Annotated in this window: 402 protein-coding genes and 2 tRNA genes (2 of these 404 cut by a window edge); 216 read left to right on the top strand and 188 right to left on the bottom strand. The window is 46.7% G+C overall.

Features of this window, described 5'->3' with window-relative positions; all coding sequences use genetic code 11:
- Positions 1–1,622, bottom strand: partial view of a M1 family metallopeptidase gene (locus FEN17_RS22000; RefSeq protein ID WP_138367536.1) — the 5' portion only. The gene continues 235 nt to the left of window position 1, outside the view; 1,622 of the gene's 1,857 nt are visible here — the first part of the coding sequence; its start codon is at positions 1,620–1,622; its stop codon lies off the left edge, out of view.
- A gap of 249 nt (positions 1,623–1,871) precedes the next feature.
- Between FEN17_RS22000 and FEN17_RS21995 the strand changes: the two genes are divergently transcribed.
- A complete protein-coding gene (locus FEN17_RS21995) occupies positions 1,872–2,036 on the top strand; it encodes a DUF1328 family protein (protein WP_138367535.1) in 165 nt (54 codons plus the stop codon).
- 66 nt (positions 2,037–2,102) lie between these two features.
- On the opposite strand, the gene guaA is transcribed toward FEN17_RS21995, so the two are convergent.
- On the bottom strand, positions 2,103–3,632 hold the full coding sequence (gene guaA, locus FEN17_RS21990; RefSeq protein ID WP_138367534.1) for a glutamine-hydrolyzing GMP synthase: 1,530 nt from the start codon (positions 3,630–3,632) through the stop codon (positions 2,103–2,105).
- Positions 3,633–3,886: 254 nt separating this feature from the next.
- Between guaA and FEN17_RS21985 the strand changes: the two genes are divergently transcribed.
- Positions 3,887–6,340 (top strand): TonB-dependent receptor, encoded by a 2,454-nt coding sequence (locus FEN17_RS21985; protein ID WP_138367533.1) that lies wholly within the window; start codon positions 3,887–3,889, stop codon positions 6,338–6,340.
- A gap of 114 nt (positions 6,341–6,454) precedes the next feature.
- On the opposite strand, the gene FEN17_RS21980 is transcribed toward FEN17_RS21985, so the two are convergent.
- Positions 6,455–7,645, bottom strand: a complete 1,191-nt coding sequence (locus tag FEN17_RS21980; protein WP_138367532.1) for a phosphoglycerate kinase — start codon at positions 7,643–7,645, stop codon at positions 6,455–6,457.
- 214 nt (positions 7,646–7,859) lie between these two features.
- Here FEN17_RS21980 and FEN17_RS21975 point away from each other — a divergent pair, with 214 nt between their 5' ends.
- Positions 7,860–9,611, top strand: a complete 1,752-nt coding sequence (locus tag FEN17_RS21975) for a VRR-NUC domain-containing protein (protein ID WP_229208968.1) — start codon at positions 7,860–7,862, stop codon at positions 9,609–9,611.
- On the opposite strand, the gene FEN17_RS21970 is transcribed toward FEN17_RS21975, so the two are convergent.
- Positions 9,579–10,388, bottom strand: a complete 810-nt coding sequence (locus FEN17_RS21970; RefSeq protein WP_138367531.1) for an endonuclease/exonuclease/phosphatase family protein — start codon at positions 10,386–10,388, stop codon at positions 9,579–9,581. The two genes, FEN17_RS21975 and FEN17_RS21970, sit on opposite strands and share 33 nt — an antisense overlap.
- 89 nt (positions 10,389–10,477) lie before the next feature.
- On the opposite strand from FEN17_RS21970, the gene FEN17_RS21965 reads away from it, so the two are divergent.
- Positions 10,478–11,800, top strand: a complete 1,323-nt coding sequence (locus FEN17_RS21965; protein WP_138367530.1) for a M16 family metallopeptidase — start codon at positions 10,478–10,480, stop codon at positions 11,798–11,800.
- Positions 11,801–11,832: 32 nt separating this feature from the next.
- Positions 11,833–13,209: a M16 family metallopeptidase gene (locus tag FEN17_RS21960; RefSeq protein WP_138367529.1), complete on the top strand. Its 1,377-nt coding sequence runs from the start codon at positions 11,833–11,835 to the stop codon at positions 13,207–13,209.
- A 63-nt stretch (positions 13,210–13,272) separates the two neighbouring features.
- Here the strand turns inward: FEN17_RS21960 and FEN17_RS21955 are convergent, their stop codons facing one another.
- Positions 13,273–14,913, bottom strand: a complete 1,641-nt coding sequence (locus tag FEN17_RS21955; RefSeq protein WP_138367528.1) for a RagB/SusD family nutrient uptake outer membrane protein — start codon at positions 14,911–14,913, stop codon at positions 13,273–13,275.
- 36 nt (positions 14,914–14,949) lie between these two features.
- The gene (locus FEN17_RS21950) at positions 14,950–18,117 is read right to left on the bottom strand and encodes a SusC/RagA family TonB-linked outer membrane protein (protein ID WP_138367527.1); all 3,168 of its coding nucleotides are present in this window, start codon (positions 18,115–18,117) and stop codon (positions 14,950–14,952) included.
- Between the two features lie 681 nt (positions 18,118–18,798).
- Between FEN17_RS21950 and FEN17_RS21945 the strand changes: the two genes are divergently transcribed.
- From FEN17_RS21945 to FEN17_RS21910, 8 genes are all read left to right on the top strand, one after another.
- On the top strand, positions 18,799–19,650 hold the full coding sequence (locus FEN17_RS21945) for a sugar phosphate isomerase/epimerase family protein (protein WP_138367526.1): 852 nt from the start codon (positions 18,799–18,801) through the stop codon (positions 19,648–19,650).
- 155 nt (positions 19,651–19,805) lie between these two features.
- Positions 19,806–20,762 (top strand): isopenicillin N synthase family dioxygenase, encoded by a 957-nt coding sequence (locus tag FEN17_RS21940; RefSeq protein WP_138367525.1) that lies wholly within the window; start codon positions 19,806–19,808, stop codon positions 20,760–20,762.
- A 58-nt stretch (positions 20,763–20,820) separates the two neighbouring features.
- Positions 20,821–21,963, top strand: coding sequence for a chromate efflux transporter (chrA, locus tag FEN17_RS21935; protein ID WP_138367905.1), 1,143 nt, complete (start codon positions 20,821–20,823; stop codon positions 21,961–21,963).
- A 232-nt stretch (positions 21,964–22,195) separates the two neighbouring features.
- Positions 22,196–22,618, top strand: coding sequence for a helix-turn-helix domain-containing protein (locus FEN17_RS21930; protein ID WP_138367524.1), 423 nt, complete (start codon positions 22,196–22,198; stop codon positions 22,616–22,618).
- Between the two features lie 290 nt (positions 22,619–22,908).
- Positions 22,909–25,869, top strand: coding sequence for a serine hydrolase domain-containing protein (locus FEN17_RS21925; RefSeq protein WP_138367523.1), 2,961 nt, complete (start codon positions 22,909–22,911; stop codon positions 25,867–25,869).
- Between the two features lie 60 nt (positions 25,870–25,929).
- A complete protein-coding gene (locus FEN17_RS21920) occupies positions 25,930–26,256 on the top strand; it encodes a DciA family protein (protein WP_138367522.1) in 327 nt (108 codons plus the stop codon).
- A 55-nt stretch (positions 26,257–26,311) separates the two neighbouring features.
- A complete protein-coding gene (locus FEN17_RS21915) occupies positions 26,312–27,241 on the top strand; it encodes a S66 peptidase family protein (RefSeq protein WP_138367521.1) in 930 nt (309 codons plus the stop codon).
- Positions 27,242–27,249: 8 nt separating this feature from the next.
- The gene (locus FEN17_RS21910) at positions 27,250–28,050 is read left to right on the top strand and encodes an SDR family oxidoreductase (RefSeq protein ID WP_138367520.1); all 801 of its coding nucleotides are present in this window, start codon (positions 27,250–27,252) and stop codon (positions 28,048–28,050) included.
- 1 nt (position 28,051) lies between these two features.
- Here FEN17_RS21910 and FEN17_RS21905 read toward each other — a convergent pair whose 3' ends face one another.
- Entirely contained in the window at positions 28,052–29,365 is a 1,314-nt protein-coding gene (locus FEN17_RS21905; protein ID WP_138367519.1) for an amidohydrolase, read from the bottom strand.
- A gap of 436 nt (positions 29,366–29,801) precedes the next feature.
- Here FEN17_RS21905 and FEN17_RS21900 point away from each other — a divergent pair, with 436 nt between their 5' ends.
- The 7 genes from FEN17_RS21900 to FEN17_RS21870 all read left to right on the top strand — a co-directional run bounded on the left by FEN17_RS21900 (position 29,802) and on the right by FEN17_RS21870 (position 42,645).
- Positions 29,802–33,065 (top strand): SusC/RagA family TonB-linked outer membrane protein, encoded by a 3,264-nt coding sequence (locus FEN17_RS21900; protein ID WP_229208942.1) that lies wholly within the window; start codon positions 29,802–29,804, stop codon positions 33,063–33,065.
- Positions 33,066–33,073: 8 nt separating this feature from the next.
- Entirely contained in the window at positions 33,074–34,513 is a 1,440-nt protein-coding gene (locus FEN17_RS21895; RefSeq protein WP_138367518.1) for a SusD/RagB family nutrient-binding outer membrane lipoprotein, read from the top strand.
- Positions 34,514–34,777: 264 nt separating this feature from the next.
- Positions 34,778–37,933, top strand: a complete 3,156-nt coding sequence (locus tag FEN17_RS21890) for a SusC/RagA family TonB-linked outer membrane protein (protein ID WP_138367517.1) — start codon at positions 34,778–34,780, stop codon at positions 37,931–37,933.
- An 11-nt stretch (positions 37,934–37,944) separates the two neighbouring features.
- Positions 37,945–39,519, top strand: coding sequence for a SusD/RagB family nutrient-binding outer membrane lipoprotein (locus tag FEN17_RS21885; RefSeq protein WP_138367516.1), 1,575 nt, complete (start codon positions 37,945–37,947; stop codon positions 39,517–39,519).
- Positions 39,520–39,529: 10 nt separating this feature from the next.
- A complete protein-coding gene (locus FEN17_RS21880; protein WP_138367515.1) occupies positions 39,530–40,435 on the top strand; it encodes a BT_3987 domain-containing protein in 906 nt (301 codons plus the stop codon).
- Between the two features lie 128 nt (positions 40,436–40,563).
- Positions 40,564–41,808 carry a pyridoxal phosphate-dependent aminotransferase gene (locus FEN17_RS21875; protein WP_138367514.1) on the top strand — a complete coding sequence of 415 codons (1,245 nt, stop codon included), beginning with the start codon at positions 40,564–40,566 and terminating at the stop codon, positions 41,806–41,808.
- A gap of 48 nt (positions 41,809–41,856) precedes the next feature.
- Entirely contained in the window at positions 41,857–42,645 is a 789-nt protein-coding gene (locus tag FEN17_RS21870) for a queuosine precursor transporter (protein ID WP_138367513.1), read from the top strand.
- A 4-nt stretch (positions 42,646–42,649) separates the two neighbouring features.
- Here the strand turns inward: FEN17_RS21870 and FEN17_RS21865 are convergent, their stop codons facing one another.
- Positions 42,650–43,405 carry a TrmH family RNA methyltransferase gene (locus FEN17_RS21865; RefSeq protein ID WP_138367512.1) on the bottom strand — a complete coding sequence of 252 codons (756 nt, stop codon included), beginning with the start codon at positions 43,403–43,405 and terminating at the stop codon, positions 42,650–42,652.
- Between FEN17_RS21865 and tamL the strand changes: the two genes are divergently transcribed.
- From tamL to secG, 6 genes are all read left to right on the top strand, one after another.
- Complete coding sequence (tamL, locus tag FEN17_RS21860) at positions 43,405–45,864, top strand: translocation and assembly module lipoprotein TamL (RefSeq protein ID WP_229208941.1); 2,460 nt, start codon at positions 43,405–43,407, stop codon at positions 45,862–45,864. The genes FEN17_RS21865 and tamL overlap by 1 nt on opposite strands.
- Positions 45,865–46,014: 150 nt before the next feature.
- Entirely contained in the window at positions 46,015–47,445 is a 1,431-nt protein-coding gene (gene miaB, locus FEN17_RS21855; RefSeq protein ID WP_138367511.1) for a tRNA (N6-isopentenyl adenosine(37)-C2)-methylthiotransferase MiaB, read from the top strand.
- A gap of 78 nt (positions 47,446–47,523) precedes the next feature.
- The gene (locus tag FEN17_RS21850; RefSeq protein ID WP_138367510.1) at positions 47,524–48,822 is read left to right on the top strand and encodes a sigma-54 interaction domain-containing protein; all 1,299 of its coding nucleotides are present in this window, start codon (positions 47,524–47,526) and stop codon (positions 48,820–48,822) included.
- On the top strand, positions 48,806–49,354 hold the full coding sequence (locus FEN17_RS21845; RefSeq protein ID WP_374756674.1) for an LptE family protein: 549 nt from the start codon (positions 48,806–48,808) through the stop codon (positions 49,352–49,354). The genes FEN17_RS21850 and FEN17_RS21845 overlap by 17 nt, the downstream gene beginning before the upstream one ends.
- 55 nt (positions 49,355–49,409) lie before the next feature.
- Positions 49,410–50,057 carry a DUF8458 domain-containing protein gene (locus tag FEN17_RS21840; protein ID WP_138367509.1) on the top strand — a complete coding sequence of 216 codons (648 nt, stop codon included), beginning with the start codon at positions 49,410–49,412 and terminating at the stop codon, positions 50,055–50,057.
- 40 nt (positions 50,058–50,097) lie between these two features.
- Positions 50,098–50,526, top strand: coding sequence for a preprotein translocase subunit SecG (gene secG, locus FEN17_RS21835; RefSeq protein WP_138367508.1), 429 nt, complete (start codon positions 50,098–50,100; stop codon positions 50,524–50,526).
- Between the two features lie 55 nt (positions 50,527–50,581).
- Here secG and FEN17_RS21830 read toward each other — a convergent pair whose 3' ends face one another.
- Positions 50,582–51,289: a hypothetical protein gene (locus FEN17_RS21830; RefSeq protein WP_138367507.1), complete on the bottom strand. Its 708-nt coding sequence runs from the start codon at positions 51,287–51,289 to the stop codon at positions 50,582–50,584.
- A 232-nt stretch (positions 51,290–51,521) separates the two neighbouring features.
- Between FEN17_RS21830 and FEN17_RS21825 the strand changes: the two genes are divergently transcribed.
- The gene (locus tag FEN17_RS21825) at positions 51,522–51,821 is read left to right on the top strand and encodes a co-chaperone GroES (protein WP_138367506.1); all 300 of its coding nucleotides are present in this window, start codon (positions 51,522–51,524) and stop codon (positions 51,819–51,821) included.
- Between the two features lie 55 nt (positions 51,822–51,876).
- On the top strand, positions 51,877–53,508 hold the full coding sequence (gene groL, locus FEN17_RS21820) for a chaperonin GroEL (protein WP_138367505.1): 1,632 nt from the start codon (positions 51,877–51,879) through the stop codon (positions 53,506–53,508).
- Positions 53,509–53,581: 73 nt separating this feature from the next.
- Here the strand turns inward: groL and FEN17_RS21815 are convergent, their stop codons facing one another.
- Positions 53,582–54,244, bottom strand: a complete 663-nt coding sequence (locus tag FEN17_RS21815) for an ABC transporter ATP-binding protein (RefSeq protein ID WP_138367504.1) — start codon at positions 54,242–54,244, stop codon at positions 53,582–53,584.
- 89 nt (positions 54,245–54,333) lie between these two features.
- On the opposite strand from FEN17_RS21815, the gene sucC reads away from it, so the two are divergent.
- The 3 genes from sucC (at position 54,334) to FEN17_RS21800 (ending at position 56,355) form a co-directional block, all read left to right on the top strand.
- On the top strand, positions 54,334–55,557 hold the full coding sequence (gene sucC, locus FEN17_RS21810; RefSeq protein WP_138367503.1) for an ADP-forming succinate--CoA ligase subunit beta: 1,224 nt from the start codon (positions 54,334–54,336) through the stop codon (positions 55,555–55,557).
- A 91-nt stretch (positions 55,558–55,648) separates the two neighbouring features.
- Entirely contained in the window at positions 55,649–56,017 is a 369-nt protein-coding gene (locus tag FEN17_RS21805; RefSeq protein WP_138367901.1) for a HEPN domain-containing protein, read from the top strand.
- A gap of 11 nt (positions 56,018–56,028) precedes the next feature.
- Positions 56,029–56,355: a nucleotidyltransferase domain-containing protein gene (locus tag FEN17_RS21800; RefSeq protein ID WP_138367502.1), complete on the top strand. Its 327-nt coding sequence runs from the start codon at positions 56,029–56,031 to the stop codon at positions 56,353–56,355.
- Positions 56,356–56,387: 32 nt separating this feature from the next.
- On the opposite strand, the gene FEN17_RS21795 is transcribed toward FEN17_RS21800, so the two are convergent.
- Both FEN17_RS21795 and FEN17_RS21790 read right to left on the bottom strand, forming a co-directional pair.
- Complete coding sequence (locus FEN17_RS21795; protein WP_138367501.1) at positions 56,388–57,536, bottom strand: alpha/beta hydrolase family protein; 1,149 nt, start codon at positions 57,534–57,536, stop codon at positions 56,388–56,390.
- Between the two features lie 58 nt (positions 57,537–57,594).
- Positions 57,595–58,470 (bottom strand): diacylglycerol/lipid kinase family protein, encoded by an 876-nt coding sequence (locus FEN17_RS21790; protein WP_138367500.1) that lies wholly within the window; start codon positions 58,468–58,470, stop codon positions 57,595–57,597.
- 45 nt (positions 58,471–58,515) lie between these two features.
- On the opposite strand from FEN17_RS21790, the gene FEN17_RS21785 reads away from it, so the two are divergent.
- The 7 genes from FEN17_RS21785 to FEN17_RS21755 all read left to right on the top strand — a co-directional run bounded on the left by FEN17_RS21785 (position 58,516) and on the right by FEN17_RS21755 (position 68,460).
- The gene (locus FEN17_RS21785) at positions 58,516–59,553 is read left to right on the top strand and encodes an App1 family protein phosphatidate phosphatase (protein WP_138367499.1); all 1,038 of its coding nucleotides are present in this window, start codon (positions 58,516–58,518) and stop codon (positions 59,551–59,553) included.
- 54 nt (positions 59,554–59,607) lie between these two features.
- Positions 59,608–60,768, top strand: a complete 1,161-nt coding sequence (locus FEN17_RS21780; protein WP_138367498.1) for a trans-sulfuration enzyme family protein — start codon at positions 59,608–59,610, stop codon at positions 60,766–60,768.
- 18 nt (positions 60,769–60,786) lie between these two features.
- Entirely contained in the window at positions 60,787–61,473 is a 687-nt protein-coding gene (locus FEN17_RS21775; RefSeq protein WP_138367497.1) for a response regulator transcription factor, read from the top strand.
- A gap of 7 nt (positions 61,474–61,480) precedes the next feature.
- Positions 61,481–62,848, top strand: coding sequence for a sensor histidine kinase (locus tag FEN17_RS21770; RefSeq protein WP_138367496.1), 1,368 nt, complete (start codon positions 61,481–61,483; stop codon positions 62,846–62,848).
- Between the two features lie 81 nt (positions 62,849–62,929).
- Positions 62,930–64,177 carry a TolC family protein gene (locus FEN17_RS21765; RefSeq protein WP_138367495.1) on the top strand — a complete coding sequence of 416 codons (1,248 nt, stop codon included), beginning with the start codon at positions 62,930–62,932 and terminating at the stop codon, positions 64,175–64,177.
- A 51-nt stretch (positions 64,178–64,228) separates the two neighbouring features.
- Positions 64,229–65,320, top strand: coding sequence for an efflux RND transporter periplasmic adaptor subunit (locus FEN17_RS21760; protein ID WP_138367494.1), 1,092 nt, complete (start codon positions 64,229–64,231; stop codon positions 65,318–65,320).
- Between the two features lie 41 nt (positions 65,321–65,361).
- Entirely contained in the window at positions 65,362–68,460 is a 3,099-nt protein-coding gene (locus FEN17_RS21755; RefSeq protein WP_138367493.1) for an efflux RND transporter permease subunit, read from the top strand.
- 79 nt (positions 68,461–68,539) lie between these two features.
- Here the strand turns inward: FEN17_RS21755 and FEN17_RS21750 are convergent, their stop codons facing one another.
- From FEN17_RS21750 to FEN17_RS21730, 5 genes are all read right to left on the bottom strand, one after another.
- A complete protein-coding gene (locus FEN17_RS21750; RefSeq protein WP_138367492.1) occupies positions 68,540–69,970 on the bottom strand; it encodes a hybrid sensor histidine kinase/response regulator in 1,431 nt (476 codons plus the stop codon).
- Positions 69,971–69,990: 20 nt separating this feature from the next.
- The gene (locus FEN17_RS21745) at positions 69,991–71,460 is read right to left on the bottom strand and encodes a sigma-54-dependent transcriptional regulator (protein ID WP_138367491.1); all 1,470 of its coding nucleotides are present in this window, start codon (positions 71,458–71,460) and stop codon (positions 69,991–69,993) included.
- Between the two features lie 21 nt (positions 71,461–71,481).
- Positions 71,482–72,927, bottom strand: coding sequence for an RNA polymerase factor sigma-54 (rpoN, locus tag FEN17_RS21740; RefSeq protein ID WP_138367490.1), 1,446 nt, complete (start codon positions 72,925–72,927; stop codon positions 71,482–71,484).
- 500 nt (positions 72,928–73,427) lie between these two features.
- Positions 73,428–73,640, bottom strand: a complete 213-nt coding sequence (locus FEN17_RS21735; protein WP_138367489.1) for a hypothetical protein — start codon at positions 73,638–73,640, stop codon at positions 73,428–73,430.
- Positions 73,641–73,698: 58 nt separating this feature from the next.
- Positions 73,699–73,983, bottom strand: a complete 285-nt coding sequence (locus FEN17_RS21730) for a YtxH domain-containing protein (protein WP_138367488.1) — start codon at positions 73,981–73,983, stop codon at positions 73,699–73,701.
- A 370-nt stretch (positions 73,984–74,353) separates the two neighbouring features.
- Between FEN17_RS21730 and FEN17_RS21725 the strand changes: the two genes are divergently transcribed.
- Entirely contained in the window at positions 74,354–74,719 is a 366-nt protein-coding gene (locus tag FEN17_RS21725; protein ID WP_138367487.1) for a response regulator, read from the top strand.
- Positions 74,720–74,866: 147 nt separating this feature from the next.
- Here FEN17_RS21725 and FEN17_RS21720 read toward each other — a convergent pair whose 3' ends face one another.
- Together FEN17_RS21720 and FEN17_RS21715 are read right to left on the bottom strand one after the other, a co-directional pair.
- Positions 74,867–77,092 carry a tetratricopeptide repeat protein gene (locus FEN17_RS21720; RefSeq protein WP_229208939.1) on the bottom strand — a complete coding sequence of 742 codons (2,226 nt, stop codon included), beginning with the start codon at positions 77,090–77,092 and terminating at the stop codon, positions 74,867–74,869.
- A gap of 175 nt (positions 77,093–77,267) precedes the next feature.
- Positions 77,268–79,583, bottom strand: a complete 2,316-nt coding sequence (locus tag FEN17_RS21715) for a glycoside hydrolase family 65 protein (RefSeq protein ID WP_138367485.1) — start codon at positions 79,581–79,583, stop codon at positions 77,268–77,270.
- Positions 79,584–79,838: 255 nt separating this feature from the next.
- Here FEN17_RS21715 and FEN17_RS21710 point away from each other — a divergent pair, with 255 nt between their 5' ends.
- On the top strand, positions 79,839–80,294 hold the full coding sequence (locus FEN17_RS21710; protein ID WP_138367484.1) for a hypothetical protein: 456 nt from the start codon (positions 79,839–79,841) through the stop codon (positions 80,292–80,294).
- A gap of 1 nt (position 80,295) precedes the next feature.
- Here the strand turns inward: FEN17_RS21710 and pgmB are convergent, their stop codons facing one another.
- Entirely contained in the window at positions 80,296–80,940 is a 645-nt protein-coding gene (gene pgmB / locus FEN17_RS21705; protein WP_138367483.1) for a beta-phosphoglucomutase, read from the bottom strand.
- A gap of 153 nt (positions 80,941–81,093) precedes the next feature.
- On the opposite strand from pgmB, the gene FEN17_RS21700 reads away from it, so the two are divergent.
- Together FEN17_RS21700 and FEN17_RS21695 are read left to right on the top strand one after the other, a co-directional pair.
- Positions 81,094–82,839: an alpha-amylase family protein gene (locus FEN17_RS21700; protein ID WP_138367900.1), complete on the top strand. Its 1,746-nt coding sequence runs from the start codon at positions 81,094–81,096 to the stop codon at positions 82,837–82,839.
- Positions 82,840–82,873: 34 nt separating this feature from the next.
- Positions 82,874–83,692: an N-acetylmuramoyl-L-alanine amidase-like domain-containing protein gene (locus tag FEN17_RS21695; RefSeq protein ID WP_138367482.1), complete on the top strand. Its 819-nt coding sequence runs from the start codon at positions 82,874–82,876 to the stop codon at positions 83,690–83,692.
- Between the two features lie 321 nt (positions 83,693–84,013).
- Here FEN17_RS21695 and FEN17_RS21690 read toward each other — a convergent pair whose 3' ends face one another.
- The 3 genes from FEN17_RS21690 to FEN17_RS21680 all read right to left on the bottom strand — a co-directional run bounded on the left by FEN17_RS21690 (position 84,014) and on the right by FEN17_RS21680 (position 86,828).
- Positions 84,014–85,384: a sensor histidine kinase gene (locus FEN17_RS21690; protein WP_138367481.1), complete on the bottom strand. Its 1,371-nt coding sequence runs from the start codon at positions 85,382–85,384 to the stop codon at positions 84,014–84,016.
- Entirely contained in the window at positions 85,381–86,058 is a 678-nt protein-coding gene (locus FEN17_RS21685) for a response regulator (protein ID WP_138367480.1), read from the bottom strand. The genes FEN17_RS21690 and FEN17_RS21685 overlap by 4 nt, the downstream gene beginning before the upstream one ends.
- Before the next feature lie 212 nt (positions 86,059–86,270).
- On the bottom strand, positions 86,271–86,828 hold the full coding sequence (locus FEN17_RS21680; RefSeq protein WP_138367479.1) for a DinB family protein: 558 nt from the start codon (positions 86,826–86,828) through the stop codon (positions 86,271–86,273).
- 234 nt (positions 86,829–87,062) lie between these two features.
- On the opposite strand from FEN17_RS21680, the gene FEN17_RS21675 reads away from it, so the two are divergent.
- Genes FEN17_RS21675 through FEN17_RS21665 form a run of 3 tightly spaced genes read left to right on the top strand, consistent with a single transcriptional unit; the run spans position 87,063 to position 90,524 of the window.
- Positions 87,063–87,680, top strand: a complete 618-nt coding sequence (locus FEN17_RS21675) for a DUF4136 domain-containing protein (RefSeq protein ID WP_138367478.1) — start codon at positions 87,063–87,065, stop codon at positions 87,678–87,680.
- Between the two features lie 2 nt (positions 87,681–87,682).
- A complete protein-coding gene (locus tag FEN17_RS21670) occupies positions 87,683–88,345 on the top strand; it encodes a hypothetical protein (RefSeq protein ID WP_138367477.1) in 663 nt (220 codons plus the stop codon).
- A gap of 31 nt (positions 88,346–88,376) precedes the next feature.
- Positions 88,377–90,524: a hypothetical protein gene (locus FEN17_RS21665; RefSeq protein WP_229208938.1), complete on the top strand. Its 2,148-nt coding sequence runs from the start codon at positions 88,377–88,379 to the stop codon at positions 90,522–90,524.
- A gap of 51 nt (positions 90,525–90,575) precedes the next feature.
- On the opposite strand, the gene pheA is transcribed toward FEN17_RS21665, so the two are convergent.
- Complete coding sequence (gene pheA, locus FEN17_RS21660; RefSeq protein ID WP_138367475.1) at positions 90,576–91,652, bottom strand: prephenate dehydratase; 1,077 nt, start codon at positions 91,650–91,652, stop codon at positions 90,576–90,578.
- A gap of 53 nt (positions 91,653–91,705) precedes the next feature.
- Positions 91,706–93,577 carry a DNA topoisomerase IV subunit B gene (locus tag FEN17_RS21655; RefSeq protein ID WP_138367474.1) on the bottom strand — a complete coding sequence of 624 codons (1,872 nt, stop codon included), beginning with the start codon at positions 93,575–93,577 and terminating at the stop codon, positions 91,706–91,708.
- 272 nt (positions 93,578–93,849) lie between these two features.
- Here FEN17_RS21655 and FEN17_RS21650 point away from each other — a divergent pair, with 272 nt between their 5' ends.
- The 18 genes from FEN17_RS21650 to nagA all read left to right on the top strand — a co-directional run bounded on the left by FEN17_RS21650 (position 93,850) and on the right by nagA (position 113,509).
- The gene (locus FEN17_RS21650) at positions 93,850–96,372 is read left to right on the top strand and encodes an SLBB domain-containing protein (protein ID WP_138367473.1); all 2,523 of its coding nucleotides are present in this window, start codon (positions 93,850–93,852) and stop codon (positions 96,370–96,372) included.
- Complete coding sequence (locus FEN17_RS21645; RefSeq protein ID WP_138367472.1) at positions 96,372–97,457, top strand: hypothetical protein; 1,086 nt, start codon at positions 96,372–96,374, stop codon at positions 97,455–97,457. The genes FEN17_RS21650 and FEN17_RS21645 overlap by 1 nt, the downstream gene beginning before the upstream one ends.
- A 1-nt stretch (position 97,458) precedes the next feature.
- A complete protein-coding gene (locus FEN17_RS21640) occupies positions 97,459–98,295 on the top strand; it encodes an ABC transporter permease (protein ID WP_138367471.1) in 837 nt (278 codons plus the stop codon).
- A gap of 9 nt (positions 98,296–98,304) precedes the next feature.
- Positions 98,305–99,567 (top strand): ABC transporter ATP-binding protein, encoded by a 1,263-nt coding sequence (locus FEN17_RS21635; RefSeq protein ID WP_138367470.1) that lies wholly within the window; start codon positions 98,305–98,307, stop codon positions 99,565–99,567.
- Positions 99,560–100,636: a DegT/DnrJ/EryC1/StrS family aminotransferase gene (locus tag FEN17_RS21630; RefSeq protein ID WP_138367469.1), complete on the top strand. Its 1,077-nt coding sequence runs from the start codon at positions 99,560–99,562 to the stop codon at positions 100,634–100,636. Before FEN17_RS21635 ends, FEN17_RS21630 begins: the two co-directional genes overlap by 8 nt.
- 9 nt (positions 100,637–100,645) lie before the next feature.
- The gene (locus FEN17_RS21625; protein WP_138367468.1) at positions 100,646–102,694 is read left to right on the top strand and encodes an ArnT family glycosyltransferase; all 2,049 of its coding nucleotides are present in this window, start codon (positions 100,646–100,648) and stop codon (positions 102,692–102,694) included.
- Positions 102,695–102,700: 6 nt separating this feature from the next.
- Positions 102,701–103,399, top strand: coding sequence for a WbqC family protein (locus tag FEN17_RS21620; protein WP_138367467.1), 699 nt, complete (start codon positions 102,701–102,703; stop codon positions 103,397–103,399).
- 2 nt (positions 103,400–103,401) lie between these two features.
- Positions 103,402–104,058: an acetyltransferase gene (locus FEN17_RS21615; RefSeq protein ID WP_138367466.1), complete on the top strand. Its 657-nt coding sequence runs from the start codon at positions 103,402–103,404 to the stop codon at positions 104,056–104,058.
- Between the two features lie 52 nt (positions 104,059–104,110).
- Positions 104,111–105,334, top strand: a complete 1,224-nt coding sequence (locus FEN17_RS21610) for a glycosyltransferase family 4 protein (RefSeq protein ID WP_138367465.1) — start codon at positions 104,111–104,113, stop codon at positions 105,332–105,334.
- A complete protein-coding gene (locus FEN17_RS21605) occupies positions 105,331–106,314 on the top strand; it encodes a glycosyltransferase family protein (protein WP_138367464.1) in 984 nt (327 codons plus the stop codon). The genes FEN17_RS21610 and FEN17_RS21605 overlap by 4 nt, the downstream gene beginning before the upstream one ends.
- A complete protein-coding gene (locus FEN17_RS21600) occupies positions 106,314–107,069 on the top strand; it encodes a DUF5672 family protein (protein WP_138367463.1) in 756 nt (251 codons plus the stop codon). Before FEN17_RS21605 ends, FEN17_RS21600 begins: the two co-directional genes overlap by 1 nt.
- A 6-nt stretch (positions 107,070–107,075) precedes the next feature.
- A complete protein-coding gene (locus FEN17_RS21595; protein WP_138367462.1) occupies positions 107,076–108,029 on the top strand; it encodes a hypothetical protein in 954 nt (317 codons plus the stop codon).
- 26 nt (positions 108,030–108,055) lie between these two features.
- The gene (locus FEN17_RS21590; protein ID WP_138367461.1) at positions 108,056–108,934 is read left to right on the top strand and encodes a glycosyltransferase family 2 protein; all 879 of its coding nucleotides are present in this window, start codon (positions 108,056–108,058) and stop codon (positions 108,932–108,934) included.
- Positions 108,935–109,017: 83 nt separating this feature from the next.
- A complete protein-coding gene (locus FEN17_RS21585; RefSeq protein ID WP_229208937.1) occupies positions 109,018–110,262 on the top strand; it encodes a hypothetical protein in 1,245 nt (414 codons plus the stop codon).
- A gap of 62 nt (positions 110,263–110,324) precedes the next feature.
- Positions 110,325–111,374, top strand: coding sequence for an acyltransferase family protein (locus FEN17_RS21580; protein WP_138367459.1), 1,050 nt, complete (start codon positions 110,325–110,327; stop codon positions 111,372–111,374).
- 76 nt (positions 111,375–111,450) lie between these two features.
- Entirely contained in the window at positions 111,451–111,747 is a 297-nt protein-coding gene (trxA, locus tag FEN17_RS21575) for a thioredoxin (RefSeq protein WP_138367458.1), read from the top strand.
- A 20-nt stretch (positions 111,748–111,767) separates the two neighbouring features.
- Positions 111,768–112,331, top strand: coding sequence for a pentapeptide repeat-containing protein (locus tag FEN17_RS21570; protein WP_138367457.1), 564 nt, complete (start codon positions 111,768–111,770; stop codon positions 112,329–112,331).
- Between the two features lie 59 nt (positions 112,332–112,390).
- A complete protein-coding gene (nagA, locus tag FEN17_RS21565; RefSeq protein WP_138367456.1) occupies positions 112,391–113,509 on the top strand; it encodes an N-acetylglucosamine-6-phosphate deacetylase in 1,119 nt (372 codons plus the stop codon).
- Positions 113,510–113,577: 68 nt separating this feature from the next.
- On the opposite strand, the gene FEN17_RS21560 is transcribed toward nagA, so the two are convergent.
- Complete coding sequence (locus FEN17_RS21560) at positions 113,578–115,776, bottom strand: B12-binding domain-containing radical SAM protein (protein ID WP_138367455.1); 2,199 nt, start codon at positions 115,774–115,776, stop codon at positions 113,578–113,580.
- A 121-nt stretch (positions 115,777–115,897) separates the two neighbouring features.
- Between FEN17_RS21560 and FEN17_RS21555 the strand changes: the two genes are divergently transcribed.
- Positions 115,898–117,289 (top strand): purple acid phosphatase family protein, encoded by a 1,392-nt coding sequence (locus tag FEN17_RS21555; RefSeq protein WP_138367454.1) that lies wholly within the window; start codon positions 115,898–115,900, stop codon positions 117,287–117,289.
- 35 nt (positions 117,290–117,324) lie between these two features.
- Here the strand turns inward: FEN17_RS21555 and FEN17_RS21550 are convergent, their stop codons facing one another.
- Genes FEN17_RS21550 through FEN17_RS21540 form a run of 3 tightly spaced genes read right to left on the bottom strand, consistent with a single transcriptional unit; the run spans position 117,325 to position 123,013 of the window.
- Positions 117,325–120,333: a glycosyl hydrolase family 28-related protein gene (locus FEN17_RS21550; protein ID WP_229208936.1), complete on the bottom strand. Its 3,009-nt coding sequence runs from the start codon at positions 120,331–120,333 to the stop codon at positions 117,325–117,327.
- A gap of 3 nt (positions 120,334–120,336) precedes the next feature.
- Complete coding sequence (locus tag FEN17_RS21545; RefSeq protein WP_138367453.1) at positions 120,337–121,104, bottom strand: ThuA domain-containing protein; 768 nt, start codon at positions 121,102–121,104, stop codon at positions 120,337–120,339.
- A 31-nt stretch (positions 121,105–121,135) separates the two neighbouring features.
- Positions 121,136–123,013 (bottom strand): CocE/NonD family hydrolase, encoded by a 1,878-nt coding sequence (locus FEN17_RS21540; RefSeq protein ID WP_138367452.1) that lies wholly within the window; start codon positions 123,011–123,013, stop codon positions 121,136–121,138.
- 127 nt (positions 123,014–123,140) lie between these two features.
- Between FEN17_RS21540 and FEN17_RS21535 the strand changes: the two genes are divergently transcribed.
- From FEN17_RS21535 to FEN17_RS21525, 3 genes are all read left to right on the top strand, one after another.
- Positions 123,141–124,244, top strand: coding sequence for an MBL fold metallo-hydrolase (locus FEN17_RS21535; protein ID WP_138367451.1), 1,104 nt, complete (start codon positions 123,141–123,143; stop codon positions 124,242–124,244).
- A gap of 83 nt (positions 124,245–124,327) precedes the next feature.
- Complete coding sequence (locus tag FEN17_RS21530) at positions 124,328–124,525, top strand: hypothetical protein (protein ID WP_138367450.1); 198 nt, start codon at positions 124,328–124,330, stop codon at positions 124,523–124,525.
- 29 nt (positions 124,526–124,554) lie between these two features.
- Positions 124,555–125,148, top strand: coding sequence for a hypothetical protein (locus FEN17_RS21525; RefSeq protein WP_138367449.1), 594 nt, complete (start codon positions 124,555–124,557; stop codon positions 125,146–125,148).
- Between the two features lies 1 nt (position 125,149).
- Here the strand turns inward: FEN17_RS21525 and FEN17_RS21520 are convergent, their stop codons facing one another.
- The 3 genes from FEN17_RS21520 to FEN17_RS21510 form a co-directional block, all read right to left on the bottom strand.
- Complete coding sequence (locus FEN17_RS21520; protein ID WP_138367448.1) at positions 125,150–125,557, bottom strand: helix-turn-helix domain-containing protein; 408 nt, start codon at positions 125,555–125,557, stop codon at positions 125,150–125,152.
- Between the two features lie 9 nt (positions 125,558–125,566).
- A complete protein-coding gene (locus FEN17_RS21515) occupies positions 125,567–125,752 on the bottom strand; it encodes a type II toxin-antitoxin system HicA family toxin (protein ID WP_138367447.1) in 186 nt (61 codons plus the stop codon).
- An 81-nt stretch (positions 125,753–125,833) separates the two neighbouring features.
- A complete protein-coding gene (locus FEN17_RS21510) occupies positions 125,834–126,154 on the bottom strand; it encodes a helix-turn-helix domain-containing protein (RefSeq protein WP_138367446.1) in 321 nt (106 codons plus the stop codon).
- A gap of 92 nt (positions 126,155–126,246) precedes the next feature.
- Here FEN17_RS21510 and FEN17_RS21505 point away from each other — a divergent pair, with 92 nt between their 5' ends.
- Positions 126,247–126,513 (top strand): hypothetical protein, encoded by a 267-nt coding sequence (locus tag FEN17_RS21505; protein ID WP_229208935.1) that lies wholly within the window; start codon positions 126,247–126,249, stop codon positions 126,511–126,513.
- Between the two features lie 59 nt (positions 126,514–126,572).
- Here FEN17_RS21505 and FEN17_RS21500 read toward each other — a convergent pair whose 3' ends face one another.
- A complete protein-coding gene (locus FEN17_RS21500) occupies positions 126,573–131,807 on the bottom strand; it encodes a T9SS type A sorting domain-containing protein (RefSeq protein WP_138367444.1) in 5,235 nt (1,744 codons plus the stop codon).
- 255 nt (positions 131,808–132,062) lie between these two features.
- Positions 132,063–132,134, bottom strand: a tRNA-Glu gene (locus FEN17_RS21495).
- 244 nt (positions 132,135–132,378) lie between these two features.
- Here FEN17_RS21495 and FEN17_RS21490 point away from each other — a divergent pair.
- Positions 132,379–134,877, top strand: coding sequence for a M14 family zinc carboxypeptidase (locus tag FEN17_RS21490; protein WP_310589776.1), 2,499 nt, complete (start codon positions 132,379–132,381; stop codon positions 134,875–134,877).
- Positions 134,878–134,883: 6 nt separating this feature from the next.
- On the opposite strand, the gene aroQ is transcribed toward FEN17_RS21490, so the two are convergent.
- Entirely contained in the window at positions 134,884–135,297 is a 414-nt protein-coding gene (gene aroQ, locus FEN17_RS21485) for a type II 3-dehydroquinate dehydratase (RefSeq protein ID WP_138367442.1), read from the bottom strand.
- Between the two features lie 35 nt (positions 135,298–135,332).
- Here aroQ and xerD point away from each other — a divergent pair, with 35 nt between their 5' ends.
- Complete coding sequence (xerD, locus tag FEN17_RS21480) at positions 135,333–136,229, top strand: site-specific tyrosine recombinase XerD (protein WP_138367441.1); 897 nt, start codon at positions 135,333–135,335, stop codon at positions 136,227–136,229.
- A gap of 7 nt (positions 136,230–136,236) precedes the next feature.
- Here xerD and FEN17_RS21475 read toward each other — a convergent pair whose 3' ends face one another.
- Together FEN17_RS21475 and FEN17_RS21470 are read right to left on the bottom strand one after the other, a co-directional pair.
- Complete coding sequence (locus FEN17_RS21475) at positions 136,237–136,449, bottom strand: hypothetical protein (RefSeq protein WP_138367440.1); 213 nt, start codon at positions 136,447–136,449, stop codon at positions 136,237–136,239.
- Positions 136,442–136,948 carry a SixA phosphatase family protein gene (locus FEN17_RS21470; RefSeq protein WP_138367439.1) on the bottom strand — a complete coding sequence of 169 codons (507 nt, stop codon included), beginning with the start codon at positions 136,946–136,948 and terminating at the stop codon, positions 136,442–136,444. Before FEN17_RS21470 ends, FEN17_RS21475 begins: the two co-directional genes overlap by 8 nt.
- A 196-nt stretch (positions 136,949–137,144) precedes the next feature.
- Between FEN17_RS21470 and sppA the strand changes: the two genes are divergently transcribed.
- Positions 137,145–138,911 (top strand): signal peptide peptidase SppA, encoded by a 1,767-nt coding sequence (gene sppA / locus FEN17_RS21465; protein WP_138367438.1) that lies wholly within the window; start codon positions 137,145–137,147, stop codon positions 138,909–138,911.
- Between the two features lie 55 nt (positions 138,912–138,966).
- Here the strand turns inward: sppA and FEN17_RS21460 are convergent, their stop codons facing one another.
- From FEN17_RS21460 to metH, 4 genes are all read right to left on the bottom strand, one after another.
- On the bottom strand, positions 138,967–139,887 hold the full coding sequence (locus tag FEN17_RS21460) for a YihY/virulence factor BrkB family protein (protein ID WP_138367437.1): 921 nt from the start codon (positions 139,885–139,887) through the stop codon (positions 138,967–138,969).
- Positions 139,888–139,969: 82 nt separating this feature from the next.
- A complete protein-coding gene (locus FEN17_RS21455) occupies positions 139,970–141,208 on the bottom strand; it encodes a NupC/NupG family nucleoside CNT transporter (protein ID WP_138367436.1) in 1,239 nt (412 codons plus the stop codon).
- A 94-nt stretch (positions 141,209–141,302) separates the two neighbouring features.
- Positions 141,303–141,857, bottom strand: a complete 555-nt coding sequence (locus tag FEN17_RS21450) for a YybH family protein (RefSeq protein WP_138367435.1) — start codon at positions 141,855–141,857, stop codon at positions 141,303–141,305.
- Positions 141,858–142,067: 210 nt separating this feature from the next.
- Complete coding sequence (gene metH, locus FEN17_RS21445) at positions 142,068–145,892, bottom strand: methionine synthase (protein ID WP_138367434.1); 3,825 nt, start codon at positions 145,890–145,892, stop codon at positions 142,068–142,070.
- A 190-nt stretch (positions 145,893–146,082) separates the two neighbouring features.
- On the opposite strand from metH, the gene FEN17_RS21440 reads away from it, so the two are divergent.
- From FEN17_RS21440 to FEN17_RS21425, 4 genes are all read left to right on the top strand, one after another.
- Entirely contained in the window at positions 146,083–146,559 is a 477-nt protein-coding gene (locus FEN17_RS21440; RefSeq protein WP_138367433.1) for an Lrp/AsnC family transcriptional regulator, read from the top strand.
- A gap of 299 nt (positions 146,560–146,858) precedes the next feature.
- The gene (locus FEN17_RS21435; RefSeq protein ID WP_138367432.1) at positions 146,859–147,473 is read left to right on the top strand and encodes an RNA polymerase sigma factor; all 615 of its coding nucleotides are present in this window, start codon (positions 146,859–146,861) and stop codon (positions 147,471–147,473) included.
- Positions 147,463–148,968 (top strand): hypothetical protein, encoded by a 1,506-nt coding sequence (locus tag FEN17_RS21430; protein ID WP_229208934.1) that lies wholly within the window; start codon positions 147,463–147,465, stop codon positions 148,966–148,968. The genes FEN17_RS21435 and FEN17_RS21430 overlap by 11 nt, the downstream gene beginning before the upstream one ends.
- 92 nt (positions 148,969–149,060) lie before the next feature.
- Positions 149,061–149,945, top strand: a complete 885-nt coding sequence (locus tag FEN17_RS21425) for a Ppx/GppA phosphatase family protein (protein ID WP_138367431.1) — start codon at positions 149,061–149,063, stop codon at positions 149,943–149,945.
- A 36-nt stretch (positions 149,946–149,981) separates the two neighbouring features.
- On the opposite strand, the gene FEN17_RS21420 is transcribed toward FEN17_RS21425, so the two are convergent.
- The 9 genes from FEN17_RS21420 to FEN17_RS21385 form a co-directional block, all read right to left on the bottom strand.
- Entirely contained in the window at positions 149,982–150,350 is a 369-nt protein-coding gene (locus FEN17_RS21420) for an SxtJ family membrane protein (RefSeq protein WP_138367430.1), read from the bottom strand.
- 98 nt (positions 150,351–150,448) lie between these two features.
- Positions 150,449–150,598, bottom strand: coding sequence for a DUF5989 family protein (locus FEN17_RS27330; RefSeq protein ID WP_015812275.1), 150 nt, complete (start codon positions 150,596–150,598; stop codon positions 150,449–150,451).
- A 72-nt stretch (positions 150,599–150,670) separates the two neighbouring features.
- Positions 150,671–151,786: an SGNH/GDSL hydrolase family protein gene (locus tag FEN17_RS21415; protein ID WP_138367429.1), complete on the bottom strand. Its 1,116-nt coding sequence runs from the start codon at positions 151,784–151,786 to the stop codon at positions 150,671–150,673.
- Positions 151,787–151,813: 27 nt separating this feature from the next.
- Positions 151,814–153,679 (bottom strand): carbamoyltransferase family protein, encoded by a 1,866-nt coding sequence (locus FEN17_RS21410; RefSeq protein ID WP_138367428.1) that lies wholly within the window; start codon positions 153,677–153,679, stop codon positions 151,814–151,816.
- A 169-nt stretch (positions 153,680–153,848) separates the two neighbouring features.
- Complete coding sequence (locus FEN17_RS21405) at positions 153,849–154,883, bottom strand: hypothetical protein (protein ID WP_138367427.1); 1,035 nt, start codon at positions 154,881–154,883, stop codon at positions 153,849–153,851.
- Positions 154,884–154,976: 93 nt separating this feature from the next.
- Entirely contained in the window at positions 154,977–155,363 is a 387-nt protein-coding gene (locus tag FEN17_RS21400) for an acyl-CoA thioesterase (RefSeq protein WP_138367426.1), read from the bottom strand.
- Between the two features lie 18 nt (positions 155,364–155,381).
- Entirely contained in the window at positions 155,382–155,645 is a 264-nt protein-coding gene (locus FEN17_RS21395; protein ID WP_138367425.1) for a type II toxin-antitoxin system RelE family toxin, read from the bottom strand.
- Positions 155,642–155,881, bottom strand: a complete 240-nt coding sequence (locus tag FEN17_RS21390) for a hypothetical protein (protein ID WP_138367424.1) — start codon at positions 155,879–155,881, stop codon at positions 155,642–155,644. The genes FEN17_RS21395 and FEN17_RS21390 overlap by 4 nt, the downstream gene beginning before the upstream one ends.
- Positions 155,882–155,919: 38 nt before the next feature.
- Entirely contained in the window at positions 155,920–156,660 is a 741-nt protein-coding gene (locus FEN17_RS21385) for a glucosamine-6-phosphate deaminase (protein ID WP_138367423.1), read from the bottom strand.
- A 154-nt stretch (positions 156,661–156,814) separates the two neighbouring features.
- Between FEN17_RS21385 and fumC the strand changes: the two genes are divergently transcribed.
- The 14 genes from fumC (at position 156,815) to FEN17_RS21315 (ending at position 168,159) form a co-directional block, all read left to right on the top strand.
- Positions 156,815–158,215 carry a class II fumarate hydratase gene (gene fumC, locus FEN17_RS21380; RefSeq protein ID WP_138367422.1) on the top strand — a complete coding sequence of 467 codons (1,401 nt, stop codon included), beginning with the start codon at positions 156,815–156,817 and terminating at the stop codon, positions 158,213–158,215.
- Positions 158,216–158,285: 70 nt separating this feature from the next.
- Positions 158,286–158,810 carry a HEAT-like fold family protein gene (locus tag FEN17_RS21375; protein ID WP_138367421.1) on the top strand — a complete coding sequence of 175 codons (525 nt, stop codon included), beginning with the start codon at positions 158,286–158,288 and terminating at the stop codon, positions 158,808–158,810.
- Between the two features lie 78 nt (positions 158,811–158,888).
- Positions 158,889–159,830, top strand: a complete 942-nt coding sequence (locus tag FEN17_RS21370; RefSeq protein ID WP_138367420.1) for an NAD(P)-dependent oxidoreductase — start codon at positions 158,889–158,891, stop codon at positions 159,828–159,830.
- A gap of 23 nt (positions 159,831–159,853) precedes the next feature.
- Positions 159,854–161,038, top strand: coding sequence for a galactokinase (galK, locus tag FEN17_RS21365; RefSeq protein WP_229208933.1), 1,185 nt, complete (start codon positions 159,854–159,856; stop codon positions 161,036–161,038).
- A gap of 34 nt (positions 161,039–161,072) precedes the next feature.
- Positions 161,073–162,215 carry an aldose epimerase family protein gene (locus tag FEN17_RS21360; protein WP_138367418.1) on the top strand — a complete coding sequence of 381 codons (1,143 nt, stop codon included), beginning with the start codon at positions 161,073–161,075 and terminating at the stop codon, positions 162,213–162,215.
- Between the two features lie 103 nt (positions 162,216–162,318).
- The gene (locus tag FEN17_RS21355) at positions 162,319–162,555 is read left to right on the top strand and encodes a DUF4160 domain-containing protein (RefSeq protein ID WP_138367417.1); all 237 of its coding nucleotides are present in this window, start codon (positions 162,319–162,321) and stop codon (positions 162,553–162,555) included.
- Positions 162,512–162,874, top strand: a complete 363-nt coding sequence (locus FEN17_RS21350) for a DUF2442 domain-containing protein (RefSeq protein WP_229208932.1) — start codon at positions 162,512–162,514, stop codon at positions 162,872–162,874. Before FEN17_RS21355 ends, FEN17_RS21350 begins: the two co-directional genes overlap by 44 nt.
- A 25-nt stretch (positions 162,875–162,899) precedes the next feature.
- The gene (locus FEN17_RS21345; RefSeq protein ID WP_138367416.1) at positions 162,900–163,520 is read left to right on the top strand and encodes a hypothetical protein; all 621 of its coding nucleotides are present in this window, start codon (positions 162,900–162,902) and stop codon (positions 163,518–163,520) included.
- Between the two features lie 141 nt (positions 163,521–163,661).
- Positions 163,662–164,291: a PspC domain-containing protein gene (locus tag FEN17_RS21340; protein WP_138367415.1), complete on the top strand. Its 630-nt coding sequence runs from the start codon at positions 163,662–163,664 to the stop codon at positions 164,289–164,291.
- Between the two features lie 44 nt (positions 164,292–164,335).
- The gene (locus FEN17_RS21335; RefSeq protein WP_138367414.1) at positions 164,336–164,527 is read left to right on the top strand and encodes a LiaI-LiaF-like domain-containing protein; all 192 of its coding nucleotides are present in this window, start codon (positions 164,336–164,338) and stop codon (positions 164,525–164,527) included.
- A complete protein-coding gene (locus FEN17_RS21330) occupies positions 164,524–165,588 on the top strand; it encodes a toast rack family protein (RefSeq protein ID WP_138367413.1) in 1,065 nt (354 codons plus the stop codon). Before FEN17_RS21335 ends, FEN17_RS21330 begins: the two co-directional genes overlap by 4 nt.
- 115 nt (positions 165,589–165,703) lie before the next feature.
- On the top strand, positions 165,704–166,384 hold the full coding sequence (locus FEN17_RS21325; protein ID WP_138367412.1) for a M15 family metallopeptidase: 681 nt from the start codon (positions 165,704–165,706) through the stop codon (positions 166,382–166,384).
- A 138-nt stretch (positions 166,385–166,522) separates the two neighbouring features.
- On the top strand, positions 166,523–167,143 hold the full coding sequence (locus FEN17_RS21320) for an RNA polymerase sigma-70 factor (protein WP_138367411.1): 621 nt from the start codon (positions 166,523–166,525) through the stop codon (positions 167,141–167,143).
- 2 nt (positions 167,144–167,145) lie between these two features.
- Positions 167,146–168,159 carry a FecR family protein gene (locus FEN17_RS21315; protein ID WP_138367410.1) on the top strand — a complete coding sequence of 338 codons (1,014 nt, stop codon included), beginning with the start codon at positions 167,146–167,148 and terminating at the stop codon, positions 168,157–168,159.
- Between the two features lie 71 nt (positions 168,160–168,230).
- Here the strand turns inward: FEN17_RS21315 and FEN17_RS21310 are convergent, their stop codons facing one another.
- From FEN17_RS21310 to nadE, 3 genes are all read right to left on the bottom strand, one after another.
- Positions 168,231–168,557, bottom strand: coding sequence for a type II toxin-antitoxin system RelE/ParE family toxin (locus FEN17_RS21310; protein WP_138367409.1), 327 nt, complete (start codon positions 168,555–168,557; stop codon positions 168,231–168,233).
- On the bottom strand, positions 168,554–168,766 hold the full coding sequence (locus tag FEN17_RS21305) for a hypothetical protein (RefSeq protein WP_138367408.1): 213 nt from the start codon (positions 168,764–168,766) through the stop codon (positions 168,554–168,556). The genes FEN17_RS21310 and FEN17_RS21305 overlap by 4 nt, the downstream gene beginning before the upstream one ends.
- Before the next feature lie 88 nt (positions 168,767–168,854).
- A complete protein-coding gene (nadE, locus tag FEN17_RS21300) occupies positions 168,855–170,915 on the bottom strand; it encodes an NAD(+) synthase (protein ID WP_138367407.1) in 2,061 nt (686 codons plus the stop codon).
- Positions 170,916–171,049: 134 nt separating this feature from the next.
- Here nadE and FEN17_RS21295 point away from each other — a divergent pair, with 134 nt between their 5' ends.
- Positions 171,050–172,285, top strand: a complete 1,236-nt coding sequence (locus FEN17_RS21295) for an ABC transporter permease (protein ID WP_138367406.1) — start codon at positions 171,050–171,052, stop codon at positions 172,283–172,285.
- Positions 172,286–172,327: 42 nt separating this feature from the next.
- Here FEN17_RS21295 and FEN17_RS21290 read toward each other — a convergent pair whose 3' ends face one another.
- Both FEN17_RS21290 and FEN17_RS21285 read right to left on the bottom strand, forming a co-directional pair.
- Complete coding sequence (locus tag FEN17_RS21290; RefSeq protein WP_138367405.1) at positions 172,328–173,488, bottom strand: methionine aminotransferase; 1,161 nt, start codon at positions 173,486–173,488, stop codon at positions 172,328–172,330.
- A 99-nt stretch (positions 173,489–173,587) separates the two neighbouring features.
- Positions 173,588–174,202 carry a peroxiredoxin family protein gene (locus FEN17_RS21285; protein WP_138367404.1) on the bottom strand — a complete coding sequence of 205 codons (615 nt, stop codon included), beginning with the start codon at positions 174,200–174,202 and terminating at the stop codon, positions 173,588–173,590.
- Positions 174,203–174,358: 156 nt separating this feature from the next.
- Between FEN17_RS21285 and FEN17_RS21280 the strand changes: the two genes are divergently transcribed.
- Positions 174,359–176,503, top strand: coding sequence for a glycoside hydrolase family 31 protein (locus FEN17_RS21280; RefSeq protein ID WP_138367403.1), 2,145 nt, complete (start codon positions 174,359–174,361; stop codon positions 176,501–176,503).
- On the opposite strand, the gene FEN17_RS21275 is transcribed toward FEN17_RS21280, so the two are convergent.
- Complete coding sequence (locus tag FEN17_RS21275; RefSeq protein ID WP_138367402.1) at positions 176,490–177,536, bottom strand: LacI family DNA-binding transcriptional regulator; 1,047 nt, start codon at positions 177,534–177,536, stop codon at positions 176,490–176,492. The genes FEN17_RS21280 and FEN17_RS21275 overlap by 14 nt on opposite strands.
- A 204-nt stretch (positions 177,537–177,740) precedes the next feature.
- Between FEN17_RS21275 and kduI the strand changes: the two genes are divergently transcribed.
- Genes kduI through FEN17_RS21255 form a run of 4 tightly spaced genes read left to right on the top strand, consistent with a single transcriptional unit; the run spans position 177,741 to position 180,912 of the window.
- Positions 177,741–178,571 carry a 5-dehydro-4-deoxy-D-glucuronate isomerase gene (kduI, locus tag FEN17_RS21270; protein WP_138367401.1) on the top strand — a complete coding sequence of 277 codons (831 nt, stop codon included), beginning with the start codon at positions 177,741–177,743 and terminating at the stop codon, positions 178,569–178,571.
- Positions 178,572–178,579: 8 nt separating this feature from the next.
- On the top strand, positions 178,580–178,924 hold the full coding sequence (locus FEN17_RS21265) for a cupin domain-containing protein (RefSeq protein ID WP_138367400.1): 345 nt from the start codon (positions 178,580–178,582) through the stop codon (positions 178,922–178,924).
- Positions 178,925–178,946: 22 nt separating this feature from the next.
- Complete coding sequence (locus tag FEN17_RS21260) at positions 178,947–180,470, top strand: tagaturonate reductase (RefSeq protein ID WP_138367399.1); 1,524 nt, start codon at positions 178,947–178,949, stop codon at positions 180,468–180,470.
- 13 nt (positions 180,471–180,483) lie between these two features.
- A complete protein-coding gene (locus tag FEN17_RS21255; RefSeq protein WP_138367398.1) occupies positions 180,484–180,912 on the top strand; it encodes a nuclear transport factor 2 family protein in 429 nt (142 codons plus the stop codon).
- Between the two features lie 36 nt (positions 180,913–180,948).
- Here FEN17_RS21255 and FEN17_RS21250 read toward each other — a convergent pair whose 3' ends face one another.
- The 6 genes from FEN17_RS21250 to FEN17_RS21225 all read right to left on the bottom strand — a co-directional run bounded on the left by FEN17_RS21250 (position 180,949) and on the right by FEN17_RS21225 (position 186,580).
- The gene (locus FEN17_RS21250) at positions 180,949–181,503 is read right to left on the bottom strand and encodes a hypothetical protein (protein ID WP_138367397.1); all 555 of its coding nucleotides are present in this window, start codon (positions 181,501–181,503) and stop codon (positions 180,949–180,951) included.
- Between the two features lie 98 nt (positions 181,504–181,601).
- On the bottom strand, positions 181,602–182,000 hold the full coding sequence (locus tag FEN17_RS21245; RefSeq protein WP_138367396.1) for a type II toxin-antitoxin system VapC family toxin: 399 nt from the start codon (positions 181,998–182,000) through the stop codon (positions 181,602–181,604).
- Entirely contained in the window at positions 181,985–182,221 is a 237-nt protein-coding gene (locus FEN17_RS21240) for a hypothetical protein (protein ID WP_138367395.1), read from the bottom strand. Before FEN17_RS21240 ends, FEN17_RS21245 begins: the two co-directional genes overlap by 16 nt.
- Positions 182,222–182,276: 55 nt before the next feature.
- Positions 182,277–183,491 carry an ATP-grasp domain-containing protein gene (locus FEN17_RS21235; protein ID WP_138367394.1) on the bottom strand — a complete coding sequence of 405 codons (1,215 nt, stop codon included), beginning with the start codon at positions 183,489–183,491 and terminating at the stop codon, positions 182,277–182,279.
- Positions 183,492–183,545: 54 nt separating this feature from the next.
- Positions 183,546–184,943 carry a leucyl aminopeptidase family protein gene (locus FEN17_RS21230; RefSeq protein WP_138367393.1) on the bottom strand — a complete coding sequence of 466 codons (1,398 nt, stop codon included), beginning with the start codon at positions 184,941–184,943 and terminating at the stop codon, positions 183,546–183,548.
- Positions 184,944–185,029: 86 nt separating this feature from the next.
- Positions 185,030–186,580: a M20/M25/M40 family metallo-hydrolase gene (locus FEN17_RS21225; RefSeq protein WP_138367392.1), complete on the bottom strand. Its 1,551-nt coding sequence runs from the start codon at positions 186,578–186,580 to the stop codon at positions 185,030–185,032.
- A gap of 131 nt (positions 186,581–186,711) precedes the next feature.
- Here FEN17_RS21225 and FEN17_RS21220 point away from each other — a divergent pair, with 131 nt between their 5' ends.
- A complete protein-coding gene (locus tag FEN17_RS21220; RefSeq protein ID WP_138367391.1) occupies positions 186,712–187,629 on the top strand; it encodes a UbiA family prenyltransferase in 918 nt (305 codons plus the stop codon).
- On the opposite strand, the gene FEN17_RS21215 is transcribed toward FEN17_RS21220, so the two are convergent.
- Positions 187,626–188,525, bottom strand: coding sequence for an EamA family transporter (locus FEN17_RS21215; protein WP_138367390.1), 900 nt, complete (start codon positions 188,523–188,525; stop codon positions 187,626–187,628). The genes FEN17_RS21220 and FEN17_RS21215 overlap by 4 nt on opposite strands.
- A 98-nt stretch (positions 188,526–188,623) precedes the next feature.
- On the opposite strand from FEN17_RS21215, the gene FEN17_RS21210 reads away from it, so the two are divergent.
- Complete coding sequence (locus FEN17_RS21210; protein WP_138367389.1) at positions 188,624–189,325, top strand: hypothetical protein; 702 nt, start codon at positions 188,624–188,626, stop codon at positions 189,323–189,325.
- A gap of 67 nt (positions 189,326–189,392) precedes the next feature.
- A complete protein-coding gene (locus tag FEN17_RS21205) occupies positions 189,393–190,190 on the top strand; it encodes an HAD family hydrolase (protein ID WP_138367388.1) in 798 nt (265 codons plus the stop codon).
- 7 nt (positions 190,191–190,197) lie between these two features.
- Here the strand turns inward: FEN17_RS21205 and fabF are convergent, their stop codons facing one another.
- The 5 genes from fabF to FEN17_RS21180 all read right to left on the bottom strand — a co-directional run bounded on the left by fabF (position 190,198) and on the right by FEN17_RS21180 (position 195,775).
- The gene (gene fabF / locus FEN17_RS21200) at positions 190,198–191,448 is read right to left on the bottom strand and encodes a beta-ketoacyl-ACP synthase II (RefSeq protein ID WP_138367387.1); all 1,251 of its coding nucleotides are present in this window, start codon (positions 191,446–191,448) and stop codon (positions 190,198–190,200) included.
- A gap of 93 nt (positions 191,449–191,541) precedes the next feature.
- Entirely contained in the window at positions 191,542–192,135 is a 594-nt protein-coding gene (locus FEN17_RS21195) for a TetR/AcrR family transcriptional regulator (protein WP_138367386.1), read from the bottom strand.
- Between the two features lie 81 nt (positions 192,136–192,216).
- On the bottom strand, positions 192,217–193,482 hold the full coding sequence (locus FEN17_RS21190) for a PQQ-dependent sugar dehydrogenase (protein WP_138367385.1): 1,266 nt from the start codon (positions 193,480–193,482) through the stop codon (positions 192,217–192,219).
- Between the two features lie 100 nt (positions 193,483–193,582).
- Complete coding sequence (locus FEN17_RS21185; RefSeq protein WP_138367384.1) at positions 193,583–194,137, bottom strand: DUF2911 domain-containing protein; 555 nt, start codon at positions 194,135–194,137, stop codon at positions 193,583–193,585.
- 42 nt (positions 194,138–194,179) lie between these two features.
- On the bottom strand, positions 194,180–195,775 hold the full coding sequence (locus tag FEN17_RS21180; RefSeq protein ID WP_138367383.1) for a serine hydrolase domain-containing protein: 1,596 nt from the start codon (positions 195,773–195,775) through the stop codon (positions 194,180–194,182).
- Positions 195,776–195,889: 114 nt separating this feature from the next.
- Here FEN17_RS21180 and FEN17_RS21175 point away from each other — a divergent pair, with 114 nt between their 5' ends.
- Positions 195,890–197,032 (top strand): DEAD/DEAH box helicase, encoded by a 1,143-nt coding sequence (locus FEN17_RS21175; RefSeq protein ID WP_138367382.1) that lies wholly within the window; start codon positions 195,890–195,892, stop codon positions 197,030–197,032.
- 10 nt (positions 197,033–197,042) lie between these two features.
- Here FEN17_RS21175 and FEN17_RS21170 read toward each other — a convergent pair whose 3' ends face one another.
- From FEN17_RS21170 to FEN17_RS21150, 5 genes are all read right to left on the bottom strand, one after another.
- Complete coding sequence (locus tag FEN17_RS21170) at positions 197,043–198,161, bottom strand: sialidase family protein (protein WP_138367381.1); 1,119 nt, start codon at positions 198,159–198,161, stop codon at positions 197,043–197,045.
- A gap of 52 nt (positions 198,162–198,213) precedes the next feature.
- Positions 198,214–199,224 (bottom strand): NAD(P)H-dependent glycerol-3-phosphate dehydrogenase, encoded by a 1,011-nt coding sequence (locus tag FEN17_RS21165; RefSeq protein ID WP_138367380.1) that lies wholly within the window; start codon positions 199,222–199,224, stop codon positions 198,214–198,216.
- A 139-nt stretch (positions 199,225–199,363) separates the two neighbouring features.
- Positions 199,364–200,773 (bottom strand): efflux RND transporter periplasmic adaptor subunit, encoded by a 1,410-nt coding sequence (locus FEN17_RS21160; protein ID WP_138367379.1) that lies wholly within the window; start codon positions 200,771–200,773, stop codon positions 199,364–199,366.
- Between the two features lie 62 nt (positions 200,774–200,835).
- Entirely contained in the window at positions 200,836–202,329 is a 1,494-nt protein-coding gene (locus tag FEN17_RS21155) for a TolC family protein (protein WP_138367378.1), read from the bottom strand.
- 114 nt (positions 202,330–202,443) lie between these two features.
- Positions 202,444–203,679 carry a spore maturation protein gene (locus tag FEN17_RS21150; RefSeq protein ID WP_138367377.1) on the bottom strand — a complete coding sequence of 412 codons (1,236 nt, stop codon included), beginning with the start codon at positions 203,677–203,679 and terminating at the stop codon, positions 202,444–202,446.
- A 135-nt stretch (positions 203,680–203,814) separates the two neighbouring features.
- Here FEN17_RS21150 and FEN17_RS21145 point away from each other — a divergent pair, with 135 nt between their 5' ends.
- A complete protein-coding gene (locus FEN17_RS21145) occupies positions 203,815–204,282 on the top strand; it encodes a hypothetical protein (RefSeq protein ID WP_138367376.1) in 468 nt (155 codons plus the stop codon).
- An 813-nt stretch (positions 204,283–205,095) separates the two neighbouring features.
- On the opposite strand, the gene FEN17_RS21135 is transcribed toward FEN17_RS21145, so the two are convergent.
- From FEN17_RS21135 to FEN17_RS21120, 4 genes are all read right to left on the bottom strand, one after another.
- Positions 205,096–205,755 (bottom strand): hypothetical protein, encoded by a 660-nt coding sequence (locus FEN17_RS21135; protein ID WP_138367375.1) that lies wholly within the window; start codon positions 205,753–205,755, stop codon positions 205,096–205,098.
- A gap of 95 nt (positions 205,756–205,850) precedes the next feature.
- Positions 205,851–206,432 (bottom strand): Crp/Fnr family transcriptional regulator, encoded by a 582-nt coding sequence (locus tag FEN17_RS21130; RefSeq protein ID WP_138367374.1) that lies wholly within the window; start codon positions 206,430–206,432, stop codon positions 205,851–205,853.
- Positions 206,433–206,573: 141 nt separating this feature from the next.
- Entirely contained in the window at positions 206,574–207,482 is a 909-nt protein-coding gene (locus tag FEN17_RS21125; RefSeq protein ID WP_138367373.1) for a sugar phosphate isomerase/epimerase family protein, read from the bottom strand.
- Between the two features lie 6 nt (positions 207,483–207,488).
- On the bottom strand, positions 207,489–208,748 hold the full coding sequence (locus FEN17_RS21120) for a Gfo/Idh/MocA family protein (protein ID WP_138367896.1): 1,260 nt from the start codon (positions 208,746–208,748) through the stop codon (positions 207,489–207,491).
- A gap of 250 nt (positions 208,749–208,998) precedes the next feature.
- Between FEN17_RS21120 and FEN17_RS21115 the strand changes: the two genes are divergently transcribed.
- A complete protein-coding gene (locus tag FEN17_RS21115) occupies positions 208,999–210,597 on the top strand; it encodes a Na+/H+ antiporter (RefSeq protein WP_138367372.1) in 1,599 nt (532 codons plus the stop codon).
- Between the two features lie 3 nt (positions 210,598–210,600).
- On the opposite strand, the gene FEN17_RS21110 is transcribed toward FEN17_RS21115, so the two are convergent.
- Positions 210,601–212,127, bottom strand: coding sequence for a S8 family serine peptidase (locus FEN17_RS21110; RefSeq protein WP_138367371.1), 1,527 nt, complete (start codon positions 212,125–212,127; stop codon positions 210,601–210,603).
- A 196-nt stretch (positions 212,128–212,323) separates the two neighbouring features.
- Between FEN17_RS21110 and FEN17_RS21105 the strand changes: the two genes are divergently transcribed.
- The 10 genes from FEN17_RS21105 (at position 212,324) to FEN17_RS21060 (ending at position 222,650) form a co-directional block, all read left to right on the top strand.
- Positions 212,324–212,701 carry a DUF5618 family protein gene (locus tag FEN17_RS21105; RefSeq protein ID WP_138367370.1) on the top strand — a complete coding sequence of 126 codons (378 nt, stop codon included), beginning with the start codon at positions 212,324–212,326 and terminating at the stop codon, positions 212,699–212,701.
- 5 nt (positions 212,702–212,706) lie between these two features.
- Positions 212,707–213,336, top strand: coding sequence for an MgtC/SapB family protein (locus tag FEN17_RS21100; protein ID WP_138367369.1), 630 nt, complete (start codon positions 212,707–212,709; stop codon positions 213,334–213,336).
- Positions 213,337–213,532: 196 nt separating this feature from the next.
- On the top strand, positions 213,533–214,381 hold the full coding sequence (locus FEN17_RS21095) for an EboA domain-containing protein (RefSeq protein WP_138367368.1): 849 nt from the start codon (positions 213,533–213,535) through the stop codon (positions 214,379–214,381).
- Between the two features lie 12 nt (positions 214,382–214,393).
- A complete protein-coding gene (locus FEN17_RS21090; protein ID WP_138367367.1) occupies positions 214,394–215,422 on the top strand; it encodes a TatD family hydrolase in 1,029 nt (342 codons plus the stop codon).
- 1 nt (position 215,423) lies between these two features.
- Positions 215,424–216,293 (top strand): UbiA-like protein EboC, encoded by an 870-nt coding sequence (gene eboC, locus FEN17_RS21085; RefSeq protein WP_138367366.1) that lies wholly within the window; start codon positions 215,424–215,426, stop codon positions 216,291–216,293.
- 85 nt (positions 216,294–216,378) lie between these two features.
- A complete protein-coding gene (locus tag FEN17_RS21080) occupies positions 216,379–217,542 on the top strand; it encodes a 3-dehydroquinate synthase (protein ID WP_138367365.1) in 1,164 nt (387 codons plus the stop codon).
- Positions 217,539–218,741, top strand: a complete 1,203-nt coding sequence (gene eboE / locus FEN17_RS21075; RefSeq protein ID WP_138367364.1) for a metabolite traffic protein EboE — start codon at positions 217,539–217,541, stop codon at positions 218,739–218,741. Before FEN17_RS21080 ends, eboE begins: the two co-directional genes overlap by 4 nt.
- Positions 218,734–220,098, top strand: a complete 1,365-nt coding sequence (locus tag FEN17_RS21070; protein ID WP_138367363.1) for an alkaline phosphatase family protein — start codon at positions 218,734–218,736, stop codon at positions 220,096–220,098. Before eboE ends, FEN17_RS21070 begins: the two co-directional genes overlap by 8 nt.
- 57 nt (positions 220,099–220,155) lie before the next feature.
- The gene (locus FEN17_RS21065) at positions 220,156–221,346 is read left to right on the top strand and encodes a PQQ-dependent sugar dehydrogenase (protein WP_138367362.1); all 1,191 of its coding nucleotides are present in this window, start codon (positions 220,156–220,158) and stop codon (positions 221,344–221,346) included.
- A 92-nt stretch (positions 221,347–221,438) separates the two neighbouring features.
- Positions 221,439–222,650 carry a saccharopine dehydrogenase family protein gene (locus tag FEN17_RS21060; RefSeq protein WP_138367361.1) on the top strand — a complete coding sequence of 404 codons (1,212 nt, stop codon included), beginning with the start codon at positions 221,439–221,441 and terminating at the stop codon, positions 222,648–222,650.
- Between the two features lie 35 nt (positions 222,651–222,685).
- Here FEN17_RS21060 and folB read toward each other — a convergent pair whose 3' ends face one another.
- The 3 genes from folB to FEN17_RS21045 form a co-directional block, all read right to left on the bottom strand.
- Complete coding sequence (gene folB, locus FEN17_RS21055; RefSeq protein ID WP_138367360.1) at positions 222,686–223,036, bottom strand: dihydroneopterin aldolase; 351 nt, start codon at positions 223,034–223,036, stop codon at positions 222,686–222,688.
- A gap of 5 nt (positions 223,037–223,041) precedes the next feature.
- Positions 223,042–224,037 carry a DivIVA domain-containing protein gene (locus FEN17_RS21050; RefSeq protein ID WP_138367359.1) on the bottom strand — a complete coding sequence of 332 codons (996 nt, stop codon included), beginning with the start codon at positions 224,035–224,037 and terminating at the stop codon, positions 223,042–223,044.
- A gap of 102 nt (positions 224,038–224,139) precedes the next feature.
- Positions 224,140–225,042: a WD40 repeat domain-containing protein gene (locus FEN17_RS21045; RefSeq protein WP_138367358.1), complete on the bottom strand. Its 903-nt coding sequence runs from the start codon at positions 225,040–225,042 to the stop codon at positions 224,140–224,142.
- Between the two features lie 59 nt (positions 225,043–225,101).
- On the opposite strand from FEN17_RS21045, the gene FEN17_RS21040 reads away from it, so the two are divergent.
- On the top strand, positions 225,102–225,731 hold the full coding sequence (locus tag FEN17_RS21040; RefSeq protein ID WP_138367357.1) for a 4'-phosphopantetheinyl transferase family protein: 630 nt from the start codon (positions 225,102–225,104) through the stop codon (positions 225,729–225,731).
- A 2-nt stretch (positions 225,732–225,733) separates the two neighbouring features.
- On the opposite strand, the gene FEN17_RS21035 is transcribed toward FEN17_RS21040, so the two are convergent.
- Positions 225,734–226,582, bottom strand: coding sequence for a transglutaminase-like domain-containing protein (locus tag FEN17_RS21035; protein ID WP_138367356.1), 849 nt, complete (start codon positions 226,580–226,582; stop codon positions 225,734–225,736).
- A gap of 158 nt (positions 226,583–226,740) precedes the next feature.
- On the opposite strand from FEN17_RS21035, the gene galE reads away from it, so the two are divergent.
- The 7 genes from galE (at position 226,741) to FEN17_RS21000 (ending at position 233,853) form a co-directional block, all read left to right on the top strand.
- On the top strand, positions 226,741–227,760 hold the full coding sequence (gene galE, locus FEN17_RS21030) for a UDP-glucose 4-epimerase GalE (RefSeq protein WP_138367355.1): 1,020 nt from the start codon (positions 226,741–226,743) through the stop codon (positions 227,758–227,760).
- Positions 227,757–228,812, top strand: a complete 1,056-nt coding sequence (rfbB, locus tag FEN17_RS21025; protein WP_138367354.1) for a dTDP-glucose 4,6-dehydratase — start codon at positions 227,757–227,759, stop codon at positions 228,810–228,812. Before galE ends, rfbB begins: the two co-directional genes overlap by 4 nt.
- A 72-nt stretch (positions 228,813–228,884) precedes the next feature.
- Positions 228,885–229,751 (top strand): glucose-1-phosphate thymidylyltransferase RfbA, encoded by an 867-nt coding sequence (gene rfbA, locus FEN17_RS21020; RefSeq protein ID WP_138367353.1) that lies wholly within the window; start codon positions 228,885–228,887, stop codon positions 229,749–229,751.
- Between the two features lie 29 nt (positions 229,752–229,780).
- A complete protein-coding gene (locus FEN17_RS21015) occupies positions 229,781–230,425 on the top strand; it encodes an O-methyltransferase (protein ID WP_138367352.1) in 645 nt (214 codons plus the stop codon).
- Between the two features lie 33 nt (positions 230,426–230,458).
- Positions 230,459–232,927: a LysM peptidoglycan-binding domain-containing protein gene (locus FEN17_RS21010; protein ID WP_138367351.1), complete on the top strand. Its 2,469-nt coding sequence runs from the start codon at positions 230,459–230,461 to the stop codon at positions 232,925–232,927.
- A gap of 10 nt (positions 232,928–232,937) precedes the next feature.
- Complete coding sequence (locus tag FEN17_RS21005) at positions 232,938–233,537, top strand: DUF3109 family protein (RefSeq protein ID WP_138367350.1); 600 nt, start codon at positions 232,938–232,940, stop codon at positions 233,535–233,537.
- On the top strand, positions 233,515–233,853 hold the full coding sequence (locus FEN17_RS21000) for an MGMT family protein (protein ID WP_138367349.1): 339 nt from the start codon (positions 233,515–233,517) through the stop codon (positions 233,851–233,853). The genes FEN17_RS21005 and FEN17_RS21000 overlap by 23 nt, the downstream gene beginning before the upstream one ends.
- A 56-nt stretch (positions 233,854–233,909) precedes the next feature.
- Here the strand turns inward: FEN17_RS21000 and FEN17_RS20995 are convergent, their stop codons facing one another.
- Together FEN17_RS20995 and FEN17_RS20990 are read right to left on the bottom strand one after the other, a co-directional pair.
- Positions 233,910–234,305, bottom strand: coding sequence for a hypothetical protein (locus FEN17_RS20995; RefSeq protein ID WP_138367348.1), 396 nt, complete (start codon positions 234,303–234,305; stop codon positions 233,910–233,912).
- A gap of 294 nt (positions 234,306–234,599) precedes the next feature.
- A complete protein-coding gene (locus FEN17_RS20990) occupies positions 234,600–236,075 on the bottom strand; it encodes a sodium:solute symporter (RefSeq protein WP_138367347.1) in 1,476 nt (491 codons plus the stop codon).
- 108 nt (positions 236,076–236,183) lie between these two features.
- Here FEN17_RS20990 and FEN17_RS20985 point away from each other — a divergent pair, with 108 nt between their 5' ends.
- Genes FEN17_RS20985 through FEN17_RS20975 form a run of 3 tightly spaced genes read left to right on the top strand, consistent with a single transcriptional unit; the run spans position 236,184 to position 237,848 of the window.
- The gene (locus FEN17_RS20985; protein ID WP_138367346.1) at positions 236,184–236,459 is read left to right on the top strand and encodes an ATP-dependent Clp protease adaptor ClpS; all 276 of its coding nucleotides are present in this window, start codon (positions 236,184–236,186) and stop codon (positions 236,457–236,459) included.
- Between the two features lie 39 nt (positions 236,460–236,498).
- The gene (gene recR / locus FEN17_RS20980) at positions 236,499–237,113 is read left to right on the top strand and encodes a recombination mediator RecR (RefSeq protein ID WP_138367345.1); all 615 of its coding nucleotides are present in this window, start codon (positions 236,499–236,501) and stop codon (positions 237,111–237,113) included.
- 24 nt (positions 237,114–237,137) lie between these two features.
- A complete protein-coding gene (locus FEN17_RS20975) occupies positions 237,138–237,848 on the top strand; it encodes a superoxide dismutase (RefSeq protein ID WP_229208931.1) in 711 nt (236 codons plus the stop codon).
- 57 nt (positions 237,849–237,905) lie between these two features.
- On the opposite strand, the gene FEN17_RS20970 is transcribed toward FEN17_RS20975, so the two are convergent.
- Positions 237,906–239,249: a tetratricopeptide repeat protein gene (locus tag FEN17_RS20970; RefSeq protein ID WP_229208930.1), complete on the bottom strand. Its 1,344-nt coding sequence runs from the start codon at positions 239,247–239,249 to the stop codon at positions 237,906–237,908.
- Between the two features lie 192 nt (positions 239,250–239,441).
- Here FEN17_RS20970 and FEN17_RS20965 point away from each other — a divergent pair, with 192 nt between their 5' ends.
- Positions 239,442–239,981: a TlpA family protein disulfide reductase gene (locus tag FEN17_RS20965; protein ID WP_138367344.1), complete on the top strand. Its 540-nt coding sequence runs from the start codon at positions 239,442–239,444 to the stop codon at positions 239,979–239,981.
- Between the two features lie 65 nt (positions 239,982–240,046).
- Here FEN17_RS20965 and azu read toward each other — a convergent pair whose 3' ends face one another.
- The gene (gene azu / locus FEN17_RS20960) at positions 240,047–240,544 is read right to left on the bottom strand and encodes an azurin (RefSeq protein ID WP_138367343.1); all 498 of its coding nucleotides are present in this window, start codon (positions 240,542–240,544) and stop codon (positions 240,047–240,049) included.
- A 104-nt stretch (positions 240,545–240,648) separates the two neighbouring features.
- Complete coding sequence (locus FEN17_RS20955; protein ID WP_138367342.1) at positions 240,649–241,251, bottom strand: DUF6962 family protein; 603 nt, start codon at positions 241,249–241,251, stop codon at positions 240,649–240,651.
- 103 nt (positions 241,252–241,354) lie between these two features.
- Between FEN17_RS20955 and sucD the strand changes: the two genes are divergently transcribed.
- The 8 genes from sucD (at position 241,355) to porN (ending at position 250,558) form a co-directional block, all read left to right on the top strand.
- Entirely contained in the window at positions 241,355–242,233 is an 879-nt protein-coding gene (gene sucD, locus FEN17_RS20950) for a succinate--CoA ligase subunit alpha (protein ID WP_138367341.1), read from the top strand.
- Between the two features lie 57 nt (positions 242,234–242,290).
- Positions 242,291–243,472 carry a DUF4271 domain-containing protein gene (locus FEN17_RS20945; protein ID WP_138367340.1) on the top strand — a complete coding sequence of 394 codons (1,182 nt, stop codon included), beginning with the start codon at positions 242,291–242,293 and terminating at the stop codon, positions 243,470–243,472.
- A gap of 43 nt (positions 243,473–243,515) precedes the next feature.
- On the top strand, positions 243,516–244,298 hold the full coding sequence (locus tag FEN17_RS20940) for a uroporphyrinogen-III synthase (protein WP_138367339.1): 783 nt from the start codon (positions 243,516–243,518) through the stop codon (positions 244,296–244,298).
- 131 nt (positions 244,299–244,429) lie between these two features.
- Positions 244,430–245,407: a PorP/SprF family type IX secretion system membrane protein gene (locus FEN17_RS20935; protein WP_138367338.1), complete on the top strand. Its 978-nt coding sequence runs from the start codon at positions 244,430–244,432 to the stop codon at positions 245,405–245,407.
- 357 nt (positions 245,408–245,764) lie between these two features.
- On the top strand, positions 245,765–246,838 hold the full coding sequence (gene porK / locus FEN17_RS20930) for a T9SS ring complex lipoprotein PorK/GldK (protein ID WP_138367337.1): 1,074 nt from the start codon (positions 245,765–245,767) through the stop codon (positions 246,836–246,838).
- Between the two features lie 116 nt (positions 246,839–246,954).
- The gene (porL, locus tag FEN17_RS20925) at positions 246,955–247,770 is read left to right on the top strand and encodes a type IX secretion system motor protein PorL/GldL (RefSeq protein WP_138367336.1); all 816 of its coding nucleotides are present in this window, start codon (positions 246,955–246,957) and stop codon (positions 247,768–247,770) included.
- A gap of 90 nt (positions 247,771–247,860) precedes the next feature.
- Positions 247,861–249,453 (top strand): type IX secretion system motor protein PorM/GldM, encoded by a 1,593-nt coding sequence (gene porM, locus FEN17_RS20920; protein WP_138367335.1) that lies wholly within the window; start codon positions 247,861–247,863, stop codon positions 249,451–249,453.
- A gap of 37 nt (positions 249,454–249,490) precedes the next feature.
- Entirely contained in the window at positions 249,491–250,558 is a 1,068-nt protein-coding gene (porN, locus tag FEN17_RS20915; RefSeq protein WP_171037975.1) for a type IX secretion system ring subunit PorN/GldN, read from the top strand.
- Positions 250,559–250,645: 87 nt separating this feature from the next.
- Here the strand turns inward: porN and FEN17_RS20910 are convergent, their stop codons facing one another.
- On the bottom strand, positions 250,646–251,254 hold the full coding sequence (locus FEN17_RS20910) for a collagen-like triple helix repeat-containing protein (RefSeq protein ID WP_138367334.1): 609 nt from the start codon (positions 251,252–251,254) through the stop codon (positions 250,646–250,648).
- Between the two features lie 205 nt (positions 251,255–251,459).
- Between FEN17_RS20910 and miaA the strand changes: the two genes are divergently transcribed.
- Positions 251,460–252,383 (top strand): tRNA (adenosine(37)-N6)-dimethylallyltransferase MiaA, encoded by a 924-nt coding sequence (miaA, locus tag FEN17_RS20905; RefSeq protein ID WP_138367333.1) that lies wholly within the window; start codon positions 251,460–251,462, stop codon positions 252,381–252,383.
- A gap of 49 nt (positions 252,384–252,432) precedes the next feature.
- On the opposite strand, the gene FEN17_RS20900 is transcribed toward miaA, so the two are convergent.
- The 4 genes from FEN17_RS20900 to FEN17_RS20885 all read right to left on the bottom strand — a co-directional run bounded on the left by FEN17_RS20900 (position 252,433) and on the right by FEN17_RS20885 (position 256,060).
- A complete protein-coding gene (locus FEN17_RS20900; protein WP_138367332.1) occupies positions 252,433–252,732 on the bottom strand; it encodes a rhodanese-like domain-containing protein in 300 nt (99 codons plus the stop codon).
- A 26-nt stretch (positions 252,733–252,758) separates the two neighbouring features.
- Entirely contained in the window at positions 252,759–254,627 is a 1,869-nt protein-coding gene (locus FEN17_RS20895) for a T9SS type A sorting domain-containing protein (RefSeq protein ID WP_138367331.1), read from the bottom strand.
- Positions 254,602–255,399, bottom strand: coding sequence for a PASTA domain-containing protein (locus FEN17_RS20890; RefSeq protein ID WP_138367330.1), 798 nt, complete (start codon positions 255,397–255,399; stop codon positions 254,602–254,604). Before FEN17_RS20890 ends, FEN17_RS20895 begins: the two co-directional genes overlap by 26 nt.
- A 67-nt stretch (positions 255,400–255,466) precedes the next feature.
- Entirely contained in the window at positions 255,467–256,060 is a 594-nt protein-coding gene (locus FEN17_RS20885; RefSeq protein WP_138367329.1) for a riboflavin synthase, read from the bottom strand.
- 182 nt (positions 256,061–256,242) lie between these two features.
- On the opposite strand from FEN17_RS20885, the gene hisB reads away from it, so the two are divergent.
- The 4 genes from hisB (at position 256,243) to FEN17_RS20865 (ending at position 260,297) form a co-directional block, all read left to right on the top strand.
- Complete coding sequence (gene hisB, locus FEN17_RS20880; RefSeq protein WP_138367328.1) at positions 256,243–257,367, top strand: bifunctional histidinol-phosphatase/imidazoleglycerol-phosphate dehydratase HisB; 1,125 nt, start codon at positions 256,243–256,245, stop codon at positions 257,365–257,367.
- 254 nt (positions 257,368–257,621) lie between these two features.
- Positions 257,622–257,924 (top strand): hypothetical protein, encoded by a 303-nt coding sequence (locus FEN17_RS20875; protein WP_138367327.1) that lies wholly within the window; start codon positions 257,622–257,624, stop codon positions 257,922–257,924.
- Between the two features lie 99 nt (positions 257,925–258,023).
- Positions 258,024–258,671 (top strand): carbonic anhydrase, encoded by a 648-nt coding sequence (locus FEN17_RS20870; RefSeq protein WP_138367326.1) that lies wholly within the window; start codon positions 258,024–258,026, stop codon positions 258,669–258,671.
- Between the two features lie 81 nt (positions 258,672–258,752).
- Positions 258,753–260,297: a SulP family inorganic anion transporter gene (locus FEN17_RS20865; RefSeq protein WP_229208928.1), complete on the top strand. Its 1,545-nt coding sequence runs from the start codon at positions 258,753–258,755 to the stop codon at positions 260,295–260,297.
- A 79-nt stretch (positions 260,298–260,376) separates the two neighbouring features.
- On the opposite strand, the gene FEN17_RS20860 is transcribed toward FEN17_RS20865, so the two are convergent.
- The 8 genes from FEN17_RS20860 to FEN17_RS20825 form a co-directional block, all read right to left on the bottom strand.
- Complete coding sequence (locus FEN17_RS20860) at positions 260,377–260,835, bottom strand: hypothetical protein (protein ID WP_138367324.1); 459 nt, start codon at positions 260,833–260,835, stop codon at positions 260,377–260,379.
- Between the two features lie 22 nt (positions 260,836–260,857).
- The gene (locus tag FEN17_RS20855; protein ID WP_138367323.1) at positions 260,858–261,298 is read right to left on the bottom strand and encodes a hypothetical protein; all 441 of its coding nucleotides are present in this window, start codon (positions 261,296–261,298) and stop codon (positions 260,858–260,860) included.
- Positions 261,299–261,352: 54 nt separating this feature from the next.
- A complete protein-coding gene (locus FEN17_RS20850; RefSeq protein ID WP_138367322.1) occupies positions 261,353–261,895 on the bottom strand; it encodes an RNA polymerase sigma factor in 543 nt (180 codons plus the stop codon).
- A 207-nt stretch (positions 261,896–262,102) separates the two neighbouring features.
- Positions 262,103–263,056 (bottom strand): transketolase family protein, encoded by a 954-nt coding sequence (locus tag FEN17_RS20845; RefSeq protein ID WP_138367321.1) that lies wholly within the window; start codon positions 263,054–263,056, stop codon positions 262,103–262,105.
- Between the two features lie 57 nt (positions 263,057–263,113).
- Complete coding sequence (locus FEN17_RS20840; RefSeq protein ID WP_138367320.1) at positions 263,114–263,971, bottom strand: transketolase; 858 nt, start codon at positions 263,969–263,971, stop codon at positions 263,114–263,116.
- A 92-nt stretch (positions 263,972–264,063) separates the two neighbouring features.
- The gene (bcp, locus tag FEN17_RS20835; RefSeq protein ID WP_138367319.1) at positions 264,064–264,525 is read right to left on the bottom strand and encodes a thioredoxin-dependent thiol peroxidase; all 462 of its coding nucleotides are present in this window, start codon (positions 264,523–264,525) and stop codon (positions 264,064–264,066) included.
- Between the two features lie 3 nt (positions 264,526–264,528).
- Positions 264,529–266,487 carry a M23 family metallopeptidase gene (locus FEN17_RS20830; protein WP_138367318.1) on the bottom strand — a complete coding sequence of 653 codons (1,959 nt, stop codon included), beginning with the start codon at positions 266,485–266,487 and terminating at the stop codon, positions 264,529–264,531.
- A gap of 49 nt (positions 266,488–266,536) precedes the next feature.
- The gene (locus tag FEN17_RS20825; RefSeq protein ID WP_138367317.1) at positions 266,537–267,148 is read right to left on the bottom strand and encodes a fumarylacetoacetate hydrolase family protein; all 612 of its coding nucleotides are present in this window, start codon (positions 267,146–267,148) and stop codon (positions 266,537–266,539) included.
- 184 nt (positions 267,149–267,332) lie between these two features.
- Between FEN17_RS20825 and FEN17_RS20820 the strand changes: the two genes are divergently transcribed.
- Genes FEN17_RS20820 through FEN17_RS20810 form a run of 3 tightly spaced genes read left to right on the top strand, consistent with a single transcriptional unit; the run spans position 267,333 to position 270,903 of the window.
- The gene (locus FEN17_RS20820; RefSeq protein ID WP_310589775.1) at positions 267,333–267,989 is read left to right on the top strand and encodes a C40 family peptidase; all 657 of its coding nucleotides are present in this window, start codon (positions 267,333–267,335) and stop codon (positions 267,987–267,989) included.
- 29 nt (positions 267,990–268,018) lie between these two features.
- Complete coding sequence (locus tag FEN17_RS20815; protein WP_229208927.1) at positions 268,019–269,239, top strand: hypothetical protein; 1,221 nt, start codon at positions 268,019–268,021, stop codon at positions 269,237–269,239.
- Entirely contained in the window at positions 269,236–270,903 is a 1,668-nt protein-coding gene (locus tag FEN17_RS20810; RefSeq protein ID WP_138367315.1) for a DUF8832 domain-containing protein, read from the top strand. Before FEN17_RS20815 ends, FEN17_RS20810 begins: the two co-directional genes overlap by 4 nt.
- Positions 270,904–270,911: 8 nt before the next feature.
- On the opposite strand, the gene FEN17_RS20805 is transcribed toward FEN17_RS20810, so the two are convergent.
- Positions 270,912–271,568, bottom strand: coding sequence for an HAD family hydrolase (locus FEN17_RS20805; protein WP_138367314.1), 657 nt, complete (start codon positions 271,566–271,568; stop codon positions 270,912–270,914).
- A 239-nt stretch (positions 271,569–271,807) separates the two neighbouring features.
- On the opposite strand from FEN17_RS20805, the gene FEN17_RS20800 reads away from it, so the two are divergent.
- The 5 genes from FEN17_RS20800 (at position 271,808) to FEN17_RS20780 (ending at position 275,338) form a co-directional block, all read left to right on the top strand.
- The gene (locus FEN17_RS20800) at positions 271,808–272,269 is read left to right on the top strand and encodes an RNA polymerase sigma factor (RefSeq protein WP_138367313.1); all 462 of its coding nucleotides are present in this window, start codon (positions 271,808–271,810) and stop codon (positions 272,267–272,269) included.
- Between the two features lie 12 nt (positions 272,270–272,281).
- On the top strand, positions 272,282–272,734 hold the full coding sequence (locus FEN17_RS20795; RefSeq protein WP_229208926.1) for a hypothetical protein: 453 nt from the start codon (positions 272,282–272,284) through the stop codon (positions 272,732–272,734).
- Between the two features lie 177 nt (positions 272,735–272,911).
- On the top strand, positions 272,912–273,631 hold the full coding sequence (locus FEN17_RS20790) for a hypothetical protein (protein WP_138367312.1): 720 nt from the start codon (positions 272,912–272,914) through the stop codon (positions 273,629–273,631).
- Positions 273,632–273,676: 45 nt separating this feature from the next.
- The gene (ispF, locus tag FEN17_RS20785) at positions 273,677–274,177 is read left to right on the top strand and encodes a 2-C-methyl-D-erythritol 2,4-cyclodiphosphate synthase (protein ID WP_138367311.1); all 501 of its coding nucleotides are present in this window, start codon (positions 273,677–273,679) and stop codon (positions 274,175–274,177) included.
- 30 nt (positions 274,178–274,207) lie between these two features.
- Positions 274,208–275,338 carry an amidohydrolase family protein gene (locus tag FEN17_RS20780; protein ID WP_138367310.1) on the top strand — a complete coding sequence of 377 codons (1,131 nt, stop codon included), beginning with the start codon at positions 274,208–274,210 and terminating at the stop codon, positions 275,336–275,338.
- Positions 275,339–275,341: 3 nt separating this feature from the next.
- On the opposite strand, the gene FEN17_RS20775 is transcribed toward FEN17_RS20780, so the two are convergent.
- The gene (locus tag FEN17_RS20775) at positions 275,342–276,457 is read right to left on the bottom strand and encodes a tetratricopeptide repeat protein (protein ID WP_138367309.1); all 1,116 of its coding nucleotides are present in this window, start codon (positions 276,455–276,457) and stop codon (positions 275,342–275,344) included.
- Positions 276,458–276,588: 131 nt separating this feature from the next.
- On the opposite strand from FEN17_RS20775, the gene FEN17_RS20770 reads away from it, so the two are divergent.
- Entirely contained in the window at positions 276,589–277,845 is a 1,257-nt protein-coding gene (locus FEN17_RS20770; protein ID WP_138367308.1) for a M16 family metallopeptidase, read from the top strand.
- Positions 277,846–277,851: 6 nt separating this feature from the next.
- On the opposite strand, the gene FEN17_RS20765 is transcribed toward FEN17_RS20770, so the two are convergent.
- Both FEN17_RS20765 and FEN17_RS20760 read right to left on the bottom strand, forming a co-directional pair.
- The gene (locus tag FEN17_RS20765; protein WP_138367307.1) at positions 277,852–278,772 is read right to left on the bottom strand and encodes a glycoside hydrolase family protein; all 921 of its coding nucleotides are present in this window, start codon (positions 278,770–278,772) and stop codon (positions 277,852–277,854) included.
- 5 nt (positions 278,773–278,777) lie between these two features.
- Complete coding sequence (locus FEN17_RS20760; RefSeq protein WP_138367306.1) at positions 278,778–280,070, bottom strand: M16 family metallopeptidase; 1,293 nt, start codon at positions 280,068–280,070, stop codon at positions 278,778–278,780.
- Positions 280,071–280,157: 87 nt separating this feature from the next.
- On the opposite strand from FEN17_RS20760, the gene FEN17_RS20755 reads away from it, so the two are divergent.
- Positions 280,158–281,276, top strand: a complete 1,119-nt coding sequence (locus FEN17_RS20755) for a glycosyltransferase family 4 protein (protein ID WP_138367305.1) — start codon at positions 280,158–280,160, stop codon at positions 281,274–281,276.
- Here FEN17_RS20755 and FEN17_RS20750 read toward each other — a convergent pair whose 3' ends face one another.
- The 5 genes from FEN17_RS20750 to FEN17_RS20735 form a co-directional block, all read right to left on the bottom strand.
- Positions 281,277–282,683: a tetratricopeptide repeat protein gene (locus FEN17_RS20750; RefSeq protein WP_138367304.1), complete on the bottom strand. Its 1,407-nt coding sequence runs from the start codon at positions 282,681–282,683 to the stop codon at positions 281,277–281,279.
- A gap of 72 nt (positions 282,684–282,755) precedes the next feature.
- Positions 282,756–283,760 (bottom strand): NAD-dependent epimerase/dehydratase family protein, encoded by a 1,005-nt coding sequence (locus FEN17_RS20745; RefSeq protein ID WP_138367303.1) that lies wholly within the window; start codon positions 283,758–283,760, stop codon positions 282,756–282,758.
- Between the two features lie 112 nt (positions 283,761–283,872).
- Positions 283,873–284,685: a hypothetical protein gene (locus tag FEN17_RS20740; RefSeq protein WP_138367302.1), complete on the bottom strand. Its 813-nt coding sequence runs from the start codon at positions 284,683–284,685 to the stop codon at positions 283,873–283,875.
- A gap of 45 nt (positions 284,686–284,730) precedes the next feature.
- Positions 284,731–285,027 carry a hypothetical protein gene (locus tag FEN17_RS27535; RefSeq protein ID WP_205748181.1) on the bottom strand — a complete coding sequence of 99 codons (297 nt, stop codon included), beginning with the start codon at positions 285,025–285,027 and terminating at the stop codon, positions 284,731–284,733.
- A 130-nt stretch (positions 285,028–285,157) separates the two neighbouring features.
- Positions 285,158–285,316 (bottom strand): helix-turn-helix domain-containing protein, encoded by a 159-nt coding sequence (locus FEN17_RS20735; RefSeq protein ID WP_138367301.1) that lies wholly within the window; start codon positions 285,314–285,316, stop codon positions 285,158–285,160.
- 162 nt (positions 285,317–285,478) lie between these two features.
- Between FEN17_RS20735 and metG the strand changes: the two genes are divergently transcribed.
- Positions 285,479–287,554 (top strand): methionine--tRNA ligase, encoded by a 2,076-nt coding sequence (metG, locus tag FEN17_RS20730; RefSeq protein WP_138367300.1) that lies wholly within the window; start codon positions 285,479–285,481, stop codon positions 287,552–287,554.
- A gap of 63 nt (positions 287,555–287,617) precedes the next feature.
- Here metG and FEN17_RS20725 read toward each other — a convergent pair whose 3' ends face one another.
- The 3 genes from FEN17_RS20725 to FEN17_RS20715 form a co-directional block, all read right to left on the bottom strand.
- Complete coding sequence (locus FEN17_RS20725; RefSeq protein ID WP_138367299.1) at positions 287,618–287,953, bottom strand: hypothetical protein; 336 nt, start codon at positions 287,951–287,953, stop codon at positions 287,618–287,620.
- 269 nt (positions 287,954–288,222) lie between these two features.
- A complete protein-coding gene (locus FEN17_RS20720) occupies positions 288,223–288,645 on the bottom strand; it encodes an Hsp20/alpha crystallin family protein (protein ID WP_138367298.1) in 423 nt (140 codons plus the stop codon).
- Between the two features lie 250 nt (positions 288,646–288,895).
- Positions 288,896–289,171, bottom strand: a complete 276-nt coding sequence (locus tag FEN17_RS20715) for an Rdx family protein (protein ID WP_138367297.1) — start codon at positions 289,169–289,171, stop codon at positions 288,896–288,898.
- A gap of 386 nt (positions 289,172–289,557) precedes the next feature.
- Here FEN17_RS20715 and FEN17_RS20710 point away from each other — a divergent pair, with 386 nt between their 5' ends.
- The 5 genes from FEN17_RS20710 to FEN17_RS20690 all read left to right on the top strand — a co-directional run bounded on the left by FEN17_RS20710 (position 289,558) and on the right by FEN17_RS20690 (position 293,018).
- Positions 289,558–290,028, top strand: coding sequence for a hypothetical protein (locus FEN17_RS20710; RefSeq protein WP_229208925.1), 471 nt, complete (start codon positions 289,558–289,560; stop codon positions 290,026–290,028).
- Between the two features lie 97 nt (positions 290,029–290,125).
- Complete coding sequence (locus FEN17_RS20705; RefSeq protein ID WP_229208924.1) at positions 290,126–290,749, top strand: hypothetical protein; 624 nt, start codon at positions 290,126–290,128, stop codon at positions 290,747–290,749.
- Positions 290,736–291,599: a sensor histidine kinase gene (locus FEN17_RS20700; RefSeq protein ID WP_138367295.1), complete on the top strand. Its 864-nt coding sequence runs from the start codon at positions 290,736–290,738 to the stop codon at positions 291,597–291,599. Before FEN17_RS20705 ends, FEN17_RS20700 begins: the two co-directional genes overlap by 14 nt.
- A 3-nt stretch (positions 291,600–291,602) precedes the next feature.
- Positions 291,603–292,262 carry a response regulator transcription factor gene (locus FEN17_RS20695; protein WP_138367294.1) on the top strand — a complete coding sequence of 220 codons (660 nt, stop codon included), beginning with the start codon at positions 291,603–291,605 and terminating at the stop codon, positions 292,260–292,262.
- 75 nt (positions 292,263–292,337) lie between these two features.
- Positions 292,338–293,018, top strand: coding sequence for a type 1 glutamine amidotransferase domain-containing protein (locus FEN17_RS20690; protein WP_138367293.1), 681 nt, complete (start codon positions 292,338–292,340; stop codon positions 293,016–293,018).
- Positions 293,019–293,041: 23 nt separating this feature from the next.
- On the opposite strand, the gene rfbC is transcribed toward FEN17_RS20690, so the two are convergent.
- Positions 293,042–293,587, bottom strand: coding sequence for a dTDP-4-dehydrorhamnose 3,5-epimerase (gene rfbC / locus FEN17_RS20685; protein WP_138367292.1), 546 nt, complete (start codon positions 293,585–293,587; stop codon positions 293,042–293,044).
- 101 nt (positions 293,588–293,688) lie between these two features.
- On the opposite strand from rfbC, the gene pyrF reads away from it, so the two are divergent.
- The 5 genes from pyrF to FEN17_RS20660 all read left to right on the top strand — a co-directional run bounded on the left by pyrF (position 293,689) and on the right by FEN17_RS20660 (position 300,944).
- On the top strand, positions 293,689–294,516 hold the full coding sequence (gene pyrF / locus FEN17_RS20680) for an orotidine-5'-phosphate decarboxylase (protein WP_138367291.1): 828 nt from the start codon (positions 293,689–293,691) through the stop codon (positions 294,514–294,516).
- 5 nt (positions 294,517–294,521) lie between these two features.
- Positions 294,522–295,751: a diaminopimelate decarboxylase gene (gene lysA, locus FEN17_RS20675; protein ID WP_138367290.1), complete on the top strand. Its 1,230-nt coding sequence runs from the start codon at positions 294,522–294,524 to the stop codon at positions 295,749–295,751.
- A 216-nt stretch (positions 295,752–295,967) separates the two neighbouring features.
- The gene (gene clpB, locus FEN17_RS20670; protein WP_138367890.1) at positions 295,968–298,571 is read left to right on the top strand and encodes an ATP-dependent chaperone ClpB; all 2,604 of its coding nucleotides are present in this window, start codon (positions 295,968–295,970) and stop codon (positions 298,569–298,571) included.
- A gap of 211 nt (positions 298,572–298,782) precedes the next feature.
- Positions 298,783–299,334 carry a type 1 glutamine amidotransferase domain-containing protein gene (locus FEN17_RS20665; RefSeq protein ID WP_138367889.1) on the top strand — a complete coding sequence of 184 codons (552 nt, stop codon included), beginning with the start codon at positions 298,783–298,785 and terminating at the stop codon, positions 299,332–299,334.
- Positions 299,335–299,387: 53 nt separating this feature from the next.
- On the top strand, positions 299,388–300,944 hold the full coding sequence (locus FEN17_RS20660; RefSeq protein WP_229208923.1) for an ATP-binding cassette domain-containing protein: 1,557 nt from the start codon (positions 299,388–299,390) through the stop codon (positions 300,942–300,944).
- A gap of 9 nt (positions 300,945–300,953) precedes the next feature.
- On the opposite strand, the gene porQ is transcribed toward FEN17_RS20660, so the two are convergent.
- Positions 300,954–302,003: a type IX secretion system protein PorQ gene (porQ, locus tag FEN17_RS20655; protein ID WP_138367289.1), complete on the bottom strand. Its 1,050-nt coding sequence runs from the start codon at positions 302,001–302,003 to the stop codon at positions 300,954–300,956.
- 87 nt (positions 302,004–302,090) lie between these two features.
- On the opposite strand from porQ, the gene FEN17_RS20650 reads away from it, so the two are divergent.
- From FEN17_RS20650 to rbp, 4 genes are all read left to right on the top strand, one after another.
- Positions 302,091–303,650: an acyl-CoA carboxylase subunit beta gene (locus FEN17_RS20650; protein ID WP_138367288.1), complete on the top strand. Its 1,560-nt coding sequence runs from the start codon at positions 302,091–302,093 to the stop codon at positions 303,648–303,650.
- A 160-nt stretch (positions 303,651–303,810) separates the two neighbouring features.
- A complete protein-coding gene (locus FEN17_RS20645; RefSeq protein WP_138367287.1) occupies positions 303,811–305,085 on the top strand; it encodes a Gfo/Idh/MocA family oxidoreductase in 1,275 nt (424 codons plus the stop codon).
- A 39-nt stretch (positions 305,086–305,124) separates the two neighbouring features.
- The gene (locus tag FEN17_RS20640; protein WP_138367286.1) at positions 305,125–308,568 is read left to right on the top strand and encodes a DUF1080 domain-containing protein; all 3,444 of its coding nucleotides are present in this window, start codon (positions 305,125–305,127) and stop codon (positions 308,566–308,568) included.
- Positions 308,569–308,752: 184 nt separating this feature from the next.
- The gene (rbp, locus tag FEN17_RS20635) at positions 308,753–309,388 is read left to right on the top strand and encodes an RNA-binding regulator (RefSeq protein ID WP_138367285.1); all 636 of its coding nucleotides are present in this window, start codon (positions 308,753–308,755) and stop codon (positions 309,386–309,388) included.
- A gap of 56 nt (positions 309,389–309,444) precedes the next feature.
- Here the strand turns inward: rbp and FEN17_RS20630 are convergent, their stop codons facing one another.
- The 7 genes from FEN17_RS20630 to FEN17_RS20600 all read right to left on the bottom strand — a co-directional run bounded on the left by FEN17_RS20630 (position 309,445) and on the right by FEN17_RS20600 (position 317,966).
- A complete protein-coding gene (locus tag FEN17_RS20630) occupies positions 309,445–310,635 on the bottom strand; it encodes a nucleoside permease (protein ID WP_138367284.1) in 1,191 nt (396 codons plus the stop codon).
- 42 nt (positions 310,636–310,677) lie between these two features.
- The gene (gene mutS / locus FEN17_RS20625; protein WP_138367283.1) at positions 310,678–313,335 is read right to left on the bottom strand and encodes a DNA mismatch repair protein MutS; all 2,658 of its coding nucleotides are present in this window, start codon (positions 313,333–313,335) and stop codon (positions 310,678–310,680) included.
- 108 nt (positions 313,336–313,443) lie between these two features.
- Positions 313,444–314,040, bottom strand: a complete 597-nt coding sequence (locus FEN17_RS20620; protein WP_138367282.1) for a pseudouridine synthase — start codon at positions 314,038–314,040, stop codon at positions 313,444–313,446.
- A 16-nt stretch (positions 314,041–314,056) separates the two neighbouring features.
- Entirely contained in the window at positions 314,057–314,647 is a 591-nt protein-coding gene (locus FEN17_RS20615; RefSeq protein WP_138367281.1) for a Uma2 family endonuclease, read from the bottom strand.
- Positions 314,648–314,687: 40 nt separating this feature from the next.
- Positions 314,688–315,455, bottom strand: a complete 768-nt coding sequence (locus tag FEN17_RS20610; RefSeq protein ID WP_138367280.1) for an exodeoxyribonuclease III — start codon at positions 315,453–315,455, stop codon at positions 314,688–314,690.
- 18 nt (positions 315,456–315,473) lie between these two features.
- A complete protein-coding gene (locus FEN17_RS20605; RefSeq protein WP_229208922.1) occupies positions 315,474–317,297 on the bottom strand; it encodes a hypothetical protein in 1,824 nt (607 codons plus the stop codon).
- Positions 317,298–317,333: 36 nt separating this feature from the next.
- A complete protein-coding gene (locus FEN17_RS20600) occupies positions 317,334–317,966 on the bottom strand; it encodes a hypothetical protein (protein ID WP_138367279.1) in 633 nt (210 codons plus the stop codon).
- 141 nt (positions 317,967–318,107) lie between these two features.
- Here FEN17_RS20600 and FEN17_RS20595 point away from each other — a divergent pair, with 141 nt between their 5' ends.
- The gene (locus FEN17_RS20595; RefSeq protein WP_138367278.1) at positions 318,108–318,638 is read left to right on the top strand and encodes a DUF4494 domain-containing protein; all 531 of its coding nucleotides are present in this window, start codon (positions 318,108–318,110) and stop codon (positions 318,636–318,638) included.
- A gap of 56 nt (positions 318,639–318,694) precedes the next feature.
- Here the strand turns inward: FEN17_RS20595 and FEN17_RS20590 are convergent, their stop codons facing one another.
- Positions 318,695–319,432, bottom strand: coding sequence for a hypothetical protein (locus tag FEN17_RS20590; protein WP_138367277.1), 738 nt, complete (start codon positions 319,430–319,432; stop codon positions 318,695–318,697).
- A gap of 92 nt (positions 319,433–319,524) precedes the next feature.
- On the opposite strand from FEN17_RS20590, the gene FEN17_RS20585 reads away from it, so the two are divergent.
- The gene (locus FEN17_RS20585; protein WP_138367276.1) at positions 319,525–320,343 is read left to right on the top strand and encodes a UDP-2,3-diacylglucosamine diphosphatase; all 819 of its coding nucleotides are present in this window, start codon (positions 319,525–319,527) and stop codon (positions 320,341–320,343) included.
- A 1-nt stretch (position 320,344) separates the two neighbouring features.
- On the opposite strand, the gene FEN17_RS20580 is transcribed toward FEN17_RS20585, so the two are convergent.
- The 4 genes from FEN17_RS20580 to FEN17_RS20565 form a co-directional block, all read right to left on the bottom strand.
- Entirely contained in the window at positions 320,345–321,136 is a 792-nt protein-coding gene (locus FEN17_RS20580; RefSeq protein ID WP_229208921.1) for a carboxypeptidase-like regulatory domain-containing protein, read from the bottom strand.
- A 133-nt stretch (positions 321,137–321,269) separates the two neighbouring features.
- A complete protein-coding gene (locus FEN17_RS20575; RefSeq protein WP_138367274.1) occupies positions 321,270–322,103 on the bottom strand; it encodes a phosphatidate cytidylyltransferase in 834 nt (277 codons plus the stop codon).
- Positions 322,075–322,296, bottom strand: coding sequence for a putative signal transducing protein (locus FEN17_RS20570; protein WP_138367273.1), 222 nt, complete (start codon positions 322,294–322,296; stop codon positions 322,075–322,077). The genes FEN17_RS20575 and FEN17_RS20570 overlap by 29 nt, the downstream gene beginning before the upstream one ends.
- A 13-nt stretch (positions 322,297–322,309) precedes the next feature.
- Complete coding sequence (locus tag FEN17_RS20565) at positions 322,310–323,275, bottom strand: CPBP family intramembrane glutamic endopeptidase (protein WP_138367272.1); 966 nt, start codon at positions 323,273–323,275, stop codon at positions 322,310–322,312.
- A 117-nt stretch (positions 323,276–323,392) separates the two neighbouring features.
- On the opposite strand from FEN17_RS20565, the gene dusB reads away from it, so the two are divergent.
- The 4 genes from dusB (at position 323,393) to frr (ending at position 326,278) form a co-directional block, all read left to right on the top strand.
- Complete coding sequence (gene dusB / locus FEN17_RS20560; protein WP_138367271.1) at positions 323,393–324,382, top strand: tRNA dihydrouridine synthase DusB; 990 nt, start codon at positions 323,393–323,395, stop codon at positions 324,380–324,382.
- On the top strand, positions 324,376–324,912 hold the full coding sequence (locus FEN17_RS20555) for an acyl-CoA carboxylase biotin carboxyl carrier protein subunit (protein ID WP_138367270.1): 537 nt from the start codon (positions 324,376–324,378) through the stop codon (positions 324,910–324,912). Before dusB ends, FEN17_RS20555 begins: the two co-directional genes overlap by 7 nt.
- A 64-nt stretch (positions 324,913–324,976) precedes the next feature.
- Entirely contained in the window at positions 324,977–325,696 is a 720-nt protein-coding gene (gene pyrH, locus FEN17_RS20550) for a UMP kinase (RefSeq protein WP_138367269.1), read from the top strand.
- A 21-nt stretch (positions 325,697–325,717) separates the two neighbouring features.
- On the top strand, positions 325,718–326,278 hold the full coding sequence (gene frr / locus FEN17_RS20545) for a ribosome recycling factor (RefSeq protein WP_138367268.1): 561 nt from the start codon (positions 325,718–325,720) through the stop codon (positions 326,276–326,278).
- Positions 326,279–326,332: 54 nt separating this feature from the next.
- Here the strand turns inward: frr and FEN17_RS20540 are convergent, their stop codons facing one another.
- Both FEN17_RS20540 and FEN17_RS20535 read right to left on the bottom strand, forming a co-directional pair.
- A complete protein-coding gene (locus FEN17_RS20540; RefSeq protein WP_138367267.1) occupies positions 326,333–327,331 on the bottom strand; it encodes a UDP-glucuronic acid decarboxylase family protein in 999 nt (332 codons plus the stop codon).
- Positions 327,332–327,373: 42 nt separating this feature from the next.
- Positions 327,374–328,690 carry a UDP-glucose dehydrogenase family protein gene (locus FEN17_RS20535; protein WP_138367266.1) on the bottom strand — a complete coding sequence of 439 codons (1,317 nt, stop codon included), beginning with the start codon at positions 328,688–328,690 and terminating at the stop codon, positions 327,374–327,376.
- Between the two features lie 210 nt (positions 328,691–328,900).
- On the opposite strand from FEN17_RS20535, the gene FEN17_RS20530 reads away from it, so the two are divergent.
- The 3 genes from FEN17_RS20530 to FEN17_RS20520 all read left to right on the top strand — a co-directional run bounded on the left by FEN17_RS20530 (position 328,901) and on the right by FEN17_RS20520 (position 331,538).
- Complete coding sequence (locus tag FEN17_RS20530; RefSeq protein WP_138367265.1) at positions 328,901–330,067, top strand: acyl-CoA dehydrogenase family protein; 1,167 nt, start codon at positions 328,901–328,903, stop codon at positions 330,065–330,067.
- Between the two features lie 123 nt (positions 330,068–330,190).
- Positions 330,191–331,102: an SPFH domain-containing protein gene (locus FEN17_RS20525; RefSeq protein ID WP_138367264.1), complete on the top strand. Its 912-nt coding sequence runs from the start codon at positions 330,191–330,193 to the stop codon at positions 331,100–331,102.
- A 1-nt stretch (position 331,103) separates the two neighbouring features.
- Positions 331,104–331,538, top strand: coding sequence for an NfeD family protein (locus FEN17_RS20520; RefSeq protein WP_138367263.1), 435 nt, complete (start codon positions 331,104–331,106; stop codon positions 331,536–331,538).
- A 29-nt stretch (positions 331,539–331,567) separates the two neighbouring features.
- Here the strand turns inward: FEN17_RS20520 and pafA (FEN17_RS20515) are convergent, their stop codons facing one another.
- The 3 genes from pafA (FEN17_RS20515) to FEN17_RS20505 form a co-directional block, all read right to left on the bottom strand.
- Positions 331,568–333,223 carry an alkaline phosphatase PafA gene (pafA, locus tag FEN17_RS20515; protein WP_229208920.1) on the bottom strand — a complete coding sequence of 552 codons (1,656 nt, stop codon included), beginning with the start codon at positions 333,221–333,223 and terminating at the stop codon, positions 331,568–331,570.
- 13 nt (positions 333,224–333,236) lie between these two features.
- On the bottom strand, positions 333,237–334,910 hold the full coding sequence (gene pafA / locus FEN17_RS20510; protein ID WP_138367262.1) for an alkaline phosphatase PafA: 1,674 nt from the start codon (positions 334,908–334,910) through the stop codon (positions 333,237–333,239).
- 129 nt (positions 334,911–335,039) lie between these two features.
- Positions 335,040–337,829, bottom strand: coding sequence for a M16 family metallopeptidase (locus tag FEN17_RS20505; protein WP_138367261.1), 2,790 nt, complete (start codon positions 337,827–337,829; stop codon positions 335,040–335,042).
- Positions 337,830–337,995: 166 nt separating this feature from the next.
- On the opposite strand from FEN17_RS20505, the gene FEN17_RS20500 reads away from it, so the two are divergent.
- Positions 337,996–338,424, top strand: a complete 429-nt coding sequence (locus FEN17_RS20500; RefSeq protein WP_229208919.1) for a hypothetical protein — start codon at positions 337,996–337,998, stop codon at positions 338,422–338,424.
- Positions 338,425–338,429: 5 nt separating this feature from the next.
- Here the strand turns inward: FEN17_RS20500 and FEN17_RS20495 are convergent, their stop codons facing one another.
- On the bottom strand, positions 338,430–343,034 hold the full coding sequence (locus FEN17_RS20495) for a translocation/assembly module TamB domain-containing protein (RefSeq protein WP_138367260.1): 4,605 nt from the start codon (positions 343,032–343,034) through the stop codon (positions 338,430–338,432).
- 58 nt (positions 343,035–343,092) lie between these two features.
- Between FEN17_RS20495 and tsaD the strand changes: the two genes are divergently transcribed.
- The 4 genes from tsaD to FEN17_RS20475 are packed head-to-tail and all read left to right on the top strand — an operon-like array spanning position 343,093 to position 347,886.
- The gene (gene tsaD, locus FEN17_RS20490) at positions 343,093–344,091 is read left to right on the top strand and encodes a tRNA (adenosine(37)-N6)-threonylcarbamoyltransferase complex transferase subunit TsaD (protein ID WP_138367259.1); all 999 of its coding nucleotides are present in this window, start codon (positions 343,093–343,095) and stop codon (positions 344,089–344,091) included.
- A 21-nt stretch (positions 344,092–344,112) separates the two neighbouring features.
- Positions 344,113–345,753: a PQQ-dependent sugar dehydrogenase gene (locus FEN17_RS20485; protein ID WP_138367258.1), complete on the top strand. Its 1,641-nt coding sequence runs from the start codon at positions 344,113–344,115 to the stop codon at positions 345,751–345,753.
- Entirely contained in the window at positions 345,750–347,072 is a 1,323-nt protein-coding gene (locus FEN17_RS20480; protein WP_138367257.1) for an IPT/TIG domain-containing protein, read from the top strand. Before FEN17_RS20485 ends, FEN17_RS20480 begins: the two co-directional genes overlap by 4 nt.
- 16 nt (positions 347,073–347,088) lie before the next feature.
- Positions 347,089–347,886: an MOSC domain-containing protein gene (locus FEN17_RS20475; protein WP_138367256.1), complete on the top strand. Its 798-nt coding sequence runs from the start codon at positions 347,089–347,091 to the stop codon at positions 347,884–347,886.
- Positions 347,887–347,899: 13 nt separating this feature from the next.
- Here FEN17_RS20475 and lpxA read toward each other — a convergent pair whose 3' ends face one another.
- The 4 genes from lpxA to FEN17_RS20455 all read right to left on the bottom strand — a co-directional run bounded on the left by lpxA (position 347,900) and on the right by FEN17_RS20455 (position 352,495).
- Positions 347,900–348,712, bottom strand: coding sequence for an acyl-ACP--UDP-N-acetylglucosamine O-acyltransferase (gene lpxA, locus FEN17_RS20470; protein ID WP_138367255.1), 813 nt, complete (start codon positions 348,710–348,712; stop codon positions 347,900–347,902).
- Positions 348,709–350,100, bottom strand: a complete 1,392-nt coding sequence (locus FEN17_RS20465; protein WP_138367254.1) for a bifunctional UDP-3-O-[3-hydroxymyristoyl] N-acetylglucosamine deacetylase/3-hydroxyacyl-ACP dehydratase — start codon at positions 350,098–350,100, stop codon at positions 348,709–348,711. Before FEN17_RS20465 ends, lpxA begins: the two co-directional genes overlap by 4 nt.
- A 33-nt stretch (positions 350,101–350,133) precedes the next feature.
- On the bottom strand, positions 350,134–351,192 hold the full coding sequence (gene lpxD, locus FEN17_RS20460; RefSeq protein WP_138367253.1) for a UDP-3-O-(3-hydroxymyristoyl)glucosamine N-acyltransferase: 1,059 nt from the start codon (positions 351,190–351,192) through the stop codon (positions 350,134–350,136).
- Between the two features lie 70 nt (positions 351,193–351,262).
- A complete protein-coding gene (locus FEN17_RS20455) occupies positions 351,263–352,495 on the bottom strand; it encodes an HD domain-containing protein (RefSeq protein WP_138367252.1) in 1,233 nt (410 codons plus the stop codon).
- Between the two features lie 276 nt (positions 352,496–352,771).
- Here FEN17_RS20455 and FEN17_RS20450 point away from each other — a divergent pair.
- Both FEN17_RS20450 and FEN17_RS20445 read left to right on the top strand, forming a co-directional pair.
- Positions 352,772–352,845, top strand: a tRNA-Ile gene (locus FEN17_RS20450).
- A 513-nt stretch (positions 352,846–353,358) separates the two neighbouring features.
- Positions 353,359–354,849, top strand: a complete 1,491-nt coding sequence (locus tag FEN17_RS20445) for a hypothetical protein (RefSeq protein ID WP_138367251.1) — start codon at positions 353,359–353,361, stop codon at positions 354,847–354,849.
- Between the two features lie 12 nt (positions 354,850–354,861).
- Here the strand turns inward: FEN17_RS20445 and FEN17_RS20440 are convergent, their stop codons facing one another.
- The 5 genes from FEN17_RS20440 to FEN17_RS20420 form a co-directional block, all read right to left on the bottom strand.
- The gene (locus FEN17_RS20440; protein WP_138367250.1) at positions 354,862–355,086 is read right to left on the bottom strand and encodes a hypothetical protein; all 225 of its coding nucleotides are present in this window, start codon (positions 355,084–355,086) and stop codon (positions 354,862–354,864) included.
- Positions 355,087–355,267: 181 nt separating this feature from the next.
- Positions 355,268–356,440 carry a glucuronyl esterase domain-containing protein gene (locus FEN17_RS20435; protein WP_138367249.1) on the bottom strand — a complete coding sequence of 391 codons (1,173 nt, stop codon included), beginning with the start codon at positions 356,438–356,440 and terminating at the stop codon, positions 355,268–355,270.
- A gap of 66 nt (positions 356,441–356,506) precedes the next feature.
- Positions 356,507–356,923 carry a pyridoxamine 5'-phosphate oxidase family protein gene (locus tag FEN17_RS20430; protein WP_138367248.1) on the bottom strand — a complete coding sequence of 139 codons (417 nt, stop codon included), beginning with the start codon at positions 356,921–356,923 and terminating at the stop codon, positions 356,507–356,509.
- Between the two features lie 93 nt (positions 356,924–357,016).
- Positions 357,017–357,727, bottom strand: coding sequence for a hypothetical protein (locus FEN17_RS20425; RefSeq protein ID WP_138367247.1), 711 nt, complete (start codon positions 357,725–357,727; stop codon positions 357,017–357,019).
- Between the two features lie 215 nt (positions 357,728–357,942).
- Positions 357,943–359,364, bottom strand: a complete 1,422-nt coding sequence (locus FEN17_RS20420) for an MBOAT family O-acyltransferase (protein ID WP_138367246.1) — start codon at positions 359,362–359,364, stop codon at positions 357,943–357,945.
- Between the two features lie 250 nt (positions 359,365–359,614).
- Between FEN17_RS20420 and FEN17_RS20415 the strand changes: the two genes are divergently transcribed.
- The 9 genes from FEN17_RS20415 to FEN17_RS20375 all read left to right on the top strand — a co-directional run bounded on the left by FEN17_RS20415 (position 359,615) and on the right by FEN17_RS20375 (position 371,629).
- Entirely contained in the window at positions 359,615–360,391 is a 777-nt protein-coding gene (locus FEN17_RS20415) for a hypothetical protein (protein WP_138367245.1), read from the top strand.
- Between the two features lie 62 nt (positions 360,392–360,453).
- Positions 360,454–360,987 (top strand): RNA polymerase sigma factor, encoded by a 534-nt coding sequence (locus FEN17_RS20410; protein WP_138367244.1) that lies wholly within the window; start codon positions 360,454–360,456, stop codon positions 360,985–360,987.
- A 90-nt stretch (positions 360,988–361,077) separates the two neighbouring features.
- Complete coding sequence (locus FEN17_RS20405; RefSeq protein ID WP_138367243.1) at positions 361,078–362,526, top strand: hypothetical protein; 1,449 nt, start codon at positions 361,078–361,080, stop codon at positions 362,524–362,526.
- A gap of 122 nt (positions 362,527–362,648) precedes the next feature.
- A complete protein-coding gene (locus tag FEN17_RS20400; protein ID WP_138367242.1) occupies positions 362,649–368,693 on the top strand; it encodes an FG-GAP-like repeat-containing protein in 6,045 nt (2,014 codons plus the stop codon).
- Between the two features lie 4 nt (positions 368,694–368,697).
- Positions 368,698–368,991 (top strand): magnesium and cobalt transport protein CorA, encoded by a 294-nt coding sequence (locus FEN17_RS20395; protein WP_138367241.1) that lies wholly within the window; start codon positions 368,698–368,700, stop codon positions 368,989–368,991.
- 760 nt (positions 368,992–369,751) lie between these two features.
- Positions 369,752–369,922, top strand: coding sequence for a hypothetical protein (locus FEN17_RS27530; protein ID WP_205748180.1), 171 nt, complete (start codon positions 369,752–369,754; stop codon positions 369,920–369,922).
- Between the two features lie 95 nt (positions 369,923–370,017).
- Positions 370,018–370,449, top strand: coding sequence for a hypothetical protein (locus tag FEN17_RS20385; protein ID WP_138367239.1), 432 nt, complete (start codon positions 370,018–370,020; stop codon positions 370,447–370,449).
- A gap of 59 nt (positions 370,450–370,508) precedes the next feature.
- A complete protein-coding gene (locus FEN17_RS20380) occupies positions 370,509–371,066 on the top strand; it encodes a T9SS type B sorting domain-containing protein (protein WP_138367238.1) in 558 nt (185 codons plus the stop codon).
- Positions 371,057–371,629, top strand: a complete 573-nt coding sequence (locus tag FEN17_RS20375; protein ID WP_138367237.1) for a hypothetical protein — start codon at positions 371,057–371,059, stop codon at positions 371,627–371,629. The genes FEN17_RS20380 and FEN17_RS20375 overlap by 10 nt, the downstream gene beginning before the upstream one ends.
- 103 nt (positions 371,630–371,732) lie before the next feature.
- On the opposite strand, the gene FEN17_RS20370 is transcribed toward FEN17_RS20375, so the two are convergent.
- From FEN17_RS20370 to FEN17_RS20345, 6 genes are all read right to left on the bottom strand, one after another.
- Positions 371,733–372,878, bottom strand: coding sequence for a DUF3179 domain-containing (seleno)protein (locus FEN17_RS20370; protein WP_138367236.1), 1,146 nt, complete (start codon positions 372,876–372,878; stop codon positions 371,733–371,735).
- A gap of 107 nt (positions 372,879–372,985) precedes the next feature.
- On the bottom strand, positions 372,986–374,206 hold the full coding sequence (locus FEN17_RS20365) for an MFS transporter (RefSeq protein WP_229208918.1): 1,221 nt from the start codon (positions 374,204–374,206) through the stop codon (positions 372,986–372,988).
- 4 nt (positions 374,207–374,210) lie between these two features.
- The gene (locus tag FEN17_RS20360; RefSeq protein ID WP_138367235.1) at positions 374,211–376,982 is read right to left on the bottom strand and encodes a TonB-dependent receptor; all 2,772 of its coding nucleotides are present in this window, start codon (positions 376,980–376,982) and stop codon (positions 374,211–374,213) included.
- A gap of 19 nt (positions 376,983–377,001) precedes the next feature.
- Complete coding sequence (locus FEN17_RS20355) at positions 377,002–377,577, bottom strand: carboxymuconolactone decarboxylase family protein (RefSeq protein WP_138367234.1); 576 nt, start codon at positions 377,575–377,577, stop codon at positions 377,002–377,004.
- 173 nt (positions 377,578–377,750) lie between these two features.
- Positions 377,751–378,305, bottom strand: coding sequence for a carboxymuconolactone decarboxylase family protein (locus tag FEN17_RS20350; RefSeq protein WP_138367233.1), 555 nt, complete (start codon positions 378,303–378,305; stop codon positions 377,751–377,753).
- A 145-nt stretch (positions 378,306–378,450) separates the two neighbouring features.
- Positions 378,451–379,008, bottom strand: a complete 558-nt coding sequence (locus FEN17_RS20345; protein ID WP_138367232.1) for a hypothetical protein — start codon at positions 379,006–379,008, stop codon at positions 378,451–378,453.
- A gap of 122 nt (positions 379,009–379,130) precedes the next feature.
- On the opposite strand from FEN17_RS20345, the gene FEN17_RS20340 reads away from it, so the two are divergent.
- Positions 379,131–379,472 (top strand): cupin domain-containing protein, encoded by a 342-nt coding sequence (locus FEN17_RS20340; RefSeq protein WP_138367231.1) that lies wholly within the window; start codon positions 379,131–379,133, stop codon positions 379,470–379,472.
- On the opposite strand, the gene FEN17_RS20335 is transcribed toward FEN17_RS20340, so the two are convergent.
- The 13 genes from FEN17_RS20335 to FEN17_RS20275 form a co-directional block, all read right to left on the bottom strand.
- Entirely contained in the window at positions 379,467–380,876 is a 1,410-nt protein-coding gene (locus tag FEN17_RS20335) for a Gfo/Idh/MocA family protein (protein ID WP_138367230.1), read from the bottom strand. The two genes, FEN17_RS20340 and FEN17_RS20335, sit on opposite strands and share 6 nt — an antisense overlap.
- 3 nt (positions 380,877–380,879) lie before the next feature.
- Positions 380,880–381,995 (bottom strand): hypothetical protein, encoded by a 1,116-nt coding sequence (locus tag FEN17_RS20330; RefSeq protein ID WP_138367229.1) that lies wholly within the window; start codon positions 381,993–381,995, stop codon positions 380,880–380,882.
- Between the two features lie 33 nt (positions 381,996–382,028).
- On the bottom strand, positions 382,029–382,772 hold the full coding sequence (locus tag FEN17_RS20325) for an SDR family NAD(P)-dependent oxidoreductase (protein WP_138367884.1): 744 nt from the start codon (positions 382,770–382,772) through the stop codon (positions 382,029–382,031).
- Between the two features lie 70 nt (positions 382,773–382,842).
- Positions 382,843–383,799: a dihydrodipicolinate synthase family protein gene (locus FEN17_RS20320; RefSeq protein ID WP_138367228.1), complete on the bottom strand. Its 957-nt coding sequence runs from the start codon at positions 383,797–383,799 to the stop codon at positions 382,843–382,845.
- 14 nt (positions 383,800–383,813) lie between these two features.
- Positions 383,814–384,740 carry a DMT family transporter gene (locus tag FEN17_RS20315; RefSeq protein ID WP_138367227.1) on the bottom strand — a complete coding sequence of 309 codons (927 nt, stop codon included), beginning with the start codon at positions 384,738–384,740 and terminating at the stop codon, positions 383,814–383,816.
- Positions 384,737–385,870 carry a mandelate racemase/muconate lactonizing enzyme family protein gene (locus FEN17_RS20310; protein ID WP_138367226.1) on the bottom strand — a complete coding sequence of 378 codons (1,134 nt, stop codon included), beginning with the start codon at positions 385,868–385,870 and terminating at the stop codon, positions 384,737–384,739. The genes FEN17_RS20315 and FEN17_RS20310 overlap by 4 nt, the downstream gene beginning before the upstream one ends.
- Position 385,871: 1 nt before the next feature.
- Complete coding sequence (locus tag FEN17_RS20305) at positions 385,872–386,828, bottom strand: 3-hydroxyacyl-CoA dehydrogenase family protein (RefSeq protein ID WP_138367225.1); 957 nt, start codon at positions 386,826–386,828, stop codon at positions 385,872–385,874.
- Positions 386,829–386,860: 32 nt separating this feature from the next.
- Positions 386,861–387,238: a RidA family protein gene (locus tag FEN17_RS20300; RefSeq protein ID WP_138367224.1), complete on the bottom strand. Its 378-nt coding sequence runs from the start codon at positions 387,236–387,238 to the stop codon at positions 386,861–386,863.
- Positions 387,239–387,449: 211 nt separating this feature from the next.
- Positions 387,450–388,232, bottom strand: coding sequence for a creatininase family protein (locus FEN17_RS20295; RefSeq protein ID WP_138367223.1), 783 nt, complete (start codon positions 388,230–388,232; stop codon positions 387,450–387,452).
- A gap of 79 nt (positions 388,233–388,311) precedes the next feature.
- Positions 388,312–390,378 carry a family 20 glycosylhydrolase gene (locus FEN17_RS20290; protein WP_138367222.1) on the bottom strand — a complete coding sequence of 689 codons (2,067 nt, stop codon included), beginning with the start codon at positions 390,376–390,378 and terminating at the stop codon, positions 388,312–388,314.
- Positions 390,379–392,268, bottom strand: a complete 1,890-nt coding sequence (locus FEN17_RS20285; protein WP_229208917.1) for a heparinase II/III domain-containing protein — start codon at positions 392,266–392,268, stop codon at positions 390,379–390,381.
- A gap of 4 nt (positions 392,269–392,272) precedes the next feature.
- Positions 392,273–393,856 (bottom strand): SusD/RagB family nutrient-binding outer membrane lipoprotein, encoded by a 1,584-nt coding sequence (locus FEN17_RS20280; RefSeq protein WP_138367220.1) that lies wholly within the window; start codon positions 393,854–393,856, stop codon positions 392,273–392,275.
- Positions 393,857–393,873: 17 nt separating this feature from the next.
- A complete protein-coding gene (locus FEN17_RS20275; RefSeq protein ID WP_138367219.1) occupies positions 393,874–397,029 on the bottom strand; it encodes a SusC/RagA family TonB-linked outer membrane protein in 3,156 nt (1,051 codons plus the stop codon).
- Between the two features lie 21 nt (positions 397,030–397,050).
- Between FEN17_RS20275 and FEN17_RS27525 the strand changes: the two genes are divergently transcribed.
- A complete protein-coding gene (locus tag FEN17_RS27525; protein WP_205748179.1) occupies positions 397,051–397,347 on the top strand; it encodes a hypothetical protein in 297 nt (98 codons plus the stop codon).
- An 81-nt stretch (positions 397,348–397,428) separates the two neighbouring features.
- Here FEN17_RS27525 and FEN17_RS20270 read toward each other — a convergent pair whose 3' ends face one another.
- From FEN17_RS20270 to FEN17_RS20245, 6 genes are all read right to left on the bottom strand, one after another.
- Complete coding sequence (locus tag FEN17_RS20270; RefSeq protein WP_138367218.1) at positions 397,429–398,067, bottom strand: GntR family transcriptional regulator; 639 nt, start codon at positions 398,065–398,067, stop codon at positions 397,429–397,431.
- A gap of 234 nt (positions 398,068–398,301) precedes the next feature.
- Complete coding sequence (locus tag FEN17_RS20265; protein WP_138367217.1) at positions 398,302–398,634, bottom strand: hypothetical protein; 333 nt, start codon at positions 398,632–398,634, stop codon at positions 398,302–398,304.
- A 237-nt stretch (positions 398,635–398,871) separates the two neighbouring features.
- Positions 398,872–400,044, bottom strand: coding sequence for a glutathionylspermidine synthase family protein (locus FEN17_RS20260; RefSeq protein WP_138367216.1), 1,173 nt, complete (start codon positions 400,042–400,044; stop codon positions 398,872–398,874).
- A gap of 11 nt (positions 400,045–400,055) precedes the next feature.
- Positions 400,056–400,667, bottom strand: coding sequence for a Cj0371 family chemotaxis-regulating polar lipoprotein (locus tag FEN17_RS20255; protein ID WP_138367215.1), 612 nt, complete (start codon positions 400,665–400,667; stop codon positions 400,056–400,058).
- 192 nt (positions 400,668–400,859) lie between these two features.
- The gene (locus FEN17_RS20250) at positions 400,860–402,146 is read right to left on the bottom strand and encodes an aminotransferase class V-fold PLP-dependent enzyme (RefSeq protein ID WP_138367214.1); all 1,287 of its coding nucleotides are present in this window, start codon (positions 402,144–402,146) and stop codon (positions 400,860–400,862) included.
- Positions 402,147–402,210: 64 nt separating this feature from the next.
- Positions 402,211–402,975 (bottom strand): M23 family metallopeptidase, encoded by a 765-nt coding sequence (locus FEN17_RS20245; protein ID WP_138367213.1) that lies wholly within the window; start codon positions 402,973–402,975, stop codon positions 402,211–402,213.
- A gap of 161 nt (positions 402,976–403,136) precedes the next feature.
- On the opposite strand from FEN17_RS20245, the gene FEN17_RS20240 reads away from it, so the two are divergent.
- Both FEN17_RS20240 and FEN17_RS20235 read left to right on the top strand, forming a co-directional pair.
- Entirely contained in the window at positions 403,137–404,108 is a 972-nt protein-coding gene (locus FEN17_RS20240) for an aldo/keto reductase (protein WP_138367212.1), read from the top strand.
- A gap of 198 nt (positions 404,109–404,306) precedes the next feature.
- Entirely contained in the window at positions 404,307–405,047 is a 741-nt protein-coding gene (locus FEN17_RS20235) for a hypothetical protein (RefSeq protein WP_138367211.1), read from the top strand.
- A gap of 45 nt (positions 405,048–405,092) precedes the next feature.
- Here the strand turns inward: FEN17_RS20235 and FEN17_RS20230 are convergent, their stop codons facing one another.
- A complete protein-coding gene (locus FEN17_RS20230; RefSeq protein ID WP_138367210.1) occupies positions 405,093–405,500 on the bottom strand; it encodes a DoxX family protein in 408 nt (135 codons plus the stop codon).
- 227 nt (positions 405,501–405,727) lie between these two features.
- Here FEN17_RS20230 and FEN17_RS20225 point away from each other — a divergent pair, with 227 nt between their 5' ends.
- Positions 405,728–407,989, top strand: coding sequence for a TonB-dependent receptor (locus FEN17_RS20225; protein ID WP_138367209.1), 2,262 nt, complete (start codon positions 405,728–405,730; stop codon positions 407,987–407,989).
- A gap of 147 nt (positions 407,990–408,136) precedes the next feature.
- Positions 408,137–408,448, top strand: coding sequence for an isoamylase early set domain-containing protein (locus FEN17_RS20220; protein ID WP_138367208.1), 312 nt, complete (start codon positions 408,137–408,139; stop codon positions 408,446–408,448).
- 75 nt (positions 408,449–408,523) lie between these two features.
- Here FEN17_RS20220 and FEN17_RS20215 read toward each other — a convergent pair whose 3' ends face one another.
- Positions 408,524–409,450 (bottom strand): hydroxypyruvate isomerase family protein, encoded by a 927-nt coding sequence (locus FEN17_RS20215; RefSeq protein WP_138367207.1) that lies wholly within the window; start codon positions 409,448–409,450, stop codon positions 408,524–408,526.
- 114 nt (positions 409,451–409,564) lie between these two features.
- Complete coding sequence (locus FEN17_RS20210; RefSeq protein ID WP_229208916.1) at positions 409,565–412,261, bottom strand: PVC-type heme-binding CxxCH protein; 2,697 nt, start codon at positions 412,259–412,261, stop codon at positions 409,565–409,567.
- A gap of 161 nt (positions 412,262–412,422) precedes the next feature.
- On the opposite strand from FEN17_RS20210, the gene FEN17_RS20205 reads away from it, so the two are divergent.
- Together FEN17_RS20205 and FEN17_RS20200 are read left to right on the top strand one after the other, a co-directional pair.
- Positions 412,423–412,608: a hypothetical protein gene (locus tag FEN17_RS20205; protein ID WP_138367206.1), complete on the top strand. Its 186-nt coding sequence runs from the start codon at positions 412,423–412,425 to the stop codon at positions 412,606–412,608.
- 19 nt (positions 412,609–412,627) lie between these two features.
- Complete coding sequence (locus FEN17_RS20200) at positions 412,628–413,041, top strand: hypothetical protein (protein WP_138367205.1); 414 nt, start codon at positions 412,628–412,630, stop codon at positions 413,039–413,041.
- Positions 413,042–413,084: 43 nt separating this feature from the next.
- Here FEN17_RS20200 and FEN17_RS20195 read toward each other — a convergent pair whose 3' ends face one another.
- On the bottom strand, positions 413,085–416,177 hold the full coding sequence (locus FEN17_RS20195; protein ID WP_138367204.1) for a PVC-type heme-binding CxxCH protein: 3,093 nt from the start codon (positions 416,175–416,177) through the stop codon (positions 413,085–413,087).
- A gap of 102 nt (positions 416,178–416,279) precedes the next feature.
- On the opposite strand from FEN17_RS20195, the gene FEN17_RS20190 reads away from it, so the two are divergent.
- From FEN17_RS20190 to FEN17_RS20160, 7 genes are all read left to right on the top strand, one after another.
- Complete coding sequence (locus FEN17_RS20190) at positions 416,280–416,867, top strand: hypothetical protein (protein WP_138367203.1); 588 nt, start codon at positions 416,280–416,282, stop codon at positions 416,865–416,867.
- A gap of 190 nt (positions 416,868–417,057) precedes the next feature.
- Positions 417,058–419,625 carry an XrtN-dependent VIT domain-containing protein gene (locus FEN17_RS20185; protein WP_138367202.1) on the top strand — a complete coding sequence of 856 codons (2,568 nt, stop codon included), beginning with the start codon at positions 417,058–417,060 and terminating at the stop codon, positions 419,623–419,625.
- The gene (xrtN, locus tag FEN17_RS20180; RefSeq protein ID WP_138367201.1) at positions 419,615–420,919 is read left to right on the top strand and encodes an exosortase N; all 1,305 of its coding nucleotides are present in this window, start codon (positions 419,615–419,617) and stop codon (positions 420,917–420,919) included. Before FEN17_RS20185 ends, xrtN begins: the two co-directional genes overlap by 11 nt.
- A 106-nt stretch (positions 420,920–421,025) precedes the next feature.
- Positions 421,026–421,892, top strand: coding sequence for an alpha/beta hydrolase (locus FEN17_RS20175; RefSeq protein ID WP_229208915.1), 867 nt, complete (start codon positions 421,026–421,028; stop codon positions 421,890–421,892).
- Positions 421,893–421,968: 76 nt separating this feature from the next.
- Positions 421,969–422,400, top strand: a complete 432-nt coding sequence (locus tag FEN17_RS20170; RefSeq protein WP_138367199.1) for an Xre family toxin-antitoxin system antitoxin — start codon at positions 421,969–421,971, stop codon at positions 422,398–422,400.
- Between the two features lies 1 nt (position 422,401).
- On the top strand, positions 422,402–422,851 hold the full coding sequence (locus FEN17_RS20165; RefSeq protein ID WP_138367198.1) for an RES family NAD+ phosphorylase: 450 nt from the start codon (positions 422,402–422,404) through the stop codon (positions 422,849–422,851).
- 16 nt (positions 422,852–422,867) lie between these two features.
- Entirely contained in the window at positions 422,868–424,040 is a 1,173-nt protein-coding gene (locus FEN17_RS20160) for a glycosyltransferase family 87 protein (protein WP_138367197.1), read from the top strand.
- Here the strand turns inward: FEN17_RS20160 and FEN17_RS20155 are convergent.
- The 6 genes from FEN17_RS20155 to FEN17_RS20130 form a co-directional block, all read right to left on the bottom strand.
- Complete coding sequence (locus tag FEN17_RS20155; RefSeq protein ID WP_138367196.1) at positions 424,037–424,447, bottom strand: T9SS type A sorting domain-containing protein; 411 nt, start codon at positions 424,445–424,447, stop codon at positions 424,037–424,039. The genes FEN17_RS20160 and FEN17_RS20155 overlap by 4 nt on opposite strands.
- A 115-nt stretch (positions 424,448–424,562) precedes the next feature.
- Positions 424,563–425,555 (bottom strand): GTP 3',8-cyclase MoaA, encoded by a 993-nt coding sequence (gene moaA / locus FEN17_RS20150; protein WP_138367195.1) that lies wholly within the window; start codon positions 425,553–425,555, stop codon positions 424,563–424,565.
- A 24-nt stretch (positions 425,556–425,579) separates the two neighbouring features.
- Positions 425,580–426,488, bottom strand: coding sequence for a bifunctional molybdenum cofactor biosynthesis protein MoaC/MoaB (gene moaCB, locus FEN17_RS20145; RefSeq protein WP_138367194.1), 909 nt, complete (start codon positions 426,486–426,488; stop codon positions 425,580–425,582).
- A gap of 49 nt (positions 426,489–426,537) precedes the next feature.
- On the bottom strand, positions 426,538–426,987 hold the full coding sequence (locus FEN17_RS20140; protein ID WP_138367193.1) for a molybdenum cofactor biosynthesis protein MoaE: 450 nt from the start codon (positions 426,985–426,987) through the stop codon (positions 426,538–426,540).
- A gap of 24 nt (positions 426,988–427,011) precedes the next feature.
- Positions 427,012–427,251 carry a MoaD/ThiS family protein gene (locus tag FEN17_RS20135; protein WP_138367192.1) on the bottom strand — a complete coding sequence of 80 codons (240 nt, stop codon included), beginning with the start codon at positions 427,249–427,251 and terminating at the stop codon, positions 427,012–427,014.
- A gap of 15 nt (positions 427,252–427,266) precedes the next feature.
- On the bottom strand, positions 427,267–428,457 hold the full coding sequence (locus FEN17_RS20130) for a molybdopterin molybdotransferase MoeA (protein ID WP_138367191.1): 1,191 nt from the start codon (positions 428,455–428,457) through the stop codon (positions 427,267–427,269).
- A gap of 545 nt (positions 428,458–429,002) precedes the next feature.
- Here FEN17_RS20130 and FEN17_RS20125 point away from each other — a divergent pair.
- The gene (locus FEN17_RS20125) at positions 429,003–429,716 is read left to right on the top strand and encodes a lytic transglycosylase domain-containing protein (RefSeq protein WP_229208914.1); all 714 of its coding nucleotides are present in this window, start codon (positions 429,003–429,005) and stop codon (positions 429,714–429,716) included.
- 152 nt (positions 429,717–429,868) lie between these two features.
- A complete protein-coding gene (locus tag FEN17_RS20120; protein WP_138367189.1) occupies positions 429,869–430,444 on the top strand; it encodes a YdeI/OmpD-associated family protein in 576 nt (191 codons plus the stop codon).
- Here the strand turns inward: FEN17_RS20120 and FEN17_RS20115 are convergent.
- Both FEN17_RS20115 and FEN17_RS20110 read right to left on the bottom strand, forming a co-directional pair.
- Complete coding sequence (locus FEN17_RS20115; RefSeq protein WP_138367188.1) at positions 430,441–431,358, bottom strand: helix-turn-helix domain-containing protein; 918 nt, start codon at positions 431,356–431,358, stop codon at positions 430,441–430,443. The genes FEN17_RS20120 and FEN17_RS20115 overlap by 4 nt on opposite strands.
- Positions 431,359–431,370: 12 nt before the next feature.
- Positions 431,371–432,267, bottom strand: coding sequence for an NmrA family NAD(P)-binding protein (locus tag FEN17_RS20110; protein WP_138367187.1), 897 nt, complete (start codon positions 432,265–432,267; stop codon positions 431,371–431,373).
- 162 nt (positions 432,268–432,429) lie between these two features.
- Here FEN17_RS20110 and FEN17_RS20105 point away from each other — a divergent pair, with 162 nt between their 5' ends.
- The 4 genes from FEN17_RS20105 (at position 432,430) to FEN17_RS20090 (ending at position 434,163) form a co-directional block, all read left to right on the top strand.
- Positions 432,430–432,654 carry a hypothetical protein gene (locus tag FEN17_RS20105; RefSeq protein ID WP_138367186.1) on the top strand — a complete coding sequence of 75 codons (225 nt, stop codon included), beginning with the start codon at positions 432,430–432,432 and terminating at the stop codon, positions 432,652–432,654.
- A 70-nt stretch (positions 432,655–432,724) separates the two neighbouring features.
- Positions 432,725–433,003, top strand: coding sequence for a type II toxin-antitoxin system RelE/ParE family toxin (locus tag FEN17_RS20100; RefSeq protein ID WP_138367185.1), 279 nt, complete (start codon positions 432,725–432,727; stop codon positions 433,001–433,003).
- 11 nt (positions 433,004–433,014) lie between these two features.
- Positions 433,015–433,335, top strand: a complete 321-nt coding sequence (locus FEN17_RS20095; protein ID WP_138367184.1) for a HigA family addiction module antitoxin — start codon at positions 433,015–433,017, stop codon at positions 433,333–433,335.
- Between the two features lie 132 nt (positions 433,336–433,467).
- Complete coding sequence (locus FEN17_RS20090) at positions 433,468–434,163, top strand: OmpA family protein (RefSeq protein WP_138367183.1); 696 nt, start codon at positions 433,468–433,470, stop codon at positions 434,161–434,163.
- 2 nt (positions 434,164–434,165) lie between these two features.
- Here the strand turns inward: FEN17_RS20090 and FEN17_RS20085 are convergent, their stop codons facing one another.
- From FEN17_RS20085 to FEN17_RS20060, 6 genes are all read right to left on the bottom strand, one after another.
- Positions 434,166–436,565: an ABC transporter permease gene (locus FEN17_RS20085; RefSeq protein WP_138367182.1), complete on the bottom strand. Its 2,400-nt coding sequence runs from the start codon at positions 436,563–436,565 to the stop codon at positions 434,166–434,168.
- 102 nt (positions 436,566–436,667) lie between these two features.
- Positions 436,668–438,092 (bottom strand): LamG domain-containing protein, encoded by a 1,425-nt coding sequence (locus FEN17_RS20080; protein ID WP_138367181.1) that lies wholly within the window; start codon positions 438,090–438,092, stop codon positions 436,668–436,670.
- A gap of 123 nt (positions 438,093–438,215) precedes the next feature.
- Positions 438,216–440,570, bottom strand: coding sequence for an ABC transporter permease (locus tag FEN17_RS20075; protein WP_138367180.1), 2,355 nt, complete (start codon positions 440,568–440,570; stop codon positions 438,216–438,218).
- Between the two features lie 62 nt (positions 440,571–440,632).
- Positions 440,633–441,820 (bottom strand): MFS transporter, encoded by a 1,188-nt coding sequence (locus FEN17_RS20070; protein WP_138367179.1) that lies wholly within the window; start codon positions 441,818–441,820, stop codon positions 440,633–440,635.
- Between the two features lie 122 nt (positions 441,821–441,942).
- Positions 441,943–442,377: a hypothetical protein gene (locus FEN17_RS20065; protein ID WP_138367178.1), complete on the bottom strand. Its 435-nt coding sequence runs from the start codon at positions 442,375–442,377 to the stop codon at positions 441,943–441,945.
- 7 nt (positions 442,378–442,384) lie between these two features.
- On the bottom strand, positions 442,385–443,458 hold the full coding sequence (locus FEN17_RS20060; protein ID WP_138367177.1) for a DUF6973 domain-containing protein: 1,074 nt from the start codon (positions 443,456–443,458) through the stop codon (positions 442,385–442,387).
- A 300-nt stretch (positions 443,459–443,758) separates the two neighbouring features.
- Here FEN17_RS20060 and FEN17_RS20055 point away from each other — a divergent pair, with 300 nt between their 5' ends.
- The 4 genes from FEN17_RS20055 to FEN17_RS20040 all read left to right on the top strand — a co-directional run bounded on the left by FEN17_RS20055 (position 443,759) and on the right by FEN17_RS20040 (position 445,805).
- Positions 443,759–444,316 (top strand): hypothetical protein, encoded by a 558-nt coding sequence (locus FEN17_RS20055; RefSeq protein ID WP_138367176.1) that lies wholly within the window; start codon positions 443,759–443,761, stop codon positions 444,314–444,316.
- A gap of 2 nt (positions 444,317–444,318) precedes the next feature.
- Positions 444,319–444,654 (top strand): helix-turn-helix transcriptional regulator, encoded by a 336-nt coding sequence (locus FEN17_RS20050; protein WP_171037972.1) that lies wholly within the window; start codon positions 444,319–444,321, stop codon positions 444,652–444,654.
- 281 nt (positions 444,655–444,935) lie between these two features.
- The gene (locus FEN17_RS20045) at positions 444,936–445,190 is read left to right on the top strand and encodes a hypothetical protein (protein ID WP_138367174.1); all 255 of its coding nucleotides are present in this window, start codon (positions 444,936–444,938) and stop codon (positions 445,188–445,190) included.
- A gap of 171 nt (positions 445,191–445,361) precedes the next feature.
- A complete protein-coding gene (locus FEN17_RS20040) occupies positions 445,362–445,805 on the top strand; it encodes a peptidylprolyl isomerase (protein WP_138367173.1) in 444 nt (147 codons plus the stop codon).
- A gap of 64 nt (positions 445,806–445,869) precedes the next feature.
- Here the strand turns inward: FEN17_RS20040 and FEN17_RS20035 are convergent, their stop codons facing one another.
- The 3 genes from FEN17_RS20035 to purH form a co-directional block, all read right to left on the bottom strand.
- Complete coding sequence (locus FEN17_RS20035; protein WP_138367172.1) at positions 445,870–447,489, bottom strand: sodium:solute symporter family transporter; 1,620 nt, start codon at positions 447,487–447,489, stop codon at positions 445,870–445,872.
- Positions 447,490–447,561: 72 nt separating this feature from the next.
- Positions 447,562–448,437, bottom strand: a complete 876-nt coding sequence (locus FEN17_RS20030) for a hypothetical protein (RefSeq protein WP_138367171.1) — start codon at positions 448,435–448,437, stop codon at positions 447,562–447,564.
- A 94-nt stretch (positions 448,438–448,531) separates the two neighbouring features.
- A complete protein-coding gene (gene purH / locus FEN17_RS20025) occupies positions 448,532–450,067 on the bottom strand; it encodes a bifunctional phosphoribosylaminoimidazolecarboxamide formyltransferase/IMP cyclohydrolase (protein ID WP_138367170.1) in 1,536 nt (511 codons plus the stop codon).
- 132 nt (positions 450,068–450,199) lie between these two features.
- Here purH and FEN17_RS20020 point away from each other — a divergent pair, with 132 nt between their 5' ends.
- From FEN17_RS20020 to FEN17_RS20000, 5 genes are all read left to right on the top strand, one after another.
- Positions 450,200–450,988, top strand: coding sequence for an SDR family oxidoreductase (locus tag FEN17_RS20020; RefSeq protein ID WP_138367169.1), 789 nt, complete (start codon positions 450,200–450,202; stop codon positions 450,986–450,988).
- A gap of 64 nt (positions 450,989–451,052) precedes the next feature.
- On the top strand, positions 451,053–452,183 hold the full coding sequence (locus tag FEN17_RS20015) for a hypothetical protein (RefSeq protein WP_138367168.1): 1,131 nt from the start codon (positions 451,053–451,055) through the stop codon (positions 452,181–452,183).
- 116 nt (positions 452,184–452,299) lie between these two features.
- Entirely contained in the window at positions 452,300–455,044 is a 2,745-nt protein-coding gene (locus FEN17_RS20010; protein ID WP_138367167.1) for a TIM-barrel domain-containing protein, read from the top strand.
- A gap of 3 nt (positions 455,045–455,047) precedes the next feature.
- Positions 455,048–456,259 carry a DUF4249 domain-containing protein gene (locus FEN17_RS20005; RefSeq protein WP_138367166.1) on the top strand — a complete coding sequence of 404 codons (1,212 nt, stop codon included), beginning with the start codon at positions 455,048–455,050 and terminating at the stop codon, positions 456,257–456,259.
- Positions 456,260–456,300: 41 nt separating this feature from the next.
- Positions 456,301–458,691: a TonB-dependent receptor gene (locus FEN17_RS20000; protein WP_138367165.1), complete on the top strand. Its 2,391-nt coding sequence runs from the start codon at positions 456,301–456,303 to the stop codon at positions 458,689–458,691.
- Here the strand turns inward: FEN17_RS20000 and FEN17_RS19995 are convergent, their stop codons facing one another.
- Positions 458,692–461,373, bottom strand: partial view of a VCBS repeat-containing protein gene (locus FEN17_RS19995; protein ID WP_229208913.1) — the 3' portion only. Its footprint extends 678 nt past the window's final position; only the last 2,682 of its 3,360 coding nucleotides appear in the window; its start codon lies beyond the right edge, outside the window; its stop codon occupies positions 458,692–458,694.

Raw genomic sequence — 461,373 nt, 5'->3', positions numbered from 1 at the left:
GGTATGTAAAAATTCTCCTGCGTCCCGTCAGTGTACGCTACTACCACATCCAGCGGCATCGGCATTTGACCAATTCTTCCCAGTACTACATCCGTTTTCTCCGCATTGGGCAAAACTTCCTTAATGCTGTAATCGATCGTTTTGGTCGTGCCCACAAAGTCCTCAAAGTACCAGTCCAGTTCCAGCCCTGATTCTTTTTCCATGATGCGCTTCAAATCCGTCGGGTTAGGGTGTTTAAATTCCCACTCATTGAAATATCGCTTGATGGCTTTTTCAAATTTATCTTTCCCGATAATGTAATTCAGCTGATTCAGGAAAACCGAACCTTTGGAATAACTGGCCAGGGAATAAGCGCGATTGGTATTATAATGATCCGCATGCGTCGTGAGCGGCTCTTCCAGACCTGATTTCACGAGAGAGCGATAACTGTTAGTGCTTTTCAATTGCGGATCGGGCAGACTTGGGAACATTTGCGACATCACGATGTTTTCGGCATAAGTCGCGAAACCTTCATCCATCCAGGGATATTTGGATTCATTGGTCCCCAACAAATGCTGGAACCAGCTGTGGCATGCTTCGTGTACCATCACGCCCACCAATCCCGACCAGTTTTGGCGACCATTAATTAATGTTGCCATGGCGTACTCCATACCGCCGTCGCCACCCTGGATTACAGAATATTGTTTGTAAGGATAGCGGCCAAATCGCTGGTTCATAATGTTAAAGCAGCGCACTGCGTAAGGCTCCATTTGTTTCCAGGCAGCGGCCAGGCTATCGCCTTTGTAAAAGAAATGCAGGTCCAGCTTATCATCCACACGCACAATGTCGTGTTTATAATCCCGGTCGGCGGCCCACACGAAATCGTGCACTTCGGGCGCGATAAAATGCCAGGTCAGCGTTTCACCAGGCTTATGCGTCACAACATTTGACGTGTAACCGTGCCCGATTTTTTCGGGGTTTTGCAGGTAACCCGTAGCAGCAACTACATACGCGGCATCTAATGTTATCTTCACATCAAAATCACCCCACACGCCATAGAATTCCCTGGCAATGTATGGGTTGGAATGCCAGCCTTCGTAGTCATACTCGCACAACTTCGGGTACCACTGCGCCACTGAATATTCAATACCTTCTTTATTATTTCGCCCAGTCCGCCGAATTTGTAACGGAATCTGCGCCTCGAATTCCATTTCAAATGTATGCTGCGATTTGGGCAGGATTTGTTCATTCAAAGTCACTTCCAGTATGGTGCCAACCACTTCATATTTAACCGGCTTACCATTGTGTTTCAGGGAAACGATTTTTTCATAACCGATTTCGGCTGGCGACAATTTTGAAATCCGGTCTTTCACGCGTGCATCCGGGTCACTGATGGAGCGCGACCGGGCGTCCATCTGGCTGCCGGGCTGGAATGCGTTGAGATATAAATGGTAAAAAACTTTTTGCAGCGTGTCGGGGGAATTGTTGCTGTAAACCAGCTTTTGTGTGCCTTTATATTGATGTTTTACGGCATCAAAATCAACATTCATCTGGTATTTCACACGCTGCTGCCAGCGATCACTTTGCGCAGCCACATTCAAAACCACTGTGATACACAGTAGCATACATAACTTCAATTTCATTCTCAGGATAAATTAGCAGGTTAGTTTACAAAATAACGGATTTGTGGGGGAATACAGATATTCGGCCGGAGGTTTGGAAATCTTTACGCTGATATTGGGAAGCAAACTCTACAAAATACCACTATTTCTTTTTAAAAATACACGATTACAGCCCAGTTTCGCATTTTTGGACATATAATACTTCTGGCACATAATTGGTAAAAGTGGTATCAGAATTAGTTATTAAGAAACTTAAACACTTTGTCAATCATGCTTAGATGGACCGTAATATTTCTGATCATCGCTATCATTGCTGGTATCCTTGGATTCGGCGGAATAGCTGCCGGAGCGGCTGGAATTGCTAAAATTCTTTTCTTCGTATTCCTTGTACTTTTTGTACTCAGCTTGCTAAGCCGTGGCGTCGGGCGATCCTGACAACGCGAAGATATTTAAATGAAAAAAGCGAACATCGGTTCGCTTTTTTCATTTATTGGCATTCTGTTATTCCCACTCAATGGTAGCCGGCGGCTTTGAAGAAATGTCGTAAACGACGCGGTTCACGCCTTTTACCCGGTTGATAATGTCATTAGAAACTTCTGCCAGGAATTCGTAAGGCAAATGTGCCCAGTCGGCAGTCATACCATCAATGGAAGTTACTGCGCGAAGCGCGACCACACTTTCGTAAGTCCTTTCATCTCCCATCACACCTACACTTTGAACTGGCAGCAACATGGCTCCTGCCTGCCACACGTCTTTATATAAATTCCATTTTCTCAAACCTCCGATAAAAATCGCATCCACATCTTGTAAAATCGCCACTTTTTCAGGGGTAATGTCGCCCAGGATCCGAATTGCAAGACCTGGTCCCGGGAAAGGATGACGTCCGAGAATTTTTTCATCAATTCCCAATGTGCGTCCTACTGCTCTTACTTCGTCTTTGAACAAGGTATTCAGCGGTTCCACGATTTTCAATTTCATGAAATCCGGCAAGCCGCCCACATTGTGATGTGATTTGATCGTCGCCGAAGGTCCTTTAACAGAAACTGATTCAATGACATCGGGATAAATCGTGCCCTGGCCCAGCCATTTCACTTCTTCGATCAGATGTGCCTCCTGATCAAAAATATCGATAAAGGATTTTCCGATCGCCTTGCGTTTTGACTCCGGGTCGGTCAGTCCTGATAATGCCTGATAAAAATGCTCTTTCGAATCTACACCTTTAATATTCAGACCCATGTTCTGATAAGAATGCAGCACTTCTTCAAATTCATCTTTCCGCAGCAGACCATTATCTACAAAAATGCAATACAAATTGGCGCCGATCGCCTGGTGGACCAATGTTGCCGCCACGGTAGAATCTACCCCGCCGGAAAGCGCCATCACCACTTTATCATTGCCCAACCTTTTGCGCAAACTGGCTACTGTCTGTTCAACAAATGATTCGGAAGTCCAGTCCTGCTTGCAGCCGCAAATCTTGGCTACAAAGTTATACATCAGCTTTTTACCCTCTGTGGTATGTGTCACTTCCGGGTGGAACTGGATACCGTAAGTCAGCTCATTTTCGATTTTGAAAGCAGCCACCTTCACAGATTCCGTGGAAGCAATCACGTGGAAATCTTCGGGAGCGCGAACAATGGTATCGCCGTGAGACATCCAGACCTGGGAAGATTCGGACAAACCTGCGAGCAGCGAAGAATCGGTATCATCGATTACCAGCTTGGCACGGCCATATTCCCGGTGCTGTGAAGGTTTTACATCGCCACCCAGTTCCTGAGCAAGCATTTGGGCGCCATAACAAACGCCAAGTACCGGCACGATCTTGCGAAACTGGTCCAGGTCGATCCTTGGAGATTCGGGGTCCCGCACCGAGCAGGGACTTCCTGAGAGAATTACGCCTTTGATATTCGGAGTGAGGGCGGGGAAATTATTGTATGGGTGGATTTCACAATAGACATTAAGCTCACGGACACGTCGCGCTATTAATTGTGTATACTGTGAGCCAAAATCCAGAATCAGAATTTGTTCAGTCATATATATGCTATCTAAATCGCAAAGGTAGGGAGATTGCCCGAAACCAGCGAAAAATTACCATTCAAACTTTTTTTGACCGCTTAAGCAACATTCCTTATTCCCTTTGTATCTATAAACCGGTACTCAGACACACACCGTCCGTTTAAATAACAGAAAAACCACTTATGTAATCTAAGGTTCTATGTTATACCAAGTACTTACTTTTGCTTCGTACTCAGGTTCACAAACGGTACAACGAACATAATCTATTAGCCATGAAATTCTTGATCAACCTAACTGTAGCATTGCTACTGAGCGGCACTTTTGCGTTCGCACAAACTGCTCAACCCCCAGCCGGAAAAGGAAAAGTTGCGGGTGCTATCCTTGATGAAAAGGCCCAACCGTTTCCATTTGTCAATGTTTTACTCCTTCAAGCCAAAGATTCTGTCTTGGTAAAAGGCCTTGCGGCCGACGAAAGCGGCAAGTTTTTATTCGACCAGGTGGCTGCCGGAAAGTACCTCACATTGGTTTCGATGGTGGGCTACCAAAAAAGTTACAGCGCTGTTTTTTCTGTGGATGAAAACACGGTCACACTCCCTACAACTTCCCTAAAAACAGACATTCAGTCGCTCAGCGAAGTGACTGTGGTCGCTAAAAAACCATTCATCGAGCAGCAGATCGACCGCACGGTGGTGAATGTGGAAAACAGCATTGTCTCTGCCGGAGCGACCGCCCTCGAAGTGCTCGAAAGAGCGCCGGGCGTAACGGTCGATCAGCAAAATGAACAATTGAAACTGCGTGGCAAAGAAGGGGTTATCGTCCAGATTGATGGTAAACAAACATTCCTTTCTCAGCAAGAACTAATCACGCTGCTCCGCAATACACCCAGCGATAACATTGAAAAAATTGAGCTGATCACCAATCCTTCTGCCAAATACGACGCGGCCGGTAACTCGGGCATCATCAACATTAAGATGAAACGCAACAAAAATTACGGAACCAACGGTAATGTGAACATTGGCGCCGCCTGGGCTAAATATGGCCGCGGAAGTGCCACCGCAACGGTCAATCACCGCGCAGGAAAAATCAGCACATTCATCAGCGGAGGCGCTTTTTTGAATAAAGGATTTAACAATAATGACATTTACAGAAAAATCCCTTTTGAAGATAAAGTGACCGTTTTTGACCAGAGAACGGAGCGCATCAACAAATCGGAATATTATAATGTGCGCGCCGGACTTGACTATTTTGTGACTGACAAAACAACGATCGGAGTGCTGGTTTCAGGTTTTTATAACAGTTTCAGCAATCCTTTCGGACAAACCAATACCCGCATTCTCGACGGAAACCTGGTTTTGCAAAGAACCTTCCGCACCAATGTTTTCAACGGAGGTACCATGAATAACGGGAGCGCGAATGTCAATTTCAAGCACCAGTTTGACGACAAAGGCAAGGAGCTGACTTTTGATGTAGACTACGTGAATTATGGCGGCAAGAAAAACAGCACGCTCGACACCCGCTACTATCTGCCAAACGGTCAGCAAGATGGAAATCCGGAAGCCGTCCGCAACAATATGCCGTCGGACATTAACATTGGTGTTGCGAAACTTGATTATGCGCAGCCGCTTTGGAAGGGAAAATTTGAAACCGGTCTGAAATCAAGCTACGTAGCTTCCGATAACAACATGGTTTTTGAAACCAAAGCCGATGACTGGCAACTGGACCCGACCCGCTCCAATCGTTTCAAATACACTGAAAACGTAAATGCGGCTTACCTGAATTACAGCGGCAACATTTCGAAAAAAGTGAAATACCAGGTCGGACTACGCGGCGAGCACACACATTCAATTGGTAATTCTGTAACATTGAACCAGAAACGCGACCGGAACTATGTGAACCTTTTTCCGAGCGTATTTTTGTCTAACCAGCTGGATACCAACAACGTACTGAACATTTCATACAGCCGTCGCATCGACCGTCCGAATTATCAGTCGCTGAATCCATTTGAGTTTTATCTGGATCCTTACACATTCCAAAGAGGTAACCCGAACCTGAAACCGCAGTATACCAACTCGTTCCAATTAGTCCACGTTTACAAAAACTTCCTGAACACGACACTTGCCTACAGCCGCATCAAGGATATGATCGCCGACGAGCTGCCACAGCAGATCGCTTCTGAAAACAAGACATTTGTGACATCGGATAACCTTGATAACCAGGACAATGTGAGCCTGACGCTATCCTTCCCCATAAAAATCGCGAAGTGGTGGAACGTACAAACCAACTTTACCGGAGTATATAATCATTATAACTCGATCTATCTCGACGAAAAACTGGAAATCAAGCAGGCTTCGTGGAATATGTACGCCAGCAACCAGTTTACCATCAGCAAAACGTGGTCAGCCGAAATCTCGGGCTGGTATAATAGCAGGGCGTTTTACGGATTGTACGCCGCCAAGCCGATGGGGATGTTGAATGCAGGTTTGCAGAAAAACATTTTGAACAAAAAAGGCACGATCCGTCTCAATGTCAACGACATTTTCTGGACCAACAAATTCCGTGGAAAGGCGATTTACAAAGACATTGATTTTTCCGTCAAATCGCAGTGGCCGAGCCGCCAGTTCCGGTTGACATTTACTTACAATTTTGGTAACCAAAATGTAAAAGGCGCCCGCCAGCGCAACACCGGCTCTGATGATCTTCAGAAACGGGCAAACGGCGGAAGTTAGAAAGGAATTCCGGCCTTCTCAGGCCAGTGTTCATAAATTAGTTAGGTTTGTTATATAGAAAATGCATCCCACGATTTGCGGGATGCATTTCTTATTGATACCTAACTAAAAAAATTACACTTCCAGCGCAGCAACACCCGGTAGCACTTTTCCCTCCATGTATTCCAGCAACGCGCCGCCACCTGTCGAAACGTAGCTTACGCGATCGCCAAAACCTGCGTTGTTGATCGCAGAGGCAGAGTCACCGCCGCCGATCAGAGAAAATGCATCATTTTCTTCGGTCACCGCTACCACCGACTCTGCGATGGCATTGGTACCTTTTGCAAAATTCGGGAATTCGAAAACGCCCATTGGACCGTTCCAAAGAACTGTTTTAGAATTTTTAATGATCTCGGCAAAGATCTTCACCGTTTCAGGACCAATGTCCAGCCCCTGCCAGTCGTCAGGAATTTCGCCAGCTGCAACTACTTTGCGCTCGGCATCATTGCTGAATTTATCTGCGATTAAAGTATCTACCGGCAAAACCAGGTTCACGCCTTTATCTTTTGCTTTTTGTACCAATTCCAGCGTAAGATCCTGCTTGTCAGCTTCGAGCAAAGATTGTCCGATGCTGCCGCCCTGTGCTTTGGAGAATGTATATGACATACCGCCGCCGATGATCAGGTTATCCACCTTATCGATCAGACGTTCGATGATCAATATTTTATCGGAAATTTTAGCGCCTCCCATGATTGCCGTAAATGGTCTTTCAGAATGTTCCAAAAGTCTTTCAGCATTATCAAGCTCAGCCTGCATCACATATCCGCAAACTTTATCTTTGAAAAACTTGCCGATTACCGCCGTAGAAGCGTGTGCTCGGTGTGCAGTACCAAATGCGTCCATCACCCAAACGTCACCGAGTTTCGAAAGTTTTTCAGCGAAATCTTCGTTGCCTTTTTCTTCTTCCTTATAAAAACGCAGGTTTTCGAGCAACAAAACTTCGCCCGGATTCAACGCGCCAGCCATCTCTGTGGCACTTTCACCAATGCAATCGTCAGCGAATTTTACCGTTTTACCAAGGATCAGCGAAAGCGGATTAACAAGGTGTTTGAGAGAATACTTTTCGGTAGGGCCGTCCTTCGGGCGTCCCAGGTGTGACATTAAAATAACGGAACCTCCGTCGTTAAGAATCTTGCTGATTGTGGGAATTGTCGCACGGATCCGGGTGTCGTCCGTGATCTCGAATTTGTCGTTAAGCGGGACATTGAAATCCACGCGGACCAAGGCTTTTTTGCCTGAGAAATCATAAGAATCTAATGTAGTCATGGGCAGGTAAAATTGTTTTCCATAGGAAACAAATGTAAACCAAATTCTTTATTATATACTACGATTTTGAGAAAAGGCGGCATCCGTAATAGGTATAGTACAATTTAATCTTTCAATTTTTCTGAAAAATCAATACTTAACCAAATTTTAATAAATGCGGACTTATTGGTAATTTTAGTTTTGTAATCAAATAGAATTCCCCGTTTTGAGCGACGTGTTACCGGATCCAATTGTGCAGAATGCTGAGTCGCGAAACCAGTTCCCGACGGACCTGCCTCCCAAATATTACCACGAATATTTTACTTATGTGCTCGATTTTGTCAGGCGCCGCTACTGGCATGTCCTGAACGAAAACGAGACGATTTTTCTAGACAGCTACGACGGGCTTTCGGAAGATGCACAATGTCTTTTTATTCGTTTCAGCAACCGCAGCAAGTCTTTTTTCAGGGTTAACAATGTCTCGTACTCTGAAATCGAGGACATGCCCGCGGTACTGACCGAACTTTTGGAAAACCATTTTATAGAGTCGATTTGCGAGGCGCATAAGGAGCGTTTTGCCGAGATCATCGACCTTTTTACCAAGCCTGAACTACTGGTTTTGACTAAAATGCTGGAACCGGATGTGATGCCTTCCAAAAGCATTAAAAAGCCTGATCTGGTGCGCTGGCTGCTACATACCTACGATTTCAGCGCGCTTTGCGAGGTCATTTCCGAGATGGAGCCGGTGGTGAAAGTGACCTTCGAGGCGGAGGTTATGCTGATGAAATTCCTGTTTTTCGGCAACCGTAATGCGGATATGACCGAATTCGTGATCCGCGACCTGGGCCACGTACGCTTCCAGAATTTCGACGAGCAGCATTTATCGATCCAGTTTGAAACCCGGAAGGATGTGGACGATACGCTGATGGTTTCTTTGATGAAGGAAATGTTCGATGTGATCAAGCAGGAGCAGCCGCCGGAAGACATTTACGACTGGTTTATGAACTGGCATGCCAGCAGCGGCACCGGCCTGAGCGCGAAGGCAACTGCTTCGTTCAATGCATTCATTCTCAGGGTAAGTGCCTGGCTTGAACGCAAGAAAATGCTGTCGCAGGCTTTGACGATTTATCAACTTACCAATGATGCCCCGGCGCGTGAGCGGCGTGTGAGACTGCTTTTTAATCTCGGTGAAATCGAGGAAGCGCTGGCACTTTGCGAAGAAATTGCGGAAAGCCCTCAGAATGCCGACGAGCGCTTTTTTAGTCTTGATTTTTATGAAAAAATAAAAAATAAAAAGAGCCGGATCATTAAGAGGACGACACGGGCACTCAAAGCTGCGGAAGCGATAGAAGTGGCGGTTTCCTTCCGTTTCCGGGTGGAAATGGGGGCGATAGAATATTACCAGTCACTGGGCTACAATGCGTTTTTCAGCGAGAATGAGCCCTGGCGCACCTTATTTGGACTTTTGTTCTGGGACATTATTTATGATACGAATGTCCAGACGATACATAACCCCTTCCAGCGCATCCCGACGGATTTTTTCCTGCCTGATTTTTATTTCAAAAGGTCTGATTTGTTGAAAGAAAGACTGGCGGCGGCGCATTCCAAAGAAATCATAGACGAAATGGTGCGCCAGACTTACGAGGAAATGTATGGTACCACCAATGTGCTGGTGCCCTGGTACGACGGCGCGCTGGAAAAAGTACTGACATTAACATCCCTGCTTACCGTCGAGCAGATTCGGCTCGTGATGCTGGAAATAGCGTTGAACCTCCGCGAGAACACCCGGGGATTTCCGGATATCCTCGTCTGGAACGAAACGGAGTATGCATTCATCGAGATCAAATCACCGACCGACCACCTGTCGTCACGGCAGCTGCACTGGCAGCATTTCTTTGTCGAACATGGTGTAAAAAGCCGTGTGGTGCGGGTTAACTGGCTGAAAGAAGAGATTTTAGTCCAAAGTGAAAGTAGCGACGACCGGTAAATGGTCCGACGCGTATTTTTCATCGATCACCCGCGTATCCGAGCTTTTGAGGCGGTTACCTTTCATGGCCATGATAAAATCGATGGTTTTGTTGGGATTCTCCACCGGGATCGTTGGCTTGCATTCCATACAAGTGCGGGTGAAATATTTGTCGAAATACGCGATCACCTGACTTTCAGGCACGGCATTGAAATCGCCGGCGAGTATCATTGGTAACTTATTGTCTCCGAAATGTTTCATGAATGTTTCGGCCTGCAAAACACGGTTCGGCTCTTTCAAACCCAAATGTGTACTGGCAAAGATCATTTTCTCTTTGTTAGGTAATGTTACCGTCACGGCAGCCACGGTCCGGTTTTCTTCTTTTAATTCAGGATTGATGGGCAGCTCGTAACGCACAGAATCAGTAATCGGAAATTTTGTCAAAACCGCCACACCATAATCGCCACCCTGATGGTCTATCGCTTTGGAAAAATAAAATTTCATCCCGGTCAGCTCCGCGAGCTGCTGCGCCTGGTTTTTTCCTTTGCCCGACCGCTCGGTGTTACTGTCCACTTCCTGCAATGCGACAAAATCCGGCTTTTCCGCATTGATCACTTTCGCGATCGCCTCCACATCAATTTTGTCCCCGGCCGAAGGTGGGTTACAGTGGTGAATGTTGTAGGTCATCACCTTGAATTGCTGCTTCTTGATAGGTTTTTTATCGAAAACCGCAGCAGGCACATTTAGAAAAACAGAACAGCAAAGTAGCAGCAGCAGGAAAGAAATGCCCTTTTTCATCGTAATTTTAAAGGTTTAGAATAAATAGAAAGCCAAAAGTAAGCGTTGAATTTTTCCTTATCATTACAAAACTGTAAACAACGATATTAATGAAGCTAAAAAAACTTCTGCTGATTGCCGCCGTCGCCGCTGGCCTGGGAAGTGCCTCCGCACAAACCAAGCCGGAGGATGTGAAGACATTTACACTTCAAAACGGGATGAAATTCCTGGTGCTGGAAGACCACTCGATCCCGAATGCCAATATGTACATTTTCTGGAAAGTGGGCTCGCGGAACGAAGTACACGGCATTACCGGGCTCTCGCATTTTTTCGAGCACATGATGTTCAACGGTTCCAAACAGTACGGCCCGAAGCAATTCGACCGCGTGATGGAAGCAAATGGCGGCTCTAATAATGCGTATACCACTGAGAATGTGACGGTTTATACCGACTGGTTCCAGAAAGATGCGCTGGAAACCATCTTCAAACTCGAAGCCGACCGGATTGCCAATCTTTCGATTGACCCGAAAATGGTGGAGAGCGAGCGTGGCGTGGTACTCTCGGAGCGCAGTACCGGGCTGGAAAACAGCAACTACCGGCTCATCGGCGAGCAGGTGCAATCGGTTGCTTTTCAGGAGCATCCTTATATGTTGCCGGTGATCGGTTTTGAATCCGACATTAAAAGCTGGACGCAGCAGGACCTTGAAAATTATTTTAAAACCTATTACTCGCCGAATAACGCCACGACAGTGATCGTGGGCGATGTAACATTGGATCAGGTAAAAAAACTGGCGGAAAAATACATTGCGCCGATCCCGGCAAGAGGGTTACCTCCGAAAATCCGCACGGTGGAGCCGCCGCAAAATGGTGAGCGCCGGGTGAATGCTTATAAAGACATTTCGACGCCGAATGTGATGATGGCCTACCACGTGCCGGAAACCAAAAATGAAGATTTCTACGCCATCGACCTGCTGAGCAGCCTCCTGACTTCGGGTAATTCCTCGCGGCTCACCAAGGCGCTGGTGATGGACTCAACCCTGGCAACCAGCATTTCCAGCTCCACGGACGAAAGTTTCGACCCTAGCCTGTTTACCATTTATGCAATCGCCGGAAGCAATGTTTCAGCACCGGACCTGGAAAAAGCGATTGACCGTCAGATTGAAATGGTGATCAAAAATGGCGTGACGGATACCGAGCTGCAAAAAGTGAAGAACCAGAAGCTGATGGATTTTTATCATACGCTGGAAACCATCAACGGAAAAGCGCGCAACCTGGGCACTTACGACGTGTTTTTTGGGGATTATAAAAGAATGTTCGAAGCGCCCGAGCTTTATAAAAACGTGACCAACGAAGATATTAAGCGTGTGGCCGCTAAATACCTCAGCGAGCGTAACCGTACCGTGGGTTATCTGCTGCCCGAAAAATCTAAATAATGCTTCAAATTCATTCAAAATCAACATTCAAGATGAAAAATATATTTATTGCGCTTCTGGCACTGCTATCAGTTTCGGCCGTCGCCCAGAGCACATTTAAAGTACCTAAATACGAAAAATTCCAGCTGAAAAACGGGCTGACCATTTACCTGATGGAGCAGCACGAGGTGCCGCTGATCAATGTTTCGGCGGTGTTCGATGCCGGGTCGATCAATGACGGCGACCGTGCAGGTATGTCGATGGTCACTTCCGACGCCCTGCTTTTTGGTACCGAGAAATACACCAAGCCGCAAATCGAGGAAGCGATTGATTTTGTAGGCGCCCGGCTTCAACCTTTTACGGCCAAAGATATGGCTGGCATCACCGCTTCTTTTGCGGTGAAAGACCAGGAGAAGCTGCTCGACATTATCCAGCAGGTACTCGTGCACCCGGTTTTTGACAAAACAGAATTTGACAAATACCGGCAGCGGACGGTGGTGGAGCTGGCGCAGCAGAAAGAAAGCCCGCGCGCGGTGATCGGCCACTACTACAACGCATTTCTTTTCGGCAACTTCCCCTACGCAATCCCTGGCGACGGCACGAAACCGACCGTAGAAAAAATGACCTCCGACGATGCTATGGCATTTTACAAAAGCAATTATACTACCGGAAAAGGCGCGATTGCGGTAGTAGGTGATTTCAAAACTGCGGACATGAAAAAGAAAATGACCGACCTTTTCGGAGGCTGGAAAACCGCCGGTGCCCGCATGGTGAAAAGAGTCGCCCCGAACCTGGAATTTGAAAAAAGCCGCGTGCTGCTCGTCGACAAGCCGGATGCCCGCGAAACCACATTCCTGATCGGTGGAAAAGGTATCGACTATAATTCAGCAGATTATGTGCCGGTGATGGTAGTGAATACGATTTTGGGCGGCCGGTTTACTTCCTGGCTCAACGATGCGCTGCGCGTCAACTCTGGACTTACTTACGGCGCAAACAGCCGGTTTACGCGCATGAAATACGCCGGAACATTCGCAATCAGCACATTTACCAAAAACTCGACCACAGTTCCGGCCGTGGATATGGCGCTGAATGTGCTCGACAGTTTGCACAAAACCGGCTTGAATGATGAAATCCTGAGCTCGGCCAAAGCCTATGTAAAAGCCAGCTTCCCACCTACTTACGAGTCGGCTGGTGCACTTGCGCGGCTGCTCACCGATATGTATGTGTATAATTTTGACGAAAGTTTTATTAATACGTTCCAGTCCAAAGTAGATGGTCTGACCACCGAACAATCCAAAAAGATCATCGCAGATTATTTTCCAAAAGACAAGCTGCAATTTGTCATGATCGGCAAAGCCAGCGAGATCCGCGACCAGGTGAAAAAGTACGGCGACCTGACGGAGAAGCAGATCAAGGCCGACGGTTATTGATATAAAAAACCCGGGCGGAATGTTCTGCCCGGGTTGTCAAACTATCACGTATTCGGGGTACTGTTATAATCCTTTGGGGTTTTGTACCGCTACACTGCCGTCGCCCGCTTTGTTGTAAGCCAGCTCATTGGCAGGCACATCCCAGTAATCCAAGAAGTTGTAGTTGATCGTCGCTTTAGTGTTCACCGCGCCTGCTTTACTCACTACTACCGCATTTGTCCTGCCACCGCCCGCAGAAACATCATTGATTACGCCCCAGCGACGTGCGTCATAAAATGCCAGTCCTCTGAAAGGTAGCACTACCCTTCTCTCGCTGCGAATTTCCTCTTTCGCCGAGGCCAATGTCAGCCCGGTACCTGCCACAGCCGGAAGCCCAGCGCCTTGGAGCTTGCGTACCGCGTCGATGATTTTCAGGCCGCCTTCGATATCACCGGAATTAATCATCGCTTCCGCCATCGTCAGCTGGTTTTCCTCGTAGGTCGTCGCCATGTAAAATTCGTATTCACCCACACTCTTATTACCAAGTACCACCACGCCTGGTAAACCTTTTCCACCGTCGATCATACCGTAGCGGGTGTTGAAAATATTGCCACGGTCATTGTTACCGATCCAGGGGTTGGTTTCGATCGCGAAATTGTTTTCCAATCTTTTATCCCCCTTTTTGAAATCCTGCACGAGGCGCTCGCTGATCTTGAAGCTGGTTACCTTCGTAATTCCGGTCGAAAGCGCAGACGGCGTGTTGCCGGTGGCCCCGATAAAATCACTGGTTTCGTTGGAGCGTGCCGTGAAAACCTTGTCCGTGGCAGTCACACCATCTTTGGTCAGCGCGATGATCGATGCCCACTGTGCCGCCGACATATCTTTTACAGGTGTGTTGACCAAGATATTCCTGGCTTTCATGGAGTTGATGTTACGTTTCCACATATCCGGTGTCAGCACGCCGCCTTTCCCCACCTGAAAAAAGCTTGGAATGATCTTGCCGATCACCGTCGAATAGTCCGCCACGCTGGTTACCGCGCTCAATGCCGCCGCAGCTTTGTCATAATTTGCATTCGATTCGGCTATGATCGCTTCTTTGCTTACGAATTTATCATTGGTACCCGTCGGCTCATCATTGATGATCCCGGCATAGTAAATCGACCCGATGCGACCATATGCATAGCCTTTCCACCAGTAAGCCCAGGCCCGGAGCGCATTTTTCTTACTTTCCGCGTCGCCGGTAAATGTGGTTTTATCGATCAACGCCAGCACATTGTTTGCGCCGGAATTCAGACTGTACATATAAGCCCACTCGTAATAAAGCGGGTTATCGCTGGCATTTGCATTGATATTCACCTGACGGATCATTTCAATCTGCGACTTGGGCGAGTTGGGGTTGATCACTTTGGAGCCGTCGTCCATGATCACATAATTTGCCACGCCGATCTCGTTCAAACGCTGGTTTGCAGCCTCGACGCCCACATTATCCCCCATGATTTCATGATAGGAAAACGGATCGCCCCAGAAGGTGCCGTAGAAACCACCGTATTTGACCGTGTAAAATCCATTGACATAAATAGCTCCCTGCGCCAGGTTAAGCAAACCCGATTCGGTGTCCGCGCTGCCGGTAGTCGGCTGGTTAGGGTTTTTCACGTCCAGCTGGTCTTTGCACGAAAGCATCAGCCCCAGCAACATCAGCATCGGTATAAACTTTATCTTTTTCATATTTTGATCTTTTTGAGAATGCAATGATTTTGACTGTCAGAAACCAATGTTAAGCGTAGCCTGGTAAGAGCGATAGTTCGGCATACTGCTGTGGTCCGTTCCGCGGTCCCAAGCCGAATTCATGGCACCCGATACAATCTCAGGATCCAGTCCGGTGTATTTGGTGAAGGTGAAGAGGTTCCTGCCCGACAGTACCAGCTGCAATTTTCTGAAACCAGGGATGTGAACCAGTTTGGCAATATCAAGACCCAGCGCAATGTTTCTCAGACGCAAGAAAGACGCATCCTCATAGAAATAATCCTTCGTACCGTTCCGCGTTACCGCCGCATACACTCCACGATAAAATGCCGTCCACGCACCAGTCTGTCCGTCAATGGTCAGTGGTTTGGAATAATCGGCATGGATACCGTCGCGGTACATCCATTCTTTGGTCTGGTTGTACAAGTGGCTGCCCTGGATCCAGTCGAGCTGGAAGCTGAATGTCAGGTAGTTTTTAAATGTGATATCATTGATAAAGGACATGTTGAACTTGGGATTCGGATCTCCGAAGCTGTATTTGTCCGGCGTCACATAAGGAAATTTCGTCGCCTTGTTCACAACATATCCGTTGCTCGCCAATGTGTATTCCCCTTTTTCCGACTCGTTCAGGAAAGGCGTACCGTCCGGTTTTTTTGCATCCAGGCTATGAATCATTCTGTGCCCGTAAAGCTGTCCGATTTTTTCATCTTTACGCAAAACATAGTTGGTACTTCCCGCATTGGAAATGATTACAATTTCCTGATCGCCCACAACCGAGTTGATCTTGGAAGTTTGCTTCGTAAAATTGGTGGTCATATTCCAGGTCAACCCTTTACTCTGGAACATGGTCGCATTCAAAGAAGCCTGCAAACCGTGCGAGCCCAGCGAAAATGCGTTGGTTTTCAATGTTCCGGAACCAGTGCTCGGAGCCACGTCGATACTCCATATCGCATTGTCGGTAGTCCGTTTCCAGTATGTTCCGGATAATCGGATATCATTCAGCCAATTTCCGCTTGGCATGACATTGAATGTAACATCAGTTCCCAGTTCAAGCTCTTTGGACACCTCTACGCCCAGTTCCGGGTTGTTCTGGTTTGGGTCAAAGTAAAATGCATTACTTGATCCCAACACTTTGGTACTCAATGTTACATAGCGGTCAAAGGGTTTTGGCTGGATACCTGCTTCTCCATAAGCCGCGCGTAACTTGAACTCGGGAACCCGATCGGCCAGCGCCCCGCCTTTCCAGAAATCAAAAGATGACATTCTCAGATAAACATCTCCCCGCGGGAATGTAAATGGCTTTGAACCACCACCAAATGCAGACGAATAGTCGCTCCGGAACCCGCCCGCCAGTCCAAACAACTCACCATACTCGATTTTCTGGTTGACCAGGTAGCCGTAGGTGATAAAAGGCTCGGTGTAGTCCTGGGTAACTTTGAAAGAAGTTCCCTGGGTGCTCGTAAAAGGCGTGTACGAAGGTAACCCAGCCGCCGACGCTCCGTATAATTTCTGATTTTGGTTACGATAGTCAAATGAAATCTGGGTGGAAGTCGTAATCGGCACATTCCAGTGAAAATCGTCCTGGAAATTGGTATAAATAAATGCGGTACCCAGAAAATTCTGGAATATTTTGGAGTAAGTATAATGATCGATACCCCCTGTATTATCCGGGCTGATTGCCGAGCCGACCCAGGTGGATGCAGCCACCGAGTTCGCATTTTCAGACTGGTTCTGGGCGGTGAAAATGAAGTCCTCGCGGTTGTAGTTCAGTCCGTACTTGGCATCCAGTTCCAGGAACTTGTTCACCTTATAGTTCAGGTTGAAATTCTGGATGATATCTACCTTTTTATCGTCGGCGTCAGAATAATACTGGGCATAAATCGGGTTACTTCCGTTCACACCCGCCGCGTCACCCAGCTTGTTAATCGGACTTCCATCGGGCAGTTTGAAGTCATAATCCACAAAAGCCCGGCTGTTGAAAATGGAATAAATGTTGCTGCCGTTCACCGTGTTTTTGGTGTACACGAGCTGGGTCGTGCTGCGCAGCCTCAATCCTTTCGCCAACTGAACGCCCAGGTTGGTAACCAGGTTGCTCCGGTCATTATAACCATTGTTCAGGAAGTTGGACTTCTGGTGATTGTTGGACGCAGAAGCGCTGAAATCGAATTTTTCACTACCTCCTGAAAGAGAAATACTGTTATTAAAGGTATTGGCCGGAACGAAAAACTCTTTAAAGTGATCGTGGTAAGCCAGGTTGGCATTATAAGGCTTATCGGTCTTATTCTGCGGGTCGGTGCTGTTCCAGATGACATTCTCGGTATATAAGCCGGTAGCGGGATCGATGGAAATCGGATTGCCTGAGGAGCCTATAATGTTATTGTTTGCATCCGTATCATAGCCGTGAAATTTGGATTTCGCCACACCGCCCACATTCAGATAGGTATTATTGGTAACCGAGCTGGAAAGGTCAATGGTCAGCACACCATTTTTTCCTCTTTTGGTAAAAAGCTGGATTACGCCGTTTGCGCCCTGCGCACCGTAAATTGAGGCAGACGCAGCACCCTGCACGACCTCTATCCGCTCGATCGAATTCAGATCGATGGCGCTCAGATCGGTGGAGGCTACCTGGATTCCATCGATCAGGATCATGGGCGACGTCCCGCGGTTGACCGAGTTAATCCCCCTAAGAAGGATATTCACCGACGAACCGGGCGTACCGTTTCCGCTCGTAATCTGCGCCCCAGGGATTTTTCCGACCAGCGCCTGATCCACCGAGGCCGAAGGCGTGTTGGGAAGGTTTTTTGCCGAAATCGTCTCCACCGAGATCCCCAGCTTGGCCTTACTCGTTGCCACCCCGGAACCGGTTACTACCACTTCGCTCAATATCCGCGCGTCTGAAACCAGCTTCACATCAATCTCGGTAAGGTTACTAAAAGTAATTTCCTGGGAGATCATGCCCACAAAGCTAAAAATCAGCTTGCCCTGGTCGGGTACGGCAATCTTGTACTTGCCGTCGGTGTCGGTAATGACACCATTGTTGGTACCGGCTACCACGACATTTACGCCGGGGATTGGAGAGCCATCGTCTGCGGCTGTGACTGTACCTGTTACACTTTTTTCCTGCGCCCATAGCAATGACGAGCAGCAACACACCAGCATGGTGCCCAGCAGTAAAATTTTCCTCATTTGTAGTACTTGTTAGGTTTGGTATCGAGATTTGTCTCTGAACAAATATATCTATTATGCATTTCGATACAAATCACTAAACTTTTACAAAATGAGTTACATATTAATTGTAGCTATTAAATTATTACAGAATTATATTTGTTATTAATATATAATATAAAAATAAAATACTGAATGTAAAACACCGGTAACGATACCATAAAGCCGTCATTCTGCGACAGATATGTATCCGTAATTCATTTTTAAAAATTATTATGAAATCAATTTTCGAAAATTCTTGATAATATTCTATCATTCCATTTTATAATGAATAGGGTAGACTCTAAAATTCCGGCCGGGCGAAAGAAAATGATATATAAGTAACTTACGAATAGCTTATTATCAACACATTAAATAGCAGTAAAATCTATTAGATTAAGATTAAACACTTCTGTTTTATAAAGTTTTTGCGCAAGAATTCAGAGTAAATTGGAGTGTATCGACAGAAGAATAGACATCATGGCTCCTGCAAAAAGGCTAAATATTCATAAACGGAATGTATAAACGTCATGAAGGGCATGGACTGCAAACCTACATTTGGTTCGGTAGAACATATACGTCGCCGATTCTAGTTGGAGTAGGTTTTGACCGCCCAAATGCTTTTTCCGAAAACTTCTATCCAATTTTTAACAAACTCGAACAATGAAGAAAGTAATGAAGCTGGCGTATCTGGCTCTTGGAGTTTTGATGTCCGTCCAGGTTTTTTCGCAGAAGCTTGTTTATACCAACCCCATCGGTTTGCAGGCGTATACCTTCCGCGGCAGTTGGGACAAAGGCATTGAGGCTACGCTGGATACCATCAAATCGCTGGGTGTAACTGAAATGGAAGGCGGCCCGATTAAAGGAATGGCTACCGAAGAACTCCGGAAGCAACTAGATAAACGCGGCATCAAAATGGTTTCCATCGGTGCAGACTATAAACTGATCAGCGAAAGCACAGCCCAAACGATCAAGGATTGCAAAACGCTGGGCGCCACTTTCGTCATGGTTCCCTGGATTCCTCACAAAGGCGCATTTGATCTGGCAACTGCTAAACAGGCGGTGGCGGATTTCAATAAAGTAGGTAAAGAGCTCAAAGCTGCGGGCATCACCTTCACTTACCACAACCACGGCTACGAGTTCGAGCCTTACGAAGACGGCACTTTGTTTGATTATATTGTCAAAAACACCAATCCTGAGTATGTATCATTCGAAATGGACATTCTCTGGACGGCATTTCCAGGACAAGATCCAGCAAAACTTTTGCTCAAATATCCAGGCCGATTCAAGCTGATGCACTTAAAGGATTTGAAAAAAGGTGTGGCAGGTAACCTCTCCGGCGGCACGCCTACCACCAACGACGTAGCCCTTGGCACAGGCTCTATTGACATTCCGGCTATTTTGAAAGCTGCAAAGAAAGTGGGTGTTAAACATTATTTCATCGAAGACGAAAGCCCGTCCTATCTGAAACAAATCCCGGTAACGGTCGCTTACATCAAAAGCATCAAGGAATAAAAAAAAGTAACCCCTGACAACACCTGACCATATCTGACAATGTGTGACTTTTTAATGTCAGGCGTTGTCAGATACAGTCAGGTGTTGTTTTGTTTTTAAAACGTACTTTTTGCCAAGTCGGCCGATAGTTTTATACTTTGCAAAAAAAACGCATCATGGAACCAGCATTGCTAGATCAGGTCCCTTCGCTCGACCTGGCCGATTTTACCTCCGGCACTGCCGAACAGAAAGAAAAGTTTGTCGCCGATCTTGGAGCTGCATTTACCAATATCGGTTTTGTCGCCATTAAAAACCACGGGCTCAGCGACGAGTTGCGCGGACAACTTTACGAAACCGTCCGCCAGTTTTTTTCTCAGCCGGATGAAATCAAAAAGCAATACGAATTCCCAAATCTTTTCGGACAGCGGGGCTATATCAGCAAGGGTAAGGAAACGGCTAAGGGTTTTAAAGTGGCGGACCTCAAAGAGTTTTACCACGTCGGCCAGCCCGAGCCTGTGGGCAGCATGCCTTCCAATGTTTTTCCCAAAGAAGTGCCTGATTTTGAGAAGTATACATTAGAAGTGTACCGGACTTTTGAGAATGCTGGAAAAACATTGCTCCGCGCTATCGCGATTTATCTGAATCTTGAAGAAGATTATTTCGATGATAAAGTTAAAAACGGCGATAGTCTGCTTCGTGCACTCCATTATTTCCCTATCCCAAATCCAGAACTGGTGCCCGAGGGCGCAGTAAGAGCAGCTGCTCACGGCGACATTAATCTCATCACATTATTGATGGGTGCCAGCGCCGAGGGCCTCGAAGTACTCCGCCGCGACGGCCAGTGGATCGCAATCACCGCATTACCCGACCAGATCGTCGTGAATGTAGGCGACATGCTCGACCGGCTGACAAACCATAAATTGAAATCTACCATTCACCGGGTTGTGAACCCGCCGCGGGAGAAAATGGGCACTTCGCGTTATTCCATACCGTTTTTTATGCACCCCCGCGCGGATATGGATTTGACCTGCCTTGAAAGCTGCGTCACTTTGGAATATCCAAAATTGTACACCGATATGACGGCCGGGGAGTTTCTGGATGAACGTCTGAGAGAACTGGGATTGAAAAAATAACTGGTAAAAGTCCTTGGCTTATCCACCCATTCGCCGGTTTCGCTACATCATTTACCTGATGGATATCCTCTTGCTGTCGCTGACGGCTTTTGGCGGTCCGCAGGTACATTTAATGATGATGATCGAGCGGCTGGTGCGGAAAAGAAGATACATTACCGAAGAAGAACTCCTTGAATTACAGGCATTATGCCAGGTTTTGCCAGGCCCAAGTTCTACGCAAACCGTTACTGCGATCGGCCTGAAAATCGGCGGGCAGCCCCTCGCATACCTCAGCCTGATCGTCTGGTCGATCCCGGCGATGCTGCTGATGACATTGGCGGCGATCGGGATACATTATCTTGAAAGACATTCCATTTCGCTTTCATTTACCCGGTTTGTCGGCCCGATGGCTGTTGCATTTTTAATGTACGGCGCCTCGGCCATCGCCCGGAAAGTGATCCACAACACCCAGGGCTGGACATTCCTGATCATTTCGACCATCCTCGCCTATCTGTATCCATCGCCTTATATGACGCCGGTACTGATCATTTCCGGCGGTATGGCAGCGGCGCTGAATTTTAAGAAGCATGAAAAAATGGAAAAAGGGCCGATCAAAATTCTCTGGCGGCCGCTGATTTTCTGGATCTCGGTGCTGGTGGCGGCGGCGGTAATTGGAAAAATCACCAACTCGCTGCCTGTGAGGCTTTTTGAGAACTTTTACCGAAATGGCAGTTTGGTTTTCGGCGGAGGGCAGGTTTTGATCCCGATCCTTTATAATGAGTTTGTAGAATTTAAACATTACCTCACCGACCAGGAATTTCTGGCAGGCATGGCGCTGACGCAGGTGGTACCGGGGCCGGTTTTTTCCATCGCCACATTTGTCGGAAGTGTTTCGCTGCAATCACACGGCTGGTTCGGGCAGTTTGTCGGAGGTTTTGTCGCCACCGCCGGGATTTTCCTGCCCGGCACATTTTTCATCTTTTTCGCCTACCCGATCTGGGGCCAGCTCAAAAAATACCGCGGCATCCGCGCCTCGCTCGAAGGAATCCACGCCGCCAGCTGCGGCCTCACCATCGCCGCCGCCATCTCCCTCTTCCAACCGATGATGACCGACTGGCAGCCGCTACTGACGGTCATCGCCACGCTGCTGGTACTGACTTTTACGAAGGTACCTTCTTATGTAGTGATTGTTGCGGGGCTGGTTTTGGGGCTGGTTTTTTGACGAATGCAGCATTTTTTGCCTAACTTGTATGCCTCATGAACATCTGTTTCTAACAACCTCTTTGTCACCCTGAGCGCAGTCGAAGGGCTGATGCGGCAGCCAAAAAATGGTTTGATCGACATTTTGAGCACCTTCCCTTCGACTGCGCTCAGGGTGACAAAGTCAGTAGTTTTCTCGTGGCGTTTTTTCCCTAACTTGTCTTTTTTATTAAACCTACAAAACTCAATACCAAATGACACATACTACAAATCCGAAAATCCACGAAGGCCGAAATCTTAAACGCTTCCGCGAAATGTTGGGGATAAAACAGGATGCATTCGCGTTTCAGCTCGGCGACGACTGGAACCAGCAGAAGGTTTCACTTCTTGAACAAAAAGAGAAGATTGATGCCAACATTTTGAATCAGGTAGCCGCGGTCCTAAAAATACCAGCGGAGGCTATTCAGCACTTTGAAGAAGAAAAAGCTATTAACATTATCACCAATACCTTTAATAATCACGACCAGTCAAATGGAGTGAATATTTACCCGACATTCCACCAGCCTATTGACAAGATCATTCAATATCACGAGGAAAAGATCGCGTTGTATGAGAGAATGTTGAAAGAGAAGGATGAAATGATGGCGATGTTGAAGGAGTTGATTGAGAAAAATTAAGGCCGATGCTTTTAACCTGTCACCCTGAGCGGACCGGGCCGCCGGGCGGTCGAAGGGACATGCACAGAGCTACATTCATGCACAATTCTTCGACCGCCGGGTAGCCCCTACGATCAATATATGCCAAACGGTTGACCAAACTACTTTTTGGCTGCCGCGTCTCCCTTCGACCGCCCGGCGGCCCGGTCCGCTCAGGGTGACAAAGGGGAAGTTCGACAGCTTTTCTACAACACGAATAAGCATTAAACTCAAAAGTAAAATCCAAACCCAGCATACATTAAACTTTCCTAATGAAAATCTTTGCCCCGTCATTCCTTCTTTTACTTCTAACAAGTTCCCTTTCAGTTGCCCAAGTCAGCGCCCCGCCTTCTTTCCTGCACAAAAACCAGCAGTGGGTTGATTCCGTTTTTGCAACATTAACACCCGATGAGCGGATTGCGCAGCTGATCATGATCCCGGCGGTTTCGGATGTGAAAAGGGCTTTGATTGATCAAAAAGCGAGTAATCCGACGATGGTTGAGAAGCTGATACGGGAGAATAAGATTGGCGGGATTGTGTTTTTTCAGGGCGGGCCGGTGCCTCAGGCGCGGCTGACGAATTTTTACCAGTCGATTTCGAAAGTGCCTTTGCTGGTGGCGATGGATGCGGAGTTTGGGCTGGCGATGCGGATTGATAGTACGGTGAGATATCCTTACCAAATGACCCTCGGCGCGATCCAGGGCAATAATGATCTGATTTATGAAATGGGCGGGCAGCTTGCCAAACAGGCCAAGAGGCTGGGTATGCACATTAATTTCGCTCCGGTGGCTGATGTTAACAACAACCCGAATAACCCGGTGATCAGCTTCCGCTCTTTTGGCGAAAATAAATATATGGTGGCTGACAAAGCGGTCGCCTACATGAAGGGAATGCAGGATAACGGCCTGCTTACCAGCGCCAAACATTTTCCTGGCCACGGCGATACGGGCGTCGATTCACATTATGACCTGCCGCTGATCTCACATTCCGTCCAAAGACTGGATTCACTGGAAATGTATCCCTTTAAAGCATTGATTGCCAATGGTATCAGCGGGATTATGATCGCACATTTGAGCATTCCGGCGCTTGATAATACACCCAATTTGCCATCGACATTATCGAAACCAATTGTGACCGACGTTTTGCGGGACAAGCTCGGTTTCGACGGGCTGATTTATTCTGACGCCATGAATATGAAAGGTGTTACGAAATATTTCCCGGACGGAAAAGCCGATGCGATGGGCCTGGAAGCGGGTATGGATGTGCTGGAATTTACCGAGGACGTGAATAAATCCATCGCGGAAATCAAGAAGAGCATTGCGGAAGGCAAGATCACGCAGGCAGAGATTGATGCGCGCTGCAAAAAAGTGCTGGCGGCCAAAGCTTGGGCTGGGTTGAATCATTACAAGCCGGTCGATATGAATCATTTATATGAAGATCTGAACCTAAAATCCGCCGAACTTATCAATCGTCTTTTGACAGAAAAAGCATTGACCGTTTTAAAAAATGACAATAACCTGCTGCCGCTCCGCGCGCTGGACGCTTTGAAAATCGCGTCTGTTTCGATCGGCGTAGATACCATTTCTACCTTCCAGAAAACGCTTGAACTTTATACGACTGTCAAGCATTTTCAAGTCCCGACAAAACCGACGGACGCGCAGGTGGCCGATCTGAAAGCGCAACTGAAAGACTATAACCTGGTTTTGGTGGGTGTGCATTTGGGCAGCATTTCGCCGCGGACCAATTATGGGTTGACGGATCAGATGAATGCGGTTTTGCAGGATCTGATCGCGACGAATAAGGCGGTTGTTTCGGTTTTTGGAAATCCTTATGCATTGAATAAAATCCAGAAACCGGAGAATGCGAAGGCGCTGATCATGTCTTACCAGCTGACGAATTATACACAGGATTTGTCGGCGCAGCTCATTTTTGGCGCGATCCCGGCGCAGGGAAAATTGCCAGTGACAGTGAATGCGCAGTTTCCCTACAATGCTGGTATTGAAACACCTTCACTCGGCCGCCTGAAATACACGATCCCGGAAGAAGTTGGTCTTGATTCAAAGATCATTACCTACAAAATCGACTCCATCGCCAACGTTGCGATCACTCAAAAAGCGACGCCCGGTTGCGTGGTACAGCTGGCGAAGGATGGAAAGGTTTTTTTCAAAAAGGCTTATGGTAAACACACCTATGAAGGCCCCGAGAAGGTGCAACTGACAGATTTGTATGACCTGGCTTCGGTTACCAAAATCACCGCTTCCACATTAGCATTAATGAGTCTTTGGGACCAGAAGAAATTTGATCTGGATGCGACGATGAAGGATTACCTGCCCGATTTTGCAAAATCCAACAAGGCGGATTTGCAGTGGAGAAGGGTTTTGACGCATAGTGCACGACTGAAAGCATTTATAGTACTGTGGAAGGAAGCCCAAAATCCGGACGGCAGCTGGAAAAAGAAAACTTTCAGCACCAAACAATCGAAGCGATATCCAACTTCCGTTGTGGGCGACAGTTTGTTTATTTATAAAGATTACCCGGAGACTATTTTTAAATCCATCCGCGATTCTCCTTTAAATGAAAAAGAAGGATATGTGTACAGCGATTTGTCATTTATTCTTTATCCGCAGATAGTAAAAAGTTTGTCGGGTGAAAATTTTGAGGATTATCTCAAAAATCATTATTACCACAAGCTGGGAGCTAATACCTTGACATTCAATCCCAAAAGATTTTATAAACTGGAAGACATTGTGCCGACTGAGAGGGATACGTTTTTCAGAATGACACAGTTACACGGACAAGTTCATGATGAAGCTGCGGCAATGCTGGGCGGATTGAGCGGACATGCCGGGCTTTTCGGTACTGCGAATGATGTGATGAAAGTTTGGCAAATGTATTTGCAGCAGGGTTATTACGGCGGCGAGCAGGTTTTGAGCAAAGATGCGCTGATTGAATTTACCCGCTACCAATATCCGGAAATGGGCAGTCGCCGCGGGATTGGTTTTGATAAGCCAACATTTAAATATTCAGGCAATGCGCCGAGGTATGCGAGTCCTTCGAGTTTCGGGCATACGGGGTATACGGGCATCATGACCTGGGCTGATCCTGCGTGGAAGCTTAATTATGTTTTCTTATCAAACCGGGTGTATCCGACGCGGGAAAATAATAAGATATCGACCCTCAATATACGCACGTCGATCATGGATGTGGTGTACCAGGAATTGCTGAAAAAGTAATCACGCGGTCGGAAGTTGCGGGGTTTAAAGGCTATATTTGTTGTACTCACCCTATGAAATATGGCACAACATTATCGGTTTGACAAGGAAAAAGCATCCCGCCGGCCGGGCGTAACTCCGCTGAAAGATGCTATCGATCAGATGCTTGACAAATACCGCCTGCGCAATCGGTTTGACCAATCGTATGTAGTGGCACATTGGGACAAGATCATGGGTGCGGCGATTGCAACCCGCACCAAAAAGGTGTTTATCAAAGACAACACCCTTTTCCTGCAGATCGAATCGGCCCCACTACGCAACGAATTATTCCGGGCCAAATCCAAAATCATCGAACTCATCAACCGCGAAATGAATAGCGAACTGGTGAATGATGTCGTTTTTATTTGAAGACTGCATCATTCAGTGCAACTTTCCAACAATATATGACCACACCTGACTATAAATGACAAAAATACTCCTCCCCCCCTTCCTGAAACCAGGAGATAAAATCGGCATTGTCGCTCCGGCTAGCGTAATTAAACATGAAGATGTAATTCCAGGCATTGAACTCTTCAAGAACGTGTGGGGGCTGGAAGTCGTGGAAGGTGCTACATTGAAAAGCTCCTTTCATCAGTTTGCGGCAACCGATGAGGCGCGGCTGGCTGATTTACAGGCGATGCTGGATGATCCTTCAATCAATGCGGTGATTGCGGCGCGGGGCGGTTATGGATGTTCGCGGATTGTAGACCAACTCAATTTTGACAAGTTTCTTGAATCTCCTAAATGGGTGATTGGTTTTAGTGATCTGACTGTTATCCTTTGTCAAATATATAAGCTCGGCTACGCCAGCCTGCATGCGCCGATGGCGAAATCGATTACGACGGGCGGATCTGAGGATGCGGCCGAGTCACTCAGACAAATGCTTTTTGGGGAATCGCCGGTGTATTCTTTTGCGAATCATCCGCTGAACCGGGCCGGGGAAGTTGCTGCTGAGTTAGTGGGTGGAAATCTTTGTCTGCTGGCGCATTTGATCGGTTCTGAGACGGAAATTGATACCGATGGAAAAATCCTTTTTATTGAAGATATCAATGAATACCTGTACAATCTGGACCGAATGATGATCCAGCTGAAAAGGGCGGGCAAACTGTCAAATTTGGCTGGTCTGATCGTCGGGCAGTTTACGGATATGAAGGATAATAAGCATCCGACATTTGGCAAGGATTCCAATGAAATCATCCTTGAACATATTGAGGAATACAACTATCCGGTATGTTTCGATTTTCCCGTCGGGCACGTCAGCGACAACCGCGCGATGGGCATTGGCTTGACGGCTTCTTTAAATATCGGCGCTGAAATAGTCGAATTCAGCTTCCTGAGCGCAGTACCTGCCTAAGTTTTATTATGGAAAATTTCAAGGACAAAGTGGTTTGGATCACCGGCGCATCGTCGGGGATTGGCGAAGCATTGGCGATGGCATTTGCCAGAGAAGGCGCGAAGCTGGTTTTGACTGCACGCAGGGAAGAAGAACTTAAAAGGGTGAAAAACCAGACTGGCCTGCCCGAGCAAGATGTTTTGATCTTGCCGCTGGATGTTACTAAGCTCGAACTAGCCGAGGGAGCCGCGCAGCAAGTAATCGCACATTTTCAGCGCATTGATATTATGGTGCATAATGCCGGCGTGAGCCAGCGGTCGTACATCCGGGATACGAGCATGGAGGTGTACCAGCAGCTGATGACTATTGATTTTTTCAGTACCGTGGCACTAACCAAGGCGGTACTGCCTTATATGACGCAGCAGAAAAGCGGGCATTTTATCATTATGAGCAGCGTCGCCGGAAAAATTGGTACGATTATGCGCTCGGGATATAATGCGGCCAAACATGCGCTGCATGGCTTTTACGATTCGCTGCGAGCTGAGGGTTATCAGGACAACATTAAAGTAACGACGATCTGCGCGGGTTATATCCGTACTAATATTTCTGTCAATGCATTGAATGAGGCTGGTGGAAAATTTGGCAAAATGGATGAAAACCAGGCAAATGGTATCCCCGCCGAAGAATGTGCCCGCCGGATCCTGGAAGCAGTCAGGAAAGACAAGAAGGAAATCTACATCGCGGGTTTTAAAGAAGCTGCCGCAATATATCTTAAAAGATTCTTCCCCAACCTGCTTTTCGATCAGGTGAGGAAGAACATTCCGAAATAAGCTACTTCGCTTTCGTTTTATTTTTCTCCATATAATCGGTCGTGAGGCGGCTCAATGACCGCACGCCTAGCACCAGGCTGCTTTCGTCCAGATAAAAATCCGGCGTATGGTGGGGAGCGGCGTCGGCCACATTCTTTCCTTTGGGCATGCCGCCGAGGAAGAAAAACAATCCCGGGACTTTTTGCTGGAAATAAGAAAAATCTTCTGCGCCGGTTTTGGCATTGATCAACATCACATTTTCCTTTCGCGCCACATTTTGTAAAGTTCCGATCATACTTTCGGTTAAAGGCACATTGTTGACTGTCACGGGATAAAGGATTTCAATGTTCACTTTCGCCGACGCGCCTGCACTTTCGGCTACGTTGGTGGCGATATCATTAATTCGCTTGTGCACGAATGTGTGCATACTTTCATCGAAAGTGCGGATCGTACCAATCATTTTCACAGATTCCGGAATAATATTCTGTCTGATCCCACCATTGATGACACCTATCGTCACCACTGCGGGGGCCTGGGTCAGGTTCAAGTTGCGGCTGACGATGGTTTGAAGCGAATTAATAATCTGCGCCGAAGTCACAATCGGATCGATGCCTGACCAGGGGTAGGCACCGTGTGTTTGTTTGCCTTTTACGTCAATGGTCAGAATATCCACGGCAGCCATCGTCGGCCCGGGCTTGTAACCAATTTTTCCTACTTCGATCTGGGAATCAATGTGCAAGCCGAAAATCGCATCGACTTTGGGATTTTCCAGCACATGCTCTTTGATCATCAATGCCGCGCCTCCTTCTTCGCCGGTCGGGGCGCCTTCTTCGGCGGGCTGGAAAATAAACTTTACGGTACCCGCCAGATCCGCTTTCATGGAGGACAAAACTTCCGCGACGCCCATCAAAATTGAGATGTGCGTGTCGTGACCGCAGGCGTGCATGACGCCGGTTTTTTGTCCGTTAAATTCTGTTACGACCGTCGATTTAAATGGTACATCCACCCGCTCGGTCACCGGTAAAGCGTCCATATCTGCCCGTAATGCCACCACAAGGCCTGGTTTGCCGCCTTTCAGTAAACCGACGACACCGGTATGCCCCACGCCAGTCTGTACTTCGATGCCGAGCTGCTTCAAGTGGCTGGCGATCTTTTCGGCCGTTTTAAACTCCCGGTTGCCCAGCTCCGGGTTCTGGTGAAAATCACGTCGCCACGTGACCAGCTGCTTTTCCAGCGACTGTGCTTTCTGGTCAATTTTCGTGGAGAGGGCGGTTTGTGCGTAGCCCGTGGTGCACCCGGCCAGCATTCCGGCTAAAAGTATTTGTTTCAGTCGCATCCCATTTATTAGTTAAGTAAATATTAAAATAATACAATTTACAGATTTTCGTCGACTGTAAGCGGATTAGAACTAGTTTGTCAGATTTTAATCCGGATTTAATTTAGATTCTTTCTGAATAATCCAAACGTATAGCGAAGTCGTTACGAAGCTCAGGTAATTATTAAACTTAAAATGAGTTACGGATAATGCTACGAAAAAGCTAATAAAAGCATCAGAACGTTAGCAATCGTATAATCAGATAAAGAATTTATGAAATTTATAACATTTATAAAAATCGCAAAAAAGCCCCTAGTTCAGATATAAAATTTTTCGAAAATGCCTGTGTAGCCAAACTATATTTTGAAATTTCGTAATAGAAACGTTGTAATGGTTAAACTAATAATTAATTTTGCAACATTGTGTTAACATAACAAACCTAATTAATTGATCACGTATGAGGAAGACTCTATTATCCTTACTGGGATGTATGCTGCTTTTGACTGCACAGCTGTATGCCCAGGATCGCGCGGTGACAGGTAAAGTCACAGCTGATGACGGCTCGACATTGCCGGGCGTTAACATTTCTTTGAAAGGTACTACTCGCGGTACTACAACAGATGCGCAGGGCCAGTACACCATCAACGCTGAACCAAGCGCAACTTTGGTTTTCAGCTTTATCGGTTTCCAGACTCAGGAAGCGCCGGTAGGAAGCCAGACTACCATTAACATCTCCCTTAAAAATGACATTAGCCAGCTGCAGGAAGTGGTTGTGACGGCGCTTGGTCAGGAGAAAAAAAGAAACGAGCTGGTTTACGCCGCTCAGCAAGTAAGCTCTCAGTTGCTTACCCAGGGCCGTAACACCAACATGATGAACGCGCTGGCTGGTAAAGTGGCAGGTTTGGATATCAAAACCAGTAACACAATGGGTGGTTCTACAAGTACCATCATCCGCGGTTACAAATCCATCACCGGTAACAACCAGGCGCTTTATGTAATTGACGGTATCCCGGTTTCTAATGCGAACACCAATACCACAACGCAGCAGACAGGTGGAACAGGAACGGATTATGGTAATGCTGCTTCGGATATCAACCCAGACAACATTCAGTCTATCAACGTATTGAAAGGCGCTGCGGCAACTGCACTTTACGGTTCACGTGCTGCAAACGGGGTGATTTTGATCACAACCAAACAAGGACGTAAAAACAGCTTCGACGTAACGGTTAACTCAGGTGTTACCTGGGGTAAAATCGACAAGTCAACTTACGTAAAATACCAGAAAGAATACGGTGCTGGCTACGGCGGTGCTGCTGACTTCTATGACGGTGACCTTGGATCTGGCCCGGGAAAAATCGCTTCTTTTGACTCAGATGCGTCTTTCGGTCCTAAATTTGATCCTTCCCTGAATGTTTACCAGTGGAATGCGATCGATCCTTCTTCGCCTTCTTACCAAAAGATGACCCCATGGGTTGCTGCTGCAAACGGTCCTGACAAATTCTACGAAACAGGCGTTACTTCTAACCAAAGCATCAACATTACAGGTGGTGGCGAGAACAGCACATTCAAAATCGGTTATACAAGAAATGATGAGAAAGGTGTGCTTCCAAACAGTAAATTGGGCAAAAACCTTTTCAACTTCTCTGCTTCTTACGATTTGTCTAAAAAACTGTCGGTTACTGCAAACGTTAACTACTCTCAAGTAAAAGGTCTTGGCCGTTACGGAACAGGTTATTCAGGTAAAAACCCTAACCAGGCTTTCCGTCAGTGGTTCCAGACTAACGTAGACGTGCTTGAACTGAAAGATGCGTATTTCCGCAACGGACAGGATGTTACCTGGAACTGGGCTAACCACTCCGGACCTGGCGCCGTATTCGGAACCAACTATCCGATCTACGCTGACAACCCTTACTGGTCACGTTACAAAAACTACTCAAACGACAGCCGTGACAACTTCTTCGGTTATGCGCAGGGTGTTTATAAAATCGCCTCATGGGTTGACTTGACTGCACGTTTCGGATACAACGGAACGAATGACATGCAGGAAGAAAGAATCGCGGTACTGAGCCAGGCTCCTGGTAACTATACCCGTTTCAACCGCAGCTTCAACGAAACGAACCTTGACGTAATCGCGAATTTCAGAAAGGATATCACCAGAGACATTCACTTTGCAGGTTTATTGGGTGGAAGCATGAGAAGATCAAAAATGACTTCTATCCGCGCTACTACCAACGGTGGTCTTGTGGTTGCTGACCTTTATTCTTTGGAAAACTCTAAAAACCCGCTTGAACCACCAACCGAAGAACTTCAGCGCATTGGTGTTGACGGTTTGTACGGACAGGCTTCATTTGGCTACAAAGAATTGGCTAACCTTGAATTAACTGCACGTCAAGACAAATCGACTACATTGCCTTCGGCGAACAATACTTACTTCTACCCATCTATCGGTGCGAACTTTGTATTCTCTGAGCTCCAATCTTTGAAAACCAACTGGCTGAGCACAGGTAAGATCAGCGCGAACTACGCGGAAGTAGGTAACGATGCACCATTTGGCGCAACAAGAGATATTTATGACAAACCAACTGCAATCGGTTCTATCCCATACTTCTCTCTGCCAAACACGAAAAACAACGCAAATCTTAAATCTGAAAGAACTAAAAACCTGGAATTAACCCTGCAAATGGGCTTCCTTCAGGAGCGTGTAGGATTTGACTTCACTTACTACAAATCCAGAACACTTGATCAGATCATCCCGGTAAACGTAACTGCTGCAACAGGTTATACAGCTGCTTATGTTAACTCAGGAGAGGTTCAGAATAAAGGTATCGAGATCTCTGCTTTCGTGACACCAATCAGAACAAGTGATTTCGAATGGAGAATCAACGCCAACTTTGCACGCAACCGCAACCAGGTTGTAGCACTTTACGGTGATGTTCAGAACGTACAGATCGCATCTCTGCAAGGTGGTGTAACATTGAACGCAGCATTTACAAAAGATGCAAGCGGCAAAGTACACGGTCTGCCTTACGGGATCATCCGCGGAACGAACTTCGTATACAACGACAATGGACAGAAAATTGTAAAAGCAAACGGTATGTACCAGGCTTCTGCAAGCTCTGCTGAGATCATCGGTAACCCTAACCCGGACTGGATCGGTGGTTTGAACAACACATTGCGTTACAAAACATTGTCATTGAGCTTCCTGATCGACGTGCGTCACGGCGGAGATGTTTGGTCACTGGATCAGTGGTATGGAGAAGGTACTGGTATGTACCCGATCACTGCCGGCCTGAACGACAAAGGTATTCCTAAGAGAGACCCGGTATCTGCTGGTGGTGGTGTATTGTTCCCAGGTGTACAAGCTGACGGAACGCCAAACACAGTATATGCTGCAAACGTTGATGGTGGTGGTGCAACTGCTTACGGTTACCCAGCCAACCCGCCAAGAGCAATGTACATCTACGATGCGAGCTACGTGAAACTGAGAGAAGTTGCGTTGACTTACTCCCTGCCACAGTCGATCGTTTCTAAACTGAGAGCATTCAAAGGAATCGATCTTTCACTGATCGGACGTAACCTTTGGATTATTCACAAAAACATGGATTACCAGGATCCGGAAGACAACTTGGGATCAGGCTTATTGGCCGGAGCAGGTGGTTACCAGACCGGTGCTTACCCAGCGGTGAAAAATTATGGTTTCAATGTTAAATTCCGTTTCTAAAAAATAACATGAAAAAATTAATCTTATTCTTTCTTCCCGTGGTGTTGCTTGCATCTTGCGTAGATAGCCTGGATGAATACAACATCAATGAAAAGAAGGCGACGACCGTGCCCCCTGTGACATTGTTTTCAAATGCTTTGAAAAACCTCACAGACCTGGTCACTACGCCTAGCGTAAACACAAACAACTATCGTTTGTACGTTCAGCACTGGTCTACAACGACTTACCTGGATGAACCACGTTATAACCTGACTGCACGTACCATTCCTCAGGCTTTGTGGCAAGGCATGTACCGCGACGTGATCTCTGATTTGAACGAATCTAGAAGACTGATCAACGCGGACGCGCTTACTGCTGCTGCGGTTAAAAACAACGAGCTGGCTCAGATCGAGATCATGGAAGTTTACTCGTGGTCTATCCTTTTGAACACATTTGGTAACATTCCTTACTCAGAAGCACTGGATCCTTCAAACCCGCTTCCAAAGTATGATGATGCCAAAACGGTTTATTACGCGATCCTTGACCGTCTGGACAAAGCACTTACGCAAATCACTCCAACCGCTGCTGGTTTCAGCTCCGGTGACCTGATCTACAAAGGTGATATGGCCAAATGGGTGAAGTTTGGTAACTCCTTAAAGTTGAAGCTTGCGATGGTGATCGCAGACTCGGATGCTGCAAAAGCTAAAACAATGGTAGCAGCTGCTGCGCCAAATGTAATGACTTCAAACAGCGACAAAGCGGCGTTCCCATACATTGCAACACCGCCTAACTATAACCCGGTTGCGCAAAACCTGAACATCCTGTATTCAACACGTCAGGATTACGTAGGTGCATCTACTTTGATCAATCCTTTGAATGCATTGAACGATCCAAGAAGAGCCGCTTTCTTCACAACGATCGATGGTAAATATGTTGGTGGTAATTACGGCTTCCTGAACACTTACGCTAACTTCTCTCACGTAGGTACTAAAATCATCGAGCCTACATTGGAAGGTTTGCTGATGGACTACTCGGAAGTTGCGTTCCTGCTGGCAGAAGCGGTTGAAAGAGGTTTTATCACAACAGGTACTGCGGCTGGCTACTACAATGAAGCGGTTACTGCTTCTATCGTATACTGGGGTGGAACTGCTGCTGACGCGACAACGTACCTGGCTCAGCCAAAAGTAGCTTACGCAACTGCTGCTACAACCTGGCAGGAAAAAATCGGCTTCCAGAAATGGATCGCCCTTTACAACCGTGGCTGGGAAGCATGGGTTGAATGGAGAAGACTGGATTACCCAAAACTTTCTCCTCCAACCGGCGGAAACGCACCTGCTGGTCTGGCTATCCCTGTAAGGATCATTTACCCGATCAACGAGCAGACTTTGAACCCAACCAACCGCGAAGCAGCAGGTACCGCAATCGGTGGTGACCTTGCTACTACGAAATTGTGGTGGGATGTAAAATAGAGATTCTTTAATCTGATGATAAAAAAAGGCGGACAAATATTGTCCGCCTTTTTTTATTTCCCTTATTGACCGATAATCCTGAAATATGCGCCGTTCAATAATTGAGAGTGACCGATAAAATTTTGCCGATCTTCTAATCAACCCAAGTTTATATGGAGTAACCGTAAATCCGCGATGTAACCTTTGGAAATTATAGCAATACTGCTTGTAATTGTCAAAACAATCAATATTTTTACTCTCAATTCTTATAACAAACCTAACTTAATGAAAAAACATCTACTGCCATTTCTGGGCGGCCTGCTACTGCTTTGCAGTCAGCTGTATGCCCAAAGTCGCGAGGTAACCGGGACGGTTACTTCCAAAGATGATGGTTCCTTGCTGCCTGGGGTGTCGATCAGGCTCGCAGGAACATCCACAGGTGCACTCACCAATGATAAAGGTGAGTACACGATCAACGCCCGCGCGGGACAAACCTTAACATTCTCTTTTGTCGGCTTCCTCAACCAGGAAGTGAAAGTTCCTGAATCCGGCCCGCTGGATGTGGCGCTTTCTCTTGACGAACTTGCCCTGAACGAAGTCGTGATCACGGCGGGCGGTCTTACCGCCCAGCGCCGCGAGCTAGGTAACCAGGCCACCACCGTCAAAGCCCAGGACATTGTCCAGGGAAAACCCATCAGCGTGGCAGCAAGTTTGGCAGGCCGCGTGCCGGGGTTACTCGTGATGGGCGTAAGCTCCGGGGTGAATCCGAATTACCGGCTCGTGTTGCGTGGAAACCGGTCGCTGACGGGTAACAACCAGGCGCTGGTGGTCATCGACAACATTATTTCCACCACCGACATCTTGGGTAACATTAATCCGGAGGACATCGACGACATCCAGGTATTGAACGGTGCTGGTGCGGCCGCACTTTATGGTTCCGATGCTTCCAACGGCGCTTTGATTGTAACCACTAAAAAAGGAAAATCGGGTAAGACAGAATTTAAGGTATCCAACACCACAACGCTTGAAAGGGTAAGTTTCCTGCCGCAGCTGCAAAATGGTTTTGGTTCGGGAACTACGCCGGATGATGTGCCTGAATACACTCCTTACGAAAACCAGCAGTACGGACCAGCCTACGACGGTTCTTCCGTAGAAATCGGTAAGCCTTTGCAGGATGGTTCGATCCAGCATGTGCCCTACTCTACCAAAAATTTCCGGGAAGATTTCTGGAATACCGGTATCGCTAACCAAACTGACCTCAGCGTGACTTCGGGGGATGAAAAAGGCACGTTTTATCTTTCAGGTCAATATTTTAATCAGCGCTCGACGGTACCTTATGATAAATACAAAAGGTATAGCCTCCGTGCCAACATTGTAAGACACATTTATAAAAATCTGACCGCATCATTCAATACCAACTTCATCGCAAACCGCACCGACCAGAGCAGCCAGACAGGAACGGCTTATCAAAACCTCCTGATGTCACCTGGACAGGTAGATGTAACGAAATATGAAGACTGGAAAAATAACCCTTTCGCCAACCCGAACGGATATTTTAATGAATACTATCAAAACCCGTATTTCACACTGGCAAACAACCGCCTGGCCGACAGAAGCGACTATCTGCAGGGAAATATGGAATTGAAATGGAACCCGATCAAGCCCCTGACATTGACCTATCGTGTCGGGATCAGCACCCGGAACCTGTCAGGTAAAGTAACCACCGGCAAGTTTATCTACTCGGATTATACCAAGAGTATTTCGGGAAGTTCCAAAACGGATATTGCAGGTTCAGTGGCAGATTATTCGGGTTTCACTACGCAGCTTGTCAACGATTTTCTTGCGGAATACAGGACCAACCTCAATGCTGACTTCAACCTGAATGTTGTTTTGGGAACGACTGTCCGGGAAAACAGCACAAAAGCGATGGCCATCGCTGCAAATGGATTGGTGATCGACGGATTGTATAATGTTGGAAACAGCCTTAGCAACCCTACTGCCATCGAAAGCAATTACAAGGCGCGGCAGATCGGGGTGTATGGAGAAGCACGGCTTGGATTCAAGGAATATCTGTACCTGCACGTAACCGGCAGAAATGACTGGCGCTCGATTCTGGCAAAAGAGAACCGCTCGTTTTTCTATCCATCCGCTGACATTTCATTCATCGCCAGCGACGCGATTCCTGCATTAACTAACTCCAACTTCCTGGAAAGCTTGAAGCTGCGTGCCGGCTACTCGAAAGTGGGCCAGGTGAATTTGGGGGCGAGCAGAACATTCGGCCAGGTACCGCTGAGCAACCTCGGGGCTTACGCATTAAACAGCACATTCTCGCAGGCTTTCGGCTATCCGTATTCAAGCGGAGCAGGTTTTACACTAGACAATACCTTGGTTTCTGCTAACCTGAAACCGGAAATTACGACTGGTCTGGAAGGCGGTGTGGATTTCGAACTGGCCAAGCTGGGCATTGGCGGTAGTTTGACTTACTACAAAACCAACACAGTTGACCAGACGATCACAGTTTTGATCCCGAACTCGACCGGATATGGATTTTTAACGACCAACGTGGGTGAAGTTCAGAACAATGGTATCGAGGCAACCCTGCACATTACGCCTATCAAAACTTCGTCGGGCTTGCAGGTGGACCTGAGTGCGAACTATACGCATAATACCAACAAGGTTATTTCGCTGTCTGATCAGTCACAGGAATTGGTGCTGTCCTCTTCCGGAACTGCGGCGCGCGTGCTTGCCAAAGTCGGTTCGCCTTTCCCGCTTTTGCAAACGACGCGATACAACCGCGACGATAATGGCAGGATCATTGTGGATTCTAAAACCGGATATCCTTCTACCAACGGAACATTCTTTGATGCGGGTATCACCAATCCACCGCACATTTTAGGCCTTAATGGAGGTTTGAAATATAAAAAGCTGCGTTTCAATGTGTTGTTTGAATACAGAAACGGACATTATATCTACAACGCGATTTCTACCGGCTACGATTTCTCCGGCGCGGGTGTGCGCACGGGCTGGTATAACCGCGATCGTTTCGTGATCCCGAACTCTTCCTACCAGGATAGCGAAGGAAATTATGTGGCTAACACCAACATTGCAGTAAGAAGCGGCGGTGCGGATTTCTGGACTGACGGAACAAGAAATACCGGAATCGGTGAGAACTACGCCAACTCGGCGGGTTTCTGGAAATTGCGTGAAATGTCTGTCGGATTTGATTTCCCATCCTCCCTGCTCTCGGCGACAAAAGTGATCAAAGCAGCTTCGTTGAGTATTCAGGGACGCAACTTGTTTATCTGGGTACCAAAATCAAACCTTTATACTGACCCTGAATACAGCTCTAATGGTGCCGATAGCAATGCAGTAGGCTTTACCACGCTGGGCCAAACGCCTCCGGCCAGGTATTTTGGCGGCACATTATCATTAACATTCTAATTCAACACCAAATGAAAAGATATAAAATCAGTTGGATGCTGGCGCTGCTTGTCACGGCCCTGTCATCTTGTAGTGATTATCTCGATATCAACACAAACCCGAACGCTGCCACCAGCGCCGACGCGCTCCTGGTTCTGCCTCAGGCGATTGTTGGGTCGGCGTCGGTTTCAAGCCAGTTCAACAACTATGGCGGACATTTCGGCGGGTATATTGCCAATGCAGGCGGATTTTCAGGTTTTGGAAACCTTTTTAATTATCAGCTGGTGCCGGGCGATTACAATGGTTTGTGGACCAGCACTTATGATAACCTTAATGATTACCAGTATGTAATCAATCAAACTGCCGGGAATGATGAGCTGGCTTATGCGAATGCTGCATCGAAGATCATGGTGGCGATGAACTATCAGAAACTGGTGGATGCCTTTGGTAATGTGCCTTATACCGAGGCCCTGAAAAACAACGCGAACCTTACGCCGAAATATGACGATGCCGCGACGATTTATCAGGATCTGGTTGTAAAACTTGATTCTGCGATCACCATCATTGACGCAGCGCAGTTTCCAAAATCATTGAATGCCTCGTCAGATCCGCTTTTTGCCGGTGATATGACGAAATGGAAAAAGTTTGCCAACACGATCAAGCTCAAAATCTTTATCCGCGTGTCAGGCGTAGCAGCACTTTCCTCATTTGTAACAACCGGTTTCGCGAAACTGGACAAAACATTGGGCTTTCTGACAGACGACGCAATCGTAAATCCAGGATATGTGAAAGACAAACCAAATCCAACCTGGAACACCTGGGGATACAGTACAACCGGAGCGCTCGCCAACTCTTCGCGCATCGCGACAAAATTCGCTTTTGGGTTTTACAAAGGTCAGAAGCTGACCGATGAAGGCAGGGGTAAAGAGATTTATGTAAACTTTGATACCAATACACCGGTAAACCAGCTTGGAAATGAAGTGGATGCACCGACAATTATTACCAATTATTCCACCTGGTACACAGGCGACTTCAGCAGCTCGTCCAGCATTAGTAATGCACTGGGTGTTTTGAAAGGGCCAAGCCAGGGACAGGTGCTGATGTTATTGGCAGAATCGGAATTTCTGCAGGCTGAGGCGAAATTGAAATCATTTCTGGCAGGTGATTTTACTACAAACTTCGACGCCGGCATCTCTGCATCTTTCCGCTACATCTACAAAGATGTGACCAATGTGGTCGACGCAGGCAAAAATGTCGCAGCCGACGTAGCCACCTACAAAAAGGACAATGCGGAAAGCTACCTCGTCAACATTAAGCTGGCCACAACCCCTGCACAGCGCCTTGAAGCGATCATTACCCAAAAATACATTGCGGTTAACATGATCAATTCTGAGGAAGGATATAACGAATTCCGCAGAACGGGCTATCCGGTGACTGCTGCAAATGGTGATGCTTATCACAACATTGCTTCGCTGCTGTCCACTTCTACCCGCGCCGACAAGCTTCCTTCGCGGATACTTTATCCCTCATCGGAGCAATCCTATAATGCAGGTAATTACAAAGCAATCAACCAGTTCACCGACCTGATCTTCTGGGATCCTAACTGACCAATCTGACATGAAATATTCCATAAAAATTGCCGGCCTGCTCCTACTCGGAATGACGGTCACATCCTGTCTGAAAGACGATATTACACTAGACCCGGATAAATCGACGAATGTTGTTGAATTCAAAAATCCGTCCAGCTTTGTATCGCCATCAGGCAGTACGTATTCTTTGTATTCCAAATCTTTTGACCTCGCCGACGAGGCGGATTACCCGATCACGGTAAGCTACTCCGGCGCACAGGTAGCGCCCACCGACATTACGGTGACGCTCGGCGTAGATACGGCTGCGGTGACACAGTACAATGGAGAACAGGACGAAGCTTACGACGCCATCTCGCCCGATCTTTATACGATTCCAGCAACCGTAACCATTCCAAAAGGTCAGCGCACGGCGGAAGTTTTGATCAAGCTGAAACCGGCAAAATTTGATTTTTCTAAAAATTACGTTTTGCCAATCCAGATCAAATCCGTTTCGTCGGGCATTATCAGCGGTAACTTCGGTACGATCCTCCTGGGAGTAAAGGCGAAGAACATTTACGATGCGGTTTACACATCCACAGGTTACGTGTATCACCCCAGCGCCCCGAGGGCCGTCGATGCCGAAAAGGAACTTGTGACAGTTTCGCCCACTACAGTAACCGTGGAACTAGGTGACCTGGGCGGTAACGGTTATTTTGCCAACCTGACTGTGAACCCAACGACCAATAAGGTAACCATCACAGCGGCAGCTGGTGCGGCCGGCGCGCCTTATACGCAGTTTGACACCGCATTACCAGCGCCTTACACGGCTGCCTGGCCCAATGCTGCCAAAGCCAACAACACCTACGATCCGGCGACAAAGACATTCTATCTTCGCTATGGTTATATGGGCTCAAATGGATGGCGCGTCACAGAGGAGATATTAGTAAGAAAGTAAAAGCCTTACCTAGGGTAAGTTAATTTCTCATCGTGGTTTTCAAAAGCCGGTCACTTTGGCCGGCTTTTCTTGGTTTAGATCGTCATTATTTTAACTAAATTTGCCCAGTTACGAGCCAATTACAAATCATGGAATTCCTTAAAAGCCAGCGCCTCAACAATCTTAAATACGAAATCCGCGGCGCTACCTACCAGAAAGCACTGGAACTCGAAAGCCAGGGTTTTAAGATCCACAATCTGAATATCGGAAACCCGGCCCCTTTCGGCTTCGATTCCCCCGACGAAATTGTTCACGACATTATCATGAACATGCGCAATGCGCAGGGTTATTCCGATTCCCGTGGTTTGTTTGCCGCGCGCAAGGCCGTGATGCATTACACACAAACAATTGGCATTCAAGACGTTGAGATCAATGATATTTTTATAGGAAATGGCGTGAGCGAGCTGATCCTGCTTTCCATGCAGGCACTGCTCAATCCCGGCGACGAAATACTGGTACCTTCACCCGACTACCCGCTCTGGACTGCTTCCATCGCATTGAGCGGCGGAACGCCGGTACATTACATTTGCGACGAGCAAGCCGACTGGAACCCGGATCTGGACGATCTGGAAAAGAAAATCACCTCGCGTACAAAAGGGATCGTACTTATCAACCCCAATAATCCCACCGGCGCAGTCTACGAAAAAGATGTGCTTATGCGCATTGCCCGAATCGCGGAGGAACATGGGCTGATCATATTTTCCGATGAGATTTATGACAAAATCCTTTATGACGGAGCTGTACATCATCCGATGGGATCACTGGTAACCGAAACGCTCTGTGTGAGTTACGGTGGACTTTCTAAAAATTACCGCTCGGCCGGCTTCCGCGGCGGCTGGATGATTCTGAGTGGCGCCAAACAAAAAGCAAAATCATATACCGAAGGCCTGCTCCTGCTCGCCAGCATGCGCCTCTGCGCTAATGTACCTACCCAATACGCAATCCAGACAGCATTGGGAGGTTACCAAAGTATCAAAGAACTGGTGGCGCCCAGCGGAAGATTGCACAAACAAATGAATCTGGTCTACGATCGGCTGACTTCAATCCCAGGCATTACCTGCGTCAAACCGAAAGGTTCTTTGTATGTTTTTCCAAAAGTCGACCTGAAAAAATTCGGTTTGAAAACCGACGAACAGTTTGTCTACGACCTTCTGAGCGACCAGAAAGTGCTCGTGGTGGCCGGGACCGGCTTTAACTACATTTCCGACGACCATTTCAGGATTGTGTTTTTACCAACAGTCGACGAGCTGAACCAGGCGATGGACAAAATTGAATACTTCCTTGAAAACCGGCGGGTACTATCTACGCGTACGGTGGAAGAGGTTATTGCATAAAAGTGCCTCGGCAGAAATCGTATTCCCTCTGATTTTTAACCAATTGTCATGTCCATACAGGAGCCCAGTGTCCAGGAGGCGAAAAGACAACGCCTCTTCCTAGTACTTTGCGGAATATTTTTGACCAATGCCATCATTGCCGAAATCATCGGCGGAAAAATATTTTCCGTAGAGTCATTACTGGGCATCCCGCCTGCACAATTGCTGATTGGAGGCCAGCGGCTGGATTTCAATATGACGGCGGGTGTTATCAACTGGCCGATCGTGTTCATCACGTCGGACATTATCAATGAATATTTTGGCAGAAAAGGCGTAAAACGGATTTCTATTCTGACCGCCTGTTTTATCGCCTATACTTTTATCACGATCCTGCTCGCCACCAAACTTCCGCCCGCGCAGTTCTGGCTGGACCTCAACAATACCGATACCCACGGCAACAAATTCAATATCAATGATGCATTCACCAAGATTTTCAATCAGGGTCTGGGTATTATGATCGGCTCGATCGTGGCATTTTTGCTGGGGCAGCTCCTGGACGTATTTGTTTTTTCGTGGCTTCGGAGAAAAACCGGCAGCAAGTTCATTTGGCTTCGGGCGACGGGTTCTACTATGTTTTCACAACTGATCGACAGCTTTGTCGTAATCGGAATTGCGTTTTATGTCTTTGGAAACTGGGATTTGAAACTGGTTTTCTCAGTCGGCACGATCAATTATTTATATAAAGGCATGGTCGCGATCCTCCTGACGCCGCTACTGTACGTCGCACATTATTTTATTGATGGTTATCTCGGCCACGAATATGCCGAAGAACTGTCCCACAAAGCTGCGCACGAATAATTTTTCAGCTTAACTGCCGCCGCAAATTATCAAGCATCACGGCCGTGGCAATACCCACATTGAGCGATTCCGCCTCGCCGAATCTTGGGATCGTGATCCGATCGGTTACAAAAGAAGCTACCTCCTGCCCTATCCCGTTGGATTCGTTGCCCATCACAATTAGTCCGCCTTTGGGGGAAAATGGAAAGTCATAAATGGAAGTACCGCCCAGAAATGCGCCTATTACATTTCGGTTTTCGGCATGATTTGCCAGATAATCAGCCAGATCGGTATAAAAAACCTGCGTTCTTGTAAAAGAACCCTTACTTGCGGCGATGACTTTGGGATTATAAAAATCAGTCGTATCTGATGAGCAAATGATCTTGCGGATACCATACCAATCGGCCACGCGGATGATCGTACCAAAATTTCCCGGATCGCGGATATCATCCAGTACCAGCACATATTCGGATTCCTGCAAAGACAAAAATTCGTTTTGCTTCGTTCTAGCAACAGCCAGGCACGAATCGTTGGTCTGGAAAGATCCGACACTTTCAAGTTCCGCCGCGGTAGCCGTTTCTGCCGCCACACTATGCCGGGTTAAAATTGTTGAGTATTTTTGCAGGAATTCCTCTGTTGCCAGTACAAACTCAATTTCGAAATCAGATTCCAGCAGTTCAAGCACACTTTTGGCACCCTCAATAATGAATGCCTGGTGTAATTGTCTGTACTTCTTGACTTTAAGCGAGTTGATATACTTTATACGATTTTTCGAGAGCATTGAACATTCATTGTAAGATTACATACAGCTCGTTTTTCCTAGTGATCCTGGCAGGGTTGTTCGCCTGTTCCCCTAAGTCTTCGTCGCCTACCAAAAGCTACTTTCTTGGCACTTCGTCCATCAAAGGCAACCATATTATCAGCGATTCCGACCTTGAAGCTTTAATTCCCCAAAAACCCAACAGAAGGCTGCTTGGACTGCCTTTTTTTCCTTATGTTGGCCTCTATCGCTTTGGTGAGCTGTTTTACAACCGCGAGGAAAAACAGCGTAAAGTAATTGAAGTCACTCAAAAATATCAGAACGAATCGCGGATCTACGAAAATAATCCGCGAAAGCTGGAAAAAATCCAGGGCCGCTACGCCAAGAAACTGGAAAAAGCGCAGGTGCGGGCAGAGCAGGGAAATTTCTGGATGCGTGTGCTCGGCGAAGCACCGGTTTACTACCATTTGGCCGAAGTAACATTGAATGCCGAAAAAATGCAGAAGTACCTGTATAACAACGGATTCTTTGAATCGACGGTAACATTCAAACCCGATACGATTTTCAACAGGATCAGGGTCAATTATCTGGTGACCGAAAACCGGCCGACGATGATCCGGGGCGTGGAATATCAGGTAAAAAACTATTTTGCAGACAGCATTATCAGTGCCAATAACAAGGACGCAGCCTTGACCAGCAAAAAAAGATATGATGGCGATTCCTTTGAGGAAGAGCGGGTTAGGATCGAAACATTGCTGCGGAACCAGGGTTATATGGGATTTTCGCGACAGAATATTTCTTATCTGGTCAATGATACGATCACGAATGCGGCTACGGACAGCAATTTCAAATCGGTGGACGTGCAGGTGCGGGTGGATATGGGCCAGGCTAACCAGCCTGTGCGGTATAAGATCAATTCCGTCAATTTTGAAGTTTTACCGCCGTCCGGAACGGCTGATTTGTCTTCGGAGAAAGATACGGTTACCTACCAGGGCATTAAATACATTTTTTCCGACAAACGCTTCGCGACCAAGATTTTAGATAGTAAAATCCAGGTGCGTCCCGGTGCATTTTACAGCCAGAAAAAAGAGCGGGATACGCAGCAGCAGCTTTCGCTGACGGATCAGTTCGATTTTGTCAATTACAGCTACACCCTCGACTCGACGGGCAAAGCGATCAATAGTTTTTTCAAAGTTATTCCGCTTAAAAAATACCAGATCTCAACGGATGTGGGTCTGAATGTGATCCAGTTGCAGGGCGCGCCGGGGCCTTTCGCCAATCTTTCGTACAAGATCCGGAATGTATTCAACGGACTCGAAAATTTTGAGGCGAATGTGCGCGGAGGAATCGAGCTGGTGCCGGGTTTCGTAGGTAACAGTTCGATTTACAGAAGTGAAGAGCTCGCCTTGAATACCTCGCTGATCTTCCCGAGGCTGCTGACGCCAAAAGGATTTTTACAAAGACAAACCGCCGGATTCAACCCCAGAACGCAGGTTGGCCTCGGATATAATTACGTGAACCGCCCCGAGTATACCCGTACCAATTTGAAAGTGGCGATGACTTACTCGTGGCAGCCTACCAACCGGACGCTCTTCAATCTTTCGCTGGTGGACCTCAATATTCTGAATACGCAGAACATCCGCGCGGATTTCAAAGGTTTGCTGGACACCTTGCAAATGCAGGGTAACAACCTGATTAACAGTTTTCAAAAGTCTTTTGTATCGGACATCAATTTCAACTTTACCTACAATACCAATGCGCTGATCGGGCCGCCGAAGAATGCGCGGTATTTCAGGATTGCGCTGGAATCGGGTGGTACTTCGCTGAATGTTTTGCCAAAACAGGAAGATCTGATCAAGAATGTTTTCGGCGATCTGCAATTTTACAAATACCTGCGCTGGAATGCGGATTACCGCAGATACTGGCCGGTCGGGAAAAAATCGGCATTCGTGGCAAGGGTGAATACCGGCGCAGTTTACAGCTACGGTGACAGTAAGGTACCACCGTATGAGAAATACTTCTTTGCGGGCGGCTCCAACAGTTTGCGGGCTTGGCTACCGCGGCGTCTTGGGCCGGGCTCATCACCTCCGAGGCTAACTTCCAATAACTTATCCATCGAATCGCCGGGTGAATTTTTGCTGGAAGGTAACCTGGAATGGCGCGGGTATCTGGCAAAATTCTTTGGCGACATTAACTATGCCTTATTCATCGATGCGGGTAATGTCTGGAACCTCAACAGCAATGCAACGGAATCACAGAAATTCGAAGCGAGCAGCTTTCTGCGGGAAGTGGCCGTCGGTACCGGGTTTGGGATACGTTATGATTTGTCATTCTTTATTCTTCGATTTGACTTCGGTATTAAAGTTTACGATCCTGCATTACAGCGGTTTGTGCTGGACGAATTACAACTCAACCGACTTTTTAAGAGGACACAATCCAACTTCCTGAACATTAACCTCGGCGTCGGTTACCCTTTTTAGACAAATACTACAAGCGCTTTTACTCTCTGACAGTTTGTCAGTTTTCCCTGATTTCTTCTTACCTTTGCACCCTTCGATTTTGGGAAAAGGAGCCATTTCCGCCGGCTTCGATTCTACAAGAATGATTCAGGTGATTAAGATATCCTTCCGATGGAGCATAGAATTGCAAATTCATTAAAAATATTGACCGAGGCAGATAAGGAAGCTTGCGAGACTGTGAAAATCACGGAGAATGAGCCACTTACAAATAAGAAGAGGTTGTTTATCGAGAGCTACGGCTGCCAGATGAACTTCTCGGACAGCGAGATTGTGGCCTCTGTGATGCGCGATGCGGGTTATGCTACAACCTCAGACGTCAACGACGCCGACCTGATTTTCCTGAACACCTGCGCGATCCGTGACAATGCCGAGCAGAAGGTCCGTAACCGTCTGGTACACTTAAATTTTGTTAAAAAGAAAAAACCAGGCGCACTAATCGGTATACTTGGGTGTATGGCCGAGCGGCTGAAAGCACAACTGCTGGAAGAAGAGCAGATGGTCGACATTGTGACAGGCCCTGATGCTTACCGTGACCTGCCGCGCCTGGTATCCGAAGCGGAAACAGGCCAGAAGGGTGTAAATGTTTTTCTTTCAAGAGAAGAAACTTACGCCGATATCGCGCCAGTCCGTCTGAATTCAAACGGTGTCACCGCCCTCGTCTCCATCATGCGCGGCTGTGATAATATGTGCAGTTTTTGCGTGGTACCTTTTACGAGGGGACGCGAGCGCAGCCGGGACCCATTTTCGATTGTTCAGGAAGCGCAGCGACTTTTTGATGCCGGCTATAAGGAAGTAACATTGCTGGGCCAGAATGTGGACAGCTATAAGTGGAACAGTGAGGTGAATTTCGCCAGGCTGCTGGAAATGGTGGCGAAGGTAAGCCCGGAACTGCGTGTCAGGTTTAGTACATCACACCCCAAAGACATTACGGACGAGGTTTTGTACACCATCAAAAAGTACGACAACATTTGTAAATACATTCATTTACCAGCCCAGCACGGCAACAGCCGGGTGCTGGACCTGATGAACCGTACTTACGACCGCGAGTGGTACCTCGAAAGGATCGACAGCATTCGCCGGATCATTGGCGAGGATTGCGGGATTTCGCACGATATGATCGCGGGTTTTTGTACCGAGACCGAGGAAGAGCACCAGGATTCGCTCTCGCTGCTCGAATATGTGCGGTTTGATTTTGGCTATATGTTTGCCTATTCCGAGCGTCCGGGCACATTGGCCGCGAAAAAATTCGCAGACGACATTTCGCCGGAAGTAAAGCAGAGAAGGCTGGCGGAGATCATCGATGTACAACAAAGAATATCCCTCGAACGCAACCAGCGGTTGATCGGAACGGTCCAGCGGGTTTTGGTGGAGGGTACGTCGAAGCGATCGGAGGAAGAACTTTCGGGCCGCATTGACCAAAATAAAAGAGTGATTTTTCCAAAAGAACATTTCAAAAAAGGTGATTATGTCAATGTCCTGATCACCGAATGTACCGCCGCGACACTGCGCGGAAAAGCCGTGGCAGAAGTCGAGGCTATATAAAATAAAAGCCGGCCAAACATTCCGGCCTAACCCTAAAAATGGCTGACAGCTAAATGTTTACAGCCAATCGCTATCTGAATGAATTCAACGGAAGTACAAGCAATAAAAAACCGCTTTGGAATTATTGGCACGTCGCCCGGACTGAACCACGCGATCAATGTGGCGGTACAGGTAGCGGCGACAGACCTGACGGTGCTCATCACCGGAGAAAGCGGAAGTGGTAAGGAATCTTTTTCCAAAATTATCCATAGCCTGAGTTCAAGAAAACACGGCCCGTTTATCGCCATCAACTGCGGCGCGATCCCGGAAGGAACAATTGATTCTGAACTTTTTGGTCACGAAAAAGGCGCATTTACCGGTGCACTCGATGCGAGAAAAGGCTATTTTGAAACAACCAATACCGGTACTATTTTCCTCGATGAAGTGGGCGAAATGCCGCTGGGTACGCAAGCCAGGCTTTTGAGGGTTTTGGAAAACGGTGAATATATCCGCGTAGGTTCTTCCAAAGTTTTGAAAACCAATGTGCGCGTCGTGGCTGCCACGAATGTGAACCTGCTCGACGCGGTCAACAACGGTAAATTCCGGGAAGACCTTTATTATCGACTTAATACCGTACCCATCTACGTACCGCCGCTGCGCGATCGTGGCGAGGATATCCTGCTGTTATTCAGGAAATTCACAAATGATTTTTCGGAAAGATACCGCACGAAACCCGTCAGGCTGGACAATGATGCCCGCGACTTGCTGCTGGAGTATACTTTCCCGGGAAATATTCGCCAGCTCAAAAATATCGCCGAGCAAATCACGATCCTGGAAACAGATAAAGAGTTGCCTATCAACGCCGACACACTGAATCATTACCTGAACCCGGTTCAGCCGCCGGGAAGAAGAGCGCTGGTGCCGCTGCGCTCCGGCGAAGATTCGGCCAGCTCGTTTTCGGAAAGAGAACTGCTATATAAGGTGCTTTTCGATATGCGGCGGGACGTGACCGAATTGAAAAAACTGGTCAGGAATGTGCTTGAAAATGAAAAGTATGGCGGTGAAATTCTGAAAGACCACCAGGATCTTTTCAGTTCTATCAACAACCCCGAGCCGGTTATCAGCTCACCGTCCATCGAGCCGCAGCGCTATCTTCCGCCTGCGCCAGCCGCAAGAACGGTCGACCTGGACAGGTATTCGGACGAACGTGGTGAGATTGAGGATGTTGTGCATGTGACCGCCGAGGAAGAATCGCTGTCGCTGGAAGACAAGGAGAGGGAAATGATCATCAAAGCCTTGCGCAAAAACAACAACAAGCGAAAGTATGCGGCCAATGCATTGGGCATTTCTGAAAGGACGTTATACAGAAAAATCAAACAGTATGACATTGAAGAGTAACCTTTTGGCGGTTTATAAAATGCATTTAAAAAAATGGGCGCTGGTTGCCCTCTTCCTGCATTGTTCGGTTTTTCTTTCGAGCTGTGGGGTATATTCGTTTACGGGCACCAACTTATCGCCTGATATCAAGACATTCAGCGTGCTCAACTTTACGATGGGCACTGCGGGTGGACCATCCGATCTCCCGCAGCGGCTTACCGAGGATCTGAAAGAATATTTTCAGCGAAATACCAGCCTAACCAGCCAGCCGGGCGGCGGGGACCTGGTTTTGGAAGGATCGATCACCGGATATGACGTGCTGGCAGCGGCACCAACCGCCAATGACCAGGCCGGGCTCAACCGGTTGAATGTCACGGTGCAGGTGCGGTACACGAATGCGAAGGACGAAACAAAGAATTTTGACCAGTCATTTACTTACTACGCCGACTTTCCTCAGGACCAGACGCTTAACCAGAACGAAGCGCGTTTGCTGCCTACAATCCGCGAAAATATCGTCCAGCAAATTTTCAATAAATCGGCTGCCGACTGGTAACAGCAGCGCCTTTTTCCTACCTTCACTGTCTTGTCCAACACATTAAACCCGGATCATGGCCCTTATTGAAAAGGAAACTTTCAGCGAACTGGTAAAACATCCCGGCAACATTGACGCGGATGTTATTTCGAGACTGGAAGCGACCATCAAGGCATTTCCTTACTGTCAGATTTCCTATTCACTGCTTGCAAAAGCCTACGCTGGTACCGAAAAACTGGACGAAACCCGGCCCCGCGCAGCTGCTTACGCCCTCAGCCGGGTGGCCTTGCAGCAACTGGTGGAAAACGATACGGAACGTTACGACGCGACGGTCAACATTGAGGAGGTGATCGAGGCGCAGGAAAAAGCTTTGCCGCAAAATGGGGAAGATATTTTGCTGAGCATTGTTGAGCAGCAGGTGACGCCAGCCACGCCGCAGAAGTCGGACGAGCAACGGAGGCAACAGGCGATCATTGAGGGTTTTATGAAGAAAAATCCACGTATCAGCAGGCAGGAAAGCAATCTGGAACCTGTGGCGGTGGACCTTACCGGCAGGGTGGCAGAGTCAGGCGAGGGAAGTGTTGAGACCGAAGCATTTGCAAAAATCCTGATCCGCCAGGGCAAAATTGAGAAGGCAATTGACGTATACCAGAAATTGATCTTGAAAAAACCGGAAAAAAGAAATTACTTTGCGAAAAAATTAAGCGAGCTATATCGTTTGTAAACTTTACTTCAATCATTCATTCATTCAATATTATTAAGGCATGTATCTGGGTTTGATTATTCTGGTGGCGATTGTGGCGGTATTGCTGATTCTCGTCGTGTTGGTACAAAATTCTAAGGGCGGCGGTCTTTCAAGCGAATTCAGCGGCGCAGGTACAACCCAAATGTTTGGCGTTAAAAAAACAACCGATTTGCTCGAACAGGTTACCTGGGGTTTGGCAAGTGCTGTAATCCTCATTTCACTTGCTTCTTACATTGTAGTAGGCGGCAGCAATGATGGCGGCGGAATCAAAAGTATCAATGTGGACCGTGCGCAAAATGCACCGACACCAGGTGGTAAAATTGCTCCGGCACCCGGAGCGGCGGCTCCCGGAGCGGCAGCTCCAGCAGGATCGGCAGTTCCTTCGGGCACAGCAGAGCCAGCCGGTAATCCACCAGCATCCACTGCTCCTGCGGATACAACTAAATAAGAAAAGCATTTATAAAAAAAGTGGCCAGAAGTTGATTCTGGCCACTTTTTTGTTTTCAGGCAACATTAATCTGTTTCAAAACCAGCTTCTTCGCTACCGGCAGCAAAGCTTCCTCCAAAGGATAATCGTATTTTGATTCTACAATGTATGTCGCCGGATTTGGCAGAGCGCTGTTTTTTCGTGTCAAATCTACTTTCACCTGCGCTACCGTTTTTCCCAGCCCGATCCGGACGGTTTCCAAAAACCAGGTTTTTAAGTACCGCTCCCGCATTTGGTTATAAAGCGCCAGCTGATATTGAAAAATGCTCACCAGCGGCTGGAATGCATGCAAAAAAAGCAGGTAACCTTCCTGCAAATGCAGGGGCACAATCCCGACGGGCGAGACGCTGACATTACCCTCTACCGCTGAAAACCGCTCGGTACCCTCGGAAATTGAGGCAGAAAAACGTGGTATCGCAAAATCCAGCATGTAATTCAGTTCTTCCATATAGGGGTCATCCTGGTGCGTTTCCTCATATTCCAGCTTCCAGTTACTGACATCGATGCCGGTCAGATTCTTTGGCAGCGACGTCCTGATGTGATTTTTAGTAGATTGAATGTCGAGGCAGGATTCGAAATGAAACCTGAGCTCAGGTAAATATGGATGCAGGCGGTTGCCGGCGAACTCTGTGTTAATGTGTTGCAGGTAAGCGAGCAGCACATATTTTTTATGCTCAAAATCAAAAATCCCCTCGGTTAACCAGTTACTATGCAGGTTTGTCATAAAATCATCTTCATTTTAGTGCCGAATTAATTTAATGATTTTCCCATATCGAAGCAATTTTTAGGAGTTGACTGACAGGACAATGACTATATAGTCATATCGGGACAGGGTTAGGTACAAATTTGTCACACTAGCCGGAAAAAATGTCAGAATACCCTGGTGTGGCATAGATTGTGCTTACCGGTTGTCAGTCAAACCTTTTACTGACAATCAAAACAAACGTTTAATATTTATGTCAACTTTAGCAGAAATACAAGTTAACGTACAACCTCTGGCTGATCGTGTTCTTGTAGAACCAGCCCCAGCCGAAGAAAAAACTGCATTTGGTATCATTATCCCTGATACTGCCAAAGAAAAACCACAACGCGGAACTGTTGTTGCCGTTGGCCCAGGTAAAAAAGATGAGCCTCTTACAGTGAAAGTAGGGGATACCGTATTGTATGGCAAATACTCCGGAACTGAATTAGCGTACGAAGGAAAAGATATCCTGATCATGCGCGAATCAGACATTTATGCCATCATCGGTCAATAGTCCGACAGTATTAATCACTAGTTTCTCTTAAAGTTTTTTCAAATTATTAATAGTTATGTCTAAGAAAATATTTTTTGACACAGAAGCACGCGACAGGATCAAAAAAGGCGTGGATACATTGGCTGACGCCGTAAAAGTTACATTAGGACCTCGCGGTCGTAACGTGGTAATCGATAAGAAATTCGGTTCCCCAAGCATCACCAAAGATGGTGTGACTGTTGCAAAAGAAATTGACCTGAAAGACCCAATCGAAAACATGGGTGCTCAGCTAGTAAAAGAAGTTGCTTCTAAAACAGCTGACTCTGCGGGTGACGGTACTACAACTGCAACTGTTTTGGCACAGGCGATTTATTCAATCGGTGTGAAAAACGTAGCTGCTGGTGCTAACCCGATGGATCTGAAACGTGGTATTGACAAAGCTGTCGCTATCATTACAAAGGATCTTGAAGGACAGAAAAAAAATATCTCTACTTCAAAAGAAATCGCTCAGGTTGCTACTATTTCTGCAAACCATGACGAGGAGATCGGTAACATGATCGCCGAAGCGATGGAAAAAGTAGGAAAAGAAGGTGTTATCACTGTGGAAGAGGCTCGCGGTACTGAAACAGAAGTGAAAACTGTGGAAGGTATGCAGTTTGACCGTGGTTACCTGTCTCCTTATTTCGTGACCAACACCGAGAAAATGGAAGCTGAATTGGAGCGTCCATATATTTTGATCTCTGAGAAAAAAGTGTCTTCCATGAAAGAATTGCTGCCAGTTTTGGAAGCAGTTGCTCAAACTGGTCGTCCTTTGCTTATTCTTTCAGAAGATGTTGACGGAGAAGCACTTGCTACATTGGTAGTAAACAAAATCCGTGGTGCATTGAAAGTTGCTGCTGTAAAAGCACCAGGTTTCGGTGACCGTCGTAAAGCAATGTTGGAAGATATCGCTATCGTAACTGGTGGTACTGTAATTTCAGAAGAGCGCGGTTTCAAATTGGAAAACGCAACTTTGGAATACCTGGGTACTTGCGAAAAAGCGATTATCGACAAAGACAACACAACTTTGGTCAATGGTTCAGGTAACTCTGAAGACATTCAGGGACGTGTTAACCAGATCAAAGCACAGATCGAAAACACAACTTCTGATTACGATCGTGAAAAATTGCAGGAACGTCTTGCGAAACTTTCAGGTGGTGTAGCTATCCTTTACATCGGAGCTGCAACTGAGGTTGAAATGAAAGAGAAAAAAGACCGCGTTGATGATGCATTGCATGCAACTCGTGCTGCTGTTGAAGAAGGTATCGTAGCGGGTGGTGGTGTTGCTTATATCCGCGCTACCGCTGCTTTGGAAGGCGTTACTGGCTCAAACGAAGACGAAAAAACCGGTATCAACATTATCCGCGTTGCTTTGGAAGCTCCTTTGAGAACCATCGTTTCTAACTCAGGTCAGGAACCATCTGTGGTTGTTCAGAAAGTGAAAGAAGGAACGGGCGCTTACGGTTACAATGCTAAAGACAATGTTTACACAGACCTTTTGGAAGCTGGTATCATTGACCCTAAGAAAGTATCCCGTCTGGCACTTGAAAACGCAGCATCTATCGCAGGCTTGTTGTTGACAACAGAATGTGTAATTGCTGACGAACCAGAAGAAGCTCCTGCTGCTGGTGGCCACAGCCACGGTGGTGGAATGGGCGGAATGATGTAATCATCGTCCCCTGGAATATAGGAAAAGCCTTCGGAAGCAATTCCGAAGGCTTTTTCATTTATATCGAAATCTGTCACTGAAGCATTCTTCCATCCTGCATGACAAGCCGGCGATCTGCCATTTCAGCGAGGTCTTCATTGTGGGTGACAATCACAAATGTCTGCCCGAATTCGTCCCGCAACTTGAAAAATAGCTGGTGCAGATCCAAAGCATTATGGGAATCCAGGTTTCCGCTGGGTTCATCTGCGAGTACGATAGACGGTTTGTTCAATAATGCTCTCGCCACGGCTACCCGCTGCTGCTCACCGCCCGAAAGTTGCGAAGGTAAATGATCCGTCCTGCCCGAAAGTCCCAGCATTTCAAGCAGCTCACCTCCCCTTTTGCTCAGATCCTTCTCATTCATCTGACCGTTGATATACCCCGGCATGCAGACATTTTCCAGCGCTGTAAACTCTGCGAGCAGGTTGTGGAATTGAAAAATGAAGCCGATCTTTTCATTTCTGAATCGCGCCAGATCTTTGTCTTTTTGGGTAAAAACATTGACGCCTTCGATAAAAACCTGGCCTTCTTCGGGCCTGTCGAGTGTGCCCAGAATGTGCAGAAAAGTACTTTTTCCGGCGCCCGACGCACCCACAATCGCCACTACCTCACCTTGTTTTACTTCCAGATCAATGCCCTTCAAAACCTGTAATGAACCATAAGTACGCCTGATTCCCTGCGCCTGGAGTAAATGCATAACCGGAGAAAGATAATTGGCTTATTTGCTACGCCCGTTTTGATTAATTCCTTAATTTGCCTCGAAAATACCAATTTACTTTTATACTCATGAATATTCACGAATATCAGGGCAAAAGCGTTCTCAAAAAATACGGTGTGCGTATTCAGGAAGGGCTTGTTGCCGACACGCCGGACAAGGCGGTGGAAGTTGCGCGTGAGCTAAGCCAGCAAACAGGTACCAAATGGTATGTTGTAAAATCTCAAATCCATGCAGGTGGTCGCGGGAAAGGCCGTATCGTCGGTACTGAGCAACGCGGCGTGGCGCTGGCAAAATCCGTTGAAGATGTCAGGACTATTTCCAACAACATCCTGGGCAAAGTACTGGTAACCCACCAAACTGGCCCGGAAGGAAAAAGAGTAAATAAAGTATTGATTGCCGAAGACGTATACTACCCAGGCGCAAGCGAGCCAAAAGAATATTACCTGTCGATCCTTCTGGACCGTGCCAGAAACTGCAATGTGATCATGGCCAGCACCGAAGGCGGTATGGACATCGAGGAAGTTGCGGAACATACGCCTGAAAAAATCATGAAGGAGTGGATCGATCCGAAAGTGGGATTGCAGCCATTTCAGGCACGTAAAGTAGCTTTTGCACTGGGTCTTGAAGGCGATGCTTTCAAGGAAATGGTGAAATTCATCACCTCACTTTACAAAGCTTACATTGAAAGTGACTCGGCGATGTTCGAAATCAACCCGGTTTTGAAAACTTCCGATAACAAAATCCTCGCAGTTGACGCGAAAGTAGATCTGGATGACAATGCATTGTATCGTCACCCTGAGCTTGCCGAAATGCGTGATACCAACGAAGAAGATCCTTTGGAAGTAGAAGCAGGTGCCAACAACCTGAACTACGTGAAATTGGACGGCAACGTGGGTTGTATGGTAAATGGCGCCGGTCTTGCGATGGCGACTATGGATATCATCAAGCTTTCGGGCGGTGATCCTGCTAACTTCCTGGATGTTGGAGGTGGCGCAAATGCAAGAACCGTTGAAGCCGGTTTCCGTATTATCCTGAAAGATCCGAATGTAAAAGCGATCCTGATCAACATTTTCGGCGGTATCGTTCGCTGCGACCGTGTTGCTGCCGGGGTTGTAGAAGCTTACAAAGCCATCGGCGAAATTCCTGTACCGATCATCGTGCGTCTGCAAGGAACGAATGCTGAGGAAGGTGCCCGGATCATCAACGAATCAGGCCTGAAAGTTTACTCTGCGATTGAATTCAAAGAAGCTGCCTCGAAGGTAAAAGAGGTTTTGGCTGAATTGGGCGTTTAGTTTAGCTCAATAAAATATATAAAACCCAAGGTCTCGGCCTTGGGTTTTTTGTTTGTCGGCGCTGTTTTCTCTAAAATTCGTATTTTTGAAAATGGCAGACGCAGGTTTTGATAAGAATAATGTCATTAATTACTGGATCAACAGCTCAGACGAGGACTTCGAGACAATGCTTGCAATGTTTGAGAGTAAGAGATATAGCTGGTCCCTGTTTATTGGGCATTTAGTGATTGAAAAGCTACTGAAAGCGCTTTATGTTAACGTAAATGAAGGCTTCCCGCCTTTCACGCATAATCTGCTGAGGCTCGCTGAAAAAGCAGACATTGATCTAGACGATGATCAGAAAAAATTCCTGGTATCGGTCACTGCCTTCAACATTAATGGCCGCTATGACGATTATAAAAATAGCTTTCAGAAGACTTGTACGCCGGATTTCACCATCAAATGGATTGAGGAAATTTAACTCTATCGAACATGGATCAAAAGATTAATAACACAATAGAGCTGTATTTGTCGAAGGTATCACAAGTGGAACCAGGCCTGGTTGGTGCTTATCTTTTTGGATCTTATGCAAAAGATAATTTCCGGGATGAAAGTGATATAGATATCGCCCTTATTATTGATCATCTGCTTGATACAGAACGGTTTGACACGCAGGTCCGTTTGATGCTTCTAGCTTCTGAGTTTGACTCTCGCATTGAGCCACATCCAATTTCAAGTGAAGATTTATCTTCTATTAGCAACCCATTTGCGGCTGAGATAAGAAAAACGGGCGTTGAATATAAAATAAACGTCATTTAACCCAGAATAAGCCTTGGCCGAGGCAGGCGTGTCTAGAGCAGCTTCATCACCGCATCATCCCCCATCACCGCATTCTTAGGCCTGGGATGCGTAGCATCAAAAACCGACAGATCTTTCTGATCCAAAACCTTTGCAGGTGCCTCATCAATGTTGCCCTGTGCATCCGTAATCGCTTTCAAGTCCAGGCCCAAATGTTTCGCCATGAAGCCGTACATGGCTTTCCGCTTTGAAGGGCCGAAATCGTGCTTTTCGTTGGCAAGGTGTACTGCTTCCAGGTTGTCGGTCTTGCCGTAGAGTGCGTAAATGTTTTTGATAAAAGGATATTCTACTTCCGGCGTATTCTTTGTCCAATCGCCGCCGTCGGAGATCATGATCATGGGGCGGGGGGCGGCTAGTGCTGCTATTTCTACATTGTTGGTTTGGAAATCGCCTTTTTTATGGATGGGCAGGCCGCTTTCGCAAACGCAGCCTCCGAAAAAGTAAGACGAGATCATCACCACCGGAACTGAAACCTTTACACGGTCGTCCAGCGCTGCCAGCAGGAATGTTTGCGTTCCCCCACCCGACTCACCGGTTACCGCAATACGCTGAGGATCAACGCCCGGAATTGATAAAAGGAAATCCAGCGACCGAATGCTATTAATGGTTTGCAGTTTTAAAGCCTTCGCCATTTTGTGCTCACATTGCTTCGAATCGCCTTGGCCCACCATATCCCAGACGAAAACGATAGCGCCCATACGCGCCAGTGACGCGCAGCGTATTTGCGTCTGGTCCCGGAACCGGCCGTGCGGATTTTCACCATGTCCGTGCGGCGCAAGAACACCTGCGTAAGATTTTTGCTTTTTAAGCGGTTTATATAAATTCCCTGTCACATAAATGCCGGGCATACTTTCGAATGCCACATTTTCAATAGAGTAACCATCCATTTCTTTCCGGCTATGAACGATCGGCTTGCTGGTTGGCTTGGCAGGCATCGTTTGCAAACCCATACCTTCCCGAATCTGTTTCCGGATCGCCACCGCCCGCGTTTCCCACTCAACTTTTGAGGAAGGTTTATGCTTTTCTAAAAAAGCTTTTCCCTCAGCCTCAGTAAAATAAGCCCCCTGACAAAGCTCCGCACCCTGCCCAAATACCACCGCATTCAGACCAAAAACAAACAAAAAAAGTAAAATCGGTTTCATAGAAACATAAGTGAACATTGAACACCCACAAAAGCGAATTCGTAAACCCCAATACTCATCACGGCACCGCCACCCGCACGTACCCCTTCAAAATATGCGCTTCCAACTTACTTACCAGCCCCTTATACTCTCCATCAATCTGAAAATGTGCCTCCTTGTCGTAACATTCAATGTCGGCTCTTTCCACAGAAATCACCTGCATGATTTCCGGATTGAAATCGGTATTACCTGCCAGAATCTTGGCAGTTTCAATAAAATCCAGCTTTTTGGCGATCACCAGCTCAAAAAGTCCGTCGGACATATCGCCTGCAGGATTTATGGTGACGCCGGTGCCGTACTTTTGCGCATTGGCAATAATGACGATCAGCGCGTCGGTTTCAATCGTTTCATTTTCAGTTTTAATGCGCACCAGGAAGTTCTCGTGCTCACTCAGTGTTTTCAGCATTTCGCGGGCATAGCCCAGCTTACCCCGCATATCACTGTTCTCATAGTTTTTTACTAAAAGCGCGTTTAAACCGATATCGCTCAGGTGCAAACTGATATCCCCGTTAATCGAAACAGCATCGATCAGAACCGTGTTTTCCGCAAATGCCACTTCAACCGCCTGATCGACAGAGCCTGACAAGCCAAAATCAACGGATAAGCCATTGGCCGAACCTGCCGGAATAATCCCCATAATCACCTCGATACCGTACGCCGCCTGCGCCACCAGCGAAATTGTTCCGTCACCGCCGGCTACTAAGACGCGCTCTGGCCGGATATTTTCTAACATTTCCCTGATCGTTTCCTGATCATTTTCGCCGGTGGTAGAATAAATGCGGAGATCGTAGCCTTCCGCGCCTGTTTTTTCAATGATTCGTTCAAAAATTACATCCTTGTCAACATCCCCGGATATGGGGTTTACCACCAGCAAAACTTTTCGTTCTGATAACATATTTTTTAAATTAGGGAAATCAAGTCAATGGGGTTAAAGATAGTTATGAAACGTTGTGACTTAAAACTGTACCGGGGTTATGCCAACAAAAAGGAACTGGTTGTTTTTGGACATGTGGTCAAAAAATACCCCTCTGGTGACCGGAAATACACACGACGGGGATTTCGATATGCGCGGACGATCATTGAGCTCTTCTCTGTCAAAACCATCGCTTTTGTAAAAGTTACCCTGCATGTGAACGGTCAGGTTTTCGAAACACAGGCCGAAGACGACGGGTACTTCCGGTTCCAGGTGCCTTTTGAAGAAAGCCTGCCCAGCGGCTGGCATACCTACGAAGTGACCGTGGATGATGAAGTTGATGGCAAAAAATACAAAGCAACCGCCACGGAAGAATTTTTCCTACCCTATAAAACTTCCTACGGCCTCATTTCCGACATTGACGATACTTTTCTGATCTCCCATAGCCGGCGCTCTTTCCGCAAATTGTTTGTGCTTTTATCCAAAAATGTCCAGGCGCGCAAACCCTTTGACGACGTGGTGAAACATTATAAGCTGCTATCCTTCGCGAGCCGGACACACCCGCAGAAAGAGAGCAACATTTTCTTTTACGTTTCGAGCAGTGAGTGGAATTTGTATGATATGATTGTCCGCTTCGCTGAACTGAATGGTCTGCCAAAAGCGGTTTTAAAGTTGAAAAAAATTAAATCCGGACTGGATGATTTTGTCATGACTGGCGGCGGCTCACATCTGCACAAGCTTCGTAAGATCCACAATATCATCAACTTCTATCCCGAATTACAGTTTATCCTGCTCGGCGATGACTCCCAAAAAGACCCGGACATTTACGAGGAAATCTGCCGGACTTTTCCTACCAACATTCGCGCAGTTTACATTCGCCAGACCCGAAAAAGGCCTAAAGCCTCCGCGACTTTGCTGGTGAAGAACATTCAGGATATGGGGATAGATACCTGCTATTTTGCCCACAGTAATAAAGCGATCATTCACTCGCTCGAACATGGGATCGTTTTTCAGACGCCTGCTGAGCCGGCTGCGGAAATTATTCGTGAAGTTTTACCTGAATAATGATAACTTATCCGCTTTCAGTAACTGCATCACATTCGATTTTAAATACTTTCAATGGATATTTCGCATATCATCAATGAACTTGGCGAGGACCGCAGCCTGTATTTCAATGCCGTAGCGCCGCCCATCGTACAAGCCAGTAATTTCGTTTTTGACACTTTTGACGACCTCCGAAAGGCTTTTGAAGATGAGGATTCGGCTTATTTATATTCCCGCGGTAAAAATCCCACGATAGAAATCCTGAGAAAAAAGCTGGCTGCGCTCGACGGTGCGGAAGATGCGCTGGTGTTCAACAGTGGCGCATCTGCCATTTTCGCGGCGGTTTTGGCGAATGTGAAAAGCGGCGACCACATTGTTTCGGTGGATAAACCTTACAGCTGGGCCTGGCGGATGTTTGATAACCTCCTGCCGCGTTTCAATGTGACGACGACGTACATTGACGGTACCAAAATAGAAAATTTCGAGAATGCAATCCGGCCGGAAACACGCATTATCTACCTGGAATCGCCCAATTCAAATACATTTGAGTTGCAGGACCTGGAAGCCGTAGCCAGGTTGGCGCGGGAAAAAGGTATTATTACGATCTGCGATAACAGTTACTCTTCGCCTTTGCAACAAAAACCGATCGCGCTGGGTATTGATATGGCCTTGCAGTCGGCGACAAAATACATTGGCGGGCATAGCGATACCGTCGCCGGGGTTTTGACGGGCAAAAAAGATATGCTGAACAAGATTTTTAATGAGCAGCTGCTAAACAACGGATCGATTATCTCGCCATTTAACGCCTGGCTGATCCTGAGAGGATTACGTACTTTGCCGGTGCGATTGGCACACATTAAGAATTCGACGGAGAAAGTTGTCGCATACCTGAAAAACCATCCCACAATTGAGCGGGTTATATTCCCTTTTGACGAGGATTTTCCGCAAATTGATCTGGCAAAAAAACAAATGACGAGTGCTTGTGGCTTGCTGACAATTGTTTTAAAGACAGACAGTTATAACAACATTGAAACATTTACCTATTCTCTGAAACATTTCCTAGTGGCGGTTTCCTGGGGCGGGCACGAGTCGCTGATTTTGCCGCAGGCAGCGGGTATTGGTCCCGAGTTATTTGATCCCAACAAAGAACAACACCGGATGGCCCGCGTATACATTGGCCTGGAAGACGCCGATTTTCTGATCAGTGACCTGGAACAGGCGCTGACGGTTTTATAGCATTTATTGAATCAGCTCATGAAAAAAATCCTGATTGTAGAGGATGACCGCAGGATCGCGCAGAACATTTTCCGGGGACTTGGTACCGAGAATTTTGAAGCCGAAATTGCGTACGATGGCATTACCGGCAAGCAGCTGGCACTGGACAAAAAGTTTGATCTGGTGCTGCTGGATGTGAATTTGCCGGGAATGAAAGGTTATGATGTGTGCCAGCAGATAAGGATCTACAAGCCCACATTGCCGATCATTATGCTGACGGCTTACGGGGAAATTGAGGATAAAATTGAAGGGTTGAGCCGGGGTGCGGATGATTACATTGTCAAACCGTTTGATTTCAGGGAGTTACTGGCCAGGATCAATGCGGCTTTGCGGGTTTCCGAGCTGAACAATCCGGAGACTACGGATAAAATCCTGCGGATCGCTGACCTGGAAATGAACCTGGGTACCAAGCAGGTAAAACGCGCCGGAAATGCGATAGACCTCACGGCCAAGGAATTCGCGCTGCTCGAATATTTCCTGATGCACCGTGGGCGTGTGGTTTCCAAAATGGATCTGGCAGAGCATGTCTGGCACCTGAATTTCGATCCCGGAACCAATGTTGTAGAGGTGTATATCAATTACTTACGCAAGAAAGTCGATAAAGATTATCCGACCCGGCTGATCCATACCCGACCTGGAATGGGCTACATTTTGAAAGAGGAATAATAGTATCATGACCATCAGGAACCGCATCGCTTTACAGTTTACGCTCTTGGTAGCGGCGGTTTTGCTGTTGTTTTCCATCACCATTTACAGTGTTTCTGAACATTACCGGCAGGAAGAATTTTACGACCGCCTGAAAAGCCGCGCCCGCACCACCTGCCGCCTGCTCGTAAAAGTGAAAGGTATAGACAAGGACCTCCTTAAAGCCATCGACCAGAATACTTTGTCGGAAATGCTGGATGAGAAGGTGCTAATCTTTGATTCGAAAAATGAGCTGATTTATTCGAGCGTGGACGACAAGCTGCTGACTTACAAGAAGTCGCTGCTGAAAGAAGTGCGTCAGCAGGAATATATGGAGTTTCATCAAGGTGAGAACGAGGTGATTGGACTGCTCTATGACGAGGGTGCCGAGCCGCTGGTGGTACTGGCTTCGGCTTATGATACATTCGGGCATAGCAAGCTGGATAACCTGCGGAGCACATTGATCTGGGGCCTGGCCGCGGGGATCGGTGTGACGGTGGTGCTGGGTATTTACTTCGCCGGGAATGCACTCCGCCCGATCAGCCGCATTAATGAGCAGGTTTCGTTGATTACCGCGCAGAATTTATCCCAAAAACTCGATGAAGGAAACCGGAAAGATGAAATCGCTCAGTTGGCAATTAACTTTAACACAGTACTTTACCGGCTTAATAAGGCTTTTGAACAACAAAAAAGCTTTGTATCCCACGCCTCCCACGAGCTGCGGACTCCTCTGGCTGCATTAAAATCGGAAATCCAGCTAGGCCAGCGTTTTACCAAAAATAATCCCGATCTGGAAGAGGTTTTCTCGAACCTGTTTTCCGACACGGAGCGGCTGATCAGCATTACTAACAACCTGCTTTTTCTTGCCCGCTCCTATGAAAATATGGGCAAGATGAAAATGTCGCCGATCCACATCGAAGACCTCGCATTTCTGGCGAAAGAGGAATTACTTTCCTCCCACCCGGATTACAATGTGACGATCGACTACGAAACAATCCCGGAAAATGCGGAGGAAACGGTGATCCAGGGAAATGAGGAGTTGTTGAAAAGGGTTTTTTCCAACCTGCTGGACAATGCCTGCAAATATTCTCCCGATCACCACGCGCAAATCATGATCTCGTCCAACGAAAAATCGTGTGTCGTGAAAGTGAAGGATAAGGGCATCGGGATCAGCGAAGAAGACATTCCGCATATTTTCAATCCCTTTTTCCGGTCTTCAAATGCTTCCGAACTGCCTGGTTTCGGAATCGGGCTATCTATCTGCCAGCGCATCATTGAACTACATCACGGCATGATCTCGGTGACCAGTGAAGTAGGGAAAGGAAGCGAGTTTCTGGTCGAATTAAGCCACATTTAACTTTCTAATTTTTTTCTAAGACTATTTTAAGCCTGCTGTAATACCGGCATGCGAAGTTCGCAGCATTATAACACAAAACGTATGCGAACTTACCTCACCGGGCTTTTGATCTTATTTTCAATCAGCTTACACGCACAGGACACGCTCAGGATTTCAATCAGACAAGCGGATAGTCTTTTTCTTCAAAACAACCTCGAAATTCTTGCTGAAAAGTACCAGATCGACATTGCCAAGTCGGTTGAGATCCAGGACAAACTCTGGAATAACCCCACATTCGGTGTTGAAATCAATGCTTACAGTCCGTCACGCGGCGCTTTTGATGTGGGCAAAAATGGACAAAAAGCTTTCACGATCGAGCAGCTGATCACGCGCGCGGGCAAACGTAACAAGCAGGTAGCGCTCGATGTCGAGTCGACCCGTAAGAGCGAGTACCAGTTTTTCGACCTTATCCGAACATTAAAATTCGAGCTCCGCCAGATCTTTTTTGAATCATATTATCTGGAACAGACTGTGGCCCTGTACGATACGCAGATCGGCACATTGAATACCACGGTGAATGCATTCCAAAAAGAATACGAGCGGAAGAACATATCGCTGAAAGAAGTGGTGCGGCTGAAAGCGTTGTTGTTTGAATTGACGAACGAACGTGCTGACATTCTTTTTGAATTACAGGAAAACCAGCGCGACCTGCGGACACTGCTAAATACCGAGCGCCCGGTAAAATCGGTGGTCGACAGCTCTGAAATTCAACGATACCAGCTAAGCAAATACACGCCGGAGCAACTCAAAGAAAAAGCATTACAAAGCCGCGCCGACCTGAAAGTGGCGCAGTCTGCTACCAAACAGGCGGAATTGAACTATACATTACAAAAAGCGCTGGCGAAACCGGATATGAAAATTGGTGCGATTTACGACCAGTCGAGCAACTATGTGAGCAATTATTTTGGTGTAAATGCTTCCATCGACTTACCATTCTTTAACCGTAACCAGGGAAATATCAAAGCCGCGAAAAGCAACATCAGCTATTTCAAAACGGCTGAAAATGCCAAGCAAAACACGGTAGCCAATGAAGTGGATGCTGCGGTGCAGAAGGTGGGCATTGCGGATAATGCTTATAAAAGTGTAGAGGGCCAGTTCTCAGACCAGTTTCAGTTGCTGAATAAAGGTTTCTACGAAAACTTCCAGAAAAGAAATGTAACCCTCCTCGAATTCATCGATTTTATCGAAACCTACAACGAAAGCATCAAGGAATACAATCGCTTGCAGGCTGACCGGATCAAGGTTTACGAAGAGCTCAACTTTGCTGTCGGCGAAGAGCTTTTCAACTAAACATTTAAACTAAAAACTTCTTACAACTGGCATTGCCACAAAAACCCGAAAATGAAAAATACCCTGTATGTTGTCATGTTGGCCGCTTTTGGAATCTGGCTGACATCCTGCGATAAGAAAAAGGACGAGGAGAGCGGCGAATCCAAGGCGTTTATGCTGTCGGATACGATGATGAGCCGCATTAAAATCGATACTGTACGCACAGAACCGGTAAGAAATGAGCTGACGCTGGTCGGCAAAGTGGTACCTGACGAAAACCAGGTGATCAAGATTTTCCCGCTTGTGGGTGGTAATGTGGAGGAAGTGGATGTAGAGCTGGGCGACAATGTGCGTAAAGGTCAAAAACTTGCGACCATCCGCTCAGGGGAAGTGGCTGATTTTGAGAGACAGAAGATCCAGGCACAATCCGATTTATTGGTTGCACAGAAAAATTTATCCTCTACCGAAGATCTTTTCGAAAGCAAACTGGTGCCTGAAAGGGACGTGATTTCGGCTCGACAAGTGGTGGACAAAGCCCAGGCGGAAGTGAGCCGGGTGAAAGAAGTTTTTTCGATTTACGGTTTGGGTAAATCAGCAAATTACATTGTGAAGTCACCGATCAACGGATTTATTATTGATAAAAATGTAAACCGCGGGATGCAGCTGCGCTCCGACAATACGGAAAGCCTTTTCACGGTAGGACAAATCGCCGATGTGTGGGTGATGGCCAATGTGAACGAGAGCGATATCCCTCGTATTCAGCTGGGTATGCCTGCCGAAGTGCGCACGATCAGCTTTTCGGATGAGGTTTTCAAAGGTAAGGTTGACAAAATCTACAATGTGCTTGATCCTGAAACCAAGGCGATGCGGATACGGATTCAGCTTCAAAATGTAGGATTCAAACTCAAACCGGAAATGCACGCAACAGTGAGCCTGAACTTCGAAGAAGGCAGCCAAATGCAGGCAATTCCTTCGCAGGCCGTGATTTTTGACCGAAGCAAAAACTGGGTGATGGTGTATCACAGCAGGACCAATATTGAAACCCGCCCTATCGAAGTGTACCGCTCCCTGGCCAACCGGGCCTACATCAGCACCGGCTTGAAGCCAGGCGAGGCGGTGATTTCCAAGAATCAACTGCTGGTTTACGATGCGCTGAATGATTAATCATTCACTAACTCAGTCATTCACTCATTCACTCAAATCTGATGAACAAATTCATCCGGGGAATCGTGGGGTTTTCATTGAAAAACCGGTTCTTCATATTCTTCATGACTGGCCTGCTGATTGTTGCGGGGATCGTCAGTTACCGGGACACGCCGCTGGAAGCATTTCCGGACGTGACCAACACACAAATCATCATTGTAACCCAGTGGAACGGACGGAGCGCCGAGGAAATCGAGCGGTTTGTGACCGTGCCGATTGAGGTGGCGATGAACTCGGTGCAGCAAAAATCGAATGTGCGGAGTACCACCATGTTCGGTCTGAGCATTATCAAGATCATTTTTGATGATGGTGTGGAAGACTTTTTTGCGCGGCAACAGGTTAATAACCAGCTTCGTAATATTTCTCTCCCCGACGGCGTGGAGCCCGACGTGCAGCCCCCGTACGGCCCGACCGGCGAAATTTTCAGGTACACACTCAAAAGCAATGACCGCGACAGCCGCGAGCTGCTGACACTGCAAAACTGGGTGATAGACAGACAGTTGAGAAGCATTCCCGGTGTGGCCGATGTGGTCGCATTTGGAGGCCGCCAGAAAATTTACGAGGTGCAGGTGAACCCGACCAAGTTGGTCAAATACAACATTACCCCGCTGGAAGTGTACCAGGCCGTGACCAAAAGTAATGTGAATGTCGGCGGCGATGTGATCGAGAAAAACGGGCAGGCTTATGTGGTTCGCGGAATCGGGCTTTTGAACTCCATACCCGACATTGAGAACATTATCGTGGAATTTGTAAAAGATAACCCGGTGCTGGTCAGGGATGTGGCGGATGTAAAAGAGTCGGATATGCCACGCGTGGGCCAGGTAGGTCTGGACAAAAACGACGATGTGGTGGAAGGTATCGTGGTGCAGCGCAAAGGTGAAAACCCGAGTGAGGTGTTGGCGCGTATAAAGGATAAGGTTCAGGAATTGAACACCAAAATCCTGCCTCCTGATGTCAAAATGGTCACATTCTACGACCGTGATAACCTGATAGAATTTTGTGCGCATACCGTGAAACACAACCTGATAGAAGGTATTGTGCTGGTGACCGTGATCGTTTTCGTGTTCATGGCCGACTGGCGCACGACGGTGATTGTATCGATCATTATTCCGCTTGCCCTCCTCTTTGCTTTTATGTGTCTCAAACTCAAAGGAATGTCCGCCAACCTTCTGTCCATGGGCGCGATAGACTTTGGGATTATCATTGACGGTGCCGTGGTGATGGTGGAAGGGATTTTCGTGACGCTGGATCACCTCGCGCACCGCAATGGTATGGAGAAGTACAACAAGCTCTCGAAATTGGGTTTAGTTAAAAAGACCGGTGGAGAACTTGGAAAAGCAATTTTCTTCTCCAAACTGATCATTATTACGGCATTGATCCCGATTTTCAGTTTCCAGAAAGTGGAGGGAAAAATGTTTACGCCGCTGGCATATACACTAGGTTTTGCCTTGCTCGGCGCGCTGCTCTACACTTTAACATTGGTACCGGTACTCTGCTCGATTTTGCTCAGAAAAAATGTGCGTGAGAAGAGTAATCCGGTTGTCCGCTTTTTTGACAACTCGGTGACGCGTGGCTTTGAATGGTGTTATGCGCGCAAAAAGCTCAGCGTAGTGCTTGCCATCGTGTTTATGGCATTGAGCTTGTTTTCCGCAAAATTCCTGGGAACCGAGTTTTTGCCCACATTAAATGAAGGTGCTCTTTGGGTTGAAGCGAAAATGCCGATGAGCAGCTCCTTGGCCGAAACGACTAAGATGGTGACGGTTTTGAGAAACAAACTCAATGAATTTCCTGAGGTAAATGGCGTTTTGTCGCAAACCGGCCGCTCCAATGATGGTACCGATCCGTCGGGTTTTTATTACGTGCAAATGCAGGTGAACCTGAAACCCAAAGATGAGTGGAAAAGAAAAATCAGCCAGGACGATCTGATTGAGGAAATGGACACGAAACTGAAACAGTTTCAGGGCATTAACTACAACTATTCGCAGCCGATCATCGACAATGTGGCCGAGGCGGTGGCAGGTATGAATGCAAGTAATGCGGTGAAAATTTACGGCGATGACCTGGAAACATTGAATGATAAAGCGAACCAGGTGCTGGAAGCGATCAAGGATGTGCCGGGGATCAAGGACGTGGGTATCCTGCGGAACATAGGCCAGCCGGAAGTCAGCGTCATTCTGCACGACCATCAGATGGCGCAATATGGCGTGAGCATTGCGGATGCACAGGCGGTGATCGAGATGGCGATTGGTGGAAAAACGGCTTCGATCCTTTATGAAGGCGAGCGCAAATTTGACATCAGGCTGCGCTATGAGCAGCAGTACCGCCGCTCGGTAGACGACATTCAACAGCTGATGGTGCCCACATTGACAGGCGGGAAAATTCCGCTGAAAGAAATTTCGACTATCAGAACCGTGACCGGGCCGGCATTTGTGTACCGGGATAACAACAAGCGTTTCATCGGGGTAAAATTCTCGGTACGTGAGCGGGATTTGGGAAGTACCATCGCCGATGCGCAGAGCCGCGTGAAACCGCTTTTGAAATCTTTACCAAAAGGGTATTCTGTAAACTGGTCGGGGGAATTTGAAAATCAGGTACGTGCTACGGCGCGGCTGGGACAAGTGGTACCGATCAGCTTGATCGGGATTTTCATCCTGCTTTTCATCATGTTCAGCAATGCCAAAGATGCCGGCCTGGTACTCGTGAACGTTCCTTTTGCGCTGATTGGCGGGATACTCGCGCTGCATGTGACGCACATGAACTTCGGTATCTCGGCGGGCGTAGGCTTTATCGCATTGTTCGGATTATGCGTGCAAAATGGGGTGATCCTGATCTCGGTCTTTAACAAAAACCTGGCGGCGAGAATGACGCTCGATGAGGCGATACGGGAAGGGGTGAAATCGAGGATCAGGCCGGTGATTATGACGGCTTTAATGGCTGCAATCGGTTTGTTACCAGCTGCTACCTCGACGGGTATCGGCTCGGAAACACAGAAACCTTTGGCAATTGTGGTGATCGGCGGGTTGATCACCGCTACATTCCTGACACTGCTGATCTTCCCGATCATTTACGGGTTCTTCAACCGCAAAGCCAGAAACGCCTGATATCCACTGAGGCGCTCATGCCGGTAGCTCCGGACGATATGTTATTCGTCCCGGAGCGCCGGTAATTTCATTACTGCGTCTACTTACCTTCCTGAAAGCTGATGGTGAATGTAGTGCCCTGCCCCACCTGCGACTGCACGTCGATACGGCCGTGGTGCGCGTGGATTACGCTCATGGTGGTAGAAAGCCCGATGCCCATACCATTGTTTTTACCCGTAAAATAGGGTTCAAAAATCTTCTCCATGTGCTCCTCGTTGATCCCCGAACCATTATCCGCAAAAATCACCTGAATGGTATCTCCATGATTTTTGGTCGAGATGCGCAGGATGCCGTGGTCTTCTTCCATGGCCTCTATCGCATTGGTAATGAGGTTCAAAAAGGCCATTTGCAGGGATACCGAATCCAGCGGAAGAAGTAATTCTTCCTCGGCAAATTCGCTGACGATCTGGATGCGTTTGAGTTGAACACGATCCAGCGCGGCGCCGATTGCCTCTTTTAATTCAGCGTGTATCGGTTTTTCCACCAGCTCAATGTCGGCAGAAGTCGATGGCTGTAAAAGCTGTGAGATCAGATCGTTAATACGAGTGCAATTCCTTTTGATGATCTGGGTGTAAAATTTCTGGTCTTCGTCGACAAGCTCCATTTCGAGCTGCTCCGCCGACAGGTTCACATTTGTGAGCGGATTGCGTACCTCATGCGCCAGCATTCTCACAAGCCGGCCTGTCACAGCCATTTTTTCAGAGAAAAGTCTTTCCCGCTCCGATTGTTTCCGGGCCGTCATATCATGCATCCGGCCCTGAATGTAGGGATGGTCCTCGTCAAATTCGACGGAGGCTGAGAAAAGACAGTATTTCTTATCACCGTCTTTGGTCAAAACGCGCAACTCCTGGTCGTGGATTGCGTGTTCCTTGATGTTTTTCCACTGAACCGAAAACTGGGGTTCGTCGATCAGGTCGACAATGTTTTTAAGGCGGAGATCTTCTTCCGAAAAACCGGTAAGTACGGAAGCCGAGGCATTGAAATCGATAATGTTGCCTGCAAGGTCACTGATAAAAAGGAAATCGCTGGATTCCTCAAAAACGCGGCGGTAACGTCTTTCACTGTGCCGCAACGCTTTCAAAACGGAGGTTCTTTCCAGCGCATACCGAATGCTTCTTTCCAGCTTTTCGGCGTCCAGCTCGCTTTTGATCAGGTAATCGGCAGCACCCAGCCGCAATGCTTCCACCGCGATCTTGGTATCCCCTTTTCCCGTCAATAAGATGATCGGTTCTTCACATTCAAACTGGCAGGCAAGCTCAATCAGATCGATACCCGTGTTTCCTCCAAGCAGATAATCAAACAGATAGAGGTCATATTTATGATGCCCGATCTGCTCCTGCGCATCTTTGAAGGTTGCACACCAGGTAATATCGAATTTCCAGTTAACCAGGTCCTGAAAATATTCCCTGGTCAGAAAATAGTCGTCCTCGTCGTCGTCAACAAGGAGTACTTTTATAAGCTTGCTGTTCATTCCGCGTCAGTTCTCCCCCTCTAAATATCAAATTGCTTCATTTTATTATAAAGCGTTTTCCTGTCGATGTTCAGCAAACGCGCAGCCTTGCTTTTATTGAAATTCACATCGCGCAGTACCTGCATGATCATATCATACTCAGCTTCATTGGCGACGGTTTTCAGGCTTGGTTTGGAATCATCTCCTTCCACAGGACTTTCAACGCTGCCTGTCGATGCAGATGCCGCAGCCGGTGCCGCCGGCTCTTCGTCCAGGTCTTTGAGTCTTTTATAGTTTACAATTTCAAAAGGCAGTGACTTTTCCTCAATCAGTTCGCCGTCTGAAAGCAATGTTGCGCGTTTGATCACATTTTTCAACTCACGCAGGTTACCCGGCCACGAGTAGTTCAGAAAATCGTTTTTAACTTCTTCCGAAAACCCGCTGACATTTTTATTAAGCTCTACATTGGTTGTATCCAGAAAAGCCCCGGCAAAAAGCATCAGGTCATCTTTTCTGTTTCTCAGAGCCGGTACCTCGATCGTAAATTCATTGAAACGATAATAAAGATCCTCCCTGAACTTACCATTTCTAGCCGATTCGAGCAGTCTTTCGTTACTCGCCACAATGATCCGTACATCCAGGTCGATCTCTTTCGAACCACCGATGCGTCGCATTTTACGTTCCTGAACTACACGCAGCAATGCTACCTGGATTTCGTAGGATAAGTTGGACACTTCATCCAGGAACAGTGTACCGCCGTTTGCCATTTCAAAATGCCCGATCTTGGTATTTAGTGCACCGGTAAATGATCCTTTTTCGTGACCAAATAGCTCACTACCAGCCAATTCCTTCGAAATCGCGCCGCAGTCCATCGCCACAAATGGCATATCTTTTCTCCGCGACCGGTTATGTATTTCCTGGGCGATCGCCTCTTTACCCGAGCCGCTTTCCCCGTAAATGATCACACTGAAATTGGTAGGCGCAACCAGGTCCACCTGTTTGAAAAGGTTGTCCGAAATATCGCTCTGGCCCATTATGTAGCCCGCTTTCATGCGTGAGCTGCTTTTCCGGCCTGGTTTCGGTGCATCGCCGGTTTGTCCGGCAACCGGGGCCGAAGAAGTGTATTCCTGCTCCTCGGCTTTGGAAGATTCGGCATCGGCAATCGCTTTTTTAACGGTTACCAATATCTCATCCGGAAAAAGGGGTTTTGTAATGTAATCGTAAGCCCCCAACTTCATCACATTCACCGCCACCTTGATATCGGAATATCCGGTAATGATCAGCACCGGCACGTGGGGCCGTTTGGATTTGATGGCTGTAAGCAGGTCGGTACCCGTAATGTCACCCAGCCTGAAATCGGTCATTACCAGATCCGGTGAAACCGATTCGATCAGCGCGAGGCCGTCTTTGCCATTTTGGGCTGTTTCAACTATGAAATCATTTTTGGATAAAAATCTTTTCAGCAAGAAACAGATATCTGCCTCATCATCAACAACAACAATTTTTTTCATGCCTGGTTTTAGGGCTTAATTTTAAATGGTAACTCGTAATCTTGCCGTCGGAATGTTCAGTTGTTCCCGGTATTTAGCCACGGTACGCCGCGCCACGGAATAGCCTTTTTCCGAAAGCATATCCGTAATCTGCTGATCATTATACGGATGTCTTTTGTCTTCTGCACCGACAATCTCCCTGATCGCCTCCTGGATTTCCCTGTTCGAAACCTCGGTACCATCTTCATTGGTCACGCCTTCGGTAAACAGGTCTTTCAGCAGTACGATCCCGAAAGGGGTCTGGACATATTTATTGGTGGTCACCCTCGAAACGGTGGAAATATCCATATCAATGATCTCGGCCACATCTTTCAGGATCATCGGGCGCAGCTTTTTAATGTCGCCGGTCTGAAAGTAGTCGTATTGCAGCCTTACAATCGCCTTCAATGTGCTCAGCATGGTGTTTTCCCGCTGCTTGATCGCATCGATGAACCATTTGGCCGAATTCATTTTATTTTTAAGGAATTGATTGGTCGCCTTGTCATTTTTTTGCTCCGCCATTTTGGTAAACAGCTTATTGAGCTTCAAGGCCGGGCTGTTGCCCCAGGTAAGTTGTACTTCTATTTCGCCGTCCTCTGTATACCAGAGCATAAAATCCGGCTTGATGCTTTCATTGACAATGGAATCGTTCCGTAGGCCTGAGGCAGGTTTTGGATTCAATGTTGTGATCAGCTGGATGGCCTTTTTCAGCGATTCTTCGTCCAGGCCGGTGATCCGCATGATCTTGTCGTAATTGCGGGAGCCGAGTTCGTCAAAAGCATCGCAGACAATCCGGTAAGCCCACTTCCAGGTTTCATTCTGGACTTCCATGCGATGAAGCTGTATCACCAGGCATTCTTTGAGGTCTCTTGCCGCAATGCCGGGCGGATCGAGCTGCTGGATGATTTTCAGCATGGCATTCACCTCGTCAGCTTCAATGAACATGCTGTTGGCGAAGGAAATGTCATCCGCAATCACATCGCTTTCTCTTCGAAGAAACCCGTCTTCATCCAGTGAATCGAGCACAAAATCGGCCACGAGCTGCTGCCTTTCGTCAAGGCGAAGGAAATGTATCTGCTGTTTCAGCTCATCCCGGAATGATACCGTCTCGACCATCGGCCGCGTGTAAAGCTCATTATCGGCTGATTGGTTATTTGCGTAAGTCTTGTAGTCCGGAATGTCGTCGTCCCGGAATTCGTCCCAGTCGTAGTAATCTTGTACGGAACTGTCTTCTCCCAAAGATGCACTGTCATCCGAATCCTGAAACTCGTCGGCATTATCTTCGGTGGTACTCTCTTCTTTACCCTCTTCCAGTATCGGATTTTCTTCAATTTCTTCCTTAATTCTCTGCTCCAACTCCATCGTAGTCAAATGCAACAAATTCAGCATTTGAATCTGAAGGGGCGAATATTTTAGGGTCTGTCTTTGCGTCTGCGTCTGTCTTTGCATATAGCAACCGGTGGTAAATGGTAATTCTCTTAATGCTTTAAATTTACGACTCTTTATTCAATCTACAGGTAATGGTTTTGCCGGTTCAGAAAGATTGCGTAGTTATTTCCACAGACTGAGAAAGTTAATTCAGAATGTAGAGCTAATCCACATGGCACTTTTACAATATTCGACTTTCAATTCCTGCAGTAGGCGTCCTTCCTGGTGACTAAATTTGCTACCCGTTTCCCGCTATACGTACCTTTCGATTCTAACTAATTTTTGCATCTGCCTGATTATCAAACCGGGTCACTTTTATTTTTCCGGTCCGGCTGAAAATGCAAGTCTTTCTGCGCCGCCTGTTTCCGGGAGAAATCAGGGCAGCCGGTTACCTGTGATCAGTATACACGAATAAAAGTTAACAGAAATGTTAACAAAAGCCTTGCCCGTAGGACAGGCGTAAAAACAAAAGAACCCATCTTGCGGACGGGTTCTCTCAGTGTTGTAAAGTAAGTCAGGGACTAGCGCTGCTCCTCGGGTTTTTCGTCGGTCATTTTTTTGACCCACTTCAAGCCTTTGAGTAAAATCTCACGTCCTTCGGGAATCCCGTACTGGACGAGCGCTTTTTCTACCACAAGTGGCGCCACCAGGTTTAGTGGAGCCGGCAACCTCCGCAGTACGGTTTTTACCAGCACATTGCTTACTCCTTTTTCGATTGTTGATGAAGACTCCATGATGTTGATCCGGAATTAAAAAGCCGGTCAGAATTTTCGTCCCGACCGGCTTGTCTGCTTATAGATTATGATATTGTTCTTTTGCTGCGTCCGCATAGTCAGCCGCTTTGTTGGCAGCCTCATCCTTATACTTTTCACCTTCTTCTTTCAGGTCGGAAGCTGTCTGCTCGGCTTTCGCTTTACTTTTTTCAAGCGCGTCGATCAGATCTGCGGCGAGACTGTTGGTTTTCTTTTTCAGTTTTTTAATGGTCTTGTCGCCTTCGTCCGGTGCGAAAAGTAACCCTATCACTGCACCTGCGACTGCCGCTGTTACAATTCCTAAAACGATCTTGCTGTTTGACATGTTTTCTTCGGATTTATGTGATGAATACCTAAAATAGCTTTCGGACAAATCCTGTACCAAAAATTTTACGAGTATTCGCAGATACTTTAAATAGTTGTTTTACAGACACTTATAAACATGGTGATTGCCGGAATGTTAAAATTGGAATATTCGGGGCTGTAAAATTTAATTCCTAAAAAGCGTAAAAGAGGGACAAGTGCTGTGAAAGCAGCCGCGCCGGGAAATAATCAAGTGGCCCGGTAAAAAGAAAAAATGCCCTCTGTCCGGCAAATGGCAGGATTATTGCTTTGTCAAACTCAAAAAACGGCGATTTATATTATTTCCAGGTGCTCCACTAACAATGCTAAAATTTTATTTCTGACACATCGCTATGAAAATTGTTATAATTGAAGATGAGCATGATTTGGGAGTGTTGTTGCGCAATTTTCTAGTAAGGCAGTTAAATATCAAATCACCCGAAACCGCTATCAAAGTGGCCTCTTCCATACGCGAAGGCATGCTTTGTGTCAACGACATTAACCCTGATTGGATATTCATTGACAATAACTTACCTGACGGCAAAGGCATCGACGAAATACAGCGACTGAAAAGCCGGGTAAGTGATCGTCAAGTGAAGGTGGTGATGATGAGTGCAATGACAAATCTGAAAGAGGAAGCCTTGAAAAATGGCGCCGATTACTTCCTCGATAAACCGATCAGCTTTGTAGAAGTGCGGAACATTATCACAAAGTCCTGACAACTGGCATTTAACTCACCTTTAATGTCAAATCTTCCCACAGTAGAGAAAAATGCAGCTAATGTGGATTTGAGACGAGAATATCGTAGAAAATATTTCTCATGCACCGGTTTTGAAGGAAACGCCGCGACAATTGTTAAAATGACATTAGAAAAGTATAGGGCACTTCGTTCCTGACTTACCCCGAGAGCCTGGCAGTTTCACTTTCTGACTGTGGTAGTGCACCCGCTTCTTTTTCGTAGTATCACCCTTCTTTTTTTCGTAAGCCACCAGCTTAAAGTCGTATTCGGGAATAAAATAATCTTCCTTGTATTCGGCCACCGGAAGCGGCATATAATGTCTGCCCGGGAACGACAGCACATCATACTCGTAATCATAGAGATAGATCGTCACAAAACCATCGCGGCTGTATTTAATCCCGATATCTGAAAACGGACTGTTCTCATCCGATGACGCCACGAGCCTCATCATTTCCTGCTGCTTGCCTTTTGCCAGGATCGTCATGTTATATTGAAAAACCCGGTGCAGCGAGTCGATCTGCAAAGCAACTCCGAGGTAATATTTGGCTTCTTTCAAACGCTGCTGCCCCGCGTACATCACCGCTGTGTTATTCAGCGCACTCTTATCCTGGTAAGTCTGGTAGCTCAGTTTCGCCTCGTCGAATTTCTCCTGGTACCGGTATACATTACCCTGGTTGACATTGTAAAACTTCCGGGCGGGCGCCACGTCCATCGCTTTTTTGAAATCCTCGTAAGAGCCGTCATAGCGCGCATTCGCTTCATTTACCTGGTGTTTCTGCGAGTGCCTGTTTCCTATATACGCCTGCACGATCCCGCGGTTGTTATGCAAAAACGGCAACTCCGGCTTTTCACGTACGAGACTGTCGTAGAGTGTCATAGCCTTATCGAGCTGGTCATTTTCAAGCAATACCACGCCCCAGCCATTTTGTGCATTCACATTGGAAGGATTAAGCGAAACCGCTTTTTGGAAAACCTTGTAGCCCTTTTTATACATATCAAAGTGCATCAGCAAGCTGCCGTAGTTGCTCCACATCAGATCGTAACCCTGCTCATACTGCAATGCTTTTGCCAGATATTGCCCAGCCTCAGAGTACCGCTTCTGATCGATCATAATTCCGCTGATACCCGCCAGCGCCTCATACCGGGTTCCATCCAGCTTAATGGCTTTCAGGAAATCTTCCTGCGCTTCGGGACTTCTTTTCAGGTAATATTCGGAGAACGCTTTGCTGACAAAAAGGTCAGCAAAAAAGCGGTTGTTTTCGTCCAGGGCCTTTTCTGCCTTCTTAAAATCTTTCAGCGCAAGGTCATATTTCTTTTGACCATAATACGAAATCGCCCTGCCCAGATAGGCCGGCAGGTAGGTTGAATCCTTTTTAATTACCCTGTCGAAAAGCGTGAATGCTGTCTGATATTCCCGTTTTGCCAAATGTGTATTACCTATTCCCGCCTGCAATGCCGGCGTCTCACGCTTAATGGTAGACGCGAGCTTGTAAAACCGCTGCGCCTCGCTGATCTGGTGCAATCCGTAGGAAGCGTGAGCAATTCCGAGATAGGCGTCACCGCGAAAAGTCCGGTCGTCGCTTTCCAGGTAAGTTTGAAAAACCGCTTTTGCAGCCCCGAACTGGTTCAGGGAAAGTAATGCATTCGCGTACCGGATCTGGGCTTTCGGGTGGGTTTTAGATACTTTTTCAAAATCCTTCACCGCCTTTTTCTCGCTGCCTGTGTGCATCAATATGTCACCGCGCTGCAAGCGATAAGCCATTTCATCCTTTTGCCGGATCGCCGTCGTAATTTCGTCTACGGCTTCTTCGTTTTGACCCAGAAATTTATGCAAAAGCCCCAGGTTATAATTCCACTTACCACCGGTTCCTCTCGCAGAATTGGTACTGGCAAAACTAACCGCTTCATTGTATTTTTTCTGTTTCCCAAAAGTCACCAGCGTATTCAATGTAGCTTCTGCGCCGCCGGGTGATTCGTTGAAATCATTCCGGGCCTGATCGAACTTGCCGGAGAGTAAACCGAACAATCCGCGATTGTAATGCAGCTGGGCATCCTGGGCGCTGAGGTCCAGTTCTTCCATAATGTGCAGCGCCTTTTGGTAGTTTCCGGACAGTGCAAGAATGACGGCTTCATTGTTCATCCGCTGCGCGGAGTCCGTCGCCTGAAATGCTTCCTTGTGATATAATGCGTAAGCTGCCTGAAGGTTGCGGATGCCCCGCTGGTAAGATTCTTCGCGAAGCAGGGCAGGATTATTTTCTTCAAAAGCGCGGTTAAAAACCGGCAGTAAATCTTTGACTATTTTCTGACATTCTCCAAAATCCTGCGCAGAGACGCTCCCAGGCCGTAAAGCCATAAGTGTCAACAGAATAGTGAATGTAATGATCAGGTAAAACTTTTGCAGCATAGTCAATTCTGAACTGGCTCAAAAGCTACTAACCTACAAGGAATGTTTCAGATTTACAATTTCAGCTTTACACCATTCAGTAATCCACAGGTATAATATCATTTTTTCCAGAAATAACCTTATCCTATACAACTACTGTTTCGAGGCTTCCCACTGCTATTTCTCTTCCTTTGACAAGCAATTTCAGCGCAGTTTCAGAAGTATTTTCAATGATCACTTCCCGCTTTTTGACAGAAATTTTCAGCCAGCTCCCGCGGAAACCGATCCGGAAAGAATAGGCATTCCACTGCTCGGGGACATACGGATTCAGCACCAAAACACCGTCTTTCACGCGCTGACCGGCAAAGCCTTTCACGATGCTCATCCAGGTTCCCGCCATGGAAGTAATGTGCAGGCCGTCCTGGGTATCATTGTTATAATCGTCGAGATCAAGCCTTGCCGTGCGGACATACATTTCGTAAGCCTTTTCTTTCAGCCCGATGCCTGCCGCGAGGATAGCATGCACACAAGGCGAAAGTGACGATTCATGCACCGTCATCGGCTCGTAAAAGGCGAAATTCCGGCGGACAGTTTCAGAATCAAATTCGTCTTCAAAAAAGTACAGGCCCTGCAAAACATCCGCCTGCTTGATAAAGCAAGACCGTAAAATCCTGTCCCACGACCATTTCTGGTTAATCGGGCGGTGATCCGAGATATCATCTACCGTGAGCAGTTCTTTATCCAGAAACCCCTGCTGCTGTAAAAACACCTTCCGGTTTTCATCGTACGGGAAGTACATACTTTCGACAATGTGCTTCCACTCGCCAAGTTCTTTGTTCAGTTTCAGGCCGGTTTTGTGAATAACCTCGTTGAGCGCCTGGGTATCCTCAGCCCACAGCCGGCTCACATTTTCCAGGGTATACCGCAATGTCCAGAAGGCAATGTAGTTGGTATACCAGTTGTTGTTCACATTGTTCTCATATTCGTTCGGCCCCGTCACGCCCAGCATCACGTACTTATTCCGATCGGTCGACCACGTAATCCGTTGCTTCCAAAACCTGGAAATCCCGATCAAAACTTCCAGCCCATATTCCGATAGATAACTCTGGTCGCCGGTATAGCGGGTATAGTCATAAATGGCGTAAGCGATGGCACCATTGCGATGTATTTCCTCGAAAGTAATTTCCCACTCATTATGACATTCCTCTCCGTTCATCGTCACCATCGGGTACAGTGCGGCGCCGTCGGAAAAGCCTAATTTCTCCGCATTTTCGATCGCTTTTTGCAGGTGCTTATGTCTATATACGAGCAGGTTACGTGCCACTTTGTGCTCTGCAGTGGCCAGGTAAAATGGAATGCAGTACGCCTCGGTATCCCAGTAGGTACCGCCGCCGTATTTTTCTCCGGTAAAACCTTTCGGGCCAATGTTCAGTCGCTCGTCCTCGCCGGTGTAGGTTTGTCCAAGATGAAAAATATTGAACCTTATCCCCTGCTGTGCAGCCACATTCCCTTCAATCACAATGTCATTTTTTGCCCATTTATCAGCCCAAACCTGCACGTGCTCTGCATACATCTGGTCAAAGCCTTTTTCTGAAATACGGTCGATGTAGGTTTTGGCAGAAGGCAAAAGTTCGTCAGCAGCATAATTGGCCGATGATAAATTCACTGCGTATTTATAAATCGTCAGGTTATCACTCTCTTTTAAAGTGCATTTAATGCTGCCCGACACATACTTTTCAGATGTAAATGTCTGAGATTCCAGTTGAGTCGGCTCGCCATTTATTTTTATTTCAAACTTCATCCCGGTAGTCACCCTGAACTGCTCCACACCGTACGGATTTTCTTTCGTTTCCAGCGTCAGATAACCTGCATGATCGCCGCTTTCCTTCGCGATTTCATTCCAGAAAGATTCATCGTAATTCGAGTCACGGTTGCGGATATTCCCGTCGAGAAACGGTGTTATAATACATTCCGCACTGAAATTCAAGGGTACCAGACTGTAACTGATCGCGCCGGATTCGTCGTCGGCCATGCTGCAAAACCGCTTTGTATGTATGCTGAGCTGCCTTCCGCCTGAGAGCGTCACCTTTACGGTACGTTCCAGTACGCCTTCCTTCATATTCAGCACACGCCTGAATTCATCGATCTGACATTTGCCCAGGTCCAGCATTTCATCCCCGATCTGCACATCAATTCCCACCCAGTTGCAGGCGTTCAAAACCTTCGCGAAATAATTGGGGTAACCGTTTTTCCACCAGCCTACGCGGGTTTTATCAGGAAAATACACGCCGGCCACATAATTTCCCAGCAGCGTTTTGCCGGTATATCTTTCTTCAAAATTCCCTCTTTGCCCCATCCTGCCATTTCCCAGGCTCATCAGGCTTTCGGTAATCTCGTTGTTTTCTGGGTGAAAGCCATTCTCTACTATGCACCATTCGTCGTGGCTAATGTAATTCTTCATGTTGACCGGGCGTAATTCTGGGTGTTAATAAATCTGCGTTTCCGGGCAGGAAACAATGTCAAATATGTGAAAATATACCTCTTATCTGGTGTAATGGGCCAATAATCTGTTTGGCTTGATTTTTACTGCCTTGTTTTTCAACAAGATATGTCCCGCGCCGCACCCTGGCGTATCTGCATTTACATCCATGTGCAACGAATGGTGACAAAATTCCTGTCTCTATCAGCGAAACGCTCACCTAAAACGCAATCTCAGATGAAAAAGCGAACATTATTTTGGGCATTGACCCTTGTACTCCTGGGAGGCGCCAGAACATTTTCACAAGTACCCAGGATCGCACTCGAATTCTGGACGGAAAATGAAATCATCCCGCTCGACGAAAAATCGTCCGTGCGACTGGTTTCCACCGGCACCACTACGCTGCTGCCCGTCAAACAAAGCAGCATTACAATGACCGATTCTCTTCAAAAGAAAGAGCAGAAAATCATTTTCAATCTGAATGGTTACGAGCTGGCTTACGACAGCATTCCGGTTGCCTGGAATCCTTTGCAACCTAAATGGACCGTAAAAGTAGATTCCCCGCCTTTTGCCGACGAAAATAAATATCTGCTGCAAAAACTGGAAAAGAATCCGCTGCTGATCTACCAGTTCGACAATGGGGCCGGTGATACTTTTGTCGGCTACAAATATGATAACCCGAAAGCGCCCTGACCTAATGCAGGTCCGTATAACTGAATGTTTCGAATCCGGGAATAACCAGGTCTGCCTCCGTAAGCACTGACGGCGCTCCTACCCCGATTGCAAACATTCCGGCGGCTTTTGCAGACTGGATACCCGCCACCGCATCTTCAAAAACAGCGCAATGTTCTGCGCCTACGCCTAAATCCTCCGCGCCCAGCTGGAAAACCTGCGGGTCGGGCTTGCCGCGGGTTAAACGATTTCCGTCAACGATGGTATCAAAGTAATGCAGCATATCAATGCTGTTCAGGATCACCGTCGCATTTTTACTCGCTGAGCCCAGGCCGAGCAGGATACGGTTTGATTTCAGTTCTTCCATAAACCTGCGGACGCCCGGCAGGGTGTCACCTGGTGTCATTTGTTTGCAGAGTTCCAGGTACCGGCGGTTCTTCTCCGCAGCCCGCGCCAGCTTTTCTTCCTCCGTCAAAACTACGCCGCCGATAGAGAGAATAATTTCCAGCGATTCCATCCGGCTGATGCCTTTCAGCCGCTCGTTTTGTTCCAGTGAAATATCGAATCCCAGGTCATTGGCCAGCTCCCGCCAGGCGAGGTAATGGTACTTTGCAGTGTCTACAATCACGCCGTCCAGATCAAAAAGGCAGGCTTTTATTGAGGGCATATCATTTCAAATTTAATATCTTGCAAAATAGTGAAAAAAGCCTATCTCCTGCGTTCTTGCAGCGTATTGGGCTTTGCAGGGCTTTCCGGCACTTTCAGGAATGCCCTTTTTCCACCCCGACCGGGTCGCCGGTCTGTACATTCAAACTCGATTATGTCGCTGATCAACAAAGATAAGTTCATCATTTACCAGGTCTTCACACGCCTTTTCGGAAACCAGGTTACCACCAATAAAAACTACGGGACGATTGAAGAAAACGGCTGCGGGAAATTCAATGACATTACCGAAACGGCCTTGCAGGCGCTCAAAGATTTCGGGATCACGCACGTCTGGTACACCGGCGTGCTCGAACATGCCACGCTAACCGACTACTCGCAATTTGACATCAAACCGGATCATCCGCTGATTGTTAAAGGAATTGCGGGCTCGCCCTATGCCGTGAAGGATTATTATGATGTGGATCCAGACCTGGCTGTCGATGTTAAAAACCGCATGCAGGAATTTGAAGCATTGATCGCCCGGACGCACAACCTGAATTTGAAAGCGATCATTGATTTTATTCCAAACCACGTAGCGCGCCAGTATCATTCAGATGCGCGTGCGGAGGGGGTGAAAGATTTTGGGGAAGAGGATGATAACACGGTCTTTTTCAAACCTTCCAACAACTTTTACTATATCCCAAACCAGGACTTTATGGTTCCGGAAGGCCACACGCCGCCAATACCGGTGTTGGAACCTTACCACGAAAGACCCGCCAAAGCGACCGGAAATGATGTTTTCCAGGCACAGCCGAGCCAGTACGACTGGTACGAGACGATCAAGCTGAATTATGGCGTCAACTTCCAGCCGGGAGGCAAGACCAATTTTTTCGACCCGATCCCTTCCACGTGGCTGAAAATGTATGATATCCTGCGTTTTTGGGTGCAGAAAGGCGTCGATGGCTTCCGCTGCGATATGGCTGAAATGGTACCTGCGGAATTCTGGGCGTGGGTGATACCGGAAGTTAAGAAGCTGAACGACAAGGTGATTTTTATTGCGGAAATTTATAACCCTTTCGAGTATCACAATTACATCAACATTGGAAAATTCGACTATCTCTATGATAAGGTAGGGCTCTATAACTCGCTCCGCAAGCTCGTGGAAGGTCACGGTACGGTAGAAGACATTACGAAAATATGGCAGCAGGAATCGGGAGATATCAGTGAGAAAATGCTGCGGTTCCTGGAAAACCATGACGAGCAGCGCATTGCTTCGCGTTATTTCGCGGGTGATCCGTTCCTCGCGCTTCCAGCGATGACATTGAGCGCAACTTTGCATACCGGGCCATTAATGTTGTATTTCGGCCAAGAGCTGGGCGTAAAACCGGTGACGGCAGAAGGTTTTCAGGGTGAAGATGGCCGCACGACGATTTTTGATTACTGGGGCGTGACGGAATTTCAGCAGTGGGTGAATGGTGGAAAATTCAATACCGAGCTCCTTGATGCGGACCAGCAAAAGCTCCGCGCCTTTTACGAAAGCCTAAACCATTTTGTAATCGAAAATGAGGCAGTGTACGCCGGCGGTTTTTACGACCTGCAATATGCAAATGTCGACGGGCAGTCTTACAACTATGACAAGACATTGGTTTACAGCTACCTGCGTTACACCGATAACCAGAAGCTGCTATTTGTCTACAACTTTGACCAGAACAGAACCATTGAAACTTCGGTCCGCATTCCACAAAGCGCCTGGACTGATTTTTTAAAGTTAGGCCCGACTACTTCGTACACTTTGAAGCCGGTTTTCCCGCTGGATATGCCCCAGCTGAGTCTCCGGGCGGCAGAAATTACTTCGACAGGTGTGCCTGTGGAGTTACCTCCGGTCTCGGTTTTTGTTTTTTTGATCGCTAATTTTACATGACTCCGATATTTACATTGTTAAGAAAAAGCCAGGTATGTTGAGAAATGCCATTTTATCCCTTCTGCTTCTGACTTCTGCCACGATTTACGCTCAGCCGGGTTTACAGAAGGTTTTTAGTCAAAAAATGGACTTGCCGGATAGCCGGGATATCGGGACCCAGGTTTTGCGAATGAGTGAATCGTTTATGGGTACCCCCTACGTGGGCGGAACTTTGGAAGGAAATCCTACCGAGCGCCTTGTCTGCAAATTCGACGGTCTGGACTGCACTACGTTGGTAGAGAGCTCGATAGCGCTGGCTGTCGCCAAAAATGAAAATCCCACTTTTGAAGGTTATAAAAACGAGCTGACCAAGCTCCGCTACCGCGACGGGATCATCGACGGCTACCCTTCCCGCCTGCATTACATTCTCGATTGGATGTATGAAAACGAAAAGCGCGGACGCCTGGAAGACATTACGGCGAAAGTTGGCGGTATTCCTTTTAAAAAGGAGATCAACTTCATGACCAACCACGCCAACCTGTATCCGGCGATGGCCGAAAGCCAGGTTTGGGAAAAGGTGAAGGAACAGGAGAACATTATCAACTCCCGCGAGCACAGCTACATTCCCAAAGAAGGAATCCAGAAAGCAGAACCTATGCTGCACGATGGCGACATTGTGGCATTTACTTCTTCGGTGGAAGGCCTGGACGTGAACCACATGGGCGTGATCAGCAAAGTGGGCAGCCGGGCGTACCTGATCCACGCTTCACTTTCAGGAAAAAAAGTGATCATGTCCAATGTGCCGCTTGCCGAATACGTAGCCTCCGTGCCCAAACATACCGGCATGATCGTGGCGCGGTTGAATGACATATAAAATTCAGACTGGCACAAAAAAAATTGGCCTCCGGAAAATCCGAAGGCCAGTCTTTTCTTACTACTCACCTAACTCAATTTAAACTCAATACGGTTTATTTTTGATTTGTTAATCGTCAATCCGGATCGCAGGGAACCCTTTCTTCCTCCTTTCTCCTGCCATCACGATCAGACCTGCGGCCGGCCTTTTGATCGCGCATTTCATTCGAATTTCAATAGAGGAAACCAGGTTCCTTGCGGCGTATAAATCGTTACACTGATTTTACGATACAAAAAACATTTAGGTTTGTTAAAGGGGCATTAAGGCAGAATTAAAAGAGAATTAAAAAGGCTGGAATTTCAGAATGAAGGTCGTGCCGACACCTACCGTCGACTCTACATCTATGCTGGCTCCCTGCATGTTAATGATGCGTTTGGTGAGCGCGAGGCCGATGCCGTACCCTGGTTTTGAGATGGTTTTGGCGCTTCGGAAAAAGGTGTCGAAAATGTAGGGAAGCTCCTCGGGGGCGATACCAATACCGGTATCCTTGAAGTAAATCCTGATCTGGTTGTTTTTGATCTCGAAGTACACATTCACGGTTTTGTTCCCCGAATATTTGCAGGCATTATCCATCAGGTTGATAAAGGCCGTGCGTAAGAGACTTTCGTCTGCGTAGCGTTTCAGTTGTTCTTCATTTTCAGGGATTTTGTCGTAGTGTACATGCACCAGATATCCCGGGTTTTTCTGTTGGATAGAGGCTTTGGCCTGCCATAAAACTTCATCGATCCGGATTTTGGAAAAACTGAGTTTGAAGGCATTTTCATCTGTCCGGGCAAGTTCGAGGAGGCGACTTACCAGCTCGTTCATTTCTTTTGCCTCCGACCAAATTCCTTTCAGGGCATCTTCGTATTCGGGAACGGTCCTTTCTTTCATCAAGCTGAGCTCTGCTTCGCTCATAATAAGCGCCAGCGGCGTCCGCAATTCATGGGAAGCATGGGAAACGAAATTTTTCTGCGCCACGAAAGCAATTTCCAGCCGCGTCAGCATTTGGTTGAATGTTTCGGCCAACAGCGCGAGCTCATCTTTCTCCCGCCCTACGGTCACCTTTTCATGAAGGTTACCTGCTGAAATGTTGTTCACCTGGTCTATAATGTCCGACACCGGTTTGATGGCATCATTGGAAAACTGCCAGCCCGCCACGCCCACCAAAACCAGCGAGAGCAGCCACCCGATCAGCAAAATTTCACGCAGCCTTCCAAGTGCGCTCATCCCCAGGTAATCGTCTGCAATCACCACCACCACCCACGGTTTCCGGTGATCCTGCAAAATGTGCCGGATAATGATCATTTCGCGGTTGTGATACCTGGTAAAAAGCTCCTTGCCGCTCCGGGCTTCGCGGAGGGCCGCTTTCGACAAGACGAAATTTTCTTTTCCGCTGATAAAAATTACTGAATCCGCCCCGTCATAAATGGTGATTTCTTCGTCGAGGAGAATCGTCTTGTTTTCTTTTTCAATCTTTTCAATGTCCGCCTTACTGATACCCGTACTCGCCTCTACCAGCTGTGCCACCGTTTGTCCACGCTCATTCAGGAAAGAATAAAATTGTCTTTCACGGTACTGGTCGTAAAAAAAATAGATAGACAAGCAGAAAAGCGCCATGATGGAGCCTACCAGCAGGGTAAATAAAAGCGTCAGGCGGGACTTGATATTCATTCTTCCTTGAAAATGTATCCCATACCTACTACCGTGTGGATCAGTTTGTTAGGATAATCTTTATCGACTTTTTTACGGAGAAAATTAATGTACACATCAATCACATTGGTACCGGTATCGAAGCGGATATCCCACACCTGCTCGGCAATGTCTACGCGGGAAACCACACGGCCGCGGTTGCGCATGAGGTATTCCAGCAGTGCAAACTCCTTGGCTGTGAGATCAATGCGGTTGCCGGAGCGGCGTGCTACCTTTTCATCCAGGTTCAGTTCAAGATCGGCCAGCGCAAGTACCTGGTTCGATTGTTCCCGGGAATTGTTGCGGCTGGAAAGTACCTTGATGCGGGCGATCAGCTCGCGGAACTCGAAAGGTTTCACCAGGTAATCGTCGCCGCCGGCCTCAAAACCGTCGAGCTTGTCGTCGATCGTACCCAGGGCTGTCAGAAAGAGGATCGGGGTGGAGAGACCGTCGCTTCTGAGTTGCTTGGCGAGATCATAACCATTGAGCAGCGGCAGGTTTACGTCGAGGATAATCACGTCAAAACGGTAATTTGAAGCCATTTTTTTGCCTACCTGACCATCGTAGGCCAGCTCAACTTCCCAGGATTGTTCTTCGAGGCCTCTTTTGAGGAAGCCCGCAAGCTTGGGTTCGTCTTCAACAATTAAAATTTTCATAGATGTTTTACCAGTTCGTTATTTCAAATGTTGCACAGATTTTCAAATTAAAAAAAAGGCTGTCCGAAGCATCGGGCAGCCTTTTCGTCTATATCCACACCATTAGAACATTGGCATTTTTGAACATACCATATTCTATTATAATGCAAAATATAAAATTTAAACAATAAACAATAAGTAATTCCTCTTTTTCACAAAATTTCATACAAGTATCAATAGTACTCTGAACCGCTATCATAATCGGCCCGATCGTCGAAAGCGCCGAAATCATCTTCTTCCAGCCGCATCCCTTTTACTGCCTTTTTAATCAGCCCAATCTGACCTGCATGATATACGTCGTGCTGTATCACGCCATGGATTAATGTATAGTAGGAATAGTCACGCCCCGGCACGAATTCTTCCAGAAAGCTGTCATCCTCAATCTTTTCCAGCTCCGAGATCAGTTCTTCCTGCGAAAGACTGAGCTCCATCTGGATTGCTTCCCACTCAAATTCATCCACGATCGGAAACTTCTTCCAATCCTTATCCTGCGTCTTGATATCAAACTCGGCATCGCCCTGGATTTTCCGCACGGCGAAGATCCGCCAAGTAGTCATGTGGTACACGATTTCGGCGATGGAATGTGTGTTCGTGCTTAGCCTTACCTCCGCCATTTTCGGGGTTACATCCCGGAGTGCCTCCACGACGGAGGGCCCGTACCATGCTTCTTCGCTTTCGTAGGTGTCGTTTAATACATCTATGATCCTTAAAATCTCTTCTTTTGTTTCCATATATTTAATTAAGTCAAAGCGCTATGTCTGTTCGTTCAAAGCAAAGAAAATCGTAAATATGTTCTCCTTATCGGCGACTATTTTTATCGCTGTACAACCAATTTTTACAACCGGTGGTCAGGTAAAAATGCAGCGTTCAATAAAACTAAAAAATTGAACCGAGAATTACCGAAAAATAAAATCTTCAATTTCAATTTTCGTTTAATTAACAAATTTTAAATAATAAGACCCGAAATGTTTAAAAAAGCCTCAATATTCCTTTTGCTAGCGGCCGGGCTGGGATTTTCATCCTGCTCCAAAGACCCGCTCAGCGATCTTTCCACCGAGGAATCGCTGGTATATGTTACCAATCACGACCAGTCTGCCAACTATACCCAGTACAAAACTTTCAGCATTGTTGACTCCGTACTGGTAGTGGAAAATGACCGCTCCGGCACCGCGCTGACTGACATTGACAGAAGTCTTTTACAACGCATTATCACCAATATGCAAGCCCTCGGCTACAAATATGTAAGCCCAAAAAGTAAACCGGATGTAGGGATCAATGCTGCCTGGGTGACCAATACTTACCTGAATGTGGCGAGCAATCCTTATTCTTCTTATTATGGCGGATACTGGGGCGGCGGATATGGTTACGGCTACGGGTATCCGAGCTACTACTCGTATTATGAGACGAGTGAAAGTTACTGGCTGATCTCGATGGTCGATTTTAAAAACCCGAATACCGTCGACAAAACATTCAATGTGGTGTGGGACGCGCAGATCCGCGGCTCGGGCATAGGTGATTCTCAGTACATTGAAAAAATGGTTGACTCGATTTTTGGTCAGTCCGGTTATTTAAAGATTAATTAAAAATGAAAAGAACACTCGTTATCATAGCCCTTTGTCTTGCAGGTGTTTTGAAAACTTACGCGCAGGACGCGCCAAAACTTTACACGCTGCCCTCTGCCTATGAACGCTACACACATTACCTTGCTACGGTGAGGTTTATGGGCGCCGCGCCACTGGGCTCGTTTTCAGATTCTTACATCAGCAAGTCATCATTTCAAAATGCTTCTGTCTCCCTCGAATGGGTGCTGCGTAATTCTCCCATTTCGATAGGCGGGGAAATCGGCTCGACGTATTTCAAAGAGCGCATTCCGCGGGCAATCTATACAAATGGGGATGAAACCATTTCAGCCGTGCAAACCCGCACATTATCCCAGGTACCGATCGAGATCTTTGGTAATTATCATTTTCTTGGCAAAAATTCAACGGTCCAACCTTATGTGCAGGTGAGCGGCGGGGTGAGTATTGTCGACTATACTTTGTATTACGGAAGCCTGTCCGACCAGCGTCAAAAAGCGGCCCCAAAATACGGAATTGGGCTTGGCTCGAAGTTTTTGTTTAAAAAAGACGGTTCATTCGGCGTGGATGTCCGGGTGAAGTATGATGGAACTGCCTTTAAATATGATTACATTGACAAAGGCGTTTCTTCTGTAAACGGATCGATCGGCGTCTTTTATCGCTGGTGGTAAACATCAGATTGTGGTACATAAAAAAAGAATTTTGTCAAAAACAACGCTTATCTGGATCGCTGGGGTCCTGCTTTTCCTGACCGGTTCTGGACTTTGGGTCTGGAACCGGTTTGGTCCTTCAGAGGGCCGCTCCTACCCCGAAATCATCAACGCGCTGCCCGTCGCGCAGACTATCGACTCCTCTTCTTCCGCCTGCGACCTGGTTGTGCGGCGCTATAAGCAGATCGGTCGCGAAATGCAGTTTGAGCTGGCTTCCAATGCCGGCGGGCTCGCACCTTATAATGTTGAAATTTCGCAAAACGGAAAGACGCAGCAGTTTAAAGACATTCCGCACCGCTACGGTACCTGGCTCACGCTCCCCAATGTTGACCTTGCAAATGGAGAAGCCAACATTAAAGTGACCAGCCTGGGCTTGCAGGGCTGCGAAACTACGGCACTGATTTCTTTTGACGGTGCCCGAAAAAACGAAATCCCGGATCCGCAAAGCTGGATCCGATATGGCAGCAAGGATAACTTTCTGGATATCCGACCGGTTTTGAAAGACGGCAAATTTTTTCTGAAAGATTTTGCCAGCTATGAAGACGGCCGTACCAAGGTGGTGATGATCGACGGGATTGTGGTGAAGGACATTGAAAAAGGCATCGAGGTAAAGCCGGGACTTTTGTACTCGGTGACTGCGCGGTGGATTGACGCGCCTTATAATGATTGGTGGAATAATGTTAAAAACCGGTCCGTACGCCAGCAGAACATCTGGATAGCGGGTAAGGAACACGCGAAGTCCAGCTCAGCTTTGACGAGGATCAATATTCCGGAGTGGTTTTCCCCTTCACCCACCTTGAATGTGCAGTTTGATACCAAAATCCCGGAATTTCAGCCTATCTCTGGCAAGCTGGTAGCGATGTACCGGATGAATGACGACGTGCCTGCTTCCAACTATTATAATCGTGGGATTAGTTACCTGGCGAATGTGGATGGCGATCAGCAGATTTCCAAAATGCATTACACCGCTACGCCCAATTATTTTTCGGATAAAGACGAAAACTGGTTTGGCAAACTTTCCAAACCTGAGGTGGAGGGAATGGCCGGTGCGCCGGGATTTGGTGTATATGCTTATGATTTTGAGTTCTGGAACCAGCATTATCCGGCAGAAGTGAAGCAGAGGTTGATCTGGTTTTCGGATGTGATCAAGAAAAATCACCCGAAAATGTACCTCATGGATTATTGGGGAGGCGGGGCGTACACCAATCCGCACATTAACACGGTGGGCGGCGCTAATCCGAAAGATCTCATGAAGGATTACCAGGAGCCGAAAGCGAATAATTCTAATTTTGACGTGTTGCCAAACGGGGAAAGTCTCAGAAATACGTTCAATACCACGCCTATCGATGTTTACCCGAAACCGATGTTCCCGATCGATGATAAGGGAAATTCGGCTAATAATTTTGTGCTGCTCTCGGCCTTGCATTCCCTTCGGATCAACAAGTTGATACCTTATCAGAAAAACAACAAGTTCATCTTTTACGGCTGGAACCGGTACATGCCGCTCTACAAGGACCCAATCAACCCGTGGAGCTATAACCTGACCGATCCGAAAGGCGAGCTGATCATGAACCAGCTGGAAATGATGCCCGCAAGTCAGGCGCTCAGCTTTTCACTGTTTTCACTGGTTTTGTTCGACGGGTTCTATTTATGGCACGATGGCGGCGCGGCCAGCCGTGACCCGAATGCTTATCACGTTTCGAAAGATGGCCCGGGCTGGGGATATGAATGGTATCCGGCTGATAATAAGACGCCTGAAAGTGAAGTTGGCAGAAATGCCAAAGGAAAAGGCGCGCCCTGGTACTGGGATTTCCCTACCGAATATTATGCGTTGGGAAACTGGATGGCGAAGCGGGTAGAAGATGTGATTGTGGGCGGTACCAATGTGGACCTGACATTTGAGCGGGATGGAAATTGGGTCGAACCAAAAAAAGAACAGGCCCTGCTGGCGATTGATCAGAAGCTGCCATTTGTGACGGCGATTGTGAAGGATAAAAAGATCGCCGTACTTGCAATCGACACATTCCAGTCACCTACTGCGAGCAAAACCCTGAAAGTACGATTGCCAGACGGCACGGAAACCAGCATTGAAATGTATGGTAACTGGCCGTCGCTGTACCGCGGGATTCTGAAAAAATAAATTAGTATTTCTATACAAAAAAGATCGCGATGGGTGTCGCGATCTTTTTTATTATTGGGATATCCGGATATAGCTGCCAAGCCATTTCAAATGCGTCCCGTATTTATGCAGGATTTCCTGCACAGGCGCATCGTCGCGGTGACCGAGAAATTCCACCAGGAACCACGCCCTGAATGTTGCCTCGCCACGCAGCGGTCGGCTTTCGATTTTGGTGAGGTTGATGCCGCGGTCGTTGAAATCTTTTAAAAACTCGTAAAGCACGCCTGGCCGGTTGGTATTGGGCAAATTGGCGATCAATGTTGTTTTATCGTCATCGCTTTTAATGTTGACAAAATCTTTGGCCAAGATCAAAAAGCGCGTTCGGTTCTGGTCGCTGTCCTCAATGTTATCAAACAAAATCGGTACCCCGAAAAGACGGGCGGAAATCGAGGAGCAGATCGCTGCTGCATCGGGTTCTTCGGCAGCCATTTTTGCCGCTTTTGAAGTGGATTCGACAGGAATCAGCTCAATGCCCATACCTTCCAGATATTCACTCAAAAATTTCCCGCACTGACGAAATGCAATGTCTTTGGAATAAATCCGCTTGATATTTCTTAAAGTATCTGCCTGCGAAGCGAAGGTGAAATGCACCTGCAAAAGTACCTCAGCGACGATAGAAAGGTTTTTCTCCCGCAAAAAATCGACGGTTTCGATCACGATACCTTCCTGGTTATTCTCAATCGGTACCACGCCGAATTTCGCGCGGCCGGTCTCCACACTTTCAAAGACCGAATGAATGGTCGGCAGCATGAGATATTCACTCATACCGCCAAAGCGACTTTCGGCCGCCTGGTGCGTGAAACTTCCCTCCGGACCGAGGTAGGAGATACGTTCCGGCAGTTCGAGATTGCGGGAAACGGCAAAAATTTCAAAGAAAATAGCGTCGATAGCCTGGCGTGTCAGCAGACCGGTATTCCGTTTTTCGAGCCGGTCTAGAATCTGTTTTTCGCGCTCGGGCCGGTAAATAATGGATTGCGACGAACGTTTCAGTTCACCCACTTCTTTCACGAGCTCCATCCGCTCGTTCAAAATATTCAGTAACTGATCGTCGAGCGTATCTATCCGATTTCTTAAATGATGTAAATCCACAGAGAGGTGCTAAGTATTATATTTTGTTATTTTTTCATTCAAATATCTGTTTTCTAAACTGCCAGCGCAAGCTCTTCCACATTCTTCTCGATTTTCAAATTATCAATGATAAAGCGCTGTCTTTCAGGCGTATTTTTACCCATAAAGTAGCTTAGCAATTTTTGGATCGAGGTTTCTTTCTGCAAAATAACCGGCTCGACGTGCATATCCTCACCAATAAACCGTCCGAATTCTTCCGGAGAAATCTCGCCCAATCCTTTGAACCGTGTAATCTCCGGCTTGCTGCCCAGCTTGGCGATAGCCGCCTGCTTTTCTTCCTCAGTGTAGCAGTAAATAGTTTCCTTTTTATTTCTCACCCTGAACAAAGGTGTTTCCAAAACAAACAAATGCCCGTTTCTTACCAGATCAGGGAAAAATTGCAGGAAGAATGTCAGCAGCAGCAGGCGAATGTGCATACCATCCACATCGGCATCGGTGGCGATGACAATCCGGTTAAATCGCAGATTTTCGACACCATTTTCAATATCCAGCGCATGTTGAAGGAGGTTGAATTCTTCGTTTTCGTAAACGATTTTCTTGGTTAAGCCGAAGCAGTTCAAAGGCTTCCCTCTCAAACTAAACACCGCCTGCGTTTGAATGTTGCGCGACTTGGTGATCGATCCGCTGGCGGAATCTCCCTCGGTAATAAATAAGGTGGATTCGTAGCGCAAATCGTTTTTAAGGTCGGTCAAATGCAGCCGACAATCCCGCAGTTTTCTGTTGTGCAAATTCGCCTTTTTTGCACGGTCGTTTGCCAGTTTTTTAATCCCCGCCAATTCCTTCCGCTCCCGCTCCGATTGCTCGATCCTTTTCTTCAAAGCATCCCGCGATTCAGGATGCATGTGCAGATAATTGTCCAGTCTTTCTTTAACAAAATCATTCACGAATGTCCTGACTGTCGGGCTGTTAGGATCTGGCGTAATGGTATTAGACCCGAGTTTGGTTTTTGTTTGAGATTCAAAAACGGGCTCCTGAATACGTATCGCCACGGCCGCGATAATGGAAGAACGGATGTCTTCCGGCGCATAATCTTTATTAAAATGTTCCCGCACCGCCTTCACAACTGCTTCCCGGAAAGCCGCGAGATGCGTACCGCCCTGCGTAGTATACTGACCATTTACAAACGAGTAATATTCCTCGCCGTACTGATTGCCGTGCGTCATCGCAAATTCAAGGTCTTCGCCTTTCAAATGGATGATCGGATACCGCAATGTCTCAGGATCCGATTTGCTGCGAAGCAGGTCGAGCAAACCATTTTGAGAAATGTACTTTTCTCCGTTGAAATTAATGGTCAATCCCGCATTCAGGTAACAATAATTCCAGATCATGTTGTCCAGATATTGCGGGATATATTTGAAGTTTTTAAAGATCGCGGCGTCCGGCTCGAAAGCAATGTGCGTCCCATTCCGCTGATTAGTAGACTCTTCTTTCGACTCGTTCAGAAGCGATCCCTGCGTGAATTCTGCATTCTTGGTCCTGCCTTCCCGGAAAGATTGTACTTTGAAATATTGTGAAAGCGCATTCACCGCCTTCGTTCCGACACCATTTAATCCCACCGATTTTTGGAATGCGCCCGAGTCATATTTCCCACCGGTATTGATTTTTGAAACACAATCGACCACCTTACCGAGCGGAATTCCCCGGCCATAATCCCGCACTTCCACTTTATGCTCTGTGATTTTGATCTCTATGGTCTTGCCATTTCCCATCATGTGTTCGTCAATCGAATTGTCTACAATTTCCTTTACCAGAACGTATATCCCATCATCTACTGCCGATCCGTCGCCCAATTTTCCGATGTACATGCCAGGTCGCAGACGGATGTGTTCTTTCCAATCCAAAGACCTGATACTATCCTCATCGTATTGAACGTTTGTGTTTTCCATATTTATAACTATTCTTTTAGGAGAGATTGTTGATTTTGAATATTGTATTTTAATAATTTTAAATTTTTGTCGTTACGCTGTTATAACTTTGCGCTGCACCTATCTATGGGCCGATTACTAGAAATTGTTTAAAAATAGGAAAATTCTAATTTACTTTGCCCTGATATACACATTCAAATGCTAAACATGCTCTGGTCCAAAATTCAAAAATACTAGTCTTACACATAGTTTTAATGAATTGAAAGCATTTCAATAGTACAATAATTCTTCTTATGAACAGACTCAAATTGGCTAAAAGTTATAAATCCGTATACCTCTATTTTCTCAGTTTTCTCATTAGCCTACCAGTTTTAGCACAGGTATCTCCCACAGGCCCAACTATACAAGCACCCGCTTCAACAGGCAGCCAGGGATCTATCCCGACAAACGCTCCGAGAGGGACCACTACCACCGGTAACACACAGGGAAACACAACAGGAAACACCGGCACGCAGCAACAGGGCAACGCGCAGTCTGGCAATACGCAGCAGCAGGGCAACCAGCCATCCGCAGAGAAAGGTAAAGCGACAGTTGCCGATCAGCAGGCACAAAAAGCAGATAATTCAAAGGATCCAAGCAAGGTTAACGGGGACCAGGGAGCTGCACTTACGCCCGAAGAACAACAAAAAGAGGCTTTGCGCCAGCGGATTTACGGTTATTCACTTTTCGCGAACAAAAACCTTGATCCGATCCCGGATTTGCAGATCTCTACTCCTACCAATTACATTGTAGGCCCTGGGGATGAGTTGAATATTTTCATTTACAACTACGCAGAAAGTACTTACGAGGGCGTCGTCAATAAAGACGGGAACATTATCATTCCCCGTCTCGGGCCAGTAAAAGTAGCCGGCCGGACGATTGAAGAAATCCGTAAAATATTAATTGACAAGTTTTCCAAGTTCGTGCCGGGCCTTTTGGGAGGCGGCGGTGAAACTGCACGTACAAAGCTGATGGTAACATTGGGAGACGTGCGTTCCGTGAAAGTTTTTGTGACGGGCGAGGTAATCAACCCCGGAACGTATACCATGTCTTCGCTTTCCTCTGCATTCAACGCACTGTATCAGGCGGGCGGACCGAATGAAATTGGATCTTTCCGGGATGTACGTGTGATCCGTGCAGGAAAGGTGGTGACACACATCGATATTTATGATTATCTCGTCAATGGTAAAATTGATGGTGATATCCGCGTTCAGGACAATGACAACATTGTAGTGGGCTATTATTTGAAGCGGGCGGAGGTAACTGGTATGGTTAAACGTCCTGGTATTTACGAGCTTACACCCGACGAGAAGCTGAGCGACGTCCTGCGTTATTCAGGAGGTTTTCAGGACAAAGCATACCGTGCAAGAGTTAAAATCCAGCGCATTACTTCCAGAGAAAGAAAATTGCTGGATGTATCAGAAGCAAATTACGATTCATTCCCGATTGCAACCGGCGACTCGATTGATGTAGGAACGATACTTGATCGGTTTGAGAACATTGTGACTATTGAAGGTGCTGTGATGAGGCCGGGCAACTATTCACTGGATGATAGCCCCTCACTCAAAAAATTGATTGAGAACGCAGAAGGACTTCGGGAGGATGCATTTGTGGGGCGCATCAACGTACTCAGAACCCGTGACGACCTTGTGATCCAAAGCATCCCGATTAACTACACCGACATTATCAATAACACCGCTCCCGATCTTATCCTGACAAGACTTGACCAGATCATTGTTCCTTCCAGATTTGAAATGACGGAAGTAGCATATATCAGTGTTGAAGGTGAAGTAAATAATCCGAAGGTTGCGGAGAACGAAGGCAAGTTTCCATACACTGTGGACATGACACTGGAAGACGTCCTCGTACAGGCGGGCGGTTTGAAAGAGTCAGCCTATACCAATGAAGTGGAAGTTGTAAGACGCAAGAGAAACAGTATAGCGGGTGCAGCAAATGCACAAATTTCGGAAGTTTTCAAATTTGACGTCAGTCGTGACCTTTCTTTGAATAGCAAAGCATCAAGCTTCCCGCTTTATCCATTTGACCAGGTGATCGTACGTAAGTCGCCGAATTATGTGGAGCAGCAAACTGTATTTGTAGAAGGTGAAGTACTGGTAAACGGACCTTACACGATCGTCAACAAAAACGATAAAATCAGCGACATCATTAAAAGGGCTGGCGGCCTGACTGACCTGGCTTACCCGGAAGGAGCTACTCTGCTTCGCCGGACTTTGGTAAGAGACCTGGAAGAACCCACTGATTTTGAGCAGGCTGCCATGACCGAAAAAAGCATTAAAGCCGGAACGATCATCCCTAATAGCCCGAATGTGAAGGAGGAGAAAATCGGTATTAAGCTTAAAAATATTCTCAAAAACCCGGGTTCTTTTGAAGACCTGATCGTGCAGGAAGGTGACATTATCCGTATCCCAAAACGCCTGGAAACAGTTCAGGTTGCAGGTTCCGTATTGTATCCGACTTCTGTGAAATATGGAAAAGGAATGTCATTTTCGGATTACATTTCGCAATCGGGCGGATTTACAGCACAATCGCTGAGAAAAAGTTCTTATATCAAATACCCTAACGGAAATGTGGACAGAACAAGAAGATTCCTGTTCTTTAACGTGTATCCGAAAGTTGAGCCAGGATCTGAAATCTTCGTACCGCTGAGAGCCGCTCCGGCTTTGAACACGCAGCAAACGATTTCAACCGCAACCGGCTTGCTGAGCTCCGTAATGGGATTAATTGTAACAGTATTGGCTTTCCGCTCTCTCAAATAATGTCAGCAACGATCACACAACCCCAGCCAAGACAAATTCCGGAAGACGAACTCTCGCCAAAAGAGGTCGTTGAAAAAGTAATCGTCGTAAAAGACGCGTTACTCAGAAACTGGAAGCTTCTTTTACTCCTGCCGATCCTCGGTTTTGGTATCGGCTATGCGATGGATTATTATCTCAAAAAGCCCAGTACTTATGAGGCCAATGTGGTATTTAACCTCGGTGGAGCCAGTCAGGGTTCTGGACTAGGCGAAATGGCTGGATTACTCGGACTTGGATCTGCTCCGGATGCAAACATTTTTACCGGCGAGAACTTCTTCTATTTTGTTAAATCCCGTCCGGTGATTGAAAGAAATTTAATGAAGGAAGTGGATGTCCGGGGACAAAAAATGCTGCTTGCCAATCTTTACATTGATTCAAGCGGCATCAAGACCGAGGATTGGGCCGACCGGACTGACCTGCAGGCTTTCCATTTTAAAGATAATAACATTGCGAAACTGGATATGAATTCCAGGGTTGTGCTCAACATGCTTGTGAAAAGAACTGCCGAGGCAACCGAGATCGCAGCATTAGACCGCAAGTCTTCTTTCATTTCTCTTTCAACGAAGATGGAAAATGAAACATTGGCCGGACTTTGGGTTACAACATTGCTGACTACCGTGGAAGAAATGTACACGGAGAACCAGACGCAGAAAACGAGAAAAACATTGAAAGTGCTCCAACACCGCGCTGACTCACTGGCGGCGGTTTTGGGTATCGAAGAGCACAAGCTGGCGAGACAAATGGATTACAGCCAGCAGATCATGCTGCCCGAGGCAAAAGTTTCGACACACAGTATGGAAAGAAAATCTTCATTTTTGCAGCAGCTTTATTATGAAGCGATGGCAAATGCAGAGAAAATGCGTGTGTCACTGGTCCGTGAAGCACCGTTATTTACAGAAATCGAAGGTATCAAGGTACCTTTGGATGTGAAGCATGAAGACAAGCGTAATGCCAAGATCGGCGCGCTGTCCGGATTAATGATCGCCTTGATTTTAACATATTTCAGAGCTGTTTTCAGCTCCGTCCCGAAAGTAGAAAAAGCATAAAATGGCCAGTTCACAACACACAACTACAATTAAGGCGGGGGGATCTGAGAAGGATTATTGGAAGGATTTGTGGCTGCACCGCCAATTATTGTGGATTCTTTCGAAGAGGGATATATCAGTAAGATATAAGCAGACATTGCTAGGCGTAGCATGGAGCGTTCTGCGCCCGCTGATGACGCTGGTAGTGATGGTATTTGTTTTCAGCTACGTAGCCAAAACGAAAGGTGATCCGAACGTGCCATATCCCTTAATGGTATTAAGCGGTCTGACTATCTGGACATTTTTCTCGAATACTTTTGGACAAATCAGCAGCAGTGTGCTGATCAATTCCAACATGGTTTCAAAAGTATATTTCCCACGTCTTTTAATGCCACTCAGCGCAGTGGCAGTTGGTTTCGTAGATTTTCTCATCAGCTTCGCCATTTTCATGCTGATGACGCCATTTTTTGATTATCAAATAAGCTGGCAAATTATTTACCTTCCTTTCTTCATTTTACTTACATTTATTACTTCTATGGGCTTCGGCCTGTTTTTTGCTGTATTGAATGTGAAGTTTCGTGACATTGGTCAGCTGATCCCGTTTCTGATACAAGTCGGCATGTATGCTTGTCCGGTCGGATATAGCGCCTCGCTTGTGAAAGGTACCTGGTACGAAAAATACTATAATCTTAATCCTTTAGTAGGTATCATTTCCGGATTCCGGTGGTGCCTGCTGGGAGAAAATTCATACTTCAATCCACAAAGTTTGTACTCGACGGCTATTACATCTTTCGCAATCCTGATCCTCTCTTTGATTTATTTTCGAAGAAAGGAAAATACCTTTGTGGACTATCTCTGAAAAAATTACATGGGCGTACCGGTTATTGTAGCTGAGGATATTGGCAAGAAATATATCATTGATCACCAGAAAAGAGGTGGTTCGTCAAGTCTTCGTGACATTGTTACGGACACCTTGGACAATTGGTTTTCAAGAAAAAATGATTCCGGATTTGCTGAAAAAGAGGAGTTCTGGGCTTTAAAAGACGTTAATTTCAGCATCGACCAGGGTGATCGTATAGGAATAGTAGGTCACAATGGTGCGGGAAAATCGACTTTACTCAAAATTCTCAGCCGGATCACTGAGCCGACCACCGGCCAGATCAAAATAGACGGACGTATTGCCAGCTTGCTGGAAGTAGGTACCGGCTTTCACCCGGAGCTGACAGGCCGCGAAAATATCTTTTTGAATGGTGCCATTTTGGGCATGTCCAAAAATGAAATCAAACAATCCTTTGACGCAATTGTTGATTTTGCAGGGGTTGAGAAATTCCTCGATACGCCTGTAAAACGTTATTCATCAGGGATGTATGTGCGGCTTGGCTTTGCCATCGCAGCGCACTTGAATCCTGAAATCCTGATTGTAGACGAAGTTTTGGCAGTGGGAGATACCGAATTTCAGAAGAAATGTTTGGGTAAGATGCGGGATGTTTCGGAAAGCGGGAGAACATTGTTATTTGTAAGCCACAACCTGACTGCTATCCAGGCACTCTGCAACAAATCTTTCTATTTCGAAAAAGGCCGCCTGATCGATCAGGGAGAAACTACACATATTGTTACCAATTACCTCAGCAAAGTTTCCCACAAGATGCTCGACAAGCATTGGGATACCATCGACAGCGCGCCTGGAAATGATCAGGTAAGGGTAAAAAGATTTAAGCTTTTCCCGGAATATCAGGACGACCTCAACCACATTGATGTCCGCACGCCGATCAACTTCCAGTTTGAATTCTGGAACCTGGTGGAAGGTGCAAATCTGAATCTGAGCATGCACCTGTATACTTTCACGGGTGAATGTATTTTCAATGTGGGTACACAGTCCGAGCCTTTTGCAAAAGGAATTGTGAGCGGAACCTGCGAGATTCCCGGAAATTTCCTCAATGACGGCTCTTATGTGGTATCGATGATGATTGTCAAGGATACCAGCACCGTATTGTATAATATGGAAGAGGCGCTTGTATTTGATGTAGAGGATTATCGTGAAAATGTTACCTGGTATGGCAAATGGCCCGGATATATTCGCCCTCAACTTAATTTTTCCATTCGCCAAACTGAACACGTAGTGAATGATTAACGTCACTAAAACCTTTTTACCAGATCAGGAAGAATATCTGAAATACGTCCGGGAAATTTGGGATCGTAATTACGTTACCAACAATGGTCCTGTTCTGAAACAACTCGAAGCTGAATTAAAGAAATACCTGGGCGTTGAGCATTTCTATTTTTGTGGAAACGGCACTATTGTTCTTCAAATCGCCATCAAAGCATTGGAAATCACCGGTGAAGTTATTACAACACCTTTTTCCTATTGCGCTACTACCAATGCTATTTTGTGGGAAAACTGCACGCCCATTTTTGTAGACATTGATGCTAAAACCTTCAATATCAATCCCGAGCTGATTGAAGCGGCCATCACGCCTGCTACTACGGCCATACTCGCTACACACGTCTACGGAAATCCCTGCGATGTGGAAGCGATTGAAATCGTTGCTAAAAAGCATAATCTGAAAGTCATTTATGACGCCGCGCATGCTTTCGGAGTAACGTATAAAGGAAAATCGCTGCTTTCTTTTGGCGATTTAAGTACTTGCAGCTTTCACGCCACCAAGGTATTTCACACGATCGAGGGTGGCGCATTGATTTCCAATCACCCCGAGCTGGATCGTAAACTGGATCTGCTGCGCGCATTCGGCCACAAAGGTGACGAGTTGTATGAGCTGGCAGGTATCAACGGAAAAAATTCCGAATTCCACGCCGCAATGGGTCTGGCAAACTTGCCGCACGTACCCGAAATTATCCAGGCCAGAAAGCATGTTTTTGAAGAATATGACCGGCTTTTAAACTGGGATATTTTATATAAACCCCTTCTTAGTGAGCACATTGAATACAACTACGCTTACTATCCGGTTGTTTTCCCGTCCGAAGCAGTGATGTTTAAAGTGATGGATGCGTTGCGTGCCGAAGACATCATTCCGCGCAGGTATTTCTACCCGTCGCTGAACACCCTTTCTTTCATGCCCAAACAAATTGCGTGTCCGGTTTCGGAAGATATCGCGTTAAGAGTGTTAAGTTTGCCATTGTATGTCGGTCTGCCTGATTCTGATATCGAGCGGATTTCGGGCATCATCAATGGTCATCTATAACCTGGTATAATGGTCCTTCTTTATTGGCTTTCCTTTTTGCTTTTTTTATATGGCATTGGCATTGTTGCAAAAAAGATCGCACAACCATCGCTGGCAGAATGGATTATCACCAGTTTTCTGCTTTTCACCGGCAGCATCATTCCTACCGGTTTTGTTCTTTCGGCGCTGGATCTTACGGCCAATACTTTTGCCTGGATCATCAGCACGTACCTTTCGCTGACAATTCATTTCTTTTTCTGGCCTTTTTTACTCGGGCCAAATCAAAAGTATTCGGTCCGGCAGGTTTTTTCTAACCGGATTTCGACATTTAAAGCCTGGACGCGGGAGCTTTCGCCCTATCTCAAAACGATTTTCATTTTCATGTTCGGTACGCTGGGAGTAATCGCAGTGACGAATTTGATCCTGGTACTTTTTACTGTTCCAAATGAATGGGATAGTATGACGGGACATTTAAATCGCGCAGTTCGCTACATCCAGCGGGGTACGATGGCGCATTTCGGTGGTACCAACTGGAACATGGACACCTACCCGAAGAGTCCGACAACCATCCACATCTACACTTACCTGATCAGCGGGAAGTTTGAAAATGCGTTTAAACTGATTCACCACGTTTCCTACTACCTCACGCTGGTTTCTGTTTTTGGGATCGCGCAGCGGATCGGCAGAAATTTGTCGGCCAGCTTCTTTTGCGCTTTGGCTTACGCTTTGTTCTTGGATTTCCTGATGCAGGCGGTAACCACTGAAACTGATATTGTGCTGACCGCTTACCTCAGCTGCCTGCTCTATTTCCTTTTTACTTACTACACAACCCGGCTCAACAAATATCTGTATCTGGCAGGAATGGCCTTCGCGCTCGCATTCGGGCATAAAGTGACATTCTTCCTGCTGATGCCGTCGGTATTTGTGGTGATGATTTATACCGTTTTTCTGGCGCCGAATTTTAAAACATTCTTTTACCGTGTGCTGAGATTGGGTTCCGCTATCGTCATTGCCATGCTGATTTACACTTTCCCGACCGGATATGTGAAAAACATCATGGTTTTCAAGCACCCCATCGGCCCACCGACTGCACTGAAACATCAGTCTATCGAGCGGGCTGGGCCGCTTTCCAATTTATTCGAACAAGGCAGCCGGAATGTTGTGCGCTATGCTTACGATTTTTTCAATCTCGACGGGATCCGGAATGCACAGTGGGGTTATGATTTAAATACCACGATCCGCAAGCCGCTCGCGGTTTTGGAAGATAAATTGCACATGCGCCTGGACGAAGAAACCGATTTTTCGATCCTGCCCTTTTCTATGCAGCGGCGGTTTAATAATTATAATGCGAACCCGTACTGGGGCGTATTTGGTTTTGCGCTTATCCTGCCGCTGATTCTCCTGGTTTTTATCCGGGTGTTCCGATCGCGGGTACATTGGTTTCTGGCACTGGCATTTTGCCTGCATTTTGCAGCGCTTTCCTATTCAGCGCCTTACGATCCTTTCAAGGGACGGTATTTTATAGAAACCGGGTTGTTCGGTGTACTTTTTCTGCTACTGCTTTTTTCACACCACCGGCTTTCGATTATCAAACCGCGTCGTAACATTTGGAAAGGGTACATTATGATGGTGGTCGGACTTGCCTGTATTTCAGCAGTCATGGCGGTTTATCTCAACATCCGCTGCCTGCCTTTCCCGGCTTACGGCTACAAATCAGCACTAACAGAAGACCGTATCCAGCTGCAAACATTTGCCCGGCCGGATATTACAAAACCTTACGAAGCATTTGACTCTATCGTGCCGCAAAATGCGACCGTGGCGCTGGCTACCATTAATGATGATTTTGAATATCCTTTGTATGGATCACATTTGACGAGAAAACTCATTACCATAAACCCTTTTGAAAAAGGCCTGCAACCGATCCCCAAGGATGCTGACTATCTTTTTTATGCCAAAAGTGTGATCAACGATACCAGCAAAATCAAAGCTTTACCGACGGATATCCGCCTGGGTTCCGACACCACTATGACCAATCTTGACGTAAAAGGCCAGGATTATTATCTCCGAAAACTTAAATAGCACCCTATGACGATCGCCATTATGCAACCCTATATTTTTCCGTATATAGGCTATTTCCAGTTGATTAATGCGGTTGACAAGTTCATTATCTACGACGATGTGAATTTTATCAATAAGGGCTGGATCAATAGAAATAACATACTGGTATCCGGTAGTGCCCATTTATTTACAATTCCATTAAAAGACGCTAGCCAGAACAAGCTGATCTATGAAGTAGAGCTGGCCAGAAACGATCCCTGGCAGAAAAAGTTGTTAAAAACCGTCCAGCAATCGTATCAGAAAGCGCCCTATTTTCAAAAGACTTTTGTTCTGATTGAAGAAATTGTAAATTTAGACGCTCAAACAATCAACGAGCTCTGCCATTATGCCATGCAAAAAGTGTGTGCAGCGATGGAAATTAAGACCGAAATCATCCCCTCCTCGACGATTTATAATAACAAACACCTGAAAGGACCAGAACGCATTCTGGATATCTGTAAACAGGAAAATGCCAGCCAATACATTAATCCGGTAGGAGGAGTGGAATTGTATGATAAAAGCAAATTTGAAAGCGAGGGCGTGAAGCTGGACTTCATCAAAAGTGTGCAGAGCCCCTACCCTCAATTCAAAAATGCTTTCGTACCTTGGTTGTCAGTTATAGATATCCTGATGTTCAACAGTCCGGAAGAAATCAGGAAACAGTTACTGGCTTACGAACTTATCTGAGAATGGCGAAGATCATTATTTTTGGAGTACTTGATACCGCAGAATTAGCACATTATTACCTGACGCATGACTCTGATCATGAGATAGCAGCATTCACTATCAATCGCCAGTACATTGAGAACGAGTCTTTTAAAGGCCTTCCGGTTGTTGCTTTTGAAGATGTTGAAAATCTGTTCCCCCCGTCCCAATATTCCTTTTTTGCACCAATGACGGGCCGGAATATGAACCGGAACAGAGAAGCGATCTACAATCAGGCCAAGGCAAAAGGTTACCAGTTTATTTCCTATATCAGTTCCAAAGCGACGCTCTTCGGTAATACCATCGGCGACAATTGCTTTATCCTGGAAGACAATACCATTCAGCCCTTCACGACCATCGGAAACAATGTGGTGCTGTGGAGCGGAAACCATATCGGGCATCACGGGCAGATCAAAGACCACGTTTTTTTCACTTCCCACGTGGTACTTTCCGGACATTGTGTAGTGGAATCTTATTCATTTTTTGGTGTAAATAGTACCATCCGCGATTATACGACCATCGCGCAGGGTACATTGGTCGGGATGGCGTCGGCTATCACGAAAGAAACCGAAGAATGGGGGATTTACATTGGGAACCCGGCCAAGAAAGTGCCTGGAAAACTGAGTCACGAAGCTTATTGACAAACTGATCGCGGGCGGGAATTTTAAGGTTTAGATAGCAATCACAAGGTTAATGGAGCCGAAGAAAATATTATTTGTGAGTCATGATGCGAACCGCGCCGGCAGCCAGCTGTTGCTATTGCAGCTGCTGAGACTGCTCAAAGAACGCGGCGTTCCGATGCACCTGCTGCTTTGCAGCGGCGGTGAGCTGGAAAGTGAGTTCGAAAAAGTGATTACCATTACCCGGCTCTATCAAAGCAACAAAGTGGCGCCCACGCCATTTACCGGCAAGGTCCTTAAAAAAGTAAACCTCCATAAAATCTTCGAAGAAAGGAATGTTCAGCGTGTAAATGACCGGATCGTTTCCGAGTTGGAGCAACAGAACATTGGTTTGGTTTTCGTCAATTCCATCGCCAATTCAGGTGTTTATCACGATTTTCTGAAATTCCTGCACCATTTGCCCCTGGTACTTTTTGTGCACGAGCTGGCGATGTCGGTGAAGATTTATTCGCATGAAAAACATCTGAATTTTCTTTTAAAGAAAACAGATCACCTGATCGCGGTTTCTCATGCAGTAGCTAATTATTACGTCAAAAAATACGATTTTCCTGAAAAGCATGTCAGCACATTTACCCTGATCGATCATGAACACATTGATCAGCAGCTACGGCACATTCAAAGGAATATTCTTGAAAAAACCTATAAAATCCCAGAGGATGCAATCGTGATCGGCGGCTGCGGGAATGCCGAGTGGCGCAAGGGAAATGATATTTTCAACTGGATTGCCAAGCGGGTGATCCATAAAACCCAGCCGCTTCCCGTTTATTTTGTATGGGTCGGCGCCGGTCCGCAGCATGAAATTTATGAGCTGATCGAAAGCGATATCCGCCTTATGGGCCTGAGCGACAAGATCATACTTGTGCCTCCTACCCCATTTGCACTCGATTACATTAACCGCTTCGACGTGCTGCTTTTGAGCTCCCGAGAAGATCCTTACCCGCTGGTGGTGCTGGAAGCCGCCTTGCTCGCAATTCCGGTGGTATGTTTTGAAGATGCCGGCGGCGCGCCCGAGCTGATCGAATCTGACGCCGGCTTTGTGGTACCTTATATGGATATTTCGGCCGCTTCGGATGCCATTATTCAGCTCGTACTCGATCAGTCGTTGAGAGAAACTTTGGGACAACAGGGACGAAGGAAGGTTTTGGAAAGGCACAATACCGAGAAAAGCGTGGGAAGTATCGAAGCCATCATTCAAAAGTACTTACCTTTGCGTGTTTCGGAAAAACACAATCAATGACCATTGCCTTTACTATCTGCTCAATCAATTACTTAGCGCAAGCCAGAACATTAGGAGATTCACTCAAATCCACGAATCCTGATGTACTTTTTTTCATAGGCCTGGTCGATTCCCTGCAAGGTGTAACATTCGAGCCGTCGTATGCGCACGATTTCCCGATGATTGAAATTGATAAAATCGAAATCAGGGATTTTCAGGAAATGGCTGACCGGTACAACATTACCGAGCTCAACACCGCTGTCAAGCCTTTCTATTTCATCTATTTTTTCAAACATTATCCCGAGGCTGACAATGTGATCTATTTTGATCCCGATATCATTGTTTTCCAGCCACTTACAGAGCTTCTTGGTTCTCTCAAAAAACATAAAGCCGTAGTTACCCCGCACATCAACACGCCAATCAATGACCGGCTGACGCCCAATGAGTTGCATCATTTAAATACGGGGGTTTATAACCTAGGTTTTGTGGCGCTCGCGCGAAGTGAAGAAATCCTGAAATTTGTGAGCTGGTGGGAAGAAAAGCTGCGGTTTGAATGTCTGATAGATCTTTGCAACGGACTTTTTGTCGACCAAAACTGGATGAACTTCCTGCCGCTGTTTGTGGAAAACACGCACATTGAAAGAAATCCGGGGTATAATGCAGCTTACTGGAATTTGCACGAAAGAACATTTTCAGAAGACAACCATACGCATTTCGTCAATGAAAATAATCCGCTGATTTTCTTTCATTACAGTGGTTACGATCCTGCCAAGCCGGATATTTTATCCAAATACCAGGATCGTTTTGAGCTGAAAAACCGTCCTGACCTGACTGCATTATTTGCATTATACCGGAACAGCCTCATTTCAAATGGCAATGCTTACTACCGGAAATACCCTTGCTCCTACATTAAGCCGCCCACAGTTCGTCGCTACCAGCGGGTCAGAAAAATGCTGAAAAAGCCGATCAATTACGTGATTGACCTGCTCGAAACGACCTGATGAAAGAACTCGTATCCGTCCTGATCCCGATCCTCGACCCGCAAATCAATCCTACCGAGGAGAAGCTTTTGCATCATTGTCTGGAAACCCTCGAAAAGTATCCTTTGATCTTTGTCACTTTCGAAGGCGCGGATTTGTCGATCGTGCGGGAACATAATGAGGATATCGATGTCATTTATTTTCCAAAAAAATACTTCGAATCCCGGGATACGCTTTCGCAGCTTTTTTTGCTGGAAGATTTTTACGAGCATTTTAATTGGAGTGAATTTCTGCTCATCCACGAGCTCAATAGCTGGATAATTCGCGATGAGCTGCATTACTGGTGCAAGCAGGGCTACGATTACCTGCGCGCCGATCCCTTTTTTGGCGGTTCCCGGAATGTGGGCGAAAATCCCTTTGCCAGGCTTGGCGGCCTGAAAGAGGAAGAAAAACGACTGATCGGGCAAGGCTATACCGATAATGGTCTTTACCTTTGCCGGATTGAACAGATGACCAAAACGTTGAAAAACAAAAGAAAGGAAGCACATCAGTACCGTCACGGAAATTTGCCGAAAGCCGATGCCGTGTTCTGGGACCTGGAAGCGAACCGGTTTTGGCCAAACCTGCGAAAACCGACGGCCATAGTCCGTCAATATTTCGCGCAGAATGCTCACAACTTGGACCAATCTAAAAATCTGCCTTTTGCTATCACGGGCATTTCGCGGGCGAATATCCAATCTTTGTCCTATTTCAAAACATTGCCCGAAGCAGAATAAGCACACATGAAGATCATCTACACCGTTTGTAACAGGACAAACCTGGCCCACGCACTTACCCTGGCAGAATCCGTTTCCAAATATCAGCCTGAGGCTGTCTTTTATCTCTGCTGGGTCGATCCGATTTCCCTGCCAACATTACCTGTCAACATTAAAGTGCTGCAAATCAGTGACGCAGGTATCCCGCACTGGACACAAATGAAGAGTGATTATAACAGTTTTGAACTCCTGGCGGCTTGTAGACCGTGGTTTGCGCTGGCGCTACTTCAAAAACATACCAACAGCCAGTACATTACATTCCTGGCGCCGACGGTAGTTTTGTTTGACAATTTTGATTCGATAATGAATTCAAAATCAGATCTTTTCCTGACACCAAACATTACCTCGCCGCTCGCGCCGTCACATTTACTCGACGATAAAAGAATTCTGAATGTCGGCATGTTTCACGCAGGCAGCTGGATTTTGAAAGTAAGTGAAAAGACGATAAATGTCCTGAAATGGTGGGCCGAGAGAACGGTTGATCGCGCCAAATTCGATCTTTGCGAAGGTATGAACCTGGACCAGCTCTGGCTTAACTACCTGCCAATCTGGCTCCCGGAAACAAGCATTATCAGAAATTCCGGCTGGCATTACGGCTTACATTCGGTTTTAAATGTTCCACTAAAATCTGAATCAGCAGGTTTTAAAGCAGGAAATGAAAAATTGATTTCCGTCGATTTTGCCGGACTCGATTATTTTGATCCCGTCTGGTCAAATCATGCCGGGTTGCTTTCGCAGAACCAGGCATTTCAAGGTTTGTTCAAACAATACAGAGAGTCTTTGAAAAAGAATCACGTAACCCTCTCTGATTTACATGTACCAAACTTTGGAAAAGCGGTTAACATAAAGAAGAACAGGATTTTAAGAAATAATCTTGCTGGAAAATTGAAGTCGCTTACCGAATTCATAGATCAGTTTTAAACATTACTCAACGGAACTACGATTCTATGCACTTTCTTGAAAAAAACACCCGGGAGCTACGCACCTTCTTGTCAGGATTAAATGTCAATCCTTCTCCGACCGCTTCCAAATATCCCAAACTGACGGTCATCACGCCCTCTTACAACCAGGCAGCTTACCTCGAAAGAACGATTATCAGCGTCCTGAACCAGGGTTATCCGAATCTGGAATACATGGTGATCGATGGCGGCTCCACCGATGAAAGTGTGGCGGTGATCAAAAAGTATGAAAAGTATCTTGCCTGGTGGGTTTCTGAGAAAGACCGCGGGCAGGTGCATGCCATCAATAAGGGTTTGGAGCGGGCGACCGGAGAGTACATTACCTTCCAAAATTCGGATGATGTATATTTTCCGGGAACATTCCTGCGTTTTGGAGAGGCAGCCGTCAAAACGCCCGCAGACATTCTGTACGGCGATTTGTACATGATCACGACTGACGATGAAGTGACCGAAATCCTGAAAACAACTTCATACAGCTTCGACTGCCAGATATTGGAAGGCATGCAGATCCATAACCAATCTTTGTTTTTCAAACGTGCGCTCGTGCAGCAGTATGGCGCATTTGACGATACATTCCGGTTTGCATTCGATTACGAGTTTATCACAAGATTCACTTCCCACAAGAATGTCACGACCAAAAAAATAGACGGCCTGGCCGGTGCGCTTCGTGTACATGCCGATGCCAAGTCTTCTACGATCGCTTCGGTGGGCAGCGAAGAGCATGCGAGGGTGCAAAAATTGTACATTTCCCCGAACAGTTCCCCCGCAGTTGACAAAATGAAGTATCTTTGGTGCCGGATCCGGAAAATCGCCTATTTCGTCCTGCGGTTGGATCTTAAATACATCAGTTTCAGACTTTCCAGATGAATTGGAGCTTACTTAATGTAGTCACAAATTTTAATTATCTCCGGTATTCCCTCGGCATCGCAATGATGTTCAACGGATTCCCGATGATATTTTTTATTCGGGATACATTGGGCGTAGGGCCGGCAAACAGTGTTTTTACCGCCATTTTCTTTGCGCTTGCACTGGTTTTGATGCTGCCGCTGCACCTTTTCAAGCGACTTTACATGCCTAATGTGATCCTGTTCAACCTCGGATTAGGCTTTCTGCTGCTTACATTATATTATTTCTTTTTCATGAACGCCGCCGGAAAGTCAGTGGCGGATATTGGAAACTACGTGTTCACATTCGGCTTTATCATTCTCCTGATGCACGTCCCGAATGATGTGAAAGATACCCTCATCATGGTATTTTTCCTTTTTTCATTTTTTACAAATATCACACTGGTATACTCGCTTCTTACCGACCCCAACTGGCAGCCGGGTATGCGGGCGGCGGTGAGCTTTGCCAATGAAGGTGCGCAGCCCGGGGGAAACCCACACATTACCGCACGAAATGGTGTCATGTGCCTTTTATCAGCTATTATGATGCTGGGTACCACAAAAGGTCTTTTTACAAGGCTCTTCCTCTTTTTCTCAATTCTTTTCGGTCTGGGGGTTGTGGTAATTTCCCTTGCCAAATCCAGTTACCTGGGTCTTGGCATTGCAGCGACGGCCTATTTTATTTTCCGGTTCAAATTTTCCGATCTGGCATCCGCAGTAAGTAATGCTTTCAAGTTCAGAAATATGATCTTTATCATTATCGTGCTTGTCGCTATCAATTATTTCCTGTCGAGATATGGCGATATCTGGGGCTTGCTGCTCAACTACTGGGATGTTTTCGAGGCGAGGATTATGGACGTTGTCTTTACCTCCACGGGTGTAAAATTGTCCGATACTGCTGACGTCGATTACTCGGCGATGGGGCGTGTGAGTGGTTTTGGAGAGTTTATGGAGACGCTATTTTCCTGGGATGTTTTCCTGGGTCGCGGCTACAAAAGCGACTACCTCGACGTGCCTTTACTGGAAGCCTGGGTAAGCCACGGAGTTTTCGGGTTTCTGTTTTTTGCCGGTTTCAACTTTTTCCTGCTCGTTTTCTCGATCCGGGAAGTACGTAGAAATACCAACCCGCTTGCCAGCTTTCTGGCCTTCTTTTTCCTTTCCATGATGGTACTGCTCGCTACCGGCGGCCGACCTTACGACATTGCATTCTGGTTTCCTTACTGCGTCATGATCCGCTTTTTGGGGATACGATACCTGGATAGCTACAAACCAAGTCCCGTCGTACGATCCCTCAAACCAGTAACTACTTAATCCCGCCCATTCCGGCGACCCTTGCATTGGCTAAAAAATGCAGCCTGGTTGCCACCAAACGCATGAAAGACCGAGTAGAACAACTGGATGGGTTAAGGGGAATTTTTTCAGTGCTGGTCATTGCGCACCATCATAATGCTTTTAAAAGCTCGCCGCTTTACAACAATTTCTTCGTTATTAATTCCAGCCTTTTTGTTGATTTTTTCTTTGTTTTAAGTGGCTTTGTGATTGCGTTAAACTATGTGAACCGGATCAATAGCACAGGCGATTTTCTGACTTTCCTTAAAAAACGTTTCATCCGGCTCTACCCGCTTTTATTTTTTACCGAAATCGTCTTCGTAATCGCCAACCTCCTCGGCGAACAAAGTCCGATGAAAAACGTCGGCAGCCTCGGGATGGAATATTACCTTCTCACAACCTTCGACACCATCACTTTCATGGGCTCCACGCCCGTTTTCGGTGCCTGGGTCGCCAACAATTATCCGTCGTGGTCCATTTCCGCCGAAATGGTATCCTATGTAGTTTTCGGATTGGTGATCTTGCTTTTGCCCAAAATGAAATACTTGACATTTGTTGTGATCATGATCATTTCAGGGTTTTTCATTGTATCAAGGGGCGAATACCTGCTTGCTTACGACTACGGTTTTGTGCGTGGGCTGCTTTGTTTCTGCCTAGGCATACTTACCCATTTATTTTTAAGCAAAAGAACATTTCAACTTTCTTCCTTCGAAATTCCGTTTTTGCTGACGCTCGTACTGGCCATGTATGCGGTACATCATTGGGAGCTGAATTTGTGGAAACTGATTTTCCCGCCGCTTTTCGCCATCGGTATCACGATTTTCGCCAGCTCTACGGGTTTTGTTTCAAAAATGCTTTCCAGCGCACCGTTTCAATATCTCGGACGCATCTCCTACTCCATTTACCTCAACCACGCGATTGTCCTTATTTTCGTAAATGTGATCCTTTTTCGTCTGCTCAAATCCCCGCCTACCGAGTGGATGATCGCTATTTCGCTGGTTTCCTCTATCACATTGACCATCTGCTACTCCCATTTCACCTACGAATTCATCGAGAAAAGGTTCGGGAAATTCCTGCGCTCCAAGTGGGGGTAATGTTTAGTTTTTTGTGAATTATTGGCACGATCTTTACCCGAGAGCAGTTCTATATTCACATAACTATTCAAAAATTATGGCTACGTTCTCAGAATTGATTAATAGTGACAAACCGGTTTTGGTAGATTTTTCGGCAGAATGGTGCGGCCCTTGTAAAATGATGGCGCCGATCCTCGAAAAGGTGAAAGCAGACCTGGGCGACACCGCGACGATCATTAAAGTAGATGTTGATAAAAACCAGTCAGCTGCCAGTGCTTACCGCATTCAGGGTGTGCCGACGCTGATCGTTTTTAAGCAGGGAAAAACCATGTGGCGGCAATCCGGCGTGGTGCAAGCCGAGCAGCTGAAATCGGTGATCCAGCAATTTATTTAAATCCAGTCGCCAGGTAAGGCATGTTCAAAACAGGGAATTCGGAAGTAATCAGAAATAAAGATTTCAGCGCAGAAAATTTGCCTGAAACGTATTTCGAGCAAGTGAGTTTTGTGCAATGCACTTTCGGCAATTTGTCGGGTATTGATCTGATCGATTGTATTTTTGAAGATTGTAACCTCAGCAATGCGTCCGTCAAGAATACCAAATTCTCAGACATTACATTCCTGAATTGCAAGCTGACCGGTATCAATTTTACAGAAAGCAAAGATTTTGCCTTTGCCGCCAGATTTGAAAACTGCATTCTGGATTATGCGATCTTTGAGAAAAAGAAGCTCAATAAATCCATATTCAGCAACTGCAAAATTCACGGCGCGGACTTCAATAATGCAGATCTTTCCAAATGCAAGCTTCACAACTGCGACTTTTGGGACGCGGTTTTTGAAAATACAAATCTGGCTGGCGTCGACTTTTCGACCAGCAAAAATTTCACGATCGACCCGACTGCCAACAACATTCGAAAAGCCAAATTCCTTTCTTCTGACCTCGCCGGTCTGCTCACGAAATTTGACATTATTATCAAATAGCATTTTGAACCGCTGCGCATTTTTCGTTTCTTGGTGCGGGTCAAAATCGCACTTGTTATATGTCAGTTCAATTGTTTGCCGAAAGGGTTTACACAGGAAAGGAAGTTCTTAAAAATCAACGGATTCAAATCCTGGACGGGAAAATCGCCGGCATGGAATACGCGGAACCGGATGCAGGCACGACGAAAGTTGCCAACCTCGCACCCGGTTTTTTTGATGCCCATATCAATGGTGGCGAAAAATATTATTTCACAGAAAGAGCTGACGAAGAAGCCATCGACGACATTTACCAGGCCAGCGTCAACACCGGCACGGCTTACGTACTTCCTACCCTGATCACCTCGCCACACGAAAACATTCTGAAAGGCATCGAGGCAACCAAAAATTACATTGCCAAAAATCCCAAAGCCGGTGTACCCGGCATGCACCTCGAAGGTCCGTTTCTGAACCCGATCAAACGCGGCGCACATTTAACTGCTTTTGTTCGAAAACCAACGAATTCGGAGCTGGAAGAAATCATCCGGTATGGCAAAGACGTGATCAAACTCATCACGATCGCGCCGGAAATGTTTACCGAAGATCAGATCCAAATGCTGCTCGACTCCGGTATCACCGTCTCGGCCGGACATTCCAATGCGACTTATGACGAAGCGGCAAAGGCTTTTTCACAAGGAATCAACCTGGTCACCCATTTATACAATGCCATGTCAGCATTCGGCCACCGCCAGCCAGGCCTGGTCGGCGCTACATTTGACTCGCCCAATGTCTACGCGCCAATCATCATCGACGGCGTACATTGCGATTTTGCAGCAGCCAGCGTAGCATATAAGATCAAGAAAGACAAGCTTTTCCTGATTTCCGACGCCTTGTTTTTGGGACAAAAAGTAACCGAATTTAAATGGGGAGAATTCGACGCCACATTAAAAGACGGACGCTACACCAACTCGGACGGAAACCTCGCGGGAGCAACCATTTCACTCGGCGACGCAGTCCGCAATGCGGTCCAAGTTGTAGGAATTCCCTTGCAGGAAGCTATTGAAATGGCTACCATCCGACCAGTGACAGCATTAAATCTGGACAAGCAAATCGGCCGCATCGAAATCGGATACCCCGCTACTTTCACCACTTTTGATGACAATCTAAAATCTTTCAATCTTCTTCCTTTACCGTTGGCTTAAGCCAACGGCAACAAAAAAAAACCAGCCCCTCATTTGCCGCCGGCTTCAGCCGACGGATAAAGAGGAAATCAGAGGATTAACAGGCTGTTTTCTTTTAAATTTTTCCAGGCAGGAGTCTTGCTGAAAGCTTCGAAACTTCCCAGGCCGGCAGCTTCGAAGTCATTTTTAAATTGCTCAAAGGCATAAGGCTCCGCATTTTGGATTAATAACTTTGGAAAAACCTCCAAAAGCCACTCGCCGGTTGCGATATCTGTTTCAATTGCCCACTCTTTCTTTTTATTGAAGAAAACCAGCTCGGCTATCTCAACCGTCCGCTTTCCTCTTTTTTCTTCAAAGACGGACATTTCCGGCAGACTGCCCAGCCAGACGATAATTGCATTAGGTCTGTTATTCAGATCAGGCAGCTCGCTGATGTTTTTTTCAATGTAATTCGGTGAAATTGAAGTCGCAGGCACTTTGAAATCAAACCAGCGCGAATGTGGAAAATCCAGGCAGACGCCGTGCATATAATTAAATAAAGACTTTCTCAAACCTTCGGCAAAACGGTCGTGATCGGCACCGAGCGGGTCGTTGTGTTCCAGATCATTATTGGCAAATGTACCGGTGTCGGGCCCGAGCCGCATCACATCAAATTCTTCCGGATACAACCCAACCGGACTATGCGCTGTCATCGCGAACCGGTGCCAGAAACCCGATTGCACAATCCCCGCCTGAAACAATTGCCGCACCATTTCCAGCGAATCGATCGTTTCCTGCGCGGTCTGCGTTGGGAACCCGTACATCAGATACGCGTGTACCATAATGCCGGCCTGTGTAAAACCATCCGCTACCCGCGCAACCTGAGCAACCGTGACACCCTTTTTCATTTTCTCAAGCAGTCGATCTGAGGCTACTTCGAGTCCACCTGAAATCGCAATGCAGCCCGAGGCTTTGAGAAGCAGGCAGAGATCGTGTGTGAAGTTTTTTTCGAAACGAATGTTCGTCCACCACACAACTGTCAACTTCCGCCGGATAATTTCCAGCGCCAAATCTCTCAACAATGCTGGCGGCGCAGCTTCATCTACAAAATGAAACCCGTTTTGCTGCGTCTGCTGGATGATTTCTTCAATCCGGTCGCACAACAATGCCGCCGTCATCGGCTCGTAGCGACGGATATAATCAAGTGAAATGTCACAGAATGAGCACTTTCCCCAGTAGCAACCGTGGGCCAATGTTAGTTTATTCCACCGCCCGTCGCTCCAAAGCCGGTGCATGGGATTTACGATTTCTATTACCGACAAATAATCATGCAGGGGCAAATCGCTGTAATCCGGCGTGCCGGTATCCCGCTGAGGCACATCTTTCTCCTTCGCACCATTGTGGTAAACAACCTGGCCATCGACGAGTGAATACACCCGCTTCATCTGGGCCAGCGCACGCTCTCCATCCAAATGTTCCAACAGGGACATTAGGGGAGCCTCACCGTCGTCCAGACACACAAAATCAATGTAATTGAAAACCCGCGGCTCGCGCAGGGAGCGAAGTTCTGTATTGGCAAAACCGCCTCCCATGACGATTTTGATATGCGGATAATGTCGCTTAATGTACTGCCCGCACTTAAAACCACCGTATAAATTTCCCGGAAATGGTACTGAAATACAAACTAAATCAGGTTGTGAAATGCGGATCTTTCGTTCCAAAACATGGGTCAATATCTGCGTCAGCAGCGTATCCGGCATTTCCAGCGCCTCCTCCATTTCATCAAAACTGGTAGCAGACCTGCCCAGCCGCTCTGCATACCGACTGAAACCAAAATGCGGGTCAATCGCTTCCTGGATCAGATCGCCCAGATCTTCCAGATAGAGCGTCGCCAGGTGACGCGCCTTATCATGGATCCCCATCGTGCCGAATGCCCAATCCATATCTTCGAGCTGCGCAAACCGGCTGGCTTCCGGCAAATAATTCCGGTCGCAAATGCTGTGAGCTAATGTCGGGTTCCTGTTTTTCAAAAACCGGATCACCGGATCAATAGTAGAAACATAATCGTCCCGCAAAGAATAAATCCGGAAACTGTTCTCTGTCAGCTCAATATCCGACGCTTCTAATTCGGCAAAAAGCCGCCGCAATCCCGTCGCACAGAACAATTCCAAAATCACCTCAATCCCCAGATCCGCTTGATAAGACTCCCTCCCCAGCGTATTCAGAAACCCTTTCAGGTAAGCTGTCGCAGGATAAGGCGTATTCAGTTGCGTAAACGGCGGGGTAATTAGGAGCGATTTCTTCAGCACGGGAGCATTGGTTCTATATGTAAAGGTAAACCCACCCAATTATTAACACAAACTAAATAACCAATAGCCGGATTCTTGGGGAAAGAGGTATTATCATTGTTCCAAATTTCACAAGATTACGATGTACTCACTTTTCCGGCGATATTTCGGCTTTGCGATAGCCGCCATTTTTATTTCTTCCATTTCTTTCGCTCAATCAAATAAAAGTTACCCCGCCTCGGCATTTCCTGATCGGGTTATTTTGGGTTATAAAGGAGATCCTGCTACTACGCAGGCCGTCAACTGGCGTACAGATTCGACTGTGAAATCCGCTGTCGCTGCAATTCATGAAGCCGACCCCTCGCCTGATTTTGTGCCGAATGCCAAGATAATCAATGCTAAAAGCCAGCCTATTTTGCTGGAAGGCCGCAATGTCGTTTACCATGAAGTGAATTTTACAGACCTCAAACCGGCGACGCAATATGTTTACCGCGTCGGCAACGGGACGCAGTGGAGTGAATGGTTTCATTTCAAAACGGCATCCGACAAGTCGGCGCCGATTTCTTTTCTCTATTTCGGGGATGCGCAAAATGATATTCGCTCACTCTGGTCGCGCACGATCCGCGGCGCCTATTCAGCATTGCCGAAAGCGAATTTTTTCATCCATGCGGGCGATTTGATCAACCGCTCAAACACCGATTACGAGTGGGGCGAATGGTTTGAAGCGGGTGGCTGGGTGAATGGAATGATCCCTAACCTGCCGACGCCCGGTAATCACGAATACTATCGTGACGGCTTGAAAGAGCATGTTTCCAAACATTGGCGCCCGCAATTTGCATTGCCCGAAAATGGCCCGGAAGATTTACTGGAAACCACCTACTACATTGATTACCAAGGATCAAGATTCATTTTTCTGAATTCAGAAGAAGCCACTTCAAACCGGGGCACCCGGAGCATGCAAGCCGAATGGTTTGAAAAAGTAGCGTCCAATAATCCCGGCCGCTGGCTCGTGGTAGTGCACCACCACCCTATTTATTCCACGAAACAAGGCCGCGACAATGATGAGTGGCGGGAGAAAATGGAGCCGCTTTATAAAAAGCACAAGGTTGACATTGTGTTGCAAGGCCACGACCATACTTACGGCCGCGGCATCAACATGCCGGTTGGTCAAAGCCGCAAAAAACCGGATGGGCCGATATATGTTGTATCCGTGAGCGGGCCGAAAATGTATGATATTGGTTTACAAAACTGGATGGACCGGGCCGCTTCGAATACGCAGCTTTACCAGGCGATCACGATCGATCAGGACAAATTATTCTTCAAAGCATTCACCGTCAATGGTGATTTGTACGATGCATTTGATCTGGAAAAAGATAAAAAAGGCGGCAATACGCTGGTGGAACTTTCGGATAAACTGGAAATGCAGGAGCGCCTGAAACTGCCGGAACGTTATGAAAAAAGCTTTAAAGAGGCTGAATTAAAGGAATATAATGAGCGGTACCAAGAGTACAAAAAACGAAAAGGAATCAAATAAGCCAGTCTCGATCTTAACATTCAAACTTTCCGGATTTATAACCCGGAAAGTTTTTTTGCGTAAAAACCATTTCGCGTCGTCACATAAAGCATATTATTTTCCTTTCCGCCAATTACGATCGTCGTCGGCCGCTCGGGAACCTCGATGACATTGATCTCTTTTCCGGTTTTGTCATACACATAAATCTGCCCGTCGGCGATATACACATTTCCCTGGCTATCTACGGCAGAACTAAATTCTCCTTTCTCTGCAAAAATCTGAGGATCAATCAAATGTCCTTTTGAACCAACATTAAACCGGTAAGTCCGCTTCAAATATTCATCCGTCGCGTACATGACTTTTCCCGGAAAACCTTCCACCAACGCATTCGAGCGCGCCAGATCATAAACCACCGGTACAACCGTCACGCCGTCGGGCGCTACCCAGCATTCCGTGAAATTGTTGGTACTAACTTTTGTAAAATCGCCCGAATCACGTCTCCGGTTGGAAGGATTTAATGTTTTTTGAATGTTCGCTAATTTTTCAACCGGCATTTTTTCCAGCAAATGCATGGTTTCTTCTGGCTGGTCGGGGTTCATAGCGTAAACCAAAGTTCCAAAACCGTTATTTCCCCAGCCACTGAAAGAGGTACCAGCCGCATCCGGCGGGTTTGGAAATGTTTCCGGCTGTCCATTTTTCAGATAACCAGCCCGCGGCACATATTTGAAAACGACCAGCAAATTATCCTTCGTATCACAAGCCAGCGAAAGCGGCTCCCACGGAAAATCGGCTACCAGGCTGATCCGCATGGAGTTACCATCCACTTTGTAAATTCTTTTCATGCCCGACTCGCTGAAATATACATTTCCCTTGCTATCCCGGCAGATACCATCCGCAAAATCGAAGCCGCCGAACCAGTGTGTCATAGCCGAGAGCGGCGGCATCATCCGCCAATACTTTTCCATATTGAGCACAAGCCGCTGAAATTCCCAGGGACGGATCTCAAAATTCTGTTGAATGTCATAAATCAGGACCGTAGAAGGGTATTTTGTCTGCGCATAGTTATGTACATTCAAAAATTCAATGATGTTATTTCCCCACGAGCGGATGGACTGCGGATAAGGTGTTTTCACCCGGATCACACGGAACATATACAAGTTGGCGAAAGTCATATCGCGGCAATTTTCGAGTTCAACCGGCTGACAATTAGCGCTTTCCTTACTTTCCTCTTCCAGCTGCAAAGCATACACTTTCCAGTTTGCTACATGCTTGAACCGGATTTCGTTGCGGACATGATGCTCGATCGACATTTCATAAATCCGGCCCGGCGTGGAAGTATTGGAAATATAGGCGCCCGAAGTCGCAAAAGTATTGGCCGACCAAATGTTCTTAAATGTACCGCCACCGCCATTAGTCACCCACAAACTCCAATATTGCGAATCCCAAAGTGATTCATTTCCAACATGTTCAGCATTGGCCAATGTTTCCTGGCCTTGCCGCTTCCGCGCAATGTTACCGTGCCCGCCAAGGAATTTTACATCATTCACATAGGATTTTGCACCCGCCATCCACTTCAAGCCTACCGCCCGATTGTTACTGGCAGCCGTTGAAATACCAATACCTGTCAGCACATTTTCACCGCCTTCCGAAGATTCCAAAACCGGCTTAGGCGGGCCAAAACTGCCGAATGCTTCCGTATTATCCTGGATGATGATTTGTGTAGAAACAGGATTCAAGCCAATCAGCCGCGTTTTAGGCTTCATTTTAATCGTTTCCGAAACCTTATACCAGCCTTGCGGCACATAAATCGTTTCATATTGGTTGATCGCGTCCTGAATTGCCTTTGTATCGTCGGTGACGCCATCGCCTTTTGCGCCCAGTTTTTTCAGGTTTTTCCAGGATTCGGCTGCCGGGAAATCCGGGATATCTTTTTGAAGCTGAGGTGGTATTATTTCCGACACTTCAATTTTGTGCTCGGTTGAATGTTTTGTTTTTACACTGTCCGTCAGTGGGTTGCCGACTTTCAATCCATGATCCAGCGATCGCACCCAGAACATCTTTGCAGGCGACGCGATCTTCTTATCACTTCCCCGGAAATTGACCAAAACCGGAACATCGTTGCAAAAAACATTTCTCAGCGAAACCTGCGTGTAAGCATTATCCGGGTTACTGATCACAAATGCCGGCCCCGTGATTTTTTCCAGCCGGCAATCTTCCATGAAAAGCTTTTCATAATGATCGGGGTTGGTTTCCAGCACAGTAGGGACATTTTTTACCGACATCCGGATGATCGTCAGCCCCGCTTCCTGGGACTTTATGGCCGCTTTCCGCTGACCTTCGAAATACGTATCAACCATCGTAAACTGCCAGCCAGGCGAGGGCTTGAAAGTATAAATCCCATAATCGCCGCCAAAAAATCGCACGTCCTCCATTTCATTTCCCACATCAAACATCCCCGCCTTGCCGCTGCCAATATGAATGTCGATATGCGAAGTGAAACTGTGCTGTGCAAAATGCGTCCGCAATGCTACCGCCGAGGGATTTCCTAAGCCGATACGGATATCCACATTCGACATGGCGCTGTAAAATGTGCTCGCGCCGGCGTCGGGGATCGGCTGGCCTTCTTTCGGGATCGACGATGTGAACCAAAACATGTATTTTGCCTGGCCTTTATCATCAGGATAGGCTTGCTGAAAACCTGGCGCATTGTCTGCCAGGACAAAAACCGGGCGGTTTTTACCATATCCGATCACCCGCACGGCCGTCGGAATGTAGATAGTTTTAGAGATTTTGTAACTACCCTCGGGAATGAAAACGATGCCGAAGTTGAAGTTGGTTTTCACCTCATTGATCGCCCGCTGGAACTCGTCGGAGACGTCGGTCTTGCCGTCGTTTGTGATCTTGAAATTTTCTGAAGTGAAGTAAGTCGCGTCTTCATCTTCGAGCTTTGTTTGATAGAACGATTTGCTTGAAGGCACTTTCGTCATTTTTTTCTTTTGAGCAAAACCCTCATAATGAGACGCAATCACCAGAAACAGCACAAGTATTGTTTGTAAAATCCTCATGCGTTACTTTTTTGCAGCCCAGAAAATCGCGTTCGTAAAAAGCCGCTTATAATCAGCGCTTTCAAACAAAACCGGCGAATGTCCCATGAAAATATAGACATTTCTCGCCTTCACCTTCGGGTTCGACCAGATCACCGGGTGATCGCCCATTTTGATCTTCGAGTCAGGCGAGTAAGTCGATTCATCGACGCTGGCAAGTACCTCCACATTCGGTCGCGGACTTTTGTCGTAAATGTACCATTCCTCTTTTTTCACCGGAAAAGATGCGGGGATACCTTTCATTACCGGATGCTTTTTGTTCTCCACTTTCACGGTCGCAGCGGCGAAGTCGGCAATGTAGTTTTTGTAGCGGATGCCGCCCATGAAATCCGAAAACCAGGGCCAGATTTTATAACCATCAAACTCGCCCAGCAATGTTGCGTGGTGAAATCCGATCCAGCCGCCTTTGCCTTCCTTGATGTATTTCTCAAATGCCGAAACGGCCTCGGGCTTCCAGGCGTAGGGAACATAATCCAGCTGGATAATCAGCTGATAATTAGATAAATAAGCATCATTGATCGGATCAGTGTTTTCGATATAATCGATCGCAAAATCATTTTTTGCAGCAAGAGAATCCAGCCAGACGCGCGCTACTTTGGAGTAGGCAATGTGGTGACCGCCCGGCTCAGCCATCGCGAGTACACGAAATTTTTGCGCAAAAGTTGGAGATACCGCGGCCGAAAATACCGCAACAAGCAGGTAAAGGGAAAACTTCCCAAACAGGTTTTTCATTAAAATAAAAAGGGTTAGGATAAATCCGGCGCTATTTCAGCACCGGCAACATTATGTTACTACTATTTGCCGAATCGTGGTGAATCGTAATTTTCGCTTTTTGGAAATCGGCCTCACTCGCTTCAAAGATATTAACAAACTTCTGCGGATTCCGGTCCACCAGCGGGAACCAGCTGCTCTGCACCTGCACCATCACTTTATGCCCTTTTTTGAATGTATGGGCAATTTCGTTGAGTTTCAAAGTCACTTTTTCGACTTTGTCTTTGGTAAAAGGTTCAGGCTTTGAAAAGTTGTTCCGGAACTTCCCACGCAGCACTTCGGCCCGCACCATTTGCTGATAACCAGCCATTTGTACTGGTCTGTCACCCTCTTTCGCTCCCAGCACGGTTGTATTCGCCGGCCAAACATCGATTACTTTCACAATAAAATCCGCATCCGAGCCGGTCATGGAAACCATCAGGTTCGCCACAATTTCACCGGTTAATGTTAAATCTTCTGTCAAAGAATCGGATTGAAAACTCAGAACATCTGGCCGCCGCGATGCAAACCGCTGATCTTCTGCCATATACTCGTTATTCCGGTGGCCACTGATTACATTGGTATAAGGTACCGGCTTTGCGGGATCACTTTCATACGCCGTCGCACTTTTGGCGGCAGTAGGTTTGGCGGTCGTCAATTTCCCTTTTTCACCAAGATAGTATGCAGTAGGCTGGCTGTTCTTCGGAGGCCATACGTCGTAGTTCTTCCACTGATTTGTACCGGTCTCAAAAACAGTCACTTCCGGCTGTTCAAAGCTGCCTTTTCCTTTTAAATAAAAATTAAAAAATTTCGTCTCGATCTCCTCCTGGAAGTACCTATTCACATTGTCCACAAACTGATATTGCGCAAAAGATTTCCAACTCGGCGCCGCCCAGCCGCCATGCGTCCACGGCCCCATCACAAGCCGGTTATTATTCCCTGGCGACTGTTTTTCAATGGCCGCATAGGTTTTCAAAGCACCATACAAATCCTCCGCATCAAACCACCCGCCGACGATCAAAACCGCCGGTTTAATGTTTTTCAAATGGTTTTTTATGTTCCTCGATTGCCAGAATTCGTCATAAACCGGATGCGCAGTAGTTTGCCGCCAGATGCTATTGGCATCCGCAAAGTAGGGAGCAGCATTGGCTCTTTTCAGCGGGCCGAAATCGAGAAAATATTGATAGGCATCGCTGAATTCTGCATTGAAGTGACTTTTATAATTCTGTCCGTCTGCACTTTTCGGCCCATCGAAACCGCTGTAAAAACCGAAGTTATCCATCAGGAAAAACGCACCATTGTGGTAGCAATCGTCGCCAATAAACTCATCAGACATAGGCGCTTGCGGCGAAACTGCCACCAGCGCGGGATGGGCGTCTGGCAGTGCAGCAGAAGAATAATAGCCCGGAAACGAAATGCCGGTTTGGCCTACCTTACCATTGTTTTTGGTGTTTTTCAAGAGCCACTCGATGGTATCAAATGTATCGCTGGACTCATCGACGTCTTTTTTGGTTTTCTTATTGTCAATTGCCGGTGTCATTTCGCGAAAGTTACCCTCACTTTTATATCTGCCGCGGGCGTCCTGGTATACAAAAATGTACTTTTCTCGCATCAGGTACTGATTTGGCCCCAGGCTTCGCCGGTAACTGTTGGCACCATACGGCCGCACAGAATACGGCGTGCGCTGCATTAAAATCGGGTAGGTTTGGGAGGAATCTTTGGGTGAATAGATGGCCGTAAAAAGCTTCACACCGTCGCGCATGGTAATGTAAACTTCCGTCTTTTTGTAGTTGCTCCGAACAAAACCGGTGTCGGCCGGAGTTACATTCTGGGAATACGAAATAAGCGCGGTGAAAATGAGCAGGCAAGAAAGTAGAAAACGTATTTTCATAACCGGTAAATAAGATCAAGTATGGTGACCAAAAATACGGAAGAAACTGGTTGGCGTGCGTAAAACTTTTTACCTTCCGTGCAAATTGCTCTTTCGCAACCCGATGAAACTTCTTAAAAAAATCTTCATGATATTCCTCATAATTCTGGCAGTGCTCGTCGTTGCCGTCATTGTATTTATGCAGCAGCCACAATTTGGAAAACAACCTTCCGGCGCCCGCCTGGAACGGATAAAACAGTCGCCCAACTACCGCGACGGGCAGTTTCAGAATGAAAGTAACACGCCCGATTTGACCGAAGGGTCCAGTTATTTGAAGGTTATCACCAAGTTTTTCTTTGGCAAAAGCAAATACAACATTCCCAGCGCGCTGATACCGTCGCAGAAAACGGATTTGCTGCACTTAAATCCAGACGAAGACGTGCTGGTGTGGTTCGGCCACTCTTCTTACTTCATGCAAATTGATGGCAAGACTTTTCTGGTGGACCCGGTTTTCAGCGGCAGCGCCTCGCCGCTTAGCTTTACGACGCCAAGTTTCAAAGGCACAGACATTTATAAAGTCGAAGAATTTCCCAAGATCGATTATCTATTGATTTCCCACGATCATTATGATCATTTGGATTATGAAACGATCATTAAACTGAAATCAAAAGTCGGGAAAGTGATCACCGGCCTGGGTACCGGCGAGCATTTCGAACGTTGGGGTTACGATGTTTCGGTTTTGGAAGAAAAGGATTGGAATGAAGCGGTGGATCTGGGGAGCGGATTTAAGGTTAATGTTACACCAGGAAGACATTTTTCGGGCCGTGGATTAAGCCGCAACAAGGCGCTTTGGGTTTCCTTTGTCTTGCAAACTCCGAGCAAGAAAATCTTTGTCGGCGGCGATTCGGGTTATGATCAGCATTTCAAAAAGATCGGCGAAAAATTCGGTCCTTTTGACCTGGCTTTGCTGGAATGCGGACAGTACAACGAAGCCTGGAAGTACATCCACATGATGCCCGAAGAAACCGTCACCGCTGCCAAAGACCTAAAAGCCAGCAAACTTATGCCTGTCCACTGGGCCAAATTCTCCCTCGCCCTCCACGATTGGAACGAACCCATCCAACGCGCCGAAATCGAAGCGAAAAAACAAGGAATGCCGCTGGTTACGCCACTCATCGGCCAAAAAGTGGATTTGAATAGTGACCGGGTTTGGGCAGAGTGGTGGAATGAAAAGGCGCTGCGGCCGGAGTGATTTGGGTCGGATTGTTTGTTTAAATAATTTCCCAGACATTTGGCTTTCTATACACCGGTTTATTCCGACAAACACTAGAAATTATGACTCAGGAATTAGTTGATAAAGTGAGGGCTTATGTTGATCAGCGCGTAAGAGATATGGAGAATTCGCCTGATCCAGCTGCCGTGGCCAAAAAACATTTGCAAGAGATCGGCTATCTGGACGAAAATGGCGAAATAGCTGAACAGTATCGCGGTGGTATTCCAGACAACTTTAAAAAGCCTGAGTCGATACTTTGACTTTCTTTGAATTTTACACACACTAGTACATGCATCCTTTCCACTACTGCGACGTCACTGTCTACGGCTTTCATGGCTGTAATAAAGAAGTTAAAAAGCAAATTTTGAGCGGCGCTGTAAAATTCGAGCATAGCGTTAATAAATATGACTGGCTCGGCGCGGGTGTCTACTTTTGGGAAAATGATTTCCTGAGAGCGCAGCAATGGGCAACTGAGATCCATGGCGACGATGCCGCAGTGATTGGGGCGAAAATTACGCTCGGACAATGCTTTGACCTTTCCAATTCTTTCGCCAAAGACCTGCTCAGGTTGTCTTACAACTATCTATTGAAGGAGTGGCAGAAAATGAATGTGGCGACGCCTGTCAACAAATCCCATTCAAAAGGCAAAGGCAATCCAGCTGATATGATCCTTAGGTATCTGGATAAGATAGTCATTGAAAATGCAATCTCTCTCGCGCATGTTTTTGAATCAAATACTGTCTATGATACCGTCCGCGCGCCATTCCAGGAAGGTTTCCCCGTCTACCCTGGCAGCGCTTTCCGCGAGCATGATCACATTCACCTCTGCGTACGGAATCCGGAATTGTTGACGGAGTTGTTTGATCCGGAAACTTATTATTGATTCAGGCCAAAACCACCTCCCGCAGCTTCTTCCCTAGCTCATGGATCGCATCTTCCAGTCTTTTAGCTTGCTGCTCGGAGGGAAATTTGGTCCCGGCTACGTAGTGCCTTACCAGAGACGGATTCATGCCAGCACGTTTGGCGATTGCACCGACTTTAACATCGTCGAAAACTTCGAAAAAGGCGCTTAAATCGTAGACATAATCGAAGGCCAACTTGTTAACTTCCAGATTCTTCCAATCATCAAAAGCACTTCCTTCATGATGAATGTAGTCATCTAACAATTCTTTTAAATGACTTTCGATTTCTTCCAAATCCTTTCCGGCAGTGACCGGGAGATAGTCGGGCACATTCTCAATGCGTCCCCAGAGTTCGTCACCGCTCTTTTCAACTATGACAGTCAATTTCATAATAGTAAATTATTTAAGACCAGACATCTTTAAAATCTTGTTGAGCGTTCTAACCGGAATATCCTTACTTCCGTGAAATGCTACCGGAATGGTTTCGGCTCTGCCCGGGTGCTTGAAAATCTTATGACTTCCCCTACTTCTCACTTCTTCCCAACCATTTTCTTCAAGCAGTCTGATCAACTGTTTAGCATTCATAAAATATAGTGTGCGAGTAAAAAAATAAAGGTCGCAAATTTGCGACCTTTTGTCAAATTGTTCTTAAGCTTTCACAATTACTCAAATATTTTCATTCCTCTTCATCGCAAGCAATTCACCCTGCAGCCTTATCACTTCTGCTTGTAGCTCAATAATTGCGTCACTCCGATCAGCTGTTTTCAAATCAAAAAAATCATTTGGCGTAACATTTGGAAAAACCTGGCAGAATGTTTGGATAAACTCGACTGTTATTCCCTGCCTTTTAGCGACAATTTCTGACAATGTAGAAGGTTTAATTCCCATCATTTCAGCAAGTGCACCTTTGCTTTTAATCGCCTTACTTTCGACTAATGAGTTATAGATACGAATGAACGCATCATTCACAGCAAATTTATCAGCCATTAAATTAATTTCAATATTTTTGTATTATTTCAGAAATTCTGAATTATCTTTACTCAACAAAAACTGGTAAACGCAAATTACACATTATGCACATGGAAACAAGTTTGGTAGTGCGGCGGCGCGTGCCTATAAAGCAGCGGTTGCTCGATCGGTTTGGGAAAGCGCGGGAGATTGTGGGCCCGGGATGGCGGAGTGAGCTGGCGCGGTTTGATCCGTTTTTTAATACCCGCGAGGGCGAGGCCTATATGCGCTCAGTGGCGCAGGCTTATTCGGATAACAAGCGTGGGCATGTGGACCGGATCGAGTGTGTGACGCTGGCTTTGGAGAAAGTGGCAGGAATTGAGGGACGCGATCTATAAAAAAAGCCGCCCCTTTTGAGGGCGGCTTTTTAGCTTGCATTTGAAGAGTAGTAAGAATCTTAATTCACTTTCATAAACCGCAGTTTCGAAACCTCTCCGCCGTGCTGGATTTTGATAATGTAGCTGCCAATGTCAAATCTCTTCACATCCAGACGGTGCGAGTTGGCACCTTCGTGGATCTGGATTTCCGAGCTACTCACTCTCAGGCCGGCAATGTTGTAAATGCTGACATTTGACAAACCGGCTGTGCGGGAGTGGAACTGGATATCAACATAATCCTGAGCCGGGTTTGGTGCTGCAACTCTGTGGGTAATGATGCCCGGATTTACAGAAATCACCTTGCTCTTCTCGAATCTTCCGTCAACATCAATTTGTTTCAGCTGATAGTAATTGATTCCCAGCAATGGTTTCTCGTCGGTGAAGCTGTACCAGCCAACACGCTGGTCAGTCAGGGAAACTTTGCCGAGCGTCTCTGCATTTTTCACCTTGTCGTCGTAACGCAGAACTTCGAATTCTTTTCCATCCTGCTCCGATACCACTTCCCAGGCTAGTTCTACACTACCTTCCCTCGCCTGAGCTTTGAAATTAGAGACATAGATCGGCAGCGAGCCTCCCAGCTTAAAATTGGCTGAAGATACCGCTGAGGTACAGTTACCACCCTGGATCTGCAAAGTATAATCGCCGTCTGCCAATGCTGTGTAACTGATCTGTGGCGTATTGCTGCGTGGTTCCACACGGTTTGAACGCATCATTGTGCTTCCTTTCATGATCTTCCAGTCGATCGCCGATACATTAATTCCGTCAAACTGGAATTTTAGGCTGGTTGAAGTTGGGTCTGTCAATGCTACCAGGTTCGGGCCTTTTGCACAAGGAGATGTTCCCGGCGTAGGTACCGTAAAGCTGAGTTCGCTGGTTGCCGACGTACAGTTTCCACCTTCCAGTACAAGCTTGTAGCTTCCTGGCGAGAGAGATGCGAATGTCAGATTAGCGGATGTACCCGTCAATGTTCCCGTGGTGCCGCTGGCCGAAGTTGTGGCGCCGGAAAGGATTTTCCATTTAATAGTACTTACACCGCTGCCTGCAAATGTGAACGTCAAACCTGTTTGAGAAACATTGGAAACATTTTGCAATGTCGGGCCGGATGCGCAAGGCTGGATGCCACTGCCTGCTACGGTGAAGCTCAACTCGCTGGTTGAAGAAGTACAGGAACTGCCTTCAATCACCAGTTTGTAGCTGCCTGCTGCAAGCGTCGAATAAGAAATGTTCACGGTCGAGCTGGTCAGCTCGGCAGTTGTGTTGGTAGCAACGGTGGTTGTACCTGAAACGATTTTCCATTTGATCGTGCTAACACCCAATCCGTTAAATACAAACCGCAGGCCGGTAGACGTTACATTCGACACAGATTCCAGGGTTGGACCTGAGATACATTTTGGAATTCCGGTCACAACCGCAAACCTTAGTTCGCTTGAAGCCGAAGTACAATTTCCGCCTTCGATTACCAATTTGTATTCCCCGGCGATAAGCGCATCGAAAGTCAGGTTTCCGGTATTACCAGATAATGTGCCGGTCGTGCCGCTCGCCACGGTAGTGATACCCGACAGGATTTTCCACTTCAAAGAAGTAACCCCGCTTCCGCTATAACCAAATGTTAAACTTGTTGTGGTAACATTGGTAACACTCTGCACGATTGGAGCAGAAGCGCAAGGCTGAGGCAAACCATTTGTTAAGGTAAACGCTAACTCGGTAGTACCGGAAGTACAGGCACCGCCTTCGATCACCAGTTTATAATTACCAGGCGCAAGCGTTGCGTAAGTAATGTCAACGGTCGAGCTGGTCAGGGTTGGCGTAGTGGCATTGGCAACTGTGGTGGAACCTGAAAGGATTTTCCATTTAATGTTCGTTACGCCAACTGCGTCAAATGTAAACCGCAGACCTGTCGCAGTAACATTGGTTACCGTTTTCAAAGTCGGGCCGGACGTGCAGGGTTGTGGACCTGTAGTTGGAACGGTGAAAGTCAATTCACTGGTAGAAGAAGTACAGTTGCTGCCTTGAATCACCAATTTGTAGCTGCCTGCTGCAAGTGACGCAAAAGTCAGATTAGCAGAAGTACCCGTCAATGTGCCGGTTGTTCCGCTGGCAGAAGTTGTAGCACCTGAAAGGATTTTCCATTTAATCTTGCTCACGCCGCTTCCTGCAAAACTGAATGTCAAACCTGTTTGAGAAACATTTGTTACGTTCTGCAATGTCGGGCCGGATGCGCAAGGCTGCGGACCAGTTGTTGCAACCGTGAAACTCAACTCACTTGTGGCGGATGTACATGAACCACCTTCGATCACCAGTTTATAATTTCCTGCTGCAAGCGTCGAATAAGAAATATTCACTACCGAGCTGGTCAGGTTGGCAGTAGTGTTGGTAGCAACCGTGGTTGTTCCTGAAAGAATTTTCCACTTGATCGTATTAACACCCAATCCGTTAAAAACAAATTGCAGGCCGGTTGCTGTTACATTGGATATCGATTCAAGATTCGGGCCGGCGATACAGCTCGGAATACCCGTCACAACTGTGAAGCTCAATTCGCTGGTGGAAGAAGTACAGTTTCCGCCTTCGATCACCAGTTTGTAGTTGCCTTCCGCAAGAGAAGCAAATGTCAGGTTTGCAGTTGTTCCGGATAATGTTCCGGTAGTGCCGCTGGCAGAGGTTGTTACACCTGAAAGGATTTTCCATTTAATGGTAGAAACGCCGCTTCCTGTAAAGCTGAATGTCAAACCGGTTGGCGTAACATTCGAAACATTCTGCAAAGTCGGGCCGGATGCACAAGGCTGCGGGCCAGATGTTGGAACCGTGAAGCTCAACTCGCTGGTCGCAGAAGTACAGGCGCCGCCTTCGATCACCAGCTTATAACTTCCGGATGCAAGTGAAGCGAAAGTCAAATTAACAGAAGAACTGCTCAATGTTCCCGTGGTACCGTTGGCTACCGTATTGGCACCCGAAAGGATTTTCCACTTAATTGTGCTTACGCCAATTCCGTTGAATGTAAAGTTCAGACCAGTTGCCGAAACATTGCTTACGGTGTTCAAAATCGGGCCTTGGGTACATGGCTGTGGACCAGCTGTTGGAACTGTAAAGCTCAATTCACTGGTCGACGAAGTACAGTTGCCGCCTTCGATTGACAATTTGTAGCTGCCGGGAGCTAATGATGCAAAGGTCAAATTAGCAGAAGTGCCGGTTAATGTGCCGGTAGTGCCGCTCGCAGAGGTTGTTACTCCTGAAAGAATTTTCCAATTGATTTTAGAAACGCCGCTTCCTGCAAAACTGAATGTTAAACCGGTTTGAGAAACATTGGTCACATTCTGCAAAGTCGGGCCGGATGCGCAAGGCTGAGGACCGACAACAGGTACCGTGAAGCTTAATTCGCTGGTTGAAGAAGTACAAGAACCGCCTTCGATCACCAGTTTATAATTTCCCGAAGCGAGAGAAGAGTAAGTGATATCAACATTCGCGCTGGTCAGGTTTCCGGTGGTACCGCTGGCAACATTGTTTGTGCCAGAAAGGATTTTCCATTTAATGGTACTAACTCCCAACCCGTTGAATGTAAAGCTCAGGCCGGTTGCCGACACATTGGTTACAGATTCCAGGTTCGGGCCGGAAATACAGCTAGGAATACCCGTTGTCACCGTAAATGTTTGCTCGCTCGATGCCGAAGTACAGTTTCCACCTTCGATCACCAGTTTGTAGCTACCAGCTGCCAGCGATGCAAAAGTCAGGTTACCTGTGTTGCCGGTCAATGTTCCGGTAGTGCCGCTGGCGACTGAGTTGATGCCAGATAAGATTTTCCATTTAACTGTGCTGACGCCGTTTCCAGAGTAGGTGAATGTCAAACCTGTTGTAGAAACATTGGTTACGCCGGTCAAAGTCGGGCCGGATGCGCAGTTCTGAGGGCCGCTGCCTGCAACCGTAAAGCTTAATTCGCTGGCAGAAGAAATACAGGATCCGCCTTCTATAGACAATTTGTAATTTCCAGCGGCAAGCGTTCCGTATGTAATGTCAACATTCGAGCTGGTCAGATTTGGCGTGGTACCGTTTGCGACGGTATTCGCGCCGGAAAGGATTTTCCATTTAATGGTATTAACACCCAATCCATTGAAAATAAAACGCAGGCCGGTTGGCGTAATGTTCGTAACCGTTTCCAGGTTTGGTCCTGAAATACAGGCGGTAGGATCAGGTACAGGGATCGTAAAAGTTTTTTCACTTTGCCCTGAAATACAATTTGCGCCTTCAATGCTCAGTTTGTAGCTGCCAGGTGCCAGTGATGCAAATCCCAGGTCTACATTATTGCTGCTTAAATTACCGGTTGTACCGCTCGCTACTGTATTCGTGCCAGAAAGGATTTTCCACTTAATCGTACTTACGCCACTTCCGGAGTAAGAAAAACGCAAACCGGTTGTTGAAATATTCGAAATCGTACCCACGGTTGGACCCGATGCGCAGTTGACATCTGCAATCGGTGTTGCTGGCTTGGGAACACGTGGCCAGAAACAGCCATTGACCATATCTCTTGTCAGAACACCTCTCCATTTTGGCGCCAGATAACTTCCGTTCGCACCGTCCACGACGAAGTTCATCAAACTCATATTGAGGTTCGTGGTATTATTGTCGTTCGGGCCTTGCTGAATGCTGATACGCAACAAACCATCTACCACTCGCACAAAATGACGGGTTTCGCCCCAGTCAGCTATATATGTACCGAGCCAGTCGCCTGGCGACATCACATATCCGTTACAGGTAATTTCACCATTACTATTCTTTCCTAATAACTGCACCGTGTTGGTACTTGGATCCAGCGGGTTAACGCAGGCGTCGATCAGCCGGCCATTTTCCGGTGTATTTGGGAATGTACCTTCCACCAAATAGAAAAGGACGAAAATGTTGTCCGTCACAGTTCCGCCCCAGTTGGCATACACCCGGTTGTCCTGGATGCGGGTGATCATCGATTTTCCATCACCAGTGTGTCCCAGTACCTCACCGTCTGTCCATATACGACCACCGCAGGAAACTTTGCTGGCAGCCGGAGCCGGAGCGGCTTCAACCGTCTTGGTAGTAATTGTAAAGGGTTTGTCAACCGACTCGTTGTAGGGATTTGCGATTGTGTAGGCATGATTCAGGTTCGTCCCCTCAATGCTTTCCAGATGGACGCTGTCACTACCTACCGGCACATCCCGTACGTCCGCATAGGGTGCCGCAGCGAGTCGCCCGACGATCCCCAGTGCAAAAATTAATTTTCCCAAAAAATTCATAGAATGTAAAAATTAGTGAGCATTAATAATCTGTTTAATGTGGTTACTTTAAATTTATTCTATAATACAAATCAAATATACTACAAACTACTACAAATATTTCTAGCAACAATATAATATTATTGTTGTGAAAAAATTATAGGAGAAAAGTTTGCCTAACTAGACTGAAAATGAGGGAAGTATGAGTAACAAAAAAACCGCCCTGATAGGACGGTTTTTGAAATGATTGAAAGTGCTTGACTTCGCACGGTTTTGTGACCCATAGGGGAATCGAACCCCTGTTTCAACCGTGAAAGGGTCGTGTCCTAACCGCTAGACGAATGGGCCGACTGGTCTCCTACTTCGCGCGTTTTTTCAACACTTTCTTTCACTTTTCGCTTCCGTTTTCCGAAAACGTGGTGCAAAGATGCACGGTCGATTTCTAAATTGCAACTATCAGATTGAAATAAAATGAAGATATTTTCTTACCTATTCATTCTCAGCGACTTTAATTTCAAAAAGTTTTTTATCCCAATTCAGATAACATTAAATTCTGTCAACTTTCTAAATTTGGGTTCAGGCGTCCACTAATATGTTGCTCATGCTTAAAAATATCCGCTTTCTCTTTTTTCTGTTATCCTGCCATTCCGTTTTAGCCCAAAATACTACCCCCGATCAGCACCTTGGATTTCCCCTGGGAAGCAAATTTGCCTTTCATAGTCAGATCGTTCAATATTTTAATTTGCTGCAAACACAAAATCAGGACCGGATGAAACTCGTGCAATACGGGTCCACCAATGAAGGCCGGCCGCTGATGATCGCATTTATTTCGTCTCCTGAAAACATCGCCAAGCTGCCCGGCATCCGCGAAAATCATTTAAAAAGTATTGGAATGTTGGCGGGCAAACCCGACGCTAGCGTGCCGCCGATCGTCTGGTTGAGTTATAATGTACATGGAAATGAGTCGGTTTCGGCAAACACGAGCATGAAAGTGCTTTATGAGCTACTTAATAAGGACAATGCGCTGACCCAGGATTTCCTGAAAAACATGGTGATTATGATCGATCCGTGCATTAACCCGGATGGTTACGACCGCTATTCACAATGGTACAACCGTGTGCAAAATGCAGTGCCCGATGTCACCACATTCGGTTTGGAGCACGACGAGCCCTGGCCAGGCGGCAGGTTCAATCATTATTTATTTGACTTAAACCGCGACTGGGCATGGCAGACGCAGAAAGAAACGCAGGAAAGAATTGCTTTATATAATCAGTGGATGCCACACTTTCATGCGGATTTTCACGAAATGGGACCTTCGAGGAGCTACTATTTCCCGCCTGCTGCGAAGCCTTATCATAAAGATATAACTGCCTGGCAGCGTGAGTTTAATGACCTCATTGGAAAGTATTGCGCCAAATATTTTGATAAAAACAACTGGGCCTATTTTACCAAATACAATTACGACCTCTTTTACCCCAGCTATGGCGATACCTGGCCAACATTAAATGGTGCAGTGGGAGTCACTTATGAGCAAGGCGGCGGCGGCCGGGCCGGATTGGGCATCGAGCGGAAAGAAGAGCATGATACCCTCACGCTCGCAAGCCGCATTTCGCATCATTATGCTACCAGTCTGGCAACATTGGAAGCGGTACTTTCCCAGAAAGAAAAAATCGTTTCTGAATTTATCAAATACCATGATAATGCTGCAAAAGCTCCGGCAGGCGCATTTAAAACCTATGTGGTAAAAACAAAAGGCCACGAAGAGCGGATCCGGTCGTTTGCGGACTGGCTGACCAAGCAGGGAATTACTTATGGAATTTCAGGAAAAGCGGTCAATACCAAAGGCACGGAGCTTTTTAATTCTGTGGATGAATCTGTAAAAATCGAAAATAATGATTTGCTGATCAGCGCCTACCAGCCTAAGTCCAATTTGCTGCGGGTACTTTTTGAGCCAAAACCTGTGCTGGAAGATTCCGTTACCTATGATGTGACGAGCTGGGGCCTCTCCTACGTTTTTGGGTTGAAAGCGTATGGTCTAAAAGAAAAACTGGCACCTGCGGCCTACCAGCCTGAAAAAATTGAAAACCCTGTCCCGAATTTTGCTCCTTACGCTTATCTGGCGCGCTGGTCGGAGGTAGAAGATGCGGTATTTTTGGCGGAACTGTTGAAAAATGGTTTGCTGGTAAAATCTTCCAATGTGCCTTTTGAAATAGATAATGCCAAATTCGACGCGGGAACATTGATTATCACCAAAAAAGGAAATGAGCGCGCGGATTTTGACAAGCTTGTAACCAGCATTGCTACCAAACATTTTGTAAAACTGACGCCTGTAAAATCAGGTATGGTTACTTCCGGTGCCGATTTTGGAGACGACCACATTGCTGCATTGAAAAATCCGAAAGTGGTGGTAGTAAGCGGCGAAGGTATTTCCGCGACGGCATTCGGCGCGGTCTGGCATTATTTCGAGCAGCAGATCAAATATCCACTGACGGTTGTAAACGGATCGAAATTATCCTCAGTGCCCTGGGGCGAAGTGGATGTGCTCATCCTCCCTGACGGAAGATATGGTGACATTCTCGGCGAGAAACAGCTCGAAATGCTGCAAGGCTGGGTAAAAAATGGTGGCAAGATCATCGCGATGGAAAGTGCCACGGATGCATTTCTGAACAAATCCGGATTTGACCTTTCCAAAAAATCATCCGACAAAAAGAAAGATGCCGGCTTTTTCAAGAAATACGGCGACCAGGAACGTGAAGATGCCAGCGACACTTCGCCGGGAAGTATGTACCAGCTAACGATGGACAAAACGCATCCGCTATCCTTCGGGCTTGGTGACGAATATGTTACGCTCGTACGCGATGCTTATGAAAGGGAATATCTGAAAGACGGCTGGAATGTGGGATACCTGACGGAGACTGGCTATAAAGCCGGTTTTGTCGGAAGCAAAATGTCAGGAAAACTAAAAAATACCCTAGTTCACGGCGTGCAGGAAATGGGACGCGGTCAGGTGATCTACCTCATGGAAGACCCCGTTTTCCGCGCGATGCTTTATAATGGGAAGATACTTTTTAGCAATGCGGTTTTTAGGTAGATAAAATTAAAAGTACCTGACTGCCAATTCATAACCTCTCAGCCCTAATCCGCAGATCATTCCTTTTGACCTCGACGTAATGTAACTGTGGTGACGGAATGCTTCGCGGGCGTGAATGTTGGAAATGTGCACTTCCACCGCTGGTGTCGTCACCGAAGACAGGGCATCGGCCAGCGCGACGGAAGTATGACTAAACCCGCCAGCATTAATAATGATGCCATCGAAGGTAAATCCAACTTCATGGATTTTATCGATCAGCGCCCCCTCGTGGTTCGACTGAAAATAATGCAGCTCTATTTCGGGAAAGTTACCTTTTAATGTTTCGAAATAATCTTCAAATGACTGATTGCCGTAGACGCCGGGTTCGCGCTTGCCTAAAAGATTTAAATTCGGGCCGTTGAGGATCAGTATCTTCTTCATTTGAATAACATTTAAAATTCGCTGGTATCGTCTCTATGTGGCAAAGCTACATCAAACATTTCAAAAATTACCTGCGCCTGGAACGCTCGTTATCGGGCAATTCGGTAGAGGCGTATGTGCGGGATGTTGAAAAGCTGGCAGAATTTGTGGACCTGGCAAAAATTGATTTACCGCCCGCGAAAATTGAAGAGAAGCACCTGAGCGCGTTTCTCAGATACCTGGCGGAGCTGGGCTTATCCGCACATTCACAGGCCAGAATGTTGTCGGGGATCAAGGCATTTTTCAAGTATCTTTTACTGGAAAATGAAATTACCGAAGATCCGACGGAGCTGCTCGAATCTCCCCGCTTGCCCCGCAAATTACCGGACGTACTTTCCTACGAAGAAATCGAATCGATGCTCGCCGCGGTCGACCACTCCACACCGGAGGGCACCCGCAACCGGGCGATCATCGAAGTGTTGTACAGCTCCGGCCTGCGCGTTTCTGAACTTACCGGCCTGCTGATCACACATTGCTACTTCGACATCGGTTTTATCCGGATTTTAGGAAAAGGGGACAAAGTACGCCTGGTGCCGATTGGCCAGGAAGCGATAAAATATACAAGGTTATATCTCGACCACGTCCGGACGGAAATCGCTCCGAAAAAAGACAGTGAAGACATTGTGTTCCTGAACCGTCGAGGCGGCCAGCTAACGCGGGTTATGATATTCTTAATCATTAAAGATCTGGCAGAAAAGGCAGGTATCTCCAAAAATGTCAGCCCCCACACATTCCGGCATTCTTTCGCGACACATTTAATAGAAGGTGGCGCCAGCCTCCGTGCCGTCCAGGAAATGCTGGGCCATGAATCCATCACCACCACCGAAATCTACACCCACCTCGATCGGGATTATTTAAGGCAGGTGGTCACGGAATTTCATCCCAGAGGGTAAAAAAGACCTACTTCACCTCCTTTAAAAGCGAATCCAATTTCAATGAATCCGAATCCGGCGTTGCTCCCGGGAGGGCCCGGTTGAGTTGTTTGGGTTTGTTCCAGGGGGCGGTAGTACGGCTGGCCATATCGTAAGATATGTAGGCAAACAGCGCCACGAACAAAATGAAAACGATGATAAAAACGCGGCGGTTTTTGTTTGATTTGGCAGGTTCACTCATCTCCTTGCACCTGTTTTGGTGTTTTATAGAGGGTCAGGTTTCCTGTTTTGGCAGATATTTCTTCCCATTTTTGGTTTTCAAATTCAATGAATGCAGCTCCGCCTTTTTTCATCGAACCCAGGTTTGCGCCTGAAAGGTACTCGGCAAAATAAGTGATGTCGGGATTATGGCCGAAAAGTACCAGGATGGTAAAATTTTCAGAAACACCCGTGACGGCGCCCAGGTAAGCCCGCGGCCCACCGTCGTAAATAGCTGGTTGTAAATTGATTGAAGAAACATTCACGCCCAACTCTTCGGCGATGATTTCGGCCGTTTTAAGCGCCCGTGATGCAGGACTTGATATAAAAATATCCGGCTTGATATCATTCGCCGCAAACCATTTCCCCATTGCCGCGGATTCCGCCAAACCTTTGTTATTAAGGTTGCGGTCAAAATCCTTGATCCTGAAACTCTGGTCTTCGGCGGTGGCGTGACGGACCAGAATAAGTGTCTTTTTCATTCCAATATTTTTTTCCAAAAGTACAGAATCCGCCGCGTCATTTCTCGTGACGGGGATTGAAAAAATTCGAAGCGATGAGACCACTTAATACCACATTCCTACCTTTTGACATTATTTGTTAACCAATCCGCGACAAATAATCTTTAATTTTGTTTCTTACGTAACTACTGAAAAACCTCAAAAGAGAATACATACAATGCTTCAATTCTTAAAATATGTGCTGGCGACGGTCTTCGGCATCATCCTATTCTTCTTCCTCTCATTTTTTATTTTAATCGGGATCGGCTCCATGTTTTCCAAGGAAGACAAGGTGGTTTTGGAAGATAAATCCATTCTGAAACTTGACCTGAACAAGCCTATTCAGGAAGTGGGTGTTGAAAATCCGCTGTCTGGCTTTAATGGGATTTTTGATGGTGGTGAAGATGTAATCGGGCTAAAAGACATTAAAGAAGCCCTCAAAAGCGCTAAAACGGATGATAAAATAAAAGGTATCTATCTGAAAACGGAAGAACCACAAGCTGGTTGGGCAACATTGGAAGAAGTTCGCAATCAGCTGATTGACTTTAAAAAATCAGGAAAATTCATCGTAACCTACGGCGAATCCTACTCGGAAAAAGGTTACTACGTAGCTTCACTGGCTGATAAAATTTACCTTAACCCGGCTGGCGGCATGGAGTGGAACGGGCTTTCCGCTGAATACAGCTTCTTTAAAGGAACATTTGATAAGCTCGACATTAAACCTGAGGTTTTCAGGGTGGGAGAATTCAAAAGCGCAGTGGAGATGTTCTCGCGCCAGGATATGAGCGAGGCGAGCAAAAAACAAAGCATTGAGTTGATCACCGCCATCAATAATAATTTCCTCAAAAATATTTCTGCTTCCCGCAAAATCCCGGTGGAAGAGTTGAAAGGTTTGGCAGATTCCCTGGCTGTGGAAAACCCGAAAGCAGCATTGAAATATAAGTTTGTGACAGATTTGGGCTACCAGGATGAACTGGAAACTTATCTTAAAAAGCAGATAAAGGTTGAAGACAAAGAAGACATTTCTTATGTAGGTGTCGACAAATATTTGAAAGGTGACGTAGATACCAAAGAGGGTGATTTTAATAAAAGAATCGGCGTACTGGTTGCGGAGGGCGAAATCACGTCGGGTGACGGTGGCGACGATAACATTGGCTCCGATAAGTTTGTGAAAGAATTGAAGGAAATCCGGGATAATGATAAGATTAAAGCGATTGTGATCCGGATTAACTCTCCCGGCGGCAGCGCCCTGGCGTCAGACATTATGTGGCGTGAAATTCAGTTGACGGCTAAAAAGAAACCGGTTATCGCCTCTATGTCGGATGTAGCAGCTTCCGGCGGCTATTATATGGCGATGGGCTGCGACAAGATTGTAGCACAGCCCAATACCATCACTGGTTCGATAGGTATCTTTGGATTGATTTTCAATGTCAGCGATTTCATGAGCAATAAGCTGGGCGTCACCTTCGACGGCGTGGCGACCAACCCACATGCAGACTGGCCGACAGCAACGCGGGACATGACGGATTTTGAAAAAAATAAAATCCAGAGAAGCGTGAATGAAGGTTATGATACATTCACAACAAAAGCAGCGCAAGGCCGGAGAATGCCGGTTGAAAAATTGAGAAGCCTGGCGCAAGGCCGGGTTTGGTCTGGCATTGAAGCAAAAGAAAATGGTCTTGTAGACGTACTTGGCGGTGTGGATGATGCCATTAAACTAGCCGCCAAAGCTGCGAAATTGAATGAGGGCGACTACCGCGTGCGCTACTATCCTGAAAAGAAGAAACCACTGGACGAGCTTTTCTCCAAAATTATGGACGACGAGGAGGAAAAAGCGTCTGCCAAAACATTGGGCGAGCTTGCTCCTTATGTTAAAATGTACAAAAAATTGATGAACATGGGCGGCGTGCAAACGAGAATGCCTTTTGAAATGGTCATCAAATAAATACTCCAAGTCAAACAAAAAAGGCCTTCCGATCGCTCGGAAGGCCTTTTTTGTTTTATACGATTTCTTTTCCCGTCTTCTCATCCAACTCTTGCCTGACAATCAGCACCGCATGATTGTTAGGGTAAATCCCTACCCCATCCTGTTTGGCATAAACCTTCGTAAACTCGGCCCCGAAATAGAGGATGATTGAAGAGTAATAGATCCAGGTCAATAATATGACGATGGAGGCGGATGTACCATAAGCTGCGCCCAGATCCGATTTCCCGAGATAAAAGCTGATCACAAATTTGCCGATCAGGAATAGTATTGCGGTAAACAGCGCGCCAACCATACATTCTTTCCAGCGCAGCTGGCCATCGGGTAACACCTTGAAAATGACGGTAAACAATGCTGTAATGATCGCCAGTACCAGCGCCAGGTTCACAATGTAGAATACGACGACGGAAGCTTCTGAAAAGACCCTTTCCAATCTATTACTCAACACATCGACCAGCGCGCTGGCACCTAATGAAACCACCAGCAGGAAGCCTAATGTTAAGATCAGTGAGAATGAGATAAGCCGGTTTTTGAGGTATTGCAGCCAGCCTTTTTTCGGTTTGGATTTAATCGCCCAGATGTAATTGATGGAATCCTGCATTTCTGCGAAGACCCCGGTCGCACCGATGAGTAGGGTCGCGATCCCGATTCCGGCTGCGAGTCCGGATTTATTTGATAGCTCTGCATTTTTCAGGATTTCTTGCAATTGGGCTGCTGCGCTGGCGCCCACCAGCCCGCTGATCTGCCCGAATAACTCCCCCTGAATCGCATCCCTGCCAAAAAAAATGCTGAATACCGAAATGATAACCAGCAACATGGGGGCGAGGGAAAATATTGTGTAGTATGACAATGCGGCGCTCAGTTTCAGCCCATTATCATTCAAGAATTCGTTAATACTCTCTTTGAAAATCGAAAAGTACAGCTTGATTTTTTTCATAAATATTCAGATCTGCCTGTTAGTTCAACGGACTCAGCAGGCTAGACACAAATATTCATGCCACGGAAGCGCATTTTCTGATTTACAAAAGCAGTCCGGCAAGCGTCGCGGACATGTAAGAAGCCAATGTCCCGCAAATAAGTGCTTTAAAACCAAGTCGTGCGAGATCGGCCCGGCGGGTTGGCGCGAGTTCTCCGATACCTCCCACCTGGATCGCGATGGAGCTGAAATTGGCGAAGCCGCAAAGTGCGAAGCTCGTGATGACGATGGTCTTGTGATCGAGGGTATCTTTGATTTTCACCATATCAAGGTAGGCTACAAACTCATTGATCACCATTTTGGTACCCATCAAGGATCCCGCGGTCTCTATGTCTTTTCCAGGAACGCCCATCGCCCAGGCGAAAATGGAAAATACTTTTCCGAGAATGTAGTTGAAGCTCAGCTGCGGAAAAGAAAACAATCCGCCAATGTAGCCGAGCAGATAATCCAGCAATGCAACCAGCGCAATAAACCCGATCAGCATGGCGATCACATTGAATCCTACTTTCAAACCTTCGCTCGCCCCTGCCGCGATGGCGTCGAGCAAATTGGCGTGAGTTTTCTGGATTTCCAGCTTTACAGCACCTTTCGCATCGGATTGCGCGGTTTCAGGAAAAACAATTTTTGAAATAACCAAAGCACCGGGGGCGGCCATCAAACTAGCCGCGATCAAATATGGGGCAGGAACTCCAAGTGAAATATACACGGCCATCACACCACCGGCGATACAAGCAAAACTTCCTGTCATAGAAGCCATTAACTCAGAATTCGTCATGTTTTTCAGGTACGGCTTGATCATAATCTGCGCCTCTACCTGTCCCACAAAAGTGCTGGCCACATTAGATAAAGCCTCTACCCCGCTCACGCCCATCAGCCAGTAAACACCCCGCGCGATGAATGAAACCACGCGCTGCATAATGCCAAGGTGATAAAGCATATTCACCAAAACGGCCACAAAAATGATGGTAGGGATAATTTTGAAGAAAAATACGAAGTCATTTCCCGGGCCAAATGCACGCTGCATGAGATCCGGACGGACGAGTGTGCTGAAAACGAAGTCTGCGCCTTTGTCCGAAAAGGAAAGTAGTTTCTGGACTTTTTCGCCCAGCCATTGGAAAACTGCCTGCCCTGTATCCGTGCGAAGGATAAAAAGCGCCAACCCGAATTGAAGTGCCAGCCCCACGCCTACCGTGCGGTAATTGATCGCCTTCCGGTTGTTTGACATGGCAAATGCGATGCCGAGGATCAGCGCAATACCAAGCAGTCCCGTAAATCTTTCCATAAATATTTTGATGTCACTTTTTAGCCAAAGGTGCAAAATAACAACAAAAAGCCAGTAAGTAACTACTGGCTTAAAATATCGGGAAAGGGGGCAATTATTTAGAAGTTTTGTCTGATTTTGGCTTCGAAGTCAGGATATCTTCGTGGCGGTGAATGATTTTCCACTCATTATTTTCCTTCCGGAACAACATGGTAACGTGGAGGTTCAGAAGTTTTGCGCCAGGCTTTTTATAGCTTTCTTCCTGCAAAAGATAGGCCTGGTCGTCGCCCTGCCGGCTCGCAATTTCATGGAATGTGTAATCTGTATTCTGGTAACTTTTTGCTGGTCCATTGTTTAGATTCAATTCAACCGCTTCCCAACCTTTTAACTCTTGGTTAGAAATCCCGTCAAATACCGTAACATCCGCTGAATGCGACCATAATGCTTTCAAGGATTCCGTATTTCCTTTTACAAATTCCTGATTGGCCTGTTGTAACCTGGCCACTGCTCCTACAAATGCGGCTTTGCTATCTTCTTCCTTGGGCAAAACATTAGCAGCTGTAAAACCTGCTCTGATGGTTTGCTGATCAGTTTCTTTGGCTTTTGTCCGGTATTTAAAAGAGGACGCCAAAAGGATCAATAAAATAAAAACAGAAATATTTCTTTTCATGGCTAATAAACTTGTAACTCGACTTTCATGGCTAATTTGGTTTACAAATATCTTTTATAAAATATCGAGAAAATAGCGTATAAATACCTGTTTGTATTCCGTGATATGACTTAAATACGTGGTTTGTTCTGAAAAAGTATTTTTTTGGTCATAAAAAAAGAGAATGGGCGAATCCCATTCTCTTTTGCACTTAACTAATATGTCGCCTGCCTAGTAACCTAATATCGGCGATAACCATTTTTCGGCCTCTTCCAAACTCATATCTTTCCTCCTCGCATAATCTTCCACCTGGTCTTTGAAAATTTTACCGACAGGGAAATACCGGCTGTCCGGGTGTGAAAAATACCAGCCGCTCACGCTGCTGGCCGGGTACATGGCGAAACTTTCGGTCAGCACAATTCCCAACTTTTCTGCTCCCAGGAGATCAAAAAGCATTCTTTTCTCGGTATGGTCCGGGCAGGCGGGATAACCCGGCGCGGGACGGATTCCTCTATACGTTTCTTTGATGAGCTCATCATTTGTCAAGGTCTCGTCTTTCGCATATCCCCACAGTTCTTTGCGGACTCTTTCATGCATTAACTCCGCCAGTGCCTCTACCAGTCGGTCCGCCAGGGCTTTCACCATAATGCTGTTGTAGTCATCGTGGTCTTTTTCAAATTTTTCCAAAAGCGCCTCGATGCCCGTACCCGCAGTGACCGCAAATCCACCAATGTAGTCCGTGTGACCGGTTTCCAGCGGAGATACGAAATCCGAGAGACAGTAATTGGGCAGGTTGGAAGCTTTCTGGCTTTGTTGTCTTAAATGATGCAAAACCGTAGCAGTATCTGCTACCAACTCACCGGCTGCGTGCGAATCAAATCCCTTCTGGCTGATCTTGTATTCAATGTGCTGGTGAGAGCCGTGCCGTTCGCAAGGTACCTCACGGATTTCCTCATCAAAATGATGCAGCACAATGTCATCCCCGATCGAATTTGCCGGCCAGAAACCGATCACCGCGCTGGCTTTCAAGGTTTTGTCACGGATAATTTCTCCGAGCAGTACCGCCGCATCTTCAAACAACTTGGCCGCCTCTGCGCCTACAACCTTATCTTCAAATATTTTGGGATACTTACCATGCAGCTGCCAGGTCTGGAAAAATGGTGTCCAGTCGATGTATTTGGCAATATCGGCCAGATCGTAATCATCATAAACCCGGGTTCCCAAGAACTGCGGCTTGGTCGCTTTAAAATTCGACCAGTCTATTTTTGCTTTGTTATCCCGCGCCTTGTCAATGCTGATATGTGCCTTTTCCCCGCCGCGTTTTGAATGGTCGTCACGTAGCTTGGCATATTCTGCTTTAATGTCAGATAAAACCTTTCCCTGGCTTTCCTCGCTCTGGATCAGCTTTCCAGCCACCGGCACCGACCTCGACGCATCCAGTACGTGAATCACCGGACCTGAATAATTAGGGTCAATTTTCACGGCAGTATGAATGCGGGAAGTGGTTGCACCACCGATCAGCAGCGGCATTTTGAAATTTCTCCGCTCCATTTCTTTGGCAACACCCACCATTTCATCCAGCGACGGCGTGATCAGTCCAGAGAGACCGATAATATCCACATTATGTTCCTGCGCAGCAGCCAGGATTTTGTCTGTTGGAACCATCACACCTAAGTCAATGATCTCGTAATTGTTACAGCCCAAAACCACACCGACAATGTTCTTGCCAATGTCGTGGACGTCGCCTTTGACAGTTGCCAGCAGGATTTTACCGGCAGAAGATCCGCCTTCACTTTTTTCAGCTTCGATAAATGGTTGCAAATAGGCCACTGCCTTTTTCATCACCCGCGCCGATTTCACCACCTGCGGGAGGAACATTTTACCCTCTCCAAACAAATCACCCACAATGCTCATCCCGTCCATCAGCGGCCCCTCGATCACTTCCAAAGGTCTTGTAAAAAGGTGCCGGCACTCTTCCACATCTTCATCGACGTAGTCGGAAATTCCTTTTACCAATGCATGAGAAATACGTTCCTTGATCGGAAGTTGTCGCCAGGTCAGGTCTGGGCCGGTTTGTGTTTTGCCTTTATCTTTAACGGTTTCAGCATAAGATACCAGTCGCTCGGTCGAATCCGGGCGGCGGTTTAACAATACATCTTCAACCAGTTCCAAAACATCCTTGGGTATCTCATCGTAAATACCGATCTGCGCGGCATTCACAATGCCCATATCCATACCTGCGCGGATTGCGTGGTACAAAAAGGCAGTATGTATCGCTTCACGCACCGGCTCATTTCCGCGGAAACTGAATGATACGTTGGATACCCCGCCCGAAACCTTGGCATGCGGCAAGTTTTCCTTGATCCATTTTACCGCATTGATGAAGTCGACCGCATAATTATTATGCTCCTCCATCCCGGTGGCGACCGTCAGAATGTTTGGGTCAAAAATGATGTCCTCGGGTGGAAAACCGACCTCTTCTACCAGAATTTTATAGGCTCTTGAACAAATTTCAATTCTTCTTTCCAGATTATCAGCCTGCCCCTGCTCGTCAAATGCCATCACCACGGTAGCTGCGCCATAGCGAAGTACCGTCCGAGCCGATTCCTTGAATTTTTCTTCGCCTTCTTTCAGTGAAATCGAGTTTACGATAGACTTACCCTGCACACATTTCAAGCCCGACTCTATGACCTCCCACTTCGAGGAGTCGATCATCAAAGGAACTTTGGAAATATCCGGCTCCGACGCGATCAGGTTTACAAATGTTTTCATCGCCTCCACGCCGTCGATCATACCTTCGTCCAGATTGACGTCGATCACCTGCGCGCCGCTTTCTACCTGCTCCCTGGCAATCGTCAGGGCTTCGTCATATTTTCCTTCACGGATCAGTCGCGCAAATTTCTTCGAGCCGGTCACATTACAGCGCTCACCAATGTTGACAAAATTGGTCAGAGTCGTGATTTTGACAGGTTCAAGACCCGACAATTTCATCACTGTATCAGCGGAAGGCAGCGGTCTTGGCGTATGTTTTTGGGCCAGTCCGGCAATCACCCGGATGTGGTCCGGCGTGGTACCGCAGCAGCCACCGATAATGTTTACCAGGTTGTCTTTCAAAAATCCGTCGATGACCTCGCCCATTTGGTCCGGCGTCTCATCGTATTCGCCCATTTCGTTGGGTAAACCAGCATTCGGGTGCGCGGAAGTATAAAACGGCGCCTCTTTGGCAAGAATTTGCACATAAGGCCGCATTAAATCGGCTCCTAACGCACAGTTCAATCCTACTGATAATAACGGTAAATGTGATACCGAGGTAAGAAATGCCTCGGTAGTTTGCCCCGACAAGGTACGTCCGGAAGCATCGGTGATCGTACCCGAAATCATGATCGGCAGTGATTCGCCCGGCACATTTTTCCAGCTTTCCAGTCGCTCTACTTTTCCATTTTTTGCATCAACAAAAAACTGGTCTATCGCGAACAATGCGGCCTTCGCATTCAATGTATCGAAAATGGTCTCGACCAGCAAAACGTCGCATCCACCGTCGGTTAAGCCTTTTACCTGCTCATAATAAGCCGTCACCAGCTGGTCAAAACTGATGGCGCGGAAGCCTGGATTGTTGACGTCCGGGGATAAAGAAGCAGTACGGTTGGTAGGTCCGATAGAACCGGCTACGAACCTGGGTTTTTCGGGCTGGCGCTCGGTAAAATCATCGGCCACTTCTCTCGCAAGCCTCGCCGATTCAAAATTTAGTTCGTAGGCCAGTTCTTCCATGCCATAATCGGCCATGGCAATGGTAGTGCCTGAGAATGTGTTGGTTTCAGCTATATCTGCACCGGCTTCAAAATAAGCGGCGTGAATTTCCTTGATGATGTCGGGGCGGGTGAGGGAAAGCAAATCGTTGTTTCCTTTCACATCTTGCGGCCAATCCTTAAATCGCTCGCCACGGTAATCGTGATCCTCCAATTTATATCGCTGGATCATCGTACCCATCGCCCCATCAAGTACTAATATTCTGTTTTTCAGTATCTCGCGGATATCGGCTTTTTGAGTTGCTACCATTTTTTTATTTAGAATATCTGAAAAAATTTCTCTCGAAAGGGTAAAGGTTATCCAATCAACAAAATTAAGGCAATAGATGTTTTATTCAATATTTTCAAAAAAATCAGACTGTTCGTCTGACATTCCGAAAAGGCGTAAATTATTTATCTATATTCGGTATGGTCAAAAAGTGATTTAAGATATTCTATCTATGTACAATCTGGACGAAACAGACGCCAAAATCCTGCATCTTCTGCAACAGGACGCAACCTTGAAAACACGGGAATTATCAGAAAAGTTAAACCTTTCTTACACACCGGTTTATGAGCGCGTAAGGCGGCTCGAAAAAGAAGGTATCATTAAAAAATATGTGGCGCTGGTCGACCGGGAAAAGGTTGGCAGAAAACTGATGGCATTCTGCAACATTGCCTTGAAAGAACATTCAAAAGTGATGGGAGAAAAATTTGTGAAGGCAGTGCTCGCCATGCACGAGGTCACCGAATGCTTTAACATTTCCGGTGATTATGATTTTTTATTAAAAGTGATTGTAGACGATATGTCGCAGTACCAGCAATTTTTAATGCAGAAACTGGGTTCGCTGGAAAATATCGGGAGCACGCACAGCTTGTTTGTGATGGGGGAAATCAAGAATTCTTATGCGCTCGAAATGCTTTCGAGTAAAAAATAAATACGGTACCGGAAATTCCAGCACCGTATTCCAACTCACCCCTAACAAAAATCTTTTATGTATATCTGATGGCCGCTGCCAGCGCTTCATCTTTTTTTTATTTTACCCAACACTACTCTATTACGCGGCTTGAAAATGTGCTGTTGCATTCAAAACGAACATTTATTCATTTTTTCCTTGCGCACCGAGAATAACCGCTGGCACTGCCTTAATTTTTTGTAAATTTTTTGCAACATATCAATGTATCAGGGCGTAAACTTATTACAGAATACGATCCCTGACAATTTGATGCCCTGACTTTGCTATTTGGAAGAAAAATATCTTTTGACCAACACGACTTTGATTCGGTCGTGGCGGCGTGCATTGCAGGCAACAGTCAGGCACAGAGGCATTTGTACAAGCAGTTTTTTGGTTATTCCAAAAGCATCTGTCTCCGCTACACTTCCACCACCGAAGAAGCGGAAGAAGTTCTAAACGAGGGTTTTTTAAAAGTCTTCAACAATTTGGGAAAGTATGACTCAAATCATCCTTTCAAAGCCTGGCTGCGGACCATTATGGTAAATACCGCAATCAGCTATTATCGTAAGCACAAAAAGCACAGCGAAGATGTGATCTCGATCGAGGACGCGCCTTATCCCAAATTTGATGAGGACATTATCAGTCAGATCACTGCCGACGAGATCCTGGAACTAATCCAGCAAATCAAGCCGGTTTATAAAAATGTATTTTTAATGTACGTTGTAGATGGTTACAACCACCGGGAAATAGCAGATTTATTGCAGATCAATGAAGCAACAGTGAGATCCCATTATGTTCGTGCCCGTGCCAGGTTGCAGCATTTGATAAAACAATATTACCCACATCTCTTCCCAAGCGATTGGGCCGTAAAGTCATTCAGAGGAAATGAAAACTAATCAATTTGAGAACACTATACGACGAAAATTAGAGAGTATTCAGCCAGACTTTCGGGAGCAGGACTGGGCCAAAATGCAGCAATACATGCAGGCCAATACTCCTCCTAGTTTCTGGCAGCAATACGGCTCCTGGATTGGCTATGCGGCGGCAGCTTCGGTTTCCACGGTCATGGCCTTTCTGTATGTCAACCAACTTTCGCAAAATGATCATTTGGTTGCAGATGTAAAAAATCTGAAAAGTCAGATCGAGGTGATCCAGAATACACCTGCTCCTGCTGCGAAAACGGATACGATTTATCTGGTTCAAAAAGAATCAGATATTGAACCGCGGTATACAGCCTTGGAAAGTGCTGCAAACCCGGAAAGAATTGCTTTTCAGCAAGTTAGAACAGATCGAAAAAAGTCGGTTGCTGAATTTGCTTCTTCTAATGTTAATTCAAAAGGAAGATCGAACGTTGAACCAGATGAATCGGCGAAGCCTACTGAAAATCAGCGTTTGGTAAATGTTGAAAAACAGGACTTTGCTGCATCAAACATTTCAGAAAACAACATTGACCTGACTGCAAATAGCGGACTGAAATCCTTCTCTTCGGATAACCAGGGAAATTTATCGGGAGCCTCAGCTACTAAAACTTTGGACGGGCAATTTGTGGCGATGGATACCAAAAACAGCATTACAGCGAATAACGGTTACTCCGCATCCCGTAAAATGAATTACGAGCTGGCTAGCCGTCTTTCGAGCAGACAGGTTCAGCGTGCATTGAATCCGATGACTCCGCAGGGCGTTACCACGAATCCTCAGACAGCCAAAACACAAATCGCGTCGGCGGCTCCAACATCTGAGAAGAAAGTGGAGCAGGTAGCCAAAGCGGAGAATGTGATCCCGAAGTTTAATATCAAGGCACCTTACCGGTTTGGCGCCGGTATTATGATGGATGGAAACGGAAATTCCAAAACGGTCGTCGGAGAAGTGATCGTCGCCAAGAAATTTTCGATCACAACCGGCATTACCTGGCTGAAAACAAAACCGATGGAATTCTTTACTGAAAAAATATTCCGTGAAAAGAACCGTCAGGATTTCAAAAGATCGCATCCGGGCGACGTGCCGCTTGCATTTGATGTGTACAACATTAAAGTGAACCCTTCCATGGTGCAGATTCCGCTCACCGTAGCTTTCCGCAACAACATGAAGGATAACTGGGCATACTTTGCGGGTGTGGGCACAAATGTGAACATTTCCTCGAGAGAAAAAGTATCTTTTGATTGCAAAGCGCCCAAAGGTGAGTTTTTCAGCCAGGGATTCGAGAAAAAGACCGATATGCCGCTGGTCAACTCTGTGAATTTCTCGATGGGCATTGAGAAATCGTGGCACCCGATTGTTGTGCAGGCAGAAGGTTATCTCTATACTTATTTTCAGCCACTTACCCCGCTAAGCCACAGTGCAGGCCCAGGATTGAAGCTTAAAGTACTTTACCAGATAGGCGGTAAAATGTAATAACCAGCCTCCAACTTTCACGGACATTGTAAGTAACTTGTTCGTGAAAGTTCTATTTTTGGCTTTTATTTACTCCCCTATTCACTGACTCCTTGAAATTCGCTGCAATTGATATTGGATCCAACGGTGCCCGCATGCAAATATCTACCGTATTGCAGGATGAGGGCATTTCCCGCTTCAAAAAAATAGAATACGTTCGCTTCCCGCTCCGTCTTGGACACGATGTTTTTACACAGGGCAGGATTACGCCGCAAAGTGAAGATAGAATGATGAAGCTGATGCTCGCGTACCAGCTTTTGATGGAACTGCACGAGGTTGACGATTTCATGGCTTGTTCCACTTCCGCCATGCGGGAGGCTTCTAACGGGCAGGAAGTCCGTGATCACATTGAAAGCCGCACCGGCATACATATACAGATCATTGACGGGCAGCGCGAGGCAGAATTGGTGAATAATGTGGTAGTGAAATCGCTTTCCGACGGGCAGTACCTGCACATTGATGTAGGCGGCGGCAGTACTGAATTGAACTTATACCGTGACCGGATCAAGATCAATGCAAAGTCTTTTAAACTGGGTTCTGTACGACTTTTGGAAGGTACCGAATCAAAAAATTCCTGGCTGAAAATCAAAGAGTGGATCAATCAGAATGTAGATTACGGACAGCCGATTCAGGCTGTGGGTACGGGTGGTAACATTAACAAGCTCTTCGATTTGTCTTCCAAACTAACTGAAAGCTCCACCAGCCGCGAAGAAATTGAAAGAATGCGCGACTACATTGCCCAATTTACATTTGAAGAAAGGATTAACAAGCTGCAACTGAATCCCGACCGCGCCGACGTGATTGTCCCGGCCGGCGATATATATCTTTCTGCGATGAAATGGGCGGGCGCCGAGATCATTCACGTTCCGGACGTCGGCCTCAAAGATGGAATGCTCCAACTACTTTACGATCGCGCATGTCGCAAAAAAAAGGCCTGAAACAGGCCTTTTTCAATTTATTAAATCTCGTATCATCTACCAAACCTGTTCCAGGTCTTTTGCGCCATATTTGTGATTCCGGTCTGTAAAAGCCGATTTGCCACTGTCACGCTTTAAGCCAAGCGGATTTTTCTTGGACATTTTCGCTACCACAGCAACCGGGAACAAAACCACAAAGAAAACGATCGACAAAAGGATCTTTCCGTTTATCGCTCCCAATATCTCCGCGATCTTATACCATCCTTTGACAATCAGGTCGCCCACAACCGGGATTGCCAGACTCAGCACGCCAACCGCAGCAGCGGCCATGAGGAAATAAGGATATTTGGATTTAAAAATAAAGTAAAGTACTACCAATCCGGTTACGATAACCAACTGGGCTTTCGACTTTTCTGATTCAGTCATTGGATGTGTAAATGTTGAAATACGCTGGAACCTGATTGGGTACCAGCGTAATAAATGTTAGATTTTTGACTTAGCTCAACGCGGCAAAAAAGCCGGTCTTAGAAAAGAGTGTAAATAAACGGAGCCACAGCCGAGCCACCACCAATCACGATCAAAACCCCGATCAAAAGCAGTACAATGATTACGGGAGCGAGCCACCATTTCTTGCGCTCCTTCATAAATGCAAATAAGTCTGTCAGAAAATCCATCTCCTTCTTAATGTTTTGATTCAACAATAAAATTAAAATACTTTATTCACTTTTGGGCAAAATACATGAAAATCAATGCATTGCTTTGTAGAGCCGGTCGGCGATCAGCGCATTTAACGTACCGCTGCCGTGTCCGTCATTCTTTCCTACAACGCGCTCCTTTTCAGGAATTTTCACAATTCCATCATTAATCGGCACCACTTTCACACCTTTCGATTTCAGATATTCTTCAACCGGTTTGGTATATCCCGCGCTCTTATCGATTTGAAAAAGGAAAGGGATAAACACGGCATACATTTCGGCTTTGGTGCTATCGCGGTAGTCGATCATTTTTGACAGATCGCGAAGGTGCGCATTCAGGACCGTAGTATCAGTATACGCGGTCTGGACAAACTTTTCGAATGTGCTGAAACCAGTGTGCGGCAACTGCCAGTAGATAAAATTAGGCAGGTAAAAACGCTTGACAATCGTCGCCATCGGACCTTGCAAATCGGCATAAGGTTCAGCGCCGGACAATGTAAGGCCTTTTTCACGACCTACTTTTTCAATGTCATTGGGAAAATATTCGAGGATAATAATGTCGGGTTTTACAGGAAATTCCTGCAAACGCTTGGCTTCATCACGAGTGTCCGCACCCGACATTCCCAGATTATATACTGCATATTTATCCGTACCAAGCTTGGTTTCAAGAATATTTGAAAATCGCTCATTCACATCCTTCAATCCGTGACCCGCTGCAAAAGAATCGCCTATTACCAGCACATTCTTTTTCCCTGCTTCTTTCGTCACCTCTTTATCATGGTAACCCAGTGAATTCACTGGCTTCCAGTACTTTTCCCACCAGATCTGCGATGCTTTTGAAAGTACACCCTCGTGACTTTGGGGAATGTACATAAAGATAATTTCGAGGAAAATGAGCGTGACAAGTAGTGGCACTGCGATAGTCACTACATTGGCTAACAACCCTTTTGCCTTACTTTTTACGACACCGTAATAGAAAATCCGCAGGATTTCGATGATCAGGAGAAACCAGAAAGCAAATTTCGCCAGCCTGATATGCCAGCTATCGCTTTGCGGAAAACCCGGATAATCAAATTTGATTTGAAACTTATCGGGGTAAAAAAGGAAAACAAAGAGCAGCCCGAGGAAAGCGATCCTGATCAGGCTGGTTACAATTTTTGATGCCATGGTGTGTTGCTGATCTTAGAAGGATAATTAATCGAGTACAAACTCTTCCTTCCAGTTATCTTTTTCGAGCCACTCTGGCTGCAGCTTTTTGTTAAAAATAAAATTGCCGACAACCAGATAATCCATTTCGGTACGCATAAAGCACCTGTAAGCATCATTCGGGGTGTTTACGATCGGTTCCCCGCGTACGTTGAAGCTGGTATTTACAACTACTGCGTAACCTGTCAGGGCTTTAAAAGAATTGATCAGATCGTAGTAGCGCGGATTCGTATCCCGGTGCACCGTCTGGATCCTGGCAGAATAATCAATGTGCGTGATCGAAGGCAAGTCAGAGCGCTCGAAGTATAATTTCTCACGAAGATCCAGTGAGCCGTAATTGGCTGGAACTGGTTTGCGGCGGTTTTGTGCAACCGGGTGCACCAGCAACATATATGGTGAAATGCCGTCGTAATCGAAGTAATCGGAGCATTCTTCTGCCAAAACGGAAGGTGCAAACGGACGGAAGGATTCTCGGTATTTGATTTTCAGGTTCAGCTTTTTCTGCATTTCTGCATTTCTCGGGTCGCCCAGGATGCTTCTTCCACCCAAAGCGCGTGGCCCGAATTCCATTCTTCCCTGCACCCAGCCTACTACATTTCCTTCTGCGAGCAACTTTGCCGCATCTTCGGCCAGCTCGCTGAAATTATCGTAATGTGTATAAACTGCCTTGTATTTCTTGGCGGTCAATGCTACGTCGAGATCGGAGAAAGTTGGCCCCAGGTAAGATCCGCGCATCGCGTCATTTTTCCAGGTAATGTTCCTTTCCTGCCCGAAATAAATGTGGTATGCCGCCTGTGCAGCCCCCAAAGCACCTCCTGCATCACCCGCAGCTGGCTGGATGAAAATATCTTTGAAAATATTGGCTTTCTGTAATTTTCCGTTCGAAACACAGTTCAAAGCGACACCACCTGCCATACACAAATAATCGGCGCCAGTGAGTCGTTTCGCCTCTTTTGCCATCCGGATCACCGCCTCTTCGGTAATGTTCTGGATCGCCAGTCCCAGATTACAGTGAACCGCTTCCAGCGCATCTTCCGGCCTTCTGGTTTTGAAACCAAACAAAGCTTCCCACTTATGCTCATTGACCATTTTCAGGCCGGTCGCATAATCAAAATATTCCTGATCAAGCCAAACCGAACCATCCTCTTTCAAGTCAACCAGGTCTCTCAGAATGATCTCCTCATACTTTTTAATGTCAGGAGAATTTGGATCGCCATAAGGTGCAAGACCCATCAATTTATACTCCCCGGAATTCACACGGAAACCAAGGAAATAGGTAAATGCAGAATATAAAAGCCCCAAAGAATGCGGGAATCTCAGCTCTTTGAGAATGCTGATGTCTTTACCCTCGCCCAAACAAATGGAAGCGGTAGCCCACTCGCCAACGCCGTCAATGGTAAGGATTGCAGATTTTTCGTAAGGTGAAGGATAATAGGCGCTGGCAGCATGCGACAAGTGGTGCTCGGGAAAGAGCATTTTCACTTTTTTCTTTTTCTTGTCGTAACCCAGTTTTTCAAGCTCTTCATTGATCAGACGCTTCAAAAACATCTTTTCCTTGATCCAGACCGGCATTGCTGTAAGAAAGGACCGGACTCCTTTGGGTGCAAAAGCGTAGTAGGTTTCGAGCAGCCTTTCGAACTTCAAAAGAGGCTTGTCGTAAAAAACGATCGCGTCCAGTTCGTTGATGGATAATCCGCCATATTCCAGACAAAATGCGACTGCATTGGAGGGGAAACCTGGATCGTGCTTTTTGCGGGTAAAACGTTCTTCCTGCGCCGCTGCTACTATTTCACCATTGTCAATAAGAGCCGCCGCAGAATCATGATAGAAAGCCGAAATACCTAAAATTTTCATTAATAATAATTAAATTATGTGTACAGTTCCACCCATACCGTGCAAAAGGCGTGCAAGTTAAGCATTTTGCTCAACCCTGCAATTTACGATCATGGCCTTGCCAAATGGTAACGGGAGTTTAATACGCTATTTGTTAATAAATCTTTTTTACAATCTCCGCACGCTCAGCTTACTGCACCATTTTTTCACGAATAATAAATCCGCTCACTTCTCGTGCAAACCTTTGTGCTCCCGGCTCAGCGACATGGCAAACATCACAAAACATGGTTGAATCTTTCGGCATCAGCGCCTCCATATCCAGAAAAGCTACTTGCGAATCCTTTACAACCTTGCGAAGTACAAGGTTATGTGTCTGCACGCCTTTTTTAACATTATCCGGTTTCCCCCAGATCGTGACCGGTGAGGCAAACATACAACCTGCAAAATGGCTCATATCTACCTGCTCGCCAGTGAGTTTGACATTCGGCGGAAAATAAGTGGCATAACTCATGAGCACCAGCTTGTCCCCGCGTTCTTTCGCAATCCTGACCAGCCCTTCCAAATTTTTTCCATAAGAACCGGCCGTTTTAATATCCGAGCCGTATTGCGCAAATTGCGGATCGACCTTTTCCTGGCTAACGTAAACCTTATGCGTTACCTTGTCTTTGATGTAGTGAATGGTGCGGTCGACCAGGTATGGAATGACGGTGAAATTGATTTCCGGATGTGATTCCAGCAGGTAAATGTCATTATACCACTTAATGTGCGAGTAATCATTTCTGAAATCCTTTGCCGGAATGTTATTCGCCCGGTTTTCATTGATCGCCTCGTAATAGAGTACCAGATCGAAGCGCTGGTCTTTTAATAATTTGTATTTCAAATAATTATCGAGCGAAGTATGCCCGGCGCCGGCAATGTTGTAGAAGGCGAATTTCTTTCCCTTGTATTCGTTTCTAAGCAGCGTATCGAGCCGGGCTTCCAGATTTGACCAGGGCGTACTCACCACCGAACCACCCAGAATCAGCACATCGTAGATCTCGTCATCGCTTTTAATTTCCTTTTTGCGGATCGGATCGAGATTGGTGTAGTAGCTTTTAAAAATATTATCGGCGGGTTTCAGAAAGGGATAACCCAGAAAAAGCAGGCTTAAACGCAGTAAAAGCTCAGTGAGCAGGAAAAGTATCAGGAAAAAAATCGAAGAAAAAAGGACTACGCGTAAATTCATTACGATCCTGAGCTGATTAGGTCAGGTGCAAATATAGTAATCGCCGAAATTTTTGACGCATTTAATTACAAACCGGCGAACATTCACCGGAACCTAAATGACAATTTTGGTCGGCTTATGGTTTTCGTCCAGCGCGACAAAAGTAAAAATGCCGGTCACCGCCTTCTCCCGACCCTCTTCGTACATTTTCTCAACAAAAATGTCTACACGCACTTTCATACTGGTATTTCCGACGGTTTCCACACGTCCCACGAGCTCGATAATTGTTCCCGCCGGGATCGGATGCGTAAAATCAATGCGGTCCGTAGAAACGGTCACACACCTTAACCGTGAAAATCGCGTGGCAGCAATAAAAGCGACTTCGTCCATCATCGACAAAGCCGTACCGCCAAAAAGTGTATCGTAGTGATTGGTATTATTTGGAAAAACCGTCTTAAAAACACGCGCTTCCGAAGCAATAATCTTTTCGTCGAGATTCAAAATGTGGTGGGGTTACTTTCAAGGAAAAAATCTGTACACCTCTTTTCGGTGCAAGACCCTTGCAAATATAACAGTGTCTTCTTCAAGAAAAATGCCTATCCGATAGTCTCCAATCCTGACCCGGTAGGCATTTGAGAATCCCTTCATTTTTTTGAGATTACCGATTTCTACTAATCCTGCCGCTAAATTCACCTGTTCGATTATCGCTTTAATGTCCGCTCTTATGTCTTCCGGCAGCTTTTTTGTATCCCTTATAAATGCTCTTGTGTACTCATATCTCATAAATTCTTCCTAAAAAGAAATGACTCAAATTCCTGTTTTTCAGTTGAGCTAGCAATTCCTTCTTTTTTTCCTTCCAACATTGCCAGTCCGAGTGCAAGATCCTCGGCTTCGTCTGATAGGATATGTTCATTTACCTCAATGTCCAGCGCTTTTAAAATGGTCATGAGCGCGTCTTTTTGCAGGCTCGTCACCGACACATCCAACATAATTCTTTCTCGTTCCGCAGCAGTTTCCATCTCCTTATTTTTATCAACAACATTAAAGTTACAGATATTTACCGATTCGGCGCAACCAATTCCGCCGCATCTTTATCCAGCATAATCTCCGCATTCAAATGATTTTGCAAAGCCGTCGTCGGAAAATCAGTGGTTACCGGAAAGGCCAGTGCCCTGCGGATAACTTCTGCTTTTGATTTTCCTGAGGCGAGTAAAATAGCTGTTTTGGCTTCCAGAATGTTGCGGATACCTACTGTGATACCTTTAGTGAGTACGGTCGGGGTTTTGAAATATTTTTGACCAACTTCAATGGTAACCGGGTCCAGCTCAGAAACGTGGGCGTGCAAGTCCCAGGGCGTACCTGGTTCATTTAAAGCCAAATGACCATTCATGCCAACGCCCAGAACAATCAGGTCCAGCCCTCCCAAACCATCCAGAATTTTATTTACCCGATCGCATTCCGATTGCGGATCGGGCGCTTTTCCGTCGAAGTAGACGATCTGATTATCACGCATCCCGATCGGCTTCAAGAAGTCGCGGTCAAGCAGGTCGCGGCAGCTGCCGTCGTCTTCACCATTCAGGCCAATCCACTCGTCCAGACCGATAAAGACGCATTTTGAAAAGTCCGTAGCGCCTTTTTGGTTGGCCGCTACCAGCGCCTGGAACATGCCGAGCGGCGTGCTGCCGGAAGGAAGACAAATGACAGCATTTGGTTTTTTGGCAAGAAGCGTTATCACCCGATCGGCCGCAGCAAGGCTCATGCTGTTGTAATCGGGGTAGATGCTAATTTTTGGGGTCATACTTGGAAATCGTGAAGGTGCACCGCGACAATCTAAACATTCTTTTTAAGGCACTAAACATTTATCACCAAAAAATACCCAAAAACTGCAAGCCCAAACCTAACTTTACCGCGTAATCCGCATTCATCATTTTCATTATTATTATACATTAAAAATGGAATACCGAATAGAAAAAGACACCATGGGCGAAGTGCAGGTACCTGCTCATGTATATTGGGGCGCTCAGACTCAACGCTCTATCCAGAATTTTCCGATCGCCCAGGATATCAATAAAATGCCGAAGGAAATTATCAAAGCCTTCGCATACCTCAAAAAAGCCGCCGCGATCACCAACTTCGAGGCGGGCATTCTTACCCAGGAAAAAAGTGATCTCATCGGACAAGTTTGTGACGAAATCCTCACTGAACAGCTCGACGACCAGTTTCCGCTGGTAGTTTGGCAAACAGGCTCCGGTACGCAATCCAACATGAACTGCAACGAGGTGATCGCTTACCGCGGGCACGTTTTGCAGGGTGGCGATTTGTCTGATAAAACCAAATTTCTTCATCCGAATGACGATGTAAACAAGTCGCAGTCGTCTAATGATACCTACCCTACCGCGATGCACATTGCGGCTTACAAAATTTTGGTAGACGTTACGATTCCGGGTATCACGAAGCTGCGGGATACATTAAAAGCAAAATCCGAAGCATTTAAAAATGTGGTTAAAATCGGCCGTACCCACTTTATGGATGCGACGCCGCTGACTTTGGGCCAGGAATTTTCGGGTTATGCGTCCCAGCTGGATCACGGCCTGCGGGCGATCTACAATACATTGTCCCACCTTTCTGAACTCGCTTTGGGCGGTACCGCGGTGGGAACGGGCATTAACACGCCGGAAGGTTACTCCGAGAATGTTGCGCGCCACATTGCCCAGCTGACGGGCCTGCCTTTTGTTACCGCGGAAAATAAATTCGAGGCGCTTGCCGCCCACGATGCGATTGTGGAAGCACACGGCGCATTGAAAACCGTGGCGGTAAGTTTGATGAAAATCGGAAATGATATCAGAATGTTGTCGTCCGGCCCACGCTCGGGGATCGGTGAAATCCATATTCCTGATAATGAGCCGGGGAGCTCGATCATGCCTGGAAAAGTGAACCCGACGCAATGTGAAGCGATGACGATGGTGGCGGCCCAGGTGATGGGTAATGATGTGGCGATCGGTATCGGCGGCTCAAACGGACATTTTGAATTGAATGTTTTCAAACCGCTGATGGCTTACAACTTCCTGCATTCCGCGAGACTGATCGGCGATGTATGTGTTTCATTTAATGATAATTGCGCAATTGGAATCGAGCCGCTGCATGAGAATATCAGGAAACACGTGAATAATTCTTTAATGCTCGTCACGGCATTGAATACCAAAATCGGATATTATAAAGCTGCTGAAATTGCTCAGACTGCGCATAAAAACGGTTCAACATTAAAAGAAACCGCCGTGGCACTGGGTTACCTGACGCCGGAGGAATTCGATGCATGGGTAAAACCGGAGGAAATGGTTGGTACAATCAAATAATTTCAGTTTTTGTTAAAATTAAAAAGTGCTCCGCTCTCCGAGTCGGGGCACTTTTTGAATCAGGGATAGGATGAACATTCAGACTAGTTTACTGACCGGCCCGGCACATGCCAAAATCTTTGCGAACCAAATTGCAGATTATGCCTGTACTTCGCCGGAAACGTTTCACGAGTTGGTTGAATGTTTTTTGTCAAAAGACAACCGGCTGTCCCAGCGCGCGGCGCGTAGTTTGAGTATCGCGGCAATAAAAAGGCCGGAATACATTGAACCTTATATTGAAATGCTGGTCGGGCAGCTGAAAAGGACAGACGCTCACGATGCGATTCTGAGGAACATTACCCGCATTTTGGAACAAATCAACATTCCGGAAAAATTTCATGGAGATGTGATGGATACCTGTTTCAAATTCATCCGAAAACGGCAGACAGCCATCGCAATCCGCGCCTACTCGCTCACGATCCTTTTTAATCTTTCCAACATTTACCCGGAAATCAAGGACGAACTCCGGTATGCAATCGAAGAAAGCATGGCCTACGAAAAGCCTGCAATACTTTCGCGTGGAAGAAAAATCCTAGCGTCATTTAAAGAAAAATAGCACGACGATTTTGGCCTGGCGCGACCTTTTTCTGGTTTGCAATCGGATTTTATATAACATTGTAAACAAAAAGATTAAATGATCATCTACTGCTATTCTGCCCTGGACGAGCCGCTGTGGCAACAGCTCCGGGATAGGTTGTCTCCGCCACATACTATTTATTTCCGCGCCGAGAGCCCGTCAAAAGAAGACACCATTTCGCATTTTCAGGAAGCTGATTATTTGCTGGGAAACCCGCCAGTGGAGTGGTTTGAAACTGTGCCTGCGAACCTGAAATTCTGGCAGCTGGATTCTGTGGGCATGAACCAATACGCCGAACTGCCGCTATCCAATGAAACTTTGGTAGCAAATATGGGCGACTGGTTTGCCCGTCCCTGCGCAGAAACGATCGTAGGCGGGATACTCGCACTCTACCGGGGCCTCGACAAGCTGACACTTTTGAAACAAAAAACCGAGTGGATCGGCCACGGACTGCGGCCGCAGCTGAAAATTATTTTTAAGCAAAATGTGGTCGTACTCGGAGCAGGTACGCTTGCGCAGGCAGTCCATGCGGTGCTGACCGGCCTCGGCTGCTCGATACATTTATTCGGCCGGACGTCTTCACTGGCCAATTTGCATAGCCGCGAAGAGCTTCTTTCCGAACTGCCTTTCGCGGATGTGGTGATCAATACATTGCCGGGTACCGCGAGTAATTTTGCCGACGCCGAATTCTTTTCGAGAATGAAAACCGGAAGTGTTTATGCCAGCATCGGACGTGGTGACACTACCGACGAGAAGGTTTTAATCGAAGCATTGCAATCGAAGCAACTGGACGGCGCCGTGTTGGATGTGACTGAATCAGAGCCACTTCAACCCGATAATCCGCTTTGGAAAATGGACAATGTAATCCTTACCCAGCATACCGGCGGTGGCCACAGAGACGAGCACATTGGTAAGGTTGACCTGTTTCTCAACAACATTTTCGCCATTGAAAACGGCGGCAGTGTCATCAATCAGGTCGATCTCAAAAAAGGATATTAATAGTAATCAAATCAGCATTAACCGTGTCAGAACAAAGTTTAGCAGCATTTGTTAAAGAAAAATATTTTGCAAAATTCAGAGATGAGATATCTTCTGAAAAGGTGAGAACATTCCGCTCTCCCGGCCGGATTAACCTCATCGGCGAGCATACCGACTATAATAATGGTTTCGTACTGCCGGCCAGCGTGGATAAGGCCGTGTATTTTGTCATCGCGCCGAGAGAGGATGATCAGGTCATTTTATTCGCGACAGACCTGGACGAAACTTACAGTTTTTCTTTGGGTGATTTATCCAAACCAGCCGCTTCCTGGCCGCATTATCAGATTTCGATTGTTGATCAGATCCATAAGAAAGGCTTAAAAATCGGCGGTTTTCAGGCGGCTTTTGGGGGTAATGTTCCGGTTGGGGCAGGATTATCTTCTTCCGCAGCTTTGGAATGTTGCCTGCTTTTTGCGTTAAATGAAATTTACTCGCTTGGTCTGAATCGTTTTGGCATTGTAAAAATGGCTCAGAAAGCTGAGAACGAGTACGTTGGCGTGCAATGTGGTATCATGGACCAGTTTGCTTCTGCTTTCGGAAAACAGGAAGCTGTGATCCGCCTCGACTGCCGCTCGCTGGAATACGAATATTTTCCTTTCCCAATGGACGAATACCTGATCGTGCTTTGCGATACCAGCGTAAAACATTCCCTGGCAAGCTCGGAATACAACACCCGGCGGCTTGAATGTGAAAAAGGGATCAGTATACTTCAAAAATATGATGCTTCCATTCAAAGTCTGCGGGATACGACGCCGGAATTTGTAAACCAGCATCGGGAAGAACTGGGCGATGTAGTTTACAGAAGATGCAAGTTCATCACCGAAGAAATCCGCCGCGTACAGGATGCCTGCGATCTGCTCATACAGGGCAATCTGCCTGATTTTGGCAAAAAAATGTACGAAACACATTATGGCTTGCAGGACGAATACGAGGTAAGCTGCGAAGAACTGGATTTTCTGGTAGCAGAAACTGTTGAAAATCAAGCCGTAATTGGTGCTCGCATGATGGGTGGTGGATTTGGAGGCTGTACCATTAATCTTGTTAAAAAAGAAGCGGTGCCCGCGTTTGAAGAAACAATGAAAGCCGCATACCTGGAAAAATATCACATTGACCTGCCTTGCTATAAAGTGAAAATCACCGACGGGACCGAAGAAATTATCCTCAATTAACTCTTAACCAGCCGCAAATTCCAGACCTGTTATTATGAAAAGACTACCTTTTTTACTCACCGCACTGATAGGCCTCTGCCTTTTCGGGTGCTCCAAAACCAAGACAGACGAAAAAATGATCAGTACAATTTCCAAAGAAGTATTTGGCAAACTGCCTGACGGTCAGGAGGCTGACCTTTATACCCTCACCAATGCAAACGGGATGACCGTGAACATTACAAACTATGGTGGCATTATCACGAAGCTGACTGCTCCGGATAAAAACGGTCAGTGGGCGGATGTTGTGCTGGGTTTCGATTCGCTGCCGCCATATCTGAAAGAACATCCATTTTTTGGCGCACTGGTAGGCCGCTATGGCAATCGGATTGCGAAAGGAAAATTCAAACTGGGCGGTAAAGATTATACGCTGGCCATCAACAATGGTCCAAATGCGCTGCACGGCGGTTTGAAAGGTTTTGACAAGCAACTTTGGAAAGCGACGGAGGTCAAAAAAGACTCGATTGTAGGGTTGGAATTGGAATATGTGAGCAAGGATATGGAAGAAGGTTATCCCGGCACATTGTCTGTAAAAGTGACTTATACTTTGGATAATGATAATGCATTGACAATCAATTACTCGGCGACCACCGACAAGGAAACTGTCGTGAACCTCACCAACCACTCTTACTTCAACCTGACCGGTTTGAAAAGAGACATTCTCGATCATGAAGTGACCATTGAATCCGACAGCATTGTCCCTGTGGATACCACATTGATCCCAACCGGAAAGCTTCGCGCAGTGGAAGGAACGCCGTTTGATTTCAGAAAGCCGACCAAAGTAAGCGCTGGAATTAACAAAACCGAAGACGAGCAAATCAAGGCTGGTGGCGGCTACGATCATTGCTGGGTGATTAAAAGATCGGAACCGGGCCTGATGAAATTCGCGACGGTAAAAGATCCGGAAAGCGGCCGCGTGATGGAAGTATTCACCACCGAGCCCGCTGTACAATTCTACACCGGTAACTTCCTCGACGGCAAGCTGCAAGGCAAAGGCGCCACCTACGTAAAACGCTTCGGCCTCTGCCTCGAAACCGAACATTACCCCGATTCTCCGAACCATCCGCAGTTTCCGACGACTGTTTTAAAACCTGGGGAAACATATCAGACGACAACGAAATATCAGTTTTCGGCGAAGTAAGTAGCAAACTCAACATTCATCTAGTACCTCCGGCGAAGAATCTGGCGCAACCGCGTCCGGCTCTTCGCCTTTTACATTTTTGCCACTTTTAGTTAAATTTGATATGCCAACTGTCTTGTACATTAATGGATTTCGCTTCTTTTTCTGGTTGAACGAGCACGAACCCATTCATATTCACGTTGAAAGAGGCAAATGTAGCGCCAGGATTGAGCTTGTTCCAAAAATAGCTGTGAGCTACAACCGCGGGTTCAAGAAGAATGAAATGAGAAGCATTTTGGATATAATCGTCTGTAACTATGGAAAAATCATTCAGGCCTGGAACAACACCTTTGATCAGTGAAGAACTGCAAGCTTTACTTAATGGGGCCAGTGACGAGGATGTAATCGACATTGCAGACGATTTGGATCGAATGATTCTTGAAAGCGGATTGCAAATCCGTCATTTCGGGTTCGCTAGGGACCTTGATCTCGCACTTTTTATCCTGAATGATAAGCGGGTGATCACCAGACCATTATCTTCTTTTCCATATTTGGACAAAGCACAGGATTACGATTTGGATCAGTACCGGGTATCTGAATCCGGGATACACTGGCCAGACCTCGACGCAGATATTAGCCTTCGCGGATTATTACAAGATGACAAGGTTTTAACCAAATAATTTGACTTACCCAGTACCACCACAAATGCTTACCAAAACCGTAAAAATCAGCCATGTTACCAATCTTTCCGATGCGCGTTATTGTGCCGGGATGGGGGTTGAAATGCTGGGTTTTTCTATTGATGAGAGTTCGCCGAATTACATTTCTCCCAAAAAATTTGAAGATATATGTTCCTGGCTGGCCGGGGTGACTTTGGTGGCAGAAACCTCCGAAACTGATCCGCAACGCATCCTGGCAACACTGGGTGACTACCCTGTCCACGCCGTGCAGGTTCAGGAACCGGGCTTGTTAAATTATTTGCAGAGCGAACTGGGCTTACCGCTGATCCTGCGGGTAAGTGTCGATTTGTACGAAGCAGACGAAATCGAATATATCCTGAGCCGCTACGGCGCCGATATCTCCCACTTCCTGCTTGAAAGCGACAATAATGCCGAACTTTCAGACGCGTGGGTGAAAGCGCTCGACAGACTGGCAGGCGAATACCCGATCCTGATCGGCTTTGGACTGGATAATGAATTTACAGTGACGGCCCTCACTGAGCTACTTCCCAACATTGGTATCGCCCTGCGCGGAAGTGACGAAATCCGCCCTGGATACAAGGATTTTGGCAGCATGATGGACATTCTGGAAGCTCTCGAAGAATAAAATAAGCCGCCCTTTTTTCTTAAAATCTGACTTTCCCGAAAAATATCCGCTTAACACGCGCTTTTGCCGATAATAATTTTCCGGTTTACAGTATCTTGCATTACCTACTACCTTTGATTACAAATAAACGCTAAACTAATCATGGAAAAGAAATTGCATCGTATCCCGGACCAGGCAGTCTTTGGTGGCGTGGCTTCCGGAATAGCCGAGTACTTACACATTGACGTGGTAATTGTACGGGTTCTCTTTGTTGTCATGCTGCTGCTTCCGGTTCCTCCAAGCTTTGGCTGGACAGGCATTTTATATATCGTTCTCTGGGCAGTATTGCCAACCGGACCTGCCGGAGCGGTTTATACAAACCCGACCACCGGCGAACCAAGACCTGCCGAGCCGTTTTTCGACAAGAAAAAATCGGATCAGACGGTGATGATCCTGGGCGGTGTTCTGATCGTTTTCGGTGCAGTTATGCTGATCGACGATTTCCCGATCTGGTATGAGTTTAAAAAATATTTCTGGCCTATCGTATTTATCGCCATCGGAGCGTTTTTGATACTCGGACAGCGGGACAAGGAGCACGAGAATAACACAACTGTTTATCCGACAACGCCTCCGCCAACAGTTGATCCAGTTGTAACCCCAGATCCGACACCAGATCCGCAGCCTTACACACCATTTTCGTCCAGCACTACCACGCCTTCCACACACTTTCCGGAAGATCCCGAAACCAAGAAGCCGGATGATGAAGATGACCAGATCATCAAAGTCAATTGATTGGAATCCAGAACATTGATTTCACTTTTAAAATAAATATAGCCATGAATTTCAGAAACATTTTTTGGGGAGTTATCCTCGTCATCGCGGGCTCCCTCCTCCTGATCGAAGAACTGACTGCATTTGATTTTGGCCGCTTTTTCTGGCCGATTATCCTGATCAGCACCGGCGGGCTGCTCCTGCTGCGCAACTTTGTGAATACCGAAAACACCAACCGATCAAACATTCAATTATGAGAAATTCACGTGGTATCGTGTGGGGCGGTTTGCTCCTGATTTTCGGAGTGGTCTGGCTCCTTCGCAACATGAATATCCTGCATGTGCAATGGAATGAAATACTGCCCTACTGGCCTGTGCTATTGATACTTGCCGGCGTAATGCTACTCATTCCTGGCCGTGAACGTGGCGGTGCAACTGGCGGGGCCATCGCGCTGCTGATTACGTTGGCGGTTTTGGGCGGGATCATCAACCGGACCAACCGCGCATTCGATGACAAGATCGGCAACTGGAACTTCGATTGGGACGATAATGATCACAACTTCGGCTTTCATAATTACGACGATCATGATAATGATGACGACGACGATGATCAAGACGACAACGATGACAACGACGACAAGGACGATGATTACCAGAGCGAACATTTGAAAAGCGGCAGCGATCGCCCCATCAACGGATCTTACAAATACGACATGGAAGATTTCATCCAGAAAGCCAATTTTCATCTGGAAGGCGGCGCGGGCAGCTTCACGCTGAATGGCAATACGGCCCGGCTTTTTGAAGCAAATACCAAAAGCAATGTCGTTGGGTTTGTATCGAATACGTCTATCAACAAGCTGGATAACTCGGCTACCGTCAACCTGAAAATGGAGGAAGGTAATGTGAAGATCAAAAACGGCGAGATTTCCAATCAGGCAAAAATTCAGCTGAATGAAAAACCTGTCTGGAACATTGACTTGGGTATCGGCGCTGGCAAAGGCGATTTCGATTTCAGTAATTATAAAGTGGAAAAGCTGAAAGTGAGTACAGGCGTTGCCGATATGGACATTAAAATGGGCGACAAACTGGCAACTTCCAACATTGATATTGAAGCCGGAGTAGCATCGGTAACTGTTGAAATTCCAAGATCTGTCGGCTGCGAGATGCACATCGATGGCGCGTTGAATGCCAAGAACATTGAGGACCTAAACAAAGTGGGTACCGGACTTTATCAGACTCCGGGATATGCCAGTGCTGCCAAAAAGATCATCATTAATTTCGAAGGCGGCCTGACCAGCATCAACATTAAGCGATATTAACACATAGCATTCCAACCCGATTTTTCGGCTGGTAGAAACTCAAATGAATATCTTTGCAGCTTTTCGCAAGGATATTCATTTTTTTATGCAGTTCAAGGTCAGTTGTTTCTTATTGATGTTCGTGTCAATTTCTTTTTCTTCTTTTGGACAAACCCAAAAACCTGCCGCTGCAAAAATCCCGGGCATTGAACAAAAAATAAAAGACCGTGGGCTGGTGAACATTCAGGAGGCTGATCCGACGATTTTGGTCCAGCTGAAATATTCCACGACCGATAACTTCATGCACAAAGACGTTTACGGAGATCTGGAAAGCGCATACCTGCAACCTGAGATGGCCAAAAGGCTTGCAAAGGCAAACGCGGCATTAAAGCAGCTGCACCCCGATTACAGATTGCTGATTTATGACGCAGCAAGACCCAATTCCATTCAATACCATTTATGGGATGCGCTTGACGACCTTAAAATTCCCTCCAAAAACAAAACCATGTATGTCGCAGACCCGAAAATCGGTTCAAACCATAATTTCGGCTGCGCGGTGGATTTGACCATCGCTGATAAAAATGGAAAAGCACTGGATATGGGCACAAAATTCGACTTCTTCGGTCCGCTCGCCTACCCTCGCTCGGAAGATGGCATGCTAAAAGCTGGTAAGTTGACATTGGACCAGCTTGAAAATCGTTGGCTCCTAAGAAAAGTGATGACGGGAGCTGGTTTCAAGGCAAATGCGACAGAATGGTGGCATTTCGATGGCATGTCTAAAAAGGAAGCGAAAGCGAAGTATGGAATGATTCCCTGATTTGCGAATGTTGATGGCAAAATTCTTATTATGCATAGGGGGAAATGCGCGGCGGGTTGTCTTGGTGGAAAGATTTGAAGCGTGGTAACTACCGCTCCCCAATTTCCGCAACCGCTAATCGACAGAGATTATCTATTTTTGGCCGAAAACCAAAAGAAAAAATCGGTGTACAGTTCCGATCCGGAAATAGTTAACGCAATACGTCGCGGCGATGAAAAGGCTTTCGAGCTCACTTTCAGGACCTATTACCCGCGGCTTTGCCATTATGCCTGCTCACTTTTGAAGGACGAGGAGGAGTCGGAAGAAGTGGTGCAGACTGTTTTTTTTACGATTTGGGAGAAAAGAGAATACCTTGAAATTACCCTTTCCCTGAAATCGTATCTCTACCGCGCGGTGCATAATCATTGCCTCAACCGCTTCAAACATGCTTCTGTGCGGGAAGTTCACCGTGAACATACCCTGAACTTTGCCTCCCAATCTTACGAGTCCGTGACCGAAGTGATCCACGCCAATGAACTGGAAGAACGTATAGAAAAAGCGGTGAGCACCTTGCCGGAACAATGTCAGAAAGCATTCAGGATGAGCAGATTTGAGGAGTTGAAATATCAGGAAATAGCCGATCGGCTGGAAATTTCGGTCAAAACCGTTGAAAACCAGATCGGGAAAGCATTAAAAATCCTGCGCGTGGAGCTGGCCGATTACCTGCCTGCGATGATCTGGCCGATCTATTTTATCATTGAACAGCTAACCCGACGATAACCATGAAATTTCATGAAAACATATCGGAAGAGCTGTTAGCACGCTATCTCGCAGAAACAGCATCGCCGGACGAAAGAGTCCTGGTGGAAAACTGGTTGGAACAATCGCTCGAAAACCGGCAGGAATTTGCGGCGTACCGCCTCATTTGGGACCATTCTGCGACGATCAGCAAAAAATTTGAAGTCAATACAGATGCTGCCTGGGGCAAAATGAAGATGAAGATGGATCAAACGGCTTCTGCCAAAATAGAAGGCGAGTCCCGGCAAATCGATTTTATTCCAGCTTCAAAACAAAAATTCCCCTGGAAAATGTGGGCCGCTGCCGTAGTAACATTAACATTACTGGTGCTGGGCTGGCTGAAAATTCAATCCGGACAACATTCTGAGCCGCTGCAAATTGCCACTACCAATAACACCACCGAAAAAATCCTTCCCGACGGCACCAAAGTTTTTCTTAATTACAATTCGTCCCTTACTTATCCCAAAGAATTCAACGGCGATTTCAGGACTGTTTCTTTGAAAGGCGAGGCGTTTTTTGAGGTAAAAAGAGATACCGGACATCCGTTTATTATCCAGGCAAATGGTACAGAAGTAAAGGTGCTCGGCACTTCATTCAATGTGAAAGCTTATGAAAAATCGCCTGTAAGAGTGGATGTTGCAACTGGAAAAGTGCAGGTGAGCAAAGCCAGCAGGAAGATTGAGCTGGTTAAAGGTGAGGGTGCGGAAGTGGGAAATGATACCATACTTGGACTTCATGCCAATATGAATATGCTCGGCTACAAAACGCAGGTTTACGATTTCCAGGCTACTACGCTGAATGATGTTATCACTTCGATCCGCGAGGGCTATCATGTCGATGTGCGGCTTTCCAACCAGCAAATTGCACGCTGCCGGTTAACAATCCGCTTCGAAAAACAACCTCTGGATGCTACATTGGCCGTCATTGCAGAAACATTGGACCTGGATCTGAAAAAAGAAGGTCAGGTTTATTGGCTTGACGGAAATAGCTGTCAGTAGCATTTTTCAAAATAAATTTCCCCTTGCTAGCCGCGCTGCGAAGGATCCGGTTCTGTAGTTAGAAAAAGGAGCTAGGTTAATTCAAGAATGATACGGCCCAATTCCGCCTCGTCAATGTCGGATTGTTCCGATTTATCATAAATCGAAACCAAGTAAACTTTTTGCGCGACCACTTTCACAAGCGTAATTACCCTCGCGCCTCCGCGTTTGCCTTTTCCTTTTGATTTTATAGACAACCGGATTTTATAGAAACTATTTTTAAGCGGAGTGCCTTGAAGTGGATTATTTTCAAGCTCTTCAATAAGCAATGTCAGCTCATTTTTCAGAGAACTGTATTTCTTTTTCAGTCGCTTGGCTTCGCGTTCAAAATTGGGGATAGTATCAACTTCGAAGCTCATAAATCTTTTAAAAACTCGCGCGCAGACCGACTCTTCAATTCTCCTTTTTGAATCATACCCAACTCTTCGATTCCCTGACGCAGATTGCTCAGAACTTCCTCGTCAGTGTCTTCCGAAGTTTCTCTGATTGTCACGAAAGAAAAGTGATTTAGAAGACTTTTCAGGAAGCTTAGCTCTTTGTCGTCAACTTCAACCGTTAATGTTGCCATTTGATTTTTTGGATTCTTTAAAATTAAAGATAATTCAAAAATGTAAAATAGTCCAAACTGGCAGCTGATCTACGATTTTCATCACCTTTTAAAAGCCAATCCGCTTCCTGCTATCCTGCAAAAAACCCTTCGAAGCAAACTCCTGCAACTCCTTTAACTCTTTCTCAAAACCGCCCGAAAGTATCGGGAAGCGGCACCAGGATCTTGGGTCGAGGTTAAGGTCGTCGAGGTGGAAAGAGGGGGCGTAACGTTCTCTTTTCCACTGGTTTCGGCTCCAAAGTTTGAAAAAACGTTCTGTCCAGCCAAGTAGCTGCTCCTCAGTGTAAATGCCTTTGTAGCGAATATACAGGTTCCGATAGGCTTCCAAAGGTGACTTTTTATCACGGATAGCAAGTCTTTCGAGGTCGTTCAAAAACTCGTAAGGCATCAAATCTGCCTCGTCGGTCTGGGTTTGGGCCAGAGGCCGCAGCTCCGCGGTGGGTTGCAGACTATTCACTTTTTTGAGTCCTTCAATACGGATATGTTTCCCTTTTACTTCGCACCCAGCGGTTTCGAGCCAGCGCAACCACTGCCGGAGGTAATGTTTGTCGATCCCCGCCAGCGGACTGATGCTGCCGGAAGTATCGCCGTCCATAGTCGCGTAACCTACCGCTGCCTCTGAGCGGTTGGACGTAGCCAGTAGCAAATGGTTTGAAATATTGGTCAGAAGCCATACGCCCGGGGCGCGCACCCTCGCCTGAATGTTCTGCAAGGCAATGTCATCCGTTTCCCAGGTCAGGTTGCGACCGATTTTTTCTTCAATCAGGTTTTTATATGTTTCCACCAAACCATTGATATTCACATTATAAAACGTAGATCCGATGGATTCCGCCAGCGACTGCGCCGATTCCAATGTATCCGAAGAACTATTCTCAGTACCCTGGTAAATGTTATGGATCAGGACTTTGGCAATTTCCTCCTCCGTCTTCACATCCTGAATATCTTTAATGTAAGATAACTTCTGTTTGAGCCGCTCCATCCCAATGCTTTCATCGGCCAGCCGGATCATCAGTCCGCACAATGCCGTACAAGCACAGGAATCCGCACCGCCCGAAAGCGAAATCGTAAATCCGTTTGACCTGCTTTTCCGCAGATAATCAAACAGCGCCAGACATTCCGCACGCGCAAATTCCTCTTCTTTCAATGCGCCACCTTTTTCAAATGCTTCTATTTCAGGAACCTGCGGCAGTACCGGATCGATTTCAGGAAAATCAAACCGACCATTTACCCGCCAGGTCCGATCCTTGTTCAGCATCGCGATTTTGCTCTGCACCTGGCTTAGCCGGGTGTATTCCGTATCGATTACCGCGGACGTGATCAGGAAATCTTCATAGCTGAAACGCGGACTTGACGCAAGCAAATCACCATTTGAAGCGATCATCGCATCACCATCATAAATGGCCCTGCCGGCCTCATTTCCCAGCAAGTTGGTATAAATATAACTGCAAGAAAATGCCCTGGAAGCGTCTACGACCAGTTTTTCGCGCGTCAAAAATTTATTAAAAGCAAAATGACTGGCACTCGGATTGAGAATAATGTCCACGCCCCGCTCATAATGTCTGCGCGCGGGCCGGTTGGAAACCCAGCCGTCTTCACAAATTTCAAAGCCCACACGCACACCGTGAGAACCGCCCTGCACCGGGCCGCTGGAAATGTCAAAAATCACATCGCCGATCGGATAGAACATTTGGTTTACCTCAATGCTTTCCACCACGCCAGGCTGCCACGGCCGGAACCACCGCGCCTCATAATGTATACCGTTATTGGCCAGATTTTGTTTACAGAAAAATCCTAAAATCTGTTTATTAGAGATCAGGCAAGCCGTATTGTACAGGCTGCTGTTATGCCGCACCGGAAGCCCCACCGCCACAATGATCCCCGCTGTTTCCTGCACAATTTCCAGCAGACATTTTTGCGCTTGCTCCACCATATCCGGAGCGAAGAAATAATCCTCGCAGCCATAACCCGTAATACACAATTCGGGCAAGCACAGCAGGCTTACCTGCTGTTTTTTGGCTTCCTCAATGGCTTGGATAATGTTTCTGGTATTGGTCTCCCACGCCATCGGCGTTTGGTTGACTACTCCGGATGCAACTTTGATCAACGGCATGAATACGGTATTTTAATGTCAGACGCGGTGAATCGGTAAAGATTCGTGCCGGCAACTTAATAAAAATTGCCTTCTAGGCGGGGTGAAGTTTTTCCCTATTTTTGTCAACGTAAAAATTAATTAACAGATTCCGCTTGCAATTTCCCTCTTTCATCGCCAAACGAATCCGCCACAACGAAGCAGGTTCCTTTTCTGCGACCGTCTCCCGGATCGGCGTTGCCAGTATTGCCATCGGAATCGCCGTCGGCATTATTTCCTTCGCCGTACTGCTCGGCTTTAAACAAACCATCCAGCAAAAGATCTTTCTTTTCGGAGCGCACTTGAATATCAGCGCATTTTCGCAGGGAAACGTTTACGAAGAAGGCCCGCTCGCACGCAAAAACCCTGTTGCCGATCTTTTACCGACCATTCCAGAAATCAAGAGATGGCAGGTTGTGGCGCATAAGTCTGGGATTTTGAAAACACCAGACGAGATCAAAGGAGTCCTGCTGAAAGGCGTCGGGCCGGATTATGATTGGGTTACATTTAAAAAGAGCCTTAGACAAGGCACATTGCTGACTTATAAAGATTCGTCTTCCATCAAATACGGCTACTCGTCCGAAATCCTGATCAGCCAGAAAATCGCAAAGCAGCTGCGACTCAAAACTGGTGACGATGTGATCATGTACTCCCTCCAAAATCCGCCGAGACCTCGTAAGCTGACCGTCGCCGGGATTTATGATACCGAAATGGAGGAATTTGACAACAATCTGATCATCGGCGACCTGGCGCTGATACAGCGGTTGAACGGCTGGGGCAAGGATTCGGTCGGGACTTATGAAGTGTATCTCAAAGATTTCAACAACCTGGATTATGTGACCAGCCTTCTGCGCAGCCGGGTGCCGCCGGGCATTTATCTTGCCAAAGTAACCAGCTCATTTCCGCAAATTTTCGACTGGCTGATCTTGCTGGACCGCAACACAGCCGTATTTTTAACATTAATACTCTTCGTCGCCTGCTTCAATATGATCTCCATTTTATTGGTCATGATCATGGAAAGAACGCCGCTGATTGGCTTACTGAAAACTTTGGGGAGCCCAAACCGGCAGATCCGGATGGTGTTTTTCAGGGTGGGGCTGCACATGGTGCAGAAAGGGGTATTGATCGGCAATGTCACCGGGCTTTTCGTCTGCTGGTTGCAATACAAATTCCAGCTGATCCCGCTCGACCCGGTCAATTACTACATGGATACCGTCCCCATCGTCTTCGACTGGCCTATTTTTATCATGGTCAATGTGGCTACGGTGGTGATTTCAGGATTAATTCTTTTGATCCCCACACTCATCATCACCAAAATCCAGCCGATCAAAGCGCTGCTTTTCAAGAAGTGAGAGTCAGGAAAGTAATTTGGTCAACAACTCGCCGGCAAACTTTTACCAAACCACCTTATGCAGTGCCTCCGCTGCTCTTAAAAGTGTATCATCATTTTTGGCAAAACAAAAACGTAAAGTCTTGAAATCCGTGATGTTATCATAAAAAGCAGAGACGGGGATCGATGCCACGCCGGTTTCGATGGTCAACCTTTCGGATAATGTGCGGTCGTTTTCGGGGGAGAGATTTGCGTAGGAAACATTCTGAAAAAAGCTGCCTTCCGATGGTCTTGTGATAAAACCGATATCATTGATGGCATCAAAAAACAGGTTTCGCTTGCGCTCGTAAAATTCGGAAAGTTTCAGGTAATGTTCCGGCTCGGCCAGGTGTTCCGCCACTGCAAACTGAATTGGCGTGACGACGCTGAAAACAACATACTGGTGAATTTTCCTGAATTCGGCGGTCAGTTTGGCGGGTGCAAGGCAGTAGCCCAGTTTCCAGCCGGTTGTATGAAATGTTTTACCAAATGAGCCGCAGGCAAATGTGCGCTCCGCCAAGCCGGGAATCGACGACGCGGAGATATGCTGGCGCCCGTCGAAAACAATGTGCTCATACACCTCGTCGCTGATCACAAACAAACCATTTTCTTCCGCCAGCGCCGCCAGATGCTGCAAATCGGATGCTTTCCAAACATTCCCCGTCGGATTATGCGGCGTGTTAACAAGGATCGCCCTGGTCTGCGGACTGATTTTGGAGGCGACAACATTCCAGTCAATCGTTTCATACTGCGGATCGAGCGTGACGAAAACCGGAATCCCGCCATTCAACTCGATGGCCGGGACGTAGCTGTCATAAGCCGGCTCAAAAACGATCACCTCATCGCCGCGCTGGACAACCGTGCTGATCGCCACAAAAAGTGCCTCCGTAGCGCCACTGGTGATGGTTATCTCGGATTCGGGATGGTATTCGTGACTGGACGAAGTAAAAATCTTTTGCGAAATCGCCTCCCGCAGAGCCATCACACCAGCCATGGGCGCATATTGGTTTTTGCCCGACCTGACATATTTATCAACCAAAACCTGCAACTCCGGCGCGCAGTCAAACTCCGGGAAACCCTGCGCCAGATTAATCGCCTGATGCTCCTCCGCCAGCTTCGACATTTTAGTAAAAATCGTTGTCCCGACCCTCGGAAGCTTGGACTGCATGCCTGATTTCAAAAACATATCTGGTAAATTTTTACAACAAAAACCCGCATCAGCGGCGATTGTCAAAGATAATGGTTGACAACCGTGCTCACGCGGGTTTGTTAGACGTGTCAATGTTTATTTTCTGTTCTTCCAGTCGTAAACTTCATCGAGAACGCTTTTTACATCGGGCGTACCGTCAAAATTATCATCGATGAATGTGTAGGCAACCCTCCTGTCTTTCCCAATTACAAATAAAGAGGGCGTGAAAACATCCTCAGAAATCCCTGCAATACGGTCCCAGATCGGCGAAGTTTCGGAGTACACACCATACGAGCGCGCCACATTGTAATTTTTATCATGATAAACCGGCAGCTCGATTTCAAGCTTTTTGGTGATCCGCTCAATTTCCTTCCGCGACTCATTTGTGAGAATCAAAACCTGCCCACCGAGTGCCTGCACCTCCGGAGCGAGCTTTTTCAGCATATCCAGATGTTTCGGCGCATACCGACCCCAGCAGTTGCAAAAAAAGCTCAGTACCAACGGTTTATATTGTAATAAATCAATCAAAGATGCCGATTCTCCAAAGCTGGAACCTGTGAGCGAAGTCACAGGAAAACCTTCTTCATTGCCCAGGTAAAAAAGCGGCGCGATATCCCCTCTTTTCAGCTCCTCAGCCGGTTCTGCCGCCACGCGCTGCTGGACTTGCAGCGTAGAAATGTTGCCGAGTTCGTCTTCTATTTCGTAATACATGATTTTGTCAGGAATGTGCTCAAATAATGTAACTAAGCCAAAGATATTATTAATCTATATATCCTACAAATTTAGTAGACTAATTTCTCCCGATTTATTTTTTAGTATAAAACAAAAATTGACTCTTATTGACTTAGGTCCTAGACATTCAAAATCATGCATTCCCTTCTCCGCTGGCTCTTTCTGGTTGCTTTTTCACTGATATTCTCAACGCTTTTTGCCCAAAATATCCAGTGGCAGGAAATCTATCCCGGCGTATGGAAAGGAGTTGCCGGGAAGCCTGATAGCTATGACCTGCTGAAAGCTGCCGATGTGACGCCGGCACCTGCATTACAAAAAATGGCGAAGGCAGATTTCCCGCTCAATGCGCAGGAAATCCATTTTCAGCTTAACTCCGGCAAGACTTACCTGCGGTTTCCGCTCGAAAGAAATGAGCAGCTTTTTGGCTTCGGGCTGAATTTCCAGACCATTCACCAGCGCGGAAAGATATTGCAATTGCACGCCGACCATTATGGCAAAACCGACAATGGCCGCACCCATGCCCCGACGCCCTTTTATGTATCGTCGAGCGGCTACGGCGTGTTCGTGAACTCGGCGAAGTACATGGATGTGTACGCGGGCTCACATGTGCGGAAAGATGCCCGGGAGCCGGCAAAAGTGATGGACCGCAATACGGATAATAATTGGGAAGCACACCCGTACTCCGATGCGGTGGAAATGCTAATCCCGGCCGAGGGCGTGGAAATCTACATTTTCGCCGGGCCGAAGCCTTTGAATGCCATACAGCGGTTTAACCTCCTGAGTGGCGGCGGGTGCCTGCCTCCGCGCTGGGGACTTGGGTTTACGCAGCGCGTGCACCGGCTGTCTACCTCGGAGCAGGTGAAGCAGGAGGCGAAAGCTTTTGAAGACAAAGGTTTCCCGCTTGATTTTATCGGTCTGGAACCCGGCTGGCAAAGCAAATCCTACCCCTGCACATTTGAATGGGACAAATCGAGATTTCCCGACCCGGCCAAATTTGTAAAGGAAATGGATGCGATGGGTATCAAGATCAATCTTTGGACAAATCCTTATGTATCTCCCGACGCGGCGATTTATCAGAAAATAAAACCCTACACAGGCTCACACCTCGTCTGGAATGGCATTGTGCCAGACTTGTCCATGCCCGAAGCCAGCAAGATTTTATTTGATCAGTTTGAAAAAGAACATGTAAAAATCGGTGTCAGCGGGTATAAGATCGACGAAGTGGATGGTTTCGATTCCTACGTTTGGCCGGACGTCGCTACTTTCCCTTCCGGGCATACTTCCGAGCAGATTCGCCAGACTTACGGTTTGCTGGTTCAAAAGCAGAGTTTCGAAATGTTCCGGCGGAATAATATGCGCACTTATGGCTTGGTGCGCGGCTCGAATGCGGGCGGCTCGTCGTTTCCTTATGTGATTTATAATGACAATTACAGCCACGAAGATTTTATTACCGCATTGATTAACAGTGGCTATGCGGGTGTTTTGTGGACGCCGGAGGTTCGCGCTTCCAAAACTGCGGAAGAGTGGCTGCGGCGGTTTCAAACCGTTTGTTTTTCCCCGATGGCGATGATCAATGCCTGGTCAAGCAGCATGGAGCCGTGGACATTTCCGGAAGTGGCGCCGCAGATCAAGGCCGTGGCCGAGCTGCGGATGAAGATGATGCCTTACTGGTATTCAGAGTTTGCCAAATACCATTATGAAGGCATTCCGCCTTTTCGCGGGATGAGTTTGGAAGAAGGTTTTGGTATCGACATTAAAAAAGAAAAGACAACCGCCAGTCTGGAAGATAACCCTTATGCAGAAGCAGTTACGCGTGAAGTGAAAGATCAGTACATGGCCGGGGAATATTTGCTGGTAGCCCCGCTTTTTACCGGACAAACCACCCGCAAAGTGATTTTACCAAAAGGAAAATGGTATGACTTCTACACCGGAAAATTCGTGGGCGACGGGGAGGTGATCAGCATTACGCCGGGCCTGGACCAGATTCCGGTTTATGTAAAAGACGGCGGGATTATTCCAATGATGCCCATGAAACTGCATGCGCCGAAATCGGGCGAGAAAGTGGACCTGGAAATCAGGCATTATGGTGAGAAAAACAGCAGCTATAAACTGTACGACGACGACGGGAATACATTCGATTACGAAAAAGGAATGTTCGCGTGGCGGGAAATCAAAGTCGAAAAACAGAAAAATGGCAGCTTCAAAGGCAGTATTTCAAAAGAAGAATCCGGCAAACCCAACAACATTGGCGCAGTCACCTGGCGCTTTATGACACCTTAATGTTGACTTTCGAACCGACCGAGGAATCCCGTAAAATCAGGGAAGTTTGGAGCGACCGGATTTCATAGTCGCCGGTTTTTTGTGGATGTTCGATGAGGCGGATCAGCAATTCCACAGCCTGCTGGCCCATTTCCATCGCCGGTTGCACGACGGCAGTCAGTGGCGGATTTAATAACTCAGCGACGCTAATGTTGGTAAAACCGACGATCGCGATTTCTTCCGGGATTTTAATGTGGCGTTTTTGTAATACGGCCATGCAGCCGGTAGTAAGCCGGTCGCTGGCGGTGAAAAAGGCGTCGGGCGGCTCAGGGAGGTTGAGTAACTCTTCCATCGCGGCTTCATTTTCTTCCACCACTTTGCCGCCATAAATGCAGTATTTCACCAGCGATTCGTCAAAAGGAATGTCGAAATCTTCCAGCGCTTTTTTATAACCCGCCAGTCGCTCGGTGGTGATAGACAGGTAGATAGGACTCGTCACGTGTGCAATTCTTCTCCGCCCGCTTTCGATCAGGTGGACTGTCGCCCGGTAGCTCCCGTCGAAATTATCAGCTACCACCTTATGTGTTTCGATTTCCTTGGGTACCCGATCCAGAAAAACGATCGGCAGCCCTTTTTCCATCAAATCCTGAAAGTGAAATAAATTTGTGGTAAGGCTTGCCAGCGAAATCAGCAGACCATCCACCTTCCTGGAAACCAAGTAATTGGTATTGGCTACTTCCCGCTCGTAAGAATCGTGGCTTTGAAAAATAACTACGTGGTAACCCAGATTATACGCGATGGACTCGATGCCATTGATGAGCTGGGAAAAGAAATGATTGGCGATTTCGGGAATAATGACACCTATCGACTTGCTCTTACTGTCTTTCAGGCTCAGTGCGATCGGATTGGGCCGGTAATTCATCTTTTCGGCATACTCCATCACCAGTCTTTTGGTTTCGGGGTTGATCTCATAGCTGTTGCGCAGCGCCCGTGAAACCGTAGAAGTTGAGAGATTTAATGCTTTGGCAATATCCTTGATTGTAATTGCTTCCAAGATAATTTGGTTTGTTCGATCTTATCAATGTACAAATGGCAACGTTCCCGATAACGATTGCACAAAAAAAGACAATTTAGTATTTGATATTTCTAATTATTCAATCTAAACTCGTTTGCGTGAAGCGCTTTCTTCTACCGACGCTAAATTTAGAGCTTACCCCGAAAAACACAAGTCCCAATTTCTCATCGAACCTCAGCCAAAATGCAGATACGCTTTGAAAGCAGTCCCCGGGAAGTACCCCAAATGAATACCGATACCCTTCGTGAAAATTTCCTGGTAGAAAACATTTTTCAGCCCGACCAGATCAATTTCGTCTATACACATTACGACAGAGTGATGATCGGCGGCGCGATTCCGGTCAACAATATTTTGCAGCTTGAAACTTACGATGCTTTAAAATCGCAATATTTCCTTGAAAGAAGGGAAATTGGCATCATCAACATTGGCGGCCGCGGGCATATTTCTGCGGACGGGACCAGTTATGACATTGAAAAACTGGGCTGTTTTTACGCCGGCAAAGAAACCCAGTCGCTAACATTGGCTAGCGCAGACGCAGCGAATCCGGCCGTTTTTTACCTGCTATCTTCCCCGGCGCACCAGAAATATCCGAACCAACTTTTCACAAAAGAAGACGCTACGCCGGTAACCGTGGGAAGTGTGGAGACATCCAATCACCGGACGATTTACAAATACATTCATAAAGACGGCATCCAGAGCGCGCAGCTGGTGATGGGTCTTACGGTGCTGCAAACCGGCAGCGTCTGGAACACCATGCCCGCCCACGTCCACGACCGGCGGATGGAGGCTTACTGTTATTTTGATGTGCCCGAAAATCAGCGCGTATTGCATTTGATGGGTCAGCCTGCCGAAACGCGGCATTTGTGGGTCGCTGACAGGCAGGCAGTTATCTCGCCGCCGTGGTCGATACATTCGGGCTGCGGTACTTCCAATTATTCATTTATCTGGGGGATGGCCGGGGAAAACAAAGATTACACCGACATGGACGCAGTTTTGATTCCCGATTTAAAATAGCAACGTATATGGACGACAGGGAAGCAGAACAATTTATTTACGATACTGATATTTCGTGGGAAGATCTGGGCGGGGGACTAAGGCGCAAAGTTATGGGCTACGACGAGAACATCATGATGGTGAAAGTCGAATTTGAGCAAGGTGGCGTCGGCACGTTGCACAGCCATTTTCACACGCAAATGAGTTACGTAGAAAGCGGGGAATTTGAAATTATCATCGGTGAAGTGAGGAAAACGCTTAAAAAAGGCGACGCCTACCACATTCCGCCCAACATTGAGCATGGGGCGCTTTGCCTGCAAGCCGGGACACTGGTGGATATTTTCACGCCGATGCGCGAAGATTTTGTGAAATAGTTTTTCCAAAAAGCGACAAATCATGGGACATCTTTTTCGGGAAACATTACGGCAGTTACGCAACCAGCCCGGGCTCACAGTTCCGGACGATGCTGTTTTTCACCTGCCCGAAAAGGTACTGCAATTTGGTACCGGCGCTTTCCTTCGCGGGCTGGCCGATTATTTTATTGACAAAGCCAACAGGAATGGTGTTTTCAATGGTCGGATCGTGGTTGTAAAATCGACCGATGATGGCGATTTGAAGGCTTTCGACCGGCAGGATAATCTGTACACCATTTGCACGAGGGGAATCAAAAATGGCGAGGCGCAGGAGGAAAACATCATTTCTTCGGCGATCAGCCGGGTTTTGTATGCCAAAACACAATGGTCGCTCGTGCTGGACCTAGCCAAAAACCCTGCGGTTTCGATTGTTATTTCAAATACGACGGAAATAGGCATTCAGCTCGTGCAGGACGATATTTACCAGTGGCCGCCGGTGTCGTTTCCCGGCAAGCTACTGGCATTTTTATATGCGAGATATATGGCTTTCGGCGGTAATCCTGATTTTGGCGTGACCATTATACCCACCGAGCTGATCACAGATAATGGTAAAAAACTGGAAGCCATCGTACTGGAACTGGCCCACCGGAATGGTCTCGAACCTGCATTTATTGATTGGATTGAAAAACATAATGCATTCTGTAACTCACTGGTAGACCGCATTGTACCCGGAAAACCGGACCCCGCCAGGCTGAAAAACTTTGAAGAAGAGCTAGGATACCAGGACGATTTGCTGATTACTGCCGAAAGTTATCGTTTATGGGCGATCGAGGGCGATGAGCGGATCCGGCAAAAGCTGCCTTTTTTCGGGGTCGACCCGGGGATGATCATTGAACCCGACATTGAGCTTTACCGCGAATTGAAGCTGCGCCTGCTCAATGGCGCACATACTTTGGGCGGCGGACTGGCGCATTTATGCGGCTTTCCGACGGTGGTGGAGGCGATGGAAAATCCGTTTTTTGCCAGCTATCTCGCACATTTAATGGAAGCCGAAATCGCGCCGGCAATCCCCTACCCGGTGGAAAAACTGGTTGCAGTGAATTTTAGCCGACAAGTGCTCGAACGTTTCAGAAACCCGCACATTCAGCATAAGTGGCTGAACATCACCCAAAATTATTCCGCCAAAATTGTGTCACGGGTGATGCCGACTTTTTTTGAATTTGAGAAAATCCATGGTACTGTGCCTGAATACATGGTTTTCGGTTTCGCCACTTATTTGTATTACATGAAAGCCGTGCGGAAGGATGGCGACCAGTATTTTGGTTTTTCAAATGGCAAACATTATCCCATCCAGGATCAGAAAGCCCAGTATTTTTATCAAAAATGGCAGCTCGCTTCGATCACTGATATGGTACGGATTATCCTGAAAGAACAATCACTTTGGGGTAAAGATCTTTCCCGGAATCATGTGCTCGTAAGCCAGATCAGCGCACATCTGGAATCTTTCAAACAAATCGGTACCTTTGAAACGCTTCAAAATTTTCTCAAAAAAGTCGAGTACGCCTGAATCCTGAACCAACATGAAAAGAACATTATTCCTCCTTGCATTCCTTATCCTAAGTAACACATTGTTGATGGCGCAGGGCGACGAAAAAGCCATCGCCGACGCCGTCGAAAAACTACGCGTAGCATTGGTCGACGCCAACGAAGCCGACCTGGACAAGCTGACCTCTCCGATGCTTAGCTACGGACATTCAAATGGGCTTTTGGAAGACAAAAAAGCATTCATCCGCGCGCTCACTAGCGGCGACGCTAACTTTACTAAAATCGAGCTGAGTGAGCAAACCATCACTATTTCCGGCGATGTAGCTCTGGTACGGCACCACCTCGTTGGCGAAACGCATAACAAAGGCAAAGAACCCGCGCCTATCAACATTCGCGTTTTGCTGGTTTTTCAGAAAGTAAAGGGTAACTGGCTGCTGCTTGGCAGGCAGGCTTTTAAGTTTTAGCAGGGATATCAAAAAAGCCTGGAAAAGCAAAAGTTATTATTTCTTTTGATCGTAAAATATGATCGGCCCGTTGAAGTAACCTTTAACTTGCTTTCCATTACTTTCAATGCAATCGAATGTGATGACATAGTTGTCTTTGTCTTTCGCAACCTTCACCGTGCCTGAAATCATTTCGTACTTGGTCTGCCGCCTGGTGACAAAATCCGCGTCGAAAACGGCATAGGAATACACGAAGCTATTGACTTTATAAGGTCCCTGAGAGTAATCAAAGGAATAGTCTCCGACTGTCAGCTCACCGTCACCATTGGTCAGCAATTCAAATAAAATGGCATGTCCCACGCCATAAATGGAGTCAATTTTGGCACCATTCGCGCGGATTTTAACGCCGGAGGAAGTCAGGAAAAGTTGTTCAACATTCCCTTCATGCGGTGGATATTTGCCATATTCGATAATCAAACCATTCGCGAGATCATACTCCTTTCCGTCGTACGTCATGGTACTCTTCGGCGCCACTTCCTCATCATCCTTGCAACCAGTCAAGACAGCACAAAAACACAAAATGGCAAAAAGGTAACTGGTAAATGTTTTCATGCTGTTTAGTTTAGGTTAAAAGGAAGTTGAAATAAAAAACACTCAGGCAGTATTTTAAAATTGGTACGCCTGAGTGCCAGAAGCTATCGTATTTACTTTTACTTAACCGGATCAATAAGTGTCAATCCTGCTATTCTGTCAAAATGCTTTTTGTTTAATGTCGCAAGCTTGTAATTGTGGGCTATCGCTGTGGCGCCAATGATGATGTCCGGAATTTCAATCAGTTTATTTGAAGCTTTTAATTGCTTGAAAACCTGCACGGCAATGTCATTTACGTTACGATCAAATGATAACACCTCAACATTGCTGAAAAAAGCCTCCCAAAAAATATCTTTAATTTCTTTACTCCCGGTCAAAATCTCATATTCAGTCACAACAGATACCGCAAAGACATTGTAGGTATTGGTTAGGTTATAGAAAAACGATTTGGTCTTATCCTTTTTTCTATAAAAATCAATGAGGACGGACGTATCAAGACATATTACTTCTTTCTCCATACATTCCAGGACTCTCTGTTTTGCTTAAAATCCTTCAATTGGTCATCTGTCATCACGGGGCCGGATAATAAAAATCGTTGGAAGTCAGAAATCTCCTTTTCTGCTTTGTTTTCAATAAAATCCGTGTTCAAATCAGATTTTAATTGTATGATTTTAGCTGCTGGCAACTGTTTTGCCAGCTTCAAAATCTGCTCATATTCAACATTGATCGTTAATTCCATATCTCTCCAAATTCTCATACTAAATTAACAAAACGCAACATATTTTCACTTCTTATCAATGTGCAGGCCGCTCCGGTACCGGCGCGGAGGCGTGGTAATTTCTTTGAATTATATCTGCGTACCGGTCAAGCAGCTCGATTACTTTATCCCTTGATTTTGAGCGGACGACGAGCCCGACGTGATAGGGTTCTTCCATGCGCCAGACGATTTCGGGATCATTGAAAACCGACATATCCGGCCATTCCTGGCGGGTGAGCGAGATAATGATGCCTGAATATTCCTTCCGGACGGGCGGCAGTTTGTAATTATCACCTCTGGCCTCGGCAGTTTCCATTCTGGCCCACTCTTTCCAAAGGTTGATGCCCGAAGAAGCATCGACCATTTCGGATAAATTGGCTCCCCCGACGCGGGAAGAAGTTTCCAGAAAATAATATTTCCCGTCTTCATGGCAGCGGATTACTTCGGTATGAGACGCGCTGTGTTTCAGGCCAAATGCTTTCAGCAGATCAACGGCCAATGTTTCCAGTGCATGATCTTCCGAAGAATCGAACGGAACCGTTACCGATCGGAAAATGCCGCCGCCGTGCGCCACATCGAAAGGTGGTGCAAGGTATTTGCTGTTCCAGGAAAAAATCACCCTGCCATTATACGAAATTGAATCCACGTGGTATACATCTCCCGGCTTGAACTGCTCCACCAGGTAAGAATGCCTTTTATCGCCCAGATCATGGATGGTCTGCCATAATTCACTCGCCTCGTGCAACTTTTTGATACCCGTCGCAGAAGCTTCGGAGCGTGGTTTTACCATCCATGGCCCCGGATATTTTTCGATAAAACGATTGATTTCATCATCATTAAAAAGCGCCGAAAAACCCGGCACCAGAATGCCCGACTCGGCGGCTTTGGTACGCATGGCCAGCTTGTCGCGGAAATACCGGCCCGTCGTTTGCCCCATGCCCGGTATCCTGAAATATTCGCGGATATGCGCGGCTTTTTCCACATCAAAATCATCCAGCGCCACCACGCGGTCGATCGGTCGGGTGCGCATGACGTACGCCAGACCGTTGATGATCTCATTCATGTTATACCGGCCATCTTCCTTCTCCTCCACATAAAAAAATTCATCCACCGACTCCCTCGCCCACGGTTTGTTTTCCAGCTTTTTCGCGGTGATCAAATAGACCTTGTTACCTGCTTCCTTGCAGGCTCTCAGAAAGTCGTTACCCTTGAAATATGTCGATATGCAGAGGAAAGTAAGCGGTCGGGTCATAAGCGTAGATTTGGTGGAAAGTGCCAGAATTTACATAATATAAATTTGATTTCCTTATTCGGCAGCTGTCAAAATAGTTAAATACTGGCGCAAAAGCCGGATGCCGTAAGCGGTGCCTGCCCGCCCCGGCGCGAATTCCATGTCACCAAAAGCCATCCCTGCAATGTCCAGATGCGCCCAGGCCGCGTGGCTTTCCGTGAAAACTTCCAGGAATTTCGCAGCGACGATCGCGCCGGCCAGCGGCTTGCCATGGTAGTTTTTCAAGTCGGCAATGTCGGAGGAAATCTCTTCCTTGTATTCGTTCCAGACCGGCAGCCGCCAGAGCCGCTCACCGGTGATTTCGCCTGCTTTCGTGAGTTCTTCGGCCAAGGTATCATTGGGTGTAAATAATCCGGCCGCTTCGTAACCCAATGTCTGGATCACGCTGCCGGTCAATGTGGCGAGGTCGATGAGCACGTCAGGAGCGTATTCTTTTACCGCATAACTGAGTCCGTCGGCAAGGATCAGCCGGCCTTCGGCGTCGGTATCAATTACTTCAATGGTTTTTCCGGAGTATGAACCGATCACATCGCCCGGCTTGGTCGAGGAGCCGTCGACGCAATTTTCGGTGGACGGGATGACACCGATAATCCTCACGGGCAAATTCAGTTGAACAGCCAGTTCAATCGTCCCCAAAACCGCCGCCGCGCCGCCCATATCGCTTTTCATCAAATGCATATTGGCCGAAGGTTTAATCGAAATGCCGCCGGTATCAAACGTGACGCCTTTTCCAACCAGCGCGACGGTTTTTTGATAATGTTCAGGCTTGTATTCCGAAACGATCATCACCGGCGGCACGTCGCTGCCTTTGTTCACCGCCAGCAAAGCATGCATACCGAGTTCTTCCAGTTTAGGTTTATCAAAAACAGTCACCAGGTAATTATTTGCTCTTCCGGATTCTACTGCCCACTCCGCCAATGTTGCGGGTGTTTTGTAATTCCCAGGCGCATTCATGAGGTCCATGATGCGTATCTGGACAAGCGCAGTTTTGGAAGCATTGGAAATAGCATTGTCGAGAGAATCCCCTTGATTGACCAGCACAAACAATGTTCCCTCTTTGAAAAAGGTACTGACAGGTTTCGGCTCGGTTTTATAAAGTTGCAGATTATAGCCGCCCAGCATCATTCCGTTAATCGCAAATTCCACCCACTCGGCGCCAAAACCCCGCGCATCCAGCGTAATCTGCTCCGGCCAGCGATCTTTTCTTTTGAAAAATAAAGACCTGAAAATCTTGATAATCGCAGGCAGCTTCGGCGTCTTGCCCAGACCTACCCAAAGTTCTTTGGAAGAAAACCACCAAACCTCTCCTTTTTCGGCCTTGAACATCGCCTGATTTTCCGGCTCCGAACCTTGCTCAAATGGTCTGATTACTAATATATCTTCGTCTATTTCCTGTATTTGCCTGATCTGCATTGCATTGAATTTTAAAAACATAAAAAAAGCAAAGACAATATAAGTCTTTGCTTTTGAAAGTGCTTGCTATGAAAATGTAATCCCGATTAGTCGAGGCCGCCTTTGCGGGTTGCTTTTCTCTGCTCCGGCCACGTGCCCGGCTTGCCGTCAGCATTTGCGGGTAAAATCGCTTTGTCGCGGGAAGTTTTTGCTGGATCTTCGCTCGCTTCGTAGGCCATGATCGCGGCGATGATGGCGTTCGTACGGACGTCGTCGAAAACCACTTTATCATACGTGTCGCGGTTGGTATGCCAGGTATAGGTGCCGTAAGACCAATTCAAAGAGCTCAGCGAAAATGCCGGCGCGCCAGCTGCTACGAATGATGCGAAGTCAGAACCGCCGCCGCCGGGTGCACCAGGGAATTTGGTTTCAATACCCGCTTTGTACGCTTCCGGCACGTGGCTCAGCCAGCGGCCCAGGTAATCGTATGAATTCACAAAACCCTGACCCTGCAAATTCACGACGCGGCCGGTACCATTATCTTGGTTGAACAACGCCTGAATGTTCTGTACGATTTCCGGATGGTCCTCCACGAAAGCCCTCGAACCATTCAAACCCTGCTCCTCACTTCCCCAATGTCCCACCAGAATCGTTCTTTTAGGGTTTGGATAAACCTTTTTCAAGATCCGCATCGCCTCCATCATCACGATCGTGCCGGTACCATTATCCGTCGCGCCCGAGCCGCCGTCCCACGAATCGAAATGCGCGGAAAGGAGCACGTATTCATTCGGTTTTTCAGTTCCTTTAATTTCGCCGATCGTATTGAATGTCTGGCTGATACCCGTTTCTTTTGAGTCGGCGCGCACACTGATTTTCGGTGTGTTACCCGATTCCGCGAGCCGGTATAGCAAGCCGTAATCTTCCAGGGAAATGTCCACAGTCGGTACTTTTTTGGTATAAGCTCCAAAAATTTTATTAGCCCCGAAACCCTTTGACCAATAACTCATTACGACGCCTGCTGCGCCTGCTTTTTCCAGAGCCGGAGGTAATGTACGGGTGGTGTAGCCGGTTTTTTTCATGCGGGCTGTCCAGGCTTCGGTTTGCGCATCGCGGTCTTTTTTCATTTTTTCAAAAGACTCTTTCGTCGCAAATTCCTGCCAGTTATAGTCCGGGCGGCCAGTCGGCTGGTTCATGCTGATCATCACAAATTTACCTTTCACCGACGGCAGCCATTTTTGCAAAGCCACAGAATCAGCCACATCCGGCAAAATAATTACATCGCCCGTCACCGGTTTTCCGCCTGTGCCCGGGCTCCATGCCAGCTGCATTCCTTCCAGCGATTTCACCCGCGGCGCGATCATATCAATGTGCGAAACGCCCCGCTCCCAGCCGCGCCATTCGCCCCATTTTTCATTTTTTGCAGTAATGTTCCAGCCTTTGTATTTGGCCACGGCCCACTCGTGCGCCTGCATCATCTGCGGCGACCCCACCAGCCTCGGCCCGATCACGTCCATCAGCTCGTGCGCCAGTTTTTCCAGTTGCGAGTTTTCCGTCGCTTCTTTGACAATGTTATCCACAACCGGATCTTTACTTTGCGCGTACCCGGAATGTACGTGCAGCGTCGAGGTGAGAATGATCAGTAAGAAAAATTTTTTCATGAAAATGAATAGTTAAGCATGTTTCTATAAACTAATGTATAAAATAGCGGGCAGGTGAACAGCAGTGACACCAAAAATTCCAAATCAATACATTAATTATTCATTTCAAAAAACCGCTACCGAAATCCAGCATGGGCAACCGCATCGTCTCTTTCATTTTCTTCGCCAACTATTTCGTCGGTCTGCTGGCGGTGGCGTTGTCGGTGGAGACTGCGGTGCAGTTGGGCCTGCCTTTCAACTCCGTCGGCTATTATCTGCTTTTGTTCGCCGCAACGGTTTTTTACTACACATTCGCCTACTCTGTGCCTGAAACACAACAGGTTTCAGCCAATCCGCGGACGGAATGGTACCGCACGCACGCCAGTTTCATCCGTCGCAGCCAGGCAGTTTTACTGGTTTTTTGTGTCGGAATGTCCGCATGGTTTTTGGTTAAATATTTTTCCAAAATACTGACATTACCGGTTTACTACTGGCTCTTGCTGGCAGGGGTAACATTGGCAGCCGTGCTTTATTACGGGCTTCTGCCTCAATCCTTTATCAAACTAAACCTGCGGCGGACCGGCTGGTTTAAAGCATTTGTGATCGGCTTTGTCTGGGCCGGCTGCGTAAACCTTTTTCCAATCACCATGCTCAAACTGGAAAAGAACATTGTCATCCAGGAGCCGCTGATCGTACTCTGGCTTTTTATCAAAAACTGGATGTTCTGCACCGTAAACGCGATTATGTTCGACATCAAGGATTATGACGATGACGCGAACATTGAGCTGAAAACTTTCGCGGTACGGTTTGGGCTGCGGAGTACTATATTTTATGTGCTGATTCCTCTAATGTTGGTGGGAATTGTCTCTTTTCTTGTTTTTGCTTCCTACCGGCATTTCAGCCTGGTCGCAAGGTTTTTCAACATGATCCCTTTTTTAGGCATGCTACTCGTCGCATTTTCACTTCAAAAACCCAGGAAAATTCTTTACTACCTCATCGTCATCGACGGTCTGTTGCTTTTAAAAGCCGTCTGCGGCATGGCAGGCAGCTATTTTGGCGGACATTTTTAGCTCATAGCAGCTTGCCTTTTCCGGAAAATAAACCGCTCATTGAAAACAACGATCGATAGCAGGATCAGCGAGTAAGCCGTGATCTGGATCATATTGATCGGCTCGTGGAAGTAGAAAAGTGCGATCGCGAAATTCATCAGGGGATTGATATACAGCAAAATTCCCATCGTGGAAGAGGTAACTCCTTGTAAAGCATACAAGTTGAGGAAAAGCGGCACGATCGTCATCAACACGGCAATCAGGAATATTAAAATCCAGAAAACCGGCTCTGCTGGTACTTCTGCGCTGTATTTGGGATAAAATGGAAGCAGGATCAGCGCGGAAAAAAGGATCTGCACCGTAAGTACCAGGAATTTATCCAAACCTGCATTCTTGCGCTGGCTCACCAGATAAAGTGCGTACGATAAAGCGACGATCATACTGTAAGCGACGTCGGCAATGTTGGCGAAAGAGAGCAGCGCACAACTGGTAATGCTCAGTAAAACCGCGGCCCACTGCCACTTGCTCAGCTTTTCGTCCAGTACAAAAAAGGCGATCACCGTAGTCATGATCGGGCAGACGAGGTAGGCAAATGAGGCGGCTTTGACGCTGATGTGGTTCATTACATAAATGAAGAAGAACCAGTTGGCCGTCAATAATATTCCGCCGGCCAATGTCAGTAATGCTACCCGCTGCCTTTGTTTGGCAGGCATAGCGCGGAATTTGCGCACATTATCTTTCAAAACTTCCCGCCTGACAAGCAAACTGATCACGCTCATAATCACCGCGCAGAGGAACACCCTGTAAAACAGAATGTCCAGCGAAGCGTACGCTTTCAAAGGTTTCAGCGCCAAACTGAAAAATCCCCAGATCACAAACGAGACAAAAGCGGCGAGATAGTATTTCGAGAATTTCATTGATAGGCTCCTTGATCGGACAAAATTAGTTTTTATACCCTTACAACCATTTTGCGCTTGTCAAAATCCACTTTGTAACTCACTTTATACGAAACGTTATGAAATTCCTTTACCTATTCCTGTTATCCCTGCCCTTTCAAACTGTCTTTGCGCAGAAAACGATTTTTGCCGTACATGTCGACGGTGGCCTGTCCGCTTTTTCGGGCGCATCTACCGTCGGTGTCACCAATGTTTCTACCGGTGGCGTTTTTTGTCACTGCGAACCTTCGCCTGCACAGGTATTTGGTTCAAAAACCGCATTTTCCTACGGCGCCGGCCTGGTTATCCAGCGGGAATTTAAGAACAGGATCCGCATCGGGCTTGACGCGGCTTACGAGATGCTGCGTACAAGAATGAATGTAAAAACCTACACAATCGACGACATGGTAATGGTGACCAATGGCAAGAGTATCAGCAGCCACCAGTTTGTCAATTTGTTCCCGCACATTGGATACCGTATTCCGCTCGGCAACGAATTGAGCCTGGCTGTCAATGGCGGCGCCGATTTTGGTATCGGTTTGAATAGTTATGAAAAGCTCTATGTGCCGGAATATTTCAAAGAAAGCCTCCGTACCAATACCGACCTTGTACCGGGGCTGGATTTCAGGCCACGGGTGCAGGTTCAGCTCATTTCAGGAAAATTTGGTTTTAATGTCAGCTACTCGAACGGCGTGAAAAACTGGATGGCCGACTGGATTGGCGGAAATCCTAAGGCTTACATGAAAGTAGTCCGCGTCGGCATGCAGTATCAGCTCAACTAAAAGGCGCTTTTTTGGAACCTAAGCAGGTTTATTTACCTTGCAAACTTAGGTAACATGAATATTGCAAATGAATTTCTCCGATATCCGACTGATAGCGACTGATATGGACGGTACGCTTTTGAACTCTCAACACGAAGTACACGAAACGTTTTACCCGATTTTCAGAAAGTTAAAAGAGCGCGACATTGTTTTCGTGGCAGCCAGCGGGCGGCAATATTATAATTTGACCAAAACCCTCGACCCGATCAAAGACGAGGTGATTTTTGCAGCCGAAAATGGGAGTTATGTCGTTTTTCAGGATCAGGAAATCCACGTGCAAGCTACTGATAGCGGGATTGTTCACGAGTTAATCCGCATTTCAAAAGACATTCCCGATACGTACCCCATCATTTGCGGCAAGAAAAAAGCGTATGTTCAGGACAGCCGGCCGGAATTTATCGACCATTTAAAACTCTACTTCGAGCGGTTTGAGATTGTGGACGATCTGCTTAAAATTGAAGACGACCAATTCCTGAAATTCACTTTGTGCGACCTGGCTGGCTCAGAGATAAACAGTTACCCGCATTACAAGCAGTTTAGTGAACAATTGCAGGTGAAGGTTTCCGGGCCGATCTGGCTGGATATTTCAGATAAAAAAGCCAACAAAGGCCGGGCGATGGAAGTAATCCAGCAGAAATTTGGCATCTCCCCGGAGCAGACAATGGTTTTTGGAGATTACCTGAACGACCTGGAAATGCTGCAAAAAGCACATTACTCTTACGCAATGGCCAATGCGCACCCGGAGGTCAAAAAAATAGCCCGTTTCATCGCCAAAAGTAACGATGAAAACGGGGTGGTAGAAGTCCTTTCGGAGTTGCAGGATTAAGGTCCTGCTACTCCGTATATTTTTTGAAAATAGAAGTCGCAGTATGTCCGCCGAAACCGAATGTGTTGTTTAACACATAGTTAACCGGCATTTTCACCGACGCACCGAGGATAATGTTCATTCCTTCCGGCACATGCTCGTCCAGGTTTTCCGTGTTGATCGTTCCAGGAACAATGTCGTTTTCCGCAGCCAGAACCGAGATGATACCTTCCAGCGCCCCTGCCGCGCCCAGCAAGTGACCCGTCATGGATTTTGTCGCGCTGATCGCTACCTGATGATCACCAAAAACGGCTTTCATACCATTTAATTCACTCATATCGCCTAAGCCGGTGGAAGTGGCGTGCGCATTTACGTAGTCGATTTTGTCCGGCGTGATACCTGCTTCTGCCAATGCTTTCCGCATCCCCAATGCTGCGCCCATGCCGTCGGGCGGGGTACCTGTGAGGTGATAGGCGTCTGCTGCCATGCCTCCGCCGACAATCTCGGCGTGGATTTTGGCACCTCGGGCAATCGCATAATCGTAATCTTCCAGGATTAATGCCGCGGCACCTTCGCCGATCACGAAACCGTCGCGGTCTTTGTCAAAGGGTCTGGAAGCTTTCTCCGGCGCATCGTTTCTCTTGCTCAACGCCTGCGCCGCGCCGAAACCGCCGAGGGAAGAATAGATAATCGCTGCTTCCGAGCCGCCGGCCACCATGATTTTTGCCTTACCCATTCTGATCGTATCAAAAGCAGAAATCAATGCCGTGTTGGAAGATGCGCAGGCGGAAACGGTACAATAGTTTGGCCCATGCAACTTGTGACGGATCGAGATCACACCTGCCGCAATGTCGACGATCATTTTTGGAATAAAGAAAGGATTGAACCGGGGTACGCCGTCGGAAGCATGAAATTCAAGCAGCTGATTTTCAAATGTGCCCATCCCGCCATTCCCGGTGGCCCAGATCACGCCCACATCATAGCGGTCTTCCAAAGGCATTGTAGCAAAATCAAGGTTTGCATCTTTAATCGCCTGGTCCGACGCTGCTATTGCGTACTGGGTATGCAGATCGTATTTTTTCAGCTCCTTTTTCTCAATATATTCATCCGGATTGAAGTTTTTCACCTCGCATCCAAACTGCGTCTTGAATTTGGAAACATCCATTTTTGTAATGGTTGCAGCACCGCTTTTGCCATTGACAATATTTTCCCAGAACTCGTCAACCGAATTTCCGAGGGGAGAAATGACTCCCAAACCTGTAACTACTACTCTTTTCATATCTGTTTTAGAATTATCTGATCATGCAGGCTACGCTCCAAGATTTCCGCCAAATCACCAAAAAAATGGCAACAAATCCAATATTTAGCGAAATCAAAGTAGTCCTACATTTTCGATCATTTTTGTAATGGATTCCATGATAGCCTTGCGGTAATGCAGCTTCCCCGTCACCTTGCCGATCATAATGCCGCCTTCGATCAGCGCAATGAGGCTGATGGCGATATGCTCCGGCTCAATGTTGTTTTTGAATTCCTTGTCTGCGATCCCCCTTTTTATAATGTCTGACAACAGATTTTTCCACGATTCGATGGCGTCGGCCGCTCTTTGGCGCAAGCCCGGATGCGTGTCGTCGGCTTCGGTGGACGTATTTAAAATCGGGCAGCCACCTTTCGGGAAAGGTGCGTAAAGGAAGTTTTCGTAGACCCGCACATACACCAGCAGTTTTTCTTTCGCAGTTTTCTGATCGTCCATCTGCTCTCGCACTGCAGTGTTCATGCATTTCAGGTTATGGTCAAATGCCGCCAGCGCTACTTCATCCTTATTGGTAAAATTTCCGTAAATGCTGCCCTTTGTCAACCCGGTCGCCTCCGTCAAATCGGTGATAGACGTCCCCGCGTACCCTTTTGTGTTAAAAATCGGGGCCGTTTTTTCAATAATAAATTGCCGGGTTTTTTCTGCCTTGCTCATATTGCCTGATAACAAAAGCAAAAATATACCGTTTGGTATATTTTTGCAAGTTTTACCTAAAATATTTAAACCTCGACAATCCTACTTCGCAGTAACCCGCCAGATCGTATTGCCCGAATCATCATTGACGAGCATCGATCCGTCTTCCATCACGGTTATTCCCACCGGTCTGCCATACACTTTGCCCTCGTCCTCGACAAAACCCGTCAGGAAATCTTCCGGCTTGCCAGTTGGCTTACCATTTTTAAAAGGCACAAATAGTACCTTGTAACCCGCCAGTTTCGATCGGTTCCACGAGCCGTGCTGACCAATGAACGCGCCGCCCTGGTACTTGGCCGGAAATTTGTTTTTATCATAAAAAGCAAGTCCTAAAGATGCCGTATGCGAGCCGACAGGTACGTCAGGAACAATCGCCTTGGCTACCATATCAGGCCGCTCGCCTTTCATTCTTGGATCGGCATTCTGGCCAAAATAAGAATAAGGCCAGCCGTAAAATCCGCCTTCTTTCACACTGGTAATGTAGTCGGGTACCAGGTCATCGCCAAGCTTATCACGCTCATTGACAGCCGTCCACAACATATTCGTCCCCGGCGCCCAGTCCATACCCACCGGATTTCTCAGCCCGCTTGCGTAAATCTTTTCACCTGTTCCATCCGGATTGATTTCGAGAATGTTGGCGCGACGTTTCTCATTGTCCATACCATGCTCGGCCACATTACTTCCCGAACCTACCGACACATATATTTTTGAACCGTCGGCATTCGCCAGCAAATTCCGCGTCCAGTGATTATTGTAACCACCTGCTGGTAAATCCAGTATCTTTTCGGCTTTGCTGGTAATTTTCGTATCGCCTGGCTTGTAGGCGTAGCGGTAAAGCCCGTTGGTGTTGGCCACATAGAAATAATTTTTTAACACCAGCATTCCGAGCGGTTTATTCAATTTTTCCATAAAAATCTCCCGCATCTCCGGCTTACCGTCCTTATTGACATCCCGCAGCATGGTGATGCGGTCGGCGCTTTTTTTCGTACCTGATTCTGCTACGAAGATGTCCCCGTTTGGCGCAATGTAAGTCCATCTCGGACCGTCAAATTTGTCGGCATATTTGGAAACAGTGAACCCGGCCGGCGCGACGGGCATTTTTCCTTCCGGCCAGCCTTCTTCCTTCGGGCGGTTTTCTACCGATTCTGTGGCAAAAGGCGCGGGCAACACCAGGCTATCGGTCTTAGTCGCGACGGAATCCGGCCCGCTTTTCGCGGCTTCTTCTTTTTCGGCTTTTTCTTTACTTCCGCAGCTGGCCAATGCCAACATCCCGAAGAGGGACAGCATCAGGAAATGTTCTTTTTTCATCGGTTTTGGTTGTTGATTTCAAACAAAAAGGCAGGTCAACGATTGCCCGCCGAACTGCCTTTTTACAATAATAATGCCAGTTTAAACCGCTGCTTAATGCTTAAAATGCTACCGGCACCGCTACCACCGTGTTATCCCAGCCCATAAACATATTCGCTGCTTTATCCGACGATTTTTCAAACACGATCGAAAAGTTCTCAATAGGCGCATCTGCTTTTTTAACAGGGACTGTCGTTCTCAGCACGTCGGCCGATTCTTTGTATTTGTAAGCACCCCAGTAATCCAAATCGGAGCTCAGGATCACCGTCCATTCTTTTTCACCAGGAATCGCGAATAGTGAGTAAGTGCCTGCTTTCACCTTTTTGCCGCCGAATGTGGCATCCTGGTAAAATTTAATCTCGGTCGATTCGTCCGCACCTACCCGCCACACTTTTCCGTAAGGTTCCAGCTTCCCGAATGCCTCTCTGCCTTTGAGCGACGGGCGGCTGTACGAAACTTTTACCAAAGCTTTCTCACCGTCTTTCCGGTCGTGAGAGAAATTATTAGGAAAGTAGGCAATGTCACGCGGGCTTTTATCCAGCGGACTGAATTTCTGGGCTTGTGCTGTTAATGCACTGATAATCAATACGAGGCAAAGCGCAATGTTCTTTTTCATCGATGTGGTTGTTCTTTTATAATTGTTTAGTTGTTTGTAAAATCACGAGTTAAGCATTTTTCCGCTCAAAATCGGCCGCGCGTCTTTGGTGTTGTTTAAAATGGCAAGGCTTCTTTTGAATTCCACCTGCATACTATCACCGGTAAACTTGCAGCTTACGGTTTCATAATGTGCCGTTTCGATAAACCGCCAGGTCATTTCAAATGTGCTGTCATCGATCCAGGCACCATTGCAGGCAATTTTTGTCAGCTTTTCGCCGGGTACCGGGGTTAGTACCAGTTTCAAAGGCAATGTTGACAAGTCCGTCATACCTATTTTCCAGTTGCCCAAACCATTCACGACCAAATGTTCACCCTTGTCGTCTTTCAGTCGGAACAAGCACCAGCCTTTATCGAATTCAAATGATATCTTGTTTATTTTCAAATCATTATCCGAAATGCTGAAACTCTTGCCGTGTAATTTGGCGGTCAGTTCCGAAGTTGGCTTACCGGCAGTCAGCGGCAAAGCCAATGTGGTAATTTTCTTTTGCAGCTCCGCCTGCTGCTCTTTGTCAGAAGGTACGCCCGTCGCTTTCACCGATTGCAGAATGTTGTCCCAAACATGGTCCAACACAGCCTGCATGTTGCTGGTTTCGCTCGTAATCGCGATCACGAGATCTTCTTTCGGCAGCACAATGCAGTATTGTCCGTAAGCCCCATCGCCACGGTAGCCGTCGTGCCGGCAGCGCCAGAACTGGTACCCATAACCTTGCAGCCAGTCATTTTCCTCCTGTTTTCTGGCGCCACCTTTGGACTGAATGTGCGAGCGCGTCGCTTCATCTACCCAGGTTTGCGGCAAAATCTGCTTGCCATTCCACTGCCCTTTTTGCAGATATAACTGGCCGAATTTCGCAATATCTTCCGTTTTTACTCTTAGTCCCCAGCCGCCGGTATTGATACCATTCGGGTCGGTTTCCCAGTCCATCCCTTCAATCGCCAGCGGCTCAAACAGGCGCGGCGTTAGGTATTCGAGCAATGTTTTTCCGGTAACTTTCTGAATGATAGCCGAAAGCATGTAAGTGGCGCCGCTGTTGTACACAAAAAATGTCCCCGGCTCGTGCTCCACGGGCAGCGATAAAAACGCTTTCACCCAGTTATTATCTTTACCATCTCTCAATGATGGCGTCGAATCCTTGTCATGCCCGGTCGACATGGTTAGCAAATCCTTGATGCGCATGGCAGCAAGGTTCGCACTGATTGTAGCAGGTTTATCATTTGGAAAAAAGGAAACCACTTTATCGTCCACTTTGATCTTTCCCTCGGCGACTGCGAGCCCTATCGCTGAGGAAGTGAAGCTTTTACTCAAAGAATAAAGTGTATGTTTCAGATCCGGCGCATAAGGTGCCCACCAGCCCTCGGCCACCACTTTTCCCTGCCGTAAAATCATCATACTGTGCAAGTTGAGCTTCTCGGCTTCCACCGCGCTCACAAAGTCCAGAATACCTTTGGCCGACATTCCCTGCGCCTCGGGCGAGCTCCGGGGAAGTTGTCCGTATTGTAACGACGCGGCCCAGGCGGAGGCCGGGATAGCGCTGATCACACCAAGCTGCAATGCGCCGAAGCCCAAATGTTGTAGAAATTCCCTGCGATTGTAAGACATATCTTTGATGGAAAATGAAGTAATGTGGGGAAGCGCTCAGGCGATGTCAGACGTTGGTCTGATATGTTGCGGGTAATGGTATCTTTGCGTCCTGATCATCCGCAGTAGCCCATTATGTCTTTCAAATCGCTTGGCTTGTCCGAACCACTATTAAAAACCATCGCAGAACAGAATTATACTCAACCTTATCCCATCCAGACCGAGGCAATTCCTGCGATTTTGAAGGGAAACGATGTACTCGGCATCGCCAAAACGGGCTCTGGAAAAACGGCCAGCTTTGTTTTACCGGTTTTAGAATTATTTCAAAATCTGCCTCCTGCGCCCAACAGGCACATTTCCGCACTCATTTTAGTCCCCACGCGTGAGCTGGCGGTGCAGATTGCGGTAGTTTTTCAAACATTCGGCGAGCGGCTGCCCAGGAGAGTGAAGACTTTGGCAGTGTATGGTGGTGTTTCCATTAATCCGCAAATGATTGCTTTGCAGGGTGTTGAAATACTGGTGGCTACGCCGGGCAGGTTACTGGATTTGCTTTCCTATAAAGCGCTGAATCTGGGTGAAACCAAAATCCTGGTTTTGGATGAAGCGGATAAAATGCTGAACCTAGGCTTTGCAGAGGAAATGAGGGATATCTTTTTCCTGCTGCCCAAAAAGCGACAAAGTATTCTGTTTTCGGCCACACTGGGTGACGAAATAGATCAGATCAATAAGAGTCAGCTCAGAAATCCGGTAAGGATTGAGATTGAAGAAGAGGAGCAAAACCTGGATCTGATCACGCAGACCGGCTATTTCGTAGATCCTGACCGCCGCGGGCCGCTTTTAAGGTATTTGATCAAAACCCGGGAAATGAAGCAAGTTTTGGTATTCGTCTCCGCAACGCGCTCGGCAGACAACCTGGTTGAAAAACTGAATAAAAACGGCATCCAGGCGATGGCCATGCACAGCAAAAAAAGCCAGGGCGCGCGCACCGAGGCTCTGAACAAATTTAAATCAGGTAAACTGACGGTACTCGTCGCGACGGATCTGGTGTCCCGCGGTATCGACATTGCATTTTTGCCTTTTGTGATCAATTTTGAGTTACCGCGCTCGCCGAAAGATTATGTTCACCGCATCGGCCGCACCGGTCGTGCAGAAGCACCTGGCGAAGCGATATCACTGATCTCCCCCGAAGATGTCCATCATTTCAAGATCATCCAGAAAAAAATGGGCAAGAAGGTTCAGATGCATGAATCGTATGACCTGGATTTGCTGGGATACTAGTGATCCCGGCTTACTTTTTCTTGTTTTTGCCTCCCAGTTCAATAATATCCTTCTTGCTTCCCGTCCAAAATGCGATCTTCTGGCGGTTATAAGTGTAAGTGACCGCCACGGAATCACCCCAGCTGATGATGGCCGGGTATGAATATTCGTCGGTCTTTTTACCGGTGGCAATGTCCGTCCGATCTGTCCAGTTTTGCCCGTCGTCGTAAGATAAGATCAGTGAAAGCGGAGAACGTGATCCCCAATCTTTATCATCCGGATTGTAAGCCAGTACCAATGTTCCGTCTGATAATTTGGTGAGATCAATGCCGCTGTTCGGATTCGGCAAGCTCGTTTTCTTAATCGGAGACCAGGTTTTACCAAAATCTTTGGAATCCGCACGGCCGATCACGCCACCGGTTGTACGTACCAGCATGTGAATGTTTCCTGGTTCGGATTCCCACAATGTTGGCTGGATCGCACCTTTACCTTTGATTTCAGAAGTATCTACTTTTAAATACGGGCTGGCAGTCCAGGTTTTGCCATGGTCTTTGCTTCTGTCCACAAAAACTTCCCAGCGGTTCACTTCATTCGACGATCCGGCAAGCCAGTCACCATTCGAAAGCACCAGAAGTTTATTCTTAACCGGTCCCCTGCCGCCTTTGTCGCCTTGCACCAGCTCGTACGCCTCAGACCAGGTTTCACCATTATCATCCGAAGATTGCACCCAGGTTTCCCATCTTGGTATCTCTTTTCCTACTTTGAAATACAGGAAAATCTTACCGTCCTCTGACTTTTGCAGTACCGGGTTCCAGTGGGCGTCCTCACGGATTTTGGCTACTTCTTTGGGCGCGCTCCAATTACCAGGCTCGCCTTTGGACAACCAGATTCCTACGTCCGGATTCTTTTCTTCTGTCCCGCCAAACCATGCTACCAGAAACTTCCCGTCATTCAGCCGCAAAACGGTCGAAGCGTGACATTGGGCAAAATCGCGTTTATCGCCAAACACAAATTCTTTTTGACTGGCCAGCGAATCGGCATTCGCTTCACTGCCGTCCGTTTTCTTCGATCCGCAAGATCCGAAAACAACGGAGCTGAGTAACACTGCGATAAGTCTGCGAAACTTTGCCCTTCTGAATATTCTGATCATTTTTTTCAACATGGTTTGAAAGAGTTACAGCGAATGATGTTAAAAAGACTATTCACTTCAAGAGTTTCTTCAAATCGTCGATGACCGCCGCCGGAGAATTTTCTTCGTATAAAATCCGGTGTACAGCCTCGGTAATCGGCAGGTTAACCTGATGAATTTTGTTGATTTCATGAATACTTTTTGTCGCGTAATATCCTTCCGCGATCATTTTCATTTCCAGCTGCGCAGCCTTCACACCATACCCGCGGCCGATCATATTTCCAAAAAGTCGGTTTCGACTAAACTGGGAATAGGACGTCACGAGCAAATCTCCGAGATAGGCCGAAGAACTCAAATTCCGCTCGCGGGCGTCCAGTGCAGTCACGAGGTTACCGATCTCCTGCATGGCATTGGAAACCAGCACCGCCTGAAAGTTGTCGCCATAACCCAGCCCGTGCGTAATGCCGCAAGCCAGGGCAATGATGTTTTTCATGATAGCGGCATATTCCACGCCGTAAAGATCGTCGAGCGGATTGGCGGCTACATACCGGCAGGTCATTAGTGCGGCAAAATCCTCAGCCGTGGGACATTCCGTAGATGCGATCGACAGGTAGGATTGCTTTTCCAGGGCTACTTCCTCCGCGTGGCATGGCCCGGCAATCACGCAGGTTTCTTCCGGTGGTATGCCAAAATCGTTGGAAACCCACTCGGTTACCAGAATGTTCAGGTCGGGCACCATGCCTTTGATGGCCGACACGACGCGTTTTCCCTGTAAATGTTTAGCTGTTAAATGTTGTAAAGATTCGCGGACAAACGCAGCCGGCACAGCAAGGATGACATAATCCGCACCTTTCACGGCGTCGGTGGTTTTTTCAAAAACCTTTACTTTTTTAGGAGATAAAACAACATCACTGAGGTAACTGGGGTTGTGATGGAATTTTCGGATGTGGTCAATGTCGCGCTGGTTCCGGAGCCACCACCTGATCTGGACATTGTTTTGCTCACAAAGAATTTTGATCAGCGCAGTTGCCCAACTGCCGCCGCCGATGACTGCTATTTTGATTGTGGTATTTAAAAAACTCATGCTGGAAAATGCAGTAAACTGCCCGATTATGGCGTCAAAATAAAAAATCCTTGCAGCAAAGCCGCAAGGATTTTCCTTTTTAACCTAAACTAAATCGAACTTATTACATTTTTACAACGTATCAATTCGCTTTATCATTTCATTTCTTTTCGTCTTTTTTCACCTCTTCCTTCTTTTTTTCTACCAAGTCCCCGTTATTCAGGTTCTTAGATACGGCGATATACGGACCAGAAATGATCTTGTCACCGGGTTTCAGTCCCGACAAAATTTCTATGTTTTCGAAGTCGCTGATGCCTGTTTTTACCTCCCGCATCTGCGCTTTTCCATTCACGTCGAGGAAGACAACTTCCTTGATCACCTCCGCTTTTTTGGCTTTCTGGTTCTCGTCTTCATTTTCAGATTCGTCTTTCGGCGGGCCGCCCTGTGGCTGGGCCGCATCGGCTGGTTTGTTGCTTCTCGTCGTCACCGCCGCAATCGGTACAGCGACTACGCCATTTTTCCGGTCGGTGATAATTTCAACGGAGGCCGTCATCCCGGGTTTGAAAGGATAAGACCTTTTGGTACCCATCAAGTCGCTGAATGATTCGCTGAGGATCTTCACTTTTACCTCAAACTCCGTCACCGCGTCGGCAGAAGCGCTGGATACCGAAGTACTCGTAGACGTAGCAGAAGCCAAACCGGCAGCAGTATTAGCGATTTCCTTCACTACGCCCTTAAACTTCCGCCCCGACGCACTATACGCGTCCACGTCGATATCGGCCGTATCGCCTATCGCCACGCGGACAATATCATTTTCGTTCACATTCACCCGCACTTCCATGTTGGCAAGGTTGGCGATCCGCATCATTTCGGTACCCGCCATTTGCGAAGTACCTACCACGCGCTCACCGGCTTCCACATTCAAAAGAGAAACAATCCCGCTCACCGGCGCGAAAATGCTGGTCTTGCGCAGGTTTTCAGCGGCATCTCTTAAACTTGCTTCCGAACTTTTAATGTTAAATAACGCTGCAGAAACATTGGCTTTGGCCGATTCGATATCCTGCTGGGCCACACTATAAGTGGACGAAAATTGCTCAAAATCAGCCGCTGAGATCACTTTATCTGCAAAAAGCTTTTTGTTACGATCGTAATTCGCTTTCGCCTGTACCATCCGCGCCTCGGCTTGCGCCACCATCGCTTTGGTCTGCTCGTAATTGGCTTTGCTGGAATTAACCGCCGCCTGTGCGCGGGCCATTAAAGATTCGTAGTTATCGGGTCGGATTTTCAGAAGCAGCTGTCCTTTCACAACCGAATCGCCCTCAGCCACATTGAGGCTGATAATCTCCCCCGAAACGTCCGGGCTGAGCTTCACTTCCACTTCCGGCTGCACTTTGCCGGAAGCCGTCACCCGTTCAACAATATCGGATTTTTTAACAACCGCATATTCCACCTCGGTGGTCTTGGGTTTACCGATATACCCTGCCTGCTTCGCCCCAAACACTCCCGCCGCGAGAAGTACTACCAGCCCTGCGATAATCCACCAGATGCGTTTTGAAGATTTACGTGCCATAAAATTTTGGTTACAATTGATTATCAGTGAGGTAAATGTCCGTGCGGGTTTTTTATAAATGCTTAAAAATCAGAAAGCGGGCGGTTCATATAGAAGTCGAGCACCTTGGTCCGGAAAACATAATCATATTTTGTTTGGACCAGGTTACCATTTGCACGGTCGAGGTTTGCTTTCGCAATGTTGTACTCCACCGAATTGATCGCTCCCACATCAAACCGCACCTGCGAAACCCGGAATGTTTCCTGCAAAGCCCGGACTTGATTGGCCGTTGCGGAATATCTTTTCGCGGCATTGGTCATATCAATGTACGCCTGCTCCACATTCTTACGGATCGTCAGCATGACCGTCTGCGCCTGGTACTCGTAAGTTTTCTGCTGCAGCTTAGCTTTGGCGACATTGTATTTTACCCGGAAGTTTGAAAAAATAGGAATGTTCAGGTTAAGGTTGATCGCTGAGTTACGGTTAAAGTTCAGCTGATCGAGGTAAGTAAATGTTCGAAGAGCACCGTTTGGCGTAGTGATTTTCTGCACGATCGGCAGCTGCTGGTCATTGTAAACAATGTAATCGGTAGGGGAAACAACATCCGTGGTAGTGGTACCGCCACTGCCGTCAGAAACAAATCGCTCTTTCGGGGCCGCACTGGAATAAGCTGTGTAAACCCCGCCGCTCAATGTCAGCGAAGGCATCGCCGCGCCTTTTGCCAGGTCCACATTAATTCGCGCAGCGTCAATCCTGAAATTGGCTGCTTTCATTTGCGGAAGGTTATTTAAGGCAGTATCAAAAATCTCCTGAATCGTAGCGTCGTAAGCTTTCAAGGTCGGATCGGCCACTTCCACTTTCACCACATTGATCGGCTCGCTGCCGGGCATATTCATGTATTGTTTCAAATTCAGCTTCGCTACTTCCAGGTTATTCTGGTTGTTGACCAATGTCAGCTCATCGTTGGCAAGCTGCGCTTTCAAGTCGAGCAGGTTACTTTCTGCCAATGTTCCCGCTTCGACGAGTTTGGCAGTTCTGTCAACCTGTAAAGTGGATGCGTCCACTTGTCTTTGCGCCACTTCGATCAGTTCCTGGTTGGTAATCACCTGAAGATAGGACAGCGCAACATTCAGCATAATATCATTGCGTGTCGCATCCAGGTCCTTCTCGCTGGCTTTGTAGTTGGCATTATTGAATTTAATGGTGTTGCTGATCTGAAATCCGTTGAAGAGTGTAACCTGACCGCCGAGCTGGTAATTATTGGAATTGATATTTTGCTGAACAAACTGGTTGGTAAAAGGGTCAATGTTACGACCCGAGCTAAATCCCTGCCCTGCACTGAAACTGATGCTCGGCCACCGCTGCCACTTGGACTGGGCGTAGGTGTAACCGTTGGTCTGGACCGTAATTTCCGATTGTTTGATCTGGGGATTGGTTTCCAGGGCTATCCTGATGCAATCTTCCAGGGAGTAAGTGTTTGCCGCCTGGTTGACGTCTTTTTGCCCAAAAGCATTGCCTGCCGTAAATACAATAAATGCAAGCAACACAAGTGTGGAATTGCGTAACGGAATAAGCATAGAAAGTTCAAGAGTTAGATGATCAATATTAGTGCTTAACATAAAAAACAACCATCCATTTTGGACGGACGGTTGCATGTATGGGTTAAAGGGATTTGCGTAAAAGTCAAAAAATCAATGAAAAAACAGGTAACCCAGCCAAATTCCGGCGACAACGCCTATTAAATCCGCAATCATTCCGGCCACGATCGCATAGCGTGTATTTTTAATACCGACCGACCCGAAATACAATGCAACGATATAAAGCGTGGTGTCCGCCGATCCCTGAAAAATACATACAAGACGTCCCACAAACGAGTCAGGCCCGAATTCCTTCATCGCGTCGATCATCAAAGCCCGGGCGCCGCTGCCGCTGAGCGGTTTCATCAATGCTACCGGCAATGCGTCCGTGAAATCTGTATTGAGGCCGGTGAGTGAAAATAACCATTTCAAACCATCGATCAGATAATCCATCGCCCCGCACGCCCGGAATGCACTGATTGCCACCAGCAACCCTACCAGATACGGTATTATAGTCACAGATGTGGCGAACCCGCCTTTCGCGCCTTCAATAAAAGACTCGAAAACATTGATTTTTTTAAAAAGCGCAAATCCTAAAAACCCGGCGATAACTCCCAGCAGCACAGAATTTCCGACAAAAATCGATATGGTTTCGATCTGCTCTTTGGGCAGGCTCGAAAGATACCACAGCGTAAGGCCAAGCAGCGCCGTAATCCCTCCCAGCCAAAACATGATCACTCTGTTAAATAGATTGATCCGCTGCCAGGCCGCAGTGATCATCATGCCGGCCACGGTCGTAATGTAGGTCCCGACCACGCAGGGAATAAAAACGTCCGACGGACTTTCTGCGCCCAGAATGGCCCGCTGCGCGATGATAGAAAGTGGAATGATCTGTAAACCAGAAGTATGGAGGACCAGGAACATGATCTGCGCATTCGACGCGGTATCCTTCTGGGGATTGAGCTCCTGCAAACTTTGCATCGCTTTTAATCCAAAAGGTGTCGCAGCGTTGTCTAGTCCCAGAAAGTTGGCCGAAAAATTCATGATCATCTGACCATGTGCCGGGTGGTTGACCGGTACTTCGGGGAAAAGCTTGTTGAAAAACGGCCCGATAATCCTGGCAAGTCCGTTGATGATACCGGCTTTTTCTGCCACATTCAGTACCCCGAGGAAAAAAGTCATGACGCCGGTCAGCGGCAGGGCAATGTCCATCACCGCCACTTCCGCCATTTTCAGCATGCCTTCGACGATCTCTTTAAAAGTCTGCACGTCGCCAGTCAGCACAAATTGTAAAAGGGCTATGAAAAAGGCGATTAGGAAGAAGCCGACAAAAATATAGTTCAATGCCATAAGATCAGGGGCGCGGGAGAGGCAGGATTGGTAATAATTTATTTACAAAGCGGAGAGTAAAATATTTCATTTCGTGCAAATAACAAAAGTATATTGCAAAACCAGCTCACAACTCAAAACCAAGTTTCTATTGAAATGAAGTACTGCATCTTTATTTTTCTGCTCACATTTGCCGCCTGCCAGCAAAAATCGGATCAAAAACAGGAGGGCGATTCCGGTTACACGGTGATCAATGATACCATTCCCCTGACGCGGGAAAAGGTGCAAGCCGGTCCGGTGGCGGCGTACAGTGAAAAAGTGAAAGATCCGTACAATGACTGGCGTTTCGCCGTGGAAGTTTTCGAAACCGGGCAAACATTCACTTATTTAATGAAAATCAAATACATGGAGTTAGATGCCGAGGATACATTAAAAATCCCGAATTTCGGAATTATGCCGAAGGTTGAAATTCAGAAAGGCCCTGCGGAGCAATCGTGCATTGTGGGTTTTCTGGATAAAAAAGGCGTTTTCAAAGAATATAAGTCAGTGGCTGTGGAAGACAAGCAGCTTAAAATAAAGACTTTGAGGCACTATGCGCGGACGCGCTACAAGGTGAAGAAGTAAAAGAATGAGCGGAGGAACAGACGTCTGCCAAATCCATCGCCTTCGCTTCCTGCTGGCTGGACTCGCTGTACATTTTCAATGTTGCAGGCAAACTCGCAATATCCGTAACTTCTTCAAACACAATGTTCAGATAATCCGAAGCCGGATTCGGGAATACACTAAATACCGGCATCGGCTTGGCGCAATTATCAACACAAATGGTAATACCCTTCTGCACGGCCCCAAAACAGTTACTTACCATAATATCGATCCCGTAACAATTGTTCACATAAGAATTAAAATAAGCCGAGCCACCATTCCCATTCAAAATTGATCGCTCGTTTTCCAGTTCCCAAAGACCGTCCCAGGTTCGCTGGTATAGGCATTTAACATTACTCCTGCACCATTACACATAAAATCCGGCGAGCTGCCACCGTTGGCAGTTACGAGTAGGGAAGCGGGTTTTGGGGCGCTGCGTTTAACATGGATAGATTTGCTTTGAGAGGAGCTCAGCGCGCAAACAGAAGAATTTGCGGTTCCATTTCACGGTGATTGAATTTTTACCATCACCCTCATAAGTGGTTGAATTACTGGCAATAATAATTCCGTTTGTAACCTCCCACTTATACCTGCATGAGCTACCATTGTTACAACTGGTAAAATTTGTCATATCAGCCAGATAAGCTTCCAAAGTAGGGCCTGGTGTAGCACCGACACAGCCTTGAGGCCCACAAGTTATATTGATTGTCTGACCGAATAAGCTCGAATTAAATGATAGCAGATTCAATAAGAAAAAAGTTAAAGTCTTAAATAGATAATTCATGTGTTTCAATTTTAAAAGTGGTAGGATAGGTTTATTACTCTGAGCGATTCAAAGCTTAAAAAGTAGCCGGTCTGCTTTGCGATGATATTTTTATCAAAATCCAGGTTTCGATAAAGTCGAACGGAAAATGAAGCGCCAGTCTCTGCGGAAACTGAAAGACGATTTAGAATTCTGTATTTAATTCCGACAAAAGGTATCGCGGATAAAACATACATTCGTATGGGCAAAATCATGGATGGCTGTGAATGATCGTACGAATAATAAGCCTGAGCGTCCATACCGAAAAATAATTGGTGCCTTCCAACATTCTTTTGACGTTCATATCCAAGTTGAATTTCCAGTGCTCTTCCAATCTTTCTGAAAACATAGGGATCTGTACTAGGGCTGCCAAGTGAATCTTGATATACCTGATATTTATTTGTACCAGAGTTCAGCAAACCCAGCGATAACCTGTATGCCCCGTTTTTATGTGGAGCATATCTCAGCATCAGAGTGCCAGAGCCGCTTCTGAATAACTGATAGACGTTCAAGCTTGCATCCCACTTAAAGGCAGTCAAATCCTTGTTGTTAAACTTAGTCTTTTCGGGAGGTTTCTCAATTGGCTGCTGTGCGAATGCTGCATTTACAGAAAAATACATTGCTGCGAGTAAAAAAGCAGATAGTTTTTGCATAACCGGGTTTGATTTGCTTAGCACAAAGAAACCACGGATAAATGACACTCATCCTGCAAAAACCCAGCTTTTCAACCTACAAAAACCCAGAAAATTCAGAGGTATTTCGCTTTCAGTTTGCTGACGTAATTCTCGGAAATGCCGAGGTAGGAGGCGATGTATTTTTGAGGGACGCGGGCAATTAATTCTTTCGAGTGGCCGCGGAAAGCTTCAAATTTTTGTGGGGCCGAGAGTATCCGCATGTCGCGCAGCAACTTTTTATGGGCTAGCAGCGCGCGCTCGGCGATGATCCTGCCTAGGCAGCACATTTCGGGATGCTCGCTGTATAATTGGTAGAGGTCATGACGGGAAACATAGATCAATGTGGAGGTTTCCAGTACTTCAATGTATTCACATGCCGGTACCTGGTTTACGAAGCTGTCGGATGCGTGGAAGAAGTCATTTTCCTTTGCAAACCATTCCGTCACATCGAATGTACCTTCCAGGTTGTTGACAAGCTGATATCCTCTGACAAGACCTGTTTTTACAAACCATAGTTTATCACAAATTTCGCCATCGGAAAGGAGCAGCTTCCCTTTGCGAACATGGATGATTTTGAATTTTTGGAGGAGTTGCGCGCAGATTGTGTCGCTGATAGGCAGAAGGCCTGAAAGGGAAGAAACCAGTTCAGAATACATAGTGTGGGATAGAGTAAGGTGTCGCAAGATGGCTATTTTACCGCTCTTTTCCATACCCGGTTTTTCACTTTTCCGAATTTTTTGGATAAACAAAAAGCCCGGTCGGTGCCGGGCTTTTTTGCTAATTGTAAATACCGTAAATCAGGCTTTAAACACTTCGTCCATCTTTTCGCGGATCGTCAGTAACCGTTTGCGGTCGCCGCCGGACACTTCCGCGGAAGCCCAGCCGGAGTAGCCGACTTTCTGCAAAGCTTTATTTACTTCGGACCAATTATTGTCGCCCTCCATAAACTCCACATCAAAGCCTTTCCACAAACCCTCGTCATTTTGCTTTTTAAGGCTGAATTCTTTCAAATGCAGTTTCAGAATGCGTTTGTTTAATGCTTCGATCCAGGAAACCGGCCAGCTGTAACGCAGCACATTGCCGATATCCAGGTACCAGCCCACCATCGGGCTGTTGAAATCATCGACAAACTTCGCAGCTTCGAGCGGACTTAGCAAAAACTGGTTCCAAACATTCTCAATCGCGATTTTCACGCCGGTTTTCTCTGCAACAGGAAGCAATTTGCGGATTTCAGCCTGTGAGCGTTCGTAAGCCTGAGTGTAGGTAACCGTCGCATTTACGACGCCCGGCACTACCAGTACCGTGCTTCCGCCGTACTCTTTGGTATCCCACAAAGCTTTTTCAATCGACTTCGCACATTCTTCGCGCTTCTTTGGATCAGGATCGGATAAAGGCAGTTTCCAGTGCATCGAATTCACGGTTCCCGGAATCAGCAAACCGGTTTTATCTCTGGCCGCCAAAACTTCCTTCATGTCCAGTTTGTCCGGAGAATCGAGCTCCACGCCGTCGTAGCCCAGATCTTTCAGTAATTTGAATTTATCCATTACCGACAAATCCTCTTTTACCATACCCCACATCAGGCTCTTCTTCACCATGGCCGGGGCTGCAGGTGCTGTCTGCAGTATCGCACCGGATACCACAGATGAAGTAACGGCCATAGCTGAGGTAGCTACGGCCGTACTTTTGATAAATTCTCTACGCTGCATGAAAGATCAGGAGAATGCAGTGATACCTGGTTTTGCCACCTCAACAACCGGAGGTTTCATATCGAAGCTGTAAGCGTCAGGACCCAATTTTTCGGTTGAGTTCATCGCTTCGTCCCAGGTAATGCGCTTACCAGTATACGCAGCCATTCTACCCATGATCGCAGTCAATGTGCTGGTAGCCATAAACTCGCCGTCATTCACAAATTTGCCGCTTCTGATTCCTGCAAACAATTCGTTGTGCTCAGTCTGATACATATCATTCTGAACACCGTCGTATTTCCATGGATTGGCGCCGGTGATCTCGTGTACGTTACGTGCACAGTTCACCATCGCGCTACCTTTTGTACCCAATGTTTGTACGAGGTAACTATTTTCACAGTTGGCCTGCTGTCTTGAATGGTGGAAACCTTTCACACCATTTTCGTAATCGTAAGTAACTGCAAAGTGGTCGAAAATGTTACCGAACAAGGAATCGGTACGTACCTGACGGCCGCCTGTTCCTACTGCCGAAACCGGGTTTTTACCGCCCATCGCCCACTGCATCATATCCAAACTGTGCACAGCTTGCTCCACAATGTGGTCGCCTGCCAGCCAGGTATAGTAAGTCCAGTTACGCAACACATATTCGGCGTCTGACCAGCCGGCTACGCGTGGGAAAGACCACAATGTACCGGTATCGTAAGTATTATAAATTGCCGTGATATCTCCTACCGCGCCGTCCAGGATGCGTGAGAAGCTGGCGCGTTTTGGCTCGTGGTATCTCCAGCAGAAGCCGGACATTAAAGAAACATTCTTTTGTTTCGCCAGTTTCGCAGCGTCTAGCACTTTACGAACGCCTGGTGCATCCACTGCAACCGGTTTTTCGCAGAAAACGTGCTTGCCAGCATTTATAGCAGCAGTCAAATGCTCAGGACGGAAATGCGGAGGCGTCGCCAGAAGCACTACATCCACACCCGATTCAAGCACTTTTTTATAAGCATCAAATCCGATGAATTTATGGCCTTCATCTACTTTCACCTTGGGACCATGTACTTTGGTAAGGTTCTCAAGAGATGCGTCCATTTTATCTTTAAAAATATCCCCCATCGCCCAAAGGACAACATTAGGGTCAGCTTTCAAAGCCTGGTTGGCTGCGCCCGATCCGCGTCCGCCGCAGCCGATCAAACCAATTTTAAGGGTTTCAGCGTTGGTACCGGCAAAAGCACGATTGGGATTGATAATTGTAACGGCTGGTAAAGTGCTGCCTGCAAGTGCCATGCCCGCCATTTTCAGAACATCTCTGCGAGAAGTACTCATTGTAAATAGGGATTAGGTGATAGATTTACTGAAATTTTTAATTTTTAGTATACTGCCACAGATTCAACATTATTAATGGCAATAAAGATAAGCAAATCTGAAACTTTTCTGCTAATGAAAAACCAAAAAATCATTTTGCGTGCTCGTGCCCACACGGAAGTTAATAGATGTAAAATGAAGGATTGCATACTTTTATACTCAAGAACCTCTATCGCATAACATGATCCTGGACAATTTATTGCTCATTATTTCACTGCTTTTTATCGTATCAATGCTCACGATGGTGAGCGAAAAAATCGGTATTTCCTACCCTATTTTCCTGGTGATCGCTGGCCTGCTGATCAGTTTTGTACCAGGCATGCCGCATTTGCAGTTGGAACCCGATCTGGTATTCCTCATTTTCCTGCCGCCGCTTTTATATATGGCCGCCTGGAATACTTCCTGGAAAGATTTCTGGTTCTGGCGCCGACCCATCCTGATGCTCTCTATCGGGCTTGTTGTTTTTACCGCAACTGCAGTCGCCTATCTTTCCCATGCCATGATCCCAGGTTTTTCACTGGCGATGGGTTTCGTTTTGGGCGGCGTCATATCCCCGCCGGACGCGGTTGCAGCAACTTCCGTTTTGCAGGGTTTAAAAGTCCCGAAACGCATTGTAACCATTCTGGAAGGGGAAAGTCTCGTAAATGATGCTTCGTCATTGATCGTGCTGCGGGTTGCGCTGGCCACTGTTCCTGCCGCGGTGCAGTTTGATCTTTTGCAAACCGGCATGGACTTTTTCAAGGTTGCAGGCCTCGGGATTATCATTGGACTCGCCATCGCGCATGTGCTCTACCTGGTCCATCGTTTTCTGCCCACCACACCCAGTATTGACACGGCACTGACATTCATTTCGCCTTACTTAATGTACATTGGCGCAGAACATTTTCACAGTTCCGGTGTGCTGGCCGTGGTAAGCGGAGGGCTATTTCTGAGTTTCCGCGCACACGAAATCTTTTCTTACCAATCTCGCATTCAGAGTACTTATGTGTGGGAAACAGTAATATTTCTTTTAAATGGCATCGTCTTTATCATGATCGGCCTGCAACTCCCGGAAGTCATGACAGGGCTGGAAACTTACAACCTTTATGAGGTTATTTTCTATGCGGTTGTCATCAGCCTTGCGGCTATTCTGGTCAGGATTATCTGGGTTTACCCTGCCACGTATCTGCCCCGTATTTTTTCAAAAGGCGTTCGGTTAAGAGAAAAGCACCCCAGCTGGAAAACGGTATTTGTCGTGGCATGGAGTGGAATGCGGGGCGTCGTGTCGTTGGCTTCTGCACTTTCAGTTCCATTATTGTTAGAGGGAAAACCATTCCCGCACAGGGATTTGGTACTGTTCATCACATTTGTCGTAATCCTTTTTACACTGGTTATCCAGGGTTTGAGCTTACCAGTGATTTTGCGCTGGCTCAACATTGAAGACGACGGCGAGAACCTGGAAGAGCAGAATGCGATGATGAATTCGAGACTAGCGACGGTTAGCCTGGATTTCATGCGGTCTAATTACGACGGTGAGATACAGGAGTTTGAACCATTTCAAATGCTGAAAAACCGGTACGAAAAGATCATTCAGATGGCCGACTCCAAAATGCTCCATCTGGAAGATACGCCATCAAAAAGCATGGTCAGGAAGTACCGGACCATGCTGCTGGAAATCATTGATATAAAACGGGTGGAAATTACCAAGCTCCGACGCGAGCGGGTTTGTTCCGACGAGCTAATTAAAGTGAAAGAACGCGAGCTGGACCTGGAAGAAGCCCGTCTCAGAAAATCGCCCTAGATTTTAATCCCAGGCCACCTCGATCACATAATCACGAAGGTCGATGGTCGTGAATTTTTCATTGTTCTGGCGCTTCAGAGAGATTTTACCATTCTGGACTTTGGCCACCTGCTGCGACAAAACATCCTTATCATTTTTCTTGCGGTAAATGGCTACCATCGGCTCGGCGCTGGTCACATCCACTTCGCAGGAGCGGCCTTTCGCATTGATGAGCTTGGAATTATTGGGCAAGTAAGGCGCTTTTGCCAAGGCTAGTGCGCGAGAAGCCTGCGGCACGCCGTAGCCGACAAAGTTGTTGCCGTAAGGGTATAAATGAGAAGATTTCTCGATCAGCGAAAGCAGCTCTTTGTTGGTCAGATTTGGATTTGCCTGCAACAAACATGCAGCAAAACCGGTGATCACCGGCGCAGAAAGGGAAGTCCCATATAAAGAGAAGCAGGAAACATTCGGCTTCACATAATTCAAAGATTCCGGCCCAATGCTGCTGTAACCAATTCTATTCCAAAGCTTTCCATTGGTAGCACCGACGGATAAAACACCTTTTGCATCCGCTGGAGCCGAAACGATTTCCCAGGTTTTATCATCGCCTTCATTTCCGGCGGAAACAATGATCATCAAACCTTTTTTGTCCGAAGCAATTTGCGCAGCACGGGTGATTGCGCTGGTTTTGCCGTCCATCTGGTTCGGCGTGTAATTTTCTTTCGGGTCCGAAAAACCTTTGGCATAACCCAGCGAAGTATTGATCAACCTTACACCCAGACTATCCATCCACTCCATCGCCGCAATCCAGTTATCTTCCTCGCCGCGATACTCGCGCATTGAATAATCGGTTCTTGCCAGATAAAATTTAGCGTTCGTCGCCATACCGTACTGGATCTGGTCCTGAAAATCGATGCCCGAAATTGCCGCCAAAACTTCGGTCCCGTGCATATCTGAGAATGATTCTGCGGTGCTGAAAAGCAACTTTCCAGGACGCCCCGGCTTCACATAGTCGCGGATACCGAGGATTCTGTCATTTGAAAAAATCTGCGTCAAGGAAAATGAAGAATCGGCACCGTAAAAACCGGCGTCAATTACGCCAATCGTTACATCCTTGGCTGTAATGCCTTCTTTTACAAAGGAGGCAGCCTGCACCTGCGACATTACCGGCGCCATCTGCGCTTTCTCAACCGGTTTTGTAGTAGCAATGTAAAATCCGGGATCGATCATCACCACTTCCTTCACAAAATCCATTTCCCGCACCTTCATTACCTGCTCGCTCGTCATCGTAGCAGACACCGCATTCAACCATTTGGACCGGTTGATAATGTTGACGGATTGTCCTTTCAGCGCCTGCTCATACTCGTTTTTCACTGGAAGATCTGTATCCTCGGACGCAGGCAAGCCCAGTCTCAGACGTGTTTCGATTGTTTGAGGAGAAACTGCCGGCTTTGCATTTAGATCTTTATTTTTCAGGTAAATCCAGTATTTAGGAGCAGCTGAAAGGACAAATGGTATTAATGCAAAGACAAGCAAAAACAATCTTTTCATGAAAATCTGGTAGTTAGGTAATGCTGATGGTATCGATTATCAGGACAATATAAACGTAATTTTTCAAATTAAATTAGTGGTTACAAAAACCAGCAACTGCTAACCCCCTCAGAATTCTGGTACTCCTACGCCATGCGGCACTCGGTAATGTTTTGTAGATTTGAGGAGTCTAAATCATACACTAAAAATATTTTTTATGAGCGCAGTACAGGAAGGCAGAAGGTACCTAAGCAATGCGAAAGAAATTTTAAGAGAAAAGGCCAGGAAGGAAGATGGCTACTACGAAGATCCGAAATACGTGAAGATGGCGGGCCATACAGCTTATACGGGCATTCTGCTGGTTTTAGATGACCTTTTTGGGAAGAAAACAAAAGGCCGGAAAGATGTAGATTGGTACAAACAACAATTAGCATCTATGGACAAAAAAGTGCTGAATTCTTTCTCGACGGCTTACCAGGTGTTGCATTTGGATATGGCATACGATGGTGCCAGAAATGCCGATCTGGCAAAACTTGGCCTCGAAGAAGCGGAACGGATTATCAGCTGGGTGGAAACACGGACGGCTGTTGCTTGATGAATATGAATCTCCTCCCCGAAGACATTTATAAACTACTCCTATCATTTGCACTCGGCGCCATCATCGGGACGGAGCGGGAGTATCGTAGCAAGTCGGCGGGGCTGCGGACGATGATTCTGATAGCGGTTGGGTCTACATTGTTTACGATTCTTTCTATTAAAATCAGCTCCGACGCGGGGCGCATTGCTGCCAACATTGTTACTGGTATCGGTTTTATTGGTGCCGGGATTATTTTCAGGGAGAATAACCGGGTTGTGGGGATTACGACGGCGGCGATTGTATGGGTTACTGCCGCTGTGGGAATGGGGATCGGCGCCGGGTTTTATGAAGTATCCCTCGCAACTTTCTTCGTGGCCGGACTTTCGATGGTGATCCTTGCGCCTATCCAGCAATACATCCGTCGGAAAAGTCAGATCAGGAATTATCGCCTGATGTGCGTTTATCAGCAGCGGACGCTCAAAACTTATGAGCAGCTTTTCAAAGATTTTGAATTAAAAATCCTGTGGGGAGAGCAGAGCCGGACTGGTAACCACATTACCGGCACCTGGACTTTACAAGGCTCCGAAAAAAATCACGATGCCCTCACCGAGATCCTGCTGAATGATGTCGAGATCAAAGAATTCGACTTCTGACAAGCTCCCCTTAAATTAGTTTTTGATTAAAAAACAAAGATTCGTGCGCCAAAATGATCCTTATTATGTTGGATTAACGTTATAATGCCTTAGTTGGAAACTTTATTAGAGTTAAGTAGCATTATTACAGAATAACCCATAACCAAAAAGCGATTTACGGGAACTCCGCCGCGTAGATCAGAATGACAGTAACGTTATGTCCGACATCATTAAAGATAAAATTTGGGCGATCATCGGGCAGCACACGACCGAACCCGAGGCCGACTGGCTCGCACAAAAAGGAACATCCAACCCGCTTGAACTCATGACTGCATTCGTCGCAGTCCCGAGGTTTTTACCTAAGAAAATCATCCAGACCAGCCAGGAAGAACAGTGGGAGCTCAATGCAGAAATCCCCGGATTTTCTGTTGAAGGCTGGTCGCTGGTAAGATTAAGCCGTGTTTGGCTGCTAACCCAGCTCGATCCTTCCGACAAAAGCGACTATGTAAAGAACATTGAAACGCTTTTCGACACGGCCGAAATGAACGAGCTCGTGGCGCTTTACTCGGCATTACCCCTTCTTTCTTATCCCGATCAGTGGCTTTTCAGGGCTACGGATGCAGTTCGTTCCAATATGGGTTTTGTGTTCGACGCCATCGCATTACACAATCCTTATCCCGAAAAACATTTCAGCGAAGCCGCCTGGAACCAGCTGGTTTTGAAGACGATTTTCAATGATAAACCGATTCATTTAATAGAAGGTCTCGAAAACCGGACGAATGAAAAACTGGCATTAACCCTATCGGATTTTGCGCACGAACGCTGGGCAGCGGGCAGAAGTGTTCCTGCACAAGTTTGGCGGTTGGTTGGAAAATATTTGAATGCTCCTTTGCTCGCTGATATGCAGCATTTATTTGATTCTCAAAACGTTGACGATCAAAAAGCAGCAGCCCTGGCTTGCGCTGAGTCCAATTCAAGCGCTGCCAATTACTTACTTGCAAAATACACCGATCTGGAAAAATCCGTCAAGTCCGGCGCGCTTACCTGGGCTGATCTTGAACATTGACATTGAAAACCTATGTGCCTAAACCATAATGAAACTGCGCCAAATCCTTCTCATTTCGAAGAAAGCGAAGAGGCCGTCAACAACCCCGCACACCGCGACATTGCCTGGAACGATTACCGTGATCTGATCAAAGGAATGCGGTTTTTCGATCCGCATATCCACATGGTTTCACGTACTACCGACGATTACCAGGCCATGCACCAGGCGGGTATAGTCGGCCTGATCGAGCCGGCTTTCTGGGTCGGGCAGCCGCGTACCGGGTTATCCAGTTTTAAAGATTATTACAGCAGTTTGGTTGGTTGGGAAAGATTTCGTTCTTCGCAATTTGGCATTAAACATTATTGCACGATGGGTCTGAACTCCCGCGAGGCGAATAATGAGCCGCTGGCTGAGCAGGTGATGGAAATCCTGCCGCTATACATATATAAAGAAGGCGTGGTGGGCGTGGGCGAAATTGGTTTTGACGACCAGACGCCCGCCGAAGAAAAATATTACCGCCTTCAACTGGAACTGGCCAAAGAAGCCAAACTGCCGGTACAAATCCACACCCCGCACCGCGACAAAAAGAAAGGTACCGAACGCAGTATGGCCATTGCTTTGGAACATGGCATCGACCCATCGTGGGTGATTGTGGACCATAACAATGAAGAAACCGTGAAAAGCGTGCTGGATCAGGGTTTCTGGGCGGCATTCACAATTTATCCTTTTACCAAAATGGGTAACGAACGTATGGTAAAAGTGGTGGAACAATATGGTCCTGAAAGGATTATGATCAACTCGGCGGCAGACTGGGGAATCTCCGATCCGCTGGCTATCCCAAAAACTGCTGCATTAATGAAAATGCGTGGCATTCCGGATGAGACGATCAGGCTGGTAACTTATCAGCATGCCATCGATGCTTTCGGGAAAAGCGGACAGATCGATGTGAATGATTTCGAAGGAGGATACAGCATTGATCAATCTGCTAAATTCCACGGTAACAGTATTTTAAGAGGAGGCCAGCAGCCTGCGCCCGTCAAAGATTCCCTCGTCATTCAATAAAGTGAGTACTTTAAAACCTTATCTGCAGCTAACCCGCCCGGCCAACCTTGTTACGGCCATCGCCGATATTCTGGCGGGACTGGCGATCGCACAATTTGCATTTTCAGATTTTTCGCCCGCCTGGCTCGTACTTTCAACATTGGGATTGTACGGTGGCGGCGTGGTGATGAATGATGTTTTCGATGCAAAACTCGACAGCATTGAGCGCCCTGAAAGACCGATTCCGAGTGGTAGAGTGCCTTTATCTGCTGCGGCGACTATGGGAATTTCTTTGCTTTTGCTAGGCATTATCGCAGCAGGGATTTTCAGCATACAAAGCGGAATGATCGCCATCGTAATCGCCGTGCTGACAGTACTGTATAACCGTTTTGCCAAGCATCACGTGTTTTTTGGCCCGCTCACGATGGGAATGTGCCGGGGCGGAAATTTGATCCTGGGTATGAGCGTTTTGCCCGAATCGTTTCAAAAATGGGGGTTAATCGCACTTTTGCCCATCGCCTACATTGGCGCGATCACATTGATCAGCCAGGATGAGGTGCACGGCGGTAAAAAACGGACATTATATATTGCCGCGCTGCTTTACCTCATCGTTTTGTCAGCACAATTAACGATTTCAAGCCGGCAGGGAAACCTGCTCTTCACGATCCCATTTGTGCTTTTACACACCTGGCTGATCGGTCGCCCGCTGTTTAACGCGATCCAGAATCCAATTGGCCCGATGATTGGGAAAGCGGTAAAGGCCGGGGTGATTTCACTGATTGTGATGAATGCTTCGTGGTGCGCGGCTTTCGGATTACTGCCGCTGGCGCTGGCGGTTTTGGCTTTATTACCTTTATCCCTGCTTCTGGCACGGGTTTTCGCAGTAACTTAGGGTTAAAAATGATATAGGAAGAGGGGAATAACCCTGAATTTAGTCTTATAATAAATGCATTCCGGAGTGTAGTATGTCGAGTTCAATGCAAACGATACAACAAAGTTTTAAAATAGAATACAACTATTCGGTATTCTTCACCGAATACCTGTTTGATCATTCTAACACATTACTGGCTGATTTTTTCAAAAAATTCAGCGAAGAAGGATTTCAGCGGAAGGCGCTGGTTGTGGTGGATGAAGGATTCGCGGCGCATCATCCGGGTCTTGCTGATCAGATCCGTACGTATTTCGCAGCGGCTGTTCCAAACATTCAACTGGCTGCGGACATTATCATGGTTCCGGGCGGCGAGGCTTCCAAAAATGATCCTGAATTATTCAATAAGTTGGCACAAGCTGTCGATACTTACGGCATTGACAGACATTCCTTTGTGATCGGGATTGGCGGTGGCGCGGTGCTGGATTTGGTGGGTTATGCTGCTGCTGTTTCGCACCGGGGTATCAAGCTGATCCGCATTCCAACAACGGTTTTGTCTCAAAACGATTCCGGTGTTGGTGTTAAAAATGGCATCAATTTTCACGGTAAAAAGAACTTCCTGGGCACATTTGCGCCGCCGGTGGCTGTTTTCAATGATCTTACTTTTTTGAGAACATTGGACGATCGCGACTGGCGCGGGGGAATTGCCGAGGCGATTAAAGTTTCTCTGATTAAGGATCAGGCATTTTTTGAGTGGATTGAAGAAAAAGCTACTGCGCTGGCCAATCGTGATGAAGCCGCCATGTCATACCTGATCCACCGCTGTGCCGAGATGCACACCGACCACATTGCGGGCGGCGATCCTTTTGAATTCGGTTCGTCCAGACCATTGGATTTTGGACATTGGGCTGCGCATAAATTGGAGTATCTTACTGATTTTCAGGTACGTCACGGTGAGGCGGTAGCCATCGGCATTGCATTGGATTGTGTTTATTCTGAAAAGGTAGGCAAGCTGCCGGAGTCGGATCTGAACAGAATCCTGGATGTGCTGAACAAATTGGGCTTTGAACTATATCATCCCAAACTTGCTGAAAACGACAAGATTAACCTTCGAAATGGTTTGCAGGAATTCCGCGAACATTTGGGCGGCCGACTGACCATTATGCTTTTGGATAAAATCGGCAAAGGTGTGGAAGTTCATGAGCTGGATGCAGATATTATCTCACAGTCAGTCGATTACCTCGAAAGTTCAAAAATTATCCATACCCTATGATCACGCCTTTCGGACACCTTACCTATTGCAGCAACATTCATCCGGGCGAAAAATGGGCTGATCATTTCAAAGCATTGCGGGATACATTGCCTTACATTAAGGGACAACTTGCGCCGGATCAGCCATTTGGGTTAGGATTACGGGTGGCGAATGAAGCTTCTATCGAATTAACGCGGCCGGAGGTTTTACTGGAATTCAAAAACTGGCTGGACGAAAATGACATTTATGTATTCGTAATCAACGGTTTTCCCTACGGCGGCTTTCACAATGTTGTTGTAAAAGACAATGTACACACGCCGGATTGGACGACGACCGACCGCCTCGAATATACCATCCGACTTTTTAACATTCTAGCGGAGCTGCTGCCCGAAGGCATGCACGGCGGTGTTTCTACGCCTCCGCTTTCTTACAGGTTATGGTGGAAATCCGACGCCGACAAATATCAGGCAACCCGCGAAGCGACGCACCACGTACTGCAACTGCTTGATGAACTGATTGATATAGAAAACGAAACAGGCAAATACCTGCATCTTGACATTGAACCCGAGCCAGATGGTTTGCTGGATAATATTTCCGACTTTATCACCTGGTACAATCAGACATTGCTGCCGGAAGGCACCATTTATTTGTCCGAAAAACATGGGTTTGAACCTAGCGAAGCAAGAGGTCTGATTTTAAGGCACATTCAGCTTTGCTATGATATTTGCCACGCGGCGGTAGGTTACGAAGATCCGGCAGAATTGGTGGAGGATTTGAATGCAAATGGCATCAAAGTGGGCAGGATACAGGTCAGCTCAGCGTTGAAAGTGAATTTTTCGAGTGAGAAAGAGATTAAGCTGAAAGCGATCGAAACATTCGACGAGCCGGTGTACCTGCACCAGGTGGTTGCCCGAAACGCAGATCATTCGTTTATACATTATCCCGACCTGAACGAAGCGCTGGCCGACTGGAAGGAAAACCAGGAAGAGTGGCGCGTGCATTTCCATGTTCCGCTTTTTATTGATTCCTACGGCGTGCTCGATTCCACACAGGGCGATATTGTAAAAACCCTTGCTTTACATTGCGAAAATCCATTTTCTTCCTACCTGGAAGTGGAAACTTATACCTGGGGCGTCCTGCCCGAAGATATGCAAAAGCCCATCGGCGAATCCATCGTGCGGGAAATCGAGTGGGTGAAGAAAATCCTGAACCATGAATAAGACCGTTGTTATTGACATTGTCGCCCTGAGCGCCAATCTGATCGGCGAGCATACGCCTTTTCTCGCCGGTTATCTGAAAAAAAAGCATCTGACGCCGATCAAGCCTGTCTTGCCGGCGGTTACTACTACTTCTCAGAGCACATACATTACCGGAAAGTGGCCGGCTGAAAATGGTATAGTCGGAAACGGTTGGTATGATCGTGACGATGCCGAAATGAAGTTTTGGAAACAGTCGAACAAGCTCGTGAAGGGTGAGAAAATTTGGGATGCGGCCAGGAAACTGGACCCGAATTTTACAGTTTCCAAAATGTTCTGGTGGTATAATATGTACTCCACCGCCGATTTTTCGGTGACGCCTCGGCCGCAATATCATGCCGACGGTGTCAAAGCGCCCGATTGCTATTCTTATCCGCCTGAGCTTCGGGATGAGTTGCAGAAAGAGCTGGGGCAATTTCCACTCTTCAATTTTTGGGGACCGAATGCCAACATTAAGTCTACGCGATGGATCGCAGATGCTTCCATGTCGGTTGAAAAAAGGCATAATCCGACGCTGACATTGATTTACCTGCCGCATCTGGATTATTGTCTGCAAAAATTCGGGCCTGATTTTTCCAAGATCGGCAATGAATTGAAGGAGATCGATGATGTGGTGAAAGAGCTGGTGGAATTTTATGAGGCAAGGAACGCGAAGGTGATTTTACTTTCTGAATATGGCATCAACCCTGTCAATAATCCGATCCATATCAACCGCATTCTCAGAAACGAAGGTTTGATATCTGTGCGGAATGAGCGCTGGTACGAGTTACTGGATCCGGGCGTTTCAAAAGCATTTGCCGCCGCCGACCACCAGATCGCGCACATATATCTGAATGATCCGTCGGTGAAAGATCAGGTGATGAATGTTTTGAAAAAAACACCGGGCATCGATCTGGTACTCGACCGGGAGGCGCAAAAAGCTTATCACATTGATCACGAGCGCGCGGGCGACATTGTGGTCGTTGCCAAGCCGGATAGCTGGTTTACCTATTATTACTGGTTTGATGACGCGAAAGCACCGGATTATGCACATTTGGTAGACATTCACCGCAAGCCGGGCTACGATCCGGTGGAAATGTTCATGGATCCGAAAAATCCTTTAATCAAGCTTCGTGCCGGCTATAAGCTGGCGCGTAAATTGATGGGTTTCAGGTATTTGATGGATGTAATCCCGCTGGATGCAACATTGGTTAAAGGCTCTCACGGTAGTCCCAATGTCCCGGCGCAATATTATCCGATCTGCATTACCGATAATGCTTTGGAAAAATCCGAAATCGAAGCGATCGATGTGTACGATGTCATCTGGAAGCACTTGATTTAAAGGAATTTCGAAACAAAACTACCTTCATGACGTTGTAAAAAGAAAAACTTCAACGTCATGAACACTTCACTCAACCGACTCATCCCCGCTTTTCTGGTCGTACTCACGATCGCCTGCTCGTCAACCGAAAGAGAAACGCCGGAGTTACCTGCTGAAACAGCCAAAGACATCAGCGCCACAGACGCATTTCCTTCACTCAAATTTACCTTACCTGTTGAAATGAAGCAGGTTCCCGGAGATAGCTCCCGGTTTTTCGTCGTGGAGCAGGCTGGGGTTATCAAGGTTTTTCAAAATTCAAAATCAGCCTCGACCAGCAGCGTTTTTCTGGATATTAAAGATAAAGTACAGGATGGCGGCGAGCGCGGCTTGCTGGGGTTGGCATTTCACCCTGACTTTAAAACTAATGGTTATTTCTTTGTCAACTATACGGCTGGCAATCCGCTGAAAACCATCATTGCACGTTACAAGGCCACTTCGCCTACCAGCAATCAGGCCGATCCTCGGAGTGAAGCGGTGCTTTTTACTTATAATCAACCTTATGATAACCACAATGGCGGCTCGATCCAGTTTGGAAAAGACGGCTACTTATATATTGCGGCGGGTGACGGCGGCAGCGGCGGCGATCCACAGAACAATGCGCAAAATCTGAAAAGTCATCTTGGAAAAATTCTGCGAGTGGATGTAAACAGTACGGCAAAAGGCAATTATGGCATCCCGGCAGATAATCCGTATGCAAATGGCAGTGAGGGTTTCCCGGAAATTTATGCTTACGGACTCAGGAACCCCTGGCGGATCAGCTTTGATACGGAAACCGGGCGTCTTTTTGCCGGCGATGTGGGCCAGAATAAAAGAGAGGAAATTGACATTATCAGCAAAGGCGGTAACTATGGCTGGCGCCTGAAAGAAGGTGTCAATTGCTACAATCCTTCCTCCAATTGCGATCGCTCCGGGTTGATTGAACCAATCCATGATTATGTCCAGGACAATGGTGATCATTCGGTGACCGGCGGGTATGTCTATCACGGTACAGGGATTCCGTCTCTGGCTGGCAAATACATTTATGGAGATTACGTCAGCGGGCGGATCTGGGCTTTGGAACTGGATGGCGACAAGAAAAAAAGCAACGCAGTTTTGCTGGAAGGACAGGGGAGCATTTCGTCATTTGGCCAGGATTTGAAAGGCGAAGTATACTTTTTAAACTACGGCGAAGGCAGAATCATGAAGCTGGTTAACGGAAATTTAAATTGAAAAGTTAGCCTCGGGTTCTATCTTTGCCGGAATTAGAAACTGGACCTGATGGGTTTTAAAACCTGTCAGGTCTAAAAAACAAACAAATCGAAATGTCCAAGGTATTAATCATTGGTGCTGGTGGGGTTGGTAGTGTTGTCGCGCATAAATGCGCATTAAATAGCGGCGTTTTTACGGAAATCTTACTTGCCAGCCGCACAAAAGCAAAATGCGATAAAATCGCAGCGGAGATCCTGGAAATGCATGGCGTGACCATCCAGACTGCGCAGGTTGATGCGGACATCGTGGCCGAAACAGTGCTGCTGATCAAACGTTTTCAGCCAAAAGTTTTGATCAATGTTGCGCTGCCGTATCAGGATCTGACGATCATGGAAGCCTGCCTCGCTACCGGCGTACATTACCTGGATACTGCCAATTATGAGCCCAAAGATGTTGCCAAATTTGAATATAGCTGGCAGTGGGCTTATCAGCAAAGATTTAAAGATGCCGGTTTGATGGCGGTACTCGGCTGCGGTTTCGATCCGGGCGTGACGCAGGTTTTTACAGCCTATGCCGCAAAGCATCATTTCGACGAGCTACATTATCTGGATATCATTGATTGTAATGCCGGTGACCACGGTAAAGCTTTCGCAACGAATTTTAACCCTGAAATCAACATTCGGGAAATTACGCAACCCGGCCGCTATTGGGAAAATGGCGAGTGGATTGAAATCCCTGCGATGTCTATCCATAAACCCATCGAATACCCTTGCATCGGGCCGAAAGAAAGCTATGTGCTTTACCACGAGGAACTTGAATCTTTGGTAAAGAACTTCCCGACCTTGAAACGCGCACGTTTTTGGATGACTTTCGGCCAGGCTTACATTACGCACTTGAATGTGCTGGAAAATGTGGGTATGACCAGCATTAAGCCGATCAAATTTCAAGGAATGGACATTGTGCCGCTGGAATTTTTGAAAGCAGTACTTCCTGCTCCGGATTCTCTGGGTGAAAATTATTCAGGACAAACGTCCATCGGATGCCAGATCAAGGGAATTGAAAATGGGGAAGAGAAAACCTACTACGTCTGGAATAACTGCGATCACGCTGAATGCTACCGCGAAGTGCGGGCGCAGGCTGTGAGTTACACCACCGGTGTACCGGCAATGATCGGTGCAATGCTGATGCTGACCAACGAAGAATGGATGAAACCGGGCGTTTATAATGTTGAGGAACTGAATCCGGATCCTTTCATGGATCTGCTCAACCAGCATGGATTGCATTGGAATGAGCGGATTAACGTTAATTTGCCCCACGAATACTAATAATAAAAGAGCCGGTTTCGAAACCGGCTCTTTTATTATCCTTCCATCGTGATCACCGCCCGGGTACAAACTCCACCAACCGGCGGGTTGAACTTGGAAACCCTGACAGTCACATTTTCCACTGCCGGGTACGACTCCCTTATTTTTGCAATCACACTAAAACCAATGTGTTCCAGCAACTTGGCTGGCTCTTGCATTACTTTTGAGGCGATCTGGTAAATGGTCTCATAGTTGACCGTTTCACTTAATTTATCACTTTGTGCGGCTTCCTGGAAATTGGTTGTGATGGTAATGTCCAGCGCATATTTGTTGCCAATCCGCTGCTCCTCAGGATAGTATCCGTGATAAGCAAAAAATTCGAGTCCTTCGAGGCTGATCGTTCCCAATGTGGCTAGATTTGATCAAAGAATGAACCACCGCCACTGCTAGGCTTCCTGGTATTTTCGCGGGGACGGTTAACGCCGCCAGAATTTTCACGGGCTTTCTCTGCTGTCTTGTGCATTTCAGCCAGTACCTCATTCATTTCGTCCGCCGCAGTTTTTACCGTTTCACGAGGTTGGTATGCGACCTTTTCCTCCACCGGCTCAGGTTCCGGCTCTTCTATCGGCGCAATTTCTTCCTGCGCCGATGTTGCCTCCGGCTCTGCTAATTCCTCTTCAATTTCATCCTCAATATCAGCTACTTCGAAAACAACTTCCGGTTTATCGTCCTGCAAAACAACCGTCAGCTCAGGCGTCACTTCCTCTACCTCCGGCTGCTCTTCCACCACTTCCATTTCGACCGGCGTGTGATAAACCGCCTTTTTAGGAATCTCGATTTCTGAAACATGCTGCCTGATTTCCTCCATCTTGTTCAGAACGGATTCTTTATCATATTTCTGCTCGAAACGATCGACGGTATCAATGGTATTATTGGCCAAAGAAGTCAGCTGCACAACCAGGTTGTCGCGGAAGTTTTCAATCGCTTTAAAGTCTCTTTCCTGTTTCTTGATTTCAAGCGCAAACTCCTCTTTATACTGTCTCAGGCGCTCCTCGGTTTGCGTAATTACCTGGTTGGTCCGGGCCTCAGCTTCCGACACCAACTGGTCTGCCGCGATCCGTGATTCCTCTATTCTCTGCTCCGCTTTTTCGTTCGCTTCCTTCTCGATCAGCCTGCTGGTATCCTCGGCGGCTTTTAATGTTCTGAACAGTGTGGATTCAATATCTTTCAGCTTACTCAGCTCTTTTTCAGCGTATTCCAACTGCATTTTCAGCAGACTGTTTTCACTTGCAAAACGTTCCCATTCCTGCGACAACGAGTTCAAAAAAGCATCTACTTCATCCGGGTCGTAACCTCTGAAAATCTTCTCAAAAGTATGCTTGCGTATCTCTATTGCGGATATCTTCATGATGCTGAATGCTTTGTTACTAGGTTAGAAACAGTCGTGTAAGTTAAAGATATAAGAACCATTTTTCAAAGTATTTGCCAATAATACCATATTATAAGTATGCTATTCAAACACTTCCCAAACGGATATCATGCGGTCGTCGCTGCATGATATTAACTGGTTTTCAAAGCCTGTCCAGAGGAGTTTATTGACCGAAGTTCCGTGCCCTGCGTGACGCGCCCGGTCGATGATTTTCTTTAATTTAAGTGTACCTGCATCCCAGACTTTGATGGATTTATCCATACTACAGGTAGCAAAAAAAGCACTGTCGGGACTGAACGCAATGTCGTTGATCGCATATAAATGTGCAGGTATGTCGGTTACCATCCCGTATGCATCATTTACGTCCCAGATTTTCAGGTGGGCGTCACGCCCGGTGGTGAAAAGATATTTGCCGTCTGGTGAATACTTAACGGAAAAGACGGAGTTTGAATGTGACTGAATGGTCTTTTTTAAACCAAAACCATCCATATCGAAAATATGCACATTACAATCACTGTCCCCGGTAGCGAATTCATTGGTGGCAGGGTTGAAGGCAATGCTGCGCACACTTTTATCCGAAACTTTGATGTGCTTACGTACCGAGAAGGTAGCAATATCGACGACGATCACCACGCCATCGCCTACGGCCAGCAATGCATTTCCATCCTGGATTTGAATGTCAAAAATAGCTGCATTGGTCAGTTTGGACGTTTTTTCAATTTTATTATTGGCAATGTCCAGCACCTGGATGCCTTCATAATTCTGCCCGATCCAGAGTGCATTCTGACTTTTGTCGAGCGCCATCGCATACACCGATGCGCCTGCCCGGGCCACCAGTTTTCCGAGATCCGGCTTGTTGAGATCCCAGTGGATTACAAAGCCGTCACCGCCTGCCGAGTAAAAACCGTGCGTCGTACTATCTGAAATAATTGTATAGACACTATCCCGATGACCCGAAAAAGTGTCTACTTTGCGAATGTTCATCCGATTAATTTTGTGGCGGAAAGTAGTATCCAAAAATAGAAATTGTAAACAGAATTCTTATGCCGCTCGTTCATTCCGAACTTATTGGGGAGACCTGCACGCTGCTGCTCTGGAAACTGACCGAAACCGAAGTTGAGTTACGTGAAATGCTGGGTAAAAGTTACATTTCGCAGGAATTGGACGCGATATCTCACCCGCAAAAAGTCCGCGAGTGGCTGGCGAGCAGGCTGCTGATCAAGACTTTGGCCGAGCAATTCGGGATCGCTTACGTGGGTTTGCACAAAGACGAGCACGGCAAGGCATTTCTGATTGATAATGACTCGCACATTTCCATCACCCATACCTTTGATTTTGTCGCGGTTGCATTAAATCCTTTCGCCGCAGTGGGTATCGATATGGAGAAATGTGATGAAAAGTTGCAGCGTACTTCTTCCAAATATTTGTCAGTACCGGAGTTTGAGCATGCAGCCAATGAAATCGACACGCTCTGCATGTACTGGTGCGCGAAAGAAGCCTTATATAAGTTGTATGGCAAAAAAAAGATCAGTTTCAAAGACTCGATCCGGATCAGTCATTTTGAAAAATCCGACGAGTTACTGGAAGGAAGGCTGACAGACGAAACATTGATCGTCACTTCAAAGATTTATGTCAGATGGTTTGACAGGCACTGCCTCGCGATTTCTCTCTAAAATTAATTATCGTCCTGGTCGTCGAGTGTCGATTTCAGGATTTTCTCAATTTCCCTGATCTTTTCCTGCTCGCTGGTTTTTTCGTAAGATAAAATCAGGTTTCGCAAAACACGCTGCACGATTTCGAGATTGGTGCAGGGCTGATAAAAAATGTCTTTGGATTTAATGTTCAGCTGGGCAATGTAGTGATCGATATCTGTTTTGGAAAAAATAATCCCCCGGTTGAAAACATTGATATAAAACTGCGTTTTGTCACTTTTGTAAGTCAATACAAACAAATTAGGCAGGTTAACCCCATAAACCGGCATCCCCAGTTTCCGCGCGATCAGCAAATAAATGACACATAATGTGATCGGGTTACCTCTGCGGCTTTCCAGCACCACATTGATCATCGAATTGGAAGGCGAGTGGAAATTCTTGGTATTCGCCGCGAAATTCATGGTACCGAAAAAAATGCTGTTGATCCTTTTTACCTGGTCCACTGCATTCATTTCTTCCTGAAACTGGATCCAGATATCGTAGTAAAGCTGCTCGATGGACGTCCGCAGTTTTTCCATCGAAAGGTCGGGATAATGATAGGTTGCAATGATCCACAAACCTTCCAGCAGGTCCAGTCCTCCCCCGTTTTTCCAGGCTTGCAGGCGCTCGATCATAATGCTCAATTGAAGCTCATGGATCAATTCCTCAATTTTCCGCTGAACGATCGGGTTGAAACTTTCCTCCCACTCAGTTTCCAAAAAAGGGATCACATTACCTCCCAATGACAAGATCTTTCCTTCCACATGCTGGCTCACTTCATGATCTTCGTCATCAAGCAAGGATATCAGTGCCTTGATTTCTCTTTGGTTCATTTTCCTCAAATCTGCATTTAACAACCAACGGATAAATAAAAACATTTTTTTTATATGGACATCAAATTTTCTACTTTTGCCCGGAAAAAATGCGGGGCGACGACGTCATTTTTGCCATCTATACCACGATATTTAATACATAATCAAGTCCATAACGCATGAAAATTCTCGTTACCGGAGGAGCCGGGTTCATAGGTTCCCACACCGTTGTTGAATTGGATAAAGCGGGGTTCGAACCAGTTATCATTGATAATCTTTACAACTCCAACCGCGGGGTTCTGGAAGGGATCAAGAAAATCACAGGCAAGGATTTTCCTTTTTACGAGATTGATTGCAACGACACACAAAAAGTCAGGGAGCTGTTTGAGAAAGAAAAGTTTGACGGCATTATCCACTTCGCTGCATATAAGGCCGTCGGCGAATCGGTAGAAAAGCCGCTCAACTACTACGAAAACAACCTGATCTCACTGATGGTACTGCTGCGGGCCGCGCAGGAATTCAAGGTACCTAACTTCGTCTTCTCTTCTTCCTGCACCGTTTACGGTCAGCCCGACGAAATCCCTGTCACAGAAAACACGCCTCGCAAACCTGCCAATTCACCTTACGGGAATACAAAGGCAATCGGCGAAGACATTATCCGCGACTATGTTCATGCCAAATCAGGCGTAAAGGCGATCTCGCTTCGTTATTTCAATCCCATCGGCGCGCACGAATCGGCCTTGATCGGCGAGCTGCCAAATGGTGTTCCGAGTAACCTGGTACCCTTTATCACCCAAACCGCCGCCGGCCTACGCAAATCACTGACGGTTTTCGGAAGTGATTATGATACGTCCGACGGTACTTGTATCCGCGATTTTATTCACGTGGTAGATCTTGCAAAAGCGCACGTAAAAGCTTTGGAACTACTTGACGCGCAGACAGAAACAGATTTTTATGATGTATTTAATGTAGGAACTGGCGAAGGTTATACCGTGCTGGAACTGATCAATACTTTTGAAGAAGTAAATGGTGTGAAACTGAACTACACCATCGGGCCGCGGAGAGAGGGGGATGTTGAAAAAATCTACGCGCAATCCGACAAAGTCAATAATGTAATGAAATGGTACGCTGAAAAAACCATGGCGAATGCGCTTCGGGATGCGTGGAACTGGCAATTAAAAATAACTACTCAACAATGAAAAAAATCTTAATCACAGGAGGCGCCGGCTTTATTGGATCACACGTTGTTCGTCGCTTCGTAAAATTCCACCCAGACTATCACATATATAATCTCGATGCCCTGACTTATGCAGGAAATCTGGAAAATATCAAGGATATAGAGCACGAGCCTAATTATACATTCGTAAAAGGAGACATTGTTGACGCTGCGTTTATTGATCAACTTTTCAGCGAAAACGATTTCCATGGCGTAGTTCATCTTGCTGCCGAAAGTCACGTCGACAGGTCTATCACGGACCCGATGTCATTTGTGATGACAAATGTTGTAGGCACGGTGAATCTGCTGAATGCTGCAAAACAAGCCTGGAAAGAAGATTTCAGCAACCGTCGTTTCTACCATGTTTCTACGGATGAAGTGTACGGCGAGCTCCACGACCCGGGTACATTCTTTGTTGAAACCAACAAATACGACCCACGCTCTCCCTACTCAGCTTCCAAAGCTTCATCTGACCATTTTGTAAGAGCTTATCACAACACATATAAGTTACCGGTTGTTATTTCAAATTGCTCCAACAACTACGGCCCAAACCATTTTCCTGAGAAGCTGATCCCGCTGATGATCCATAACATTATCCAGCAAAAACCACTTCCAGTGTATGGAAAAGGCGAAAATATCCGCGACTGGTTGTTCGTAGAAGACCACGCAATTGCGATTGATGTCATTTTCCATGATGGCGTAAATGGCGAAACTTACAACATTGGCGGCCATAACGAGTGGAAAAACATTGACCTTGTGTTGTTGCTTTGCAGCATTATGGATCGCAAATTGGGACGTGAAGCGGGAGAAACTGAAAAACTGATCACCTACGTCACCGACCGCGCCGGCCACGATTTGAGATATGCCATCGACGCCACCAAACTTTCGGAAGAACTGGGCTGGAAACCTTCGCTGCAATTTGCGGAAGGCCTGGAAAGAACGGTTGACTGGTATCTGAACAATCAGGAATGGCTTAATAACGTCACCTCAGGCAATTACCAGAAATATTACAACGAAATGTATTCGGACAGATAGTCCGGACGGGTAGTCCTTTAAAATCTCCCGATCTCAACACATTCGTTTTAAATTTCAATTGAAAACAACATTATGAAAGGAATTATATTGGCCGGAGGCTCCGGTACGAGGCTGCACCCCCTCACATTGGCGGTTAGTAAACAATTAATGCCGGTTTACGACAAACCAATGATCTATTATCCGCTATCGATCTTAATGCTGGCGGGAATTCGGGAGATCCTTATCATTTCCACCCCGCACGATCTGCCGCATTTTGAAAAGCTGCTGGGAGACGGCAGCCGCCTCGGTTGCGAGTTCAGCTACGCAGTCCAGCCAAGTCCGGATGGTCTTGCGCAGGCATTTATCATCGGCGAAGAATTTATCGGAAATGAAAAAGTGGCGTTGATCCTGGGAGATAATATTTTCTACGGCGCGGGACTTTCGCAGCTGCTGCAATCCAACAATGATCCCGACGGCGGCGTAATTTTCGCTTACCAGGTTCATGATCCCGAGCGCTACGGTGTGGTGGAGTTTGACAAGTCCAATAACGTACTTTCTATCGAGGAAAAACCTGAGACGCCCAAGTCCAATTACGCGGTTCCGGGTTTATATTTTTATGATAATGATGTGGTAGAGATCGCGAAAACGATCCCGCCATCCACGCGCGGCGAGCTGGAAATTACCGACGTGAACCGGGTATATCTTGAAAAAGGCAAACTCAAAGTAGGTGTGCTCAACAGAGGCACTGCCTGGCTGGATACCGGTACTTTTCAATCGTTAATGCAAGCCGGACAGTTTGTACAGGTGATTGAGGAGAGACAAGGGTTGAAAGTGGGCTGTATTGAGGAGATCGCTTTTCGGATGGGCTTTATTAATGCAGAACAACTGCGTGAGATCGCTAAACCGTTGGTTAAGAGCGGCTACGGAACTTACCTCGAACGCATTGTAGCCAATTTATGATAAGTTAAGATCACTGGCTCAGGGTTTACATGAAGTTTTTGGCAGAGGAAATAGAGGATTATTCCGAACTACACACGGAAGATGAGAGCGGGTTGCTAAAATCCCTGAACAGAGAAACGCACGCCAATGTGCTCAATCCCCGCATGTTGTCGGGACATTTGCAAGGAAGGTTTTTGTCCATGATTTCCAGAATGATCCGTCCGGAATACATTCTGGAAATCGGCACTTATACCGGTTACTCGGCGATATGTTTATGCGAAGGATTGCAGCCGGGCGGGAAGCTGATCACGATCGATATTAACGAAGAACTGGAAACATTAACGAGAAAGTACTTCGGCGAAAGTCCTTTCGAACCGCAGATCGACTACCGGATCGGCAACGCGCTGGACATTGTGCCGACGCTTTCAGAGGTTTTCGATCTGGTTTTTATCGACGCGGATAAAATCAATTATTCTGCTTATTTTGACCTCTGTCTTGATAAAGTCAGGCCGGGAGGTTTCCTGATTGCAGACAATGTGCTGTGGAGCGGAAAGGTAATTACGCAGCCCGACACTAAAATAGACAAGGATACCCAGGCGTTACTGGACTTTAATAAAATGGTACACGAAGATCCGCGTGTATCAAACCTCCTCCTCCCGATTCGTGACGGGTTAATGATACTTCAAAAATTATAGGTCTTTAAATTCAGAAGCCGAGCATTACTATTTATGGCAAGAACTTTCATTAACAACATCCGGTACTGCACACTGGTTTGGGTACTCGTAGTTTTCGGCAGCGGAAACATTCACGCGCAAGCCGTGCCCGAAATTCCATCCAGCGTTTCTTTCGGCGGCATCACTGTAAAATTTGACAGAAGTGCGCAAAACCTGATCGAGGAAGATGTCAAAAACCTGATGTCCAACCGGAAGTTTTGGGAGGAAAAAATGGACCGCGCACTACTTCACTTCCCGATTGTGGAAGGAATTTTAATGGATGAAGAAGTCCCGATCGATTTTAAATACCTGGCTGTGCAGGAAAGTTCTTTTCGTCCCGATGTCGTATCCAGCTCAAATGCAGTGGGTTACTGGCAATTTAAACCGGAAACTGCGCGCGGATTGAATCTCCGGGTGGATGATGATATCGACGAGCGAAAAAATATCAGTTCTTCCACGCACGCCGCTGCCTGGTATCTGAAAAAAAATAACCAGCAGTTCAACAACTGGGTCACTACCTTATATTCTTACTATCTCGGCGCGGGCGGCGTAAAAAAGATCGTCCCGGCCAACTGGGCGTATGCGCGTGAAGTAACATTGACTTCCAAAACCGACCGGTACATGCTGCGGTTTTTTGCACATAAGATCGCGCTCGAAGCTGGCCTCGATCGCTACAAAACACCGGTTCCTTATATCCTGATGGAGTCAGATTTTGGGAAAGGTAAAAGCCTGGATGATGTGGCGAGTAACCTGGGCATTTCCTCGGCGGATTTGAAAACTTATAATAAATGGCTGACCGACGATAAAATTCCGGGTGACCGGGAATATATGGTCACTTTGCCTGTGCCCGTGAGCCAGGTGGCGTCGGTCCGTGAGAAGCTATCATTGCCTCCGAGACAAACAGCCGTGGCATCGGTTTATGAAGATACGGGGTATCCCGTTTTGAAAAAATCAGGTAATTCTGGTGGGCCGGGTTCGCCGCAGTTGTATGAAATCAATGGTCTGCCTGGTATCCAGGCGTCGGCCGGCGATAAGCCTAAGACATTGGCGAAGGCAGGAGGTATGAGAATGCCGAAATTCATGCGCTATAATGATATGCTGGCCGAAATGCCTCTGGTACCCGGCAATGTTTATTATCTGGCAAAGAAAAATAAGAAAGCAGCAACACCTTTCCATACCGCAAGACCGGGCGATACCTGGCACAGCGTTTCGCAGCAATATGGTCTGCGGCTTGTCAGCTTGCTGAAATTTAACAGAACTACCAGCAGAAATTACCCGATCCAAACCGGTCAGGTACTGTTTTTGACAAAAAGACGTCCGAAAAACCAGCCGATCGAGATCATTGCGCCGCCGCAGCCTAAGTCTGTGGTGAAGGATTCGATTGTGGCAGTAGTTCCTGAAAAAGCCCCGGCAACTCCTGCTTCGACGAATACTATTCCGGATAAACCATCGGGACGGAAAAAATATACGCCGGTGCTTGTTGAAAAATCAGAAACGGCCAGCGCAACTCCTGCGAATACGCCCGCAACCGGCGCTGTGCCTCCTGCTACCGTCCCTACGGTTACTGCTCCAAAAACGACAAGCGCCGCGAGCAGCAAACCTTCCGCAGCCAACCCTGAGTCCGATGAGCGGGTGGTGATCATCACACAGGATAATGCAGATTCATCATTTAAAACGGGTGACGAAACCAGGCCGATCGCGAAATCAGAAACGCCTTCCAAGGTGATCACGCCAAATGATAGCCGCGCCACGGCACCGACATCTGTGTATGCCCGGCAAAGAGCTGCGGCAGCAGAGCGGGAAGCGCGTGAGACAACGACCAAAACCAGTGGTGTTGCTGAAAAGCCAACTACTTACCACACCGTGACTTCGGGAGATACTTATTTTGGCATTGCTGAAAAATACCAGCTTTCCCTAGCTGAACTTCTGGAGTTGAACAAACGCACGAGCAAAAGCAGGTTAATTTCCGGTCAAAAGCTGATTGTGAGTAAAAATGGCCGGGAGCTGGCAGCTTCAAAAGCAGAGGAGCCGGTAGCGAAAGCGGTGCCTGAAAAAATTGAAGTAACCCGGACCGCGCCGGAGGAAACATTCAAAACACCGGAGGAAATCAAGGAAGAAACCCGCCTGACAGCGAATACCGGCAGTGAATTTCATACGGTACAAGCTGGTCAGACCTATTACAGCATTTCAAAAGCTTACGGTTTGACCATTAAAGAATTGTTTGAACTGAACAATCTAGGCGAGTCGGATCGGTTGAAATCTGGCCAGCGTCTGCGGGTAAAAAAGCAAGAATCTGCTGAACCTGTGCGTGCTAACTCAGTGACATCGGGTTCAGGTACTCAAACGCACACCGTGGCAGCCGGTGAAACACTTTTTCGAATTGCGCAAACTTACCATACCAACATTGAGGATTTGAAAAGACTAAACAATATGTCCGGCAACAGTGTTATGGTTGGACAAAAATTAAAAATACCTCAGCAATAGGTTCTTAGCTATGATCCTCATCGACAACACGTGCATCAGTGACGATATTGAAGACCAATTCTTTGTCTGTAATCTGGACAAATGTAAAGGGGCTTGCTGTGTGGAAGGAGATTCGGGTGCGCCGCTGGATGAAGACGAACTTCCAATCCTGGATGAAATCTATCCTTTTGTAGAACCGTATCTTTCCGAAGAAGGAAAGGCGGTGATCGCTGCGGAAGGTACTTACACAAAAGACTGGGATGGCGATTACGTGACGCCTATCATTAAAGGACGAGAATGTGCCTACGCCATTTATGATCAGAAAGGCATTTTAAAATGCGGCATCGAAGCGGCATATCTGGATGGTAAGATCAGTTATAAAAAACCCATTTCCTGCCACTTGTACCCGATTAGGGTCACTAAATATGAGCAATACCATGCGCTGAACTACGATCGCTGGGATATTTGCAGTCCGGCTTGTGATTTTGGTAAAGAGCTCAGCGTGCCGGTTTACAAATTTCTGAAAGAACCGCTGATCCGGGCTTATGGAGAAGGCTGGTACGAGCAGCTCAACGAGGAAATAAACGAACGCCAGGCAGCGAGAGCCAATGAAGGCAGCGAAGGAAAATAGCTTTTTCAACGACGTATATGAGGTAGTCCGTCAGATCCCGAAAGGTCGAGCGACTTCCTATGGTGCTATCGCAAAGTATTTGGGCCAGAAACGCGGCGCACGAATGGTGGGCTGGGCGATGGGAAATGGTTATTTGCAGCAAGGCATACCAGCGCACCGGGTCGTAAATAGTCAGGGTATTTTAAGTGCGCGACATTTGTTCGAAACGCCCACTGCCATGCAGGAAAGACTGAAAAGTGAGGGCGTTACGGTCAAAAATGATAAGATACAAAACTGGAAGGCGGTTTTCTGGGACCCGGAAAACGAATTACTTTAAAGCAAAAAATCCCGGCCTAAGCCGGGATTTTTGCTTTCATGGTGAACCTTCTAACCTTATTGCAATGAGATCAGCTTTTCGTTGTTGCTCTGGATCTGAACCTCTTTTGTCAATTTGGCTTTGTTGTTGTTGTACAAATCGAAATAGTAAGTTCCGTCAGTCATTTCTTCCAGGTCAAAAACGCGGCGGTATTTTGCGTCTTTGTCATTGAACACTTCCGAGTAGTAAACTTTTCCGGCTTTGTCGCGCAAAACGACTCTCAATCTGTCGCTGGCGTTTTTGTCTACGGAAAGTTTTACTTTGTTTGTCTGTGCAACTTTGTAAAGCGCGGCGTCGAAAGAGACGGCTGACGCATTTTTTTCGTCTTTGCTGGTTTTGTCAGCAGCGAATGAAGAAAGGGACAAAGTGAGCGCTAAGGCGCAGAACAGGTTGGAAACGATTGAAATTTTCATGGCTATATATGAGTTTTATGTTATGACCAGCCATTTGGCGTGGTTGATCTATACAGAAAAAGGAATGTGCCAGATTTAATTTCCAACGATTTTACAGCTAAAATTTACGTTTTTAAACCATTGATATACAGATGTTTAAAAGTATTTTACGATTATTTTAAAAAATTTTTAGCCGCGTCCGGCGATGTTCAGTACCGAACGTTTCTGTTTGAAAGCGAACGGACACAGCACAAAAAACCGCCTGAAACATATTGCAGGCGGTTTGAGAAAATGTTACAACAAATTGAATAAGAATTACCTGGTCGTGGAAGCCGGCGAATAACGTTCAGCTTTGGGATTGTGCAGCAGCCACAATCCAATGAATGTGATGAGACCATTGATGATCAATCTTTCAAAACCAAACTTGTAACCATTGAACCATTCTGCCGAGTGATCATTGATGATGTAGGTTAGGATGGGCGAGATAATGCAAACCAAAGGAACCCACCGATCTTTGACAGGTCTTTTGAGAAATGCCCCAAATGAAAACAAGCCTAGCAGCGGACCATAAGTATATCCGGCAAGATCGAACACGGCCGTGATCACTTCCTTACTGTTCAACCGGTTGAAGATTAAAATCACGAGATAAAAGACAATTGAAAAACCCACGTGCACCCAGAACTTGATCGACGAGCGTTTTTCCTCTGGCCGTTTTTCAATGCTCATAAAATCGATGCAAAATGCCGTGGTGAGTGCGGTCAGTGCAGAATCGGAGCTGGCGTAGGTGGCGGCGGTGATACCCAGCAGGAATGTGATCCCTACTACCAATCCGAGGTGATTTAGAGCCAGCATTGGATAGAAATCATCAGTCTTGGCAGGCGAAGGAATGCCTTGCGCTTCGGCATATACGTAAAGCAATGCGCCGAGAGAAAGGAAAAGAAAATTCACGATTACCAGCACGACGGTAAACCAGAACATATTTTTCTGTGCCTCCCCAATGTTCTTGCAAGTCAGGTTTTTCTGCATTAAATCCTGATCCAGACCCGTCATCACGATTGCAATAAAAACGCCCGCGAAAAACTGTTTGAAGAAGTTTTTCGGATCATTGGTATCCCAATAAAAGATCTTTGAGTAGCCGCTGGTCTGCACGCGGTTCCAGATATCGCCGATGCCATCGAGGTGCAGCTCGCTGGAAACCAGCACAATCGTGAGAATAACCGCTGTGATCAGGAAGAATGTTTGCAGGGTATCCGTGACGATAATCGTTTTTACACCGCCTTTAAATGTATAAATCCAAATCAGGAAAATCGTAATGGCCACTGCCACTTCGAAAGGGATACCGAGTGGTTTGAATAATGCGAGTTGTAAAACCTGCGCCGCGACATACAATCTTACCGCTGAGCCGATGGTCCTGGAAAGCAGAAAAAACCCGGAACCGGTTTTATAAGACCAAAAACCAAATCGCTGCTCCAGATACGAATAAATGGAGATCAGGTTGAGCCGGTAGTACAATGGCATCAGCACAGTACCGATCACGAGATATCCCAGAATGTACCCGATAACTACCTGAAAATACGAAAATTGAATGTTGACCACAGCACCAGGCACCGACACAAATGTGACCCCGGAAAGTGAAGTACCGATCATTCCGAAGGCGACAAGATACCAGGGCGACTGCCGGTTTGCGGTGAAAAAAGTATTGGTATCTGCTCCCCTGGAAGTGTAAATGGATACCGTAATCAGCATGCCAAAATAGACTATCAGGATGACCAGGGAGATGTATGGATTCATTAAAAGTGGGTATTAGAATGGATGTGGAAGCGGATTAAAAGGCACTTAAAACTTCTAATAATCTGCGTTTTTAATTAGATTTGCTAATCAAACAGAAATTTGGTTGTTATGCAAGCGCTTACCGAGACCGACGTCGAAATTCTGGAACAGACGGTTGACACTGATATCAAAAGGCTCATTATTTACAATGACGATATCAATACTTTTGACTGGGTTATAGACACTTTGATCGAAGTCTGCGGACACTCCAATGAGCAGGCGGAACAGTGTACGATCATCATACATTACAAAGGCAAATGTTCGGTAAAAGAAGGCGCTTTTGATGAGCTGACCGGTATGCGGAACGAAATTTGCAGAAGAGGTATTTCAGCTGAAATACACTAAAAAAGGCGATCTTTATCTGCCTAAACTCAATTCCTTCACATGAATTACCCCTCACAACTTATTGAGGATGCCGTAAGTGAAATTTCCCGTCTCCCGGGAATAGGAAAAAAAACAGCCCTGCGTTTGGCACTACATTTGCTGAAGAGAGAAGAGTCGCAAACCCGTTCTTTATCTGAGGCATTGGTCAATATGCGCACTAAAACGACTTATTGCGTAAAATGTCACAACATTGCCGACGACCAGCTTTGTAACATTTGTTCCAATCCACGGCGCGACCAGACGATCATTTGCGTCGTGGTTGACACCCGTGATGTTCTGGCGATCGAATCGACGAATCAGTATAAAGGTTTATACCATGTTTTAGGCGGAATTATTTCGCCCCTCGAAGGTATTGGCCCTGCTGATCTAAACATTGAATCGCTGGTTGCCCGGGTTGAAAACCAGGATACAGATGAGCCGGTGAAAGAAGTGATTCTGGCGCTGAGTCCTACCATGGAAGGAGATACCACCGCTTTTTATTTGCAAAAAAAACTGAAACCGAGCGGTGTAAAAATGAGCACCATAGCCCGCGGCGTCCCGATCGGTGGCGATCTGGAATATGCCGATGAGATTACGCTTGGGCGGAGTATTGTAAGCCGGGTGGCTTATGATTGATATATCCATATATAATGCAATGTTATGAATAGAACAGATTTTTTGAGGACATTGGCCGGCAGCTCGCTGGCAGTCGGAGCGCTTACTGACCGCGCTTTCGCGGGTTCCTCTACCGGAATAATTGCAGAAACTGCGCCTTTCAAACAAGCACCGCTTCCTTACGATTTTGGTGCATTGGAGCCAAGCATTGATAAAATGACCATGGAAATCCATTATGGTAAGCACCATGCGGCTTATGTCAAGAATTTGAATGATGCGGTGAAAGGTACCGAGTTCGAAAAAAAATCTCTGGACGAAATCATCAAATCCATCGGCAAGGCGCCTGCGGCGATCCGCAATAATGGCGGCGGTCACTGGAACCACACATTTTTCTGGGAAGTAATGGGCCCGAAGAAAAGCGCAGCACCAACCGGCGCGGTGGCAGATGCCATCAACGGTCAATTTGGGTCATTTGATAAATTTAAGGAAGAATTTGGAAAGGCGGCTACAACCCGTTTCGGCTCTGGCTGGGCGTGGCTCGTGGCCAAAGGCGGTAAGCTGTCGGTAGGTTCTACACCCAATCAGGATAACCCTCTGATGGACATTTCGGATCTTAAAGGCACCCCGATTTTAGGACTAGATGTTTGGGAACATGCCTACTACCTGCATTACCAAAACAAACGCCCGGACTACATTAAAGCATTCTGGGATGTAGTTAACTGGGAAAAAGTAGCGGAGAATTTGAAAAAAGCTTAAAAATAAACAATCAAGGAAAAGGGTTAACAGATTGAAAATGATCTGTTAACCCTTTTTTTAGTTACAATAACTCCCAATCACCTTATAAGCCTGCTGATATCCCAGCTCACCGGCTTTGCTCAGATCCAGGCAGCCGTCATTTACTTCACCCAGGCTGTTTTTCAGGATTCCTCTGAGATAATAGGCTTCCGGATAGTCGGAGCGTAATTTGATTGAGCTCGTGAAATCCAGCACTGCGCCCATCTGGTCTCCCGATGCGGAGCGGATCAATGCGCGTGAGAAGTAAGCATTCGAATAAGTCGGGTTTAATTCTACCGCAGTAGTCAAGTCCTGGATTGCACCTTTGACCTCTCCTACTTTTGATTTATTAATTCCGCGGATAAAATAGGCTTCTGCACGCTCATTTGTCAGGTTTTCTATCTTAATGTGCTGCTGAACCTGCTCGCGTAATTCGTCCAGCTTTTCTTTATTGATTTTGCCGGTGTACGCGATTTTCTTAGGATCGCCCACATAGCTGTTTTTCAATTCAATAGATTTGGAAAGATCGGCGATCGCGCCTCTCGAATCATTCAGCTTGCCTTTTGAAAAGCCCCGGCCATAGTAAGCTTTATAATCATCCGGATTGAGCTGAATTGTTTTATCAAAATCAATGATCGCTCCGGTGTAGTCTTCAATTTTATTCTTAGCAAAACCACGGTTGCTGTAATAGTCACCTTCATTTGGGCTTAGCTCTATCGCTCTTGTAAAATCAGCCGCAGCTCCCTGGTAATCACCTAATTCCAGCTTTGCCAAACCCCGTCCGGCGTACGCACCAGTTCTTTTTGGGCTCAACTCAATAACTCTTGTAAAATCTGCGAGACTTCCGGCATATTCCTGCATATCCTGCTTGCAGTTTCCCCGTGCATACAATGCTGCGAGCTCATCGGGATTGAGGGAAAGCGCATGATCCAGGTCGGCTAGGGCACTGCGGAGGTTTTTGAGCTTGGCGTAACTTACTCCCCGGTTGTAGTAAGCTTTGGGCTCATCGGGATTGATTTCGATGGCTTTGGAATAATCCTCGATGGCCGAGCGGTAATCTTCCTGGAGACTTTTGCTGACGCCCCGGCTCTGGTAGTACATGGCCTCCTTGGAATTCAGCTCGATGGCCTTGTCATAATCCAGCACGGCGCCGCGGTAATCTTTCAGATTTGCTTTCGCCAAACCCCGGTTAAAATAGCTCGGCGCATGCTCGGGATTCATGGAAATGACGGCCGTGTAAGCCTGCATGGCACCATTGAAATCGCCGGTACCCGCTTTTGTATTTCCTTCTTCAAAAAATTCGGCTGCGGATCGTTGAGCAAAAATGTGGAAGGGGAGAATTGAAGCAATGACAGAAGTAATGCCAAAGATTAAAATTTTCATGAACGTAAACCTTTTCCTCAAATCAGATATCGTAAAATTATTCTATAAAAGTATTCAAATTCCCACGTTGCATCAAATGATCAGCTGCGCTATTTCAGGAAACCGCTGCATTAAAATATTTTCTCATATTATGGTTACTTTTACCTGATTCTGCATTGAGGCAGTTTCGTTTTCATCCATCAAAGCATCATTATGAGTTCTGCTCCAAAGAAAATATTGTTGGTCGTACTGATCCTGGTTGGCGCCGCCGCGGTTTATTATTCTTTCTTCAAACCCGCCGACGAGCAGATACCTGCGGGCGAGGTAGTGTCAGCAGCACCGGAATCGTCCGTTTATCTGACTTCTTTGAATGACCTGGACGGAAATCCGGTGAAAATGGAGGAAGATAAGCTGATCTTTTTGAATGTGTGGGCTACCTGGTGCGGGCCTTGCAACATGGAAATGCCTGGTATCCAGAAGCTTTACGATAAATATAAGAATGATAAGAAAATCGCATTCTACATTATTTCGGATGAAGACGCGGCGACAGTTACGCCGTTTATTGCAAGAAAAGGTTACGAGCTGCCTTTCTATCAGTTCGTGGGACCCTATCCCCCGGCACTGGACGGAAATGCGATTCCCAGAACGTACATTATCTATAAAGGAAAGATCATCGCCCAGGAAGTTGGTGCTTCAAAATGGGACCGACCCGAAGTTATCGATCTAATCGACAAGCAACTAGCAGAAATTTGATTTAGTATCAACACAAAAAAAATGGCGATCAGTAACCTGACCGCCATTTTTTTATGCTTTAAATATTATTCAACGATGAAACTTCCTTTCATCAGCGCGTAGTGACCTGGGAAGCTGCAAATGAATGTGTAAGTTCCTTTTGCAGGAGCTGTAAATTCAACGGTATCGCTTTCGCCACCGCCTACCAGCTTAGTATGTGCGATAATATTAGCTTCTTCCGATTTAGGGATGTATTCGGTTTCTCTCGCAGCAGCTGCTTTTGATCCGAAAGCGGCAATGTCAACACCTGGTTTCAACAAAACCCAGTTATGGCCCATCGCAGTTTTCGCCAGTTTACCAGAGTGCGTCAGGGTAAGCTTCACTTTTTGTCCAGCCTTTACTTTTATTTCTTTCAGGTCGAACTGCATTGCATCGCTACCTTTGATCGTGATAACCTTGGCTTGTTTCACATCGTTTGCCACTTTCACGGCAGGGGTAGTTTCAGCTGCAACAGGGTTCATTGTAAGTGCTCCGAAAGCCATAACTGAGGCAAGAAGCATTACGCCATACTTGGTCGTTTTCATGTTCTGAGTATTAGTAAACTTGATTGTTTAAAATTAACCTGTGCAATTTACGACACGCCATTTTAAAAAAACAATTCATTAACAATTGTTTGATAAACTAAATTTTAGAACAGGATTTTGTATTGATCACGCACCGCCCGGCCCACGCAAACCACCGCCAGCGCCATCATATAATGGTTGATATCCACCGGGTCCATCGGAATTGGCATGTTGCCCGATTTGGTAGACAAGGCCAGCAGCATCATGGAAAAAACGACCCATAATGCACTCTTCTGCTTGCTCGCCAGACCGACGCAGGAAATGAGCAATGTGACCAGAATGCAAAGTGATTTGATAATCAACCCCACATATTCGACGCGGAACCAGGTAATGCAGTAAAAAAGCAGCAATCCCAAACCGATTGTGGACGTGAGTAAGTAGGTACCTCCTTTGTAGCGCATAATCAGGCACCAGGATGCGGATACCAGGCACATTGCGCCGAGTGTCATCTCCCCGGCGATCACAATTTCATGCAGATTTTCCAGCTTTTCAACCCCGGCATACACAAGTAGATCGGTCAGCGCGACGAACGTAATGCTAAACAGGAAAATGCCCCAGAGCCACCGGCTTATGGTTGTTTGCTGTTTAAAATATCTGAAAAAAATGAATAGACTGGTGAAACTGAGAACTAGGTTTGAAAATATATGAGGATTGCTAAGTATATCCATAAACACCCGTCGAAATGTCAAAAAAGCAATTTACAAAATCTGGTTACATTTTGCTACTTCGTGCTTTTCGTTCTACTTTTACCAAAAAAACTGATTTACCAACATGAGCGTTTTAGTCAATAAAAATTCTAAGATTATAGTTCAGGGATTTACCGGTTCGGAAGGGTCCTTTCATGCCCAGCAAATGATTGAATACGGTACAAACGTCGTTGGTGGTGTAACTCCTGGTAAAGGTGGACTTTCTCATTTGGAAAGACCTGTGTTCAATACAGTTGACCTTGCTGTGCGCGCTACCGGAGCCGACGTATCGATCATTTTCGTTCCGCCCGCTTTTGCTGCTGACGCCATCATGGAATCTGCTGATGCTGGTATTAAAGTCATTGTTTGTATCACCGAAGGTATCCCTACCAAGGATATGATGCAGGCGAAAGAATATATCAAGAGTAAAAATTGCCGCTTGATCGGCCCTAACTGTCCTGGTGTAATCACTGCAGAAGAATGCAAAGTGGGTATCATGCCAGGTTTTATCTTCAAAAAAGGTACAGTGGGTCTGGTTTCAAAATCAGGAACATTGACTTATGAAGCGGTGGATCAGCTGACACGCGCCGGATTGGGACAAACTACGGCAATCGGTATCGGCGGTGACCCGATCATCGGTACCACGACCAAGGAAGCTGTTGAATTATTGATGGAAGATCCTGAAACGGAGGCGATCGTTATGATTGGTGAAATTGGTGGAAGCATGGAAGCAGAAGCTGCTCGCTATGTGAAATCGACAGGAAATAAAAAGCCGGTTGTTGGTTTTATCGCTGGCCAGACTGCGCCGAAAGGTCGTCGGATGGGCCACGCGGGTGCGATCATCGGCGGCGCTGACGATACTGCTGAGGCAAAAATCAGGATCATGAAAGAATGTGGTATTTTCGTAGCTGAATCTCCTGCATTGATCGGCGAAACAATGCTGATCGCATTAGGAAGAAAATAATCTTATTCAAGCAGATACATGAAGAGGGCTGAGGAAACTCCGCCCTTTTTTATACCAATGAAGTCCATATTTTCGATTGCTTTTTGGGCTTTTTTCTCAGCATTCCTGCTTTCAGGAACATTGGTTTACAGTGCCGCAAAGGTCACCCCACCCGAAAAGTTTTTTCCTGTTTACAATTTTCAAAACGACTGGCAGGTTTACAATAGCCAGTATAAAAACTACGTCCCGTTTTCGCAGGGCGTGAATGAGGGTTCGCGCTTCGTGAGTCTTTACATTGACCTTCTTAAAAACCGACAGTATTCGCTCCTGATCCGGACGGAAAACGAAAGCTATCTTTTTCTGGAAGGGGCTTTGCAAAACCGGATTGTGCCGAATAAGTGGCAGGAACTCAGCATTGATAGTCTTTATAGGATTTACCGCACCGAAGAATTGTTGCTGACCATTTACGGAAATGCGGGAATTGGGGACAAAACGGTCTTATTGTGTAATGAAAAGAAGCAAAACGAATCCGGGATCATTTCCGGGGCGAGGCCGAATTTCATCAACATTAAACCCATCTCTTTCTCCCCGTTCGGAAATTTTGCGGCCATCGCATTGATCGTCATTTTGATCCTGAATGTGTGGATCTATAATCTCAATCCACTCTCATTTATACGTTTAATCAATCCGATCGAATTCTTTAACAGTGATCCCCGGGACCAGCTTTCGAAAATCAATAAACCTTATAGCAATACAATTATTTTCTTCGTCATCATCAGCGCCATGCTGATGAGCTTCATCCTGATTTACTTTTCCACGAATAAGCTTAATCTTTTTTCGCTCAGTACCATTTTATCAGAAAAGTCAACTACGCTACTCATTCTCAGCGATTTCCTGATACTATCCACGCTCTTTTTTGTACTGACATATACCAAATATATTTGCATGGTACTCGCCGGAAACATGCTGAACCTGGACAAGCAGGTGGACATTATTTTTATCAAAATAGTACAATCTTCCTACCTTTTTTACGCCTTGGTTTTTATGCTAGTTTTCACGCTGAACCTCAACCACGTCGACTGGCTCAGCGCGGCCAGGGGCTATGTTCTGCTGCCCTTTCTGATCTTCTATCTGGTGCGTTTTATAGGCTTGTACGTGGTCAGCAAGCCGTCTGGTTCATTGATTAATCTCTATTTATTTTCTTACCTTTGCGTCATTGAAATAATCCCTCTCATTGTTAGTATGAAATTTGCATTGTAATAATTAATAGTGACACGGGACTTAAACTAATTGAGGATTTTACATGAGTGATACCATCAATTTTGATCAGGAGAGGCTTAAAAAAGTAACCAGTCTTCTTGTAAGTCAATCCAGACCAGCCGACGAGAATTCACCCTATTATGAATTGGCAAAAAAGTACAATATCAAAGTTGATTTTCGCCCTTTCATACAAGTAGACGGCGTCTCTTACAAAGACTTTCGCAAACAAAAAGTTAATATCCTCGACCATACGGCGGTTATTTTTACCAGCCGTAATGCCATTGACCACTTTTTCAGGATTTGCAACGAAGGAAGGATCGAGGTGCCTGCTACGATGAAGTATTTTTGTATTTCAGAGCAGACAGCCAATTACTTACAAAAATACATTGTTATCCGTAAGAGAAAGATTTTTACAGGTACCAAAACCGCTGCCGAGCTAATTGAGCTGATGCGCAAGCATAAAAAAGAGAAATTCCTTTATCCCTGCTCGGACGTTCGCAAGAATGACATTCCTGAATTTGCGGACATTGAGGAATTTCACTTTACCGAAGCGACCATGTATCAAACTGTTTCGGCTGATCTTTCAGATCTGGAAGACGTTTACTACGACATCATCGCGTTTTTCAGCCCGTCGGGAATCAAGTCGCTTTTCGACAACTTCCCAGATTTCAAGCAAAACTTTACGCGGCTGGCAGCGTTTGGCCCGACAACCGCGAAAGCTGTTGAAGATGCGGGCTTGATCCTGGACATTCAGGCACCGCTTCCAAATGCCCCTTCCATGACTGGCGCACTGGATCTTTACATTCGAAAAGCCAACAACATTTGAGCCCAAAATGGCATAAAAAAGCCCTGGAAAATTTCCAGGGCTTTTTTATGCTTTTGTCAATTTTTTTAAGCAATATGCGTTATGAATAGGATCTTCAAACTATCGGCAAGTTCCTTAACTAACCCAGTAGCATGACATTTACGTTTACTCTCAAAAGTTCTCAATATACCCGGCTCCTTGCTATATTTCTTCTAGTTTCGTTTAGTGCAGTAGCCCAGAAAGACGCCCAATTCAGTTTGTTTTCATTAAATCAACTGTACCTCAATCCTGCCGCGGCCGGGGCGGACGGGCTTACAAAATTTCAGCTGACCCACAGGACGCAATATGCGGGTTACCAGGGTACAAACCTGGACGATACGGGCGGCGCATTATCTACCCAGCTGCTGTCATTCAGCATGCCGATTAAAAATTTTGGGATTGGATTTTATGCTTTAAATGATAAAAGCGGCCCTAGAACTGATCAGGATTTCAAAATTTCGGCAGCTTACCACATTCCGCTCTCCGGTGGAAATTTTCAGGTTGGGGCCAGCGCAGGTTTATTCCGTCAGGCAATTGATTATGGTAAGCTGAGAGCCCGTGACCCGGACGACCCCTTGATCCAGACAGGCATAATTTCAGAAATTAACCCGGATTTCAACGTGGGTGTACGCTATGAAAATGAGACTTTTTACGCAGGCGTATCTCTAAACCATTTTTTAAAACCGAAATACGAACTGGGCTCGGCCACTGGTACTAATCCACTACCAAGAACATTATACTTTAACGCCGGTGTAAATATTGAACTTGGTTACTTGCTTGACATTCAACCTATTGTTTTGGTAAAATCAGATATCAGCACAGTTTCCGTGGAAGGTGGCGCGACGGTAACCTATAACAAGCGATACTGGATTGGAGGTACTTATCGCCAGCAAGACACTTACTTTATTATTATGGGAGGTATTTATCTGCTGAGCGATCAATCGCTTCGTCTCTCCGGAGCGTATGATCTGGTATTGGGCGGCGACAAATCTAAAGCGCCATCGTCTTTCGAGGTCATGCTGTCTTATGCGCTGCCTTCACCCAAGTTCGGCAAGAAAACGATCATCAGAACGCCACGTTTCCGGTATTGATGAAGCCCGAGCGCCTTGTGGATAAAATAACATTTTATATTAGAAATATTTAAGTCTAGGCTTTATGGGCTTTAATAAATCCTTTTTTATCGCCCTGTAAATAATCTGCTTAACCCAGTTTGCCAAACTTTAAATTATATTTGTAAAACTGTCGGCTATTATAACAAAACTCTTTTTCGTGCGTTAAGTCGGTGGTTATGGAATTTGCTGATAAATTCCGGCACAACATTTTACACAGATCTTGCCCTGGATCGCTACGTCATCAAACTGATTTTTGTTCGATTTAAGGCATAATATATCACATTGGTCAACGTTTTTAGGCTAACATTTTATTACTCATAATTTTACAAAACCACTATGAATGTGAAAGTGTTCTATCGGGATGGAGTCAAAAGTTTGCTTTTGATAGCCGCTCTTATGCTCATGCAGAGTTGCGGATTTATCAAGAGCAAGTTTGGCAAGGGCGGAAAAGAAGAAAGCGGTATCTCAAACGGAGAAATTACAGCAACAGCCCGGAAGGGATTTAAGCAGACAACACCCGCAGGTATGGTGGTTATACCCTCAGGCTCTTTTGTGATGGGCCAGGCGGACGAAGATATTGCATCTTCAATGAACAACATGAACCGCCGCGTTACCATCAGTTCATTCTTCATGGATGACACTGAAATCACAAACAATGAATACCGCCAGTTCGTCAATGCACTTTTAGTTGACTCTGTATCAGTTTTGGGCGAGGAAGAAATTATGTCCAAATACTATCCCGATACAACTGTCTGGAAAAAAGACTTCGCCTATTCAAACGGAGACCCATTTGTAGAATATTACTATCAGCACCCGGGATTCGATACTTATCCGGTAGTAGGTGTTAGCTGGATCGGTGCAGAGTATTTCTCAAAATGGAGAACCAATTTGCTGCACGATTTTCAAAACAAAGAAGGTCAGTTTAATTCAACTGGCTTCCGTTTACCGACCGAAGCTGAGTGGGAATGGGCTGCACGCGGTGGAAGAGCAGTTGCGAAATATCCTTGGGGTAACCCTTACACGATGAATGCAAAGGGATGCTTCCTGGCTAACTTCAAACCGCAGCGCGGAAATTATGACGCTGATGGATACCCATACACCGGACCGGCAAACGCTTATAATCCAAATGATTTCGGCTTGTATAATATGGCTGGAAACGTGGCAGAATGGACTTCGGATGCTTATACCGATAATGCTACTGCGATTGTTTGGGATATGAACCCGCAATACAATAATCCTGACGAACCTCGTAAGGTTGTAAAAGGCGGTTCATGGAAAGACATTGCTTACTACCTGCAAACTGGTACACGTACCTATGAATTTGAAACCGAACGCCGGGCTTTCATAGGGTTCCGCTGCGTGATGGATAATGTTAACGACCGTGGAGGTGCCCGTGCCCGTCGTCGCTAGAACGTAATTACAATAACGAAGAAGCAGTGTTTTTACTCTGCTTCTTTTTTACGGTCAATTCAAAAACAAATACACTTTATTAATAACAAATTTTCACTGTAACTGATTTAATTCGTATGGCTAAGAGTAATGGACCTAGTTTTGTTTGGGATAGGGTAGTACCTACAATATATAGCGCGGGTGCAGCAGTCGTAATTTTAGGAGCTTTATTTAAAATTCAACATTGGGATGGAGGTGGCGAGATGCTTACTATCGGTTTGGGAACTGAGGTAGTTATTTTCCTACTATATGCGCTACAAACAATTACACAAAGAGCAGATAAAGATCCGGATTGGACACGTGTGTATCCTGAGCTGGCGGACGATTACAACGGACCTGCTATCACACGTGGCTCAACACAAAGCAGCAACATCACAGCGAAACTTGACAACATGCTGGACAATGCCAAGTTGTCCCCAGAAGTTTTCGACAGCCTTGGAAAAGGGTTCAGAAATCTTTCTGACACCGTTGGCAGAATTTCAGACCTGACTGATGCGACAGTTGCTACCAATGACTACGCGAAAAATGTCAAAAATGCTTCAACTGCAATCAATGACATGAATAAATCGTATGGTGTTGCGATCAACGCGATGAGCTCTATGGCCGATGCTACGAAAGATGCACAGTCTTACAGAGACCAGTTTCAGCAGATTACTAAAAATATGGGCGCATTAAATGCTGTCTATGAACTGGAATTGCAAGACACTACGAAGCATTTGAAAGCAATGAATGCATTCTATGGCAACTTGACTGCTGCGATGGAAAACATGGCAGATGCTACAAAAGAATCTCAGGTATTTAAAAGCGAAATGTCGAAACTGACAACTAACATTTCTTCTTTGAATGGCATTTACGGTAACATGCTTACTGCAATGCGCGGAGGTAATGCCTAAAATAGGAAGTGAGTAGCCGCTCAAATTTGCCGGTTCTACCTCTCTCCTCTTAAATTATTTTTTCACACAGAAAACCGATTACGGAACAATATGGCAGGTGGAAAAGAAACACCCCGTCAAAAGATGATTGGAATGATGTATCTGGTACTTACCGCGATGCTCGCATTGCAGGTAAGTTCAGCCATTATAGAAAAATTCATTCTTCTGAACAATTCTTTGGAACTATCCTCCGGAGCAGCAAATCAAATCAACCAGGAAACTGTACTTAAAATAAAATCTGCGGTAGAAAAATCAGGTAACCGCGCAGCGGATGTGGCCGTTTTTAAACAAGCAGAAGATGTTCGCAAACTTTCGTCTGATATTACCAATGAGCTTAATGCCCTGAAACAACAGATCATTACCAAAGCTGGCGGCGGTTTGAATGAGGAAGGCGGGATCAAAAATCCGCAAGAAGAGGCAAAAGTGGCTGAGATGATGATTGGTGCTGGAAAAAAAGGAGAAGCCTACAAATTGCAGCAAACATTAAATGCTTATTCTTCCAAATTGAGCGAGATTTCTCCTAACAAATTTTCAGGACTTGCATTGGATGGAAAAGATGATCCAGTTGTGAAAGGAAATAAGGAGCAGCGCAATAAGGATTTTGCCGAGCTTAATTTTGAGTCGACTCCCGTAGCAGCAGCATTGGCGGTATTGAGCCAGAAACAAACCGACATCCGCCGGATGGAGGGTGAAGTTTTGAACTATCTCGCCAGCAAAGTAGGTGCAGCTGATATCAAGTTTGACCGTGTTTTGGCTATGGTAAGCGCAGACGCCAAGACGGTTGTAGCAGGTACCAAGTTTAAAGGACAAATGTTCATTGCGGCTTCCGCATCAGGTATCACTCCCCGTATGAGCTTAAACGGTGCGCCTGTGAAAGTTGAAAATGGTGTTGGTTTGATCGAGTTCACTGCACAAGGTGGTGGCTATAATGCCGAAGGTTTGGCAAAAAGAGAGCTGCAAGGTAAAATCACCATCCCTACCCCTTCGGGCAGAGATACCACTTACAGCATGAGCCAGGAATATTTTGTTGTAAAACCATCTTACCAGATCGAGACAGGAACATTGCCTCCCTTGTATCTGGGTTGCGCAAATAAGCTGAGTATTCAGAGCCCTGCATTGGGCGCGCTTTGGGCACCTAATTTTACAACAGATGGCGGCGAAATTATCGCGAGCGGACAAAAAGGAAAATTCACGATTGTCCCTAATAAAGCGCAGCTGAACATTAATGTATTTAATGCTGGAAACCAGCTGGGTAGCGAGCCTTTCAGAGTAAATAAAGTGCCCAAGCCTTCTATCGAAGTGCGTGTAAATGGTGCAACTTTTGACGAGAGACGCGGCGCGCCTGCAAGCGGAACCCGCAGCATTCAGGTAATTGCCGTTCCTGACGAAAGCTTTAAAAACTTCTCTCCGGAAGATGCGAAATTCAGGGTATCTCAAATTGAAGTTTCGCTGGCCCGCGGCACAAGACGCATTAATGGTGTTACATTGAGTGGCGGTGGCGGTTCAATATCTTCTCTGGCACAACAAGCACAACCTGGTGACCGCTATGTGATCACGATTTTAAAAGTTGAGCGCCAGAACTTTAAAGGTGCTGTGAACGAGGTTGAAATGGGCAACCAAATCAGAAGTGTCATCTTATACTAATAAAAAAATTCAGTCGTTGTTTGGTCAATACAACCTTATGCGTGATATGAGAAGAATGAACGGAAAACACATTGCACTGTCTTTGTTATCCTTGTCGCTGGGAACCGGAGTTGCATTTGCCCAGGAAAAGGAGGACTCGACTGTAAACAATTTCTCATCCCGTCCCATCAGTGATGGCGATGTGATGATGAAAAGGACATTATGGAGACGGATCGACTTGAAAGAAAAGCAGAACGTATCCATGTTTTCAAAAAATAATGAGATTACCCGTTATTTATTGGAAGCTGCGAAAGCAGGATTGATCGATGCTTACACGAATGATTCTTGCGCAACCAAGATTACTTCTGATGATCTGCATAAGCGTATATTAATCCCTAATCAGACAGCCGGACTATCGGCAGAAGAGATAGCAGCCGGATTTGGCGAACCTGCAAAAACGGATGACGGATGGGGAGGCAAACCAAAAGCAGATCCTGCCAAGCAAGCAACCTCGGCGGACGATGGCTGGGGAAATACTGCAAAAAAAGATCCTAAGAAAGAGGCAATCGTAGAAGACGATGGATGGGGACCTCCTAAGAAGAAAAGCTCTAAAAAAGGTGCTAAAAACGAGGTGGCAAAAGCAGAACCTGTGGTAGAACAACCTAAGGTAGACTCTACATCTTTCGAAACCCAGGTAGCTGCAAGCGACGAAGAATACTTTCCTGAGCAGTTGAGTATCATTGAGATCAAGGAAGACTGGACATTTGACAAAAAGAGATCACGCCTCTATAATGATGTTCAGACTTTGACAATCATTCTTCCGTCTGATCAAACTGCGACGGGTCTTGAAGTACCAGTTGCTTCATTCCGCTGGAAAGATGCTGAAAGATTGTTCAGAAGCGATCCTAAGAAATATATCTGGTATAACACGCATAATACCGCCCAGAATAAAAACCTGGCAGATGCATTTGATCTGCGCTTATTCTACGGAAGGATCGTGAAATTCTCAAATGCCAGCGATAAAGCGTTTTTGGACATTTACAGCGGCGAAAAAGAAGCGTTGATCAAATCTCTTAACTACGAACAGGAGTTGATGGAGCTTGAACACGGTCTTTGGGAATATTAATTTTAAGGAAATCAAAGTAAAAAGGAGCTGACCGTTACGGTTAGCTCCTTTTTTATTGGCATCGAATATCTCAGATTCAGGGATTTATCAGTGACCTTTTCTCACCACCTTTACATCCGCCTCAGTTAGCCCTAACGCTGCTACCGCCTCATCGTAATTTTTCCAATTGACATTTGAACTCACCCGACCGTTTGCATTGGCCGCTGGGATAACCAGAACTCTAACTTCTTCAAATGACCGCTTTTTCACTTTCGCCGCAGATGTTCTGTAAATTGGGAAGTATAGTGCATTGCCTTCCACAGCATAGTAATAACCATAGCTAATCGCCTCGTCACTGAAAAGAACAAGTCCTGGTACTGGGAAATAAGCGCCATCATCTTTAAGATACACCTGGAAAACCCCTTTTTCAACACTTTTAATTTCATCTGCGGTAAATCCCGTGAAGAAAGCAGTATCACCAACAACCATATTACCAGCTGTATCCGTCTCAATTTCACCCATAAAAGCGATGATCGAGCCTCCACCGCCGCCACCCGTACCATCCTGGCCATCAGCGCCGGCAGGTCCCGCTGGCCCGGTTGGTCCCGCAGCGCCTGTGTCTCCTTTTGGTCCCACATCACCCTGCTCCCCTTTACAGCTTGCAATGAATGCCACCATTAATGCTACCCAGGCAAAAAGTAATAATTTTTTGAACATAACTGTTAACGTTTAAATTGTGAATTAAAGAAGAAATTGTAAGAGTCGTTACGCAAGCAAAATGTAAAGTGACGAGCATAAAGGCGTTCAAGGCATAAATTATGCAAAAAATATTATTAATCCTTCTGCGCATCCAAAGAATGCCGGGTCGCTTTAAAACCGGTTACTTATTTTTGTAATCCACGAATAACACAAAAATCCAGCAATGCCAGAGGCTTCAATAAAACATCTGATTGTGATAGCCGGACCGACTGCTGTCGGGAAAACCGAACTCTCGATCAGGCTGGCAAAAGCGCTGAACACGGAGATCATTTCGGCAGACTCACGGCAATTTTTTCGGGAACTGAATATCGGTACCGCTAAGCCCAGCGAGGCGGAGCTGGCACAGGTACCGCACCATTTTATCAATTCACATTCCATCAGCGAAAACTACAGTGCAGGCGATTTCGAAAGAGATACATTAAAACTGCTCGAATCGCTTTTTCAGAAATACGATTACGTAGTCATGACGGGAGGTTCCGGACTGTACATTAAGGCAGTTCTGGAAGGACTGGATGACCTGCCGGCACCCCTACCCGGCCTGAGGGAATCACTCACGCAGCGATTGCAGACGGAGGGACTTGCGATTTTGCAAAAAGAAATCAACGTAATTGATCCATCATTTGCGGCTAAAAAAGAAATCATGAACCCGCAGCGGGTTTTACGCGCTTTGGAAGTGTATCATTCCACGGGAAAGCCGATTAGTCAATATCAGCAGCGGGATACCAGGAAGCGGCCATTTTTGGCGCTGAACATTGCCATCGACCGCGACCGGGCAGAATTATATCACCGGATTGATAGTAGGATGGATCAAATGCTGGCCGACGGTCTTGTAATTGAAGCCAAGGATTTGATTGGATACCGGGCGCATCACGCGCTGCAAACAGTTGGTTATAAGGAAGTATACGGATTTCTGGACGGATTATATGACGAAAAAGAAATGATCCGACTTTTGAAACAAAACTCCCGGCGCTACGCGAAACGCCAGCTGACCTGGTTCCGTCACCAGGGAAATTTTAAATGGTTTAATGCGGGTGCATTTGAAGAAATTCTCGACTATGTCAAGTCCGAAATTGCTGCGGCCAAATAAAAAGCAGTTCGTAACCATGCTACGAACTGCTTCTCTAACTGAATAAAACTTAGTCTTCGAGCTCGCGGTAAGCCAGAATCCCACCCACAACGTTTCTCACATTCGTGAAGCCCTGAGATTCCAGATACTGCGCCGCCCGGCCACTTCTGGCTCCCGAACGGCAGTGAATGATGATCTCTTCATCTTTCAAAGGTTCGAGCTCATCCAGACGATCCGGCAGCTCGCCCAGCGGTATCAATGTGGCACCGAGATTATCTTCTTCATATTCATGTTCTTCGCGAACATCGTAAAAGTGAAGGTCTTCGCCTTTATCCAGGCGCTCTTTTAATTCTTCAACTGTGATATCCATGTGATTGAATTTGGTAAAAATCAAATCTATTTAAAAAATAACATCTTTTGCACAAAAGATCGTTTCCCGTCGGTCGCTTTTAAAATGTACATGCCGTCGATCACATTCGTCAATGTAGCTGTCTGTGCGTTTTCTTTCGGAATGATCGTTTCTATCAAATGTCCCTGCACCGAGAATATCTCAATCTTTTTAATGGATTTATTTTGCCAACTAATTTCCCCCTTATTTGGGTTTGGGAAAAAATGTACTTCCTGACTAGCTACCGGCTCATTTCCGGTAACAATCGCCTGCGCTTTTTTGCCAAGATATGGCCGCAGCATAATGTTACCATTTAATGTCGTTTCTTTCGCCCACTCGGTTCCCAGATTATAGTAAACAGAATTTTTACTGAATGTCGAATTACGGTCAAAACCAACTGTCACCGGCTGCTCATTGATTTGCAGCCAGCCTACATAAAAAGTATCCAAAACCGCCACCGGGTTGCTGAATGCGTAATCGATAAATGCATTTCTGCTGGACGCATAGCGCACTGGAACCGACCTTTGGGCGATCATCCGATCGGGCCGGCCATTTTTGTTATTGTAAATTTGAACCGTAAAACTTTGTCCCGAAATATCCTTGTTGAAAGGTACCAATGCCACTCGCACCCCGCCAATCGTGTCCGGTTTTGAAAGTACATATTGAACTGCTACCCTACCCAACTTTTGGTTTACCTGCACCCCGTATTCTGCGCTTCCGTCGTCGTAGGCATAGTAATCCGATAATGTTGTTCGTGCGTAAATCGTATCATTGGTTTTGAGATTCACCTTCGGAATCGTGTCCGTAGTGACGATATAGAATTTCGATAATAAATGCAGACTATCCAATGTTGCAGGGATAGCAGGCGGACTGATCTTGGCCGAAAGTGACTTTGATTTAAGTGATTCTATCAAAATGGATCTCTGTGTAGCTCGCAACAATTCCGTCCCCCGCTGCTCATCAGAAACCGTCAGGACGCTGGTGAGCACATTGAAATTGTTGAAATGATTGACAATATCCGTTCTAAGCGAATCGGCAGTAGCCGCGATCGGATTAACCCTGTACTGTCCCAGCGGCATCGCCGTATATTTCTTCAAAAATGACGTAAGTGGCTTTCTAACAGACACATCAAAGAGATAAGGCTGCTTTACAGACCTTTTATCATTGAGATAAACATAATCCAGATGCCAGGTATCATACGGCCCTGTATTTCTTCCATAAGACCTGAACCTGAATTGAAATGCATCGTGGAAGTAAGCGGCATCTTTAATAGCAATAAACTGCTGATGAAATAATGTATCGACATTATAGCCCAGTTGATTCCAAACCACCACCCAACCATTGGCCTTACTATAAAATTCAAGTTGCAAAAAATCGCTGGAATCGGGCAGTTCCCCCAAACCTTTTGCAGCCCAGCTAAAACTTAGATAAACAGAATCGGCAGCGGCTTTTCCAGCAAGGTTAACAGGCTGAGAAGTAAGTGTATCGGTAAAATTCTGCGTGAGCGGATTTACCAGACTATACGGAATCCCGCCAGCATTCAGCCCATCAAAAGTGGCTACATTCACCGATGGGTGAGAATTTGTGAGCGTGTTATTGACGTAGACACCACTCCCCGGCAGCCAGTAAGCATTGCTCGGTGCCGAAGTTTTGGTGGTCGAAAAGTCGTCAAAGAAAGGTAAGCTGAGTGACGCCCCGATTCTTGCGGGATCCTTAAAATCCTCGGTGGATTCTAAATGCTGTGGAAACTCACCGAGCGGGACAATCCGAAGCTGGGCAAAAGCAGGAATCGACTGAGCCAGGACGAACATCCCGGCAATCAGCAAAAATTGAATATTAATGAAGAAATTTTTATGGCTGTGGTAAACTCGTCTCATTCTCAACTGGTTCGGCGCCCTGCGGTGTTACCCAAAGATCGATTACATCCCCTATTCTCACATTATTACCCGCATCCGGATTTTGTCGCACCACTGAACCAGCCGCCTGACCTTCTTCCGCAGGCACTTCCATTTGCTGCCCGATTTTAAGCCCAGCACCGATAATTGCAATTTTAGCTTCATCCAGCGGCATACCAATCACAGAGGGTGCCTCAAACTGCGCAGTTCCCAATCCCTCGCCGAGTTGCAGGTCAATCCGCGAACCTTTTGCGATAGCCTGTCCCGGCAGGATTTCCTTGCCGTTATACATTTGTTTCAAAACTGCATTCTGCGCCATATCAGGCACATACGAAATATTTCCTTCTTCCAGACCGACGCTTTTCAGCAACATTTGCGCGCTGCGGTGCGTCATATCTGTCAGTTTCGGCATTTTGATCAGCGGCGCCGTGCGCGACACTACCGTCACATATATTTTCCGGCCTTCTTTCACTTTGGAACCTGGCAAAGGATATTGTGAAATAATGGTCAGGGCCGGTGTGTTGGTTACAAATGTGCAGTCCACTTCATAGCGCAGGTCGCGGTCGCCGAGGAATTCTTCCAGTTCCTCCACATTTTTCTTTTTCAAATCAGGTACCGTAATCGCTTCTCCGTGATTGGTCGTGAAAGGCAGATAGACAAAAAAGAACCCGAGAAAAAGGACCACAAGAAGTAAAACGATTATTCCAATATGCGTGAAAAGGTCCTTTCGGGATTGTGTACTTATTTTGGCCATGAATGTAATGCTGCGCGAAAATGATGGTTGGGTAAAAATAAACGTAATATTTCAAGAAGCCAATACACTATACGCGATAAGAACCAAGAATTCTTTGCATGTATTTACCCAGAATATCGAATTCCAGGTTCACCGAATCACCGGCTTTCAGTGAATGAAAATTCGTAAATGAATAAGTATAAGGGATAATAGCCACCCGGAAAGCATGTTCCTGCGAATTGAAAACCGTGAGGCTCACGCCGTTAATGCATATCGAACCCTTCTCCACGGTAATGTTACCTACCGAGCCGTCGTAGTCAAAATCAAACAACCAACTTCCGTCACGCTCCTCCACATTCGTGCAGATACCCGTCTGGTCCACGTGCCCCTGCACAATGTGCCCGTCAAACCGTCCGTTTGCTGGCATGCAGCGTTCCAGGTTTACCTTATCTCCTGTTTTCAGAAGCCCAAGATTTGTTTTCGACAATGTTTCCTCGATAGCGGTCACTTTATAAGTATCAGCTTCTACCGCTACCACCGTCAGGCAAACACCATTGTGATTTACGCTTTGGTCAATTTTGAATTCGGGTACGAGAGAAGATTTCAGTGTAAAAGTCTTATTGGTACCCTCGGTTTCTATATGTACTACTTCCGCGATTGACTCGACAATTCCTGTAAACATGGTTAATTACAATTTTTGAAAGCACTAAGTTACGATTTGTTCGCTACTCTTTCTTTCAACATGTAAGAGGCAAGTGATGTTTACCCCGCGATTACTTTCCAGTTTCATATAGTTTGCGAACTTTGCACCGGTAAAGGAATCCATGTTCACTCCTGAAATCCGCTAATCTCTAATCACCATTCATGAAAAAAGTCCTGTTTATAGATCGTGACGGAACGATCATTGTTGAGCCCAAAACCGATTTTCAGGTTGATTCTCTTGAAAAACTGGAATTCCTGCCAAAAGCAATCTCCAACCTGAGAAAAATTGCGGAAGAAACTGATTATGAGCTGGTAATGGTAACAAACCAGGATGGTTTAGGAACGGATTCTTTTCCGGAGGATACCTTCTGGCCTGCGCAGAACAAAATGCTCAAAACATTGGAGGGTGAAGGTGTACATTTCACGGAGATATATGTTGACAGAAGTTTTCCCGAAGACAACCTTCCGACCCGTAAGCCGGGAATTGGCATGTTAACTTCCTATTTTTCAGAAGAATATGATCTGGCAAATAGCTACGTAATCGGTGATAGACTGACAGATGTGCAGCTTGCTGTGAACCTGGGTGCAAAAGCGATTTTGATTGCCGATGCCGTGCCGGAAAGCGGCATGTCGGATCAGATGAATGTGACTACTTCCTTGATTTCCAATGATTGGGATAACATTTACGAACATTTGAAACTACCTTCCCGCAAAGCTTCTGTTGAAAGAAATACCAAAGAAACGCAGATCAAAGTTGAGCTGAACCTCGACGGCAGCGGCCGGTCCAACATTCACACCGGACTCGGATTTTTCGACCACATGCTCGACCAACTCGCGCGACATTCCGGCGCGGATCTGACAATCCAGGTTGAAGGTGACCTACACATTGACGAACATCATACTATTGAAGATACTGCCCTGGCACTGGGCGAAGCGTATCGCCAGGCACTCGGCGATAAAAGAGGCATCAGCCGCTACGGATTTCTTCTCCCGATGGACGAAGCATTGGCCCAGGTCGCAATCGACTTTTCGGGCCGTCCATGGATTGTGTGGGATGCGGAATTTAAGAGAGAAAAAATCGGTGAAATGCCGACAGAAATGTTCTTTCACTTTTTTAAATCATTCTCAGATACCTCTTTGTCGAACCTGAACATTAAAGTGGAAGGACAAAACGAGCACCACAAGATCGAGTCAATTTTTAAAGCATTTGCAAAAGCCATCAAAATGGCGGTTAAGCGTGATCTGAAAGCCCTGGACTTCATGCCTTCCACAAAAGGTGTACTTTAATTTTTTCCCAGCCAAGCCGACCTTGGCATTTTTTAGCTATTTTTGTTACCGTTAAGTCGAAAACCAACTGCGTATTTTTATGTTCATGACCATTATAATGATCGCTTTTTACATTGTTTTACTCGGCTCCGCTTTCCTGGTGGGACGTTGGTTGGAAAACAATGAGAAGAACTGGAAAGTCAATAAATAAGAAAAACGAAAGGAACATTTTACGTTGTGAATGTTCCTTTTCTGTTTTTAAAACAAAGCATACATTGTTCAGAACGCTCTGCCTCATACTGCTTACGACCTTTCTCATCTGTAAAGCCACAGGTGTTGCGGGTCTTTTGCTGGCGAAGCAAAAAGCTTCCGTGACTTGCGAGTCGGGCACCTGTGACAATGAAAACGAAGAAACCGAGGTTGAAAAAATCGGTGACGATCAGTTACTGACCTCGCACTCACTGGATTTTGGCAAATGCTGCTTAGCCATTCCGCTTAAAAACGCCTTCTCTTTCACAAACCAGTTCCAAAGCGAGACTTTCTATAAGCTCCTTTCTCCCCCACCGGAACTGATCTGATTTCCCGTTAAAGTTTATTTCAAGGTTTGCCCCGTCGGGACATTTCGTCTTGCGCCGCGCATTAACCTGTATGTTTTATTCTCAATTTTTTCAGAAATCATGATCAGATCTTATAATCAGTTATTTGTCAATAATAAAAAATGGGTAGCCGAAACCACCGCCGCTAACCCCGACTTCTTCACCAATCTTGCCAACGGTCAGAGCCCCAAATTTCTCTGGATTGGCTGCTCCGACAGCCGCGTACCCGCCAACGAAATTACCGGCACCCAGCCGGGCGATATTTTCGTACACCGCAACATTGCCAACATGGTGATCCACACGGATATGAGCATGCTCAGCGTGCTCGATTATTCGGTGAATGTGCTGGGCGTTGAACATATCATTGTGTGCGGCCACTACGGCTGCGGCGGCGTACTTACCGCGATGGGCAACAAGCAAGTGGGCCTGATCGACAATTGGTTACGCCACATTAAAGATGTATATAGACTGCATCAGGCGGAACTGAATGCAATCGCCGATCCGAAAGAAAGATCAAACCGGCTTGTCGAATTGAATGTGCAGGAACAAGTCCGCGACCTTGCGAAAACTTCTATTGTACAAAATGCCTGGCTAAACGGAAAACCGCTGCTGGTGCACGGACTGGTCTATGATGTTGCAAATGGCATTTTAAATGACCTCGGCTTAACCACCGACAGCAACTCGGACATGGAGGACGTATATCGTCTCGAAACCGCGCAGATTGTGTAGCACATTCAGCAAGCAACTCCTATTTTTTGATCCTTTCGAACCAGTCGTATGTCACTGAAAAAAAATCATTGGTTATCCAATATGAAGTACGACTTTCCCTCCGGGCTGGTCGTGTACCTGGTTGCATTGCCGCTCTGCCTGGGGGTAGCGCTTGCATCCACCGGTCGCTCCGACCTGTTGTTTTCGGGCATTATCGCCGGCGTGGTCGGCGGGATTGTCGTGGGTTCGATCAGCGGCTCGGCGCTCGGTGTGGCGGGGCCAGCCGCTGGTTTGGTCGTGATTGTGCTTAGCGCGCTCGAAACGCTAGGCAGCTTCGAGGCATTTTTGCTGGCAGTGGTATTGGCCGGCGTTTTGCAGGTGATCGCCGGGTTTCTCAAAGCCGGTATTATTGGCTACTATTTTCCCTCGTCAGTGATCAAAGGAATGCTGGCCGCGATTGGTATTACATTGATTTTGAAAGAAATACCCCACGCTTTTGGCTACGATGCCGACTTCATGGGCGACGAAGCTTTCGACCAGAAGGACGGACAAAATACATTCACTGAACTTTACAGATCGGTCAGGTATAGCAGCACGGGCGCGATGATCATTTCGGGAATTTCACTTGCGATGCTGATTCTTTTTGATAAACCTTTCATTAAACGCATTCAATTTTTCCGGTACGTGCCGGGTGCATTGTTTGTGGTTTTGACCGGTATTGCACTTAATCTGGCATTCTCGGCTTGGTTTCCTGCGTGGACATTATCGGGAGATCATTTGGTTCAACTGCCGGTTGCCTCTAATGCTTCCCAGTTTTTCAGCTTTTTTAAAACCCCCGACTTTTCAGCATTCACAAGAGTTGAAGTATACACCATCGCCGCCACACTCGCGATCGTGGCCAGTCTGGAAACATTACTTTCGGTAGAAGCGACAGACAAGCTCGACCCTTTCAAACGCGACACGCCAACCAACCGGGAGTTAATCGCGCAAGGAATCGGGAACATGGTTTCGGGACTGATCGGCGGCTTGCCTGTAACCCAGGTAATTGTGCGGAGTTCTGCCAACATTGATTCCGGCGCGCGGACACAGATGAGCACCATCATTCACGGCTCGATTTTGCTGCTTTCCGCGGTTTTCATTCCGCATTTTCTCAATCACATCCCGCTGGCTTCTTTGGCCGCCGTGCTTTTGGTAGTGGGTTATAAGCTGTCCAAATTTTCGCTCTACCAGGGCATGTACCGGCTTGGAAAAGAGCAGTTTATACCATTTATCGTCACCATCATCGCCATATTAAGTACCGATCTTTTAAAAGGAATTGCCATCGGGATGGTGGTAGCTATTTATTTTATTTTGAAGAAAAATTCGCAGCATTCTTATCAATACATCAAAGAAAAACACCGCGACGGGGATGTGGTAACATTGATCCTTTCAGAAGAAGTTACATTCCTGAACAAAGGTAGTATCAGTACCACGCTGGAAAATTTACCGGAAGGCGTGACGGTGGTCATCGACGGCAGCAGGTCGCTGAACATTGATTATGACGTGCTCGAAATCATTCAGGATTTCAAGAAACATTCGGCACCGCTACGGAACATCCGGGTTGAAACAAAAGGGATTAACGAAGTGTACGTGGTAGGCGGACATTAAAAAAAACCACATTCCGCAATGAGCTGAATGTGGGCAAACATTGTAATAAATTGACTAGCAGGTTATTATTCTTTTAATGCTACCGCTGTTTCAAACGTTGGATCAGCATATCATTAAATGTACGTTCAGCCTTATACAATTCGATCACTTGACTGGCAGAAATTACTTTTAAAAATTTACTTTGATACTCTTTTTCAAGATCAAGGTCTTTTTGTTTTAAATCCTGCACCTCTTTCAGATTATCCAAAACCTGGTCATCTGTTTTTCCTTCTGCCTTTTTATTATTGATAATCTGGCGCTGTGCACGGTGAATTTCTCTACGTTTCTGGGAATATTCATTATAAACCGGCCAGAAACCTGTCGATTGTTCAGGCGTCAGGTTCAGGCGATTGGTAATGATAGCCACTTTTGCATCCTGGATCTTCTTGATTTCTTCTTCGGAACGGCGCTGTGCCTGAGCGGTAGTTACTGCGCCCAGCGCGATGATCAGGATGGCAAAAATGTTCCGATATTTTCTAAAATTAAATGTTAAGTTCATTTCTCTGTTCGTGTTAGGGTACTTATATGGTTTCCTGCGCGGAAACAGTTTCCTGCAACTGCTGGCGAAGAAACTCGTCATCCAGCCCATCCAGGTAATACAATACGGTTGAATCCGTATCAAATGCTTTCTGAACTACTTTATGCTCGCTCAGATCGTAGTAACTGATATTTTCTTCTTCCAGATAATTAATGATCGATGCATTGCTCACATTGCTCAGCGGCTCCTGCCCCAGCGATCCCTGACGCTCAGGTACAGTCACCCACACCAGCACCAAAATCAGCGCCATAGCCGAAACCAAGCCAGTCCAACGTTGCCACGACCAATCCAAAACCGGTCGGCGCGCTGGCTCAGCAGGAATTCTTGACTGAATGATCTGAGGCAGCTTATCAAAGTAATCTTCGGGTACAGAAAAGGGAACTTCCCTTTTGAGATCCTCTAACCGTATCCGTTTCTTTTCCATGATTGTTTATATTTCCGAGCTTTCAGGGTTTTGACCAAAGTAATTGTAAATGGTTTAATCGGTATCGTTTAAAAAATCCTCTATTTTTTTTGTAGCCCAATGATATGAGGCTTTTAGCGCGCCGACGGAAGTTCCGGTGATCTCTGAAATTTCCTCGTACGGCAGATCTTCAAAATATTTGAGGTTAAAAACGAGCCGCTGCTTTTCCGGTAATTTTAATAAAGCCTTCTGCAATTTCAGCTGGATCGCATCGCCGCTTACATCCGGATCAGCTTCCAGTTTTTCGCTTAACTCATTTTCAACATCATAAATCGGCACAAAAAATTTCCTTCTCTTTTTATTGAGAAAATTGATGGCCTCGTTACTCGCAACCCGGTAAAGCCAGGTATACAATTTCGAATCGCCGCGAAAATTTTCAAGTGCTGTCCAGGCTTTGATGAACACATCCTGGGTAATGTCATTGGCATCGTCATGATCCACCACCATTTTCCGCACCAGCCAATATACCTTTTGCTGATACTTGCGCACCAGCTGGTTGAACGCGTTCCGGCGCGTGTCGGGATTCTCAAAAAGTGCTAATAATTCCTCGTCAGACATTCAATCGTACTAACTTGATACTTGATCCCGGTTCAAAATCCCCTCCGTACTTCCCCTCCAAATCCGGGATCAATGCAAACCAATAATAGTTTAATTTTTATTTCAGGCCAAATAAATTAAGTCCTGCGAAAGCAAAACCAATGTTTCACTTTCAGCAGGACTTAAAGAAATGATGCCATCCCGAAAGAATGACGTATGTTATCCTGATTATTTTCTTGCGATAGCACGTTTCGCTGCTTCCACAATGTGCTTCGCAGTCAAACCGTATTTTTCAAGAAGCTGAGCAGGTGTGCCGCTTTCGCCGAAGCTGTCGTTTACCGCAACATACTCCTGAGGCGCCAGTTTGTGTTTTACCAAAACCTGTGCAACACTGTCGCCCAAGCCACCAATGCGGTTGTGCTCCTCGGCAGTTACCACGCAGCCTGTTTTTTCTACCGATTTCAGAATTGCTTCTTCGTCCAACGGCTTGATTGTGTGGATGTTGATGATCTCAGCATTGATACCCTCAGCTTCCAACATTTCGCCAGCCTGGATCGCTTCCCACACCATGTGGCCCGTCGCAAAAATGCTGACATCCGTACCTTCATTCACCATCCACGCTTTTCCGATCTCAAATTTCTGATCAGGATCCGTGAAAACTGGAATTACCGGACGTCCGAAACGCAGGTAAACGGGTCCTTCATATTCCGCGATCGCGATCGTGGCTGCTTTGGTCTGGTTGAAATCGCAAGGGTTGATCACGGTCATGCCAGGCAACATTTTCATCATACCCAAATCTTCCAGGATCTGGTGCGTCGCGCCGTCTTCACCCAATGTAAGACCTGCGTGGGATGCGCATATCTTCACATTTTTGTTGGAATAAGCCACACTCTGGCGGATCTGGTCATACACGCGGCCAGTCGCGAAGTTGGCGAATGTGGTAGCGAAAGGAATTTTCCCGCCGATCGTCAAACCAGCCGACAAACCGATCATGTTCGCTTCCGAAATACCGCATTGAATAAAACGCTCCGGATTTTCCTTGATAAATGGTTCCAGTTTTAGAGAACCTACGAGGTCAGCGCAAAGTGCAACAACATTCGGGTTCTGTTGTCCGAGCACGTGCATGCCTGCACCGAAGCCCGAGCGGGTATCTTTCTTTTCAGTGAAAGTGTATTTTTTCATTTCTGTATAAAGTCGTTTATGAAACCAGGGTTGATATGAACCTCAGTTTTGTTTGAATTAATAGTCTCCCAAAGTTTCTTCCAACTGGCCCAGCGCAGCTGCCAATTGTTCATCATTTGGCGCAACACCGTGCCATTTGTGGCTTCCCATCATGAAATCAACCCCGAAGCCCATACCGGTATGGAGCAAAATCAGGATTGGGCGACCATGTCCCAGACGGCTTTTCGCTTCGTAAAGACCTTTCAGCACGGCAGCCATATCATTACCTTCTTCAATCGAGATCACTTCCCAGCCGAATGCTTCGTATTTTTTACCCAAATCACGGTTGTTCATTACTTTCACCGTCGGCCCGTCAATCTGCTGACCGTTCAAGTCGATGAATGCGATCAGGTTGTCGACCTCGTGGTGGGGTGCAAATCCTGCCGCTTCCCAAACCTGGCCTTCCTGCTGCTCGCCATCGCCCATCAGCACATATACGTGGCCTTTATCATTGTTCAGTTTTTTAGCCATCGCCGCGCCCAATGCTACCGAAAGTCCCTGTCCCAGAGAACCGGAAGCAATGCGGATACCTTCCAGGTGTTCGTGGGTGGTAGGGTGACCTTGCAGACGTGAATCCAGCTTACGGAATGTAGCCAGCTCAGCCACAGGGAAATACCCGCGGCGGGCCAGTACGCTATACCAAACCGGAGAAATATGTCCATTGGAAAGGAAGAAAAGGTCTTCATCCGTTCCGTTCATGTCAAACACAGGTTTACCGTCCTGCTCTTTCAATTTAAGGCGCTCAAAGTACAGGGCCACAAGTAATTCCGTGCAACCCAGTGAGCCGCCCGGGTGTCCCGACTGGCAGCCGTGTACCATCCGTACAATGTCACGGCGAACTTGCGAAGCAACCTTTTCTAATTGTTCAATTTCCATTTTTCTTTTCTATTGAGATGTTTGGTACGCTGTTGTTATAAACTATTCCGAAACTATAAATGTCTGCTTATTAGCTGGTTCAACATTAAGCTTTATTGCTGAATAGTGCCAAGAATTTGATCAGTGTGGTGTTTTGATTGGACCTTTCCAATGATTTCTTCAATCACCCCGTTTTCATCAATAACGAAAGTGGTTCGGTTGGTTCCCATATAGGTATGCCCAAAAGTAGTCTTCTCTCCCCACACGCCGTAGGCTTCCACCATCGCGTGCTCGGTATCTGCCAGCAAAGGAAAGGGGAGTTTATATTTTTTAATAAATTTTTGATGAGTTTTTTCATCGTCCACGCTTACTCCCAGCACTTTATAACCCTTTTTCAAGAGTAACTTGTAATTATCCCGCAAGTTGCAGGCTTGTGTGGTGCAGGTGGGGGTGTCGTCTTTGGGATAAAAATAAAGGACTACCTTTTTCCCTTTGAAGTCCGACAGCTTGACAATCTTTCCGTCTTGATCTTTTGCAGCAAATGCAGGCGCATTATCACCGGCTTGAAGTACCATATTCTATCTTTTGCGTTTTTTGACCTTCTTACGGACAACAACCGGATCGACCAATTCTGTTCGCAAGATAGTACTATTTCCCGCCCTGTCCGTCACTTCTACTACGACCTCGCCGTCAAACGGTATGCTATCGTCCAGTTTCTCAGACCAGATAAAACCTTTTTTATAATCATAATTTAACAAAACCCACTCCCCGCCGACCGTCGCCTTAAAGTGGTCGATACCCGAAGTGTTATCCCCGATAAAGCCTGTGATCCGGTTTTTGCTATGTTCTACCAGCCGCAATTTCGGAGGTAATGTATCGGCCAGTGTCACAAATGTGCCCAGTTCCCGCGTGTCAAACTGGATCTGATCTTCATTCCAGACACCGCCGAGGAAACGGTAGTAGCCGTCGAGATAGCGGTACATGTGCGTCCTGTCTTTATTTTCAGGTGCTTTTTCCGGTGTGAAGGTAATCGCAATGTTATCATTCAAAGCAATGCCGCGGTTGTTGATCGTCAGTGCATTGAAATTTCTCTGACCGGTTAGAAACAACGTGTCGAACAAGCTGGTGTTCTTGAAATCCACCGACCATTTTTCCGCTTTATAGGAAGAAGCGGTTCCAGGTAAAATCTGACTCCGCAGGAATGTTTTTACGATCGTATTATTGATTTTTACAGAATCAGGGCGGTATTCTCTCAGATCAGTCAGGAAAATGGCCGATTCGCCAGCGTATAAATCGGGCGTCTTTTTAATTTCTTTTCCCTCAACAAAATAGGTCGCGAAAGGCATTGAGCTCCGGTAATATTTGGCTTTCACGATCAATGTGTTTTCCTGCACGTCTGTCAGCACATACTCGGGATTTACCTCTTTATCAAAAACCGGCACCAGCGGATTTGGAACTTCGCCTTTTATGCTGAAAACCAGCTCCGAAGCATTTTCGTAGGAATCGGATATGCGGATCCGTACCTCGTGGCTCAATGTATCCGTAATGTTGAGCTTGCCTTTGTAGAGGTCGGTTTTGTATAGATTAAAATTATTGCCGTCGGGTACGTAGCATCTCAGGTAACGCTGCCCGGTTTGCTGCTCGGTCTGGTAATCGATGAGGTTGTTGTAATCGCGGGTTAATGTGCTCGGAAAAATTTCCATGTTGTAAGAAAACAACTCGCGCCCATCCATCTTGATCTCAATACATTGCAACCCATACCGAAACCCGGTGCCTGTCATCTGATCGTGCGCAACCAAATCTATCCCGACTAACCCCGTGGCAGTGACTGTATCTTTCAGTTTGTAAGAACCGTCAGCCTGCTTCACCGGCGAGTAAACTTTCCGATCGAACTGCCCACTTACCCGACCATTGATATCCATCGGCCGGATCGCCAGATTCACGAACTTCGGCGGCGTCACATCTTTGATTTCGTTAAAACCAAAATACAGCGGGTTCAGATAATTGTTATTCGAATCCCGGATCTCAAAATGCAAATGCGGCCCCGCCGAGCCGCCCGTATTTCCCGAAAGTGCAATCAGTTCCCCTTTCCTGAAAGCGTACTTACCTTCTTCCGGAAAGAGCTCTATTTCAAATGTTTGCTTCTTATATTGTTCTTCGCGCACATACGCCGCCAGTGACGGGCTGAACTTTAATAAATGCCCGTAAACCGAAGTTTGACCATTTGGATGACGCAGGTAAATCACATTACCATAACCAGTACGCTGTACCGCCACTTTATACACAAAACCCTCAGCAGCAGCATATACCGGCAAACCTTCCCGCTGCTCCGTCCTGATATCCAATCCGGCATGAAAGTGATTGCTGCGCAAGTCGCCCAGGCCGCCAGCCAGCGAGTTGGGTAGCCCCGGCCGGATCGGAAATTGGTAGTAACCTTTGGGATAAGTCAGTTTTTGGGCAAATGAATGTGGCAATGCGCCCGCCAGGCCAAGTACAAACAGAACAGACCGGACGATTGTCCGAAGATAGTATTGCATGAAAAAGTGTATGGATTTCGGTGTCAGGACCGCGGTTGAAGAATACGGTTTATCTAACGAACAATTCCAGCATCTTCTTGCCTTCAATCGACGCCGTGAGCTTGTCGCCAATGTTCACTGCGGAAACCCCTTTGGGCGTACCGGTAAAAATCAGGTCGCCTTTTTTGAGCATAAAATATTTTGAAACAAAGGAAATCAGGTAGTTAATCCGATAAAGCATCATGGAAGAATTACCATTCTGGCGCGTTTCACCATTTACATCCAGGCTGAAATTCAAATTTTGGATGTCTTCAAAATCACTCACCGGCACAAATTCCGACACCGGCGCAGAGCCATTAAATGCTTTCGCCAGCTCCCAGGGCAAACCTTTGGCTTTCAATTGCGATTGGAGGTCGCGGGCTGTAAAATCAATCCCTACGCCAATTTCATCATAATATTTGTGCGCAAACCGCTCCTCAATGTTCTTTCCAACCCGGTTGATCTTGATCACCAGCTCCACTTCATGGTGCACATCCTTGGAAAAATCGGGATAGAAAAACGGCTCTCCCAAGCGGATCTGAGCGGTTTCGGGCTTTAAAAATATCACAGGGGCATCTGGTTTCTCGTTATTCAGCTCTGCGATATGCTCCGCATAATTCCGGCCGACACAAATAATTTTCATTGAAATCTGGAAGATTAAACTGGATGAATGTCAGCGGCAAAACTAACTGTTAACCTTTCAGCCGCATAATATTTAGGACAATTTTTCGCTTCAAAAAGGAGTTGGGTACATAGCAATGCAATACCCGAAAAAGCCCGCCCTATGTTTTCAGGAAGATATTCTCACTATTTTTGAAGTAACCACTGTGTCATTACAAAGCGTGCGCATGAACAAGCGGATTTTCCTTTCTATTTTTTCAATCACCTGCATTATCCTTCTTCAAACCCTGTCTTCCTGCGACACGCTCAGGAAAACGCCCGAAAAGTCTGCCTCCCGAAAATCGGGTCAGCGGCCTACATTAATGTCGAGAAGAGCACCTGCCAAAGCTCCCGCCCGCAGGCCTGCCCCTGCTCGCAGAACTACGCCAGCTGCCTCAAAACCAACCTATTCCCGCCCGACAAACACCTCTGCCGACATTCCCGAAGTGGTGGAAGTCGCACGAACTTACACCGGCACGCCTTATCGTTCCGGCGGCAATGATAAAAACGGCATCGATTGTTCAGGACTGATATGTTCGGTTTACTCTGAGATCGGCGTGAAAGTACCGCGGATTTCCTGGCAACAATCGGAATTCGGGCAGGAAGTGAGCAAGCTGGAAGATATCCGCGCGGGCGACTGGTTGTTTTTCGTCCCCGAGGCGGGTAAGGAAGGTTATGTGTCTCACGCTGGCATTGTTACCGATGTCCGCAACACGCAGGAAATTATTTTTATCCATGCCTCAACTTCACGTGGAGTTCGTGAGGATAATCTTTTTTCTACGTACTTTAAAGGTAGGTTCGTGAAGGCCATGCGGCCTTTCTGAGCTTTTACTCAAAACCCTTAAATCCGCAGGTGCAAGCCGTACTCAACCCTCCCCCGCCGACAACCGGAAAAGCCGTCGCCATCGAAGAAAGCCCGGGCATTCCAGTTTACATTTACGCCACCGTTTTTGCCTCATTTTGCGTTATCACCGGATTGATCTGGGATATCTGCTGGCATTTGAGCATTGGTCGCGACGGACTTTTATCACCGCCGCATTTGGTCATTTACCTCGGCGCAGTCGTTTCCGGATTGTTCTCCGGTTACGAAATTTTAAGAAAAACATTCTGGGGAAGCGCGCAGGAAAAGGCCAAAAGTGTCAAGATCTGGGGCTTTTTTTACAGCTCGCTCGGATCATTGTTCTGCGTCTGGGGCGCATTATCCATGCTTACTTCCGCACCTTTCGACGACTGGTGGCACAATACCTACGGTCTCGACGTCACCATTCTTTCACCGCCGCACACTGTGCTGATTTTGGGCATTATCGGCATACAATTTGGCGCAATGATCAGTGTGATTGCGGTTAAAAATCAGATCCGCTTTTTCCGGAACATTCATTTTAACAATCACAAAAACCTGGACAAGGTGCTTTTCTGGCTCTTTGCACTCTCTGCTGGATTTTTGCTAACCATCTGGTACACATTGATTTCAGAAGAACTGGGCCGCATGCGCACCCATCGTTCCAGCTTTTATATTTTTGCCGGAGCAGCTTTTCCGATTTTAATGATGGCGGTCGGGAAGGCCGTTTCGCACAAATGGGCCACTACCGCCGTCGCGGCTGTTTACACCGTATTGATGCTGGGAACATTGTGGATCATCCCCTTATTCCCCGCCGAGCCCAAACTCGGTCCGATTTTGAATCATTTCGATCACTATCAGGGATTTCAATTTCCGCTTTTACTGATCATTCCCGCCATCGTCATCGACCTGCTTAGAAACCGATTTGCCTACCTGAATGATTGGAAACTGACGCCCATTTTTGCCTGCGCTTTTCTGCTGGTCTTCTTTGTAGTTCAATGGTATTTCGGCGCATTTCTGATGGAATCGCCTTACGCCAGGAACTGGATTTTTGGCAGTCACTATTGGTATTTCGGCAACAGTCCCGACTGGCAGTACCGGTACAAATTCGGCCCGTGGATGGTCGAAAGCACGCCTGATTTATTGAAAGGCTTAGGTATTGCATTGATCGCCACATTGATTTCTACAAGAATCGGTTTGGCCTGGGGAAACTGGATGTATAAAATTCAACGATGAAAAAGCTGCTTCACACTCTCTTTTTTGCGGCAGCGGCCCTCGCGATCGCTACCGGAAATGTTTTTGCGCATGTCGGCAGTGCGGGCGTCCAAATGCAGGGACAGGCGGGACCCTACAAAGTTTTGGTCAGCGTCGAGCCCCCGGATGTGATTCCGGGAACGGCCAATGTTACTGTTTTCATTGAAAACGGTTTCGCCAAAAAAGTCTCCGCGCGACCAATTTATTTTTACTCGGGCGACCAAGGCGCCCCTACCGCCGACGACCTGCCTCCGGTACCCGGACAAACCAGTCAGTTTAAAGGCATTGTGTGGCTGATGCAATCGGGTTCTTCGAGCGCGCAGATTTTGATTGAAGGCGATCAGGGAAAAGCAGAGCTGATTGTACCCATTGCCGCGGTATCCACTGCCGAGCGGGCGATGCCCAAAGAACTCGGTATCGGGCTTAGCATTCTCGGACTTTTGTTGTTTTTATTAATGATCACGACCATCGGCGCGAGTGTAAGCGACGGGCTTTTGAAACCGGGGGACGAGCTCAGCGGCGCACAGAGGCGGAAACGGTGGATTAATATGGGCATCGCGGCGATACTTTGCACATTGATTTTGTACGGTGGAAGCAGCTGGTGGGATAGCTGGGCATCCGAGTATAAGCAGTGGCTTTACAAACCATTGAAAGGCGATGCGAATGTGAGTATCCGGAATGACCAGCGCGTTTTTCAACTCAAAATCGACACGACCGGCTTTGCAGAGCGCAGGCGCGGCAGCATGCTCAGCACCTTAATCCCCGATCATGGAAAATTAATGCACACGTTCCTGGTAAGAACGCCCGGACTGGACGCTTTCGCCCACATTCACCCCGAGCGGAAGGATAGTACTACTTTTGAAGCTTATCTACCCAAATTACCTGCTGGCAAATATTTGGTTTATTCTGATATCGTCCAGTTTTCCGGTTTTGCTGAGACCATTGTAGATACCCTGGAAATCCCGGCACAAAAAGAGGAGGTACCTTTAAATGTTACCGCGCAGGAAGATACCTATGTAATAACCGACCCAATGGATGCCCCCGGCAGGATCCCGCTGGACGACAATGTGGTAATCTGCGGCAAGCCAGGCACCAAAACCGTTTTCAGCGACGGCTCGTACGCAATCTGGGAAGGCAAGCCGGACAAAGCGCTGGAAGCTGGAAAACCCTACCAGCTCAATTTTGAAATATATAATCCAGACGGAAGTCCCTGCTTCCCCGAGCCTTATCTTGGTATGACCGGCCACGTGGCAGTGATGAAATCCGACGGCTCCGTATACATTCATTTACATCCGACCGGCTCTTACGCCATGGCGGCAGAAAAGACTTTTAAAAACCGGATCGCCGATACTGCCAAGGTCGTGCAAAAACCAACCCCAGCCATTTTCAGGGATAGTGTTGACAAGCAAATGGCGCGGCTCAATGCGATGCCGATGATTGAAAGGGAGCAATTCCTGATGACCGAAATGGGCATGTATGATGCCAGCGGCCAGGGAATGTCGGGCATGGAACACGGCAACCGGATCTCATTCCCCTACGCATTCCCGAAAGGTGGCCGCTACCGGATCTTTTTGCAAGTCAGGAGGAATGAAAAAGTCCTGACCGGCGTATTTGACGCGCGGGTTTCCGACCTGGTCACACTGTAATATTTGGTTTAAAAAAGCTCCAAAATCTTTTGGTAACTCAACTCCTTGTAATCGTTTACATAAAGGTTGCAGGGAGGAAGTTCTTCTTTGGTATGTGAACTGAGCACGCCTACCACCCGCATTCCGGCATTCAGCCCGGCGGTTACGCCTGAAAATGAATCTTCAAAAACGACACATTGTGCCGGCTCCAAACCGAGATTGGCCGCTGAGGTAAGGTAAACTTCGGGATCTGGTTTATGCTTTTTAACATTTTCACTGGCAAGGATGGAGCCTAGCCAGTCTTTAATCGGCACTTTACTGAGGATCAGTTCCAAATTTAAAAGTGGTGCCGAAGTAGCGACGCCGAGTTTTACACCATTTTCGTACAAATCCTGCATAAAGGGCACAATGCCTGCAATCGGCTCAACGTACGGCTCATAGATTTCACGGAAAAGACTTTCCTTTTCATCTTCCAGCAGCAAAAGTTCTTCGCCTTCCACTACCCGGTTCAAAAAGTGGCTCAGGATGTAGCTATTGCTTTTTCCAAACATGTGCTGGGCAAAATCTTCATCCGTCGGAGCAAGGTTTCTTCTTGAAAAAAACTCCCGGAAAGCCCTGGAATGGTACGGATTGGTATGACAGATCACCCCATCCATATCGAAAATTACAGCGATATCATTTTTCATTTTGTAAAACTAAACATTGAAATAGCTTCCCTCACACAAACGGTTTAGATTTGTCTGCATGGGTACATCTAATCTTACAAGACTATGTAACTTTTTTACCTATTATAGGAATTTGCATTGTTATTGTATTAAATTTACCATAGCAGCATTCGAATTTTACTACTTCACTGCCCCGAAAATTGCGGGAATCGCGATTGACACCCTTACCCCATCAGAATTTGTTTAATTAATTGTAGTGTATGAATGAGTTAGAACGGATTAACAATGGAAGCGGAAACGAGGCCGTTGCTAAAAAAAACAAGAACCTGAACTCGGTTGAAGTTTATGATCAGTTCGGAGCGATGGCGTACGGTATCATTTTACAGATCATTCCGCAGCCGCATTTAGCACAGGAGGTTTTGGTCAATGTATTTTCATCACCACAATTACAATCGTGCAACAGTTATCCTTTTTCGTTTGCGGTTTGCGTGATCAAGCTGGCGAGGGCAAAAGCGGTGGAAGCAAAGCGGAAGCTGAATGCATTGGTGCCTGTGGACGAGGACTTTTCGGCCTCTTTGGATTCAACATCGCCCCAGGCTATTTTTGATCTTGCGTTCCGTCAGGGATTTACGCCCGATGAGGTTGCAGGAAAGCTCAACATTACCAAATCGGAGGTACTTCGCAGCTTCCATGAATTTTTCAAATCTTACAGAAATCTCTAACCAATACGCACATTGAGAACGCAGGAATTTATTGAAAGTGGGATTTTAGAAGCTCACGTAATGGGGTTTACGAATCGGGAGGAGCAGGAGCAGGTTAGACAAATGATGCTGGTTGACCGTGAACTTGAAACTTACGTGGCTGATCTTGAAGCAGATATGAGAGGTTATTTTGCGGAAGATGCAGTAATGCCACCTGCTGTAGTACGCGAGCTGATCGAGTTACGGAGCCAGCGGGAGAAAAAAGAAAAGCATCAGTTTGACGACAAAACCAGTGATAGCCAATATCTCAATGTCGAGGTAAATGATACGCATATCAAAGTTCACAAAAACTGGCGGCCGGCATTTATCGCTGTTTTTATTTTATCAAAGATTTTCCTCATCGCAGGACTTTATTTTTACTTCAAATCCGTAAGTCAGCAGGAGGAACTTCAAAGGCTGAAAACTCAGATAGAGCACATTAAGTAAAACAATATAAATATTTGCCAAAAGCCGGGACGTCGCAAGACATTCCGGCTTTTGTATTTTCAGGTAATACCGTTAAAATCTTCGTAAAAAAATTTTCGATTTCGCCCCGTTACCAAAGCCAGATCGGTCCGTATAGGTTAGTAAGAATCATTATATTTGTTTAAAACCACTATAAAAATGAAGGACAAAGAAAGAATAAGTAACCTGGAAGAGTTGATGGCGGAAGCTTTGATGAAGCTGGACAGCGTAGCTGCAAATCAGGAAAACTTCGCGGCTAATCAGAGCAAGCTCACTGCGAGCATGTTAGATCTCACCAAGGTTGTAAGACGAAATTCCTCCGACATCGAAATGATCAAGGAAACGATGGCAACAAAGGAGGACTTAGTTGGTCTGGCAACGAAGGCGGATCTAGTTGGCTTTGCTCAGAAAGAGGACCTTATTGGCTTTGCTAAGAAAGAGGACCTTGCTGGTTTGGCCAGTAAAGAAGACCTCATTGACTTTGCTAAGAAAGAGGACCTTGTTGGTTTGGCCAGTAAAGAAGACCTCATTGGCTTTGCTAAGAAAGAGGACCTTGTTGGTTTGGCCAGTAAAGAAGACCTCGTTGGCTTTGCTAAAAAAGAGGACGTTGTTGGTTTGGCCAGTAAAAAAGACCTCATTGACTTTGCTAAGAAAGAGGACCTGGTTGGTTTGGCCAGTAAAGAAGACCTCATTGGCTTTGCTAAGAAAGAGGACCTTGTTGGTTTGGCCAAGAAGGAAGAAGTGTCTACCAAAGAAGGTCTCAACAATTTGTTTGAAGCAATGATGAATCGGTTTGACAGGATGGAAGCTCGCATGGATGGCATGCAGCAAGATATTAATGTCACCAAAGAAGACATCAATGTCTTAAAGAATCGTTAGTATCATCCAAAAATCAACGTTCCTCTAAATTTAAAAACCCCTTATATGTTCCCTTTTCGCGTAGGCCAGGGCTACGATGTTCACCAGTTGGTTGAAGGCCGGCCGTTTTGGCTTGGCGGAATTTTGATCCCGCACACTCACGGCGCCAAAGGTCACTCGGATGCGGATGTTGTATGTCACGTCATGTGCGATGCCTTGCTGGGCGCGGCGAATCTTCGGAATATTGGTTATCATTTTTCGGATAAAGACCCGCGGTGGAAAGGCGTCGATAGCAAGGTTTTATTGGCAAAAGTGCTTGAGATGATCCGTGAAAAAGGTTTTGAAGTCGGGAATGTGGATGTGACGGTGGTGCTGCAAAACCCGAAACTCAACCCGCACATTCCGGCGATGAAAACATGCCTGGCGGAGGTAAGCGGCATTTCGGAAGAAGATATTTCAATTAAAGCAACTACTTCCGAGCATTTGGGATTTGTGGGCCGGGAGGAAGGGATAGCCGCACATTGCGTGGCGCTGATTTACAAAAAAGACCATTTCGATTTGAAATAAAACACTACCTAAATCCCTGCACAACATTCCATGAAAAAACCATTACTCTTCGCGACATTCCTCACAATCCTTTCCATCGGCTGCCGGGCGCAGGAACCTTCACAGGTGACCCAGCCGCTTGGTTTTGAAGAATATGATCCGATTTCAACATTAAAAGTCGCCGAGCATCGGCTCAAAAGGGCGAAGTTTCCATTTATCGACGTCCACAATCACCAATACCAAATGCCGACCCAAAATCTCAAAGAACTGGTGGCGCAAATGGATAGCCTGAACATGGGGATCATGGTGAATTTGAGCGGTAGGGGTTGGTCGCAGGAGTGGAGTGAAGGTACGGCAACATTAAAGGGCTCGCTTGAAAATGTTGCCAAGAATGAGCCGAAACGTATCGCCGTTTTTACCAACATTCAATTCAAAGGCTTCGGTGAAAAAGACTGGACGGCAAGAGCGGTGAAGCAGCTGGAAGAGGATGTAAAAATGGGCGCGAAAGGCTTGAAGATTTATAAAAATTTGGGTTTTAGCGGCATCAGGGATGACAAGGGAAACCGTGTGCCGGTCAGTGATGCCCGGTTGCAGCCGGTCTGGCAAAAATGCGGCGAGCTGGGCATTCCGGTTTTGATACATACCGCCGACGTGCCTTCATTCTGGGACCCGATGGACCGCTACAACGAGCGCTGGCTTGAACTGAAAACGCATCCGGGACGCAAGAGAGGTAAGGATGAAATCCCGTTTGATTCGCTGATTGCAGAGCAGCACCACATTTTTAAAATGAATCCCAAAACCACATTCATCAATGCGCACATGGGCTGGTACCCCAACAACCTGAAAAAGTTGGACAGCCTGATGGTCGTTTTCCCGAATATGTATGTGGAGATCGGCGCGGTGATTGCAGAATTGGGCAGGCAGCCGCGTACTGCGAAGAAGTTTTTTGATAAATACCAGGATCGGGTGCTTTTTGGAAAAGACAGCTGGGTTCCTTCCGAGTATGCTACCTACTTCCGGGTTTTAGAGACCGAAGATGAATATTTCCCCTATCACAAAAAATACCATGCATTCTGGCGAATGTATGGTATGGGGCTCTCTGATGAGGTTTTGAAAAAACTCTATTATAAAAATGCTTTGAAGATCATTCCTGGATTGGACAAGAGCCTTTTCCCAAAATAGTGATCATTTGAATGCTTTCGCTTCCTTAATAACCGACCGGTACTCAGCCTTATCCAGGCATTTCTTGTAATAATCTTTGGCCTTGTTTTTGTTACCCGCACGCGCCGCGATTCTGGCAAGTCCGGCGTAGGCCAGCGCATGATATTCCTTGGTATACTGGTCATCGTGAGGGATTTTCAGCGCCAGCAAATATTCCTTTTGGGCCGCGGCGTCATTTTTTCCGCTTTTTTCTTCCACAATTCCCTGGAAAGTGTGCGTGGCAATTGGGTAGAAACCCGTCGTGATCTTTTTTAGGCCGACAATCCCTTTCTCGGCAGGTTCGTATTTGCCCGACAAAACCAGAGCTTCCGTGCTTTTCATCAAATAAATCGGGTTTTTTGGATACAAATCGACCAGCTTATCCATATAGAAAACCGCCTTTTCGGGCTTCATTTCATATTTGAGATAAATGTGCGAAATGTAGTAGCAAGCTTCCGCCTTTGTGATCGTGCCCACTTTCGTAGCATTATCGATCTGCTTCAAGCCCAATGCTTTATCTCCGCTTTTAAAGAAAACCAGCAGCGGTTTCACGATCGGGTGTTCTTCGGGATATACCTCGACATAGTAATTATACATCCCGGAAGTGAAGTAGAATTCCGGATTTTTATTGATCAGTTTTAAGCCTTCTACAAAAGCATTATACGCCTTTTTCCCCTCCCCGGCCGCATTCAGCATTTCACCCCGATAATTGTAAATCATCGCCATGTATCCCCGTGCTACCATCGTGTAAAAAACCGCCTCGGGATCAAGGCTATTTTTGCCAAATTTCTTATTGATCGCTTCAAGGCAGAGGTCGAGCTTCTGGATATATTCTTTGGATTTTGCAGGATTGTCTTTGATCGGCAGATACTTCCAGTAAAGGATAAAAGATTCCAGAATGTACGAAACGGGGTGATTGGGGTACTTTTTCTCAACCTGGCCCATGATCTGCTCAGCTTCGTCGAACTCGTAATTATAGATTTTATCCAAGGTATTCTGAACGTTCTTTAACGAAGCAGGATCATTCAGTAACTGGGCTTTTGAACTTGAAAACGAGAGGATTGAAAAGAACAAAAAAAGCAAGCGTAACGTATTTTGCATGGCCAAGACTATTAACTCAAAATGGTTTGGTGGTATCCCAACTGAACAGTAGCTTTGTTTATAACGGCATTTTCAGTTTTTGGTTTCTGCGCGGGGTTTTATTTTGGCCCAAATAACGATTTACGATAGATATGATTCGATACAAGCAGTTTATGTTGGCTAACGGCCTGAAGGTATTTGTTCACGAGGATTTTTCGACACCGATGGCGGCTGTCAACATTCTGTACAATGTTGGCTCGCGGGATGAGGACGAAGAACGTACCGGCTTTGCCCACCTGTTTGAGCATCTGATGTTTGGCGGTTCCAAAAATATCCCGAGCTACGACATTCCCGTCCAGAACGTGGGTGGCGAGAATAATGCATTCACTTCGCCCGACATTACGAATTACTACATTACCCTGCCTGCCGACAACGTGGAGACCGCTTTCTGGCTGGAATCCGATCGGATGCTGAGCCTATCTTTCGACCCGAATGTGCTGGAAGTGCAGCGAAAAGTGGTGATTGAAGAATTCAAACAACGTTATTTAAATCAGCCTTACGGCGATATGTGGCTCAAATTGCGGCCTCTTGCTTATAAATCCCACCCCTACCGCTGGGCTACGATCGGAAAAGACATCGAGCACATTGAACGCGCTACGATGAACGATGTACAGGATTTTTTCTTCCGTTTTTACCGCCCCAATAATGCTGTAATGGTGGTAGCTGGCGCGGTCACATTTGAAAAAGTGCAGGAACTGGCCGAAAAATGGTTTGGCGGGATTCCGTCGGGTCCGGCTTATGTCAGAAATGTCCCGAAAGAGTTGCGGCAAACCGAAGCCAGGCACATTGAAACTTCCGCCTCCGTGCCGCTGGATTCTTTGATCAAAGTTTTTCACATGCCGGGCCGATATGAAGATGGTTTTTATGCAGGTGATTTGCTGAGCGATGTTTTGGGAAGAGGAAAATCTTCGAGACTTTACCAGCGACTTTTGAAAGAACGAGCGCTTTTCAACGGTATCAGCGCGAGCATTACTTCTTCGCTGGATCCCGGTTTGCTGATGATCAAAGGAAATTTGAACCCGGGTGTAAAACTGGAAGAGGCAGACGAAGCGGTGAAGGAAATTTTGCAGGAAATCATGGAAACCGGCGCTTCGGATGAAGAGGTGGACAAAGTTAAAAACCAGTCGGAAGCCTCGCTGGCATTTTCGGAAGTGGAACTTTTAAACCGGGCTATGAACCTGGCATTTGCAGCCAATGCCGGTAATGTGGATTGGGCAAATAGCGATGCGGAAATTATCAGGGGCATTACTAATCAGGACATTCACAATGCTGCGAAGGAAATCCTGCGTCCAGAAAATGGATCTACCTTATATTACCGCGCAGAGAACAAAGCGGCAGCATTGGTTTAAAAAACCTTATTTAGCGCCCAGGAGATAAACATTTACTTCCGGATGCATGGTGTAAAACCGAAGCTGCGAGCCGTCATTGACAGAAATACCGCTCGACTTATCATTCCCTAAAATCGGGTTTTTCTCGTATTTTTTCCAGTGGATCAAATCCTTGGAAACCGCAATATTGGTCGACCACTCGTGCCAATCTTTGAATGCGGACGCGTGATAATAACCGTAGTACAGACCATTGTACTTGATAATCTGGTTCATTGCGACGGCAAACTGGTCATATTTTTCCGGACCCATTTTCAAAACCGGCTCGTCCTGCACATTTGTCCACTGTTTCAATGTTTGGGAAGTTGCGAGCCACACACCCAAATCGCCCCTTTCGTAAAACAGGTACCAGGTGCCATTCTCTTTCCAGATTGCTGGCGTACCGAAAGCACCTTTTTCGATGGGGTAGCCGGTTGTCAGTCTGATATCCAGCGGCCCCTGATCTTTCCAGTTGATTTTGTCCGTAGAGGTCAGCAAATGTGAGGTATCGCCCCGGCTTTCAGCGAACATATAGTAAGTGCTGTCGTTTTTGATCACCGATATATCTTCGATCCAGAGCGAGGTATGGATCGGCTTTTCCGAATATCTTTTCCAGCTAAAACCGTCTTTTGAAGTGGCCAGACCGAGGTATTTAATGCTGTCGCCGGTTTTCTCTGTATACCCGGTGTACCACAAATAATACGTGCTGTCTTCCCGGAGAATGTAGCCCCGCTCCCTGATTTTCTCATCCCAAACCGTAGAATCGCCGGTTCCTGCGAAAATGGGATTGGCTTTATAAGGTTTAAAACTGACGAGTTCTTTGGGAAATTCGTTGACTTGCTCTTTCTGATTCGGCCTGTTGCAGGAAATGATAATCAGGCTTAGTAAAATGAGCAGCAACGAATGTTTCATCGGGTTTAATCTTCTGGTAAAAATGTGAGATAACTAAAATTCTGTTCATTAAAGAGCTCCTGCGCGATTTCTTGCAACTGTCCGGAGGTGATCTGCTCTATTTCACTAAAAATCTCAGGAAGGGAATCCACCCTGCCGGTATCCAGTAAACTTTTCGCCATCATGAGCATAAAACTCATATTGCTCTCCTCCGACATCGCCAGCTGGCCCATTAGCTGCACTTTGGTTTGGTGCAGTTGCAAGTTTGAAAGCGGCACTTCGCGCACTTTCCGCAGCTCTTTATGGATCAATGCAATGCTTTTATTCAGCTGCTTTTGTTCGGTTCCAAAGAAAATTCCCATGAAACCGATATCCAGGTAAGGCGTGTAATTTCCTTCAATAGAATACACAAAGCCATATTTTTCTCTCAGCGATAAATTAAACTTCGAATTCATGCCCGGCCCGCCCAAAAGATTTACGAGCATAAAAAACGGCAACCGGCGATCGTCGAGCAAGGAATAGGCTGGCTGACCCATCGCACATTGCGCCTGCTGGATCGAGCGTTCCTTCTGTTGATTTACTGGAATATAGGTCAAAGGGGCTATTCGCTTGCGGGAAGTTGATTTTGCCGGGATATCGCCCAGGTATTTTTCAGCAACTTTAATGATCTTGGAAAATGGTAGACGACCGACCGACGAAACGACAATCCGCTCGGTATCAATGTTTTCGTTGATAAATTCAAATAAATGTTCGCGGCCAAAAGAATTGACCGTTTCTGCGGTTCCCAGAATGTTGTTGCCCAGTGCATGATCAGGAAAAACGAGCTGATCAAAATCATCCTGGATCGCATCTTCCGGCGAATCGACGTACATTGACATTTCTTCTAGAATCACATTTCGCTCACGCTCAATCTGTTTGTCAGGAAAAACCGAGTGAAATGTAATGTCGGCGAGCAAGTCCATCGCCTTTTCAAAATGATCATCCAAAACCGACGCGTGGAAACAGATTTTTTCCTTCGTGGTATAAGCATTCAGCTCGCCACCCACATTTTCGAGGCGGTTGATGATATGGTAAGAACTCCGCTTTTCGGTGCCTTTGAAGGCCATGTGCTCCCAAAAATGCGCTAAACCCTGCTGATGCGGCAGTTCATCGCGGCTGCCGATATCGAGCATAATGCCGCAATGTGAAATCTGGGTGTACGGTACCTGCTTGTGGGCAATTCGGATACCATTGGCCAGCGTATGTATCTGATAATCTTCTGTATTTGAAATTGAGGTGGATTTCGGGTTTCCCCGCTTACGAATGTTGTTTCTCTTCATTCCTGATTAACACAAAATACCGGCCAATAATTTTCGGTGGTATCCACAAAAATACGGACTTTTGCTCGTAAACCTTGCACAATGCCTATGCGTATTGGATTTGATGCCAAGCGGGCTTTCGCCAATAAAACCGGTCTCGGAAATTATAGCCGATTTATTCTGAATGCGCTGAATACCTTCGAGAAAAAGCATGATTATCTGGCCTTTACACCCAAGAACAACCAGAATCTTTTCCCGGATTTTCCAAAAAATGCGATACGGTTCCCGGAAAACTTTTTGGATAAAAAACTCTCCGCCTACTGGCGCTACGCTTCCATTACGAGCCAGTTAAAAAGCGAAAAAATTGACGTCTTTCACGGATTGAGCAACGAACTTCCGCAAGGTTTGGGCCGCGCTAACATTAAATCCGTAGTAACCATTCATGATTTAATTTTTGAAAGACTTCCGCAACATTACAAACCCATCGACCGGCTTATTTACAGGCACAAATTCAAATCCGCCTGCCAACATTCTGACACAGTTATCGCCGTTAGCGAGCAGACGAAACGTGATTTAATTGAGTTGTATCAGATTGAAAATGATAAGATAAAAGTTATTTACCAGGATTGCAGCCCTGTTTTTAAACAGCAGATCGACATTTCAGAAAGGCAAAAAATCCTGGATCATTATCAAATCAATACGCCTTACATTCTGAGTGTAGGAACATTGGAAGAGCGTAAAAATCAGCACCGACTCGTGGAAGCATTTGCTGGTTTGAAGTCGCATGATTTTAAACTGATTTTAGTTGGAAAAACGACACCATACATTCAAAAAATCAGGAATAGCATTCAAAAATACAAGCTGGAAAATCAGGTTTTGATTCTGGAAAATGTTCCAACTGCGCATTTGCCAGCATTGTATCAATCCGCTGAAATTGCTGCCTACATCTCTATTTATGAGGGTTTTGGCATTCCAATCCTTGAAGCATTGCATAGCGGTACGCCGGTTTTATCCGCAAAAGGTTCTTGCCTGGAAGAAGCAGGTGGCCCCGGCGGGCTCTATGCTGATCCTTTTAAAACAGAAGACATCAGCAGCCAATTACAAAAATTGGTTACTGATGTCAGTTTGAGAAAATCTCTGGTGGATGCAGGACAAGTTCACATTCAGCAATTTGCAGGAAGTAACATTGCCCGGCAGCTAGTGAATTTATATCAACAAATCAGCTAGTTACTTTTCGCGGTACTGCTCAATGATCCGAAAAAGTGCTTTTTGTTTTTCCAGATCCGGAAAGAAATCAAAGAGCTGAACATGGGCATCATAATCCAATGTCAGCGCAACTTCAAGATTAATCAGCGCCTCGCGGTAATCGCCGCCGTGGATTTGGTATACCGCCATTCTGTAATATAAGTCCGCTTCTTCCGGCATTTCATCTATCGCAGCCTGCAAAAGATCACATGCCCTCGCGTAATTTCCTTGTTCAAATAAAACATGCGACCACTTCAGCCAGATATCCGGATTCGAAGGCTCTATTTCCGCTGCTTTTTCAAAAGCTTCAAATGCTGAAATAACATTGCCGACTTTGAATTCTGTTTCGGCCAAAGCCAGCCAGTAATCAGGATTTAATTCGGTGATCTGGATCGCTTTTCTGAGAAAACCAACCGCCTCATACCAGCGCCCCAACTCACTGAAACAGATTCCCATACCATACCAGCCATCGTCCCACTGGTTATCCAGTTTCACGGTTTGGCGGTAATATTTGATCGCCGTTTCGTACTCGCCCAGTTTTTCAAAACAAGTACCCAGGCAGCAGCAAGTTTCGGGCTGCTCGCCTTCCAACTCGATCGCCCGCAGATATTGATCTTTGGCCTGTTCATATTGTTCCAGGTTCATGTAGGCATTACCCAACTGGAAAAAAGCCGATGCAAAATCATCTTTAACCAGCGTCGCATACTCATAAGCATTCACAGCATCTTCATGCCGTTCCAGCTTGCTGAATGCAATGCCGAGATTGTACCAGGCATGATGTGAAAACGGGTCGCGGTCGACCAGCTCATTATAGTAATCGAGGTGGCTTTCCAGCTGCCCGACCAGGTCGAGGCAATGTGCCAACTCGTACAATGCACTTTCGTTATTCAGGTTATTGCGCAGCGATTTTTTGTAGAATTTGATCGCATCCTCATACTTGCCCCAATTCTGGTACGTCTGCCCGATCTGGAAGTAAATTTCATCTTTATCCTCCACCCGCGTAAGCAGATTTTCCAGCAGCTCGATCGCCTCTTCATACTCGCCCATCATGTTGGAAATACCCACCTGCATAAACGAAATTTCAATGTCGCCCGGATGGAAAAGAGAGGCCCTTTCCAGAATTTCCTGAGCCTGTTCATGTTCGCCCCGGTTGGAGTGGAGCTGAACCATATTTAGCAGAAGATCAAGTGAATAAGGGTAGTCCGACAGTCCCAACTCACACGCCTTGAAGGCTTTTTCCCAATCTCCCTTTTCTATGTAGTGAACCGTTACTTTTTCGTAGGTATCTAAATCAAAAAAGACCGGCTCGCTGGTTTTTAACATTCTTTCAAACCTGAGCAATGTCTCTTTCATATAATCCTTTCTTTCCCCAAAATTTTTCTCCATCATACAAACTGCTAGGTTAGAATTGACGGCCAGCACACCACTTGATAATGAAAGAAAGTTATAAAAATATTTCTCTTATTTCAAACTCTTACTTACCAAACTTTCGCTGACGCGGGCCACCGTTTTTTCAATCGGCTGGAAGTCAAAATCAAGAAATTTTTTGATTTTATCATTACGATAGCTGATTTTTCTGGCTGCGGACTGGGCTGTTTCTTTGGTAATCAAAGGTTTTGTTCCGGCTAAAAATGTCCTCACCGCCTCGATACGCCAGATAACGTCCGCAAGTCCTGGACTTACCTTCAACCAGGGTTTTTTCTTGTGCATGGCCGTCGCTATCAGGTTAAACAAATTCTGATAAGAAATACTTCCCGCATTCAGGAGAAATCGCTCCCCGGAAATATCAGAGCCCAACAAACGATATACAACCTCCGCTACATCCCTGACATCCACATAATTGGCAATACCTTCCGTGTAAAATGGTTTTTCCCGGTACACATATTTAAAAATCTGCGTACTGCTTTTTTCCCAGTCGCCTTCACCCAAAATCAATGTCGGATTGACGATCACGGCATTAAGTCCTTCCGAGGTCCCGCGCCACACTTCTAGTTCTGCCAGGTGTTTCGTTTTTGCATACTCCGAATTTTCCGGGGAATCTTCCCAGCGCTGGTCTTCGTCCAGGATCGTAATTTCGCCAGCTACCAGCTTCCGAGGATCGGGCCGGCCTAATGCTGCAATGCTGCTGACGTGACAAAGCTTTTTGCCCGGATATTTCAGGCAAACATTCACCACATTGGCGGTACCCTCCACATTGACCTTAAACATCTGCTTGCGGTCTTTTGGAATAAAAGACACTACCGCGGCGGTATGTACCACAAAATCAACATTTTGAATCGCAGTTTCCAGTGAACATATATCGAGAATATCCCCCTCAACCCAAGCAATCTTCGACGCAACATCCGCCAGCAGGCTACGATCCGAATCCGGACGCACCAGCGCAAATACTTCATGCTGATCAGACAAAAACCGCCTCGCAACTGCACTGCCGACCAGGCCAGTGGCACCGGTTATAAGAATCTTCATAAGATTTAGAACAAAATGTCGGTACCAAAGTTCGTGATTGAAAAGTCAGTACACAAAAAGATCCCTTCCAGAAATGAAAGGGATCGGAAAATGCTTCGCTTGTTCTTTTTGATTACACTTTGGAAACCGACAAAGAATCTTCAAATTTTTTAATCACCGTCAGATAACCTTCCAGAAGCTTTGATCTATCGTTCTGCTGATTGTGTTTAAGCAACGATAACATTAATTTCTTTCTGGGTTTATTTCCAGTCCCACCATTTTCGATTAATTTTTGTTCCTCTCTCGCTTCGGCCTCTTTCTGCCTTATCATATCCGCGATCGCTACTTTAAGCAACTTTTCATTTTCGACACTTTCATTCATCTGTAAATGTGTGTCTTGTACTAGCTTCGCAAATTGCTCTTTGTCAATATTTCCCTCCAACTTTGAGAGACATTTCAAGATAAGATCATAATTGCCCAGATGCGACTCAATTAGCTCATTGGTATAAAATTGCAGGTCCTGATACCTATCCGAGTTCATGATTTTATAGTCTAGTAAAAGCCTTTTCGCGTACTGATTTCTAAACTGACTTAACATTATTCTCTCATCCTTATAAGTTTCGATGAATTTCCGGTAGCCAGCTTGCGCCTTCTTTCGTTCTATTTCAATTCCCTCATTCTTAGGATGGATTGTGAAATCAAAAATTTCCTGCACTTTTTGATAAAGCTCGTTTTCTGATCGGAATAATAATGTAAGATCTCCGTTCTTCCGGATCGCCTCCATTTCCTTCCTACTCTCGTAACCTGGCAATGTTGGAAAAAGATTTGTTTCCGAGGCTTTTGTAATAGGTATTAATCCGTCCTTTCTTTCTGGCTGGTCGTCACTGCCAGGATTACAAGCAATGCAAAGCAAGGCCGAAAGCACAGCTAAGAATGCGTTTTTCATTTTCATTTTGAAAAAAGTTAAGTGTGGTAAAATTGATATATCTGGCTAAACCGCTCCGCATCCCATCTCACTCTGGGCTTGTCCGATCGGTATGTAGGAAATTTCGGTGAATATTATTTTTCCACCTGAGTCGAAATAAATTTGTGTAACCATCGCTGAGCCACTTGAAGGCGCACAACAGTTATTTGAACTCGACATCCATTCAGTAGTTGCTTCGGCACAGACTCCACCAAATGAGCTTGTAACAGTATCGAAGTTTTTACAGGGCTTGAGTCCAAACACAGATACCGTCAAAGACAGCGTTATAATCGAAAAGCAAGCAAAAGTTTTCAAACTCTTCATAGTCATTTAAATTTTGGTTTGACTGAAAATTTCCTGCTGCAGCAATGCAAAATTCCCCCAAATACATCTTCCATCCAATAGCAATAATTGGACAAAATCGGACAAAACTGGACAAAGTTGGACAGGCGGATTAGTTGCAGATTCTTTCCAGAATCTCAGCGTATAATTTCGGGGGTATCAATCCTCGCGGGATCTCGATTTGAAGAACTTTTAGCTTTCTGTAAAGTGTTTTGGGAGAGACTCCTAGCTCATCCGCCAGCTGCTGGCGCGTCTTAAATTGTTCTTTCATGGGAGAGTAGTGTGTAAATATTACGATCACAAGTATATCAAATTTAAGTTCAAACCAAAAACCGTTTCACACTATTACGCTCAGCGTAAATTAACCGCGTGAGCAACACTTACTGCGGGGCTTTTTGCTAATTTTACCTCTTGTTACTACTTATTTTAACTAATGCCCATCACGAATCCTAAAAGATACACTGTTACAGCCGCGCTGATTTATGCCAACGGACCTATTCATATTGGTCACCTGGCCGGCTGCTATATACCTGCGGATATTTACGTCCGTTACCTGCGCTCGAATGAGAAAGAAGTTGCATTTATCAGCGGTACCGATGAGCACGGGGTACCCATCACCATCCGCGCAAAAAAAGAAGGCTTGACTCCGCAGCAGGTTGTCGACAAATATTACGCGCAAATTGACCAGGCATTCAAGGATCTCGGGGTTTCATTTGACATTTATTCCCGCACGAGCCGACTGGTGCATCACGAGACTTCCCAGGAAATTTTCAGGGAGCTTTATGATAAAAATGTTTTTGTGGAAGAAACTACGGAGCAGTATTATGATGAAACGGCGCAGCAATTTCTGGCTGATCGCTACATCGTCGGTACGTGCCCGGTTTGCGCCAACCCGAATGCCTATGGTGATCAATGTGAGCGCTGCGGGTCCACATTAAGTCCGCTCGAACTTAAAGATCCGCGCTCAACCTTGTCGGGTGCGAAGCCGGTTTTGAGAGTGACCAAAAACTGGTACCTGCCGCTGGATAAAATGCAGCCGCAAATTGAAAATTATGTCAACAGCCACACGGAGTGGAAAACAAACGTTTTCGGGCAATGCCAATCCTGGCTGAAAGATGGTTTGAAACCGCGGGCGATGACGCGTGACCTGGACTGGGGCATCAAAGTGCCGGTAGCCGACACCGAGGGCAAGGTGTTATATGTCTGGTTTGAAGCGCCGATCGGATACATTTCTGCGACGAAAGACTGGCTTACCCAGCAAAATGGGACGGATGAAGGCTGGAAAAAATGGTGGCAGCCTGAAAATGATCCGGCGGAAGGTGAAACCAAACTGGTACATTTTATAGGAAAAGACAACATTGTATTTCACTGCATCATTTTTCCGGCGATGCTGATGGCGGAAGGACATTATATACTTCCTGACAATGTTCCCGCCAATGAATTTATGAACCTGGAAGGTGATAAAATCTCGACGTCCAGAAACTGGGCGGTGTGGCTGCATGAATATCTGGAAGAATTGCCTGGCAAACAGGATGTTTTGAGATATGTACTCACTGCAAACGGCCCTGAAACGAAGGATAGCGAATTTACCTGGAAAGATTTCCAAACCCGCAATAACAGCGAGCTGGTAGGTATTTTTGGGAATTTCATTAACCGCGCGGTCGTTTTGACGCATAAATTTTGCGGAGGACGCGTGCCGGCTGCGGGTGAATTATTGAACATTGACCAACAAGTTTTAACTGAATTACAGGCATTTCCGGGCAGGATTGGAGAAGTAATTGAAAATTATCGTTTTCGGGAGGCTTTGACGCTGACGATGGATTTGGCGAGGTTAGGAAACAAGTATCTGGCTGATACCCAACCCTGGCACGTCATTAAAACAGATCCTGAGCGGGTTAATACGATTTTGAACATTGCGCTGCAAATTTCGGCGTCACTGGCCATCGTTGCTGAGCCTGTGCTGCCTTTTACATCGGCGAAGATTTGTGAACAATTTGGTCTGGATAAACCTTTGTGGAAAAATGCCGGAAGAGCAGATTTACTTTCAGCCGGTCAGCCTATTTTAGAGGCAAGTTTGCTTTTTGAAAAGATTGAAGATCAGCTGATTGAAAAACAAATTGAGAAATTACACGAGGCAAAAAGAATGAATGAGCTGGAAGGAAAAACCGTATTGCCAATTAAAACGGAAATTCAATTTGACGATTTCTCGAAAATGGATATTCGGGTAGCGACGATCCTTGCGGCCGAGAATGTTCCAAAAAGTAAGAAGTTATTAAAACTGCTGGTGGATATTGGTTCAGAGCAGAGAACCGTCCTGAGTGGAATTTCAGAACATTTTAAAGCTGAGGACATTATCGGAAATAAGGTGCTCTATCTGGCAAACCTTGCTCCCCGTAAAATGATGGGTATGGAAAGTCACGGAATGATACTGATGGCGGAGGACCGGGACGGAAGCCTTGCGTTTGTGCAGCCGGGAAAAGAAGTGTGGAACGGAGGAACCGTCAGTTAGGCAAACTGAGGATAAAAGTTCGCCCCAACCTTTGGTCATAATCAAATGTTGGGGCGTTTTATATTATTGAAATTCTTGCTGGACTTTGGCGTAAACTACCTTGATTTTATCTACCAGCGCCTGACATTCTTTTTCTTCAAGCTGGTCGATTGTATTGCTCACGGCATTTGAAATAACCTTCCCTTCCTCATTCACTTTCGCGCCTTTTTGTTTGATTACGCTCAGAATGTTTTCCCACTCACCTACCAGTCCATCGGAAAAATATCTCGGCTCAATAATGTTAAAATAGGCCGATTGGGATTTGAGTTTTTGCTTAACAGAGGCTGACTCCGGAGACGTCTTAAGCTCATCTACAAGCTTAGTCAATTCGATGTAAGCGAAAATATTAGATTTTTTCATAACGTTGAGTTTGGAAGGGTAATTTATAAATATCGAATCGAAGATAAGGAGATACACCTCGATTTTTTCCTAGTTTTTCAAATCTTTACCATATCTTAATATAATCTATTAGAAGGATACAATTCAAATAACGGCAAACAGAAATCGATGTTTGGACGCTAAAAAGGCCATAGTTAATATTTTAGCATATCCAATTAAAAAAATATTAAATAAAAAAGCCCGACAGTGATAACTGCCAGGCGACTTAATTAGATCCAAATTCTGATTTTCTACCAGCGTTCGATTTCCACCTTTCTGTGGAAGTCTCCCTGCTCGTTTCCGTAGGGCAGAAAAAGTACCAGATGACGAAGCGTATCGTCGTACTTGGCGGAGATGTTTTCCACATCCACACCGTCAGGAATTACAAATGTATTAATGAAACGAACTGTTTTCCACTGCTCTTCTTCGGAAAGGTTTGCTTGTGAAAATATTGGTAACAAATGGAAAAGTTTAAGATTATTGGTATTTCTCTTTCCCTTAACCACTTCTAATTGCAGATCCTCAACCTCGATACCAGGAATTTTCACAACTACTTCAAAACCCTCCGACCCTTTGTCAAGCTTTATAGCGGGCTCACTCATTCCACCATTGACTGTGTTAATGAAATCAATGTTCATCAACATTTCCTGTGGGATTTTCAGTTTGCTTTCCATAGCTATCGCGTTTTAGGTTCACAAGTTTTATTTCATTAACGAAAAACTGTGTGCCAAAGATCGGAGCGAGGGAAAAATTCTGAAAATCAGACGGCTGTAACTTTGGTTAAATAGTTGATTGGCAACATATTAACCCATTTTCATTTTTATTTCAAAAACCAAATAATCCGTAACTGGAATAATAGCGACAAAATTACAGTATCGGGTTTCGATTCAAGACATTATGTCTTACTACAACATTTCCTGGCAACTAGCGATCATTATGTCCGAGGTTGCGATCAGGTGCGATCACGTCCCGGATTTTCTGTTTAAGTTCTTTTGCATCAGGGAAATGTCCTTCCCTTTTCCGGTCCCAGATCAGCTCTTCATTGAGTTTTATCGTATAGCGGCCGCTCACTTCCGAAGGTATCAGTGCAACTGCGTGAAGGTCGTCGGAAAAAGTGGTCAGCAGCTCCTGCGCCATCCAGGCTGAGCGCAGCAACCAGCCGCATTTCGGGCAGTATTCTATGGTGATGGTGGGTTTCATAAATTTTAAAAAGTTAAATGTCGAAAGTGACAAATATGCCTTATAAATCAAAAAGCCGCAGAAGAAACTCCCACGGCTTTCATGTGTTAACCTAACCCTTTTAATCTTAATGAGAAAGCTCTGCGAGTCTTCCCTAACGCTTTACAAATGTATATGGCCGACGCAGGTAATATTAGCGTGAAAATCCCTGATTTTTTGATTAAGTAGCATTACATTGTGCCCTCCGTGATACTGCCCGATTTGGTGCGTAATATTACGCGTTTATCTTTGCTGTAAAATAAAGTGTACTGATTAACAAGCAGTTACTTAAAACCGTTTAATCAAAACAAACAAAAGCTGCTTGCTGTTAAAAAGGACACTGGCTACATTTACATATATTCGTTTTTTTGTCAATTCCTTATAAAATTTTTATGAACCCTGCAAAATTTACAGGCCAAGAAGGGGCACTCGTTTCCGCAAAAGATGCATTGCAGCTCACTAGTCCGCACAGAAAAAAGGAGAAAGATTGCCGCGAACGTGGTGAAAATTTCGTTCGTGCAGAATTTTTTGGAATCCATACATTCAACCAATTGATAGACCAGCATGGTGACAATTGTGTGGGGTTCAGGGCTTATTACGGAGTCGTTGATGAAGATGATATGGATCAGATTAAAGGTAAGGCCGATCGTAAAAAAGCCACTCCCCGATTGATCCTCGTTCCGGTCGACGCACAGGGAAATGATCTGACCCACAGCGCTCAGCTAGGCGCTTTACTGGATGACGATCAGGAAACTGGAAAAGGATCAGGTGGCATGAAAGATATGCCTGCTCAAAAAGAAGTAATGCGGGGCGGGCCACTTTGCCCTAGCGATTGTTAGAAATGCTGTAATCCCACACACTATGTCTGAAATATACATAGCTTTTATAGTCAGAAAACCCATTCCAAGTATTGCCGTTTTCATCACACTATTGCCGTTGATTTTACTTGTAGTCAGGAAAGCTTATCTGGATCCGTCCTTCAAACTGCTTCTTTTCTACCTGTTCGCGAAATTGGTCATCGACCTGATTATGCTTCACTCGGCATCATTGCACAGAAATAATCTGATATTTTATAATCTCAGCATCCCACTTTTCTATGCTTTGTTAAGCGGGATGTTCTATTACAAGATCAATTCGCAGAGTTATAAGAGGCTGCTGACATTTACGATGGTCGGATTTGCGGCATTTACTATCTGGGATATTTTCCACTCGAATTCAGAGCTGAACGATATGCATAATCACCGCGCAGTTTTATATTCGATGACTGTCCAGGGCGTGTTAATTATCGCAATTATTTTGTTGTATTTTTATGAGATTATCAAATCACTGCAAATACCCAATCTGCTGACTTTTCCGTTTTTCTGGGTTTGCTCTGGCCTGTTACTCTATTTTTCCAGTCTCATATTTATTGCACCGGTTTTGCATTATACCGCAACCTGGAACAATTCAATCGATCTGGGAATAATCCGCACTATACCTTTTATATTTGAGATACTTTGCGCCGTGCTTTTTAGTGTTGGCATTTATTATTTCCCCCTGAAAGATTATGCAAAACAGTGAGGAATTAAAATGGGCTTTACTCATTGCCTCCCTCGCAATGCTGACCATGGCGTTCTGCATGATCTCCTTTGTGATGTACTACCAGAAACGAAGGTTTGAGGAGGAGAAGAAGATCAATGACATCGAGAAAAACTACAACCGCCTGCTGCTCGATACGGCCCTCAATTCAGAAGAGACCGAAAGAAGAAGGATAGCGCAGGATTTGCATGACGACATTGGAACCATGCTGTCACTTACCAAGTTAAGCCTCAACCAGCTCAATAAGCTGGTCAGTAAAATCGGCGATGACAAGCAGGACCTGATTATGAAAAAGTCGCAGTCGCTGGTGGAAGAAACCATACTGCACGTCCGCCGCATCACCCGAGACCTTGTTCCAACTACTCTGGAAAGATTCGGATTGATGGAAGCCATCGAAGAATTTATCAACAAGCTTGAAGAGGATAATAACCTGGTAATTTCCTTTCATTCGAACACCGAAGAATTTCCACGCCAGGGCCAGAAGCTCGAACTAACCCTCTACCGCATTATGCAGGAGCTGGTAAATAATGCGATTAAGCACGCAAGCTGCTCCAAAATCGATATATCATTGGAAGTGGATGACCAGTTTATCGGTCTGAGAGTCACCGATAATGGTGTCGGTTTCGATCCCGAGAAGATCAAGGAAAACAATCTTGCAGGTCTTGGCCTGCTAGGCATTGAAAGCCGTCTGTCTATCGTGAACGGTACCATGCAATATGAGCGACCGTCGTCCGGAGGTTCCAGCGCATTTGCGCAAATCCCGGTTATGCCAATTCCCGAAAACAAACCTGAACCTTTGCACCCATTCCGCAGAGAACGCGTGAATATTTAAATTATGAAAACTCTAAAACTTGGAATCGCCGACGATCACGAGCTTTTCAGAAAAGGGTTTATCTCTATGCTGAGCGGCATTCCGGATTTCGAATTTGTGCTTGAAGCCGCCAACGGGCAGGAACTGCTGGACCGTCTCCCGGCAAACACACCGGATATTGTGTTTATGGACCTGCAAATGCCCGTCATGGATGGTATCCAGGCCACGGAAGCTGCATTTGACAAATTTCCCAACATCAAGGTCATTGTCGTTTCTATGTACAATGAAGACCGCTTCGTAATTCACATGCTCGAAAAAGGTGTGCAGGGTTATCTGCTGAAAGATACCAGCCCTGACGAAGTTGAAAAAGCGATCCGCCGGGTGGACGAAGACGGTTTTTATTATAATGATTTCGTTTCCAAGGCGATGCACCGCAAAATGGTGAATCGCCAGGTGAACAAACATCCTTTTTTCCCAAATGCCTGTAATGTGGCCTTGTCCACCCGCGAGAAAGAAGTGCTGCAACTCATTTGCGACGGGCTTTCCACAACTGAAATCGGTGACAAGCTTTTTATCAGTGTCAGGACAGTTGAAGGGCATCGGTTAAGGGTTTTAGAAAAAACCGGGACTAAAAGTACTGCCGCCGCCGTCGCATTTGCCTACAAAAATCAGCTGCTGAACTAGGCTGTCATCCGGGCCAGAAACTGCAAATAGCAGGATTTTATAGTATATTTCCCGAAGAAAAATCTTCGTCATGCTATGAAAGTCCTCATCGTCTGCACAAACCATGATACCTACCCTACCAAGTCATCCAAAACGGGTTTATGGCTGAGTGAGCTCACACATTTTTATGATGTGATGGTCAAACGAAGGATTTTTGTCGATATCGTGAGCCCATCTGGCGGCAATGTTCCTGTGGATGAACGAAGCATGGACCTCAAAGATGAGTGCAATGCATTGTATTGGAACAATGCGGAGTTTCAACAGAAGTTACAGCATTCCTTAAGTCCTGACCAGATAAATCCCGCCGATTATCGTCTCATTTATTTTACAGGAGGCCATGGCGCGATGTGGGATTTTCCGGATAATTCCGCTCTTCAAAATATCGTTAGGCACATTTACGAACACAACGGAACAGTAACTGCCGTATGCCACGGCGTAAGCGGCTTATTGAATGTTAAGCTTTCCGACGGTTCGCTTTTGATCCAGGACAAATACCTCACCGGGTTTTCAAATGTCGAAGAAGCGCTGATGAGCTTCGTCAGCGAAGTGCCGTTTTATTTGGAAGATAAACTAAAAGAACAAGGCGCTCATTTCACTAAAGCCATGATCCCGTTTATGGAGTTCATCGAGCTGGATGAAAGACTGATCACCGGACAGAATCCGAATTCTGCCAGAAAAGTAGCTTCAAAAGCCGTAGAAGAGCTTTTTGAGAAATAAAAATTCAGGAAAATAGAGAAATCCTAAACCTTGGAATCCGAGAATAAAGCCTTGAATGTCGGAAGGATTTCATCTTTCTCGGAAACAATCGGATTCGAAACTTGCCAATCGATCCCCAGATCAGGATCATTCCAGAGCAGACCAGATTCAGCCTCCTTATTGTAGACATTCGTGCATTTGTAGCTAAAAATAGAATCCTCCAAAGCAGCAAAACCGTGCGCGAAGCCTTCGGGGATGTAAGCAAAATTGTTCAGATCACTTCTCAGCTCGAAAATTTCATGCTTGCCGAAAGTAGGCGAGTCGGGACGCAAGTCAACAGCGACATCTAGAACACGTCCGGAAATGACGCGAACCAATTTTCCTTGCGCGAACGGAGCATTCTGGAAGTGAAGACCTCTTACAACCCCTTTGATAGAGAAGGACTGGTTATCCTGAACAAAATTTGTAGGAAGACCATGCTTTTCAAAAGCTTGTTTGTTAAAAGACTCAAAAAATGCTCCCCGAGAGTCCTCAAAAACCCGTGGAAAAATCTCAACTAAACCCGCGATTGAAGTTTCTCGAATCTGCATATTATGAATTCAACGTTAGTAAATACCAGGAGGCTATTATTCCAGCAAATTTATGAATCTATTGTTAGAGGTTGTAATTTCGCCGCAATATTTACAAAATCATGACATACAAAGAGCTTTATCAACAAATTCTACGGAAAAAATCTTATTTGTGCGTCGGTCTTGATACCGATATCCGTAAAATCCCTGCCCATTTGCTCAGAACCCCCGACCCTATTTTTGAATTCAACAAGCAGATCATTGATGCCACTGCGGACTTTTGCGTTTCCTATAAACCCAACATTGCTTTCTACGAAGCGCTGGGGCCGAAAGGCTGGGAAAGTCTCCAAAAAACGATAGAATACATCCCCAAAGAACATCTCTCCATCGCTGACGCAAAACGCGGCGATATAGGTAACACTTCTGGACTTTACGCACGGACATTTTTCGATCCGTCGTCGTCCGGCCTGGATTTCGATTCGGTGACGGTCGCGCCATATATGGGAAGCGATTCTGTAAAGCCTTTTCTGGAATTTGAAAATAAATGGGTCATTTTGCTGGCTTTGACCTCTAATCCCGGGAGCGCCGATTTTCAAAGGTTGAATGTTGGTAATGCTTCACTTTTTGAAGAAGTCCTGAAAACGTCCCAAACCTGGGCCGGCTCCGATCGGATCATGTATGTGGTAGGCGCCACGCAGGCCTCGGAATTTGAAAAAATCCGTCAGATTATCCCTGATCATTTTTTACTGGTACCTGGCGTCGGCGCGCAGGGAGGCAATCTTGAAGAAGTTTCGCGGTTTGGGATGAATACAAGCTGCGGGCTGCTCGTGAATGCCTCGCGTAGCATTATATATGCCGGCAATGATTATGATTTTGCCCAGAAAGCAAAACAGGAAGCCTCGGCGCTGCAACAGGAAATGGAAATCTATCTTGACAAATACTGTAATTAATTACAATGCAACTTACTGAAAACCAGCAATATTCAATCCAGGGCATTGATCCGGCTGAACTCATAAACCAATACGGAAGTCCACTTTATGTTTACGATGGCTCCACGATCCGCCGCAAGGTTTCGGAATTGCAGCACGCATTTTCCGGGATTAACATGAAGATCAAATATGCCTGCAAAGCCAATACCAACCTGAGCGTACTGAGATTGATGCGGGAAATCGGTGTGGAGCTGGATGTTGTTTCGCCGGGCGAGCTGGAAATGGGAAAATTGGCAGGTTATGAAGCTAATCAAATCACATTCACCCCCAGCGGTGTACCTTTTCATGAAGTGAAGGCGGCGATTGAAGATGGCGCGATTGTGAATGTGGACAGTATTCCGCTGCTCGAATGGTTTGGACAGGAATATGGCAGCTCAAAACCTTGCCTAATCCGGATCAAACCGAATGTTGCGGCGGGTGGAAATGCTAAAATCATGACGGCGCACGCTGATTCCAAGTTTGGGATTTCCGTTTTACTGCTGGATGAAATTCTGGAAGTTGTCAAAAAATATGACATTAAAATCATCGGACTGCACCAGCATACCGGCTCCGACATTAAAGACGCCGAGCCATTTTTGAAAGTCGCTGATATTCTGTTTGAAACAGCCAAACACTTCCCCGACCTGGAAATCATTGACTTAGGCGGTGGTTTCAAAGTTTCCTACATGCCCGGCGATTCGATCACGGACATGGAATTGCTGGGACGCACGATTTCTGAGAGATTCAAAACTTTTTGCCAGGAATACGGCCGTGAGCTGCAATTGTGGTTTGAGCCGGGTAAATTCCTGGTGAGTGAGTCCGGACTTTTGCTTGCCACCACGACGGTTGTAAAAGAAGACCCCGCGCGAAATTTCGTACACATTGACTCCGGGCTTAATCATTTGATCCGACCGATGATGTATGGTTCCTACCACCATATTCTTAATTTATCCAATCCGGAGGGCGAGTTAAAAACCTATAATGTAGTGGGTTACATTTGTGAAACCGACACTTTTGCTTCCGACCGCGAGCTGCCGCAGGTTCGCAAAGGCGACATTCTCGGATTTTTGAATGCGGGTGCTTACGGTTTTTCGATGAGCTCCAACTATAACGCAAGATTAAGACCGGCGGAAGTTTTGGTAGATAACGGTCAGGCCAAACTGGTCAGAAGAAGAGAGACCTTGGAAGACCTGCTCAAAACGCAAACGGATCTTTAAGAAACAGCATAACTTTAAAGAAAAGCTGCGCCAGCAAACGGGACGCAGCTTTTTTTGTGGTTTATCAGAAGACAAATTCGTACACTTTTGCTCCAATACATTGCCATTTTGTCCTGGATATTGCGGTTTTACAGATTTTAATGTCAAAATTTCCGATTCGTGTTTGCGGCACATGTTTTTGGTAAAAAAAGTATCATTAACAAAGACATCAAAGCCGTGAACTTTAACCAATATACCATCAAAGCGCAGGAGGTAATTCAGCATGCCGCGCAAATGGTCCAGGGAAATCAGCAGCAAGCGATTGAAACGGGCCACGTGCTGAAATCGATTTTGGAAGAAGACCCGAATACATCGACTTTTCTTCTTAACAAGCTGAATATCAATCCCGATATTCTGAATACCCGTTTGCAAAAAATCCTGGACGGTTATCCGCGCGTAAGCGGCGGCCAGCCCTACCTGGGCAATGATATGGCAGCAGCCAGTGGAAAAGCGCAAACTTACCTGAAAGAATTCGGTGACGAATTCGTCAGCATCGAGCTCCTTTTGTTAGGGATTTTGAGCGGGAAAGATTCCACAGCGAGCCTTATGAAAGAGCTCGGTTTTAAGGAAAAAGAATTGATTAATGCTATCAAAGAACTTAGAGGAAAAAATAACCCTGTGAAAGATCAAAATGCGGAAGCTAAATATCGCTCTCTGGAACGATACAGCAAGAATTTAAATGAACTGGCCAAAGCCGGGAAAATCGACCCGGTGATCGGCCGCGACGAAGAAATCAGGCGGGTATTGCAGATTTTGAGCCGTCGTACCAAGAACAACCCGATACTTTTAGGCGAACCTGGTGTAGGTAAAACTGCAATCGTCGAAGGTTTAGCCCAAAGGATTGTTCAGGGTGACGTTCCCGAAAACCTGAAATCCAAAACCATCGTATCGCTTGACCTTGGACTTTTGATCGCCGGTGCGAAATATAAAGGTGAATTTGAAGAGCGCCTGAAAGCGGTCATCAAGGAAGTGACCGACTCGGAAGGCGAGATCGTCCTTTTTATTGACGAGATACATACATTGATCGGTGCCGGTGGTGGTGGCGAGAGCGCGATGGACGCGGCAAACTTGCTGAAACCTGCCCTGGCGAGAGGTGAATTGCACGCGATCGGCGCGACGACATTGAAAGAGTATCAAAAGTATGTTGAGAAAGACAAAGCTTTGGAGCGTCGCTTCCAGTCGGTGATGGTCGATGAGCCCAACATTCCCGACGCGATCAGCATTCTTCGTGGTATCAAGGAAAAATATGAGCTGCACCACGGCGTGCGGATCCAGGATGATGCGGTGATTGCTGCTGTGGAGCTTTCTAACCGGTATATCAGTGACCGTTTTCTGCCCGACAAGGCCATTGACCTGATGGACGAAGCGGCTTCGAAGCTGAGACTGGAAATGGACAGCGTACCCGAAGAACTGGACGAACTGAACCGCCGCATTATGCAGTTGGAAATTGAACGTGAGGCGATTAGAAGGGAAAATAATAAGGATAAGGAAACTGTGCTCAACAAGGAAATCGCTGATATGAGCGAGGAACGCAACACTTTGAGAGCGCAGTGGGAAAATGAAAAAGGCAAGGTCAACGAAGTACGCGCGCTGAAAGAGCAAAGCGAGCAGCTGCGTCTCGAAGCTGAGCAAGCCGAGCGTGCAGGTGATTTCGGAAAAGTGGCCGAGATAAGATATGGCCGCATTCCGGAAGTGCAGCAAAAATTGACCGAATTGCAAAACTCTGAAAATGAGCAGAGTCTGATGCAGGAAGAAATCACGCCGGAAGACATTGCCGAGGTGGTTGCCAAATGGACCGGTATACCCGTAAGCAAAATGCTGCAAAGTGATCGTGAGAAACTGTTGCAACTGGAAGAACATCTGCATCAGCGTGTAGCCGGTCAGAATGAGGCGATTGAAGTAGTTTCCGACGCAGTACGCCGCAGCCGGGCTGGTTTGCAGGATTCGAAGAGACCGATTGGCAGCTTTCTTTTCCTGGGCCCTACCGGGGTTGGTAAAACCGAATTGGCAAAAACATTGGCAGAATATCTCTTCAATGACGAGAATGCGATGGTGCGGATCGATATGAGCGAGTACCAGGAGCGCCACGCCGTAAGCCGTCTGGTGGGAGCGCCTCCGGGATATGTCGGTTATGATGAAGGCGGCCAGTTAACCGAAGCCGTCCGCAGGAAACCATACAGTGTAATTTTGCTGGATGAAATTGAAAAAGGTCACCCGGATGTCTGGAACATTCTGTTGCAAGTGCTCGACGAAGGCCGGTTAACTGATAACAAAGGTCGCGTTGCGAATTTCAAAAACACGATCATTATCATGACCTCCAACATTGGCAGCCACATTATCCAGGAAAAATTTGCCGAAGACGAAGGCTGGAACCATACACTAGTAGTTGAGGAAGCGAAACAGGCGGTACTGGATCTGCTGAAAGCCTCGGTAAGGCCGGAGTTCTTGAACAGGATCGATGAAATCGTTTTGTTTGAGCCACTTAGCCTGAAAAATATCCGCAAAATCGTGGATATCCAGTTCAAGGGAATTCAGAAAATGCTGCATGAGCAAGGCATTACCCTGGACGCGACCGATGAAGCCTTGAATAAATTGGGCGAAGATGGTTTCGATCCGGCATTCGGTGCCCGTCCTTTGAAACGCGTTTTGCAAAGACGGATCCTGAATGAGCTGTCCAAAGGTATCCTTAGCGGCCAGGTCGCGAAGGACGCGGTGATTATGATGGAGCTAAATTCCCGGGGCGATCTGATCTTCGAGAACGTCGGCGGTGTTGAGATTTAAATCTGGAAATAATTATAAAACGAGCGAGCGGCTGAAAAGTCGCTCGTTTTTGTTTGGTCAAATTCCCCACTTTTTGAGATCACCCCAAATTCGAGGTTCACGATCAGCATTCCTCAAAAACGTATATTGCTTAATGCATAAAGGCACACTGGCATAATTTTTGTACAATTATATGTCTAAATAATCTAACCCTTAGATAAAAGAAAACATGATGAGCTCATCATTAAATGCAGTAAAAGTGGCAATACTGGTTGCCGATGGATTTGAGCAGGTAGAAATGTGCTGCCCCAGAAAAGTCCTAAATGAGAACGGAGCGACAACGCATTTGATTTCACCAAACAAAGACAATGTGCGGGGCTGGAATCATCTGGATTGGGGTGAGAAATTCAAAGTAGATGTACCGCTCAATATGGCGCGACCTGAGTATTATGACGCTTTACTGCTGCCAGGCGGCGTGATGGGTATGGATGCGTTGCGGATGAACCAATACGCGGTCGATTTTGTAAAATCTTTTTTTCTATCGGGAAAACCTGTGGCGGCGATATGCCACGGACCACAGATTCTGATCGATGCTGATGTAATCATTGGACGGACTTTAACTTCCTATTCCTCCATCAAACACGATCTGGAAAATGCCGGGGCCATTTGGGTGGATCAGGAAGTGGTTACCAATAATGGACTGGTGACAAGCCGTACTACCGACGACCTTTCAGCATTCGCCAATAGCATGATCAAAGAATTTAATATGGAACTGCATCATTAGCAGCAAGAAACGAAACACTTATCAACAAACTAAAAAGCATCCCGCCGCACGGGATGCTTTTTTTATTTCCATTTACCGCCAAAGTTGTAATCTTTGCCAATTCACCAGCCACATTGCCAATGCCCGCCGTTTCTCTTCAAGACGTTTCCGTTCGCAAATACGATTCCATTGTTTTATCAAACATCAGCTGGGACATTCACCCCGGCGAAAACTGGGCGATTATCGGCCCGAATGGATCGGGAAAGACGGTAATGCTCGAAATGCTGGCGGGAAAATGGCCGATACTCTCCGGAAAGCTGATTTACGATTCTCAAAAACCAGTTCGTGATATGGTGGAGCTGGTTTCCAATGACTATTCTTTCAACCGGATTGTCAGTGCCGGGGCCGAGTATTATCAGCAGCGTTTCCATGCTTACGAAGCCGAGCGCGCGCCGTCGGTCAGGTCAATTTTGACCAACCAGTTGAAGCCTGTCGGTACGGTGAATGATAACTCGGTGATGCTGGAACCCTCCAAAATTTCGGAGGAAAATTTGCTGCGGGTTTCAGACTTACTCTCTATTACACATTTGCTCGACCATCCTTTTGTAACGCTTTCAAATGGCGAAACCCGGCGGATGTTACTGGCAAAGTCGCTGCTGAAAAATCCGGAAATGCTTTTGTTGGACAATGCTTTCAGCGGCCTGGATGTACATTCTCGCGAAGTACTCAGGAATGCATTAAGTCAACTTTCTGCCAGCGGCGTGACAATCATCATGGCGACTACGGCTACCGAAATTCCCCCGTGCATCACGCACGTGATGGAACTGGAAGCCGGAAAAATCGCGAAAGTTTCCAAAATCGAAGATTTCAAAGCGAAGGCTGAGGCGGTGCATTTACCAAAACCCGATCCTGCTGCGCTGGAACATTTCGGTCTGCCAAATTTTATGGATTTTAAATTCGCGCTCGATTTGCGGAACATTCAAGTGAAATACCACGACCAGCTGATCCTGGATCACGTAAACTGGAAAATCGCGAAAGGTGAAAAATGGGCTTTATCCGGCCCGAATGGTTCCGGAAAGTCGACATTATTGAGCATTATCACGGCAGATAATCCGCAGCGTTTCGCCAATGATTTTGATTTATTTGATCAAAAAAGGGGAGGCAAAGGCGCGTCTATCTGGGATATCAAGCAAAAAATCGGGCACGTCTCGCCCGAGCTGCATTTATATTTTCCAAGAAATACGCCGGTTTTCAAAACCATTGCATCCGGCTTTTTCGACGCGACCGGGGTTTTCTTTAAGAAGCTTACTGACATTCAAATTGAACGTGTGCACGAGGTGGCCACTTTGCTGCATGTGGCACATTTGAAGGAAAAAGACTTTTCGCAGCTTTCAAAAGGGCAGCAGAGAATGGTACTGCTGGCGCGGGCGCTCGTCAAAAATCCGCCGCTGCTGATTCTGGACGAACCATGTCAGGGACTTGATGTTGAGTCGATTGAGTATTTCAAATCCGTCGTGGACGCGATCTGCAACACTTCCGAGCGGACATTGATCTACGTTTCACATTATCCCCACGAAATCCCCAGCTGCGTCACACGGTTTCTGAAACTGGAAAAAGGCCGAGTCTTATAAAACTGATCTTTACTTCCCAGCTTTTTTCAAATCCATCACAATCGAAAGTGAGCTGCTACCAAAACCCGGCACATACTGCGCGCGTCCATAAATGATATCAAACCGCTTGATTTTCAATGCCGCGCCAAAAGAAAATCCGGCCAATGCCGCTTTGTTGGTAAGTCGTAATTCCTGCCGACGTAAGTGATCATAACCCAGCATCAGACGAAATTTCGGGTGGAGCAATGCTTCGATGCCTAGCGCCAGATGTCGGCCCAATTTTTCGGCAATACCTACTTTTTTAGGCAGCTTATTACCACTGATATCATAAGTATAAAACAATGCGGGATCATTGTAAACCATATCAAAACGGTTTAAATGATGCGCCGTGGCCGAAAAACGGAGCGGCATATACTTCGGCTTCACAGTCGCTCCTACCCGCACATCCAGCGGCAATGTGGGCGTAGTGGCACCCACATAATTCTGTTTCAAAAACCCGATATTCTTAACTGCAAAACCAACCGTCAGATCCTCTTTTGGATGCCTGAAAACCGCGCCCCAGTCAAAAGCCAGCCCCCAAATATGGTAAGCCTCCACCGACGCACCGACCAACTTAAATGTCCCGCCCACTGAAAACGCGCCGATCTGATGCCCATACCCCGCCGATAACCCATAATCCGCCGCCCGAAATTCCCCGATCACATTCCCGGCATCATCCGTCTCGACCATCGTACCATAATTGAGGTATTGCAAACCTGCCGCCCAGACGCCGCTGGTTTTTCTAAACTCATTTGCATACGCCAGGTTAACAAATTTGGTATCAGCCAGATAAGGCATCAGGTTCGCCGAGACACGATCCGTTTTTGAGCTGTCGAGTAATGCAGGATTTTGAAAAAAAAGTCCGGGATCATTGCCAGGCGTGGTCAGATGATAAGAGCCGAGCGCGGTGCTTTGGGCTTGTGCGGGAAGTTGCAGAAAGTCGAGCTTACTCCTGCCGCCGGTAGCTTGCGCCTGCACAGAATGTGCGTGATTCAGGAAGATAAAAGCCGCTACAAACGCCCACAAGCCGATCTGCCTCATAAGAATGTGATAATTTCCCGAATCAGTAAAATGACGCTATATTTATAAACTGTTCAAAACAAAAGTAACCATATCGGCCCGTATTACATGGAATCAGTTTCTGCTGCCAGTTTGAAAAAGGAATTTTTAGATAAAAAAAATGCGGAAGCCGATTTGGGCGGAGGTGAGAAAAGGACAGAGGCACAGCATCAAAAAGGCAAATTGACGGCGAGGGAGCGGATTTCAGTTTTGATCGACGACGGTACGTTTGAAGAAATCGGCAAGTTTGTCCTGCATCGCAGCAAGGATTTTGGTTTGGACAAAGAACATTACCTCGGCGATGGCGTGGTGACGGGTTATGGTAAAATCAACGGCCGGATCGTCTACGTTTTTGCGCAGGATTTTACGGTTTTCGGCGGCTCGCTCTCGGAAACTCATGCTGAGAAAATCTGCCGGCTGATGGATCTTGCCATGAAAAACGGCGCCCCGATCATTGGGTTGAATGATTCCGGCGGCGCGCGGATCCAGGAAGGCGTCGTGTCGCTGGCAGGCTATGCCGATATTTTTTACAAAAACACATTGGCCTCGGGCGTAATTCCGCAGATATCTGCTGTGATGGGCCCTTGCGCAGGTGGCGCAGTGTATTCTCCTGCAATCACCGACTTCATCTTAATGGTCGAAAATACGAGTTATATGTTCGTGACCGGCCCGAATGTGGTCAAAACCGTCACCCACGAAGAGGTAACCTCCGAGGAACTGGGCGGCGCGATGACCCACGCAACAAAATCCGGTGTGACGCATTTTGTTTCTGCTAATGAGGTTGAATGTCTTTTAAATATCAAAAACCTACTGAGCTACATTCCGCAAAACTGCGAGGATGACGCCCCCAGATATCCCTACACATTAGCCGACGAATCCAGGCCTTCATTGAACAACATTCTCCCTGAAAGTACCAACCAGCCGTACGATATGCGGGAAGTTATTCTCGAACTGACTGATAGTGAAAGCTTTTTCGAGGTTCACCAACATTTCGCCGAGAACATTGTGGTCGGTTTTGCAAGAATTGCCGGGCGGAGTATCGGCATTGTGGCCAACCAGCCCGCGGTTTTAGCCGGGGTGCTCGACATTCACGCGAGCCAGAAAGCCGCAAGATTTGTCCGTTTTTGTGATTCCTTCAATGTGCCGCTGCTGGTTCTGGAAGATGTACCCGGATTTTTACCCGGCACCGATCAGGAGTGGAATGCCATCATTACCAATGGTGCCAAGCTGCTTTACGCATTCTGCGAGGCCACCGTCCCGCGTATCACGGTGATTACCCGGAAAGCTTACGGCGGCGCTTATGATGTGATGAATTCCAAACACATTGGTGCGGATATGAATTTCGCGTGGCCGAGCGCCGAGATTGCGGTGATGGGCGCGAGTGGCGCGGCTGAGATTATTTTTAAAAGAGAAATTGCCCAGGCTGAAAATCCGCACGAAAAGTTGCAGGAAAAAATTCAGGAGTACACCGAAAAATTTGCCAATCCCTATCGCGCCGCGCACCGGGGTTATGTCGACGAAGTGATTTATCCGGAACAAACCCGCGAAAAGCTGATCCGCGCATTTGAAATGCTGGAAAACAAGGTGGACGTGCTTCCCAGGAAAAAGCACGGCAACATTCCGCTCTGAGAAATCCGCTTTTAGGAATGATTCGTGAAATGTTGTTTCATTCCAAAGTAAATATGCAAATCCTTGCGTGTACGAACCCGGTACTTTGCTACATTCTAATTATTGTGATAATTTCACAAGCTTCAAACAGTAAAATTTAATTTCCTAAACCACTCAATCAATGAAAGAAAAGAGAGGCACGTCCGCGTCCAGGCGAAACTTTATCAAAGGTTCACTGGCGACGCTCGCCACATTTTCCATTGTGCCCCGCCACGTTCTCGGCAAAGGCTACCTCGCTCCCAGTGACCAGCTCACAAAAGCCATCGTCGGCACCGGCTCCATGGGCCGCGGCCACATTCCTTACGCCGGTACCAAAGTGGTGGCCTTGTGCGACGTTGATAAAAAACACCTTGAAATCGCGTCCGGTATGGTGGAAAAAGGAGTGAAAACCTTTTCCGATTATCGTGAAGTAATCCAGCTTCCGGAAGTGGACATTGTGCACGTAGCAACTCCCCCACATTGGCACGGTATCATCGCCGCCGACGCAGCCCGCGCCGGAAAAGATGTGTGGTGCGAAAAACCGATGACCCGCACGATTGGTGAAGGAAAGCGCCTGGTCGAAGCGGTGCAGCAGCATGGAAGGATTTTCAGATTGAATACCTGGTTCAGGTTTGAAGATAATTTTTACGGGATGAAAACGCCTGTAAAACCGATTAAAAAGCTGGTACAGAGCGGCTTGCTGGGCTGGCCTTTGAAAGTAACCGTGAGCAAGCATACCGGTTTTGACTGGAAATTTTATTGGGTTGGGAAAACAAATAATGCGCCGATGCCGGTCCCTGCTGAGCTGGATTACGAAATGTGGCTCGGCCCCGCACCATACAAACCGTATAGCGAGCACCGAGTTCACCAAACTTTCCGTGGTTATTGGGACTACGATGGCGGCGGTCTGGGAGATATGGGACAACATTACCTCGATCCGATCCAGTATTTTCTTGGAAAAGACGATACCAGTCCTGTTAGCGTGGAAGTAGACGCCCCTCAGCAACATACCGAAGCCGTAGGTACCTGGCGGAGAATTACTTATACTTATGCCGACGGTTGCCAGATTGTTCTGGACGGCGAGGCAAAAGATGAAAAAGTAGCTTATATAGAAGGTCCCAAAGGAAAGTTGTACCCGAATTTCAAATCTGACATTCCCGATCTGGAAAAGAAACTGGCCGCATTTCCTGACCCGGAACCGCAGGTAACTGACTTTGTAGATGCTGTGAAAAACCGTAAGAAGTTCGCCTTGAACGAAGAAAACGGCCACCGCTCCTGCACGATTGTAAACCTGGGACTCGCCGCATTGCGACTCGGACGCTCTTTAAAATTTGATCCTGAAAAACAGGAATTCATTGACGACGAAGGCGCTAACCGCCTGATCAACCAGCCCATGCGTGGCCCCTGGACGATTTAAAAGAAAATGAAAACCAGTTTATTCAAATCAAAAAACTACATGAAGAAGACATTATATACCATCGCGGCGTCGCTGCTTTTTACCTGGCAGGTCCAGGCGCAGACAGATGCCTCCCTGACGAATAAAATTGAAGTTCTGTTTTCAAAGCTACCTTCTGAGAATGAATCTGTTTTGAAAAAAAATATGGAAACCTTGGAACAGCTCGGCAAGCCCGGGTTGGTACAAATTGCATCCATGCTGAAACCGCTTGGAAAAGGCGATAACACCAAGGTTCAGTACGCAATCGGCGGATTTACCTACTATGCCTCGCAGGCCGGAAAGGAAACCGCACGTAAAAATGCCGCCGACGCTTACGCGGAAGCATTGGGCAATGTGAATGATCCCGACAGCAAAAATTTCCTGATCTACCAGTTACAAACCGTCGGAAAAGATGAGTCGGTGGACATTTTAAAATCCTATCTAACCGACGAACGACTTTCTGGACCGGCTGCACGTGCATTATCACGCATTGGCTCGCCAGCTGCCGGAGCTGCATTGTTACAGGCGCTGGGCTCGGCAAAAGGATCCGTGCAAATTGCGATCACGGAAGCATTAGGTGGAAGCCGCTACAAAGAAGCAGCTTCGGCGATTGAAAAAACGGCCACCAGCGAAGAGCTTCTCCTGCGCAAAGTAAGCCTTTTTGCTTTGTCGGAAATCGGTGCGCCAACTTCGGAACCGATTTTACTGGCGGCTGCGCAAAAGGCAAAGTACGGGTACGATGAAGCAGACGCGACGGCTGTGTATCTCAAATATCTGGGTCGCCTGGCTGAAAATGGAAATGCTGCCACATCTGAAAAAGCTGCCCTGGCCCTCATAGCCGCTGCGACGGACCCGAAGCAGACTTCCACCAAATCATCTGCCCTGAAAATTTACTCAGATATTAAAAAACGTGAATCGGTGCCGGTACTCGTCGCTGCGATGAACAATGATGATGCACAATACCGTGCAGCAGCATTGAAATTAGGGCAAAAATATTTGATGGCGGATGGAACCCGACCTTGGCTGGCTGCGATCAAAAAAGCCAATCCTGTGACGCAGGCTGAGATTATTACCATGCTCGGCTGGGCGGGATCGCAGGACGCACTACCCGAGATCACCAAATTGCTGAAATCGAAGGATACCAAAGTAAAAACGGCGGCGATCTGGGCTACCGGAAAAATCGGGCAGGGAAGCAGCATTCCGGCTCTGATTGCGGTTTTGAAAACGGCTAATGTTGAGGAAGCGGCTGCGGTGAAAAGCAGCCTGCTTACCATTAAAGGGAATAATTTAACAGATCAACTCGCTGCAGCATTGCCAGGCTTGCCCCCTGCCGGACAAGCTGCTGTGATCGATGTTTTGGGCGCCCGTCAAGCAAGTTCAAAGTTGCCAGCAGTTTGGGCTTTGCTTAAAAGTGCAAACCCGGAAGTAAAAAAATCGGCTTTCGATGCACTTAAATCATTGACTACGAACAAAGATCTGCCCCAACTTTTCACGCTTTTGAATTCTACCACTTTGCCGGAAGAAATTGCCGCTGTGCAAAAAGCGGTTGCGGTCAATCTGAAAGAATCGGGTAATGCCAGCGCGCAGACGGATTTGATCCTGAAACAAATGCAGGCCGCACCAGCGGATAAGCAGGCAAATTACCTGCCGATTTTCGCCAGCATTGGTGATAAAAAAGCATTGAATACAGTTGTTTCCGCTTACAATACTGGCAGTGCATCGATTCAAAAAGGTGCAATTACTGCCTTATCTGCGTGGAATGATGGCAGCGCAGCGAATGACCTGATGATGATCGCAAAAAAATCGACGGATGCGGATGATTTCAATGCGGCGCTGACCGGTTATATGGCGGCGGCTTCCAAATCGGCCAAAACACCGGCGATCAAAGTGATCATGCTGCGTGAAGCGATGGCCGTTGCCAAGACGGATGCGCAGAAGGAGGCGGTTTTGAAAGAGCTGGCAAAATACCGGACATTCAATGCATTGCTTTTTGCAGGAAAATATCTGGATAATGCAGGTACGCAGCAGGCGGCAGCGCAGACAGTATCCAGCATTGCACTTTCCAACAAGAATTTTTATGGCGCTGAGATTAAAGACATTTTGACCAAAGCAGCATCCGTATTGAATGGCAAAGACGGTGAGATGCAGAAAGAAGCGCTCCGCAAACATTTGGCGGCGCTTCCGGCAGGCGACGGTTTTGTTTCCTTATTTAATGGAAAAGACCTGACCGGCTGGAAAGGTTTGGTGGAAAATCCGATCGCCAGAAGCAAAATGAGCGCAGATACCTTGGCGGCTAAGCAGAAAAAAGCCGACGAAGTAGCCCAAAAAGTCTGGTACGCAAAGGATGGCGAGCTGGTATTTTCAGGTCACGGGGACAACCTTTGTACTGTTAAACCTTACGGCGACTTTGAAATGTATGTCGACTGGAAAATCCAGAAAGACGGCGATGCAGGAATTTATTTGCGTGGCACGCCGCAGGTGCAGATCTGGGATACTTCGCGGGTCGATGTGGGCGCGCAAGTAGGGTCGGGCGGTTTATACAACAACCAGAAAAACCCAAGCAAACCGACCAAACTGGCAGATAATGCGATCGGCGCCTGGAACACATTCCACATTACGATGATCGGCGACCGGGTTTCGGTGGATTTGAATGGAGAAAATGTCGTAGATAATGTGGTTTTAGAAAATTACTGGGACCATAACTTGCCAATCTTCGCTACCGAGCAGCTGGAATTGCAGGCCCACGGAAATCAGATCAACTACCGCGACATTTATGTACGTGAAATTCCAAGACCGGAAACATTCAAACTATCTGATAATGAAAAAAATGAAGGTTTTAAAGTTTTGTTCGACGGTACGAATATGTTTGAGTGGACCGGCAACAAAACGGACTATTTCATCGAAAATGGCGAAATGGTGGTTGATCCGAAAAAGGGCGGCCACGGTAACCTTTATACCAAAGATGAATACAGCGATTTCGATTTCCGTTTTGAATTTCAGCTGACACCCGGCGCAAATAACGGTCTGGGAATCAGGACGCCGATGGAAGGCGACGCGGCTTATGTTGGAACGGAAATCCAGATCCTGGACAATGATGCGGACATTTACAAAGACCTGCACGATTACCAGTACCACGGCTCAGCCTATGGCATTATTCCTGCAAAAAGAGGATTTTTGAAACCGATGGGCGAGTGGAATTATGAAGAGGTGCGCGTGCAGGGTTCGAAAATCAAGGTAACATTAAATGGTACAGTGATCCTGGACGGCGACCTGGCGGAAGCAAGTAGAAACGGGACCGTGGATCATAAAGAACATCCCGGACTTGCCCGTACAACCGGACATTTAGGTTTCCTGGGCCACGGCTCAGAACTGAAATTCAGGAACATTCGCATCAGCGACCTGACCAAAGTGAAAGAAGCCGCACCGGTGGTGACAAACAAAAAGAAAAGTAAAAAGCAGAAATAGCAGATTCAGAAAACCTCGTCTTTCCGGCGAGGTTTTTTTGGCTTTAAATGAGAAGTAGATCAGGTTTAATTCACCTTTGATATTAAATTATAGCCTTAATCCTCAAATTCGCACGAAGCAGTGTTGACGTGTATCAGCTAAAATAAATATATTTATAACCTAAAAATAAAACACAAGGTTTTTCATGGACATTTTTGTTGGGAGTCTTTCTTTTAAGTTAAAAGAAAGCGAATTGCGTGAAGCTTTCGAAAAATTTGGAAAAGTGAGCTCCGCAAAAATTATCATTGACAAGATTACACGTCAAAGCAAAGGTTTCGGGTTTGTTGAAATGCCCGATGAGAGTGAGGCGAGAACGGCGATCAGTTCATTGAACGGCGCAGAAATGTACGGAAGGGCACTTGTTGTCAACGAGTCGCAGAAAAGAGAACCAAGACAGGACGGCGGCAGCAGCGCTCCAAGAGGCGACTTCAAAAGAGAAGGATTCAGCAGACCAAGATCTACCGAAGGCGGTGACTACCGGCCGAGCACCCCTTCAACATCCGCAAATTCCGATGGAGAATCCCGCGGCGGAAGCAGTGACGACAGAGATTCAGGCACGAGCAGCAGCGGTGGCAGCGGTTTCAGCTACGAAAAGCCAAAACCCGACCGGCGTTTCAGCAGCGGCGGACATAGCAATGACCGTAATAACAGCAACAGCTATTCCAATAAACCAAAATCAGATAACCGGTTCGGAAAAAATACCGAGCAGCATAGAAGAGGCGGAGGAGGCTCCAAAAGTAACTGGGGCCGGACGACCGACGACGATGACGACCGGTGGTAAAAAGCATAAAAAAAACCTGTAATCGCTTACAGGTTTTTTTTGTGGCGAATGCTATTTTATGCAGTTGCTTTGACTTTGTTGTCTTTGAAAAACAGGACAAAAAGAACCAATACCACCGCTGCGATACCTGCTGGTACCATCCAGATGCTCGTCCAGTTTTTAACGCCGCCTACGGTGTACATATCGGCTACGATACCCGCCAGCCACGAGCCAATTCCCATCCCAATCCCATAAGTAGCGATCGAAATGAGGCCCTGCGCCGATGAGCGGTACTTTTCACCGGCTTTACTGTCCGTATATATTTGCCCGGTAACAAAGAAAAAGTCGTAGCAAACGCCGTGCAGAATGATTGCGAGATAGAGTAAGTATTCGCTGTTTGAATCTCCGTAACCAAAGCCGATAAAACGGATAATCCAGGCAATCAGACCAATAACCAGCATCCATTTCACGCCCAGGCGGCTGAATGCCAGCGGGATCAGCAACATAAATACGACTTCGGAAGCCTGCCCCAGTGACATTTTGTTTTCAACATTGGTCATACCCGAATCCGTCAGCGAAGGGTTGGCCATCGCATAATAGAATGATAGAGGAATGCAGATCAGGAGAGAGGAAATGAAGAAAATGGCGAAAGAGCGGTCACGGAAAAGTTTGAAAGCGTCCAAACCGAGAATGTCCGAGAAGGAAGATTTTGTACTTGGTTTCGGAGGCGTGTTTGGCAAAAAGAAAGAATAAACACCTAACAATGCGGAAACGACCATGGATATTTTGAAGATCATAACACTATCCCCAAATCCGTAGTAGCCGATAATGTTGGAAACAACGATCCAGGAAACGGTCCCCATTACGCGGATGGCAGGAAAATCCTTCTCAGAATTGGTTACCTGCTGCATGGCGATGGACGTAGTAAGTGACATCATCGGTGCGAAAGAGATACAGTACAGGAGAATAACCCCGAAGAAATTGTCGGCATCGGTGATTCCCGAAAGAATGTAAAGCAGCACCGCACCGATCAAACTCAGTACGCCGAGTACTTTCTGCGCGGCGAAATAGCGGTCGGCAATCATTCCGACAAAAAATGGCGCGATGATCTGCGCGATGGAAAAAGCCGCATACGCATTCCCCACCTGCGTGCCGGTAGCGTGGAGTGCGGTAAACATATACTTGCTCATTTGCCCGTACCACGACCCCCATATAAAATAGAGGAGAAACATCATGGCCATCAATTGAAAACGCGTTGAATTGTTCATAAAAGGAGTAGGTAATTTATTGGGTTACTAAAAGGTGAAATGTCATTTTTTGATCAATCGCTGGAATTCATTCAGTTTCAAAAGCGCTTCAATCGGCGATAATGTGTTCACATCGATCAACGAAAGTTTTTCTTTTAGCTCTTCCAGTTTGGGATCGGCGGGTTCGAAAATGCTGAGCTGAAAATTGTTTTTCGGTACTTCCTTCACACGTTTTTTGTGGTCCTGGGTCACGTGGTCTTTTTCTAAATGATGCATGATTTCACTGGCACGGAGCACAATCGGCTGCGGCATACCGGCGATCTGCGCCACGTGTATCCCGAAGCTGTGCGCACTGCCGCCGGGTTTCAGCTTCCGCAGGAAGATCACTTTGTTGTCCACTTCCTTTACGGCCACATTGAAGTTTTTGATGCGCGGAAAATCCTCGGCGAGCTGGTTCAGCTCGTGGTAATGTGTGGCAAAAAGTGTTTTGGGCTTGTAGGAATGCTGGTTATGCAGATATTCTGTAATCGCCCAGGCGATAGAAACACCGTCGTAAGTACTGGTTCCGCGACCAATTTCGTCCATCAAAACCAAGCTGCGGTCGCTCAGGTTATTGAGAATGCTGGCGGTTTCGGTCATTTCAACCATGAATGTACTTTCGCCCCGGCTCAGGTTGTCGCTCGCCCCTACCCTCGTAAAGATTTTGTCCACCAAACCAATCGACGCCGACTTTGCCGGAACATAACTGCCCATTTGCGCCATCAAAACGATCAGCGCAGTTTGTCGCAACAATGCTGACTTACCAGCCATGTTTGGCCCGGTGATGATGATAATCTGCTGCGTCAAATCATCCAGATAAAGATCATTCGGAACATAACTTTCACCGATCGGAAGCTGCTGCTCGATCACCGGGTGACGTCCGTCCTTGATATCCAGCTCTTTACCCTCGGTGATAACGGGCTTAATGTAATTGTTTTTCCGGGCAGTGATTGCAAAAGAGCTCAATGCATCGAGCGTAGATATGATCACTGCATTTTGCTGGATGGTACCAACATATTCCGCCGCCGTCAGGATCAGCTCGCTAAAAATCCGGTATTCAATCGCCGATATCTTATCTTCGGCATTCATGATTTTTTCTTCGTATTCTTTCAGTTCCGGGGTAATGTACCGCTCCGCATTCACCAATGTCTGCTTCCTGATCCAGTCAGAGGGTACCTTATTCTGATGCGCATGCGTCACTTCGAGGTAATATCCGAAAACCTTATTGTAGGCAATTTTCAAAGATCCGATACCGGTCCGCTCTATTTCCCGGTTTTGCAGTTTCAAAAGATAATCTTTCCCCTCGTAAGAAATCGCGTGAAGCTCGTCCAACTCCGCATTCACGCCGCTTTTGACCATCCTGCCCTGATTCGAAAGCACCGGCGCATCTTCCCGCAGTTCATTTTCAATTTTATCAATCAAAAAACTGCATGGATTGAGCTGATCGGCATATTTACCTAAAATAGCGAGTGCAGGCTGCCGTGTCGCGCCTTCCGATTTTCCGACTTTGGCCTCCTCTTCTTCCAAAAGTTTGGATAAAATATCTTTGATCGGCCCGATCTGTTTCAGCGATTTTTTCAACTGAACCAGTTCCCTCGGATTAATCCGCCGCACAGCTACTTTGGAAATCAATCTTTCCAGGTCACCGATTTGTTTGAGGTACTGTACAACCGATTCGTGCTGGTCTTCGTGGTTGATAAAATGTTCAACTGTATTCAGCCGCTCCTCGATCGGCAGTTTTTCTTTTAAAGGCAAAACCATCCATTTCCGCAGCATCCGCGCACCCATCGGGGTCACAGTCTGATCGAGAATCTGGATCAGCGGCACACCGCCTTCCTGTTGAGGATATACGAGTTCCAGGTTGCGGACCGTGAACCTGTCGAGCCACACATATTTTTCCTCCTCCAACCGCGTAATGCGACCGATGTGGGCGATTTCCTTGTGCTCGGTTTCTCGCAGGTAATGTAATATCACACCTGCCGCGACGATGCCCAGCGGCAAAGCCTCTATGCCGTAACCTTTTAATGTGGTAGTCTGGAAATGTGTGATCAACTGCTCGTAGCCATAATCGAAGCCAAAGCACCAGTCTTCCAGATGAAATGTGTGGTATTTACCGCCAAAAAGCTGGTTAAATTCCTGCTTGTGTTTTTTACAATAAAGTACCTCCGACGGCGAAAACCCTTGGAGCATTTTGTCGACGTAAGCGGCATTTCCCTGCGAAGTCATAAACTCGCCGGTTGAAATATCCAGAAAAGCGACTCCGTAAGTATCGCCTTCTCCTACGTGCACCGCAGCCAGGTAGTTATTCTTGCGGATATCCAGAACATTATCATTGTAAGATACGCCCGGCGTTACCAGCTCGGTTACCCCGCGTTTGACAATGCCTTTTGCCATGGCAGGATCTTCCAGCTGGTCGCAAATAGCAACGCGCTCGCCTGCGCGGACGAGTTTTGGAAGATAATTATCAAGAGAATGATGTGGAAAACCGGCAAGCTCTTCGTGCGCGCCGCCATTGTTCCGGCGGGTGAGTACAATGCCCAGAATTTTGGAAGCCCGGATCGCATCCTCGCCAAAAGTTTCGTAGAAATCCCCAACCCTGAAAAGCAGCAATGCGCCCGGGTATTTTGCTTTAATCTGATTGTATTGTTTGTTAAGCGGGGTTTCTTTGAATGCCTTTGCCAATTAGAAGCTCATTTTTAGACGCGGCGGCCGCGCCGGGTATTTACAAAATTAACCCTAATCGGCGGTTTGGCAAGAGTGTAGGAAGGTTTTGTAGTCTCCCGGCGAAGGTCATCCGAGGAATCGCCGGGCTTCACCGGCCGTAACTTCCCATACGTCCCCCGGATTAGGAAAATCACCCATTTTATCAGCCAAAGAAATTTTCCCGATCGACCAGCGCACAAGCCGCAATGTAGGAAAGCCGACCGCCGCTGTCATGCGCCGTACCTGCCGGTTTTTGCCTTCGTGCAAGGTGAGAGAAAGCCAGGAAGTTGGGATATTTTTTCGAAAACGGATCGGCGGATTTCGCTCAGGCAATGTTGGTTCTTCGATCAATGTTGCCTTCGCGGGCAATGTCGTATACTTTTTCCCGTCAATCGAAATCTGGACGCCTGTGTTCAAACGCTCACAAGCATCCGCATTGATTTCGCCTTCTACCTGCACAAAATAAGTCCGCGTATGTTTATTACGCGGTTCAAGCAGTTTGGTTTTGAGAGAATTATCATTGGTCAGAAGCAGCAACCCTTCACTATCTGCATCCAGCCGCCCGACAGGATAAATGTCTTTTGCAAACTGAAAATTCAGATCCGCTAATGTCTGATGCTCCCCCTCGCGGGAAAATTGCGAGAGCATTCCGAAGGGTTTGTAGGTAAGGTAGTATTGGTGCAAGAAAAAATAATTAAGGTCAGACTTGCTTCATGATAGAACCTAAATCCAACGTAAAGCCTGGAAGAATTGGCTCGCCTGGAAGTAGAATGTCCAAATTATCATAAATGACAATCGATTGACCAGGTTCAAATACATAAACTTTTTTGTCAAACCGATCAATCAACCAACCCAATTTTGCCCCATTAGCGACATACTCATTCATTTTATCAAGAAGATAATTCAACTCGTCGGACTTAGATCTGATTTCAATGACAAAATCAGGACATATGGGCGCAAATTTTTCCTGCTCCTCTTCGGTTAATGCCTCCCAACGACCCTCTTTTATCCAGGATATATCCGGAGAACGTACTGCTCCATTAGGTAATGTGAATCCTGTCGAAGAATCGAAAACTACCCCCAAATGATTTTCCTTATTCCAAATCCCCAGTTCAATCAAAACTTTTGAACTAAAACCCCCTGTAAATGATCCTGTTGGTGACATAAGTATAATATTTCCATGCGAGTCCCTTTCGAACTCTAGTGTGTCGTTCATTTGGCAAAACTGAAAGAATTCATCCTCACTCATCAGGTCACCCATTTTCAAAGTCACTGGCATTTCAATGTTCATAACTCAGTTTTGATCTCCGTTTAAACCAAAAATACAAAATTTATACCTTAATCTCCACCATTACCGGGCAATGATCCGAGTGCACGGCGTCGTTGAATTGTTTACTGGCGATAATGCGATCGGTTAATGTGTCGGTGACGGAAATGTAGTCGATGCGCCAGCCTTTGTTGTTGGCGCGGGCGCCGGCGCGGTAGGTCCACCAGGAGTATTCACGGAGACTGGGATTTTTGAAACGGAAGGCGTCGGTGTAGCCGTTTGCAAACCACTTTGTCATCCAGGCGCGCTCTTCGGGTAAAAAGCCGGATGATTTTTTATTGCGTACCGGGTCATGAATGTCTATTTCCGTGTGCGCAATGTTATAATCACCGCAAATGATTAGGTTCGGGCGGGTTTTGCGAAGTTCAGATGCCCATTCGTAGAAGTCTTCAAGAAATTTAAACTTGACCGCCTGCCGGATTTCTCCGCTCGTACCCGATGGAAAATAACAGTTCAGCAAGGTAATGTCACCAAAATCAGCACGTAAAATGCGGCCTTCCATGTCATAAGCCGGGATCGCACAGCCAGCAGTAACCAGGTCAGGTTTTATTTTTGAGAAAATTGCCACGCCGCTGTAACCCTTTTTTTCGGCAGCATGCCAGCCGATCAGCTCATAACCCAGCGCTTCAAAACCCGACAAATCGACCACATCGGGTGTTGCTTTTACTTCCTGAAAGCAGAGGATATCAGCTTGATTTGTTGCCAGCCATCCGATCAATCCGTTTTTGATAGCGGCGCGGATACCATTCAGGTTGTAGGTCAGAATTTGCATTTCAGGGAGGATTGAATGTTATAAAACAACGCGTTTTCCTGCGGGAATGGCTTTCCACGACGCAGCAGCACTTCCCGGATATAGTATCCAGACATCATAATTTCCAGCCGGGACTTTTGATTTAAAAAGACCATAAGCCGCTGTATTACTGTAATAGGATTGCGTTTTCAGAAAATCTGCGACAGTCGCAGGCTGCGGCACGGCGGGCAAAACAAAAGTGATTTTAGGAGAACGAAAAACAAAATAGGCAGGCTTTAAATTGTCTTTCCCCTCCAATTTAAACCGGTAATACTTCGCCGGAACATTGTTTTCTGTATTTCTGGAATGTGATCGGGCTGAGAAATTTCCTTGAAGAACTGTGCTTCTATCGGCTGTTTCGCGGATCAGGTTTTGCTGGTCAGGTAATGTCAGAAATTGATAAAAATGGCTTAATCCTTCTTTTTCAACTGAGTTAATGAGGTCGCGCATTCGCGTCGGGTGGTTCCAGAATGGGATATCGCCGAAGTTATCGCCCGCCGTCAGGAATGTTTTATAGTTTTTCCAGAAATAGCTGTCAATCACCAGATCATCATGCATTTTTCTGATCTGAACAATTGATAAATAATAACTTACGAAATTGAGCGAGACAAAAACCGACATTCCGAGCATGACCGCGGCTTTTCGCAGGTATTTGTAATCCTTCAATAAAATCACCACGCAAACGTAAAAAACCGCCAGCAGGGCAATCCCGAAAATCATGTACCGTCGGGAAAAAATATTGCCGCCATACATTAAGTATGTACTCAGCGGCCTGCTGATCACGAACATTGCACCGGTCCCCATCATAAACATCATAGCGCCCCACAGAAACCAGTCGCTCCAAACCAGTTTCTTTTTAATCAAAATCCGGGTTACCCAGGCTAAAAACAAGGCCATGATCGCCGCGCCCAGCAGCACGCACCAGATCAGATCCGGATAAAAACTTGGGGTTAAAGGGTGCCTTAGGTCCAGGAAAAGCGCATTTCCCCAGAAACCGAAAACAAATATGAGGTTATAAAGCGGGTGCGTCCAGGCCTTCTCGCCGGTGGACGGGATCATGTAGTAGTCGAACAAAAAATAGAAGCAGATCACCGCAACCAATGCTGCAACCCAGCCTGCGAGCAGCTTATAACGCTTTTGAAAAAGCAATAAAATCGCCCCGATGATCCAGGTAAGTAGCCCGCTGCCGCTGGTAAATGTGGTCAGCAATGCAGCAATAACACTAATATAAAATCCTTTTTGATCGTTGCGGCTGATGCCGTACGCAGTCAGAAATGCGAAGAAAATGAGCGGGGTGTTTTGCAGCGCGGCTATGCCCCAGTAGGCATTTTCCCAGTAAACCAAGTTAAAAATAACATAGGGTACCGGGATGAAATAGTACCAAGAAATGTGCTCTTTTTTGAAACTCCTGAACAAAAACCAAGCGATACCGAGCAGAAACAGATCGCCTAAAATGATCTGCGTTTTAATGTTGACCGTGCCCGTAAAAAGCACCATGATCAGCATGACGATCCGCTCAAATGCGAACCGATGCTGGTTTACCTGCTCAAAAAGGATTTTTACGCCCGTAGTAAAATCAGGCGCGTGCCGGAACTTGTAAATGGTTTCCAGCAAATTAAAATCGTCGGTGTAAGGAATGTTGACGACGTGCGCATCGAGCAGGATAAAAAAATAAACAACCGGCACCACGATCAGCCCGATTCCGGACCATTTTCGTGTGGGTACCAGTTGTTTAAAAAAGAAACTTGTGGAAAAAAATATCAGAAGGACAACGACCAGCCCAAAGTATTCAAATAAATGTGGGTTTTCTAAAAATAGCTTCAAAATCAGGCGGTATAGTTATCATTCGATGCGGCCAGGTTACCGCGCACCGGTAATCATTTGGCTGGTGATCTCTTTTTCGAAAGTAATGTAGCCGGGGTAGTTGATCTGCTTGCCCGCCACATCCAGCGTCGGCCGTACTTTCACGACAAATTTTGTAGGCTTAGCGTCTGATTTTCCGGACAGCGACATGATCAGATTTACAAACTGATCGCGCGTTTTATCATTGGTGATCAACTGATAAGCATTGGCACTCAATTTTACAGGAACCCGCGTGCTGCCTGTGCCAGGCATCACTTCGATCAGCTGGCTCAGATAACCATTAAAAATCTCACTCTCCGACAATAACACTTTGTATTCCAGCTGGTTGATCGCCGCACGTTTTTTAGTCGGATTCGTAATGTCCACATTCACCCGCAAATCCAGCGGCACATTTTTCTTCAAAAGCCCCATCGCCAGTCCCGGATATCTCACCAGGTCAAAATCGTTGAAACTTTTAATATTCTTGAATTCCCTCACGTCGATCCCGGCAATAAAAACACTGTCGACGGACGCAATATCGTATTTACAATCGCCAAAAACCTTGGCTTCGGATACCTGACGTCCCACGCCGCAGCCGCTCAAAACCACCACAGCAAGCAGGATTATGGCAATCCCAATGTTCTTTTTCATTCCTGATTATTTTTCGCAAGTTAAACACTAGGTATCAGAACGCATACTGTGTTTTCGGATTATTAGTTTGCCCCAATATTTTTTGCATGCGTTGGGGCCAGCGTCTACATTTGCAGACTTTATTCAAAAACACAAAAATCTATGGCAAGCTGGTATTTAGGAAAGATCAGGTATCAAAAAGAGGACGAAGCGGGAAGCCTCAAAACGATTAATGAGGTGTATCTGGTTGATGCTGTTTCTTATACGGAATCGGAAGCGAGACTGTACAAGCAGATCGTGACGGGTGCCAGCGATTTCAGCGTGACGAGTATTACGAGAATGCGGCTCGCGGATTTGTTTGCCTACGAAGAGGGCGAGCAGTGGTTCAAGGCAAAAGTGATTTATTTTTCGGTGGACGAAAAAAGCGGGAAGGAAAAGAAAATCGTCAATTATATGCTGGTGAATGCCGACGGTATCCAGCAGGCGCTCGACCGGATCAACGAAAGTATGCGCAACTTTTTGATCCCCTACGAAACGACCGATATTAACCTGACGCCAATTTTGGACGTTTTCCCATACCAATCTGAGGAAGAAGCAGAGCCTGAAATTCCGGCTAATATGCGTCCGCTTGCCGAGGTGAAGGCGGAGCGGGCGGCTTCTGAGGCTTTACCTGCCGAGGCTGCAACTGCGTAAAAGGATGCAACTGTATAAATAAGAAGGCCGGTTTCAATGTGAAGCCGGCCTTCTTTTTATTCTAATTTCAATACTGTATAACCTTTTGTAATTGCTGTGAAAGGTTCTTTTACAATGTCAGTCAGTTTCAGCACCAGGTCTTTTGAATTGATTTCAGAAAGCAGCTGATTCGCTGTCAATAAATGCATATAATCAAATGTAACCGGCAGGCTGACAGCACTTTCTACAAATTCGATCCCGTAAAGCGGGTAAACACTGAAAGGTGTTTTTGTAAGCCAGATTTTGTCTTTGTTATCGGAAGTAGCGTAGCTCAAATCGTATTCCAGGCTTTCCATGCCGAAATCGACTCTCTTGTTACCAGTCGGGATGGCGTAGGTTTCAAAATCCGATTTTTGCTGGGCTTTGGTCTCGGCGTCAGGCTTTAATTCTTTCACTACTTCATTGATCCGCACTTTTTTGCCGCCGTCAGTGCCGCAGAAAATGTATTTACCGTCCGGAAAACCGATCACAAAATCGAATGTTTTTCCGCCCTGCCCAAAGCTCGATTCCTTTCTGAAACACATTGCGCCGGTCACCGGGTCAATGTACACTTTCAGCTGGCCGCTGGTTTTGTCTGCTTTGTTTTGATAGTCAAAAACCAGCGCGTGACTGAAGTAATATTGGCCAACCGCAGGTTTCCACTGGGTTGCGCGCTGCTTATCGGGGACGATTTTTCCACTCACCTGAGCGAATGTGGATTGTGATAATGTGGCTGCGGTGATGGCAAGAAATAAAAATAGTAGGTTCTTTTTCATAATCTGTTCAACTTAAAAACGGGTGCAATCTAAAACACCGGGAGCTAAATTCTAGGTAAGATTGTAAATTGCGGTCCATTTGCGGCAATTCTATGACTCCTCAGTTCGAGAAAAAAACAATCAACCTGCTGCCCGGTCGGCGCACGTACTTTTCATCAGATTTTCATTTGGGCGTACCGTCACTGGCGGCGAGCCGCGAGCGGGAGAAGCTGATTGTGAGTTGGCTGGACCACATTCAGCACGATGCGCAGGTAGTTTTTCTTGTCGGGGATATTTTTGATTTCTGGTTTGAATATAACAAAGCAGTTCCCAAAGGATTTGTGCGGTTTTTAGGCAAACTGGCGGAGCTTTCCGACCGTGGCATCGAGCTGGTTCTCTTCACCGGAAACCATGATATGTGGATGTTCGATTACCTGGAAAGTGAAATTGGCGCGACCATCTACCGCGATCCGGTCAGTTTTACATTTCAATCCGAAACTGGAACACGCACCATGTTAGTCGGTCATGGCGATGGATTGGGGCCTGGGGATAACACGTACAAATTCCTCAAAAAGATTTTCAGAAACCCGTTTTTCCAGTTCATTTTTCGCCTCGCACATCCCGATCTCGGCATTTGGATTGCGATGGAATGGTCGAAACGAAGCCGGTTGGCCAATGTGAATAAAGGCGAGGAACGGTACCTTGGCGAAGCGCATGAGTGGATTTTACAGTACTGCAAAGAAATTGAAATCAACTTACACCACGATTTTTACGTATTTGGCCACCGGCATCTGGTGCTGGATTTGAATGTCAGCAAAACGAGCCGTTATATTAATCTGGGCGAGTGGGTTACGCAGCAATATTACGCTGTTTTCGACGGTCGAAATCTTGAATTGAAAAAAGTAGTGGCTGCCGAATACGAAGCGAAATAGCCTAATTATTGCCGGTATTCTTGCGTGGCTGTTGAGCCTCAGATGGTGGAATAAAGTCCTGTTTGGTAATATTTTCGCGGGGGGCAACATTCAAATCCTTCCGCCAGTCTTTCTGTTTCAAATCACCTTTCTTCACGGACTTAATGAAGTTAGCCCAGGCAAAAGGGTTCAGGAAAGGAAATGTAGTGGCAAAGCTTTTATTCGCTGCGGATTCCCGACCGAACATCAGCTGGTCCATCGAGTACCGGTAGTTGGTCTGCGCATTGTTGGGAACCTGCGCCGCCATTCTGTTAATGTAATCAGGATCAGTACTTTTTGCCAAAGCATCACGATCCGCCTGATCTGGCAACTTCAATGCGAGAAATGCTTTCTTAAATTCTTCTTCGGTTGAATATGGGTAAATCGTCACACCGGAAAGTGTCACCACATCTTCGCGCAGGGCGACGATGGCAGAGTAAATGTCTGAATTGTAGCTTCTTGGAACGACGTGGTATTGATTTTTGAAACCCACGTAGCTGAAAACAATGCTATCTCCGGGAAAAACAGGGATTGTAAATGAACCGTCGCCTTTTGCCAGCGTACCTCTGCCAGCGTTTACGATAAAAATCGTGGCACCAGGCAGCCGCTCGGTCGTTTTTCCGCCGACTACCACACCGGAGAATATAATCGCTTTTTGTTCACCCTGAGCATGTACCTCTTGGACACCCAAAATTCCCGCAACCGCCAGAAAAAGTATTAAAAAACTCCGTTTCATTCCTTCCAGATTATCCTTTGAGACATTTAAAACCGTCATCAAAGTTTATATTTTCAAGATATCATGCCCCGCAAATCAGGCCACTACATTACTTCAACGTAAAAACTGTTCCTGATGAAGAACGACCCGTTTGGAGGGTCATTGCCCGCATTACACTATAAAGGCAATTTGATCAGGAAAATAACTTTAAAAAAGTAACTATAAACGGTGCCGAGAGCAGAAGGCCGTCGAAACGGTCCAGGAATCCGCCGTGGCCTGGAATGCTGCTGCCTGAATCTTTGATGGCGATACTTCTTTTAAACAACGATTCCACCAGGTCCCCGTACGTCCCTACTACCACAATGATCGCCCCGATGCAGTACCATTTCCAGGGTTCGAAGGTACGGAAATAATACCCCAGCGCAAGTGCTATGACGGCTGCAAATGCCGCGCTGCCCATCGAGCCCTCCCAGGATTTTTTAGGGGATATCCTTTCAAAAAGCTTCCTTTTCCCAAATTTTGTCCCCGCAAAATAACCGCCGATATCCGATGCCCAAAGTAGCAAGAGACTTCCGAGTACGATTTCGTAATTATAATGTCCGCCCCGCAAAGCCATCACGACGATCAGCGCAAAGGGTAAGGCCACATAGATAATGCCCAGAAATGTGAACCCGATGTTCGTAAATGGTTTCAGATCATTCTTTTTATACAACTTAATAAAGAAGATCATCGAAAGCAGCGGGCTGATCAGAAAGTAATTTTCGAATTGCACAATGTCCTGCTCTACCAAGTACGCAAGAAGGATCATAACTGTGCCACAGAAAGTACCATAATATGTAAGTGGCTGATTACCATCCAATCCTAGAAGCTTATAGAATTCAAGCTGTGTGAGGGAACTTATGGTGCAGAAGAGGAGCAGAAAGGTGACGTCACTGTAAACTATGCAGGAAATAATGACAAATACACCCGCGAGGGCGGTGATGGTCCGTTGCTGTAAATTATTCAGATTCTTTAATCGCGTCTTCATTGGTCAGAATAATTTGGGCCTGGGACAGTTCGCTGGCAGGTACGTGCACTTCGTACATACCAAAAACAGGATAGCTGCTGTCTTTTTTATTCATGATCACCGCTGCTATTCCACCTTGTTCCAGCAACTCCCGCGCAATTTCGGCACGGATCGCCTGCGAGCTCTGATAGGCCTTGACCCAAGTTTCATCCATTATATTTCAATTTTTATGATTCTGTATTTAAAACTGTCCTCCTGGCAAAACTTTCCTGTTTGACAAACCGCATGATGGCGATCGTAAAAAGCAAAGAAGAGATCACCAGCACAATCGGCATTGATTTCGTTTCTTCAATGTTCATTTCCACGACGTGAATGTTGTGGAGGTACATCATGACCAGCACAAATCCGTTGTTTACAAAATGTGCCAGGATCGCCACCCAAAGATTTCCTGTCCAATAGTAAAGGTAGCCAAACAGCGCGCCGAGCATCATTCTGGGCAAAAATCCGTAAAATTGGAAATGTATCGCGCTGAAAATCGCCGCCGAAAGCCAGATCGCTACGTGCGGATTGGCCAGCTGCTGTACCAGTTTGGTTTGCAAAACACCCCGAAAAAGCACTTCCTCGCCCAGCGCGGGCAGCAATGTTACTACAAAAAGCGCAATAAGGAGCTTTCCGAAACTATTGTAATTCGTCAGAAACGCGGTCATCACCGAGAGCTGGTCTTCCTTGGCGCGCATCCAGTTTTCCAATCCGGATAAGGCTTCGGGCAGCTTCATCGCCGCATTCCACTCGATGAATTTGCTGTTGATCGGGATAAATATCAGTACGAGAATAAACGCCAGGATCCAGATGCGCTGCGATGGCGCCCTGCCGCCGCTGAACTCGGAAATGCTGCGGCGCTCGATGTAAAACCAGTATAAAAGGGAAGGAAGCAGGTATGAGAAGAAATGTACCGTGCCTTGGAGGATCATTAACGCATACCAGCCGTTTGGTACTTTTGCTGGATCTGAAATAAGCTGTGAAAGTAACTCGCTGACGCTACCCATATCTGCCGAAAGAAATATAGCCAGTAACATCACCGCCAAAATGTTGCCCAGGGCCATTCCTATGAGCACAAAGCCTATCAGTACCAATAAGCTGCCCCAGGTGCCGGGCACGCGGGAAAGAGGAAGTTCCGGGTTACTATTTTGCATAATTGGTGTAAATTTACAGTTTATTATCAATTTAAAAATATGGAGTTAACAAGTGAAAAACCGGCGTTTCCAGCAAAATCTACGCCTGGTGACACTGAAATGCTCCTTTGATTGAAAATGGTTAAGATTGGAAATATAGAATTGGGGGACTTCCCGCTGCTGCTCGCGCCGATGGAGGATGTGAGCGATCCGCCTTTCCGCGCCGTATGCAAGGAAAACGGCGCCGACCTGATGTACACCGAGTTTGTATCGTCGGAAGGTTTGATCCGCGACGCTGCGAAGAGCGTGCAAAAGCTCGACATTTTCGAATATGAACGTCCCGTCGGTATCCAGCTTTTTGGCAGCGATGTGGAAACGATGGGCTCCTGCGCCGAGATCGCTTCCCGCGTTAATCCCGATCTGATCGACATTAACTATGGCTGCCCGGTGAAGAATGTGGCTTGCCGCGGCGCGGGTGCAGCTTTATTGCAGGATGTGCCGAAAATGGTGAAAATGACGGAGGCGGTAATCAAATCGACACATTTGCCGGTGACCGTGAAAACCCGCCTCGGCTGGGACGAGAATACTAAAAATGTGCAGGATGTGGCGGAACGTTTGCAGGATATTGGTATCAAGGCGCTTTCGGTGCACGGACGTACCCGCGTTCAAATGTATAAAGGCTCGGCCGACTGGACATTGATCGCGAAAATCAAGGAAAACCCACGCATTCACATTCCGATTTTTGGAAATGGCGATGTGGATACGCCTGAAAAAGCATTGGAATACAAAAACCGTTTTGGTGTGGACGGGATCATGATCGGCCGCGCGACGATCGGTAACCCGTGGATTTTTAACGAAATCAAGCATTTTGTAAAAACAGGAGAAAAACTGGCACCGCCCACGATGGAGCAAAGAGTGGACGTTTGCCGCCGCCACCTCGAATTTTCGATCCGCTGGAAAGGTCCGGTAGCCGGAGTTTTTGAAATGCGCAGACATTATACCAATTATTTCAAAGGCCTCGAACATTTCAAACCTTACCGGATGCGGCTGGTGGAAGCGATGACATTTGATGAACTGAGCAGCATTCTAAAAGAAATCTCCCACGATTATAGCGAGCTGATATGCTAAAAATCGCAGTCGCCGATTCGGCCCAGTCTGAAAATCCATCGGTCAGAAATTTTGACATTGAAGAACAAAAAGACGGCTGGCACATTGCAGGCGAACTTTTCGACGGCGACATTGCCCGCCTCGGCGACTCCGGTTCCAGCAACCGTTTTCATGTAATCTGGAAAAATAAGTCCTATAACATTGAAGTACTCGAAGTGAATCAGGCAGAAAAAACCGCAAAACTGCTGATTAACGGTACACCTTATTATACTTCGGCCAAAAACAGGCTCGACCTTTTGCTGGAAGGCATGGGGATGCAAAACAATGCTTCGCAAAAGCTGAACAATGTGAAAGCGCCGATGCCGGGACTGATTCAGTCGGTTTCAGTATCGGAAGGCGAGCAAATCAGCAAGGGCGACAGCCTGCTTGTTTTGGTAGCTATGAAAATGGAAAATGTCATCAAATCACCCGGAAATGGGGTTATCAAGTCTTTGAAAGTGGCTTCCCGGGAAATTGTTGAAAAAAACCAGGTATTACTGGAGTTTCAATAAATAACTTGTTAATCTGAATACTGAGTCCTTATTTTTACGGTCGAAAAACACCACCAACATCATCATGCCCGAACCAAAATATAAACGTTTACTACTTAAACTGAGCGGCGAAGCGCTTAACGGAGGCGACAAGGGCCAGGTTATTGATTTCAATATCCTTGACAATTACTCCCGAGAAATCAAGAGAATCGCCGAGGTTGGCGTGCAGATCGCGATCGTTATCGGGGGCGGAAATATTTTTCGCGGGGCATCGGTTGAGAAATCCGGAATTGACCGGGTACAGGGCGACCACATGGGCATGCTCGCCACCGTCATCAATGGAATGGCGATCCAGAGCTCACTTGAAAAACACGGCATGAACACGCGTTTAATGTCGGCCATCAAAATGGAGCAGGTTTGCGAACCTCTGATCCGCCGCCGCGCAGTACGCCACCTCGAAAAGGGAAGAGTAGTGATCTTCGGCGCAGGAACAGGGAACCCATATTTTACCACAGATACCACCGCCGGTTTGCGTGCCATCGAATCTGAATCCGAGGTTGTACTGAAAGGTACCCGGGTAGACGGCGTTTACACAGCCGATCCTGAAAAAGATCCTTTGGCCGTGAAATATTCCCAGCTGACATTTGATGAAGCATTGTCCAAAAATCTTAAAATCATGGACCTTACTGCTTTCACACTTTGTAAGGAAAACAATCTCCCAATCATTGTTTTTGATATGAACAAGCCGGGCAACCTGTACGACCTGGTGATGGGCGAGAACGTAGGTACTTTGATATCCAACTAGTTGAACATTATTTAAAAATCAATGGAAGAAATAGAATTGTATCTGGAAGACGCCAAGGAAACCATGGAAGGCGCTATCAAACACCTTATTATCGAATTAGGTAAGATCCGCGCCGGAAAAGCATCACCTCAGATGCTGGAAGGTCTTCAGATTGAATACTACGGATCAATGACCCCTCTGCAGAATGTGGCGACGATCAATACGCCTGACGCGAGGACCATTGCTATCAAACCATTTGAAAGAAAAATCATTAATGACATTGAAAAGGCGATCCGAAACGGTAACCTGGGTTTTTCGCCTTCCAATGATGGTGAAATGATCCGCATCTCGGTACCGCCGCTGAATGAGGAGCGCCGCAGAGAGCTGGTAAAACGCGCGAAGAACGAAATTGAAACTGCCAAGATCAACATTCGGAACATTCGCCAGGATGCCAATAACTCTTTGAGAAAATTGACAAAAGAAGGTGTTGCCGAGGATCTGGTAAAAATCAGCGAAGAGCGTGTTCAGAAACTGACCGACGGATTTATTTCAAAAGTAGACCAGATATTTAATGCGAAGGAAAAAGAGATTATGGAAGTGTAACATTTCCAGTTTCCTATAAAACTAAAAAATCCCGCCGAGGCGGGATTTTTTAGTTTATGCTTCTTTCGTATTGCTGAATCCTTCGAAACCTCTGTGGTTGGATTCTTCGTACAACCTTTCGGTAGGCAGGTTGCGGAAGTAATCGTAAGTGATCCGCAAACCTTCTTCGCGGGACACTTTCGGTTCCCAGCCAAGAATTTCCCTCGCTTTGGTAATGTCCGGCTGACGTTGTTTCGGATCATCCTGTGGAAGCGGCTTGTAAACCACTTTCTGATCAGTTCCGGTCAGCTTGATGATTTCCTCGGCAAACTGTCCGATCGTGATTTCACCTGGGTTACCAATGTTGACAGGCAATGAATAATCGCTCATCAGCAGGCGGTAAATTCCTTCTACCAAATCATCCACGTAGCAGAAAGAGCGGGTTTGAGAACCGTCACCGAAAACGGTAATATCCTCGCCGCGCAAAGCCTGGCCGATGAATGCCGGCAACACACGTCCGTCATTGAGACGCATTCTCGGTCCGTACGTATTGAAAATCCGGACAATGCGGGTTTCCAGTTCGTGATAGCGGTGGTATGCCATCGTAATCGCCTCCTGGTAACGTTTTGCCTCATCGTAGCAACCGCGCGGCCCGATCGGGTTCACGTGGCCCCAGTAATCTTCGGTTTGCGGGTGCACCAGCGGGTCACCGTACACTTCCGAAGTGGAGGCAATGATGAAGCGGGCCTTTTTGACACGCGCCAGACCCAGCAGGTTGTGCGTACCCATCGCGCCCACTTTCAATGTCTGGATAGGGATTTTAAGATAATCAATCGGGCTTGCGGGAGATGCAAAGTGCATAATGTAATCCAGCTCGCCAGGAACGTGCACGAATTTGGTAACATCATGGTGGTTAAACTCAAAGTTAGGGTCCGGCATCAGATGCTCGATGTTGCGCATATCGCCGGTAATGAGATTATCCATCCCGATGACATACATCCCTTCCTTCAAAAACCTTTCGCAAAGGTGAGAGCCCAAGAAACCCGCTGCTCCGGTAATTAATACACGCTTCATTAAATATGAGATCGATTAAATGTGAATGTTAGGTGACAATTTTCAGGCTGGAACCACTTTTTCGCGGCCGATGCTGTAATAGGTATAACCCATTTCACGCATGGTTTCCAGTTCATAAAGATTTCTTCCGTCGAAGATTACCTTGTTTTTAAGCAGCTTGCCCATTTTTTCAAATTCCGGCGTACGGAACTGAGGCCACTCGGTGAAGATCATCAGCGCATCCGCATCGTCCAGCGCAGCATAAGGTGTGTGGCAGAACGTTACTTTGTCACCCAGGATATTTTTCACATTGCTCATCGCTTCCGGATCGTAAACCGTGATTTTGGCACCGGCTTCGAGCAGCACATCAATGTTTTCCAAAGCAGGCGCTTCACGGATATCGTCGGTATAAGGCTTGAATGCCAATCCCCAAACTGCGATGGTTTTGCCTTTCAGGTCATTATTGAAATATTTCTCGATCATCGGAAGAAGCTTTTTCTTCTGATCGTAATTCACATCCATCACCGATTGCAGGATGCGGAAGTCGTAATCGTAATCTTTTGAAGTTTTGGCCAAAGCCTGAACATCTTTCGGGAAGCAGCTACCACCGTAACCGATACCTGCAAAAAGGAAACGTTTTCCGATCCGGCTGTCAGTACCGATACCGCGACGGATATCGTCCACATTCGCACCTACTTTTTCGCAAAGGTTAGCGATTTCGTTCATGAAGGTAATTTTCATTGCCAAAAACGAATTAGCCGCATATTTAGTCATTTCAGCGGAACGTTCATCCATGAAAATCACCGGGTTACCTTGTCTTACCAGCGGCGCGTAGAGTTTTTCCATCACCTTTTTTGCTTTTTCGGAGGAAGTACCCACTACCACACGGTCAGGCTTCATGAAATCTTCCACAGCAACACCTTCTCTCAAGAACTCAGGGTTTGAAACCACGTCGAACTCTACTTTCGCATTTTTTGCAATTGCAGCACGTACCTTTTCAGCGGTACCAACGGGCACGGTACTTTTATCGATCACCACAGCGTACGATTCCATGGTATGTCCCAGGTCATCAGCTACTTTCAGGATGTATTTTAAATCTGCGGAACCGTCTTCGCCCGGAGGGGTTGGAAGCGCAAGGAAGATAACCTGTGCATCTTTGATACCTTCGGCCAGATTGGTAGTGAAAACTAGACGTCCTTCCGCCACGTTACGATCAAAAAGTACATCAAGACCCGGTTCGTAGATCGGGATATCACCTTTTTGAAGACGTTCTACCTTTCTGACATCAATGTCAACACACGTCACCTGGTTGCCTGTTTCAGCAAAACATGTCCCGGTAACCAAACCAACGTAACCTGTACCTACAACTGCGATTTTCATAAAAATGTGATAATAATGATATACAACGTTATGATATTGCTAAATAGAAAACTTAAAATTGGGATTTAGGCAGACCGGCGAAATTTCGGTGATTGCAAAAGTAATTTTTTTAGATGAATCTTTGCCGTTACCGGCTCGATTTGTTCGTTCACTTTTGTGAATTAATTCTACTCTAAGCATTGATAATCACAAATATAATCATCAGCAACTATGGACACAGTAAAATTGGAGGTACCTGAAAGCGAAAGAGAAGAAAACTGCAAGCTGATCGCCGAAGCAGTGCGGGATTTTGCCGTCTCCAGCATTAAACCACACATTCGCGAGTGGGACGAAATACAGCACTTCCCGAAATCGGTTTTCAAGGATCTCGGCGACCTGGGGTTGATGGGAATGCTGGTACCGGAAGAATTCGGCGGCTCGGGTTTGGGATATAAGGAATATGTCACCGCGATCATCGAGCTCTCGAAGGTTGATCCTTCCGTAGGATTGTCCATGGCAGCGCATAACTCTTTATGTACCAATCATATATGCATGTTCGGTAGCCAGGAACAGAAACAAAAATACCTGCCCAAACTTGCAACCGGCCAGTTTGTAGGTGCCTGGGGACTGACCGAACCCTACACCGGATCGGACGCAGGCAATATGCGCACGACTGCTGTCAGAGACGGCGACGATTGGATCATCAACGGTTCCAAGAACTTTATCACCAACGGAAAAAGTGGTGACGTGACCGTCTTGATCACACGTACCGGTGAGCCTGGCGATAAACACGGGGCTACAGCATTTATCATCGAGCAGGGTACGCCGGGCTATACTTCGGGAAGAAAAGAAGATAAGCTGGGCATGCGCGCGTCCGAAACCGTTGAGCTCATTTTCCAGGATTGCCGCATTCCCGACAGCCAGCGTATCGGCGAAATCGGCGACGGTTTTATCCAATCATTAAAAGTGCTGGATGGCGGCCGGATTTCCATCGCGGCGCTGAGCGTAGGAACTGCCCTGGGCGCGTATGAGGCCGCATTATCTTATTCCAAAGAGCGTAGACAGTTCGGAAAAGCGATCTGCGATTTTCAGGCCATCGCCTTCAAGCTGGCGGACATGTATACCGACATTCAGGCTTCGATGCTGCTGACATTTCATGCCGCAGCATTGAAAGACAAAAAAGAAAAAGTAACGCTGGCGAGTGCCGCGGCCAAATACCATGCATCCGAAACGGCTGTGCGGGTGGCAAATGAAGCCGTGCAGATCTTTGGCGGATATGGTTTTGTAAAAGATTATCCGGTCGAAAAATTCTACCGGGACAGTAAGCTTTGTACGATTGGGGAAGGCACGAGCGAGATTCAGAAAGTGGTAATATCAAAAGAAATATTGAAAGATTAATATTTCAGAAACCACCTATCCGGGGTAAAAACCGGCGAGCAAGTTTCTGTCTCTTTGATAAAAGAAGCATTGCAGGCCAAAAAGTATATGGCTACATTCGCGATATACCCAACCTGACTTGAAATGACCCCTTTTATTGTTCTGCTCGTACTCGTCGTACTCACGATCCTGATGACCGTCAAGGTCGTTCCGCAGCAAACCGCCTATATTCTCGAAAGACTCGGCAAGTTCTATGCCGTTTTGCAGCCCGGTATCAATTTCATCATTCCTTTCTTCGACCGGATTGCATATAAATACACCCTCAAAGAATCCGCCATCGACATTCCAGAGCAGATCTGTATCACCCGCGACAATGTGCAGGTGCGCATGGATGGCGTGATTTTTATCCAGGTAATCGATCCTAAAAAAGCCGCCTATGGCATTTCTGACTATACATTCGCGGTAATCCAGCTTGCGCAAACTACCATGAGAAGCGAGATCGGGAAATTAGATTTGGATAAAACATTTGAAGAAAGAATGACCATCAACCGCGCGGTAGTAGAATCCATCGACGAAGCGGCAATTGGTTGGGGCGTGAAAGTGCTTCGGTATGAGATCAAGAACATTACCCCGCCGCAAAGCGTATTAAATGCGATGGAAAAACAAATGCAGGCTGAGCGCGAGCGCCGGGCGGTGATCCTCCAATCGGACGGTGAGAAGCAGGCGGCGATCAATGTCGCGGAAGGCCAAAAACAGAAAGTGGTGCTCGAATCGGAAGGTTTAAGGTTAAGACAAATCAACGAAGCCGAAGGTGAGGCCGCAGCCTTACGCTCTGTGGCTGAGGCTACTGCGGATAGTATCCGGCTTGTAGCGCTGGCGATCCAGACCGAGGGCGGATCGGAAGCCGTCCAGTTGAAAGTGGCCGAAAATTATGTAGAACAATTCGGGAAGCTCGCCAAGGCCGGGAACACATTGATACTCCCGGCAAACCTCGCAGATATGGGATCGCTGATCGCCACCGCATTGACAGTTGTTAAATCCGAACCGAAAAAATAGCATGGAACTGACCTTACCGCAAATTTGGCTGATTGTCGGGCTGATCATGCTGCTGGCGGAACTGGCGAGCGTCTTACTGGTTTTCGTATTTTTTGCAGCCGGCGCATTACTTACCTCCCTGCTCACGACCGTGGGCCTGCTGCCCAGCACCGAAGCGCAGATACTCGCATTTTCGGCCATTTCACTCATTTCTTTGATGGTTTTCAGAAAGAATGTGCGTATGCTCCTCAGCAAAAGCCCGAGCTCGGAATACAATGAATTTATTGGTGAAACAGCATTGGTCATCAAAGACATCCCCAACAATGGCGAAGGGAAAATTTACTACCGCGGCGCCGAGTGGAAGGCGGTTTCCTTCAACCACAGCTCGATCTCGGCCGGCAGCAAAGTGGTGATTACAAAAACAGACGGGATCATCCTGACTGTTGAAGAGTCCTGATTATCCCGTCTGCCACATTCAAATTAAAATTACTTTTTCAGCGCTTCTTCTACCGCGTTTCCTACATTGCCGCTCCCTGGCAGAATGTGCAGCAGTGACGCAATCGTCGGCGCAATGTCCGATACCGAAGTTCTCCGCAAAGTTTCGCCTTTTTTGATTCCCCAGCCAAACATGACAAAAGGCACCTGCGTATCATAGTTATAAGGTGTGCCATGGGAAGTGCCGGTAGCAGTTCCGTAAAACCAGCCCGGCTGCGAAATGATCTGGATATCACCGCTGCGTTTTGCATTCACATTGTTTTTATACAACTCCAACTGATACGTATTCAGCGGCGCCTTGCCCATATCCGTCAGGTTCAGCACATCCGCGACGCCTGGGATCGTCAATGCTGCATCTTTCACCACTTCCGTAATCGCAGCGACGGTAATGTTCTTCTTTTTCAACAAAGCGTGATCGAGATAAATCTGGTTATTTTCAGACTGTATCATGTATTTATCCTTTCCAAAAGTCTCGTCCAATGCTGTGGAAATAGTCGCTTGAAGTTGTCTTCCGCTGATCAATCCCGCGGGTAATTTATGCGACTGTGCAAAACCCGGTACATCCATCACACCATGATCGGCAGAAAGAAAAACGGTATACTCTCCCTTCCCTACCCAGCTATCGAGGAAATTAAACAAGTCGGCAAACTCACGATCAAGTCTCAGAAAATCATCCTGCTGCTCGATGGCATTCGGTCCAGCCCGGTGACCAATCCTGTCAGGCGAGGAAAAGCTGATCGCCAGAAAATCCGTATCGGTTCCTTTGCCCATTTTTTCACCTTTAATCGCCTCAATCGCAATTTCTTTTGTGATGGTGTTACCCCAGGGCGTATCCAACACGACGCTGAAAGGATCACCCGCCGTGCCGGCCAGTTCATAAGGGAACACCGGTTTTTTGGAACCCGAAATCAGTCCCTCCCAAGCCACGTCATCAGCCGAACTTTGGATGTACTTATCCGCAGGCAGCAGTAATTGCCAACCTTTCGTCAGATAATTCGCAGGCATTTTTTTCGCATTATAATCTTTCAGCCACTGCGGCAGGTCTTCCATATAATAGGTACTTGTCACCCAGTTACCGGTTTTAGAATCAAACCAGTAAGCAGCATTGGCCGCGTGGCCGGCCGGTAAAATCGAACCTCTGTCCTTGATCGCTACACCAATTGTTTTAGATCTGAAATTGGTAGCAATCCGCAGCTGGTCCGTCACAGTGCTCGTCAGCATATTTTTAGGCGACATTTTCCCTACACTTGCATTGGTACTGCCCACTGTTTTCACCGTACTGTCTTCGGCGCAATAAATTACTTTTTTTGAAAACTGGTCATACCACTCATTCCCAACAATACCGTGCACCGCGGGAACCGAGCCGGTATAAACCGTCGCATGCCCAGGGCCGGTAACAGTCAAAGCATAGGGATAATGATTGTTCCGGCAGTTGAAACCTTCATTCATCATTCTTTTAAAACCGCCTTCCGTATAAAGATCGTAGTAGCGGTACAAATAATCGTAGCGCATTTGGTCCACAATAATGCCGACTACCAGCTTGGGGCGGGCTAATGCAGATGATTTCGCAGTAACATTCTTGGCATTCTGGGCAGTAGCCGAAAGCGAGATCAGCAGCGTCAGAGCCCATAGATTCAATTTTTTCACAGGTTCAGGGATTTTATTTTTTTAATGCTTCTTCAACTGGATTTCCAACATTGCCGCTCGGGGGAAGAATGTGCAACAGTGCCGAAATGGTAGGTGCAATGTCCGCGATTGTTGTGCGGCGCAATGTTTCCCCTTTGTTTACGCCCCAGCCGTACAGCAGAAAAGGCACGTGGGTATCGTAGTTATAGGGTGTCCCGTGGTCGGTACCCGTTTTGTAAGTGGCTGCAAACCAGCCGGGCTGCACCACAATCTGCAAATCACCACTTCTTTTGGCATTCACATTGTTTTTGTAAAGTTCCAGCTGGTACGTATTCAAAGGTGCGCGGCCCATATCTTTCAGGTTGATCACATCCGCCACTCCGTCCATCGGAAGCAATGCCTCGCGTACCACCTGGAAAGCGTCGGCCACATTGATTTTTTTCTCTTTTAAAATGGCTTTGTCAAAATACAGCTGATAGTTTTCGATGGCCGAAATGTATTTGGCTTCCCCATAAGTATCATTCAAAGCTTTTACTGCGACGCGCGTCAATTCAGTTGCGCTCATCAGGCCTGCCGGTAATTTATGATCTTGCCAAAAAGCAGGAACATCCATCGCACCATGATCCGCAGTCAGGAAAACTGTGTAGCTTCCTTTGCCCGACCAGCTATCGAGGAAGTTGAGCAAATCAGCAAATTCCGCGTCCAGCTTCACATAGTTATCTTCCTGCTCTATGGAATTTGGCCCAAACATGTGCCCGATCCGGTCCGGCGACGAAAAACTGACGGCCAGAAAATCGGTATCAGTGCCTTTTCCCAAATTCTCCCCTTTGATCGCCGCAATCGCCATTTCTTTTGTCATCGTATTTCCCCAGGGAGAGGTCGTCATCACGCCGAATGCATCCGAGGCGGTACCGATCAGTTCATGCGGAAAAACCGGCTTGGCCGCACCCGACAATGTTCCTTCCCACGCTACATCGTCCTTGGTACTTTGGGTATACTGCTCCATCGGCGCGCCCAGGTTCCAGCCGCGGCGCATATATTCCGCAGGCATTTTTTTATCATTATAAGCCGTCACCCAGGCAGGCAGCGACTCCATATAATAGGTACTCGTCACAAAATTCCCGGTTTTGGAATCAAACCAATACGCACCGGAAGCTGCATGCCCCGCCGGCAAAATCGAAGCCCGGTCTTTGATCGCCACGCCGATTGTCTTGGATCTAAAATTGGTGGCAATCCGCAGCTGGTCCGTCACCGTGCTCACCAGCAAATTCCTGGGCGACATTTTGCCTACCGTAACATTGCTGCTACCGACAGTCGCCACGGTATTATCATCCGTGCAATAAACTGTCTGACCGGTCGCTTTATCATACCATTCATTTCCGATGATGCCATTAATGCCCGGCATCGATCCGGTGTACACCGCCGAATGTCCCGCAGCTGTCACCGTCAATGCGTAATGATAATGGTTGTTCCGGCAGTTGAAACCCTCGTTCATCAGCCTTTTCAGGCCACCTTCTTTGTATTTGTCATAATATCGGTAGAGATAATCATAGCGCATCTGGTCTACCACGATACCTACAACGAGTTTTGGCCGGGCTAGTTTGGAAGGTGCTGCGGCTGGTTTTGCCTTCGTCTGTGCGAATGCCGACGTATGGATAACCAGCAGAAAGACAAGGATTTTTAATGAAAAACGGTATACCAGTTTCATCAGGTTGTGGTGGAAAAAATGGTAAAAGTGAACTTCGACTGTCCGGCAAAGATAGGTATGTGCCGGTTGTAAAGCAGAAAACCGGCGTGCAAATTGCAGCCGGTTCTCCGCGGTTATACTACTCCTATTTTACTTTTTCTGACTACCGCCGATCTGCGCAGGGGCACCAGCTTCCGGTGCGCCTTTTTTGGATTTGGCAAAATCACCTGCCTTCACGATCACCAGCTTGTTGTAATCAATGTATTTGTTAAATGCTGCCTTGATCTGCTCCGGCGTCAGCGCTTCGATCTTTTTCTCAAAATCCGCATCCCACTGCATGGTACGGTTGAGGTAAAGGTTATTGGTCAAAGTCGTCGTCAATGCTGCATCCTGTGAGCGTGAAACCTGCCGCGATTGCAGGTAACCTGACTTCGCAGCCTTTAATTCTTCTGCCGTAAAACCTTCTTTCAAAGCCTTGTCAATCTCCTCTTTAAATGCCGCTTCCAGTTTTGCAGCATTTTCAGGCGCATAGATGGCGTACGACATAAATGTTCCGCTCTTGTCCAGGGAGCTCGCCGAAAACTGCGATCCTACGCTGTAACTTACCCCTTCTTTCTGGCGGATGCGCGTTGCCAGGCGTGAGTTCAGAAATCCTCCGCCCAGCATATAGTTACCCATAATCAATGCGGGATAATCTGGGTCGGTATCTTGCAAAGGCATGCCCATACCGGCTACAAACATGGCATTGGCCTTATCCGGCGCTTCAATCGACTGGTTCTCCGCTTTTACAGGAATGTATGGCGAGGCAATGCGGGTAAAAGGTTTGGTGCTCTTCCACGAGCCGAATTCGTCCGTAAGGATTTTTGTCACTGCTGCTTTATCGAAATCCCCTACCACCGTTGCCGAAGCATTGTTGGCTCCGTAAAAATCCTTGTGAAACTGGCGGATCTGGTCGATGGTTGTCGCTTTAATGCTTTCCACATCCTCGTCAAATGTACCCACATACCGGATATCGCTTTTTGGATAAGGTGTTGCAATGCGGCGATATTGGTTGAATGCGATCATCTGCGGCTCGCTGCGCTGTGATTCGATACCCGCCAGCTCTTCCTGTTTTAGTTTTTCAAATTCGTTTTCATCAAATGCAGGGGTTTTCAAAACTTCCGCTACCAGCTTCAATACCGCAGGCAGGTTTTCTTTGGTCGTTTCAATGCTGGCACCAGCCTGGTTATTGGCCCCGAAAAAATTCACACGTGCTTTCAGCTTATCAAACTCATCTTTCACCTGCTGGCGGGACTTGGTTTTGGTACCCTTATCCAGCATGGAGCCGGTCAGGTCAGAAACCGTCGCTTTATTTTCCAGGCTTTTCAAATCACCGTAGCGTAAAGTGATCCTGGCTGAAACTACATTGCCACGTGTTGTTTTGGGGAGCAAGGCCAGTTCAATGGTATTGGGCTTTTCGGTGCGGGTGGTGCGAGTTTCAATGTTTGCCGGAGAAGGGTCAAATGCCTCTCCTTCCGCTACCACAGCTTCGCCTTTGTAATTCTTCACAAGATCGGCCACATTCGGCGCCTCCGGAATTTCGGCACGAACGGGGTTCGCCTCGGGCACGAATGTACCGACGGTCCGGTTAGACGGTTTGAAATACTGCTGCGCCACGCGGAAAACATCTTCCGGCTTCACCTTCCGGATATTATCCCTGAAAAGAAACGCCAGCCGCCAGTCACCGGTAGCGATGGACTCACTGACGCTTAACCCTACCCTCTCCGAATTCCGGAATTCCAGGTCCCAGTTTTTTAGTATGGTCGTCTTCGCGCGCTCCACATCCTCCGCCGACGGTTTCAGGATCGCAGCCGAATCCAATGTAGCCGTGAATGCTTTTTTGGCTTCATCCAGCGATTTTTCTTTCAATACCTCCGTTCCAAACAGCACAAAGCCAGGGTCATACAGCTGAAAGCTTCCGCCAAAAACAGAAGATGCTTTTTTCGTTTCAACAAGATTTTTGTAAAGCTTACCATTAGGCTCGGTGCTTAAAACTTCCGTCAGCACTTCCATAGCGGGATAGTCAGGGTGTGAGCCAGGCATGATGTGGTATACAGCCTGCACCATCTGCACATCGCCCGTCCTTTTTAATTCAACAAACCGCTCGCCGTCCTGAGTAGGTTCTGCGGTATAGGATTTGGGAAGCATGCGCGTCGGTTTCGCGATTTTACCAAAATACTCATTGACCATCGCCAACGTTTTAGCTTCGTCAATTTTCCCTGCAACCGTCAGTACCGCATTGTCGGGCTGGTAAAATCTTTTATAAAATGCCTGTAAATTTTCGATAGGTACTCTTTCAATGTCAGAGCGGTTCCCGATTGTTGATTTACCGTAGTTATGCCACAGGTAAGCCCCGGAAATGACGCGCTCCATCAATACGCCAAAAGGATCGTTTTCACCAGATTCGAACTCATTTCGTACCACACTGAACTCACTGTCAAGATCTTTCTTGGCAATGAAAGAATTTACCATCCGGTCGGATTCCAGGTCCAGCGCCCATTTTAAATTTTCTTCCGTAGCCGAAAATGTTTCGAAATAATTGGTCCGGTCGTACCAGGTCGAACCGTTCGGGCGGGCTCCGTGCTCGGTCAGTTCCTGCGGAATGTTTGTATGTTTAGGGCTGCCTTTGAACACAAGGTGTTCAAGCAAATGCGCCATCCCGGTTTCTCCGTAACCTTCATGCCGCGACCCCACTAGGTAGGTCATATTGACAGTAATGGTGGGTTTGGAAGGGTCCGGGAACATCAGCACTTTTAACCCATTATCGAGGGTGTATTCCGTGATTCCCTCCACGGAAGCTTGCTTTGTGACGCCTTTGGGTAGCTGTGCCACCGCTGGGCCAGTCAGCGCAGCCGCCAGCAGCAGCCCCAACAAGCCATTCTTTTTAGATTTCATGACCATCTTAATTATCTGGATTAGGTGTAAACTGTTAAAATAGGATACAATCTTACATTTCACAATGACTTCATGATAAATGGTATGGGAAAGTTAATGCAACATAAACCGGCTTTTGGTATGTATTGAAGCAAACAAACTATCTTTATTCCCGCCGTTTTTTGATAAACTTATGACTACGCATTCCCAGACACCCACATTGAAATCCACCACGCTGACACGCTTTTTTGCCCGGCTTTCGATTTTTACGGCCGCTTGTTTTCTCCTGAACTGCGCCAGCGGCATCCCGATTTCGACAGGTACAAAATATCCGATTGAAGTACTATATGATAACGCGCTGCTGGAAAGGCCGTATTCCGAGATCGGGGTGATCGAGATCAGCAGCGAGGATTCGCTCACGGCTGAGCAAACTTCCGACAAACGCATGATGCAGCGTGGTAATGATGCCAAAACCAAGGAGTTACTGACCGCCCGACTGGTCATGAAGGCGCAGAAGATCGGAGCAGATGCACTCATCAATGTGAAGTACAAATATTACACGACCGTTAAAAAAGAGGGCTATATGCTGAGCGGGCTGGCCGTGCGCTACCGAGGCGAATAATATGCCTAGCGGCCGGAATTCTTCTCCGAAATCATTTTTTTGCCCGTCGTATCCTGCCGCGTGGAATCATTCGGGATAATGTACGGGATTTTCACTTCCGGCTTCGGCGGTGGGGAAAGGCGGTTGAAGCTGTGGGTAAACTGCATGCTTACGCCGCCGGTCGTCACGGCATTATTCAGGTAAAAGCTGTTCTGAATGTTGCGGTTATAAGCTTTCACTTTCACTGAGCCGCTCCGGTTGAGCCAGTATTCCAAAGTCCATTCTCCCAGCAAACTCGCTGCACTATAAGCTACTGCACCGGTCTGGCTTTGCGCGCCGGAAGTAAAACGTCCGTCACGGGTTACCCTGAAACGATCATTTAAAAAGCGGTAGGAAAATCTTAACTGTAAATTATTCAAAGCATTCTGGTCCAAAGAAAGTCCCGAAACCCCTACTTCCAGGTTTTCGTTGATCCCCGACGCCCAGCGGCTGATTTGGTTGGATACCAGCTCAGTAATGCTGCTGCCCAGGAAATTCTGGCTGCCGACCGTCGCGAGACTGGCTTCGGGCAATAACTGGCTTACGACCAGCAAGCTACTTACCTGCCGGCTGAGTTCCTGCTCGTCGGATTTGAGTTTATTCTGAAATGCTTCCAGCTGCCCGCGGTATGCATTCAAGGAGGGATTATCCAGGATTTTAAGGTCATACTTAATCGTCGGCGCCATAAGCCTGTCCGACAGCCCGATCGTCACTTCCACCGGGTACCTTCTCGACAAGGCATCATTTCCGGTACCCGCCGAGCTCGAACTCGTTGTAGGCAGCACACCCGCCAGCGAAACCATCTGGGTGTAACCCGCCTTCACATCCAGCTGCGCCCCATAAGGATCGCCCGACCAGATGATACGGCTGCCGGGTTTAATGTTGAATTTCTTGTTGATGACATTCTGCAAAGTAAAATTGTAATCTCCGCGCTCAATTTCGTAAGTACCCGCCATGGTGAAATCGCCCTGGGTATCAATGTTCAGGTTGAGCCGCCCCGTACCATTTCCGCGGATAATGTCGCCCGTCTGCCGGTCGAAGATAATCTCGCAGGTTGCATCCGGCGTCAGGTTGAAATTGAAATCCATTTTGATACCGCCAGCCACCTGCTCGCGGCTGATAGAATCGGGCACATTGTTGGTCGTACTGTCGAGTTTGGGCATTTTGCTCACAAACTGGATATAGTCCTGCGTCGTCACTTCGGTAGCGCCGTCGAGCGGAATGTGGATTTTCGTGCCTTTGTTACTCGTCACATTCGCTTCAATGTTAAGGTTATCGATCGGGCCAAAAACCGCTACCGGGCCGGTTACGTAAGCCGTGCCGTAAAACATATCATTATCCCGCGTCGACGTGTTCAGGATCTTAAAATTGCGGAGGTCCGCATTGAAGCCGAGTGAAAAATATTTAAAACCATCATGAAAAACCCCGCCGCGCAAAGTGGCCGAATTTCCGTCTGTATCGGTCAGCAGAATGTTGTTGACGGTAATTTCACTTTCGGTAAAATTGATTTTATCATTAAATGTGAAAACCGATTGCAGGTAATCGAACTTCATCCGCCCTTTTTCTACCATCAGCGAACCTTCCAGCACGGGTGCATTCACCACCCCTTTGATCAAAACCGTCCCCTGCGCCACGCCGCCGACGTCCGAAACCAAACCCTCGGCAAAAGGCTCCAACGCTTTAAAGTCGATCTGGTTGAAAATCGCTTTGAGATTTAATGTGTTGGAAGTCAGCTTGGGACGATAAGAACCGACCAGATTGAAAACCCGGCGCGCATTCTTACTCAACTGCGCATCAATTTCCAGCTCGCTCACCACCTGGTCCCAATCCGCGCTGCCAGAGAGATTCCCGAATTCATACTGACCGTAGCCCAGACTTTCCACATTAAAACTCGCATCCAGCACGACACTGTTGTACACATCTTTCATCCGCGCGGTACCGTCCATGATACCCGCCAGCTGTGTGTTGAAAACCGGGTTCAAACTTCCCAGCTTGAAGTTTCTGATATTCAGCGTCAGGCTCCTTTCCGGATTTTCGGAGATCATGCCCGCCAGGAAAATACGTTGCTTGCCGCTGATTAACCCAACATTCGACATATTAATGTTGGTACCTTCAATCGAAATCAAACTTTCTTTCGGCACCGACCATTCTTCGTCGAGCAGGTACATTTTAGAATCCTGGAAACTGATATCCAGTCCCGCGGCGAGGAAGCGTATCTCGCCCGCCAGGTTGGCACGGTTGGTACTTTTGATCTGGTGGATTTCCCCGTTAAAATCAATGTGGTCCACGTCCCAGGTACCTTCCATTTCCAATTTTTCGGTGGGTACCAGGCTGCTGATCTGCTGCTTGTCGGAAGTCACCAGCGCCGAAGCAAGTACCTCGGCACTGTTCACAAATTTGGAAGTAGTGACGTCTACCTCAGAGTTATAAAAGTTATTGGTACCATAGCGCACCGTGTCGGAAGCCGCATTCAATGTCAGGATGGCGGTGTTATCCATTTTAAAAACACCTTCCGCCCTCGCACCTTTTGAAACATAAATATCCGGACTCAGGAATGCCAGAAACCGCGACAAATTGCGTGATTCTACCTCATAATCAATCTGGTAGCGGTTATTTACCTGCTGAATAGGCTTTTTGGCATAATACTGCTCACGATTGGCTTCATTTTCAAAAAAGTAAAGCATGTACTCGTCCATCACCTGGCTCACATCCTTCCAGGCCTGCGTCGGCAGGAAGTTACCCGACATTTTTGCGGACAAAAACTCGCTTTCCAGTTGCAAGACACGCTTTTCACTTTGCTGGCGCGAAGAAAACACGAGTGTATCGATGACCAGGTTGCGCTCCTTATTGGTCATCAACAAATACGTATTCAGCAGCTTGGCGTCACCGGTCAGCTCGTCGATCGTATTTCCCGTGACATTCACATTCAGCTGGGTACGCAGGGTGATCGGGTCTTTTGCAAAACCCAGTTCCTCCAGGTTTGCCTTTTCAACCAAACCCTGAATGTTGAATGCATTCTGTGCGCCGGACAGGTCAAATTCACCCTCCACATTGACGATCAGGTTGCTATCCTTTGCGCTGACATTTCCGTTGAAATATTGATTTTGAAGATTTCCCCGCAGGCGGAGGTTCCGGTAATCGTAATGTTTGAAACCCACTTTTCCCACTACCGCATTCAGGTCTGTGGACGCAAATTTCAGTTCGAGGCCCTTTCCATAAATTTTTCCGTCAAAATCGAGTTTCTGCCAAGTTTCTTCCTCGTCGAGCAGCTTACCCAGCTCAAATTCTGAGGTCTTAATTTGCCCGGAATAAGTCGTCGTTTTCTGATCGGCAATGTGAAAAACCAGGTCTCCGGCCACTTCGCCCATTTGTGACGACGCCGAAGCATTCACCGCGAAGTCCTCCAATGTTCCTTTGAATGTGCCGTCGAGCAGCGTCATGCCAAACTTTTCCAGCGTCGGGTACATATCCCACTCCGGATAATATTGCACAATGTCATCGGGATCGACTTTCGAAAGCGACAGCCGGATATCCATCAGCACGCCCTCGATTTGGGGCAAACCTTTGAAGCCCAGATCGCCGATCAGCCTGCTATTTTTTCCAAATCGCAGATCGGTACCTGAAAGCATGAAGTCGTCGACCTTTCCATTAAAATCCCCGGAAATATCCCAGCTTTCATGCAACCGGTCGATATAACTGGAAAACAAGCCCAAATCGCGCGAATCGACGTGACTGTTGACCAAATGCCCTTTAAGCTTTATTTTATGATTAAAATCACCCAGCTCGCCGGAGCGGTTATAGAAAAAAATAATTTCCTCTCGCAGTCGCGAATGTCCGATACGCGCGTCCAGCTCTTTCAATTCCATCTTTTTTTGACAGAATAAAAACTTCGTGTCCAGATCATGCATTTCCAGTCCCGTCTGCCGGTCGATGGTCGTCAGGTTGTTGGCCAAAAAAGAAATGGTATCGCCCTGCACAAGGAAATTTTTCAGTTCTCCATACAAATGGTCGAGCTTGAAATGCGAGTAATCGAAAACGCGGGCGCCCCGGTCCCTGGTTTGTCGCGGATCGTCGTAGCTGAACCGGCCGTCGACCACCCTGGATTTTCCGATAATAAATGGGGTATTATTCTCCGGCGCATTTTTCGGGCGCGGCACTTTCGGGGCAGTCAGCTCATTGATGCGCTCGATGAAGCCGTCAATGTTCAGCGAGCCGGAGCTGGGAATGATGGAAAGTTGCACATCGGGCTGGAAAACCATCACCTCGTCGAGGAAAATTTCCTTCGCCGAGTTTTCGTAAATGTTGCTGACATTGAGGTTCACATCGATCCGCCCGACGTCGATCATATCTTTCTGAGCGGTATCCTTCACCGAAATCCCTTCCAGCGAAACCACATCAAACCACTTGATATTGACTCTTTCGATTGAAATCGGGTAACCGAGCTTTTCCGAGACGGAAGCGGTGACTTCTTTTACGGCCCAGGTCTGGACAGAGGGAAGCTGAAGTGCGATGGTGGCGATGCCCAGCGCGATGAGCGCAAAGATGATTGCTACGACCAGACCATTACCAAACGCCTTCAGGAATCTTAACATATACAGCTTCGCAGGGGGATACTGCTTATCTTATTGTTAATGCTTAATTTCGCGAGATATGAATATTCTCGCCATTGAATCTTCTTGTGACGAAACCTCCGCAGCCGTAATCATAAACGGGGAAATCGGCTCGAATGTTGTCGCTACACAACTCATTCATACCCAATACGGCGGTGTTGTCCCCGAGCTTGCCTCGCGCGCGCACCAGCAGCACATTCTGCCGGTCGTGGATAAAGCATTGATGGATGCAAAAGTAGCAAAAAAAGACCTGGATGCCATTGCTTTCACCAAAGGACCCGGTTTGCTGGGCGCGTTGCTGGTAGGTACTTCCTTCGCCAAATCGATGGCGCTGGGGCTGGACATTCCGCTGATTGAAGTGAACCATATGCAGGCGCACGTGCTGGCACATTTCATCGACGACCCAAAACCGGAATTCCCTTTCCTTTGTCTGACCGTCAGCGGCGGGCATACGCAAATTGTAAAAGTTTCAGGCCCGCTCGATATGCAGATTATCGGCGAAACACGGGATGACGCTGTGGGCGAGGCTTTTGACAAAACCGCCAAACTGCTTAACCTGCCCTACCCCGGCGGCCCGCTGATCGATAAATATGCTGCACTGGGTAACCCGCTCACCTACCCTTTTCCACTGCCTGAAATGCCTGGGCTGGATTTCTCTTTTAGTGGGATCAAGACTTCCTTTTTATATTTTTTGCAAAAACAGGTGCGCGAAAATCCGGCATTTATCTCGGAGAATCTGCATGATATCTGCGCCAGCATTCAGTATACATTGATTGATATTTTGTTGAAAAAACAAAAAAAAGCGGCGAGGGAGACAGGTATCAAAGAAATTGCGATTGCCGGTGGCGTTTCGGCGAATTCCGGGCTACGCAAATCACTGCTCGAACTGGGCGAAAAACTGGGCTGGAAAGTGTACATCCCCGCATTTGAATATTGCACCGACAATGCGGCCATGATCGCGATGGCGGCACATTACAAATTCCTGGCCGACGATTTCACCGACCAGACCGTAAGCCCGCTGGCAAGAATGGAGTTTTAAAAAACCCTTAACCGACAATGTATGAAACACATTTCCTTTTGTTTAGTAATCATTGTATTGTTAACCGCCAACATTCTGACTGTCAAAGGCCAGACGCCGAAAACTTTACGAGATGACATTTCCGTCCGACCTTTTTTCAAAATCGATAACACTGACACTCAGACCCGGATTGTTTACGATCCTTCGGATAAATCTTTTTATACGATAGCCTGGAATGGTGACCTTTTTCATTTAGTACCCGGAGCTGGTGGAAGCTACGCACTGCAAAGAATTTCAGGTGCGGAAGACCATCAGATCAATTATTTACAAGGTCTTGCCGTGCACGACGGCAGCATTTTCCTGGTGGGTAATGTGGTAATTCAGCAGGGCGTATCGGGTTACGGAAAAGCAGTAAAGTCCAAGATTTCGTCCGGTAAATTAGTCTGGACGGAAATTTTCAAAACCGCCGAGCATGCTTCCTCTAAAACATTATTTGACCACGCATTCAGCGCGATTTGTTTCTCGCCTGATGGCAAAGATATGTTCATCGCCAGCGGCTCCCGGACGGATCACGGAGAAGTAAAAGATAATGAGGGCCGCTATCCCAATTTGCGCGAAATTGCTTTGACGAGCTGCATTTTCAAGCTGCCCGCCAACGCGGAAAACTTGGCATTGCCCAATGACTCCGCCGCGCTGGCGCCCTACATTTATGTGCGGGGCGTGAGAAATGCATTTAGTCTGGCGTTTGCGGCAAACGGTGATTTGTTCAGCGTCGAAAATTCTGGCGACCGCGACGATCCCGAGGAAATGAATTGGATCAGGTCGGGCGCACATTATGGTTTTCCGTGGGAAATGGGCGGAAATGACACACCAATGCAGTTTACCGGTTATAATGCCGAAGCGGATAAATTGCTCAACCACGCCTACACCAGCTACCAGATCGGGGCTTTTCACGACGATAAAAATTATCCTCAAAAACCTAAAACCCTGACATTCCGCAAACCGATCCAAAACGCCGGGCCCGATGCTGATAAATATCGCGATCCTGCGACCGGCAATGTGATGGATGCCAGTGACCAGGGAAAAGCGGTAAGTACATTCACAGGTCACCGCTCTCCGCTGGGGTTGGTTTTTGATAACAAATCCGAGTTTGGCGGGGCATATACCGGGAAAGGTTTTGTGCTGAGCTACCAGGAAGGTTCGGAATCTTACGGGCCGATGAATGATCCGAGCCAGGACTTGTTAATGCTGGATTTAAAAAAGAATACGGCGGGAGACGATTACACCTTGAATGCGCATTTGATTGCTAATCATTTCAAAAACCCAACGGATGCGAAAATCGTTGACAATAAGCTATATGTACTGGAAGGTCAGGGGCAGATCTGGGAGCTGACATTTCCGAAACATGCCATCGTCACAGCGATATCGCCTTCGGCAAAAGGAAAATTCAAAGCTTATCCGAATCCCGGCGCGGACAAAATGATCGTCGAGCTGCCTTTCAAATCACAGGCCGTGGCTCTTTCTGTGACGGATATTTCAGGAAGAACATTAATTAATGAGAGTAAACCCGCGCCAGACGGACAAGCAGAAATCGACATTTCGGCGCTGCACAGCGGCATTTATGTACTCAAAGCCGAGCTAAATTCCCAGCAAATGACGACCAGAATCTTTGTGAACCGATGAGACGTTTTTTAACATTATACACATTCATCGCGTCGGTTATTTTTTTGTCCTGCAAAGAAAAATCCGGCCCCATCACCGGCCCCGACCCGATCACTACACTGGCAAATTTTGCGCCTGTCAACGGCCCGAAAGGAACATTGATCACGATCCGGGGAGGTAATTTTGGAAATTCTGTCAGTGACATTTCTTTAAAAATTAATGGTTTATCTGCTGAAATCAAGTCAGTCAAGGACACTGAAATCACGGCTACGGTTCCTGACAAATGTGGGTTTGGCGCGTTGGTTTTATCGGTTAACGGAAAAGAATTTACATCTACTGAAAAATTCAGATATACCTATAAAGCCACGGTAAGCTACTTCACCGGCGGGCAAAAAGGCTTTGCCGATGGCGCGCCGGATGCCGTGAAATTTGAAGGGCCTTACAAGATTATTTTTGATTCAAAACAAAACTTTTATCTGACGGACCAGGGAAATTGCCTGGTTCGAAAAATTGCTTCGGACGGTACGGTGACGACTATCGCCGGCACGCCGCATTCCGGTTTTCAGGATGGAAAGGGCGATAAGGCGCTGATGAAATTTCCGATCGGCATCGATCTCGGACCTGACGGAACCATCTACATCGCGGATCATCAGAACAATGCGATCCGGAAAGTTACGCCCGACGGAACATTGACGACCATCGCGGGCGGACCAGACAAGGAAGGTTCTGCGGACGGAAATGTCAAAACAGCGACATTCAAAAAACCTTATGGCGTTAAACTGGACCAGGCCGGGACGCTCTGGATTTGTGACACGGAAAATGGTTTAATACGAAAAATATCGCCGGAGGGACAGGTAACCACCTTTGCAGGGAGCACGCCCGGCTTTGCCGACGGTAAGTTGCGGGAAGCGAAATTCTATTTCCCGGCGCACCTGACATTCGATGACCAGGGGAATATTTTTGTTGCGGACAAGCACAATCACTGCATCCGAAAAATCACTTCTGATGGAACTGTGACCACATTTGCAGGCAAGCCGGAACAAAATGGATTCAAAGACGGTACCGCCAAAGAGGCCATGTTCAACCAGCCAAGTAATGTACAGATTGACAAAGTCGGCAACTTATATGTGGCTGATTTGTACAATCATTGCATCCGGCTGATTTACCCCGACGGATTTGTGACTACACTCGCAGGCCAGCCAGGAACAGCGGGCTATGCAGAAGGCCCCGGTGCGGAGGCGAAATTTTACTATCCGCAAGGCAGCACATTCGACACTGCGGGCAAACTGTTTGTGACCGATTCTTTTAATAACCGGATCAGAAAAATAACCATTGAATAAGCAAAGCAACATGACAATGTACCTTTCAGAAATCTGGATATATCCGGTAAAATCCCTGGGCGGAATCCGGCTCAGCGAGGCGCAAACGGAAGAAAGAGGATTGCAATACGATCGCCGCTGGATGATTATTGACGAAAATGACAAGTTCATCACCCAGCGTATTTATTCCAAAATGGCGCTGATCGATGTTGCGCTGGAAGAAAGTCACCTCAAAATTTCAAACCGGCTGGAACCTGGAAATGATGTATTGGTACCTTTCGAGCCGGTTACAAGAAATCCCGTGACGGTAACGATCTGGGACGATTTAGTGGAAGCTGTAACAGTTTGCGACGAAGCTGACGCGTGGCTAAGCAAGGAATTGGGACAAAATTTGCGGCTGGTCGTGATGCCGAAATCGACTCGGCGGCAGGTGGATACAAAATATGCCAAGAACGATGAATATGTAAGTTTCGCAGATGGATATCCTTACCTGGTTATCTCCCAGGCCTCCCTCGACGACCTGAATGCCAAACTCCCGGAACCGATCACGATGACGCGCTTCCGTCCCAATTTTGTCATCACCGGCACCGAGCCTTTTGAAGAAGATCAATGGAAAAAGATTTCGATCGGAAACCTGGATTTTGAAATACTAAAACCCTGCGCCCGATGCATCCTGACGACTGTCAATCCCCAAACTGCCGAAAAATCCCCGGAGCCACTGAAAACACTGGCGACTTACCGAAAGGTAAATAACAAAATCCTGTTTGGGCAGAATGTGGTGGCTAAGGGATTTGGGGTTGTAAAAGTGGGGGATGTGGTAGAAGTTAAGGAGTAACCCTTAACTTCTTTCAGCTTTGTGCCTCCGACTCGGTCGTCCCGTTTGTTTGAAACGGACTTTTCATAATGCCACGTTCCGAGTTGCGGATGAAGTTTACAACTTCGTCTCTTTCGTTGGATGGGGGGAGTTCCAGTTCTATTTTTTGTAAAGCTTCGGCGTTGTTGAGGCCGCGCATGTAGATGTAGCGGTAGATATTCTGGATATCAACGATTTTCTCGTTGCTGTATCCCCGGCGACGCAATCCCACGGAGTTGATACCTACATAAGAAATAGGCTCGCGGGCTGCTTTGGTAAATGGCGGAACATCTTTGCGGACCAGCGATGCACCGGAAACAAATGCATGCGGACCGATTTTAACAAACTGGTGCACAGCGCTTAACGCACTGACAATCGCCCAGTCGCCAACGTGTACGTGACCTGCCATCTGCACATTGTTTCCAATGATACAGTTGTTTCCTACGCGGCAATCGTGTGCTACGTGGGCGTAAGCCATGATCAGGCAGCCGGAGCCGACCTCGGTGCGCCAATGTTCCTCGGTACCGCGGCTGATGGTGGCATATTCCCTGATCGTCGTGTTATCACCGATGATGGTCAGCGTGTATTCATTATTGTATTTCAGGTCCTGAGGTGTGGAGGAGATCACTGCTCCGGGAAAAATCCGGCAGTTTTTTCCGATCCTCGCACCAGAATTAATGACCGCATGTGAGCCAATCCATGTTCCCTCGCCAATTTCAACATCTGCATGTATCATCGCGAAGGGTTCAATTTCAACATTCTGGCCAATCTTGGCGCTAGAATGAATGTATGCTAACGATTGAGTCATTTTTTCTTTACCAGGCTTGCTATCATATCCGCTTCACACACCAATTGGCCGGCCACATATCCCCGACCACTCATTTTCACAATCCCGCGTTTCATAGGAGAAGTGAATTCACATTTAAAAATAACTGTATCTCCGGGGAAAACATTGCGTCTGAAACGGCAAGCATCGATTCCGATGAGATAGGGCCAGTAATTATCAGGGTCAGGCACGCTGGTCAAAACCAGGATACCACCGGTTTGCGCCATCGCTTCCAACTGCAAAACGCCAGGCATCACCGGGTTTCCGGGAAAATGTCCCAGGAAGAATTGCTCGTTGATTGTCACATTCTTCACACCGACAACGCTGTTTTCATCCAGCGCAATAATTTTGTCGATCATTTGGAAGGGATAGCGGTGTGCCAGCAACTGGCCGATCTGGTTAATGTCAAAAACCGGCGCTTTATGCGGATCATATTGCGGAATGTCACCCTTGCCCGATTTGATCAGCTTTTTGATCTTTTTCGCCAGGGCAACATTCGCTGCGTGACCTGGACGGGCTGCCAGAATCTGTGCTTTAATAGGACGTCCGATCAGCGCTAAGTCTCCTATCAGGTCAAGGAGCTTGTGCCTTGCCATTTCGTTGGGGTAATGCAGCTCCACATTGTTCAGAATCCCTTTGGATTTGTTGACGCTCACTTTCGGCTTATTCAAAAGCTGCGAAAGATGATCGAGCTCGCCATCCTGCACCTCACGATCTACGATCACGATGGCATTGGTCAGGTCGCCTCCTTTGATCAGGTTCTGCTTGTAAAGCATTTCCAGCTCGTGCAGGAAAACAAATGTGCGGCATCTTGCGATATCGTCTTTGAACAATGTAATGTCATTCAAAGAAGCATGCTGACTGCTGATTACGGTAGAATTGTAATCCACCATCACCGTCAGCCGGTAATCCGACAGCGGCAGGGCAGCGAGTTCAGTATCTTTTTCTTTATTGATATAATGAACATATTCCGGTACTTCGAAATAGTTGCGGTAAGCATTTTGCTCCTCGATACCCGCGTCCAGCAAAGCATCCACAAAGTTGATCGAGCTTCCGTCCATGATCGGCGGCTCGGGGCCGTCCAGCTGTATCAGGACATTGTCAATTTGAAGACCCACCAGCGCGGCGAGGGTATGTTCTACGGTATGAATCCGGGCACCGTTTTGTTCGATTGTCGTGCCTCGCGAAAGATCTACAACATTATCAACATCGGCATCTACGATAGGTTGGTCGGGTAAATCGATGCGCTGAAATTTATATCCGTGATTAGCTGCCGCCGGGACAAAAGTCATTGTTGCAACCACTCCTGTATGTAACCCTACCCCGGTTACAGACACGGACCTGGAAATCGTTTGTTGTTTTTCGTTCATTATGAAATCTTTTCTACTAAGAGGTGCGTTGAGTTATGGCTGCTTGACCGGCTCCTGAAAATCAGAAGTTTCATGCTTGCTTTCCAGGTCTTTCAGCCGCTCTTCCATTTCGGGGAGCCTTCTCACGAGTGCCATCGACCGCAAATGTTCGTTGAGATCTCTTGCAGGCGAGCCTGACAGTGAAAGCCCTTCTTTTTTGATGGACTTACCCAGGCCGCTCTGGGCACCGATTTTGGTATTATTAGCTATTGTAATGTGCCCTACCACGCCTACCTGCCCGGCGATGATACATTGTTCGCCGACGGTGGTTGAGCCGGAAATTCCCGATTGCGCTGCAATTACGGTATTTTTTCCAATCTCTACATTATGTGCGATTTGAACAAGATTATCTATTTTGACGCCCTGACGGATAATAGTCGAGCCCATCGTGGCGCAATCAATCGTGGTATTGGAACCAATGCTGACGTCGTCTTCAATTATGACATTTCCAAGTTGCGGGATGGTCTTGTAAGAACCGTCAGACTGCGGTGCAAATCCGAATCCGTCGCCGCCAATTACGGTATTTGCGAAAATCGTACAGCACTTTCCGATAACTGTATTGTCATAAATGCGCACACCCGGATGGATCACGGAACCCGCTCCGATCGACACATTATCTCCTAAATAAGCATGAGGATAAATCTTGACATCGTCACCGATAATACAGTTTTTACCAATGTAGGAAAACGCGCCCCGGTAGCAGTCGTCGCCCAATTTGCTGTTCTCTCCGATGAAGCTGGGCTGCTCAACCCCTGTCTTGATGCGGGAAAGGCGTTTTTGGTATTCTTCTAATAAAATGGTGAAAGCAGTGTAAGCGTTTTCTACGTAGATCAGGGTTGCCGCTACTTCCTTTTTCGGGGCAAAATCCTTGTTAACGATCACCGCAGAAGATTGTGTGGTGTAAATGAAGGCTTCGTATTTACTATTAGCCAAAAAGGATATACAACCCGGTTGCCCTTCTTCAATTTTAGCAGCCGAATTAATTGTTATTTTCTCATCTCCAACAATGGTTCCATCAAGCATTTGAGCAATCTCGCTGACAGTAAATTTCATATTTTTCGGCTAATGTATTTCGAGAATGTTGTATAATTTCTTTAATCTTCCTTCCCTTTTTGGACGCTGACTAACCACGCAAAGATACATTTTTACCCCAACATACATAGTACTTGCGTACAATCTTAGTCAGGGCCTCAATCGTCGGAATATCAGACGCGTCGGCTATATCGACCAAATCCCCGTTCTTCATTTTTACGCGGATCGGGTCCTGTTCTTTGGCATAGGCGGAGTTGGTTGTTTCGCCTTTTATCAGGAAGTAAGGTATTTGTGTTTCACCCACTCCCGATTGTTTCAGCTGCGCCCGCAAAGGCCCCAGAATTTCTTCTCCCGGCTCAGCATTGAAAAATTGTATTTTGAAAAGTTGGCGATTCAGCAGCATCTTACACAATGTTGACAGAACAGGGTCGGAATGCAGCCGCCAGCCTTTCACAGATGCCCATACGTCATTGTCGTCCAAAGCGTTGAATGAACTCAGCAGGTCAGGCTGGGAGTCGAAATCGGCGAGCGTATATTTTTCATATAAAAAGCGTGCAAAATCAGGTGTGGCGAACAAATCATGCCCCGCCGCTGTCAGTTCTCTCGCCCTGAAAAGTATTTGTGTAAGCATCGCCTGGGCGCTCAGAAGCGTTTTGTGAAGGTAAACCTGCCAGTACATCAGCCTGCGGGCGTGCAGAAAATTCTCGATACTGAGCAGTCCTTTTTCCTCCACCACCAGTTGATCGCCGCTGATGTCGAACATTTTGATGAGCCTGTCGGCGCCGATGGAGCCTTCGATCACACCTGTGTAAAAGCTGTCGCGTTTGAGATAATCCATCCGGTCCATATCCAGCTGGCTGGAAATCATCTGGTGAAAAAACCTGCGGGGATAGGTACCGTTGAACATTTGGATCGCGATATCAAGGCGGCCGTTCATCTGCCGGTTAATGTCCTTCATGAGCACCAGCGTCACATCTTCATGTGCCACGCCCGGCATCATCACGCTTTCGAGTACGTGAGAGAATGGACCATGACCGAGATCATGCAGCAAAATCGCCGCTTGTGCCGCTTCAAATTCCAATTCCCAGATCATGTGGCCCTTTTCCTGCAAAGCTTTCAAGGCCTGCCCCATCAAATGCATGGCGCCGAGGGCATGGTGAAAGCGGGTATGCAGCGCGCCGGGATAGACCACATCGGCCAAACCAAGCTGTTTTATTCTCCTCAGACGCTGAAAATAAGGGTGATCGACCAGATCGTAGAGTAAGTCAGAAGATATCGAAATGAATCCGTAAACCGGATCGTTGATTATTTTCCTTTTATTCAAAACGCAGTTTTTTGGTAAAAGTAATAAAACTAGCAACGGACAAAAGAAGTTATTCTTGTCACTCGGTTTGCAGATTTCTACTCTTTCCGTAGTTTTGCACTCCGAACGAAGTTCGGTTTGGGCCAATAGCTCACAAAGCGTTTGCCCGGTCGCTTAGAGCAACTGACATACAAAATTAATTCAGGAGGGCCTATAGCTCATTCGGTTAGAGCAACTGACCGCGCGGCGGCCGCTCATAATCAGTAGGTGCTTGTTTCTAAACCTGGCAAAATATTAGGGCCTATAGCTCATTCGGTTAGAGCAACTGACTCATAATCAGTAGGTGCTTGGTTCGATTCCAAGTGGGCCCACATTAATAAGCACTTAGCAGCAATGTTTAAGTGCTTCTTTATGTCAATCATAATCAGTAGGTGGTTGCCGGGGGCGCGATCGTCTTCGATTCCAAGTGGGCCCACATTAATAAGCACTTAGCAGCAATGTTGAGTGCTTTTTTTGTTGGGGAGCTCTCATTCGGTTAGAGCAACTGCCCGTTCCACGGCGGCTCATAATCAGTAGGTGGTTGCCGGGGGCGCGATCGCCTTCGATTCCAAGTGGGCCCACATCAATAAGCACTTAGCAGCAATGTTGAGTGCTTTTTTTGATGATAAGCTCTCATTCGGTTAGAGCAACTGCCCGTTCCACGGCGGCTCATAATCAGTAGGTGGTTGCCGGGGGCGCGATCGCCTTCGATTCCAGGTGGGCCCACATTCAAGAGCGCTTAGCAGCAATGTTAGGTGCTTTTTTATGACCGGGACTCACGCAAGTATAAAAAGATAAATAATGGGCTTTTACTGATTTGTAACCAATGTTATAAATCGCTCCTCGTGAAAGTTTTTGGAATTGCTTTGGTCATCGTCGCTTCCTTCTGTATTTACTACTTTTTTCTGCGCAAAACAACTTCTGAAAGATGGACCAAGACGCTGCCTGGCGTAGGGACTTTTTCTTCGCCGCGGGTGGAAGATATCAATGGGGATGGCGTCATGGACATTCTTATCGGGGCTGGAAAGGCAGAGTTTGAGCATTGCGACTCGGCGATGATTGCGCTCGACGGGAAATCAGGGGAGCTGATCTGGGGAAATTCCGCGAATGATCAGATGTTTGGTTCGGCAGGACTTTACGACATTAATGCGGACGGTGTCAGAGATGCTTTTTTTGCAGGGCGATCGGTGGAATTTCAGGCGCTGGACGGCAAAACGGGCAAGGCGATCTGGAAATTTGACTCATCGCAATATTCTGCAAATGGCGAAAAATGGTTCAATTTCTACAACCCGCAATTTATTCACGACGTAGACGGCGACGGCCTGAAAGACATTCTCATTTCCAACGGTGGCGACATTAAAGTGCCCCCGTTTAATCCAAACCGTGCCGCTGGCAAGCTCGCCATTATGAGCAGCGCGACCGGGAAAGTGCTTTCAGAAGCATATATGCCCGATGATAAGGAAATTTATATGTCGGTAGCGGTCGATTTTAACCAGCAAAATCCGGGAAGTTCGAGGATTATTTTTGGCACCGGTGGCGAAACAGTGGGTGGAAATCTTTTTGTTGGAACCATTCAAATGGTATTAGACGGCGACCTTTCGGCTTCCACAAAAATCGCGACCGGCCCTAAAAAAGGTTTCATAGCCCCGCCCGCCTGGGTAGATGTCAATGAAGACGGCGTGCTCGACATTGTCGTAAATTCTGTCGACGGACGCGTGCTGACTTTTAACGGAAAAAATTTGGACCCGCTTTGGACGGTCCGCCTCCCCTATACCGAGGCATATACCACGATGGCAATTGGCCGTTTCAATGCCGATCACGTCCCGGATTTCTTTATATCTTTTGCAAAAGGACGCTGGCCTTACCTAAAATGGACCAAACAGGCAATGATTAACGGATCTGACGGCAAAATCCAGTTTCTCGATTCGCTGGGATATTATCAAACCAGCAGCCCGGTAGTAGCCGACCTGAATGGTGATAAAATTGACGAAGTACTGTTAAGTGTGGATTACGAAATCATGGATGGTGCCGATAAAGTATTCAATACCAACATCTTCACCATAGATTTCACTTCAAAAAAAGTGTCCCAGCTGACGGAAGGAATCCCCGGACATAACCTGTCTTCCACGCCCTGGATTGGTGATCTCGACAACGACGGCTATCTCGAAGTGATTTATTGCAACAGCACCGACAAGCACAACGAACTTTCCCAATCCTTCGACGGGATGCAGGTACATTGTATTTCTACCTCGGTGCCGGTAAAAACCGCAATCAAATGGGGCGCTTACATGGGCAGCAATTACGACGGCGTTTTCCGCAATGATGCAAAATTGTGACAGATCATTCTCTCACAAAATCACCATAATGTCGCTGTTGGGCTTGTCTTTTTTCTCAAGATATTCCCACGAAACAATGTCTTCTTCCGGGTAAATGTTGCCGGTATCCTCCGGCCCTTCATCTCCAATAGCCTCCACAAACGCCTTGGAGCCCTTTTTATAAGTCCCCTCTCTTGGGATACCATTCATATCTGTAAATAGTACCAACGCCTGATCTTCCGGAAGCTTGCCTCTCATGATTTTTCTGATTTGCTGTTATTAAGAATGATCAATTTTAATGCCAGGAAAGTAAACTTACCAACCAACACTTTTCCTCAAAACACCGCCGACCCACCCCAAACAAGACCTGACAACACCTGACAATAAATGACCACACCTGACAACAAATGACCACCAATGACAAAAAAAGCTCCGCACCTCAAATCCCCTTCGCAAAAACCAAAAACTCCCGCCAATCAAACTCCGTCATATTATGCTCACCTTCCCGAATGTGGTAGCCGAGTGGCGGGTTCGGAAGCGGAACATTGATGGCAGGCGGCGTTGCAGGAAGTTGGGATTTTATCTTGTAAAGATTGTAAACGCTTTCCGCGTTTTTTAGCGAGAGATATGTGCCTTTCGGGTCAGCCCAGAGGTCTTTGGAAGCATTGGTGGCGTAAACCGGTCGCGGAGCAATCAGGGCGATGAGCATGTGCTGGTCGACTGGAAGGCTGTTTTCTTTGTCGTTAAATTTCTTGTAGTTGTTGTTAAACCAATGTGGGAATGTGGTATTGATACGGGAAATGCGCTCACCAAATTGTCGCCGGGCCAAAGCCGCACCCGAATTTCCAGAGCAATTGGTGACGCAAGCTGCGAAACGCTGGTCCTCGGCGGCTGCCCAGAGTGAGGCTTTTCCGCCGCGGGAATGCCCTACCACAATCACTTTTTTAGCATCGATATCGGCATCTTTTTCAAAATAATCCATCACCCGGCTCGCACCCCAGGCCCAGGCACCGATCGCTTTCATACCATTATCGGCTTTGAGCTGCTCGGGATAAAGTTGCAGCACGCCATTCATATAAGTATCCTTATTGTCCGGCGCGAGATCATTGACGTGGAATGCGGCGATAGCGAATCCGCTGTCTATCACCATTTCAGCCGGCCAGAACTCACTTTTTTTCTGACGCGTCGGGTCGGTATTGTCATTGGGGCGATTATTGATCAATAAAAATACAGGTACCGGCCCCGTAGCCTTGGTCGGAGTGAACAGAACCACATCGATTTTTACCGACTTCCGGTTTTTGAAAACTTCTATGGTCACTTGTTTTAACTTGGCTTTTCCGCCCATCGCCGCGCCTTCTTCGGTGGTGATCGAGCGCCTGACGCTATCGTACGCCATCGGCATTTGGCCGTAAATGTTGTTTTCAAACATTTTCAGGATTTCCGGCCGCCGCTCCTTTTCCCAGGTTTTTACGCTTTTTACTTTTTTCCCGGACGAAGTTTTGAGCACATCGGGCAGGATGTACGACGGTACTTTTGACTCATCGTAATTCTGTGCGTGCCCGGCGACTGCAGTGAAAATCAGGAAAATGAATGTAAAAAAGGCCTTTAACATGAAAGCGGTGATCTATCTGAAATTATATCAGATAAACCACCGCTTTTTATTTTTATACTGCGAAAGCTACAACTTTACTTCCCCCTCGTCCTCGCCCTGCCAGTATTTGATCTGTTTGGCTATCACTGTGATCATGGCAAGTCCGGGAGTATCGAGGCCGTCTTCGAACCAATCTTCCAGTTCGTCAACCCAATGTTCAGCCATCTTTTCTTTGTCGCGGGTTACTTCCGCTTTTCCTGTGATTGAAATAAACAATTCGTAACCCTGCTGAAAACCAAGGTTAACACCATTATCCATCTCAATGTCGGATACCATGCGGGAGCTTTCCCAGGTAAAAAAGTGCGAGTTACCGTCATATTCAACCTGCCGGTTATTACTCATCGGCCGCGAGGCCAGCATACCATTCGAAGTTGTGGTCGTAAGCATGCAAATATCAAGGTCTTTCATGACCTCGGCTACGTCTTTCAAAGTTTTATCTGCCATGGTGTTTTTGTCTGTTGATGAAGTGTTGCTTTATTACTAATAAAATAGTGCCATGGGCGCGCAGCTATTTGAAGAAGTGCAATCGCTTATCGCTTACAGTTGAGAAATGACAGACCTACCTGAAGACACTTTTTCAAGCTCATGCCTGAAATAGTTTAAAAATTTATAAGCACTTACTCTGTCCAGGTGAGTACCATCAGAAGTAATGTAGCCGTTACAATCGGGAACTGATATAAACTTGCAGCCCAGCGGCTTAAAAACCTTTTTCACTGCTTGCCGCAGTTGTACCTGAGCCGCAAGACCACACGCGGCAGGATCAACCGGAACCTCGAAAAAAACAACCTGAACACCTCTTGCCTGCAATTGGGTAACCAATTTTTTTAGCCTGCCCATCTGATCTGCAACCTCCCCTTCCGGCATCGGGATCGTACTCTTATCTATTTTTATTTTTAGCATGCTTCGGTAAACGGCTTCATCTCTGACGAGTTCTTTGAGCGGTTCAAATGCTAAACTATCGGGGTGTGATTTTCTCGGTGTAGTAATTCGTGCCAAAACTTCCACGGGCTGATGACTTTCCCTGAATGATTCGAAAAAACGCTTTAATGAAAACATGACCGGAGAAAAAAGCGCACTTTGAAAGATTTTATCTTCCCGCCGCATTAAAATATTCGTCTCAATAAATACCTGCTTTGGTGAAGAACTCAACTTTTCAAGGATAAGCAGACCGTCCAGGGCAGAAAGACCATCGAAAGAAAGATTATAAAAATTATCAGGCAAACTGTCTTTTGAAATTTTCGAACTCAATTTGACAGCCACCGATGACCCAACCATCACATTGTCGTACTGATGATCGGAAAAAATAAAATTATTTGCCCTGATGATATTAGCCTGCCATTGATTCTGACCGATAGTCCACCAGACATTGGTCGAGCGGATCAAAAGCTCATAACAAATTAAAAAGATCGCTACTAGAAGTAAAGAAGTCCGGATCATAATCAATTAATATTCAGAAAAAGACATTAAAACTGGAAATAGATAAAATCTCCTCCAATTCCACTATTTGTGATAATCATAAAAAGCATTATTGCATAAGCAACAGGCGCTAAAACCCGAAGTGCAGTATTTATAAATGCGTATTTCTTACCAAGATAAATGGCATGATAGAGGATTACTGGTACTGAATAAATTAATATGAAAACAATGATTTTACTGGAAGTTTCTTTTTTGGTGTTATTCACGATAGCCTGAAAATATTTGAAAACATGCGTAATATCCGTGAGCTTGAATAAGAGCCAGGCCAGTGATACAAATGAAAAAACGATAAAACCACCCGCAATTTCCCTAACCAGGTTGGGCTTTTCCTGCTGCTTTTTAGAAGAACTGGTAAGCAGGCGTTCACTTGCCAGCGCAATCCCATGAAATGCGCCCCAAATCGCATAACTCGATGCAGCTCCATGCCAAAGACCACCTAAAACCATCGTAATTATCAAATTGAGGTAGGTTCTGGCTTTCCCTTTATGATTACCTCCTAGCGGGATATAAAGATATTCCTTCAAAAAAGTCGAAAGAGAAATGTGCCACCTGCGCCAGAATTCGGAAAATGAAGTAGAGATATAAGGAAAATTAAAATTCTCCATCAGTCTATATCCAAACAAACCGGCTACACCGATCGCAATCAGTGAATAACCGGCAAAATCTGCGAAGATCTGCATAGAATAACCAAACAGCATTGCGATGAGAACCGTGGAAGAATGCCCTTCAAAATAGGGATACTGGATCCAGAATGTATGTTGGCTTATCTGATCTGCAATGACCATTTTTAGAAAGTAGCCCATCACCAAATTCTTGTAACAAGACTCCCAGTTTATCTGCTTTAAATACTTTGTGCCAATTTGAGGAATGAAATCGTGCGCTTTCAGAATCGGCCCGGCAATCAAATGCGGAAAGAAAGCAACAAAGAAAGTTGTATTGAGAATATGGGTTTTAAATGATCGTGGAACCAGATTCTGAAACTCAGCCCTTTTTCTATCTTTAAAAGCATCAATCAGAAGGCTGATACCTTCAAATGTAAAAAACGAAATACCTATGGGAAGAGGAATGTTCAGAAGGAAAGAGCCGGCGCTGCTATTGGAATTGAAAAACAGGCTCCCAACCAGGACACCATATTTAAAGAAAGCCAGAATAGAAAGATTTATAATAACACCGATCGTCGCAAATAACTTTTGCCTTTCCGGCTTTCCATAAACCACTAAATAGCTGGTGCTGACATTTATGACGACTGAGGCCAAAAACAGCGCCAGTAACCCTGGATTGGAATAACCATAAAAAAACAGGCTCGCGGTAATTAATGTATGAACCTGAAAATGTTTGAGAAACCCGGCGTAATAAACTGCAAATGAGACAGCAACAAGTAGTACAAATTCAAAACTGTTAAATAGCATGTGAAAAGTCTTTCAAGACTGGATAGTTGTTACGCGGCCTGAAAGGACAGGCCAGATCTAAATGTAACCATATGCAAGCGCTGCTACAAAGAAAATGACCCTGAGGTTCGTTTGACTTATTTAAAGGTTTTTTTGCTCCACTTAAAAAAATTTCCTCACCCATACCCAACCTTCCCCCCACCTCGTGTAGTTTATTTTATTGACAGGGCGCCGCTGTTCATTTTTTGTTCAACACTAAATTTTTAAAGTCATGAAGACCGAAAAGTTGCTGATGCTGTGCATGGTGCTGTTTTTTATGCAGCTTGTTGCCTGCGAGAGAAGTAAAATGGACCAGGTTGCGCCTGTGAACTCCGACATACGTACCGGAGCGAGTGAAGATTCTGCCTCATCGAGGATTGCCACGGATAAGGTGACCGGCATCAAACAAAAGGAACCCATTAATTTCACATTAACCGACGCGAAAAGTACCTCTGTGGTGTGGCGTGTAAGTCCGGCGCAGACCGTGATCAATATGGGCGCAAAAAGTCAGATTTACTTCCAGAATGCCGGAAATTTTCGAGTGATGGCCGTTGATAGTATGAGTTTCGATACCGCATATATTGATGTAAATGTGACTAACGAAATTTATTCGCCGCCGTCTGGCAATCAGGTTTTCAAGGAAAATGAAATTTTAAGGATTACACCTGCATTCCGTTCCGATACAAACAATATACTTATGTTCACTGCGATAACTACTAACAGTTATAATTGCGTAAACAATCAGCTGTTAACTTATTCCGAACGGACAGGTGACCTTTTCAAACTCGATTATCAGGGTATCATAACAAGCCTAATGTGTGATTCCGGAGAGAAAAAGCCAGAGAGCATGCGTTACTTTGTCAATCCTACCGGCCAGGCATTCGAAGGAAAAATTGAGATCTTATTCAATAACAAAACTTACAAAGGCTCATTTAAAAAATCTGGAGCAAAATATGAATTTGATTGGCCGTATGAAAGCGGGGTGGTTTTTACAACCAAATCCATTTAAATAGTTTGCGTAAACTTTTGGGCTGGCAATGCCATGTTGCCAGCCTACTCTAATCCCCAAGTTTGGAGAATTTAAAAGAAATATTGGCCGGTTGCCGGAACAAAGACCGTAAAAGCCAGGAAAAATTGTACCGCCAATTTTATCCTGTCCTTTTTGCGCTTTGCAGAAATTTCTTTGAGGACAAACATGACATTCTCACAGCGATCAATAATGGTATGCTTAAAGTTTTCCAAAACATGGATCAATATGATTCCGGGAAAGGTGAATTTTTTAGCTGGATGTATACAATCGTAAGAAATGCAGCATTAACATTACTTCGCGACCGCAAAACACAGACTTTCGAATACGATGAAATCGATGATCGGATGGGATTTGAATCTGGTTCAAATCCGTTTGACCAACTTGCGGCGGGTGACATCCATATTTATTTATTGCAACTTCCGGTAGCCACGCGGCGTATTTGTGGGTTGCATTATATAGATGGATTTTCGATAAAAGAAATTGCGGAGGCGCTGAATATCAGCGACGGAACTGTAAAATGGCATTTGAGTGAAAGCCGCACCCGGCTCAGGCGCATTTTTGAAAAATCACTTTAAGGCGTGAAAAAGAAAGACACACATATCGGTAAATTTTTTCGCGACCAGCTCCCCGAGCCTGAGGTCCCGGCCGACGACGCCTGGGCAGGAATGGACAATATGTTGAATGCTGCCGCCGGTGCTGGTGGTGCAGCTTCGGGACAAGCCGGAAAATGGTTTTCAGGTCTAACCAAACTCAAAAGTGTGATTTTAATCTCATCAACAGTGCTTTCAGTTTCCGCAGTTGTTATTTATAAAACGTTTAACGCGGATATTGAATCAAATAATAATCAAAAATCTGCTCGAAATATAAAATCTGAAATCACTATAAATGCGCCGAGTGAAGTAAAAGCTGAACATATTACAGAAAACACTTCAAATAATATTGATAGTGTACTGCTTGAAAGTAAGGGTAAGCTTTCAATTAAATCTGACAGTACATTCAGCAATAATGCTGATTCAGAAAAACTGACGTTCAATGAAAGGTTAATATCGTCGGGTAGTGATAGAAATAATACAGAGAAATCTGTTAGCCATGAAAAAATGATTAGTTCAAATATTGGTAAACCAAAAGATAATTCAGAAAATATAGCACGGTTTTCAAAAAGAACGAATCAAGTAAAATTTAATAACTCAAAAAGAACAAATCGTGCAGAATTTAATAACTCAGAAAATAACAATTCGGCGGTTAGTGTTTTCCGTAATGATAAGCGATTTAGTAAATCAGCAAATCAGGGAAATGAGAAACATGAAGTAAAAACAGACCTTCCTAATGTATTTTCAGCTAAAAAAACGGAGCCAATACTATCCGCAGAAAAACAAATCAACATTCAAATTTTAAAATCCCGCAATGCTCAATTTGCTAATTTTGATCCGCATTTGACGAAGAAGGTTATTGCGAAAAATCCACTAAAACAGCCTGAAAAAGAAAAAATTACAAGTGATCGCAGTTTTCATGTCGGGCTTGATTGGTCTTTGAATTCCTCTTTGAACACCACAAAATATCTTTTGACCGGCGCGGATAGCATTAACCACATTGGGCGGCATGTGATACCTGGCATTTTTGTAACCAAAAACTGGAAAAAGAGCAGCGCAACGTTTACATTCTCGCCTTATCAATCCTATTTTGGCGACAATAAAACCGTCAGTCGCCTGCCGGATTCATCGAATACCGATTCTTCCAAATCTTACCATAACAAAAGGTTTCTCAAATCCACAGGCCTGAATTTCAGCCTGCAGTACCAGTATCACCTCACCCGACTTCTCGCTTTGAACGCGGGAGTTTCTTACAGCCTTTTCACAGCAGCATTATTCCGGCCGCAATTCGAAAACTGGCAGGGCAAATTTCTGGATGAAAAGTTGAGCACATTGAAATCAAAAGAAATGTCGCAATACATTACGCCCCACCTTTTTGCAGTGAAAGCCGGACTTGCGTTTACACCAGGCCGTTTTCAGCTTGGTTTCAATGTAATTCTGCCACTTAATAATGTTTCAAAATCTCAGGATTTTCCGCTGAGGACTTTGAATGGGCAGGTTTATCTGCGGTTTTTGGTTTGGTAAAAACCGAAGGTTAAGTCATATCGACCGTTGGAAAGACGGATTGTTATAATCCTACGATACTCCTATTACTTCCGTGCATTAGTCAGAAGTGGCTAAGAAAATTCTAACCTCCGCGCGGAAAAATGAGAAAACTTTTCCTGCATCTTCTTTTATTCTTCACAAAATTCCTGGCACTGGCGCAAAATGTGGACTACACGACGCCACTGTACACAAACCAGACATTCACCAAAGTTGTAAATCCTGCTTTGCCGGTTGGAAGTGTAGCCGGGAGTGGCGGCGTATCGTCCGGCAGCGCAACTTATTCTGTTCCCATAGCGGTTCCGCCTGGCACAAATGGTGTCGTACCTGCGATCTCAATCGATTATAATTCAGGTCTTGGCAGCGGGCCGGTAGGCAATGGCTGGAACATTTCAGGGCTTTCGGTAATCAGCCGTGCTGGTCAGAATATCTATCACGATGGCCAGGTTACTACACTGGATTTCAGCGGCAAAGACCGGTTTGTATGGAATGGACAACGGTTGCTCGGCCTCGCCGGGACCTATGGCGCAAGCGGCGCTACTTACGCTACGGAAAGCGAGAATTTTGTAAGCATTACTTCCAATGGCATCAGCGGCGCGGGCCCTACCTGGTTCAAAGTGCTTACAAAAGATGGGGTTGAAATGGAATTTGGTAACACCACCGATTCCCGAATGATGGATGAAGCGAATGTCAATGTTGTATTCTGGCGTCTTAACAGGGTCAAAAATCCAGACGGAAATTATATTGATTTTAAATATTTAAATATAGATCGCGACGCGCGGATTGATGAAATTAATTATACCGGAAATTCAGTGACCGGTCTGCTGCCTTACAACAAGATCAAATTCGAATATAAAATCCGTGGGGATATTAATGGCCAATACATCGGCAACTCACTTATCGCCAGCAAATATTTATTAGATAAAATAACAATTACCGCCGACGGAAGTGCTTTCAAGACCTATCAATTCGGTTATAGCTGGGATAACATTAATTCTTTCCTGCGGGAGGTGACAGAGTCGGGTTCGGACGGTAGCAAGCTGAATTCGACCATTTTCAAATATGGCGAAATGCCTATTGCGTTTCAGGACGGACTGCTTGCTACCGGCGATCTCGACGCCAACGATTCTTATTTCGGAGATTTCAATGGAGACGGAAAAACCGATATAATGACCGCAAAGTCTGTTAATTCTGGCATTCCTTATGTCAATTATCACGAAAGTTTTCGGCTTCATCTTTCCCAACCAGGTACGTCCGAATTGACTAACGGACCGAAGGTGATGTTGCCAACGACTTACTCAATGATTAGGGAACAAAAGGTCCCAAACAATTATAATATCCTGGCGGGCGATTACACAGGCGATGGCCTGGATGATATTGTCAACCTGAAAGTTACCAATGCTGGTTCTTATAGCAAGCTTGACAGTGTGATCATTTATGAGACTTCCAATTCTGGTCAGTCACTAATTAAACATCTGCGCAGCATTCAGCCCAATTATTTCAAGATCCATGCGAAGGGAAATTATTTCTTCCCAGGGGATTTTGATGGAGATGGTATAACAGAGTACATCACAATACTCGGCAATGATCTTAATACCTACCTACCGTTTTTATGCACAAACTATATTCAGGGAGGCGCTTGCGGAAGCATCGGAATAAGCGGTGCAACAGATTTTCCAGTATCTGACTGGGCGAGTGCGGATAAGATTTATGTGTTGGATTTCAATGGCGATGGCAAGAGTGATCTGATGTTGATCAGAGACAATCTTTGCGAAATTTTCACGCTCGACGGAAACTCTGCACGGCAAATTTACACTTCCAATTTTCCAACCAAAGATCACCTCGTTTATTTCGGGGACTTCAATGGCGATCGGAAAACAGACTTATTAACAAGAGCTTCCCTCACGGATAATTCAGCCACCTGGACCAAGGCAATTTCGACCGGAGCCGTTTACATTCCGTCCACATTTACCTGGGTTCAGATTCCAGATATCACCAAAGAATATTACAAAAACCACCACGTCAATCTTGCCGATTTTAATGGAGATGGAAAAACGGACATTTATCACGGTAAAAATGACTTTAATTTACAAGCAGCCAAATTGAACGTCTATTACAGTCGTGGCTACGATTTTTTCAGCATCCAGAGTGATCTGGCAGATTACGTAAGTAGCTCTGATTCATACGCCACGGAAATGGATGGCGATGGAAAATCGGATATAATGAGCGTCAAATTCTACCAAGACCCATATCCGCTTTTCAAATTCAAACCCTCCGGAAAAGAAAACCTGCTGCACAAGGTCGCAAATGGCTTCGGGCATGTCTCTACCTGGTATTACAAAACATTCTCGGAAGGCGGCAGCTTTTATACGAAGGGTGCAAACTCAACTTATCCGCTCAACAGCGTCCAGTTGCCTTTGAATGCAGCTTTTCAATTCATTGTGCAAAATGGCATCGGCGGCGAGAATGTGACGCAATACAGTTATGAAGACGCACGGCTGCACCGGCCCGGCAAGGGTTTACTCGGTTTCAAAAAAATCATTGTGCAGGATAAAGTGAGCGGGATCCAGTCTGTCTCAGAAAATGAATTCAATGCAACTTATTACGCTTCATTTCCAAAAAAGACAGGGACTTACTGGACAGCCGGAAATGCGCTGATCAGCGAAACAACATTGACCAATGAAATCGTACAGCAAGGTGTGGCGGGTAGCAAGCGGTTTTTGTACAGGGTGAAAAGCATAGCGGAAAGCAATGTTTTTGAAGGGAGAACAGCCAGCACTGTAAATGACACTTTTGACAATTACGGCAACGTCACCCAGAGCACGGTCAACAATAACAATGTTGAAACGACTGTGACCAAAACGACATTCGGCGCTTACCCTGGCATTATTCCAAACAAACCAACTTCTGCCACAATCGCTACGACAAGAAGCGGACAATCGACATTTACTGCCACGACCACGATGGGGTACAATGCGCTAGGCCAGCTGATGTCAAAAACGGATTTTTCAGGTCTTCCAAAAAGCGTCTCTGCATCGTATGAGTATTTTCCACTGGGGAATCTCAAAAAAACGACCATCGCGCCGACCGGCTTACCGGCCCGATCGATTTCCGCAACTTATGATACCAAAGGCAGGTATCCCGAGTCAAATACGAATGAGCTGGGGCAGATCTCCTCAGCCACATTTGACCCTAAATGGGGTAAACCGCTGACATCGACAAGTATTGACGGGCTGGTTACTACATTCACCTATGATGCTTTTGGAAGATCACAATCCACGAAATACCCCGAAGGCTACACAGTTGGGCACTCTTACGGCTGGGATATTGCAAACGGCGCAATCTGGTTTGATCTGACAACCCATCCCGGAAAACCGGATGTAAAAACCTGGCACGATCTGCTGGGCCGGGAAATTAAATCACAAACCGAAGCCTTCCCATCGGGCTGGACCACCAGTACCCAGACTTATGACAACCGGGGTAATGTGGTTACTTCTACACAGCCTGTCAAATCCGGCGAACCTGTGCTGACAACCACCAATAGCTACGACGCCGGTGACCCCTTCAACCGGATCATTGGCACATCCAATGCATTGACCAGCTCGACCGTTTCCTACGCTTACGCTGGCGGGATACTGACGACAACCACCACTTCCTCGGGCCAAAGCACATCCCGTAAAACCGACGCTACCGGCAAAACAACAGGCGCAACGGATAACGGAGGCCAGTTGGAATATACCTATTACAGTCACGGCGGATTGAAAGAAGTCAAAAACGCAGGTATTGTCTTGACTTCCAGCGAGTACGACGCGCAGGGAATGCAAACCAAGTTGACCGACCTGAATGCCGGCGCTACCAGCTACGATTACAATGCATTGGGACAATTGGCATCACAGACCAACGCAAACGGAAAAACGCATACCATGCTCTACGATCTGCTAGGCAGAAATACCAGTCGCAGCGGGCCGGAGGGGACATCAACGTATGAATATTACCCGTCAGGAACCGGGGCGTCGGTTAACCAGCTGAAAAAAGTAACCGGCTTCGCAGGTACCCTGGACGAATATACTTATGATGCACTGGGCCGCTTACAGACGCTGAAACAAACTGTGGACGCATCGGCCTACACAACTACCTACGGATATAATGTGTATGGGGATATCACTTCGGTTTCCTATCCTTCCGGCTTTGGGACCAATCATGCTTATGATGCCAATGCCTATCCGACAACCATTAAGAACGCAAACAATGCTGTAACGCTCTACACCAATACGGGGATGAACGGATTAGGTCAAAATACCGCCTATACGCTCGGTAATGGTAAGTCTTCTACGATCAGTTACAATTATGGCATACCGACGCTATTTGCCACGGCCGGTATCCAAAACCTGGAACTCACCTGGGACTTTGCCAAAGGTAACCTTAGCAAGAGAAAGGATAACGTTAAAAACAAGGAGGAAACATTCGTCTACGACAACCTGGACAGGCTGCTCTCGGCCACTGTGACGGGCAAAGTTGCGCAGACTGTCACCTACCAGCCCTCTGGAAATATCAGTTCCAAAAGCGATGCAGGGCAGACTTTCAGCTATGATCAGACAAAGATAAATGCATTAACCGGTGTGATTTCCCCTACCACGGCCATCCCGATCCTGACCCAAGACATTACTTATACCGCCTTCAACCAGCCTGAAAAAATTACCGAAAACGGCTCAGGCCAGCCATACGAACTTACTTACACCTACGGCGCAGATTACCAGCGATTAAAAGGTGTCATGAAAAAGAACGCGGCGCTGATCAACACGCATTATTATTTTGCCAACAACTACGAAAAGGATGTGACGCCCGGCATTGCCGACAAGCATTTGCATTACATCCACGCACCCGCTGGCATGATCGCCATCGTGATCCGAGAAAACGGCGCCGATCAATATTACTACACCTACACCGACCACCTCGGCTCCCTGCTGACCATGACTGCCCAAAACGGCAGTGTCCTGCTCGACCAGAACTTCGACGCCTGGGGCCGCCTCCGTCATCCGACAAACTGGGATTACGTGAATGTACCCGCACCCACCAGCTACCTGTACCGCGGCTTTACCGGCCACGAGCATTTGACGAATTTTAATGTCATCAACATGAATGGGCGGTTGTATGACCCGGTCGTGGGGAGGGTTTTGAGTGTTGATAATTATGTGGCTGATCCGGGGAGTACGCAGGCTTATAACCGGTATTCGTATGCGAATAATAATCCGTTGGTATACACCGACCCGGATGGCGAGTGGGTTCACATTGTTATTGGAGCGGCGGTCGGTGGCGTTGTCAATTTGGGACTAAAAGCATTTCAAGGAAAAATACATAGCTTTAAAGATGGTGCTATTGCATTTGGGATTGGGGCAGCGGCGGGCGCTGTTACGGCAGCTACCGGTGGCGCGGCAACCTCGGCATTAGGACTGAGTGCCGCGAGTTTTACTGGTGGTGCAGTTGCGGGAGCCACAGGTGCAGCCACAGGAGGATTGATTCAGGGACTTGGAAATGCCGCCTATTTTCACGACAGTTACTCTGTTAAAGATTGGGCTATCGGCGTTGGTGTAGGAGGACTTGCCGGTGGCGTATTAGGTGGACTGGACGCAGCGGGCCATGGCAAAAACTTTTGGACCGGGGCACCAAAGGCATCTGGAGCCGGTTTGTTTTCGTTCAATAACGGATCTATGCTCACAAGCCAGGGACGGTCTCGTTCCCAAACCGGGCAATGGCAGAATGTTGGCGGCGGAGATTTGACATTTGTCAATGCTGAGTTGGGGGATGGGAGTATTGCGAACTCATTCGGGGGAGTGAAATCTGGGGAAGTTGTTGGTCAAGGTACACGCTTTGCTAAAGGGGGAACAGAGATTATTAACTTCGGTAAAACTGCCGCAGGGCACTTTTCCAATCCTGCTCGTAAGGTTCCAATACATATTTTAGACGACGTAATTAAGAATACAAAAGGTTTCGCAGATCCCGGTGGCTCTAACGCTCTAATGCATTATCAACAAATCTGGAAAAACGGAAAACCATATAACCTCGAAGTTCTTTATGACAAAGCGTCTAACTCAATTTGGCATTTTAAATACGACACAAGGGCTTTAGGCCCTTTATCACCAATCAAATAAAATCATGTTCGAGAAAAATGATAAACGAAGACTTTATTGGCTAATCGACCAATATCTTTTAGGCCAAATGACAGAAAGAGATTTCTGCGATGAATTTTATTATTCGTATAGCTTAGAAATAAGTGATAATGATTTAACAGAATTAGAAAAGAGAAACTTCTCAGAGCTTGACAAAATAGCGAGTCGATATTCCGAATTTGAGGAGGATCACAAATCATACCCGAAAGCTTTTTACACGGCCACGCAGCTTAAAGAAAAAATACAGGAGACCAAAGAAAAACTAAATATCTGTATTTGAAAAAATTCAATGGTAAAGGTGTAGCTCCCTGGATAAAGTGCTCGGCACGAGTGCGCTATGCCCAGATGCTCTTTATTTAAATATTATAAACAGTACGTTCCAGTAATTAACCAATCAACTTACGGAATTGGGGGAAGAAAAAAATAGATTGTATAGCCTTTAAGGCCGATTTAAGGAGGAAGAACGCATGATATTAAGAACACCGACATCGCAAGAAAAAAGACTTCTTGATCTATTGACAGAAAAGTCATTTATGAAAATATCCAAAAATTGAAAAGGCGAACTATTGGTATCTTCAATGGATAATGGTGGGATGGGAAGTATCTGAACTTATAATCGACACCCGTCCATATCCCTTCGAAATATACGCAGACGAGCAAGTAAAAAGAACATCTGTACATGACTAAAATATACGATAAAATATCTATACATCAATATTTTACAGGACACTTACTATTTCAATAGACAGCTAGAATAAATTCGATTTATTCAACTTCCCAAACCGTTAAATAATCCACTACCACCGATAAAAAATCGAATTCTTTAATTCGGATTTAGCTAGCTAACATTATCAAAAAATGATTAGGTAACAATTGTGAATATTAGCAATACAAATCGTGAATCTATGTTAACTAATAGGAATGTTGAATGGTTTAAAAAACAATGCATGCTATTTTTATCAGGTTACGACCTGGACCGAAGGTTCTATGAGAAAAGTGATTTCGGTTCACTCCATCAGGTCCTTTTCACTACCCCTCCGATGCAGGTAGAAATATGCTTCTGGGAATTAGGTTGGCTGGGTATTACTGTTAAAAATTATGAAAATAACGAGCAGATTTTACATATTCTTTTAGAGCCAAACCAAGAATTAGAAAAGGATAGTGCATTCAGAGAACTACGAGATTTACTGCAAATAAATACCTATAAATAGCACTTATGCTCACTTAAACGAGCTTGAGTAATATGCCCACAGAAAATATACTTAGAAGCAATAATTAGTTCACCACATTCAACTATCAGTAAAAAATGACAAAATATTTACTCTTGTCTTTCATCTTGTTCTGCTCAATTCGCTGTCTCGCACAAAACTTCGGAGATTCTACTATAACCATCCAGCGTCAACATCTTTACACGGTTCCTAAACCTGAAAATTTGAGTATTAAAGGGCAGATAGATGCCGGCAGATATTACAAGAGGTACAAAGGAGCCGCCGCGGGAACATTGGTTACAAGCCTCTTTTCACCTGTTATCGGCTTAGTCCCCGCAATTCTATGTGCATCAACCAGTCCAAAAATTGAAAACTTGGGATATCCGAATGAAGAACTCTTCAGACAGCCCGAGTACTTTAAAGCTTACACCAAAAAAGCGAAGAAAATTAAGCAGCGAAAGGTGTGGTCAAACTGGGGGATTGGGCTCGGTGTCAACCTGGTACTGATTGCACTGATAAGTACACGCTAGGGGTCTACCAAAAGCGAGCAGGAATAACAATTTAATTTGATCCTCACTATTCTTCATCCATGAAAAACTACATCCTGATTTTCTTCATCACATTCACCTTTCTAAACTGCAACGCACAAGCTCCCGAAAACCCAGTCCCTATCCCCGAAGGCTACGAATCATGTTGTGGCACGAAGCCGGTTACTTTTGAAGGAAATGGTACCCGCATTTATATTCCCAATGTATTTACGCCTAATGGCGATGGGATCAATGATATTTTTATGCCTTCAATTAATTCAGAGGTGCTGGCGCTGGTCAACCTGACGATCCTTACTCCCAATAAGGATACCCTGCTCTGGCGTGGGGTTACGTTTGTCGACGCTGAAAATCTGAGAGAAAATGCCTGGGATGGGATGCGTTATGACGGCAGCGTTTATAGTGGACCGTTCTTTTATGGTATGGAGGTCCAAAGTCGTGATCACCACATTTACGTCATTGAAGGTGAGGCTTGTGCAATCCCCTGCAAAAAGGAAATGGCTGTATTTAAAACAAAAGACGGTTGCTTTTATCCCGCGCAGGTCGGCAAGGACGGGGAGCTGGACAAGACCCGCAACAACTTGGAAAAGGAATGTTTCTAGAAAACTTAAATTTAAATATGAGATCGCTCTGCTGCCTATTCTTGCTATTAACTTATCCCAATTTTTCATTTTCGCAAGCCACAGCATTTTTTTACGATACTGCGGGTAACAGAATTAGACGTAATGCTGCACCCGATCTTACACCCACCCTTGAAATGGACGGGTTACTTTTTGCAGAAGAAGGTCTTCGGGATTTTATAGTCAATATTTTTGAAATTAATAATACTGAGACCTCAGGCTCGGTTATATTTCGTATTAGCAAACTTTCTTCTTTTCAAATTACCTATCCCCTAATAAACGGACTTTCGGGAGTTTCAGGCGGTGTTCAAAATCAAAACAACAACTGGGACTTCACTGAAAATGCAAATTTCATCATTGCCACTTCAAAACCTGGAATAAAGATAGCGCAGGGAGCCAGTGCAACTATCGGCTTCAGTATAAAACGGAAATCCGGGGTAGCAGCAGGAACGCTTCAAAACCTTTCAGTTACTATAATTGGCGGCTCCGGAGGCGATGTAAACCTTGAAAATAACCAGTCGATTGTGAAAATTGGAACACTTTAACTTAAATTTTCGGGTGGCTAAATCTGATAATTTTTGCCTACATTCTCGACAAGTCTGCTGTGGTAAATGTAGTTTTGATAAAAATGTAAAACTCCAAATATGATCAATATTTTTGGGTATCCGGATGGAAAGTGCGCCAGCTATGCCAGAATTCCTGATATGCATTAATTCGGCGCAGATCGTCACCAGTACCCGAAATGCGTTTTCCCAAAAGATTGTAAGCCATGTTTCCTGCAAAAAGTGAATCGTTTCGAATCGCGACCTTTTGATTGTTTTCTGGTTTTTCAAAGGCAAAAAAACTTTTGTTGTCTTTGGCAAGTACCAGCACCACGGGCACATTGCCCACCTGATCATTTACAGCCCGCTCTTTTTTCAATCGCTGCCAGTCGAATGCCTTGCTTTTGCCCTTGACCTGCACACCTACCACCCACGATTTGTCTTTCCATGAAGTAGTGTCTGTTTTTGTCAACTCCGATCTGCCAAGGCCGGTTTCGTAGCGGCTCATCGAGTCGTATTTGGCCTGGTATACCGGGTCGGGCTGCATGATTTTGCTGTCCGGATGTAGTTTCAGCCACTCGGCGAGGGAAGTTTGAGAACTTGGAAGTTCTGGTAACATTTTGCCTTTTAATGGTCCGGCAATCGCTTCTCCGTTTGCCTGCCGCCACCAGCTTCCGGTTTGCTCGTCTTCAAACATGGCATTAAAATGATCCATACCTACCAGTCGGAAAGTTTCCGGCCTGCGGTCTACGGTCGGCTCGAAAACCCGCCCGGTGCGGCAGACGGTGCAATAAGTCACCATGATCGGCATGCCGCCCAGGGTATCGCGCACCTGGTGGTGATAGCCAATAAATTGTATTGGGTAAGCCTTCGCTTCGCCGTTGATTTCCGTCCCGATCACCAGCCTTTCCAGGCCTACTTTATTTGCCGCCGAATCTTGCATAGAGACCACATTCGGCTGGTAAAACATCGTATCCGCCGCCATCTCGTAGTTGGTCGCGTAAATCAGTCCGACCGCAATCAGCGGAAAAAGTGCAGGTATCCACTTTCTTTTTCCGCTAAAAACAGAAAACGACCCGATGAGGATCAGCGCCCATAAAACGATCCTGAACTCCCATCGCCAAACATGCAGAAAATAAGCGGCATCAATGCTGTTCATCCGCTGGCTGCCCGGCATAGGCATGATAAAATACACCTTCGCGATTTCGTAAAGGATAATGCCGATAATTCCGAGGTAGAAGAGTTTTTTCATATATACAAATTTTACTGTCACACTGTGTAAAAAACAAAGAAACGGGTTCGCTATTGAGCAAACCCGTTTGCCTAATATATTAACCTATGATAATACGATAAAATGGATCATCTGCTTCTGGCAGTGATAATGAGCGCGATAACAAAAGGCAGCGTAAACACAAGCAATGCATTGCCAAAACCTCCCAGTACACTCACCAGTGATCCGATAAAAAATACTGCGGTGGCAGTAAAAAACCTTCCGACATTGAAACAAAAACCAGTTGCCGTGCCGCGGATCGAGATCGGGAACAACTCCGGAATGTAGCTCGACAAAGCGCCCTGACTGATCCCGAAGCCGAAAGCGAGCGCGGCAGTTTCTATATAAATAATGCTGGTAAAGCTGCTGTTGGTCAGGAAAAGGACAAAGCACATCACTACGCAAAGTGTGAATGTGCCGATCAAGGTTTTTTTCTTGCCAAAACGGTTGATAAAAATCCCTGAAAACACCCCGCCAATAATACCGCCCATACCGAGGAGGATCATGATGAGCCCACGCTCTTTCTGCCCGGCTTCGCCTTCCGCGAGCAATGTTTGCGCCCAGGTGGGCAGCCATGAGAAAATTCCCCACAAGCTGATCAGCACGCAGCCAAAAATCAATGCACCGGAAATCACATTAGGCCGGTTATTTTTATCAAAAAGGCTTTCTACGTCCCTGCTGACGGTTTTTGTGATCCGCCACTTGCCTGATTCTGGCGCCAGGAAAAGAATAAGTACGGCCGCAAGCACAGGAATCACCCCGATCCCGAATGCAGTGCGCCAATGTGAAAAGATTAAATTGAGGCTACCCGTCGTGACAATGCCGATCGGGAAACAAACTGCCAGGATTCCCAGCATGACGGCCCGGCTGCGTTCTTCCCAGATTTCGGAAATGTAAACCGTCGAGATCAGCAGTACACCGCCGACGCCCATTCCGGCGAAAAAACGCAGTGCCAGCAAAGAATACCAATCGGGGACCAATGTGATCAGCACGGTGCAAAGCCCGTAGAGCCCGGTGACCAGCGCGAGGGATTTTACCCGGCCGATGCGGTCGCTTACTACACCGAAGAGCAAGCCGCCGACCATCCAGCCGTACAGGTAAATCGCACTAACATACGCACCCATTTCTCCCAGCTGCGCCTGGCTCACGGCCTCCCCTCTTAGCTCAGGAATCGCTACCGGCAGGTACACCGACATCAATGTCGACACCGTGCCGCTGAGGATATAACTCACTGCGCACAAGCCAAATGCGAGCCATTTTCCAGAAATACTCTTTGCTTCCAAATCAATTACGTCCAGGGTCTGCATCATAATTTTATCTGAATAACTGATCAAAATTCAAGCTCACATAATACAATCCGCCCACTGCCGGCGAGCCGTATGCCTGCACAATGTATTTGTTGGCAATGTTGGACCCACCTACTTTCACCACCGTTTTCAGGCTTGGGATGCGGTAGCTTACCTGTGCGTCCAGCAAGTTGTAAGCCTTCACGCGGCCCGGACGCATTTCGGTGAATGTCCCGTACCAGTCGAAGGCGCTCTGCCAGTGCCACGCCACATTAAAGCCAAAATTCTCGGTCAGCTTTGCGTTGCCGAATGTTACGTTGGTCTTTGTTTTGGGTGTGTTGAAAGCCGGAATGTTGTTTGGATCTGCGTTTTTCAGATTGAATTCAATGAAAGTCGCATTCACGCCCAGCTTATAATTTTTTGGTAAAGAGTAAGTTAACCCCGCACTTACACCCTGGATCGAAACTTTGTCGGCAGCATTGGTATACAACTGGAATAGTTGTCTGTCTGCACCCAGAAGTTCCGCGGCTGCGGCAGGGTTAACGGATCCATCGGCTAATAAAATCGGTGAATTCGCTCTGGCCACCACGGTATTGATCATAAAATCCGTGTACTGGCTGTAATAATAGTTAATGTCAAAAAGCAGCTTCTTGGCAATCAGGCCTTTATAGCCGATTTCGTAGCTCTTTACTTTTTCAGATTTGATATAAGGCACATTCGACTTCACCAGCTTGTCTTTATTATTAGCGACGGCCTGCGGAAACGGTGTTCCTTTTTGCATATCCGCCCCGAAAGCACTGGCAAATTGCGAGAACGAGTTGATCGTCACCGAGTTTTCGTAGGCATTTAAACCCGCCGAGTTCACCGGCGCGCCGCCGAGGATGATGATTGGGCCTACATTCAGCTTAATGTACTGGTCGCCGATCGTTGGGTTACGAAAACCTGTTTGGTAAGAAACTCGGAAGTGATGATTTTCTGTTGGTGAAAAAACCGCGGAAGCACGTGGCGTAAAGCGGCCGTCAAAGTTTTCGTTTTTATCGTAGCGTCCTGATAATGTCAGTTTCAAAACATCTTTCCAGAATGATTTCGAAAGCTGGGCAAAAACGCCGTACTCGCTGTTAGTGAGGTTCTTATCCTTATCATCAAACAATGTTCCGCCTGTATTCAGATAGTATTTCCGATAATTCCCGCCCACCTGTAAATTCACAAATTTCAACGCGGAGCTAAAATCATACATTCCTTCCAAGTGGCGCAGGCTGCATTCGCTGAGGATACCTGCCCCGGATAGTCCGCGGGTCTGGATCAGCCGGTCCTTCGCAGCATTGAATTCTGAAGTGCCCGGCATGATCATGCCCTGATCGGCAAAAGCGCGGGCAGAATTAGGGTCTTTCAAGGTTACCCCGGTTACCGCACCATTATAGGCGGCTGCATATCTTTCAAACCAGGTCGCATCTGCCTTATCGGGCGTCACCGTATTTCCTGCCAGGTCTTTCACCCAGGTACGGTTGATCTGCTGACCAAGCGCGCGGGTGTTGTACGAGTTGGTCGAGTATTCATTATTAGTGTAGGCACGCACATAAAAGTTGCTGCCTTTCAGTTCAAGTTTGTGCTGCATGAACTTGAAATCGTTGATTACGAAGCGGTTACTACCCGTATACTGAGCGGTACCCTGGTTGAAATTCGCCTGGTAAATCACTTCCAGTTTGTCGGTAATGCGGTAATGCAGCGCCGCGCTCGATTTGAAACTGTAAACCCCGTAAGTGGCCAGGTCTTTTTCTTCGTAACCCGTACGCGACACGCGGCCAATGTTCGGAAGCGTCTGCGCTACCTCGTCGCCGTAAATGTTCAGCTGGTTTTTGCCGGGATTGTTCGGGCCGCGGTTTGCTTCGGGGGTATTTGGGTCAATGTCGGTGTAATCATTTGCATACCAGTCGGTTCCTCTCAAATAGGAAACATTGATTTTGAATGCAAATTTGTTGTTAAAAGCCTGTGCATAGCGGATTGCGAGGTCGTACATTGGTTTTGCGCCGAGACCGGTACCGTCGCCAATGTGATTTACGCCAAATTTTGTTTGCGCGCTCAATCCCTGGTATTCAAAAGGATTTTTCGTGCGGGTATTCAGCATTCCGTTAAAAGCAATCGGGCCGTAAAGCGCAGAAGCCGCGCCGGGGATGAGCTCCACGCTTTCCACGTCAATGTCGTGCGGACCAAAGAGGTTACCCATCGCAAAACCCAATCCGGAAGGCTGGTTGTCCACCCCATCCACGAGTTGTAAAAAGCGAGAGTTACCGGTACTGTTAAATCCGCGGGTGTTGATCTGCTTGTAAGTCAGGCTGCTGGTGACCATATCCAGCGATTTCATATTCACCAAACCATCGAAATAGTTGGCGGAAGGCGTCTGCTGCACCGCGCGTGAATCCATTTTTTCAATACTCACCGGAGAACGCAAAATGCTCTCTTCCATCCGGGAAGCCGTAATTACCACCTGATTCAGCTCCTCAATGGACTGTACCAGATTAATTCTCAAACTTTCCGAAGAAGCCACTTCCGTTTCCTGAGTCGCATAGCCGATCAGCGAAATAACAAGCGTCGCAGGGGTATTGGATTTTAATTCAAAGTATCCGTCGGCATTGGAAATCGCACCGGTATTTTTTCCTTTTACTTTAATAGAAGCGCCTGAAATGGGTTTTTGTGACTCACTGTCAAAAATGTTACCCGAAATTTTAGTCGACTGAGCCAGGGCGTTTTGGAGGAAAAACACGCAAAGCAAAATGCACAGAAGAGGTAAATGTTTTTTCATATAAATGTCTTTTCGAATCTCAGGAAGGTTGAACTTGTGTTTTTAAATGGTCGTAACCGTTGGGTAATCTGTTGTATCCGTGCTCTTTAAGCCGCTGTCCCAAACCTGTGTAAAAGGCAGGGTCCGATGGCGCGACGGTCGCCATTCCATCTACATAGCGGTTGTACAGGCAAAACAAGGCGGCGATCAGCACGGTATCGTGGATTTCAATGTCAGTAGCGCCGCGCTCTTTCGCCAGCGCGATCGCATCGGCGGTAACCGCTTTTCCGCTCACTTGCACCTGCTTCGCGATTTTCAGCAAAGCCTTCATTTTCTCGCTCACCGGCGCAGCGTCAATATCCTGCTTCATAATTTCGCAGGTTTCATGCTCGCCCAAAAGCACATCCGCCGCAGCCGTATGCGCCGCCGTGCAAAACTTACACTCATTATTATGCGACACAATCGTCGCAATCAGCTCACGCTCAGCCGCCGTCAAAGTCGACTCACCGCGCAACAAAGTCTGCGTCAAAATCCGTATCGGATGCGCAGTAACCTGGCTATATTCCAGCAAACCAGTAATTCCCGGCAAATGGTCCGGAAGGGGGATATAAGGCATGGTACTTGAAGTTGAAATTTGTAAATGGGTCAGGTGTGGTCAGGGATTGTCAGGTGTGGTCAGGTTTTGTCATTTGTTGTCATTGGGTCATTTGTTGTCATTGATTGTTTTTACAATACCTGACAACAAATGACTATAAATGACAATAAATGACAACCAATGACTATTACTCCCTACAGGTCTGCCTCAGCATACCTCACATACCCCGTAAACGCCATCCGCTGTCCCATTTCCCTATACGCCTCATTTTCCTGAGGTGCCCAGGTGCCCAGGCCGTCAACGTAGCGGTTGAACATGCAGAAGGTGGCGGCGATCAAGACGGCGTCGTGGATTTCGCGGTCGGTGGCGCCTTGTTCGCGGGCGGCTTCGATGTCGCTTTCTTTTACTTCTTTGCCGCTTTTCTGTACTTTGCCGGCAATGTTCAGCAGCGCACGAAGCTTAGGAGAAATCTCGATCTGGTTGAAACCCTGCTTAATGTCATCGATCAGGCTGAGGTCGCATTCCAGGTGCGCCATCGCCGCGGAAGCGTGCGAAGTGTGGCAGAAATGACAGTTGTTGAGGTAAGAAACATGGGCGGCAATCAGTTCGCGCTCGCCGCTTGTCAGGGACGATTCGCCCCGCAGCAATGTTTCGGCAATCAGTTGAAGTGCTCCGGTTGTTTCGGGGCGGAAGTTGAATAGTCCTACGATGCCGGGAAGCGATTCGTCGGGTAAGGTAATATGTGCCATTTGGAAGAAATCTGTTTTAGGTAAATCAGTTTCTCTCCTGCTGCTGCGACATTTTGTTGTTTTTGAAATAACCCAAAAACACTGTGAATGCATGCAACTCAACCACGCGTAAACGTGATTTTCTCAGGAGCAAAAAAAGGAAATACTAAGCCAGATCGGGTGGTGGGGATGGGATTTTAAAATGCTGCTCAGATAATGGAGAAGGAGCAACATATTGGAAAGAATGGTTAGCAGCTGCGGTCCATTCAAGCACGTAGAAGGTATGCTTGCGGCCGAGGCTCATGTATTCTTTCAGGAAATTCTTTAAAATATGCGAATGCTGGCCTTTTTGAGACTCTGCCGACTGGCCGGTCACCTGGTCATTCACTTTGGAAACCAGCTCGGTAAAACGATCCCTGGCATTCTGGTCCACCTCGCATTGCACATACAAGGTATCATTGATAAGCTGCTGGCTCTTCATCTGGTAAAACTGCCCTTCATGCTCGATCTGTCCGGTGACAGGCTCAGGGGCATCCCAGTTGTTCTGATAAGGTACTGCTACCGGTACTTTGATAATAATGTCAGCAGAACCAGCAGTTTGTTGTACAAAATCTTTTCCTTTTTCGCTTACAACAAGCCTTTCTTCCGACAGGTAGACCAGCGAGTAGCCCACCATGTTGTAAAGCAAAAGCCCCAAAAGCAATATGGATAAAATCCTGCGCAATGCTTAAATATTGAAATTTTATAGAGATTCTGGCAAATGTAAAAAAACCTTTTGAACGTTTCGCAGCTTTTCGCCCTATTTTTGTTTACAATTTATAGAAAATACCTAAATAATATTGGGATATGCCTTTTGTAAACTTCAATACCAAAAAAGTTGTCAAAATCTGGGACGGGATTTATGGGACACTTGCGCATTCGGAAAACCAGACTTTCGGACACTTTACCATTGATCACGGCACGGTGCTGCCCGAGCACAGCCACTTTCACGAACAATGGTGCCATATCCTGGAAGGTGAAATTGAGTTTACCGTAGCCGGCGAGAAAATGCTGCTGACCACCGGCATGTCGGCTTACATTCCGCCGCACGCGCCGCATTCCGCGGTAGCCATTACAGCCTGCAAGGTCATCGATTGTTTTACGCCGCCGCGGGAGGATTTTATTGAGCTAGAAAAGAATACCTTATAATTTCACTTCGGTATTTCCGCCTTTTTCCATGGAGATGTCTACCGGCACATTGGTTTTCCAGGCGCCGCGGGTGAAATCCGGCACGTCGATGGAATTGGAGCGGTGCGCCACCGACCACTCGCTAAGCGGCGAGATTGAGCTCCACAATGCGGCGTCATATACATCCTGGTCGAGCGGGAGGCCGTTTCGGAGGCAGTCGATGGTGCGCCAGTCCATCAGGAAATCCATGCCGCCGTGCCCGCCTACCTTCTTCGCCATCTCCCCGATTTTCTTCACAATCGGGGGCGTATACTTGGCTTCAATTTCTTTGTAAGCCTCCGGCGAAAGCCACTCGTGACCCTGCGAGTACCGCGCCGGCTCCGGATATTTTAATGCTGATCCTTTCGTGCCGCTGATCATTTGTATCCTTGAATAAGGCCTCGGCGAGGCAATATCAAACTGGACCATAATCGTTTTGCCCTTCTTCGTTTTAATGGTCGATGTGTTCATCATACCGTTATAAGGCTTGTTGACAAAAGGCTTGAAAAAGTCATCCTTCGCTGCCAGATTCTTCGCAGTTTCATTCATGATAAAATCATTGGACGACATCGAAACGAGGTAATCCATAGCGTCACCACGGTTAATGTTCATCACCTGACAAATCGGGCCGAGGCCGTGGGTCGGGTAGAGATTTCCGGTGCGCTGGGAAATTTCTTTCAGCTCCCACATTTGGTAAAACCGCTTTTTGTCAAACACATACTCCTGTAAATTGTGAATGTAAGCGCCCTCGCCGTGCACGATCTCTCCGAAAAACCCCTGCCGCGCCATGTTCAATGTCAGCAGCTCCGAGAAATCGTAGCAGCAATTTTCGGTCATCATGCAATGCTTTTTGGTCTTCTCCGAAGTTTCCACCAGCTGCCAGCATTCTTCAATTGTCTTCGCTGCGGGTACTTCCACGCATACATGTTTTCCGTGATTCATGGAAAAAACCGCCATCGGCGTGTGCAGCGCCCAGGGCGTCACAATGTAAATCAGGTCAAGGTCAAGTTCGCAAAGCTTTTTCCAGGCATCCGGACTGGTATGAAACCCCTGCGGTTTGTGGCCGGTCGCTTCCGTCATTTTGGTCGCCTCGGCCACTTTTTCTGGACGGAGATCACACAATGCTTTGATCTCCACGCCCGCAATTTTATTCATCCGCTCCACCGCCGCCATGCCCCGGTTACCCAAACCGATAAACCCTATACGTACAGTTGGCAGCTTGGGAGCCGCATAGTTGCACATATTGAATTGTTGTGCCGACGACTGCGCTCGTAGTCCCGACCCGACGTTTTCAGTTCGAGCACTGCCGCCAAAAGCCGACAAGCTGCTGCCCGAAGCCAGCCCGAGGCCGGTCAGTTTGATAAAATCCCTGCGATCCTGCTTCATAACTTAATGTAGTGCGCCTGCCGGCTCATTCGAAATCGACTCTGTAAGAAAAGCGGGGTGGTACCCGTTGTCGTCCGCCCATTTTACCGCCGTAAGGATTCGCTCGCGGTAGTCGGGTTCGTAGTTTTCGTAAAATGGATAAAAATATTGCTCGTGCACCAGCAAATCCAGGAAAGGCGGTTTGGTACCCGCTTTTTTGTGACTGCTCAAATGTGCCGCAATGTGGTTCAGATCCGTTTTGTCAATCACAATACTGGCGCGGATAAATGTGATATCCTGATCGGTATCCCGCCAGACAAACCGCTTTTTCAGGTTACGCCGCTGCTCCACGGTCAGGTAGTAAGAGGCCGAATATTGGTCATCATCCACATTAAAATAGCCTAGCTGACCGGTATAACCCGCGTCGCGCATCGCCCTGGAACCTTCCGCGGTCGCTTCGCCCCAATGTATCGTCGTCACAGAGCCCATCACTTCCTCGCCCGCAAACCGGCGGATTTCGCCCATGATCAGGTCGCAATCTCTTTTTACTTCGTCATAACCCGCGTCAATGTATGGTTTGTCGGGAAACTCGCCGAGCGCGTGGAAGCTTAACCGCAGCCAGTTTGCATTGTCTTTCCATTCATTTTTATACTGATCGGTAAATTCAGAAAGATTGAAGCCGTCGGTCTGATAAAAAAGGTTCAGGTGGATTTTGGTACCATACTGAATGTTAACCTCTCTCAAAAAACCCAAAAACGGATTTTCAAAAAGCGACTGGTACACATCCTTATTTTGCTGGATATCACGTAAAAACCAAATGTTATCGTCAATGGAAAGCCGGTAACCACCCGCGAAATTTTTCAGCCAGTAGGCTTTTGCGCTCGCTTTCTCGCCTGTCGTGACATTCTCCGCAGTTAATGTATTTTCAAAATCAGTGAGCTGGATTTCCGCTTCGAAAAAGTTGTCTTTTTCAATCGCTTTAATACCATTAACAAAGATTTCTGAACCCGCCGGCGCGGCTATCTTGGCGGTTGACTTTAAATGATTGTCCGTGACAATTCCGTCCGGGACGCGACCGTCCCAAGTGTGCAGCATATCGCCTTCCACCGGGAATATAAAGTGGATCTGATTTTCTTTCATGATGATTCGTCTTGCGCCCTGGGTCGCAGGGCATTAGTAAGTGGCCCTGCCGCCGGAAAGGTCGAATGTGAACCCGGTGGTGAAGCTGCATTCGGGCGATACAATGAATGCGGCCATATTCGCGGCTTCTTCCAATGTTCCCGTGCGCTTCATAGGAATTTTATCGGTCATATACTTTACCTGCGTTTCGGGCATGGCATCCACCAGCGGCGTCTGGATCACGGCAGGCGCGAGCGCATTCACGGTAATGCCGGTTTCCGCGTATTCTTTACCCTGTACTTTGGTCATCCCGATTACCGCGGCTTTGGAAGCCGAGTAGGCCAGCATACCTGCGTTTCCTTCTTTACCGGCAATGGATGCAATGTGCAAAATACGGCCGTAATTGTTGGCCAGCATGTGCGGCAGCACTGCCTTCGCCGTGTAAAAGCTGCTCATAAAGTTGATATTGAAGACCTTTTGGAGGTTTTCGGTACTTACTTCATGACTTTTCAGATTGGTTGCGCCGGTGATCCCCGCGCAGTTGATGAGGACGTCAATCTTGCCAAAACGTTCGACGATCCGGGTTACTGCGGCTTCCACTTCCGATTCCACCGTCAGGTCCAGCCCGATCAGCTCCTCATATTTTTCGTGGTCCACAAAGTGCTCGCGCAGCGCCTTTTCATTAATATCGAACAACCCCACATACGCCCCCTCGTTTAGAATTTTGTGGGCGATAACCAGCCCAAGACCCGAAGCCGCTCCGGTAACAATGACTACTTGATTACTGAAACTGCTCATTTTACCCGGTGAACGTTTAGCCATATTTAACTTTGCCCGGTTAGTAAAGGACGTTATTAAAAAAATCTAACTATTCTTTTGCCAAAGATGTTTCCAAAGGCTTGATTTCCCAGCTCTCGTCGGCCAAAACGTCCATCACCCGCTGATTCAATTCTTTGATATATGCAATCGACGAAGGATCGGGAATGTAAGCCGCTTTTCGTGCGATACTGTTTTTCAAAACGCCCCGCGCGATGAGCAGTTCTTTTTCGGCATAATGGAAAAGCTCCATGTTTTGCAGCGAGAAAAATATTTGGGGCATCACTTTCTCAAACAGGTCGAATGCCCGCCCGTGGTAACCCGCAGCACGCAGATTGAAAACTTTTTGAAGAATGTCGGCCACGGCCAGTCCAGGCATCACGCCGCGGATGCCAATCGGCACCAGTTCAAGCATATACAAACCACCCCAGCCTTCAAACAAGCCCACTTTGTCACCGGTAGCCTTGATAATCGCCTCAAATTTTGGTGCGCAAAGCGGCTCTTCCAGTTTGAGGTATTTAAAGTTCGGATTTTCGTCCATCAGGTTTTTAATAAACTCCACGCTGATCGACGAGCCGCCAGGGTTGAAATCCTGGATCAGAACCGGGGTATTGGGTATCGATTTTAGAAACCCTGAAAGATATTCTTTGAGAGACGCTTCCGGCAGGCCGAAAATCCGGGGTACTGCCAGGGAAACCACGTCGGCACCGGCTTCCACATTGGCCTTCGCCAGCTTCATCGCAATTTTCAGCGAAGGATGGTTGCTCTGCGCTACAATCTTGATGCGCCCCGCCGCATGTTCCACAGCAATCCGCACCACCTGCAATTTCTCGTCGTCAGTCAGTTTGTAAAATTCGCTCGCATACGCGGGGAGGCATACCGCTTCAATTCCGCCGGCGATGGCAAAATCAATCAGGCTGCGGAGGGCATCTTCGTCAATCTCCTCATCCTCAGTAAATGGAGTCGGGATGATTGGCACCACTCCAAACAATTCGTTCTCTGAATTCATCTTCATCATTTTGTTTATTGACTGATTTTAACCAGTTTCTTTTGTTGTGCTTTGTTATCTACAATGGTGAGTATCAATGTCGAAGCAAGTACGAGCACGCCCCCGATGATCGCCTGCGTCTTCAAAGTTTCTCCCAGTACAAATGCCGCAATCGGTAGTCCCATAAATGTGATCAGGTAGTTGGACAATGCCACCTGCGTCGCGTCGAGGTATTTTAACACACTGAAAAACAGGATCATCGACAGGAAATTATGGAACAATGTCAGCGCGATCATGCCGGTCCAGGTCTGTGTGGTATACTCCGGAATTTTCGAGAACATTTCGGGTTCATAATACCAAACCAGCGGCGCGAGCATGATGACCAGCACGAGGTAGGTGTAAAAAACCATTTCCATCTCGGTGTATTTTTCCGCCACCTGCTTGCAGCCCACATTGTAATACGCATTGCCGATAATCGCCAGGAAAATCAGCAGGTTACCCAGCGCATACTTGGAGCTGAGATCCATTTTCTTAATGTCGTCCGTCGAGCAGAGCAGCACGCCGATGATCGCAATTGCAAAGCTGATCCAGCGGATCATGTTCATTTTTTCTTTTAAGATAAAAAAGGCAAAAACCGCGGTGATGACGGGCAGCGCCAGAACTAAAATCGCTGCATTGCTGGCCAGGGAATATTGGGTACCATAAGTCATCAAAACCTGCGACGGAAATGCGCCCAAAGCCCCGAGCTGCACGAAAATCAGCACGTCCTTGATCTTCTTTTTTCCTTTTCTAAAATCTTTGATCACAAAAGGCGCGAGAAAAATCGTCGCCAGCAGCATCGGCAGCCAGACTGTAAAATACGGCCCTACCTGGTCCTGCACGAGTTTGATACAGGTAAAATGGAATGACCAGATGAGGTTACAGAGAAATAAAATCGTCCAGGACAGAAATGCTCTTTTCATTGATTCACAAATAAATACTGACCTGTTTTATATTTTTCGACCGCCTGCTGATCCAGCTCAATGCCCAGTCCGTGACCCTGCGGTACCCTCGCTGCACCATTTTCAAATGTGATCGGCTCCACGATCAGGTCATCCACCCGCACCAGCTCGCCGAAAATATCGGACGGTATGGTACAGTTAATGCTCGCCGCCGCAATGTGCAGGCCGATGGTTTCTGAAATCCCCAAATCCACTTCCGAGCCGCGCCAGCAAGGTTTTCCTTCCAGATTTGCCATTTCGGCCAGCAGCACGCAGTTGTACGCCGAGCCGTTAAAATTGTAACCGTCCACCGCATCGCTCCGCACAAATGCGATCATATCGCGGATATCCTGGGTGTAAGGCAGGGAAATGTGACGGTATAGTGGTATGCCGAGTTTTTCTTTCAGGTATTTAAATCCCTGAACATCAGCATGAAGAATAGGATCTTCAAGCCCCAGCATCACCTCCATTTCCACGCCATCCATCAGTTTTAATGTTGTTTCGACGTCGGTCCAGCGCTGGTTCGGGTCCAGCAAAACCTTGATCCCGTCGCCGCATTTCTTTTTAATTTCTTCCGTCCAGAGCCGCACCGGATCTTCATCCGAACATTTGAATTTGAACACCTTATGTCCTTTTCGCATCGCCTCGAAGGCTTTCTGGGCAGCGTCTTCCGGTGTCCGACGGCCCGTCCAGCCCATGCAATCAATTTCATTGCGGTAACCTCCGCCTAACAATTGGTAAACAGGCACTTGCAAAAGTTTCCCTACCAAATCCAGCACCGCACATTCGAATGCTTCGTAAATGCGCTGGTCTGTGATTGGCAGCCTGCGCCAGTTCATTTTCAAAATATCTTTTCCCAAAAACAGCTCCATACTTTCCCGGATCAGCGCCGGGGACGCGCTCCGGTATGTTTCGCCAATGCCGGTGAGGCCGTTTTTTAATGTTATTTCAATGATCCATTTCGGCTGGTTCGCAAATTCCGTCCAGCTTTCCCCGGTCATGAATTTTTTGGCAAATTCGGTATCCTTGTCTAGCACCATTTCGGAGTTCAGGCTGCCGGGTTTGGCAGGTACAATCACTTCGGTGGCTTTGATGGACGCTATATTAGTCATGCTACTCATTTCCAATGTTTTGCGGATATTTTTCAGCCAGCTTGCGGATATCGTAGCTGAAATCGATAAATAACTTCTCCCACTTCTCGGCGGATTCTTCGGTATACGGGTAAAATCCGTGCGCATTGCTCACCCCTTTCGCACCTGACGCCACCAGCTTTTCCATCATTTCCGGGGTCTTATCTGTGTTACTCAATTCCGGAAAAAGATCTTTCATGACCGTCAGATAGGCCGGGATACCTGTCAGATCCATAAACCGGAAAGGCCCGGCGAATGTGATCCAGTAACCCAGGTCATTGCGCAGCGAGCGGTCCACATCTTCCACCGTCGCGTAACCGTTTTCCACGAGATTGAATGCCTCCCGCAGCATGGCGTACATAATGCGGTTGGTGATAAATCCTCGGATATCTTTCCGTAAAAGCGATGGTTCTTTCCCCCAGGTTTCGGCCAGCTTCACAATCTGATGCGCATAATTCACATCCGAATCTTTCCCGCAGATCACCTCCATAAACCGGGTAATGTGCGCAGGCTCAGCCCAATGTATGCCCAATAATCTTTCAGGGTGCGCCAAGCCTTCCTGCAAAATCGAAACCGGTATCGCTGAAGTATTGCTGCCAATGATCGCCGTGGGCGAAAGCACGATTTCCAACTGCCGGTACACGCTTTTTTTCTCGTCCAAACTCTCGGTAATCGACTCGATCACCACTTCATGCCCCGCCAGCAGCGATGCATTGTCGGTAATCGTAATCCTTTCAATCACGACTTCGGCTTGTTCTTTCAGCAAACCTTCTTCGGCCAGTTCTTTCAAAAAACCCAGGATGCGTTTCCGGGCATTTTCCGATTCCTCCTGGTTTTTCACCAGCGAGGTCACTTCATGTCCTGCCGCCAGAATGCAAGTCGCAATGCTGCTGCCCATCAACCCCAGCCCTACCGTACCGATCCGTTGTTTTTCACTCATTATTATTTCAAAACTGACTTACTATAAAGTATTTAGCCAATGATCGCAATCGCGTCAATCTCTATTTTTATCCCATCCGACAATACCGATTGCACGGTAGTCCTCGCCGGACGGATGCCCGTAAAAAATGACCCGTAAGCCGCATCATACCGGTCAAAATCATTGATATCTTCAAGGTGCACGGTACATTTCATAATGTCATCAATAGTACCGCCAGCCGCTTCCACGACTTTTTTCACGTGTTCCAAAGTCAGCAATGTTTCTTCCTCGATGGTACCATGCTTCACCTCCCCCGTCGCCAGATCCAGCGGCCCCTGCCCGCTGATAAACAGCATACCATTCTTCAAAACACCGGCCGAATACGCGCCGGTGTCTGCATTTTTATCGGTGTGCTTTATTTCTTGTTTCATTTTGGTTGTTCAATGTCATTAATGTTTACTCTCGCTATAATGCCCCCTCACGTCACCCTGAGCGGACCGGGCCGCTGGGCGGTCGAAGGGCTGCTACTGGTTAAGTAATGTCATGCTGAGCGGAGTCGAAGCACGCTACTGGCTCGGAAAGACGCTTTTTTACATTGTGCTCACCGGTAAAGTGCTTCGACCGCCCGGCGGCCCGGTCCGCTCAGCATGACAAGAACTTCCATGTTGCAAAATCTCTCAGAAAACCTACCAACGCCCCCACAGCCTTCCCTACCAAATGCTCCCCTTTTTCCGCCGTGCCCTTTTGCGGCTCGCCGCTGCTTCCGTTGCTGGAAATGAAGGCGGTAGCTTTGAAAAGCGTGACGCCGCGGTACGGTTCGTCGTCTTCCCAGGGAATGTAGCCGTTGCTTTCCGGGCGTGCTGCGCGTTCGGCCTTTTCCATATCTACTTTTTCAGGGAAAAGATGCAGCATCATGCTGGTTTCGTACTCGCAGGCGTGGCTTAATGCCGGACTTTCCATGGGCGCTTCGCCGGCGAAAGGCTTGCCGGCCAGTTCCCAGTAAGTCACCAGAGCAATGTTGGGCTGCAAATCCCGGTCGTATTTTTTGCTCAGAATCGCGAGCGCCTGACGGACCGGCGTAATGTTGCCTCCGTGGCCGTTCAAGAGTACAATCCTCCGAAAACCATTTTGCAAAAACGATCCGACCAGATCCACAATCACTTCCACATACAATGCGGGATTGATGCTGATGGAACCACCGAAAGACAAATGATGGTCGCTGGAACCGAAGGGTAAAGTCGGGCAAAGCATCACTTGCGAAGGCAGTGCCGCCTCTGCTTTTTTGGCAATATGTGTCACAATATCCGTATCCGTCGAAACCGCCATGTGCGGGCCATGCTGCTCAAACGCGCCCAGCGGAAGCACGATCACAGTTTGCTCAGTTTGCTGGTTAATGTCCGGGTAACTCAGATTTGAAAACAACATAAGGTAGTCGCGGAGGAATAATCAAATGTAAATATTAAGTTTTTTGTTTACAAAATTTAAACAAAATAGTTTACAAAAATTAGAAGTCGGGCTTAAACAGCTCTTGAAAAGATTGTTGAGCGACATGCTCAGGAGCATTCTGAATGCGATAATCATTGACTTTCAGATACAATTTTTGCCAAAGTCCGTACTCCACATCGAAGCGACTGAGAATGGTATTCATGCGGTAAGGCATATATTCCGTGAGCCAGGATTCCTGGTAGGCTGTTTTCAGCTCGCCGGTTTCGTCCATCACATCTACCAGCAGACCGTGGCAAACGTGGGTGATATCGTAAACAACAAAATCGTTTTTCTTCCGCGCCAGCATCGATTCATCCCAGCGGTCGCAGATTGTTTTTGCCCAAAGAAAGCGGGTGGCCGAGTAAGTCATCAGCCGTGCCGTCACAATCATCGAATTGATGAAAGCAGTGTCTTTTGAATTACATTTTGCCAGCGCCTGGATCAACATTCCCTGCGCTTCCTCACTCATTTTCCGCGCATTACGAAAATCCTGCTCGTGCTCTTTGGTGTTTTTCAGATAGTATGGTTGAAACGGGTTTGACCAGCTTTCAATAATCGTCCCGCGCGGCATTCCGTTCGTATTTTTGCCCAGACATTTATTGAGATACATATTCGACTGCGCCAGGAACTCGAATGCCTGGTGCATTTCATCGGCTACTTCCGGGTACAGGATTTCGCTGTAATGTTTGGAAAAAGTCTGCTTATCAGGCACTTGCCCCTGCCATGCGCCAATGCTGCCATAAGCCATAAACAGCCACGAAGGCCGAACAAAGGGCTCGACCGGATCGGTCCAAACCGAGTTGATGAAACCAAGCGTTTTGTTTTTCATGCCCGCTTTCAGGCAAAGCGCAATGTTGACATAGGTATAATCGGCCTCGGGATAAATGTGGCCCCAACCGGAAACCGCAGGTTGAATAAAAAATGGTTTTTTTTCTTTTAGAACCGGGTTCAGGTACCGGTTAATCTCCACGGTATCAGGCTTGTATTCCCAGATGACCGGAATTACGTCTTTTGGAAGCCGCTCCATAATGTCCGGATAATAATTGTTCATATCTGTCCATGCCATCACGGTTTTGCCGTATTTTTTCAGCTCCGCTTGTACAAATGTCAGCTGCTGCAGCCAGAGCTCTTCGGAATTGATCTTCGCATCTTTGTCGTCGGCGATACGCTTGGTTTCCCAGGTTTCGTCAAAACCGACGTGGATAAACGGGCTTGGAAAAAGGTCGGTGTATTGCTTGATCCAGTTTTTAAGCATTTTATTCACAGCCGGTTTACGCGGATCGAGCTCGTGGCCGTAGTTTCCGATGGAGAGGTCGGCGTATTTTTCAGACCTCAATAATTCATGTAAATGTCCGTAAAGGTTCAAAAACGGCACCACGTCCATGTGCCGCTCCTTGCCATAGGCGATGATATCCTTGACCTGCGCCTGGGTATATCCAGATCTGTAACCAACTGTTGGAAAACCTTTTAGCTCCATACTTACCTCGTTGTAAAAGTAGTATTGGTTATTTTTCCAAAGTGCCAGAAAGTCGATCTGCCTCTTGATCTCCGCCACAGTTGGCAAGCCGCCGTGCGCAAAATCCATCATAATGCCGCGATACGCCAGTTTTGGCTGGTCAGTCATGTGCACATTGGGGAGAAAAGTTTTCTTCCCATCGGTGTGGATCAGCTGGCGGATGGTTTGAATTGCGTAATACAGCCCGGCCGTCGTCTGCGCCTCGATCTTAATTTTATTGGAAGTGATATCCAGCTTATAATTCTCGCGGTTGCTCCCGCCGGACATTTCACTTACCTCGGGAATGTGACGGCCTTTTTCTTTTATTGAGTATTCCAAAACAGCCCCGGCTGCCGAAGAAGCAACTTTTACAGCTTGCCCAGATTTTTCATGGATGATCGATTTAAGCGTATTGATGGCAAAAATTTCTTCCTTCGAAGCGGTTTTTGGAATAAAAATACTGATGCCCGAGAGCTGCAATGTGCCCGGGTTATATTGAATAGCTTCCGGCTCCGGGAAAAGGACCGGTTTGTTTTGTGCAAATGCGGAAAAAGAAATAATAACGAGAATTAGTGGGTTAAGGAAACGCATTTAATGCCAGTCTTTTAAAGGTTTTGGGGTAGTTAGTGTATCAGGAAGCGTGCCGCCGGGGACCAGGAACACATTGAATGTACTTTTTGAATGTGCGGGGATTTTCACTTCGAAACCAACCAATGTGGTTCCCGGATTGGGCTCGTCATAATCTTTCGGTGGCTCGGTTGACCAGGTTTGCATGACAATGTTGGCAGGCTCCGGCACGATGATTCTCAACCTTTTACCCCACTGGATCAGCTCAGCTTGGTTACCACTTACTTTTACCAGCGCCGAAGTAAGCATTTTCCAGCGCACCATAACCTCCGCGTCCGAGGTTTCAATTTCGTCTTTGATTAGAACATATTTTTTGTCAACGATCGCTGCGCCGCGCTCTGCTTTCGCCACCTGACCTTTGTATACGGTTGAAATGTCGGCAACCGCGCTCAGGAATGCAGGATCGGAAGTGGTGCTGGTAATGACGCCTTTTCCGGTTACCTGCTGCAACTGATTGTTAACCGTTAATGTGTTGTGTGCAAAGTTGTTATACCTAAAAATTTCCCACCGCTGACCGTCCTGTCTGTCGGCCCAGAGGTCAATGTTCCGGAGTTCCAGAGGTGTGTAGTCCTGGGCGCCAAAATCCTTTCCCCACCGGATACCGTCAGCTTCAAGCACAAAGCTCCCCACGTCCATGTGGCCGTGCGTCACTTTCGGCGAGCCGCCTTTGATGCCTACAAAAATCGCATTCGGGTCGGTCCAGGAGGAGCGCATTAATGCAACCGGATTTCGGCCTGCACCTGTCCAAAGCAGTTTTTTGGGTGCTTCCACTTTTTCAGGATCCACGTCTTTTCCCCAGATTAAAATCGCGGGGAGCAGGCGATCTGCATTCAACTTGATACGCAAATCCGTAAGCTGTAAACGCTCATTCCAAAGCAGGGAGGGATCTTTTAATTTATTCCCAAACCATAACATGGCGGGTTGCAGGATACCACTTTCTGACGCGTCGGAATAGTTAAAATTCTTGCCCGTCGGGCCGATCATATTTTCAAGATAGCATGCCGTTTTCAGGAAACCCGCCGATTTACCTAAACCAAAATCTGTTTTAAAAACCTTCTCTATCGCGCTGAGAAACATAATGTTGAATGTTGTCCCATAGCCCCAGTAGGTGTATCCTTCCGCAAAAGCGCCGTCGGGATCGTAATCTTTCATCGCAATATCGATACTCGCCACCGACCGGTTGATCACTCTCCGCGCCAGTTCCGGGTCACTTTCCCAGGTTGCCAGCGCGCCGAAAGAAATCCCAGCATTACATACCTGGTTCCAGTTGTTGGTGACCGACAGCCATTTACGATAATTAGGGTAGGCACTGTCGTACGAAGTGCCTACCCCTTTTTTCAAAATCGCTTCCCGGATGATCGTGCGGGATTTTTCGGAAAGATCATCGTAAAGCCAGTCATAACCGATCGCCGCGGCCATCGTCATTTCGGCCACGTCGAGATAGTGGCTAGGGTTCCAGTCGCTGAAATTGGAAACCGCCAGCAGCTCTTGTTCGGCTCGTTTCAAATACTTCTCTTCGTGCGTCATCCGCCAGGCATAACTCAGGTAAAAAACCCGGTACAGACATTCCCGACTTTTCGCCAGCAGCCGCACGCCCAAGAGAACGCGTTCGACAGGTTTGGTGGCAATCAGACTATCACATTGATGCAGGATCGAACTGTGAACCTGCTTCCATATACGTTTAGAATTGATCGATTTTTGCAGCAACTTTTCTTCACCTTTCAGCAGCAGAAGCCGGGGGTGGTCGGGGATCACAGTTTTGGGATTGACCAACTGTACCGTATCCATCTCCCGCACCTGGGCTTGCGCCAGGGTGGTGGTTAAAACAAAGATCAGCGCTGCAAAAAATCTCATAAAATCAGTTTTTATCCCACCAGAGCGGGGTCGACACCTTATCCGGGCCTTTCAGCATTTCAACAGCTTTGGCGGTTGCGGCGGCGTTGGTCTGCTTTTCGGTATCAAGAAAAGGCACGCGGCGGATGAATGTACCCTGCGGCAGGTCGGTGTTTTCGCTATGGACAATCGGATACAGCTTTGGCAGGCCCGTGCGGCGCACATCTGCCCAGCCTTCCATCGCGTCGGGGAATAAGCCCAGCCATTTTTGCTGTGCTACCTGCTTGCGCTGCATCGTCGCGTCGGCGCTCCATTTTACCGGGTAATCATTTACCGGCGGGGAGTTCTGCCCATCCTGCGGCGCAATCGGCACAGACATATTGGCAATGTATTTTGCAATCACAGCCTGATCGGTAATGCCCCACTGTTTCATGGACATTTTGATACCGGTTTCGTAAAGGTTTTGCGCATTATCGCCCATATTCCAGCCATTTAATGCACCTTCCGCTCTCAGAAAATAAGCTTCCGCGGCGTGCATAATGTCCTGCGGCGTATTAAAAACAGCCGTGAAACTCCCATTATTATTGACCGCCCAGCGGGGCCCAAGGTTAGAAGTATACTTCCGGGAATTAATGTCCTGAATCTTCTCCGAAACCAGCAAACCGTTTCTCATACCATCATATTTTCCGGTAAATGTGGCCGGCTGGAAGTAAATCGGCAGGCGGGGATCGTCGTAACCTTTCAAGATCGACTCCATCGTCGAGCTCATCCGGATGTCATCCCACGCCACAATTTGCGACAAACCATTGTGTTCGGCGTAAACCGAATTCGATTTTTGCACGTACGCATCATCGGTAACATCGGTCATCACACCAGCTGCCACAGCTGCTTCGGCCTGTGTTTTGGCCATTGCCGGATCTACTTTCGAGATCCGCAGGGCCAGGCGCAGGCGCAGGGTATTCGCAAATTTCATCCACGCGGTTGTCGCAGCGGTACCTTTTGAATTGTAGACAAGGTCAAATTTATCAAAAGGTGTTTTCGCGCCACTGGTTTTCAGCACATTTGAAGCCGCATCCAGCTTTTTGAAAAAATCATAATAAATAGAATCCTGTGGCGTGGAAGGTACTGAACCTAAACCATTTGCAGCCTGAAAATACGGAATCGGCCCAAAGTAATCGGTCACGCGATCGAACATCCATACCCACCAGATTTTCGCAACCGCATTTTCCGCTGACTGCTCTTCGGTATTTTCCAAAATCGTTTTCAAAGCCGGCGCCGCCTGAATGTATACCGGGTTCCAGGCAGCAGGCAGCCAGTCGAGGCGCATCACATAGCGGTCGGTCGGAAAAGATTGGGCCGCCTGGGAGTAAAATTGTGAGTAGACGCCGGCGTAAGTCCCCTCACCTACTTCAAAGTTATCCGGCGACAAAGTGGAAGCCATCAAAGCATTTGAAAACATATAAGGAAACTCTGCCGCAGTAACCGTGCTCAGCTTTGTATTATCGGTATTGATGGCATCAAAATCACTGGTACAGCCGCCCAGCCCGACGATCACCGCCAGTATGGAGCTCAGGGACAGCATTTTAATGTTCTTAAAGTTGTATTGCATGACAATCATTATTTTAATTAAAATGACAGTTTCAAGTTAAGTCCCATGCTTCTGGTCGAAGGCAGCGCATTGTATTCGATACCCTGGTAGTTGCTGTTCCCGATGCTCACCTCCGGATCGAAATCGAGCTTGCGCTTGCCGATTCCAGGAATGTCCATGATGGAGCTGCCCCTGTAAATGAAGAACAGGTTGCGTGCTACGAAAGAGATTTTCGCCGATTTGATAAACTTGGGTAGTGCTTTGAACTCATAACCGAATGTCAGTTCGCGCAGACGTACCGAGGTAGCGCTGTACGTGAAGAATTCCGCCCACGAATAATTGTTTTGCGAAACTGTCTGCCAGAATTTCTCCGCATTGATCGGCACATTGTTGGCCGCACCCTCGGCAGTTACGCCAGGCAAAGTCCAGGATCCGGCGTCGCGGTATTTGGTCGTATAATCTGCGCTTCCGAAATAGGCATTCTGTGCAGCCGTACCCGAGGTTACTACACCGCCAAATTTGCCATCGACCAGCAAGCCGAGTGTGAAATGTTTGTAGGAAAAGTTATTGGTAAAACCTGCGGTATATTTTGGGTTAAAATTCCCAACCTTCTCAATCGCAGCAGTTTGAATAGGTACACCGGCCGAATTGACCAGGTACTGACCATTCACTTTTTGCCATTTGTATCCGTATAAATCACCATAACTTCCGCCTTCCACGATCACTGGCGTAGCAGTCCTTACATTTTGAGAAGAACCTAAATAGACCCGTGTTACGCCTGGATACAGCTCCACCACCTTGTTTTTATTTCTCGCATAATTCAAGCCCATATCCCAGGTGAAAGCACTGGCATGCAATATCTTAGCCGAAAGTACGATCTCGATACCGCTGTTTTGAATATTACCCGCATTCAGATACCGGGAAGCATAACCCGACGATGCAGGCGCACCAACGGTCAGCAGCTGATTTTTCGAATTGGTTTTATAATAAGTAAAGTCAATCCCGAAACGGTTTTCCATGAAACGCCAGTCGGTACCAAATTCCAGTGATTGTGTCAATTCAGGTTTCAGGTTGCCGATCGACTTCGTGCTCGCGCTTCCGACATAGCCGCCAAAAGAACCACGGGTATAGGTATACGTTTGGTTGATCAGGTAGGGATCGGCGTCATTACCCACTTTGGTAGCCGAGGCGCGTACTTTCGCCATACTTACCCAATTCGGCAGCCGTACCATTTCAGAAAGGATCGCCGACAAGCCTACCGAGGGATAAAAGTAGGAATAAGGCTCAGGCAATGTGCTCGACCAGTCATTCCGGGCAGTTACATCAATGAACAGATAATCTTTAAAGCCGAGCTGCGCAGTTCCGTAAACGGAATGCAGGTCGCGCTGGCTTGTAGCAGATGTCACCCCAAGGTTTGTTGCAAAACCCAGGTCAAATCTGTTGGGAATACCAAGACCATCGGCATAATTCACACGTCTTCTCGATCGTCTGAACAACATCGAACCACCAATGTTGTAGTTGATTACCAGGTCTTTGGAAATTTTATTGGTACCATTCAATAAGATATCAATGTTTCTTTCGCTCACCAGCGCACTCTCCTCCGCGTAATATCCGCCCGGCTGGCGCGCGTAGTTGGCGGTGTTGTTGGCGTAGGCGTGGGTGTTGAAATCGTTGTAGCTATCATTGCTGATCCGGCCCTGTAAATTCAGCCAGTCCGTGAATTTGTATTTGATGGCCACCAGAGAAGTCACGCGGCTTCTGTTTTCCAGGTGCCGGGTGTTATGGATCGTCCAGTAAGGGTTCATATACACCGGATCGGGGTTTGTCCAGTAAACCGGCGTCTCGATTCCACTGGGGCTCACGGTTTTATAAGTTTCCAAATCCGCCAGATTCACCGTCCGTGGAATGCGCGAAAGGTTGGCTACTACAAAGCCGTCACCACCGACGCCGGGCTTATTTTTGATCTGCTGTAAGGTGTAGGTAAGTTTCGCGTCCACCGAAAGTTTCGGGGTAATGTTAATCCCTAGCCTACCATTGAATGTGTTGCGCATCAGGCTGTTAGTAGGCACGATACCTGTGGCATTGTTATTGGCGTAGGAAAGATACGTCGTCATTTTTTCCGAGCCGCCGCTCATGCTGATCGAGTTATTGCTTGATAAACCGGTCCTGTAAAAATCCGAAATGTTGTTGGGATAGGCTTGCAGCGAAACACTTTTCCCCTGCCAGTCGGTTACGCTTTGTCCGGTAACCGCTGCTCCCCAGTTACCTGTCGCCTGGGCTGAATATACGCCGCCCGCGCCCTGGCTATACTGGTTTTGAAGGCTTGGCGTAGTCAGCGCCCGGTCAAAGGATACACCTGAGTTGACATTCACCGAAACCGCCCCGCTTTTTCCTTTTTTAGTCGTGATCATCATCACCCCGTTTGCTGCACGGCTACCATATAAAGCCGCGCCCGCCGCACCTTTCAGCACGCTAATCGACTCAATATCATCGGGGTTAATGTTGGAAACACCGTCGCTTCCGCTTGTACCGCGGTTATCGTCGCCGGAATCATTTCTTACCTGGCCCGAAACCGTAGAGTTATCGATCGGCACGCCGTCCACGACGATCAATGCATTGTTTGTTCCCTGGATTGACCGGTTTCCGCGCAGTACGATCCGCGTCGCGCCGCCCGGGCCGGTAGCTGAGGGAGTTACCGTCAAGCCGGCGATTTTTCCGGATAATGTATTGGTGAAATTCGCGTCGCGCACTTCGTTAATCTGGTCATTCCCAATTTTTTGCGTTGCATAAGTCAATGTTTTGGCCGACCGCTCGATACCCAGCGCCGTCACGACCACTTCCTGCAAACCCACACTTTCTTCAATCAATGTAATGTCGTTCAGGACAGTTTTACTGCCTATCGCCACTTCCTGTGTTTTCATCCCGATATAGGATACTACAAGAATGTTGGCGTTGTCGGGGACCGAAATGCTGAATTTACCTTCTGCATCGGCGATGGCGCCTGCGGTAGATTGCTTCACCACGATGGAAGCGCCCGGAATCGGTGCTCCTTTTTGGTCGAGCACTTTGCCGGATACTTTCTTAACCGCCTGTGCATAGACAGATTGTACTGCCAGGGTAAAGGTCAGAAAGCAGGTCGTCAGCAGCAAAGCCAGGGCATGGCGGAAGAAGAATGGTTCTAGAGATTTTTTCATGTTCAAGGTTTCAGAACGGATATGGAATTAATGGGGGGACTCATCAGGGCACTTTTTTTAGGCACAGGGTATCTTCATAGGCAAACGTTTAAGGGATTGACAGCAGGGTCAACTTACGGAGGAGGGCTTTATCTAACCGTAAATAATATTCAAGTATTTATGTCAACAAATATATTATTTTTTTGTCAACAAAAAAATTTAGGAAAAATTATTCAAACGCGCTTTCAGAAAATAAAAGATGGCAAAGTATGCCGCCTGCGGAATCTGCCTGCGTGTGCCAGGAATGTAGCAGAATGTTATTTGGAAGGCTATAAATGAAAAAGCCGACCCCACGTTTGCGCGGCCGGCTTGTATTGAAATGTAATGTTCTTAACGGAAATTTCTACTTATATATAATCCTCAGGCCAAATCCATGGAAGCTACTTCGCCACGGATCAGATGCTTCATCAACGCTTCCTCCGCCCGTTTGACATCCCTGGTTTTAATGCCAGCTACAATTTCCCTGTGTTCCTGGTCTGTCAATTCGTAATCATCCATGTGTGTCTGGGTTTTTCCTAACTTTTGATGAAAAAGTGGAATGTTGCTGGCTTTGTACAAATCCACAAGCTTCTCATTTCCAGCAGCTTCAATAATAGTTTCGTGAAATTTCACATCCGCTTCGCAAGCGCCGCCGAAATATCCCCGTTCTACCATAGACGTAAAGTCGGCGCAGATCCGCTCCAATTCTTCGATCTGAGGCTCTTCCACTTTCTGGATCAGCAGTCTCAAAGCCCCTACTTCCAGTATTTCACGCAGCTCACGAATTTTATGACTGTCTTCAATAGTTAAGGTTTTTACAAAAAAACCACCCTTTTCGCCCTGCACGATCAGCTGCTCACCCAGCAATCTCGTCAATGCCTCCCTGATCGCCATACGGTTTGCATCCAGCTTCTTAGACCATTCATCTTCTTTAAGCCGGGTACCCGAGGTCAGCTGGTTGGATAATATTTTTTTCCTAAGTTCCGTGTAAGCCCTGTTCGAGAGTGAGTCCTCTTTCATTTATGTAAACAATATTCAAGTATTCTGTAAACTAAATATATTATAAATATAGGAAATAATTACAAGAAAGCGCGAGCCGATATGCTTGTGAAAATGCCGGGATGAGCCAAAAAAAGAACCGGGCAAAAGAAAAGCGGATGAATGTCTGCTTTTCCTTTACCCGGTCGTATGGTGTGTCGTGCTGTGAATACTTACAATTTTGTGAAGTGTGTGTAAACTCCGTGTGCAGATTTTTTACAACAACTCACTTTCGTAATGCAGCCCGATCTGTGCAGGATGATAATTGATGATGCGGTTGAATTCTGAAAGTGCCTGGTTTACCTGGCGTTGTGATACGCCGCTGTATTCCATCAAAAGCATTCTGGCCTGGCTGGCGCTGGAACGTTTCATTTTCCAGTATTGCGGATGATTTACGCCGATCGGTGTGCGGAAATATTTTTCTTTTGGTTCCTTGATCAGGATCTCGTATTCGGTGTTAAACTGAGGGTTGTCGTGAAGATAGAGTGCCTTCACGATCACTTTGGCCTCTCTGCCACTTTTGAGCTGGAAAATTTTTTCGTGTATCATAACGGGTTTTGTTTAAGAATGTCGGAATCCCAAAGATGCCGCGCCGGGGAACAAATTGTTTACAAAAATTCTGTACCAGCACAAGCAAATTTTAACACTACAAACTTCACTTCTGAAACCGACAATTTTCCATAATGTTTAGCTAACGGTCGAATATGTTAGCCTGCGGTCGTTTTGACTTTAAATTCGGCGAATTAATTCTTTAACAGATTGACAGAGAGCCGCAGAAAAAAGTAATCATTCAATCACATGTCCGACAAACTGAGCGGTATTGTCCAAAATTTTTCCACCTCTCCGAAACCCCAATCCACAAGCTTCTCCGGCATAAAAAACACCCGCCTGGTACGACTTGCCCTCACTATCCGTCGGGAATGTGACGTACTCCTGGTAAATTTTCGCCTGGCCCGCGTATTCGCCTTCTACGGTTTCGGAAACTTCTCCGCCCCTTTCAATAATGCTCACATTCGCGCCCTCACGGCCGAAGAGTACTTTCCCCACCGACTTTTTATGCGGCAAAACATACCTCTCAGTTTGCAGCAGCAGCGGGTGGTAAGGGTACAAATCCCAAAGGATTTTCAGGATATATTTTGATTGAAACAAAAGTGTGTACGCAGGGTTGAGGATCATCGCCTTACGATTCCGCGTAATTTCTGTCAACATTTGCGCGAGCTCCGGTTCCTCGAAACCAATGTACTCCCAGGGCACAAGTTTGAACCAGTAGTCGAAGCGGATAAAGGTGCCATTTTCGGGATCCTGGAAGAAGATACCTTCCCCATTTGAAAACTCTACATCGTCGATGTATGCAAATTCAACGTCAAACCCAGCTTCCCGAGCCGCTTCCGAAAGTAATGCTACATTGGTATCATCCTCGGGATAGTCACGCATCGCGGAAAACAAAATGGAAGGGCTCAAATCCGCATTCGATTCGCGGATGAAAGTAAACTGGCTCACCAAAGTTTCATACAGTGAATTAAACTGCCGCGCATCGTCCAGGCCATTCATGCGTAAATGCGCCCACTGCACCACGGCAGTTTCAGGAAGACAAGTGGCGGTATCCGCATTAAATTCAATCAATTTTACAGGTTCGCCATCGAAACCTCCTGCGAGATCGAACCGGCCGTACAAGTGAACATGCTCGTCGTTTTCCCAGGAAATTTTGATGATCTCAACCAGGTTTTCAGGAATACCCAGGTCTTTAAATAAATGATTTTCAATCACATATTGGCCGGCTTCCACAAACATATCGTACAAAGTATTCGCCGCCTCGTAATATTGCGAAGCCTGTTCTTCGCTTACCACCACCATATCATTGACAACGTACGGCGTTGTATCCGTACCCAGCGCCCAGTTCCAGCCCGCATTCCGCAGCGCTTGCTCCGGCGGGTTGGGTAATGATTTCAATTTGACCATAATACTATCAGTTAACCGCCGCTTCTGCCGGACGAACGTCCAAAAAATCCTTTTCTGCCGCCACTCGGCCGTGTGTTCACGGTGCGCGTCGTACGCGAAGCGTTTACCTGACGCACCACATTCTGCGATTTATCGTAAGTCGCAGGATTGGCGTAAAAACCGCGGCTTACATTCGGATCGGTGCGATAGTTGTTGATGTAAGCATTGCTGGAATTGCGCCCCAGCATGTAGCCGATGCCACCGTAAAGCAGCATGCTCGACAATCCGCTGTGATGCCCCACGTAGTTGTGATTGGTGCGGATTTCCTCATCGATCAGCGCCTTGGCGGCGGAGGTACTTAATGTATCCACGTGGCCGTCGAGATAGCTTACGATCGCCATGGAGCTGTCGGCGCCGACATTTTCTTCGTCGGTGATTTTGAATTCCCCGGGTTTGATTTCCTTGATATGCGAGCGGATACCTTTGGAATAACTCGTTTCCTCATAGCTGTAAGCCGATTCGTCCTCGTCATTGGAGCCGCAACTGCTCAATGTTATCCCGGACAAAACCGCCAAAGCAAACGCACCGCTGATACTGATGTCTTTCACATTTTTAATGAAAGAACCTTTTCTGATTTGTGCCATTTGAATGTTTTTATACTGTGTTTATTCCAAAACTAGCGCATTTCATTTCAAAGATTCGTGCTAATCTTTCAAAAGGTATTTATACATGACCTGAAAGACAATGTCTTTACAAACGGTTCGCAGGTAGTATTAAAAAAAGAAAGCATAACCCGGGAGCGGATTATGCTTTCTTTAAATAATTAAAATGGAGCGTCAAGCTTTCTTGGAAATCTTTTCGATGCCTTCTACCAACCTGTCCAGGTCGCTCAGTTTGGTATAAACATGTGGGGTAACCCGCACACAATGAATGTTTTCCCAGTTAATTCCCACGGTATGTATCTTGAATTCATTCATCAGCCGGCTATCCAATGTTTCCGGTTTCATGCCGTCAATGCTGACACCAGCAATCGCGCAGGAATATTCCGGTTTCATGGAAGTATGGATCTTTACGCCGGGAATCTTTGCCGCTTTTTCGGCCCAGTATTTTTTCAAAAAATGAATGCGCTCCTGCTTTCTTTTAGTACCAATACCTTCCTGGAAATTCACTGCCTCGCCGATTGCCTGCTCTATGGGAAAACTGCGGGTACCTAATGTTTCGAACTTGCGGATGTTCGCGCTTTTCGGCTCGCTGTTACAAAGCAGCGGCCATATTTTTTCGATTTTATCCTTCTTGATCCACATCATGCCGCTACCCACCGGCGCACTCAGAAACTTGTGCAGGCTGGTGCCGAAGTAGTCACATTCCAGATCAGGGATTTTATAATCCAGCAAACCAAATGTATGCGCGCCGTCGCAAACCACCTCAATGCCTTTGGCATGCGCCATTTGAGCGATTTTCTTCACCGGCATAATCTGCCCCACCCAGTTAATGATATGTGTGACGTGAATGATCTTCGTCTGCGGCGTCACCGCATCGGCGAATGCTTTCACAATCTGCTCGTCATTTTCAATCGGAAAGTCGAAAGATAACTGCTTGTAAACGACGCCATCACGCATTTGCCGCTGCTTGTAGGCCTGGATCATATTTGGGTAATCCTGTATCGTCCCGATAATTTCGTCGCCTTTTTGCAGGGGTAAACCAAAAATAATGGTGTTCAAGGCCTCAGTCGCATTCCGGTTGATCGCTATTTCCTCGGCGTCGCAGCCGGCCAGTTTGGCCAGACGCTGCCGGAGCGGCTCGCGGCCTTTATCCATGATCCGCCACATATAATAAGATGGACCTTGTGCAGCAGCTTTGTTGTACTTGTCGAGCGCCTCCTGCACCACAATCGGCGAAGGCGACACGCCACCATTATTTAGTATGATAATGTCACTTTTACTCGCCGTGTAAGCATCCTGGATCACCGACCAGTAGTCTTCATTTTCGTCACTGGCAGGATTCCAGAGTTTTTCTGCTTCCAGAAAATCCTCAGCGTGCAGCTGATTAAAAAGGCTGTTGATACCAAATGCGCCCATGCCGAGGGCGGCACTTTTTCGAAAAAAGGACCGGCGGTTGTTCATAAAAATGATTTAGGAGTAGTAATTGAGTGAGGTACAATTTATTAATTATACGTCGCAATCACAATTATTCCAAATCCAAACCCTCTTTCACCTGCGATTGCAGCAGCCAGTCGTATGTATTATACGGTTCGGGCATGCCGTAGCTGTCGAGCTGAAGAAACATCAAATGGACATGCGTCGGCGAGCGTTTTTTGTAAGCATTGTACCCGCTGCGGCCCATCTCCGCGATTTTATGACCAGCTTCCACCCACTGCCCCGGCTGCACTTCCACGACGTTGTTATGGGCGTAGTAAAATAGCCCGTCGAGGCAGGGATCGTAGATCCATATCCAGTTGCCGCCGCGGAATTCGCTGTCGTACTTCCAGCCGGTTTCGGTCGCCACCACTACGCCGGAAGTAAATGCCAGCACATCCACCGGTTTCCAGGTACGGTCGTCGAGGTTATCCTGGTCTTTATCCCTTACAAAAAGGTCGTGCGCCGGGTGGCTGCCTTTTGCATTATTATCAAACAAATCGAAACCTTCTGCCCGGTAACCCCTACCCCGCGAGCCGACTGATTCTCTTGGCAGGTAACCTCTTACCGGATATACAAAATAGGAAGAGTCGATTGCGTGGCAGGAATCTCTTTTGAAAGCCGTACGAAAATCCCGCATGACGGCCCGAAAAGCTGCCCGCGCAGAATCTGGGCTGATCACATTGTCGCGAATGTCGATTTGTATCTGATTGAATGTCGCGCAGTACTCCGGAATTTTGCTGAGAGGGTCGCTTTGCCAGGTCATCCCGGCAATGCTGAGGATCAATATAATTCCGGCAAATCTTTTTAATGTCATTAACAAAAGCTTTGGCATCCACCCAATTTCTTTCACCTGGAACTGATTTTGAAGAACGTTAACGTGCGGTCTTATGAAATTAATATGCTACAAATGTATTTCATCTACATTAAAAAACGGGCAGCTCGCCCTTTAAACCGGGAACACTAAACTATTATAAAATGCAATACCGTCGTTTTGGACGCACAAACTGGCAAGTCAGTGAAATCGGGTATGGTATGTGGGGTTTGGCAGGCTGGACAGGTTCCGACCGCAAGGAGACCGATGATTCGCTCGACCTGGCCGTAGAATCGGGTGTGAATTTCTTTGATACCGCCTGGGGTTATGGTGAAGGATTGAGCGAAAGAATTCTGGGAGAGCTCATTAAAAGGTACAGCGACCGGAAATTATACGCCGCCACGAAAATCCCACCGAAAAACCGTATCTGGCCGTCAAAATCGGATTTTAAATTAAAAGACGTCTTTCCGGCCGATTACATTGTGGAATACACCGAAGAAAGTCTGCAAAACCTGGGCACCGAGCGCATCGACCTGCTGCAATTTCATGTTTGGGAAGATAGCTGGGCGCAGGAAGACGAGTGGAAGAAAGCGATCCAGAAGCTTACGCAGGAAGGAAAAGTAGCCGCCTGGGGCATCAGCATCAACCGCTGGGAGCCAAACAATGCACTGGAAACATTAAAAACCGGCCTCATCGACTCAATCCAGGTAATCTACAACATTTTCGACCAGGCACCCGAAGACCAGCTTTTCCCGCTCTGCCGCGAACTGGACGTAGCCGTCATCGCCCGCGTCCCTTTCGACGAAGGAACATTAACCGGCACATTGACCAAAGAAACCACCTTCCCTGCCGACGACTGGCGCGCCACCTACTTCGTCCCCGAAAATCTGAATTCCAGCGTAGACCACGCCGAAGCTTTGCGCAAAGATCTTCCCGCGGGAATGTCGATGCCAGACCTGGCTTTGCGTTTCATTTTGAACAACCCGGATGTCCATACGACGATTCCGGGCATGCGGAAACTGCCGCACGTGAAGGCGAATGTTGCTGCTAGTGACGGGGTGAGATTGTCGCCGGAATTGGCGGAGATTTTGAAGGGGCATCGCTGGGACCGGGAGCCGACGGAGTGGTCGCAGTAGTACGACGAGCGGGTCAGCTATATTTGAACTATGCAAATGGTTAGCGTTAATTTCCTGCCGAATTACATAGTTGAAAATTGCCCTAAGCCCGTTGGTTAAATGATTTCGACCGAAAGCTAGACAGAAAATAGTGTGAATTAATTTTTTTGGTAGCCTTGCGACATCAAGATTTTAATTCACACTTTTTTAATTGGCCAATTGATCATCCTAAAAAGAATTTACGCTCTCTATCCGATCGCGCTTTTCCTGTTTGGTCTGTTATCTACGATCAGTTGTTCGAAAGATTATACAAGTAATCTTCCCACTGATATGTTGCTTGCAAATTCCGACTCAAACATGGAGCCCGAGATGGCCAACATTAACGGAACAGATACCCTGATGATACCCTGGATGCCATCAACTGACGGTACTCCCGGTAAAGATTCCTTCCCAGCCGGCTGGGGGCGGCATGATCGATGGGAACTCGAACCTGATTATGCTCCGATTGGCACTTCCAATCTCAACGCTTTATGTGGCGGACTTCAATGGACGGTACCTTTACCTGCTCCAAACGGACCAGGCTCCATTATAACAACATCAAGCACTTTTGGAGCAGGTAAACAAGCTGGACGTACCTGGCCGGTTGAAGCCGAAATCGCGAATCTAGAAACCGGCAAAAAATATTCGATTACAGTTCAGGTATCGACTTCAAAGACTGCGCACTCACAATATTCAAACAAAGCGCGCTTTGAAATCTTCCAATCCGGGAATGAACATGCTTTGGTAACAGAATTCGTCGATTTGAAAGATAATTTTAATCGATGGATAACGAAGGTTATCACATTTGTTTCGACAGGACAAAAGGCCGGTTTCTGCTTTTCAGTAGAAACAGAAAAGGGATTGAATGTCAATCATGGGAACATTTATGTTGGTCCGGATGCCATTAAGATGTTAAACTAAGATTCAGGTAAATGAGAAAGAGGGTGTTTTTTGGACACCCTTTTCTCATTTATACAAATACCTATCCACCGAAAACCGCCCCGGCCCGGTCAAAAACAACGCCACGTAACTAATCAAAAATGATATCCCATGCTCCTTCTTGTCGAAAGGATCATTTCCGTGGACTACCAAAACAATGACGAGCATATTGATGATAAGTACGAGTAAAGCCGGACGGGAGAAGAGGCCGAGGGCGATCAGGATCGAGCAGACGAATTCTGCGAAGATGGTCAGGATGTATGAGAGCGTCGGGCCTAGGCCGATCGGGTCGGGAAAGTCGCGGTCGCCGCTGATGAAGTTGGTGAGTTTGTCGTAGCCGAAACGAATCATGAGCGCGGCCATGCCCAGACGCAGAATCAGGACTGCGAAATCTGCGAGCGAGGGTAGCTTCAATGGTTTCAAGAATTTCTTCATGAGCTGTTTTGAGTTGAAAGCGAGTTATTGTGGATCAAAAACTAAAACGAAGATCCCGCAAATACAAATCTCCATGCCGATTTACATCGCTTTGTCACACAGATCCACGTAAAGCTTAATATTTTTTTAGCCTTATAAATATAACTGGTTTTTATTTGTCGAGTAATATTTTTAGGTTTGTCTAAATTATAATTGAGATAAACTTTAAACTACTCACGACTGGCCAAATGAAAACACGCATACTATTAATTTTCTGCCTTATTTCAGTCCAGACATTCGCCCAGCACACATTATCAGGCAAGATCATTCTCGACGGCCAGAGCGAAACCGCATTTGGGGCGTCGGTTTATATCAACGAATTAAAAGTTGGAACAACTGCGGACACTTCGGGGCGCTATCAGCTGACCGGCATTCCCACCGGAACGTATACGATCAGGGTTAGCTACATTTCCATGCCGACCGTGACTGAAAAGAACGTCAGGATCAATCAAGATCTGGTGAAGAATTTCACATTAAAACCTGGCGCCAATGCCCTCGATGAAGTGGTGGTAACTGGCACGATGCGGGAGGTTTCGAAGCTGGACAGCCCGGTGCCGGTGGATATTATCACTTCCAAATTCATTTACAAAAACCCTGTTCCCAGCATATTTGAGGGCCTTAGCTACGTAAATGGCGTCCGGCCACAGCTTAATTGTAATGTTTGTAATACCGGCGACATTCACATGAATGGCCTCGAAGGACCTTACACCATGGTTCTGATCGACGGTATGCCGATTGTCAGCGGGCTCTCCACAGTTTACGGACTTTCAGGAATCCCGAACAGCTTGATTGACCGGGTTGAAATTGTAAAAGGCCCGGCTTCAACACTTTACGGCTCCGAGGCAGTAGGCGGATTGGTCAACATTATCACTAAAAATCCTTCAAAAGCACCGGTTTTTTCCGCAGATATGTTTAGTACCACCTGGCGGGATTATAATGTGGACTTGGGTGTGAAATTCATAGCGGGAAAAAATGCAAGTTCCTTATTGGGAGTGAGTTACTTCAATTATCAGAATCCGATTGATAATAATAAAGATGGTTTTACTGACCTCACTTTGCAAAACCGGATTTCGATATTTAACAAATGGTCGTTTAACCTAAAAAACAACCGGCAAGCCAACATTGCGGCGCGCTACTACTATGAAGATCGCTGGGGCGGCGACATGCGGTGGAACAAATCTTTCCGTACCGGCGACCAGATTTATGGTGAGAGCATTTACACCAAGCGTTTTGAAGTCCTCGGAAGTTACCAACTGCCTGTTTCGGAGAAAGTTACGCTGCAATATTCTTTCAGCTCACACAACCAGAATTCGGCATACGGGCACATTCCTTTCCTGGCAGACCAGCGGATTGCATTCGCGCAATTTTTATGGGATAAGGAAATCGGGAAACATAACCTGCTGATAGGCACGCCTTTTCGCTACACTTTTTACAATGATAATACGACGGCAACCAAAGAATTTGATGGACGCGACCGCGCCGACAAGATCCTTTTGCCAGGCATTTTTATCCAGGACGAAATCAAAGTTGGGCCGCATGCGGTGCTTTTGGGTGCAAGATATGATTACAACAGTCGTCACGGAAGCATTTTTACGCCGCGGGCTGCTTACAAATACAAATTCAATCAGACCGACGTCGTGAGGTTGAATGTCGGCCGCGGATTCAGGATCGTGAATTTGTTTACCGAAGACCACGCCGCATTGACCGGCGCGCGGCAAGTGATTGTGAAAGAAGCATTAAACCCCGAGCAAAGCTGGAATGCCAATTTGAATGTGGTCAAAAAGATCGTGACTGGAAATTCTTTTGTAGGATTGGACGCCTCGCTTTTCTACACGCATTTCACCAACCGTATCCTGCCCGATTACGATACCAATCCGAACCAAATCATTTATGATAATCTCGACGGTTACGCGGTTTCAAAAGGAGTGAGCCTGAATGTGGATTTCAACTTTGCCTTTCCCCTCAAAATCATTGCCGGGGGTACTTATATGGAGAATTTCCAGAAGGAAAACGGGGTCAGGTTTCGGCCGGTGCTGACTGAAAAATTTACGGGTGTTTGGGCTATTAGCTATGAAATGCAGCGTGCCGGTGTATCATTTGATTACACCGGCAATGTGTACGGACCGATGCGCCTGCCAGTTTTGGGCCCGACCGATCCGCGTGCGAAGAACTCTCCGGTATGGTCGCTGCAAAATATTCAAATCACCAAAAAATGGCGGAACGGACTTGAAATTTATGGCGGTATCAAGAACCTGCTGAACTTCACGCCGCCCGCCAATTCCATCGCCAGATCCAATGATCCTTTTGACAAAAATGTAAAATTCGGCAGTGACGGTCAGGTGATTGCGACGCCGGACAACCCTTATGCGCTTACTTTTGACCCGTCGTACGTTTATGCACCGAACCAGGGAATCAGGGGCTTCGCTGGGATGCGCTACACGCTGAGATAGAGGCATTTCCGTCAGATCAAAAAAGTGTCCTAAAATGTAATTATATGATTATTCAAAGACATTCAACCTATATACGACTGACATTCATTGCTTTGAATAATTTTTGATTGTATCTTTGAGCCATCAATTAATTAACACTACTTAATTATGGCATTAACGAAACAATTTGTAAAGAGTAAATCTGTTTACAAAGTTACCTTCACAGTACCAGCAGAAGCAGCAACAGAAGCGAAGAAAGTAGCACTTGTAGGTGAATTCAACGGATGGAACCCAGAAGAAGCGATCGCATTGAAAAAACAAAAAGACGGTTCTTTTAAAACCAGCCTTGAACTGGGCGCTGGTGAATACCAATTCCGCTACATCCTGGATGATGCGAAATGGGAAAACGACTGGGAAGCAGACAAATACGTTCCTGCGGGCGTAGATGCAACCGCCGAAAATTCAGTGGTTGTTTTGTAATCGACATTCAAATAAAAAACCGGGAACAGCGTGCTGCATCCCGGTTTTTTTATGCCTTAAAATCAATTTTTCGATCTAAACCGTAAAACTGTCGCTCTCCACATACGCCTTGATCAGCGCATCCTCACCTTCCGCGCCAGACTTTGAATTACCGTGCTCCATACCCATGATGAAGTTGCGGTTTTCCTTTTTGCTTCGCTCGTAAATGTATTTAAATACGTTTTTATAGTTGATCTCGCCGGTCGTAGGTTCTTTACGGCCAGGCTCATCGCCAATCTGGAAGTAATCAATTTCACTCCACGTTTTTTCAATGTTGTAAATCAGGCGGCCTTCGTTTTTTTGCATGTGGTAAATGTCGTACAGAATCTTGCACGACTTACTGTTTACCGCGCGACAAATTTCGTAAGTCTGCTCGGAAGTTCTCAAAAACAAATCAGGCGAGTCACTCAGCGGTTCCAAAACCATCACTAAACCATGCGGTTCCAGGATTTCAGCACCACGACGTAATGCATCGATCACATTGCCAGTCTGTACGCCAATCGGAATGTTTCTTTCAAAATTACCAGGCACGACGGTCATCCATTTTGCATTGACGCGCTTGGCTGTCTCCACTGCTTTTTTACAGCCATTCAGGAAAATATCAACATATTCAGGCTTGCCAGCTGCCAATGTGTTGGCACCATTTCCGCCTTTATCAACCACAAAAACCCCCATCTGAATGCCCAGGCGCGTCATTTCCTTCGCGATTTTCTCCTGCTCATCTACCGGGCGTCCCATCATACCATTATCTTCCAGCGCCATAAAACCATTGTCAGCCATGAATTTCAGCTGGTCGATATTATCCTTTCCAGCTTTGTTCTGGAACATTCCGAAGTGCGGCGCGTATTTGAGCTTGAACTGATTTTTGGCAAAGGGAGCGGACTGGGCGGCGAAGGCATCGCCAGCCGCAACAGCTGCACCGGCAATCCCTAATGTTGATTTCACAAAATTTCTGCGAAGCATGACTTTCTATTAAGGTTATGTTTGGATGGTAAAGGGAAAATGTGCGCCAATATACCTCAAAAAGCCGCTCTAAAATTCTAGAACGGCTTTTTGATTTTGTACTGACGATCTATTTCAATCGCGGTCGCGACGACGCCTTCTTCGCTCTTTTTTGCTTTTCGGAGCGGTGGGAGCCTCTTTCACTTCTTCCTTCGGTTTCGGGAAATAAGGGGCCAGCTGCGCCTTGATTTCTTCGCGGAAAGCATTTTTAACGCCTTCCAGTGCGGCTTCCTTCACAGCCCCGTCGAGACGATCTTCGCGCAACAATTTTACGACGGCCTCTTCACCTGGCCAGCTGCCACCCAGGTATTTCGCTGCATTTCTACGCACCGAAACTGGTTCATTGTTATCAAGGGCAAATGTGCGCAACAGATAAATGGATTCCGAACTACCTACCGTCTGAAAAGAGGCCAGCAGCGCAGATTTTTTTGCCTCATTCAAACCAGCCAGCTTGTCGGTCACATACGAAATGCCTGCCTGTTCGAGCAGCAATGCCCCTGCGTCACGACCGACTACCTCGTCGGACTTATCCAGCGCCATTTTCAACAGCCGATCATTTTCTGATTCCAGCTCGTAGCGGGTCATCAAATCAATGTAATGCTCAGTGCCGTAAGTTTCGTCCAGCAATTTGTTTAAAGCCGTGCGACCCTGCTGCGAGTTGGTTACAAATGATTTATCTAAATGCAGCAGTGCCAACTTACTTACCTCAATCCGATCAGACGAATTGACACTCAGCACATTCAGCAGCGCCTGCGACTTTTCATATCCCGCGCGGAAAAAATCAAACGCCCGGAAGTACCGCAGCCTGGTTTTGAAACTCACCGAAGTGTCCGCCGCCGCCGCTTCCAGGTAGGGAATCGCCTGCCGCGTCCTGGCGAGCCAGATAATGTCTTTTCCGGAATCCGTCAGCCAGGGTTTTGAGCCAGTCCGTTCCAGCCAGGCTGGAAAAATCCGCTCCCACTGGTCGTATGCACCGATACTTAATGCTTCCACCGACCAGCGGTCTTTGCCTTTATATTGCTTCGCGAGTTGCAGCCACACGTCCAGCGCCTCGTAGGTGTGGTTATGGTTGATCGCCAGCGCACATTCCCTTCTCACCTGCGGATCAGGATCGGCGGTGAGACGCTTAATGTATTCGGTCGGATCGCTATTTCGCTGACGCACAGCTCTTAATGCTGCGATTCTAATGTTAGGATTAATATGTCTGAAAGCAATATCCAGACTGCGATAATTAAAACCTTCGATCCGGTTCAAAACCCACAAAGCCCTGACCCTCAGTCTTGGACTAATGTTATATTGGTTAAAAAGCTCTTCCAGAAAAGGCTCTGCATTCCAGCCATGCTTCACGCAGGCATTCCAGGCCATGTACCGCATCGACAAGTTGGGGCTTTGCAAAGCTTTGACAGCCTGCTCGGGGATACTCAGGTCAAAAACCGGGATTTTATAAGGCGTCCCGGGCGGCGCAATCCTAAAAATGCGCCCGCGCGACCGGTCTTTCATTTGATTGGAACCTATCACCGGATCGTACCAGTCGGACACAATCAGCGAGCCATCGGGTGCCACACAAACGTCCGTCGGCCTGAACCATTTGTCTTTTGTACCTTCAATAATGGGGATGACGCCCGTCGATTTGTAGCCCGCGCCGTCATTTTCAACCGGAAAACCACTGACGTAATGTTGTCCGGCGTCGGCCAAGATAATCTGGTCCCAGTATTTTCTTGGCAGCAGATCACCTTCATAGATCGTCATGCCCATCGGAAAACCGGAGCCGGTTTCGAGCAGATCAGGCACTACGCCGGGATCATTCTGGTGCCAGTGACGGCGTGGCACTTCGTCCTCCACATTGGTCCGGTTAAGACGCCAGCTCGCGCCGGTCATTTCATCCACATACCCGAAATTCCCGCTCTCCATCACATATGAAACCCGGTCACCGCCATTCCCAGGCTCTTCCTGGTCCGACTGCCACATGGTACCGTAGCTGTCCACCGCCACTTCAAAACCATTCCGGAAATTCTCCGCCATGATCTCGACTTTGGTAAAATCCTGCTCACACCGGAAAACAACACCCTGCTTATATTGCCTGAAATCGATCGGTCTTTCGTATTTATCTAAAAGCGGACGATCCTGTCCGTCAACCAGTTGCTTGCCGGCATTGCCATAATTGAAATAAAACTTTCCGTCAGGCCCGAACACAAACGCATGGATACCCGCGTCACTTTGCGTCCCCCCGATGCCTTTAAATAAAATTTCTTTTTTGTCTGCCTTATCATCGCCATTTGTATCCGTGAAAAGCCACACATACGGGCTCTGCGAAACAATCGCTTTGTTGCCCATCACCCAGATCCCCAGCGGCGCATTGATTTCCGGCCCCTGGTAAAAAACCTTAGTCACGTCAGCTTTTCCGTCGCCATCTTTGTCTTCCAAGATCAAAATTCGGTCGCCTTGACCCAGCTCTGACCTTCCATTTACCGCAGGGCGATAATTGTAAGCCTCACACACCCAGACCCGTCCACGGTGATCGACATCAATGTTGATCGGGTTGACCACATTCGGCTCGGAGGCAAATAATGTTGCTTCCAATCCATCGGCTACTTTCAAACCAGCAACCGCATTTCTCGAAAACCGTTTTTCAGGTTCCGACAATGTTGCGTATATGCTGTCCGGATTGGTAACCGCTACTGAATCAATGTCTTGGCAAAAGCCGTAAGAAGAAAGGAAGAAAGAATTTGCAGCAAGAAGAAGGGCAAATCTTTTAAAATTGAGTTGTTTCAAAACAAACGTTGATGACGCAGACTTCACAAAAACCGTTTAAAAATACGGCTTGTTGGGCGCATTTGGAAATGAACGTGTAAAGTTTGGAGTAATAAATTCGTGCTCGTTTTGTAATATAACAAAACAAGTTAACTTTGTATATCTATGCTACACTTATAATCGTGAGGGAAAAATTAAAACAATTGATTGCAGAGCATCTTATCCGAAGAGGTCAGTTAAAGGTAGCTCTTCATAATCGCGATTCTCTGGGAATGTTAACAGAAAGTGAAAGAGATGAGTATCTCGATGAGATAAATGACATTGATAAATCAATTGAAACATTAACCGAAATCTTAAAAGCTATTTAGCTTAAACCAACATTAGTCAATGGAAAAACTACTTAATCAATTAAGAAAGGCCACCGGTTTGGAAGACTACGAATCAGCGAGTAAAGCTTGTCTCGATTACTACGCGAATGCTACCGAGGAAGAACGATCGGAAATCAAGAAAGTAATGATTGCAAAAGGTGACGAAATCTTATTGAAAGCGAGAGAGTCGCGTCAAAAAGCTGCGGAATTAATTGCTGAGTACGAAAACTCGCAGGTAAACATTGAAATTAACGGCCAAAAATATCCGTTGAGTGAGTGGGTTACCTTGAAAGAATACTGCCGCCGATTTGGGTTAAAAAATACAATGGTGATTAATAACTGGATCAGCCGACAAATCATTCCACAGGAAAACATTCTTAATATCAGTCAATTGAATGACCTGAGATTAATCAAAGCGGTGCCTTACAAATGAATTTTAAAATGGGAGCGACTTTTGAAAATCGCTCCCATTTTCTCTATTTCTTCTTCAAACTACTCAAATAATCAACCAAACTAACCAGCTCCTCCGTCGTCATCGCGTCCTGCAAGCCGGCTGGCATCATGGATTCTTTGAGTTGTTTCATAGATTTTACTTTTGACATTTTGTATTCCTGGGTCGAGCCACCCGGGAATTTCAGGATGAGGTCGGTTTCAGTTTTGCTGGCGACGAGGCCGGTAACCGTAGAGCCGTCTTTGAATGTTACTTCAAAACCTTCATAACCAAAACCGATACCCGCGCTTGGGTCCATAATCGCAGCGTATTCGGCTTCCTTAGGCAGCTTTCCTCCAATTTCGGAAAGTTTAGGACCGAAATCCATGCCCTGGCCATTAACCTGGTGGCAAACTGAGCAGTATGTCGAAAATACTTCTTTACCTTTTGCAATATCTCCTTTCATCGTCACCAGCTGTGCCACTTCGGGATGTTTTCGGGTGGATGTACTCACGCTGCCTGCTTCCATATATTTAGCTGCTTCCAGCTTGACCGACTTCCGCCACGCGCCGCTTAAACCTTGTACCGCCGCAGTTTTCACTTCTCCATCCAGTTTTCCATCTTTTAATAAAACCAAAATCTGATCCTCCCCACTCATCGTACCGCCAAGTGATTTGGCAGCGACAGTACGCAAACTTGCGGGATACTTACTGTCCGTCGCCACATCTTTGAGAATGTTCAGCGATTCCTTGCTACCCGAACCTCTTATCGCTGTCAAAATACCTTCGCTTTTCGCTGCGTCGTTGCCTTTTACGGTTTTCCAAACCAGATTCCCTCCACCCTGCTTCATCAGTTGCGATGCCGCCGCTTGTCCGGTTCGGGTTGAAGATTGTTTGATCGCCATGTCCAGTAACCGCTCATTTTCAGAGGTTAACTCGTATTTCGAAACCAGTTCCAGATACGCGGGAGTGCCAAACGTAGTATCGAGCATTTTTTTCAATGATGCCATCGCTTCCGCATTTCCCTTTACAAATGCTGGGTCCAGGTGGCGAAATGCCAGCTCGTTAATTTCTGCCTGATCTTTGGCCGTGCCCTTCATCAATTTCAGCAAAGCCATCGATTTTTCATTTGCCGCCGGATTAAAATCAAATGCACGGAAATAACGCAAACGACTTTTCAGATCAATGCTAGGATCACCCGCCAGCGAAGCCAGCAGCGGAATGGACTCTTTGCCACGTGAGCGCCAAACAATGTCTTTTCCAGCCTGGGTAGCCGTCGGATTTGGACCGACTTTTGCTAACCACTCTTTGAAAAACGGGTCCCACTGATCGTCCGCGGCGATACCCAATGCTTCCAGGTACCAGCGGTCTTTGCCATCGTAATGTTTGGCCAGCTCAGCCCAGATTGCCGGAGAAGCAGCATTACTATTATGATGTAAAATCAACGCACATTCGCGGCGCACCTGCGGCTCAGGATCTTTGGAAAGTGTTTTCAGATAGCTAACAATGTCCGCATCTTTCAGCTCGCTGGCTGCGCGCAAACCAGCAATCCGCATATCAGAATTCGGATCTTTTACAGCCTGATCAATTGCTTTTTTGCTGGTAGAAGGCCATTTGCTCAAAACCCACAAAGCCCTCGCCCGCATCCGGTAATCCGCTTTTTTATCCGAAAACAATTTCTGCAATGCTGGCCCAGCGGCCTTGTCGCCCATTTTCATCAATGCCTGCCAGGCTTCATACCTCACCGAAAGGTTTGGACTTTGCAATGCTTCCACTGCGCCTGCCGCGCTTGAAAAATCGACCTTCGGCGCGCGGTAAGGCGAATTTGCAGGTGCAACCCGGTATACGCGACCTCTTGCCTGGTCGCCAGCCTGGTGACCGCCCACGCCCGGATCGTACCAGTCGGAAACGATCAGCGAACCATCCGGCGCGACGCACACATCACTCGGGCGGAACCACTGGTCTCTTTTTCCATCCACAATGTTGACAATTTTTGCAGAGTAACCTGCCCCCGATTTTTGAACCGGATAAGACCGCAAAACATTATGTCCCGGCTCGCAGTGGATCATCTGGCCCTGAAATTCCTTTGGCAAAAGTTTGCCCTCGTACACCACCATACCGGTCGGCGAGCCAGAACCGGTTTGCAGCAGATTCGGTACTACGCCAGGATCATTCAAATGCCAGTGGCGGTACGGGATCGAATCTTCCATATTGGTCCGGTTGGCGCGCCAGCCTGCGCCGGTCACCTCGTCCGTGTAGCCGTAATTGCCATATTGCATCACATAATTGATCCGCACGCCTTTATTTCCGTCATCATCATTATCCGACTGCCACATGGTCCCGTAGCTGTCCACGGCCACTTCGTAGTTGTTCCTAAAATTGTTTCCCAGCACCTCAATGTTGGTAAAATCAGGGTCACAGCGGAATACCATTCCCTGTTTAAGTTTTTTAAAATCAATCGGTTGACCCTCTTTTCCAACAACCGGCTTACCTTTTCCGTCCAGCAGCTGCCCACCTTCATTTCCGAAATTGAAATACAGTTTTCCATCCGGTCCGAAAACAAATGCGTGCATCCCGTGGTCATGCTGCTCGCCACCGATACCTTCAAAAATCACCTCTTTTTTATCGGCCTTCAAATCGCCATCCTCATCCGTAAACTGCCATACGTACGGGCTTTGCGACACAATCACCTTATTCCCCATCACCCAAACCCCCAGCGGCGCATTGATTTCCTTGCCCTGATAAAACACCGTGCTTTTGTCCGACTTGCCGTCACCATCAGTATCTTCCAAAATCACAATCCGGTCGCCCTCGTTGTTGGTCGGGTTACCGTTGATCGCCGGGCGATAGTTATACGCTTCGCAAACCCACACCCGTCCCAGATGGTCCACATTAATGTTGGTAGGATTGGTAATGGTAGGTTCTGACGCAAATAATGTTGCTTCCAAGCCCTCGGTTACAGATAGTCCGGCCACGGCATATTTGGGTGAGCGTTTCTGCGCGTCGGTGAGGTCTTTGTATAAACTGTCGATTTTCGGGCCCCGGAAAGTGCTGGGATTCGACTTCTGGTAACCCGCTATCATGCCCGCCGCCAGCAGGCAGCCCGCCGGAAAAAGCAACAGATTTTTTCTGAAATTCATAGGTGAAGTAATTGTGTTTCTGGGAGAAACAATGTGTTTTTTCTAAATGAAAGATTGCTAATTTTAGCGTTATAAGAGACAATCCACCTGTCATTTACTATCATGAACAAGACTTTTTTTTCCCTGATCATCGTCTGTCTGGCACTTCGCGCAGTCGGCCAAAACATCCCTTCCCCCGACATTCAGATTAAAACTGCGGTACTGGCCGCGCCTTCTGAAAAACAGGCCGGCGCAAAAGTGTACGGCTACGGCGCCGATGGCACATTCACCGTCCTCCGCGCGGGCAATAACGATTTCGTTTGTCTGGCCGATGATCCGAAAAAAGAGGATATCAATGTGTCCTGCTACCCCGCCACGCTCGATCCTTTTATGGAACGCGGCCGTGCACTGACCAAGGAAGGCAAAAACCCAAAAGAGATTTTCGACATCCGTGAAAAAGAAGTGAAAGCCGGCACATTGTCCATGCCAAAGCAATCGTCCACCTTATATGTACTCTCCGGCTCTAAAGATAACTATGACGCAGCGACCGGCACATTGAAAAACAGCTACTTACGCTACGTCGTCTACATTCCCTTCGCCACCGCCGAAAGCACCGGCCTCCCCCTCAAACCCGACATGCCAGGCATGCCCTGGATCATGGATCCCGGCACGCATAGGGCACATATTATGATTAATCCCGCGAAGCCTTAGTTCTGCTTCTTTTAAGAATGATGATCTATTCTTTGTCAACCTGAGCGGAGTCGAAGGCGTTACTGCGCACCAGTAAAGCCTTCGACTGCGCTCAGGTTGACAACTTTAAAATTTCTTCTCGCGCTTATTGCTTATATCATTTATCAATTTTACTTTGCAATACAAAGTACTTTTTAATAAATGAAAAGCTATGAAAACGACTATGCCCACAATTCCGGTTCAGCCTGATCAAAAGACGGAAGAGCCACAAAATCAGCAGATTAGCCCAACATCACTCGTGATCGACTTCGATTACATGCTGGGTTTGGCGTGTCTGATTTTCAATTTCGCGACGTTGTTAGCTTTGCAGAAAAAGCTTTCCCTACCCCTTCTGGAAGTTGGCTCCTTCGTGATTACTTACCTGGTGGCTTGCTTTTATACCGCCTGGCTGCTGGCGAAAGGAAAAATCCGGATGTTGTGGAAAAAGCAGCCGAATGAATTTTTGGCGCACCGAATTCTGCTAGGCTTCATCTGGCTGGTCAGTTGCTTTTCGCTGAATCTTTCCATGTCTGTTTTCAATACCTCGGCACCGTGGCTGAGCGCGGCGATTATTATTTGCGTGCTGGCCGGGGTGGTTTTTACATTGGAAGAATGGTTGCCGCAAGCCGTAAAGAATGTTGTACACTTTTTAATCGCCTCTTCCACAGTACTTTGGTGTTACTATGCACTCTATCTCATCCGACTTTATCCGGTAAGTTTGCTGGCATTGATGGCGCTTGGCATTTCGGTTCACAGCTTTATTCCGCTGCTGATTTCGATTACCTATATTAATATTTTAGTCCAAAAATGGAAAATCTACCGCCGCTATCTGCTGGCTGGCATCCTTGCCCCGCTGCTTTTTATTGTTGGTTTTAGTATCAAATGGAATCGGATCAGCAGTGAAATCAGTCATAAAACGAACGTGATCGCGGCGGGCAAAAACAATGCGCTGCCCGACTGGATTTTGCTGGGACAATCGGTTGGTAGTGACTGGGTTTCCAAAAAAATCATCATCGGTGATCTGGCCTACCAAATGCCGACTGAATTTTTCAGCTTCGGCCCGACGATGACGAACCTGGGCCAACTTGCACAGCATGACCCGCTGGTTTTCATCGCCTCCTTTTTCATGCCAAAACCTGCATTGGATCAGCAAGACCGCATTAAATTATTAAATGTGATTTTCGATGGCCGGCATTATACCCAGGAGCGGCTCTGGTCGGGCAGCGATCTGGTGACTTCACATGTGGCTACCGAGGCGAAAATTTACCCGGAATTCCGGCTGGCATATACCGAAAAGACGATCAGTATTGAAAGTCGCGCCAGGCAAACATTGATGCAGGAAGAGGCGCTGTACACATTTCACCTGCCGGAAGGCTCGGTAGTGAGCTCGCTTTCTTTGTGGATTGATGGCGTGGAGCAAAAAAGTTATCTGACCACCCAGGCAAAGGCGGACTTGGCTTACAAAACGATTGTCGGTGTGGAGACGCGCGACCCGTCGGTGATACATTGGCAGGAAGGCAACACGCTGAAAATCAAAGTCTTCCCCTGCACGAGCGAGGAAGAACGCAAGTTTAAGATCGGCATTACTTCGCCTTTGAAGTTTGAGAACAATCAGCTGGTTTACGAAAATGCTTGGTTCAATGGTCCGGCCACTTCGCAGGCTTCCGAGACGATCAAGCTCGATTTTACCCAAGAAATTTCCGGCCTGAAACTTCCTTTTAAATCCGAAAAGGCTGGCTCTAAACTGGTTTTTAATGGCAGGTACCAGTCTGATTGGGACGCGAGATTTAATGCTCCACCGGTTTCGGATGCTGGTTTTACATTTAATGGAAAATCCTACTCAATGCTGCCCGTGCAGGCGGTTCCCGAATCATTTGCAGCAAAAGCTATTTACTTGGACATCAACAGTTCCTGGTCTGAAGAAGAATTTGATGAGATTTTTTATGTATTGAAAAACAAGCCGGTTTATGTTTTTGACCAAAATTTCAAGCTGCTCAATCATGAAAACAGGGAAGCCATTTTTGAGAAACTCTCAGCATTCAACTACTCGCTTTTCCCGGTGCATCTGGTCGCCGACCGTGAAAATGCTTTGCTGATTACCAAAGGCACTGCCATTTCGCCAAATGTAAAAGATCTTTCAGGAAGCCATTTTTCCAATGCATTAAGTCAGGACAAAATACTTTCGCCGCTTAAAACACTGAATTTAAGCACAGAACTTTCGCCTTATCTCAAAACATTGCAGGAGCTGCGCATAATCCGAAGCGAGGAGCGCAGCCTGACTGAGATCAGAAACCTGCTCTCGCGAAACCAGTTTCCTGCCAATGCCGAAGCCAACGAATCAATGTTGAAAATAGGAAATTCGGGACTGGTGATTGTGGAAAGCAATGTTCCTGTCAAACAAAATGCGCCTGATCATTTGCTGCGGCTTTTTGCCTACAACCACATTATGAAGCAGGCGGGCCGGCATTATCTGGATAAAAGTTTTCAGTCGGATTCTGTTTTGCAGGCCAGCCTCGTCAGCGAAGCCAGTTTGGCGCACATTGTCACGCCGGTTTCGAGCATGATTGTGCTGGAAAGTCAAAAGGATTATGATCGGTTTGACATTAAAAAAAGCAAAAACAGCCTCGATAATGCGAGTTTGAAATCGTCGGGCGCGGTGCCTGAGCCGCATGAATGGGCTTTGATCGTACTTTTTGCGCTGCTGGCTGGCTACTATACTTTTAGGAATTATGCACGCTGATAAATTCGCCGCCTGGTTTTTGCTGGCAGGTTATGTAGTCCTGCTTGGCAGTTTGCTATCGATGGGTTACCTCCAAGGCGACGCGACCTGCTGGATTGGCCTGGGCTTGCTGCCGCTGGTGATTTTGTCTTCGCCCACCAGTAATAAAAACTGGTGGCTAGGATTTTTTGTGGCCGTTTTCCTGATCATTTGTTTATTCCGGAAAGAGCAAACATTCCGCTATCTGCTGCTGGTATCGTCGCTGCTTTTTGTGATCCAGCATGTACTTGGCCGACTCAATTTGCTGGTCGCGGCGGTGTTGATCATCATTTCACCGCTTTTCAGATACTTATCCGAAGTTTTTACTTTTCCGATCCGCCTCCAACTTAGCGAGTGGTCGGCTTTTATTTTGAAACTGGCCAATGTTCCCGTCACAGTTTCGGGTAATATCATGCAGCTTGGCGGAGCAGATTTCTCTGTAGATCCGGCTTGTATGGGATTGCAAATGACGGGATTCTCGCTGCTGGCCGGTATTTTTCTGATCATTCAGGAACAACAAAAAACGCGGAAGGAAATTGGTACGAAACTAAAAATCCTCGTTCTGGCAACAGCGTTTACGTTTAACATTGCCGGTAACCTGATACGGATCATTACGTTGGTCATTTTCCACATTGCCCCCGAAAATCCATTTCATGATTGGATCGGTATAGCTTGCCTGCTGCTCTATGTCTGGCTACCTGTCTCGCTGATTGTCGAATACTTAACCCTGAATTTTGGAAAAATAACTCCTTCAAAAAATAACATTACCTGGAAGCCAGACTTTCCCGCAGTTGCCCTGCACATCACATTACTTCTGGCTTGCAGTTTTTTTATTTTTCAAAAACAAACATTCAAACCTGCTTCTGTTAATGTTATTACCAGTAAAATATCCGGTGATTATCAGATGAATGTGCTGGCGAGTGGCGTCACGCAGTTTAAGAATGCGGAGACATTGATTTACGTAAAACCGATCCCCGAATTTTTTACTACTGAACATAATCCCGCGATTTGCTGGGTTGGCTCCGGGTATGAGCTGACGGCCGTGAAAGAGCAGGTTTTTTCCGGCAAAAAAATTTACGTGGGTACATTGAAAAAAGGAAGCGACAAGCTGCAAACCGCCTGGTGGTTTTCCAATAGTAAACATACCACCATCAGCCAGCTCGATTGGCGCTGGCGGGCGATGACGGGAGAAGGTGATTTTCAACTGGTTAATGTTACTGCGGGTAGTGAAAAGAACCTGAATGACGCTATTAACCGGTGGTTACAGCAAATTTGAGGGTATATTGGGCGAATTGGCGTCTTTTCGATGAAAAACCGAACCCATGAAGACGATCGCACGGATGCTCATCGCTTTGAGCCTTTCCCCACTATTACAACCAGTTATGGCACAAACTGAAACCATCAATCTCTGGCCGGAAGGCAAAGTCCCCAATTCTAAAACCAATACTATTCAGGAAAAATCCGAAACCGACGCCCAGGGAATCCTGCGCATCAGCGGCGTAACCGTGCCCACACTAGCTGCCTACATTGCCCCGAAAGAAAAGGCGACCGGCGCAGCAGTAGTAATTTGCCCCGGCGGAGGCTACGGAATTTTGGCAGCATCGCATGAAGGAAGTGATTTTGCTAAATGGTTCAACGAGAGGGGCATAACTGCTTTTGTATTGAAATACCGGCTGCCGAGCGACAAGACAATGGAACATCAGCACGAAGTTCCTTTAATGGACGCGATGCAGGCAATGAAACTGGTGCGCCAAAATGCTAAAAAATGGAATGTGGATGTGTCAAAAATCGGTATCATGGGCTTTTCGGCCGGTGGACATTTGGCTGCAACATTGTCAACGCACTTTAATATGGGGCCAAAAGCGTCGGAAGAAGCCAAACCAAATTTTTCCATTTTAATTTATCCGGTCATTTCACTTTTGCCGGAACTCGCCCACGCCGGCTCCCGGGATAATCTTTTGGGACCTGAAAAATCCGAAGAACTGATCAAATATTACTCCAACGAATTGCAGGTAACCGATAAAACGCCGCCAGCATTCCTTGTCCACGCCACCGACGACAACGGTGTCCCCGTCGAAAACAGCATTGCCTATTACCTCGCATTGAAAAAAGTAAAAGTCCCCGTCGAAATGCACCTCTACCCAAAAGGCGGCCACGGCTACGGTATGCGCACCGAGGGCAAAGGCTCGCTAGGCGGCTGGCCCGCGGCAATGGAAGGGTGGTTGAAGGCGATGGGGTACATTAAATAGCAGTGAGATTTTGAATCCTGAAAGATTTGATTAAATTTACTGTCAAATGACTTAGTTAATACAATCATTTGACAGCATGACAACGCAAATCATAGATGTTTTAGGGGGACAAAAGGCTTTTAAGCAGCCTGTTGACAGTTTTTTATCTTTCATTGAGATTACTGAGAAAGGGTTTCCGATAGCAGTTGCGCAAAGGGTCCAGAAACAATTGGAGCTTTCTAACAAGCTGTTCAGCCAGATTATGAACTTGTCGGAAAGCACTTTTCAGCGCCGCATCAAAAATCAATCAACATTATCGGCCGGGGAAAGTGAGAAGGTGGTCGATCTTTCGCGGATCATTGCAAAAGGCCTGGATGTTTTTGAAAATGAAAGTGATTTCAGGACTTGGCTCAACAGTCCGGTACTTGCCCTGGGAAATAAAAAACCGATTGACCTGCTGAGCTATTCTATTGGTCGCGAGGAAATTATGAATGTTTTATTCAGGATAGAGCACGGCATTTTCTCTTAGTATGCGGCTCTACCGGATCACGTCGCCAGCTTACGCAAACGATCTTTCAGGCACCGGCTGCATGTATACCAGCGGTCGCTGGCATTTCAAGGGCACACGCGTACTTTACACTTCCGAACATATTTCCCTGTCCAAACTGGAAATCCTGGCAAACTCGCCCATTATCCCCAAAAACCAGGTTCTGGTTACCATCGACATTCCGGATACGGCCACGATCACCCATGTGCTGGCCGCCCAGCTTCCGGCCAACTGGTGGGAATTTCCCTACTCCACTTCACTCGCTACCATCTCCGAAGCCTGGATTCAGGAGGGCAAATATTGGATCATGCGAGTGCCTTCCGCGCAGAGCTTTGCAGAATACAATTATCTTTTGAATCCCCTGCACCCCGAACACGCCTCGGCCCGCATCGTGAAAGTCGAGCCGGTACATTTTGACAAGCGATTGAAATAGCTTTTCTTTATTTTTTATGAATGCTGCCAACCGCTTCCTCGTCAATCAAAGGACTATTCTTATAGTATTTCTTGGCATTGCCCTTTTTGCCAGCCTGCAATCCTATTTTTCGGGTTTAAAAAGTTTTGTCCCCGGCGGGCATCTTTACACGTCTTACAATAATTACATCATTTTCAAACAGTCCTTTTTTCACCTGATCGAGGGAAAAGATTTGTACGCGCAGTTCGTGGAAGAACAAGGTGATCTGTTTAAATACAGCCCCTCTTTCGCATTGATTTTCGGGATCCTGGCGGTACTGCCCAATGTGCTCGGACTTTCTTTGTGGAACATTCTCAATGCCGCAGTCCTCTTTTTCTCTGTTTATCACCTGCCCCGATTTGACCTGCGCACCAAAGGTTTGATCCTGGTTTTTATGCTCGTGGAGTTACTTACCTCAGTGCAAAATGAGCAGAGTAATGCACTGATAGCCGGACTGTTACTCTTCACATTCGGCTTTCTGGAAAAGAAAAAATACTGGCTGGCGTCGCTTTGCCTCGTCTCGACGATCTACATTAAATTGTTCGGGATTGTCGGCCTGGCGCTTTATCTCCTTTATCCCGATAAACTGAAACTAACCTATACCACAGCAGTTTGGGTTTTGCTTTTCACATTCCTACCGCTTGTCGTGGTGGATTGGGAGCAGTTTGTTTTTTTGTATAAAAGCTGGGGAAATCTTTTGTCAAATGATCATTCTATTTCCGACGGGCTGTCAGTGATCGGCTGGCTGAAAACCTGGTTTGGGTGGCAGGTTAATAAGACTTATGTGAGTGTGGCGGGCGTTATTTTGTTTTGTCTGCCGCTTTTGAGAATTAAAGAATACCAAAACTTCACATTCCGGGCTTTAATGCTGGCTTCGGTACTGATCTGGGTGGTTATTTTCAACCACCGTGCCGAATCGCCTACATTTATTATCGCGGCTGCGGGCGTGGCGATGTGGTATTATTCGCAATATCCGACGCGGGGAAATTACATTTTGCTGGTACTAGCATTCATTTTCACCACATTATCCCCCACCGATTTATTTCCAAAATTCATCAGACAGGGGTGGCTGGTACCTTACACGATCAAAGCGGTACCGTGCATTTTGGTCTGGGGCAAGCTTACTTTCGATTTGCTCTTCGGCAAGCTTGCTCCCCGATCGGAGCCTTAATTTACCCCTAGCAGCGTCCGGTTGACTTCGCGTACTTCGTTGGTAGAGAGGTAAATACTTTTCACAACCTTCTCGCTACCATCCGCAACTTCCAGTGTATAAACTCCATCCTGTATTTCAGAAAAATTTAGTTTCGTGCCGAATTTGTTCAAGTTTTTCGGAACAATATCTTCCATTAAAATTTTCCCTTTCTGATCCAGCAGCCTGACAGCCAGGCGCTCACCTTTTTGCTTTTCAATCAAAAGGTTCATCGTGACGGTATTTCTCACACGGTACATACCCACCCTGAATTTCTCGCAGGTATTGTTCTGACATTCTTTTAATTCGATGGGGTTTGCTGAGACAGCATTTGCAAAAAATAAGGCCGCGCATGCAGCCTGGGCAAGGGATTTCATCACGTTTCGCATGGCTTCGAAGGTTGAAAATTGGTAAAAAAAGGAAGTTGAGATTTTACCAATGATGTAACCTTTCAGCCCGTGTTGCACACAATATTTAAGCGGCAAAAAATGAGGTTAAGTGGCATCAGCCTCCAATCGCGATCATATTCCGGTTCTGCTCGTACTCCGATTTAGCTTGTTTTTCGGAGAAATCGACGTGGCCGCCGTATGCGAAATGTTTTTTGTGAAAATGGGCGTAGATCAGCTCGCGGACGTTTTTTCCTTCGCGAAGTGGCGTCAGCAGATCTATTTCGGAGGTATCAAAAAGGCAGTTTTTCAGCTTGCCGTCCGCAGTAAGCCGGATGCGATTGCAGCCCGCGCAGAAAGGATGGGTTACGGTTCCAATGATTCCGAACGTTCCCGCGCCGCCATTTACCTGGAAAGAGTGTGCGGTATCATGCAGCTCGCCGGGCAGTTTTGTAAATTCAAATTCACGGCTAATAAAAGTCAGCAAATCAGCATAAGAAAAGATTTTGGACATCTCCCACTGATTTCCTTTAAAAGGCATGAACTCTATAAAACGGACGTGCAGGTTGGGTTCATTCAAGGTAAGTCGCACAAAATCATTCACTTCGTCATCATTGATCCCTTTCATGACGACCATATTTACTTTTACTACAAAGCCTTCGGCCAGCAAAAGTTGAATGTTATCCCAGGTTTTTAAGAAATGTGTGCGTTTCGTGATCTCGAAAAAACGCTCTTCCTTCAAAGTATCAAGACTAACATTCAGCGAGCGCACTCCAGTATCTTTTAATTGACTGATAAACTGGTCAATTAAAAGAGCATTGGTCGTTAATGTTAAGGAAGTATTTAGCTGGCCCAGACCCTCAATAATTTGTCCAAAATCCTTCCTGATCAGCGGCTCGCCACCGGTGAGACGGATTTTATCAACACCCATATCCACGAAAATCTTCGCCAGCTCCTGGATTTCATCAGCCTGCATCAGCCATTTTGACGGCATAAACTGCATTTCCTCCTGCGGCATACAGTACGTGCAGCGCAGGTTGCACTTATCCGTCAGCGAAATGCGCAGATAAGTATGCTTGCGGCCGAATGTATCAACAATAGGTAATGACATTTATTTAGGTTGAATTCTTAAAAATCAGGAATGTTGCCTGCCTTCTAAAACGCTGAAAACATGTAAAATCTGCGGAAAAAGGGCGTCCATATATTCTGTCACCCCCCCGGTACTGCCCGGCATGGCGATAATTAATGTTTCTCCCGCAAATCCCGCCACCGATCTCGAAAGCATCGCAGTCGGGATTCTTTCCTGGCCGTAATTTCTCGCTGCCTCCGCGATTCCGGGGATTTCCCGGTCGATCAATTCTGAAACCGCTTCCGGGGTAACATCCCTGGGCGAGAGGCCGGTTCCGCCGGTGATCAAAATCATTTGGTAATCAGCGCTGCACAATGTTTTTATCTTGTCCTGAATATGGATTTTTTCATCCGGGATAATGCTGTAATCCTGTACATTAAGCTGCATTGCATCCAGCTTTTCAATGATCTTTTTCCCGGATTTATCTTCTCCTACTCCTTTTGAAATGCTGTCGGAACAAACAATTACGGCGATTTTCAGATTTTCAGGAACCGCCCTCCGATCACTTTTGCCGCCTTTTTTCTCTAATAACTTAATGTTGCGGATCTCGACGCCTTTGTCGATCGGTTTGAGCATATCATACATCGTCAATGCTACTACAGAAGCCCCGTGCATGGCTTCCACTTCCACGCCGGTTTTATATATCGTTTTGACAGTCAACTCAATAATGATTGTCAAATCTTCAACTCTGTAATTAACTGCGGTAAATTCAATCGGAATTGGGTGGCAGTCTGGTAACAGATCGGGTGTTTTTTTCACTGCTAAAAATCCGGCAGCTTTGGCCATTTCGAATACATCACCTTTTGGGACAGCACGATTTTGGATCGCTGCAATTGTCTCCGGCCTACTCACCTGGACGATTGCCTGCGCCGTTGCGATTCGTAATGTGTTCGTTTTATGGGTAATGTCGACCATTAATAGTTTTGAATGAGTGAATTCTGAATGAGTGAATTTTTTGGGTCGGCTATTTATTTTCCTTCCAATTGTATTCTCCTGATTCTCCGATCAGCTCTTTGCCAAAAATTGGAACGTTAGCCTTTATTTCTTCTACAATAAATTCCGACGCTTCGAAGGCGGCGCGGCGGTGGGGGGAAGATACAAAAACGAAAAGGCTGATTTCGCCGGTGGGCACGACGCCTAGGCTATGGTAAATGTGCAGGCAGGTTAATTCAAATTTTTCGAATGCAGTTTCGCGGATTTCGTGGAAGGTTTTTTCGGCCATTTCCTCATAGGCTGAGTATTCGATGCCGGTAACAATGCCGCCTGCCTTTTGATCCGCTCTGATTTGTCCCAAGAAAATGGCGTGGGCACCAATGTTCGTTTTGGACTGATGACTGGCTATTGATTTTGACACAAACTCCGGACTGATCGGTCCCTGCACAAATACTTTCTTAGGTTTATGGCCTTTTTCCATGCACATTTAGCTTTAAAATTTTCCTCAACCTCCCGCGAAAGGCGGCAGTACCGCTACTTCCGACGACATTTCAATCGGCACAAAATCTTCCGAAATCTGCTGATTTACAGCAATTTTGAATTTCTTCTCACCCATGCGCGGATACTTCTCTAACAACAAACTACGAAATTTACCGACCGTCAGATTTTCATCCGCGATCCAGCTTTCGTCTGCTTGTCCGGCAATTTCCGCCAGCATTCCGAAATAGGTAATATGAATGCTCATTTTCAGTTTTTTATTTTAAAAAGGCAGCAAATGTACCTCCACGAGGTCACCCGGCTTCACCTTATTTTGTGTTGTTGGCAAATAAATAATCGCGTCGGCCACCGCGAAAGAACGTAAGGCAAACGATTCCTGTCCATCCAGCGGTATGACCTCGTCGCCCGCTATCATCGCTTTCAAAAACTCGTCCCGCTGACCGTCAAATGCGTAAGGATATTTGACCGGCATTTGTAATGATTTCAAGAACAGATCATTGCGCCCCATCATTTTCCTTAGCGCCGGCAGCACGTACTCATAGTAACACACAAGTGACGACGCTGGATTCCCTGGCAGGGCGAAAAATAGCTTTTCCTCCTTTTTCGCAAACATCAGCGGCTTACCCGGTTTTTGTTTCACTTTATAAAAAACCTGCTCCGTTCCCACTTCCTTTAATGCAGCACCCACAAAATCATAATCACCAACTGAAATGCCCCCGGAAGCCAGGATAACATCATTTTTGACAGTCAAATCTTTTAATGCGGCTACTGTGGAATCCAGATCATCCGCGGCATAAGTTACTTCAATGTCCGTGATTCCTTCCTGCGACAATGCCGCAATCAGCATCGCGGAATTGGACTCATAAATTTTCCCGGGAGTCAGCGGATCGCCGATTTTAAGCAACTCGTCGCCGGTCAGGAGCAGGCCTATTTTTGGCTTTCGGTAAACATTTACCTCAGTAACCGCCATTCCTTGTAAAAATCCAATGCTGCCTGGCGAGAGATATGTGCCGCCGGGCAAAGCCATCGCACCTTTTTTAATCTGTTTGCCAATTTCCCGGACATTTTTTCCTTCCGGCACCGGAAATTCATGAATTAAAACCTTTCCTTCTTTTACTTCGGTATGCTCCTGCATGATCACCGCCGTCGCCTCATCGGGCACCATCGCACCGGTAAATATGCGGATTGCCTGCCCGGATTGCAGGCTCAATGCGACAGTCTGCCCGGCTTTGGATTCCCCACTCAATGTGAGCTCCGTGCCCGAATGCAGAATATCTGAATGTATGATGGCATAACCATCCATCGACGATTGCCGGAAAGAGGGCTGCGAAAACGGTGCGAGAATATCTTCTGCCAAAACATATCCCAGCGCATCGGCAAGTTTCTTCACCTCCCCCGACAGGACGGGTGCATTTGCAATAACTTTTTCCTTTGCCTCGTTTACACTTACCATATCAACAGTTGGATTTGCATTTTGAACCAAAAAAAGGTCTTGAATCGCAAGTTAACACATAGGTTTATCAAAAAAACAGTTCGCTTATAGGCTTCTCTTCTACGCCGATTTTACAGGTTTTGCCCGCTTTCCGGACTCGTCACTGGAACTAAAAGGTGTTAAAATTTTGTAATTACCTGACACTCAATGTTAGATGTTTTTGATAAATAATTAATTCTTACCATAATCCTATTTTTTACTCTGGTTTACGTTTGGTGACAAGCAGTTTTTACCAATCAAAATTTTACGATTTGCGATAAAAGTGAAGATACGCCGCGTCGCGAACGTGAAACACCAAATCAGACTATCACAAATTAATACTACACTAAAAGTAGACAAATGCTTATAAATCAGCATTTTACATTTTAAAGGAAATATTTTAAATACAATACCGTTATCTTTGCACTTTGGCTTTTGCCATCTTAATCAATGTTTCACGAAATACTAACTGAATGATAAGACTTATCTTTATGGCCTTCTCAATCGCAATATGGGGCAAATCACCAATGAGCGAGGTGGAGGTGGAAAAGAAGGAACTGAAAGAAACAACCATTATAAATTCAGATCTTCTTGCTATTGACTTCTGTGGCGAAGCGATCCCATTAACAGAGCTTCGAATTGCCGAGCGATATCAGAACATGATCAGAAATTACGACAACCCCACTTTTCGTAAGCTGATGACAAAGACCCAACAAAGAATGCGGATTATCGAACCCATTCTTAAAAAGTACGGAGTACCAGCCGATTTCAAATATATTCCTCTCATTGAGAGCGCCATGAACGACGATGTTAAGTCGCATAGGGGCGCAGCGGGCTACTGGCAGTTCATGCCTTCTACCGCAAAAGCACTCGGGCTGGTGGTTAACGGAACCAGAGACGATCGCAAACACCTCGTCAAATCCACACATGCTGCCGGAAAATACCTGCGCAATCTGCATCGTCAGCTAGGTTCCTGGACATTGGTCGCCGCTGCATACAATGCCGGTCCGACCCACATCCAGAACAAGATGGATTCGCAGAACAAGGATGATTATTTCAAACTTCGCCTCAATACAGAAACCACACGGTACATATATAAGCTGCTGGCCGTGAAAGAATGGTTTTCAAACCCTGAAAGAAGCCGCGAATGGGGAAGCGGTGACGTAGTAGACCAACTGGCCGACTACCAGGTGCAACAGAAAAAAGCCACAGAAATGCTGGCAAAAGCTTCCGGATCATAAACTTCCGGCATCGACAAACTAGCAAACAGGCTATCTCAGAAACGAGGTAGCCTGTTTTGTTTTTTAATTTTCGGGTGCTGACATAGGGCTGTCAATGTCAGGATGTTATTTTGGTAAAATAAATCGAACATTGAACCGAAACTATCTGCAACATGGAAACCAGAGATGGAAAAGAGGTCGTATTTGCGCCCACAGCCCAGGCATGGCGCGACTGGCTCGAAAAAAATGCCGACACTTCCGGCTCGGTCTACCTCGTCATCTACGGTAAAAACAGTAACATTCCCAGCGTCAGCTACGTCGAATCTGTCGAACACGCACTATGCTACGGCTGGATCGACAGCAAAACCATCCGCCGCGATGAAAACAGCGTTTACCAGACCTACTCCAAACGCAAACCCGAAGGCAACTGGGCCAAAAGCAACAAAGAACGCGTAATCCGCATGACCGAGCTCGGCCTCATGCGTCCCCAGGGCCAGGCCATGATTGATCTGGCTAAACAAAACGGCGCTTGGGACAAGCTGACGGACGTTGAAAATGAGGTGATTGCTGCGGATTTGAAAATAGCATTTGATAAGAATCCGAAGGCTTTCGAGAATTTTATGGCATTTGCCCCTTCGGCAAGGAAATTTATTTTGCAGTGGATTTATTCGGCGAAAAGGCCGGAGACGCGAGAGAAGCGGGTGAAGGAGACGGTGGCGAAGGCTGCGGAGGGTTTGAAGGTGGTTTAGTTAAACGAAGCCCGGAATTCCAGCGGTGACACATTCGTCTTCGTCTTAAACAGCTTGCTAAACGACTGCGGATGCTCAAAACCCAGCTCATAGGCAATTTCACTCACTGACAGATCCGTCACCGATAACTTTTCCTTTGCCCTCTCAATCAACTTGTCGTGAATGTGCTGCTGGGTACTTTGGCCGGTCAACGTTTTGAGCAGGTTACTCAGGTAGTTGGGCGAAATGTTTAAATGTTCAGCCACATATTGTACCGTCGGCAGGCCGCTGCGAAGCAAGTCGTTGTTATTGAAATAATCATTAATCACTTCCTCAAACCTGTCCAGCACCTTGTGGTTCGTGATTTTGCGGGTGATGAATTGCCTGTGATAGAAACGCTCGGAATATTTTAAGAGCAATTCCAGCTGGGCAATAATGAGGTCCTGGCTGAACTGGTCCATATTCGCCATGTATTCTCCCTGCATGTTCTGCACAATGCCATTCAAAATCGCCTCTTCTTTTTCGGAGACAAACAAGGCTTCATTGACCGCATAATCAAAATATTCATACTGCTTGATCGCCTTTGCGAGTGGCGTGTTCCAGAGAAAATCGGGATGGATGGAAATCATCCACCCCGATTGCTGCAACTTTGGTTCCGTAGCCATTTCCAGGCGAAGCACTTGTCCGGGCGCCATAAAAAACAGGATACCAGCGTCGAAATCAAAGATTTGCTGACCATATTTCATTTTCGCCTCGAAATTCCGCTTCATTGAAATCGAATAAAAATCCTTCACAATGCTGCCGTGGTACTCGGCCACTTTCCTGACAAGCGACATATCCATCACGCTCACCAGCGGATGTTCCGGCGCAGGCATGCCCATGTATTTGTGAAATTCGGCGATCGTTTTGATCCGCAACGGCTGTGTATTTGACATATTACAAGGTACTTATTTCTGCTGGAAAGCCCCGGCAAATTCCTTTGCAAAATCCACCAGCTTCGTTTTTCCCAACTCAGGACGATTCAGATTGTAATCCTCCGCCAGCAGCCCGCTGTAAAGTGCATCATACATTTCAATCATGCCAGCTACGATTTTTTTATTCATCCCGACACCTTCCAAATGCTGTCTTACCTGCTCGCCGGGAATCAGAATCCATTGAAGATCAGACTTCCCGATTGCCTCGCCCAAAATGCGCGCAGTTTCGTTTCCGGTCAGTTCTTCGCTCGCCACATATCTTACTTTTCTTCCGGAAAATGGCGTCTCGATTTCCTCTGCAATCGCAGTCGCAATGTCCACCGGCGCGACCCAGGGAATCACATGGTCGCCGCCATAATTAGCCGCGATTATCCCACCGGATTTAATCATATCCACATACGCGTAAAGATTGTAAAAGAAAGAAGTCGGCCGCATGTGAACGATCGAAACATCTTCCGGCAGCGCATTCAATGTTTGCTCCACCAGGTGCGCCCCGAGCAAAATGCCATTTCCTTTATTCAAATGTGCGCCAAATGTGCTGAGGTTAATAACCTTTTTCACGCCGGAGGCAGCAATCGCCTGCGCATAATTTTCACCCAAACCTTTGTAATATGCTTCCATATCGTAAGTAGGGTCGAAAAAATCTCTCGGCGGCACCATTGTGTAGACCAGGTCTGCCCCGGTGAATGTGTTGGTTAAAAAGTCGGTATCCGCCAAGGAACCGATTGCCGCTTTGGCGCCCAACGTTTTGATTTCTTCTTGTCTTTCAACATTACTGCTTATCACAGTTACGTCGTGCTCGTTTTGAACCAATTCCTGCGCAAGTGGTTTGCTTATGTGGCCCAGCGAGCCAGTTAATACGATTTTCATTTTGTTGTTTCTTTTTGGTTTATGCAAAATTCCGCATAACCGAAAAAGCGCGCGTAGTCAAATCTACGGTTGTTGTAGCCGAAAGAAGGGTGCGGATGAAGCCGCTTAAAAATTTTGGAAAGATATTTGCAGAAGCCGCATTAAATAAAAAACGACGTCACCATGCCAGAACCTCAGCTCACCGGCCTGCAAAAAAGGGCCAGCAAATTCATCGACAAACCCATCACCTACAAAATCCGCCCCGACGAAGTCATCGAAGGCTACTTCGCCGGCTTCGACGAAAACAACATCGACCGCGCTATTATTCAAATGTCAAATGCTGCGGATACGACCACGCTGCCGCTGATGACGGTTGTGAATTATTTTGAGGGGGTTGAGGATGAATGAGTATCAAGGGAATTTCTTCGAGCCTGCAGTGCGACTTGACAAGTATTCGGCAACAAGGTACATTTGAGTAATGATAAAAAGCATCAACAGTAAACCCCTCAAATTATTCTACCAAAAAGATGATGGCTCAAAGCTACCCGCATCACAATTAGGGAAAATAGGTATGATATTAGGGTTATTAGATGCCGCTGCAAAACCGGAAGATATGGAGTTTCCAGGATCTGGATTGCATAGATTATCTGGTGATTACAAAGATTTCTGGTCCGTAAAAGTTAACGCAAATTATCGGATCATTTTTAAATTTGAACCTGATGGCGTGGCAGATGTTGACTATTTAGACTATCATTAAAAGATAAACCTATGGAAAACAATATTGTAAAAGGACCGATGAAAAATCCGCCGCATCCAGGGCAAATATTAAAAAACATGTATCTCGATCCGCTGGAAATCACTATCACCGACGCTGCGAAAGGCTTAGGTGTGACACGTAAGATGTTGTCTATGTTAATAAATGGTCATTATAAAATAAATTCCGACCTGGCATTACGACTGTCAGAGGCTTTTAACACTACGCCGCAACTTTGGCTTAATATGCAACAGAACTTTGACTTACGTCAGGCAGAGAAAAAAGCGAGAGACTATACAATTACACATTTTTGGCCATTTGCGAAACAGGCCTGATTAAATACAGATTTGTAAAAGCGGTTGAATCACTTCAACCGCTTTTTTATTACACAAAATATCTCACACCAATTTCCTATATTGTTAAAGATATTATTGAAATAATGATGACGGCTTAACCCTGTACCTCTCATGAAATCAATTCTCCTGATTATTTCGCTTTATTTCTTTACAATATTGGCGGCGTCGGCGCAGGTGACGCGGTCAAAGGTTACGGTGCGGGTGTTGGATAAAAATACTTTGCGGCCGGTGGATGCGAATATTGTGGTGACGAGCCAACATTCTGACAAGCAGACTGCTACATTGTTTGAGGATAAAATGTACAAGTTTAAACTCGCGCCAGGGGATACGGGCGTGCTTACGATTTATGCGGCGGGTTATGAGATGTTGAGCGAGGCGATTGCTGCAAATCAACTTGGGGAAACTGAGGTATTTTATTTGACGCCACAGAAAAATGCACGACATTTTGACGCTCCAAAACCCGCTTTAAATGAGGGCGTTTCGACCGTTTTATATTTTTATCAAAGCGAGGCCACTGTGCTTGAAAAGTCGAAAAGGCATTTGGAACATTTTGCTGAATTTTTACAAAACCATGAACACGCGCACGTGGAGCTCACCGGGCATACGGACAATGTGGGCGATCCTTATGAAAATTATTTACTATCTAATATCCGGGCGGATTCTGTCAAAAGCTACTTTATCAGCAACCAAATCAACGGTGACCGGATCAGCAGCCGCGCGTTTGGCGATAAAAAACCGGTAGCGCCCAATGATACCGAGCAAAACCGCCGGCTGAACCGGCGCGTCGAAATGAAGATTGATTTTTAAAATCACTCACTCGCCAAACTTTTCACCGGATTCATCCGCGCCGCTTTCACTACCCTAAAACCAATCGTAAACGCCGTGATCGGTAAAATGAGTAGCCCGCCCGACGCGATAAGCCACCAGTGAAAATCGATGCGATAAGCAAAATGACTGAGCCACTTATTCATGATGAGCCACGCCAGCGGACTTGCTATCGCAAATGCCACCACGATCAGGACCAGAAACTCTTTCCCAAAAAGTGCCAGAATGTTGTCCACGCCAGCTCCAAGCACTTTCCTTACGCCGATTTCCTTGGTTTTTTCCGTCACCATAAACGATACCATTCCATACAGCCCAAGGCAGCAAATGACAATTGCCACCCAGGCGAAGAGGCGGATCAGGTTGGTGAGCTGCTCTTCCCGGTCATAAAAGGATGCAATTTTTTCGTCCGCAAACTCCCAGTTGAAAACTTCACCGGGGTAATGTGCCTCCCACGTGCGGCGTATGCGGGCCAGCGTCTGCCAAAAGTTGGACATATCGAGCCGCACCGCCACCTCCCGGTACTGATCGGGCCGCGCGTAAATGACGCAGGGCTCGATTCCCTCCTGCAAAGATTTCAGGTGAAAACTTTTGACCACGCCAACAATCCGTCCCTGAAAACCCGAAGCGCCATCTTCCATCATTTTTCCGATCATTTTCTCGGGGTCCCGGATGCCCAGCTTTTTCATAAATTCTTCATTCACAACAAATTCAGGAACCGAATCACGGTCTGAAAAGCTGCGGCCGGCAAGTAGCGGCATCTGGTAAGTTTTGATATAATCGGCATCTCCGTACCGGTTTTTAATCACAAATTTCTCCCACTCGGTACGGTTATCAAAACGCACCGAACCACCAAAACCCATGTCCGAAGTCGGTGCGTCGTGCTCCCAGGTCACGGATTTCACGGCCGGATATTGCAGCAAATCGTTCCGGAGCGACTGCCGGTTGACAGGTACCTGACCCGGTTTCGCCAATGTGATTTTAATCACTCCTTTATGATCAAAACCCAGATCGGCTTTCCGAAAAAACCGGATCTGCAACATCATCACCATCGCGCCAATGATCATAATTTGCGCAATCGCCAGCTGCACAACCACCAGCGAGCGCCTCAGACCGATACCGCCGACCTGCCGTGGTCCGAGTTTACTTTTCAATGCAGCTACCGGATTAAAACCCGAAAGGATCACTGCCGGATAAAAGCCGGCAAGTAGTATGATTGTCACCCAGATTACGAGCGCGAAAACCGCAATTTTTAAACTAAACAAACCTGAAAACTGAAATGCCTGCGTGTGCGTCCAGTTGTTGAGAGGCGTTAAGAGCGGAATGATAATCAAATTGGAAGTCCATGCGGCGAGGACCGTCACCAGTGCAGTTTCGCAGGTAAATTGCCAGAAAAGCTGCTGCCGGGTACCGCCCAGTGCTTTGCGGACGCCGATTTCTTTTGCCCGCCTGACCGCCCGGGCAGTGGCCATGTTGATAAAATTAATGCTGGCCACCAGGATCAGAAACCCGCCGACGCCGCCCAAAATCCAGAGGATCGATTTACGGATTTTGCCATCGTAATTTTCATTAAAATGAATGTCGGCCAGCGGCTGCAAATGATGGCGGAAATAAGGTGCATTATCGCCGTAGTAGGTTTTCCCGTTTTTCGTGATGAGCTGTTCGATGCGGGCAGCGTGCGCACCGGACGCAAGTCTGACGAATGTATAATTGCGACTGCTGATCCACCCATAATCGCTGATCCAGTTGCTCGGTTCAATGGTTTTTAATGTCGGGAGCGAAATGTAGGCGTCGAATTGGAAGTCACTGGGATGCTCGGAATCAGCGATAATGCCTGTTATTTTGAGGTCGTGTGCATTGTCGAGGCGCAGAATTTTGCCGGTAACATCTTCTGTTCCAAAATATTTCCGAGCGAGTTTCTGACTGAGAATCACTGTAAACGGTTCCTGCAAACTTTTTACAGCATTGTGGCCGAGCCATTTAAAATCAAACAATTGCATATAGCCCTGATCCGCATAAGCCACATTATCCTTCTCCATAAACCGCTTCGTGGCCTGTCCCGAACCAGCCGAAAAAGTCACCATCGGGATTTTGCGGACAAAACCGGCTTTTTCCACACCAGCATAATCTCGTCCGAGCACCGAGGAAAGCGCAAATGCTGAACCTGATTCGTGCACGATTCCCTCATCCAGATGCAGATCCAGCACAACCCGGTACAGCCTGTCGGCATTCGGCTGGTGCCTGTCCGTCGCCAGGTGATGGTTTAAGAAGAAAAAAATCAATGTTGCCCCTGCCATGCCGAGCGCCAGACCCGCAATGTTGAGAAGCGTGTAAGTCGGACTGATTTTCAGGTTTCTGGCGGCAATAAGCAGGTAGTTTTTCAGCATCGCATGCGGACTTTATTTGGTTTGCTAAAATAAAAATTAGCCTGCTCGTATCGCGTGCCGGATACGGTAACAGGCTAATTTTAACATGATTTAACACCCAAATCAGTCTTTTACGAACTCCTCCATCTCGGAACCTTGCCGCAGGAGCATTTTCTTCGTATCCGGCAGAAATTCGAAAACTGCATTAGCCGTCGGGAAAGCAAACTTATCGCCGCCCAGCGCTTGAAGTGGTGACGGTTCCTGCGCGTTGATCTGGACAAACAAAAGCTTCTCTTTTTTGATAAAATTCAGCTTAACATTCACTTTCTGACTGCTGTAATTACCTTCATACCGGCTCACGTCCAGGTTGCCGATTTCCTTCGCCAAAGTAATAATGCTGCCAATTTCATCCGTAGCGGTAATGTTATCCACGGATTCCAGCCGGGCCATAATCCCCCAGCCGTAAAAATCGTTCGCGACGCCGATCAGCAAGTCATTTTCTCCGGCTTTTAGATTGAGCGGCGCGGTAGCATTATTAATGGAAATGCGTCCTTCCGGGTATTTCCGCATGGCTTGCGCGAAAAGATTTTTATCGGTAAATGCCATCTGATTGTTCAGAAATACCCAGATCTCGTCGCTCAGGCCCAGATGCAGATTCATCTTAACTGCTTCTTTTGCAGTAATTTTAGTCCTCAGCCACACCACCCGCCGCGTCTTGCTCGCCCCAAATCTCCGGGTCAGGTTGACGAGCCCGCGCCGCTCGGCTGTGATCGTATCCGTAAACGCAGAAGCCTGAGGCAGGTTTTTGGTAAATAATTCGCTGCCTTCCGGCAAGTCTTGCGGAGCGGTAACTGCCCATTTGCGAAGAAATGTTCCATCATTATCAGTAAGATCCGGTAATTCCAGCGGACTAAGTCCCTCTGTTTCATTAGCTTTGACCTGCACATTGGCAATGTAGGAAGAGCCTTCAAAAGCAATGCTTCCCTGCGTTTCGACACCTTCGAGTTTCGGAATGTCCAGCACAGGCTTGGCCGCGCGGTTTAAAAATACCTGCAACCTGGCGCCCGCCATCACCAGTTTTATGTGGTTCCATTCACCCGCTTTCGCCATCGCAGGCGCCTGATATTCAGGGTACATATCCCACATGTTTACACCATCAAAATACGGCGTATATTGAATCCCCTCGCTCGCCAGCCGGTTACCCATCTTGCCGGCCCGCAAATACACAATCTCCTGCTCCTTCTCATCCTTCCGGTGAAAATAAACCGACAAGGCAAATTCGGGAAGCACCGGCTCCATGTCATACTCGATGGTGCCGTCTTTGAAAACCACATCCTTCAAAACCACCTGCCCCGATCGTGGCGCCAGCTTCATCGCTTTCACGCCCTTATAGTCTTCAAATGTGACCTTACCTTCCTGGAATGTCCATTTTTCAGGCGTAAGAGAAATTGAGTAATCTGTTTTTTTGGCAGAAGAAATTTCCTTTTTCTTTTGACCAAAGCATTGAATTGAAATAAGGATGAACAGGATTTGAAATAGTTTTTTCATGGCACTTTTGCGCGTTTTGTTTTTGGCAAAAATGCGATCTGGGCCGGTTAAGGCATTTTCAAATGCTTTTCAAGTTTGGTTCAAGATGAAATTGTACCGGATCCAGTTGCGATGATCATTTTTTTACTCCGACTTCATCGCCTTCGTAGGATTCACCGACGCGACTTTGATACTCTGGAAACTCACTGTGAGTAATGCAGTAATCATCGCCAAAGCACCAGCCAGTGCGAAAAGCCACCATTTGATCTCGACCTGGTAAGCAAAATCCTTTAACCATTGATGCATTAAAAACCAGGAGACGGGCGTCGCCACGACGATCGCGATCAGGACGAGTTTGACAAAATCTTTGGAAAGCAGCGTGGTAATGGTGACGATCGTAGCGCCCAGCACTTTGCGGATCCCGATTTCCTTTGTGCGCTGCTCGGTGATAAAAGACGCCAGACCCAGCAAGCCAAAGCAGGAGACAAGAATAGCCACGCCTGCAAAAAAGTTGAATAACTGGCCGGTTTGCTGCTCCGACTTGTATAACTGGTCGTAAGCCGCATCCATAAATGTGTATTCAAAAGGATATTCGGGATAGTACTGTTTCCAGATTTTCTGGGTGGCAGCCAATGCAGCCGGGGCGAGCTTGCCGGTAGTTTGAACATTCACAATGTGGCTGGCGCCGGGGTTGTTGAACATCACGAGCGGCCACATCGCCTCCCGCACCGACATCATATTGAAATCTTTCACCACCCCGATAATGGTACCCTCGTGCTCATAAAACTTAAAACGTTTGCCGATAGGATCTTTGATGCCGGTCTGTTTTACAGCTGTTTCATTTAAAATAAAATGCGTTGAATCCGATGCGTCGCCATAAAAATTCCTTCCCGCGGTCAGCTTAATGTCGAAACTGGGAATAAAATCTTTGTCCACACCCAGCTGCGCCAGAATCACCGTCCGATCTTTCGGTTTGCCATCCCAGTCACAAGACGCTGTGCCCGTCTGCACATTCACTGGCGTGTCGGTAGATGTACTGATGTGCAAAATGCTTGATTGCCCCGCCAAAGCCTGCTTGAATTGCTGCGTAAACCGGCCGCCTTCGAAAGTAAAAACGTGATCGCGGTTGAAACCGGCATCCCGCTCGCGGATAAACCGTAACTGACTGCCTATCACAAACGTACCGACGATCAATATGGTAGCCAATGTAAACTGGACAACTACCAGCGATTTCCGAAGACCCGCCGCGCCTATCTGCCCCGAGCGACCGCGCAGCGCCTGGATCGGATTGAATCTGGAAACCATGATAGCCGGATAAATGCCCGCCAAAAAAAAGCAGAACAACAATGTGCCGAGCAAAACCTGCCACGCAGCCGGGTCCGTCAGAGAAAAATGGCCCGATTTTCCAGTAATGTTGGAATAAAATGGCAGCAAGGTCTGTAACAAACCGACAGCCAAAATCAGCGACAGGCTCAGCGTGAGCAGTGATTCCACGAGCAACTGCCCGATCAGCTGCACCGAGCCAGCACCCACAACTTTCCGTACACCGATTTCCTTCAAGCGGCGCGTAGCCCGGGCTGTTGTAAGATTCACATAATTAATGCAACCAATGCTCAGCAGCAGCACTGCTACGATTCCCAGGATTTTCACCTGCTGGGCGGCCGAATCGCCGCCTTCCATGGGATTCAAATGTGCGTCAGTTAATAATTGCAATCGATAATCGGATTGGATTTTTTGTGCGACAGCAGCAGCGTGGGCGGCGGTCAGCTTCTTGTTAACCGTCGCAGGTTTGGCATTCTCCCTTAATTTGGCATAAGTTTCCACGCCGAAATCATCCCAATTTTCGTCCATCAAACGCACACCACCAGCCGCTTCATCCATTGTTTTCCGGATATACATATTGAGGTACAGATCATTACGCAGGGAAGAATTGTCCGGCGCATCTTCTATCACGGCGCTGATCGTAAAGTTGGTCTTGGTCTCCACATTGCGGATCACCTTGCCCACGACGTCGGTTGTTCTAAAGAACTTTTTCGCCAGCTTTTCACTGATTATCACCGCATTCGGCCCGGAAAATGGCTTTTGTAAATTACCGGCCACAATTTTGAAGCCGCTGAAAACTTTAAGAAAATTGGTGTCGGCAAATGCCACATTGCCCTTCTCAGTGAATGTTTTGTCACCTGCCTTGAAGATACTGGCGGAGTAATGCCCAATCCTGGTCGCCACTTCCACTTCCGGGATCTGCCGGGCCGCGATACTGGCAGGTGAAGGCGTAGAAGTGAAGGTATTTTCATCCTCACCTGTGCCAAAGTGCGCGTTAATGAGAAAAATCCGATCACTATCCTGGTGTAAGGCATCAAAACTCAGCTCGTCTTTGACCCACCAAAACAAGAGCAAACTCACCGCCAGCACGATCGAAAGTCCGCCCACATTCAGCGCCGAATACCATCCACCGGAGCGCAGGTTGCGCAACGCCATTTTTAAGTAATTGAAAATCATGAGCCCAAGGTTTAGTAGTAGTACTCTGTATTACTTGCGGCGAAGGACTTGTGTGGCAAACTCTATTTCCAAACTGTTCGGGTATCCCGCCAAACCAAGATGAGACTAACTAATCCAAACACAAAAAAGCTCATTACCAGCGGAGAAACGCCTTTTTCCATCATCGAACTAATGCCAGCACCAAGTGAAGAGCCGATGGAAAAGAACAGCGTCCCGTAAATTGCCGAAGCCATACCAGCCATATCACCCATGGGTTCGAGGGCCAGGGCGCTGCTATTGGGCTCGATCGCCAGGTTAAGTGACATTAATAAGGCGATACCAATAAAAAATAGGGGCATGCTGGGCGGGTCGCTGGTTATCAAGGTAAAAATCATCAACAAACCTGCGATGAATGTGTAAATAATGAGCAGCGACCGGATGCTTCGCCGGGCACCAAGCCAGGCCGAAAGTCTGGAATTCATGAATGAGCAAAGTGACATTAAGGCTCCGATGCTGGCGAAAATAATGGCAAAAAGCGCTGGTTTGCCATAAATAACCCCGACAATGTGCTCAGAACTGGCTACCCAGGAACTCAATCCCGTAAAAAGTAATGTGGCGACCGCCGTGTAGCGAAGAAAAGTGAAATTGCTCAGGACAGCTTTGAAAGATCGGCCAATACTGCCCAAATTGAGCGGGTTACGTTTTTCAGGCGGCAATGATTCTTCCAGCCGGAGCGACCAGATGAAAACAAAAACAGCGAAAAGTGGCGGCGTGAGAAACACCATCTGCCAGGTCGAGACAGACATAATTGCCAACCCCAGAAATGGCGCAGAAACTGGTGTAAGAAGAAAAATGGTAAAAACCAGTGACATGATGCGCGCCATTTCATCGCCGACAAAACGGTCGCGGACGCCGGCTATGGTTGTCATGAAAACCGCGGAAGCACCTACCCCGGCCGCGAAGCGCGCTGCCAGCATTAATTCGAATGTCGGACTAAATGCCGCAAGTACGCCGCCAATAATGTAGAGCGGAAACCCGAAACGCAGAATCGCCAGCCTGCCGAAACGGTCGGAAAGTGCGCCGAAAATAAGTTGCGCGATTTGTCCCATAAAGAAAAACGAGATAATCTGCGCAGTGGCGGTAGAACCTTCACTGAGACCGAAATGCCTCCGCAACTCGCCAAAAGCCGGCAACATAATGTCAATTCCGAGGGCAGTCAGCATCATTGTGCAAGCCGACAGCGCAATAAACTCGGCAGGTTTCATTTTCATAAATCAGCTTGATAGAGAGAAACTTTCGAGGACGGAAGTTTCTCTCAAAGCTAGTGAGTTGTTAAAACTGCGCAAGGGTGCAAATCAGACAATGTGAGGGTTGTTGCAGACAATGTTTGCGGTTAATAGAGCCACTCGACGATGATGCCGCCGGAGGTGAGGTACGCTTTATAGTATCTGTGTGGTATTCCATAAATAATGTTTCCAAACTCCTTTTTTACTATTGAATTGTCTTTTTTTACTGCTACCACTTCATACAATCCGTGATCGATTATGGATATCTTGCTTGTTCGCATACCGATCAAACATCCTTCTCCCTTGGGGAAAACTTCATTTTGGCCACGCTGGTCGGAAGCTTTGCAAGAAACCGAATCGACAACTACCAGACTGTCTCCTCTAAATTCCTTCGCATAATATCGAATTTCTTTATAGGTGTCGGCTTCCTGAGCGACGGTTGTGAACATGACATAAGTCATATCTTCATCCCAGAATTCCGGTGGTAATTTGATGCAGGAGGTTAAGGATAGTACCAGTATTACGAGCAATGCGCGTATCATTATTTGATCAATTTATGTAGTACATCAGATGCTGAAAGTTGCCGGTACATGCTCCATATAAGGCACCCCAATTCCCGGTATTACCCTGATTATCTATCACAATTTGTTGTAGATACCAATCTTTAAATATCCAACCGGCATTGTCGGCCCATGTTTTCATCTGATCTCTAATATGAAACTCAGAAGGCATAATCCTGTTTGGCCCAACACCCCAAGAAGTGCTGCTATACATCCAAGTGCGCGCCGACAAATTGTTGAATAAATCCATCGCCGCGTCGAGGGTTTTGGGATCATCAGCTTGATCTTCTCGTTCATGAGCCGTAATACATTTCTGAGCATATTCAACTGAGGTCGATTTCGATGCCCCTGCAATCATCAGGTTTCTCATTACCAAACAGTTCCAAGCGCCGTGCCTGAATGCATCACCTCGTCGGCCTTGTTCGGCTTTTCCGTAAATCTGAGCCATTTCCTTCGCCGTCGCTCCAGACATCATATAGAGCGGCGCAAAAATTGGCACGCTTAGTATTTTTGATTCTTCGTAAGGAAACACAATTCCAAACGGATCAAAAATTGTCTCCGTCCTCCCCCGCTTCCTGGTTTTCTTGTAAGCGATAATCGCAGCAACTGCCTCCGGCTTGAACATATCGTTGTAAAAAGCCAGAATTAAATCCGACTTTTCACGCACTTCTTCGACGGTTGTAATGGATTTAAAATCCGCGTATATCCTGCGGAGGTCGGGTTCGGAAATTTCTTTTTCCCAGCTGAGGTCAGGATACTTTTTCGCTAGTGGTTGGAGGACAGCCAGCATTTCTTCTGCGGTAAGGTAGTCGCCCTCCCCATTTGTTCTGACATTCGCTTCGCGGTTTTGAGCAGCGTAGTACGCATCAAAATCTTCGGCTGATTGATTTAAAAAACGTTTTGGAAAGCTTCGCAAAACCGCTACTATTTCGCCGCGGAAGTCAATCGTATCTTTCACATTCTCAGAAGAAAGAGTTGATTCCTGCAAGATTTCAGGCTTGTTACAAGCGAGTAGCCCCCATAAGGCAAATAAAAAGCAGGCACTTTTGGAAAGTACATTCATAAGAATTGGAAATTTTATCGTTGAAAATATTTCCAATTCTAAGTCTCCAAATAGTTTCAATCACAATCCGATTATCTGCCGGTTGATGTGAGTTATCCGGCGGTTTTTATGTGAAATAGTGGGTTTGTAGGGAGTGCTTTACGGTTAATAAATAATTTTCTTTCTCATAACCACCCGAAAACATAAAGATAAATAAATCAACCCATGAACTGATTTTCGAGAACTTCGCTTATCTTTGTGAACGGATGCAGAAAGGAACTTGGAGCTTTTAAAGCTATTTAAACAATAACACACACGACAATGAAATTAATTGAGTTAGTACAGATTGTACCCGAACACCTTTATGCCGTCAGGTATGAAGGAAATGAACAGAACGAATACGATCGCATTTTCGACTCTTGGGATGACATTGAGTATTTGGATCAGTTCTTTACGTACAATGCCGATGATTTGCTTACACCTTTTTATGATTTTTGTACGATCGAGGAAGCGGTTAGCAAAACTCTAATTGAGGCAAGTAAATTTGATGACAGGCTGTTTAAGGCAGCTAGCAATGGGCAATTTTCCGTAGAGATGGCTGATATTTTCAAACCATTAGTACAAAGCATAAAAAGAGGTGGAAAATGGGAAGAAAGTAAGGCATATGGCCCGGAGCGTAAATCCTGGTTAAGATTATATGCGATCAGAACATCGTACGATGTATATGTGGTGACCGGAGGAGCAATCAAACTAACCAGAAAAATGGAGGATCGTGAGCATACCAGGATTGAGCTGAAAAAGCTAAATGTGGTTGCTCAATTTTTGAGAAATAATGGTTTCGAAACCCATGATGATTTCGTTTACCTTGATTTTAAATGATTATGAACAACAAAAAAGAAATTCTAGAAAAACTAAACGCCCTCGCGCCAACTACGTCAATCAGATTTAAAGAGCGGGTTGAGAAGCGTGTGGCGCGGGGGGAATATCTGGAGAGATCTAGGGTAACTGCAATCAATATATTGAGCGCGTTGCGGCAGCGCAAAATGACGCAAAAAGACCTTGCGGAATTATTGAATGTAACTCCACAGACTGTTAATCAGTGGGTTAAAGGAAATGAGAATTTTACTTTTGAAACGATTGGCAAAATTGAAAAGGCGCTGGGACTTGGAATGTTTGAGTTAACGCGGCCGATTGAATCTGTAAAAGTCGAGATTTAGCTCGATCAGATATTTTGAAAACAGTTAGACGAAGAGTTGGGGTTTAAATCCTGACTCTTTTTGTTTAAAAAAACAATTGACTAAGAAGCCTGTCTCCTGATTTGCTTTCCAGCGCATTTCTCCCGAATATTCGCATTCCTTTTAAACATAATGAAAATGAAAAATCTTCAAGTTACGCCTTGCTATGGTGCGGGATTGGCGAAAGCCACCCGGGTGCTCCATTATGTGCACAAGGACACCTAAGGCAAGGTTTTCCAATCATCCTTTAAAACCATAGTGAAATGAACAACCAACCACAAAATCCCGAGTCCGATGATGCGATTTGTCTGGCTTTGGGGCGGGTCGTCAAGGAAATGCTCAAAGAGGGGAATCCGACAGAAATGAAGGAACATCTCTGGGAAATTTACAGCGGCTTCACGTACTTCGACCATGATTGTGGCTACAATGCAAGACGAGCCGACATTTTTCTGACTTTCAGGGAGTTAATGTTTTTCGTCCAGCGCGTTGAACACACCATGGAAGGCGCGCAAGCCTGACATTCCTGATTTCTAAACACTCAATGTTCCTCTACACATACCCACGCCAATCAATCTTCAAGCAATTTCGTACTTTCACCTGAAATTGAACATTATCATTTTTTTTGTGTTTCATAACAAGCTGATTCCACGTTGAAGCAGCCTAACATTTTACCAACTACTCGTTTTACAATGACAAAAGCCGAAATGATCACCGATAAGGGCACCATGCTCATCGAATTCTACGATGAAGACGCGCCCGGCACAGTGAAAAACTTTGTTGACCTTTCTAAAAAAGGATTTTACGACGGATTGATATTCCACCGCGTCATCCCTGATTTCATGATCCAGGGCGGCGATCCTACCGGAACTGGCCGTGGCGGTCCGGGTTACAAAATTAAATGTGAATTAAACGGCGGCAACCAATACCACGACCGTGGCGTACTTTCAATGGCGCACGCAGGTCGCGATACTGGTGGTTCTCAGTTCTTTATCTGCCACAGCCGCAAAAACACGGCACATTTGGACGGCAACCATACTTGTTTCGGCAAGGTTGTTGAAGGTGTTGATACCGTGGATCTGATCCGTCAGGGAGATAAAATTCAGAAAATTACGATCATTGAGGAAGAAGCTTAATCCGCTTCAATCCAACAAAAAAGGCCCTCATCGGGCCTTTTTTTATGACTTAACATGCCGGTTTTTACCAGAAACGTCCGTACAAAAATGTAATGATTGCGAGTACCACTACGGCCCCGATCACAAAGCTCTTGTGCGGCATAAACATTGACGCATCGATTGCCAGACCTTTTTTCTCATCGGGCAACACCAGTCCGAGGATAAACATAACCACCACGCAGATCACGAATACCAACCCCATCCGGTCCAGGAACGGAACCTGCGTCCAGTCGGCAAATGGGAAGAAGTTGTTGTGCATCGCGAGAGCGATCAGGAAGCCGCCGACAATTGCAAATAATGCGCCCGCAGAATTGGTACGTTTCCAGAAAAAGCCCATGATGAAGGACGCGAAGATACCCGGCGATAACAAACCTGTCATTTCCTGAATAAACTGAAAACCTCCTTTTTTATCGATGCCCATATAAGGAGAAACCAAAATCGCGAGGATCATTGAAACTACCACCACGATCCGGCCTATGCGTACCAGTGACTTTTCGTCGGAGTTTTTACCAATATAATTTTTAAAAATATCGAGTGTAAAAATGGTCGAGATACTGTTTGCTTTACCTGCCAGCGATGCTACTACCGCCGCGGTTAATGCTGCAAATGAAAGTCCTTTCAAACCCGCAGGAAGTAAATTGAGCAAAACCGGATAAGCTTTATCTGCATTGATCACGCCATCTTCGCCCAACATTTCGGCCTGGAACATTCCTTTGCTATACAATGCGTAAGCCGCAATACCCGGCAAAACCACGATTACCGGCATTAACAACTTTAAAAATGCGGCGAAAAGGATACCATTTCTGGCGGTTTTCAAATCCGCTCCCAAGGCGCGCTGGGTAATGTATTGGTTACAGCCCCAGTAGTTCAGGTTCACGATCCACATCCCGCCGAGCAGCACGGTAAGTCCAGGCAACTGCATATAAAACGGACTGGTTTTCGGAAAAATCATGTGAAAATGGTCGTCGTGATTGGATTGCATCATTTTAATGCCATTTGCAATCCCTTCCATTCCGGCACTATCGGATACCAGGTTGATTGCCAGGTAAGTTGTTGCCAAACCGCCGATTACCAGGAAGAACACCTGAATTACGTCCGTAAACCCGATTACCTTCATCCCGCCAATTGTAATAATGATAGCAAAGACTGCGAGCGCGATCATGCAAAACTGGAAATTCAGTCCCGAAATACCCGAAACCGCCAGGGCGCCGAGGTAAAGAATTGATGTAAGATTGACAAGAATGTACAATGCCAGCCAGAAAACCGCCATGATCAAGCTCACCGTCGGATTGTACCGCTGGCTGAGGAATTGAGGCATGGTGTAGATTTTGTTTTTGAGATAAATCGGCATAAAAAAAACGGCCACGATCACCAAAGTCGCTGCCGCCATCCATTCGTATGTCGAAATCCCCAAACCCATCGAAAACCCGTTTCCGGACATTCCGATGAATTGTTCCGCCGAAATGTTTGACGCGATCAAAGATGCGCCGATCGCCCACCAGGTCAGTGAACCTTCTGCCAGAAAGAAGTCTTTGGTAGACTCAACTTTCGACTTTTTTCGCTGATAAATCCAGTACCCGTAACTTGAAACAACAATGAAATAGAAAAAGAAAACGATGTAATCCAGGGTTTGTAACTGCTGCATTTCAAATTATAAAATAGATGAATGGATGAGGTTCGGCACTTTTACCTTCTACAAGCAAATATACGTCCGGCTTTACTCTGCCACACCTTCCCGAACTAGAATTCTAAGCGGATTTGATGGTAATTTTCTATAATAACTGATCGCCTGCTTCTGCTCGGCTTGTTTGTAGGCTTCTTTAAATTTTTTTCCCGCATTCATATTTTTGATCAGGCTTGCCACACCTTTCTCTTCCGAAAGCGCCAGCCAGTACGAGACCTCCATCCCCGACGACATATAGGCCAGCATCACATACTTCTGGCTACCACTAAAAAATCCTTTGATAGAAGTAATATCCTTTAACTCCAGAATTTCCTGGCCACCGCCGGTGTAGTACTGCCACTCGTCCATATAATCGAGGTAGCGGCCGGCCGGATCAGGGTTGTTGACAAACCGGCGGTCGAGCATGAGCGCCAAGCCCTCGTTGAACCATTGCGGCATTTGGGTGGTAATTTTCCACCAGCCGAGCCGCGCCAGCAATTCGGTGTGGCTCATTTCGTGACTGATCACGTCGACGTCTATACTTTGCGCATCTAAAATGACAAAAGATTGGCCCCAGGGAGTGCCGAGGCTGCATCCTGCGCCTTCGGTGCTGCTGCAATAACGCTGGTATTCCTGCGGATTGCTGCAAATAATGATGGTAGGCTGTGATTTTTTGCCTGAGTAAAAGGAATCGATCCGGGCTTCGGATTTTGAAATGAGGGTTTGGAGAGTTTTATAATGTTTTGGTTGAATGCTGGGGCTGTAAAATATTTTATTGGAAGAAGACTGGAAGCTGGAAAAGCGGATCAGCTCGCAGTAGACGATTTGCGGGTAGAGGATAAAGACGCTGGCTAGCAAAACAAAAAATCCAATCAAAAGGTATTTCCCGAATCTGGAAAATGAGTTTTTGACTGGATTATGATTTTTCACTCGGTACTTTTTTTAGCCACGAATACACGAATGGACACGAATGTATTCGTGGTTTATTCACGGTCCGCCGCGCGGTGTATTCGTGGCATTAACCTTAATGTTTAAAATGACGAACACCAGTAGTCACCATTGCTACCCCATTCGCATTGCAATATTCAATCGAATCTTTATCACGGATCGAGCCGCCTGGCTGCACAACTGCGGTGATCCCCGCCTCTTTCGCGATTTCGACGCAGTCAGGGAACGGGAAAAATGCGTCGGAAGCCATCACGGCACCATTTAAATCAAAACCAAATGCTTTGGCTTTATCGATCGCCTGGCGTAATGCGTCTACGCGGGAAGTTTGTCCGGTACCGCTAGCCAGCAACTGGTTTTCTTTGGCCAGAACAATGGTATTCGATTTGGTATGCTTGCAAACTTTCAATGCAAATTCCAGCGCAGTGAGCTCATTTTCAGTCGGCGCCTTTTCAGTCACCGTCGTGAATTGGGACGAAACTTCCGTCGACAGATCTTTATCCTGCACCAAAACACCATTCAAAATGGTTTTGAACATCACCTGTGGCAGATCCACCGCATTGCGTTTCAGCAGGATACGGTTTTTCTTCGATTTCAAAAGCTGTAATGCATCCTCGTCGTACTCCGGCGCGATCAGGATTTCCATGAACAATTTGTTCAATTCCTCGGCCGTCGCCAGATCCACTTTTGTATTGGTGATCACAACCCCGCCGAAAGCCGAAACCGGGTCGCAGGCCAAAGCATTGTCGTAAGCTTCTTTGGCCGTAGCCGCAGTAGCAATCCCGCAGGCATTGGTATGTTTGATAATCGCAAATGTCGGGGCGCTTTCTGAAAACTCGTCGATCAGGTTCACGCAGGCGTCAACATCCACGAGGTTGTTATAAGATAATTCTTTACCATGCAGTTTATCAAAAATCCCTTCCAGATCGCCGAAGTAAGTGGCATTCTGGTGCGGGTTTTCGCCGTAGCGCAATGTTTGCGAATCCAGGCTGGTAAAGTCGAACAGGTCTTTTTCTGTTTTTTCTTTTCCTGAAACAAAAAAGCGGTTGATCGCGCCATCGTAATGTGACGAAACCGAAAATGCGAGACCTGCATAAAACCGGCGGTCTTCCAAATCCGTTGAGCCGGCTTTGGCGGTCAGCAACTCCACTACTTCCGCATATTGGTCGCGGGACGAAACGATTAATGTATCCTGGAAATTCTTGGCCGTCGCGCGGATGAGCGAAATACCGCCAATGTCTATTTTTTCAATAATATCTTCCTCGCTTGCGCCAGAAGCCAAAGTTTCTTCGAAAGGATAAAGATCCACGACCACCATATCGATGGCAGGGATATTATATTGCTGAGCCTGGGCAACATCGCCGGCATCGTCGCGGCGGTACAAAATGCCGCCCATAATCGCCGGGTGCAATGTTTTTACGCGACCTCCGAAAATCGACGGATAACCAGTCAGTTCCTCGGCTGCGGTCACCGGAATGTTGAGGTTTTCGATAAAAGTCTGCGTGCCGCCGGTAGAATACAGCTTTACGCCCTCGCTGTGCAGCAGGCGGACCAGCGGTTCAAGTCCGTCTTTATAGTATACAGAAATGAGCGCGGATTGAATTTTTTTAGACATTTTGCAACGTTAACTGAAAGATTTGAAACCGGGGACCAGCGTAGGATTCCCCTCTGCTTTTTGAAAAAATAAACCGCAAAGATAGCCTAAAAAAGTACGAAGTTTGAACTCAAAACGCTTAAAATACAGCCTATGAACCTCGACCTGACCGGAAAAACAGCACTGGTTTGCGGAAGCACCCAGGGAATCGGACTTGCCACCGCCGCCGAACTTGCCTTGCTGGGCGCCAATGTTACACTCGTCGCCAGAAACGAAGAAAAATTACGTAAAGCCGTCGAAACATTAGACCAGTCGGCGGGTCAGCTGCACCGGTATGTGGTAGCTGATTTTTCTGAGCATCAACAAGTTAAAGACGCCATCGACAATTACCTGCGGCTGTGTCCTGATGTCCATATTTTGGTCAATAACACCGGCGGCCCCTCCGGCGGACCGATCATTGAAGCGGATACCGATCAGTTTCTGAGAACTTTTCAGATGCATTTGATCAACAATCAGTTTCTTGCACAGGCAGTCGTGCCGAGCATGAAAAAGGCAGGTTATGGTCGTATCGTGAACATTATCAGCACTTCCGTGAAGCAGCCGATCGTCGGGCTGGGCGTTTCCAACACCATCCGCGGCGCAGTGGCAAGCTGGTCCAAAACATTATCCCTCGAACTCGGGCAGTATGGCATTACCTGCAACAATGTACTTCCCGGCTTTACCGAAACCTCGCGCCTCGATGCAGTTTTGCAAATGCGCAGTCAATCGTCCGGCAAATCGCCCGAGGAAGTAGCCAATCAAATGAAAGAAAGCATCCCGATCAGAAGATTCACATTACCCGAAGAAACCGCAGCGGCAGTTGCATTCCTGTGCAGCCCGGCTGCCGGGAGTATTAATGGCGTGAATTTGCCAGTAGATGGCGGGAAGACCGAGAGTATGTAATTAAATGAATCAGAGATAAGTATAAAACAGGTCACACCTTATTATGCTTAAAACCTTTTCATATATGAGAAAAATCTCTGCACTGTTAATTCTCTTGTTATTTCTAAACCAGCTTACTGGAAAGGTAAATGCTCAGACCGCCAAAAATGATAAATCGCTAATTGTCCTCATCCAGGGCGATTACAGTCTTTTATTGCAGCAGAAAGAAAAAACCTATTATATTAAGAGAAATGATTCGTTGAAAGTCTTGACAAGAGATCATTTTGTACGCGCGCTACCCTTAATTTTTGGCAGCGAGTTTATGCAGAGGTATGCTCAGAAATCCAAGTCGACTCCTGTCTATAATTATAAGTATTTAGCCAAATTGGTCACGGAGGCAAATAGTGAGCTAGGTTCGGTGCAAGTCGTTGTAGAGCAAAATTCCGCCAAGGCTAAAACTACTTTTTACATAGGACCCTATATCGCGTTTTCAAATATTCAAACCGCATTAGAAGTCTCTGTTTATGCCCAAAACAGTGATTTTAGGTTTCTAAAAACCGGATATTTTGATAAAAATGTAATCAATTATGGCATTAGGGGAAGCGCAGTACTTTTTCCAAAAATCAGCATCGGCTTAAACATATTCTGGAACAAAGTTTCGCATGATGATTTCTTAGTAGACAACATTGGTTTTTACAAAATAGAGGGAAAATCCTCTATACTGATACCTGAAAAATTTGATCCGAAAGTCAAATTGAACGCATACGGATTTAGCAGCACGCATTTCGATTTTAGTTTAAATTATACATTTAATCCGGACAGTAAGTTTCGCGCATACGTATTTGCCGGTCCCGGTTTGATGATCATGACAAAGAATACCGCGACTACTTCCGCGAGATTTATTGAAACAAGTCCTCCCAGCGAATCTTTCATTTATCGCACTTCGGACTCAAAACTGAAAGATTATTTAGTATCCGTCAATGGTGGCTTAGGTATCGGTTATCAGATCAATGACCGCATTGTCGTGAATTTATCTGGCAAGTATGGACAGGGCATATTTACTAAAATCTTAAGGCGACCTGTCAATCAAAAAGAGCAAAACCTCACACCTGTGGAAGGAACTGTTTTTGGCAGATTTGACAATAGCTTCGACTATCGTTACGACCAATTTTTTCGCCAGCTTTCAGCCGAAACTTCACTGCTTTTTAAACTATGATATTACTTCAAAAACTATTCATTCCTGGTTACAAAAAATAAGAAAATAGCAAGGATATTTTGTTTTATTTGGCTTAAATTTAGCTTGGAGGGCTGGCTTTGGCTGAATTTCGTTTTATGATATACAAATACCTTGTTGTTTTGTTTTTTGTGCTGAATGCGGTAGTGTCTTTTGGGCAGGGAGCAGGGAATTTTATTAGCTTTCAGAAAAACCAGCACGACATTCTCTTACGCGGCAGCAAGGGTACGCTGAAAATCACAACCTACACGCCGGATATTTTTCGGGTCGAAACCGTTCTTTCCGAAAATACCTCGCTTGATAGCTCCTACACGGTGGTTCTCGCACCTACTTACATTCCTGATAAAGTTTCGGAAACCAGCACTTCACTTTCCATAGCACTCGGAAATAGTGTTTTAGAAGTCAATAAAAATCCGCTTTCTGTTGCATTAAAATCTGGTAATCAGGTCAAGATCAGGGATGTTGGTGCTTTCAGGCAGACGAAAGATTCAGTCAGTCTGACATTTGATATTAATCCAAAAGACGTTTTCCACGGCGCGGGCAGCCGTCCTTTCGGGCCTGACCTCAATAAAAAAGCGTTTGATTTCTATAATACCTGGGAGTACGCTTACTACGACCAGGCCACCGGCCTCGCTCAGAGTTTCAATGTGCCTTTCCTGGTTTCCTCGCACAAATACGGCATTCTGTTCGACAGCAACCTCCCCGGCTCGATCCGGATGTATGTGGGCGCGCTGGATTCTACGAAACTGAATGTTGAATCGGTCAGTGCCGGGAAATGGGCTTATTACCTTATTAATGGGGATAGTAATGATGAAATCCTCGAAAATTATACCCTGCTGACGGGCCGGCAGCCGCTTCCGCCGCGCTGGGCTTTGGGTTACATTCAATCCAAATTCGGGTACAAAAATGAAAGTGAGGCGACATCGGCTGTGAGCGATTTGCAAAATAGCGGCTTCCCGCTCGACGCCCTCGCGCTTGATCTGTACTGGTTCGGTGACCAGTCGACGATGGGGGATTTTAATTGGGATGCGAAGAACTGGCCGAATGCAAGTAATATGGTAAGTCAGCTGAAAAGCAAAGGAGTGAAAACGATCTTGATTTCGGAACCCTACATTACCGCATTATCACCCAATTTCCGGATTGCCGAATCGCTTTCGCTTTTTGCAAAAAGACCAGGGACGAATGTCACTTACACGCAGGATTTCGGGATCGGAACCGCCGGTTTGCTCGACATTTTCAAGCCTGCTACGCAAAACTGGCTATGGCAGCAATATAAACGCCTGACTTCGCAGGGAATTTCTGGTTGGTGGACAGACCGTATCGAGCCGGATTACGATCCGAAAGATGCCGCCTACACTTTGGGCGCAGGTGCGCAGGTGCATAATTTGTATCCTTTGTTCTGGGCCAAAAACCTTTATAATCAGTTTCAAAAAGACTTTCCAAACCAGCGGCTTTTTAACCTTACGCGCTCGGGCTGGGCTGGTGCGCAGCGGTTTGGCGTGTTGCCGTGGAGTGGCGACGTGGCCAGATATTGGGCTGGATTACGATTACAAATTCCGATCATTCTGCAATCGGGTATGTCGGGGCTGGCTTATATGCACTCGGACATTGGCGGCTTTGCGACGATGCCCGATAAAGTGGACAAAGATGAAGAGCTGGACCTGCGCTGGTTTCAGTTCGGCACATTTACGCCCATCGTGCGGGCGCACGGCGACAGGAAGAATGTGGAGCCGGTGACTCTTTCGGAGCCATTTTACAGTGGGGTCAAAAGATATCTCAACATTCGGTACCAGCTGCTGCCCTACATTTATTCGCTGGCCTGGAAAAACAGTATTTCCGGTCGCCCGATTTGCCTCCCAATGGATTATTTTACTGACAACAAAACATTTGGCAACATTAACGACCAGTATTTCTTTGGAGAAAATCTCCTCGTGGCGCCGGTACTTTTACATGGTATGCCTTCGCGAAAAGTGGTTTTGCCCGCTGGAAAATGGTTTGATTTCTGGACCAATGTTCCTTTTAATGGTAATACCAATATTTTCCCAAACCTGACAGTCGATAACATTCCGGTTTACGCCAAAGCTGGGAGTTTTATTCCAATGTCCGCTTCAACATCTTTAAAATCAACTGATTACTATACTTCTGATAGCTTAGCTGTAAAATTTTTCCAGGATGTTTCCGTGCCGGCGTCCACATTCACGATGTACCACGACGATGGTATCGACCCGAATGTTTTAAAAAATCAAAAATACGAGCTGATCGATTTCAGCGGACGGGTTTCAGAGGACAGCGTGCATGTGACTATCGCGAGGAAAAAGGATTTCCCGCAGTCTCTCGCGAAAAGAAATCTGATGTTGGAAGTCGAAAACCTTACTTCTCCCCCACTTTCGGCCACATTAAATGGTAAGCCGTTGACCGTCGTGTACCTGAGTACCGATTTTAAAAATGAAACTGCTTTTTATGATCATGTGACACGCCAGCTGAAAATCCGGTTTGACTGGGATTGCAAAACTACTGCTCAGGTAGCCATTTTGCGGGACGGGCTTTCGGTCATTACTGGCGTCGAGCCGCATTTTGAAGGCAATGTTTTGAAAGTATATCCCAACCCAAACCGGCCGGAAATGCCTTTGAATGTGGATGCGGAAATTCCGGAAACCGGGAGGTATGCGATTGAAATCTTTAATACGTCAGGTGTGGTCATGTATAGTCAGGATTTGGGGGTTCAAACAAAAGGTAAAAAGCTGGAAATGAAGCTGAATGTGAAAAACCTGCGGGGAAGTTATATTTTGAAATTGAAAAATGGCAATGGGAAATTTTCTACGAGGTCTGTTATTATTGAATAAGCGATGAGTCACCGGCTTACCATCATTTTTACGATCCTGCTCACTTGCCTCGCGGCTTGTGTGGAACCTTTCAGCGTGAAATTCGCGGCTGCCCAGGAGTACATTGTCGTGGACGGCGTGGTGACTGACCTGGACGGCCCGCAAATAATTACCCTGGCGAGAACCAACCCGGATGCAAAAAATGAGAGCTCCGAGTTCACACAGACGATTTGGACAAAGGGACAATCGACTTTGCCCCTGACCAGCGCGAAGGTAAAAATCGTGGTCAACGGATCCCAGACATTCGACCTGACCGAAACCGATCCCGGCATTTACCAGCTTCCGCTGTCGTTCCGTGGGAAGGTGGGCGACGCTTACCAAATCCATTTCAGTACGCCGGAAGGCAAATCCTACGAATCTTCTTCCGAAACCATGCTGTCAGTCGCGAAAGTAAACCGGGCTTATGATGCTTTCAACCCAAAAGGCATTCCGAAGTTGTCGGAATTTTATGGCGACTACACGCCCAGCAATGATATTTACCTGGATTTTGATGATCCGGCCGGCGAGAAAAACTTTTACCGCTGGCAGTGGACATTGTGGGAAATCCAGAAGACCTGCCAGACGTGTAACCAGGGAAAGTATTATCTTTTTGATACCGAAAACGGCACCGATGGTGATTGTTTCAAAGACCTGACATTGAAGCCGAACAACATTTTTGACTATATCTGCGAGGACCTCTGCTGGGATATTTTTTATAGTACCGATATCAACATTTTCGCGGATACTTATACCAATGGTCAGAGCCAGAAAGACAAGCTGGTGGCGCAGATCCCGCTGCTGCAATCGAACCCCTGCCTGATCAGTTTGCAGCAAAATTCTTTGACACCCAATGCTTATCGATTTTTGAAACTCATACAAGACCAGGCGGTTAACTCCGGAACGCTGGCTGATACGCCGCCCGCGCCGATCCAGGGAAATGTGACCAATGTGGAGGATAAAAATGAGCTGGTAATCGGGTTTTTTACGGCTTCATCGGTTTCGGAGTACCGGACGATGCTTTGGCGGAAGAACATTAAAAATGCGGCAGTACTGAACCAGCTTTTCAAAACCATTCATAACCGGGACCCCATTCTGGAAGAGCGGTCGAACGAGCGGCCTTTTGTTCCGCTGGCGATTTGTAAAAAGAGCCGCGCACGGACACCGTTTTTACCAAAAGATTGGAAGTGGAGTCAGTGATGCCACGAATGCACCGCGCGGCGGACCGCGAATAACCACGAATGAAAAAACTATACTTTTTACTAATACTGCTTCTTGCGACGCTCCACGGAATTGCGCAGGGGCTGACTATAACCGGTTCTGTGAAGGATTCGGCTACTTTGGCTCCGCTGCCAGGGGCTTCAATCGTGGTGGATTACCGGCGGAACTGGTCTGCGGCGAAGGTGGATGAGAAGGGCAATTTCAGCATGGAATTATCGGATGAAGACCATGTGCTGGTGATCCGGCATGTGGGGTATGAGTCGTTTCGGGCGTTTATCAAGGCTGGTACGAGGAAGGTGAATTTTGATATTTTGATGACAACTACTTCGAGCCAATTGGAGGAGGTGATCATTACCAGCAAGGGTTTCGACCAGACAATCCGCCAGCCGATCCTTGGTTCTCTGCAGATCAACATTAAAACTTTGGAAAAACTGCCCTCGGCTTTCGGGGAGTTGGATATTTTGCGAAGCTTGCAAATGCTGCCGGGCGTTTCGAGCGTGGGAGAAGCTTCAAATGGTGTCAACATTCGCGGCGGTACCACGGATCAGACATTGATCCTGCTCGACGATACGCCGATTTTCAACCCGACGCACATGTTCGGGCTTTTTTCGGTGATCCCACCGAATACGGTCAATAATCTGGATCTATATAAAGGTAATGTTCCAGCGCGTTTTGGCGGGAGGGTCGCATCTGTGCTGGATATTTCTACCAAAAACCCGAATCTGGATAAGTTTAAAATGGCTGGCGGCATTAGTCTGATCTCCAATCGCCTGCTGCTCGACGCACCGATCATTAAAGGGAAACTGGGCATTTATGTGGCTGGCCGGGGCGCATTCAACGATTTTATTTTACCAAAACTGGATAAACAGCTGCAAAATATCAAGGCACGTTTTGGCGAGCTTTCTGCAAAAACTTTCTGGCGTATTAATGATAAAAACACGCTGACCTGGATGGGTTATTACAGCGACGATTATTTCAAAACCGATCTGCTAACGAATTTGCCGAATGTAGTCGGGACTGATACTTACTATAAGCATGTGACTACCAACTCAATGCTGCGCTGGCTGCATGTGATTTCACCGAAAATAAACCTGCAAACGACAGCGGTTTACGCCAAATATTCCCCGGATATCGGCACTGCTGAAAAGGCGACGGGTAATGTGGTGAAACTGCGCGCCTCCACCGAGCAGCGGCAGATTAAATCCAACATTAACTACCAGCTGACTGACCATAAATTCGAGACCGGGATTGTGGCGACGCAGTACGTGATCAAGCCCGGAACATTGTACCCAGGCGCAAGCCCAAGCGTCAACTTCATTGCGACGCCTACCGAAAAGGCCAACGAGGTGGCGCTGTACGTGGATGACGAGATCAATTTTTCCAAAAATCTGGCTTTGTCTTTCGGCTTGCGCTACTCCTATTTTATGTCCGTGGGGCCGTCTATCGTGCGGGATTACCTGCCCGGGCAGCCGCGGGATGAGTTTTCTGTAACGGATTCAACCGCATTTTCAAGGGGTAAAATTGCAAAAAGTTACGGTGGTTTTGAGCCGCGGCTAGGGCTGCGCTATGCTCTGACTGATCATATTTCGCTGAAATTCGGCTATAACCTGATGCGCCAGTACATCCAGGTGGTTTCAAATACCGCCACGCCGATCCCGACTTCGCGATGGAAAACGAGCGATACGCATATCAAGCCGCAGATCAGTAATTTGTTTACGGCTGGCTTTTACCAATCATTTTCGGAAGACATTTATGAAGTTTCGCTCGAAGGTTATTACCGGCTCGCCAACAACATTATCGACTACAAGCCCGGCGCGGATTTTCTCTTACAGCGCTTCCCGGAAACGCAGCTGATCCAGGGTCGGAACAAGTCTTACGGGGTGGAATTGATGGTTTCGAAGAAAAAGGGAAACACAAAAGGCTGGGCCAACTATACTTATGCCCGCTCGCTGAACATTGTGGATAAAGGCGCGGCACTGATCGAGCTGGTGAACCGCGGCAATTGGTACCCAGCAAATTACGATAAGCCTCACAGTTTCAATGCCTCGCTGGACATTACGGTCGACAAGCACAATTCGTTCGGATTCACATTCGCATACAGCACCGGCAGACCTTACACCGAGCCGATCGGTTTTATCAATTACCAGAATAATGTTTATCCATTTTACGACAAGCGAAACAACAAGCGCATTCCAGACTATCACCGCCTCGATTTTGCCTGGAACATTTACAATCCGAGCATGAAAAACCGCCGCTGGCAGGGGCACTGGACGTTTTCGGTGTACAATGTGTACGCGCGGAAGAATGCTTATTCGGTGTTTTTCAAGACTGAAAATAAGGTCACGAAAAGCTATAAGCTCAACATTTTCGCGGCGCCGATCGCTACCATCGCCTACAATTTCACCTTCTGATTATTTTTTGCGGCTGATCACGACGAGCTTGTCGTCATTTCGGGCAGCGACGATGGCATTGCCGGATTTCAGCTTAATGTTCCGCAGCTTCTTCACCTGGCCCTTTATCTGCAAACCATGGATCGGTTCTGCTGAAAAATCGCAGTTACCCCTGTTGATCAGCACCGTACCAAAATCTGCATCGTAGCGTCCCATTTGAATGTTGGGATTATAAAAATTGCCCATCATGAGCACGTCGGGCAACCTATCGCCATTTGCGTCGATGACTTGCGCGTCGTAAAAAGGCGTCCACTGCGCATTGTAGGGCAGCGATTTCAGCTGAAAATTACCTTTGCCGTCATTGACCAGGATTGCATTCTGGAAATAATTCGCAGACAAAACCTGTGCATCTTTGAGCTTTTCTGCACCTACCAGGTCGGCGGTCGAGGCTTTGGCGAACTGGGTGGCGTAAATGTACTTTTTGCGGATCATCGGAATCTGCTTTTCCAATTCAAGCTTCGTAGGAAAAAGCACTTCCTTACCATTGAGGTAATAATTCAAAAGCGGTTCCTTGCGCCCATTTCCGTCATAATCATTGATATACATATTCACCGGCTGCTCGCTGCTGGCTTTCAGGCGACTGTTCAAACCCAGGTTTCCGGCCAGAATATCCAGGTCGCCGTCGCCATCAAAATCGTACGGCATCACGAAATTCCACCAGCCTTTTTTGTCCGTCAGCATTTTCCTGGAGAAACTTTTGCCATCATTTTGCATGACGCAAATCCCGTCCCATTCCAGCGCCAGCACCAAATCCTGGTCGCCATCTTTATTCAGGTCGGCCAGTTTCGCATTCTTCACATACCCAATGTTTTGCAGCTCTTGGGCGTATTGCGGCGTGACGTCTGTAAACTTGCCGGTACCGTCATTTTTTAATAAATAAGATCTGGGAACTTCACCGTAATTGAGCGGCACCGCCCGGCCGCCGATGAACAAATCCACAATACCGTCGCCCGTAAAATCAAAAGGCACTACGCAGGAGGCCGTCACATATACATTTGAAAAAGCGTCAGATTTGACCGTCAGGTTACCTTTTCCATCATTCAGATAAACCCGTGGCATACGGAATTCCGAGTTGCCGCTGTACTCGTTTCCGCCTGTTGCCACTACCAGATCGGCGTGGCCATCTTTGTTTACATCCACCCACTGCGCATCGATTTCTTCGTAGGTACTATCCTGAACCAAAGCAGGTTGAATAGATTCTTTGAATTTCCCGGCTGCGTTTTGAAGAAATAAATGGCTGCGGAATTTTTTGGAAGATCCCACATACATATCCTCCAAACCATCGTGGTTGATGTCAGCAACTGCCAGCGCAGGACCGTCGGCGGTTACTTCAAAGGGAATGAGCGAGTTACGGTCAAATTCTATAAAATTATTCTCGACGTGAGGCACATCTACGCCCAACTTGGCGGCGATATCTTCGTAAGAATATGTCTTGCTCTGCCTGGCTTCTTTGAATTTCTGATAGTTAAATACCGGCAGCCCAGATTTATAGGTAATTGATAGTGAATCTTTTAAATCTGCGTTTTTCAAAACCTGAAAATGATTATCCGGCCAAATGATCAGCATGGAATCCACCTCAGGCTTTTTTCCAAAACCCACATTCAGCGGCGTTTCCATGCTCGACTGAAAACCGCGGACAGGGAATTTTTCAAAAGTCAATGTCTTATCCTTTTTGAAAACCAGGCATTTTGTGCCGATCGCATTCAAATTTCCTTTCGCGCCTTTGAGATATAATCTTGTAAAATCACTTTTTGCCGCCTTTTTCTCGCTCAGGTTTTCGTAGACAAATGCCTTTTCATTGATGTTATTGGTCACAATGTCGAGGTCACCATCATTGTCCAGATCAGCATAAACCGAACCATTTGAGTAGGATACCTGATCATTCCGCACCTGCGACGCCAAATCCTTGAATGCCAGATTTCCCTGGTTCCCAAAAAAGCGGTTCAGCAGCTTGATTTCGGGCAACTTATCAGCCAGCCCCGGATCATTTTCGTCGAAATTCTTATTCCTGATCTTTTCCTGCACCACATCATCGGACACAAATTTGATGTAATCCGTATCATTCATCCGCTTCGGAATACCATTGGAAATGAAAAGGTCCTTCAATCCATCATTATCAAAATCGGAAAACAAAGCCGCCCACGACCAGTCGGTTGCATGGATCCCGGCATACATCCCGATCTCACTGAAAGTGCCGTTTCCGTTGTTGTATTGCAGGTTGTTCCGGGCAAACTGGTAGTTGTAACCCTGCCTGATTTTGTATTTAAAAATGCTGTAAACATCCTCACCCTCAGACTTTTTCAAAATCTCATAATCCGAAGGCAGCATATCCAGCGATACGATTTCGGGGAAAATATCATTGTTCAGGTCGCCAATGTCCACACCCATGGAAAATTGGCTGGTGTGCATCAGCGAAGAGTCCGTCATATCCGCAAACCGCCCGTTTTGCTGGTTCATGTACAGGTAATCATTCTCGTGGAAATCATTTCCAATGTACATATCCGGATAGCCGTCGAAGTTGATATCTCCTACCCCAAGTCCAAGTCCGTAACCCAGCGCCGAGCTGTGAATACCCGCGGTTTTAGTGATTTCGACGAACTTACCATTGTCATTTCTGAATAATTTGTCGCCAGCCAACGGATG

This window comes from Dyadobacter luticola (genome assembly GCF_005860805.1).
GTDB classification, from domain to species: Bacteria; Bacteroidota; Bacteroidia; order Cytophagales; family Spirosomataceae; genus Dyadobacter; species Dyadobacter luticola.
The sequence above is the reverse complement of the archived record's forward strand: the minus strand, read 5'-3'. Positions and strand labels throughout refer to the sequence as shown.

Coding starts and splice junctions, on each gene's coding strand:
- FEN17_RS21995 (WP_138367535.1), top strand. CDS start 1,872: ATGCTTAGATGGACCGTAATATTTCTGATCATCGCTATCATTGCTGGT.
- guaA (WP_138367534.1), bottom strand. CDS start 3,632: ATGACTGAACAAATTCTGATTCTGGATTTTGGCTCACAGTATACACAA.
- FEN17_RS21985 (WP_138367533.1), top strand. CDS start 3,887: ATGAAATTCTTGATCAACCTAACTGTAGCATTGCTACTGAGCGGCACT.
- FEN17_RS21980 (WP_138367532.1), bottom strand. CDS start 7,645: ATGACTACATTAGATTCTTATGATTTCTCAGGCAAAAAAGCCTTGGTC.
- FEN17_RS21970 (WP_138367531.1), bottom strand. CDS start 10,388: ATGAAAAAGGGCATTTCTTTCCTGCTGCTGCTACTTTGCTGTTCTGTT.
- FEN17_RS21965 (WP_138367530.1), top strand. CDS start 10,478: ATGAAGCTAAAAAAACTTCTGCTGATTGCCGCCGTCGCCGCTGGCCTG.
- FEN17_RS21960 (WP_138367529.1), top strand. CDS start 11,833: ATGAAAAATATATTTATTGCGCTTCTGGCACTGCTATCAGTTTCGGCC.
- FEN17_RS21955 (WP_138367528.1), bottom strand. CDS start 14,913: ATGAAAAAGATAAAGTTTATACCGATGCTGATGTTGCTGGGGCTGATG.
- FEN17_RS21950 (WP_138367527.1), bottom strand. CDS start 18,117: ATGAGGAAAATTTTACTGCTGGGCACCATGCTGGTGTGTTGCTGCTCG.
- FEN17_RS21945 (WP_138367526.1), top strand. CDS start 18,799: ATGAAGAAAGTAATGAAGCTGGCGTATCTGGCTCTTGGAGTTTTGATG.
- FEN17_RS21940 (WP_138367525.1), top strand. CDS start 19,806: ATGGAACCAGCATTGCTAGATCAGGTCCCTTCGCTCGACCTGGCCGAT.
- chrA (WP_138367905.1), top strand. CDS start 20,821: ATGGATATCCTCTTGCTGTCGCTGACGGCTTTTGGCGGTCCGCAGGTA.
- FEN17_RS21930 (WP_138367524.1), top strand. CDS start 22,196: ATGACACATACTACAAATCCGAAAATCCACGAAGGCCGAAATCTTAAA.
- FEN17_RS21925 (WP_138367523.1), top strand. CDS start 22,909: ATGAAAATCTTTGCCCCGTCATTCCTTCTTTTACTTCTAACAAGTTCC.
- FEN17_RS21920 (WP_138367522.1), top strand. CDS start 25,930: ATGGCACAACATTATCGGTTTGACAAGGAAAAAGCATCCCGCCGGCCG.
- FEN17_RS21915 (WP_138367521.1), top strand. CDS start 26,312: ATGACAAAAATACTCCTCCCCCCCTTCCTGAAACCAGGAGATAAAATC.
- FEN17_RS21910 (WP_138367520.1), top strand. CDS start 27,250: ATGGAAAATTTCAAGGACAAAGTGGTTTGGATCACCGGCGCATCGTCG.
- FEN17_RS21905 (WP_138367519.1), bottom strand. CDS start 29,365: ATGCGACTGAAACAAATACTTTTAGCCGGAATGCTGGCCGGGTGCACC.
- FEN17_RS21900 (WP_229208942.1), top strand. CDS start 29,802: ATGAGGAAGACTCTATTATCCTTACTGGGATGTATGCTGCTTTTGACT.
- FEN17_RS21895 (WP_138367518.1), top strand. CDS start 33,074: ATGAAAAAATTAATCTTATTCTTTCTTCCCGTGGTGTTGCTTGCATCT.
- FEN17_RS21890 (WP_138367517.1), top strand. CDS start 34,778: ATGAAAAAACATCTACTGCCATTTCTGGGCGGCCTGCTACTGCTTTGC.
- FEN17_RS21885 (WP_138367516.1), top strand. CDS start 37,945: ATGAAAAGATATAAAATCAGTTGGATGCTGGCGCTGCTTGTCACGGCC.
- FEN17_RS21880 (WP_138367515.1), top strand. CDS start 39,530: ATGAAATATTCCATAAAAATTGCCGGCCTGCTCCTACTCGGAATGACG.
- FEN17_RS21875 (WP_138367514.1), top strand. CDS start 40,564: ATGGAATTCCTTAAAAGCCAGCGCCTCAACAATCTTAAATACGAAATC.
- FEN17_RS21870 (WP_138367513.1), top strand. CDS start 41,857: ATGTCCATACAGGAGCCCAGTGTCCAGGAGGCGAAAAGACAACGCCTC.
- FEN17_RS21865 (WP_138367512.1), bottom strand. CDS start 43,405: ATGCTCTCGAAAAATCGTATAAAGTATATCAACTCGCTTAAAGTCAAG.
- miaB (WP_138367511.1), top strand. CDS start 46,015: ATGGAGCATAGAATTGCAAATTCATTAAAAATATTGACCGAGGCAGAT.
- FEN17_RS21850 (WP_138367510.1), top strand. CDS start 47,524: ATGAATTCAACGGAAGTACAAGCAATAAAAAACCGCTTTGGAATTATT.
- FEN17_RS21845 (WP_374756674.1), top strand. CDS start 48,806: ATGACATTGAAGAGTAACCTTTTGGCGGTTTATAAAATGCATTTAAAA.
- FEN17_RS21840 (WP_138367509.1), top strand. CDS start 49,410: ATGGCCCTTATTGAAAAGGAAACTTTCAGCGAACTGGTAAAACATCCC.
- secG (WP_138367508.1), top strand. CDS start 50,098: ATGTATCTGGGTTTGATTATTCTGGTGGCGATTGTGGCGGTATTGCTG.
- FEN17_RS21830 (WP_138367507.1), bottom strand. CDS start 51,289: ATGACAAACCTGCATAGTAACTGGTTAACCGAGGGGATTTTTGATTTT.
- FEN17_RS21825 (WP_138367506.1), top strand. CDS start 51,522: ATGTCAACTTTAGCAGAAATACAAGTTAACGTACAACCTCTGGCTGAT.
- groL (WP_138367505.1), top strand. CDS start 51,877: ATGTCTAAGAAAATATTTTTTGACACAGAAGCACGCGACAGGATCAAA.
- FEN17_RS21815 (WP_138367504.1), bottom strand. CDS start 54,244: ATGCATTTACTCCAGGCGCAGGGAATCAGGCGTACTTATGGTTCATTA.
- sucC (WP_138367503.1), top strand. CDS start 54,334: ATGAATATTCACGAATATCAGGGCAAAAGCGTTCTCAAAAAATACGGT.
- FEN17_RS21805 (WP_138367901.1), top strand. CDS start 55,649: ATGGCAGACGCAGGTTTTGATAAGAATAATGTCATTAATTACTGGATC.
- FEN17_RS21800 (WP_138367502.1), top strand. CDS start 56,029: ATGGATCAAAAGATTAATAACACAATAGAGCTGTATTTGTCGAAGGTA.
- FEN17_RS21795 (WP_138367501.1), bottom strand. CDS start 57,536: ATGAAACCGATTTTACTTTTTTTGTTTGTTTTTGGTCTGAATGCGGTG.
- FEN17_RS21790 (WP_138367500.1), bottom strand. CDS start 58,470: ATGTTATCAGAACGAAAAGTTTTGCTGGTGGTAAACCCCATATCCGGG.
- FEN17_RS21785 (WP_138367499.1), top strand. CDS start 58,516: ATGAAACGTTGTGACTTAAAACTGTACCGGGGTTATGCCAACAAAAAG.
- FEN17_RS21780 (WP_138367498.1), top strand. CDS start 59,608: ATGGATATTTCGCATATCATCAATGAACTTGGCGAGGACCGCAGCCTG.
- FEN17_RS21775 (WP_138367497.1), top strand. CDS start 60,787: ATGAAAAAAATCCTGATTGTAGAGGATGACCGCAGGATCGCGCAGAAC.
- FEN17_RS21770 (WP_138367496.1), top strand. CDS start 61,481: ATGACCATCAGGAACCGCATCGCTTTACAGTTTACGCTCTTGGTAGCG.
- FEN17_RS21765 (WP_138367495.1), top strand. CDS start 62,930: ATGCGAACTTACCTCACCGGGCTTTTGATCTTATTTTCAATCAGCTTA.
- FEN17_RS21760 (WP_138367494.1), top strand. CDS start 64,229: ATGAAAAATACCCTGTATGTTGTCATGTTGGCCGCTTTTGGAATCTGG.
- FEN17_RS21755 (WP_138367493.1), top strand. CDS start 65,362: ATGAACAAATTCATCCGGGGAATCGTGGGGTTTTCATTGAAAAACCGG.
- FEN17_RS21750 (WP_138367492.1), bottom strand. CDS start 69,970: ATGAACAGCAAGCTTATAAAAGTACTCCTTGTTGACGACGACGAGGAC.
- FEN17_RS21745 (WP_138367491.1), bottom strand. CDS start 71,460: ATGAAAAAAATTGTTGTTGTTGATGATGAGGCAGATATCTGTTTCTTG.
- rpoN (WP_138367490.1), bottom strand. CDS start 72,927: ATGCAAAGACAGACGCAGACGCAAAGACAGACCCTAAAATATTCGCCC.
- FEN17_RS21735 (WP_138367489.1), bottom strand. CDS start 73,640: ATGGAGTCTTCATCAACAATCGAAAAAGGAGTAAGCAATGTGCTGGTA.
- FEN17_RS21730 (WP_138367488.1), bottom strand. CDS start 73,983: ATGTCAAACAGCAAGATCGTTTTAGGAATTGTAACAGCGGCAGTCGCA.
- FEN17_RS21725 (WP_138367487.1), top strand. CDS start 74,354: ATGAAAATTGTTATAATTGAAGATGAGCATGATTTGGGAGTGTTGTTG.
- FEN17_RS21720 (WP_229208939.1), bottom strand. CDS start 77,092: ATGGCTTTACGGCCTGGGAGCGTCTCTGCGCAGGATTTTGGAGAATGT.
- FEN17_RS21715 (WP_138367485.1), bottom strand. CDS start 79,583: ATGAAGAATTACATTAGCCACGACGAATGGTGCATAGTAGAGAATGGC.
- FEN17_RS21710 (WP_138367484.1), top strand. CDS start 79,839: ATGAAAAAGCGAACATTATTTTGGGCATTGACCCTTGTACTCCTGGGA.
- pgmB (WP_138367483.1), bottom strand. CDS start 80,940: ATGCCCTCAATAAAAGCCTGCCTTTTTGATCTGGACGGCGTGATTGTA.
- FEN17_RS21700 (WP_138367900.1), top strand. CDS start 81,094: ATGTCGCTGATCAACAAAGATAAGTTCATCATTTACCAGGTCTTCACA.
- FEN17_RS21695 (WP_138367482.1), top strand. CDS start 82,874: ATGTTGAGAAATGCCATTTTATCCCTTCTGCTTCTGACTTCTGCCACG.
- FEN17_RS21690 (WP_138367481.1), bottom strand. CDS start 85,384: ATGAATATCAAGTCCCGCCTGACGCTTTTATTTACCCTGCTGGTAGGC.
- FEN17_RS21685 (WP_138367480.1), bottom strand. CDS start 86,058: ATGAAAATTTTAATTGTTGAAGACGAACCCAAGCTTGCGGGCTTCCTC.
- FEN17_RS21680 (WP_138367479.1), bottom strand. CDS start 86,828: ATGGAAACAAAAGAAGAGATTTTAAGGATCATAGATGTATTAAACGAC.
- FEN17_RS21675 (WP_138367478.1), top strand. CDS start 87,063: ATGTTTAAAAAAGCCTCAATATTCCTTTTGCTAGCGGCCGGGCTGGGA.
- FEN17_RS21670 (WP_138367477.1), top strand. CDS start 87,683: ATGAAAAGAACACTCGTTATCATAGCCCTTTGTCTTGCAGGTGTTTTG.
- FEN17_RS21655 (WP_138367474.1), bottom strand. CDS start 93,577: ATGGAAAACACAAACGTTCAATACGATGAGGATAGTATCAGGTCTTTG.
- FEN17_RS21650 (WP_138367473.1), top strand. CDS start 93,850: ATGAACAGACTCAAATTGGCTAAAAGTTATAAATCCGTATACCTCTAT.
- FEN17_RS21645 (WP_138367472.1), top strand. CDS start 96,372: ATGTCAGCAACGATCACACAACCCCAGCCAAGACAAATTCCGGAAGAC.
- FEN17_RS21640 (WP_138367471.1), top strand. CDS start 97,459: ATGGCCAGTTCACAACACACAACTACAATTAAGGCGGGGGGATCTGAG.
- FEN17_RS21635 (WP_138367470.1), top strand. CDS start 98,305: ATGGGCGTACCGGTTATTGTAGCTGAGGATATTGGCAAGAAATATATC.
- FEN17_RS21630 (WP_138367469.1), top strand. CDS start 99,560: ATGATTAACGTCACTAAAACCTTTTTACCAGATCAGGAAGAATATCTG.
- FEN17_RS21625 (WP_138367468.1), top strand. CDS start 100,646: ATGGTCCTTCTTTATTGGCTTTCCTTTTTGCTTTTTTTATATGGCATT.
- FEN17_RS21620 (WP_138367467.1), top strand. CDS start 102,701: ATGACGATCGCCATTATGCAACCCTATATTTTTCCGTATATAGGCTAT.
- FEN17_RS21615 (WP_138367466.1), top strand. CDS start 103,402: ATGGCGAAGATCATTATTTTTGGAGTACTTGATACCGCAGAATTAGCA.
- FEN17_RS21610 (WP_138367465.1), top strand. CDS start 104,111: ATGGAGCCGAAGAAAATATTATTTGTGAGTCATGATGCGAACCGCGCC.
- FEN17_RS21605 (WP_138367464.1), top strand. CDS start 105,331: ATGACCATTGCCTTTACTATCTGCTCAATCAATTACTTAGCGCAAGCC.
- FEN17_RS21600 (WP_138367463.1), top strand. CDS start 106,314: ATGAAAGAACTCGTATCCGTCCTGATCCCGATCCTCGACCCGCAAATC.
- FEN17_RS21595 (WP_138367462.1), top strand. CDS start 107,076: ATGAAGATCATCTACACCGTTTGTAACAGGACAAACCTGGCCCACGCA.
- FEN17_RS21590 (WP_138367461.1), top strand. CDS start 108,056: ATGCACTTTCTTGAAAAAAACACCCGGGAGCTACGCACCTTCTTGTCA.
- FEN17_RS21585 (WP_229208937.1), top strand. CDS start 109,018: ATGATATTTTTTATTCGGGATACATTGGGCGTAGGGCCGGCAAACAGT.
- FEN17_RS21580 (WP_138367459.1), top strand. CDS start 110,325: ATGAAAGACCGAGTAGAACAACTGGATGGGTTAAGGGGAATTTTTTCA.
- trxA (WP_138367458.1), top strand. CDS start 111,451: ATGGCTACGTTCTCAGAATTGATTAATAGTGACAAACCGGTTTTGGTA.
- FEN17_RS21570 (WP_138367457.1), top strand. CDS start 111,768: ATGTTCAAAACAGGGAATTCGGAAGTAATCAGAAATAAAGATTTCAGC.
- nagA (WP_138367456.1), top strand. CDS start 112,391: ATGTCAGTTCAATTGTTTGCCGAAAGGGTTTACACAGGAAAGGAAGTT.
- FEN17_RS21555 (WP_138367454.1), top strand. CDS start 115,898: ATGTACTCACTTTTCCGGCGATATTTCGGCTTTGCGATAGCCGCCATT.
- FEN17_RS21550 (WP_229208936.1), bottom strand. CDS start 120,333: ATGAGGATTTTACAAACAATACTTGTGCTGTTTCTGGTGATTGCGTCT.
- FEN17_RS21545 (WP_138367453.1), bottom strand. CDS start 121,104: ATGAAAAACCTGTTTGGGAAGTTTTCCCTTTACCTGCTTGTTGCGGTA.
- FEN17_RS21540 (WP_138367452.1), bottom strand. CDS start 123,013: ATGAAAATACGTTTTCTACTTTCTTGCCTGCTCATTTTCACCGCGCTT.
- FEN17_RS21535 (WP_138367451.1), top strand. CDS start 123,141: ATGATATTCCTCATAATTCTGGCAGTGCTCGTCGTTGCCGTCATTGTA.
- FEN17_RS21530 (WP_138367450.1), top strand. CDS start 124,328: ATGACTCAGGAATTAGTTGATAAAGTGAGGGCTTATGTTGATCAGCGC.
- FEN17_RS21525 (WP_138367449.1), top strand. CDS start 124,555: ATGCATCCTTTCCACTACTGCGACGTCACTGTCTACGGCTTTCATGGC.
- FEN17_RS21520 (WP_138367448.1), bottom strand. CDS start 125,557: ATGAAATTGACTGTCATAGTTGAAAAGAGCGGTGACGAACTCTGGGGA.
- FEN17_RS21515 (WP_138367447.1), bottom strand. CDS start 125,752: ATGAATGCTAAACAGTTGATCAGACTGCTTGAAGAAAATGGTTGGGAA.
- FEN17_RS21510 (WP_138367446.1), bottom strand. CDS start 126,154: ATGGCTGATAAATTTGCTGTGAATGATGCGTTCATTCGTATCTATAAC.
- FEN17_RS21505 (WP_229208935.1), top strand. CDS start 126,247: ATGGAAACAAGTTTGGTAGTGCGGCGGCGCGTGCCTATAAAGCAGCGG.
- FEN17_RS21500 (WP_138367444.1), bottom strand. CDS start 131,807: ATGAATTTTTTGGGAAAATTAATTTTTGCACTGGGGATCGTCGGGCGA.
- FEN17_RS21490 (WP_310589776.1), top strand. CDS start 132,379: ATGTTGCTCATGCTTAAAAATATCCGCTTTCTCTTTTTTCTGTTATCC.
- aroQ (WP_138367442.1), bottom strand. CDS start 135,297: ATGAAGAAGATACTGATCCTCAACGGCCCGAATTTAAATCTTTTAGGC.
- xerD (WP_138367441.1), top strand. CDS start 135,333: ATGTGGCAAAGCTACATCAAACATTTCAAAAATTACCTGCGCCTGGAA.
- FEN17_RS21475 (WP_138367440.1), bottom strand. CDS start 136,449: ATGAGTGAACCTGCCAAATCAAACAAAAACCGCCGCGTTTTTATCATC.
- FEN17_RS21470 (WP_138367439.1), bottom strand. CDS start 136,948: ATGAAAAAGACACTTATTCTGGTCCGTCACGCCACCGCCGAAGACCAG.
- sppA (WP_138367438.1), top strand. CDS start 137,145: ATGCTTCAATTCTTAAAATATGTGCTGGCGACGGTCTTCGGCATCATC.
- FEN17_RS21460 (WP_138367437.1), bottom strand. CDS start 139,887: ATGAAAAAAATCAAGCTGTACTTTTCGATTTTCAAAGAGAGTATTAAC.
- FEN17_RS21455 (WP_138367436.1), bottom strand. CDS start 141,208: ATGGAAAGATTTACGGGACTGCTTGGTATTGCGCTGATCCTCGGCATC.
- FEN17_RS21450 (WP_138367435.1), bottom strand. CDS start 141,857: ATGAAAAGAAATATTTCTGTTTTTATTTTATTGATCCTTTTGGCGTCC.
- metH (WP_138367434.1), bottom strand. CDS start 145,892: ATGGTAGCAACTCAAAAAGCCGATATCCGCGAGATACTGAAAAACAGA.
- FEN17_RS21440 (WP_138367433.1), top strand. CDS start 146,083: ATGTACAATCTGGACGAAACAGACGCCAAAATCCTGCATCTTCTGCAA.
- FEN17_RS21430 (WP_229208934.1), top strand. CDS start 147,463: ATGAAAACTAATCAATTTGAGAACACTATACGACGAAAATTAGAGAGT.
- FEN17_RS21420 (WP_138367430.1), bottom strand. CDS start 150,350: ATGACTGAATCAGAAAAGTCGAAAGCCCAGTTGGTTATCGTAACCGGA.
- FEN17_RS27330 (WP_015812275.1), bottom strand. CDS start 150,598: ATGGATTTTCTGACAGACTTATTTGCATTTATGAAGGAGCGCAAGAAA.
- FEN17_RS21415 (WP_138367429.1), bottom strand. CDS start 151,786: ATGGCATCAAAAATTGTAACCAGCCTGATCAGGATCGCTTTCCTCGGG.
- FEN17_RS21410 (WP_138367428.1), bottom strand. CDS start 153,679: ATGAAAATTTTAGGTATTTCGGCTTTCTATCATGATTCTGCGGCGGCT.
- FEN17_RS21405 (WP_138367427.1), bottom strand. CDS start 154,883: ATGAATTTACGCGTAGTCCTTTTTTCTTCGATTTTTTTCCTGATACTT.
- FEN17_RS21395 (WP_138367425.1), bottom strand. CDS start 155,645: ATGAGATATGAGTACACAAGAGCATTTATAAGGGATACAAAAAAGCTG.
- FEN17_RS21390 (WP_138367424.1), bottom strand. CDS start 155,881: ATGGAAACTGCTGCGGAACGAGAAAGAATTATGTTGGATGTGTCGGTG.
- FEN17_RS21385 (WP_138367423.1), bottom strand. CDS start 156,660: ATGACCCCAAAAATTAGCATCTACCCCGATTACAACAGCATGAGCCTT.
- fumC (WP_138367422.1), top strand. CDS start 156,815: ATGGAATACCGAATAGAAAAAGACACCATGGGCGAAGTGCAGGTACCT.
- FEN17_RS21375 (WP_138367421.1), top strand. CDS start 158,286: ATGAACATTCAGACTAGTTTACTGACCGGCCCGGCACATGCCAAAATC.
- FEN17_RS21370 (WP_138367420.1), top strand. CDS start 158,889: ATGATCATCTACTGCTATTCTGCCCTGGACGAGCCGCTGTGGCAACAG.
- FEN17_RS21360 (WP_138367418.1), top strand. CDS start 161,073: ATGAAAAGACTACCTTTTTTACTCACCGCACTGATAGGCCTCTGCCTT.
- FEN17_RS21355 (WP_138367417.1), top strand. CDS start 162,319: ATGCCAACTGTCTTGTACATTAATGGATTTCGCTTCTTTTTCTGGTTG.
- FEN17_RS21350 (WP_229208932.1), top strand. CDS start 162,512: ATGGAAAAATCATTCAGGCCTGGAACAACACCTTTGATCAGTGAAGAA.
- FEN17_RS21345 (WP_138367416.1), top strand. CDS start 162,900: ATGCTTACCAAAACCGTAAAAATCAGCCATGTTACCAATCTTTCCGAT.
- FEN17_RS21340 (WP_138367415.1), top strand. CDS start 163,662: ATGGAAAAGAAATTGCATCGTATCCCGGACCAGGCAGTCTTTGGTGGC.
- FEN17_RS21335 (WP_138367414.1), top strand. CDS start 164,336: ATGAATTTCAGAAACATTTTTTGGGGAGTTATCCTCGTCATCGCGGGC.
- FEN17_RS21330 (WP_138367413.1), top strand. CDS start 164,524: ATGAGAAATTCACGTGGTATCGTGTGGGGCGGTTTGCTCCTGATTTTC.
- FEN17_RS21325 (WP_138367412.1), top strand. CDS start 165,704: ATGTTCGTGTCAATTTCTTTTTCTTCTTTTGGACAAACCCAAAAACCT.
- FEN17_RS21315 (WP_138367410.1), top strand. CDS start 167,146: ATGAAATTTCATGAAAACATATCGGAAGAGCTGTTAGCACGCTATCTC.
- FEN17_RS21310 (WP_138367409.1), bottom strand. CDS start 168,557: ATGAGCTTCGAAGTTGATACTATCCCCAATTTTGAACGCGAAGCCAAG.
- FEN17_RS21305 (WP_138367408.1), bottom strand. CDS start 168,766: ATGGCAACATTAACGGTTGAAGTTGACGACAAAGAGCTAAGCTTCCTG.
- nadE (WP_138367407.1), bottom strand. CDS start 170,915: ATGCCGTTGATCAAAGTTGCATCCGGAGTAGTCAACCAAACGCCGATG.
- FEN17_RS21290 (WP_138367405.1), bottom strand. CDS start 173,488: ATGTTTTTGAAATCAGGCATGCAGTCCAAGCTTCCGAGGGTCGGGACA.
- FEN17_RS21285 (WP_138367404.1), bottom strand. CDS start 174,202: ATGTATTACGAAATAGAAGACGAACTCGGCAACATTTCTACGCTGCAA.
- FEN17_RS21280 (WP_138367403.1), top strand. CDS start 174,359: ATGCATTCCCTTCTCCGCTGGCTCTTTCTGGTTGCTTTTTCACTGATA.
- kduI (WP_138367401.1), top strand. CDS start 177,741: ATGCAGATACGCTTTGAAAGCAGTCCCCGGGAAGTACCCCAAATGAAT.
- FEN17_RS21265 (WP_138367400.1), top strand. CDS start 178,580: ATGGACGACAGGGAAGCAGAACAATTTATTTACGATACTGATATTTCG.
- FEN17_RS21260 (WP_138367399.1), top strand. CDS start 178,947: ATGGGACATCTTTTTCGGGAAACATTACGGCAGTTACGCAACCAGCCC.
- FEN17_RS21255 (WP_138367398.1), top strand. CDS start 180,484: ATGAAAAGAACATTATTCCTCCTTGCATTCCTTATCCTAAGTAACACA.
- FEN17_RS21250 (WP_138367397.1), bottom strand. CDS start 181,503: ATGAAAACATTTACCAGTTACCTTTTTGCCATTTTGTGTTTTTGTGCT.
- FEN17_RS21245 (WP_138367396.1), bottom strand. CDS start 182,000: ATGGAGAAAGAAGTAATATGTCTTGATACGTCCGTCCTCATTGATTTT.
- FEN17_RS21240 (WP_138367395.1), bottom strand. CDS start 182,221: ATGGAATTAACGATCAATGTTGAATATGAGCAGATTTTGAAGCTGGCA.
- FEN17_RS21235 (WP_138367394.1), bottom strand. CDS start 183,491: ATGACCCGACCGCTTACTTTCCTCTGCATATCGACATATTTCAAGGGT.
- FEN17_RS21230 (WP_138367393.1), bottom strand. CDS start 184,943: ATGCAGATCAGGCAAATACAGGAAATAGACGAAGATATATTAGTAATC.
- FEN17_RS21225 (WP_138367392.1), bottom strand. CDS start 186,580: ATGAAAAAATTTTTCTTACTGATCATTCTCACCTCGACGCTGCACGTA.
- FEN17_RS21220 (WP_138367391.1), top strand. CDS start 186,712: ATGGGCAACCGCATCGTCTCTTTCATTTTCTTCGCCAACTATTTCGTC.
- FEN17_RS21215 (WP_138367390.1), bottom strand. CDS start 188,525: ATGAAATTCTCGAAATACTATCTCGCCGCTTTTGTCTCGTTTGTGATC.
- FEN17_RS21210 (WP_138367389.1), top strand. CDS start 188,624: ATGAAATTCCTTTACCTATTCCTGTTATCCCTGCCCTTTCAAACTGTC.
- FEN17_RS21205 (WP_138367388.1), top strand. CDS start 189,393: ATGAATTTCTCCGATATCCGACTGATAGCGACTGATATGGACGGTACG.
- fabF (WP_138367387.1), bottom strand. CDS start 191,448: ATGAAAAGAGTAGTAGTTACAGGTTTGGGAGTCATTTCTCCCCTCGGA.
- FEN17_RS21195 (WP_138367386.1), bottom strand. CDS start 192,135: ATGAGCAAGGCAGAAAAAACCCGGCAATTTATTATTGAAAAAACGGCC.
- FEN17_RS21190 (WP_138367385.1), bottom strand. CDS start 193,482: ATGAAAAAAGAACATTTCCTGATGCTGTCCCTCTTCGGGATGTTGGCA.
- FEN17_RS21185 (WP_138367384.1), bottom strand. CDS start 194,137: ATGAAAAAGAACATTGCGCTTTGCCTCGTATTGATTATCAGTGCATTA.
- FEN17_RS21180 (WP_138367383.1), bottom strand. CDS start 195,775: ATGTCTTACAATCGCAGGGAATTTCTACAACATTTGGGCTTCGGCGCA.
- FEN17_RS21175 (WP_138367382.1), top strand. CDS start 195,890: ATGTCTTTCAAATCGCTTGGCTTGTCCGAACCACTATTAAAAACCATC.
- FEN17_RS21170 (WP_138367381.1), bottom strand. CDS start 198,161: ATGATCAGAATATTCAGAAGGGCAAAGTTTCGCAGACTTATCGCAGTG.
- FEN17_RS21165 (WP_138367380.1), bottom strand. CDS start 199,224: ATGAGTTTTTTAAATACCACAATCAAAATAGCAGTCATCGGCGGCGGC.
- FEN17_RS21160 (WP_138367379.1), bottom strand. CDS start 200,773: ATGGCACGTAAATCTTCAAAACGCATCTGGTGGATTATCGCAGGGCTG.
- FEN17_RS21155 (WP_138367378.1), bottom strand. CDS start 202,329: ATGCTTATTCCGTTACGCAATTCCACACTTGTGTTGCTTGCATTTATT.
- FEN17_RS21150 (WP_138367377.1), bottom strand. CDS start 203,679: ATGGCATTGAACTATATTTTTGTCGGCTTCTTCCTAATCGCCTTTTTC.
- FEN17_RS21145 (WP_138367376.1), top strand. CDS start 203,815: ATGAAGTACTGCATCTTTATTTTTCTGCTCACATTTGCCGCCTGCCAG.
- FEN17_RS21135 (WP_138367375.1), bottom strand. CDS start 205,755: ATGCAAAAACTATCTGCTTTTTTACTCGCAGCAATGTATTTTTCTGTA.
- FEN17_RS21130 (WP_138367374.1), bottom strand. CDS start 206,432: ATGTATTCTGAACTGGTTTCTTCCCTTTCAGGCCTTCTGCCTATCAGC.
- FEN17_RS21125 (WP_138367373.1), bottom strand. CDS start 207,482: ATGCAGCGTAGAGAATTTATCAAAAGTACGGCCGTAGCTACCTCAGCT.
- FEN17_RS21120 (WP_138367896.1), bottom strand. CDS start 208,748: ATGGCGGGCATGGCACTTGCAGGCAGCACTTTACCAGCCGTTACAATT.
- FEN17_RS21115 (WP_138367372.1), top strand. CDS start 208,999: ATGATCCTGGACAATTTATTGCTCATTATTTCACTGCTTTTTATCGTA.
- FEN17_RS21110 (WP_138367371.1), bottom strand. CDS start 212,127: ATGAAAAGATTGTTTTTGCTTGTCTTTGCATTAATACCATTTGTCCTT.
- FEN17_RS21105 (WP_138367370.1), top strand. CDS start 212,324: ATGAGCGCAGTACAGGAAGGCAGAAGGTACCTAAGCAATGCGAAAGAA.
- FEN17_RS21100 (WP_138367369.1), top strand. CDS start 212,707: ATGAATCTCCTCCCCGAAGACATTTATAAACTACTCCTATCATTTGCA.
- FEN17_RS21095 (WP_138367368.1), top strand. CDS start 213,533: ATGTCCGACATCATTAAAGATAAAATTTGGGCGATCATCGGGCAGCAC.
- FEN17_RS21090 (WP_138367367.1), top strand. CDS start 214,394: ATGTGCCTAAACCATAATGAAACTGCGCCAAATCCTTCTCATTTCGAA.
- FEN17_RS21080 (WP_138367365.1), top strand. CDS start 216,379: ATGCAAACGATACAACAAAGTTTTAAAATAGAATACAACTATTCGGTA.
- eboE (WP_138367364.1), top strand. CDS start 217,539: ATGATCACGCCTTTCGGACACCTTACCTATTGCAGCAACATTCATCCG.
- FEN17_RS21070 (WP_138367363.1), top strand. CDS start 218,734: ATGAATAAGACCGTTGTTATTGACATTGTCGCCCTGAGCGCCAATCTG.
- FEN17_RS21065 (WP_138367362.1), top strand. CDS start 220,156: ATGAACACTTCACTCAACCGACTCATCCCCGCTTTTCTGGTCGTACTC.
- FEN17_RS21060 (WP_138367361.1), top strand. CDS start 221,439: ATGTCCAAGGTATTAATCATTGGTGCTGGTGGGGTTGGTAGTGTTGTC.
- FEN17_RS21050 (WP_138367359.1), bottom strand. CDS start 224,037: ATGAAGATATCCGCAATAGAGATACGCAAGCATACTTTTGAGAAGATT.
- FEN17_RS21045 (WP_138367358.1), bottom strand. CDS start 225,042: ATGAACATTCGCAAAGTAGACACTTTTTCGGGTCATCGGGATAGTGTC.
- FEN17_RS21040 (WP_138367357.1), top strand. CDS start 225,102: ATGCCGCTCGTTCATTCCGAACTTATTGGGGAGACCTGCACGCTGCTG.
- FEN17_RS21035 (WP_138367356.1), bottom strand. CDS start 226,582: ATGAACCAAAGAGAAATCAAGGCACTGATATCCTTGCTTGATGACGAA.
- galE (WP_138367355.1), top strand. CDS start 226,741: ATGAAAATTCTCGTTACCGGAGGAGCCGGGTTCATAGGTTCCCACACC.
- rfbB (WP_138367354.1), top strand. CDS start 227,757: ATGAAAAAAATCTTAATCACAGGAGGCGCCGGCTTTATTGGATCACAC.
- rfbA (WP_138367353.1), top strand. CDS start 228,885: ATGAAAGGAATTATATTGGCCGGAGGCTCCGGTACGAGGCTGCACCCC.
- FEN17_RS21015 (WP_138367352.1), top strand. CDS start 229,781: ATGAAGTTTTTGGCAGAGGAAATAGAGGATTATTCCGAACTACACACG.
- FEN17_RS21010 (WP_138367351.1), top strand. CDS start 230,459: ATGGCAAGAACTTTCATTAACAACATCCGGTACTGCACACTGGTTTGG.
- FEN17_RS21005 (WP_138367350.1), top strand. CDS start 232,938: ATGATCCTCATCGACAACACGTGCATCAGTGACGATATTGAAGACCAA.
- FEN17_RS21000 (WP_138367349.1), top strand. CDS start 233,515: ATGAAGGCAGCGAAGGAAAATAGCTTTTTCAACGACGTATATGAGGTA.
- FEN17_RS20995 (WP_138367348.1), bottom strand. CDS start 234,305: ATGAAAATTTCAATCGTTTCCAACCTGTTCTGCGCCTTAGCGCTCACT.
- FEN17_RS20990 (WP_138367347.1), bottom strand. CDS start 236,075: ATGAATCCATACATCTCCCTGGTCATCCTGATAGTCTATTTTGGCATG.
- FEN17_RS20985 (WP_138367346.1), top strand. CDS start 236,184: ATGCAAGCGCTTACCGAGACCGACGTCGAAATTCTGGAACAGACGGTT.
- recR (WP_138367345.1), top strand. CDS start 236,499: ATGAATTACCCCTCACAACTTATTGAGGATGCCGTAAGTGAAATTTCC.
- FEN17_RS20975 (WP_229208931.1), top strand. CDS start 237,138: ATGAATAGAACAGATTTTTTGAGGACATTGGCCGGCAGCTCGCTGGCA.
- FEN17_RS20970 (WP_229208930.1), bottom strand. CDS start 239,249: ATGAAAATTTTAATCTTTGGCATTACTTCTGTCATTGCTTCAATTCTC.
- FEN17_RS20965 (WP_138367344.1), top strand. CDS start 239,442: ATGAGTTCTGCTCCAAAGAAAATATTGTTGGTCGTACTGATCCTGGTT.
- azu (WP_138367343.1), bottom strand. CDS start 240,544: ATGAAAACGACCAAGTATGGCGTAATGCTTCTTGCCTCAGTTATGGCT.
- FEN17_RS20955 (WP_138367342.1), bottom strand. CDS start 241,251: ATGGATATACTTAGCAATCCTCATATATTTTCAAACCTAGTTCTCAGT.
- sucD (WP_138367341.1), top strand. CDS start 241,355: ATGAGCGTTTTAGTCAATAAAAATTCTAAGATTATAGTTCAGGGATTT.
- FEN17_RS20945 (WP_138367340.1), top strand. CDS start 242,291: ATGAAGTCCATATTTTCGATTGCTTTTTGGGCTTTTTTCTCAGCATTC.
- FEN17_RS20940 (WP_138367339.1), top strand. CDS start 243,516: ATGAGTGATACCATCAATTTTGATCAGGAGAGGCTTAAAAAAGTAACC.
- FEN17_RS20935 (WP_138367338.1), top strand. CDS start 244,430: ATGACATTTACGTTTACTCTCAAAAGTTCTCAATATACCCGGCTCCTT.
- porK (WP_138367337.1), top strand. CDS start 245,765: ATGAATGTGAAAGTGTTCTATCGGGATGGAGTCAAAAGTTTGCTTTTG.
- porL (WP_138367336.1), top strand. CDS start 246,955: ATGGCTAAGAGTAATGGACCTAGTTTTGTTTGGGATAGGGTAGTACCT.
- porM (WP_138367335.1), top strand. CDS start 247,861: ATGGCAGGTGGAAAAGAAACACCCCGTCAAAAGATGATTGGAATGATG.
- porN (WP_171037975.1), top strand. CDS start 249,491: ATGCGTGATATGAGAAGAATGAACGGAAAACACATTGCACTGTCTTTG.
- FEN17_RS20910 (WP_138367334.1), bottom strand. CDS start 251,254: ATGTTCAAAAAATTATTACTTTTTGCCTGGGTAGCATTAATGGTGGCA.
- miaA (WP_138367333.1), top strand. CDS start 251,460: ATGCCAGAGGCTTCAATAAAACATCTGATTGTGATAGCCGGACCGACT.
- FEN17_RS20900 (WP_138367332.1), bottom strand. CDS start 252,732: ATGGATATCACAGTTGAAGAATTAAAAGAGCGCCTGGATAAAGGCGAA.
- FEN17_RS20895 (WP_138367331.1), bottom strand. CDS start 254,627: ATGAGACGAGTTTACCACAGCCATAAAAATTTCTTCATTAATATTCAA.
- FEN17_RS20890 (WP_138367330.1), bottom strand. CDS start 255,399: ATGGCCAAAATAAGTACACAATCCCGAAAGGACCTTTTCACGCATATT.
- FEN17_RS20885 (WP_138367329.1), bottom strand. CDS start 256,060: ATGTTTACAGGAATTGTCGAGTCAATCGCGGAAGTAGTACATATAGAA.
- hisB (WP_138367328.1), top strand. CDS start 256,243: ATGAAAAAAGTCCTGTTTATAGATCGTGACGGAACGATCATTGTTGAG.
- FEN17_RS20870 (WP_138367326.1), top strand. CDS start 258,024: ATGATCAGATCTTATAATCAGTTATTTGTCAATAATAAAAAATGGGTA.
- FEN17_RS20865 (WP_229208928.1), top strand. CDS start 258,753: ATGAAGTACGACTTTCCCTCCGGGCTGGTCGTGTACCTGGTTGCATTG.
- FEN17_RS20860 (WP_138367324.1), bottom strand. CDS start 260,835: ATGAACTTAACATTTAATTTTAGAAAATATCGGAACATTTTTGCCATC.
- FEN17_RS20855 (WP_138367323.1), bottom strand. CDS start 261,298: ATGGAAAAGAAACGGATACGGTTAGAGGATCTCAAAAGGGAAGTTCCC.
- FEN17_RS20850 (WP_138367322.1), bottom strand. CDS start 261,895: ATGTCTGACGAGGAATTATTAGCACTTTTTGAGAATCCCGACACGCGC.
- FEN17_RS20845 (WP_138367321.1), bottom strand. CDS start 263,056: ATGAAAAAATACACTTTCACTGAAAAGAAAGATACCCGCTCGGGCTTC.
- FEN17_RS20840 (WP_138367320.1), bottom strand. CDS start 263,971: ATGGAAATTGAACAATTAGAAAAGGTTGCTTCGCAAGTTCGCCGTGAC.
- bcp (WP_138367319.1), bottom strand. CDS start 264,525: ATGGTACTTCAAGCCGGTGATAATGCGCCTGCATTTGCTGCAAAAGAT.
- FEN17_RS20830 (WP_138367318.1), bottom strand. CDS start 266,487: ATGCAATACTATCTTCGGACAATCGTCCGGTCTGTTCTGTTTGTACTT.
- FEN17_RS20825 (WP_138367317.1), bottom strand. CDS start 267,148: ATGAAAATTATTTGTGTCGGCCGGAATTATGCGGAGCATATCGCAGAG.
- FEN17_RS20810 (WP_138367315.1), top strand. CDS start 269,236: ATGAAAAAGCTGCTTCACACTCTCTTTTTTGCGGCAGCGGCCCTCGCG.
- FEN17_RS20805 (WP_138367314.1), bottom strand. CDS start 271,568: ATGAAAAATGATATCGCTGTAATTTTCGATATGGATGGGGTGATCTGT.
- FEN17_RS20800 (WP_138367313.1), top strand. CDS start 271,808: ATGAATGAGTTAGAACGGATTAACAATGGAAGCGGAAACGAGGCCGTT.
- FEN17_RS20790 (WP_138367312.1), top strand. CDS start 272,912: ATGAAGGACAAAGAAAGAATAAGTAACCTGGAAGAGTTGATGGCGGAA.
- ispF (WP_138367311.1), top strand. CDS start 273,677: ATGTTCCCTTTTCGCGTAGGCCAGGGCTACGATGTTCACCAGTTGGTT.
- FEN17_RS20780 (WP_138367310.1), top strand. CDS start 274,208: ATGAAAAAACCATTACTCTTCGCGACATTCCTCACAATCCTTTCCATC.
- FEN17_RS20775 (WP_138367309.1), bottom strand. CDS start 276,457: ATGCAAAATACGTTACGCTTGCTTTTTTTGTTCTTTTCAATCCTCTCG.
- FEN17_RS20770 (WP_138367308.1), top strand. CDS start 276,589: ATGATTCGATACAAGCAGTTTATGTTGGCTAACGGCCTGAAGGTATTT.
- FEN17_RS20765 (WP_138367307.1), bottom strand. CDS start 278,772: ATGAAACATTCGTTGCTGCTCATTTTACTAAGCCTGATTATCATTTCC.
- FEN17_RS20760 (WP_138367306.1), bottom strand. CDS start 280,070: ATGAAGAGAAACAACATTCGTAAGCGGGGAAACCCGAAATCCACCTCA.
- FEN17_RS20755 (WP_138367305.1), top strand. CDS start 280,158: ATGCGTATTGGATTTGATGCCAAGCGGGCTTTCGCCAATAAAACCGGT.
- FEN17_RS20750 (WP_138367304.1), bottom strand. CDS start 282,683: ATGATGGAGAAAAATTTTGGGGAAAGAAAGGATTATATGAAAGAGACA.
- FEN17_RS20745 (WP_138367303.1), bottom strand. CDS start 283,760: ATGAAGATTCTTATAACCGGTGCCACTGGCCTGGTCGGCAGTGCAGTT.
- FEN17_RS20740 (WP_138367302.1), bottom strand. CDS start 284,685: ATGAAAAACGCATTCTTAGCTGTGCTTTCGGCCTTGCTTTGCATTGCT.
- FEN17_RS27535 (WP_205748181.1), bottom strand. CDS start 285,027: ATGAAGAGTTTGAAAACTTTTGCTTGCTTTTCGATTATAACGCTGTCT.
- FEN17_RS20735 (WP_138367301.1), bottom strand. CDS start 285,316: ATGAAAGAACAATTTAAGACGCGCCAGCAGCTGGCGGATGAGCTAGGA.
- metG (WP_138367300.1), top strand. CDS start 285,479: ATGCCCATCACGAATCCTAAAAGATACACTGTTACAGCCGCGCTGATT.
- FEN17_RS20725 (WP_138367299.1), bottom strand. CDS start 287,953: ATGAAAAAATCTAATATTTTCGCTTACATCGAATTGACTAAGCTTGTA.
- FEN17_RS20720 (WP_138367298.1), bottom strand. CDS start 288,645: ATGGAAAGCAAACTGAAAATCCCACAGGAAATGTTGATGAACATTGAT.
- FEN17_RS20715 (WP_138367297.1), bottom strand. CDS start 289,171: ATGAAACCCACCATCACCATAGAATACTGCCCGAAATGCGGCTGGTTG.
- FEN17_RS20700 (WP_138367295.1), top strand. CDS start 290,736: ATGCAAAACAGTGAGGAATTAAAATGGGCTTTACTCATTGCCTCCCTC.
- FEN17_RS20695 (WP_138367294.1), top strand. CDS start 291,603: ATGAAAACTCTAAAACTTGGAATCGCCGACGATCACGAGCTTTTCAGA.
- FEN17_RS20690 (WP_138367293.1), top strand. CDS start 292,338: ATGAAAGTCCTCATCGTCTGCACAAACCATGATACCTACCCTACCAAG.
- rfbC (WP_138367292.1), bottom strand. CDS start 293,587: ATGCAGATTCGAGAAACTTCAATCGCGGGTTTAGTTGAGATTTTTCCA.
- pyrF (WP_138367291.1), top strand. CDS start 293,689: ATGACATACAAAGAGCTTTATCAACAAATTCTACGGAAAAAATCTTAT.
- lysA (WP_138367290.1), top strand. CDS start 294,522: ATGCAACTTACTGAAAACCAGCAATATTCAATCCAGGGCATTGATCCG.
- FEN17_RS20665 (WP_138367889.1), top strand. CDS start 298,783: ATGAGCTCATCATTAAATGCAGTAAAAGTGGCAATACTGGTTGCCGAT.
- FEN17_RS20660 (WP_229208923.1), top strand. CDS start 299,388: ATGCTTTTTTTATTTCCATTTACCGCCAAAGTTGTAATCTTTGCCAAT.
- porQ (WP_138367289.1), bottom strand. CDS start 302,003: ATGAGGCAGATCGGCTTGTGGGCGTTTGTAGCGGCTTTTATCTTCCTG.
- FEN17_RS20650 (WP_138367288.1), top strand. CDS start 302,091: ATGGAATCAGTTTCTGCTGCCAGTTTGAAAAAGGAATTTTTAGATAAA.
- FEN17_RS20645 (WP_138367287.1), top strand. CDS start 303,811: ATGAAAGAAAAGAGAGGCACGTCCGCGTCCAGGCGAAACTTTATCAAA.
- FEN17_RS20640 (WP_138367286.1), top strand. CDS start 305,125: ATGAAGAAGACATTATATACCATCGCGGCGTCGCTGCTTTTTACCTGG.
- rbp (WP_138367285.1), top strand. CDS start 308,753: ATGGACATTTTTGTTGGGAGTCTTTCTTTTAAGTTAAAAGAAAGCGAA.
- FEN17_RS20630 (WP_138367284.1), bottom strand. CDS start 310,635: ATGAACAATTCAACGCGTTTTCAATTGATGGCCATGATGTTTCTCCTC.
- FEN17_RS20615 (WP_138367281.1), bottom strand. CDS start 314,647: ATGAACATTGAAATGCCAGTGACTTTGAAAATGGGTGACCTGATGAGT.
- FEN17_RS20610 (WP_138367280.1), bottom strand. CDS start 315,455: ATGCAAATTCTGACCTACAACCTGAATGGTATCCGCGCCGCTATCAAA.
- FEN17_RS20600 (WP_138367279.1), bottom strand. CDS start 317,966: ATGAAAAAGAACATTGGGATTGCCATAATCCTGCTTGCTGTGGTGGTT.
- FEN17_RS20595 (WP_138367278.1), top strand. CDS start 318,108: ATGGCAAGCTGGTATTTAGGAAAGATCAGGTATCAAAAAGAGGACGAA.
- FEN17_RS20590 (WP_138367277.1), bottom strand. CDS start 319,432: ATGAAAAAGAACCTACTATTTTTATTTCTTGCCATCACCGCAGCCACA.
- FEN17_RS20585 (WP_138367276.1), top strand. CDS start 319,525: ATGACTCCTCAGTTCGAGAAAAAAACAATCAACCTGCTGCCCGGTCGG.
- FEN17_RS20580 (WP_229208921.1), bottom strand. CDS start 321,136: ATGACGGTTTTAAATGTCTCAAAGGATAATCTGGAAGGAATGAAACGG.
- FEN17_RS20575 (WP_138367274.1), bottom strand. CDS start 322,103: ATGAAGACGCGATTAAAGAATCTGAATAATTTACAGCAACGGACCATC.
- FEN17_RS20570 (WP_138367273.1), bottom strand. CDS start 322,296: ATGGATGAAACTTGGGTCAAGGCCTATCAGAGCTCGCAGGCGATCCGT.
- FEN17_RS20565 (WP_138367272.1), bottom strand. CDS start 323,275: ATGCAAAATAGTAACCCGGAACTTCCTCTTTCCCGCGTGCCCGGCACC.
- dusB (WP_138367271.1), top strand. CDS start 323,393: ATGGTTAAGATTGGAAATATAGAATTGGGGGACTTCCCGCTGCTGCTC.
- FEN17_RS20555 (WP_138367270.1), top strand. CDS start 324,376: ATGCTAAAAATCGCAGTCGCCGATTCGGCCCAGTCTGAAAATCCATCG.
- pyrH (WP_138367269.1), top strand. CDS start 324,977: ATGCCCGAACCAAAATATAAACGTTTACTACTTAAACTGAGCGGCGAA.
- frr (WP_138367268.1), top strand. CDS start 325,718: ATGGAAGAAATAGAATTGTATCTGGAAGACGCCAAGGAAACCATGGAA.
- FEN17_RS20540 (WP_138367267.1), bottom strand. CDS start 327,331: ATGAAGCGTGTATTAATTACCGGAGCAGCGGGTTTCTTGGGCTCTCAC.
- FEN17_RS20535 (WP_138367266.1), bottom strand. CDS start 328,690: ATGAAAATCGCAGTTGTAGGTACAGGTTACGTTGGTTTGGTTACCGGG.
- FEN17_RS20530 (WP_138367265.1), top strand. CDS start 328,901: ATGGACACAGTAAAATTGGAGGTACCTGAAAGCGAAAGAGAAGAAAAC.
- FEN17_RS20525 (WP_138367264.1), top strand. CDS start 330,191: ATGACCCCTTTTATTGTTCTGCTCGTACTCGTCGTACTCACGATCCTG.
- FEN17_RS20520 (WP_138367263.1), top strand. CDS start 331,104: ATGGAACTGACCTTACCGCAAATTTGGCTGATTGTCGGGCTGATCATG.
- pafA (WP_138367262.1), bottom strand. CDS start 334,910: ATGAAACTGGTATACCGTTTTTCATTAAAAATCCTTGTCTTTCTGCTG.
- FEN17_RS20505 (WP_138367261.1), bottom strand. CDS start 337,829: ATGGTCATGAAATCTAAAAAGAATGGCTTGTTGGGGCTGCTGCTGGCG.
- FEN17_RS20500 (WP_229208919.1), top strand. CDS start 337,996: ATGACTACGCATTCCCAGACACCCACATTGAAATCCACCACGCTGACA.
- FEN17_RS20495 (WP_138367260.1), bottom strand. CDS start 343,034: ATGTTAAGATTCCTGAAGGCGTTTGGTAATGGTCTGGTCGTAGCAATC.
- tsaD (WP_138367259.1), top strand. CDS start 343,093: ATGAATATTCTCGCCATTGAATCTTCTTGTGACGAAACCTCCGCAGCC.
- FEN17_RS20485 (WP_138367258.1), top strand. CDS start 344,113: ATGAAACACATTTCCTTTTGTTTAGTAATCATTGTATTGTTAACCGCC.
- FEN17_RS20480 (WP_138367257.1), top strand. CDS start 345,750: ATGAGACGTTTTTTAACATTATACACATTCATCGCGTCGGTTATTTTT.
- FEN17_RS20475 (WP_138367256.1), top strand. CDS start 347,089: ATGTACCTTTCAGAAATCTGGATATATCCGGTAAAATCCCTGGGCGGA.
- lpxA (WP_138367255.1), bottom strand. CDS start 348,712: ATGACTCAATCGTTAGCATACATTCATTCTAGCGCCAAGATTGGCCAG.
- FEN17_RS20465 (WP_138367254.1), bottom strand. CDS start 350,100: ATGAACGAAAAACAACAAACGATTTCCAGGTCCGTGTCTGTAACCGGG.
- lpxD (WP_138367253.1), bottom strand. CDS start 351,192: ATGAAATTTACTGTCAGCGAGATTGCTCAAATGCTTGATGGAACCATT.
- FEN17_RS20440 (WP_138367250.1), bottom strand. CDS start 355,086: ATGAGAGGCAAGCTTCCGGAAGATCAGGCGTTGGTACTATTTACAGAT.
- FEN17_RS20435 (WP_138367249.1), bottom strand. CDS start 356,440: ATGTTAAAGGCCTTTTTTACATTCATTTTCCTGATTTTCACTGCAGTC.
- FEN17_RS20430 (WP_138367248.1), bottom strand. CDS start 356,923: ATGGCAGATAAAACTTTGAAAGACGTAGCCGAGGTCATGAAAGACCTT.
- FEN17_RS20420 (WP_138367246.1), bottom strand. CDS start 359,364: ATGCTATTTAACAGTTTTGAATTTGTACTACTTGTTGCTGTCTCATTT.
- FEN17_RS20415 (WP_138367245.1), top strand. CDS start 359,615: ATGAAGACCGAAAAGTTGCTGATGCTGTGCATGGTGCTGTTTTTTATG.
- FEN17_RS20405 (WP_138367243.1), top strand. CDS start 361,078: ATGGACAATATGTTGAATGCTGCCGCCGGTGCTGGTGGTGCAGCTTCG.
- FEN17_RS20400 (WP_138367242.1), top strand. CDS start 362,649: ATGAGAAAACTTTTCCTGCATCTTCTTTTATTCTTCACAAAATTCCTG.
- FEN17_RS20395 (WP_138367241.1), top strand. CDS start 368,698: ATGTTCGAGAAAAATGATAAACGAAGACTTTATTGGCTAATCGACCAA.
- FEN17_RS27530 (WP_205748180.1), top strand. CDS start 369,752: ATGCAGGTAGAAATATGCTTCTGGGAATTAGGTTGGCTGGGTATTACT.
- FEN17_RS20385 (WP_138367239.1), top strand. CDS start 370,018: ATGACAAAATATTTACTCTTGTCTTTCATCTTGTTCTGCTCAATTCGC.
- FEN17_RS20380 (WP_138367238.1), top strand. CDS start 370,509: ATGAAAAACTACATCCTGATTTTCTTCATCACATTCACCTTTCTAAAC.
- FEN17_RS20375 (WP_138367237.1), top strand. CDS start 371,057: ATGTTTCTAGAAAACTTAAATTTAAATATGAGATCGCTCTGCTGCCTA.
- FEN17_RS20370 (WP_138367236.1), bottom strand. CDS start 372,878: ATGAAAAAACTCTTCTACCTCGGAATTATCGGCATTATCCTTTACGAA.
- FEN17_RS20365 (WP_229208918.1), bottom strand. CDS start 374,206: ATGATGCAGACCCTGGACGTAATTGATTTGGAAGCAAAGAGTATTTCT.
- FEN17_RS20360 (WP_138367235.1), bottom strand. CDS start 376,982: ATGAAAAAACATTTACCTCTTCTGTGCATTTTGCTTTGCGTGTTTTTC.
- FEN17_RS20355 (WP_138367234.1), bottom strand. CDS start 377,577: ATGCCTTATATCCCCCTTCCGGACCATTTGCCGGGAATTACTGGTTTG.
- FEN17_RS20350 (WP_138367233.1), bottom strand. CDS start 378,305: ATGGCACATATTACCTTACCCGACGAATCGCTTCCCGGCATCGTAGGA.
- FEN17_RS20340 (WP_138367231.1), top strand. CDS start 379,131: ATGCCTTTTGTAAACTTCAATACCAAAAAAGTTGTCAAAATCTGGGAC.
- FEN17_RS20335 (WP_138367230.1), bottom strand. CDS start 380,876: ATGAAGCAGGATCGCAGGGATTTTATCAAACTGACCGGCCTCGGGCTG.
- FEN17_RS20330 (WP_138367229.1), bottom strand. CDS start 381,995: ATGAAAGAAAATCAGATCCACTTTATATTCCCGGTGGAAGGCGATATG.
- FEN17_RS20325 (WP_138367884.1), bottom strand. CDS start 382,772: ATGAGCAGTTTCAGTAATCAAGTAGTCATTGTTACCGGAGCGGCTTCG.
- FEN17_RS20320 (WP_138367228.1), bottom strand. CDS start 383,799: ATGAATTCAGAGAACGAATTGTTTGGAGTGGTGCCAATCATCCCGACT.
- FEN17_RS20315 (WP_138367227.1), bottom strand. CDS start 384,740: ATGAAAAGAGCATTTCTGTCCTGGACGATTTTATTTCTCTGTAACCTC.
- FEN17_RS20310 (WP_138367226.1), bottom strand. CDS start 385,870: ATGACTAATATAGCGTCCATCAAAGCCACCGAAGTGATTGTACCTGCC.
- FEN17_RS20305 (WP_138367225.1), bottom strand. CDS start 386,828: ATGAGTGAAAAACAACGGATCGGTACGGTAGGGCTGGGGTTGATGGGC.
- FEN17_RS20300 (WP_138367224.1), bottom strand. CDS start 387,238: ATGAAACAAGAAATAAAGCACACCGATAAAAATGCAGACACCGGCGCG.
- FEN17_RS20295 (WP_138367223.1), bottom strand. CDS start 388,232: ATGTTGTTTTCAAATCTGAGTTACCCGGACATTAACCAGCAAACTGAG.
- FEN17_RS20290 (WP_138367222.1), bottom strand. CDS start 390,378: ATGCGTTTCCTTAACCCACTAATTCTCGTTATTATTTCTTTTTCCGCA.
- FEN17_RS20285 (WP_229208917.1), bottom strand. CDS start 392,268: ATGAGATTTTTTGCAGCGCTGATCTTTGTTTTAACCACCACCCTGGCG.
- FEN17_RS20280 (WP_138367220.1), bottom strand. CDS start 393,856: ATGCAATACAACTTTAAGAACATTAAAATGCTGTCCCTGAGCTCCATA.
- FEN17_RS20275 (WP_138367219.1), bottom strand. CDS start 397,029: ATGAAAAAATCTCTAGAACCATTCTTCTTCCGCCATGCCCTGGCTTTG.
- FEN17_RS27525 (WP_205748179.1), top strand. CDS start 397,051: ATGGAATTAATGGGGGGACTCATCAGGGCACTTTTTTTAGGCACAGGG.
- FEN17_RS20270 (WP_138367218.1), bottom strand. CDS start 398,067: ATGAAAGAGGACTCACTCTCGAACAGGGCTTACACGGAACTTAGGAAA.
- FEN17_RS20265 (WP_138367217.1), bottom strand. CDS start 398,634: ATGATACACGAAAAAATTTTCCAGCTCAAAAGTGGCAGAGAGGCCAAA.
- FEN17_RS20260 (WP_138367216.1), bottom strand. CDS start 400,044: ATGGTCAAATTGAAATCATTACCCAACCCGCCGGAGCAAGCGCTGCGG.
- FEN17_RS20255 (WP_138367215.1), bottom strand. CDS start 400,667: ATGGCACAAATCAGAAAAGGTTCTTTCATTAAAAATGTGAAAGACATC.
- FEN17_RS20250 (WP_138367214.1), bottom strand. CDS start 402,146: ATGAACAACCGCCGGTCCTTTTTTCGAAAAAGTGCCGCCCTCGGCATG.
- FEN17_RS20245 (WP_138367213.1), bottom strand. CDS start 402,975: ATGACATTAAAAAGATTTGCCGGAATTATATTGATCCTCAGCATTGCC.
- FEN17_RS20240 (WP_138367212.1), top strand. CDS start 403,137: ATGCAATACCGTCGTTTTGGACGCACAAACTGGCAAGTCAGTGAAATC.
- FEN17_RS20230 (WP_138367210.1), bottom strand. CDS start 405,500: ATGAAGAAATTCTTGAAACCATTGAAGCTACCCTCGCTCGCAGATTTC.
- FEN17_RS20225 (WP_138367209.1), top strand. CDS start 405,728: ATGAAAACACGCATACTATTAATTTTCTGCCTTATTTCAGTCCAGACA.
- FEN17_RS20220 (WP_138367208.1), top strand. CDS start 408,137: ATGGCATTAACGAAACAATTTGTAAAGAGTAAATCTGTTTACAAAGTT.
- FEN17_RS20215 (WP_138367207.1), bottom strand. CDS start 409,450: ATGCTTCGCAGAAATTTTGTGAAATCAACATTAGGGATTGCCGGTGCA.
- FEN17_RS20200 (WP_138367205.1), top strand. CDS start 412,628: ATGGAAAAACTACTTAATCAATTAAGAAAGGCCACCGGTTTGGAAGAC.
- FEN17_RS20195 (WP_138367204.1), bottom strand. CDS start 416,177: ATGAATTTCAGAAAAAATCTGTTGCTTTTTCCGGCGGGCTGCCTGCTG.
- FEN17_RS20190 (WP_138367203.1), top strand. CDS start 416,280: ATGAACAAGACTTTTTTTTCCCTGATCATCGTCTGTCTGGCACTTCGC.
- FEN17_RS20185 (WP_138367202.1), top strand. CDS start 417,058: ATGAAAACGACTATGCCCACAATTCCGGTTCAGCCTGATCAAAAGACG.
- xrtN (WP_138367201.1), top strand. CDS start 419,615: ATGCACGCTGATAAATTCGCCGCCTGGTTTTTGCTGGCAGGTTATGTA.
- FEN17_RS20175 (WP_229208915.1), top strand. CDS start 421,026: ATGGCACAAACTGAAACCATCAATCTCTGGCCGGAAGGCAAAGTCCCC.
- FEN17_RS20170 (WP_138367199.1), top strand. CDS start 421,969: ATGACAACGCAAATCATAGATGTTTTAGGGGGACAAAAGGCTTTTAAG.
- FEN17_RS20165 (WP_138367198.1), top strand. CDS start 422,402: ATGCGGCTCTACCGGATCACGTCGCCAGCTTACGCAAACGATCTTTCA.
- FEN17_RS20160 (WP_138367197.1), top strand. CDS start 422,868: ATGAATGCTGCCAACCGCTTCCTCGTCAATCAAAGGACTATTCTTATA.
- FEN17_RS20155 (WP_138367196.1), bottom strand. CDS start 424,447: ATGCGAAACGTGATGAAATCCCTTGCCCAGGCTGCATGCGCGGCCTTA.
- moaA (WP_138367195.1), bottom strand. CDS start 425,555: ATGTCATTACCTATTGTTGATACATTCGGCCGCAAGCATACTTATCTG.
- moaCB (WP_138367194.1), bottom strand. CDS start 426,488: ATGGTCGACATTACCCATAAAACGAACACATTACGAATCGCAACGGCG.
- FEN17_RS20140 (WP_138367193.1), bottom strand. CDS start 426,987: ATGGAAAAAGGCCATAAACCTAAGAAAGTATTTGTGCAGGGACCGATC.
- FEN17_RS20135 (WP_138367192.1), bottom strand. CDS start 427,251: ATGAGCATTCATATTACCTATTTCGGAATGCTGGCGGAAATTGCCGGA.
- FEN17_RS20130 (WP_138367191.1), bottom strand. CDS start 428,457: ATGGTAAGTGTAAACGAGGCAAAGGAAAAAGTTATTGCAAATGCACCC.
- FEN17_RS20125 (WP_229208914.1), top strand. CDS start 429,003: ATGAGCGAGGTGGAGGTGGAAAAGAAGGAACTGAAAGAAACAACCATT.
- FEN17_RS20120 (WP_138367189.1), top strand. CDS start 429,869: ATGGAAACCAGAGATGGAAAAGAGGTCGTATTTGCGCCCACAGCCCAG.
- FEN17_RS20115 (WP_138367188.1), bottom strand. CDS start 431,358: ATGTCAAATACACAGCCGTTGCGGATCAAAACGATCGCCGAATTTCAC.
- FEN17_RS20110 (WP_138367187.1), bottom strand. CDS start 432,267: ATGAAAATCGTATTAACTGGCTCGCTGGGCCACATAAGCAAACCACTT.
- FEN17_RS20105 (WP_138367186.1), top strand. CDS start 432,430: ATGCCAGAACCTCAGCTCACCGGCCTGCAAAAAAGGGCCAGCAAATTC.
- FEN17_RS20100 (WP_138367185.1), top strand. CDS start 432,725: ATGATAAAAAGCATCAACAGTAAACCCCTCAAATTATTCTACCAAAAA.
- FEN17_RS20095 (WP_138367184.1), top strand. CDS start 433,015: ATGGAAAACAATATTGTAAAAGGACCGATGAAAAATCCGCCGCATCCA.
- FEN17_RS20090 (WP_138367183.1), top strand. CDS start 433,468: ATGAAATCAATTCTCCTGATTATTTCGCTTTATTTCTTTACAATATTG.
- FEN17_RS20085 (WP_138367182.1), bottom strand. CDS start 436,565: ATGCTGAAAAACTACCTGCTTATTGCCGCCAGAAACCTGAAAATCAGT.
- FEN17_RS20080 (WP_138367181.1), bottom strand. CDS start 438,092: ATGAAAAAACTATTTCAAATCCTGTTCATCCTTATTTCAATTCAATGC.
- FEN17_RS20075 (WP_138367180.1), bottom strand. CDS start 440,570: ATGATTTTCAATTACTTAAAAATGGCGTTGCGCAACCTGCGCTCCGGT.
- FEN17_RS20070 (WP_138367179.1), bottom strand. CDS start 441,820: ATGAAAATGAAACCTGCCGAGTTTATTGCGCTGTCGGCTTGCACAATG.
- FEN17_RS20065 (WP_138367178.1), bottom strand. CDS start 442,377: ATGATACGCGCATTGCTCGTAATACTGGTACTATCCTTAACCTCCTGC.
- FEN17_RS20060 (WP_138367177.1), bottom strand. CDS start 443,458: ATGAATGTACTTTCCAAAAGTGCCTGCTTTTTATTTGCCTTATGGGGG.
- FEN17_RS20055 (WP_138367176.1), top strand. CDS start 443,759: ATGAAATTAATTGAGTTAGTACAGATTGTACCCGAACACCTTTATGCC.
- FEN17_RS20050 (WP_171037972.1), top strand. CDS start 444,319: ATGAACAACAAAAAAGAAATTCTAGAAAAACTAAACGCCCTCGCGCCA.
- FEN17_RS20045 (WP_138367174.1), top strand. CDS start 444,936: ATGAACAACCAACCACAAAATCCCGAGTCCGATGATGCGATTTGTCTG.
- FEN17_RS20040 (WP_138367173.1), top strand. CDS start 445,362: ATGACAAAAGCCGAAATGATCACCGATAAGGGCACCATGCTCATCGAA.
- FEN17_RS20035 (WP_138367172.1), bottom strand. CDS start 447,489: ATGCAGCAGTTACAAACCCTGGATTACATCGTTTTCTTTTTCTATTTC.
- purH (WP_138367170.1), bottom strand. CDS start 450,067: ATGTCTAAAAAAATTCAATCCGCGCTCATTTCTGTATACTATAAAGAC.
- FEN17_RS20020 (WP_138367169.1), top strand. CDS start 450,200: ATGAACCTCGACCTGACCGGAAAAACAGCACTGGTTTGCGGAAGCACC.
- FEN17_RS20015 (WP_138367168.1), top strand. CDS start 451,053: ATGAGAAAAATCTCTGCACTGTTAATTCTCTTGTTATTTCTAAACCAG.
- FEN17_RS20010 (WP_138367167.1), top strand. CDS start 452,300: ATGATATACAAATACCTTGTTGTTTTGTTTTTTGTGCTGAATGCGGTA.
- FEN17_RS20005 (WP_138367166.1), top strand. CDS start 455,048: ATGAGTCACCGGCTTACCATCATTTTTACGATCCTGCTCACTTGCCTC.
- FEN17_RS20000 (WP_138367165.1), top strand. CDS start 456,301: ATGAAAAAACTATACTTTTTACTAATACTGCTTCTTGCGACGCTCCAC.